General features: G+C 69.1%; 426 protein-coding genes, 2 tRNA genes, 3 rRNA genes, 3 pseudogenes and 1 riboswitch (2 of these 435 running past the window's edge). Of the genes and pseudogenes, 211 read left to right on the forward strand and 223 right to left on the reverse strand.

The features are described from left to right. A protein-coding gene (locus ABTV10_RS11955; RefSeq protein ID WP_499034963.1) for an ATP-binding protein crosses the window boundary here: on the reverse strand, positions 1-843 show its 5' portion. The gene continues 435 nt to the left of window position 1, outside the view; 843 of the gene's 1,278 nt are visible here — the first part of the coding sequence; its start codon is at positions 841-843; the stop codon falls past the left edge of the window. A gap of 204 nt (positions 844-1,047) precedes the next feature. Here ABTV10_RS11955 and ABTV10_RS11960 point away from each other — a divergent pair, with 204 nt between their 5' ends. From ABTV10_RS11960 to mgtE, 3 genes are read left to right on the forward strand one after another with little or no spacing between them, the layout of a single operon-like run. Then, a complete protein-coding gene (locus tag ABTV10_RS11960) occupies positions 1,048-1,614 on the forward strand; it encodes a nucleoside deaminase (protein WP_499034965.1) in 567 nt (188 codons plus the stop codon). Between the two features lies 1 nt (position 1,615). After that, on the forward strand, positions 1,616-2,584 hold the full coding sequence (locus tag ABTV10_RS11965; protein WP_499034966.1) for an antibiotic biosynthesis monooxygenase: 969 nt from the start codon (positions 1,616-1,618) through the stop codon (positions 2,582-2,584). A 40-nt stretch (positions 2,585-2,624) separates the two neighbouring features. Beyond that, positions 2,625-3,983 (forward strand): magnesium transporter, encoded by a 1,359-nt coding sequence (mgtE, locus tag ABTV10_RS11970; RefSeq protein WP_499034967.1) that lies wholly within the window; start codon positions 2,625-2,627, stop codon positions 3,981-3,983. A 10-nt stretch (positions 3,984-3,993) separates the two neighbouring features. On the opposite strand, the gene ABTV10_RS11975 is transcribed toward mgtE, so the two are convergent. The 8 genes from ABTV10_RS11975 to ABTV10_RS12010 form a co-directional block, all read right to left on the reverse strand. Continuing rightward, positions 3,994-5,247 carry an Nramp family divalent metal transporter gene (locus ABTV10_RS11975; RefSeq protein ID WP_499034969.1) on the reverse strand — a complete coding sequence of 418 codons (1,254 nt, stop codon included), beginning with the start codon at positions 5,245-5,247 and terminating at the stop codon, positions 3,994-3,996. Between the two features lie 110 nt (positions 5,248-5,357). Continuing rightward, on the reverse strand, positions 5,358-6,236 hold the full coding sequence (locus ABTV10_RS11980; protein WP_499034970.1) for a glycoside hydrolase family 19 protein: 879 nt from the start codon (positions 6,234-6,236) through the stop codon (positions 5,358-5,360). Positions 6,237-6,568: 332 nt separating this feature from the next. Beyond that, positions 6,569-10,741: a TIGR02680 family protein gene (locus ABTV10_RS11985; protein WP_499034971.1), complete on the reverse strand. Its 4,173-nt coding sequence runs from the start codon at positions 10,739-10,741 to the stop codon at positions 6,569-6,571. A 13-nt stretch (positions 10,742-10,754) separates the two neighbouring features. Beyond that, positions 10,755-12,191, reverse strand: coding sequence for a TIGR02678 family protein (locus ABTV10_RS11990; protein WP_499034972.1), 1,437 nt, complete (start codon positions 12,189-12,191; stop codon positions 10,755-10,757). After that, positions 12,188-13,699, reverse strand: coding sequence for a TIGR02677 family protein (locus tag ABTV10_RS11995; RefSeq protein ID WP_499034973.1), 1,512 nt, complete (start codon positions 13,697-13,699; stop codon positions 12,188-12,190). The genes ABTV10_RS11990 and ABTV10_RS11995 overlap by 4 nt, the downstream gene beginning before the upstream one ends. Before the next feature lie 49 nt (positions 13,700-13,748). Beyond that, complete coding sequence (locus ABTV10_RS12000; RefSeq protein WP_499034974.1) at positions 13,749-14,843, reverse strand: hypothetical protein; 1,095 nt, start codon at positions 14,841-14,843, stop codon at positions 13,749-13,751. Between the two features lie 282 nt (positions 14,844-15,125). Continuing rightward, positions 15,126-16,301: an MFS transporter gene (locus ABTV10_RS12005; protein ID WP_499034976.1), complete on the reverse strand. Its 1,176-nt coding sequence runs from the start codon at positions 16,299-16,301 to the stop codon at positions 15,126-15,128. Continuing rightward, entirely contained in the window at positions 16,298-17,218 is a 921-nt protein-coding gene (locus tag ABTV10_RS12010; protein ID WP_499034977.1) for a PAC2 family protein, read from the reverse strand. The genes ABTV10_RS12005 and ABTV10_RS12010 overlap by 4 nt, the downstream gene beginning before the upstream one ends. Positions 17,219-17,269: 51 nt before the next feature. Here ABTV10_RS12010 and metH point away from each other — a divergent pair, with 51 nt between their 5' ends. From metH to hisG, 6 genes are all read left to right on the forward strand, one after another. After that, positions 17,270-20,839 carry a methionine synthase gene (metH, locus tag ABTV10_RS12015; RefSeq protein WP_499034979.1) on the forward strand — a complete coding sequence of 1,190 codons (3,570 nt, stop codon included), beginning with the start codon at positions 17,270-17,272 and terminating at the stop codon, positions 20,837-20,839. After that, on the forward strand, positions 20,832-21,542 hold the full coding sequence (locus tag ABTV10_RS12020; protein ID WP_499034981.1) for an HAD family hydrolase: 711 nt from the start codon (positions 20,832-20,834) through the stop codon (positions 21,540-21,542). Before metH ends, ABTV10_RS12020 begins: the two co-directional genes overlap by 8 nt. 1 nt (position 21,543) lies before the next feature. Continuing rightward, on the forward strand, positions 21,544-22,395 hold the full coding sequence (gene trhO, locus ABTV10_RS12025; RefSeq protein ID WP_499034982.1) for an oxygen-dependent tRNA uridine(34) hydroxylase TrhO: 852 nt from the start codon (positions 21,544-21,546) through the stop codon (positions 22,393-22,395). Between the two features lie 19 nt (positions 22,396-22,414). Then, positions 22,415-23,302 (forward strand): pseudouridine synthase, encoded by an 888-nt coding sequence (locus ABTV10_RS12030; protein WP_499034983.1) that lies wholly within the window; start codon positions 22,415-22,417, stop codon positions 23,300-23,302. Positions 23,303-23,341: 39 nt separating this feature from the next. Further along, entirely contained in the window at positions 23,342-23,605 is a 264-nt protein-coding gene (locus ABTV10_RS12035; protein WP_005513242.1) for a phosphoribosyl-ATP diphosphatase, read from the forward strand. Positions 23,606-23,669: 64 nt separating this feature from the next. Next, positions 23,670-24,521 (forward strand): ATP phosphoribosyltransferase, encoded by an 852-nt coding sequence (gene hisG / locus ABTV10_RS12040; protein ID WP_499034985.1) that lies wholly within the window; start codon positions 23,670-23,672, stop codon positions 24,519-24,521. A gap of 70 nt (positions 24,522-24,591) precedes the next feature. Here the strand turns inward: hisG and ABTV10_RS12045 are convergent, their stop codons facing one another. Beyond that, on the reverse strand, positions 24,592-25,401 hold the full coding sequence (locus ABTV10_RS12045) for a thioesterase family protein (protein ID WP_499034986.1): 810 nt from the start codon (positions 25,399-25,401) through the stop codon (positions 24,592-24,594). Further along, complete coding sequence (locus ABTV10_RS12050; protein WP_499034988.1) at positions 25,398-26,303, reverse strand: RecB family exonuclease; 906 nt, start codon at positions 26,301-26,303, stop codon at positions 25,398-25,400. Before ABTV10_RS12050 ends, ABTV10_RS12045 begins: the two co-directional genes overlap by 4 nt. 66 nt (positions 26,304-26,369) lie before the next feature. Between ABTV10_RS12050 and ABTV10_RS12055 the strand changes: the two genes are divergently transcribed. Beyond that, positions 26,370-27,224, forward strand: coding sequence for a tRNA (adenine-N1)-methyltransferase (locus ABTV10_RS12055; RefSeq protein ID WP_499034989.1), 855 nt, complete (start codon positions 26,370-26,372; stop codon positions 27,222-27,224). A gap of 29 nt (positions 27,225-27,253) precedes the next feature. On the opposite strand, the gene ABTV10_RS12060 is transcribed toward ABTV10_RS12055, so the two are convergent. Further along, a complete protein-coding gene (locus ABTV10_RS12060; RefSeq protein ID WP_499034990.1) occupies positions 27,254-27,742 on the reverse strand; it encodes a WKL family lipoprotein in 489 nt (162 codons plus the stop codon). Between the two features lie 183 nt (positions 27,743-27,925). Here ABTV10_RS12060 and arc point away from each other — a divergent pair, with 183 nt between their 5' ends. Further along, complete coding sequence (gene arc / locus ABTV10_RS12065; RefSeq protein ID WP_499034991.1) at positions 27,926-29,689, forward strand: proteasome ATPase; 1,764 nt, start codon at positions 27,926-27,928, stop codon at positions 29,687-29,689. Positions 29,690-29,707: 18 nt separating this feature from the next. Here arc and ABTV10_RS12070 read toward each other — a convergent pair whose 3' ends face one another. From ABTV10_RS12070 to ABTV10_RS12080, 3 genes are all read right to left on the reverse strand, one after another. Continuing rightward, positions 29,708-30,214, reverse strand: a complete 507-nt coding sequence (locus tag ABTV10_RS12070) for an NUDIX domain-containing protein (protein WP_499034993.1) — start codon at positions 30,212-30,214, stop codon at positions 29,708-29,710. 67 nt (positions 30,215-30,281) lie between these two features. Further along, positions 30,282-31,307 (reverse strand): MerR family transcriptional regulator, encoded by a 1,026-nt coding sequence (locus ABTV10_RS12075; RefSeq protein ID WP_499034994.1) that lies wholly within the window; start codon positions 31,305-31,307, stop codon positions 30,282-30,284. 11 nt (positions 31,308-31,318) lie between these two features. Next, positions 31,319-31,978: a HEAT repeat domain-containing protein gene (locus ABTV10_RS12080; protein WP_499034995.1), complete on the reverse strand. Its 660-nt coding sequence runs from the start codon at positions 31,976-31,978 to the stop codon at positions 31,319-31,321. A 120-nt stretch (positions 31,979-32,098) separates the two neighbouring features. Here ABTV10_RS12080 and ABTV10_RS12085 point away from each other — a divergent pair, with 120 nt between their 5' ends. The 5 genes from ABTV10_RS12085 to prcA all read left to right on the forward strand — a co-directional run bounded on the left by ABTV10_RS12085 (position 32,099) and on the right by prcA (position 36,042). Continuing rightward, positions 32,099-32,482, forward strand: a complete 384-nt coding sequence (locus ABTV10_RS12085; RefSeq protein ID WP_433612997.1) for a nitroreductase family deazaflavin-dependent oxidoreductase — start codon at positions 32,099-32,101, stop codon at positions 32,480-32,482. A gap of 58 nt (positions 32,483-32,540) precedes the next feature. Then, a complete protein-coding gene (dop, locus tag ABTV10_RS12090) occupies positions 32,541-34,040 on the forward strand; it encodes a depupylase/deamidase Dop (protein ID WP_499034996.1) in 1,500 nt (499 codons plus the stop codon). 126 nt (positions 34,041-34,166) lie between these two features. Then, positions 34,167-34,361, forward strand: a complete 195-nt coding sequence (locus ABTV10_RS12095; protein ID WP_005513229.1) for a ubiquitin-like protein Pup — start codon at positions 34,167-34,169, stop codon at positions 34,359-34,361. Between the two features lie 17 nt (positions 34,362-34,378). Beyond that, positions 34,379-35,239: a proteasome subunit beta gene (gene prcB, locus ABTV10_RS12100; RefSeq protein WP_499034997.1), complete on the forward strand. Its 861-nt coding sequence runs from the start codon at positions 34,379-34,381 to the stop codon at positions 35,237-35,239. Beyond that, positions 35,236-36,042 (forward strand): proteasome subunit alpha, encoded by an 807-nt coding sequence (prcA, locus tag ABTV10_RS12105; protein ID WP_499034998.1) that lies wholly within the window; start codon positions 35,236-35,238, stop codon positions 36,040-36,042. Before prcB ends, prcA begins: the two co-directional genes overlap by 4 nt. Here prcA and ABTV10_RS12110 read toward each other — a convergent pair. Then, a complete protein-coding gene (locus ABTV10_RS12110; RefSeq protein ID WP_499034999.1) occupies positions 36,039-37,511 on the reverse strand; it encodes a bifunctional phosphatase PAP2/diacylglycerol kinase family protein in 1,473 nt (490 codons plus the stop codon). The genes prcA and ABTV10_RS12110 overlap by 4 nt on opposite strands. Positions 37,512-37,598: 87 nt before the next feature. On the opposite strand from ABTV10_RS12110, the gene pafA reads away from it, so the two are divergent. The 7 genes from pafA to ABTV10_RS12145 all read left to right on the forward strand — a co-directional run bounded on the left by pafA (position 37,599) and on the right by ABTV10_RS12145 (position 46,220). Next, entirely contained in the window at positions 37,599-38,942 is a 1,344-nt protein-coding gene (pafA, locus tag ABTV10_RS12115; RefSeq protein ID WP_499035000.1) for a Pup--protein ligase, read from the forward strand. A gap of 79 nt (positions 38,943-39,021) precedes the next feature. Continuing rightward, positions 39,022-40,038, forward strand: a complete 1,017-nt coding sequence (locus ABTV10_RS12120; protein WP_499035003.1) for a helix-turn-helix transcriptional regulator — start codon at positions 39,022-39,024, stop codon at positions 40,036-40,038. After that, positions 40,035-41,012, forward strand: a complete 978-nt coding sequence (locus ABTV10_RS12125) for a helix-turn-helix transcriptional regulator (protein ID WP_499035004.1) — start codon at positions 40,035-40,037, stop codon at positions 41,010-41,012. Before ABTV10_RS12120 ends, ABTV10_RS12125 begins: the two co-directional genes overlap by 4 nt. A 230-nt stretch (positions 41,013-41,242) precedes the next feature. Further along, positions 41,243-41,515 carry a Sec-independent protein translocase subunit TatA gene (tatA, locus tag ABTV10_RS12130; protein WP_499035005.1) on the forward strand — a complete coding sequence of 91 codons (273 nt, stop codon included), beginning with the start codon at positions 41,243-41,245 and terminating at the stop codon, positions 41,513-41,515. 127 nt (positions 41,516-41,642) lie between these two features. Further along, a complete protein-coding gene (tatC, locus tag ABTV10_RS12135; RefSeq protein ID WP_499035006.1) occupies positions 41,643-42,554 on the forward strand; it encodes a twin-arginine translocase subunit TatC in 912 nt (303 codons plus the stop codon). Next, positions 42,551-45,241 carry a DEAD/DEAH box helicase gene (locus ABTV10_RS12140; RefSeq protein WP_499035007.1) on the forward strand — a complete coding sequence of 897 codons (2,691 nt, stop codon included), beginning with the start codon at positions 42,551-42,553 and terminating at the stop codon, positions 45,239-45,241. The genes tatC and ABTV10_RS12140 overlap by 4 nt, the downstream gene beginning before the upstream one ends. A 151-nt stretch (positions 45,242-45,392) precedes the next feature. After that, entirely contained in the window at positions 45,393-46,220 is an 828-nt protein-coding gene (locus ABTV10_RS12145; RefSeq protein WP_499035008.1) for a DUF4333 domain-containing protein, read from the forward strand. A 16-nt stretch (positions 46,221-46,236) separates the two neighbouring features. Here the strand turns inward: ABTV10_RS12145 and ABTV10_RS12150 are convergent, their stop codons facing one another. Continuing rightward, the gene (locus tag ABTV10_RS12150; RefSeq protein ID WP_499035010.1) at positions 46,237-47,181 is read right to left on the reverse strand and encodes a 5'-3' exonuclease; all 945 of its coding nucleotides are present in this window, start codon (positions 47,179-47,181) and stop codon (positions 46,237-46,239) included. Between the two features lie 36 nt (positions 47,182-47,217). On the opposite strand from ABTV10_RS12150, the gene ABTV10_RS12155 reads away from it, so the two are divergent. Next, positions 47,218-48,372, forward strand: coding sequence for a M24 family metallopeptidase (locus ABTV10_RS12155; protein ID WP_499035013.1), 1,155 nt, complete (start codon positions 47,218-47,220; stop codon positions 48,370-48,372). 12 nt (positions 48,373-48,384) lie between these two features. On the opposite strand, the gene ABTV10_RS12160 is transcribed toward ABTV10_RS12155, so the two are convergent. Together ABTV10_RS12160 and ABTV10_RS12165 are read right to left on the reverse strand one after the other, a co-directional pair. Then, entirely contained in the window at positions 48,385-48,813 is a 429-nt protein-coding gene (locus ABTV10_RS12160) for a hypothetical protein (protein WP_499035015.1), read from the reverse strand. Positions 48,814-48,850: 37 nt separating this feature from the next. Beyond that, positions 48,851-49,264, reverse strand: a complete 414-nt coding sequence (locus tag ABTV10_RS12165) for a PPOX class F420-dependent oxidoreductase (RefSeq protein WP_499035017.1) — start codon at positions 49,262-49,264, stop codon at positions 48,851-48,853. 44 nt (positions 49,265-49,308) lie between these two features. Here ABTV10_RS12165 and dprE2 point away from each other — a divergent pair, with 44 nt between their 5' ends. Genes dprE2 through ABTV10_RS12190 form a run of 5 tightly spaced genes read left to right on the forward strand, consistent with a single transcriptional unit; the run spans position 49,309 to position 53,879 of the window. Next, positions 49,309-50,064: a decaprenylphospho-beta-D-erythro-pentofuranosid-2-ulose 2-reductase gene (gene dprE2 / locus ABTV10_RS12170; RefSeq protein WP_499035018.1), complete on the forward strand. Its 756-nt coding sequence runs from the start codon at positions 49,309-49,311 to the stop codon at positions 50,062-50,064. After that, complete coding sequence (gene cbiE, locus ABTV10_RS12175) at positions 50,061-51,305, forward strand: precorrin-6y C5,15-methyltransferase (decarboxylating) subunit CbiE (RefSeq protein ID WP_499035020.1); 1,245 nt, start codon at positions 50,061-50,063, stop codon at positions 51,303-51,305. The genes dprE2 and cbiE overlap by 4 nt, the downstream gene beginning before the upstream one ends. Next, the gene (gene cobM, locus ABTV10_RS12180) at positions 51,302-52,051 is read left to right on the forward strand and encodes a precorrin-4 C(11)-methyltransferase (RefSeq protein WP_499035022.1); all 750 of its coding nucleotides are present in this window, start codon (positions 51,302-51,304) and stop codon (positions 52,049-52,051) included. Before cbiE ends, cobM begins: the two co-directional genes overlap by 4 nt. After that, positions 52,048-52,827: a cobalt-precorrin-6A reductase gene (locus tag ABTV10_RS12185; protein ID WP_499035023.1), complete on the forward strand. Its 780-nt coding sequence runs from the start codon at positions 52,048-52,050 to the stop codon at positions 52,825-52,827. Before cobM ends, ABTV10_RS12185 begins: the two co-directional genes overlap by 4 nt. Next, positions 52,824-53,879 (forward strand): SMI1/KNR4 family protein, encoded by a 1,056-nt coding sequence (locus ABTV10_RS12190; protein ID WP_499035024.1) that lies wholly within the window; start codon positions 52,824-52,826, stop codon positions 53,877-53,879. Before ABTV10_RS12185 ends, ABTV10_RS12190 begins: the two co-directional genes overlap by 4 nt. Positions 53,880-53,999: 120 nt before the next feature. Here ABTV10_RS12190 and ABTV10_RS12195 read toward each other — a convergent pair whose 3' ends face one another. The 5 genes from ABTV10_RS12195 to ABTV10_RS12215 form a co-directional block, all read right to left on the reverse strand. Next, positions 54,000-54,350: a YbaB/EbfC family nucleoid-associated protein gene (locus tag ABTV10_RS12195; RefSeq protein ID WP_499035027.1), complete on the reverse strand. Its 351-nt coding sequence runs from the start codon at positions 54,348-54,350 to the stop codon at positions 54,000-54,002. A 177-nt stretch (positions 54,351-54,527) separates the two neighbouring features. Further along, positions 54,528-54,794 (reverse strand): DUF7683 domain-containing protein, encoded by a 267-nt coding sequence (locus ABTV10_RS12200; protein WP_499035029.1) that lies wholly within the window; start codon positions 54,792-54,794, stop codon positions 54,528-54,530. Then, complete coding sequence (locus ABTV10_RS12205; protein WP_499035031.1) at positions 54,791-56,005, reverse strand: colicin E3/pyocin S6 family cytotoxin; 1,215 nt, start codon at positions 56,003-56,005, stop codon at positions 54,791-54,793. The genes ABTV10_RS12200 and ABTV10_RS12205 overlap by 4 nt, the downstream gene beginning before the upstream one ends. Continuing rightward, a complete protein-coding gene (locus ABTV10_RS12210) occupies positions 56,002-56,289 on the reverse strand; it encodes a WXG100 family type VII secretion target (protein WP_499035032.1) in 288 nt (95 codons plus the stop codon). Before ABTV10_RS12210 ends, ABTV10_RS12205 begins: the two co-directional genes overlap by 4 nt. Then, positions 56,289-56,753, reverse strand: coding sequence for a WXG100 family type VII secretion target (locus ABTV10_RS12215; RefSeq protein ID WP_499035034.1), 465 nt, complete (start codon positions 56,751-56,753; stop codon positions 56,289-56,291). The genes ABTV10_RS12210 and ABTV10_RS12215 overlap by 1 nt, the downstream gene beginning before the upstream one ends. A 41-nt stretch (positions 56,754-56,794) precedes the next feature. Here ABTV10_RS12215 and ABTV10_RS12220 point away from each other — a divergent pair, with 41 nt between their 5' ends. Further along, positions 56,795-57,223 (forward strand): hypothetical protein, encoded by a 429-nt coding sequence (locus ABTV10_RS12220; protein WP_499035035.1) that lies wholly within the window; start codon positions 56,795-56,797, stop codon positions 57,221-57,223. On the opposite strand, the gene ABTV10_RS12225 is transcribed toward ABTV10_RS12220, so the two are convergent. Continuing rightward, positions 57,172-57,606, reverse strand: coding sequence for a nitroreductase family deazaflavin-dependent oxidoreductase (locus ABTV10_RS12225; protein ID WP_499035036.1), 435 nt, complete (start codon positions 57,604-57,606; stop codon positions 57,172-57,174). The genes ABTV10_RS12220 and ABTV10_RS12225 overlap by 52 nt on opposite strands. A gap of 2 nt (positions 57,607-57,608) precedes the next feature. Further along, positions 57,609-58,031 (reverse strand): Cif family virulence factor, encoded by a 423-nt coding sequence (locus tag ABTV10_RS12230; RefSeq protein ID WP_499035038.1) that lies wholly within the window; start codon positions 58,029-58,031, stop codon positions 57,609-57,611. A gap of 108 nt (positions 58,032-58,139) precedes the next feature. Between ABTV10_RS12230 and ABTV10_RS12235 the strand changes: the two genes are divergently transcribed. The 5 genes from ABTV10_RS12235 (at position 58,140) to ABTV10_RS12255 (ending at position 62,252) form a co-directional block, all read left to right on the forward strand. Further along, positions 58,140-58,880 (forward strand): TetR/AcrR family transcriptional regulator, encoded by a 741-nt coding sequence (locus tag ABTV10_RS12235; protein ID WP_499035040.1) that lies wholly within the window; start codon positions 58,140-58,142, stop codon positions 58,878-58,880. Positions 58,881-59,175: 295 nt separating this feature from the next. After that, positions 59,176-60,501: a flavin-containing monooxygenase gene (locus tag ABTV10_RS12240; RefSeq protein ID WP_499035041.1), complete on the forward strand. Its 1,326-nt coding sequence runs from the start codon at positions 59,176-59,178 to the stop codon at positions 60,499-60,501. Beyond that, a complete protein-coding gene (locus ABTV10_RS12245; RefSeq protein ID WP_499035044.1) occupies positions 60,498-61,343 on the forward strand; it encodes an SDR family NAD(P)-dependent oxidoreductase in 846 nt (281 codons plus the stop codon). The genes ABTV10_RS12240 and ABTV10_RS12245 overlap by 4 nt, the downstream gene beginning before the upstream one ends. Then, positions 61,340-62,029, forward strand: coding sequence for a rhomboid-like protein (locus ABTV10_RS12250; RefSeq protein ID WP_499035046.1), 690 nt, complete (start codon positions 61,340-61,342; stop codon positions 62,027-62,029). The genes ABTV10_RS12245 and ABTV10_RS12250 overlap by 4 nt, the downstream gene beginning before the upstream one ends. 10 nt (positions 62,030-62,039) lie before the next feature. After that, the gene (locus ABTV10_RS12255; RefSeq protein ID WP_499035048.1) at positions 62,040-62,252 is read left to right on the forward strand and encodes a DUF4287 domain-containing protein; all 213 of its coding nucleotides are present in this window, start codon (positions 62,040-62,042) and stop codon (positions 62,250-62,252) included. A gap of 17 nt (positions 62,253-62,269) precedes the next feature. Here the strand turns inward: ABTV10_RS12255 and ABTV10_RS12260 are convergent, their stop codons facing one another. From ABTV10_RS12260 to ABTV10_RS12270, 3 genes are read right to left on the reverse strand one after another with little or no spacing between them, the layout of a single operon-like run. Beyond that, positions 62,270-62,953, reverse strand: coding sequence for a sterol desaturase family protein (locus ABTV10_RS12260; RefSeq protein WP_499035051.1), 684 nt, complete (start codon positions 62,951-62,953; stop codon positions 62,270-62,272). Beyond that, complete coding sequence (locus tag ABTV10_RS12265) at positions 62,950-63,684, reverse strand: FadR/GntR family transcriptional regulator (protein ID WP_499035053.1); 735 nt, start codon at positions 63,682-63,684, stop codon at positions 62,950-62,952. Before ABTV10_RS12265 ends, ABTV10_RS12260 begins: the two co-directional genes overlap by 4 nt. Positions 63,685-63,737: 53 nt before the next feature. Beyond that, complete coding sequence (locus ABTV10_RS12270; protein WP_499035055.1) at positions 63,738-64,589, reverse strand: DUF6226 family protein; 852 nt, start codon at positions 64,587-64,589, stop codon at positions 63,738-63,740. 442 nt (positions 64,590-65,031) lie between these two features. Between ABTV10_RS12270 and ABTV10_RS12275 the strand changes: the two genes are divergently transcribed. Beyond that, positions 65,032-65,259: a cold-shock protein gene (locus tag ABTV10_RS12275; protein WP_499035057.1), complete on the forward strand. Its 228-nt coding sequence runs from the start codon at positions 65,032-65,034 to the stop codon at positions 65,257-65,259. Between the two features lie 91 nt (positions 65,260-65,350). On the opposite strand, the gene ABTV10_RS12280 is transcribed toward ABTV10_RS12275, so the two are convergent. Both ABTV10_RS12280 and ABTV10_RS12285 read right to left on the reverse strand, forming a co-directional pair. After that, the gene (locus tag ABTV10_RS12280; protein ID WP_499035168.1) at positions 65,351-66,193 is read right to left on the reverse strand and encodes a helix-turn-helix transcriptional regulator; all 843 of its coding nucleotides are present in this window, start codon (positions 66,191-66,193) and stop codon (positions 65,351-65,353) included. Positions 66,194-66,235: 42 nt separating this feature from the next. Beyond that, positions 66,236-66,418, reverse strand: a pseudogene (locus tag ABTV10_RS12285) (HTH domain-containing protein); the annotation flags it as partial. 54 nt (positions 66,419-66,472) lie between these two features. Here ABTV10_RS12285 and ABTV10_RS12290 point away from each other — a divergent pair. Further along, positions 66,473-66,859: a VOC family protein gene (locus ABTV10_RS12290; RefSeq protein ID WP_499035058.1), complete on the forward strand. Its 387-nt coding sequence runs from the start codon at positions 66,473-66,475 to the stop codon at positions 66,857-66,859. A gap of 121 nt (positions 66,860-66,980) precedes the next feature. Here the strand turns inward: ABTV10_RS12290 and cobJ are convergent, their stop codons facing one another. The 3 genes from cobJ to cobG are packed head-to-tail and all read right to left on the reverse strand — an operon-like array spanning position 66,981 to position 70,253. Then, the gene (gene cobJ / locus ABTV10_RS12295) at positions 66,981-68,471 is read right to left on the reverse strand and encodes a precorrin-3B C(17)-methyltransferase (RefSeq protein WP_499035059.1); all 1,491 of its coding nucleotides are present in this window, start codon (positions 68,469-68,471) and stop codon (positions 66,981-66,983) included. Then, on the reverse strand, positions 68,468-69,094 hold the full coding sequence (locus ABTV10_RS12300; protein WP_433613062.1) for a precorrin-8X methylmutase: 627 nt from the start codon (positions 69,092-69,094) through the stop codon (positions 68,468-68,470). Before ABTV10_RS12300 ends, cobJ begins: the two co-directional genes overlap by 4 nt. 19 nt (positions 69,095-69,113) lie before the next feature. Further along, positions 69,114-70,253, reverse strand: coding sequence for a precorrin-3B synthase (gene cobG, locus ABTV10_RS12305; RefSeq protein ID WP_499035060.1), 1,140 nt, complete (start codon positions 70,251-70,253; stop codon positions 69,114-69,116). 210 nt (positions 70,254-70,463) lie between these two features. On the opposite strand from cobG, the gene cobN reads away from it, so the two are divergent. Next, positions 70,464-74,063, forward strand: coding sequence for a cobaltochelatase subunit CobN (gene cobN / locus ABTV10_RS12310; RefSeq protein WP_499035061.1), 3,600 nt, complete (start codon positions 70,464-70,466; stop codon positions 74,061-74,063). A 9-nt stretch (positions 74,064-74,072) separates the two neighbouring features. On the opposite strand, the gene ABTV10_RS12315 is transcribed toward cobN, so the two are convergent. Beyond that, on the reverse strand, positions 74,073-74,714 hold the full coding sequence (locus tag ABTV10_RS12315; RefSeq protein WP_499035064.1) for a dihydrofolate reductase family protein: 642 nt from the start codon (positions 74,712-74,714) through the stop codon (positions 74,073-74,075). A 205-nt stretch (positions 74,715-74,919) separates the two neighbouring features. On the opposite strand from ABTV10_RS12315, the gene ABTV10_RS12320 reads away from it, so the two are divergent. Beyond that, positions 74,920-77,226 carry an FHA domain-containing protein gene (locus ABTV10_RS12320; protein ID WP_499035065.1) on the forward strand — a complete coding sequence of 769 codons (2,307 nt, stop codon included), beginning with the start codon at positions 74,920-74,922 and terminating at the stop codon, positions 77,224-77,226. 28 nt (positions 77,227-77,254) lie between these two features. Here the strand turns inward: ABTV10_RS12320 and ABTV10_RS12325 are convergent, their stop codons facing one another. Beyond that, positions 77,255-78,322: a metallophosphoesterase gene (locus ABTV10_RS12325; protein ID WP_433613072.1), complete on the reverse strand. Its 1,068-nt coding sequence runs from the start codon at positions 78,320-78,322 to the stop codon at positions 77,255-77,257. Positions 78,323-78,465: 143 nt separating this feature from the next. Between ABTV10_RS12325 and ABTV10_RS12330 the strand changes: the two genes are divergently transcribed. Next, entirely contained in the window at positions 78,466-78,855 is a 390-nt protein-coding gene (locus ABTV10_RS12330) for a PPOX class F420-dependent oxidoreductase (protein ID WP_499035068.1), read from the forward strand. A 39-nt stretch (positions 78,856-78,894) separates the two neighbouring features. Here the strand turns inward: ABTV10_RS12330 and ABTV10_RS12335 are convergent, their stop codons facing one another. Then, positions 78,895-80,097 (reverse strand): site-specific integrase, encoded by a 1,203-nt coding sequence (locus tag ABTV10_RS12335; RefSeq protein WP_499035070.1) that lies wholly within the window; start codon positions 80,095-80,097, stop codon positions 78,895-78,897. Between the two features lie 688 nt (positions 80,098-80,785). Between ABTV10_RS12335 and ABTV10_RS12340 the strand changes: the two genes are divergently transcribed. The 5 genes from ABTV10_RS12340 to ABTV10_RS12360 all read left to right on the forward strand — a co-directional run bounded on the left by ABTV10_RS12340 (position 80,786) and on the right by ABTV10_RS12360 (position 85,163). Then, on the forward strand, positions 80,786-81,226 hold the full coding sequence (locus ABTV10_RS12340; protein WP_499035071.1) for a helix-turn-helix transcriptional regulator: 441 nt from the start codon (positions 80,786-80,788) through the stop codon (positions 81,224-81,226). A 10-nt stretch (positions 81,227-81,236) separates the two neighbouring features. Beyond that, positions 81,237-81,647 carry a VOC family protein gene (locus ABTV10_RS12345; protein WP_433613080.1) on the forward strand — a complete coding sequence of 137 codons (411 nt, stop codon included), beginning with the start codon at positions 81,237-81,239 and terminating at the stop codon, positions 81,645-81,647. Between the two features lies 1 nt (position 81,648). Next, the gene (locus tag ABTV10_RS12350; RefSeq protein ID WP_499035073.1) at positions 81,649-82,260 is read left to right on the forward strand and encodes a hypothetical protein; all 612 of its coding nucleotides are present in this window, start codon (positions 81,649-81,651) and stop codon (positions 82,258-82,260) included. 75 nt (positions 82,261-82,335) lie between these two features. Further along, positions 82,336-84,702 carry an ATP-binding cassette domain-containing protein gene (locus ABTV10_RS12355; RefSeq protein WP_499035074.1) on the forward strand — a complete coding sequence of 789 codons (2,367 nt, stop codon included), beginning with the start codon at positions 82,336-82,338 and terminating at the stop codon, positions 84,700-84,702. A 107-nt stretch (positions 84,703-84,809) separates the two neighbouring features. Next, entirely contained in the window at positions 84,810-85,163 is a 354-nt protein-coding gene (locus ABTV10_RS12360; protein ID WP_499035076.1) for an Rv2253/PknI dimerization domain-containing protein, read from the forward strand. Between the two features lie 12 nt (positions 85,164-85,175). Here ABTV10_RS12360 and ABTV10_RS12365 read toward each other — a convergent pair whose 3' ends face one another. The 5 genes from ABTV10_RS12365 to ABTV10_RS12385 all read right to left on the reverse strand — a co-directional run bounded on the left by ABTV10_RS12365 (position 85,176) and on the right by ABTV10_RS12385 (position 91,013). Next, a complete protein-coding gene (locus ABTV10_RS12365) occupies positions 85,176-86,609 on the reverse strand; it encodes a lipase maturation factor family protein (protein WP_499035077.1) in 1,434 nt (477 codons plus the stop codon). Positions 86,610-86,673: 64 nt separating this feature from the next. Then, a complete protein-coding gene (locus tag ABTV10_RS12370; RefSeq protein ID WP_499035080.1) occupies positions 86,674-87,660 on the reverse strand; it encodes an LLM class F420-dependent oxidoreductase in 987 nt (328 codons plus the stop codon). 44 nt (positions 87,661-87,704) lie between these two features. Continuing rightward, entirely contained in the window at positions 87,705-88,088 is a 384-nt protein-coding gene (locus ABTV10_RS12375) for a YchJ family protein (protein WP_499035082.1), read from the reverse strand. Positions 88,089-88,101: 13 nt separating this feature from the next. After that, complete coding sequence (locus tag ABTV10_RS12380; protein WP_499035084.1) at positions 88,102-89,466, reverse strand: metallopeptidase TldD-related protein; 1,365 nt, start codon at positions 89,464-89,466, stop codon at positions 88,102-88,104. Next, positions 89,463-91,013, reverse strand: coding sequence for a TldD/PmbA family protein (locus ABTV10_RS12385; RefSeq protein WP_499035085.1), 1,551 nt, complete (start codon positions 91,011-91,013; stop codon positions 89,463-89,465). Before ABTV10_RS12385 ends, ABTV10_RS12380 begins: the two co-directional genes overlap by 4 nt. Between ABTV10_RS12385 and ABTV10_RS12390 the strand changes: the two genes are divergently transcribed. Both ABTV10_RS12390 and ABTV10_RS12395 read left to right on the forward strand, forming a co-directional pair. Continuing rightward, entirely contained in the window at positions 90,999-91,694 is a 696-nt protein-coding gene (locus tag ABTV10_RS12390) for a DinB family protein (protein WP_499035086.1), read from the forward strand. The genes ABTV10_RS12385 and ABTV10_RS12390 overlap by 15 nt on opposite strands. A 172-nt stretch (positions 91,695-91,866) precedes the next feature. After that, a complete protein-coding gene (locus tag ABTV10_RS12395) occupies positions 91,867-92,346 on the forward strand; it encodes a hypothetical protein (RefSeq protein WP_499035087.1) in 480 nt (159 codons plus the stop codon). A 54-nt stretch (positions 92,347-92,400) separates the two neighbouring features. On the opposite strand, the gene ABTV10_RS12400 is transcribed toward ABTV10_RS12395, so the two are convergent. The 3 genes from ABTV10_RS12400 to ABTV10_RS12410 all read right to left on the reverse strand — a co-directional run bounded on the left by ABTV10_RS12400 (position 92,401) and on the right by ABTV10_RS12410 (position 95,135). Continuing rightward, on the reverse strand, positions 92,401-93,426 hold the full coding sequence (locus ABTV10_RS12400; protein WP_499035088.1) for a zinc-dependent alcohol dehydrogenase family protein: 1,026 nt from the start codon (positions 93,424-93,426) through the stop codon (positions 92,401-92,403). A gap of 60 nt (positions 93,427-93,486) precedes the next feature. Further along, entirely contained in the window at positions 93,487-94,320 is an 834-nt protein-coding gene (locus ABTV10_RS12405; protein WP_499035089.1) for an SDR family oxidoreductase, read from the reverse strand. 194 nt (positions 94,321-94,514) lie between these two features. Then, entirely contained in the window at positions 94,515-95,135 is a 621-nt protein-coding gene (locus tag ABTV10_RS12410; protein WP_499035090.1) for a hypothetical protein, read from the reverse strand. A 578-nt stretch (positions 95,136-95,713) separates the two neighbouring features. Here ABTV10_RS12410 and ABTV10_RS12415 point away from each other — a divergent pair. From ABTV10_RS12415 to ABTV10_RS12435, 5 genes are all read left to right on the forward strand, one after another. Continuing rightward, positions 95,714-95,941, forward strand: a complete 228-nt coding sequence (locus ABTV10_RS12415; protein ID WP_499035091.1) for a cold-shock protein — start codon at positions 95,714-95,716, stop codon at positions 95,939-95,941. A gap of 253 nt (positions 95,942-96,194) precedes the next feature. Further along, positions 96,195-96,602, forward strand: coding sequence for a hypothetical protein (locus tag ABTV10_RS12420; RefSeq protein ID WP_499035092.1), 408 nt, complete (start codon positions 96,195-96,197; stop codon positions 96,600-96,602). Positions 96,603-96,654: 52 nt separating this feature from the next. Beyond that, the gene (locus ABTV10_RS12425; RefSeq protein ID WP_499035093.1) at positions 96,655-97,278 is read left to right on the forward strand and encodes a DUF4304 domain-containing protein; all 624 of its coding nucleotides are present in this window, start codon (positions 96,655-96,657) and stop codon (positions 97,276-97,278) included. A 56-nt stretch (positions 97,279-97,334) separates the two neighbouring features. Next, positions 97,335-98,516: a sensor histidine kinase gene (locus ABTV10_RS12430; RefSeq protein ID WP_499035094.1), complete on the forward strand. Its 1,182-nt coding sequence runs from the start codon at positions 97,335-97,337 to the stop codon at positions 98,514-98,516. Positions 98,517-98,554: 38 nt separating this feature from the next. After that, positions 98,555-99,235 carry a response regulator gene (locus tag ABTV10_RS12435; protein WP_499035096.1) on the forward strand — a complete coding sequence of 227 codons (681 nt, stop codon included), beginning with the start codon at positions 98,555-98,557 and terminating at the stop codon, positions 99,233-99,235. Here the strand turns inward: ABTV10_RS12435 and ABTV10_RS12440 are convergent. Next, positions 99,181-99,831, reverse strand: coding sequence for a hypothetical protein (locus ABTV10_RS12440; protein ID WP_499035098.1), 651 nt, complete (start codon positions 99,829-99,831; stop codon positions 99,181-99,183). The genes ABTV10_RS12435 and ABTV10_RS12440 overlap by 55 nt on opposite strands. A gap of 101 nt (positions 99,832-99,932) precedes the next feature. After that, positions 99,933-100,583, reverse strand: a complete 651-nt coding sequence (locus ABTV10_RS12445) for a hypothetical protein (protein WP_499035100.1) — start codon at positions 100,581-100,583, stop codon at positions 99,933-99,935. Between the two features lie 202 nt (positions 100,584-100,785). On the opposite strand from ABTV10_RS12445, the gene ABTV10_RS12450 reads away from it, so the two are divergent. The 10 genes from ABTV10_RS12450 (at position 100,786) to ABTV10_RS12495 (ending at position 135,923) form a co-directional block, all read left to right on the forward strand. Beyond that, complete coding sequence (locus ABTV10_RS12450; protein WP_499035101.1) at positions 100,786-101,289, forward strand: FxsA family protein; 504 nt, start codon at positions 100,786-100,788, stop codon at positions 101,287-101,289. 18 nt (positions 101,290-101,307) lie between these two features. Next, positions 101,308-102,903 (forward strand): amidohydrolase, encoded by a 1,596-nt coding sequence (locus ABTV10_RS12455; protein WP_499035103.1) that lies wholly within the window; start codon positions 101,308-101,310, stop codon positions 102,901-102,903. Further along, positions 102,893-104,602: an apolipoprotein N-acyltransferase gene (lnt, locus tag ABTV10_RS12460; protein WP_499035105.1), complete on the forward strand. Its 1,710-nt coding sequence runs from the start codon at positions 102,893-102,895 to the stop codon at positions 104,600-104,602. The genes ABTV10_RS12455 and lnt (ABTV10_RS12460) overlap by 11 nt, the downstream gene beginning before the upstream one ends. Further along, positions 104,544-105,317: a polyprenol monophosphomannose synthase gene (locus ABTV10_RS12465; RefSeq protein WP_499035106.1), complete on the forward strand. Its 774-nt coding sequence runs from the start codon at positions 104,544-104,546 to the stop codon at positions 105,315-105,317. Before lnt (ABTV10_RS12460) ends, ABTV10_RS12465 begins: the two co-directional genes overlap by 59 nt. 193 nt (positions 105,318-105,510) lie before the next feature. Continuing rightward, the gene (locus ABTV10_RS12470; protein WP_433613120.1) at positions 105,511-105,744 is read left to right on the forward strand and encodes an MbtH family protein; all 234 of its coding nucleotides are present in this window, start codon (positions 105,511-105,513) and stop codon (positions 105,742-105,744) included. 210 nt (positions 105,745-105,954) lie between these two features. Then, entirely contained in the window at positions 105,955-132,828 is a 26,874-nt protein-coding gene (locus ABTV10_RS12475; RefSeq protein WP_499035107.1) for a non-ribosomal peptide synthase/polyketide synthase, read from the forward strand. A gap of 127 nt (positions 132,829-132,955) precedes the next feature. Further along, a complete protein-coding gene (locus ABTV10_RS12480; RefSeq protein WP_499027312.1) occupies positions 132,956-133,354 on the forward strand; it encodes a hypothetical protein in 399 nt (132 codons plus the stop codon). 215 nt (positions 133,355-133,569) lie between these two features. Then, complete coding sequence (locus tag ABTV10_RS12485) at positions 133,570-134,331, forward strand: hypothetical protein (protein ID WP_499027314.1); 762 nt, start codon at positions 133,570-133,572, stop codon at positions 134,329-134,331. Positions 134,332-134,442: 111 nt separating this feature from the next. After that, a complete protein-coding gene (locus ABTV10_RS12490; RefSeq protein WP_499027316.1) occupies positions 134,443-134,787 on the forward strand; it encodes a hypothetical protein in 345 nt (114 codons plus the stop codon). A gap of 296 nt (positions 134,788-135,083) precedes the next feature. Beyond that, complete coding sequence (locus ABTV10_RS12495; protein ID WP_499027318.1) at positions 135,084-135,923, forward strand: ankyrin repeat domain-containing protein; 840 nt, start codon at positions 135,084-135,086, stop codon at positions 135,921-135,923. A gap of 241 nt (positions 135,924-136,164) precedes the next feature. Here the strand turns inward: ABTV10_RS12495 and ABTV10_RS12500 are convergent, their stop codons facing one another. Genes ABTV10_RS12500 through ABTV10_RS12515 form a run of 4 tightly spaced genes read right to left on the reverse strand, consistent with a single transcriptional unit; the run spans position 136,165 to position 140,591 of the window. Next, positions 136,165-137,157, reverse strand: a complete 993-nt coding sequence (locus tag ABTV10_RS12500; RefSeq protein WP_499027320.1) for an AurF N-oxygenase family protein — start codon at positions 137,155-137,157, stop codon at positions 136,165-136,167. Continuing rightward, positions 137,154-138,080, reverse strand: coding sequence for a prephenate dehydrogenase/arogenate dehydrogenase family protein (locus ABTV10_RS12505; protein WP_499027321.1), 927 nt, complete (start codon positions 138,078-138,080; stop codon positions 137,154-137,156). Before ABTV10_RS12505 ends, ABTV10_RS12500 begins: the two co-directional genes overlap by 4 nt. Continuing rightward, positions 138,077-140,215 (reverse strand): aminodeoxychorismate synthase component I, encoded by a 2,139-nt coding sequence (gene pabB, locus ABTV10_RS12510; protein ID WP_499027324.1) that lies wholly within the window; start codon positions 140,213-140,215, stop codon positions 138,077-138,079. Before pabB ends, ABTV10_RS12505 begins: the two co-directional genes overlap by 4 nt. Before the next feature lie 7 nt (positions 140,216-140,222). After that, a complete protein-coding gene (locus tag ABTV10_RS12515) occupies positions 140,223-140,591 on the reverse strand; it encodes a chorismate mutase family protein (RefSeq protein ID WP_499027325.1) in 369 nt (122 codons plus the stop codon). Positions 140,592-141,114: 523 nt separating this feature from the next. Here ABTV10_RS12515 and ABTV10_RS12520 point away from each other — a divergent pair. Continuing rightward, positions 141,115-142,266 carry a lipase family protein gene (locus ABTV10_RS12520; RefSeq protein ID WP_499027327.1) on the forward strand — a complete coding sequence of 384 codons (1,152 nt, stop codon included), beginning with the start codon at positions 141,115-141,117 and terminating at the stop codon, positions 142,264-142,266. A gap of 82 nt (positions 142,267-142,348) precedes the next feature. Here the strand turns inward: ABTV10_RS12520 and ABTV10_RS12525 are convergent, their stop codons facing one another. Continuing rightward, positions 142,349-142,687 carry an RNA polymerase-binding protein RbpA gene (locus ABTV10_RS12525; protein WP_127916791.1) on the reverse strand — a complete coding sequence of 113 codons (339 nt, stop codon included), beginning with the start codon at positions 142,685-142,687 and terminating at the stop codon, positions 142,349-142,351. Between the two features lie 172 nt (positions 142,688-142,859). Between ABTV10_RS12525 and ABTV10_RS12530 the strand changes: the two genes are divergently transcribed. Next, entirely contained in the window at positions 142,860-143,192 is a 333-nt protein-coding gene (locus ABTV10_RS12530; RefSeq protein WP_433613144.1) for a hypothetical protein, read from the forward strand. Here ABTV10_RS12530 and ABTV10_RS12535 read toward each other — a convergent pair. Genes ABTV10_RS12535 through ABTV10_RS12560 form a run of 6 tightly spaced genes read right to left on the reverse strand, consistent with a single transcriptional unit; the run spans position 143,134 to position 148,152 of the window. Continuing rightward, the gene (locus tag ABTV10_RS12535) at positions 143,134-143,637 is read right to left on the reverse strand and encodes a hydrogenase maturation protease (protein WP_499027330.1); all 504 of its coding nucleotides are present in this window, start codon (positions 143,635-143,637) and stop codon (positions 143,134-143,136) included. The two genes, ABTV10_RS12530 and ABTV10_RS12535, sit on opposite strands and share 59 nt — an antisense overlap. Further along, positions 143,634-144,944, reverse strand: coding sequence for a Ni/Fe hydrogenase subunit alpha (locus ABTV10_RS12540; protein WP_499027332.1), 1,311 nt, complete (start codon positions 144,942-144,944; stop codon positions 143,634-143,636). Before ABTV10_RS12540 ends, ABTV10_RS12535 begins: the two co-directional genes overlap by 4 nt. Then, the gene (locus ABTV10_RS12545; protein ID WP_433613150.1) at positions 144,934-145,725 is read right to left on the reverse strand and encodes an NADH-quinone oxidoreductase subunit B family protein; all 792 of its coding nucleotides are present in this window, start codon (positions 145,723-145,725) and stop codon (positions 144,934-144,936) included. Before ABTV10_RS12545 ends, ABTV10_RS12540 begins: the two co-directional genes overlap by 11 nt. Then, complete coding sequence (locus tag ABTV10_RS12550; protein ID WP_499027334.1) at positions 145,725-146,555, reverse strand: FAD/NAD(P)-binding protein; 831 nt, start codon at positions 146,553-146,555, stop codon at positions 145,725-145,727. Before ABTV10_RS12550 ends, ABTV10_RS12545 begins: the two co-directional genes overlap by 1 nt. Further along, positions 146,552-147,016 carry a cyclic nucleotide-binding domain-containing protein gene (locus ABTV10_RS12555; RefSeq protein WP_499027335.1) on the reverse strand — a complete coding sequence of 155 codons (465 nt, stop codon included), beginning with the start codon at positions 147,014-147,016 and terminating at the stop codon, positions 146,552-146,554. Before ABTV10_RS12555 ends, ABTV10_RS12550 begins: the two co-directional genes overlap by 4 nt. Continuing rightward, on the reverse strand, positions 147,013-148,152 hold the full coding sequence (locus ABTV10_RS12560) for a 4Fe-4S dicluster domain-containing protein (RefSeq protein WP_499027337.1): 1,140 nt from the start codon (positions 148,150-148,152) through the stop codon (positions 147,013-147,015). The genes ABTV10_RS12555 and ABTV10_RS12560 overlap by 4 nt, the downstream gene beginning before the upstream one ends. 151 nt (positions 148,153-148,303) lie before the next feature. Here ABTV10_RS12560 and ABTV10_RS12565 point away from each other — a divergent pair, with 151 nt between their 5' ends. From ABTV10_RS12565 to otsB, 4 genes are all read left to right on the forward strand, one after another. Further along, entirely contained in the window at positions 148,304-149,281 is a 978-nt protein-coding gene (locus tag ABTV10_RS12565; protein ID WP_499027338.1) for a 1-phosphofructokinase family hexose kinase, read from the forward strand. Continuing rightward, positions 149,278-149,448, forward strand: a complete 171-nt coding sequence (locus ABTV10_RS12570; RefSeq protein ID WP_433604122.1) for a zinc transporter permease — start codon at positions 149,278-149,280, stop codon at positions 149,446-149,448. The genes ABTV10_RS12565 and ABTV10_RS12570 overlap by 4 nt, the downstream gene beginning before the upstream one ends. A 6-nt stretch (positions 149,449-149,454) precedes the next feature. Beyond that, on the forward strand, positions 149,455-150,939 hold the full coding sequence (locus ABTV10_RS12575) for a bifunctional aminoglycoside phosphotransferase/ATP-binding protein (RefSeq protein WP_499027341.1): 1,485 nt from the start codon (positions 149,455-149,457) through the stop codon (positions 150,937-150,939). Positions 150,940-151,204: 265 nt separating this feature from the next. Beyond that, positions 151,205-155,122 carry a trehalose-phosphatase gene (gene otsB / locus ABTV10_RS12580; RefSeq protein WP_499027343.1) on the forward strand — a complete coding sequence of 1,306 codons (3,918 nt, stop codon included), beginning with the start codon at positions 151,205-151,207 and terminating at the stop codon, positions 155,120-155,122. A gap of 352 nt (positions 155,123-155,474) precedes the next feature. Here otsB and ABTV10_RS12585 read toward each other — a convergent pair whose 3' ends face one another. The 7 genes from ABTV10_RS12585 to ABTV10_RS12615 all read right to left on the reverse strand — a co-directional run bounded on the left by ABTV10_RS12585 (position 155,475) and on the right by ABTV10_RS12615 (position 162,323). Further along, entirely contained in the window at positions 155,475-156,389 is a 915-nt protein-coding gene (locus ABTV10_RS12585) for a universal stress protein (RefSeq protein WP_499027345.1), read from the reverse strand. A gap of 26 nt (positions 156,390-156,415) precedes the next feature. Then, positions 156,416-156,880, reverse strand: coding sequence for a pyridoxamine 5'-phosphate oxidase family protein (locus ABTV10_RS12590; protein ID WP_499027347.1), 465 nt, complete (start codon positions 156,878-156,880; stop codon positions 156,416-156,418). A gap of 428 nt (positions 156,881-157,308) precedes the next feature. Beyond that, positions 157,309-158,241: a potassium-transporting ATPase subunit C gene (locus ABTV10_RS12595; RefSeq protein WP_499035170.1), complete on the reverse strand. Its 933-nt coding sequence runs from the start codon at positions 158,239-158,241 to the stop codon at positions 157,309-157,311. 2 nt (positions 158,242-158,243) lie between these two features. Next, positions 158,244-160,355: a potassium-transporting ATPase subunit KdpB gene (gene kdpB, locus ABTV10_RS12600; protein WP_499027349.1), complete on the reverse strand. Its 2,112-nt coding sequence runs from the start codon at positions 160,353-160,355 to the stop codon at positions 158,244-158,246. After that, positions 160,352-162,022: a potassium-transporting ATPase subunit KdpA gene (gene kdpA, locus ABTV10_RS12605; RefSeq protein WP_499027351.1), complete on the reverse strand. Its 1,671-nt coding sequence runs from the start codon at positions 162,020-162,022 to the stop codon at positions 160,352-160,354. Before kdpA ends, kdpB begins: the two co-directional genes overlap by 4 nt. Further along, on the reverse strand, positions 162,022-162,111 hold the full coding sequence (kdpF, locus tag ABTV10_RS12610) for a K(+)-transporting ATPase subunit F (protein ID WP_499027353.1): 90 nt from the start codon (positions 162,109-162,111) through the stop codon (positions 162,022-162,024). Before kdpF ends, kdpA begins: the two co-directional genes overlap by 1 nt. Further along, positions 162,108-162,323, reverse strand: coding sequence for a hypothetical protein (locus tag ABTV10_RS12615; protein ID WP_499027355.1), 216 nt, complete (start codon positions 162,321-162,323; stop codon positions 162,108-162,110). Before ABTV10_RS12615 ends, kdpF begins: the two co-directional genes overlap by 4 nt. Here ABTV10_RS12615 and ABTV10_RS12620 point away from each other — a divergent pair. The 10 genes from ABTV10_RS12620 (at position 162,322) to ABTV10_RS12665 (ending at position 172,426) form a co-directional block, all read left to right on the forward strand. Then, positions 162,322-164,700, forward strand: coding sequence for a sensor histidine kinase (locus ABTV10_RS12620; protein ID WP_499027357.1), 2,379 nt, complete (start codon positions 162,322-162,324; stop codon positions 164,698-164,700). The genes ABTV10_RS12615 and ABTV10_RS12620 overlap by 2 nt on opposite strands. A 78-nt stretch (positions 164,701-164,778) precedes the next feature. Continuing rightward, positions 164,779-165,216 (forward strand): hypothetical protein, encoded by a 438-nt coding sequence (locus tag ABTV10_RS12625; protein ID WP_499027359.1) that lies wholly within the window; start codon positions 164,779-164,781, stop codon positions 165,214-165,216. After that, on the forward strand, positions 165,213-166,163 hold the full coding sequence (locus ABTV10_RS12630) for a hypothetical protein (protein WP_499027361.1): 951 nt from the start codon (positions 165,213-165,215) through the stop codon (positions 166,161-166,163). The genes ABTV10_RS12625 and ABTV10_RS12630 overlap by 4 nt, the downstream gene beginning before the upstream one ends. Continuing rightward, on the forward strand, positions 166,150-167,544 hold the full coding sequence (locus ABTV10_RS12635) for a V-type ATPase 116kDa subunit family protein (protein ID WP_499027363.1): 1,395 nt from the start codon (positions 166,150-166,152) through the stop codon (positions 167,542-167,544). The genes ABTV10_RS12630 and ABTV10_RS12635 overlap by 14 nt, the downstream gene beginning before the upstream one ends. Continuing rightward, positions 167,541-167,960, forward strand: a complete 420-nt coding sequence (locus ABTV10_RS12640; RefSeq protein WP_499027365.1) for an ATP synthase subunit C — start codon at positions 167,541-167,543, stop codon at positions 167,958-167,960. Before ABTV10_RS12635 ends, ABTV10_RS12640 begins: the two co-directional genes overlap by 4 nt. A gap of 3 nt (positions 167,961-167,963) precedes the next feature. Next, positions 167,964-168,182, forward strand: a complete 219-nt coding sequence (locus tag ABTV10_RS12645) for a hypothetical protein (protein WP_499027367.1) — start codon at positions 167,964-167,966, stop codon at positions 168,180-168,182. Then, positions 168,179-168,703, forward strand: coding sequence for a hypothetical protein (locus tag ABTV10_RS12650; RefSeq protein WP_499027369.1), 525 nt, complete (start codon positions 168,179-168,181; stop codon positions 168,701-168,703). Before ABTV10_RS12645 ends, ABTV10_RS12650 begins: the two co-directional genes overlap by 4 nt. Then, entirely contained in the window at positions 168,691-170,415 is a 1,725-nt protein-coding gene (locus tag ABTV10_RS12655; protein ID WP_499027371.1) for a V-type ATP synthase subunit A, read from the forward strand. Before ABTV10_RS12650 ends, ABTV10_RS12655 begins: the two co-directional genes overlap by 13 nt. Further along, positions 170,412-171,806 carry a V-type ATP synthase subunit B gene (locus ABTV10_RS12660; RefSeq protein ID WP_499027373.1) on the forward strand — a complete coding sequence of 465 codons (1,395 nt, stop codon included), beginning with the start codon at positions 170,412-170,414 and terminating at the stop codon, positions 171,804-171,806. The genes ABTV10_RS12655 and ABTV10_RS12660 overlap by 4 nt, the downstream gene beginning before the upstream one ends. After that, on the forward strand, positions 171,803-172,426 hold the full coding sequence (locus tag ABTV10_RS12665; RefSeq protein WP_433604153.1) for a V-type ATP synthase subunit D: 624 nt from the start codon (positions 171,803-171,805) through the stop codon (positions 172,424-172,426). The genes ABTV10_RS12660 and ABTV10_RS12665 overlap by 4 nt, the downstream gene beginning before the upstream one ends. A 7-nt stretch (positions 172,427-172,433) precedes the next feature. Here ABTV10_RS12665 and ABTV10_RS12670 read toward each other — a convergent pair whose 3' ends face one another. Then, positions 172,434-173,063 carry a response regulator transcription factor gene (locus ABTV10_RS12670; protein ID WP_499027375.1) on the reverse strand — a complete coding sequence of 210 codons (630 nt, stop codon included), beginning with the start codon at positions 173,061-173,063 and terminating at the stop codon, positions 172,434-172,436. Between the two features lie 151 nt (positions 173,064-173,214). Here ABTV10_RS12670 and ABTV10_RS12675 point away from each other — a divergent pair, with 151 nt between their 5' ends. Together ABTV10_RS12675 and ABTV10_RS12680 are read left to right on the forward strand one after the other, a co-directional pair. After that, positions 173,215-174,105 carry a universal stress protein gene (locus ABTV10_RS12675; protein WP_499027377.1) on the forward strand — a complete coding sequence of 297 codons (891 nt, stop codon included), beginning with the start codon at positions 173,215-173,217 and terminating at the stop codon, positions 174,103-174,105. Between the two features lie 24 nt (positions 174,106-174,129). Continuing rightward, the gene (locus tag ABTV10_RS12680) at positions 174,130-174,279 is read left to right on the forward strand and encodes a hypothetical protein (RefSeq protein ID WP_433604159.1); all 150 of its coding nucleotides are present in this window, start codon (positions 174,130-174,132) and stop codon (positions 174,277-174,279) included. A gap of 34 nt (positions 174,280-174,313) precedes the next feature. On the opposite strand, the gene ABTV10_RS12685 is transcribed toward ABTV10_RS12680, so the two are convergent. Continuing rightward, complete coding sequence (locus ABTV10_RS12685; RefSeq protein ID WP_499027379.1) at positions 174,314-175,291, reverse strand: Acg family FMN-binding oxidoreductase; 978 nt, start codon at positions 175,289-175,291, stop codon at positions 174,314-174,316. 162 nt (positions 175,292-175,453) lie between these two features. On the opposite strand from ABTV10_RS12685, the gene ppsA reads away from it, so the two are divergent. Genes ppsA through ABTV10_RS12700 form a run of 3 tightly spaced genes read left to right on the forward strand, consistent with a single transcriptional unit; the run spans position 175,454 to position 179,073 of the window. Next, complete coding sequence (gene ppsA / locus ABTV10_RS12690) at positions 175,454-177,772, forward strand: phosphoenolpyruvate synthase (RefSeq protein ID WP_499027381.1); 2,319 nt, start codon at positions 175,454-175,456, stop codon at positions 177,770-177,772. A 3-nt stretch (positions 177,773-177,775) separates the two neighbouring features. After that, positions 177,776-178,195: a CBS domain-containing protein gene (locus ABTV10_RS12695; RefSeq protein WP_499027383.1), complete on the forward strand. Its 420-nt coding sequence runs from the start codon at positions 177,776-177,778 to the stop codon at positions 178,193-178,195. Then, entirely contained in the window at positions 178,192-179,073 is an 882-nt protein-coding gene (locus ABTV10_RS12700; RefSeq protein ID WP_499027385.1) for a universal stress protein, read from the forward strand. Before ABTV10_RS12695 ends, ABTV10_RS12700 begins: the two co-directional genes overlap by 4 nt. A gap of 4 nt (positions 179,074-179,077) precedes the next feature. Here ABTV10_RS12700 and ABTV10_RS12705 read toward each other — a convergent pair whose 3' ends face one another. The 4 genes from ABTV10_RS12705 to ABTV10_RS12720 all read right to left on the reverse strand — a co-directional run bounded on the left by ABTV10_RS12705 (position 179,078) and on the right by ABTV10_RS12720 (position 184,544). Next, the gene (locus tag ABTV10_RS12705) at positions 179,078-179,500 is read right to left on the reverse strand and encodes an Hsp20/alpha crystallin family protein (RefSeq protein WP_499027387.1); all 423 of its coding nucleotides are present in this window, start codon (positions 179,498-179,500) and stop codon (positions 179,078-179,080) included. A gap of 85 nt (positions 179,501-179,585) precedes the next feature. Continuing rightward, a complete protein-coding gene (locus tag ABTV10_RS12710; protein WP_499027389.1) occupies positions 179,586-180,515 on the reverse strand; it encodes a universal stress protein in 930 nt (309 codons plus the stop codon). 12 nt (positions 180,516-180,527) lie between these two features. Further along, complete coding sequence (locus ABTV10_RS12715) at positions 180,528-182,996, reverse strand: glycoside hydrolase family 65 protein (protein WP_499027391.1); 2,469 nt, start codon at positions 182,994-182,996, stop codon at positions 180,528-180,530. 15 nt (positions 182,997-183,011) lie between these two features. Then, a complete protein-coding gene (locus ABTV10_RS12720; protein WP_499027393.1) occupies positions 183,012-184,544 on the reverse strand; it encodes a sensor histidine kinase in 1,533 nt (510 codons plus the stop codon). Between the two features lie 168 nt (positions 184,545-184,712). Here ABTV10_RS12720 and ABTV10_RS12725 point away from each other — a divergent pair, with 168 nt between their 5' ends. Next, positions 184,713-185,558, forward strand: a complete 846-nt coding sequence (locus tag ABTV10_RS12725; RefSeq protein WP_499027395.1) for a hypothetical protein — start codon at positions 184,713-184,715, stop codon at positions 185,556-185,558. A 294-nt stretch (positions 185,559-185,852) separates the two neighbouring features. Beyond that, entirely contained in the window at positions 185,853-186,617 is a 765-nt protein-coding gene (locus ABTV10_RS12730) for a 2OG-Fe dioxygenase family protein (RefSeq protein ID WP_499027397.1), read from the forward strand. Here the strand turns inward: ABTV10_RS12730 and ABTV10_RS12735 are convergent. Then, positions 186,586-188,121 carry an MFS transporter gene (locus ABTV10_RS12735; protein ID WP_499027399.1) on the reverse strand — a complete coding sequence of 512 codons (1,536 nt, stop codon included), beginning with the start codon at positions 188,119-188,121 and terminating at the stop codon, positions 186,586-186,588. The genes ABTV10_RS12730 and ABTV10_RS12735 overlap by 32 nt on opposite strands. A gap of 1,696 nt (positions 188,122-189,817) precedes the next feature. On the opposite strand from ABTV10_RS12735, the gene ABTV10_RS12740 reads away from it, so the two are divergent. Continuing rightward, positions 189,818-189,979 (forward strand): hypothetical protein, encoded by a 162-nt coding sequence (locus ABTV10_RS12740; RefSeq protein WP_499027402.1) that lies wholly within the window; start codon positions 189,818-189,820, stop codon positions 189,977-189,979. A 460-nt stretch (positions 189,980-190,439) separates the two neighbouring features. Continuing rightward, the gene (locus tag ABTV10_RS12745) at positions 190,440-191,213 is read left to right on the forward strand and encodes a SigB/SigF/SigG family RNA polymerase sigma factor (protein ID WP_499027404.1); all 774 of its coding nucleotides are present in this window, start codon (positions 190,440-190,442) and stop codon (positions 191,211-191,213) included. A gap of 7 nt (positions 191,214-191,220) precedes the next feature. Here ABTV10_RS12745 and ABTV10_RS12750 read toward each other — a convergent pair whose 3' ends face one another. Further along, positions 191,221-191,454 (reverse strand): metallothionein, encoded by a 234-nt coding sequence (locus ABTV10_RS12750; protein WP_280760422.1) that lies wholly within the window; start codon positions 191,452-191,454, stop codon positions 191,221-191,223. 313 nt (positions 191,455-191,767) lie between these two features. Here ABTV10_RS12750 and ABTV10_RS12755 point away from each other — a divergent pair, with 313 nt between their 5' ends. From ABTV10_RS12755 to ABTV10_RS12780, 6 genes are all read left to right on the forward strand, one after another. Beyond that, positions 191,768-193,267 (forward strand): adenylate/guanylate cyclase domain-containing protein, encoded by a 1,500-nt coding sequence (locus ABTV10_RS12755; protein ID WP_499027407.1) that lies wholly within the window; start codon positions 191,768-191,770, stop codon positions 193,265-193,267. 91 nt (positions 193,268-193,358) lie between these two features. Then, positions 193,359-194,384 (forward strand): tyrosine-type recombinase/integrase, encoded by a 1,026-nt coding sequence (locus ABTV10_RS12760; protein ID WP_499027409.1) that lies wholly within the window; start codon positions 193,359-193,361, stop codon positions 194,382-194,384. Between the two features lie 416 nt (positions 194,385-194,800). Next, positions 194,801-196,261, forward strand: a complete 1,461-nt coding sequence (locus tag ABTV10_RS12765) for an MFS transporter (RefSeq protein ID WP_499027410.1) — start codon at positions 194,801-194,803, stop codon at positions 196,259-196,261. A 163-nt stretch (positions 196,262-196,424) separates the two neighbouring features. Beyond that, positions 196,425-197,795 carry an NAD(P)/FAD-dependent oxidoreductase gene (locus ABTV10_RS12770; RefSeq protein ID WP_499027412.1) on the forward strand — a complete coding sequence of 457 codons (1,371 nt, stop codon included), beginning with the start codon at positions 196,425-196,427 and terminating at the stop codon, positions 197,793-197,795. Between the two features lie 420 nt (positions 197,796-198,215). Further along, positions 198,216-198,812, forward strand: a complete 597-nt coding sequence (locus ABTV10_RS12775; protein WP_499027415.1) for a hypothetical protein — start codon at positions 198,216-198,218, stop codon at positions 198,810-198,812. A gap of 9 nt (positions 198,813-198,821) precedes the next feature. Further along, entirely contained in the window at positions 198,822-199,466 is a 645-nt protein-coding gene (locus tag ABTV10_RS12780) for an RES family NAD+ phosphorylase (protein WP_499027417.1), read from the forward strand. 394 nt (positions 199,467-199,860) lie between these two features. Here ABTV10_RS12780 and ABTV10_RS12785 read toward each other — a convergent pair whose 3' ends face one another. Further along, entirely contained in the window at positions 199,861-200,010 is a 150-nt protein-coding gene (locus ABTV10_RS12785; protein WP_499027418.1) for a hypothetical protein, read from the reverse strand. 564 nt (positions 200,011-200,574) lie between these two features. After that, a complete protein-coding gene (locus ABTV10_RS12790; protein WP_433604212.1) occupies positions 200,575-201,036 on the reverse strand; it encodes a PaaI family thioesterase in 462 nt (153 codons plus the stop codon). A 439-nt stretch (positions 201,037-201,475) separates the two neighbouring features. Here ABTV10_RS12790 and ABTV10_RS12795 point away from each other — a divergent pair, with 439 nt between their 5' ends. Together ABTV10_RS12795 and ABTV10_RS12800 are read left to right on the forward strand one after the other, a co-directional pair. Next, positions 201,476-201,766, forward strand: a complete 291-nt coding sequence (locus ABTV10_RS12795) for a hypothetical protein (RefSeq protein ID WP_499027420.1) — start codon at positions 201,476-201,478, stop codon at positions 201,764-201,766. 17 nt (positions 201,767-201,783) lie between these two features. Next, positions 201,784-202,137, forward strand: a complete 354-nt coding sequence (locus ABTV10_RS12800) for an MmcQ/YjbR family DNA-binding protein (protein ID WP_499027422.1) — start codon at positions 201,784-201,786, stop codon at positions 202,135-202,137. Positions 202,138-202,303: 166 nt separating this feature from the next. Here the strand turns inward: ABTV10_RS12800 and ABTV10_RS12805 are convergent, their stop codons facing one another. Continuing rightward, positions 202,304-203,050 (reverse strand): hypothetical protein, encoded by a 747-nt coding sequence (locus ABTV10_RS12805; RefSeq protein WP_499027424.1) that lies wholly within the window; start codon positions 203,048-203,050, stop codon positions 202,304-202,306. A gap of 168 nt (positions 203,051-203,218) precedes the next feature. Between ABTV10_RS12805 and ABTV10_RS12810 the strand changes: the two genes are divergently transcribed. Genes ABTV10_RS12810 through ABTV10_RS12820 form a run of 3 tightly spaced genes read left to right on the forward strand, consistent with a single transcriptional unit; the run spans position 203,219 to position 206,651 of the window. After that, positions 203,219-204,694, forward strand: a complete 1,476-nt coding sequence (locus ABTV10_RS12810; RefSeq protein WP_499027426.1) for an iron chelate uptake ABC transporter family permease subunit — start codon at positions 203,219-203,221, stop codon at positions 204,692-204,694. Next, a complete protein-coding gene (locus ABTV10_RS12815) occupies positions 204,691-205,806 on the forward strand; it encodes a FecCD family ABC transporter permease (RefSeq protein ID WP_499027428.1) in 1,116 nt (371 codons plus the stop codon). The genes ABTV10_RS12810 and ABTV10_RS12815 overlap by 4 nt, the downstream gene beginning before the upstream one ends. Beyond that, the gene (locus ABTV10_RS12820; RefSeq protein WP_499027430.1) at positions 205,803-206,651 is read left to right on the forward strand and encodes an ABC transporter ATP-binding protein; all 849 of its coding nucleotides are present in this window, start codon (positions 205,803-205,805) and stop codon (positions 206,649-206,651) included. The genes ABTV10_RS12815 and ABTV10_RS12820 overlap by 4 nt, the downstream gene beginning before the upstream one ends. Positions 206,652-206,684: 33 nt before the next feature. On the opposite strand, the gene ABTV10_RS12825 is transcribed toward ABTV10_RS12820, so the two are convergent. Both ABTV10_RS12825 and ABTV10_RS12830 read right to left on the reverse strand, forming a co-directional pair. Next, on the reverse strand, positions 206,685-208,580 hold the full coding sequence (locus ABTV10_RS12825) for an alkyl/aryl-sulfatase (RefSeq protein WP_499027432.1): 1,896 nt from the start codon (positions 208,578-208,580) through the stop codon (positions 206,685-206,687). A 292-nt stretch (positions 208,581-208,872) separates the two neighbouring features. Further along, positions 208,873-209,991, reverse strand: coding sequence for an NAD(P)/FAD-dependent oxidoreductase (locus ABTV10_RS12830; RefSeq protein WP_499027434.1), 1,119 nt, complete (start codon positions 209,989-209,991; stop codon positions 208,873-208,875). Between the two features lie 117 nt (positions 209,992-210,108). Here ABTV10_RS12830 and ABTV10_RS12835 point away from each other — a divergent pair, with 117 nt between their 5' ends. After that, positions 210,109-211,035, forward strand: a complete 927-nt coding sequence (locus ABTV10_RS12835; protein ID WP_499027436.1) for a LysR family transcriptional regulator — start codon at positions 210,109-210,111, stop codon at positions 211,033-211,035. Between the two features lie 36 nt (positions 211,036-211,071). Here the strand turns inward: ABTV10_RS12835 and ABTV10_RS12840 are convergent, their stop codons facing one another. From ABTV10_RS12840 to ABTV10_RS12855, 4 genes are all read right to left on the reverse strand, one after another. Further along, positions 211,072-211,716 (reverse strand): RES family NAD+ phosphorylase, encoded by a 645-nt coding sequence (locus ABTV10_RS12840; protein WP_499027438.1) that lies wholly within the window; start codon positions 211,714-211,716, stop codon positions 211,072-211,074. Then, positions 211,713-212,237 carry a hypothetical protein gene (locus ABTV10_RS12845; protein ID WP_433604236.1) on the reverse strand — a complete coding sequence of 175 codons (525 nt, stop codon included), beginning with the start codon at positions 212,235-212,237 and terminating at the stop codon, positions 211,713-211,715. Before ABTV10_RS12845 ends, ABTV10_RS12840 begins: the two co-directional genes overlap by 4 nt. A gap of 94 nt (positions 212,238-212,331) precedes the next feature. Beyond that, positions 212,332-214,884, reverse strand: coding sequence for a phosphatidylglycerol lysyltransferase domain-containing protein (locus tag ABTV10_RS12850; protein WP_499027440.1), 2,553 nt, complete (start codon positions 214,882-214,884; stop codon positions 212,332-212,334). Beyond that, a complete protein-coding gene (locus tag ABTV10_RS12855) occupies positions 214,881-216,188 on the reverse strand; it encodes an alpha/beta hydrolase (RefSeq protein ID WP_499027442.1) in 1,308 nt (435 codons plus the stop codon). Before ABTV10_RS12855 ends, ABTV10_RS12850 begins: the two co-directional genes overlap by 4 nt. A gap of 133 nt (positions 216,189-216,321) precedes the next feature. Here ABTV10_RS12855 and ABTV10_RS12860 point away from each other — a divergent pair, with 133 nt between their 5' ends. From ABTV10_RS12860 to ABTV10_RS12870, 3 genes are all read left to right on the forward strand, one after another. Next, a complete protein-coding gene (locus ABTV10_RS12860) occupies positions 216,322-216,780 on the forward strand; it encodes a BlaI/MecI/CopY family transcriptional regulator (RefSeq protein ID WP_499027444.1) in 459 nt (152 codons plus the stop codon). Between the two features lie 28 nt (positions 216,781-216,808). After that, the gene (locus ABTV10_RS12865) at positions 216,809-217,774 is read left to right on the forward strand and encodes a M56 family metallopeptidase (RefSeq protein WP_499027446.1); all 966 of its coding nucleotides are present in this window, start codon (positions 216,809-216,811) and stop codon (positions 217,772-217,774) included. Positions 217,775-218,012: 238 nt separating this feature from the next. Continuing rightward, the gene (locus ABTV10_RS12870; RefSeq protein ID WP_499027447.1) at positions 218,013-220,055 is read left to right on the forward strand and encodes a DEAD/DEAH box helicase; all 2,043 of its coding nucleotides are present in this window, start codon (positions 218,013-218,015) and stop codon (positions 220,053-220,055) included. Positions 220,056-220,169: 114 nt separating this feature from the next. Here the strand turns inward: ABTV10_RS12870 and ABTV10_RS12875 are convergent, their stop codons facing one another. Then, on the reverse strand, positions 220,170-220,688 hold the full coding sequence (locus ABTV10_RS12875) for a metallophosphoesterase family protein (RefSeq protein WP_499027448.1): 519 nt from the start codon (positions 220,686-220,688) through the stop codon (positions 220,170-220,172). 42 nt (positions 220,689-220,730) lie between these two features. Here ABTV10_RS12875 and ABTV10_RS12880 point away from each other — a divergent pair, with 42 nt between their 5' ends. Both ABTV10_RS12880 and gnd read left to right on the forward strand, forming a co-directional pair. Further along, a complete protein-coding gene (locus tag ABTV10_RS12880; RefSeq protein WP_499027450.1) occupies positions 220,731-221,528 on the forward strand; it encodes an SDR family oxidoreductase in 798 nt (265 codons plus the stop codon). A 77-nt stretch (positions 221,529-221,605) separates the two neighbouring features. Next, entirely contained in the window at positions 221,606-223,066 is a 1,461-nt protein-coding gene (gnd, locus tag ABTV10_RS12885) for an NADP-dependent phosphogluconate dehydrogenase (protein WP_499027452.1), read from the forward strand. Positions 223,067-223,123: 57 nt separating this feature from the next. On the opposite strand, the gene ABTV10_RS12890 is transcribed toward gnd, so the two are convergent. Beyond that, positions 223,124-223,597, reverse strand: coding sequence for a nucleoside deaminase (locus ABTV10_RS12890; RefSeq protein WP_499027455.1), 474 nt, complete (start codon positions 223,595-223,597; stop codon positions 223,124-223,126). 112 nt (positions 223,598-223,709) lie between these two features. On the opposite strand from ABTV10_RS12890, the gene ABTV10_RS12895 reads away from it, so the two are divergent. From ABTV10_RS12895 to ABTV10_RS12930, 8 genes are all read left to right on the forward strand, one after another. Beyond that, positions 223,710-225,053: a DEAD/DEAH box helicase gene (locus ABTV10_RS12895; protein ID WP_499027457.1), complete on the forward strand. Its 1,344-nt coding sequence runs from the start codon at positions 223,710-223,712 to the stop codon at positions 225,051-225,053. 4 nt (positions 225,054-225,057) lie between these two features. Next, the gene (locus ABTV10_RS12900; RefSeq protein ID WP_499027459.1) at positions 225,058-225,933 is read left to right on the forward strand and encodes a DMT family transporter; all 876 of its coding nucleotides are present in this window, start codon (positions 225,058-225,060) and stop codon (positions 225,931-225,933) included. Between the two features lie 98 nt (positions 225,934-226,031). Beyond that, complete coding sequence (locus ABTV10_RS12905) at positions 226,032-227,093, forward strand: pirin family protein (RefSeq protein WP_499027461.1); 1,062 nt, start codon at positions 226,032-226,034, stop codon at positions 227,091-227,093. 40 nt (positions 227,094-227,133) lie between these two features. Next, positions 227,134-228,570, forward strand: coding sequence for a GuaB1 family IMP dehydrogenase-related protein (locus ABTV10_RS12910; RefSeq protein WP_499027463.1), 1,437 nt, complete (start codon positions 227,134-227,136; stop codon positions 228,568-228,570). Between the two features lie 307 nt (positions 228,571-228,877). Continuing rightward, positions 228,878-230,248 carry a hemolysin family protein gene (locus tag ABTV10_RS12915; protein ID WP_499027465.1) on the forward strand — a complete coding sequence of 457 codons (1,371 nt, stop codon included), beginning with the start codon at positions 228,878-228,880 and terminating at the stop codon, positions 230,246-230,248. Next, on the forward strand, positions 230,241-231,329 hold the full coding sequence (locus tag ABTV10_RS12920) for a hemolysin family protein (protein WP_499027467.1): 1,089 nt from the start codon (positions 230,241-230,243) through the stop codon (positions 231,327-231,329). The genes ABTV10_RS12915 and ABTV10_RS12920 overlap by 8 nt, the downstream gene beginning before the upstream one ends. 5 nt (positions 231,330-231,334) lie before the next feature. Beyond that, positions 231,335-232,204, forward strand: a complete 870-nt coding sequence (locus tag ABTV10_RS12925) for a hypothetical protein (protein ID WP_499027468.1) — start codon at positions 231,335-231,337, stop codon at positions 232,202-232,204. A gap of 186 nt (positions 232,205-232,390) precedes the next feature. Continuing rightward, complete coding sequence (locus tag ABTV10_RS12930) at positions 232,391-232,921, forward strand: hypothetical protein (RefSeq protein WP_499027470.1); 531 nt, start codon at positions 232,391-232,393, stop codon at positions 232,919-232,921. 82 nt (positions 232,922-233,003) lie between these two features. Here the strand turns inward: ABTV10_RS12930 and lplAB are convergent, their stop codons facing one another. Both lplAB and ABTV10_RS12940 read right to left on the reverse strand, forming a co-directional pair. Then, a complete protein-coding gene (gene lplAB / locus ABTV10_RS12935; RefSeq protein ID WP_499027472.1) occupies positions 233,004-234,053 on the reverse strand; it encodes a lipoate-protein ligase LplAB in 1,050 nt (349 codons plus the stop codon). Positions 234,054-234,189: 136 nt separating this feature from the next. Further along, positions 234,190-234,546 carry a VOC family protein gene (locus ABTV10_RS12940; protein WP_127916737.1) on the reverse strand — a complete coding sequence of 119 codons (357 nt, stop codon included), beginning with the start codon at positions 234,544-234,546 and terminating at the stop codon, positions 234,190-234,192. A gap of 278 nt (positions 234,547-234,824) precedes the next feature. On the opposite strand from ABTV10_RS12940, the gene ABTV10_RS12945 reads away from it, so the two are divergent. The 6 genes from ABTV10_RS12945 (at position 234,825) to ABTV10_RS12970 (ending at position 244,634) form a co-directional block, all read left to right on the forward strand. Next, positions 234,825-235,031 carry a hypothetical protein gene (locus ABTV10_RS12945; RefSeq protein WP_499027475.1) on the forward strand — a complete coding sequence of 69 codons (207 nt, stop codon included), beginning with the start codon at positions 234,825-234,827 and terminating at the stop codon, positions 235,029-235,031. Positions 235,032-235,070: 39 nt separating this feature from the next. Beyond that, positions 235,071-235,430: a hypothetical protein gene (locus ABTV10_RS12950; protein ID WP_499027476.1), complete on the forward strand. Its 360-nt coding sequence runs from the start codon at positions 235,071-235,073 to the stop codon at positions 235,428-235,430. A gap of 197 nt (positions 235,431-235,627) precedes the next feature. Beyond that, positions 235,628-237,448, forward strand: a complete 1,821-nt coding sequence (locus ABTV10_RS12955) for a multicopper oxidase family protein (protein ID WP_499027478.1) — start codon at positions 235,628-235,630, stop codon at positions 237,446-237,448. 356 nt (positions 237,449-237,804) lie between these two features. Further along, positions 237,805-240,000, forward strand: coding sequence for a malate synthase G (locus ABTV10_RS12960; protein WP_499027480.1), 2,196 nt, complete (start codon positions 237,805-237,807; stop codon positions 239,998-240,000). A 144-nt stretch (positions 240,001-240,144) separates the two neighbouring features. Beyond that, complete coding sequence (locus tag ABTV10_RS12965) at positions 240,145-241,893, forward strand: substrate-binding domain-containing protein (protein WP_499027482.1); 1,749 nt, start codon at positions 240,145-240,147, stop codon at positions 241,891-241,893. 188 nt (positions 241,894-242,081) lie between these two features. Continuing rightward, on the forward strand, positions 242,082-244,634 hold the full coding sequence (locus tag ABTV10_RS12970) for a LuxR C-terminal-related transcriptional regulator (protein ID WP_499027483.1): 2,553 nt from the start codon (positions 242,082-242,084) through the stop codon (positions 244,632-244,634). Between the two features lie 126 nt (positions 244,635-244,760). Here ABTV10_RS12970 and ABTV10_RS12975 read toward each other — a convergent pair whose 3' ends face one another. The 14 genes from ABTV10_RS12975 to ABTV10_RS13040 all read right to left on the reverse strand — a co-directional run bounded on the left by ABTV10_RS12975 (position 244,761) and on the right by ABTV10_RS13040 (position 257,331). Next, entirely contained in the window at positions 244,761-245,201 is a 441-nt protein-coding gene (locus ABTV10_RS12975) for a hypothetical protein (protein ID WP_499027485.1), read from the reverse strand. A 40-nt stretch (positions 245,202-245,241) separates the two neighbouring features. Beyond that, positions 245,242-246,081 carry a class I SAM-dependent methyltransferase gene (locus ABTV10_RS12980; protein WP_499027487.1) on the reverse strand — a complete coding sequence of 280 codons (840 nt, stop codon included), beginning with the start codon at positions 246,079-246,081 and terminating at the stop codon, positions 245,242-245,244. Positions 246,082-246,335: 254 nt separating this feature from the next. Next, a complete protein-coding gene (gene gcvP / locus ABTV10_RS12985) occupies positions 246,336-249,221 on the reverse strand; it encodes an aminomethyl-transferring glycine dehydrogenase (protein ID WP_499027489.1) in 2,886 nt (961 codons plus the stop codon). A gap of 165 nt (positions 249,222-249,386) precedes the next feature. Beyond that, positions 249,387-249,492: riboswitch (glycine riboswitch) on the reverse strand. 47 nt (positions 249,493-249,539) lie between these two features. Next, on the reverse strand, positions 249,540-250,157 hold the full coding sequence (locus ABTV10_RS12990; RefSeq protein WP_499027491.1) for a MerR family transcriptional regulator: 618 nt from the start codon (positions 250,155-250,157) through the stop codon (positions 249,540-249,542). Positions 250,158-250,403: 246 nt separating this feature from the next. Continuing rightward, the gene (locus tag ABTV10_RS12995) at positions 250,404-250,877 is read right to left on the reverse strand and encodes a bifunctional nuclease family protein (protein ID WP_433604285.1); all 474 of its coding nucleotides are present in this window, start codon (positions 250,875-250,877) and stop codon (positions 250,404-250,406) included. Positions 250,878-250,974: 97 nt separating this feature from the next. Further along, positions 250,975-251,712, reverse strand: coding sequence for a transcriptional regulator FtsR (ftsR, locus tag ABTV10_RS13000; protein ID WP_499027492.1), 738 nt, complete (start codon positions 251,710-251,712; stop codon positions 250,975-250,977). Continuing rightward, entirely contained in the window at positions 251,709-252,206 is a 498-nt protein-coding gene (gene odhI / locus ABTV10_RS13005) for an oxoglutarate dehydrogenase inhibitor Odhl (protein ID WP_499027493.1), read from the reverse strand. The genes ftsR and odhI overlap by 4 nt, the downstream gene beginning before the upstream one ends. 213 nt (positions 252,207-252,419) lie before the next feature. Beyond that, a complete protein-coding gene (gene gcvH, locus ABTV10_RS13010) occupies positions 252,420-252,824 on the reverse strand; it encodes a glycine cleavage system protein GcvH (RefSeq protein ID WP_499027494.1) in 405 nt (134 codons plus the stop codon). 42 nt (positions 252,825-252,866) lie between these two features. Further along, entirely contained in the window at positions 252,867-253,673 is an 807-nt protein-coding gene (locus ABTV10_RS13015) for a DUF881 domain-containing protein (RefSeq protein WP_499027496.1), read from the reverse strand. Between the two features lie 5 nt (positions 253,674-253,678). Beyond that, on the reverse strand, positions 253,679-254,038 hold the full coding sequence (locus ABTV10_RS13020) for a small basic family protein (protein ID WP_433604293.1): 360 nt from the start codon (positions 254,036-254,038) through the stop codon (positions 253,679-253,681). Beyond that, the gene (locus tag ABTV10_RS13025) at positions 254,035-254,901 is read right to left on the reverse strand and encodes a DUF881 domain-containing protein (protein ID WP_499027497.1); all 867 of its coding nucleotides are present in this window, start codon (positions 254,899-254,901) and stop codon (positions 254,035-254,037) included. Before ABTV10_RS13025 ends, ABTV10_RS13020 begins: the two co-directional genes overlap by 4 nt. After that, the gene (gene clsA, locus ABTV10_RS13030) at positions 254,898-255,521 is read right to left on the reverse strand and encodes a cardiolipin synthase ClsA (RefSeq protein ID WP_499027499.1); all 624 of its coding nucleotides are present in this window, start codon (positions 255,519-255,521) and stop codon (positions 254,898-254,900) included. Before clsA ends, ABTV10_RS13025 begins: the two co-directional genes overlap by 4 nt. 106 nt (positions 255,522-255,627) lie before the next feature. After that, positions 255,628-256,671, reverse strand: coding sequence for an SMP-30/gluconolactonase/LRE family protein (locus ABTV10_RS13035; RefSeq protein ID WP_499027501.1), 1,044 nt, complete (start codon positions 256,669-256,671; stop codon positions 255,628-255,630). Between the two features lie 42 nt (positions 256,672-256,713). Continuing rightward, positions 256,714-257,331 carry an NUDIX hydrolase gene (locus tag ABTV10_RS13040; protein ID WP_499027502.1) on the reverse strand — a complete coding sequence of 206 codons (618 nt, stop codon included), beginning with the start codon at positions 257,329-257,331 and terminating at the stop codon, positions 256,714-256,716. 92 nt (positions 257,332-257,423) lie between these two features. Between ABTV10_RS13040 and ABTV10_RS13045 the strand changes: the two genes are divergently transcribed. The 4 genes from ABTV10_RS13045 to ABTV10_RS13060 are packed head-to-tail and all read left to right on the forward strand — an operon-like array spanning position 257,424 to position 259,087. Then, on the forward strand, positions 257,424-257,828 hold the full coding sequence (locus tag ABTV10_RS13045; RefSeq protein ID WP_499027503.1) for a hypothetical protein: 405 nt from the start codon (positions 257,424-257,426) through the stop codon (positions 257,826-257,828). After that, on the forward strand, positions 257,828-258,292 hold the full coding sequence (locus tag ABTV10_RS13050; RefSeq protein WP_499027504.1) for a GyrI-like domain-containing protein: 465 nt from the start codon (positions 257,828-257,830) through the stop codon (positions 258,290-258,292). Before ABTV10_RS13045 ends, ABTV10_RS13050 begins: the two co-directional genes overlap by 1 nt. Before the next feature lie 56 nt (positions 258,293-258,348). Continuing rightward, positions 258,349-258,837 carry a DUF732 domain-containing protein gene (locus ABTV10_RS13055; RefSeq protein WP_433604306.1) on the forward strand — a complete coding sequence of 163 codons (489 nt, stop codon included), beginning with the start codon at positions 258,349-258,351 and terminating at the stop codon, positions 258,835-258,837. A gap of 16 nt (positions 258,838-258,853) precedes the next feature. Next, a complete protein-coding gene (locus ABTV10_RS13060; protein WP_499027506.1) occupies positions 258,854-259,087 on the forward strand; it encodes a hypothetical protein in 234 nt (77 codons plus the stop codon). A gap of 9 nt (positions 259,088-259,096) precedes the next feature. Here the strand turns inward: ABTV10_RS13060 and ABTV10_RS13065 are convergent, their stop codons facing one another. Further along, on the reverse strand, positions 259,097-260,017 hold the full coding sequence (locus tag ABTV10_RS13065) for a LysR family transcriptional regulator (protein ID WP_499027508.1): 921 nt from the start codon (positions 260,015-260,017) through the stop codon (positions 259,097-259,099). Between the two features lie 89 nt (positions 260,018-260,106). Here ABTV10_RS13065 and mqo point away from each other — a divergent pair, with 89 nt between their 5' ends. Further along, positions 260,107-261,567, forward strand: coding sequence for a malate dehydrogenase (quinone) (mqo, locus tag ABTV10_RS13070; RefSeq protein WP_499027510.1), 1,461 nt, complete (start codon positions 260,107-260,109; stop codon positions 261,565-261,567). Here the strand turns inward: mqo and ABTV10_RS13075 are convergent. From ABTV10_RS13075 to ABTV10_RS13160, 18 genes are all read right to left on the reverse strand, one after another. Next, positions 261,564-261,953 (reverse strand): hypothetical protein, encoded by a 390-nt coding sequence (locus ABTV10_RS13075; protein ID WP_499027512.1) that lies wholly within the window; start codon positions 261,951-261,953, stop codon positions 261,564-261,566. The two genes, mqo and ABTV10_RS13075, sit on opposite strands and share 4 nt — an antisense overlap. Positions 261,954-262,019: 66 nt before the next feature. Then, on the reverse strand, positions 262,020-262,463 hold the full coding sequence (locus ABTV10_RS13080) for an Rv1352/Rv1906c domain-containing protein (RefSeq protein WP_499027513.1): 444 nt from the start codon (positions 262,461-262,463) through the stop codon (positions 262,020-262,022). Positions 262,464-262,793: 330 nt separating this feature from the next. Continuing rightward, positions 262,794-263,087 carry a hypothetical protein gene (locus ABTV10_RS13085; RefSeq protein ID WP_499027515.1) on the reverse strand — a complete coding sequence of 98 codons (294 nt, stop codon included), beginning with the start codon at positions 263,085-263,087 and terminating at the stop codon, positions 262,794-262,796. Between the two features lie 365 nt (positions 263,088-263,452). Continuing rightward, positions 263,453-263,526 (reverse strand) — tRNA-Pro (locus ABTV10_RS13090). A 185-nt stretch (positions 263,527-263,711) separates the two neighbouring features. Next, positions 263,712-265,154, reverse strand: a complete 1,443-nt coding sequence (gene der, locus ABTV10_RS13095) for a ribosome biogenesis GTPase Der (protein WP_499027517.1) — start codon at positions 265,152-265,154, stop codon at positions 263,712-263,714. Beyond that, entirely contained in the window at positions 265,151-265,843 is a 693-nt protein-coding gene (cmk, locus tag ABTV10_RS13100; protein ID WP_499035172.1) for a (d)CMP kinase, read from the reverse strand. The genes der and cmk overlap by 4 nt, the downstream gene beginning before the upstream one ends. Before the next feature lie 2 nt (positions 265,844-265,845). Further along, a complete protein-coding gene (locus tag ABTV10_RS13105) occupies positions 265,846-266,808 on the reverse strand; it encodes a pseudouridine synthase (RefSeq protein WP_433604325.1) in 963 nt (320 codons plus the stop codon). Positions 266,809-266,821: 13 nt separating this feature from the next. After that, positions 266,822-267,517, reverse strand: coding sequence for an SMC-Scp complex subunit ScpB (gene scpB / locus ABTV10_RS13110; protein WP_499027519.1), 696 nt, complete (start codon positions 267,515-267,517; stop codon positions 266,822-266,824). Further along, positions 267,514-268,353, reverse strand: a complete 840-nt coding sequence (locus ABTV10_RS13115; protein ID WP_499027521.1) for a segregation and condensation protein A — start codon at positions 268,351-268,353, stop codon at positions 267,514-267,516. The genes scpB and ABTV10_RS13115 overlap by 4 nt, the downstream gene beginning before the upstream one ends. After that, the gene (locus ABTV10_RS13120; RefSeq protein WP_499027523.1) at positions 268,350-269,279 is read right to left on the reverse strand and encodes a ParA family protein; all 930 of its coding nucleotides are present in this window, start codon (positions 269,277-269,279) and stop codon (positions 268,350-268,352) included. Before ABTV10_RS13120 ends, ABTV10_RS13115 begins: the two co-directional genes overlap by 4 nt. Before the next feature lie 99 nt (positions 269,280-269,378). Next, complete coding sequence (gene xerD, locus ABTV10_RS13125) at positions 269,379-270,308, reverse strand: site-specific tyrosine recombinase XerD (RefSeq protein ID WP_499027525.1); 930 nt, start codon at positions 270,306-270,308, stop codon at positions 269,379-269,381. Further along, complete coding sequence (locus tag ABTV10_RS13130; RefSeq protein WP_499027527.1) at positions 270,305-270,955, reverse strand: NUDIX domain-containing protein; 651 nt, start codon at positions 270,953-270,955, stop codon at positions 270,305-270,307. Before ABTV10_RS13130 ends, xerD begins: the two co-directional genes overlap by 4 nt. Positions 270,956-270,964: 9 nt before the next feature. After that, positions 270,965-272,680, reverse strand: coding sequence for a CTP synthase (gene pyrG, locus ABTV10_RS13135; RefSeq protein WP_499035174.1), 1,716 nt, complete (start codon positions 272,678-272,680; stop codon positions 270,965-270,967). 161 nt (positions 272,681-272,841) lie between these two features. Beyond that, positions 272,842-273,777, reverse strand: coding sequence for a copper transporter (locus tag ABTV10_RS13140; protein ID WP_499027528.1), 936 nt, complete (start codon positions 273,775-273,777; stop codon positions 272,842-272,844). Positions 273,778-273,782: 5 nt separating this feature from the next. After that, a complete protein-coding gene (gene steA, locus ABTV10_RS13145; protein ID WP_433613462.1) occupies positions 273,783-274,967 on the reverse strand; it encodes a putative cytokinetic ring protein SteA in 1,185 nt (394 codons plus the stop codon). 102 nt (positions 274,968-275,069) lie between these two features. Then, the gene (gene recN, locus ABTV10_RS13150) at positions 275,070-276,872 is read right to left on the reverse strand and encodes a DNA repair protein RecN (protein ID WP_499027530.1); all 1,803 of its coding nucleotides are present in this window, start codon (positions 276,870-276,872) and stop codon (positions 275,070-275,072) included. Further along, a complete protein-coding gene (locus ABTV10_RS13155; RefSeq protein ID WP_499027532.1) occupies positions 276,851-277,795 on the reverse strand; it encodes an NAD kinase in 945 nt (314 codons plus the stop codon). Before ABTV10_RS13155 ends, recN begins: the two co-directional genes overlap by 22 nt. Beyond that, positions 277,792-278,685: a TlyA family RNA methyltransferase gene (locus ABTV10_RS13160; RefSeq protein WP_499027534.1), complete on the reverse strand. Its 894-nt coding sequence runs from the start codon at positions 278,683-278,685 to the stop codon at positions 277,792-277,794. Before ABTV10_RS13160 ends, ABTV10_RS13155 begins: the two co-directional genes overlap by 4 nt. 43 nt (positions 278,686-278,728) lie before the next feature. Between ABTV10_RS13160 and ABTV10_RS13165 the strand changes: the two genes are divergently transcribed. Then, on the forward strand, positions 278,729-278,896 hold the full coding sequence (locus ABTV10_RS13165; RefSeq protein ID WP_433604345.1) for a hypothetical protein: 168 nt from the start codon (positions 278,729-278,731) through the stop codon (positions 278,894-278,896). Positions 278,897-278,977: 81 nt separating this feature from the next. On the opposite strand, the gene ABTV10_RS13170 is transcribed toward ABTV10_RS13165, so the two are convergent. The 8 genes from ABTV10_RS13170 to ABTV10_RS13205 all read right to left on the reverse strand — a co-directional run bounded on the left by ABTV10_RS13170 (position 278,978) and on the right by ABTV10_RS13205 (position 288,826). Further along, on the reverse strand, positions 278,978-280,003 hold the full coding sequence (locus ABTV10_RS13170) for an HAD-IIA family hydrolase (protein WP_499027536.1): 1,026 nt from the start codon (positions 280,001-280,003) through the stop codon (positions 278,978-278,980). Then, on the reverse strand, positions 280,000-280,599 hold the full coding sequence (locus ABTV10_RS13175; protein WP_499027538.1) for a hypothetical protein: 600 nt from the start codon (positions 280,597-280,599) through the stop codon (positions 280,000-280,002). Before ABTV10_RS13175 ends, ABTV10_RS13170 begins: the two co-directional genes overlap by 4 nt. A gap of 2 nt (positions 280,600-280,601) precedes the next feature. Further along, a complete protein-coding gene (locus ABTV10_RS13180; protein ID WP_499027540.1) occupies positions 280,602-281,042 on the reverse strand; it encodes a hypothetical protein in 441 nt (146 codons plus the stop codon). An 82-nt stretch (positions 281,043-281,124) separates the two neighbouring features. After that, a 5S ribosomal RNA gene (rrf, locus tag ABTV10_RS13185) occupies positions 281,125-281,241 on the reverse strand. 120 nt (positions 281,242-281,361) lie between these two features. Further along, positions 281,362-284,490, reverse strand: a 23S ribosomal RNA gene (locus tag ABTV10_RS13190). A 337-nt stretch (positions 284,491-284,827) separates the two neighbouring features. Continuing rightward, positions 284,828-286,348, reverse strand: a 16S ribosomal RNA gene (locus ABTV10_RS13195). Together the 16S, 23S and 5S rRNA genes form the textbook arrangement of a ribosomal RNA operon. Before the next feature lie 563 nt (positions 286,349-286,911). Next, positions 286,912-288,189: a tyrosine--tRNA ligase gene (gene tyrS, locus ABTV10_RS13200; protein WP_499027542.1), complete on the reverse strand. Its 1,278-nt coding sequence runs from the start codon at positions 288,187-288,189 to the stop codon at positions 286,912-286,914. Beyond that, positions 288,182-288,826 carry a DNA-3-methyladenine glycosylase gene (locus ABTV10_RS13205; protein WP_499027544.1) on the reverse strand — a complete coding sequence of 215 codons (645 nt, stop codon included), beginning with the start codon at positions 288,824-288,826 and terminating at the stop codon, positions 288,182-288,184. Before ABTV10_RS13205 ends, tyrS begins: the two co-directional genes overlap by 8 nt. Before the next feature lie 115 nt (positions 288,827-288,941). Between ABTV10_RS13205 and ABTV10_RS13210 the strand changes: the two genes are divergently transcribed. Genes ABTV10_RS13210 through ABTV10_RS13220 form a run of 3 tightly spaced genes read left to right on the forward strand, consistent with a single transcriptional unit; the run spans position 288,942 to position 291,060 of the window. Further along, on the forward strand, positions 288,942-289,694 hold the full coding sequence (locus ABTV10_RS13210) for an ABC transporter ATP-binding protein (RefSeq protein ID WP_499027546.1): 753 nt from the start codon (positions 288,942-288,944) through the stop codon (positions 289,692-289,694). After that, the gene (locus ABTV10_RS13215) at positions 289,691-290,452 is read left to right on the forward strand and encodes an ABC transporter permease (protein WP_499027548.1); all 762 of its coding nucleotides are present in this window, start codon (positions 289,691-289,693) and stop codon (positions 290,450-290,452) included. The genes ABTV10_RS13210 and ABTV10_RS13215 overlap by 4 nt, the downstream gene beginning before the upstream one ends. 53 nt (positions 290,453-290,505) lie before the next feature. Beyond that, positions 290,506-291,060, forward strand: a complete 555-nt coding sequence (locus tag ABTV10_RS13220) for a TetR/AcrR family transcriptional regulator (protein ID WP_499027550.1) — start codon at positions 290,506-290,508, stop codon at positions 291,058-291,060. 9 nt (positions 291,061-291,069) lie between these two features. Here the strand turns inward: ABTV10_RS13220 and ABTV10_RS13225 are convergent, their stop codons facing one another. From ABTV10_RS13225 to ABTV10_RS13275, 11 genes are all read right to left on the reverse strand, one after another. After that, on the reverse strand, positions 291,070-291,282 hold the full coding sequence (locus ABTV10_RS13225; protein WP_499035177.1) for a Trm112 family protein: 213 nt from the start codon (positions 291,280-291,282) through the stop codon (positions 291,070-291,072). Between the two features lie 69 nt (positions 291,283-291,351). After that, on the reverse strand, positions 291,352-294,336 hold the full coding sequence (locus ABTV10_RS13230; RefSeq protein ID WP_499027552.1) for an acyl-CoA synthetase: 2,985 nt from the start codon (positions 294,334-294,336) through the stop codon (positions 291,352-291,354). A gap of 114 nt (positions 294,337-294,450) precedes the next feature. Then, the gene (argH, locus tag ABTV10_RS13235; protein ID WP_499027554.1) at positions 294,451-295,872 is read right to left on the reverse strand and encodes an argininosuccinate lyase; all 1,422 of its coding nucleotides are present in this window, start codon (positions 295,870-295,872) and stop codon (positions 294,451-294,453) included. A gap of 2 nt (positions 295,873-295,874) precedes the next feature. Next, positions 295,875-297,074, reverse strand: coding sequence for an argininosuccinate synthase (locus ABTV10_RS13240; protein ID WP_127916647.1), 1,200 nt, complete (start codon positions 297,072-297,074; stop codon positions 295,875-295,877). Between the two features lie 49 nt (positions 297,075-297,123). Next, positions 297,124-297,633: an arginine repressor gene (locus ABTV10_RS13245; protein WP_127916646.1), complete on the reverse strand. Its 510-nt coding sequence runs from the start codon at positions 297,631-297,633 to the stop codon at positions 297,124-297,126. After that, positions 297,630-298,571, reverse strand: coding sequence for an ornithine carbamoyltransferase (gene argF, locus ABTV10_RS13250; RefSeq protein WP_499027556.1), 942 nt, complete (start codon positions 298,569-298,571; stop codon positions 297,630-297,632). Before argF ends, ABTV10_RS13245 begins: the two co-directional genes overlap by 4 nt. 14 nt (positions 298,572-298,585) lie before the next feature. Beyond that, positions 298,586-299,791: an acetylornithine transaminase gene (locus tag ABTV10_RS13255; protein WP_499027558.1), complete on the reverse strand. Its 1,206-nt coding sequence runs from the start codon at positions 299,789-299,791 to the stop codon at positions 298,586-298,588. After that, positions 299,788-300,729, reverse strand: coding sequence for an acetylglutamate kinase (argB, locus tag ABTV10_RS13260; RefSeq protein WP_499027561.1), 942 nt, complete (start codon positions 300,727-300,729; stop codon positions 299,788-299,790). Before argB ends, ABTV10_RS13255 begins: the two co-directional genes overlap by 4 nt. After that, positions 300,726-301,970 (reverse strand): bifunctional glutamate N-acetyltransferase/amino-acid acetyltransferase ArgJ, encoded by a 1,245-nt coding sequence (gene argJ, locus ABTV10_RS13265; RefSeq protein WP_499027562.1) that lies wholly within the window; start codon positions 301,968-301,970, stop codon positions 300,726-300,728. The genes argB and argJ overlap by 4 nt, the downstream gene beginning before the upstream one ends. Next, positions 301,967-303,049, reverse strand: a complete 1,083-nt coding sequence (gene argC, locus ABTV10_RS13270; protein WP_499027566.1) for an N-acetyl-gamma-glutamyl-phosphate reductase — start codon at positions 303,047-303,049, stop codon at positions 301,967-301,969. Before argC ends, argJ begins: the two co-directional genes overlap by 4 nt. Positions 303,050-303,104: 55 nt before the next feature. Then, positions 303,105-304,643, reverse strand: a complete 1,539-nt coding sequence (locus ABTV10_RS13275) for a class I adenylate-forming enzyme family protein (protein WP_499027568.1) — start codon at positions 304,641-304,643, stop codon at positions 303,105-303,107. 115 nt (positions 304,644-304,758) lie between these two features. Between ABTV10_RS13275 and ABTV10_RS13280 the strand changes: the two genes are divergently transcribed. Further along, positions 304,759-306,429: an acyl-CoA dehydrogenase family protein gene (locus tag ABTV10_RS13280; protein ID WP_499027571.1), complete on the forward strand. Its 1,671-nt coding sequence runs from the start codon at positions 304,759-304,761 to the stop codon at positions 306,427-306,429. Positions 306,430-306,573: 144 nt separating this feature from the next. Here the strand turns inward: ABTV10_RS13280 and ABTV10_RS13285 are convergent, their stop codons facing one another. The 8 genes from ABTV10_RS13285 to infC all read right to left on the reverse strand — a co-directional run bounded on the left by ABTV10_RS13285 (position 306,574) and on the right by infC (position 313,778). Beyond that, positions 306,574-307,239, reverse strand: coding sequence for a DUF6891 domain-containing protein (locus tag ABTV10_RS13285; protein ID WP_499027573.1), 666 nt, complete (start codon positions 307,237-307,239; stop codon positions 306,574-306,576). 146 nt (positions 307,240-307,385) lie between these two features. After that, positions 307,386-307,838 carry a hypothetical protein gene (locus ABTV10_RS13290; RefSeq protein ID WP_499027575.1) on the reverse strand — a complete coding sequence of 151 codons (453 nt, stop codon included), beginning with the start codon at positions 307,836-307,838 and terminating at the stop codon, positions 307,386-307,388. 67 nt (positions 307,839-307,905) lie between these two features. Continuing rightward, a complete protein-coding gene (gene pheT, locus ABTV10_RS13295) occupies positions 307,906-310,395 on the reverse strand; it encodes a phenylalanine--tRNA ligase subunit beta (RefSeq protein ID WP_499027577.1) in 2,490 nt (829 codons plus the stop codon). A gap of 30 nt (positions 310,396-310,425) precedes the next feature. After that, positions 310,426-311,496 carry a phenylalanine--tRNA ligase subunit alpha gene (pheS, locus tag ABTV10_RS13300; protein ID WP_499027579.1) on the reverse strand — a complete coding sequence of 357 codons (1,071 nt, stop codon included), beginning with the start codon at positions 311,494-311,496 and terminating at the stop codon, positions 310,426-310,428. Positions 311,497-311,601: 105 nt separating this feature from the next. Continuing rightward, positions 311,602-312,402: a TrmH family RNA methyltransferase gene (locus ABTV10_RS13305; protein ID WP_499027581.1), complete on the reverse strand. Its 801-nt coding sequence runs from the start codon at positions 312,400-312,402 to the stop codon at positions 311,602-311,604. Between the two features lie 23 nt (positions 312,403-312,425). Then, positions 312,426-312,815 (reverse strand): 50S ribosomal protein L20, encoded by a 390-nt coding sequence (gene rplT, locus ABTV10_RS13310; protein ID WP_031938929.1) that lies wholly within the window; start codon positions 312,813-312,815, stop codon positions 312,426-312,428. Positions 312,816-312,875: 60 nt separating this feature from the next. Then, positions 312,876-313,070: a 50S ribosomal protein L35 gene (gene rpmI, locus ABTV10_RS13315; RefSeq protein ID WP_433604390.1), complete on the reverse strand. Its 195-nt coding sequence runs from the start codon at positions 313,068-313,070 to the stop codon at positions 312,876-312,878. Positions 313,071-313,118: 48 nt separating this feature from the next. Further along, positions 313,119-313,778 carry a translation initiation factor IF-3 gene (gene infC / locus ABTV10_RS13320; protein ID WP_499035178.1) on the reverse strand — a complete coding sequence of 220 codons (660 nt, stop codon included), beginning with the start codon at positions 313,776-313,778 and terminating at the stop codon, positions 313,119-313,121. Between the two features lie 346 nt (positions 313,779-314,124). Between infC and ABTV10_RS13325 the strand changes: the two genes are divergently transcribed. The 4 genes from ABTV10_RS13325 (at position 314,125) to ABTV10_RS13340 (ending at position 315,613) form a co-directional block, all read left to right on the forward strand. Next, positions 314,125-314,511: a DUF1844 domain-containing protein gene (locus tag ABTV10_RS13325; protein ID WP_499027585.1), complete on the forward strand. Its 387-nt coding sequence runs from the start codon at positions 314,125-314,127 to the stop codon at positions 314,509-314,511. A gap of 218 nt (positions 314,512-314,729) precedes the next feature. After that, positions 314,730-314,855, forward strand: coding sequence for a hypothetical protein (locus ABTV10_RS13330; RefSeq protein ID WP_433604394.1), 126 nt, complete (start codon positions 314,730-314,732; stop codon positions 314,853-314,855). 195 nt (positions 314,856-315,050) lie between these two features. Then, positions 315,051-315,182, forward strand: a complete 132-nt coding sequence (locus ABTV10_RS13335; protein ID WP_499027587.1) for a hypothetical protein — start codon at positions 315,051-315,053, stop codon at positions 315,180-315,182. 302 nt (positions 315,183-315,484) lie between these two features. Beyond that, the gene (locus ABTV10_RS13340) at positions 315,485-315,613 is read left to right on the forward strand and encodes a hypothetical protein (RefSeq protein ID WP_499027589.1); all 129 of its coding nucleotides are present in this window, start codon (positions 315,485-315,487) and stop codon (positions 315,611-315,613) included. Positions 315,614-315,855: 242 nt separating this feature from the next. Here the strand turns inward: ABTV10_RS13340 and uvrA are convergent. Further along, positions 315,856-318,717 (reverse strand): annotated as a pseudogene (gene uvrA / locus ABTV10_RS13345) (excinuclease ABC subunit UvrA); the annotation flags it as partial. Positions 318,718-318,870: 153 nt separating this feature from the next. Here uvrA and ABTV10_RS13350 point away from each other — a divergent pair. Both ABTV10_RS13350 and ABTV10_RS13355 read left to right on the forward strand, forming a co-directional pair. Next, positions 318,871-319,563 (forward strand): MBL fold metallo-hydrolase, encoded by a 693-nt coding sequence (locus ABTV10_RS13350; RefSeq protein ID WP_499027591.1) that lies wholly within the window; start codon positions 318,871-318,873, stop codon positions 319,561-319,563. A 114-nt stretch (positions 319,564-319,677) separates the two neighbouring features. Further along, positions 319,678-320,559: a DoxX family protein gene (locus ABTV10_RS13355; RefSeq protein ID WP_499027593.1), complete on the forward strand. Its 882-nt coding sequence runs from the start codon at positions 319,678-319,680 to the stop codon at positions 320,557-320,559. 39 nt (positions 320,560-320,598) lie between these two features. Here ABTV10_RS13355 and ABTV10_RS13360 read toward each other — a convergent pair whose 3' ends face one another. The 9 genes from ABTV10_RS13360 to ABTV10_RS13400 form a co-directional block, all read right to left on the reverse strand. Then, positions 320,599-322,437: a complex I subunit 5 family protein gene (locus ABTV10_RS13360; RefSeq protein ID WP_499027595.1), complete on the reverse strand. Its 1,839-nt coding sequence runs from the start codon at positions 322,435-322,437 to the stop codon at positions 320,599-320,601. A 7-nt stretch (positions 322,438-322,444) separates the two neighbouring features. Beyond that, positions 322,445-322,792, reverse strand: a complete 348-nt coding sequence (locus tag ABTV10_RS13365; protein ID WP_499027597.1) for a sodium:proton antiporter — start codon at positions 322,790-322,792, stop codon at positions 322,445-322,447. Further along, positions 322,789-323,535, reverse strand: a complete 747-nt coding sequence (locus ABTV10_RS13370; RefSeq protein WP_499027599.1) for an MnhB domain-containing protein — start codon at positions 323,533-323,535, stop codon at positions 322,789-322,791. The genes ABTV10_RS13365 and ABTV10_RS13370 overlap by 4 nt, the downstream gene beginning before the upstream one ends. Continuing rightward, positions 323,532-323,789, reverse strand: a complete 258-nt coding sequence (locus ABTV10_RS13375) for a hydrogenase subunit MbhD domain-containing protein (protein ID WP_499027602.1) — start codon at positions 323,787-323,789, stop codon at positions 323,532-323,534. The genes ABTV10_RS13370 and ABTV10_RS13375 overlap by 4 nt, the downstream gene beginning before the upstream one ends. Further along, complete coding sequence (locus ABTV10_RS13380) at positions 323,786-324,091, reverse strand: monovalent cation/H(+) antiporter subunit G (protein ID WP_499027604.1); 306 nt, start codon at positions 324,089-324,091, stop codon at positions 323,786-323,788. The genes ABTV10_RS13375 and ABTV10_RS13380 overlap by 4 nt, the downstream gene beginning before the upstream one ends. Then, a complete protein-coding gene (locus ABTV10_RS13385) occupies positions 324,088-324,342 on the reverse strand; it encodes a monovalent cation/H+ antiporter complex subunit F (protein WP_499027606.1) in 255 nt (84 codons plus the stop codon). The genes ABTV10_RS13380 and ABTV10_RS13385 overlap by 4 nt, the downstream gene beginning before the upstream one ends. Next, the gene (locus ABTV10_RS13390) at positions 324,339-324,797 is read right to left on the reverse strand and encodes a Na+/H+ antiporter subunit E (RefSeq protein ID WP_499027608.1); all 459 of its coding nucleotides are present in this window, start codon (positions 324,795-324,797) and stop codon (positions 324,339-324,341) included. Before ABTV10_RS13390 ends, ABTV10_RS13385 begins: the two co-directional genes overlap by 4 nt. 17 nt (positions 324,798-324,814) lie before the next feature. Then, on the reverse strand, positions 324,815-325,471 hold the full coding sequence (locus ABTV10_RS13395) for an HhH-GDP family DNA glycosylase (RefSeq protein WP_499027610.1): 657 nt from the start codon (positions 325,469-325,471) through the stop codon (positions 324,815-324,817). Between the two features lie 74 nt (positions 325,472-325,545). Next, positions 325,546-327,012 (reverse strand): NAD-dependent succinate-semialdehyde dehydrogenase, encoded by a 1,467-nt coding sequence (locus ABTV10_RS13400; RefSeq protein WP_499027612.1) that lies wholly within the window; start codon positions 327,010-327,012, stop codon positions 325,546-325,548. A 146-nt stretch (positions 327,013-327,158) separates the two neighbouring features. Between ABTV10_RS13400 and ABTV10_RS13405 the strand changes: the two genes are divergently transcribed. After that, positions 327,159-329,450 (forward strand): HelD family protein, encoded by a 2,292-nt coding sequence (locus ABTV10_RS13405; RefSeq protein ID WP_499027615.1) that lies wholly within the window; start codon positions 327,159-327,161, stop codon positions 329,448-329,450. Positions 329,451-329,560: 110 nt separating this feature from the next. Continuing rightward, positions 329,561-329,983, forward strand: a complete 423-nt coding sequence (locus ABTV10_RS13410) for a hypothetical protein (protein ID WP_499027617.1) — start codon at positions 329,561-329,563, stop codon at positions 329,981-329,983. Positions 329,984-329,992: 9 nt separating this feature from the next. Here ABTV10_RS13410 and ABTV10_RS13415 read toward each other — a convergent pair whose 3' ends face one another. From ABTV10_RS13415 to uvrB, 3 genes are all read right to left on the reverse strand, one after another. Then, positions 329,993-330,445 (reverse strand): universal stress protein, encoded by a 453-nt coding sequence (locus ABTV10_RS13415; protein ID WP_499027619.1) that lies wholly within the window; start codon positions 330,443-330,445, stop codon positions 329,993-329,995. 222 nt (positions 330,446-330,667) lie between these two features. Next, positions 330,668-331,537, reverse strand: a complete 870-nt coding sequence (locus ABTV10_RS13420) for an SCO6745 family protein (protein ID WP_499027621.1) — start codon at positions 331,535-331,537, stop codon at positions 330,668-330,670. 21 nt (positions 331,538-331,558) lie between these two features. Beyond that, positions 331,559-333,715 carry an excinuclease ABC subunit UvrB gene (gene uvrB / locus ABTV10_RS13425; RefSeq protein WP_499027623.1) on the reverse strand — a complete coding sequence of 719 codons (2,157 nt, stop codon included), beginning with the start codon at positions 333,713-333,715 and terminating at the stop codon, positions 331,559-331,561. A 103-nt stretch (positions 333,716-333,818) separates the two neighbouring features. Here uvrB and ABTV10_RS13430 point away from each other — a divergent pair, with 103 nt between their 5' ends. Then, the gene (locus ABTV10_RS13430) at positions 333,819-334,403 is read left to right on the forward strand and encodes a ribonuclease FAU-1 family protein (RefSeq protein ID WP_499027624.1); all 585 of its coding nucleotides are present in this window, start codon (positions 333,819-333,821) and stop codon (positions 334,401-334,403) included. 16 nt (positions 334,404-334,419) lie between these two features. Here the strand turns inward: ABTV10_RS13430 and coaE are convergent, their stop codons facing one another. Then, positions 334,420-335,637 (reverse strand): dephospho-CoA kinase, encoded by a 1,218-nt coding sequence (gene coaE / locus ABTV10_RS13435; RefSeq protein ID WP_499027626.1) that lies wholly within the window; start codon positions 335,635-335,637, stop codon positions 334,420-334,422. 127 nt (positions 335,638-335,764) lie between these two features. Between coaE and ABTV10_RS13440 the strand changes: the two genes are divergently transcribed. Next, the gene (locus tag ABTV10_RS13440; protein WP_433604434.1) at positions 335,765-335,977 is read left to right on the forward strand and encodes a hypothetical protein; all 213 of its coding nucleotides are present in this window, start codon (positions 335,765-335,767) and stop codon (positions 335,975-335,977) included. 178 nt (positions 335,978-336,155) lie between these two features. Here the strand turns inward: ABTV10_RS13440 and rpsA are convergent, their stop codons facing one another. Next, entirely contained in the window at positions 336,156-337,628 is a 1,473-nt protein-coding gene (rpsA, locus tag ABTV10_RS13445) for a 30S ribosomal protein S1 (protein ID WP_280759387.1), read from the reverse strand. A gap of 337 nt (positions 337,629-337,965) precedes the next feature. On the opposite strand from rpsA, the gene ABTV10_RS13450 reads away from it, so the two are divergent. Next, positions 337,966-338,814 carry a class I SAM-dependent methyltransferase gene (locus tag ABTV10_RS13450; RefSeq protein ID WP_499027629.1) on the forward strand — a complete coding sequence of 283 codons (849 nt, stop codon included), beginning with the start codon at positions 337,966-337,968 and terminating at the stop codon, positions 338,812-338,814. Positions 338,815-338,832: 18 nt separating this feature from the next. Here the strand turns inward: ABTV10_RS13450 and ABTV10_RS13455 are convergent, their stop codons facing one another. From ABTV10_RS13455 to ABTV10_RS13470, 4 genes are all read right to left on the reverse strand, one after another. Beyond that, positions 338,833-339,597, reverse strand: coding sequence for an amino acid ABC transporter ATP-binding protein (locus ABTV10_RS13455; protein ID WP_499027631.1), 765 nt, complete (start codon positions 339,595-339,597; stop codon positions 338,833-338,835). Further along, on the reverse strand, positions 339,594-340,538 hold the full coding sequence (locus ABTV10_RS13460) for an amino acid ABC transporter permease (RefSeq protein WP_433604440.1): 945 nt from the start codon (positions 340,536-340,538) through the stop codon (positions 339,594-339,596). The genes ABTV10_RS13455 and ABTV10_RS13460 overlap by 4 nt, the downstream gene beginning before the upstream one ends. A 23-nt stretch (positions 340,539-340,561) precedes the next feature. Next, positions 340,562-341,488: an ABC transporter substrate-binding protein gene (locus tag ABTV10_RS13465; protein WP_499027633.1), complete on the reverse strand. Its 927-nt coding sequence runs from the start codon at positions 341,486-341,488 to the stop codon at positions 340,562-340,564. An 80-nt stretch (positions 341,489-341,568) separates the two neighbouring features. Continuing rightward, positions 341,569-342,666, reverse strand: a complete 1,098-nt coding sequence (locus ABTV10_RS13470) for an isocitrate/isopropylmalate dehydrogenase family protein (protein ID WP_499027635.1) — start codon at positions 342,664-342,666, stop codon at positions 341,569-341,571. 20 nt (positions 342,667-342,686) lie between these two features. Between ABTV10_RS13470 and ABTV10_RS13475 the strand changes: the two genes are divergently transcribed. Continuing rightward, positions 342,687-343,214, forward strand: coding sequence for a 2'-5' RNA ligase family protein (locus ABTV10_RS13475; RefSeq protein WP_499027638.1), 528 nt, complete (start codon positions 342,687-342,689; stop codon positions 343,212-343,214). Positions 343,215-343,326: 112 nt separating this feature from the next. Then, positions 343,327-343,698 (forward strand): thioredoxin, encoded by a 372-nt coding sequence (trxA, locus tag ABTV10_RS13480; protein ID WP_499027641.1) that lies wholly within the window; start codon positions 343,327-343,329, stop codon positions 343,696-343,698. A gap of 61 nt (positions 343,699-343,759) precedes the next feature. Here trxA and polA read toward each other — a convergent pair whose 3' ends face one another. Together polA and ABTV10_RS13490 are read right to left on the reverse strand one after the other, a co-directional pair. Continuing rightward, complete coding sequence (gene polA / locus ABTV10_RS13485; RefSeq protein ID WP_499027643.1) at positions 343,760-346,498, reverse strand: DNA polymerase I; 2,739 nt, start codon at positions 346,496-346,498, stop codon at positions 343,760-343,762. Between the two features lie 81 nt (positions 346,499-346,579). Continuing rightward, a complete protein-coding gene (locus ABTV10_RS13490; RefSeq protein ID WP_499027645.1) occupies positions 346,580-347,200 on the reverse strand; it encodes an ANTAR domain-containing response regulator in 621 nt (206 codons plus the stop codon). 105 nt (positions 347,201-347,305) lie between these two features. On the opposite strand from ABTV10_RS13490, the gene ABTV10_RS13495 reads away from it, so the two are divergent. After that, positions 347,306-347,382: transfer RNA gene (locus tag ABTV10_RS13495), tRNA-Leu, on the forward strand. A 172-nt stretch (positions 347,383-347,554) separates the two neighbouring features. Beyond that, on the forward strand, positions 347,555-347,770 hold the full coding sequence (locus tag ABTV10_RS13500; protein ID WP_499027648.1) for an SRPBCC family protein: 216 nt from the start codon (positions 347,555-347,557) through the stop codon (positions 347,768-347,770). A 15-nt stretch (positions 347,771-347,785) separates the two neighbouring features. On the opposite strand, the gene ABTV10_RS13505 is transcribed toward ABTV10_RS13500, so the two are convergent. Further along, positions 347,786-348,628 (reverse strand): alpha/beta fold hydrolase, encoded by an 843-nt coding sequence (locus ABTV10_RS13505; RefSeq protein WP_499027650.1) that lies wholly within the window; start codon positions 348,626-348,628, stop codon positions 347,786-347,788. A gap of 396 nt (positions 348,629-349,024) precedes the next feature. Here ABTV10_RS13505 and ABTV10_RS13510 point away from each other — a divergent pair, with 396 nt between their 5' ends. The 4 genes from ABTV10_RS13510 to ABTV10_RS13525 all read left to right on the forward strand — a co-directional run bounded on the left by ABTV10_RS13510 (position 349,025) and on the right by ABTV10_RS13525 (position 352,198). Then, positions 349,025-349,474: a Zn-ribbon domain-containing OB-fold protein gene (locus ABTV10_RS13510; protein WP_499027652.1), complete on the forward strand. Its 450-nt coding sequence runs from the start codon at positions 349,025-349,027 to the stop codon at positions 349,472-349,474. Continuing rightward, positions 349,471-350,667 (forward strand): lipid-transfer protein, encoded by a 1,197-nt coding sequence (locus ABTV10_RS13515; protein ID WP_499027653.1) that lies wholly within the window; start codon positions 349,471-349,473, stop codon positions 350,665-350,667. Before ABTV10_RS13510 ends, ABTV10_RS13515 begins: the two co-directional genes overlap by 4 nt. Before the next feature lie 96 nt (positions 350,668-350,763). Next, complete coding sequence (locus ABTV10_RS13520; protein WP_499027655.1) at positions 350,764-351,423, forward strand: cysteine hydrolase family protein; 660 nt, start codon at positions 350,764-350,766, stop codon at positions 351,421-351,423. A 445-nt stretch (positions 351,424-351,868) separates the two neighbouring features. After that, positions 351,869-352,198, forward strand: coding sequence for a transglycosylase family protein (locus ABTV10_RS13525; protein ID WP_433604463.1), 330 nt, complete (start codon positions 351,869-351,871; stop codon positions 352,196-352,198). A gap of 79 nt (positions 352,199-352,277) precedes the next feature. Here the strand turns inward: ABTV10_RS13525 and ABTV10_RS13530 are convergent, their stop codons facing one another. From ABTV10_RS13530 to ABTV10_RS13595, 14 genes and pseudogenes are all read right to left on the reverse strand, one after another. Then, positions 352,278-354,131, reverse strand: coding sequence for an ABC transporter ATP-binding protein/permease (locus ABTV10_RS13530; protein ID WP_499027657.1), 1,854 nt, complete (start codon positions 354,129-354,131; stop codon positions 352,278-352,280). Between the two features lie 94 nt (positions 354,132-354,225). Further along, complete coding sequence (locus tag ABTV10_RS13535; RefSeq protein WP_499027659.1) at positions 354,226-355,092, reverse strand: acyl-CoA thioesterase; 867 nt, start codon at positions 355,090-355,092, stop codon at positions 354,226-354,228. A 45-nt stretch (positions 355,093-355,137) separates the two neighbouring features. Further along, entirely contained in the window at positions 355,138-356,556 is a 1,419-nt protein-coding gene (gene pyk, locus ABTV10_RS13540) for a pyruvate kinase (RefSeq protein WP_433604469.1), read from the reverse strand. A 72-nt stretch (positions 356,557-356,628) separates the two neighbouring features. Continuing rightward, positions 356,629-358,134, reverse strand: coding sequence for a glutamate synthase subunit beta (locus tag ABTV10_RS13545; protein ID WP_433604471.1), 1,506 nt, complete (start codon positions 358,132-358,134; stop codon positions 356,629-356,631). Beyond that, complete coding sequence (gene gltB, locus ABTV10_RS13550) at positions 358,127-362,710, reverse strand: glutamate synthase large subunit (RefSeq protein WP_499027662.1); 4,584 nt, start codon at positions 362,708-362,710, stop codon at positions 358,127-358,129. Before gltB ends, ABTV10_RS13545 begins: the two co-directional genes overlap by 8 nt. A 289-nt stretch (positions 362,711-362,999) precedes the next feature. Beyond that, the gene (locus ABTV10_RS13555; RefSeq protein WP_499027664.1) at positions 363,000-363,722 is read right to left on the reverse strand and encodes a TM2 domain-containing protein; all 723 of its coding nucleotides are present in this window, start codon (positions 363,720-363,722) and stop codon (positions 363,000-363,002) included. After that, the gene (gene lgt, locus ABTV10_RS13560) at positions 363,719-364,699 is read right to left on the reverse strand and encodes a prolipoprotein diacylglyceryl transferase (protein ID WP_499035179.1); all 981 of its coding nucleotides are present in this window, start codon (positions 364,697-364,699) and stop codon (positions 363,719-363,721) included. Before lgt ends, ABTV10_RS13555 begins: the two co-directional genes overlap by 4 nt. Positions 364,700-364,704: 5 nt before the next feature. Next, positions 364,705-365,508, reverse strand: coding sequence for a tryptophan synthase subunit alpha (gene trpA / locus ABTV10_RS13565; protein ID WP_499027666.1), 804 nt, complete (start codon positions 365,506-365,508; stop codon positions 364,705-364,707). Positions 365,509-365,570: 62 nt separating this feature from the next. Beyond that, positions 365,571-366,767 (reverse strand): annotated as a pseudogene (trpB, locus tag ABTV10_RS13570) (tryptophan synthase subunit beta); the annotation flags it as partial. A 124-nt stretch (positions 366,768-366,891) separates the two neighbouring features. Beyond that, positions 366,892-367,701 carry an indole-3-glycerol phosphate synthase TrpC gene (gene trpC / locus ABTV10_RS13575; RefSeq protein ID WP_433604482.1) on the reverse strand — a complete coding sequence of 270 codons (810 nt, stop codon included), beginning with the start codon at positions 367,699-367,701 and terminating at the stop codon, positions 366,892-366,894. A 79-nt stretch (positions 367,702-367,780) separates the two neighbouring features. Next, positions 367,781-368,503 (reverse strand): TIGR02234 family membrane protein, encoded by a 723-nt coding sequence (locus tag ABTV10_RS13580; protein ID WP_499027669.1) that lies wholly within the window; start codon positions 368,501-368,503, stop codon positions 367,781-367,783. Beyond that, entirely contained in the window at positions 368,496-370,097 is a 1,602-nt protein-coding gene (locus tag ABTV10_RS13585; RefSeq protein ID WP_499027671.1) for an anthranilate synthase component I, read from the reverse strand. Before ABTV10_RS13585 ends, ABTV10_RS13580 begins: the two co-directional genes overlap by 8 nt. A gap of 110 nt (positions 370,098-370,207) precedes the next feature. Beyond that, positions 370,208-370,849, reverse strand: coding sequence for a PAS and ANTAR domain-containing protein (locus tag ABTV10_RS13590; RefSeq protein ID WP_499027673.1), 642 nt, complete (start codon positions 370,847-370,849; stop codon positions 370,208-370,210). Between the two features lie 255 nt (positions 370,850-371,104). Then, positions 371,105-371,872, reverse strand: a complete 768-nt coding sequence (locus ABTV10_RS13595) for a dioxygenase family protein (protein WP_499035180.1) — start codon at positions 371,870-371,872, stop codon at positions 371,105-371,107. A 40-nt stretch (positions 371,873-371,912) separates the two neighbouring features. On the opposite strand from ABTV10_RS13595, the gene ABTV10_RS13600 reads away from it, so the two are divergent. From ABTV10_RS13600 to ABTV10_RS13610, 3 genes are all read left to right on the forward strand, one after another. Then, complete coding sequence (locus tag ABTV10_RS13600; protein ID WP_499027675.1) at positions 371,913-372,518, forward strand: MarR family winged helix-turn-helix transcriptional regulator; 606 nt, start codon at positions 371,913-371,915, stop codon at positions 372,516-372,518. A gap of 103 nt (positions 372,519-372,621) precedes the next feature. Continuing rightward, positions 372,622-373,212 carry a helix-turn-helix transcriptional regulator gene (locus ABTV10_RS13605; protein WP_499027677.1) on the forward strand — a complete coding sequence of 197 codons (591 nt, stop codon included), beginning with the start codon at positions 372,622-372,624 and terminating at the stop codon, positions 373,210-373,212. A 75-nt stretch (positions 373,213-373,287) separates the two neighbouring features. Beyond that, positions 373,288-374,037 (forward strand): transglutaminase-like domain-containing protein, encoded by a 750-nt coding sequence (locus ABTV10_RS13610; protein WP_499027680.1) that lies wholly within the window; start codon positions 373,288-373,290, stop codon positions 374,035-374,037. On the opposite strand, the gene ABTV10_RS13615 is transcribed toward ABTV10_RS13610, so the two are convergent. Continuing rightward, a complete protein-coding gene (locus ABTV10_RS13615) occupies positions 373,985-374,164 on the reverse strand; it encodes a tautomerase family protein (protein ID WP_280759359.1) in 180 nt (59 codons plus the stop codon). The genes ABTV10_RS13610 and ABTV10_RS13615 overlap by 53 nt on opposite strands. Before the next feature lie 127 nt (positions 374,165-374,291). Here ABTV10_RS13615 and ABTV10_RS13620 point away from each other — a divergent pair, with 127 nt between their 5' ends. Then, on the forward strand, positions 374,292-375,344 hold the full coding sequence (locus tag ABTV10_RS13620) for an NAD-dependent epimerase/dehydratase family protein (RefSeq protein ID WP_499027682.1): 1,053 nt from the start codon (positions 374,292-374,294) through the stop codon (positions 375,342-375,344). Between the two features lie 16 nt (positions 375,345-375,360). Here ABTV10_RS13620 and ABTV10_RS13625 read toward each other — a convergent pair whose 3' ends face one another. Beyond that, positions 375,361-375,849 carry a DUF6098 family protein gene (locus ABTV10_RS13625; RefSeq protein ID WP_499027684.1) on the reverse strand — a complete coding sequence of 163 codons (489 nt, stop codon included), beginning with the start codon at positions 375,847-375,849 and terminating at the stop codon, positions 375,361-375,363. A 244-nt stretch (positions 375,850-376,093) separates the two neighbouring features. On the opposite strand from ABTV10_RS13625, the gene ABTV10_RS13630 reads away from it, so the two are divergent. From ABTV10_RS13630 to ABTV10_RS13650, 5 genes are all read left to right on the forward strand, one after another. Next, positions 376,094-376,249, forward strand: a complete 156-nt coding sequence (locus tag ABTV10_RS13630; RefSeq protein ID WP_433604496.1) for a DUF6131 family protein — start codon at positions 376,094-376,096, stop codon at positions 376,247-376,249. A gap of 143 nt (positions 376,250-376,392) precedes the next feature. Beyond that, positions 376,393-376,968, forward strand: a complete 576-nt coding sequence (locus ABTV10_RS13635) for a hemerythrin domain-containing protein (protein ID WP_499027687.1) — start codon at positions 376,393-376,395, stop codon at positions 376,966-376,968. Then, positions 376,965-377,438: an SRPBCC family protein gene (locus ABTV10_RS13640; protein ID WP_499027688.1), complete on the forward strand. Its 474-nt coding sequence runs from the start codon at positions 376,965-376,967 to the stop codon at positions 377,436-377,438. The genes ABTV10_RS13635 and ABTV10_RS13640 overlap by 4 nt, the downstream gene beginning before the upstream one ends. A gap of 5 nt (positions 377,439-377,443) precedes the next feature. After that, the gene (locus tag ABTV10_RS13645) at positions 377,444-379,048 is read left to right on the forward strand and encodes a phytoene desaturase family protein (protein ID WP_499027691.1); all 1,605 of its coding nucleotides are present in this window, start codon (positions 377,444-377,446) and stop codon (positions 379,046-379,048) included. Position 379,049: 1 nt separating this feature from the next. Further along, positions 379,050-380,117, forward strand: a complete 1,068-nt coding sequence (locus ABTV10_RS13650) for an NAD-dependent epimerase/dehydratase family protein (protein WP_499027693.1) — start codon at positions 379,050-379,052, stop codon at positions 380,115-380,117. Positions 380,118-380,134: 17 nt separating this feature from the next. On the opposite strand, the gene ABTV10_RS13655 is transcribed toward ABTV10_RS13650, so the two are convergent. Then, the gene (locus tag ABTV10_RS13655) at positions 380,135-380,614 is read right to left on the reverse strand and encodes a DUF4383 domain-containing protein (RefSeq protein WP_499027695.1); all 480 of its coding nucleotides are present in this window, start codon (positions 380,612-380,614) and stop codon (positions 380,135-380,137) included. 169 nt (positions 380,615-380,783) lie between these two features. Between ABTV10_RS13655 and ABTV10_RS13660 the strand changes: the two genes are divergently transcribed. Further along, entirely contained in the window at positions 380,784-381,200 is a 417-nt protein-coding gene (locus tag ABTV10_RS13660) for a hypothetical protein (RefSeq protein ID WP_499027697.1), read from the forward strand. A gap of 30 nt (positions 381,201-381,230) precedes the next feature. Continuing rightward, entirely contained in the window at positions 381,231-381,401 is a 171-nt protein-coding gene (locus tag ABTV10_RS13665; RefSeq protein ID WP_499027699.1) for a hypothetical protein, read from the forward strand. An 18-nt stretch (positions 381,402-381,419) separates the two neighbouring features. Here the strand turns inward: ABTV10_RS13665 and ABTV10_RS13670 are convergent, their stop codons facing one another. The 5 genes from ABTV10_RS13670 to ABTV10_RS13690 are packed head-to-tail and all read right to left on the reverse strand — an operon-like array spanning position 381,420 to position 386,373. Continuing rightward, entirely contained in the window at positions 381,420-382,742 is a 1,323-nt protein-coding gene (locus tag ABTV10_RS13670) for a UDP-glucose dehydrogenase family protein (RefSeq protein WP_499027701.1), read from the reverse strand. Then, complete coding sequence (locus ABTV10_RS13675) at positions 382,735-383,679, reverse strand: glycosyltransferase family 9 protein (protein ID WP_499027704.1); 945 nt, start codon at positions 383,677-383,679, stop codon at positions 382,735-382,737. Before ABTV10_RS13675 ends, ABTV10_RS13670 begins: the two co-directional genes overlap by 8 nt. Continuing rightward, positions 383,670-384,359, reverse strand: coding sequence for an SDR family oxidoreductase (locus ABTV10_RS13680; protein WP_499027705.1), 690 nt, complete (start codon positions 384,357-384,359; stop codon positions 383,670-383,672). Before ABTV10_RS13680 ends, ABTV10_RS13675 begins: the two co-directional genes overlap by 10 nt. Beyond that, a complete protein-coding gene (locus ABTV10_RS13685; RefSeq protein WP_499027707.1) occupies positions 384,356-385,801 on the reverse strand; it encodes a PfkB family carbohydrate kinase in 1,446 nt (481 codons plus the stop codon). Before ABTV10_RS13685 ends, ABTV10_RS13680 begins: the two co-directional genes overlap by 4 nt. Beyond that, entirely contained in the window at positions 385,798-386,373 is a 576-nt protein-coding gene (locus ABTV10_RS13690) for a D-sedoheptulose-7-phosphate isomerase (protein ID WP_499027709.1), read from the reverse strand. Before ABTV10_RS13690 ends, ABTV10_RS13685 begins: the two co-directional genes overlap by 4 nt. Positions 386,374-386,493: 120 nt before the next feature. On the opposite strand from ABTV10_RS13690, the gene ABTV10_RS13695 reads away from it, so the two are divergent. Then, the gene (locus ABTV10_RS13695) at positions 386,494-386,667 is read left to right on the forward strand and encodes a hypothetical protein (protein WP_499027710.1); all 174 of its coding nucleotides are present in this window, start codon (positions 386,494-386,496) and stop codon (positions 386,665-386,667) included. 270 nt (positions 386,668-386,937) lie between these two features. Here the strand turns inward: ABTV10_RS13695 and ABTV10_RS13700 are convergent, their stop codons facing one another. Then, positions 386,938-387,195, reverse strand: a complete 258-nt coding sequence (locus ABTV10_RS13700; protein ID WP_499027712.1) for a DUF6480 family protein — start codon at positions 387,193-387,195, stop codon at positions 386,938-386,940. A 231-nt stretch (positions 387,196-387,426) separates the two neighbouring features. Here ABTV10_RS13700 and ABTV10_RS13705 point away from each other — a divergent pair, with 231 nt between their 5' ends. The 20 genes from ABTV10_RS13705 to ABTV10_RS13800 all read left to right on the forward strand — a co-directional run bounded on the left by ABTV10_RS13705 (position 387,427) and on the right by ABTV10_RS13800 (position 403,309). Continuing rightward, positions 387,427-388,089, forward strand: a complete 663-nt coding sequence (locus ABTV10_RS13705) for a hypothetical protein (RefSeq protein ID WP_499027714.1) — start codon at positions 387,427-387,429, stop codon at positions 388,087-388,089. A gap of 5 nt (positions 388,090-388,094) precedes the next feature. Next, positions 388,095-389,180 (forward strand): SRPBCC family protein, encoded by a 1,086-nt coding sequence (locus ABTV10_RS13710; protein ID WP_499027715.1) that lies wholly within the window; start codon positions 388,095-388,097, stop codon positions 389,178-389,180. Beyond that, on the forward strand, positions 389,177-389,563 hold the full coding sequence (gene gvpJ / locus ABTV10_RS13715) for a gas vesicle protein GvpJ (RefSeq protein WP_433604528.1): 387 nt from the start codon (positions 389,177-389,179) through the stop codon (positions 389,561-389,563). The genes ABTV10_RS13710 and gvpJ (ABTV10_RS13715) overlap by 4 nt, the downstream gene beginning before the upstream one ends. Continuing rightward, positions 389,560-390,342, forward strand: coding sequence for a GvpL/GvpF family gas vesicle protein (locus tag ABTV10_RS13720; RefSeq protein WP_499027719.1), 783 nt, complete (start codon positions 389,560-389,562; stop codon positions 390,340-390,342). Before gvpJ (ABTV10_RS13715) ends, ABTV10_RS13720 begins: the two co-directional genes overlap by 4 nt. 2 nt (positions 390,343-390,344) lie before the next feature. Continuing rightward, positions 390,345-390,599, forward strand: coding sequence for a gas vesicle protein GvpG (locus ABTV10_RS13725; RefSeq protein ID WP_499027720.1), 255 nt, complete (start codon positions 390,345-390,347; stop codon positions 390,597-390,599). Positions 390,600-390,602: 3 nt separating this feature from the next. After that, positions 390,603-390,917, forward strand: a complete 315-nt coding sequence (locus ABTV10_RS13730) for a gas vesicle protein GvpO (protein WP_499027722.1) — start codon at positions 390,603-390,605, stop codon at positions 390,915-390,917. Next, positions 390,914-391,348, forward strand: a complete 435-nt coding sequence (locus tag ABTV10_RS13735; RefSeq protein WP_499027725.1) for a gas vesicle protein — start codon at positions 390,914-390,916, stop codon at positions 391,346-391,348. The genes ABTV10_RS13730 and ABTV10_RS13735 overlap by 4 nt, the downstream gene beginning before the upstream one ends. Further along, positions 391,335-392,117 (forward strand): GvpL/GvpF family gas vesicle protein, encoded by a 783-nt coding sequence (locus ABTV10_RS13740; RefSeq protein ID WP_499027727.1) that lies wholly within the window; start codon positions 391,335-391,337, stop codon positions 392,115-392,117. The genes ABTV10_RS13735 and ABTV10_RS13740 overlap by 14 nt, the downstream gene beginning before the upstream one ends. After that, entirely contained in the window at positions 392,114-392,317 is a 204-nt protein-coding gene (gvpJ, locus tag ABTV10_RS13745) for a gas vesicle protein GvpJ (RefSeq protein WP_499027730.1), read from the forward strand. The genes ABTV10_RS13740 and gvpJ (ABTV10_RS13745) overlap by 4 nt, the downstream gene beginning before the upstream one ends. Continuing rightward, positions 392,314-392,655 carry a gas vesicle protein K gene (locus ABTV10_RS13750; RefSeq protein WP_499027732.1) on the forward strand — a complete coding sequence of 114 codons (342 nt, stop codon included), beginning with the start codon at positions 392,314-392,316 and terminating at the stop codon, positions 392,653-392,655. Before gvpJ (ABTV10_RS13745) ends, ABTV10_RS13750 begins: the two co-directional genes overlap by 4 nt. 67 nt (positions 392,656-392,722) lie before the next feature. Next, positions 392,723-393,613, forward strand: a complete 891-nt coding sequence (locus ABTV10_RS13755) for a glycosyltransferase family 2 protein (protein WP_499027733.1) — start codon at positions 392,723-392,725, stop codon at positions 393,611-393,613. Continuing rightward, a complete protein-coding gene (locus tag ABTV10_RS13760) occupies positions 393,610-394,503 on the forward strand; it encodes a glycosyltransferase family 2 protein (RefSeq protein ID WP_499027735.1) in 894 nt (297 codons plus the stop codon). Before ABTV10_RS13755 ends, ABTV10_RS13760 begins: the two co-directional genes overlap by 4 nt. Before the next feature lie 102 nt (positions 394,504-394,605). Next, positions 394,606-395,601 carry a glycosyltransferase gene (locus ABTV10_RS13765; protein ID WP_499027736.1) on the forward strand — a complete coding sequence of 332 codons (996 nt, stop codon included), beginning with the start codon at positions 394,606-394,608 and terminating at the stop codon, positions 395,599-395,601. A gap of 11 nt (positions 395,602-395,612) precedes the next feature. After that, on the forward strand, positions 395,613-396,830 hold the full coding sequence (locus ABTV10_RS13770) for a glycosyltransferase (protein ID WP_499027737.1): 1,218 nt from the start codon (positions 395,613-395,615) through the stop codon (positions 396,828-396,830). 23 nt (positions 396,831-396,853) lie between these two features. After that, positions 396,854-397,819 (forward strand): NAD-dependent epimerase/dehydratase family protein, encoded by a 966-nt coding sequence (locus tag ABTV10_RS13775; RefSeq protein ID WP_499027739.1) that lies wholly within the window; start codon positions 396,854-396,856, stop codon positions 397,817-397,819. Then, positions 397,819-399,438, forward strand: coding sequence for a carbamoyltransferase family protein (locus ABTV10_RS13780; RefSeq protein WP_499027740.1), 1,620 nt, complete (start codon positions 397,819-397,821; stop codon positions 399,436-399,438). Before ABTV10_RS13775 ends, ABTV10_RS13780 begins: the two co-directional genes overlap by 1 nt. Beyond that, positions 399,435-400,964, forward strand: a complete 1,530-nt coding sequence (locus ABTV10_RS13785; RefSeq protein WP_499027741.1) for an HAD-IIIA family hydrolase — start codon at positions 399,435-399,437, stop codon at positions 400,962-400,964. Before ABTV10_RS13780 ends, ABTV10_RS13785 begins: the two co-directional genes overlap by 4 nt. Continuing rightward, on the forward strand, positions 400,961-402,031 hold the full coding sequence (locus ABTV10_RS13790; RefSeq protein ID WP_499027744.1) for a glycosyltransferase family 9 protein: 1,071 nt from the start codon (positions 400,961-400,963) through the stop codon (positions 402,029-402,031). The genes ABTV10_RS13785 and ABTV10_RS13790 overlap by 4 nt, the downstream gene beginning before the upstream one ends. Positions 402,032-402,095: 64 nt before the next feature. Continuing rightward, positions 402,096-402,536, forward strand: a complete 441-nt coding sequence (locus tag ABTV10_RS13795) for an ATP-binding protein (protein ID WP_499027746.1) — start codon at positions 402,096-402,098, stop codon at positions 402,534-402,536. Beyond that, the gene (locus ABTV10_RS13800; protein ID WP_499027749.1) at positions 402,533-403,309 is read left to right on the forward strand and encodes a SigB/SigF/SigG family RNA polymerase sigma factor; all 777 of its coding nucleotides are present in this window, start codon (positions 402,533-402,535) and stop codon (positions 403,307-403,309) included. The genes ABTV10_RS13795 and ABTV10_RS13800 overlap by 4 nt, the downstream gene beginning before the upstream one ends. Positions 403,310-403,354: 45 nt before the next feature. Here ABTV10_RS13800 and ABTV10_RS13805 read toward each other — a convergent pair whose 3' ends face one another. Next, positions 403,355-403,588, reverse strand: coding sequence for a hypothetical protein (locus ABTV10_RS13805; RefSeq protein WP_433604556.1), 234 nt, complete (start codon positions 403,586-403,588; stop codon positions 403,355-403,357). Positions 403,589-403,936: 348 nt separating this feature from the next. On the opposite strand from ABTV10_RS13805, the gene ABTV10_RS13810 reads away from it, so the two are divergent. Continuing rightward, complete coding sequence (locus tag ABTV10_RS13810) at positions 403,937-404,329, forward strand: STAS domain-containing protein (RefSeq protein WP_499035181.1); 393 nt, start codon at positions 403,937-403,939, stop codon at positions 404,327-404,329. Between the two features lie 88 nt (positions 404,330-404,417). Further along, positions 404,418-404,906 carry a CinA family protein gene (locus ABTV10_RS13815; RefSeq protein WP_499027751.1) on the forward strand — a complete coding sequence of 163 codons (489 nt, stop codon included), beginning with the start codon at positions 404,418-404,420 and terminating at the stop codon, positions 404,904-404,906. A 20-nt stretch (positions 404,907-404,926) separates the two neighbouring features. Here ABTV10_RS13815 and ABTV10_RS13820 read toward each other — a convergent pair whose 3' ends face one another. Then, positions 404,927-406,105, reverse strand: a complete 1,179-nt coding sequence (locus ABTV10_RS13820; RefSeq protein ID WP_499027753.1) for a zinc-dependent alcohol dehydrogenase — start codon at positions 406,103-406,105, stop codon at positions 404,927-404,929. A 221-nt stretch (positions 406,106-406,326) separates the two neighbouring features. On the opposite strand from ABTV10_RS13820, the gene ABTV10_RS13825 reads away from it, so the two are divergent. From ABTV10_RS13825 to ABTV10_RS13845, 5 genes are all read left to right on the forward strand, one after another. Then, a complete protein-coding gene (locus ABTV10_RS13825) occupies positions 406,327-406,611 on the forward strand; it encodes a hypothetical protein (protein WP_499027754.1) in 285 nt (94 codons plus the stop codon). A gap of 93 nt (positions 406,612-406,704) precedes the next feature. Further along, entirely contained in the window at positions 406,705-406,950 is a 246-nt protein-coding gene (gene mbp1, locus ABTV10_RS13830; protein WP_499027757.1) for a microaggregate-binding protein 1, read from the forward strand. Between the two features lie 6 nt (positions 406,951-406,956). Further along, entirely contained in the window at positions 406,957-407,664 is a 708-nt protein-coding gene (locus ABTV10_RS13835) for a HemK2/MTQ2 family protein methyltransferase (protein ID WP_499027759.1), read from the forward strand. Then, on the forward strand, positions 407,661-407,867 hold the full coding sequence (locus ABTV10_RS13840) for a CDGSH iron-sulfur domain-containing protein (protein WP_499027761.1): 207 nt from the start codon (positions 407,661-407,663) through the stop codon (positions 407,865-407,867). The genes ABTV10_RS13835 and ABTV10_RS13840 overlap by 4 nt, the downstream gene beginning before the upstream one ends. 35 nt (positions 407,868-407,902) lie before the next feature. Further along, the gene (locus ABTV10_RS13845) at positions 407,903-408,949 is read left to right on the forward strand and encodes an iron-containing redox enzyme family protein (RefSeq protein WP_499027763.1); all 1,047 of its coding nucleotides are present in this window, start codon (positions 407,903-407,905) and stop codon (positions 408,947-408,949) included. A gap of 27 nt (positions 408,950-408,976) precedes the next feature. Here ABTV10_RS13845 and ABTV10_RS13850 read toward each other — a convergent pair whose 3' ends face one another. After that, complete coding sequence (locus tag ABTV10_RS13850) at positions 408,977-409,399, reverse strand: ChaB family protein (RefSeq protein ID WP_499027766.1); 423 nt, start codon at positions 409,397-409,399, stop codon at positions 408,977-408,979. Between the two features lie 22 nt (positions 409,400-409,421). Further along, the gene (locus tag ABTV10_RS13855; protein ID WP_499027768.1) at positions 409,422-410,387 is read right to left on the reverse strand and encodes a TIGR03557 family F420-dependent LLM class oxidoreductase; all 966 of its coding nucleotides are present in this window, start codon (positions 410,385-410,387) and stop codon (positions 409,422-409,424) included. A 219-nt stretch (positions 410,388-410,606) separates the two neighbouring features. On the opposite strand from ABTV10_RS13855, the gene ABTV10_RS13860 reads away from it, so the two are divergent. Then, positions 410,607-411,497, forward strand: a complete 891-nt coding sequence (locus ABTV10_RS13860) for a manganese catalase family protein (RefSeq protein ID WP_499027771.1) — start codon at positions 410,607-410,609, stop codon at positions 411,495-411,497. A 53-nt stretch (positions 411,498-411,550) separates the two neighbouring features. On the opposite strand, the gene ABTV10_RS13865 is transcribed toward ABTV10_RS13860, so the two are convergent. Then, positions 411,551-412,132 carry a hemerythrin domain-containing protein gene (locus tag ABTV10_RS13865; RefSeq protein ID WP_499027773.1) on the reverse strand — a complete coding sequence of 194 codons (582 nt, stop codon included), beginning with the start codon at positions 412,130-412,132 and terminating at the stop codon, positions 411,551-411,553. Positions 412,133-412,274: 142 nt separating this feature from the next. On the opposite strand from ABTV10_RS13865, the gene ABTV10_RS13870 reads away from it, so the two are divergent. After that, positions 412,275-413,171, forward strand: a complete 897-nt coding sequence (locus ABTV10_RS13870) for an SDR family oxidoreductase (protein WP_499035183.1) — start codon at positions 412,275-412,277, stop codon at positions 413,169-413,171. Positions 413,172-413,189: 18 nt separating this feature from the next. Here ABTV10_RS13870 and ABTV10_RS13875 read toward each other — a convergent pair whose 3' ends face one another. Further along, a complete protein-coding gene (locus tag ABTV10_RS13875) occupies positions 413,190-413,594 on the reverse strand; it encodes a hypothetical protein (protein WP_499027775.1) in 405 nt (134 codons plus the stop codon). 486 nt (positions 413,595-414,080) lie between these two features. Here ABTV10_RS13875 and ABTV10_RS13880 point away from each other — a divergent pair, with 486 nt between their 5' ends. Beyond that, on the forward strand, positions 414,081-414,977 hold the full coding sequence (locus ABTV10_RS13880) for an aminotransferase class I/II-fold pyridoxal phosphate-dependent enzyme (RefSeq protein WP_499035184.1): 897 nt from the start codon (positions 414,081-414,083) through the stop codon (positions 414,975-414,977). 6 nt (positions 414,978-414,983) lie between these two features. On the opposite strand, the gene hisI is transcribed toward ABTV10_RS13880, so the two are convergent. Genes hisI through hisD form a run of 11 tightly spaced genes read right to left on the reverse strand, consistent with a single transcriptional unit; the run spans position 414,984 to position 423,012 of the window. Next, positions 414,984-415,331 carry a phosphoribosyl-AMP cyclohydrolase gene (hisI, locus tag ABTV10_RS13885; protein WP_127916562.1) on the reverse strand — a complete coding sequence of 116 codons (348 nt, stop codon included), beginning with the start codon at positions 415,329-415,331 and terminating at the stop codon, positions 414,984-414,986. After that, the gene (gene hisF / locus ABTV10_RS13890; RefSeq protein ID WP_127916561.1) at positions 415,328-416,101 is read right to left on the reverse strand and encodes an imidazole glycerol phosphate synthase subunit HisF; all 774 of its coding nucleotides are present in this window, start codon (positions 416,099-416,101) and stop codon (positions 415,328-415,330) included. Before hisF ends, hisI begins: the two co-directional genes overlap by 4 nt. Beyond that, entirely contained in the window at positions 416,098-416,931 is an 834-nt protein-coding gene (locus tag ABTV10_RS13895) for an inositol monophosphatase family protein (protein WP_499027779.1), read from the reverse strand. Before ABTV10_RS13895 ends, hisF begins: the two co-directional genes overlap by 4 nt. A gap of 15 nt (positions 416,932-416,946) precedes the next feature. Further along, positions 416,947-417,681: a bifunctional 1-(5-phosphoribosyl)-5-((5-phosphoribosylamino)methylideneamino)imidazole-4-carboxamide isomerase/phosphoribosylanthranilate isomerase PriA gene (gene priA, locus ABTV10_RS13900; protein ID WP_499027781.1), complete on the reverse strand. Its 735-nt coding sequence runs from the start codon at positions 417,679-417,681 to the stop codon at positions 416,947-416,949. A gap of 18 nt (positions 417,682-417,699) precedes the next feature. Then, positions 417,700-417,984 (reverse strand): hypothetical protein, encoded by a 285-nt coding sequence (locus tag ABTV10_RS13905; protein ID WP_499027783.1) that lies wholly within the window; start codon positions 417,982-417,984, stop codon positions 417,700-417,702. Next, positions 417,981-418,616 carry an imidazole glycerol phosphate synthase subunit HisH gene (gene hisH, locus ABTV10_RS13910; RefSeq protein ID WP_499027785.1) on the reverse strand — a complete coding sequence of 212 codons (636 nt, stop codon included), beginning with the start codon at positions 418,614-418,616 and terminating at the stop codon, positions 417,981-417,983. Before hisH ends, ABTV10_RS13905 begins: the two co-directional genes overlap by 4 nt. A gap of 9 nt (positions 418,617-418,625) precedes the next feature. Continuing rightward, entirely contained in the window at positions 418,626-419,777 is a 1,152-nt protein-coding gene (locus ABTV10_RS13915; RefSeq protein ID WP_499027787.1) for an MFS transporter, read from the reverse strand. Continuing rightward, positions 419,777-419,929, reverse strand: a complete 153-nt coding sequence (locus ABTV10_RS13920; RefSeq protein ID WP_499027789.1) for a CG2302 family histidine operon protein — start codon at positions 419,927-419,929, stop codon at positions 419,777-419,779. The genes ABTV10_RS13915 and ABTV10_RS13920 overlap by 1 nt, the downstream gene beginning before the upstream one ends. Positions 419,930-419,933: 4 nt before the next feature. Then, positions 419,934-420,548 carry an imidazoleglycerol-phosphate dehydratase HisB gene (gene hisB, locus ABTV10_RS13925; RefSeq protein WP_499027791.1) on the reverse strand — a complete coding sequence of 205 codons (615 nt, stop codon included), beginning with the start codon at positions 420,546-420,548 and terminating at the stop codon, positions 419,934-419,936. Then, entirely contained in the window at positions 420,545-421,693 is a 1,149-nt protein-coding gene (locus tag ABTV10_RS13930) for a histidinol-phosphate transaminase (RefSeq protein ID WP_499027793.1), read from the reverse strand. Before ABTV10_RS13930 ends, hisB begins: the two co-directional genes overlap by 4 nt. Beyond that, positions 421,690-423,012 carry a histidinol dehydrogenase gene (hisD, locus tag ABTV10_RS13935; RefSeq protein ID WP_499027794.1) on the reverse strand — a complete coding sequence of 441 codons (1,323 nt, stop codon included), beginning with the start codon at positions 423,010-423,012 and terminating at the stop codon, positions 421,690-421,692. The genes ABTV10_RS13930 and hisD overlap by 4 nt, the downstream gene beginning before the upstream one ends. A 433-nt stretch (positions 423,013-423,445) precedes the next feature. Here hisD and ABTV10_RS13940 point away from each other — a divergent pair, with 433 nt between their 5' ends. The 4 genes from ABTV10_RS13940 to ABTV10_RS13955 all read left to right on the forward strand — a co-directional run bounded on the left by ABTV10_RS13940 (position 423,446) and on the right by ABTV10_RS13955 (position 425,487). Then, the gene (locus tag ABTV10_RS13940) at positions 423,446-423,658 is read left to right on the forward strand and encodes a GMC oxidoreductase (RefSeq protein ID WP_499027795.1); all 213 of its coding nucleotides are present in this window, start codon (positions 423,446-423,448) and stop codon (positions 423,656-423,658) included. Between the two features lie 11 nt (positions 423,659-423,669). Next, the gene (locus ABTV10_RS13945; protein ID WP_499027796.1) at positions 423,670-423,936 is read left to right on the forward strand and encodes a hypothetical protein; all 267 of its coding nucleotides are present in this window, start codon (positions 423,670-423,672) and stop codon (positions 423,934-423,936) included. Positions 423,937-424,071: 135 nt separating this feature from the next. After that, a complete protein-coding gene (locus ABTV10_RS13950) occupies positions 424,072-424,689 on the forward strand; it encodes a LysE family transporter (protein ID WP_499027798.1) in 618 nt (205 codons plus the stop codon). 111 nt (positions 424,690-424,800) lie between these two features. Further along, the gene (locus ABTV10_RS13955) at positions 424,801-425,487 is read left to right on the forward strand and encodes a hypothetical protein (protein WP_499027800.1); all 687 of its coding nucleotides are present in this window, start codon (positions 424,801-424,803) and stop codon (positions 425,485-425,487) included. Between the two features lies 1 nt (position 425,488). Here ABTV10_RS13955 and ABTV10_RS13960 read toward each other — a convergent pair whose 3' ends face one another. Further along, positions 425,489-425,959, reverse strand: a complete 471-nt coding sequence (locus ABTV10_RS13960) for an SRPBCC family protein (protein WP_499027802.1) — start codon at positions 425,957-425,959, stop codon at positions 425,489-425,491. A gap of 263 nt (positions 425,960-426,222) precedes the next feature. On the opposite strand from ABTV10_RS13960, the gene ABTV10_RS13965 reads away from it, so the two are divergent. The 5 genes from ABTV10_RS13965 (at position 426,223) to gad (ending at position 432,666) form a co-directional block, all read left to right on the forward strand. Beyond that, positions 426,223-426,870: a hypothetical protein gene (locus ABTV10_RS13965; RefSeq protein ID WP_433604609.1), complete on the forward strand. Its 648-nt coding sequence runs from the start codon at positions 426,223-426,225 to the stop codon at positions 426,868-426,870. Between the two features lie 219 nt (positions 426,871-427,089). Further along, a complete protein-coding gene (locus ABTV10_RS13970) occupies positions 427,090-428,370 on the forward strand; it encodes a metal-dependent hydrolase family protein (protein WP_499027804.1) in 1,281 nt (426 codons plus the stop codon). Positions 428,371-428,529: 159 nt separating this feature from the next. After that, positions 428,530-429,210 carry a hypothetical protein gene (locus tag ABTV10_RS13975; RefSeq protein ID WP_433604613.1) on the forward strand — a complete coding sequence of 227 codons (681 nt, stop codon included), beginning with the start codon at positions 428,530-428,532 and terminating at the stop codon, positions 429,208-429,210. 3 nt (positions 429,211-429,213) lie between these two features. Then, a complete protein-coding gene (locus ABTV10_RS13980) occupies positions 429,214-431,208 on the forward strand; it encodes a YhgE/Pip family protein (protein ID WP_499027806.1) in 1,995 nt (664 codons plus the stop codon). Between the two features lie 81 nt (positions 431,209-431,289). Further along, positions 431,290-432,666 carry a glutamate decarboxylase gene (gene gad / locus ABTV10_RS13985; protein WP_499027808.1) on the forward strand — a complete coding sequence of 459 codons (1,377 nt, stop codon included), beginning with the start codon at positions 431,290-431,292 and terminating at the stop codon, positions 432,664-432,666. A gap of 91 nt (positions 432,667-432,757) precedes the next feature. Here the strand turns inward: gad and ABTV10_RS13990 are convergent, their stop codons facing one another. From ABTV10_RS13990 to nadA, 4 genes are all read right to left on the reverse strand, one after another. Next, complete coding sequence (locus ABTV10_RS13990; RefSeq protein WP_499027809.1) at positions 432,758-435,280, reverse strand: LuxR C-terminal-related transcriptional regulator; 2,523 nt, start codon at positions 435,278-435,280, stop codon at positions 432,758-432,760. 451 nt (positions 435,281-435,731) lie between these two features. Continuing rightward, positions 435,732-436,592 carry a carboxylating nicotinate-nucleotide diphosphorylase gene (nadC, locus tag ABTV10_RS13995; RefSeq protein WP_433604621.1) on the reverse strand — a complete coding sequence of 287 codons (861 nt, stop codon included), beginning with the start codon at positions 436,590-436,592 and terminating at the stop codon, positions 435,732-435,734. Then, positions 436,589-438,166: an L-aspartate oxidase gene (locus ABTV10_RS14000; protein ID WP_499027811.1), complete on the reverse strand. Its 1,578-nt coding sequence runs from the start codon at positions 438,164-438,166 to the stop codon at positions 436,589-436,591. Before ABTV10_RS14000 ends, nadC begins: the two co-directional genes overlap by 4 nt. Then, positions 438,166-439,209, reverse strand: a complete 1,044-nt coding sequence (nadA, locus tag ABTV10_RS14005) for a quinolinate synthase NadA (RefSeq protein WP_499027813.1) — start codon at positions 439,207-439,209, stop codon at positions 438,166-438,168. Before nadA ends, ABTV10_RS14000 begins: the two co-directional genes overlap by 1 nt. 103 nt (positions 439,210-439,312) lie before the next feature. Between nadA and ABTV10_RS14010 the strand changes: the two genes are divergently transcribed. Further along, positions 439,313-440,047, forward strand: coding sequence for an NUDIX hydrolase (locus tag ABTV10_RS14010; RefSeq protein ID WP_499027815.1), 735 nt, complete (start codon positions 439,313-439,315; stop codon positions 440,045-440,047). A gap of 286 nt (positions 440,048-440,333) precedes the next feature. On the opposite strand, the gene ABTV10_RS14015 is transcribed toward ABTV10_RS14010, so the two are convergent. From ABTV10_RS14015 to ABTV10_RS14025, 3 genes are all read right to left on the reverse strand, one after another. Then, a complete protein-coding gene (locus ABTV10_RS14015; RefSeq protein WP_499027817.1) occupies positions 440,334-441,125 on the reverse strand; it encodes a nucleotidyltransferase domain-containing protein in 792 nt (263 codons plus the stop codon). A 324-nt stretch (positions 441,126-441,449) separates the two neighbouring features. Next, positions 441,450-442,307 carry an alpha/beta fold hydrolase gene (locus tag ABTV10_RS14020; protein WP_499027819.1) on the reverse strand — a complete coding sequence of 286 codons (858 nt, stop codon included), beginning with the start codon at positions 442,305-442,307 and terminating at the stop codon, positions 441,450-441,452. A gap of 30 nt (positions 442,308-442,337) precedes the next feature. After that, on the reverse strand, positions 442,338-442,769 hold the full coding sequence (locus tag ABTV10_RS14025) for a hypothetical protein (protein WP_499027821.1): 432 nt from the start codon (positions 442,767-442,769) through the stop codon (positions 442,338-442,340). A 100-nt stretch (positions 442,770-442,869) separates the two neighbouring features. Here ABTV10_RS14025 and ABTV10_RS14030 point away from each other — a divergent pair, with 100 nt between their 5' ends. Beyond that, the gene (locus ABTV10_RS14030; protein ID WP_499027823.1) at positions 442,870-443,928 is read left to right on the forward strand and encodes a winged helix DNA-binding domain-containing protein; all 1,059 of its coding nucleotides are present in this window, start codon (positions 442,870-442,872) and stop codon (positions 443,926-443,928) included. 16 nt (positions 443,929-443,944) lie between these two features. Here the strand turns inward: ABTV10_RS14030 and ABTV10_RS14035 are convergent, their stop codons facing one another. The 3 genes from ABTV10_RS14035 to bioB are packed head-to-tail and all read right to left on the reverse strand — an operon-like array spanning position 443,945 to position 445,765. Next, positions 443,945-444,517: a DUF2567 domain-containing protein gene (locus ABTV10_RS14035; protein ID WP_499027825.1), complete on the reverse strand. Its 573-nt coding sequence runs from the start codon at positions 444,515-444,517 to the stop codon at positions 443,945-443,947. 11 nt (positions 444,518-444,528) lie between these two features. Continuing rightward, entirely contained in the window at positions 444,529-444,756 is a 228-nt protein-coding gene (gene bsaP / locus ABTV10_RS14040; RefSeq protein WP_499027826.1) for a biotin synthase auxiliary protein BsaP, read from the reverse strand. Between the two features lie 4 nt (positions 444,757-444,760). Beyond that, complete coding sequence (gene bioB / locus ABTV10_RS14045) at positions 444,761-445,765, reverse strand: biotin synthase BioB (protein ID WP_430332821.1); 1,005 nt, start codon at positions 445,763-445,765, stop codon at positions 444,761-444,763. Positions 445,766-445,955: 190 nt separating this feature from the next. Here bioB and ABTV10_RS14050 point away from each other — a divergent pair, with 190 nt between their 5' ends. Beyond that, a complete protein-coding gene (locus ABTV10_RS14050; protein ID WP_499027828.1) occupies positions 445,956-446,585 on the forward strand; it encodes a TetR/AcrR family transcriptional regulator C-terminal domain-containing protein in 630 nt (209 codons plus the stop codon). Positions 446,586-446,675: 90 nt separating this feature from the next. On the opposite strand, the gene ABTV10_RS14055 is transcribed toward ABTV10_RS14050, so the two are convergent. Next, positions 446,676-448,640: an aconitate hydratase gene (locus tag ABTV10_RS14055; protein ID WP_499027830.1), complete on the reverse strand. Its 1,965-nt coding sequence runs from the start codon at positions 448,638-448,640 to the stop codon at positions 446,676-446,678. 313 nt (positions 448,641-448,953) lie between these two features. Between ABTV10_RS14055 and ABTV10_RS14060 the strand changes: the two genes are divergently transcribed. The 4 genes from ABTV10_RS14060 to lnt (ABTV10_RS14075) all read left to right on the forward strand — a co-directional run bounded on the left by ABTV10_RS14060 (position 448,954) and on the right by lnt (ABTV10_RS14075) (position 451,896). Then, entirely contained in the window at positions 448,954-449,616 is a 663-nt protein-coding gene (locus ABTV10_RS14060) for a phosphatidylinositol-specific phospholipase C domain-containing protein (RefSeq protein ID WP_499027832.1), read from the forward strand. Then, positions 449,580-449,819, forward strand: a complete 240-nt coding sequence (locus tag ABTV10_RS14065) for a hypothetical protein (RefSeq protein WP_499027833.1) — start codon at positions 449,580-449,582, stop codon at positions 449,817-449,819. Before ABTV10_RS14060 ends, ABTV10_RS14065 begins: the two co-directional genes overlap by 37 nt. Positions 449,820-449,942: 123 nt before the next feature. Next, the gene (locus tag ABTV10_RS14070) at positions 449,943-450,161 is read left to right on the forward strand and encodes a hypothetical protein (protein WP_499027835.1); all 219 of its coding nucleotides are present in this window, start codon (positions 449,943-449,945) and stop codon (positions 450,159-450,161) included. Between the two features lie 205 nt (positions 450,162-450,366). Beyond that, entirely contained in the window at positions 450,367-451,896 is a 1,530-nt protein-coding gene (gene lnt / locus ABTV10_RS14075) for an apolipoprotein N-acyltransferase (RefSeq protein WP_499027836.1), read from the forward strand. Here the strand turns inward: lnt (ABTV10_RS14075) and ABTV10_RS14080 are convergent. Both ABTV10_RS14080 and ABTV10_RS14085 read right to left on the reverse strand, forming a co-directional pair. Next, positions 451,814-452,254: a hypothetical protein gene (locus tag ABTV10_RS14080; protein ID WP_499027837.1), complete on the reverse strand. Its 441-nt coding sequence runs from the start codon at positions 452,252-452,254 to the stop codon at positions 451,814-451,816. The two genes, lnt (ABTV10_RS14075) and ABTV10_RS14080, sit on opposite strands and share 83 nt — an antisense overlap. 52 nt (positions 452,255-452,306) lie before the next feature. Then, positions 452,307-452,639, reverse strand: coding sequence for a hypothetical protein (locus tag ABTV10_RS14085; protein ID WP_433604650.1), 333 nt, complete (start codon positions 452,637-452,639; stop codon positions 452,307-452,309). A 170-nt stretch (positions 452,640-452,809) separates the two neighbouring features. Between ABTV10_RS14085 and ABTV10_RS14090 the strand changes: the two genes are divergently transcribed. The 5 genes from ABTV10_RS14090 to ABTV10_RS14110 all read left to right on the forward strand — a co-directional run bounded on the left by ABTV10_RS14090 (position 452,810) and on the right by ABTV10_RS14110 (position 460,106). Further along, positions 452,810-453,679: an SDR family NAD(P)-dependent oxidoreductase gene (locus tag ABTV10_RS14090; RefSeq protein WP_499027839.1), complete on the forward strand. Its 870-nt coding sequence runs from the start codon at positions 452,810-452,812 to the stop codon at positions 453,677-453,679. Between the two features lie 424 nt (positions 453,680-454,103). Beyond that, the gene (locus ABTV10_RS14095) at positions 454,104-455,447 is read left to right on the forward strand and encodes a GlnX family signal transduction membrane protein (RefSeq protein WP_499027840.1); all 1,344 of its coding nucleotides are present in this window, start codon (positions 454,104-454,106) and stop codon (positions 455,445-455,447) included. 225 nt (positions 455,448-455,672) lie between these two features. After that, positions 455,673-456,527, forward strand: a complete 855-nt coding sequence (locus ABTV10_RS14100) for a glutamate ABC transporter substrate-binding protein (RefSeq protein ID WP_499027842.1) — start codon at positions 455,673-455,675, stop codon at positions 456,525-456,527. Positions 456,528-456,531: 4 nt separating this feature from the next. Beyond that, a complete protein-coding gene (locus ABTV10_RS14105; RefSeq protein ID WP_499027844.1) occupies positions 456,532-458,844 on the forward strand; it encodes a serine/threonine-protein kinase in 2,313 nt (770 codons plus the stop codon). Between the two features lie 131 nt (positions 458,845-458,975). Further along, complete coding sequence (locus ABTV10_RS14110; protein ID WP_499027846.1) at positions 458,976-460,106, forward strand: lipase family protein; 1,131 nt, start codon at positions 458,976-458,978, stop codon at positions 460,104-460,106. Positions 460,107-460,131: 25 nt separating this feature from the next. On the opposite strand, the gene modA is transcribed toward ABTV10_RS14110, so the two are convergent. Continuing rightward, positions 460,132-460,926 (reverse strand): molybdate ABC transporter substrate-binding protein, encoded by a 795-nt coding sequence (gene modA / locus ABTV10_RS14115; RefSeq protein WP_499027848.1) that lies wholly within the window; start codon positions 460,924-460,926, stop codon positions 460,132-460,134. 344 nt (positions 460,927-461,270) lie between these two features. Between modA and ABTV10_RS14120 the strand changes: the two genes are divergently transcribed. Further along, positions 461,271-461,373, forward strand: the beginning of a protein-coding gene (locus tag ABTV10_RS14120; RefSeq protein WP_499027850.1) for a hypothetical protein. 119 nt of this gene lie beyond the right edge of the window; only the first 103 of its 222 coding nucleotides appear in the window; it begins with the start codon at positions 461,271-461,273; its stop codon lies beyond the right edge, outside the window.

A 461,373-nucleotide genomic window follows, 5' to 3' on the forward strand; every position in this document is an offset into this window, starting at 1 on the left:
CCCGTGCGCGGGGTTGGTCGGGAGTCCCGTTCGGGCACTGGCGATCTCCTCGACCTCGTCGATGAACAGCACCACCTCGTCGAGTTCGGCGAGATCGGCGAACACCTCCCGGAGGGAGGCGGCGAGCCCGCCCGTGGCCGCGGCCGCCAGGCGTGAGGGGAACAGTTCCACGAACGGCCAGTCGAGCCGCGACGCGATGGCCTTCGCGAAGCTGGTCTTGCCGGTGCCCGGCGGCCCGAACAGGATGACGGCCTTCGGGGGCTTGACCCCGTAGCGGTCGGCGACATCGGGGTGTTCGAGCGGCGCGACGATGCGCTGTTCGATCACGTCCTTGACGTCCTCCATCCCGGACATCTGCTGCCACAGACCGCTCGGCATGACGCGCCCACCGAGCTCGCCGAGGAGGGTCTTGTCCGGGCCCAGAGGCTCGAGCAGCTCGTAGTAGACGAGTCCGTCGCGGCGCAGATAGCCGGAGTGTTCGAACGCGGCCGAACCGGTGGCGGCCTCGGGCAGCATCGCCGAGATCCGGTGTGCGCCCGCGGCGCGCAGCCGGCGCTCGAGGTGAGCGAGCAGGTCGCTGCCGATCCCGCGGTTGCGCCACCGGGATCCGAGTGCGACGAGCAGGATCCATGCGCGCTCGCCGTGGACCTGGGCCACCGCCATCCCCACGAGTTCGTCACCGACGACCGCGACGACGGCGGGTTGGCCCGCCCGCGCGGCCGCCATCACTTCGGCGAGCGTGAAGACGGGTTCGGGTGACCCGGGCGCCCGGCTCTGGTCCCAGATCCGAATGGCCTGATCCAGGTCGTCGTTCTGGAAGTCGCGCAACCGCCACACCGGCATCTGCGTCACCTCATTCCGATCGGCGTCCTCCCAGTAGACACGGCGGTGGGCGCGCTGTCAGGGCGTGTGCGGAATCGATCCGGCTCCGAGACCGGGGAAAACGCCAGGTCAGTGAGCCGAGTCGGCGCAACTGCGTGTGGGGAGCCTCACCGCGTGGGTAGATTGTGGCCAGGTGTACCGCGACGCTCCGGAGGCGAATCGGACATGACGCCCGACGAACTCATGAACGAGGCCTGCCGACTCGCGATCGAGTCGGTGACCAACAACTGGGGTGGGCCGTTCGGGGCGGTCATCGCCCGCGACGGCGAGATCGTCGCGAGGGGCCAGAATCGCGTACTCCTCACCGGCGACATCACCGCGCACGGCGAGATCGAGGCCATCCGCAAGGCGGTCCAGGTGCTGAATGCCGAGGCGCCCAGCATCTCCGACGCGCATCGCAACGAGTCGACGCTCACCTTGATCCCACGCCCGGACGGGTCGCCGGACCCGCTGCCCGAACGCGCCCGCATGCTGATGGGACTGGAGATCTACTCGAGCGGCGCGCCGTGCCCGATGTGCATGAGTGCGATCTACTGGTCCCGTCTCGATGCGGTCTACTTCGCGAGCGACCTCGAAGCCACCAGCGAGATCGGCTTCGACGACGCCTTCCAGTACGCGGATTTCGAGCGGCCACTGACGGACCGGTACATCAAGACCGAGCAGTTGCGCCCCGACCTCGGCGCCGCGGCGTATGCCACCTGGTCCCAGAAGCCGGACCGACACCCGTACTGACATGACGGACCGGGATGCCACGGCCCGACGCCGGGCGCCGGCGACCGTGGTCGTCACGCACCTGTTGCGGCCGGGCTCGGACGTGGCCTTCCGGCGATGGCAGGACGAGATGGACTCGGCGGCGGCGTCGTTCGCCGGTTTCCTGGGAACGGACGTGAATCCGCCGACGGCGGGCGCGCACGCGTGGTCGGTCGTCTACCGCTTCGACTCGCTCGAGAACCTCCGACACTGGTTGCACAGCACCCGGCGGCGGGATCTCGTGGAGCGGGCGCACACGATGTTCGAGGCGCCGCCGACGCAGCACGTCCTGGTCCAGGAGGCCGGCGCGGAGGCGGTCACCGTCGCCGTCTCCCACCCTCCGGTGCCGGGGCGGGAAGCCGAGTTCCTCGCGTGGCAGCGGCGGATCGACGACGCGGAGGCACAGTTCCCCGGGTTCCGCGGCTCGGAACTGCACGCGCCGATCCCCGGGGTCCAGGACGAGTGGACGATCGTGTTCACGTTCGACTCGCAGGCGCATCTGGACCGTTGGCTCGACTCGCCGGAACGCGCGGCGCTGCTCGCGGAAGGCAAGGCGTTCAAGGACTTCAGCGTGCGCCCGATACCGAACCCGTACGGGTCCTGGTTCCCGACGCGCGGTGCGGCCGGCACCCCGGTGCCGGCGTGGAAGACGGCGCTGTCGGTGCTCGTCGGGCTCTACCCGCTGGTGGTCGTGCTCACCCTGGTGATCGATGAACTGTGGCCCGGCGCGCCGCTCTGGGCGAGCCTGCTGATCGGCAACATCGCGTCGGTGAGCCTGCTCACCTGGGTGGTGATGCCGATCGTCACCCGTGCGCTGCGGTTATGGCTCGAACCCGACAGCCGCGCGGGCCGGCGCGTCGACGCGATCGGGCTGGCGGTGTCGGTTGGCTTCCTGGCCGCCGCGGCGGTCGTGTTCTGGCTCGTCACGACAGTGGTGTGGTCGTTGCCCTGACGCCCGGCGGGATGTCGCGCGGCGGGCTATGGTGCAGTCGATGAGCCGAATCGACGCGTCCGACACCGATTTTCCCGTCCGAGTTGTCGAGCGGGCGGTCGCTGCATCCGATCTGCCGACGCTCACCGAGGCCGTCGCGCCGCTGAGCGCCGTGCAGGTGGTGGACATCCTCGAGCGACTCGACCGCACACACCGTGCCGTGCTCTACCGTGTCCTGCCGAAGGACCGGGCGATGACAGTGTTCGAGGCGCTGCCGCCGACGCTGCAGCGCGATCTGGTCGAGGGTCTGCGGGAGGACGATGTCGCGGCCCTGTTCGCGGGTCTCGACCCGGATGATCGCGTCGAACTGCTCGACGAACTTCCCGCTGCGGTCGCGACGGAGTTGCTGCGCGGGTTGCCCGAGCGCGAGCGGGCGCTGACCGCCGAGATCCTCGGATATCCGGTGGGGTCGATCGGACGCCGGATGAGCACCGAACTGGTCATCACCCATCCGGATCTGACCGTGGCCGCGACTCTGGAGCGGCTGACCCGGGGTCTGGACGACGCCGAGACGGTGTACACCCTGCCGGTGACCGACAGCCACCGTGTCCTGGTGGGGGTCGTCAGTCTTCGGGACCTCCTGCGAGCGTCGCCGGAGTCGACGATCGCCGAGATCGTGCAGCCCGCGGAATGGGTGCGCGCCACCGATGCGGCCGAGGAGGCCGCCCGCTACTGCGCCCAGGTGAAGCATCTCGCGGTGCCGGTCGTCGACGCGGAGACCCGGCTCGTCGGCATCGTCACCGTCGACGACGCGCTCCGCGTGCTCGAAGAGGCCGACACCGAGGACCAGGCCCGGATCAGCGGCACCGAACCGCTCCGGCAGCCGTATCTGACCACGCCGGTACGCCGGATCGTCCGCTCCCGGGTGGTGTGGCTGCTGGTGCTCGCGCTCGGTGCCACCCTGACCGTGCAGGTCCTCGAGGTGTTCGAATCCACGCTCGACGGTGTCGTGACGCTCGCGCTGTTCGTGCCGCTCCTGGTCGGCACGGGGGGCAACACGGGAAATCAGGCCGCCACCACCGTCACCCGCGCCCTCGCGCTGGGCGAGATCGGTTCCCGTGACGTCATACGGGTCGTGCTGAGGGAGTTGCGGGTGGGCATGTTCCTCGGTGCGCTCCTCGGCGCGATCGCGTACGTCCTGGCCGGCGCGATCTACGGCTTCGACATCGGTCTGGTCATCGGGCTGACCCTGCTCGCCGTCTGCGCCATGGCCGCGACCGTCGGGGGCATGATGCCGCTGGTCGCCCGCGCGGTGCGGGCCGATCCGGCGGTGTTCTCGAACCCGTTCATCACGACGTTCGTGGACGCCACCGGACTGATCCTGTACTTCCTCATTGCCAAAGCGGTTCTCGGTCTGTGACTTCGTCCGCTCAGTTCGACCCCGTCATGGTCAGCCAGAGGAGCGCGATGTTGAGCGCGATGATCAGTCCGGCACAGCACCACGCGATGGCGGTCGTGACGGGTGCGTTGCGTTCGGGGCCCATGAGTTCCCGGTCGGACGTCATCCGCACCAGGGGGATCAGGGCGAACGGGATGCACAGGCTCAGTACGACCTGGCTGAGGACGAGCGCGTAGGTGGGGTCCACGCCGATACCGAGCACGATCAGCGCCGGGATCAGCGTGACGACCCGGCGCGTCAGGACCGGGATCCGCATGTGCAGCAGTCCGTGCATGATCTCGGACCCGGCCGCACAGCCCACCGACGTGGACGCGAGACCCGATGCGAGGAGGCCGACACCGAAGACGATCGCGACGCCGGGGCCCAACGACGCCTGGATCGCGGCGTGCGCGCCCTCGATGCTGTCGGTGTCGGGGACGCCGCGCAGGGCAGACGCGGCCAGCAGCAGCATGCCGATGTTCACGCCGCCGGCGACGACCAGCGCGCTCGCGACGTCCCATCGGGTGACGCGCAGCAGTCGGTGCAGGCGGGGACCGTGCCCCGCGGCGCCGTGCCGATCGCGGGCGAGCGCGGAGTGCAGGTAGATCGCATGCGGCATCACCGTGGCGCCGAGCATGCTGGCGGCCAGGAGGACGGTCTCGGCGCCGTCGAAGCGGGGGACCAGACCCTCGAGCGCGTCGCGACCCGACACGTCGGTGAACGCGAGTCCGGTGAGGAACCCGATCGTGATGATCGCGAGCAGGCCCATCACCACGAACTCGAACGTCCGCTGTCCGCGGCGGGACTGGATCGACAGGATCAGCATCGACACGACGCCGGTGATCAGCCCGCCCACGAACAGCGGGAGGCCGAACAGCAGGTGCAGGGCGATCGCGCCGCCGATCACCTCGGCGAGGTCGGTGGCCGCCGCCATCGCCTCGGCCTGCACCCAGAACGCCCGCCGGTTGCCCGTGCGGAGCCGCGTGCCGAGCATCTCGGGCAGCGATCGCCCGGTGACGAGGCCGAGCTTGGCGGACAGGTACTGGATCAGCACGGCCATCGCGTTCGCGAGGACCAGCACCCAGATCAGCAGGTAGCCGTACTTGGCGCCGGCGGTGAGATTCGCGGCGACGTTTCCCGGGTCCACGTACGCGATGGCGGCGACGAACGCCGGGCCCAACAGGGCTACGGAACGCAAACCGCCCCGCGGTCGGTGCGGGGCGGGTGCGTCGATATCTGTGCTCACTGGTCTCCACAGGGCGCATGTCGAACAGCCGACCGTCGGCTATTCGTTACTACGCACTATAGAGTTCGGTGACCCGAAAACTCAACCGGGGAGACTGTGTCCGGGGGGCTTCAGTGCAGGACCGTGAGGGCTCGCTGGAAGCTGTCGATGCGCTGCGGCAGGCCGTGGGTGCCGCCGTTGACGATGCGCGACACGCTCTCGATGCTGCCGGTGTCCGACACGGCGTTGAGGTTGCGTGACTGCCAGTACCACGCGGCGGTCTCGAAGGCGTTCTCCGGCGTCGACATGAGCTCGGGGTGCGCGATGAAGTCGATGCCGAGGTAGTTGCTCACGCTCTCGTAGTTGTGGCGGCCGGTGACCTGGATGGCTCCGCGGCCCTTGTAGCGCTCACCGTCGCCGGGGGCGACGTTGCCGAGGTCGGACCGGCCCTCGTAGGCGCGGCCGGACGCGTACTCCTCGAACGTCCGGAAGGAGTCCGACTCGACGACGAGCTGCGCGATGAAGGCGGCCTTGCGGACGGGCGTGTCGATGCCGGCCTTCGCGAGCGCGTCGTTGAGGGGTGCGACGTATCCGGCCAGCTGTTGGGGCGCCACCTGCGGCACGATGCGGACGAGTTCGTCCAGCGTGACGGAGGCGGGGCTCGGCGGCGGCGGGGGCGGGGGCGGGGGTGCGATGGCGGGGAGGATGCTCGCCTGCGGGTCGGGGGCCGGCGCTGGCGTGGGGGTCGACTCCGGAAGGTTGAGTGCCTTCAGCAGGCCCGCGGAGTCCAGGAACTGGGCGGGGGCCACCTGGGCGGCGGGGGCGGTGAGGGCCGCCGGGGCGCCCGATGCGGGTGCGGCATTGCCGGGCGCGAGCGGTCCGAAGACGGCGTTTCCGATCAGTCCGGCGGCGGCCAGGGTGGCGACTCCGGCGATGCGGGCTCGTGACATGAACCGGCATCGGGAGATGATCGACGTCTGGTCGAAGGTGTCAGTACGCGAATCGTTCAAGGTTCGTGCTCCAGCTTCGGGCTGCAGACGGGGCAGCCTCCGAACGTGAGCACCGGTAGGGTCGAGGAAGTGGTTCTGACCGCTGCATCACCCGGTGGTCACGACAAGGTCACAACCAGATAACAGGCGAAGTCACGAAGATCGCAAGCAGCGGCGGCGAGGGTCACAATTGGGTCGCAGTGTGACCAGCGTCACACTGTGTCCGGAATGTGTGAGAGGCCCGATCGGCCGAAGTGGTGGTCGTTACAGCGCTCGGCGCGCTGCACACACGCCGTCAGCGGGGTGCAGCGCGCCGGTTGGGGCGGTGCCGTTCGTCGAGTGACTGTCGTCGGCTAGACCTCGGCGAACTCGAGTCCGCCTTCGGTGGTCGCGGGCACTCGGCGGCGCATCGGCGAGCCGAGTGCGCGGGCCAGATTGCTGCCGTCGTGCTCCGCGAGCAGTTCGCCGCCGGACCACACGAGCAACGCCGCGCTCACGCTCTGCTCCGCAGTCGAGTGTGCGAGGTCGTAGTGGGCACAGCCCGGGACGCCGGCGTACGTGATCCACAGGTCGTAGCCGGTCATGAACAAGTCGAGGTCGAACTGGACGCTCAGGCCCAGGAGTTCGCTGCGGCCGTTGTCGTCGACGCCGGCGAATGCCTCGTCCAGTCCGAGCAGGCGCGGCGAGTGCGGGTCGGCCGACGAGAGCATGACGTGCGCCGCGGCGAACAGCGGCAGGTGGAGCGAGACCGACTGTTCGCCGCCGGACAGCGCGCTGTGCCGGGCCACGGTGAGCCGGTCCTCGCTGCCGTCGCCGCCGATCAACGTGAACGAGAACACCCGCCAACGCCGGTAGTCGAGCGCCGCCGCCAGGATCTCCGGGTACGACCGCTCCGGGTGGGCGGCCCGGGCGATGCGCACCTGCGCCGCGAAATGCGCTCGGATGGTGGCCAATTCGTCGGCACTCAACGCGGACGGGGCGCGATCGAGCAGCTTCGACACCGCGCGTGAGCTGTCGTCCAGGTTGTCCGCGAGAACCCAGTGGACACCGATCGTGCTGCCCGACGACATGCGCCGCTCACGCATCTCGGCACCCATCTGGGCGATGAGGTCACGGGCGTCGGCGGTGCGTTCGTGGATCTGCTGTGCCAGTCCGGTGAGCAGCGCGTCCTCGAGGATGCGTCGCTCGGAATCGGTCAGCAGCACCTCCTGATCTCGGCGGGCCGCGCTGATCCGGGTCGCGAACTCGCCGATCGACGAGTACCCCTGGTCGTCCTGCACCCGGACGACGGTGAGCCCGTCGGGCGCGTCCCACTGCAGCCGGTAGTCCTGGCCGGCGGCGGCGAGCTGGGCGTCGAAGTCCTGGAGCGCGGCGGTGAGTGCCGAGCGGGTCGACTTCTTCGCATTCTCACTGGTTTTCACCGAGGCCGTCGCCGCGTCCAACGCCCGGTAGAGGGCCTCCACCTCGGGCGGCAGGATCGGGGCGTCCACCTCGCCCTCCGTGGCGATCCGGTACACCAGCTGGTCCGGGCTCAGCCACGCCGCGGAGCTCTGCGGCCACGCGTGCTGGGTGGGGGCGCCGAGCAGGTCCAGCAGGTCGCGCCGCGCGTACGGCGCGAGTCGGTCTGCGTCCGAACGGGTTTCGGTCAGCGCGCTGCGCAGGGTCTCGATGGCGGCGGCGTGTGCGCCCTCGGCCTTGCCGATCTGCTCGACCGCGGCGTCGTACGTCTTGCGGGCGGCGCGCTGTTCGGTCTTGCAGACCTCGATGCGGGCCCGGGCCTGCTCGAGGTCGGCGTCGATCTGTTCTGCGCTGGCTCCGAGCGCCTCGCGGAGCGTCTCGAGGCGGGAGACCTGCTGCGCGTAGTTCTCCTCGGCGACGGCGGCCTCCTCGACGAATTCCTCGGCGTTCCCGCGCGCCTCCTCGAGGCGGTCGTCGGCCTCGCGGTGCAGTTCGAGTTCCTTCTCGTGTTCCCGGCGGCAGCGGAGCAACTGCTCGCCCTGGTTCTCGAAGTGCCGGATCGAGGCCGCAAGGGCGTCGACGTCCCGGGCCTGGTGCGACGTGCGGTGCGTCACCGCGACCGCGCGCAGCTGCTTCTCCTTGGCGGTGTGGTCTGCGATTGCGTGGTCGAGTTCGTCGCCCACCGCGGCGGTGGACTCGGACCGGGTGCGCAGGGCGCCGGCCGACTCGGTGAGCTTCTTGATCGCGGCGAGCACGCTCGCCGTGCGCGGCAGCGCCTTGGCGGCACCGGCCAGGCGCGCGAGGACCGCCGCAGTCTCGGCTTCGGCGTCGCGGGCGGCGGCGAGCGCTTCCTCCGCCTGCGCGATCTCGTTGTCGAGTTCGTCGAGGCGTTGGGCGCGGCGGCGCTCGCGGGCGGTGGTACCGATGTACTCGGCATCGGCCTTGACGTGGCGGCCGCGCTGGACCCCCTGCCAGAAGTGGCCGTCGATGCCGACGCCGACGGCTGCGCCCCCGCCGGTGCCGGCGCGGTCGAGCGCCACGGATTCGAGGATCGCCTGCACCACGGTCTCCGGCACCCCGGCGTCGGGTTCCACCTCGAGAACCTCGGCCAGCGTCGGGCCGTCCGGTCGACGCTCCTCGGGGAGCGGCACGAGGAACTGTTCCGACGTGACCTCCGGGAGCGGACCGTCCCCGCCGAACACCCAGCCGTCGAGAAGGTTGGCCGCGGCCAGGGCGGACTCGACGCCGGCCGCGACGGCGGGTTCCACGTCGTCGGCGAACCGCACCAGGCGCCACAGCGGAGCGCCGGGAAGCCCGGCGCGGTCGCCGGTGCGGAACGGGAAGCCGGCCGGAGCGTCGTCGTGTTCGGCGGCGACGCGTGTGCGGTCGGCGCGCAGCGCGGCGATCCGCTCGGCGGCGGCGGTCTGGGCGGCCGCCGCGTCGCGGCGATGGGCCCGCTGATTGTCGAGCGCCGACTGCGTTTCCTCGTGCAGCACCGTGGTGAGGCTGGGGGAGTCGTCATCGCCGGCCTGGGCGAGCGCCGCGTCCAACGCCGCGAACAGGTCGGCGGTCACGCCGATCGAGGCGTAGTCGGTGGAGTGCTCGGTCCACCATCCGCGCAGCGCGGCCGCGCAGTCCGCGCGGGCCAGTTCGACCGCCGCCTCGGCCTCGGCGACCGCGGCCTGGGCGGCATCGAGCAACTCGCGGCCCTTGTCCGCGGCGCGGTCGGCGCGGTCGCGTTCGGTGGTGGCCTTCTCGACCGTGGCCAGGGCCGCTCGCACGGCACGGACGTCGCCGTCACGTTCCTCGGCGTGCCCGCGGACGGTGGTGGTGATCTGGTCGGCCCGCGCGCCCTCCGGCAGCGGGGTCCACTCGATCCCGGCCTGCTCGGCCGCCTCGGCCAGTTCCTCCTCGGCGCGCACCATCGCGCCGCTCGCGCGCCGGACGGCGTCGGCTGCGCGGGTGGCCTCGACGGTGCGCTGCTCGAGCGTCGCCTGCGCCTTGCGTGCCTTGTCGGCCTGCTGCGCGGTCGACACCTTGAGCTGCTCGACGGCGGCCGCGAGGTCGTCGAGCTGCTGCTTACCCTCGTACGCGCCCGACCGCTGGAGGGTGTCGAGGTCGGCGCGAGCCTGCTCGAGGGCGCGCTCGGCGGCGGTGAACCGCTCCTCCGCGAGCTGGCGCTCCTCCTGCCGCGACGCCTGCAGTGCCAGTGCCTGGTCGAGCACCGCCTTCGCCCGGTCGACGGACTCCAGCCGGCGGGCCACCTGTTCGACGTCGGTGCGGGCCTGCTGGGCCAGATACTTCGAGTACACGGTCACGAAGCTCTGCGCGGCCTGGTCGGCGGCCGCGAGACCCTCGAGCGCGCGGCCCACCTCCTCCATGTCGCTGAACGAGCGGGCCGCCTCGAGCACGAGCTGCTCGTCGAGGGGGCGCAGCCCGTCCGTGAGCGCCTGCGACAGGCCCTTCGGGTCGAGGTTCTTTGCGAGCTGCGGGCGGCGCAGCGTCAGGATCAGGTTGATCAGCTGGTCGTAGCGTTCGGCCCCGAGGCCGAACAGGCGGGCGTCGATCGCGGCGCGGTAGTCGACGGGACGGTCGGTGAGGGCGTCGCTGCCGAGCTGCTCGGCGAGCTGCTTCTTGGTGAGCGGCCGGTCGTCGCTGCCGAGAAGTGAGAAGTCGACGCCCACCCGTCCCTCGGCGACGAAGTACCACCGGGTGACCTTGTCGTTCTGGCGGGTGGCGCGCATCCCGATGCCGACGGTGACGGCCTCCGGGTCGTCCTGCGATCCGCGGCAGAACTCCATCCACACGTACGAATGTGCCGAATCCTGGCCGCGGTAGAGAAGATTCGACTTCATCGTCCGCTCCTCACCCGCGAACGGGTTGAGGCGACGCGGCTCGATGCGGCCGTCGAACACGAACGGGAACAGCACCTCGAGCGCCTTGGTCTTGCCCGAGCCGTTGGGCCCGCGCAGCACGAGGCGCCCGTCGGCGAACGAGAACTCCTGGTCGCGGTAGTCCCACAGGTTGACGATCCCGGCGCGGGTCGGCTTGAAACGCGCGTGTGCCATACGAAAGGTGCCTCTACTTCTCTACGGTTACGTCGCTACGGGGATGCTCGTCAGTGCTCGAAGGCTCGCCGGGAACCGGTTCGTGGAACAGATCGGACTGTGCGGTGCGGTCGCGGATGTTGACGACGACGCCGCGGTACCGGGCGATGGCCGGCATCACCAGCACGCCGTCGTCGACCCGTCGGACCAGGTCCAGACGATCGAGCAGCGCCACGGCGCTACGCCGGAGGCCGTCGTGGTCCGCCTGCCACTGGGCGGCGAACGTGCGTCCGAACTGGCGGACCAGCTCCTCGACCGCCGCCGTCAGCCAGGCGTCGTCGAGCAGCGCGTACCGGGCCGGGTCGGGCCGGTCGTCCACCGGGGTGAACAGGTCGGCGGGTGTGTCCTCTATGTCCTCGGCCAGCTGCTCGAAGATCCCGGCGCTGGGAATCGCGGCGTCCAGATGGGTCATCAGGTCGCGTTGCCCAGTGTCGGGAAGCGGGTGCCGGGGGAGTTCGGACGCATCGAGATCGAGGACCCGGTCGGCCATCTCGCCCGCCAGCAGCAGCGCGACCTGGGCGACGGTGCCCGTGCTGGGGAAGCGGACGTCCGACATCCTCCCCGACGGGTCGATCATCGCGATGCCCTCGGCGCGGCGCTCGGCCACCAGTCCCGTCAGCTCCTCGACGTCGGCTGCCGTGCGCGGCAGCGCCAACTGGAGGCGTTCGTCGTCGGTGAGTTCGTCGGCATACACGACGGGACGTTCGACGAGCGCGCGGCGCATCCGGCGCGCGATCTCCCGCGGGTCGGTGGCGCGGTACCCGATCGAGTCCTCGTCGAGTAGTTCCTTCTCGCCCGCGAGCAGCGACCGCACCGACGTCAGGTGCTGCAGGGCCCGCGGCGGCCGGAACAGTGCGACAACGACCGAGCGGTCGATGTCGTAGAGCGCCTCGCCCGCATCGGGATTCGACGCCCACCCGCCGGCGTCGCCGTCGGCGAGGACGATCGCGCCGCGCGCCGCGAGCCAGCCGACCGCGTCGACGAACGCGTCGCGGTCCGCGGCCCGGTCCGTCGACAACGCCACCCCGGGGACCTGGGCGGCCTCGGTGGCGACGTGATCGGCCAACTCCGACAACGTGATCTGATTGCCGGCGCGGCCGAGGGCCGCCAGCGCGAGCGCGAGGTACGCGTACCGGTGACGGTCGAAGGTGCGGTCGTTCGTGGTCCGGGCGGGGGTGCCCGGGATGAGCCGGTCGGCCACCGTGAACAGCCGGGCCGTCGTCTCGGTCACCTCGAGTCGGTAACCGAACAGTTCGAGCAGGTCGTCGCGTAGTTCGGTGGCCCACCGGCGCAGCAACGGCAACGCCAGACGGTCCGGGTATGTCTGTGTCACAAGGTGATTCGACAGGATGACGCGGGCCGCACGCTGGTACGAGTCGAGGTCGAGCGGGGAGACGGTGCGGGCCCTCACTTCACGCTCACCTGCAGTCCGTCGAGGTGGAGCCGACCGCGTGCGGTCTGCACCACCGTGGACTCCGCGTGTGGGCTCAGGGTGAGTCGGACGCCGTTCTCCGAGCCCGTCGAACTGGGCACCGTACCGCTGACCGGTACCCGCGCGGTGAGCGCCGCGTTGAGCAGGCTCAGCAGGACGTCGGTCTCCTGGGCGTCGAGCACCCGGTCGTAGGCCCCCTTGGCGGCGAGCGAGGACGCGGCGACCGCGCGGGCGCGCTGGGCCGCCATCTGCTCCTCCCGCAGGCGCCGGATGCTGCCCTCGTTGCGCTGCACGCGCGACGGCATGCCCGGCGTCGCCGCGCGCCCGGTCTCGGCGAGCGTCCGGGAGATCTCGACCGGCGTCGCGTCCCACCACGACCGCGAGTCGGGGATGATGTCGGCGTCCGGGTGGACCATCGACAGGTGTCGGGGGCGGCCGAGGTCGAACACCAGCTGGAACAGCGCGTGTGCCGACTCCTCGGTGGGCGTCGCGGCGAACCAGCCGGCGAGGTGGCGGAGTTGGCTCTCCCGGCTCACGCCGCCGCGGCGGGTCTCGGTGACGCGGCGCAGCAGCGACAGCACGGCCGCGATCGCGCTCATCGTGCCCTCCCGCAGTCGGTCGGATTCGCTCGGGCCGGCGGCCGCGACGAACCACTGGGCCAGACCCGACCAGCGTGCCCGCCAATCGGATTCGCGCTCCTCGCGGGACATGAACAGGCGCTCGTCACTGGTCGCCGCGCGAGCGATCAGCGAATCGATCCCGGTGGACTCCACGAGTTCGATCGCGGCCGCGAGCTTCGGTGCGTAACGGGCGAGGTCGGAGCTGAACTCCCGCATGTGGCTCAGGAGCGCGTCCTTGTGCGCGAGGAACGCCTCCGGAGTGATCTCCGTGGTGCGCACCAGGTCCCCGAGCATGAGATAGAACTGCGCCGCGCGGGCGGCCATGTCGGTGAGCGTGGAATCCAGGCGGGACAGCTTCCGGTAGATCAGGTCGGCGTCACCGCGACGGTTGGCTTCGGCCAGTTCCTCCAGATCGGCGAGCAGGTCCGGCAGCGCCAGCCGGGACAGGGTCGCGTCCTCGAGCCGGGCACCCAGGAGATCCTCGACGGCCCGGAAGGCCAGATACCCGGCCTGGCTGAACTGGTAGACGAAGTGCCGGTTGCGGTACTCGGCGAGCGTGGCCGCCCGGCTGCCGTCGTAGCTGCGTTCCAGCACGCCCCACGTGTGCAACTGCTCGAGGAGGGGCGTGATGTCGGCCGACGTGAGCGCGCCGTGCGGGTCGTCGCCCGCGGTGCGCGCGAGGATGTCCGCGACCTCACCCGCATGCAACAGCACCACGTAGTTTGCGCGCGCATTGTCGAACGCGCGCAACACCCACAGGTACTCGGCGCGCTTCTCGGCCGTCGTGAAGGAGAACAGTCGTAGCCGGTCCTCACGGGCGGCGAAATCGACGTCCGCGACCGTCCGCGTGTCACCTGAATCGCTCACCGTCACAGCCTAGGGCGTCGGCCGGTCCGCGAGCGAACACGCGGGTCGGTCACCGTGTGCGTCGTACTGCGCGACGCCACACGGATTCGTCCGCGGTGAGCGTCGTCAGTAGGTACTCGGCGGCGTCCGGGTGCCGGAACGGGCCGGCGACCAGGTCCGCGTAGACGTGCGCTGGGGCGACACACCGCAGCCCGTCGCGGTACTGGAGGCGGTCGAACACCACCGCGGACCACGGTGTCGCAACCACGACGTCGGCGGCAAGCCGCCCGTTCGGCCCGGCCCCGCCGTCGACGGGGCGCAGATCCAGGGCCGCGGCGAACGCGTCGACGTCGTCGGCGTACACCTCGAGCACGGTGGGGGTGGCGTAGTCGGTAGCACCGATCCCGGTGACGGCGTAACCGAGGTCGCCGTCGGTCGCCGCGAGCCGGGTCCGGAGGTCGTCGAGACCGCCGGGCGCGGCGAAACCGCGTGTCGGACAGGGTTTGCGGTCGGCCGCCCACGCCCGCAGCATGTGCTGCCACCGGACGTCGGTGATCGGCCCGCGCGGCAGGCGGGTGATCAGTTCGCGCTCGAAGAGGACCTCGACCACCCGATACGCGGCGCCGGTGGACGCGCCGGAGAGCTTGATGAGTTCCGGCACGGACAGGTCGCCGGTGTGGTCGGCGAGGGCGCGGACCACGCGGTCGGACGGCTCGCCGGTGAGCACACCGGACGGCCGGCCGGGCCCACGCCAGGGGTCGGCGTCGGCGCCGCGGTTGCGCACCCAGATCGCGGGCCGCGAGGCGACCAGGTTGATGTTCCCGGTGGCGTCCGCGTACGAGATCCCGTGGCCGTCGAGTTGGCGGCGCACCGGCTCGGACAGGTAGTGCGCACACACGAAAGCCCGATCGCTGTCGGACAGCTCGGCGGCGATGCGGGCGACGTCGCCGCTGAGCACGCCCTTGGATGTGACGATCGAGTAGGAGACCGATTCGCCGTCGGGCGCGGTGATCAGCAGGCGATTGGGGGCCGCGGGGGAGCGGGGTCGATCGGCCGACACCGTCCAGCCGTGGGGGAGGTGCGTCTCGAGCCACGACACCGAGCGGCGATAGATGTCGATGCCCCGCTCGGGTCGCGGATTCGGTGCAACGTCCACTGTGGTCACATCCGCAACAGTAGCCACTCTGTGCGCAACGGAAACGGAAGATAAGCCGAATCGGCCCGGGCGTGTCGCGGCAGGAAGTCGGTACGAGACGGAACAGAAGGAATAACCGAATGGTCGCAGCGTCGCCTCGCGCGCACGCGGACAGTGGTTCCGTCCCGAAGCACCGCCCTCCACCGTGTCCCACCGGAACGGCCTCCTCTACGAAGAGAGGTTCTGCCGCAGTCCAATTCGTGGACGCGGCCCCGAATCATGGCCCGATCACTCGCAGATTCGTCGGCGCAGTCAGGCGTGCAGGTCGGGAGTCGGGGAGCGGCGCTCCACCGGTCGGGGCATGAGAAGCGGCGGCAGCACCGCCAGCAGCAGGGCGGGCAGCAGGAAGCTCGTGCCCGGATGGACCGCGTACAGCGGGGTCAACGCGAGCGGGGCCAGGGCGGCGCCGGAGAACCGGAGCGACTGCACCACCGACACTGCCCCGCCACGGTTGCCGCCCTCGGCGCCGAGGACGGCGGCGTTGACACCGACGAGCACGAACTGCGACGCCACGCCCGCGACGAACCAGGCGAGGGCGGCGACCGCGGCGCTGCCGACCGTGCCCACCACGGCCACGAGCACCGCGCCGGTGAGTGCGCCGATGATCACGGTGCGCCGCGCCCCGATCCGGTCGATCAGAGTTCCGACGGGGCGGGCGGCGAGGATGCCGGCGATCCCGAACCCGGTCAGGAGCAGGCCGCGCGCGGCCGGGTCCATCCCGAAGACGTCCTCGGCCCGGAAGGCGAGGAGGAATCCCAGTCCGCCGAGCGCGCCCCAGCCGAGCAGCGCGACGACACCCACACGGAGCACCGCGGGACGCAGCGCGTCCCGTAGGCGTGCGCCGGTGTCGACCGGGATGTCCCGGGCCGCGTCGGGCAGACCGATCGCCCCGAGGGCTCCGGCCACGAGCGCGATCGCGAGGAACGCCAGACGCCAGTTCGCCTCGGCCGCGAGCCCGCCGATGAGCGGTGCGCTGGTCTGTCCGGCCGCCTGGAGTGCACCGAAGGCACCGAGGGCGCGGCCGAGCTTCTGCGGCGGGGTCATCGCGGCCAGGGTCGCGAGGAGCAGCGGAGTGGTGAAGGCGTTCGCGCAGCCCTGCAGCACCCGCGCGCCCAGGAACAGTTCGAGCGTGGGCGCCGCGAAGCACGCCACCGACGCGGCGAGGTACACGCCGTATGCGGTGCGCACCGTCCGCATCCGGCCCCACCGCGTGCCCAGCGTCCCGGACACCAGCATGACCAGCGCGAACGGCAGCAGGTACGCCGTCAGGGAGGTGGCCGCGGCGGCCGCGTCGACACCGAGTCCGTCGCCGATCTCGGGCAGCATCGAGGTGACGACGCCACCACCGAACGGTCCCAGGAACCCGCCGGCGTAGAGGGCGGCGAGCTGGATCCGTGTGCGAACGCCCGGCGACTGTGTGCCGCTCACGCTCCGAATCGTCCGGGGCCGCGGCGGCGCAGGTACCGCTCGAACTCGGCGGCGAGCGCATCGCCGTCGATCTTGGAGATCGCGTCGGAGATGTCGGCTTCGGCGTCGCCCCGCTCCTCGAGGGTCCGCACGTACTCGGCGATCTCCTCGTCGTCGCGGGTCATCTCGGACACCGACTCCTCCCAGTCCTCGGCCTGGGCCGGCAGGTCACCGAGCGGTACCTCGACGTCGAGGACGTCCTCGACCCGCTGCAGCAACGCCACCGTGGCCTTGGGATTGGGTGGTTGCGAGACGTAGTGGGGGACCGCCGCCCAGAAGGAGACCGCGGGCACCCCGGCCTTGACGCACGCGTCCTGCAGGACGCCGGCGATACCCGTCGGGCCCTCGTAGCGCGACTTCTCGATGTTGAAGCGTTCCGCGGCTTCGGCGCTGTACGCGGTCCCGGTGACGGGAACCGGGCGGCTGTGCGGGGTGTCCGCCAGCAGGGCCCCGAGGATGACGACGGTGTGGACGCCGAGTTCCTCGACGAACTCGAGCAGCTCGTTGCAGTAGCTGCGCCAACGCATGTTCGGTTCTATCCCGCGCAGCAGCAGCACGTCGCGGTCGCTTCCGGGAGGCGAGCACACCGACAACTGGGTGGTGGGCCACACGATCTCGCGGGTCACCCCGTCGACCTGCCGGATCATCGGTCGATTGACCTGGTAGTCGTAGTAGTCCTCGGAGTCGAGTTCCGCGAGTGGCTCGGCGTCCCACGTGAGCTCGAGGTGCTCGACGGCACCGCTCGCGGCATCGCCCGCGTCGTTCCAGCCTTCGAAGGCTGCGATGAGGACGGGGTCGCGCAGAGTCGGCACTGCCGCATCGGCATCGGCATCGGCATCGGCCGATGCCGTGGCGTCGGGGAACTCGGGGGAACTCACGTACCCAGCCTACGACCAGGCGCCGTCGGACCGCCCACTACTCTGGACGGCATGTCTGCACCATTCCACTCTGCCCTGCTCGATGCGCTGACGCAGCGCGTTGTGATCGGCGACGGCGCCATGGGCACGATGCTGCAGGCCGCGGATCTGACTCTCGACGACTTCCTCGGGCTCGAGGGCTGCAATGAGATTCTGAACGAGACGCGCCCCGACGTGCTGCGCGACATCCACCGCGCGTACTTCGAAGCCGGCGCCGACGCGGTCGAAACCAACACCTTCGGCTGCAACCTGCCGAACCTCGCCGACTACGACATCGCCCACCGGATCCGCGATCTCTCCGAGCGCGGCACCCGCATCGCGCGCGAGGTGGCGGACGAGATGGGTCCGGGCCGGGACGGGATGGCCCGGTTCGTTCTCGGTTCGATGGGGCCGGGCACGAAGCTGCCGACGCTGGGCCACGCGCCCTTCGCGGTGCTCCGCGACGCCTACACCGAGTCCGCGCTCGGCATGATCGAGGGCGGCGCCGACGCGATCCTCGTCGAGACCTGCCAGGACCTGCTCCAGGTGAAGGCCGCGATCATCGGCAGTCAGCACGCGATGGAAAAGCTGGGCCGACGCCTGCCGATCATCACCCACGTCACCGTCGAGACGACGGGCACGATGCTGCTCGGCAGCGAGATCGGTGCGGCCCTCACGGCGCTCGAGCCGCTCGGCATCGACATGATCGGCCTCAACTGCGCCACGGGCCCCGACGAGATGAGCGAGCACCTGCGGCACCTGTCGCGGCACTCGACGCTGCCGGTGTCGGTGATGCCGAATGCCGGTCTGCCGCAACTGGGTCCGAACGGCGCCGTGTACCCGCTCACCGCAGAGGAACTCGCGGTCGCGCTCTCCGGCTTCGTCAAGGAGTTCGGGCTCTCGCTCGTCGGTGGCTGCTGCGGCACGACGCCCGAACACATCCGTCAGGTCGCCGGGGCCGTCCGCACGGTCGAACAGGCGCAGCGCAACCCGCAGCCGGAGGACGGCACGTCGTCGCTGTACCAGGCGGTGCCGTTCGATCAGGACGCCAGCATCTTGATGATCGGCGAGCGCACGAACTCCAACGGATCCAAGGCATTCCGTGAGGCGATGATCGCCGAGGACTACCAGAAGTGCATCGACATCGCGAAAGACCAGACTCGCGACGGCGCGCACATGCTGGACCTCAACGTCGACTACGTCGGCCGTGACGGTGCCGCGGACATGGCCGCCCTGGCGAGCCGGTTCGCGACCGCGTCGACGTTGCCGATCATGCTCGACTCCACCGAGCCGGACGTACTGCGGGCCGGTCTCGAACACCTCGGTGGCCGTTGCGCGGTCAACTCGGTGAACTACGAGGACGGCGACGGTCCGACGTCCCGGTACCAGCGAATCATGAAGCTGGTCAAGGAACATGGTGCCGCCGTGGTCGCGCTGACCATCGACGAGGAGGGGCAGGCCCGCACCGCCGAGCACAAGGTGCGGATCGCCGAGCGGCTGATCAAGGACATCACCACCACGTGGGGGCTGTCGCAGTCCGACATCATCATCGACGCGCTCACCTTCCCGATCTCGACCGGTCAGGAGGAGGTGCGGCGAGACGGCATCGAGACGATCGACGCGATCCGCGAGATCAAGCGGCGTTACCCGGATGTCCACTTCACCCTGGGCATCTCGAACATCTCGTTCGGCCTCAATCCCGCCGCCCGGCAGGTGCTGAACTCGGTCTTCCTGCACGAGTGCACCGCAGCCGGCCTGGACACCGCGATCGTGCACGCGTCGAAGATCCTGCCGATGTCGCGCATCCCGGACGAGCAGCGCGAGACGGCTCTCGACCTGGTCTACGACCGCCGCCGCGAGGGGTACGACCCGCTGCAGAAGCTGATGGAGCTGTTCGAGGGCGTCTCCGCCGCGTCGGCACGCGAATCGCGTGCCGAGGAACTGGCGGCGCTGCCGCTGTTCGCGCGGCTCGAACGCCGCATCGTCGACGGCGAGCGCAACGGGCTGGAGGCTGACCTCGACGCCGCGATGCTCGAGCGTCCGCCGCTCGAGATCATCAACGAGACGCTGCTGTCGGGCATGAAGACGGTCGGCGAGCTGTTCGGGTCGGGTCAGATGCAGTTGCCGTTCGTGCTGCAGTCGGCCGAGGTCATGAAGGCCGCAGTCGCCTACCTCGAACCGCACATGGAGTCGACCGGCGACGAGGGCAAGGGCCGCATCGTGCTCGCCACCGTCAAGGGCGACGTCCACGACATCGGCAAGAACCTGGTCGACATCATCCTGTCGAACAACGGGTACGAGGTCGTCAACATCGGCATCAAGCAGCCGATCGCGACCATCCTCGACGTCGCGCTCGACAAGAAGGCCGACGTCATCGGCATGTCGGGTCTGCTCGTCAAGTCGACGGTCGTCATGAAGGAGAACCTCGAGGAGCTCAACGCCAAGGGCGTCGCCGAGCAGTTCCCCGTCCTCCTCGGCGGCGCGGCGCTGACCCGCTCGTACGTCGAGAACGACCTGTCGGAGGTCTACGAGGGCGACGTGTCGTACGCGCGTGACGCGTTCGAGGGCCTGCACCTGATGGACACGATCATGGCCGTCAAGCGCGGCGAGGGTCCGGCGCCGGACAGCCCGGAGGCGTTGGCGGCCAAGGAGAAGGCGGCCGAACGCAAGGCGCGGCACGAGCGGTCCAAGCGGATCGCCGAGAAGCGCAAGGCGGCGGCGACGCCGGTCGAGGTCCCGGAGCGTTCCGACGTCGCCAGCGACATCGACGTTCCCACGCCGCCGTTCTGGGGCACCCGGATCGTCAAGGGCATCGCCCTGGCCGAGTACTCGGGACTGCTCGACGAGCGCGCCCTCTTCCTCGGTCAGTGGGGCCTGCGCGGCCAGCGGGCCGGCGACGGACCGACGTACGAGGAGCTGGTGGAGACCGAGGGCCGGCCGCGTCTGCGGTACTGGCTGGACCGTCTCAGCACCGAGGGCGTGCTGCACCACGCCGCCGTGGTGTACGGATACTTCCCGGCCGTGTCCGAGGGTGACGACGTCGTCGTGCTCACCGAGCCGGATCCGGATGCGCCCGAACGTTTCCGGTTCACGTACCCGCGCCAGCAGCGTGACCGTTTCCTCTGCATCGCCGACTTCGTGCGCTCGCGGGAGGACGCGCGCACGTCCGGGCAGGTCGACGTGCTGCCGATGAACCTGGTGACGATGGGGCAGCCGATCGCGGACTTCGCGAACGAACTGTTCGCCGCGAACTCCTACCGCGACTACCTCGAGGTGCACGGCATCGGCGTCCAGCTCACCGAGGCGCTCGCGGAGTACTGGCACCAGCGGGTACGCGAGGAGCTCATCATGCCGGACGGCCATCACGTGGCCGACGAGGATCCCAAGAACGTCGAGGATTTCTTCAAGCTCGAATACCGTGGTGCGCGTTACTCGTTCGGCTACGGCGCCTGCCCGGACCTCGAGGACCGACGCAAGCTCGTCGCGCTGCTCGAGCCCGAACGGATCGGCGTCGAGCTCTCCGAGGAGGTCCAGTTGCACCCCGAGCAGTCCACCGACGCGTTCGTGCTGCACCACCCGGAGGCCAAGTACTTCAATGTTTGATCGAACGGGGACCGTGGTGTCGGGCAGGCCGACCGGCACCCTCCGCGCGGTCCTGTGGGACATGGACGGCACGCTGCTCGAGTCCGAGAACCTGTGGGACATCGGCGTCCGCGAATTGTCGCTGCATCTGGGCGGTCCGATGTCGGAGGAGACCCGGCAGGCGACCATCGGGGCGTCCAGCTACAACGCGCTCATGACGCTGTTCGCATCGCTCGACCTGGATCCGCACCCGGGCGCGCTCGCGGACGCCAAGAACTGGCTGTACGCCCGGATGGGGGAGTTGTTCGCCGCCGGGCTGCCGTGGCGTCCGGGCGCGCAGCAGGCGCTGCGCACGGTGCGTTCGGCGGGCCTGGGTTCGGCGCTCGTGACCAACACCGACCGGGAGTTGTGCGAGTTCGCGCTCGACACGCTCGGGCGCGAGCACTTCGACCATTCGGTGTGCGGTGACGAGGTGCCGGCCGGTAAGCCGGATCCGGCGCCGTACCTGCGGGCCGCGCACCTGCTCGGGGTCGCACCCGCGGACTGCCTCGCGGTCGAGGATTCGCCGACCGGCGCGGCCGCGGCGGATGCCGCGGGCTGCACCGTGTTGGTGATTCCGTCGATCACCGACGTGCCGTCGTCCGCGAACCGGGTGTTCCGGACGACGCTCGAGGGTCTGACGGAATCCGACCTGTTCGCGCTGCATCGGCAGGAGGCGGCCTGACGTGGCGACCCCGAAGATCGTGCTGTTCTACCGGTTCACGCCGCTCGCCGATCCCGAGGCGATTCGGTTGTGGCAGCACACGCTGGCCGCGTCGAACAACCTCACCGGACGGATCCTGATCTCCGAGCACGGCATCAATGCGACCGTGGGCGGCGACATCGCCGACGTCAAGCGCTACGTGCGCGGCACCCGGTCGTACGCGCCGTTCAAGGACGCGGACATCAAGTGGTCGGACGGCACCGGTGACGACTTCCCGCGCCTGTCGGTGAAGGTGCGTCCGGAGATCGTCACGTTCGGTGCCCCCGACGAGCTGAAGGTCGACGCCGACGGCGTCGTCGGAGGTGGAGTTCACCTGTCCCCGAACGAACTCCACGAGCTGGTCGCGCAGCGCGGCGACGAAGTCGTGTTCTTCGACGGACGCAACAAGTTCGAGGCCGAGATCGGGCGCTTCCGGGACGCGGTCGTGCCCGACGTCGCGACCACCCGGGACTTCGTGGCCGAACTCGACAGCGGCCGCTACGACCACCTCAAGTCCAAGCCGGTCGTCACGTACTGCACCGGCGGCGTCCGCTGCGAGGTGCTCTCCGCGCTCATGCGGAACCGCGGGTTCGACGAGGTGTACCAGCTCGACGGCGGAATCGTCCGCTACGGAGAGGCTTTCGGCGACGAGGGCTTGTGGGACGGCTCGCTGTACGTGTTCGACAAGCGCATGAATCTCGACTTCACCGACAAGGCGGTCACGCTCGGCAGGTGCACCCTGTGCCAGGCGCCGACGTCCCGGTACCGCAATCATCCGGATGCGGGCGGTCGCGAGCTGAAGCTCGTCTGCGAAACCTGCGTCCCGGACGCCTGACGGTGCGGGAGCGCTGACGATGGCCCGCGCGCCGCTGCCGGTGCGGGACGGACTCGGACCGGACCGCCTCCGCATGCCGGCCGGGCTGACGGTTCCCACGATCGTCGAGTTCCTCCGGGCGCACCATCCCGACGAGGACTGGGCGGGCAGGGTCGCCGCCCGTGAAGTGGTGGACGAGCACGGCCGCGTCGTCGACGACGCCACCCGCTACCAGCCGACCCGGTTCGTGTACTTCTACCGGGAGCCCGCGCCGGAGGTTCCGGTGCCGTTCGACGTCGACGTCCTGCACCGCGGCGGCGGCCTCGTCGTGGTCGACAAGCCGCACTTCCTGTCGACGATTCCGCGCGGTGTCCACATCCGGGAGACGGTCGTCGTGCGACTGCGCCGGGAACTCGACCTGCCGGATCTGGTCCCGGTGCACCGGCTGGACCGGATGACTGCCGGCGTGCTGCTGTGCACGGCGGATCCCGCCCTGCGGCGGCCGTACCAGGAGATGTTCGAGCGGCAGCGGGTGCGCAAGGTGTACGAGGCGATCGCGCCGTACCGCGAGGGCGTCGAGTTCCCGCAGATCGTGCGCAGCCGGATCCGCAAGGTGCACGGCGAGCTGACGGCGTACGAGGAAGCGGGAGAACCGAATTCGGAGACCCGCATCGAGATGGTGGAGCGCCGTGGTGACCTCGCCCGCTACCGCCTGCACCCGCGAACCGGTCGAACCCATCAGCTGCGGCTGCACCTGAACTCGCTCGGTGCGCCGATTGTCGGTGACAACTTCTATCCGCAGTTCCGGCGCCGTGAACCGGACGATTTCACTGAGCCGCTGCGGCTGCTCGCGCGCAGCCTCGAGTTCGACGATCCGGTCACCGGTGAGAGCAGGCGCTTCGAGAGCCGACGGGTCCTGGAGTACTGAGTGCGGGCGGTTCGTCGCCGCGTGAGACAATCGGTACCCGTGAAGACCTTCGAATCCCTGTTCGCCGAGCTGACCGAGCGCGCCGCCTCCCGCCCCGAGGGATCCGGCACCGTTGCCGCGCTGGACGCAGGTGTCCATGCGCAGGGCAAGAAGGTGCTCGAGGAGGCCGGCGAGGTCTGGATCGCCGCCGAACACGAGACCGACGAGGCTCTCGCCGAGGAAATCTCTCAGCTGCTCTACTGGGTCCAGGTTCTGATGGTGGGCAAGGGACTGAAGCTCGAAGACGTGTACCGACATCTGTGATCGCCGCACCGAGCCACTGACACCCCTGGGTTCCTGATACCCATCCCCGGAAGGACCACCCCACATGCTGCGCGTCGCAGTACCCAACAAGGGATCGCTCTCGGAGTCCGCGAGCCAGATCCTGGCCGAGGCCGGATACCGCCGCCGTACGGACTCGCGTGATCTGACCGTTCTCGACCCCACCAACAACGTCGAGTTCTTCTTCCTGCGCCCCAAGGACATCGCCATCTACGTCGGATCGGGCGAGCTCGATCTGGGCATCACCGGCCGCGACCTCTCGCTCGACTCGGGTGCTCCGGTCGACGAGCGGCTCGCGCTCGGTTTCGGCGGCTCCACCTTCCGTTACGCCGCACCGGCAGGAAAGGACTGGGCCGTCGAGGATCTGGCGGGTTTGCGGATCGCGACGTCCTACCCCAACCTGGTGCGCGCCGACCTCGCCGCCCGCGGCCTCGAGGCCACCGTCATCCGCCTCGACGGCGCCGTGGAGATCTCGATCCAGCTCGGTGTGGCCGACGCCATCGCCGACGTCGTCGGCTCCGGACGCACCCTCCGTCAGCACAACCTCGTCGCGTTCGGTGAGTCGCTGTGCGACTCGGAGGGCGTGCTGATCGAGCGACAGGGCTCGGACCGCAGCGACAAGGCCCGCAACCAGCTCATCGCCCGCGTCCAGGGTGTCGTGTTCGCCCAGCAGTACCTGATGCTCGACTACGACTGCCCCAAGTCGGTCCTGGACGAGGCCGTCAAGGTCACGCCGGGCCTCGAATCGCCGACGCTGTCGCCGTTGGCGGACACGAACTGGGTCGCGGTGCGTGCCATGGTGCCGCGCAAGGGCCACAACGCGGTGATGGATCAGCTCGCCGACCTCGGCGCCAAGGCCATCCTGGCGTCCGACATCCGTTCCTGCCGAGCCTTCTGACACAGTCGTTTCGAAGCGCGAGGGCGGTGGTTCCCGACAGGGAGCCGCCGCCCTCGCGTCGTTCGTCGCCCTAGCGGGCGCGAACCTGGAGCGTCTGATTGATCCGTCCGACCGCGCCGGTCTCGTCGTAGATGACGCCGGCGCACATGCCGACACCGTCGGGTCCGTACGACGTCTCCGACGACAGCCCGATCCACTCGCCGTCCGGGACCCGGAACAGGTGCACCGTCAGATCGGTGTTGAGGAACGTCCACTCGGCGGGATCGATCTTGGCGCCGGCACCGTTGGAGACGTCGACGACCGTGAACAGCCGCTGGATCGGGCTCAGTGACTCGCCTTCGACCAGAACGGGATTCGGCCGCGCCCACATCTGCCCCGGGCCGTCGCAACCGATCTCGCGGATCCAGCGCCAGTCGAGGCTCGTGACGAATCCGGTGCCCCAGAACGGGCCGCCGAGATCGACCTCGTGGCCCTCCGACAGCGGGCCGAGGGGTGCGTCTGCGGTGTGGACGATCGCGGTGGTGTCGACGGTCTGCATCCGCCACCCGGTGCCGCGGGCTACCGCGCGGGACGTGCCGTCGGGCCCGGCGGCCCACAGCTCGGCGACGACGAGTTCGACGCGCTTGCCGGGGCGTTCGACCCACGAGCGGACCTCGATGTCGCTGATCGGGATCGGACCCAGGATCTCGACGACAACCCGGGTCAGGCGGGTGTCCGCGCGGTGCGCGCACCGCTCGAGCGCGCGCGCCAGCAGCGCCGACGGCGGGGCGCCGTGCTGCATCGTGTCCGCCCACGTGCTCGCGGTCAGCGGTGTGGACGCGAACCGCTCGACACCGTCCGACGCTTCTCCGAGTGGAATGTAATAGGCCAGATCGCTCACTCGACCATCTCCTCGAAATCCGAACTCGCCTCGGGAAAGACGTCCGGCCAACCCGGGTACGGGGGCGGTGTCCCTCCGAAGGCCGGGCAACGGGTCCTATGGTCGCACCAGTCACACAGGCGACTCGGATTGGGGCGGAAGTCACCTGATTCCCCGGAGGCGACGATCGCCTTCCAGATGGCCGAGAGCGTTCGTTCGAACCTCCGCAGTTCCTCCTCGTCCGGTCGGTACGTCAGCGCCTGCGCGTCGCCGAGATAGAGCAGTTGCAGTTGAGCGGGTACCACCCCACGGGTGCGTAGCAGCACGAGCGCATAGAACTTCATCTGGAACAGGGCCTTGGTCTCGCCCAACTCCCACGGCGCGCGGCCCGTCTTGTAGTCGACCACTCGGATCAGCCCGGTGGGGGAGACGTCGATGCGGTCGACGAACCCGCGCAGCAGAACGCCGTCGTCGAGTTCCGTCTCGACCCGCAGCTCGCACGCCTCGGGTTCGAACCGGGTGGGATCCTCGAGCTTGTAGTAGCCGACGACGAGTCGGCGCGCCTCGGTGAGGAAGCGTCCGCGCTCGTCGGGTGTGATCAGGTTCACGAGGTCTGGCGACTCGGTGAGCAGTCGTTCCCATGCGGCCTCGACGAGCGCTCGGGCCCGGTCCGGCACCCGCTCGGCGGCCGGCAGGGCGAACAGCGCCTCCAGTGCCGCATGCACGACGGAACCCCTGACCTGTGCCTTCGACGGTGCCTCCGGGAGCCGGTCGATCGCGCGGAACCGGTAGAGCAGTGGGCATTGCCGGAAATCGCTCGCCCGGGACGGTGACAGTGCGAGCCGGCGCCGCGGCGCCCGGTCGTGCGTTCGGCCGCTGCCGGGATCGACGTAGGCAGGGGGCGTCGGAACTGTCGGGCTCACACCTGGCAGGCTATGCGCTGGAACCGACACGGTGTCGGAAGGTCGAACGAACGGAGTGGGCTCGAGATGGCATCAGGCGGACTGGGACGTAGCGGACCGTTTCAGGTCGGTGACCGCGTCCAACTCACCGATGCCAAGGGCCGCAAGTACACCGTGGTTCTCGAGCCGGGCAAGGAGTTCCACACGCATCGCGGCGGGATCCTGCACGACGCGCTGATCGGCACCGACGAGGGCAGCGTCGTCACCTCCACCAACGGCACCCCGTATCTGGCGCTGCGCCCGCTGCTCACCGACTACGTGCTGTCCATGCCGCGCGGCGCCCAGGTCATCTACCCCAAGGACGCGGCGCAGATCGTGCACGAGGGCGACGTGTTCCCGGGTGCGCGCGTGCTCGAGGCCGGCGCCGGGTCGGGCGCGCTGACGTGCTCGTTGCTGCGCGCCGTCGGGCCGACCGGACGGGTCATCTCGTACGAGGTGCGTGAGGATCACGCCGAACACGCGGTCCGGAACGTGGAGACGTTCTTCGGGGAGCGCCCCGACAACTGGGACCTCACCGTGGCCGACCTGGCCGAGTTCGACGCCGATGCGGCCGGCGGCAAGGTGGACCGCGTCGTGCTGGACATGCTGGCGCCGTGGGATGTGCTCCCGACGGTCGCGAAGTCCATCGTCCCGGGCGGCGTGCTGGTCGTGTACGTCGCCACCACGACGCAGCTGTCGAAGGTCGTCGAGGCGATGCGCGAGCAGGAGTGCTGGACCGAGCCCCGGTCGTGGGAGTCGATGGTCCGCGGCTGGCACGTCGTCGGCCTCGCAGTGCGCCCCGAGCACCGGATGCAGGGCCACACGGCCTTCCTCGTCACCGCGCGCCGGCTCGCCGAGGGCACGGTGACCCCCAAGCCGCAGCGTCGCCCCAGCAAGGGCTGACGCCGCGGCGGGCGGTCCGTCAGGAGCAGTCAGGAGCAGCTCACGCGGCCCATGCCGAAGAGCTCACAGGTCGAGGCGTCGGAGATCACCCACGCGCCGTTCGCCTCGGTGAAGGTGACCGGAACCGGCGCTCCGCCGTGCGGACCCGCGACCTCCGTGACGGCGGTGACGGTGCCGTTCTCGCTCTTCACCTCGGTGACCTTCGCCGTCAGCGGGTAGCCGGCGAGAACCCCGTTGAACTGCTCGACCGTGGCGGTGCGCTGGGCGCCGTTCTCGAGCACCGCCGTCTTCGCCGCGGCCGGGGCCGCCGGGTCGAAGAAGATCGTCAGCTGCTTCTCGAGGACCTCCGCCGAGGGCGCTGCTGCGGCGGCAGCGGCCGAGGTCGTCGCGCTCGTCGTGGCCGACGACGCCGTCGAGGTCGAGTCGGCCTTGTCGGACGAGTCGTCGGAGCCGCAGGCGGTCATTCCGAGGGCGGCGACCAGCACTCCGGCGGCGACGAGGGACTTGCGGATGATCACGGTGAGGCCTTTCGTTCGGGGTCGATCGCATGCGACCGGCCGGTAGGAAGGTAAGGCTAACATGGCCATTCTTGCGGGAATCGAGACCGAAGAGTGATGCCCGCGGCGGTTCGAACACGTGTCGCACCCCGCTTTGCCCGTCGTGCCGGTAGCGTTGATAGATCGGACTGGGAGGAGCTGCAGATGAACCCGACAGAGAATCCGGACCCGGTTGCGGCGGCGCGCGAACTCGACGCAATGAGGGCGGAGACAGCGGCACTCCGTAGGCAACTCGCGGAATCGCCCGAACAGTTGCGTGAGCTCGAGTCGCGAGTGGACTCACTCACCATCCGCAACGGCAAGTTGATGGACACCCTGAAGGAAGCCCGGCAGCAGCTCATCGCCCTGCGCGAGGAGGTCGATCGGCTCGGGCAGCCTCCCAGCGGCTACGGCGTTCTCCTGGGCGTGCACGACGACCAGACGGTCGACGTGTTCACGTCCGGCCGCAAGATGCGCCTGACGTGCTCACCCAACGTCGAGGCCGAATCGTTGTCCATGGGGCAGACGGTCCGCCTCAACGAGGCGCTCACGATCGTCGAGGCGACCACTTTCGAGCGGGTAGGCGAGATCTGTGCTCTGCGTGAGATTCTCGACGACGGTGCGCGCGCGCTCGTCGTCGGGCACGCGGACGAGGAACGCGTCGTGTGGCTCGCGGCACCGCTCGCCGAGATCGCGGTCGACGACGTCGTCAAGGATCCGGATTCCCCGTCGCGCAGGTTGCGGCCCGGCGACTCCCTCCTGGTCGACACCAAGGCCGGTTACGCGTTCGAACGCATCCCCAAGGCCGAGGTCGAGGACCTGGTCCTCGAGGAGGTCCCTGACGTCGGCTACAACGACATCGGCGGCCTCGGACGGCAGATCGAACAGATCCGGGACGCGGTCGAGTTGCCGTTCCTGCACAAGGACCTCTTCCACGAGTACGCCCTGCGGCCGCCGAAGGGCGTCCTGCTCTACGGCCCGCCGGGCTGCGGCAAGACGCTCATCGCGAAGGCGGTCGCCAACTCGCTCGCGAAGAAGATCGCGGAATCCCGCGGTGAGGACAGCAAGGAGGCCAAGTCCTACTTCCTCAACATCAAGGGTCCCGAGCTGCTCAACAAGTTCGTCGGCGAGACCGAGCGGCACATCCGGATGATCTTCCAGCGGGCGCGGGAGAAGGCGTCCGAGGGCACCCCGGTGATCGTGTTCTTCGACGAGATGGACTCGATCTTCCGCACCCGCGGGTCCGGCGTGTCGTCCGACGTCGAGACCACCGTCGTCCCGCAGTTGCTCAGCGAGATCGACGGCGTCGAGGGGCTCGAGAACGTCATCGTGATCGGTGCGTCCAACCGTGAGGACATGATCGACCCGGCCATCCTGCGTCCCGGCCGGCTCGACGTGAAGATCAAGATCGAACGCCCGGACGCCGAGTCCGCGCAGGACATCTTCTCGAAGTACCTCACCGAGCATCTCCCGCTGCACGCGGAGGATCTCGCCGAGTTCAACGGCGATCGCGCAGCGTGCGTGAAGGCGATGATCGAACGGGTCGTCGACCGGATGTACGCCGAGAGCGACGACAACCGTTTCCTCGAGGTCACGTACGCGAACGGCGACAAGGAGGTCCTGTACTTCAAGGACTTCAACTCGGGCGCGATGATCCAGAACATCGTGGACCGGTCCAAGAAGTACGCCATCAAGTCGGTGCTCGATACGGGCTCGCCGGGTCTGCGGGTCCAGCATGTGTTCGATTCGATCGTCGACGAGTTCTCCGAAAACGAGGACCTGCCGAACACGACCAATCCGGACGACTGGGCACGGATCTCCGGCAAGAAGGGCGAACGGATCGTCTACATCCGCACACTGGTCACCGGCAAGAACGCCAGCGCGAGCCGCGCGATCGACACCGAATCCAACACGGGGCAGTACCTCTGACCTACCCGTGACGATCGGTCAGGCGAAGTAGTTCTCCAGCAGGACCCGGGTGTCCGGTACGAACGGCCACTCCGGGTCCTGCAGGTGGTTCCGCAGTTCATCTTCGGTCCACCACCACCCGTCGGTGATCTCGCTCGCCTGGTGCTGGACCGGTCCGTCGTAGCGCGCCTCGAACGCGTACAGGTGGCAGCGCAGCGGCGCCCCGTCCCACGTCCCGTCCCAGGCGACGCGGGCGATCGGGGTGAGCTCGACACCGGTGACACCCAGCTCCTCCGCGAGTTCGCGGCGGGCGGTCAGCTCGGGTGTCTCGCCGGGATCGACCACGCCGCCGGCCAGGCAGTCGTGCATGCTCGCGAAGACGGCCTTGTCTGGTGCGCGCCGGTGGACGTAGATGCGGGTGCCGTCGAGCGAACGCAGGAGCACGCCGGCGCTGCCGTGCCAGAGCCCCTCGGCGTACACCCGGGTGCGTGGCGCGGCACCGACCACGGTGCCGCGCTCGTCGTAGACCGAGACCACTTCGTCCATGGAGTCATGGTCGCACCGACGGAGTCATGGTCGCACCGACCACGGCGTCGCACCTCGACGCGGTCGGTCACCGCGATTGCCGGCGCCGGTTCGGTTCGCGGTCCCGAGCATTCACGATCGCGGTCGCAGTGGCCGCGATCGTCCGGTCACCGTCGTCGGCAAGTCGGGCGAGAGCTTCCCTGGCCGCTGGGCCGGGAATCTCAGCGAGCGCCTGGGTGATCCGCAACCGTGTGGGCGCGTCATCGGTGTGGTCGAGGTGATCCTGCATGGCCCGGACGACATCGTCGGCCGAGGGGGCGACCGCCGCCAGCAGACCCAACGCCTCGGCGGCCTCGACATCGCGCTGGCCGTCGACCACCATCTCGACGAGGACGGGCATCGCGTCGAGGCTTCCCCGCGAGCCGAGGGCGAGTGCCGCGCGTGCACGGATCGTGGCGTCCGAGTCGGCGAGACCTCGTCGCAGAAGTACCGTCGCCTCCGCGGTCGGCACCGCGGCAATCGCGGCGGTGGCGCGACGTCGGATCTTGACCGACTGCGAGTCGAGTCCGACGGCCAGCTGCGGGAGACCTCGACCGGCGGCTCTCGCCAACGACCAGTGCAGCGCGCCGGCCACATTGAGGTCGTCCTCCGCCAGGGCCGCCTCGACCAGTGCTTCGACGGGCAGCGACCCGGCCCCGTCCTGGGACAGGACCGCTTGCTGGCGTCGGGCCGCGGACTCCGATTCGAGCCCGCGCAGTAGCGTGACGATGCGCAGGACGTCGTCCCACGCCGCCGGCGCTGCGGCATCGACACGTTCGAGCTTCGCGAGCAGTTCCTCCTCGGCCGCGATGCGCCGGCGGGTGTGCCCGATGAGGTCTCCGACGAGATCGGACGGCGCGAAATCGGGCTCGTCCAATGCGCGCTTGGAATCGTTCAACGACAATCCGAGGGTCCTCAGGCTCTCGACGTGGAAGAGCCGTCTGATGTCGTCGGCGGAGTACTCGCGGTAGCCGCCCGAGGTCCGGCCGGTGGGTTGCACCAGCCCCAGCGCGTCGTAGTGGCGCAACATTCGCGTGCTCACACCCGAACGCCGCGAGACCTCGCCGATCAACATCCCGTCTCCTCCTATTCCGTGTCCGAACCGGCGACCGCGATGCGCCTGGCCATCTCGACCGAGAGGGTGAACGCGCTGTCGGGGTCGCGGTACAGCCGCTCGGTGGCCTCCGCGTGGGCGCGCACCCGCGGATCGGGACTCGCCGTGGCGGCATCGAGCACCGGCAGAGCAGCCTCTCCGAGTGCGACCAGCGCACGGCTCAGGCTCAGCTGTATGTCCCGGTCGCCACGGCCCAGCCCCGACGCCAGATCGGTCGCGAGTGCGCCCTCGCCACCGGGCGGCACCAGAGCCACGGCCGCCCGCCAGGCGCTGCGCGCAACGTCGTCGTATTCGTCGTGCAGCAGCGCCGAGACGGCGGACCAAGCGCCTCGGTCGCCGATCTTGGACAGCGTGTGCAGGGCCTGGCTGCGGGCCTGCACGTGATCGGACCCCAGCTCGTGGACCAGTCGCGGCACCGTGATCTCGGCGGGCAGACGGCACAACGCCCAGGTCAGCATGTCCCGGACGAAGAAGTCCGGTTCGACGGCACACCGAACGACGAGCGTTTCCGCGAGATCGGGATCGCGATGTGTACCGGCAGCGAGCGCGGCCTGCAGCCGACTCGACGAATCGGCCGCGGCCAGAGCGTCGACGAGATGGGCATTGCGCCCACCGTGGTTGGTTGTGTTCACGACAACCACCTCCTTCGTCGACCATCCGAGTCCTTGTCACTGTGTCAGGGTCAAGCGTTCGGTGTCAGGTGGCGTGTCGGCGCCGGGGATACGCTGGCACGGACGAGAGGTGGTGGCATCGTGCCCCTTCCACGTTCACTCGCCCGGGCCAACCGGGTAGGACTCAATCGTGTGGTGGTCCGCGTCGCCGGGCACCTGCCGGGGTTCGCGCTGGTGCACCATCGCGGGCGGAAGTCCGGTCGCACGTACACCACGCCGGTCAACGCGTTCCGGATCGGAAACGGCTACCGGTTCGCCATGACCTACGGCGTGGACAGCGACTGGGTGCGGAACACCCTCGCGGCGGGCGAGTGCGACATCACCGTTCGCGGGCGGACTGTGCACCTCGTGGACCCGAAACTCGAGACCGACCGGTCCGCCCGGTGGGCGCCCGGTCCGGTGGCCGTCGTGCTCCGCCGAATCGGCGCGGACCAGTATCTGCAGTGCCGACAGGAGGGGGCGTGAACGCCGCGCCGACCGCGGTCCGCGGATGCGCACGCGCAGAACGATCTAGGCTCGTGCCATGCAGCGGATCATCGGCATCGAGGTCGAGTACGGCATCTCGTCGCCCAACGAGCCTTCGGCGAACCCGATTCTGACCTCGACGCAGGCCGTCCTCGCGTACGCGGCGGCGGCCGGTGTGCCCCGTGCGCGGCGGACGCGGTGGGACTACGAGGTGGAATCGCCGCTGCGCGATGCGCGCGGATTCGACCTGGGTCGCCTGGGCGGACCGGCGCCCGTGATCGACGCCGACGAGGTCGGTGCGGCCAACATGATCCTCACCAACGGGGCTCGGCTGTACGTCGACCACGCGCACCCCGAGTACTCCGCTCCGGAGGTGACGGATCCGCTCGACGCGGTGATCTGGGACAAGGCCGGCGAGCGGGTCATGGAGGCCGCCGCCCGGCACGCCTCCAGCGTCCCCGGTGCCCCGCGCCTGCAGTTGTACAAGAACAACGTTGACGGCAAGGGCGCCTCGTACGGCACCCACGAGAACTACCTGATGTCCCGGGAGACGCCGTTCTCGGCGGTGATCACCGGGCTGTCGCCATTCTTCGCGTCCAGGCAGGTGATCTGCGGTTCCGGACGCGTCGGCATCGGGCAGTCCGGCGACGAGGCAGGCTTCCAGCTGTCCCAGCGCGCCGACTACATCGAGGTCGAGGTCGGACTCGAGACGACGCTCAAGCGCGGGATCATCAACACCCGCGACGAACCGCACGCCGACGCCGACAAGTACCGCCGCCTGCACGTCATCATCGGCGACGCGAATCTCGCCGAGATGTCGACGTACCTGAAGGTGGGCACCACCGCGCTGGTGCTCGATCTCATCGAGGCCGGGGTCGATCTCTCGGACCTGCAACTCGCCCGCCCGGTCACCGCCGTGCACCACATCAGCCACGATCCGACACTGCGCGCGACGGTCGCGCTGGCCGACGGTCGTGAACTCACCGGGCTCGCGCTGCAGCGGGTCTACCTGGACCGGGTGGCCAAGTTCGTGGACCGCGAGGGCAACGACGATCCGCGCGTCGCGGACATCATCGACAAGTGGGCGATGGTGCTCGATCTGCTGGAGCGCGACCCGATGGAGTGCGCTCATCTGCTCGACTGGCCCGCGAAACTGCGTCTGCTCGAAGGCTTCCGGAGCCGCGAGGGGTTGTCGTGGTCGGCGCCTCGACTGCACATGATCGACCTGCAGTACTCCGACGTGCGGCTCGAGAAGGGCCTCTACAACCGCCTGGTAGCGCGTGGGTCGATGAAACGACTCGTCGACGAGCAGCAGGTTCTCGACGCGGTGCACAACCCGCCGACCGACACCCGTGCGTTCTTCCGCGGCGAGTGCCTGCGCCGGTTCGGTGCGGACATCGCGGCCGCCAGCTGGGACTCGGTGATCTTCGATCTGGGCGGCGAATCGCTCGTGCGGATCCCGACACTCGAGCCGTTGCGCGGCAGCCGCGCCCATGTCGGCAAGCTTCTGGATTCGGTGGACACGGCTGCTGAGCTGGTGGATCAGCTTACGAACTGATCACACCAGCGAGTCGCGCCGCGTGCTTGCCGCCCCATGGGCAGCGACCATCGGTAGGGTTAGGGTCCGAGCAGGACTCGTCGGACATGCGTCGACGAGTCCGCGGTGAGAAGGAGGTCGGTGGCTATGGCCCAGGAGCAGACCAAGCGCGCCGGTGGTGGCGACGACGACGATGCCCCGATCGGTGAGGGCGCGGCCGGGCAGGAACGTCGCGAGAAGTTGGCGGAAGACACCGACGATCTGCTCGACGAGATCGACGACGTGCTCGAGGAGAACGCCGAGGACTTCGTTCGTGCCTACGTCCAGAAGGGCGGCCAGTGAGGGCGGATCGTGCAGGGGTGCCGTCGGTCGACGGCCTCGGTATGAACACCGGGTTCACCTACGGGTCGAACATCTCGTCGTTCTCCGAGCACCTGCGCATCCACGCACCGGAGCTGCTGCCCGGGAATCGAATCGACATGAGCCGCACCGGCTCCGACGGTGATTCGGCGGACATCGCGCCGCACGGCACCACGATCGTGGCGCTCACCTTCGCCGGTGGCGTCGTCATCGCGGGTGACCGTCGCGCCACGATGGGGAACCTCATCGCGAGCCGTGACGTCGAGAAGGTGTTCGTCACCGACGACTACTCGGCGGCCGGTATCGCCGGTACCGCTGGTGTGGCGATCGAACTGGTGCGCCTGTTCGCGGTCGAACTCGAGCACTACGAGAAGATCGAGGGCGTCCAGCTCACGTTCGACGGCAAGGCCAACCGGCTGTCGTCGATGGTGCGGGGCAATCTGGGCGCGGCGATGCAGGGGCTGGCGGTCGTGCCGCTGCTGGTCGGCTTCGATCTCGATGCTCCCGACCCGGAGAAGGCCGGTCGCATCGTCTCGTACGACGTCGTGGGCGGCCGGTACGAGGAGCGTGCCGGGTACCACGCCGTCGGGTCCGGTTCGCTGTTCGCGAAGGCCTCGCTCAAGAAGCTGTACCGGGAAGGCGGCGACGAGGATTCGGCGCTGCGGATGGCGATCGAGTCGCTGTACGACGCGGCCGACGACGACTCCGCGACGGGCGGACCCGACATGGTCCGCTCGATCTATCCAACCGCGGTGACGATCTCCTCCGCCGGCGCGGCGTACGTGCCCGCGGAGCGCACGGCCGAACTGGCCCGGGCCGTCGTGGCCGGCCGCACCGAGGAAGGACGCACCCCGCGATGACGCTGCCGTACTACGCCTCCGCCGAGCAGATCATGCGCGATCGCTCGGAGCTGGCGCGCAAGGGAATTGCGCGCGGGCGCAGCGTCATCGTGCTCACGTTCACCGACGGCGTCCTGTTCGTCGCGGAGAACCCGTCGACCGCGCTGCACAAGGTGAGCGAGCTCTACGACCGGCTCGGGTTCGCCGCCGTCGGCAAGTACAACGAGTTCGAGAACCTCCGCCGGGCGGGAATCGTCCACGCCGACATGCGTGGATACTCGTACGACCGACGGGACGTGACTGGACGCTCGCTGGCGAACGGGTACGCGCAGACCCTCGGCACGATCTTCACCGAACAGCCCAAACCGTACGAAGTGGAGATCTGCGTCGCCGAGGTCGGTCCGCACGGGTCGGGCCCGCAGGCGCAGCTGTACCGGATCACGTACGACGGGTCGATCGTCGACGAGCAGCAGTTCGTCGTCATGGGCGGTACCACCGACCCGATCGTGACGGCACTACGCGAGTCGTACCGTCCCGGTATGGAACTCGCCGAGGCCGTCTCGGTCGCGGTGAAGGCACTTCAGAACGGGACGTCGAGCGGCAACGGCGAAGGCGAGCGGCGCACCCTCGGGGTGTCGGGGCTCGAGGTCGCGGTGCTCGACCAGTCCCGGCCCCGACGCGCGTTCCGCCGCATCACCGGCGCCGCGCTCGAAGCGATGCTGCCGGCTCCGGCGGCCCCCGCCGCGGACACCGACAATGGGGATACCGGCGGAGCCTCGACCGGTGAGGGCGAGGAGCCGGAGACCCCGACCGGCAAGGACTAGTCGGTCGGAAGGCTCCGGTACAGGACCACGCTGCGGGGTTCGCTCCGGAACTCGAACCGGCGGCCGTCGGCGACCACCTCGCCGTCGGTCGCCAAAGCGACGGCGTCGTCCTGAATCTCCACGGTCGTCGCCGGAGTGTTCAGCTGCACGTAGGTCGCCGACGACCCGAGTGTTCCGGTGAGCGCCGCGGCCACGAGTCGCGTGCGGGAAAACCGCTGGTCGGCCCGGATGTACCGCACGTCGAGCGTGCCGCGGTGGAGCTCGGGCCGGGACATCGGCACCTGATCGACGGGGGAGTAGCGTCCGTTCCCCACGAACAGCATCCAGATCGAGTGCCGCGTTCCGTCGATGGTCACGTTGAGCGGTTGGGCCCGGGCGAGGACCCGAGCCATGGCGAGCGCCGCGGCGGTCCATTTGCCGAGCCGGGGCTGCCAGCGCTCGCGCAACCGCACGGAGTCGGGGTAACCGCCCAGGCTGGCCGTGTTGACGAACGCCGTCGCGCGCCCGCCGTCCACCTGCACCTGCCCCAGGTCGACCAGTTCGGCGCTGCCCGTGGCGATCGCCTCGGCGGTGGACGCGATGTCGCCGACGCCGGCGTCGCGGGCGAAGTGGTTGAGGGTTCCGCCGGGAAAGACCGCCAGCGGCAGGTCGTGACGGACGGCGGCGGACGCCACGGTGACGACGGTTCCGTCGCCGCCGCACACTCCGACGGCCTTGGGCGACCGCGCCGCGATCACCTCGTCGAGTTGGGCGTCGAAATCGCGGTCGGGGTCGAACTCGACCACCTCGGCCTTCGGCAGTGTCGCCGCGAGCTCGGACCGAATGGAGCCGTCGTCGGTGCCGGAGCCCGGATTGGCGAACACGATCATCCCGTCGCCCTCGGACAGCGCCTGCGTGCTGCGCTCGGGGCCGAGCGTCGCGGGTTCCTCGTCCCGCACCGCCCACCACCGTCGGGTCGCGAGCGCGACGGCGCTGCCGACGCCCATGCCCACCGCGATGTCGGACGGCCAGTGCACGCCGGTGTGCACCCGCGAATAGGCGACCGCGGCTGCCAGCGGAGCGAGTGCCGCCCCGGCGACCGGGAATTCGAGCGCCACACCGGTCGCGAAGGCGGCGGCGGAGGCGGAGTGCCCAGAGGGGAACGACGACGAGCGCGGCGTCGGCAGCCCACGCCTGTTCGTGAACTGCGGCGTCCCCGCAGGCGGGCGGCGACGCGGCAACAACGGCTTGAGTGCGGCGTTGGTCAGCGCGCTGGCGCCGGCCACCGAGAGGATCCCGCGGATCGCCGCCCGGCGGGGCCGTCCACCGGCCAATCCGAGGGCGGCCGCGACCCCGATCCACAGCACGCTGTGGTTCGCGGAGGTGCTCAGTGCCCGCAGCCCACCGTCGAGCCGAGACGGCCGCAGGTCGGTGCTCAGTCGCATGAGAACGCGGTCGGTACGTTCCGGGAAATATCTCACTTCGGCCACGTTCCCACCCTATGGCCGCGCGGCTGATCCTGAACGGCAAGGCAATCGCGTTCGGCGCTGTAGTGTCGAAGTGTGCAGCGACGAATCATGGGAATTGAGACCGAGTTCGGTGTCACCTGCACCTTTCACGGTCATCGACGGCTGAGCCCGGACGAGGTTGCCCGCTACCTCTTCCGGCGGGTGGTCTCGTGGGGCCGCAGTTCCAACGTGTTCCTCCGTAACGGCGCCCGTCTGTACCTCGACGTCGGATCGCATCCCGAGTACGCGACCGCCGAGTGCGACAGCCTGCTGCAGCTCGTGAATCACGATCGGGCGGGGGAGCGTGTGCTCGAAGAGTTGCTGGTCGATGCCGAGCAGCGGCTCGCCGAGGAGGGCATCGGCGGCGACATCTATCTGTTCAAGAACAACACTGATTCGGCGGGCAATTCGTACGGCTGCCACGAGAACTTCCTCGTGGTGCGGGCGGGGGAGTTCTCGAGAATCTCGGATGTGCTCCTTCCGTTCTTGGTGACGCGGCAGCTGATCTGCGGCGCCGGCAAGATCCTGCAGACGCCCAAGGCCGCCACGTTCTGCCTGTCGCAGCGCGCCGAGCACATCTGGGAAGGCGTCTCGTCGGCGACCACGCGCTCGCGGCCGATCATCAACACCCGCGACGAGCCGCATGCCGACGCCGAGAAGTACCGCCGTCTCCATGTGATCGTCGGTGACTCCAACATGTCCGAGACGACGACGATGCTCAAGGTCGGGACGGCCGCCCTGGTGCTCGAGATGATCGAGGCCGGGGTGCCGTTCCGGGATTTCGCGCTCGACAACCCGATCCGCGCGATCCGCGAGGTGAGCCACGACATGACCGGTCGTCGCCCGGTCCGGCTGGCCGGCGGTCGGCAGGCCAGCGCGCTCGACATCCAGCGCGAGTACTACTCCCGGGCCGTCGATCATCTGCGCACGCGCGAGCGTGATCCGCAGGTCGATCAGGTGGTGGACCTGTGGGGCCGGACGCTCGACGCCGTGGAGAACCAGGATTTCGCGAAGGTCGACACCGAGATCGACTGGGTGATCAAGCGCAAGCTGTTCCAGCGCTACCAGGACAAGTACGGCATGGAGCTCTCCGATCCCAAGATCGCCCAGCTGGACCTCGCGTACCACGACATCAAGCGGGGCCGCGGCGTCTTCGATCTGCTGCAGCGCAAGGGCCTGGCGAAGCGCGTCACCGAGGACGAGACCATCGAGGCGGCCGTGGAGACGCCGCCGCAGACCACACGCGCCAAGCTGCGCGGCGACTTCATCGCCGCCGCACAGGACGCCGGTCGGGACTTCACGGTCGACTGGGTGCATCTCAAGCTGAACGATCAGGCGCAGCGCACCGTGCTGTGCAAGGACCCGTTCCGTTCGGTGGACGAGCGCGTGGAGCGGCTCATCGCGTCCATGTGACCGCACCGAGCGTCCCAACCGGGTAGTTCGCCCGTTTTGCTACCGCTCGGTCTGGTCCTTTGCCACTAGGCTCGGCGGCGTGGCGATATCCAAAGTCGAGCGGTTGATGAACCTTGTCATCTGCCTGCTCTCGACCCGACAGTTCCTCACGGCGGAGAAGATCCGCGAGAGCGTGGCAGGCTACGACGAGTCCGCGAGTCACGAGGCGTTCAGCCGAATGTTCGAGCGGGACAAGAACGAGCTGCGAGATCTCGGCATCCCGCTCGAGACCGGACAGGCGAACCGGTTCTCGGGCGTGGAGGGGTACCGGATCAACCGGGACGCCTACGAGCTGCCCGACGTCGACCTGGACGCCGCCGAGGCTGCCGCCGTCGCCGTCGCGGTGCGGCTGTGGGGATCGCCCGAACTGATGTCGACGTCGCAGAGCGCGCTGATGAAGCTGCGGGCGGCCGGGGTGCAGGTCGACTCGGAACTGGCTGCCGTCCCGGTGTCGGCGATCCCCGCCCGCACCCGCGGGTCGGAGTCCGCGATGCGGCAGCTGCTCGAGGCGATCGACGCCGGCCGCGTGGTGACCTTCCAACATCGGGGGGCTCCCACCGAGCCGTTCGTGACGCGGACCGTCGAGCCGTGGGGCGTCGTGACGTTGCGCGGACGATGGTACCTCGTCGGACACGACGTCGACCGTGACGCGACCCGGACGTTCCGGCTCTCGCGCATCGGCGATCCGGTGCAGGCGATCGGTCCGGCGAACGTCGTCCGCAAGCCCGCGGACGTGGATCTGCGGACCGTCGTCGACGCGGTGACCGGTGCCGGGTCCGTCACGGGCGTCGCGGTGGTCTGGGTCGCCGAGGGCCGGGCGACCGAACTGCGTCGGCTGGGAACGGTCCGGGGCACGCGGGAACTGGGGTCCCGGCCCGGCGCGGTGCTCGAGATCCCGGTCCGGTCGTGGGACTGGACGGCTCGGTTGATCGCGGGCCACGGCGTCGACGCACTCGTACTCGAACCGGAATCCCTGCGTTCGGCGGTCAAGGAGAAGCTGCGTTCCGCAGCCGTGGGGGCCGCGGTCGCGGCGGAGAGCGTGGAGGCACAGCGATGAGTGTCCGACTGTCGCGGCTGGCCCGGCTGCTGAACATGGTGCCGTACTTCATGGCGAACCCCGGCATCAGCAAGGAGCAGGCGGCACGCGAGCTGGGTGTCACCGTGCCGAATCTGATGAAGGATCTGGACCAGCTGTGGGTGTGCGGGCTGCCGGGGTACGGCCCCGGCGACCTGATCGATCTCTCGTTCGACGAGGACACCGTCTCGGTGATCTTCTCGGCGGGAATGGACAGGCCCCTGCGCCTCACGTCGACCGAGGCGACGGTGCTGCTGGTGGCGCTGCGCTCATTGGCCGAACTGCCGGGAATGGTCGATCCGACGGCGGCGCAGGGCGCGATCGCCAAGATCGAATCGGCCGCGGGACGCGCAGCCCAAGCGATGAGCGGCGGCGGATCGGACGAGGATGGCGCGTCCGCGGCCACGCCGGAGAATCCGGTCGCCGCGACTGTGCGGTCGGCCTTGAAGCACGATCGCGCGCTGCACCTGACGTACTACTCGGCGTCGCGCGACGCCGTCTCCCAGCGCGTGGTCGATCCGATCCGCTCGCTGCTGGTCGACGACCACACCTACCTGCAGGCGTGGTGTCGGCAGGCCGAGGGCGTCCGGCTGTTCCGGTTCGACCGGATCGACGCGGCCGAGGAACTGGCGGAGGCGTCGGCGCCTCCCGCGCAGGCGCTGGGGACCGACGAGCATCTCGAGCTGTTCACCGCCGACGCCGGGCTGCCGCTCGCGCACCTGCAGATCTCGGGGTCCCACGGCTGGATCCTCGACAACTATCCGATGGACCTGGTGCGGACGCTGTCGGACGGGTCGATCGAGGTGACCATGCGCTACGGCTCGCTGGAGTGGATGGCTCGCCTCGTGCTCGGTTTCGGGTCGGTCGCCCGCGTCCTCGGGCCGGTGGAACTCGTGGACGCGGTACGCGAACGTGCCCGGGCGGCGCTCGACGCGTACGACGCGCTCGGGGCGTGAGGCGCGACCCCTGGCCCGCTACGTCCGAATTGTCGTCTCGATCCGGCCGAAGGGGTCCCGTGGAGACGGCGAGAAGAGTAATTTCGGATAGCGGTTGCGTGAACCGGATCTCCGGTAGGTGCGCAAACCGCTCCGGTTGGTTGTTACGTCACGGTGAACAGGACATTTGCACCAAGACCGACGCACTCACGTCCGGTAGCATCGTTGACGTCTGATATTTGGAGGTAGTAATGACCGGAGGCTTCAGCCTGTGGCACTGGGCCATCGTCGCGCTGGTGGTCGTCATCCTGTTCGGTTCCAAGAAGCTGCCGGAAGCGGCTCGTGGTCTCGGCAGGTCCCTGCGCATCTTCAAGAGTGAGGTGAAGGAGATGCAGAACGACGGCAACACGTCCTCGAGTGCTGCATCCGATTCGGCTCCGTCCGCTCAGTTGCCGTCCGCGCCGCTCGATGCCACGGTCGTCGAGACCCCGCAGCAGCCCCGCACCGAGCCGAAGTCGGCCTAGTTAACGTTTAACGAGCATCCGGGGTGAATCCATCACCCCGGATCACTGCTGACCAAGGCTAGGGCCCATAGTGCGAATTCCGTTCGACCCGCGTCGGAGCAGGCGCAGGACAAATCCAGACGGCACGATGTCGCTCGTCGACCATCTCTACGAGCTGCGGAATCGTCTGCTCATCGCCGTTGCCGCGATCGTCGTGACGACGCTCATCGGGTTCGTCTGGTACTCGACGTCGTTCTTCGGCATCGAGAGTCTCGGCAACGTCTTGACCGGGCCGTATTGTTCGCTGCCGGCGTCGAGTCGCGCGGACTTCAGCCCCGTCGGCAGCCCCGACGACATGTGTCGACTGCTCGCGACCGGCCCGTTCGAACAGTTCATGCTGCGACTGAAGGTCGCGCTGACCGCCGGCATCGTCCTCGCATGCCCCGTCTGGCTGTACCAGCTGTGGCGGTTCATCACGCCGGGCCTGTACGCCAAGGAACGCAAGTACGCGATCAGCTTCGTCGTCGCGGCGTCGACCCTGTTCATCGCCGGCGCTGTCCTCGCCTACCTCGTCGTGGCCCAGGCGTTGCACTTCCTCCTCTCGATCGGTGACAACGTCCAGGTCACCGCGCTCAGCGGTTCGCAGTACTTCGGGTTCGTGATCAACGTTCTGATCATTTTCGGTGTCAGCTTCGAGATCCCGCTGCTCATCGTCGCGCTCAATGTCGTCGGTGTCCTGCCGTACGCGAAGCTCAAGGCGTGGCGCCGGGGGCTGATCTTCGCGCTGTTCGTGTTCGCGGCCGTCGCGACACCGGGCCAGGACCCCTTCACGATGCTGGCGCTGGCCGCCGCTCTGACGGTGCTGCTCGAGTTCTCGATTCAGATCTCGCGCCTGCACGACCGGCGCAAGGCTCGGCGTGAGGCCGAGGATCTCGCGGCGCTGCCGGACCAGGAAGCGTCCTCGATCTCCGCGCCCACGTCGATCGACGGGACGTCGCCGGTCCAGCCGTCCGCGGCCCCGAACGTGACTTCCACGCAGGACTACTCGGACACGTTGTGAGGTCACGAACCCAACTCGATGAATTCACGGACCAGCTGAGCTTCCCGCTCGATCCGTTCCAGATCGAGGCATGCGCGGCGCTCGAGGCCGGGCACGGCGTGCTGGTGTGCGCGCCCACCGGTGCGGGGAAGACCGTCGTCGGAGAGTTCGCCGTCCACCTGGCCCTGGAATCCGGCCGCAAGTGCTTCTACACGACGCCGATCAAGGCGCTGAGCAACCAGAAGTACGCCGAGCTCTCCGAGCGTCACGGTAAGGACGCCGTCGGCCTGCTCACCGGTGACACCAGCATCAACTCGGACGCGCCGATCGTGGTCATGACGACCGAGGTGCTCCGCAACATGATCTACGCGGAGTCACCCACGCTGCGCGGGCTGTCCCACGTCGTGATGGACGAGGTGCACTTCCTCGCCGACCGGTTCCGCGGCGCCGTGTGGGAGGAAGTCATCCTGCACCTGCCGGACGACGTGCGGCTGGTCAGTCTGTCCGCGACGGTCAGCAATGCCGAGGAATTCGGTGCCTGGATGGAGACGGTTCGCGGCGACACGACGATCGTGGTGGACGAGACCCGCCCGATCCCGCTGTGGCAGCACATCATGGTCGGCCGTCGGCTCTTCGATCTGTTCGACACGACGGCCACGCCGACCGGGGGACGCGACATGGTCGTGGACCCGGACCTGGTGCGCCATGTGAAGCAGCGGCTCGCGCTCGACCGGATGAACTCGTGGGAGCCGCGCGGGCGCGGACGGTCGAGCGACCACCGCCCGCTGCCTCGGCCCGAGGTGATCGCCCGGCTCGACGAGGAGGGGTTGCTGCCCGCGATCACCTTCATCTTCAGCCGCGCGGGTTGCGAGGCGGCGCTGGCGCAGTGCGTTCGGTCCAAGCTGCGGTTGACGACGCCGGAGCAGACGGCGCAGATCCGCGCGATCGTCGACAGGCACACGCGGGACCTGCCGCGGGCGGACCTCGAGGTGCTCGGGTATTGGGGGTGGCGCGAAGCGCTCGAGCGGGGATTCGCCGCGCATCACGCCGGGATGCTGCCGGCCTTCCGCGAGACCGTCGAGGAACTGTTCGTCAACGGGCTCGTGCGTGCCGTGTTCGCGACCGAGACGCTGGCGTTGGGCATCAACATGCCCGCCCGCTCCGTCGTGCTCGAGCGGCTCGTCAAGTACAACGGCGACACCCACGCGGAGCTCACCCCGGGCGAGTACACGCAGCTGACCGGCCGGGCCGGCCGCCGCGGCATCGACGTCGAGGGCCACGCGGTCGTGCTGTGGCAGCCGGGCGTCGAGCCGACCGACGTCGCCGGACTCGCGTCGACGCGCACCTTCCCGCTGCGCAGTTCGTTCCGGCCCGGATACAACATGTCCATCAATCTCGTCGACCGGATGGGGGCGGCGGAGTCGCGGGCACTGCTCGAGCGCTCCTTCGCGCAGTTCCAGGCGGACCGGTCCGTCGTCGGGTTGACGCGGGGGATCGAACGTAACGAGGCGGCCCTCACGGAACTTCGGGACCGGCTCGGGGGCGTCGACGGCGAGTACTTCGAGTACGCGCAGATCCGGGAGCGGCTGCGCAGCCGGGAACGCCAGCTGGAACGGCAGAAGCGGACCGACCGGCGAGGCGCGGCAGTGGAGTCGCTGAACTCGCTGCGTCGCGGAGACGTCATCGCGATCCCGGTGGGGAAGCGGTCGGGTCTCGCGGTGGTGTTGGAAACCGACATGGACCGCGCAGACCCGCGGCCGCTGGTACTCACGGAGGAGAAGTGGGCGGGCCGGGTCAGCGCCGCGGACTTCCCGGTGCCGGCGCGCTCGCTGGGACGGATGCGGCTTCCCCGGCACGTCGACCACCGCACGGCGCGGGTGCGTCGGGATCTGGCGTCGGCGCTGCGCAGCACCGGGATCACGCCACCGCGGCGGGTCAAGCGCGACAAGGGTGGCCGGGAGGATCGCGAGGTCGTCGAGCTGCGCAAGGCGTTGCGCACGCACCCCTGCCATTCGCATCCGGATCGGGAACAGTTGAGCCGCATCGGCGAGCGGTACAACCGGCTCGCGAGGGAGACGGACACCATGCGCCAGAAGGTGGCTGCGACCACCAATTCGCTGGCGCGGACCTTCGACCGGATCGTCGCGCTGCTCACCGAGCGCGGGTTCATCGCTGCGGGAGACAACCCGAAGGCCACCGAGGATGGTCAACGGCTGGCTCGGATCTACTGCGAGAGCGACCTTCTGGTGGCGGAGTGTCTGCGCCGGGGAGTGTGGAGCGGGTTGTCGCCGGCGGAACTGGCGGCAGTCGTCTCGTCGGTCGTGTACGAATCGCGGCAGGATGCCGAGGCCCCGGAACGGGGTCCGACCGTTCCGATCCGTCGAGCACTGGTGGAGACGGCCCGGGTGTGGGCGGAACTGCGGTCCGACGAGGTCCGCCACAAGCTTCCGCTCACCCGTGAGCCGGATACCGGCTTCGTGACGGCCGTATACCAGTGGGCCAGTGAGGAATCGCTGGTGGATGCGCTGTTCGCCGCGGGCTCGGGTGGCAAGGAACTGTCGGCCGGTGATTTCGTGCGGTGGTGCCGCCAGGTGATCGATCTGCTCGACCAGATTCATTCCACCGCATCGGATCCGGGTGTCGCCAAGGCCGCCGCTCGGGCGGTCGGGGCGATCCGGCGAGGCGTGGTCGCAGTAGCCGCAACATGACGGCCGCCCCGACGGACCCGGGTACGGGTGGGTTCGGGGCGCGCGAATGCGTAGTGTGACGGTGATATCTGACAAGGGAGGGACTGGTCGTGGGCCTGAAAGACGGCTTGGCGGGCGGGACCAGCGCACACCAGTCGAGGAGGCAGTGTTCATGAATGCTCCGCAGGGACCCAACGACGCCAACCAGGCGTGGGCTCCGTCGCCGGAACAGTCCGACAATCCGGCTGCGCCGGCAGCGCCGGAGTCGCACGACCCGAATCCGTACGGGGCCAACCCGTACGCGAACGCCGGGCACTCGGCGCCGGAGCAGGGCCAGATGCCCGGCCAGTACAACCAGTACGGTCAGCCCTACCCTGGTGCGCCGGCCCCGTCCGCGCCGACCGCGCAGTGGCCGGCGGCCGCACAGCCGTGGGGGCAGCAGGCGCCGGGTCAGCAGCCCCAGCCCGCTCAGCAGGCGTGGAATCCCCAGGCCGCCGGTGCACCCCAGCCCGGTTCGGCTCCGCAGTGGGGCGCCCCCGCCCCGGGACAGCCGCAGTGGGGCGCCGCCCAGGGCGGGTACCCCCAGGCCGGCGGGTATCCGCAGCAGGGGTACCCCACGCAGCAGTACGGTGCACCGCAGCAGAACCAGTGGGGCGCACCTGTGCCTCCCGCGACCGCGCCGTCGGGTGACAACAAGAAGGCCCTGATGTGGGTGGGGATCGCGGTGGCCGCCACGATCGTGGTCGGCGGAGTCGTGTTCGCGCTCGGGTCGCTCGGCAGCAAGACGCTCGATCAGGCCGCCGCGGAGCAGGGCGTCGAGCAGATCGTCACCGAGTCGTACGGCGCGCGTGCGGTCACGAACGTGAGTTGCCCGTCCGGACAGAAGGTCAAGGAGGGATCGTCGTTCGAGTGCACGCTGAACGTCGACGGCACCCCCAAGACGGTCACCGTGACGTTCACCGACAACGACGGCACCTACGAGGTCAGCCGCCCGAGCTAGCCTGCCGCCGAGGCGTTCACGAGCGTTCGGTTGCCATCGCCGCCACGAGTCGGGCAACCGAACGCTCGACGCCGAGGTCCGCGGCGATGCGGGCGAGCAGTTCGGGGTCGGCCGGGGCGAGCGGCAACGTGTCCTCTCTGGACAGTTGCACGTCCGAATCGGTCACCACCCGCACGACGGGCAGTGCCGCGTCGATGTAGTCGGTGGCCGCGGCGAGTTTCGCCCGGACGCCCTTCGCGACGTCACTCGACGGGTCGAGCGCTGCGACGCGCAGTTGTTCGAGCGAGCCATGGCGCAGCAGCAGCGCCGACGCGGTCTTCTCGCCCACACCCTTGACGCCCGGGAGGCCGTCGGACGAATCGCCGCGCAGCAGAGCGAGTTCCGCATACGCGTCGCCTGCGCGGTCGGCGGGTACACCGTACTTCTCGGCGACCTCGGCGGGGCCGAACAACTCGGCCTTGGCCAGGCCCCGGCCCACGTACAGCACGCGCACCGGAACCGGTTCGTCGGCCACCACCTGCAGCAGGTCCCGGTCGCCGCTGACCACCACGACGGGGTCCACCTTCTCCTGTGCGGCAAGGGTTCCCAGAACGTCGTCGGCCTCGAACCCCGCGGCGCCGGCGGTCGCGATGCCGGCCGCCCCGAGGATGTCCACGATCATGTCGACCTGGGGGACGAGGGTGTCCGGTACCTCCTCGGCCGATCCGTCGGACTCCGCCGCCACACGGTGCGCCTTGTACGACGGGACGGCGTCCACCCGGAACTGGGGTCGCCAGTCCAGGTCGAGGCACACCGCGACCCGCGACGGCTGGGTGCGGGTGATGAGCGCGGCGACCATGTCGGTGAAGCCGCGCACGGCGTTGACGGGTCGCCCGTCCGGCGCGGTCATCGACTCGGGAAGGGCGTAGAACGCCCGGAACCACAGACTCGCACCGTCCAACAGCAGCAAAGGCCCACTCATGCGCCCCATCCTGCCAAACGGCACTAGCCTGAATCCATGAGTTCCCACAGTGCCGGTTCCGCCGCCCCCGATGCATCCCGGTTCCCCTCCGCCGTCTACGCAGACCGACTGGCCCGAGCCGCGCAGTTCGCGGAGCGTGCCGGGCTCGACGGTCTGCTCATCACGCCGGGGCCGGATCTGCGGTACCTGATCGGCTCGCGCGCCGACTCGTTCGAGCGGCTGACCTGTCTGGTCGTGCCGTCCGACGGGAGTGCGCCGTCGGTGGTACTGCCGCGGCTCGAGCTTGCGTCGCTGGGGGATTCGGCCGTCGCCGATCTCGATCTGCCGGTGCACGACTGGGTCGACGGTGTCGACCCCTACGAGGTGGTGTCGTCGTTGTTGCCGGAGTCCCCGCGGACCGCGGTCACCGATGCGATGCCGGCCCTGCACCTGGTTCCGCTGGCCCGCCGGTTCGGTACGGTGCCGGTGCTGGCCACCGGGGTGCTGCGTGAGCTGCGAATGGTCAAGGACGACGCCGAGATCGAGGCCCTGCGCCGGGCCGGCGCCGCCATCGACCGGGTGCATGCCCGGATGGGCGAATGGCTGCGTCCGGGCCGTACCGAGGCCGAGGTCGCCGCCGACATCACCGACGCGATCCTGGCGGAGGGACACACCGAGGCGGCGTTCGTCATCGTCGGGTCCGGCCCGCACGGCGCCGACCCGCACCACGAGGTCTCCGATCGGGTCATCGAGTCCGGCGACGTCGTGGTGATCGACATCGGCGGCCCGGTCGATCCCGGCTACAACTCGGACTCCACCCGCACGTACAGCCTGGGGGAGCCCGACGCGGACGTGGCGGAGAAGGTCGCCGTGCTCGAGGCGGCGCAGCGGGCGGCGGTGGAGGCGGCGCGTCCCGGCGTGACCGCGGAGTCGGTCGACGCCGCGGCGCGCGACGTGCTCGCAGGGGCGGGCCTGGCCGACGTGTTCGTGCACCGCACCGGCCACGGCATCGGACTGTCGGTCCACGAGGAGCCGTACATCGTCGCCGGCAACACCGTCGTGCTCGAACCGGGCATGGCGTTCAGCGTCGAACCGGGCATCTACTTCCGCGGGCAGTGGGGGGCCCGGATCGAGGACATCGTCGTGGTGACGGCGGACGGGTGTGAGCCGATGAATCGTCGCCCGCACGGGCTGACGGTTCTCCCGGGGTGACCCGTCCGTCGGTCAGACGATGAAGTCGCCGAAGGTCGGGTTCGTCTGGCACAGGGGCAGGCTGCCCGGGTCGATCGTCCCGAACACGGTGGCCCGAACGTTCCCGTGGCCGGTGTAGACCGTCTTCGAGTAGCACGGGTAGGTACCCTCGAGCGGCGCGATGCCGCCGGCCCCGGTGTCGAGGTTGATCGACGCGACGGTCACCTGTCCGGCAGCGGGGATCGGCGGCGCCGCGGGAAACGACGCGAACCGGAGTTCACCGGGCCCGATCGGTGGCGTCTGCTCGGGGCCGGACTGCCCGGTGGCCGCGGTCGGAGACATCAGGCTGCCTTGGTTGGCGCAGCCGATCGTCAGCGCCGGGGGACCGAAGATGGCCATCCCCGTTCGGGTGCGCTTGGTGACGTCCTCACACGTTACCGCCGTGTACGACGCGCTATTCACACCTGGCAGGCCGAAGATCGGTGTAAATCAGACGATTTCACCGTTCGACGAGAATCGCCGACCCCATCACGCGCTCGACGGAGATCTCGATGACCACGCGGGTCGGGTTCTCCCGCGGGGTCCGGTAGCGAGCGGCGTAGCGCTGCTCGGCATCGGTCACCGAGGAACGATCCGCCAGGACACGGGCGGGACCCTCGAGCGTGATCCAGCGTCCCCCGTCGACCTGGCTCACCGCTCCGTATCCACCACGATCGGCGTTACGCGCCTTCTGCGACGCGTCGTTCGTGATGATCCGGACGATTCGGCGCTCCGGATCCCACGTGAAGCCCACCGCGACGACGTGCGGGGTGCCGTCCTTGCGCAGCGTCGTGAGGGTCGCCAGGTGCCGTTCGGCGAGGAACGCGGCGGCCTCGGCGGTCAGGTGGGAGGCGTCGGACGGGATTCGCGGCATGACCCGACGGTACTCGAGCGCCCCGAATCCAGGACACTGGAGGCATGAGTGACACGGAGTACGCCCCTGGATCGGTGGTGCTGCTGGGTGGTCGCAGCGAGATCGGGTTGGAGATTGCGCGGCGGTTGGCGCCGGGACGCGTCGTCGTCCTCGCCGCACGCCGCCGCGGGGAGCTGGAACGGGAGTGCCGGATGGTGCTCGACGCTGGTGCGACCGAGGTGCATTGCGTCGAGTTCGACGCCGATCGCGTCGCCGATCATCCGGCGGTGCTGTCGGCGATCGCCGAGCAGCACGGTCCGATCGGTGTCGCCGTGCTGGCGTTCGGCGTGCTGGGCGATCAGGCCCGCGCCGAGCAGGACGCCGGCCACGCGCTCGCGGTGGTCCACACCGACTATGTCGCGCAGGTCAGCGTGCTGACGCACCTCGCGAACTTGATGCGGGCTCACGGGTCGGGGCAGATCGTGGTGTTCTCGTCCATCGCCGGTGTCCGGGTACGCCGCGCCAACTACGTGTACGGCTCCGCCAAGGCCGGCCTCGACGGCTTCGCGAGTGGCCTGGCCGACGCCCTGCACGGCAGCGGCGTCCGCTTGTTGCTGGTACGCCCGGGATTCGTGATCGGTCGGATGACGGAGGGCATGAAGCCGGCGCCGTTCTCCAGCACACCCCAGCAGGTGGCAGACGCGGTCGCACACGGGCTGCGGAGCGGACGGGAGCAGGTGGCGGTGCCGGGCCTGCTGCGACTGGTGTTCATCGCGATGCGGCTGGTGCCGCAGTTCGTCTGGCGGCGGCTGCCCAGGTGAGCGAGCGCACGACCGATGCGATCTTCGTGGTGGGAATCGGCGCCGACGGATGGGACGGCCTGTCGCCCCGCGCCCACGCCGCGATCCGGGACGCCGAGGTGCTGATGGGGTCGACCCGCCAGCTGTCCCTGGTTCCGGCGTCGCCGGCGCTGCGGGTGCCGTGGCCGTCGCCGATGGTGCCGGCGCTTCCTGCTCTTTTCGAGGAACACCGCGATCGCCGGGTGTGTGTGCTCGCGAGCGGTGATCCGATGTTCCACGGCGTCGGTGTCACGCTCGGGCGGGTGCTGGGGCCGGACCGGTTGCGGGTGATCGCGCACCCGTCGTCGGTGTCCCTCGCGTGTGCGCGCCTCGGTTGGGCCCTGCACGAGACGCCGACGGTGAGCTTGGTGGGGCGTCCGGTGACGACACTCGCCGCGAGCCTGATCGACGGCGAACGACTGCTGGTTCTGAGCACCGACGAGCACTCGCCCGCGGCCGTCGCGGAGCTGCTGTGCGACCGCGGCTTCGGCGACACCGGGATGGTGGTGCTCGAACAGCTCGGCGGACCGGCGGAGATCGTCGTCCGGGGCCGGGCCGCGAGCTGGGATCGGCCACCGGGCGATCCGCTGAACGTGATCGCGCTCGAACTGCGGGCTGCGTCGACTCCGCAGCGGCTCACCCGGACACCCGGCCTGCCGGACAGTGCGTTCCAGGGTGACGGGCAGATGACCAAGCACGAGGTACGCGCGCTGACCCTGTCGGCGCTGGCACCCGCGCCCGGCGAACTGCTGTGGGACGTGGGAGGCGGTTCCGGAACCATCGGCATCGAGTGGATGCGCACCGATCCGCGTTGTCGCGCGGTCGCGTTCGAGCGTGAGGACCGCCGCGTCGCGCAGATCGTGGACAATGCCGCGAGGCTCGGCGTCCCCACGTTGCGGGTCCGCGGTTCGGCGCCGGCCGCTTTCGCCGACGAGGTACTGGTCCCCGACGCGGTTTTCGTCGGTGGCGGAGTGACGCAGGACGGCATGCTCGACGCCTGCTGGGATCGTCTGCGGCCGGGCGGCCGGATGGTGGTCAACGCCGTCACCGCGGAATCGGAGGCGCTCGTCCTGCAATGGCATTCGCGGCTCGGAGGCGAGCTGCGCAAGTTCCAGGTCTATCGCGGCGAGCCGCTCGGCGGGTTCACCGCGTGGCGACCGCAGCTGCCGGTGGCCCAATGGTCGGCCGTCAAGCCGCACAGCACCGAAAGGGAATCGCTATGACAGTCCATTTCATCGGAGCCGGCCCCGGTGCCCCGGACCTGATCACCCTGCGGGCCTCGCGCATCATCGCCGAGAGCCCGGTCTGCCTGTACGCGGGCAGCCTCGTGCCGGCCGAACTACTCACGCTGTGCCCGGACGACGCGGACGTGATCGACACCGCCCGCATGAGCCTCGACGAGATCATCGAGCAGATCATCGCCGCCGATGCGGCCGGACTCGACGTCGCGCGCCTGCATTCCGGCGATCCGTCGATCTATTCGGCTGTGGCCGAGCAGGTTCGACGGCTCGATGCGGCCGGTGTCGCCTACGACATCGTGCCCGGCGTTCCGGCGTTCACCGCGGCGGCAGCGGCGCTCGGGCGGGAGCTGACCGTGCCGGGGGTGTCGCAGTCGATCGTGCTGACCCGGGTGTCGACGCTGTCGACGGCGATGCCGCCGGGGGAGGACCTGCGCTCGCTCGGGCGCAGCGGCGCCACCATGGTGGTGCACCTCGGTGCGCACCGCATCGAGCAGATCGTCGAGGAACTCTCCGAGAACTACGGACCCGACTGCCCGGCAGCGGTCGTCGCGTTCGCGACCCGGCCGGACGAGGTGGTGCTGCGGGGCACCCTCGCGACCCTCGTCGACCAGGTGCACGCCGCGGGGATCACGAAGACGGCGGTGGTGATCGTCGGTCGCGTCCTCGCGGCCGAGGGGTTCCCGGACAGCTACCTGTACTCGGCGACGCGCACCCGCACCACCCATTGAGCCCGCGGATACGGACGGTTCTGGTCCTCGGTGGCACCCGCGAGGCACGGATGCTCGCCGCGCGACTCGATCCGGATCCGACGGTCGAGGTGATCTCCTCACTGGCCGGCCGGGTGCGGGAACCGGTGCTCCCGGTCGGCCAGGTGCGAATCGGCGGCTTCGGTGGCGTCGACGGACTCGAGCAATGGCTGCGGGACAACGAGGTCGACGCTGTCGTCGATGCGACCCACCCGTTCGCCGCCCGGATCACGGCGAACGCGGCGGTTGCGAGTGAGCGGACGGGCATTCCGCTGTTGGTGCTGCGGCGTGCCGAATGGAGCGCCGGCCCGGGCGACTGCTGGCACGTCGTTACCGATCTCGCGTCGGCCGCCGCCGTGGTTGCGCGGTTGGGGGAGCGGGTGTTCCTCACGATCGGCAGGCAGGGCGTCGAGGCATTCGCCGGGTGCGCCGGACGGTTCCTGATCCGCGCGATCGACCCGCCCGCGGCGGCCGTGCCGGCCGATTCCGAAGTTCTGCTGGCCCGTGGACCGTTCACCGTCGACGACGAGATCGCGCTCATGCGGGAGCACCGGATCGACGTCGTCGTGACGAAGAACAGCGGGGGAGCGCTCACGTCGGCGAAGCTCGACGCGGCCCGCGAGCTGGGAATCCCCGTGGTGATGGTGGCGCGGACACCGATCCCGGCGGGAGTGGAGTCGATGTCGGACCTCGACGCTACCGTCCTCTGGATCACGCAGATCGAGAAGCCTCGCCACCCCGGAAGGACACGTGAGTGAACACGAATGGGATCGATGCCGTGGGCGCCGCGCGCACCACGGGCCACTTCGACGGCGTCGACTTCGGGGGCTTCTGGGACGACGGCGACTATTCGCGGCAGAACTACGTCGAGGCCGCGCCGAGCGACGAGCTGATCGCGTCGATCGAGGCGGAATTGGGCGGGTACCGGCTCCCGGACTCCTACGTGGAGCTGGCGCGGATGCACAACGGCGGCATGGTCGATCGCTGCTGCCATCCGATGGACGAGCCGACGATCTGGGCCGAGGACCACATTCGGATCAGCGGACTGTACGCGATCGGCCGCACCGCGACCTGGTCGCTGTGCGGGAAGCTCGGATCGACGTTCAAGCGGGAGGAGTGGGGGTACCCGGACATCGGTGTCGGTATCGCCGACACCCCCAGCGCGGGACACGAGCAGATCATGCTCGACTATCGCGAGTGCGGCCCGCGCGGCGAACCGCGGGTCGTGCACGTCGATCAGGAGGACGACTACCGCATCACCCTCGTCGCACCGGATTTCGCCACCTTTGTGCGGGGTCTGGTGAGCGAGGACGAGTTCGACGACAGCGAGGAGACGCTGCACGCCGATCTCGAGGTGGTGCGCGGTGGCACCTTCTCGCCGATCCTCGTCCGCGCCCTGGAAGCGGCGGACGTGCCCGACGGTGAGGCGCTGATCCGTGCGCTCGCTGAACGGATCGTGATGGAGAAGGGGTTTTTCGCGCTTCACGCGGACGGCCACTCGTGGCTGATGTACGACGCCATGTTCTGGCTGTATTCCCATCTGGCGACCGCGGCGTCGTTCGAGGACTTCGTGAACCGGGCCGAGGGGCAGTCCGACTACGAACGCCCCTGCTACACCCTCATGATCACCACCAGGTTCGTCGCAGACCCGTACGGCTTCTGCACCGGTGGCTATGCCGAGGGTTTCCTACGGGACTGGTGGGATGCGAAAGTGGAGCGCGGAAACATCGTCGCCGCCGACGACGGGTACCGGTTCGCGCCGGAGTACGAGGTGCAGCTCCTCCGGGTTCTACGGGCCGTCGCGGGTTGAGGATATCTTCGGCTGCATCACGACGAGAACTGGTTACTCGGGTGCTCGACCTGTGGTGGCTCGGCGAGCATCTCGAGCCGCTCGCGTACGACGAAGAGTTGCTTCTCGATATCGAGAGCTTCAGCCGTCGTTCAGCAGTTCGTCGACAAACTTCCTCGCTGCGAGTGAGTCTCGATCATCAGTGAACGGGCGTGCGACGTCCTCGACTCTCCGCGCAACTTCTGACTGTGCCTTCTGAATAGTGCCCAGTAGCAGGTTGCTCAACTGGACGTCGCCGAGGCGCAGTGCCTGCGGCGTGAGACGGACGTCGGTGATTCTAGCCTCTGCGTCGACGACGATACTGAGTTCACCGTTACGAGAATTGGTTCGGACCTCGATCTCATTGACTGCCTCACGCAGCGCTTTGTGCTTCTGCCGCCAGCTGGCCACCGCTGCACGTTGTGAAGCGTTCCACTCGTCCAAGTATTCCATCGCAAACTCCTGAATTAGGCTTGGTCCAACCAATCGTGGCTACAGTTGGAGAATGATTGGACGTACTAGTCGTGGGAATCATCTACCGGCAGTGGTTTGTCGGCGTATTGACTTAGCTCAAGAACGGGCGTTGAAGCAAACCCTGCCTGAAGAGTTCAATCTCATCCGCTCGTCGAGTCATTCATCGTAGAACCCCGCCTGGTAATCCCACGAATCGTCAACCTCGAACGGCTCGTCAATATACTCCGCGAAGCTGTGGAGTGTGTCCGATGGAATATCATACCCACCTGCTTCGAGTGGGTACTTCACACCGCCGATCTCCACGGTGTCTCCGAGGTTTAACAGTTTCTTTAGGGTGGCCGTCGTCAATCCGGGCATGGCATAGTCACGAACTTGCAGCTCGGACTCTCTATCGAAAGCCTCCAAATACCACATGTGATTCATCGCTCCGGTTTACGTTTCGGATCAGCGGGCTTTGTTTGCGCACCTGTCTCGGGATCGTACTCGCCCTGGTGCTTTCCGTTCTTGTCGTATTTCTCGACCGCGCCATGCTGATAGTCCCACTCGTACGTATTACCCTTGTCGTCTTGCCATCTCTTCCGGTGGCCGAGCCGTTTCGCTGGCCGTGCGTTCGGGAAACCTGTCAGATTTCTCGGCGGCGTGACGTAATTGTGTGCGCCTCCACCTCCGCCGCCACTCGTGCTCGAATTGAATGCGGTCGGGTTTGCCTCGAGTAAGGGTTGAAGGTCGGTGGCTACTCCGCCGATTGCGACACCGGCGGCGACCGTCGCGCCCACCGCGACGGCGGCCGCTGCATCGAAGGAGATGAGGACCGTGACGATGGATGCTCCGGCCGCACTGCCGGCAGCCCCTGCCGCGGCTGCCGTCCCGATTCCGGCCGTGAAAAAGCCCGCGATGCCGCCGATGATGAGGCCGGCGCCCAGGGCGCCGGCGAGGATTGCGAGGATCTTGTGGTGAGCGTCCTCGATCTTGTCGGCCCAGTCCCGGCATGACGACGCGAGACTCTCGTATTGGGCCGCCACATTCTCGGTGTCGGTCAATACCAGGTCCATCTGTGCCAATGCCTGAGGTATCTCGCCCGAGACGATGTCCTCGAGGAGGGGGAATGCCGATACGGTCTCGTCTCCTGCGCTCCGGAGTCCTGTCGCGGCGGCACGCCACGCATCGCCGAGCGCCCGGAGCTTGTCGGGGTCTCCGTTGGGCCACGTGTGGCCTTGCAGCCAGCTGCTGACCAAACCCCACCCGAACGGCTCGTCGGTGTCACCGCCGAACGCTCCCTTGAACGTTGGTGACATGCTGCTCGGGAGTTGCGCTGGCGGTCCGTCCGGGGGTTCCGGGGGATTCTTGTTGGCCTTCTCCACATTTGCGTGGTTGAGGGCGGTGAAGGCGAGCAGGTCGTGCATCTTTCCGAATGCGTTGACGATGGTGGTCCCCGCGGCGACAGCGTCGAATGCTGCCGGATCGTAGCTCGCCGCCCACGTGGCGCCCGCGCTGTCGCTCCCGGCACAGCCCCAGTGCGCGTCGAGCGCCGCGGCGAGAGTGATGATCACTTCTTGCCCGCTGGCCTGGGCGGTTCCGTACAGTTCCGCCGCATCGCCCACCAGCGTGGAGTCCATGGTGATCGGGGCCGTCATGGCCACATCCCCATGTTGTGTTCGACGTTTGCGATGTACCCGTCATGCGCGCTCTGTGTGGCGGTCTCGAGTGCAGCCAAGGCGGTTTGCATATCGATCATTTCGCGGTGCCAGGTAGCGGCCTTGCTCCGGTGCGCATCGGCGGCATCTCCTTGCCAATCGACATGAAGTGCAGCGATTTCGCGTTCGACATCGGCGATGCGCTGCTCGAACTGTCGACCGACTTGGCGGGCCCTCTCGACGAGCGCGAGAATCTGTTCGGTGTTCGCGACGTAGCGTGCCATCAGCAGTCGAGCTCCAGGTGAAGGCTCTTTGCTTCGCGCGCGTTCTTGTCGTCGACCCTCGTATAGGCGTCTGCTGCTTGGTGCAGCAGCGTGGCGTCGTCGCTCAGGGCCATGGACACGCGTCGCGCCGAATCGACCCACTCGGCCCACAATGCTGAATGGGTGTCGGCTGCATCACCGGCCCAGTCGGCCGCCATCAGATTCTCGGACTCGCGGCGGAGATTCTCGACATCGTCCCAGAATTCGTCAGCCAATTCCGTCACCCGATTCGCGGTCGCATGCATCCGCCCCGGATCACTTCTCATCATCACCCCTGATGCCCCTGTGACGGGTGACCCCCACCCCGTTGCGAGATTACAGGGGCGGCCCTGAGTTCGGTTGGCTCGCCGGGTGCAGAGGTCGCCGACGACTGTGATGGACGCCGTGATGCGGCGGGGGCGTTTCGATGTGGTACGCGATCGCATTGTCCCGATGTCTTTTCGGCCGCGACCATCTGGTCGAACTCATGACGGACGCGGTGGGTTTACGTCACGCCCTCGCGGATCGCACTCACGCGGACGGCCACTCGTGGCTGATGTACGACGCCATGTTCTGGCTGTATTCCCATCTGGCGACCGCGGCGTCGTTCGAGGACTTCGTGAACCGGGCCGAGGGGCAGTCCGACTACGAACGCCCCTGCTACACCCTCATGATCACCACCAGGTTCGTCGCAGACCCGTACGGCTTCTGCACCGGTGGCTATGCCGAGGGTTTCCTACGGGACTGGTGGGATGCGAAAGTGGAGCGCGGAAACATCGTCGCCGCCGACGACGGGTACCGGTTCGCGCCGGAGTACGAGGTGCAGCTCCTCCGCGTCCTGCGAGCGGTGCGGGGCCGAGGGAGCTATCGCGGCGTCAGCACGAACACCGGAATCTCGCGGGTCGTCTTGCGCTGATAGTCGGCGTAGGGCGGAAACGCGTCGACGGCCCGTTGCCACCACAGCGCCTTCTCCTCTCCGAAGACTTGCCGGGCGATGTAGTCCGCGGTGATGGTGCCGTCCTGCAACTCGACATGCGGGTCGGCGACGACGTTGTGGAACCACACCGGGTTCTTCGGGGCGCCGCCCAACGAGGCGACCACGGCGTATTCGCCGTCGTGTTCGACCCGCATCAACGGGGTTCTGCGCAGCTTGCCGGTCTTGTTGCCGACGGTGGTCAGCAGAACGACGGGTTTGCCTGCGATCGTCGTGCCTTTAGTCCCACCGGATTCGATGATCCGATCGGCCTGGTCGGCCGCCCAGCCGACCGTGCCGCGTTCGTATTCGCCGGACAGGGGCATGGTCAGCGCCTTTCAGGTGAGGTTGCCAGGGGGCGGATGGGGGTGTTCTGGGCCGCCGCCAGCCACCACCGGCCGTCGCGCTCGACCAGGACATACATTGCCATCTCGGAGAAGCCGTCGGGATCGATCGACTGCCTGCGTATCTGTGTCACCACGACACCGGCCGCCGGCGCGGTTGCGGCGACCACCTCGAAACGTGACGGGGGAGCGGCGCTGGCCGCGACCAGGCGGTGATGGATCGCGTTCAATTCGTTGAAGCCGGTGACACTCGCCCCGAAAGGGCTGCCCCATAGAACATCCGCGGCGAAGGCGGCATCGTACTCGTCAGCGTTGCCGGAACTCTGCAACCCGGCGGCAAACTCGGTTGCCACCCGATGCGCGGTCGCGTCGTCGGCGACGACACCTAGCACAGGTCGACCGTTCATGTTCCATCCCTTCGTCGAATCGTGTATCGAAGGTGGATCTAATTGGGTACACCGTACTCGTAACGCTTCGCCCATTCAAGTACGGTGTACGCGAGAAAGGGGATGCCCATGCCGCAACACGAGGACTCGACGATCTGGCTGCGCCCCGAGGTGGCGGAACGCTCCGGTCCGGGGCGTCGGCCTGGTTACAGTCGCGCGCAGGTCACGCAGGCCGCCGTCCGAGTCGCCGACGTCGAGGGGATGGACGCTGTGACGATGCGGCGCGTCGCCTCGGAGCTCGGTACCGGCGCCATGGCGCTGTACCGGTACGTCGCGGGCCGCGACGATCTGGTTGATCTCATGCTCGATGCGGCGGTGGGGGAGATCGCCCTCCCTGAGCGGCCGAGTGGCGACTGGCGGCAGGATCTGACGCTCGTCGCCGAGCAGACGCGCGCGGTGGGTTTGCGTCACCCCTGGCAGATCGCGCTCGCAGGCAGACGTCCCACGCTGGGGCCCAACTCCTTGCGAGTGCTGGAGTTCTCCCTGGCCTCGCTCGACGGCCTGGGCTTGGACATCGACGAGATCGCGGCGCTGGCCGGCATGGTGAGCGACTACACGCACAGTGCGGTGCATCGAGAGATCGGATGGCTCGAGCAGGCCCGTCGCACGGGTATGGATATGGCGCAGTGGATGAGTGAGTACGTCGGGCCGTATGTCGCCGAGGTCGTCGCCTCGGGGGAGTACCCGATGTTCGAGCGCACGATCAGAGAGGCGCGGGTACCGCACCTGCCCCCAGGGGAGCGCTTCCGATACGGCCTCGACCGCGTCCTCGACGGGGTGGCGGCGGGCCTGCCCGCGGGAACCGCGTAGGGGCCATCGCCCCGGGAGCGGCGCGCTCCGATACGGGGGATCTCACCGATCCCACTCAGGTGATCTGCTGTCCTGCAAGGGAATTCGACGTTCCCGACGGCGCCTTCGTCGATCGCCGGCGCCCAACCTTCCAGTGCATGAAGTCTGTACCCGACGGAACCAGTAGAAATACGGAATCGTCGCCGGTTGTAACCGACCAATCAGCAACACATCGGACGCACCTTCCATCAACTCAATTCACCGCATAAACGGCAGGGGGCGGGTTGAATGTCCGGTGACGGAAGGGGATCGACCCATGGATCGGGTGTGCATTGTGGGGGCCGGGCCGGCCGGACTGTCCGCGGCTCGGGCCTTTCGGGGGCTCGGAATCGAGTACGACCAGTACGAGCGGCACAGTGACGTCGGGGGAATCTGGGATCTCGACAATCCCGGGACGCCGATGTACGAGTCGGCGCACTTCATCTCGTCACGGACGATGTCCGGGTTCCACGACTTCCCGATGCCGGACTCCTTCCCGGACTACCCGGGCAACCGGTTGATCCTCGACTACACACGCAGCTTCGCGCGCACCTACGGGTTGTACGAGGGGATCCGCTTCGACACGTCGGTCGACGAGGTGGTGCCGGACGGCGACGGGTGGTCGGTGCAGCTGTCGACGGGGGAGCGCCGCGGCTACCGCGCGGTGGTGTGCGCGACCGGTGTGACGTGGCGACCGCGAATTCCGATGCATCCGGGCAACTTCGACGGTGAGGTTCGGCACGCGGTGACGTACCGCGGGATCGACCAGTTCCGCGGCAAGCGCGTGCTCATCGTCGGTCTCGGCAACTCGGGTGCCGACATCGCCTGCGACGCAGCGGCGTCGGCGTCCGAGACGTACGTCAGCGTGCGGCGCGGCTACCACATCATTCCCAAGCACATCCTCGGGACGCCGACCGATGTGTTCGCCGAGAAGGGCCCGAAACTGCCGCTAGCGGTCGAGCGTCCGCTGCTGACGGCAATGCTGCGGTTGCTACAGGGTGATCTGACGCGCTTGGGACTCCCGCGCCCCGACCACAAGCTGCTCGAGTCGCACCCTCTGCTCAACAGTCAACTGGTTCACCATCTCCAGCACGGTGATGTCTCGATCGTCCCCGACGTATCGCGACTGGCCGGCTCACGCGTCGAGTTCACCGACGGTTCGAGCCGCGAGATCGATCTGGTGCTGTACGCCACCGGGTACGACTGGGCGATTCCGTATGCGCCGGACGACTGTTTCGACTGGGTGCACGGTCGTCCCCGGCTGTACCTGACGGCGTTCAACCCGAGGCAGCGGAACCTGTTCGGTGTCGGCTATCTGGAGACCAACTCCAGCGCCTACACGCTGTTCGATCAGGTGACGAACGTCCTCGCCCAGTATCTGCACGATCAGCGGCACAACCCGGCGAGGGCGGCGGTGTTCGATCGCAAGATGGCCACCGATCGTCCCGACCTGAGCGGCGGGATCTCGTTCATCGGCACCGACCGTCACAGCGCGTACGTCGACGCGCACGCGTTCCGCGACTACCTGGCACGCGTCCGCACCGAGTTCGGCTGGTCGGCGCTGGAGCCGGGGATGTTCGACCCTGTGAAGGTCACGGCGTGAGCCGGGCGGTCGTCACGGGCGCGGGCGGAGCGATCGGGTCGGCGATCTGCCGCGGCCTCGCATCGCGCGGCCACGACATCGTCGCGGTGGACGTCGACGGCGCGGGTCTCGCGGCGCTTGCGGACACGTTGCCGGCCCGGATCGCCCCGCACCCCTGCGATCTGACCGATCCCGTGGAGCTCGCGGCGCTGGTGGCGGCGGTGGGAGCCGACTGCGATCTGCTCGTCCACGTCGCCGGCGTCGTCGTGACGACGCCGTTCGAGAAGGTCACCGAAGCTGAGGTGGACCGCGAGCTCGGCGTGAACCTGCTGGCACCGGTCCATCTGACCCGCGCGTTGTACCCGGCCCTTCAGAGATCACACGGCCACGTCGTCGCGATCGTGTCGATCGGCGGGTTGCTGCCACTCGGGGAGAGCCCCGGGTACAGCGCGTCGAAGTTCGGTCTGCGCGGCTTTCTGCTGGCGCTGGCGGCCCGCACGCGCGAGACCGGGGTCCGGGTAAGCATCGTCAACCCGGGTTCGGTGGACACGCCGATGCTGCGGCACGAGGCCGCGACCGGGGGATCGGCGCTGAACTTCCTCAGCACGCCTCTCACGCCGCAACAGATCGCCGACCGGGTGCTCGGGCTGGTGGACCGTCCGCGAGTCGAAACGAACGTACCCCGGTCCGACGGCTGGATGGTGAAGACCGGAATGCTGATGCCGGCCCTGACGCTTCGGGCGCTCCCGTGGATCGCGCGGCTGGCCCAGCGGAACCTGCGCCGGTACCGGGAGCGACACGGCCTCTCGTCCGTCGCGGACCAGCCGCCGTCGACGCCGATCGGGGTCATACTGATCGAGTGAATGCCGAGAGGCGGTTCAAGGTGTCGGATGTTCCGGCCGCGGCGTGGGCGTACGTCCGTCGTGCACCGGGCACGTTCGTGTGGCTGGCGATCCTGTTCGTGACCAGCATCGTGATGAATCACCTGTCGCCGACCGAGCTCAACGACGTCCTGGGTAGCCGGTCGACCAATCTCCACCACCTGCAGGAGGACCCGGTCCACGTCCTGATCACCAGCGCGCTCTGGCTGGCGGGTGGTTCGTGGCTGAGCTACTTCGTGTTGTTCAACCTCTTCCATGTCCCTGTCGAGCGGTGGCTCGGGACGGTGCGGTGGCTGACGGTGGCCGTGGTCGCGCACGTCGGCGCGACGTACATCAGCGAGGGCGTGCTGTACCTGGCGATCAACCATCACCGGGCGCCGGAGTCCGCGGTGAACACCCTCGACGTCGGAGTGAGTTACGCGCTGGCCGGGGTCACGGCCGTCCTCGCCTACCGGATCGCGCCGCCGTGGCGGTACCTCTACGTGATCGGTGTCGTGGTCGTCTACGGGCTGCCGCTCTTCGGCGGTCTGACCTTCACCGATATCGGCCACTTCACCGCGACGCTGATCGGTTTCGCCTGCTACCCGCTCACCTGGGCGCGGCCGGGAACCTGGAATCCGGAGGAGTGGGCGAGTTCGATCCGTGCACGTGTCATAGCTCGCCGGTAGCGTGCCGTCCATGAGCGAACCGGTGAAGGGTCCCGCGTCCTACTTCCCGTCGATCGAGAAGACGTACGGCAAGCCGATCAGTGAGTGGCAGAGCCTGATTCGTTCGTCGGATCTGACCAGGCACATGGAGTTGGTGAACTGGCTCAAGACCGAGCACGGCCTCGGCCACGGGCACGCCAACGCCCTCGTCGCGCACACGTTGAAGGAGGACGCGGCCGGCTGATCCGCCGCGCACCCGTTCTAGGTGCCGACGGTGTCGAGCCCGTGAAGTTGCTTTGCGGTGGGTGACTTCTCGACGGTGTCGGGGGCGGGGTCCGTGCCGAAGATGCGGTCGGCGGTGCCGGAAGTGGTGACGGTGAACCAGTAGTGCTCGTTGCGGTAGTGGTGGTTGCGGTGATGCCGCCACGTCGCCTTGTACAGCGCGGTCTTCGGCTTGTAGTCGGTGTGGATGAGGAAATGCGTCCATTCGTATGCCAGTCCCAGCGCCGTGATGACGATCAGGAACGTCAGCCCGAGTTCGACGCGGGGGAAGGCGAACACCGTGATCGCGAGCAGTAGCGGGACCAGCCACACGAACACCGGCGCGGGGATGAAGTCCAACGGGATGGTCCGCGGATCCCCGTGGTGTGCGCGGTGTTTGCGCGCGAGCAGCGGGTCGACCGTCAAGCCGGCCACGCGCTTCGGCCGCCAGTGCAGGACGAAGACGTGAATGATCCACTCGAGGACCGGGAACAGCGCGAGCATCACCAACGGCACCAGCGCGTCGACCCAGGTCCAGGTGCCCACGGAAATCCGGGCCACGACCACGCCGAGGAACAACGTTCCGATGATCCACGGACTCGGATGGCGGACGAATTCGCGCGCCGCACCGACGAGGGTGACGTCGCGGCCGAACGCCGACGAGGCCTGACGGGTGCCGGTCACGATTCCTCCCCGGATGCATCCCGCGCCGCGGCGAGCGCGCCGCCCAGGAGTGTGGTCGCAGGCTCGAGCAGTGCGTGCGCCGCGGCGAACGCGCCCTCGGGATCCCGACGTCGGATTGCCGCGACGACGGACCGGTAGCGGTCGCTCTCGTTCACTTCGGCGGCCATCACCACCGCGAGCACGTCGAGCATCGGCTCGTACGCGGCGCGCAGGGTGTTGAACATCAGCCGGAACGTGATCGAGTCGGCGCCGTCGACAACGAGATCCCAGAAGTCGAGGGCGATGCGCTGTCGGACCACGGGGTCGTCGGTGGCGGCGAGCGCGTCGACGACGGCATCCAGGGCGTCCGCGGTGCTCTCGGGTGAGCGGTGCGCCGCGAGTTCCGCTACCTTCGGCCCGTTCCAAAGTCGGGCCTCGAGGATGCTGTGCGCCACCGCCGGATCGATCTCACCGCCCCGGACCAGCAACCGCGGCAGCAGGTCCAGGCCCCCACGGCGGCGCAGGTCGTTGACGACCGTCGCGCCGCCCTGCCGGACGTCGACCAGGCCCATCGCGGCGATCCGGCCCAGCGCCTCACGCACCGCCGGACGCGACACCCCGAGCGCCTCCGCCATCCGCCGCTCGCTCAGCAGTGTCTCGCCGGGTGCCACGCTGCCGTCGACGACACGTCCCAGCAGTTGCTCGAACACGTCGTCGGGAATCGAGCGCCGCTGCACCGGGGTGAGATCCATGTCACAAACGCTAGGCCTGGTCGGTCAGGTGGTCAAGTGGTCAGACCAGTTTGTCATTGGAAACGATACCGTTGAGCGCCGCCCGCCGGTCCGTCCCGGCGCAGCAGACGATTCAGAACCGCACGAGCGGCGCTGCCGATCACCGTGCTCGTAAGCGCGGGTTCGGGGTGCCGGGCCTCGACCTCGGGCGGGATGGGGCGCGCGGTCCAGTTCGCGGACCACGGTGCGGCCGTGAACGCCGTCGGCTGGTCGAGATGCTGGACCGTGCCGCCGTGACCGCCGATGGATGTGCGCGCCAAGGATGTGCGCACCGAGGAGTGGTCGGCAGCGACGTCGACTTCGAGGGAACCGTCGACCACCGACAGCACCCACCGGTCCATGTCCTCGAGTAGTTCGGCGGACCCGCGATCGCACGCGTCGCATCCACAATCGGGAATCTCTGCCAACCTCACCGCAGGGCTGCCCGCCGCGACCGTGACGGTGAAGATGTGGTCGCAGTCCACCGGTGTGTGCGTCGTCAACACCAGGGGCACCGCGCCGTCGGCGGCAGGAGAGAGGACGGTTTCGGTCCCGCCCGCATCGAAGGGGCGAAGCGCCCAATCCACGCGCGATGCTTCGCGCGCCCAGCCGCGGTCGAGAAGAACCCTCGTCCACGCCCGCGCTCGGGCCACCACGATCAGGAACTTCTCCGGGTTGCTGACTCGCTCGTACTCCGCCTCGTCCGGCGCGGCGCCGTCCCAGTACGGGTTCGGCCACCCCGGGGTGGCCGAACCGGTGACCGCGAACGCCGCGTCGACGTCGTCGAGCAGTTCGCCTATCTCGCGAGAGAGTACCGATGCGTCTGCGCCCCAGCCGGTTTCGTGCAAGCGGCGAACGCCGTCGTTGTAGTCGTCCCACCATGTCATTCCCGGACCTCCACCCACCGAACTGACGGTACCCGCCGTCCGCGGGCCCCGATAATCGCAATTGTCCGAACTCGTCCGCGGCATCATCATTCGCTACATCCGATGATCATCGGATGCGTTGGGTGGAACCTTGCGTGTAGGTGGGAGTGGAACTGAGGGAAGACGTCGTACTGGCGATGCTGTTCGTGGCAGGCGCCGGTGTGTGTGTGCGCTTGCCACGTACACCGGCGCCCGGGGCTGGGTTTACAGATCCGGCGAAGGGTGACAAGGTCCCGTCCGGGGGCGGGGAAACCCAGAACGGGCGCGGGTCGCGAACACGCACTTGGAAGCTCGCGGCCACCGCCGCATACCGCGTAGTTGTCACCGTGGTGGCCTGGTACCCGTTCGAGCGAATCGCGCGTCTGTCAGGTTGCGTCGGCGGCGAGATGGCATCGTCGGAGTCATGAGCAACACGACGGGGACGGTGCGGGAGTGGAACGACCTGGAGGGGTGGGGCGTCATCGACTCCGCCTCGACCCCCGGCGGGTGCTGGGTGTTCTTCAGCGCCATCGACGGCACGGGATTCCGAACCTTGACGGTGGGGGACACCGTCGTCTTCGAATGGGAACAAGTGACCGACCAGGACGGCTACCGGTACTGCGCCACCCGGGTTGAGCAGCCCGGGCGGTGACATCGGAGCGGGACTCGTCTGCAACCGGCCGCCTATTGAGGTGCGATTTCCCCATTCGACCCGCTGCCGACCGAGCCGGACAGCTGAGCTGTCATTGCGTCGCCGACGACAAGAGTCCGGCACGGGACCGATCTGCTCCGCTGTCGTGAGTCGTGGTGGCGTGTGGGTAGGTGCAACGTTCGGCGCCTGGTTGGTTCCGTGGGGTGTTGACCGTGATCAGGTCACGCGTCCGTTGGAGCAGTGACTCGCGAACATCGTGTGGGGAGAGAACTTCCAGGGCGACTCCCAGACCCATGAGGTAGGTGACGAGCATGTCGATGTCGTTTCCTCCGATGACGACGATCGTGGAATCGGCACTCTCGCCGGTATGTGTTCCGATCGTCGGTGGGATCACGGCCACGGCGCGCTCGATCGGCAGGGGTAAACGGACAGTCGCGTAGACCGGGTACACCACGCTGGAGATGCCCTCTGCCACAAATTCTTCCGGATCCGGAGCGTCCCGCGGTTCGGTCCGGCGTCCCGTTGTACGGGTTTCGAACACGCGATCCGCCCTGAAGGTGCGCCACGCACCCTTCGTCACGTCCTTGGCCACGAAGTACCAGCGGCGGTTCCGTCGAACGAGGCGGTAGGCGTCCACTTCTCGAACAGACTCCGCCCCGTGGTGATTGCGGTACGACAACACGAGCCGCTCGAATCCGCGGCAGGCTGTTGCCAATCGTAGGAGGATCTCCGGATCGACTTGCGGCTCGCCGGCTTCGGGCGAATGCACAATCACGGTATCCATGGAACGGAGCCGGTCGGCCACGCGTGCGGGCAACACCCGACGCAGTTTGAACAGCGCGGACAACACGGCCTGATCGCCGCCGAGCACACCGGTCCCAGCCGCTTCCCGCAGTGCCACCGCCACCGCAAGCGCTTCCTCGTCGTCGAGCACGAAGGGCGGAACCTGTCGACCGGCCCCGAGCCGATACCCGCCCCACGGTCCTGCATCCGATTCCACGCCGTAGCCGAGCTCCCGCAGCCGTGCGATGTCGCGGCGGATGGTCCGCGCATCGACGTTCATCCGACTCGCCAACTCGGCGGACGTCCATTGCACGCGAGTGGACAGCAGGACGAGGAGGTCGAGCAGCCGGGCAGAGGTACCGATCACGCTAACCATCTTCCCGAACAACCAGGACAGTAGCTGTCCGCATCGGCTCCTAGGGTTGCGCTCATGACCGAAGAAGTGACTTCACCACCGCAAGTCCGGCTCCTGTCCGTTGACTTCGACTGCCCCGACCCCGCCGAGCTGGCGCACTTCTACAGCACCATGCTCCGGCTTCCGGTCGTGTACTCGAGCGATGACTTCGTCCTGCTGGGACGTAGCGGCGAGCCTGGTCTCGGTTTCATTCGCGTCGCCGACTACCGCAGACCCACCTGGCCGGACCCGGCGGAGGGAAAACAGGCGCACATCGAGCTGGGTGTCGACGATCTCGACGCTGCACAGCGGTACGTTCTCTCCCTCGGAGCCGAGCTTCCTTCCTTTCAACCCGACATTGATCATTGGCGGGTTCTACTCGACCCCGCCGGACACCCCTTCTGCCTCTCACTCAACGGTTGAGCGGCCCGCACGGTGACCTCGACATGACGAGGCCCGGACGGTAGAGCCGAACGGGAGTTCACGGCACGCGTCCCACCCGACAACGTGCCGTGAACTCCCGTCGCGGAATGTCGACGCGGCGTCAGGCCGGGTAGTGGCGCGGCGTGAAGACCTTTGTCCCCGATGCGCTCTCGACGACCGTCGTCTGCGAGGACCCGACGATCAGCAGGCACCGCATGTCGACGTCGGCGGGATCGAGATCGGCGAGCCGCACGATCTTGATCGACTCCTGCGGCCCGGCGATGTCGCGGCCGATGATCACCGGGGTGTCGGGGGAGCGGTGCTCGAGGACGAGGTCGCGCATCGCGGCGACCTGCCACGTGCGGGACTTCGACGCCGGGTTGTAGACCGCGAACGCCATGTCGGCGCTCGCGACGGCCGAAACGCGCTTGGCGACGATGTCCCACGGCTTGAGCCGATCCGACAGCGAGAGCATCGCGTAGTCGTGGCCCAGAGGGGCGCCGACGCGGCTCGCGACGGCGTTGGCGGCGGTCATGCCGGGCAGGATCCGGACCGGGACGTCCTGCCACTGCTCCTCGGCGGCGACCTCGAGCACGGCGGCGGCCATCGCGAACACGCCGGGGTCGCCGGACGAGACGACTGCGACGCGTGCGCCGCGCTTCGCCAGGTCGAGGGCCATCGCGGCCCGCTCGGCCTCGACGCGGTTGTCGCTGGCGTGTCGGCGCTGGCCCGGCCGGACCGGGACCCGGTCGATGTACGTGGTGTAGCCGACGAGGTCGGTGGCGCGGGCCAGTTCCTGCCGGACCTCCGGCGTGGTCCAGGCCTGGTCACCGGGTCCGAGGCCCACGACGACCACCTCACCGCGCGCAGGTTCGGGTTCGCTGCGGTTGTTCAGGGGGCTCGGCACGATCGCGATCGAGAAGTACGGCACGTCCGCGTCGTCGACCTCGTCCGCGGCGTCGACGCGCTGGCGGTCGGTGCTGGCGCGCTCGACGTAGTACGCCTCGTCGATGCGTCCGGCGTCTTTCAACGCCTGGCGCACAGCGGGATACGTGCGGCCGAGCTTCATGATCGCGGCGGCGTCGGTCTCGCGCAGGCGTCGGGTCAGCTCGTCCTGCGGCAGCGTGCCCGGCAGGACGGTGAGCACCTCCTCGCCCTCGACGAGCGGCTCGGCCAACGCGGCGGACGCGGCACTGACGGCGGTGACGCCGGGGATCACCTCGGCCTCGAACCGGTCTGCCAGACGTTTGTGCATGTGCATGTACGAGCTGTAGAACAGCGGATCGCCCGCCGCGAGCAGCGCGACGCTGCGGCCGGCCGCGAGGTGCGCGGCCAGGCGCTCGGCGGCCTGCTCGTAGAACTCGTCCATCGCGCCCTGGTAGCCGCCGGGATGGTCGATCGTCTCCGTGGTCACGGGGTAGACGAGATGCTCCTCGATCTGTCCCTCCCGCATGTACGGGGCGGCGACGCCGCGCGAGATGCTCCGGCCGTGCCGGGCACTGTGGAAGGCGACGACGTCGGCCTCCCCGATCACGCGAGCGGCCTTGACGGTCATCAACTCCGGGTCGCCGGGTCCGATGCCGACGCCCCACAGCTTTCCGGGCATGCTCATTCGATTTCGCTCGCAATCGCATTGAGGGCGGCGGCGGTGATCGCGCTGCCACCGCGACGTCCGCGCACCACCAGGTACTCGAGTCCGGCCGGGTCTTCGATCAGGGCTTCCTTGGACTCGGCGGCACCGATGAACCCGACCGGCCCGCCGACGATCGCGGCGGGACGGGGTGCGCCGGCCTCGATGAGGTTGAGCAGGTGGAACAGCGCGGTCGGCGCGTTGCCGATCGCGACGACCGCACCGTCGAGCTTGTCGCCCCACAGCTCGAGCGCCGCCGCCGAGCGCGTGTTGTCGATCGCCTTGGCCAGCACGGGAACTCGCGGATCGTCGAGCATGCACAGCACGTCGTTGTCGCGCGGCAGACGTTTGCGGGTGACACCGGCGGCGACCATCTTCGCGTCGCACAGGATCGGGGCACCGCGGCGCAGTGCCTCACGGGCGTCGGCGACGACGTTCGGGGTGAACGCGATGTCGTCGACCAGATCGACCTGACCGCTCGCGTGGATCATCCGGACGACGGCCTGCGACACGTCGGCGGGGAACCTGGCGAGGTCCGACTCGGCCCGGATGGTCGCGAAGGACTGGCGATAAATCTCCGCACCGTCGCGGATGTAGTCGATCATGCGCCACACGATAGAGGCATCACGACGACCCGTTTTCCACCCGGTAACCGTCGGGGCCGGAGACCACGTCTGTTATTTCGCCGCGGGGGCGACCACACTTGCGATCGCACCCGGACCAGTGCTGACGGCCGTCCGCGGGCAGGTCGTCGTTCTCGATCGCCTCGCGGGCGTCGGCCCGCACGTCGGTGTGCGACTTCGCGCAGCCAGGCTGCCCCGCGCACGCGCTGACCTGCAGATACGGCGAGTTCTCGTCGAAGATCAGCCCCATCGGGGCGAGCACCCGCACCACTTGCTCGGCGGCCCACTCCTCGAGGTCGGGCAGCAGCAGCGACCGCCACGGGGTGACGACGATCGGCTTCTCGACCGCCGCGAGGAACTCCGCGAGCCGGGCCGGGAGGGTGCCGAACGCGAGGCCGGCGGCGAGCGTGACGTGGCCGTCGGGCTGGTCCAGCCAGCCGATCGGGCCGCGCTCGACCGCGGCGGGCAGGACTACCGGGTCGCCGTACTCGAGCCCGAGCCGCGCCAGGACGCGCTCGGTGCCGCCGGGCACCTCGTTCAGTCGCCACGCGTCGCCGCGGATCTCGGTGAACGTGCGCGCGGCCGCCAGCAGCACGTCGACGGTCTCCGCCTCCGCGAGGCGGGCGCCGGTGTCCTCGCCGGCCAGGACGAGGGCGAACCGGCCGTCGTCTAGCGCGTGGACGCCGAAGTCGCCGCGCAGGCCCGAGATGTCGCCGGTGCCGTCGTCGAGCGTGAACAGCGTGCGTCCGGGCAGGGCCGCCAGCGCCGGGTCGGCGCACAGGCCGCGGTCCAGGTCGGTGACGAGGCTGCGCACGTCGGCGAAACCGCCGATCCGCCCCGACAGGGGAGAGGCGAGGATGTTGCGCACCCGCTCGTGCGTGGTCGACGGCAGCAGTCCGACGGCGGCGATCCGCCGGGCAAACTCCTCGGGATCGGACACCGCCCGCAGCTGGACGTTGCCGCGCGAGGTCAGTTCGATCTCGCCGTTGCCGATCTCCTGCGCGGCCGTCGCCAGCGCCTGGAGCTGCGGCGATGTGATCACCCCGCCGGGGAGGCGGACACGCGCGAGTGGACCGTCGGCGGCCTGGTGGACCTGGAGGGCACCCGGGCACTTGTCCGGGCCGGAGCGTGGAGATGGCACGTGTCCAGGCTAGAGAAGTGCGGGGACCGACGCGCAAACGCCTGACCGGTAGGATCACCGGCGACCGCGGCAGAAGAGGAAGCCGGTGAGATTCCGGGCGGTCGCGCCACTGTGAAAGTCAGACCCTCTTCCGCCGCCCGAACCGCTTCGACGAGTCCCGACTCGGTCGAGGCCTGCCGTGGGGCGCGAAACCCCGGAAAGGCTGCACCAGTGATCCTGCTGCTGTCGACGTCCGACACCGACCTGCTCAGCGCCCGCGCGAGCGGCGCCGACTACCGCTGGGCCAACCCGTCCCGCCTGCTCGTCGACGAGGACCTGCCCGGCCTGCTGAGCGGCGTCGACCTCGTCGTCGTCCGCATCCTGGGCGGCCGCCGGGCCTGGGAGGACGGCATCGACGCCGTGCTCGCATCGGGGCTGCCGACGGTGGTGCTCGGCGGCGAGCAGGCCCCGGACGCCGAACTGATGGAGTGCTCGACGGTTCCCGCCGGCATCGCGGCCGAGGCGCACACCTACCTGGCCGAGGGCGGCGCCGACAACCTGCGTCAGCTGCACAACTTCCTGTCGGACACGGTGCTGCTCACCGGGTACGGCTTCGAACCCGCGGTGCACCTGCCGAACTGGGGGATTCTCGGGCGGGAGACCCGCACGGTCGACGGTCCCACCGTCGCGGTGCTCTACTACCGCGCCCAGCACCTGGCCGGGAACACCGCGTACGTCGAGGCGCTGTGCCGGGCGATCGAGGACGCCGGCGCGAACCCGCTGCCGATCTTCTGCGCGTCGCTGCGCACCGCGCCCGGCGATCTGCTCGAGACGCTGGGCCGCGCCGATGCGATGGTCGTGACCGTGCTGGCGGCCGGTGGCACCAAGCCCGCGAACGCGCAGGCGGGTGGCGACGACGAGGCGTGGGACGTCGCGGAACTCGCGGCGCTCGACGTGCCGATCCTGCAGGGTCTGTGCCTGACCAGCAGCCGCGAGGCGTGGGAGGCCAACGACGACGGGATGTCCCCGCTCGACGTCGCCACCCAGGTCGCGGTCCCGGAGTTCGACGGCCGCCTGATCACGGTGCCGTTCTCGTTCAAGGAGATCGACTCCGACGGCCTCACCGCGTACGTGCCCGACGCCGAGCGGGCCGCCCGGGTCGCCGGCATCGCCGTGAGGCACGCGCGGCTGCGGCGGATCCCGAACCCGGACAAGAAGATCGCGCTGATGCTGTCGGCGTACCCGACCAAGCACGCCCGCATCGGCAACGCCGTCGGCCTGGACACCCCGGCCAGCGCGATCGACCTGCTCACCGCGATGCGTGACCACGGCTACGACCTCGGCCCGGTCGACGGCGACGACGCGCTGCCCGGGCTCGCCGCCAAGGACGGCGATGCGCTGATCCACGCGCTCATCGCCGCGGGCGGGCAGGACCCGGACTGGCTCACCGCCGAGCAGCTCGAGGGCAACCCGATCCGCATCTCCGCCGCCCGCTACCGCGAGTGGTTCCAGACGCTGCCGCAGGACTTCCGCGAGGGCGTCGAGGAACACTGGGGCGCCGCGCCCGGCGAGCTGTACGTGGACCGCTCGTCGGATCCCGAGGGCGAGATCGTCATCGCCGCGATCCGCGCCGGCAACGTCGTGCTGATGGTGCAGCCGCCGCGCGGCTTCGGCGAGAACCCGGTCGCGATCTACCACGACCCGGACCTGCCGCCGAGCCACCACTACCTGGCCGCGTACCGCTGGATCGCCGCGACCGCCGAGCAGGGTGGATTCGCGGCGGACGCGATCGTGCACCTCGGCAAGCACGGCAACCTCGAGTGGCTGCCCGGCAAGACGCTCGGCATGTCGGCGTCGTGCGGCACCGACGCCGCGCTCGGCGACCTGCCGATGATCTACCCGTTCCTGGTCAACGACCCGGGCGAGGGCACGCAGGCCAAGCGCCGCGCGCACGCGACGCTGGTCGACCACCTGATCCCGCCGATGGCCCGCGCCGAGTCCTACGGCGACATCTCGCGGCTCGAGCAGCTGCTCGACGAGCACTCCAACATCTCGGCGCTGGACCCGGCGAAGCTGCCCGCGATCCGCCAGCAGATCTGGACGCTGATGCGGGCCGCGAAGATGGACCACGACCTGGGCCTGACCGAACGTCCCGAGGAGGACGTGTTCGACGACATGCTCATGCACGTCGACGGCTGGCTGTGCGAGATCAAGGACGTCCAGATTCGCGACGGCCTGCACGTTCTCGGCACGGCGCCGCAGGGCGACGCCGAGGTGGAGTTGGTGCTCGCGATGCTCCGGGCCCGGCAGATGTGGGGCGGCGAGCAGACCGTGCCGGGTCTGCGGGAGGCGTTGGGGCTCAGCGAAGCCGGCGACGAGGACCGTGGCCGCGTCGACCAGATCGAGGCGCAGGCGCACGCGCTGCTGTCCGCGCTGGCCGAGACGGACTGGGATCCGGAGGCCGCCGACCGACTGTCGGACGACGACACCGTCCGGCAGATCCTGCGCTTCGCCGCGACCGAGGTGGTGCCGCGGCTGCGGCAGACGTCCGGCGAGATCGACCAGGTGCTGCACGCGCTGAACGGTGGCTTCATCGCGGCCGGCCCGTCCGGGTCGCCGCTGCGCGGGCTGATCAACGTGCTGCCCACCGGCCGCAACTTCTACTCCGTGGACCCCAAGGCCGTGCCGTCGCGGCTCGCGTGGGAGACCGGTCAGGCGATGGCCGAGTCCCTCGCCGCGCGCTACCGCGCCGACCACGGCGAGTGGCCCAAGTCGGTAGGCCTGTCGGTGTGGGGCACGTCCGCGATGCGGACGTCGGGTGACGACATCGCCGAGGTGTTCGCGCTGCTCGGTGTCCGCCCGGTGTGGGACGAGGCGTCGCGCCGTGTCACGAGCCTCGAGGTGATCGACCTCGCCGAACTGGGTCGCCCGCGCATCGACGTCACCGTCCGGATCAGCGGCTTCTTCCGCGACGCGTTCCCGCACGTGCTGGCCCTGCTCGACGACGCCGTCCGCCTGGTCGCCGGGCTCGACGAGTCGCCCGAGGACAACTACGTCCGCGCCCACGCACAGGCGGACCTGGCCGAGCACGGCGACGACCGCCGCGCCACTACCCGCATCTTCGGCTCCAAGCCCGGCACCTACGGCGCCGGCCTGCTGCAGCTGATCGATTCGAAGAACTGGCGCGACGACGCCGACCTCGCGCAGGTGTACACCACGTGGGGCGGCTACGCGTACGGCCGCGGCCTCGACGGCGTCCCGGCGTCGGACGACATGCGCAGCGCCTACAAGCGGATCGCGGTGGCCGCCAAGAACACCGACACCCGCGAACACGACATCGCCGACTCGGACGACTACTTCCAGTACCACGGCGGCATGGTCGCCACCGTCCGCGCACTCACCGGCACCGCCCCCGAGGCGTACATCGGCGACAGCACCCGGCCCGACGCAGTGCGCACCCGGACGCTGTCCGAGGAGACCGCCCGCGTCTTCCGGGCCCGCGTGGTGAACCCGCGGTGGCTCGACGCGATGCGCCGCCACGGCTACAAGGGCGCGTTCGAGATGGCCGCGACCGTCGACTACCTGTTCGGCTACGACGCGACCACCAACGTCGTCGCGGACTGGATGTACGAGAAGCTCGCCGAGACGTATGTGCTGGACGAGCAGAACCGCAAGTTCATGTCCGAGTCGAATCCGTGGGCGCTGCACGGCATCTCCGAGCGCCTGCTCGAGGCCGTCGAGCGGGACATGTGGGAGGAGCCGTCGCCCGAGGTGCTCGAAGGCCTGCGGCAGGTGTACCTCGAGACCGAGGGTGAACTCGAGGGGGAGTAGCCCGACCAGCTACTTTCGCCAGAACAGGTGGTGGGTCACCCCGCTCGGACTGGGCACCGTTTCCAGATGGAAACGATCGCGTAGTTCGTCCGGGCTCTCCCAGAGTCGGAGTCCGGTACCGAACGTGATCGGGGAGACGGCCACGTGCATGGTGTCGACCAGGTCGGCGTCGAGGAACTCCCGGATGGTGGTGACTCCGCCGCCGAGCCGGACGTTCTTGCCCTGCGCGGCCTCCTTCGCCTGATCGAGGATCGTGGCCGGGTCGCCGTCGACGAAGTGGAATGTCGTTTCGCCGCGAGTGAACGAGGGCCGCAGGTGGTGGGTGAGGACGAACACCGGCGTGTGGAAGGGCGGCTCCTCGCCCCACCAGCCCTCCCACTCCAGGTTCTCCCACGGGCCGCGTTGGGGTCCGAACTTGTTGCGGCCCATGATCTCGGCGCCGATGTTGCGGGAGAAGTCGCGGGTGAAGTAGTCGTCGAGGCCGCGGCTGCCACCGGGATCGGTGCGCATCGGCCAGCTCGCAGTCGCGCCCGCCCACGCGAACATTTCACCGGGGTCGAGGCCGAACGGACTCTCGAAGGTCTGGTTCTCGCCGCACGCGACGCCGTCGCTCGAGACATTGAAGTTCTGGACCCTCAGCAGCTGACTCACGTGACGCTCCGTTCTCGAAGGTGGTGTTACGAGAAGACAGACTCGCCGCATCGACGAAACTCATCATGGCGCGGCTGATGGTCGAGGACATCGCGACGTCCGGGCCGCGAGGATGCGAGAGTGACCGTTCTGCCGACGGTCCCCGGGGCGTGCGACCATGGAGGAGTCGACGCTCTACGCCTGATGCTGACCGGAGGCCGTGGCGATGGACGACTGGACGGGAAGCGAGCACCCGCGGGTCGTGGTCGAGACCGAACACGGCCGCACGAGCTACCGTGCGGGCACAGCGGTACGCATCGGCCGGGACCCCCAGTTGGAGATCACGATCGTCGATCCTGTGGTGTCGCGTGAGCATGCGCGGCTGAGCTGGGACGAGGGATGGCAGCTCGTCGACTCCGGCAGCAAGAACGGGATCTACGTCGACGGCAAGCGCCGAAAAGAGGTCCCCGTCACGAGCCCCGTCCTCGTCCGCCTGGGTGACGCGCTCGAGGGACCCGCCGTGCGGATCTCGATCGAAGATCCCGACGCGACGCAACGGGATGTGGGCAGTCGGTGGGACGAGTCGACGATCGAGGTAGGGGCCTCGATCGCCCTGCCCCCGGCACCGCACGAGACCGTCCCGGCGGGATCCCTCACGATCGGACGATCCCCCGACAACGACCTCGTCGTCCAGGACGTGCTGGCCTCACGCCGTCACGCGATAGTCCACAACGGGCCGTCCGGCCTCGAACTCGACGATCTGGGGAGCGTCAACGGTACGTTCGTCGGCGGCACCCGGGTCTCGCGCGCACGGCTGACCGACGGCGACGTCGTCACCATCGGCAACACGGACTTCAGCGTGCAGGACGGCCGGCTCGTTCCACGGGCGACAGCCCCGACCGCCGGCGGTCTACATGTGGACGGCGTCGGACTCACCATCGAAGGTGGCCGGCGGCTGCTGGAGGACGTCACCTTCACGGCGGCACCCGGCAGTCTCACCGCGGTGATCGGGCCCTCCGGCGCAGGAAAGACCACGGTCGCCAAGATCATCTCCGGTTCGGAAGGCCCCACGGAAGGCGTCGTCGAATTCGAAGGGCGCAGCGTGCACACCGACTATTCGGTAATGCGCTCCCGCATCGGAATGGTCCCGCAGGACGACGTCGTCCATCGGCAGCTGACCATCCGGAGGGCCCTCGGCTACGCCGCGGAGCTGAGACTGCCGCCGGATACCACCCGGGCCGACCGTGAAGTGGTGATCGCAGGGGTGCTCGACGAACTGCAACTGACCGAGCACGCCGACACCCGCGTCGATCGCCTCTCCGGCGGGCAACGCAAACGCGCATCGGTCGCGCTGGAGTTGCTCACGGGCCCCTCCCTGCTCATCCTCGACGAACCGACCTCGGGTCTCGACCCCGCGCTCGATCGGCAGATCATGGCGACGCTGCGCCGCCTCGCCGATTCGGGCCGCGTCGTCGTCATCGTCACGCATTCGCTGTCCTACCTCGAGATGTGCGACCAGGTCCTCCTCCTCGCTCCCGGCGGCAAGACCGCGTATGCGGGACCGCCCGACCGAATCGGGAGGGCGCTCGGCAGTACCGACTGGGCCGACATCTTCACCCGTGTCGCCTCCGACCCGGACGGGGTGTTCGCCGAGTACCGCGCCACCCGCCCGGTGGTGGTGCCGCCGCCGAGCCCGCCCGGGCCGCTCGGCTCGCCCGCGCACACCTCCCGGCGCAAACAGCTGAGCGCCGTCGCCCGCCGCCAGGTTCGGCTGATCCGGGCGGACCGCGGCTACCTGATCTTCCTGTCGCTCCTGCCCTTCGTGCTCGGCGGCCTGGCCCTGCTCGTGCCGGGCGACACCGGGTTCGGGCCGTCCGGGGCCGACGTGTCCGGCGAACTCACCCAGATCCTGGTGGTGCTGATACTCGGCGCCGCCTTCATGGGCTGTTCACTGACCATCCGCGACCTGGTCGGAGAGCGCATGGTCTATCAGCGCGAACGTGCCGCCGGGCTGCTGCCGTCCGCCTATCTGACGGCGAAGATCGTCGTGTTCTGCGCCGCCGGCATTGTGCAGTCGGTGATCATGGTGTTGATCGTCTACCTGGGCAAGGGTTTCCCGGGTCACGGCAGTGTGCTCCCCTCGGGCTCCGTCGAGCTGATCGTGGACATCGCCGCCACCACCTGCTGCTGTGTCGTGCTCGGATTGGCGTTGTCGTCGGTGGCGCGCTCGAACGAGCAGGTGCTGCCGCTGCTGGTGGTCACGATCATGGCGCAGCTGGTCATGTGCGGAGGATTGATCACGATCACCGGACGCGCCGTGCTCGAACAGGTCGCGTGGCTCTTTCCGTCACGCTGGGGGTTCGCGGCCGCCGCCTCGACGGTGGACCTGGTCACGAATGCCACCGGCACCGAGCCGGACACGCTGTGGCAGCACACCGGATCGTGGTGGCTGCTCAGCATCGCCATGCTGGTGCTCATCAGTTGCGTGCTCGCCGCCGTCACCTACAGCCGGCTCCGGCTGCGCCGTCGGTAGAGGTCGTCGAGTACGGACCCGAAAGCGCCTATAGCCGGCGGTCGAACGCGAGTGTCGGTTCGGCGGTAGGGATGTCGACGGTGTACGCCCGCAGTCGCACCGACTCCGGCGACAGGTCCATGACCATGAATCCGACGTCGTCGAAGTTCTGGTACAGATTCGCCCGGTCCGGGCTGGTGGACTTGCCGTGGCTGTTCTTCCCGGCCGCGCCGGAGACGATCTGACGGGTGCCCTTCGATTCCACGGTCGGCTCGAGGACCTGCAGCGAGTGATCGTGCCCCGCGAGGATGAACTGGCAGCGCCCGACGACGTGGTCCTCGTAGAAGCGTTTGGCGTGGATGCCGTTCATGGGTTCGAGCGGGATGCCGTCGTACGCACCGGCGTCGCCGTGCGAGCCGTTGCTCAGGTACGGGTGATGGGTGCACGCGATCTTCCACTTCGCCGGGGACGCGGCGATCGCGGCGTCCAGCCAGGCGCGCTGCTCGTTCATGAACTGGCCGTCCGCCGCCCAGTACGGCACGAACAGCGGAGGCAGGTACGCGGCGACGGGGTTGAGGTCGAGGACGAAGAACTCGACGACCGGGTTCTCCTCGGGCACGCGCACCGAGTAGTAGCGGTAGGGCATCCACCACTTGCGGGAGGTCTGGTGGTACACCACCTCGTCGTTACCGCGCAGGAGCCAGCCGCCGTCACCCGGGAACACCGCGCTGTTGTCGTGGTTGCCCAGTGCCATCACCCACGGGAAGTCCAGTCCGTGGTTCGGGTCCTCGAACTTGGTGGCGAACTGGACGTCACGGTCGCCGTTCGGTCCGGCCTCGTAGATGTTGTCGCCCAATCCGAGTGCCATCCCGAACGGTTCGGCGCTGTGCACCTTGCGCATTGCGTCGGCGACCGCCCACTGCGCCGGGGTGCCGGTTCCGGCGTCGCCGGTGACGAGCACCCGCACGTTCGGGGTGGTGGGGAAGGGGAACTTGCCCGGGGCGGGCGCCGCCGCGGCTGCGGCGGTGGGCGCCATCGCCATCATCGGGACGGCCGCAGCTGCCATGCCGGCTCCCGCGAGGAAGCTGCGGCGGTTGATCGGGTTGAACTCGGTCACGGTGTCCTCGTGGGGTCTCGTCGGTTCGACAGTCCGCCTCAGCAAACCCGAAGGTGGACGACCGTTCAAATGAAAACGCCGGAACCACACAGATGTTCACGCGACGTTCATCCGATCCACCTCGGGGCCCGTACATTGGGTGCATGGCTGTCACGCTGAGCGATATCGGTGCCGCGAAGTACGTTCTGCTGACCACGTTCCGGAAGGACGGATCGGGTGTGCCGACGCCGCTCTGGGCGGCAATGGACGGCGACCGGATGCTGATGTGGACGGTCACCGACTCGTGGAAGGTCAAACGTATCCGGCGCGACCCGCACGTCACGATCGGGGAGTGCGACGTGCGCGGCCACCCGAAGGGCCCGCAGATCGACGCCACCGCCGTCGTGCTCGACGACGCCGGCACCGATCGGGCCCGCGCCGCGATCGCCCGCAAGTACGGGATCCTCGGCTGGCTCGGCGTCAAGGGCAGCCTCCTCCGCCGCGGGCGGGGCGGGACCGTGGGTGTGGCGGTGACGGTCGACGGGGCCCGCTGACGGCCCCCGACCGTGCGTCACCGGCCGCGCTTCGGTGGCTCAGATCTCGAAGCGGGCGACCGCGTTCCCGGTGAGCGGGTTGTGTTCGCGTGCATAGATTTCCAGGGTGGCGGGGTTCTTGTGCCCGGTCTGCCGCATGACTTCGTGGGCCTGGGCGCCGTTGCGGAACGCCTGGGTGACGAACCCGGCGCGCAGGGAGTGCCCGCCGAGTTTCGCGATCTTGGCGGGGGAGAGTCCGGCGTCGGCGGCCGCGCGGCGGATCACCCCGTGGATGCCCTGCCCCGTCAGGGCGCTGTCACCGATGTTCCCGTTCACGCGCAGCGGCCGGAACACCGCCGACGTCGCGACGTCGGGAACCAGTTCGGGATAGGGGACGTGGCAGATGTGCGTGCCGAACGTGTCGGGGGCACCGAGTAACTGGGCGATACCGTCGCGGCCGTCCCGATGGTGCGCGAGGACGACGTCGAGCCAGCGTCGGTACACACACGGCGGGCAGGCGCGGTGCCCGACCGCGAACGGGGTGGCCTTCACCATGCCGTCGCCGACCTGGTCGGTCTTCGATCGACGCACCAGGATGTGCAGCCCGTCCTGCGGGTGGAGGGTGATGTCGCGCAGTTGCAGGCCGGACAGCTCGGCGCGGCGGAAGGCACCCAGGAACCCGATCAGGATGACCGCCGAGTCACGGCGCTCCCGCAGTCGGTCCTGCCACGTCTCGGCGTTCTGGCGCAGCGTCGCGAGGATGTAGCTGATCTCGTCCCCCAGCAGCGGTGCGACGCGTTTGGTCGGGCGCTCCCCGGCGGCGGCGTAGGTGCGACGGAGGCCGGCCAACGTGTCCTTGACGATCTGCGCGTGCCCGGGCGCGGGGCGGGCGCAGGCGCGGTGCCAGTAGTTGATCGACGCCACCCATCGGGTGAGAGTGTTGGTCGCGTACCGGCGCTCCCCGGTGTCGGTGCGCTGCTCGGCGTGCTCGGTGAGATAGTCGGCGACGGTATGCGGGTGCGCCGGCATGGGTACCTGTCCGCGTGCCGCGCACCAGGCGCGGAACTTGTCCCAGTCGGTGCGATAGTTCCGGGCGGTCGAGGGAGAGTGCCGCTGCTCGAGGGCGGCGACGATCCGGGCCTCGGCGGCCGCGGACAGCACCGGAACGGCCGGCTCGAGTCCGGGCCCGGTCGATGCCGCCGGGCGTTCGGGAACGGCAGGCAGAGCGGGCACGACACTGACCGTGTCGACCGGTTCACTCACACCCGCGCTCCTCTCGTGTCCACCGGGCGAGCCTACCGAGGGGAACCGACAGTTCTGTATGTCCCCGGCGGGGCGCACACCGAGATGTCACAGTGACGAAATGCGACCGTGCCCGAGGCTGGGTCGTCGACGCGCCGCGGTCGCGAGATTGCCCGCCGGACTGCCCGATTCGATGATGGCGCTAACTGTCATTAGCGTGAGTACGGTTCTCCGGGGCCCGTGAAGTGCATTCGCCGCGGACGCAAGGGGGTGGTCGGCCTGGCAGTCACGGCTCCCGCGTGGCGGCAGGCCGAGCGGCGCGGTCACCGGAAATTCCGTTGCGGGTCCGCCCCGTGCCGCCGTAGGTTGCTGGGTGTCCCGCCCAAGGCGCGCAGGCTCCGGACGAGTGCGCCCCAGACTGGTTGGCGGCCCGTTCGAGCCGGGCCCCTAAGCCTGGACTCGAGTGGTGCGAAGCACCCGTGTCCGCGTCGGCCTGAGCGCCCATTCTTCAGGGGAAGTGGCGGGATTCCGTGAATCGGACGCAGGAGTGGGCGCCTAGGCCGACCGCGGGCGGAGTTCAGGTGGAGTGGAATGGATTGGCGGGGAGTCGATTTCGGGTTCGAATTGGGCCCCGCGGCTCCCCGGCGGGGAGGTCGCCACGCGCCGCAGAGCGCGCGGTACCACCTCGACTTGTGGCACGATTCTGCAGGTGACCAGTCGACCCGACGACGCTCAGCGCCTGCGCGATCTGGCGCTGCTACGCCGTGTACGCGACCGCATCGACCGGGAGTACGCGCAGCCGCTGGACGTCGAGGCGCTCGCCCGCGGCGTGCACATGTCCGCCGGACATCTCAGCCGGCAGTTCAAGCTCGCGTACGGCGAGCCGCCGTACGCCTACCTGATGACGCGGCGCATCGAGCGCGCGATGGCGCTGCTGCGCCGCGGCGACCTCAGCGTGACCGAGGTGTGCTTCGCGGTCGGGTGCTCGTCGCTGGGCACCTTCAGCACCCGCTTCACCGAACTCGTCGGCGTCCCGCCCAGCGTCTACCGGGACCAGGAGCGGTCCGCGGCGGAGATGCCGTCGTGCGTGACGAAGCAGGTCACCAGACCGATCAGGAATCGAGAAGCGTCCACCGCGAGCCGCGCATAGCGTAATCGCCATGGACATCACCATTCACTCCGCATTCCTCCCGCACAACGACCGCGACGCCGCCCTGGCCTTCTACCGCGACATCCTCGGATTCGAGGTCCGCAAGGAGGTCGGCTACAACGACATGTACTGGATCACGGTCGGCCACCCGGACCAGCCCGACGTGTCGCTCGTACTGCACCCGCCGGCCGCCGACCCCGGGATCACCGACGACGAGCGTCGCATGATCACCGAGATGATGGCCAAGGGGACATACGCGATCCTCACCCTCGCCACCCCCGACCTCGACGAGACGTTCGCGAAGCTGGAGGCGAACGGCGCGGACATCGTCCAGGAGCCGATCGACCAGCCCTACGGCATCCGCGACTGCGCCGTGCGGGACCCCGCAGGCAACCTGCTCCGCATCAACGAGGTGAACTGAGATGACCGAGATCCCGTCCCTGACCCTCGATGTGACCGATCCGGCGGCCGCCGAGAGCTTCTACGCCGCCTTCGGCGTCGCAGACTACGTCCGCGTGCGCCGCGCGGAGTCACCGGCTCCCGGCTTCCGCGGCTACACCCTGTCCCTCGTGGTGTCCCAGCCGAACATCGTCGACACCTTCATCGGGGCCGCCCTCGACGGCGGCGCCACCGCGCTGAAGCCGGCCAAGAAGGGTTTCTGGGGTTACGGCGGCGTCGTGCAGGCCCCCGACGGCGCGATCTGGAAGGTGGCCACGTCGTCGAAGAAGAACACCGGACCGGCCGCCCGCCGGATCGACGACATCGTGCTGCTGCTCGGCGTGGACGACGTCAAGACGAGCAAGCAGTTCTACGTCGACCGGGGATTCGAGGTGGCGAAGAGCTACGGGCGCAAGTACGTCGAGTTCGCCACCGAACCGAAGTACGTCAAGCTGGCGCTGTACGGGCGCCGCGCCCTCGCGAAGGACGCCGGCGTCCCGGCGGACGGACCCGCAGCGCACGGGATCGTGATCGGCACCGATGCCGGGGCCTTCACCGACCCGGACGGGTTCGTGTGGGCGACGCCGCCCGCGTGACGGTGGGTTCGGGTAGACAGGGAAGCCGGGTCGCGGGAGCGGCTGCGGACGACAGAGGCGACAGAGGGAGACACGATGAGCACGGACACGCTGCACGCTGCCGATAGTCACGACCTGATCCGCGTGCACGGTGCCCGCGAGAACAACCTCAAGGACGTCAGCGTCGAGATCCCGAAGCGGCGGTTGACGGTGTTCACCGGGGTGTCCGGCTCGGGCAAGAGTTCGCTGGTGTTCTCGACGATCGCCGCCGAGTCGCAGCGGATGATCAACGAGACCTACAGCGCCTTCGTGCAGGGCTTCATGCCGACCCTGGCGCGCCCGGACGTCGACGTGCTCGAGGGGCTGACGACGGCGATCATCGTCGACCAGGAGCGGATGGGCGCGAACCCGCGCTCGACGGTGGGCACCGCCACCGACGCCAACGCGATGCTGCGCATCCTGTTCAGCCGGCTCGGGACGCCGCACATCGGGTCGCCGCAGGCGTTCTCGTTCAACGTCGCGTCCGTCAGCGGCGCGGGCGCGATCTCGGTGGAGAAGGCCGGCCGGACCGTCAAGGAGCGTCGCAGCTTCAGCATCACCGGCGGCATGTGCCCGCGCTGCGAGGGCATGGGCAAGGTCTCGGACTTCGATTTGACCGCGCTGTACGACGACAGCAAGTCCCTCAACGAGGGCGCGCTCACGATCCCCGGCTACAGCATGGACGGCTGGTACGGCCGCATCTTCCGCGGCTGCGGCTTTTTCGACCCGGACAAGCCGATCGCCGAGTTCACCAAGAGGCAGCTCGACGACCTGCTCTACAAGGAGCCGACCAAGGTCAAGGTCGAGGGCGTCAACGTCACGTACGAGGGTCTGATTCCGAAGATCCAGAAGTCGTTCCTGTCCAAGGACCGCGAGGCGATGCAGCCGCACATCCGGGCGTTCGTCGACCGCGCGATCACGTTCCAGACCTGCCCCGACTGCGAGGGCACGCGGCTGAGCGCGGAGGCACGATCGTCGAAGATCGACGGGGTGAGCATCGCCGACGTCTGCGCCATGCAGATCAGCGATCTCGCCGAATGGGTGCGTGGGCTCGACGAGCCGTCGGCCGCCCCGCTGCTGAAGTCGCTGGGCGAGACCCTCGACTCGTTCGTCGAGATCGGGCTCGGCTACCTCAGCCTCGACCGCCCGGCGGGCACGCTGTCCGGCGGCGAGGCGCAGCGCACCAAGCTGATCCGGCACCTCGGGTCCTCGCTCACCGACGTCACCTACGTGTTCGACGAGCCGACGATCGGTTTGCACCCGCACGACATCGCGCGGATGAACGATCTGCTGCTGCAGCTGCGGGACAAGGGCAACACCGTGCTGGTGGTCGAGCACAAGCCGGAGGCGATCGCGATCGCCGACCACGTCGTCGACCTCGGCCCGCGCGCCGGCACCGAGGGTGGCGAGATCGTCTTCGAGGGCACCGTGGACGAGCTGCGCTCGAGCGGCACCCTCACCGGCAAGCACCTCGACGACCGCGCGACGGTCAAGCCGGCGGTGCGGGCGTCCATGGGGGCGCTGGAGGTGCGCGGCGCCGACACCCACAATTTGCAGGGCGTCGACGTCGACATCCCGCTGGGGGTGCTCACGGTGGTGACGGGCGTCGCAGGTTCGGGCAAGAGCTCGCTGATCGGTGGCTCGGTGGCCAACCGGGACGGCGTCGTCTCGATCGACCAGGGTGCGATCAAGGGCTCCCGGCGCAGCAACCCCGCCACCTACACCGGGCTGCTCGACCCGATCCGCAAGGCGTTTGCGAAGGCCAACGGCGTCAAGCCCGGCCTGTTCAGCGCCAACTCCGACGGGGCCTGCCCCAACTGCAACGGCGCCGGCGTCGTGTACTCCGACCTGGCGATGATGGCGGGCGTGTCCACGCCCTGCGAGGTGTGCGAGGGCAAGCGGTTCCAGGCCGAGGTGCTGGACTACACGTTCGGCGGCAAGGACATCGCCGAGGTGCTCGGGATGTCCGTCGCGCAGGCTGAGGAGTTCTTCGGTACGGGCGACGCGAAACTGCCTGCGGCGCACAAGATCCTGGCGCGTCTGGCGGACGTCGGGCTCGGGTACGTCAAGATCGGTCAGCCGCTGACCACGCTGTCCGGTGGCGAACGCCAGCGACTCAAGCTGGCCACCCACATGGGGGAGAAGGGCGACGTCTACATCCTCGACGAGCCCACCACCGGTCTGCACCTCGCCGACGTCGAGAACCTGCTCGGCCTGCTGGACCGTCTCGTCGACTCCGGCAAGTCCGTGATCGTCATCGAGCACCACCAGGCGGTGATGGCGCACGCTGACTGGATCATCGATCTCGGCCCGGGTGCCGGTCATGACGGCGGACGGATCGTGTTCGAGGGCACGCCCGCCGACCTGGTGGCCGACCGCTCGACACTCACCGGCCGGCACCTCGCGGAGTACGTCGGCGGCTGACCGCGATCACGGCATTTCGGTGATCGTCCGACTGCGCGGTCTGCGTGCTTCAATTTCGCCTATGCGACAGGCACTGCCGGCAGCTGCATTGATCGCTATCGGGCTGGTTGCCGGGGCGCGGCGCCCGCGGGTGCGGCCCCGGCTGCGGGCGCGGCGCAGCCGTCCTGGTCCGGGGACTACTCGGTGAAACGGTTCGCGGCGACCAAGACCGGGACGAGTACACGTGGGACGGAAGCAGTTGGGTGCATCCGTACGACTGGCAGTGGGACTGCTGGCAGGGCGTGCCCAAGGTGTGGGCGCCGGCGCACTCGGTGGCGTACTACACCCCGCAGCCGGGCTGCACGCTGACCGGCTCGTGGCGCACCGACATCGCCAGTGGCCCGTGCGAGGGCTCGGTGATCATGCAGGTCGCGGCGTACCCCATCTCGCCGTCCCCGGGAGCTTTCGGTAGCAGCAGCTGAGCCCGTCGAAGGCTACGGTGACCGGCGCCGCGACATCGGCGGCAGGAACTCGGCCTCGAGCGTGCGCGCCCACCACGCGCCGCTCGCGCGGTGTTCGTCGCGGGTGGTGAACCGGTAGCGGTACATCCGGGCCCGGATCACCGCCGGCGGCGCGTCCGGGAACGGGTTGTGGTGGAGCAGTTTCAGCAGCGCGGTGTCCCCCTCGAGTAGGCGCACAACCAGCCCGCCGAACCAGGACGCGCCGTAGCCGGGGGAGATCGCGACGAACCACATCAGCCAGTCGAGGCGCAGGTGGTAGGGCGCGAACTGGCGGGGACGCCGGCGCAGATCGCCCGGCTTGCCCTTGAACTCGTAGGCCAGCCACTCGCTGTCGGCGGTCGGAAACTCGTCGCGGCACCCCTCGAGGATGATCTCGCGGCGCGTCTTCGTCACGTGCCCGAACGCGCCGTACGTGTTCACGAGATGCCACGGATCGAACGACGCGTTCATCATCTGGTGGCTGGAGAACAGGTTGCGTGCCGGACGGTAGCTCAGGGAGGCCACGGCGACCGTGACCGCGACGACCACGACCGTGAACCAGACCGGGGCGCCGGCGACGTCGGAGGGAGCCGACACCGGCAGCACGAACTCCCAGAACCCGTTCGGCAACACCGACAGGCCGAGGACGATCGCGAGCCAGTTGAGCCACGAGAAGTTGCCGCTCGCCACCAGCCACAGCTGCGTCACGATCATGATCGCCGCCGCCCCGCCCGCGACGGGCTGCGGCACGAACAGGAAGAACGGCACGATCAGCTGGGTGAAGTGGTTGCCCGCCACCTCCACCTTGTGCAGCGGGCGGGGCAGGTGGTGGAAGTACCAGCTCAGCGGACCGGGCATCGGCTGGGTCTCGTGGTGGTAGTAGAGGCACGTCAGATCCCGCCAGCACGGGTCGCCGCGGATCTTGATCAGTCCGGCGCCGAACTCGAGCCGGAACAGCAGCCACCGCAACAGCAGCATCGTCAGCAGCGGCGGCGCCGTGTGCGCGTTGCCGACGAACACCGCGAGCAACCCCACCTCGAGCAGCAGCGACTCCCACCCGAATCCGTACCAGAGTTGGCCGACGTTGACGATCGACAGGTACAGCCCCCACAGCAGCAACCAGCCGAGCATGCACAGCGGCAGCGGCAGCAGGTCCAAGAGACCGAGGGCCGCGACCGCGGCCAGTCCCACACCGGTCCAGGCGACGCCGGCGAAGAACCCGTCCGAGTAGTGCAGGTGGAAGATGCTCGGCGCCCGCTGCCAGCGGGCGCCGGCCAGGAACCGGCGGGCGGGGAGCATGCCGTCGTCCCCGATGAGCGGCCGGAACTGGTCGGCGGCCACCAGGAACGCGCAGAGGTAGATGACGGCCAGCCCCTCCTTGAAGAGCAGCCGCCCCAGCCAGTATTGGTCGGCGTCGATCCAGTCCACGACAAGCTTCCCTTGTCGCGGACGTTACTCGGGGCGGCGTCGGTGGGCCAGGGGTCTCGCCGGCTCACGCCAGGTGCGGCAGCACCTCCTGCTCGAGCAGTTCCAGGCCGGACGTGTCGTATGCCGCCTCCGGGTCGTAGAAGATCGCGTACTCGAGGCCCTGCCGCTTCAGGGCGGTCAGGTTCTCGACGATCTGCTCCGGGGTGCCGACCGCGGGCATGCCACGGAACGCGGCGAGGGACGCGTCGGCGCGTTCGGGCCCGACGAACGGTTCGAGGCGGGCACGCAGAGTCTCGAGGCGCTCGCGCACCTCGGCCTCGGTGCGCCCGATGGCCAGGTTGTAGTTGGCGGAGCGGACGATCGCGCCGAAGTCGGTGCCGACCTCCGTGCAATGCCGCCGCAGAACCTCCGACTTGTGGGCGAATCCCTCCGGGGTGCCGTCGAAGTTGGTGTACTGCGCGTACTTCGCGGCGATCCTCAACGTCACCTTCTCGCCGCCGCCGGCGATCCACAGCGGGATGCCGCCGTCCTGCAACGGAAGTGGACGCACGATCGCGCCGTCGACCTGGTAGTGGCGGCCGTCGAGCGTCGCGGTGCCGCGGGTCCAGGCCTGCCGGAGGATCTGCACGCCCTCGTCGAGGCGGCCGAGCCGCTCGCCCGCCGAGGGGAAACCGTAGCCGTAGGCGCGCCACTCGTGCTCGTACCAGCCGCCGCCGATGCCCATGTCGACGCGGCCGCCGGAGATGATGTCGGCGGTGGCGGCCACCTTCGCGAGGTAGGCGGGATTGCGGTAGCTCATCGCGGTGCACATCTGGCCCAACCGCACCCGCTCGGTGACCGCCGCGAACGCCGACATCAGCGACCACGCCTCGTGGGTGGCCTCGTCGGTGGGCGCGGGGACGGTGTGGAAGTGGTCGTAGACCCAGATCGACTCCCACGGCCCGCGGTCGGCGCGCAACGCGACATCGCGCATCGCCGCCCACTGGTCCGCCGGGTCGATGCCGACGAGGTCGAGCCGCCAGCCCTGGGGTACGAACAGCCCGAAACGCATCACGGTCCTTGTCTGTCGGGGGGAAATGTCCGGTTGCCGGCCGACTACGGCATCGCGTCCACGTAGAACCACCGCCCGTGCTCCCGGACGAAGCGGCTGTGTTCGCGCATGGCGCCGCGGTCACCGTGGTCGGCGTAGTAGGCGACGAACTCGACGGTGCCGGCGTCGTCGAGCAGGCCGCCGCCGCTGCTGTGCAGCACGTCGAGGCGGCGCCACACCAGCTCGGGGTCCACCTCCAGGGTCGCCGGGCGGGTGCTCGGATGCCACGTCCGCAGCAGGTAGTCGGCGTCGCCGACCGCGAACGCGGCGTAGCGTGAGCGCATCAACTGCTCCGCGGTGGGCGCGTCGGCGCCGCCGTGGAAGCGGCCGCAGCACTGCCCGTACTGCTCCCCGGACAGGCACGGGCAGCGGTCGTCGTTCGAGATCATGGCCATCGGAACCTCACTGGGCCCGGCTGACGGACGACATGTGGAAGTCCGGAATCCGCATGGGCGGCATCGCGGTTCGGGTGAACCAGTCCTTCCACTCCCGCGGCAGGGTCTGCTCGGTGGCGCCGACCTCGGTGGCGCGGCGCAGCAGATCGAGCGGGCTCTCGTTGAACCGGAAGTTGTTGACCGCCGCGCTGACCGCGCCGTCCTCGATCAGGTACACCCCGTCCCGGGTGAGCCCCGTGAGCAGGGCGGTCGCCGGGTCCACCTCGCGGATGTACCACAGCGTGGTCAGCAGCAGGCCCCGCTCGGTGCGGGCCACCAGCTCGTCCAGCGTTGCGGCGGACCCGCCGGTGAGCAGCAGGTTCTCGCCCGGGACCGCGACCGGCGCGTCGAATTCCGCCGCGGCCGCGCGCGGATACGCCAGCGCGTTGATGACGCCGTCGCGGATCCAGTCGACCCGGGCGGCGTCCATGCCGTTGTCGAACACCGAGACGGTGTCGGACGACGCGGTGGTCGCGACGAAGGGGGCGTACGCGAGCCGGTCGGCGCGCGGATCCGAGTACAGGGTCAGCGGGAGGTCGGTGAGCTTCTCGCCGATCCGGGTGCCGCCGCTGCGCGAGAGCGCGGTGTGCCCCTCCTGGGCACCGCGGCCCTCCATCGCCCACATCAGCGGGATCATCAGGTCCGACACCGCCGACGGCGGCAGCACCGTCTCGTACCGGCCGGCGGGCAGCGCGACGGTGCGGGCCGACCAGTCCAGTCGGCGGGACAGGTCCGCCAGCAGGTCCGGGACGGACACGTCGGTGAAGTCGAGGCTCGCCGAGCCCACCCAGGCGCTCGCGTCGGCGCGCTTGCCGTTGATCTCGATCGACCCGGTCGGCTGGGTGAACCGTCGCCGGAGGCCGGTCGACGTCCCGAGCCACGTGCTGTGCATCTGGTGGTGCGCGAAGCCGTACAGCAGGTCGGCACCGTCGAACCCGTCCGCCAGCCCGGGCACGAGCGTCTCGAACACCCCGACACCCGTCGACGCCGGGCCGTCCGACCAGCCCGGATCCGCGGCGGTGCCGGTGAGCAGGTCCATCGCGTCCTCGGCCGCCTGGGCCGAGCGGGCGGCGGCCTCGCTGGCCCGCACCACGTCGGCGATCGCGTCCGCGTCGACCGTCGACGACGTCACCGCGCCGACCTGCGCGGCCCCGCCGGCGGAGCGGATCACCGACAGCACGGTCCACGACCGCGACGTCGAGACCCCGTTGGTGGTCATCGAATTGCCGGCCCAGCGCAGCGACGCCTCGCTCGCGTCGGTGACCAGCACCATCGCCTCGTCGACGGTCGACAGCGCGAGCGCCCGCTCGACGAGTTCCTGCGCGGCGATCATCGCCCGCCCTCCGTTCGGGTGTTGAGCACGTTGACGCCGCGGAACAGCGCCGACGGGCAACCGTGGCTCACCGCCGCCACCTGGCCGGGTTGCGCCTTGCCGCAGTTGAACGCGCCGCCGAGCCGCCACGTCGACGGCCCGCCGACCGCCTCCATCGCCCCCCAGAAGTCGGTCGTCGTCGCCTGGTACGCGACGTCGCGCAGCTGCCCGTCGAGCCGGCCGTCCCGGATCCGGAAGAAGCGCTGCCCGGTGAACTGGAAGTTGTAGCGCTGCATGTCGATCGACCAGCTCTTGTCGCCGACGACGTAGATGCCGTCCTCGACGCGGGAGATCAGGTCGGCGGTGGTGGTGTCGGCGGCCGGATCGGCCTGCAGCGACACGTTCGCCATCCGCTGGATCGGCACGTGGTGCGCCGAGTCGGCGTACGAGCACCCGTTGGAGCGGTCCAGGCCGAGGCGCGGCGCGAACACCCGGTCGAGCTGGTACCCGACCAGGACACCGTCGTGGACGAGGTCCCAGCGTTGCGCGGCCACGGCGTCGTCGTCGAAGCCGACGCTCGCGAGCCCGTGCGGTTCGGTGCGGTCGGCGGTGACGTGCATGATCGGCGTGCCGTACTGCAGGCTGCCGAGCAGGTCGGGGGTCGCGAACGACGTCCCCGCGTACGCCGCCTCGTATCCGATGGCGCGGTCGTATTCTGTTGCGTGACCGATGGATTCGTGGATCGTGAGCCACAGGTTGGTGGGGTCGATCACCAGGTCGGTGGGCCCCGCCTCGACGCTCGGCGCCGCGATCTTGTCCGCGAGCAGCCCCGGGATCTCGGCGAGTTCGGCGTCCCACTCCCAGCCCGTGCCGGTCAGGTACTCCCAGCCGCGGCCCACCGGCGGGGCGAGGGTGCGCATCGTCTCGAAGGTGCCGGCGTCGGGATCGACCGAGACGGCCTCGAGTTCGGGATGCAGCCGCACCCGCTGCTGCGTGATCGTCGATCCGGCCAGGTCGGCGTAGAACGTCTGCTCCTTGACCTGCAGGCAGCTGGCGGTGACGTGGTCGATCCCGGCCGCGTCGAGCAGGCGCCGCGACCAGTCGGCGAGCAGATCCACCTTGTCGGCGGTGGCGACCGCGAACGGATCGGTCACGTAGCCCGACACCCAGGTGGCGTCCCGGTACACCGGTTCCGGTGCGAGCACGACCCGCTCGCGGTTGAGGGCGCGCAGCGCCCGGGCCACCGCCACTGCTTCGGCCGCGACGGCCGCCGCGCGCGCCGGGGTCGGCTCGGCGTGCGACGCGAAACCCCATGTCCCGTCGACCACGACACGCACCGAGAATCCGGTCTCGACGCCGTCCTGCGCGGACTGGACCCGGCCGTCGCGCAGTCGCAGTGACTGGGTGACCAGGCGGTGCACCCGCAGGTCGGCGTGCTCGACGCCGGCGGCGCGGGCGACGGTCAGCGCGGCGTCGGCCAGCGCGTGCAGCGGCAGGTTCGTGAACTCGGGGTCGACCGGATGGCCGGACGCAACTGCGGGCGGGACAGCACCGTGGGTGACGATCACCGGCCCAGCCTAGTCGGCGTCGCGACACCGACCGGTGACCGGCGGCGGACTTCTGCCCTGGTTCGCCACCGGACGACCCGCAGCGTCGCCGCGGTTCAGATGCCCCTTTTCCGGGCCTATGGCAGCGGACTCGGCGTGTCGCGCCTGTACAGGCTGCTCCCCGCCGTCGGTTACCGTTCGCGCATGGCCCTCTACGACGACACGATTCGGACGACGACCGAGGACCGCGCCATGCTCGAGCGGATGCTCGACGTCCAACGTGCACAACTACTGCACCTGGTCGATGGGATGAGCGAGGCCAATGCGCGTCAGCGGCTGGTACCGTCGCTCACCACTCTGCTCGGGTTGGTCAAGCACGGCGTTTTCGTCGAAAAGGTGTGGTTCCACCACCGCATCGCCGGGCGACCCCGACACGAGGTCGACATCCCAGACGACATCGACGACAGCTTCCGCCTGACCGACGACGATTCCATCGAGAGCGTGTCCGCCGCTTTCACAGCTGCGTGCGCACATTCCAGAACCATCGTCGCCGAGCACACTGACTTGGCCGAGACCATCCCCTGGCGCGACGGCTACGTCTCCCTGCGGTTCATCCTCACCCATTTGATCCAGGAATACGCCCGGCACGCAGGCCAGGGCGACATCCTGCGCGAACAGATCGCCGCGACCTCGCAGACGTGAAACCGCGTCGATCGGCCTGATTGCCGGGTCGGAAGCCGATTGCTTCGGGTAGCGACGAGTGGCGCCATTGATCCGCCCTCTTCCGCGGCGCCCGCGTGCGTGGTCTCCTGGATACGTCACGTCCGCATCCTCGGGGAGCGGGGCGGATCATCCGAATGTCGAGGAAGATGCCATGTCCACGATTCATCTCCACCAGACGACCACAGCGACGCCCGAGCAGTTCATCGCGGGTCTCACCGATTTCGGTCCCGGTCGCGAGAAACTGTTCGGCAACAGTGCAGACAATTACCTCGAGGTGCACCACGAAGGTACCCACGACGCCGACGTCACGGAGGGCTCGAGCGGCATCTGGGAACGTTTGCACTACGACTGGTCCGACCCCCATCGTGTCGTGATGACGACCACCGACTCCAACCTGTGGGGTGGTGCCTCAGGCCACACCTACACGCTCACACAGCAGCCCACCGGCAAGACCGATGTGGACGTCGTCGTAGTCCGCGACGGCAAGAACCTCAAGGGACGACTTCTCGCGTCCGTCCTCGCAGTCTTCGGCAACCTCGTCTTGGGACGGCAGCTAAAGAAGTCCGTTGAGGCCATCGAAGCTCGCAACCACGGCACGAGTGGGACAGGCACCCAAACAACAGAAAGGTGACCTGAGGTCCGCGTCACCATCCGGTCGGACCGGCGAACACCGAGAGCAATGTGTTCACGTCTGCTGTTCGAAAACCAGCAGCGGCTTGCCTCCGTGCGCGGGAGCTTCGGCCAAATAAACTGCTTCGCTGAACTTTTCGAGAGGGATCGGCTGTCCCTCGGGCACCCGCAACACGCCACTGTCGGCGAGCTGGAGCGTCCGGTCGATCGCCGCGGCCATTCGATTCTTCGGGGTCTCGGTGAGCCAGCGGAACAGCCAGAACCCTCGAACAGTTTTGGTGTCGTAGATCAGCGAGCGCGCGAAGATGGGGATGGTCAGCTTGTCGGGGTCGGTCTGACGGTGCGTGGACAGCGCACCGTAGACGACCAGGTCACCGTGCGGTGCCAGCGCGCGGGATATGTCCGCACCCAGCTGACCGCTGACACAGTCGATGGCCTTCGACACACCCTCGTGCCCTACGATCTCGCCAGTCCGTTCGCGCACGTCTTCATCCTCCGTGCAGATCACCGCGGTGCCCCCCAGCGCGAGGATGTCCTCGACAGCAGATCGGCGACGGACGACGTTGATGGTCTTGAAGCCGACGTGCATGCCCAGTTGTATGACCAACTGCCCCACCGTTGAACCGGCCGCTGTCTGCAGAAGCCATTCACCAGGGCGAACATCGAGTACATCACCGGTCAAAATCACGGCGGTGAGCGGATTGGTGAGAAGCTGGGCGGCCGTGGAATCGCTCATGCCGACGGGAACAGGCAAGACCCTCTCGGCATCGGCAACGACATACTCCTGCCACGTGCCCTTGACTCCGATCGTGACAACGCGTTGCCCCACGGTCAGATCCTCTGCACCGCTACCGAGTTCGTCGATCACACCGACGGATTCGATTCCGGGCACGGCGGGGAACTCAGGTGTGAATCCGTATCTGCCCCGAATGGTATGTAGATCGCTGGCATGGACCGGTGCAGCTGCCACCCGGATCCGGACCTTGCCGGGACCGACCTCCGGAATCGGGCGGCCCTCCAGGCGCAGAACCTCGGACGGTTCGCCTAACGTGTCGGCAACGACACACCTCATGTTCGGCATCTCCCTGGCCCTCCTTCATTCGGGTCGGCGGTCGGCTCCGGCCGACCTGAGCCGTCCTTCTTAAGTGGTGGTGACCAGGCTGTTTCGGGACAGTGGTGTCCCGAAGTAGCCAACGTGGGGGTCGACGACAACAGACTTGGTTTCGCCTTGTCGAGCCAAGGACTCGCGGGCCATCTGCTCGAACGAGATCTTCTCGTGCCCTCCGATGTTCTCGATGCGGCCCAGTGGTTCGCCCCGTGCCACATCGGCAACCTCGGCTGCGAGCTCGTCGACGGCGATGGGCTGGATCAACGCGTCCGGTACCCGCACTTCGTCGCCGATCGTCATCGACGCTGTGATCCTGTCGGTGAACTCGGCGAACTGGGTGGAGCGCACGATTGAGTAGGGAATCTCCGATTCCTCGATGAGCTTCTCCTGGGCGACCTTCGCCCGCAGGTATCCGCTCAGGGGTAGCTGGTCGGCACCCACGATCGACACCGCGACGTAGTGTCCGACGCCGGCGGCCTTCGCGGCAGCCTCCAGGTTGGTGGTCGATGTCGTGAAGAACTCCATCACCGGACCGTCTTCGAATGAAGGCGAGTTGGACACGTCGACAACTACGTCCACACCGGTCAACGCCTCGGCGAGGCCTTCCCCGGTCAGCGTGTCGACGCCGGTACTCGGCGACGCGGGCACCGCTTCGTCGCCGTGATCTCTCAGTCTTTCAACCACTTTCGACCCCAGCATCCCGGTGCCACCAATCACGACGATCTTCATGACTACCTTCCCGAGTCTTGCCGGAACGTGGGCAGCCAGCCCCGACGCAAGTGGCGACCTGTGTCCGCGCTCCGGGTTCACTTGGCGATACGCAATGTCGGCCCAGATCCAGGCTAGGCTGTCCGTGGCGGGGTTCACAGTGGCGATGTCATATCGCACCCGTCATGTCGCCCTTTCATGCCGTTCCCGTCCACCTGCCACCGGGCAGTCGCATGCCCTTTGTTGTGTCACGGCCGTCTTGGACCACGGACCGCGTATGAATGCGTGCCGAAAAAGACGCTCGTCAAACAGGAGAGCACGGAGAAGGGGAGTCGAAGGGTTCAGCGGTCGAATCAACGTGGCGGTTCGGGCACGTCCAGACGGTGTTCGATGTGGGCGACGGCAGGCAGACGAGCGATGGCGTAGTGGGCATCAACCTTGGGTATTCCGGAGCGGGTGACGGGAAACGACGGGCGGATGGCTCGACCATCTCGATCGACCAGCCACAGCAGCGGACATGCCGTGCCGGGAGTGCAGCGGTCATCGGTGAGTCCTCGGCCTGGTTTGCCGCCCCACCACGCTTCGATCCCCCACGCCTGCGGATCCGAGCGTGCGGACAACGCGCCCAGCAGCTCGCCGAGGTCCCCTTCGCGCCGTACTTCGTCCACGACCAATGCCGTCCCGGCAGGATTCTGCCCGTCTGGCCCGAAGTAGGTTCGGCCCGATACGAAGTCGCACGTCACGACGGCCACCGGGTCGAAATCGTCGGGGACCGTGCCTGATCGAGACGGGGTGAAGCTCTGCGGCAACGGGGGCGAGAAGTGGCCGGGGAACATCCCCGGGTCCAGGCAGGTCACCTGCGGCACCACCTGCGCAGTATCGGGCCGATCCGGTGGCCGCTCGTGCAGGTAGATCGCTCCGGCGGTTGCGATGCCAGCTGCCAGAACGACGATGCCGACGTCCCTCATCTTCATCGTGTCGACGATATCGAGGAGGGGAGGTCCGCATGAGGGTATGGCCGCACTGGTTCGGCCGTCCTGTACCTCGATCGTCGAACAGGACACTGCCGGTAACGCATGAATGGTCCGACAGCGCCAGTACCGTCAGCGCATGGGGTGGATCGTGGTCTGCGTTCTCGGGGTTGTGGGATTGGTGGCAGGCGGGGTCCTGCCACGGCGCGTCCAACTCGGGCGGAGACCTGGGTTCCCCTGGTTCTGGGTGGCGTTTCCTGCTACGTGCGTTGCGATAGCCGCTGCTGTGTCGGTCTTCGCTTGGCCGCAAGCGGTCACTGGTTCGGGGAGCTATTGGTGGGATCTGCCTGCCCTGAACCCACCAACGCAGCAGTTTCTGTCGAACGAGCAGTACCAGCGGCTCGTGACACTGCACAGGTTGAGGCGCGTGCTACCGCTGGCATCCCTCGTGGGGATCGGGTTGTGTGTATGGGCGTGGCGGCGACGCCGTTTGTGAGTCCGACTTGTCGATCGTCAGACAGGAGGCTTCGTGGTCGATCTGCCACACACCTCTGCATGAGTCGAGTGGCATCGTCGGATTCATGAGCGAGACGACAGGGACGGTGCGGGAGTGGAACGATCTGGAGGGGTGGGGAGTCCTCGACTCCACGGCGACCCCTGGCGGGTGCTGGGTGTTCTTCAGTGCCATTGCCGGAAAGGGATTCCGAACGTTGACCGTGGGTGACACTGTCGTTTTCGACTGGGAACACGTGACTGATCAGGACGGCTACCGGTACCGCGCCATCGGTGTGGAGCAACCACGCCGCTGATCCAGCTTTCGAACCTAGCTGCCAGGCACCTCGAGTACAGCGTTTCGCGCCGGTCGTGACAGACAGCGTCCGCCTTTGTCGATAGTCAGACAGGAAACGCAGCTGCAAGAGCGGTCGGAGAGTTCGAGCGCGTTTCGCGCGCTCAGGTGGAGAAGACGCCTCCCTGCCGGCCGCCGTCAGTAACGTCACACCCACGCAACGGATATACGGACCGTCCGTACATCGCAGCGCCTTCGGACTCTAGGCTCTGTTCGTGTTCCGATTCGGCCGGTCCCGGCGAGCCGACGACGCCCGTACGCTCTACGATCCGCGAGAGCTGCTGCGCGCCTATGAACGTCGCGCGACGCACGAGATCCGACCCACCGGCGAACTCCTGATCGGGATTCCGCTGCGTGACGAGAGCACTCTGGAGATCACCGTCGCGGATCCCACCGCGGACTGGGTCGACTCGCGAGTGCGCGGACTGTGCGCCTCGCTGGGCGAGCTGGACCGCCGCGCCCAGCACGTCCTGCGCGGCGAATTCGGCATCGGTTGGGTCGAGCTCTATTCGGCGGACCGCGGCACCGTCGACTACTGGGCGATCGGCGTCAACAGCGAGTATCCGGTCGACATCGCGTGGACCGGAGACGGCTGGGCGGAATCACCGGCCGAGCCGGGGTGACGCGCGTGGGGCCACGACCGTCCGTCGCCGTCCGCTGGTAGGTTCTGCGGCCGTGGATGATTCGGTGTCGATGGGCTTCGACGGTGTCGAGCGCGACCATGTCCGGCCGTTCCTGAAGGGGCTCGGCTTCCGGAAGCGGGCGCTCGTCTTCACGCGGGTGCGGGACGGCCTCACCGATGTCGTGTCGCTGCAGCGGTCCTCGGGCAACAGCGGCGGCAACGTGCGCTTCTACGTGAACTGCGGCGTCTACTCCGCGGAGTTCGCATCGGTGATCGGCGAGACGGTCGTCGAACGCCCGCGCGAGGTCGACTGCCAGTTCCGGTGCCGCCTCGACACCCTGGCGCCGGGGACGGCCCAGTGGTTCGAGATCGCCGCGGACACGCCCGCCGAGGCGATCGGCTCGGCCGTGGTCGCGGCGCTGGGGACGGCGGTGCCCGCGCTCGGCGCCATCGACTCGACCGACACGCTCGCGGACAGGATCGGCGGCGGTGTCGCGATCGAGGCGTTCCGGTATCGCATCGCCACCGAGGACTGGGCGTCCGCGCGTGCGCTCTACTGGTCCATCCGCGCCGAGTTCGGCGGCGAGGCGCGCTGGCCGAGGATCGACGACAATCTCCGCCGCCACGTGCCGGCCGCGAAGCTCGCCCAGGTCATGTCCGCGTCGAATCACGGCTGAGGCGCGAACGCCCTGGGAGTTCGTTCCCCGGGCGACGACCTCCTACGCTGCTGGCCATGCGGAGGTTCAGTCTGTGGCTGCGGGAGCGGCCGATGGTCGCCGACTCGATGCTTGCGGGACTGCTGTTCGCGCTGGAGATCGCGTCGTCGTTCGGGCGGACCGCGCCGGTGCTGTACGTGCTCACCGGCGCCGGCCTGTCCCTGCCGATCGTGTGCCGCCGCCGGCACCCGCGGGCCGCGGCGACCGCCGTGCTCGTCATGTCGATCGTCTGCACGCTGACGCTGTACGCGACCGACGACCTGAACGCCGAGGACAGCTCCCATCCGGCGGTGTTCGCGCTCGCGGTCTCGCTCTACACCCTCGTGGCGTATGTGGGCCGACGGGCGGCGGCGTACTACGTGGCGGGTCTCGTGATCGACGGCGTCGTCTCGATCCGCCTGTACGACGAGGATGCGCTCGCCCTCGCGGTCTTCTCGGGACTCGCGTACGCGCTGTCGTGGATCCTCGCCGAGTTCATCGGCGCGCGCCGCGCCTACGACGACGAGGTCGCCGCGCGCCTGGCGGTCGCCGAACTCGAGCGGGATCGTCGCGCGGACGACGCGGTCTACGCCGAACGCACCCGCATCGCCCGCGAACTGCACGACGTGGTCGCGCACGCGGTCAGCGTCATGATCGTGCAGGCCGACGGCGCGTCGTACGCGCTGCGCCGCGATCCCGAGAAGGCCGAGCGGGCGCTGTCGAACATCGCCGGCACCGGGCGGGAGGCGCTGGCCGAACTGCGCCGCACCGTCGCGCTTCTGCGCACCCCCCAGACGCCGGCGGAGATGCCGCAGCACGGCACCGCCGGGGTCGCGCGGGTGGTCGAGACGATGCGCGAGGCCGGGCTGGCGGTGGAATTGACCCAGTGCGGTGCGATCGACGACGTCCGGCCCACGGTGAGTCTCGGTGTCCACCGGTTGGTGCAGGAGTCACTGACCAATGTCCTGCGGCACTCGGGGGCCGATCCGAAGGCGTGGGTCCATATCGCCCGTCGCGAGAACGACGTGCTGGTCGAGATCGTGGACAACGGCAGCGCGCGGTACGGCAGCGCGGCCCGCCGCCCGTTGCAGGGCAGTGGGAACGGACTGGTCGGCATGCGAGAGCGGGTGGCGGTGCTCGGTGGCACCCTCGAGGCCGGTCGACGGCCCGACGGCGGATGGACCGTCCGCGCCGAACTGCCGCTCGACCCTGACCGATGAAGGTGCGATCGGACCGGGCCACCCACTAGATTCGTTCCGTGCCGATCTCCGTTCTTCTCGTCGACGACCAGGAACTCATGCGCATGGGGCTGAACATGGTCCTCGACGCCCACGACGACATCGTCGTGGTGGGGGAGGAGGCGGACGGCGCGGCCGCGATCCGCGCGGCCCGGGACCTGCAACCCGACGTCGTGCTGATGGACGTGCGGATGCCGGTCGTCGACGGCGTCACCGCCACCGAACGGATCCTCGAAGCCGGCGGTGTCAGCAAGGTGCTGGTGATGACGACGTTCGACCTCGACGAGCACGCTCTGGCCGCGCTGCGGGCCGGTGCCAGCGGCTTCCTGCTCAAGGACACCCCGCCCGAGGACCTGGTCTCGGCGATCCGCAGCGTCGCCGCCGGCGACGCGGTCGTCTCCCCGCGGGTGACGCGGCGCCTGCTCTCCCGCTTCCTGCGCGACGACCTGCCGCCGTCGCGCGACCCCGCGATCCTCGACGTGCTCACCGAACGCGAACGCGAGGTGCTGGGCCTCATCGCGGGCGGACTGTCGAACTGCGAGATCGCCGCGCAGCTGTACCTGTCCGAGGCGACGGTCAAGTCACACGTGGGACGGGTGCTGGCGAAGCTGGGATTGCGGGACCGCGTCCAGGCCGTCGTCCTGTCCTACGAGACGGGCCTGGTGCGGCCGGGTGCGGGCCTGTCGGGACCTCGGGCATAGCGACGCCCCGAGTTGGCGATGAAGCGGGCGGTGACGACGGCGACCGCGACCGCGGCGGCCGTGAACACGATCCCCTGCGCCCAGGCCGTGGTGGGGCTCGCCCCCGGCGCTCCGGAGCGGGGCGGCAGCACGATCATCTGAACGGCGGCGCCGGCCGGCACCGTCAGCCCGGCCAGGAGACCGATCACGCCGGCGTGCTTGATGCTCGCGCCCACGACTCCGAGAGGAAGCCCGAGCACCACGCCGGCGATCGACCACTGCAGCAGCTCGGGTCCGTACCAGGCCAGCGGTTCCTCGCGCAGAATCGAATCGGTGATGTAGTAGGTAGTCGTGGCGGCGATCAGGGCCACGGCGCCGGCGGCCGCGCCGGATGTCCGGGTTCCCGCCAACGCACCCGCGGCCACGGCCAGCGCCGCCCAGGCCCATCCCGCGTCGAGCAGCAGGGTGACGATCTCCGCCACCGACGCCCAGACGGTGCCGGCGCTCCGACTCCCGAAGGCCCCGACCGGGGACGCGACCTCGTTCATCACGGATGTGACCGCACCGAACCCCGATCCCAGTGCGAGGGCGACGGTCCCGCTTCTCCTGATGCTCACGCCGCGAGGATACGCAACGAGCTGTCGACCAGCGGAAACGCGGTGGAACGCCGAAGGACCCCGCCCGGTCGCCGGGCGGGATCCTTCGGAGGCGTCGGCGCCTACGCCGTGAACTGGCCGACGGTGCCGAGTGCGGTGCAGGTGGTGCCCGACTCGTACTTCACCTGACCGAACAGCGCGGCCAGGACCGTGCCCTCGCCGGTGTCGACCGTCTTCGACAGCGTGGGCACGTTGAGCACCGCGTCGTCGAGCGGCACGACCCCGCCCTTCAACGTGGTGGTGTTGAACCACGCCACCTGCAGATCCGATTCCTTGGGTACGGCGAGGTGCGCCGGGACCGCCTGGAAACGCAGCGTGCCGCGCTCGATCCAGGGCGGCAGCGGGAAGTTGGGACCGGCCTGCGCGCTCGCGACGGTCACCGTCATCGGGTTGCCGGCGACCCCGCACCCGAACGTCGGCGCCGGGAACAGGAAGTCCTGCGCGGTGGTGGTGCCGACCTCCCGGCCGGTGGCGCCCTCGATGATCTCGGTGACGCCGGGGGCGCCGAGTAGACCGCCGAGCAGATCCGACGCCTGCGGTGCATTCTTCGTCAGCTCACCGAGCAGACCCTGCAGCGACGGGGGAGCGGCCGGCGCGGGAGCGGCCGCCGCCACCCCGGAGAACACCACGGCGCCGGCCGCGGTGGCCGCGACGGTGGCGGAGATGCGGACGAGCCAGCGGCGCGCGGTGCCCCTCTCGAAGCGTCGTGACATGTGAACTCCTCCCTGAAGGATCGACCCTCCCAGCCGATCTGTCCTCGTACTGCACCACGGCTGAAGTCTCTACGTCAACTTTAGGGTTAGACCGTTACGGGATCGAATCCGAGCCCGTGGGAGCATTCCGGCGTCGTCGATCGTTGAGCAGGCAGAGCACCGGCCTCGCCCCGGCCGGCGCCCGCCACCGAAAGGATCCACCATGATCGCCCTGCTGTTCGTTCTCTACGTAGTGGTGGAGGTCGGCGCCCTGATCTGGGTGGGCTCCGCAGTCGGCGTGCTGTGGACGGTCCTGCTCCTGATCGCCGGATCGGCGGTCGGCATGATCCTGGTCAGGTCGCAGTGGCGGGTCGTGATGGACGGCTTCCGCCGCGCGTCGCGCGGGGAGGGGTCGCCGACGGGCGCCGTCGCGGACGGCGCGATGGTCGCCGCCGGCTCCGTGCTGATGTTCGTGCCCGGACTGGTGACGTCGGTGCTCGGCCTACTCATGCTGCTGCCGCCGACACGGTGGGCGCTGCGTCCCGTCGCCGTCCTGCTCGCCGGCAAGAAGGCGAGCGTCGCGCTCACCGGGGTCGAGTTCGCGTCCCGGACCGCCGGAGCGCGGCGGGGAACCGTCATCGACGGCGAGGTCGTCGACGTGGACATGGACGCGAACACGGGCTTCCGGCCGGACACCCCGCCCCAGGGACCCCGCGCGCTGCCGTAAGAGGCAGACTGGACGTCCGTGAGTACCCAACTGTTGGTCGACGGCCGTATCTACAGTCCCAGCGCACCGGACGCGACCGCGATGGCGGTCACCGACGGCATCGTGGTCTGGGTGGGCGAGGACCGCCCGGGCCGTGCGCTGCATCCCGACGCGGAGATCGTCGAACTCGACGGCGCCTTCGTCACGCCCGGTTTCGTCGACACCCACGTCCACGTGACGGCGCTCGGCCTGCAGTTGACCGGGCTCGACCTCAGCGGCGCCCGCGACAAGACCGAATGCCTGGACCTGCTGCGCCGCTTCGCCCGCGAGCGCGACGACGCGGTGATCTGGGGTCAGGGCTGGGACGACACCCGCTGGCCCGACGACGCGCCGACCACCGCCGAGCTCGACGAGGCCGCACCAGGCCGCGCGGTGTACCTCACGCGGATCGACGCGCATTCCGCGCTGTGCTCGACCCCGCTGCGGCAGGCCGCGTCCGGCCTCGCCTCGGCCGCCGGTTTCTCACCCGACGGGGCGCTGACCGGCGACGCGCACCACGTCGCCCGCGCCCAGGCACGCGCGCTGCTGACGTCGGCGCAGCGCGCTGCCGCGCGGACCGCGGCGCTGGATCACGCCGCCGCGCAGGGCGTCGTGGCCATGCACGAGTGCGGCGGCCCCGACATCGGCGGGCTCGACGACTTCCGCGAACTGCTCGCGCTGTCCCACGGTGTCGAGGTCCGCAGCTACTGGGGCGAGGCCGTGGACTCCGCGGAGGCGGCGACCGAGCTGCTGGCCCGGACCGGCGCGCACGCGCTCGGCGGCGACCTGTTCATCGACGGCGCCCTCGGCTCTCGCACCGCTGCTCTGACCCAGCCGTACCACGACTGCGCCGGCGAGCACGGCAACCGCTACCTCGACGGCGACGCGGTCGCCGCGCACGTGCGCGCCTGCACGCTCGCCGGCATCCAGGCCGGATTCCACGTCATCGGCGACGCCGCCGTCGCCACCGCCGTCGCGGCGTTCGAGGCCGTCGCCGCCGAACTCGGCGGGCCGGCCCTCGCCGCCCGCGGGCACCGGCTCGAGCACCTCGAGATGGTCACGCCCGAACAGGCGGCGCTCCTGGGCGGCTGGGGCGTGATCGCCAGCATGCAGCCGGTCTTCGACGCGCTGTGGGGCGGCCCCGACGGCATGTACGCGCAGCGCCTCGGCGCCGACCGGGCCGCGCGGATGAACCCGTTCGCGCCGATCGCCTCGACCGGGATGTCGCTCGCGTTCGGTTCCGACGCCCCCGTGACCCCGATCGACCCGTGGGCGATGCTGCGCGCCGCCGTCCACCACCGCACCCCCGGCAGCGGCGTCTCCCCGCGCGCCGCGTTCTCCGCGGCCACCCGCGGCGCGTGGCGGGCCGGCGGCGTCCGGGACGGCATGGCCGGCACGCTGACGCCGGGCGCGCCGGCGTCGTACGTGATCTGGGACGCCGACGAACTGGTCGTCTCGGCGCCCAAGGACTCGGTGCAGCGGTGGTCCACCGATCCGCGGTCCCGCGTGCCCGCGCTGCCGCGGCTCGAGGACGGCGCCCGCACCCCGGTGTGCCTGCGCTCGGTGCACCGCGGAGTCACCGTCCATGAGCGGTGACGCCCGCGGCGGCCGGCGGCCGCTGACCGCGACGCTGCGCGACTGTGTGGCGGCGGTCGCGTCGGGCGTGCTGCTGTTCGCGAGCTTCCCGCCGCGACCGCTGTGGTTCCTGGCGCCGCTGGGCATCGCGCTGATCGTCGCGGTGCTCACCGACTACGGGCGCCGCGGCCGCACCCTGCGGGCGGGATTCGGTTACGGCTACCTGGCGGGTCTCGGGTTCCTCGTGCCGCTACTGCCGTGGATCGGCGAGTACGTCGGACCGCTGCCGTGGCTGGCGCTGTCCGCGGCCGAGGCGGTGTTCATCGGCCTGTTCGGGCTCGGGGCGGTGCTCGTTGCCCGACTCCGCGCCCCGCTGTGGGTGGTGGCGCTCGCGATCGCCGCGGTGTGGAGCCTCACCGAGTGGCTGCGTTCGACGCTGCCGTTCGGCGGGTTCCCTTGGGGCAGGCTGGCATTCGGTCAACCCGAGGGGTGGTTGCTGCCGTTGGCGGCGCTCGGCGGCGCGCCGCTGCTCAGCTTCGGTGTGGCGGTCACCGGGACCGGGCTGGCCGCGCTGGCGTTCGGCGTGGCCCGGCGCGCCTCGGTGCGGGCGCTGCTCGGACCGATCGCGGTCACCTGCGGCGCGTCGGTCGTGGCGCTGGCCGCGGTGCCGTACGTGCACGCCGACGCCGACGGCGACCGGACCATCACCGTCGCCGCGATCCAGGGCAGCGTGCCTCGGCTGGGACTCGACTTCAACTCGCAGCGGCGGGCGGTGCTCGACAACCACGTCCGCCGCACCTTCCAGCTCGCCGACGACGTCGCCGCCGGGCGGCAACCGCAGCCCGACCTGGTGGTGTGGCCCGAGAACGCGTCGGACATCGACCCGCTGCGCAACGCCGACGCGGCCGCCGAGATCACCGCGGCGTCCGAGGCGGTGGGGGCGCCGATCCTCGTCGGCGCGGTCCTGATCAATCCCGACCACACCACCACCAACTCGGTGATCGTGTGGGACGGCGAGCAGGGCCCGGGTGAGCGGCACGACAAGCGGATCATCCAGCCGTTCGGCGAATACCTGCCGTACCGCGACTTCTTCCGGCACTTCTCCTCGTACGCGGACCAGGCCGGCAACTTCGTGCCCGGGCACGGCAACGGTGTCGTGACCGCCGACGGCATCCCCGTCGGCGTGGCGACCTGCTACGAGGTCGCGTTCGACCGCGCGCTCACCGAGTCGGTGCAGGGCGGCGCGCAACTGATCGCGGTCCCCACTAACAACGCCACGTTCGGTGACACCGAGATGACCTACCAGCAGCTCGCGATGTCCCGGGTGCGGGCCGTGGAGCACCGCCGGGACGTGGTCGTGGCGGCCACCAGCGGGGTGAGCGCGATCATCGCACCCGACGGATCGGTGGAACAGGAGACCGCGCTCTTCGAGCCGGCGGCCCTTGTGTCGCAGGTCTCACTGCGTACCGGTACTACGCTGGCAACTCGACTCGGCTCGATTCCGGAGGTTCTCCTGTGTCTCGGGGCCGCCGTCGCCCTCGTGTTCGCCGCCGTGCGCGGCCGTAGCGGCGACGGATCGACCAGCACGACGACGCAGCAGACCGATCGCGCCGTCGCGGATACGAACAATGCGCCGGCCAGCACCGGCAGGGAGGATCTCGATGTCAGCGGCGAGCGCACAGCCCAGCACACGGACCCTGGTGATCATTCCGACCTATAACGAACGCGAGAACCTGCCGCTGATCGTCGGTCGGCTCCACGCCGCGCTACCGGGAACCCATGTGCTGGTCGTCGACGACGGCAGCCCGGACGGCACCGGTGCCCTCGCGGACGAGTTGGTCGCGGCCGACGACGCCGGCCGCATCCACGTGATGCACCGCACCGAGAAGAACGGACTCGGCGCCGCGTACATCGCCGGGTTCCGGTGGGGGCTGGAGCGGGACTACACGGTGCTCGTCGAGATGGACGCGGACGGCAGTCACGCGCCCGAGCAGCTGCACCGGCTGCTCGACAAGTTCGATGCCGGCGCCGACCTCGTCCTGGGATCGCGGTACGTGCCCGGCGGCACCGTCGTCAACTGGCCCAAGCACCGCGAGTGGCTCTCCCGCGGCGGCAACATCTACTCGCGGCTGGCGCTGGGCGTGCAGATCCGGGACATCACCGGCGGCTACCGCGCATACCGGCGCGAGGTCCTCGAGGCCCTCGATCTGGGCGCCGTCGAGTCGCACGGCTACTGCTTCCAGGTGGACCTGGCGTGGCGCGCCGTCAACGCCGGCTTCACGGTCACCGAGGTGCCGATCACGTTCACCGAACGGGAGCTCGGTGAGTCGAAGATGAGCGGCAACATCGTCCGCGAGGCGCTGCTGAAGGTGACGCAGTGGGGTCTGGCCAAGCGCCTCGACAAGGCGAAGGCGCTGGTCGGCGCGTCCCGCTAGCGATTCTCGCGGGCGCTTGCGGCCGCCCGCCAACCCGTGCGCCCCGTGGATGCTCTCCCGTCACAGGTGAGGGCATCGACGGGGCGCAAATGCGTTCGAAGCGCCTAGCATGGTGTAACGGACCCGGTAGGGCGCTCGATCTAACTTGTGGTGTGCACCACTCTGCATCGGAAACCGATCGAGAGGTGAAGTGGTGACAAGTCCATCAAGTCCCTTTGACGACCCCGAGGCCGACTACCTCGTGTTGGTGAACGAAGACAACCAGCACTCGCTGTGGCCGGCGTTCGCCGACGTTCCCACCGGCTGGGCGATAGCGCACGGGAAGGCGTCCCGACGCGCCTGTGTCGACTACATCGACCGCAACTGGACCGACCTCCGGCCGAGCACTGCGCCGGCCGCGAGGGAGCATGATCCGTCGCTCGACTAGGCGGCTCGATCGCGCCACGCGACACCCTCGATCCGACCCCCGCACAGGGGTCCGGACCATTCGGACCGAAGGGTCATTTTTACCTATCTACCAGGCCAAACGCGGATTCGATGCGGAGCTGGGAAACCATCCGAGCGCCGAAAGGATCTTGATATGGTGTGGTCCCGATGCAACCGGGGCATTCTGCTCTCAGGGGGCGAGTAAATGAAGATGCCAGGATCTCGGGAACCGAACACACACGGTTCCGATACTCCGAATCTTCCCGCCGAGGCATTCCCACTCTCCTCGGCTCAGCGGAGTATGTGGTTCGCACAGCAGCTCACACCCGGCGTGCCGATATTCATCGCCCAGTACGTGGCGCTGCACGGCTACCTCGACATCGATCTGCTCCACGACTGCGCGCTGATCGCGGCGGAGGAGTTCCAGTCGCCGTACCTGCGACTGGTCGACGTCGACGGTGAGGGCGAACCGTGGCAGGTCGTCGATCCCGACGTCGACACCACGATCGGCCAGGTCGACCTGCGCGATCACCCCGATCCGATGGCGGCCGCGCAGGAGTGGATGGACCACGACTACTCCGTCCCGATCGACCTCACCCGGGATCGCCTGATCGAGTTCACGGTCCTGCGCGTCGGCGACCGAGACTATCTGTGGTACAGCCGAATTCACCACGTCGCCCTCGACGGCTACAGCGGCATGACGATCGCCAGTCGCATCGCCGCGCTGTACACGGCGGCGGTCGAGCATCGCGAGGTCGAACCGAATCGCGCCTTGGATCTGCGTGAACTGCTCGGGATCGACCGGAAGTACCGGGCATCGAGCCGATTCCAGGCCGACCGCGAGTACTGGGCCGACCACATCGCGGGCATCGAGTCGGGCTCCACCCTCGCCGAGACCGAAGGCCCGGTCGCCGCGGTCAGCCGGTACCGGAGCGCGCCGCTGTCCGCGGCCGTGATCGAGGCCCTCGACTCCACCGACCGACGGTTCGAGGCCACCCCGGCGGCCGTCCTGATCGCCGCCTTCGCGTGCTACCTCGCCCGCATGACCGGGCGGACGGACGTGCTGGTCAACATGCCGGTGTCCGCCCGGACGACGGCCCCGCTGCAGCGCTCGGGCGGCATGCTGGTCAACGTCGCACCGCTGCGCGCGACGGTGCTGCCCAACGACACGGTCGCCGACGTGGTGGGCCGGATCCAGCTCGAACTGATGGGCGCGCTGCGGCATCAGCGCTGCAGCATCGAAGACATCCGCCGCGACGCCGGACTGAGCGGGACCGCGCGCGGGCTGGCCGGGCCGATGGTCAACGTGATGCTCTTCCACCAGACGATGAGGCTGGGCACGCTCGAGGGCGAGTACCACATCGTCACGTCGGGCCCGGTCGAGGACCTGCTGATCAACTTCTTTCAGAGTGGCAGTCCAGCAAGGACATTCGTCGAGTTCCGGGCGAACCCCAACCGGTACTCGCAGGCGGAGCTGGACACGCACCACCGCCGCTTCCGGGAACTGGTGGAGGAGTTCGTGCTGGCGGCGCCGGAGACGCGCGTCTCCGACATCCACACCGAGAGCTCGGTCGTCGGCGCCCGACTGTTGCGGACCGCCGCACAGCTCGAGTTCTGGTCCCGCGAACTGGACGGCCTGCCGGACATCCTGTCGTTGCCGTCGGATCGGCCCCGACCGGCGAGGCGCGCGCTCGACGGTGGCCGCGTCGACTTCTCGATCCCACCGGACGTGCACCGGGTGCTGGTCGAGATGGCGCGCACCCGCGGCTGCACGACGTTCGCGGCGGTGCACGCGGCGCTGGTCGTGCTGCTCGCCCGGCTCGCCGACGTCGACGACGTGGCGGTCGGTACCCCGGTCGTCGGGGTCGGCGCGTCCGGTCCGTTCGTCAACACGCTGGCCATGCGGACCCGGCTGCGCGAGGCGGTGACGTTCGACGATCTGCTCACCGACGTGTGCAACGGCGACCTCGCCGCGTTCCGGCACGCCGAGACGCCGTTCGCGCAGCTCGTGGAGGCGCTCGATCGCACCCGGGAGAACGCGCACTCGCCGCTGTTCCAGGTGATGCTCGAGTTCGTCGACGGTCGCCACCCGCACCTCGAGGACGACGAACTGGTCGTCCGGGGCACCGACGCCGGCCCCGACATCTCCGCGCTCGACCTGCGCCTGTCGGTCGAGGAGCGGTTCGCGGGCAACGGCGCCGGCGACCACGTGCCCGCGGGGATGGACGCGGCGTTCACGTACGCCACGGACATGTTCGACCGCGAGACGATCGAGGAACTGTCGGCACGCTACGTGCGCGTCCTCGAGGCGGTGCTCGCCGACTCGTCGGCGATCGTCGCCGACATCGACCTCCTCGGCGACGACGAGCGGCGCGCGCTGTCCGGGGTGTGGGGCGGTGACGGGGTCACCCCGCGCACGCTCGCGGACATCCTGGGCACCGCGGCGCGCCGGGATCCCGACCGGATCGCGCTGTCGTACGAGGGTCGGGAGCTGAGCTATCGCGAGCTCGACGCGCGGTCGAATCGGCTGGCGCGCATGCTGATCGCCCGCGGTGTCGGACCGGAGACCGTGGTGGCGTTGTCGATGCCCCGGTCGATCGAATCCGTGCTGTCGGTGTGGGCGGTCGCGAAGACCGGCGCCGCGTTCGTGCCGGTGGACCCGAACTATCCGGCCGACCGGATCGAGCACATGCTCACCGACTCCGGTGCGGTCCTCGCGCTGACCGTCGCCGCGCACGACGGCGCGGTAGCGGACACGGTCTCCACGCTGGTGCTCGACGCGCCCGGCTTCGCCGAGCAGGTGGGGCAGTGGTCCGCCGCGGCAGTCACCGACGCCGACCGCATCGCCGTGGTCCGGATCGAGCACCCGGCGTACCTCATCTACACCTCCGGCTCGACGGGCACGCCGAAGGGCGTCACGGTCACCCACCGCGGACTGGCGAACTTCGCCGAGGACGAGCGCACCCGGTACCGGGTCGGCCCGGAGTCACGGACGCTGCACTTCTCGTCGCCGAGCTTCGACGCGTCGGTCCTCGAACTGATGCTCGCGTTCGGGGCCGGGGCGACGATGGTGATCGCGCCGCCCACGATCTTCGGCGGCGCCGAACTGACCCAGCTGCTGCGGCTCGAGCGGGTCACCCACGCGTTCGTCACCCCGGCCGCGCTCGGCTCGGTCGACCCGGTGGCGCTCACCGACCTCGAGTGCGTGGTCACCGGTGGTGAGGCCTGCCCGCCGTACCTGGTGGAGCAGTGGGCGCCGCGGCACCGGATGTTCAACGCGTACGGCCCCACCGAGGCGACCGTCGTGTCGAGCGTGTCGGAGCCGCTGGAGCCCGGACGCGACGTCACGATCGGCAGCCCGCCGCTCGGGACGGGCGCACTGGTCCTCGACGGCCGGCTGCGTCCGGTGCCGGTGGGCGTGGCGGGCGAGTTGTACGTCTACGGCGACGGACTCGCCCGCGGCTACCACGATCGGGCCGGCACCACCGCCGAGCGGTTCGTCGCGGACCCGTTCGGCGCCCCCGGCGAGCGGATGTACCGGACCGGCGACCTGGTGCGCTGGACGCGCCGCGGGCAGCTGGAATATTTGGGCCGGACCGACTTCCAGATCAAGATCCGCGGCTACCGCATCGAACTCGGCGAGGTGGAGGCCGCGCTGCGATCGCATCCCGAGGTCGGGTTCGCGCTGGCGACCGGCTTCGTCGGACCGTCCGGCGACACGCTGCTGGTCGCGTACGTGCAGCCGGACAGCAACCAGGAGCTGCGCGCCGGCGGTGCCGGCAATCGACTCAGCGCCGACGTGATCGCGCACGTCGCCGACGTGCTGCCGCCGCACATGGTGCCCGCCGGCGTGGTCGTGCTCGACTCGCTGCCGCTCACCCCGGCGGGCAAGCTCGACCGGCGGTCGCTGCCCGAACCCCGGTTCGACACCGGCACCGGCGAATTCCGGGCGCCGACGACCCTCGACGAGAAGCAGATCGCCGGGGTGTTCTCCGAGCTGCTGGGCGTCGAGCGGATCGGCACCACCGACAGCTTCTTCGACCTGGGCGGCAACTCCCTGACCGCCACCCGCATCGTGGCGCGGATCAACGCCATACTCGGCACCGAACTCGGTGTGCTCGACCTGTTCGAGGCGCCGACCGTCGGGGAACTCGCGGCCCGCGTCGAGGCCGCCGGTCCCGGGCACGGGGCGCGTCCGCCGCTGACACCGCGCGAGCACGTCGGGCCGGTGCCGGTGTCGTTGGCGCAGCAGCGGATGTGGTTCGTCAACCAGTTCGACACGACATCCGCGGCCTACAACATTCCGATCGCGGTGCGCCTGCGCGGCGATCTCGACGTGGCGGCGATGCAGACGGCGATCGGCGACGTGCTCGACCGGCACGAGTCGCTGCGCACCGTCTTCCCGAACACACCCGACGGACCGATCCAGGCGGTGCGGCCGGCCGCGGCGGTGAGCGTCGATCTCGCCCCGGTCGACGTGGCCGAGGACGAGTTGCCGGCCCGCATGACGGCGGCCGCGACCGCGGGATTCGACGTGACCGTCGAGCCGCCGGTGCGGGCGAACCTGTGGCGCCTGGCTCCGGACCACCACGTACTGACGCTGGTGGTGCACCACATCGCCGCCGACGGCCTGTCGATGGCCCCGCTGGCGCGCGACGTCATGCTCGCGTACGGCGCCCGTGCAGCCGGCGCCGCCCCGGACTGGTCGCCCCTCGCCGTCCAGTACACCGACTACTCGCTGTGGCAGCGGGATCTGCTCGGCGCCGAGGACGACCCGCACAGCGTCATCGCGCGCCAACTCGCGTTCTGGCGCGACGAGCTGGCGGGGGCGCCGGACCTGCTGGAGTTGCCGACCGATCGGCCCCGGCCGCCGCAGCAGTCGATGCGGGGCGGCGCGGTGGACTTCACGATCGCCCCGCACCTGCACCGCCGGCTGCTCGACGTCGCCGGCGAGCACGAGGCGAGCCTGTTCATGGTGCTGCACGCCTCCCTCGCGGTGCTGCTGGCCCGGCTCAGCGGCTCGTCGGACATCTCGGTCGGGTCACCGGTGTCGGGGCGCGGCGAGGCCGAGCTCGACGACCTGATCGGCATGTTCGTCGGCACCATCGTGCTGCGCACCCTGGTCGATCCGGCGTCGACGTTCAGCGATCTGCTGGCCCGCACCCGAGCCACGGACCTGGCGGCGCTCGGCAACACCGACCTGCCGTTCGAACGCCTCGTGGAGGTGCTCGATCCCACCCGGTCGGCCGCGTATTCGCCGCTGTTCCAGGTGATGCTCGTCCTGCAGGGCGACGATCGTCACCGGATCGAACTGCCCGGCCTCACCGTCGAGGTGGACGAGATCGACACCGCGACGGCGAAGTTCGACCTGCAGCTGATCCTCACCGAGACCGTGGACGAGGAGGGGCGGCCGGGCCCGATCGAGGCCACGTTCTCGTACGCGACCGACCTGTTCGACCCGGACACCGTCGCGGCGTTCGCCGACCGGTTCGTCCGCGTCCTCGAGTCGATCACCGTCGACGCCGCCGTCCGCGTCGGCGACGTCGACGTGCTCGTCGACGGCGAACGCGAACAGGTCCTCGGAGAGTGGAACGCCACCGAGCACGACGTTCCCGACGCGACGCTCGCGGACCTGTTCGACGCGCAGGCACGGCGGACGCCGCACGCCGCCGCGCTCACGTTCGGCGACGAGGCACTCACGTACGCGCAGTTCGCGTCCCGCGCCCGCCGGTTGGCGCGCGAGCTGATCGCGCGCGGCGTCGGTCCGGAATCCCGCGTCGCACTGTCGATGCGCCGGTCGTTCGACCTGCTCGTCGGCATGTACGCGGTGATCGAGGCCGGCGGTGCGTACGTCCCGCTCGACCCCGACCACCCGTACGCCCGCACCGAATACGTGCTGGACAGCGCCGATCCGGTGTGCGTGCTCACCACCCGCCGGGACCACGGCCCGCTGCCCGACGGCGTCGACGTGCTCGAGATCGACCACCTCGACGTCGGCGACCACGACGACGGACCGATCCGTCCCGAGGAGCGTCGCGGCGCACTGCGCGGCGACGACATCGCCTATGTGATCTACACCTCCGGCTCGACGGGGCGCCCCAAGGGTGTCGCGGTCAGCCACACCGCGATCGTGAACCGCCTCGCGTGGATGCAGGGGGAGTACCACCTGACCGCGTCGGACGTGGTGGTGCAGAAGACCCCGGCGACGTTCGACGTCTCGGTGTGGGAGTTCTTCTGGCCGTTGCAGACCGGGGCGAGCCTGGCGATCGCCGTTCCGGACGGCCACCGCGACCCGGCGTACCTGTCGCAGCTGATCGCGGACCGCCGCGTCACGGTCGCGCACTTCGTGCCGTCGATGCTCGCGGCGTTCGTGGTGGGCGCGGACCCCGACCAGTGCGGCTCGCTGCGCACGGTGTTCTGCAGCGGCGAGGCCCTGCCGCCGGCGACCGCCGCCGCGTTCACGGAGTTCGCGGCGATCTCCGGCGCGCGGCTGCACAACCTGTACGGGCCCACCGAGGCCGCCGTCGACGTCACCTACCGCCCGTACACCGAGGCCGACACGGTGTCGGTGCCGATCGGCGCACCGGTGTGGAACACCCAGGTGTACGTGCTCGATTCGCGGCTGCACCCGGTTCCGGCGGGCGTGCCGGGCGAGCTGTACCTCGCCGGTGTCCAGTTGGCCCGCGGGTACGTCGGCCGCCCCGACCTGACCGCGGACCGGTTCGTCGCGTCCCCGTTCGGGGAGCCGGGCTCGCGGATGTACCGCACCGGCGACGTGGTCCGGTGGAAGAGGACCGACGGACCGGACTACGCGCTCGACTATCTGGGCCGCAGCGACTTCCAGGTCAAGCTGCGCGGCCTGCGCATCGAGCTGGGCGAGGTGGAGGCCGCACTGCTCGACCGGCCCGGGGTGGGGCAGGCGGTGGTCGTGGTGCGCCGCGACGAGATCGTCGGGGAGGCGCTGATCGGCTACGTGATCGCCGATCCCGGCGCGGATCTCGACCCCGCGGCACTGCGGGAGGCGGTCGGCGACTCGCTCCCGGCGTACATGGTGCCGTCGCAGATCCTGGTGCTCGACGCGTTCCCGCTCGGCGCGACCGGCAAACTGGACCGCCGCGCGCTGCCCGAGCCCGAGTTCCGTGCGTCGGAGGCCGAATTCGTGGCGCCGCGCAATCCGGTGGAGGAGATCCTCGCGGCGATCTTCGCGGAACTGGTCGGGACACGGCGAGTGGGCGTGTACGACAGCTTCTTCGATCTGGGCGGCAACTCGCTGACCGCGACCCGGCTCGTCGCCCGCGTCAACGCGGCCCTCGACGTCCGGATCGGGGTGCGCGAGCTCTTCGACACCCCGACGGTGTCGGCGCTCGCGCTGCGGATCGAGGCGGCGGGCGCCCACGGCGCGGACCAGCCGGCGCTGGTCGCGGCGGAGCGCCCGGCGATCGTGCCGGTGTCGTTGGCGCAGAAGCGGATGTGGTTCATCAACCAGTTCGACACCGCGTCCCCCGCCTACAACGTGGTGCTGCCGGTGCGCCTGGACGGGGACCTCGACCGCGGTGCCCTGCGGGCCGCGATCGCCGACGTCCTCGAGCGGCACGAGTCGCTGCGCACCCGATTCCCGATGGTCGACGGCGAACCCACCCAGGTGATCGTGCCGACCGCCGCCGTCGCGCCCGACCTCGAACCGGTCGCGGCGTCCGAAACGGACGCCGCCGAGCGGATCGCGGAGTTCGCGGGCACCGGGTTCGACGTCACGGTCGCCCCGCCGGTGCGGTCGATGCTGCTGCGGCTCGGGCCGCGGGCGCACGTGCTGGTGATCGTCGTGCACCACATCTGCGCCGACGGCTTCTCGCTGGCGCCGCTGGCCCGGGACGTGATGAGCGCGTACGTCGCCCGCGTCGAGGGGCAGGCCCCGCAGTGGGCGCCGCTGCCGGTGCAGTACGCCGACTACACCCTCTGGCAGCAGCGGGTCCTCGGCGGCACCGACGACCCCGACAGCGTGCTCTCGACACAACTCGACTACTGGGCGACCACCCTCGACGGACTGCCCGAGGTGCTCGAGCTCCCCACCGACCGGCCGCGGCCCGCGCGCCGGTCGATGCGCGGGGCCCGGTACGGCTTCCGCATCGAAGCCGACGCGCACCGGCGACTCGTCGCGATCGCGCACGGGCACAACTCGACGGTGTTCATGGCGGTCCACGCGGCCGTGGCCGCGCTGCTGGCCCGGCTCGGCGACACCGACGACGTCGCGATCGGCACCCCGATCGCCGGGCGCGGCGAGGCCGCGCTCGACGAGCTGGTCGGCATGTTCGTCAACACGCTTGTGCTGCGTAGCCGGTTCGATCCGGCCGCGACGTTCACCGAACTCCTCGACGGCGTGCGCGACACCGACCTCGACGCGTTCCACCACGCCGACCTCCCGTTCGAGCGGCTGGTGGACGCCCTCGCCCCGGAGCGCTCGACCGCGCACTCGCCGCTGTTCCAGGTGATGCTCGAGTTCCGCAACGCCGACCAGCCGCGGCTCGAACTGCCCGGGCTCACTGTGACGGTCGTCGACATCGGCACCGCCATCGCCAACTTCGATCTGCAGCTGACGCTGACCGAGGAGTTCACCGAGTCCGGGGAGCCCGCCGGCATCGCCGCCGGGTTCACCTACGCCACCGATCTGTTCGACCCCGCCACCGTCGCGCGGCTGGCCGAACGGTTTACCGCGGTGCTGCGGGCCGTCACGAGCGATCCGCGCACCCGGGTCGGCGACATCGACCTGCTCACCGCGACCGAACGCGCGGACCTCGCGCCGGTGAGCGGCGGCGCCGGGGTGCCCGCCCGGACGCTGCCCGAGCTGCTCGCGGCCGCCGCCGTGGTCGATCCCGACGCCGCGGCGGTGGTCTTCGACGGCACCACGCTGTCCTACCGTGACCTCGATGCCCGGTCGGATCGGTTGGCGCGGTTGCTGATCCGACGCGGCATCGGGCCGGATTCGGTGGTGGCGCTCGCGCTGGCCCGCTCTCTCGAATCGGTGACCGCGACGTGGGCGGTCGCCAAGACCGGTGCCGCGTTCGTGCCGGTGGACCCGAACTATCCGGCCGACCGGATCGAGCACATGCTCACCGATTCCGGTGCGGTCGCGGGCATCACCACCACCGAGCACCACGGCACGCTGCCTGCCTCCACCGAGTGGGTCGTGCTCGACACCGACGACACTCGGGCCCGGCTCCGGACCGAGCGCGGCGGATCGGTCACCGACGCGGACCGGGTCCGCCCGTTGCGGCTCGACGACCCCGCGTACCTGATCTACACGTCCGGGTCGACGGGCACGCCGAAGGGCGTGGTGGTCTCGCACCGCGGCCTGGCGAACTTCGCGGCCGAGGAACGCACCCGGTTCGGGGTGACGCCGCACTCGCGCACCCTGCACTTCTCGTCGCCGAGCTTCGACGCGTCGATCCTCGAGCTGCTCCTGGCGATCGGGGCGGGCGCCACCATGGTCGTCGCACCGTCCACGGTGCTCGGCGGCGACGAGCTGCGCGAGCTGCTGCACGCGCACGACGTCACGCACGCGTTCGTGACCCCGGCCGCGCTGGCCTCGGTGGACTCGTCGGGGCTGCACCGGCTCGAGTGCGTCGTCACCGGCGGCGAGGCGTGCCCGCCCGAACTGGTGGCGCAGTGGGCGCCCGGCCGGCGCATGTTCAACGCGTACGGGCCCACCGAGTCCACCGTCGTCGCGAGCGTCAGCGAACCCCTGGCGGTGGGCGTGCCGGTGACGATCGGCCGACCGCCGATGGGCACGAGCCTCGTGGTGCTCGATGCGCGCCTGCAGCCGGTGCCCGTCGGCGTGCCCGGCGAGCTGTACATCCTCGGGACCGGGCTCGCGCGTGGCTACCACGCCCGCCCCGGCACCACCGGTGAACGCTTTGTGGCCAACCCGTTCGGCGCGCCCGGCAGCCGCATGTACCGCACCGGTGACCTGGTGCGGTGGAACGGTTCCGGGCAGCTCGAGTACCTGGGCCGCACCGACTTCCAGGTCAAGATCCGCGGATTCCGCATCGAGCTGGGTGAGATCGAGTCGGCGCTGCGCCGGTACCCCGGTGTCGCGCGCGCGGTGGTCACCGTGGACGGGTCCGGCCCGGCCAGTCGGCTCGTCGGCTACGTCGTCCCCGAGGACGGCGCGGTGCTCGAGCCGGCCGAGATCACCGCCTTTGTCGGCACCTTCCTGGCGTCGTACATGGTTCCGTCGGCAGTGATGGTCCTGGACGCGTTGCCGCTCGGCCCGGCCGGCAAGATCGACCGGAAGGCGCTGCCGGCACCCGTCTTCGGCGCGCGGGTGTCGGCCGGACGCGCGCCGCGGACCGAACGGGAGCGGCTGCTCGCGGGCCTGTTCGCGGAGGTCCTCGGGCTCGACTCGGTCGGCGTCGACGACTCGTTCTTCGCGCTCGGCGGCGACAGCATCATGTCGATCCAGCTGGTGTCGCGGGCGAAGACCGCGGGCCTGCACTTCTCGCCGCGCGACGTCTTCGACCACAAGACCGTGGTGGCGCTGGCGGCCGTCGCGCAGGCCGGCGCGGAAGCCCGGGTGCTCGCCGAACTGGACGGCGGCGGGATCGGCGACGTGCCACTGCTCCCGGTGGCCCGCTGGTTGCGGGGCCGCGGCGGCCACCACGACCGGTTCTCGCAGGCCGCGCTGCTCACCGCGCCCGCCGGTCTCGACGAGGCCACCCTCGCCGGTGCGCTGCAGGCCGTGCTCGACCGCCACGACATGCTCCGCGCCCGGATCCGGCCCGGCGAACACCGGATGCTCGTGCCCGCGCCCGGTTCGGTGTACGCCGAGTGGCTGATCCGCCGGGTGGAGGTCGCGTCGGTGCCCGGCACCGACGCGTTCGCCGACGTCGTCCGCGCCGAACTCGACGCGGCCGAGGATCGCCTCGACCCGGCCGCCGGGGAGATGGTCCAGCTGGTGTGGCTCGATTCCCGTGCCGACGGCGGCCGGCTGCTGATCGTCGTGCACCATCTCGTGGTCGACGGCGTCTCGTGGCGGATCCTGGTGCCGGACCTCGCGACGGCGTGGGCGCAGATCACCGCGGGGGAGCGGCCCGACGTGGCCCCGGTGGGCACGTCGATGCGCCGGTGGGCGCACGGGCTGGTGGACGCCGCCGCGCAGCGCCGCGACGAGCTCGACCGCTGGCAGGACGTGCTCGCCGGCGACGACCCGCAGCTGGGGGCGCGTCCCCTCGACCCGGCCGTCGACGTCGCGGCGACCGTGGACTCGGTGACCGTCGAGGTGTCGCCGGACGTCACCGAGGCGCTGCTGACGACCGTGCCGGACGCGTTCCGCGGCTCCGTCAACGACGGGCTGTTGACGGCGCTGGCCCTGGCGCTGGTGCGGTGGCGCCGCGACCGCGGAATCGACACGGACGGGGATCGGACCGACGCTCTGGTCACCTTGGAGGGGCACGGTCGCGAGGACCGGGTGCTGCCCGGCGCCGATCTGTCGCGGACCGTCGGCTGGTTCACCACGCTCTTCCCGGTGCGGCTGGATCTGGCCGGCGTCGACGTCGACGACGCGTTCACCGGCGGCCGCGGCGCCGGCGCGGCGGTCAAGGCGATCAAGGAACAGCTGCTGGCCGTGCCCGATCACGGCATCGGTTTCGGCATGCTGCGCTACCTCGACCCCGATGCCGAGCGGGCCCTGCGTGATCTGTGCAGCCCGCAGGTCAGCTTCAACTACCTCGGCCGGCTCACCGCGGCGGTGCCCGACGACCAGCGTGAGGCGGGCTGGGTGCCGACGGACGACGCGGACCTGGGCATCCTGCAGGACGCGGACCTGCCGGTGGCGTCGGTGCTCGACATCAACGCCGTCACCACCGACAGCGCGGACGGCTCGCGGATCCGCGCGACGTGGGGTTTCCCGTCCGGGGTGCTCGGTGTGGACGAGGTCGAGGAGCTGGCGGGGCTGTGGACCGAGGCGCTGATCGCCCTCGCCCGGCACGTGTCCCGGCCCGGCGCGGGCGGCGCGACGCCGTCCGACCTGGACCTCGTCTCGCTCGACCAGCACGAGATCGAGGATCTCGAACGGCGGTTCCCGGGCCTCGTCGACGTGTGGTCGCTCTCGCCGCTGCAGTCGGGGCTGCTGTTCCACGCGTTGCTGGCCGACCGGTCCGTCGACTCGTACATGGTGCAGATGATGCTCGACGTCCGCGGCGCCGATCCCGGTCGGCTCCGTCGGGCCGGGCAGGCGATGCTGGACCGGCACCTGAACCTGCGGGCCGCGTTCGTGCACAGCTCCGACGGCTCGCCGGTGCAGGTGATCCAGGACCGGGTGGCGTTGCCGTGGACCGACGTCGACCTCGCCGAACTCGACGAACCGGAGCGCGCGGAGGCACTCACGGCGCTGCTGGCCGAGGACCGCGCCCGCCGCTTCGACGTGACGAGCGCGCCGCTGATCCGGTTCACGTTGGTGCGCACCGGCCCCGACGAGCACCGGCTGGTGCTGACCAACCACCACATCCTGCTCGACGGCTGGTCGACGCCGCTGATGATGCAGGAGTTGTTGACGCTGTACGCCACCGACGGCGACGCCACCGTGCTGCCGCGGGTCCGGCCGTACCGTGACTACCTGACCTGGATCGCCGAGCAGGACCCGGCCGCGTCGGTCCAGGCGTGGGCCGACGCGCTCGCCGGTGTGGAGGAGCCGACACTGCTGGCGCCGCTCGACCGCGGCCGCGAGCAGGGGACCGTCCCGGACGAGATCGAGATGTCGCTCGATCCGGCGCTCACCGCCCGGCTGACGTCGATCGGGCGGCAGTGGGGCGTCACCCTCAACACGATGGTGCAGGCGACGTGGGCGATCGTCGTGGGGGCCCTGACCGGCCGCGACGACGTCGTCTTCGGCGGCACCGTCTCCGGGCGGCCGCCGCACATCCCGGGCATCGAGTCGATGATCGGCCTGTTCATCAATACGCTGCCGGTACGGGTGCGGCTCGATCCCGGCGAGACCGTCGGGGAGCTGCTGCGGCGGGTGCAGGCCGAGCAGGCCGGACTGCTCGATCACCACCACGTGGGGTTGACCGAGATCCAGGACGCCGTCGGCCCCGCCCTCGGGTTCGACACGCTCACGGTCTTCGAGTCCTACCCGGTCGAACGCTCGGCCGTCGAGGACACCGACATCGCCGGGCTGCGGCTGGTCCGCGTGCACGAGGGCGCGGACGCCGCGCACTACCCGCTCACGTTCGTCGCGAACGCCGACGACCGGCTGCGGATGAAGCTGAAGTACCTGCCCGACCTGTTCGACCGCGACGAGGCCGCGGCCCTGGCGCGGCGGGTGGCCCGGACCCTCGCCGACATCGCCGACGACCCGCACCGCCCGCTGGCGCGGCTGCGACTGCTCTCCGACGCCGAGTGGGCGGATCTGGTGCCGCTGCGCGGGCGGCCCGGCCGATCGGTGCGGACCCTGCCCGAGCTGTTCGCCGACGCCGCGGCGGCCGATCCCGACGCCGTCGCCCTCGTCTCCGGCGACGTCGAGGTGACCTACCGCGAGCTCGACGAACGGACCAACCGCCTCGCCCGGCTGCTCATCGAATCGGGAGTCGGACCGGAATCGACTGTCGCGCTGGGAATCCCGCGATCAATCGAGTCGGTGACCGCTGCTCTGGCCGTCACCAAGGCCGGCGCCGCCTTCGTCCCGGTGGACCCGAACTACCCGGCGGACCGCATCGTGTTCATGCTGGAGGACTCGGGCGCCGACGTCGGCCTCACGGTGTCCACCGCCGGCAACCGACTGCCCGACACGGTGCCGTGGACGGTTCTCGACGACCCCGCCCTCGCAGACCGGTGCGCCACCCGCTCGGCCGCGCCGATCACCGACGCCGACCGCCGCGCACCGCTGCACCTCCAGCACCCCGCGTACATGATCTACACGTCCGGCACCACCGGGCGCCCGAAGGGCGTCGTCGTCACCCACGCGGGGCTCGACAACCTGGCCGAAGAGTGCCGCATCCGCTTCTCGACGGAGCCGAGCTCGCGGACGCTGCACTTCTCGACCCCGAGTTTCGACGCCGCGGTCCTGGATTACCTGATGGCGTTCCGCGTCGGCGCGACGATGGTCATCGCACCGACGACCGTCTACGGCGGCGACGAACTGGCCCGGCTGATCCGCGACCAGCACATCACGCACGCGTGGCTCACGGCGGCGGCCGCAGCGACGGTCGACCCGACCGGCCTCGACGAGTTCACCGAGGTGGTCGTCGGCGGCGAGGCGGTACCGCCGGAGCTGGTCGCGCGGTGGGCACACGGACGCCGCTTCTACAACGGTTACGGCCCGACGGAGGCGACCGTCCTCGCGAACGTGAGCTCACCGCTGGTCACCGGGGAGACCGTGACGATCGGCGCCCCGGTGCGCGGCGAGAGCGAACTGGTGCTGGACGGGAGCCTGCGGCCCGTTCCGGCCGGGGTCACCGGCGAGCTGTACATCGCCGGTCCCGGGCTGGCCCGCGGCTACCATCGTCGGCCCGGCCTGACCGCCGAGCGATTCGTGGCCAACCCGCACGGCATGCCGGGCGAGCGCATGTACCGCACAGGCGACATCGTGCGCATCGGCGCCGATCACGCGATCGAGTACATCGGCCGGTCGGACTTCCAGGTCAAGATCCGCGGGTTCCGCATCGAACTGGGGGACATCGACAACGCGTTCGGCGACCATCCCGACATCCGGTTCGCGGTCACCCTCGGCCGGCCGGGACCGGGCGGCGACACCGCGCTGGTGACATACGTGCTCCCGACCGCGGATGCCCGGCCGGACCCGGGGGAGCTGCGCGAGTTCGTGGCCGAACGGCTTCCGTCCCACATGGTCCCCGCGAGCATCATGGTTCTCGACGAGATCCCGCTCACCCCGATCGGCAAGCTCGACCGCAGGGCGCTGCCGGAACCGGAGTTCCTGCCGTCGACCACGGCGTTCCGGCCGCCGACGAACCCGACGGAGCAGACGATCGTCGATGTGTTCGCCGAGGTGCTCGGCCTCGAACGGATCGGTATCGACGACGGCTTCTTCGATCTCGGTGGCAACTCGCTGATCGCCACCCGGGTGATCGCGCGGCTGGCCGCCGCGCTGCACGTCGACCTGGCCGTGCGGGCGCTTTTCGAGGCGCCGACCGCGCACGAACTGGCCCGGTGGATCGCGCAGCAGAGCATCGCGGCGGAGGCCCGGCCGCCGCTGGTTCCGGCCGAGCGGCCGCGGCGTTTACCGCTGTCGTTGGCGCAGAAGCGGATGTGGTTCATCAACCAGTTCGACACCGAGTCCGCCGCCTACAACATTCCCCTCGCCGTCCGGCTCACCGGGGAACTCGACGTGGCCGCGTTGCGGGCCGCCGTCGGCGACGTACTGGATCGGCACGAGTCGCTGCGCACGTACTTCCCGACGACTACCGCCGTGCCGGCCGGCGATCCGGCCGACGGCGAACCGGAGCAGGTGATCGTGCCGGCCGCCGACGCCGCGCCCGACCTGACGGTGATCGACGTCCCGCCCGACGAGGTGCCGGCGCGGGTCGCTGAGCTGATCTCCCGCGGGTTCGACGTCACGACCGGCGTGCCGGTGCGCGCGCAGTTGCTGCGGCTCGGGCCCGCCGAGCACGTCCTGGCGATCGTGGTGCACCACATCTGCGCCGACGGCTTCTCGATGGCGCCGCTGGCCCGGGACGTGATGACCGCGTACATGTCGCGCACCGGCGGCCACCTGCCGCAGTGGGCGCCGCTGCCGGTGCAGTACGCGGACTTCGCGTTGTGGCAGCGCGACGTCCTGGGCTCCGAGGACGATCCCGACTCGCTCGTCAGCCGGCAGCTGGCGTTCTGGACCGCGGCGCTCGCCGGGCTGCCGGAGGCCATCTCGCTGCCCACCGACCGCCCGCGCCCGACGCAGATGAGTTTCGACGGCGCCCGCGTGCACTTCGAGATCCCCGCCGGCGTGCACCGGTCGCTGGCCGCGCTGGCCCGGCGGGAGGGCGCGACGATGTTCATGGCCGCGCACGCCGCGCTGGCGGTGCTGCTGGCCAAGCTCAGCGGATCCGACGACATCGCGATCGGCACCCCGATCGCGGGCCGCGGCGAAGCCGAACTCGACGGCCTGGTCGGCATGTTCGTCAACACACTGGTGCTGCGGTCGCAGGTCGACGCGGCCACCGGCTTCGGCGCCCAGCTCGCCCGCATCCGCGAGTTCGACCTGGCCGCATTCGGGAACGCGGACGTGCCGTTCGAGCGGCTGGTCGACGTGCTGGCGCCCGAGCGGTCGACGGCGCACTCGCCGCTGTTCCAGGTGCTGCTCGAGTTCCAGAACAACGAGCTGCCGCGGCTCGAGCTGCCCGGGCTCACCGCCGAGCCCGTCGACGCCGAGCTCGCGGTCGCCAAGTTCGACCTCCAGCTCACCCTCGCCGAGCGGCACGACGACCATGGCGTCCCCGCCGGCATGACGGCCGCGTTCACCTACGCGACCGACCTGTTCGACGCCGACACGGTGCGCGACCTCGGGGAGCGGTTCGTCCGGCTGCTCGGCGCGGTGACCACCGACCCGGGCCGGCCGACCGGCGACGTCGCGATCACCACGGCGGACGAGCGCACCGCGATGCTGCGCGAGTGGAACGCGGCCGGCCGCCGCACCCCGGAGACCACCCTTGCCGGGCGGCTGGCCGACGCCACCGCGCGGTTCGCCGACTCCGACGCGGTCACCTTCGACGGGCAGACGCTCACCTACGCCGAGCTCGACGCCCGAACCAACCGGCTCGCCCGCCACCTGGCGGCGCTGGGGGTCGGTCCCGAGTGCCTCGTCGCGGTGGCGCTGCCGCGCTCGCTCGACCTCGTCGTCGCGCTGCTCGCGGTGGTCAAGGCCGGTGCGGGATATCTGCCGCTCGACGTCACGTACCCGCCCGAGCGCCTGGCGTTCATGCTGGACGATTCCGCGCCGGTGTGCGTCCTGACGTCCGTGGACGACTCCGGCGCGATCCCCGACATCGGGGCCCCGTTGGTCCGCCTCGACGCCGACGACGTGGCCGCGGCGGTGGCGTCGCGGCCCGACCATGCGGTCACCGACGCCGACCGCACCGCCCCACTGCGCCCCGACGACGTCGCGTACGTCATCTACACGTCCGGGTCGACGGGCCGACCCAAGGGCGTGCAGGTCACGCACCGCAACGTGCTGACCCTGTTCGAGAACACGGCCGACACGTTCGGGTTCGACCAGACGGACGTGTGGACGATGTTCCACTCGTACGCGTTCGACTTCTCGGTGTGGGAGCTGTGGGGCCCGCTGCTGCACGGCGGCCGCCTGGTGGTGGTCGACTTCTACACGGCGCGCTCCCCGGAGATGTTCCTCGACCTGCTGCACACCGAGGGCGTGACGGTGCTCAACCAGACACCGACCGCGTTCTACCAGCTCGCCGAGGCGGACCGGATCGCGGCCGAATCGTCCCCATACGACACCGACCTCGCGCTGCGGTACGTGATCTTCGGTGGCGAGGCGCTGGACCTCGGTCAGCTGGGACGCTGGTACGCGCGGCACGCGGACGACGCCCCGCGTCTGGTGAACATGTACGGCATCACCGAGACCACCGTCCACGTCACCCGGCTCGGGCTCGACCGCGCGTATGCGGCGGAGGCCAGCGCCAGCGTCGTCGGGCGGGCGATCCCCGGGCTGCGGGTTACGGTGCTCGACGGGCGCCTGCACCCGACTCCGCCGGGGGTGACCGGCGAGATGTACGTGGCCGGCGACCAGGTCACCCGCGGATACCTCGGGCGGCCCGCACTCACCTCCGGACGGTTCGTCGCCGACCCGTTCGGGGCCCCCGGCGCCCGCATGTACCGCACCGGCGACCTGGCCCGCTGGAACCACGACGGGCAGCTGGAATACCTTGGCCGCAGCGACTTCCAGGTGAAGATCCGCGGGTTCCGCATCGAGCTCGGCGAGATCGAGTCGGCCTTGCTTGGGTTCCCGGGCGTCGCGCAGGCCGTCGTGACCGTCCGTCAGCAGGAACACGGCCCCGCGCGGCTCATCGGCTACGTCGTGCCGGAACAGGGCGGCACGGACCTCGATCCGCAGGCGGTGCTCGACCACGTGGGCGGCGAGCTGACGTCGTACATGGTCCCGGCGGCGCTGGTGGTGCTCGACGAGCTGCCGCTCACCGCGAACGGCAAGCTGGACCGTCGGGCGCTGCCGGAGCCGGAGTTCGGGACGCGCACCGCCGCTGGGCGCGAACCGCAGACCGACGCCGAACGTGTCCTCACCGACCTGTTCACCGAGGTGCTGGGCCTCGACTCGGTCGGGGTGGACGATTCGTTCTTCGCGCTCGGCGGCGACAGCATCATGTCGATCCAGCTGGTGTCGCGTGCAAAGGCCGCGGGCCTGCAGTTCGCGCCGCGGGACGTGTTCGAGCACCGGACCGTCGCCGGCCTCGCGGCGGTCGCCGAGGCCGCCGGTGAGGAGCCGACCGTCCACCTCGAGGAGCTGCCCGGCGGCGGGGTCGGCGAGTTCCCGGCGACCCCGATCATGCGGTGGCTCCTCGAGCGGGCCGACCGCATCGGCCGCTACACGCAGACCGCGCTGCTGGCGCTGCCGGCGAGCATCGACGCGGACCAGCTCACCCGGACGCTGCAGGCCGTCGTGGACCGCCACGACATGCTCCGCGCCCGGCTGGACCGCACCGGCGACCCGAGCGTGCAGGTCCGGGCGGCGGGCGCGGTGTCCGCCGCCGACGTGATCACCCGCGTCCGGGTCGGCGCGCTCAGCGGCCCGGCGTTCACCGACATCGCGCAGGCGGAACTCGACGCCGCCGCCGGGCGCCTCGATCCCGAAGCCGGGATCGTGCTGCAGCCGGTGTGGTTCGACGCCGGCGACGCGGGCGGGCGGCTGCTGCTGGTGGTCCACCACCTCGCCGTCGACGGCGTCTCGTGGCGGATCCTGGTGCCGGACCTGGCGTCGGCGTGGTCGCAGATCGTCGACGGCGATGTCCCCGAACTGGCGCCGGCCGGGACGTCGATGCGCCGCTGGGCGCACGGTCTGGCCGACGCGGCCGTCGGCGGGACCCCGGGCCGCGACCGGGAACTCGAGTTGTGGCGCACCACTCTGGACACGCCCGATCCGGTCATCGGATCGCGGCCGCTCGACCCCGCGGTCGACGTCAACGGCACCGTCGACAAGGTGTCGGTGGAGCTGCCGGCGGCCGTCACCGAGGCGCTGCTGACCACCGTCCCCGACGCGTTCCACGGCAACGTCAACGACGGGCTCCTCGCGGCGCTGGCGATGGCCCTCACCCGGTGGCGCCGCACCCGCGGCAGCGACAGCGCCGCGACGCTGGTCAACCTCGAGGGCCACGGCCGCGAGGAGCAGGTGGTGCCCGGCGCCGACCTCGCCCGCACGGTCGGCTGGTTCACGACGATCTTCCCGATCCGACTCGACCTGTCCGGAATCGACCTCGACGACGCGTTCGCCGCCGGCCCCGCCGCCGGTGCCGCGGTGAAGGCGGTCAAGGAACAGCTGCTCGCGATCCCTGACCACGGCATCGGGTTCGGCATGCTGCGCTACCTCGATCCGCAGACCGCGCCGGTGCTGGCCGCGCTGCCGGTGCCGCAGGTCAGCTTCAACTACCTCGGCCGGCTCGGCGCGCCCGCCGGGACCGCGGACGTCGGCTGGCTCCCGGTGACCGACACCGAACTCGACGACGCCCCGAGCGCCACCATGCCGGTGGCGAGCGTGCTCGACATCAACGCGGTCGTCGGTGACCATCCCGACGGGCCGCGGCTGCGCGCCACCTGGTCGTACCCGCGTGAGGTCCTGGCGGCGGTCGACGCGGGCGAACTCGCGGACCTGTGGGTGCGCGCGCTGTCGGCCCTGGCCCGACACGCCCAGCACCCGGGCGCCGGCGGGCTCACCCCGTCGGACCTGGATCTGGTGCGACTCGACCAGCGCTCGATCGAGGCGCTCGAGCATCGGTACCCGGATCTCGCCGACGTGTGGTCGCTCTCGCCGCTGCAGTCGGGGCTGCACTTCCACGCGATGTTCTCGGACGAGTCGGTCGACGCGTACCTCGTCCAGCTCACCCTCACGCTGGACGGTGTCGTCGACCCCGACCGGCTGCGGCGGGCCGGGCAGGCGCTGCTGGACCGGCACCCGAACCTGCGGGCCGCGTTCGTCCATCCCGACGGGGCGACCCCGGACGCGGGCACCGTCCAGGTGATCCCGCAGCACGTGGACCTGCCGTGGACGGAGGTCGATCTGTCCCGGCCGGCGCCGGACGATCGCGACCGGCGCTTCGCCGAACTGATCCTCGCCGACCGGCTCACCAAGTTCGACCTGGCGATCGCGCCCGCGGTCCGTATGACGCTCGTCGCCATGGGCGGCGGGGAGTACCGCCTGCTGGTCACGAATCACCACATCCTGCTCGACGGCTGGTCGACGCCGCTGGTGATCCGGGACCTGCTGACCCTCTACGCGACCGACGGCGACGCGTCGATGCTGCCGCGGGTGCACCCGTACCGGGACTACCTGGCGTGGATGGTCCGGCAGGACGCCGCCGAGTCGACCGCCGCGTGGCGGCGCGCGCTCGCCGGGCTCGAGGAGCCGAGCCTGCTGGCGCCGAGCACCCGCGTCGAGGGGGCCGCGACGGGCACCGACGAACTCGAGATCGCACTGTCGTCCGGCGAGACGGACACGCTGCGCGCGCTGGTGCGCGAGCGGGGCCTGACGCTCAACACGGTGGTGCAGACCGCGTGGGGAATCGTGCTGGGCGCGTTGACCGCCCGCACCGACGTCCTGTTCGGCGGCACGGTGTCGGGCCGGCCGCCGCAGATCCCGGGCATCGAATCGATGGTGGGACTGTTCATCAACACGCTGCCGGTTCGGGTCACGCTCGACGCGGCGGAGACACTCGGCGACCTCCTCGACCGCGTCCAGCGGGAGCAGACCGCCCTGCTCGACCACCACTACCTGGGGCTGGCCGACATCCAGAAGGCCACCGGACCGGCCGTCGCCTTCGACACGCTGACGGTGTTCGAGTCGTACCCGGTGGACCGGGACGCACTGACCGCGGACACCGACATCGCCGGCATGCGGGTCACCGGGATCGACGGCCGCGACGCCGCGCACTACCCGCTGTCGCTGGTGGCGTCGGTGGGCGACCGGCTGAACCTCAAGTTCGAGTACTTCCCGCAGTACTTCGACCGTGAGACCGTCGCGTCGATCGCGACCCGGGTGGCCGTGGTGCTCGACCATCTGGCGGCCGACCCCGAGCAGCCGCTGTCGCGGCTCGACCTGCTCACCGAGTTGGAGCGCCGCGAGCTGGCGCCGGTGCTCGGCGAACCCGGCGGCTCCGTGCGCACCCTGCCGCAGGTCTTCGCCGACGGCGCCGCCCGCGATCCCGACGCCATCGCCCTGTCCTTCTCCGGACGCGAGGTCACCTACCGCGAGCTCGACAGCCGCTCGTCGCGGATCGCCCGCGTGCTCATCGATCAGGGGGTGGGTCCGGAATCGTATGTGGCGCTCGGCATCAAGCGATCCGTGGAGTCGGTGCTGGCGGTGTGGGCGGTGGCGAAGACCGGTGCCGCGTTCGTCCCCGTCGACCCGAACTACCCGCTCGAGCGGATCGAGCACATGCTCGCCGACTCCGGGGCGGGGCTCGGCCTGACCGTCGCGGCGCACCGCGATGGGCTCCCGCGCACGGTCACGTGGCTGCCGCTCGACGATCCCGAGTTCGCGGCGGAGTGCGACGCCCGGTCCGATGCCCCGGTCACCGACGCCGACCGCACCGAGCCACTGGGCCTCGACCACGCCGCCTACGTCGTCTACACGTCGGGCTCGACGGGCCGACCCAAGGGCGTGGTCGTCACCCATCAGGGGCTCGACAACTTCGCGATGGACCAGATCGAACGGTTCGGTGCCACCGCCGAGTCCCGGACACTGCACTTCGCGACGCCCAGCTTCGACGGCGCGGTGTTCGAGTACCTGCAGGCGTTCGGCGCGGGCGCGACGATGGTGATCGCGGAGCCCACCGTGTTCGGCGGTGCCGACCTGGCGCAGCTCCTCGCCGACGAGCACGTCACGCACGCGTTCATCACCACCGCGGCCCTCGCGACGGTCGACCCGACCGGGCTCGACGAGTTCGTGCACGTCGCCGTCGGCGGCGAGGCCTGCCCGCCGGAGCTGGTGACCCGCTGGGCGCCCGGCCGGCAGCTGCACAACGCGTACGGGCCCACCGAGACCACGATCATGACGAACATCAGCGACCCCATGACCGTCGGCGACCCCATCACGATCGGCGGTCCGATCCGCGGTGTCGGCGAACTGGTCCTCGACCGCCGCCTGCAGCCGGTGCCGGTCGGCGTCCCGGGTGAGCTGTACGTCACCGGCGTCGGGCTCGCCCGCGGCTACCACCGGCGGCCCGGCCTCTCGGCGGAGCGGTTCGTCGCCAACCCGTTCGGCAAGCCGGGGGACCGGATGTACCGCACCGGCGACCTCGTGCGGTGGCGGCCCGACCACACGATCGAGTACGTCGGGCGCACCGACTTCCAGGTCAAGGTCCGCGGCTTCCGCATCGAACTCGGCGAGATCGACACCGCCCTCATGGACCATCCGGCGGTGAGCTTCGCGGTCACCCTCGGGGTGCCCGGCCCCGCCGGCGACACCGTGCTCGCCTCCTACGTGGTGCCGCTCGCCGGGGCGACCGTCGACGCCGCCGAGCTCACCGGGCGGCTGTCGTCGCACCTGCCCGCGCACATGGTGCCGGCCGCGATCACCGTGCTCGACGAGATCCCGCTCACCCCGGTCGGCAAGCTCGACCGGGCCGCGCTGCCCGAGCCGGAATTCGCGTTCGCCACCGGCGAGTTCCGGGCGCCCACGAACCCGCTCGAATACACGCTGTCGGACATCTTCACCGAGGTCCTCGGGGTGGACCGGGTCGGCATCGAGGACAGCTTCTTCGATCTCGGCGGCAATTCGCTCATCGCGACGCGGGTCACCGCCCGCCTCGCGAGCGTGCTGGACGCGGACATCCCGGTCCGCGCGCTGTTCGAGGCGCCCACGATCCACGGCCTCGCGCAGTGGATCGCGCGCGAGCGGGAGACGTCGACCCCGTACGGGCGGCCGGAACTGACGCGGCGCGAGCGCCCGGACCGGATTCCGCTGTCCCTCGCGCAGCAGCGGATGTGGTTCATCAACCAGTTCGACACCGCGTCGGCGGCCTACAACATCCCGATGGCCGTCGCCCTCACCGGCACGCTCGACGTCGACGCGCTGCACGCCGCCGTCGGTGACGTGCTCGAGCGGCACGAGTCGCTGCGTACCGCGTACCCGATCGTGGACCAGGTGCCGACGCAGCGGACCTACCCGGTCACCGAGGTGCTCACCGAGCTGACCCCGGTCGTCGTGCACGGCGAGCAGGAGCTGCACGAGCGGCTCGCGGCGTTCGCCGCCGCCGGATTCGACGTCACCGCCGCGCCGCCGGTGCGCGCGGAACTGGTGCAGACCGGCACCGACGAACACGTCCTGATGATCGTGATGCACCACATCTGCGCGGACGGCTACTCGATGGCCCCGCTCGGCCGGGACCTCATGGCCGCGTACACCGCGCGGGCGGCGGGATCGGCCCCGCAGTGGGCACCGCTGCCCGTCCAGTACGCCGACTTCACGCTGTGGCAGCACGAACTGCTCGGGTCGGACACTGACCCCGAGTCGCTGCTGCGCCGCCAGCTCGAGTTCTGGTCCCGGGAGCTCGCCGGCGTGCCCGACGTCATCCAGCTGCCCACCGACCGGCCACGCCCGGTGCAGCAGTCGTTCCGCGGTGACCGCGTCGAGTTCCGGATCCCGGCCGACCTGCACGCCGACGTCGCCGCCCTCGCGCACCGGCACGGGGCGAGCATGTTCATGGCGATGCACGCCGCGCTGGCGACGCTGCTGGCCCGGCTCGCCGACACCGACGACATCGCGATCGGCACCCCGATCGCCGGCCGCGGCGAGGTGGCCCTCGACGAGCTGGTCGGCATGTTCGTCAACACCCTGGTGCTGCGCACCCGCGTCGACCACGCCGCCACGTTCGACGACATCCTCCGGCAGGTCCGCGAAGCCGATCTGGCGGCGTTCGGGCACGCCGAGGTCCCGTTCGAGCGGCTCGTCGAGGAGATCAACCCGCCCCGCTCGACGTCGTACTCGCCGCTGTTCCAGGTCTCGATCGAGTTCCAGAACAACGAACGCCCCCGACTGGAACTGCCCGGACTCGTCGTCGAGGGCGTCGGCATCGACGCCCACGTCGCGAAGGAGGACCTCGAACTCGTCCTCGCCGAGGAGTTCACCGAGGACGGGTCCCCGGCCGGGATCAAGGCCTCCCTGGACTTCGCGACCGACCTGTTCGACGCGAGCACGATCCACCGCGCCACCCGGCGGTTCGTCCGGATCCTCGAGGCCGTCACCGCCGATCCGCAGCGCGCCGTCGGCGACATCGAGATCCTCGACACGGAGGAACTGACGGAGCTGGCACCCGCGGCCGGTCACACCGATGTCTCGCCGCACGTGTGGCCCGAGCTGCTGACCGGCGCCGCGTCGGTGGACCCGGACGCGATCGCCCTGACCTACCTCGGCGGCACGGTCACGTACCGCGAACTCGACGAGCAGTCGAATCGCCTGGCCCGCGTGCTCGCCGACCGCGGGGTGGGTCCGGAGACGTTCGTCGCGCTCGGCATGCCGCGCTCGATCGAGGAGATCCTGTCGATCTGGGCGGTCGCGAAGGCGGGCGCCGCGTTCGTCCCGGTGGATCCGAACTATCCGGCCGAACGGATCGCCCACATGCTCTCCGACTCGGGGGCGAAGGTCGGGCTGACGACGTCCACGCTGCGGGAACGGCTGCCCGACACCGTGCCGTGGCTCGTGCTCGACGACGGCGACCTCGACGCCCGCATGGCCGAGGTCTCCGCCACCCCGGTCACCGACGCCGACCGCACGGCGCCGCTGCATCTCGCGCACCCGGCGTATCTGATCTACACGTCGGGCTCGACCGGGCGACCAAAGGGCGTCATCGTCACCCACCTCGGGATCGCGAACCTCACCGAGGAGGAGCGGCTGCGCTTCACCGTCACCCCGCAGTCGCGGGTCTCGCATCTGGCGTCGCCGAGTTTCGACGCCTCGGTGTTCGAGATGATGATGGCGTTCAGCGCCGGCGCGCGCCTGGTGATCGTGCCGCCCACCGTGTACGGCGGATCGGAACTGACCGAACTGCTCTCGCGCGAGGGCGTCACACACGGGTTCATCACCCCGACCGCGCTCGCCTCCATCGAGGACGAGGGGCTCGAGTCGCTGCGGGTGCTCGCGGTCGCCGGCGAGGCGTGCCCGCCGGAACTGGTCGCCAAGTGGGCACCCGGCCGCCGGATGTTCAACGGCTACGGCCCCACCGAGACGACGATCCAGGCCAGTGTCAGCGCGGCCATGCAGCCCGGCGAGGTGGTCAACATCGGCGGCCCGGCGATCGGATTCCGCGAGGCCGTGCTCGACGGCCGGCTGCGGCCCGTCCCGATCGGTGTGCCCGGCGAGCTGTACATCTCCGGTCCCGGCCTGGCCCGCGGCTACCACCACCGCCCCGGACTGACCGCGGAGCGCTTCGTCGCCGACCCCTTCGGCGCACCCGGGACCCGGATGTACCGGACCGGCGACGTGGTCCGCTGGCGGCACGATCACACCATCGAGTACATCGGCCGGTCCGACTTCCAGGTCAAGGTCCGCGGGTTCCGCATCGAACTCGGCGAGATCGACGCCGTCCTCACCCGGCACCCCGCGGTCACGTTCGCGGCCACCCTCGGACACACCGGGCCGTCGGGCGACACCCTGCTCGCGTCGTACGTGCGGCCGGTGGAGGGCCACGCGGTCGAATCACGGGACCTGCGTGCGCACGTGGCCGCGCAGCTGCCGGCACACATGGTGCCGTCGGCGATCGTGGTGCTCGACGACATCCCGCTGACCCCGGTCGGCAAACTCGACCGCCGCGCGCTGCCGGCACCCGACTTCACGTCGCTCACCACCGAGTTCCGGCCCCCGACGACGGCGACGGAACGCGCGGTCACCGAGGTGTTCGCGGAGGTGCTGGGCATCGAGCACGTCGGCATCGACGACAGCTTCTTCGATCTCGGCGGCAACTCGATCATCGCGACCCGGATCATGTCCGAGTTGCAGTCCCGCCTGGGCCGGCAGATCCCGCTGCAGACGATGTTCCTGGATCCGACGCCGTCCGGCCTGGCCAAGCGCATCGACGTGCCCGTCGGGTATCTCGGGCACGGCGAGTCGCCCGTCGACGACGCGCTCGGCGTGATGATCCCGCTGCGTCCCGCCGGCGAACGCCCGCCGCTGTTCTGCGTGCATCCGGGCATCGGCCTGTCGTGGGGTTATGCCGGTCTGGTGCAGTACCTGTCGAAGGATCGCCCCGCGTACGGCCTGCAGCTGCCGCTGCTCAGCGGCGGACCCGACTTCGACTCGGTCCAGCAGCTGGCGCACCGCTACGTCGAGGAGATCCGCGCGGTCCAGCCGCACGGCCCCTACCACCTGCTGGGGTGGTCGCTCGGCGGCGTGATCGCGCACGCGATGGCCGTCGAACTCCGGAGCGCCGGCGAGGACGTCGCGACACTGGCGATCATGGACAGCTACCTCACCGAGGGGGAGGAGGAACCGGGTCCGCTCACGGTGGTCGAGCTGCTCGAGGGGCTGGGCCTGGATCTGGCTCCGTACGGCGGTGTCCGCGAGCTGACCTACGCGCAGGCCGTCGACCTGCTGAACGAATCTCTCGGCCAGGAAACGGGATTGACGCCCGCGCACCTGAAGCGGATCAACGAGGGGTTCACCACGTCCGCGCGGATCATGAACCGCTACGCGCCGGGCGTGTTCGACGGCGACCTGCTGTTCTTCAGCGCGGGGCGCGGCGACGGCAGCGAGGCCACCGGCGCGGAGCATTCACCGCAGGTGTGGCAGTCCGCGATCACCGGTCGGATCCGCGAGTTCACGATCGACTGCGAGCACAACCAGATGATCGAGCCGACCGCGCTTGCCGAGATCGGCCCACTACTCGAAGACTACCTGGTAGAGCACTGAAATCGGATGCGAGACAACAAAGTTCGCATACCCACCGAACACCGCCGATTCGTGGCGAGGGAGGCGCCCGACGACTAGCGTCGACACCACTGGACCGCCCTTCGTTCCACACAGTTTGGAGAGCGCCATGAACCTTCAGAAGGCGTTGAATGCCACCGCCGCATCGGGTCTCGTCGTCGCCGCGCTCGCGGCTGGAGCCGGGACCGCCTATGCGGCGCCCGCCAGCTCCGCCGTCCCCGGCGACGTCTCCGTCCCGCTCGTGCAGCCGGTCGTCGACAAGCAGACGGCACAGGACGATCTGATGCGGGAGATCACGATCGGATGGGAACGGGGCGGGGCCGCGGGCATGGCGACCGGCGCCGGCGTCGGACTCGCGATCGGCTGCGTCTCGATCTTCCCGAACTTCATCGCCGGCTGCATCGTCGGCACCGGGATCGGAGCGGCCATCGGCGCCTACAACGGCATCACCCAGTCGAACCCGAACGTGCAGCCCGCCTTCGACGCGTGGATGAACGCCACTCCATGAAAGGGCGGTGCGCGGTCGGATCGAGCGGACCGAAATGGTTCGACGGGATCCCGCTCGCGTTGATAGCGTGCCCCGGACCGTGACAGCACACGAGGAGGTGAGACCCATGGACGCAGCAACCCAGTGGGTGCTCCCACTCGTGGTCACGGTTCGGCGAACGACGTAGGTGTCGCCGGGAGCGCCTGGACAACGGCAATCCCGAAAGGCAACACACCATGCATTTCACCTCCGAGACATCGTCGCACGGTGTCATCGAACGCACATTCACGCTGGACGAAGTCACCGGTGTGCTCTGGTCACCCGAATCCGGTGCCGACGATGCGTCCCTGATCCTGGCCGGTCACCCCGGCGGACTGGACAAGAGGGCCCCGGCACACGTGGCCCGTGCCCACTCCGCGGTGACCATTGACGGGTTCCACGTCGCCTCCATCGACGCGCCTGGGCACGGCGACCGGCCGCGCAGCACGCAGGACCAACGCTTGGTCGCCGAGTTTCGCCAGGCTCGAGCGGAAGGCAGTCCGTCGTTCGGCCGGATCCTCGCCGACTACGGCGCATCCGTGGCCGAACGCGCCGTCCCGGAATGGCGGGCCACCATCGACGCCCTGCTCGCGCTGCCCGAGTTCAGCACACGAACACCGATCGGCTACTCCGGCATGTCGCTGGCCGGCGCGATCGGCATAGCGCTGACGGCGGCCGAACCACGGATCACCGCTGCGCTCTTCGGCGCGGTGTCCGCACACGACACCCTGCTCGAGGCCGCGAAACGAATCACCATCCCGATCGAGTACCTGATTCCGTGGGACGACAGGGACATCCCGCGCGAGTTCGGTCTCGAATTGTTCGACGCCTTCGCCTCCGACGACAAGGTGCTGCACGCCTACCCGGGCGCGCATCCCAGGGTGCCCACGGACGGCTGGATCGACACCCGATTCTTCCCCCGGCATCTCGGGCGGGCCGACACCCCACCCGCGGAATGATGTGACCGGGCATCGGCGACCGGCCCGGCGCCGGTCGCCGATACGGCTGTGTAACACCCGCCGCCGTCGAGCTGACTAACGAGACGACTTCAACCGAACGGGGGGACCGCAATGAAGATGTCGCGACTGGTGGGCGGCGCCGGGGTACTGGCCGTCGCATTGGGGGGAGTTCTGGCGCCGACAGCGAGCGCACAGGACCTCGGCAACAACGTCGGGCAGTACCAGCCTTGCAGCAACGTGTACCGCTTACCGTGGGAACCGGCTTCGCTCACGACCAACGTTGTTCTCAGCCCATTCGGCACTGCCGGTATCTACTGCGCGTCATGGCATGGCGTCACCGATAGCTATCAAGTCGATCCGTGGGGCAACAAGCACCGGATCACCATGGCCAGTGTGAACCTGGGCAGCATCGACCCGCCCCTGGGGTTCTACGTGTGGGATCCGGTGACGTTCTGACGCCTGTGCAACGCAGCGGGATCGCCCGAACCTCGCAGTGGTTCGGAACAGAAGACCTCACCTGGCCCGGACTCGGTTCCCGAGGATCACGACTGGGAGGAGGACCCCATCGTCGACGGACCTGCGCCGGACACCATCGAAGATTTCTGGTGCGACACGAACAATTACGCGAATCCTCATGAGGATGAGAGACGTCCAGATGTCGGAGACTGGCCGGCAACCTCAGGAGAGCTCCGAATGACATTACGGTGAAGCGTGTTGGCCGAGAAACGCTGAGCGCATGGAAGAGAGATGCTGTGAAGGATGACGGGTCGCTGCTGTACGCGTGCGTTGCGAACGACACCGAGCTGGTGCGCGAACGCCTGGTCGGCGCGACTCCCGCTCAGCTGAAGAAGTCCACTCAGGAGCACGGCACACCGCTGCACGCGGCCGCGCTGCGCGGCAACACCGATGCCGTTGATCTGTTGATCGCCGCCGGCGCGGATCTGGAGGCGGGCAACTTCGTCCGCAACAACCCGATGCTCGCCTGCATCGAGGCGGGTGAGCTCGACATGGCCCGCCACCTGCTCGAGCGGGGCTCGTCGCCGACCCGGAAGGGGCTGCAGAATCGCGGCGCGCTGAGCCTGCTGATCCTGCATTCGTGGGATCGCGACTTCGCCGAATACCTGCTGTCGCTCGGGGTCGATGTGAACGCGACCGCTCTCGACAAGCAGAACCTGCTCGGCGACGCGGCCGGCGTCGACAACGGCGACGCCATCGACTGGCTCCTCGGACGCGGGATCGACGAGTCGTTCATGAACGAGGCCCTGCGCGCAGCCGTCTGGTACAACGCGGTCGACGCCGTCGCCCTGCTGCTCGACAAGGGCGCCGATCTCGACGAGATGTTCCTGGCGGCAAAGGGACTCGGTAAGAGCGTGTACCACTGGACGGCCACCAGCCCGGGGCGGGAGCCGCTCCTGCGACTGCTGCTGGCGCGCGGCGTCGACTTCACCCGGGCCCCGGCCCGGCAGATCTCGGTCACCACGGGGAAGACGAAGCTCAGCCCCTTGGACTATGCGCGGGAGCGCCTCGAACTGTTCCCCGACGCTACGGCGATCGCCGAGAACATCGTCCTCATCGAGGGCAACAGCCAGTAGTGTCGACTTGTCCAGCAAGTCTTCTCGGGCAATCGCCGCGGCTCGCCGGTGGTCCTTGGCGGGCCGCTGCTACCACAACTCGGGCGTCGAAGATGTCCATGGCGACACCCGCCCTGAACGTTGCACGCCGAACGGCTATGAAGAGGGAGTACGGACAGGCAAGCCGTTGAACGACAGTTCGATTGCACAGCGCAGTGCGGGCGGTCTCGAGTGGCGGCTGTCGGGACGACCGCGCTGGGTGTCACCACTCGTACGGCACCTCGTCGGTGACATCCAGGTCGTCGCACAGCCGTCGGATGGCGCTGCAGTCCTGCACCAGCTTCCGCCGGGCTGCGTCGTGCGCGGCGTCGGCCACCAACGCCTCACCGTCGCGGACACCCTCGGACTCCATGATCGTGTTCCATGTGCTGTAGTCGTTGGCCTCGAATGCGCGGAGCGCGGTGGCCAGGCCGGACAACAGGATCCGCCGGTCGTCGGCGCCGAGCCGTTCGTACACGATCTTCAGCAGCTCCCCGGCGATCGACGAGTGGCAGTACTCGTCGCGTCGGTGCAGCACCACGGTGGACCGGTTCACCGGCTGGAGGTTCTCGTCGTCGGTCATCAATCCGAGGTAGGAACTGATCGACGTCTCGGCCACCGTCGTGAACGCCAAACTGGCCAGCGCCGATTCGCGCGGGGTGTCGGCCTTGGCGACCGCCTCGTACTGCCCGCGCACCGTCGGCCCGTACGGCAGCCGACGCTCCGGCAGGTCCCATCCGCGCCGGCGCCGCGTCAGCGCGCTCGCGTTCAGGTGCATCAGCGTGTGGTACTGCTCGTCGACCATCGCCTGGAGCGTGGCGATGGTCAGCGTGTCGCCGAGTCCGGTGCCGAACGCGTCCTGCGAGAGCAGTCGGAATCCGGGATTGACGACGTACTGCTCGACGTCCATGACGTTCTTGTTGTAGGCGATCCACGCCCAGGCCAGCACCCGGGCACGGGTGGGCTCGTCGAGCCGGCGGAACCGGTCGTCGTCGTGGAAGGGGATCAACTGCACCGGGTAGTCGTCCTTCTCGGCGTCGAACAGCGCGTCGAGGTCGGGTTCGGGGCGCTTGACGGTGGCCCGGCGCGGCCAGCTGCCCGCCAGCGCACTGATGATCGCGCTCTCCACCGGGTCGGCCGGATCGAACGGCGGCAGCGGCGGCAGCCGCAGCAACGACTCGGTCTCGGCGGCGTCGTCGGACAGGTTGGCGCTCACGGCATTCCTCCTTCCGGCGGTGGGTCCCGCAGCTGCTCGAAGAGCGCGGCACACGTCGTGCGGTAGCTGTCGAGACGGTCACCGAGCGGCCGGACGGCGTCCGCCATCAGCGCGGCGAAGGCACCCTCGTCGCCGCGCTCGACGGTCTCGGACAGCCGGGCCAGGGCCGCCGCCAAGGACTTTCGTGCCGCGGCGGCGTCCGGGTTGGAGGCCTGGACGTCGTGGTAGACCTCCGGGGTACCCGCCCCGACGCGGGCGAGCAGCGCGAGCATCGTCGTGTGCGGTGGGGGAGCGGTCGCCGCCAGTTCGTCGACGCCGACGCCCGCATCGGCCAACGCCAGCCCGAAGGCGAGGACGGCGGCGTGGGTGAGCGCCTGCGTGGCGGCGGCGACGCGATCGTGTTCGGCGGCGTCGAGGCGGACCACCCGCCCGCCCCAGCCGGCCACCACGCCGAGGAACCGGTCGACCGCGGGACCGTCGCGGTGCACCACCGCCGCCACCGGGCGACCGGCGATGCCCAGCGCGGGCGCGAACATCGGATTGATCCCCACCGACGGGCGGTCGGCCGCGCCGTCGCGCAGCGCCCGGTGAATTCGCGTCTTGGCGGACAGCGTCTCCACCAGCAGCGCACCGGGCCGCATGGCGTGCTCGACCACGGGGACCGCGCCGAGCGCCACCGCCTCCGGCACTGCGAGCACCACGATGTCCGCGTCGGAGAGCGCGGCGCGCACCTGATCCGAGGGCGCGCCGACATCACCGACGAGGACCGCCCGATCACCGTCGGGCCGGACGCGGTCGATCACCGTCACGTCGTCGCCGCTCGACCGCGCCAAGTCCGCGAGCATCGTGCCGACCGCACCCGCACCACCCACGACCGCGACCGCGACCCGCACGGTTCCGGAGTCAGCGCGCGCCGTCGTCACCGATCACCGCCCTCGACCGAAACGTCCTCCTCTGCTTCGTCACTGGCTTCGTCGCTCGAATTCACCGAGAGGCAACGGCGCATCGTGACCGCCTTGACCATCGTCTCCTCGAGCTCCTCGTTCGGATCCGACAGCGCGACGATCGCGCCTCCGACACCGAACGTCACCCGGTCCTCCGTCGCGACCATCGTGCGGATGACGATCGAGAAGTCGGCGGTGCCGTTGATCGAGAAGTAGCCGATGGCACCGGAGTACACGCCACGCGGTCCCTGCTCGAGCTTGTCGATGATCTCCATGGTCCGCAGCTTCGGGGCACCGGTCATCGAGCCGCCGGGGAAGGCGGCGCGGACGCAGTCGACACTGGAGACGTCGTCGCGCAGCGTGCCACGCACCGTCGAGACCAGCTGGTGCACCGGCGCGTACGTCTCCACGTCGAACAGCTTGGGGACGTGCACCGATCCGGGCACGCACACCCGAGACAGGTCGTTGCGCACCAGGTCGACGATCATCAGGTTCTCGGCGCGGTCCTTCTCGCTGTCGAGCAGGTCCTGGCGCAACGCCGCGTCGTGCTCCGGACGCGCGTGCCGCGGCCGGGTGCCCTTGATCGGCTTGGATTCCACGACCCCGTCGGCGCCGATCCGCAGGAACCGCTCGGGCGAGGCGCTGAGCACCGACACGCCCGAGAACTGCAGCAGCGCGCTGTACGGGGTGGGGCTGATCTCCCGCAGCGTCTCGTAGCTCTGCAGCGGATCGATGACCCGGTCGACGGTCGCCTCGTTCGTCAGGCACACCTCGTACGACTCGCCGGACCGGATCTCGTCGAGACACTGACCGATGAGCGCCAGGTACTCCTCGTTGCTGTGGCGCAGCCGCGGTTTGGTGTCCTCTTCCAGCTTGACCAGCGGGTGCGGGGGCGGGGCCTCGACGGCCTCGTCGAGTTCGCGGATCGCGGCCTCGACCCGCGTGAACCATTCCGGTACCCGCGGATCCGCCGGATCCTCACTCAACGCCAGCAGGTAGCAGGCCCCGCCGAGGTGGTCGATCACCACCGCGCGGTCGGCGAAGACGAACGCCGCGTCCGCGGTCGGTGACGTGTGGACCAGCTGGCTACCGGCGTCGGCCTTGAGCTCGTACCCCAGGTATCCGACGTAGCCGAGGCCGAACGCGAAGGGGAGGTCGGGGATCGGCGGCACCGCCCGCGCCCGGAGCTGCTTGTCGATGTAGTCGAAGAAACGCTGGTGGACCTGCTCTACCGGGCGTCCGGCGCGGTGCACGCACACCGTCGTCTCCGCGACCCGGTAGGTGAGGTACTCGGCCAGCGGCCCCGAGCAGTCGCCCATCACCGAGAACCGCGACTCGGGTTCGATGGCGGCGCTGCCGTCGAGCCAGAAGCTGCCCGAGCCGTCCGCGAAGAGCCGGCTGTAGACGTCCTGCGGATCCACCGCGCGATCCACCCGTCGACTGTGGACGACGTATCCGGCTGTGGTGCCGGGGGAGTCGCCGCCCGGTGCGGTGACCGAGACCGGGCGGGTGCTGCTCCGCGGCGCCGGGTGCCCGCGGCTCGGGGACAGATCCCGGAAGTTCGCGAGCAGGTCGTGCCCGTGCTGCGTGCAGATCGATTCGGGGTGGAACTGGACGCCCCACAACGGATGCCGCCGGTGCTTCGCGGCCATGAGCAGGCCGTCGTCGGTCCACGCGTGCGCCTCGAGATCGGGCGGAAGGTCCTCGACGATCAGCGAGTGGTAGCGCACCGCCTGGAACGGGGACGGCAGATCGGCGAAGATCCCGCTCCCGGAATGGCGGATCGACGACAGCCGTCCGTGCATCGGCACCGGCGCCAGGCCCACGTTGCTGCCGAAGAGGTGGCACAGGCCCTGATGCCCCAGGCACACCCCGAGCACCGGCAGTTCCCGGTTGGCGATCGCCCGGGCGCTGATCCCGAAGTCGCGCTTGCGGTCCGGCCGACCCGGTCCGGGCGAGATGACGATGTTGTCGAAGTCGTCGAGCGGCACCGACGCCCAGTCGGCGTCGTTCTTCACCACGTGCGGCGGCACGCCGTTGACCTCCGACAACAGGCTGTACAGGTTGTAGGTGAACGAGTCGTAGTTGTCGATCAACAGTGTTCGGGTCGACATGGCGTCCTCAGCCCGCGCGAGTGGGGTCGCTGTCGGACCCGATGACGGCGTCCTCGACCCGGCAGGTCTCGGCGATCATCACCTCGTACAGCCGCCGCAGGAACTCCGGGGACAGCCCGTTCGCACGTGCGAACTGCTCGGCGCGGGCCTGCACGAGGCCCACCCGCTGGGGCTGCATCATGGGAATGCTTTGACGTCGTTTGACCTCGGCGATCCGGACGCACACGTCGATGCGTGCCCGGATGTCGTCGAGAAGCCGCCCGTCGATCGCGTCGAGCTCCGCCCGCAGGCGCTCGAGTCCCTGCTGGTCGGCCGCGATGGTGCCAGTCGGGAATTCGGTGGTGTGGGCTCTCCTGGAGCCGCTGGTGTCGTCCATGCGCCACCTCGCCTTACATCTGCTGGACCGGCGCGGTAGTTCCTCTAGTTCTGCGAACCGTCGCGTCAGCCGAATCCGCCAAGCTGTATGCGTTCCCTCAATGATTGCACGGGTAGGTAGGCCTGGCGAATCTTCGAGAAATTTCGAAACCTCTCGAACCGGTGTCCGTCGACTTCGGTGACGGACGGGTCACGACACCTTCCGATCTGCCCGGATTCGGTTGCGCCACAGACGATCGTGCGGTATCTGCGGATGAATCACACGGCCCCGCAAAGTGGTTCGCGCTTCTCGCCGGGAAACCTACGGGCGTCGCATAGGCTGGTTCGCCGTTCGGTCCGAACCGGCGCGCGCGAGCATTCCCGCTCAGGTCGAAAAGCCGGTTTCGACGAGAACGCACTATTCGCGAGAATTTACATGAGGGAGTTTGTGGATGCCGTCCAAACGGTTGTCACCGTCACCGGCCCGAACGCGTAGTCGAGTAGGTAGAGCGATCCTGACAGCCGTCGCGGTCGGGTGCGCGGCCGTGCTGGTGCCGACGGCGGTGTCCGCGGCACCGGTGTATCCCGTCGCCGACCCCGACGGTTTCTACAACGCACCCGCCGGGTTGGCCGCCCGGGCGCCGGGCGACGTGCTGGCCGTGCGCCGCATGCCCCCGCTGCCGTTCTTCCCGAACACCGACGTCTGGCAGATCGCGTTCCGGTCGACGAACTCGCAGAACGCGCCGATCGCCGCCGTCACCACGGTCCTCGCGCCGGTGAACCGGCAACCGAACGGCCCGCTGCTGTCCTACCAGCACATCGTCAACGCGCTCGGCACCCGGTGCGCGCCGTCTCGGGCGCTGTACACCAACGACCCCGACCTCGTCATCCGGGAGGCACCGGCCCTCAACGTCGCGCTCACGCGGGGATGGACCGTGGCGCTCCCGGACCATCTCGGACCCGACAGCGCGTACGGGGCGGCCCGACTGGGCGGCCAGATCACCCTCGACGGGATCCGCGCGGCCCAGCGCGTGCCCGAACTGGCACTCGGGGCGAGCCCGGTGGGCATGGCCGGCTACTCCGGCGGCGGCATGGCCACGGCATTCGCCGCGGCGCTCGCGCCCGCCTACGCACCGGAACTGAACATCGTCGGGGTCGCCGAGGGCGGGGTCCCGATGAATCTCGGCAAGATGGCGCACGCCCTCGGCACCGCGCCGCATCCGGTCTTCGGCCTCGCGCTGGCCGCCGCGATCGGACTCGAGCGGGAGTACCCGCAGCAGCTGCCCATCGGCGATCAGCTCAACGGCATAGGCGTCGCGATGCGCAACGCGGTCGCGAATGCGTGCACCAACCAGATCCTCGCGACCGGCGCCGGACACAGCGCGGGCGAGATCTCGACGAGCACCGGCCTGCTCGACAGCCCGGCCGCGGCGGCGGTGCTCGCCGACAACAGCGTCGAGGACTATCCGGGCGTGCCGACCGCCCCGGTGTTCGAGTGGCACAGCCCCACGGACGCGCTGATCCCGGTCGATTCGATCGACGCCACGATTCGGCGGTACTGCCGAGCCGGGGCGACGGTCCAGTCCGAACTGTTCCCCAGCCCCGACCACCTCACCACCGCGGTGCTGGGGGCGCCGCGGGCGCTGGACTACCTCGACGCGCGCTTCCGCGGCGAGCCGGCCCCGCGCAACTGCTGACCGTCTCCGTTTCGATCCGGAAACAGTGCGACGCCGCCACGGAGATCCGTGGCGGCGCCGCACTGTCGTCCGTACGCGGTCGTTACGCGCCGCGACGCTTGGCCTTCAGCAGGTCCAGGCGCTCCTTGAGCAGTTCCTCGAGCTCCTCGACGGAACGGCGCTCGAGCAGCATGTCCCAATGGGTGCGCGGCGGCTTGACCTTCTTCGCCTCGGGCGCGCTGCCCTCGAGCAGGGTGCCTTCGAGGCCGTTCTTGCACAGCCACGTGCCGGGGATCTCGGCGTCGTCCGCGAAGGGGACGTCGAACTCCTCACCGTTGTCGCACCGGTACCGGGCGATGCGGCGAGGCGCCAGGTCGTGGTCGCGATCGGTCTCGTAGCTCACCGCTCCGAGTCGACTGCCTCGAAGTACACGATCTGCCATGGTGTGTCCTCTCTTCGTTCGTCACCGCGCCAGTTCGCCTCGAGCGGCGCACCGAGCGTTCACAACCATCTACAACGTCGCGAAATCCCGAATCGTTCCCGAGACTCCTGTGGATGCGGCCGCATCATCTTACCGGGGCCACCGCCGGTGCCCCGCAGTAAGGTGTTCGACCATGGCCGCAGCTCCCCGGAAACCCGTGTCGTGTGTGTGGTGCGGGCGAGAGGTCGCCGCGGTGGGCGTCGGACGGCGCCGCCGGTACTGCCGACAGTCGTGCCGCCAGCGGGCGTACGAGCAGCGCAACGCGGTGAAGGGAACGTCGATTCCGGCCGACGCGGTGGTGCTCACCGCCGAGGAGGCGTCCGCGCTGTCCGACCGGATGTTCGAGCTGCGCTGCGCCGCGGAGGACGTCGCCACCGCGATCGCCGAGGACGCCGACCGCGCCGAACTCATCGGCCTCGCGGACCGCCTCGTCGCGATGGCGCGCGACGCCGAACGCTACCGCTGACCAACTCCGAGGCGACGGCCGCAGCGGCCGTCGGAACGGCCCGCCGCACGGCCGGTGACAGCCCCACACCTGCGCGGACGTCGACCCCCTCGACCGTGTACAGCACCACCCGCTCGGGGGCGGTGCCGAGGACCCGGGCCAGCGCGAGGGCGGCGGCCACGTCCATGCCGTGACCGCCCGGTGTCCCGATCGTGTCGTGCCCGTCGACGGTCAGCCGGTGCAGCCGCCCCGGGTCCGGGGGTGTGCGCAGCACGAGGTCGACGACGACGGCCAGGTCCGCGCGGTCCCACGCGGACAGTAGATCGACGGTGTCGGCGACCGCGGCGACTTCGGCACCGCCCGGCAGGCGCCCGCGCAGCGCCCGCACCACGGCGGGCCCGAGGCCGTCGTCGCGGCGGTACTCGTTGCCGAGCCCGATCACCACCAGGCGTCCCGGTGCGCTCACCGCCGCGTCACCCGCAGGTCCAGGAAGTGCGTGGCGCACGAGATGCACGGGTCGTGGTTGCGGATCACCCGCTCGCACAGCGCGGTCAGCTCGGCGTCCGGCAGGTCGAGGTGGGCACCGATGCGGTCCACGAGGTCGGCCTCGATGGCGTCCTGGTTCTGCGCGGTCGGCGGCACGATGTCCGCGGACCGGAGGGTGCCGTCCCCGGCGATGTCGTACCGGTGGTAGAGCAGCCCCCGCGGCGCCTCGCTCACGCCGTGCCCGGTGCCGGCGCGGGCCGCGACCTCCGTCGCGGCGGGCTCGGGCCGCTCGTACTCGTCGATCAGACGCAGCGCCTCCTCCACCGCGTACGCCACCTCCACCGCCCGAACCACGATGCTGCGGTAGGGGTTTCGGCACTCGTCATCGAGCCCGGCGTCCGCGGCGGCCTGCCGGACCGTCGGCGACAGCTGCGCGTGGTTCAGCGTGTAGCGGGCCAGCGGTCCGGTCAGGACCGGGCCACCGTCCAGGCGGGCGTGCAGCGCCGTCGAATCCGGCACCTGCCGCTCGGTGACGTGGTCGGCGAACGCGGTGGCCGGGAACCGGTTGCCCGCGCTCGTGCGGATCAGGCCGTCCTCGATCGCGTACCCGGCGTCGTCGTGCAACGCCATCAACACCGGATCGAGACGCACGTCGGGGAAGTCGAAGCCCGCGACCCACCCGACCGTGCCCAGCGCGTCGTCCAGAGCTCGGCGCAGCGTCTCGGCGAGCGGCGCCAGGTCGGCGCGGGTCGGCGCCCGGTAGAACCCGCCGACGCGGACATTGATCGGATGGATCGGACGGCCCCCGATCGTCTCGAGGATCGCGTTCCCGGCCTTCTTGAGCGCAAGGCCGCGTTCGACCGCGCCCCGGTCGAGCCGGGCGAGTGCGATCGAATCCGGCACCCCGAGGAAGTCCGGCGCGTGCAGGAAGTAGATGTGCAGGGTGTGGCTGGCGATCCATTCGCCGCAGTACAGCAGCCGCCGCAGGGCCCGCACCCGGGGATCGACGGTGACCCCGCACGCCTGCTCGAGCGCGTTGCAGGCGCTCACCTGGTACGCGACCGGGCAGATCCCGCAGATCCGGGACGTGATGTCCGGCGGCTCCCGGAAGTCGCGACCGCGCAGGAACGCCTCGAAGAAGCGCGGCGGCTCGTAGATGTCGAGCCGGGCGTGCGCGACCGCACCGCCGGCGACGGTGACGTCGAGTCGGCCCTCGCCCTCGACCCGGGCCAGGGCCCGCACCGTCAGCCGGCGCCGCTCGGTCGCATCAGCATCGTCACGGCCCATACCGGCGGCCCTCCTCGAACCCGGGCGCGGCGACGTTGAACGTCGAGAACACCCGTCCGATGCCGGCGTCGTCCATGCCGCACCGGCGCAGCCACCCGGCCAGGGAGGCGATGTTCGGGTTCTCGGTGGGGCCGAAGCAGCCGTAGCAGCCGCGGGAATGGGCCGGACACAACGCGCCGCACCCGGCGTGCGTGACCGGACCCAGGCACGGGGTGCCGTCCGCGACCATGACGCACGTCAGGCCCCGCCGCTTGCACTCGTTGCACACGCTGGTGTTCGGCACGTTCGGTGCCCGGCCGGCGAGGAACGCGGAGATCACCTCGATCAGCTGGCGGCGGTCGATGGGGCAGCCGTGCAGCTCGAAATCCACCCGGACGTGCGCCGAGATCGGGGTGGACGTGGCGAGCGTGTCGATGTACTCCGGGCTCGCGTACACCGCCGCCGCGAACTCGGCGACGTCGCCGAAGTTCCGCAGCGCCTGCACGCCACCGGCCGTGGCGCATGCCCCGATCGTGACCAGGCGCTCGGAGGCGTCGCGGATCCGGTGGATGCGCTCGACGTCCTCGGCGGTGGTGACCGAACCCTCCACCAGTGAGAGGTCGTACGGGCCCGTGACCGACGCGCTCGACATCTCCAGAAAATGTGCGATGTGCAGTTCGGTTGCGACCGTGAGCAGTTCGTCCTCGCAGTCGAGCAGCGACAACTGGCAGCCGTCGCAGGACGCGAACTTCCACACGGCGAGCGTCGGCCGCGAGTCGGGGGGTTTCGGGAAGGCAGCCATCAGAGCTCCCGGGTGTGCAGCAGGGGGTGGGCGACCGCGTAGTCGACGACGGGCCCGTCACGGCAGAGCAGCAGTTCGCCGAGCTGGCAGTGCCCGCACACCCCGACGCCACACTGCATGTTGCGCTCGAGCGAGACCTGGACGCGGCGTCGGTCGAGGCCCTGGCCCTCGAGAACGCGCACCGCGAAACGCATCATCGCCTCAGGCCCACACACCAGGGCACGCGTTCGTGCCGGGTCCACCGGCAGGTGGGCGAGTGCCTCGGTGACGAACCCGACGGGACCGGTCCAGCCACAGGCGGGCTGGTCGACCGTCACCGTGACGTCGATGTCGGCGCCGCGCCAGTCGTCGAAGTCCGCGCGGTAGAGGATGTCGCCGGGACTCCGGGCACCGACCACGAGGGTGACGTTCCGGAACCGGGCGCGATCCGCCCGCACCGCGAGAACGGGCGCCCGCACGGCCGCTAGACCGACACCGCCCGCGACGATCACCAGATCGCCCCCGGCGGCGCCGAGGTCCCAGGTCGTCCCGTACGGGCCCCGTACCCCGACCATCGCACCGACCGGCGCGTCGTGCAGGGCGGCGCTGGCCGCACCGACGCTGCGCACCGTGTGGACGAGCACGCCGTCGGCGCGCGTCGGGTCCCCGCACACCGAGATGGGGACCTCGCCGACCCCGGGCGTGCACAGCATCATGAACTGGCCGGGGCGGAACCGCGACACCGCGGCGCGCGTAGGCGTCAGATCGAGCGTGACCGAGTCGTGCGTCTCGACCGTCCGACCCGTCACGCGGTACGCGAGCGGGACCAGCGACGATGCCGGCGCGGTCACGGCGCACCCGGATTCGCGTAGAGGTCGAGCAGGCGCGCCCGCGTCGCCTGCAGCCGGTTCAGCATCAGACCCGACATCGCCCGGGACACCGCGTACCCGAACGCGGGGTCTCGCTCGGACGCCGCGTGCAGCGCCTCGATGTCGATCTGCCACGCCTCGGTGAGGTCGGCGGCGCGGGCCCCGAAGGTCCACACGTGTGGGGGCCTCAGCCACGACAAGCCCAGCAGGTCGCCGCCGGAGAGCGTCTCGACGACGACGTCGCCGCGCCCGGGCACCGAGGTGGCCAGCACCACCCGACCCCGCCGCAGCAGCCAGCAGCGGCGCGCGGGCTCACCCTCCCGGAAGACGTACTCGCCCGGCACCCAAACCGCCGGCGTCCACAGCTGCTCGAGCCGCTCCCGCGCCGTGTCGTCGAGGCCCGGCAGCAGCACCGCGCGCGGGTCGGCGGGCGTCCCCGTCACCGCCCCGGCTCCCGGTCCGCGGGGGCGTCGGGAAACCCCGGCAGCGCACCGGTCAACCGGGCGGCCTCGGCGGTGATGTCGATGCCGACCGGGCACCAGTCGATGCAGCGGCCGCACCCCACACAGCCCGACGAGCCGAACTGGTCGAACCAGGTGCCGAGCTTGTGGGTCATCCACTGCCGGTACCGGCTCACGCTGCTGGTGCGCACGTTGCCGCCGTGCAGATGCGAGTAGTCGAGCTCGAAGCACGACGCCCACCGCTGGTGGCCCTCGGCGCGGTTGCCGTCGAGATCGCTCACCTGCTCGGCGCTGGTGCAGAAGCACGTCGGGCACACCATCGTGCAGTTCCCGCACGTCAGGCAGCGGTCGGCGACGTCGTCCCACACCGGCTCGTCCCGCGCGGCCCGCAGCAGCGCCTGCAGGTCGACGTCGGGCATCGCGCGCCCCATGTGGTCGCGGGCGCGGTCGACGGCGGCCCGCGCCTCGTCGACGTCGGCGGCCGTGGCGTCGCGGTGCGGGAGGCGCTCGAGCAGCCGCCGGCCGGTGTCCGTCCCGATCTCGACGACGAACCGGTGCCCCCGCTCGTCGATGCGTTCGGTGAGCGCGAGATCGAAGCCCGGCCCGGCGGCGGGACCGGTACCCATCGAGGCGCAGAAGCACACCCCGCCCGGTTCGGTGCAGTCGACGGCCACCACCACCAGGTCGCTGAGGACGCGGGCGGTGTAGCCGCCCGGGTCCGCACCCAGCACGGTGCCGAGTGTGTGGATGGCCGCCAGGTCGCATCCGCGCACCCCGAGGAACGCGAACCGGGGTTGTTCCGGGTCCGGCTCGGCGAACTGCCCGGCCGACTCCGTCCACAGCACCCGGTGCGGTGGATGCACGAACTGCTTCCACGACATCGGTCCCGACGAGTGCGCGAACACGGCCCCGTCGACGCGGCGGTGCAGCCGGTACTCGCCCGGCGCGGTCGTCACGCCCCACCCGTCGGGCAGCTCGGCGCCCGACTCGAGCTCGGCCAGCACGACGGCGCTGTCGCGGACCGTCGGGCCGACGACGCGGCGACCGTCCTCACGCAACAGCCGGATCAGGTCGTCGAGCGCCCGCCGATCGACGACGGCCGCGTTCGTGGCATCCATGGCACTCCTCGGCACATCTCCTCGGTCCATTGGTTCAGGGTCGTCACCAGCTGTAAAGGGCCATTCGACCCTGTGCGGGCGGCGGCGCTCCGCCCACCATCGGACTCAGGAGCGGGCGCCCACCTGCCCGGGTCCGAGGAGGCGCCCTGCGATGCCGGCGATCGTCACGCTCACCATGAACCCGGCACTGGACATCTCGACGAGCGCGGAGCGGGTGGGGCCGACGGACAAGATCCGTTGCGCCGAACCCCGGTACGACCCGGGCGGCGGGGGCATCAATGTCGCCCGCACCGTCCGGGTGCTGGGGGAGCCCGTGGTCGCGGTGTTCCCGGTGGGCTCGGCGACCGGCACGGTGCTCGGTGAACTCCTCGACCGCGAGGGCGTGTGGACCCGCCGCGTGCCCATCGCCGGCGCCACCCGCGAGAGCTTCACCGTCGACGAGCACCGGACCGGCGACCAGTACCGGTTCGTGCTGCCGGGACCGCACCTGAGCCCGGCCGAGCAGGAGCAGTGCCTGGCACGGCTCGCCGAGGTGGCCCGCGACGCCCGGTACGTGGTGGCCAGCGGCACCCTGCCGCCGGGCTGCCCGCCGGACTTCTACGACCGGGTCGCCGGGATGGCCCGCGACCTCGGGGCCCGGTGCGTGCTCGACACGTCGGGGGAACCGTTGCGCCGCACCGGCGCCGGGGTGTATCTGCTCAAACCGAGCATCCGGGAGCTGCGCGAGCTCGTGGACCGCGACCTCACCGACGGGGCGGCGCAGGTCCGCGCGGCCCGCGACCTGGTCGACGCCGGGCGGTGCCAGGTGGTGGTGCTGTCGTTGGGCGCGGACGGCGCCCTGGCCGTGACCGCCGACTCCGCGGTCCGGTTCGCGGCGATCCCGGTCGCGGTGCGCAGTGGTGTCGGCGCCGGGGACGCGATGCTGGCCGGGATCACCGTCGGCCTCGCGCGCGGCCGTCCGCTGTCCGACGCCGTCCGCCTCGGCATGGCCGCGGCGACCGCCATGCTCACCACGCCGGGGACCCGGCCGTGTCGGCGCGAGCAGATCGAGATTCTCTACCACCGCGGCTCCGACGCCACTAGCGTGGACAGCGTCAGGGTGGAGACGACCGAGAGGCAGGGGTCATGACCTCATCCGAACACCATCCGCACGATCCAGCCGATCATCCGCACGTCCACGGCGAGAACTGCGGGCACGAGCAGATCCAGCACGGCGACCACGTCGACTACCTGCACGACGGCCACCGGCACGCCGAGCACGAGGGCCACTACGACGAGCACGGCGAGGCCGGCTGAACGTCGGTGGACGAGACCACGGGGCAGCCGTTCGCCGCCCTGCACGAGACGCATTCGGGGGTGGTGTTCCTCCTCGGCGGGCGCGTCTACAAGGCGAAGAAGCCGATCCGCACCGACTTTCTCGACTTCCGCAGCCGCGACGCCCGGCGGGCGGTGTGCGCCCGCGAGGTGGAGTTGAACCGGCGCCTGGCACCCGACGTCTACCTGGGGGTCGTCGAACTGCCCGACCCCGGTGCCGCGGACGGCGAACCGCTGGTGGTGATGCGCCGGATGCCCGAGGCGGCCCGGCTCTCGACGCTGGTGCGCGGCGTCGACGGCGGGGACCGGATCGACGCGATCGCCGACACGGTCGCCCGCTTCCACACCCGGGCGCTGCGCGGGCCGGACATCGCCGCCGAGGGCGCCGAGACCGCGGTGCGCCGACGGTGGAGCAACAACATCCGTGAGACCCGGGCGCTCGACCAGGACGTCCTCACCGACGACCGGCTCGACGCGCTCGAGCGCCGCGTGCTGCGGTACCTCGACGGTCGCGGCGCGCTGTTCGCCGAGCGCGTCGCAGCCGGGCGCATCGTCGACGGGCACGGCGACCTGCTCGCGGACGACATCTTCTGGCTGGGCGACGGCCCCCGCATCCTGGATTGCCTCGAGTTCGACGATCGGCTGCGCTACCTCGACGGAGTCGACGACATCGCCTGCCTCGCAATGGATCTGGAGTTCCTGGGTCGACCCGACCTGGCCGGACGGCTGTTCGAGCGGTACGCAGCGACCGCCGACGACCCGGCCCCGGGCTCGCTGCGACACCACTATGTGGCCTACCGCGCGTTCATGCGCGCGAAGGTCGACTGCGTCCGGCATTTGCAAGGCCGCGCGGAGTCAGCGGAGGACGCGCTGCGCCACGCCGCCCTCGCCGAGGCGCACCTCGACCGCGGTGCGGTCCGGTTGGCGATCGTCGGCGGGCTGCCGGCCACCGGGAAGTCGACCGTGGCCCGAGCCCTCGCCGCGGAGGTGGGCGCCGTGCTGGTGTCGAGCGACGCGATCCGGCGCGAACTGTTCGCCGCCGAACGCGCCGCCGACCCGGATCCGGGGTTCGGCCGCGGGCGGTACGCGGCGGAGGCGACCGCCCGCGTGTACGAGGCGCTGCTGGACCGGGCCCGGCCGCACCTCGACCGGGGCGTGTCGGTGGTGCTCGACGCGTCCTGGATCGACGCCGACTGGCGCAAGCGGGCCACCGAGGTCGCCGCGGAGGCCCGCACCGACCTGGTGCAGCTGCGGTGCGTGGCCCCACCGGAGGTCACCGGGCGGCGCCTGCGCGAGCGCGCCGCCACCGCCCGCGACCACGACTCCGAGGCCACCGCCGAGATCGCGCGGGCGATGGCCGGCCGGGCGGACGCCTGGCCCGAGGCCACCGACATCGACACCGGAGGGCCGGTCGAGCAGGCACTGGTCGCTGCGACCACCCACTGGTCGTCCACCGTCGGTCGCGACCGGTGACGGCCTTTGCGTGCGCTCGCGCCCCCGCACTCAGGGCATGTACCGGCGATGTCATCGGATTCCGGCGTCGGGGCACTGCACGTAGGGCAGGCAGGGGGCGCAGCGCCGAGGAAGGCATGTCGGACACCGCGGGACGGCGTAGGTTGAGGTCATCGAGGACATGCCCGGCCAGGCAACATCCCGGCCACCGAGAACCATGTTCGGTTCGGTCGCGACAGGCGGGCGGGAGGCGAACGGCCATGCGGACGACATCGGGGCGCGATCGATGACTCGTTCGGAGATCGATCCCCGCCGGCTTGACGCGATGATCTTCGCACTCGAGGACGTGGTCGTCGACACCGCAGCCATCCGCTCCGTCGTATGGTCCGATGCCCTCGGCGACTTCTCCTCTCATCCTGCGCCTTTCACTGGTGACGACTACCGACGGTTCGTCGATGGCGTGTCGCACGTCGACGCGGTCGCCAGCGTCCTGTCATCGCGGGGGATCGACCTGCCGCGAGGAGCGCCGTCCGATTCCACGACGGAGGAGACGGTATGGGGGTTCGCGAACCGGGTCGAGGAGTCGTTCCGTACCCACATCATGCGTGAACGGGTGCCCGTTTTCGATTCAGCGGTCGAGTTGGTGCGGCGACTACAGAGCGCCGGGGTCCGGACGGCCGCCGTCTCCTCGAGTCCGGATGCCGAACAGATCCTGGAGGCGGCCGGGGTCGGTGGACTGTTCCCGTCACCACCTGCGCGGATGCGGGACGCGAACGGTTGGGCAGCACTGGTCGAGACCGCCCGAGCGCTGGGCGCCAGCCCCTCTCGGACCGGTGTCGTGCATGGAACACGGGCTGGAGTGAGGGCGAGCCGACAAGATGGATTTGCTCTGGTGATCGGTGTGGATTGCACCGGCGAAGTGGAACGGTTGCGTGGTGCGGGCGCCGACGTGGTGGTCAGTGACCTGTCGAGGGTCGAGTTCCGTGGCGGCACCCACCGCCTCTCGGATATCCCCGACGCCCTCACCTCCCGGCACCAGTCGGCAGCGATCCTGCGGACCCGGCAGCCCGCCGTGTTCCTGGACTTCGACGGGACGGTTGCAGAGATTGTGAACGACCCCGCCGCCGCACAGCTCGTCGACGGCGTGGCGACCGAACTCGCCCGCCTCGCCCGAAACTGCCCGGTCGGCGTCATCAGTGGCCGAGACCTGGCGGACGTGCAGGCCCGGGTCGGAGTTCCGGGCATCTGGTATGCGGGCAGCCACGGCTTCGAACTCGTCGGCCCGGACGGTCAGGGCTATCAGAACGACACGGCTCTCGTAGCCGCGCCGAGCCTCGACCGTGTCACTTCGACGCTCACTGACCGGCTGGGTTCGTTTCCAGGAGTCCTGTTGGAGCGCAAGCGGTTCGCAGTCGCCGTCCACCACCGCAATGTCGAGGCGGACCTGGTGGACGATGTGGTCGCAGCGGTGTACGCGGTCGCGGCAGGCGAACCTGGCCTCCGCGCAACCAGTGGCCGCAAGGTCACAGAGCTGCAACTCGACGTCGACTGGGACAAGGGACGCGCGTTGTCCTGGGTGCTTGACCATGTCTCCGAATCGGACGACCTGCTTCCGATCTACATCGGCGACGACCTCACTGACGAGGATGCGTTCGACGCGATCGAAGGCCGTGGTTTCGGAATCGTGGTGCGGCACGACGAGGGCGGCGATCGCCGGTCGTCGGCCCAGTACGCGGTCGACGGCCCCGCGCAGGTACACGAACTGCTCCAACGGATTGCCGACCTCGTCGGCAGCGACCCACGGACCGAGCCGCCTCCCGAGGACCCGTGGACGGTGTTCTTCGAAGGCTACGACGCGCCGTCCGAGAGGCTCCGTGAGGCGCTCTGCACTGTCGGTAACGGAGCGTTCGCGACGCGCGGTTGTGCACCGGAGTGCCGTGCAGGTCCTCTGCACTATCCGGGCACCTACGCGGCCGGGATCTTCAATCGGCTGCGGGAGGACAAGGGAAGCACCGTCATCGACAACGAAAGCCTGGTGAATCTGCCCAACTGGTTGCCCCTCACATTTCGAGTCGACGACGGACCGTGGTTCGACATCGACTCCACAGAACTACTCGACTACCGCCAGTACCTCGACCTACGCCGGGCGCTCTTCGTCCGGCGGCTCCGAATTCGCGACCGTGCCGGTCACACCACCTCGATCGTGCAGCGGCGCTTTTTTGCCATGCATCTCCCACACGTCTGCGCCCTGGAGACCACGATCTCCGCGGAGGACTGGTCGGGTCGGCTCGAAGTCCGATCGGAAATCGACGGCGCTGTCGAGAACACACTGGTCGAGCGTTACCGCGAGCTCGCGAGTAGGCATCTGGAGCCACTGGAAGCGAGGGAACTGGCGGCGGACTCCGTGCTGATTGCCATGCACACGACACGCTCCCGCATTCCCATCGCTATGGCCGCCCGCACCAGTGTGTGGCGCGACCATGAGCGACAACCGGCTGAGTATCGCCTGATCGAGGGCGACGGCCGGATCGGCCACGACATCACTGTCGCCCTCGAGGCGGGGCAGTCAGTCACCGCCGAGAAGATCGCCACGGTTTTCACGGGCCGCGACTTCGCGGTATCGGAGCCTGCCGACGAGGCCGCGCGATGGCTTGCGCGTGTCGGCCGGTTCGAGGAAGCGCTCGACGGCCACGTCCTCGCGTGGGCTCGGCTGTGGGACAGTCTCGGTATCGAACTCGAGGGGCACGGCCATGCCCTGCGCATCGTTCGGTTCCACCTGTTGCAGTTACTGCAAACCGTATCGCCGAACACCGCTGACCTCGACGCGGGGGTCCCCGCCCGGGGACTGCACGGGGAGGCATACCGGGGGCACATCTTCTGGGACGAGTTGTTCGTATTCCCGGTGCTCAACCTGCGCCTGCCCACCCTGACCAGATCGCTGCTGCGCTACCGCTACCGGCGACTTCGGGAGGCGCGCCGCGCGGCACGCGAGGCCGGGCGCACCGGAGCGATGTTTCCGTGGCAGTCGGGCAGCGACGGCCGCGAGGAAAGCCAACAACTGCATCTCAACCCGATTTCGGGACGGTGGAACCCGGATCCGAGCCGGCGTCAAATGCACACCGGCATCGCCGTCGCCTACAACGTATGGCAGTACTATCAGGTCACCGGAGATCTGGAGTTCCTCATCGAATTCGGTGCCGAGATGCTCATCGAGATTGCCCGCTTCTACGCGAGCCTCGCCGAGTTCGACGCGGACCGCAGCCGGTACATCATCCGAGGTGTGATCGGGCCGGACGAGTTCCATACCGGCTACCTGGATGCCCCGTACGACGGGATCGACAACAACGCCTACACGAATGTGATGACCGTGTGGGTGCTCCTACGCGCAATCGACGCACTCGCGGTCATCCCACGACAGATCCGCTCGGACCTCACTCAGGCCCTCGGGTTGCCGACGCAGGAAATCACACGATGGGAGGACATCAGCCGCCGCATGTTCGTTCCCTTCCACGATGGCGTGATAAGCCAGTTCGAGGGTTACGGAGACCTGGCGGAGTTGGAGTGGGAGGCGTACGGCCGCCGCTACGGCAACATTCAACGCCTGGACCGGATTCTGGAGGCAGAGGACGACGATGTGAACCGATACCGGGCCTCGAAGCAGGCGGACGTGCTGATGCTCTTCTACCTGTTGTCCGCCGACGAACTTCGAGACCTGTTGCAACGCTTGGGCTACAGCTTCACCGCGGCCGCCATTCCCCGGACGATCGACTACTACATTGCGCGAACGTCGCACGGGTCGACGTTGAGCAGCGTCGTCCACTCGTGGGTGCTGGCCCGAGGTAATCGCGATCGGGCGATGGAGTTCTTCGATCGTGTACTCGCGTCCGACGTCGCCGACATCCAGGGCGGCACCACCTCGGAGGGGATCCACCTCGCTGCGATGGCAGGCAGTGTCGATCTCGTCCAGCGCTGCTTCTCGGGGCTCGAGGTCCGCGGCGACCGTCTCGTCTTCTCGCCGAACTGGCCGTCGACGCTGGGGACCCTCGAGTTTCCGGTCTTCTATCGGGGGCACCGCCTCCGGTTGAAGATCAACGGCCGCCAGATCGAGGTGCGCGCCGCGCCGGGCAATCAGCCGTCGATCCAGATCGAATGCCGCGGGCGGGTGGCGCAACTGCTTCCGGGCTCCACGGTGTACCTCGATTAGCGGCAATTCCTGGCCCGGAAGACCAGCCGGGGAGTTGCTTCTGCCCCGGGTCGCACCGCCGATTGCAGGAATTGAGAGCCGGACGATCGCCGGTTGCACGCTGCGCGCTACCTTCCCCGCGAACGGGGTTGACCGTTCGTGACCGCGGACTGGCGATGCCGCGGTGCAGATGGTCCTCGATTCCCGGCGCATTTCGCCCCTGGCGCCTTTACGACGCGTATCGGAAGGTCTCGCCGATCAGGGTGCACTTCTTCGGCTGGTACACCCCAGCACGCTTGCCTCGACGGCGAGACGAGGACGTCCGTCGATCTCGGCGTCGGCCTCGACATGGTCGAAACTGTCGTGACGCACTTCAGCGGCGTCGAAGTTCCCTGCACGACGGCACAATCAGAACAGGGCAGTCGGCCTTGTGCAACAGCGCCCGGCTCGTCGAGCCCAGCAGCATGCCCTTGAATCCGCCGCGTCCGCGGCTGCCGACGACGACCAATTGTGCCTGCTCGGCGTACTCGCTGAGAATTCGCACTGGCCGGTCGCGCACAACGACCTGCTGGACAACGACGTCCGAGTACTGCTCCTTCAATCCGGCCAGCTGGTCGGCCAGCACCGCTTCCTTACCAGACTGGATACTGCTCCAGTGGAGGTCGTCGTCCGAGGGGGTAGCGAAGAACGACTGGACGCTCAGATCGCTCCATGCGAATACAGCGATGAGGTTGGTGCCCCGCATCGCGGCTTCCTCGAACGCGGCCGCGACCGCGGGCTTGCACGACTCGGAGCCGTCGACGCCCACAACGATCGGGCCCTGAGTCGGGGGGAGGCCGTCGAGCGTCCGGCCGCGGACGACGGCGACAGGGCATTCGGCGTGCGCGGTCACTGCGGCGGTGACAGAACCAACGGCGAGTCCCGTGATTTCACCGTATCCGTGCGCTCCAAGGACCACCATCCACGCCTGCTTCGTCAACTCGATCAGGTTGCGGGAGGGAAGGCCGTCGATCTGCTCGGTGGTGACCTCGATCGAACCGACATCCTCGGTGGTCCGGCGGGCTAGAGCCTGGGCACTGTCGATTCGTGCGCGAGCAGTGTCTCGGAGTTCGTCCTCGAAGCTGTGTGTGAGAAACGGATCGGAATGGTAGGCCGACGGGATGTGCACGGCGGTGACGACGTGCAGACGCCGCTGGTGGACGGCGGCAGCGCGGGCCGCCCATACCACCGCATTCGATGCCGCTTCGGAGCCGTCGACGGCAACGACAATCGCTTCGGTTGCGCTCATGGCTTCAAGCTCCTCGCTGCTGCCCGCTACTCGAAAGGCGAATGCTTGGCATTCCAGAAGGGGATCTGCCAGGTCGCGGGGTCGGCCACCGGAAACCGCCTGCCGGTCACCCGGGTCGGAACAATACGGATGAACAGGTCTTTCGCCCCGGCTTGCCACGGAAAAAGTGGCAGGTACACGGTGTTCATCAACTCATCGATCTCACAGATGCCCTCGGCATGCCCCTTCACCACCACGCTCCATACGTGGTGCGACGCATCCTCGTAGCCGTCGACTTCCAGCGCAACCGGAGCATCCGACAACGCAGCAGATACTTTGGTTCCTGTCCCGGACCGAAACACGATGGTGCCATGGTCAACTACGTAATTGAGGGGAAATATGTCCGGGTGCTCGTCTACCCAGACAGCAAGCCGGCCGACCCTCGAAGTCCGGAGTAGTGCCCAGCACTCTGGGACTGCAAGTGCCTCGACTTCCGATTCATCGCTTCCCATTCGCCTTCACCTCCTGCAGCAGCGTTCCTTCCGGCGCCGCATACCACTGGCATGACAACCCGCCTCACCCAAATCATCGTCGCTGTCCGGTCTCTACACGAGGCATCCGCTCAATCCATCGGTCGGGCGTGGTGCCGGCGGTAATGGTGCGGCACGCTCGACTGGTCCTCGCGCCCCTCGTCGAATCGCGGAGCACCCATTTCGGCGGCGCACTGACGTCCCTCCCGATCGCGAGGCGCGGGTAGCGTGTCTGACGCGGACTTCGCGTGAGGGTCAGGGCATACGATCACGACGTCGTCCGCCGCGGTGTCGGCGAGCTCACCGAATATGGCGACAGGCGGGTGTTCGGCCGGGCCGAGATCCTGGCCCAGGCGGCGGTGAGGTGGCGAGAACTCATGAACGAGGATGCCGAGGCCTCCGGCAGCTCGTCACCGCGTGGGGTAACGCTGGTCGAGGTCGATGTTCAGTTCGAGGACGTTGACGGTGGACTCTCCGAGGAATCCGAGCAGCCGGCCACGGGAGTGTTCGGTGATCACCGCTCGTATCCGGTCCGCGGTCACGCGGCGGGCGGCGGCGACCCGTGGGGCCTGCAGATCGGCGTATTCGCGGGAGATATCCGGGTCGAGTCCACTTCCGCTGGCGGTGACAGCGTCCGCCGGGACCTGCGGAGGGTCGGGTGCATCCCCCCGGATCGACATCAACCGACCAGTGTCGTAGTTCTGTCCGAAGCGGGCGCATTCGACGGCGACGCCCTCATAGGTGTCGAGGAACGGTGTGACGGGCATAGTCGGATCGGGGGAGCACGGTTCGTTGACACTGATCACCCGGACTGGTCGTGGGACATCGCCGTCCGCGTCGCGGGGGCCGATAACCGACAGGACCGCGCCGACGCCCCCCGGTGTACAGAACGGCCTCGAGCCGTCGACCCCCTCGAGACGACCGACGTCGCGGCTGCGCGCGCACACGGTCGTGAGTAGGCTCGGTACGAACCCGGCCTCGGTGGGGCTCGCGCCACGAGCCAGCAACGCCGGGTCGGCGGGGGTGTCACGGATGTTCTCGGGACCGAGGTTGCTCGCACCGGACGCGAGCGCGTCGTATTCCTGGCCGGGCGCCGACGGTCGACTCTGGAAATACCACGGCAGCGGCGCACCATCCGCGTCGGTGAACGCCTGTCCGATCCGGCTGCTGCCCACCGTGTGGCCGTCCACCGACACGATCGCGCCGCCAGCGCGCTCACGCAGCCACGGCAGCGAGGCGACGGCCCACACCGCCAGCGGATACGCGACCCCGGTGATCAGGGTCAGGACCAGCAGCGCACGCACTGCGGCGAGATGTTGACGGATCCACGCGGCGCGGAACATTGTCACGACATCCCCGGGAGGAACCGGAGCATCAGATCGATCACCTTGATCCCGACGAACGGCGCCACCACCCCGCCGAGTCCGAAGACGTACAGGTTGCGCCTGAGGAGCCGCTGGGCGCTGACCGCCCGATACTTCACGCCGCGCAGGGACAGCGGGATCAGCGCCACGATGATCAGCGCGTTGTAGATGACCGCCGCAAGGATCGCCGACTGCGGACTGTGCAGCCGCATCACGTTGAGCAGCGCCAGACCGGGGAAGATCGCCACGAACATCGCCGGGATGATCGCGAAGTACTTGGCGATGTCGTTTGCGATGGAGAACGTGGTGAGCGCGCCGCGAGTGATCAGCAGCTGCTTGCCGATCTCGACCACCTCGATGAGCTTGGTCGGATCGGAGTCCAGATCGACCATATTGCCGGCTTCCTTGGCCGCGGTGGTCCCGGTGTTCATGGCGACACCGACATCGGCCTGCGCGAGCGCCGGGGCGTCGTTGGTGCCGTCGCCGGTCATCGCGACGAGCCGCCCAGCGGCCTGCTCCCTCCTGATCAGCTCGAGCTTGTCCTCGGGATTCGCCTCGGCGAGGAAGTCGTCGACCCCCGCCTCGTCGGCGATCGCCTCGGCTGTCAGAGGGTTGTCACCGGTGATCATGACCGTGCGGATCCCCATGCGCCGCATCTCCGCGAACCGCTCCCGCATGCCGCGTTTGACGACGTCCTTGAGGTGGATGACGCCCAGCACCGCGGCGCCGCGGCCGTCGACGCGCCCGACCACGAGCGGCGTGCCCCCCTCCCCGGCGATCCGATCGGTGATCGCGGTCAGCTCGTCCGGCACCGTGCCGCCGTGGCCGGCCACCCACTCGGCGACCGCCGTGGTCGCGCCTTTGCGGAGCATCGTCCCGTTGTCGAGGTCCACCCCGGACATGCGGGTATGGGCGCTGAACGGCACCCACGTAGCGCGCGCCAACTCGCCTGGGCCGCGTTCGCGCAGCTCGTGTTCCTGCTTCGCGTAGACGACGACCGATCTTCCCTCGGGGGTCTCGTCGGCCAGGCTCGACAGTTGGGCCGCGTCGGCCAGATCGTCGGCGGTCACCCCACCGACCGGGACGAACGCGGAGGCCTGGCGGTTGCCGAGGGTGATGGTGCCCGTCTTGTCGAGTAGCAGCGTGTTCACGTCCCCGGCGGCCTCGACGGCCCGCCCCGACATTGCCAGTACGTTGCGTTGCACAAGCCGGTCCATGCCGGCGATGCCGATTGCCGACAGCAAGGCGCCGATCGTGGTGGGAATCAGGCACACCGCCAGCGACACCATCACGACCCCCGACACCCCGTAGCGGTCCAGTGCTGCGGTGTCGGGAACACCCGGGTTGTCGGCCTTCGAGTAGACCGCCAGCGGCTGCAGTGTTGCGACCGCGAACACGAAGATCCCGGTGAGCGCGGCCAGCAGGATGCCGAGAGCGAGTTCGTTCGGCGTCTTCTGCCGGTTCGCCCCCTCGACGAGCGCGATCATTCGATCGAGGAAGCTGCCGCCCGGTTGCTGGGTGATCCGGACGACGATCCGGTCGGACAGCACGACAGTGCCACCGGTGACCGCGGAGCGGTCGCCGCCGGATTCGCGTACCACCGGGGCCGACTCTCCGGTGATCGCGGACTCGTCGACCGACGCGATGCCCTCGACGACGTCGCCGTCCCCCGGCACGGTCTGACCTGCTTCGACGATCACCACGTCGCCCTGCCGCAGGTCGGTCGACGCGACGGCCTCCTCGACCGGGTGTTCCGCCTCGGGTGTCCAGTCCCGCACCCGGCGGGCACGAGTTCCCTTCTGCGCCTTACGCAACGCGTCGGCCTGCGCCTTGCCGCGGCCCTCGGCGACCGATTCGGCGAGGTTCGCGAACACGACGGTGATCCACAGCCAGAACACCGCGGCCCACGCGAACCACGACGGATCGCGGATCGCGAGCACCGTGCTCCACGTCGCACCGACCTCGACGATGAACATCACGGGATTGCGCCACAGAACCCGCGGGTCGAGTTTGCGCAGCGCGTCGGGGACAGCCGCGACGAGGGTTCCGGCAGTGAGACCGGCCCGACGGTGCGCCGAGCGGGGTGTGCTCATCGGTGGATTCCCTCCGCGAGCGGTCCGAGTGCGAGCGAGGGTAGAAACGTCAGGGTGACGAGGATCAGCGTCACCCCGGTGACGAGGCCGACGAACTGGGGGCGGTGCGTGGGCAGGGTGCCTGCCGACGCGGGGACCGCCGATTGGCGGGCCAGCGCCCCCGCGAGGGCCAGCACGAAGATCATCGGCAGTAGTCGACCGAGGATCATCGCGACCCCGAGAACGGTGTTGTACCAAGGCGTGTTCGGGGACAGGCCCGCAAAGGCCGAGCCGTTGCTGTTCGCGACGGAGGTGAACGCGTACAGCACCTCCGAGAGCCCGTGCGGTCCTGGGTTGAGCGCCTGCGCGCGCGGTCCGGGCAGCGCCATCGTGATGGCCGTGCCGACGAGGATCAAGATCGGTGTCACCAGGAAGTAGGCCGCGGCCAGCTTGATCTCGCGTGGGGTGATCTTCTTGCCGAGGTACTCCGGGGTGCGCCCCACCATGAGACCGGCGACGAACACTGTGATCACCGCGAGGATCAGGATCCCGTACAGGCCGGAGCCGGCGCCGCCCGGCGCGACCTCCCCGAGTTGCATGTGGAACATCGCCATCAGCCCGCCGAGGCTCGTGTACGAGTCGAGCGCCGAGTTGGTGGCGCCGGCACCGCTGAGCGTCGCGCCCGCGGTGAACGTCGCCGAGTCCGCAACCCCGAACCGCTGCTCCACCCCCTCCATCGACGCGCCGACCGCGGTGGGGACGGTGCCGTGGTGCTGGAGCTGGAACAGGTTCGTCAACGCGATGCCGACGATCGCGAGCAGAGCCATGACCGCCGCGATCGCATAGCCCTGCCTCTTGTCGCCGACCATGCGTCCGAACGTCCGGGGCAGCGATGCGGCGATCATCAGCATCAGGAAGATCTGAACCCAACTCGTCCATGCCGCGGGGTTCGCGAACGGGTGGGCCGCGTTGGCGTTGTAGAAGCCGCCGCCGTTGGTGCCGAGCATCTCGATGGCCTGTTGGCTCGCGACCGGACCACCCGGCAGCACCTGCGTTCCGCCGGCGAGGGTGCCGGTCACACGCTCGCCGTGGAAGTTCTGCACAACCCCGCCGATCACCAGCACGACAGCGCCGACGACCGCGAGCGGCACGAGGATCCGGACGGTGCCCCGCACGAGATCGACCCAGAAATTGCCGAGGCTGCCCGTCCGGTTGCGTGCGAATCCGCGCACCAGCGCGATCCCGACCGCCATGCCGACCGCTGCGGAGAGGAAGTTCTGAACCGCGAGCCCGGACATCTGCACGAGCGAGCCCATCGTCGATTCGCCCGAATACGCCTGCCAGTCGGTGTTCGTGACGAAGCTGACCGCGGTGTTCCAGGCCAGGTCGGCCGTCATGGTGGTCCCCGGATCGGGCGGGTGCAGCCACAGGTGCTGCTGCACCAGTTGCAGCCCGAACAGCAGCACGATGCCCACGGCGGAGAAGGCGAGGACGCTTCGCGCGTACACCGACCAGGAGTGCTCGGCGGACGGTTCGACCCCGACGAGCCGGTAGACGACGCGTTCGAGCCGGGAGTGCGTCGGTGCCGAGTACACCCGGAACATGTAGTCGCCCAACGGGTTGTGCACCAGGACGAGCGCGAGCAGCAACGATCCCGCGAACAAGGCGCCGGCCGTTGCCGGACCCATCAGAACCGCTCCGGGAACAACAATGCCGCCGCCAGGTACACGGCCAGGCACACCACCAGCACCAGGCCGACCGTGTTGTCGACGTTCACAGCCGATCCACGCCTCTGAGGACCGCCGCGAGCAGGAGGAATACCGCCACCGTCAACGCGGTGAACACCACGACCGTCATGATCCGCCTCCGCGAGGGTGCGGTCTCGGCGGAGCCTCCGCCGAGACCCGTCCCTCGATTCAACATCGGCGCGGTGCCCGCGGGGGACAGAATGGGGGTCAGGGCCAGATTCAACCGCGTGGGGAAGGACATGACCGGCACCGACTCGGCCCCGTCGGAGCGGCGCGGCGCCCTGCGCATCTATCTGGGCGCGGCCCCCGGTGTGGGCAAGACGTACGCGATGCTCGAGGAGGCCGGGCGCCAGTCCCGGCAGGGTGCCGATGTGGTCGTCGGCGTCGTGGAGACCTACGGCCGCGCCGACACCGAGGCCCTGCTCACCGGCCTCGAGATCGTGCCGCCTGCCCGCATGCCGTACCGCGGCGGAACCTTCGAGGAGCTCGATCTCGACGCTGTGCTCGCCCGGCGCCCCCAGATCGTGCTCGTCGACGAACTGGCCCACACCGACGTGCCCGGCTGCCGCCACCCCAAGCGGTGGCAGGACGTCGAGGAACTGCTCGGCGCCGGGATCGACGTGTACTCGACCGTCAATGTCCAGCACCTCGAGAGCCTCAACGACGTCGTCGAACGCATCACCGGGGTCCAGCAGCACGAAACCGTCCCGGATGCCGTGGTCCGTGCCGCCGACCAGATCGACATGGTCGACATCACGCCGGAGGAACTGCGGAACAGGCTCCTGGAGGGCAAGGTGTACGCGCCCGACCGGATCGACGCGGCGATGAACAACTACTTCCGTGAAGGCAACCTCACGGCGCTGCGCGAACTCGCGCTGCTGTGGCTGGCCGACCAGGTCGACATGGCACTGGACAAGTACCGGGTGGACGCGAGCATCACCGACATCTGGGAGACCCGCGAACGCGTGGTCGTCGCCGTCACCGGCGGACCGGAGTCGGAGAAACTGATCCACCGCGCCGCGCGGATCGCGTCCCGCTCCGGTGCCCGGCTGATGGTGGTGCACGTGGTCACCGGTGACGGCCTGGTCGGGGCGTCGAATGCCGCGCTGGCCGAGATCCGGCGCACCGCCGCGGGATTGCAGGCCGACATGCACAGCATCGTCGGTGACGATGTCGCCGAGGCGCTACTCGAGTTCGCGCGTTCGGTCGACGCCACCCAACTGGTGCTCGGCAGTTCCCACCGGTCGCGGCTGTCGCGGCTGATCGACGCCGGCATCGGGGAGCGGGTCATCCGGGACTCGGGGCAGATCGACGTGCACATCGTCACGCACGCGCGCTCGGCGCCGTCGTGGGCGCGGGGCCGTCCGGGCGGGCGCGCCGGGGTCGCGCTCGGCTGGGCCACCGTCCTCGTTCTGCTCGCCGTGATCGCATTTCTCGTCGTCGTGACCCGCGAGGTCACGACGGTCGTCGTGATGCTGGTGGCGGCGACGGTCACGGCGCTGCTCGCGGCCACGCTCTACCGCAGCCGGACGGCGCGACGCGCCACCCAGGAAGCCCAGCTGCTCATCCTCTTCGCAGGGTCCGTGTTGCGGGGCGCGGACCTGCCCGCGTTGCTCGAACGCGTTCGCGAAACCTACGGGCAGCGCGGAGTGAGTGTCATCCGCCGCGGCGGCGGCCCGGTCTGCGCCGTCGGCGAACAGCCGCCACAGTCCGTCGATGCCGCGGACACGGTGTGCGACGTGGGCGCCGGCGAATACGCGCTCGCGCTGTCCGGTCGGCAGGTGGCCACACACGACCGGCGCGTGCTCACGGCGATCGCGTACCAGGCGGTGGCGGTGCACCGGCAGCACCGGCTCATCGAGGAGGCGAGCGAGGCGCGCGCGCTGGCTGCCGCAGACCGCCTTCGGCACGCGGTGTTGTCCGGCGTCAGCCACGAACTGCGCACCCCGTTGCACACACTCGAGGGCGCCCTCGCACGTCTGCGCAACCGCCGGCCGGGGGAGCTCTCGGCGGACGAGGAGGACGAACTGCTCACGGCGTCGGCAGAGTCGACCGATCGTCTGGTCGAGCTGGTCGACGACCTGGTCGACTCGTCCCGGTTGGCCGCCGGCGAGGTCCGGCCCCGACTCGACCGGGTTCCTGTCGCGGCCGCGGTCGATCGGGCACTCGCGGCCACACACTGCGCGGCGACCGGTGTCCGGGTCGCGGTCGACGGCGTGACCGTGCGGGCGGACCCGGGTCTCCTCGATCGGGTGCTCGGAATTCTGGTGTCGAATGCGCTTCGGCACAGCGCCGGACGTCCCGTGCGGATCGCGGCGGCGCGGGTCGGGGATCAGCGCGTCGTCACCGTCGCAGATGCCGGACCAGGCATCCCACCCGGCCGTGAATCCCGCGTCTTCGACCCGTCCAACCGCCCCGAGGCGGGCCGGGACGCCACAGATTCAGGCCTCGGTCTCGGCCTGTGGGTTGCCCGTGGATTCGTCGAGGCGATGGGTGGGACCGCCTCCGCCACCGCGACGCCAGGTGGAGGTCTGACGGTCGTCGTCACCCTGGCAGGGGCCGCCGATACCGACGCTCCGGACAGACCGAACACTGCATCGTCGAACCACCTCCACTGAGTGACTGTTGGCCCTACTGCCGGATGCGCGGGTGCGCTGTGCTGAGCGAGATTGATGTCGCCGGCGCCGGGAGGACCGATGCCACGCACGCGTGACCTGCTGCGCAGATTCCGGCCCGCGGGCACACCAGGCGCCGCGGCATCGACAGGTGTGCCGGCCGACCGGGTGGCCGAACTGTCCGCCGAGCTCGCCCCCGTTCTGTCCCGTCTCGACGACGCCCGTGAGCAAGCCGACGAGATCCGGGCCGCGGCGGAACGCGACGCCCAGGCGATCCGCGCCGACGCCACCGAGCAAGCCGGCGCGCGGATCGCGGACGCCGACCGTCGTGTCCAGGAGGAACGAGCAGCAGCGGCCGCGCGCGCGTCCCGACGAGCCGCCGACGACGCCGCCCGAATCCTCGAACGGGCCGCGGACGAGGCGGCAATGATCCGCGCCCGAGGGCGCGAGCGGATTCCCGCGCTCGTCGACCGAATCGTCGCGACGCTGCCGGATCAGGCATCGGACGGCTCGCTATGAGCGCATCCTGGGTAGCCGGGACGGTCCGGGCCCGCGCCCTGGCCCGTCGACGGATGGGCGCCGCTGCTGCGCGCTCCCTGACAACCTCCGGCTCGGTCGCCGACGCCGTCCATGCGTTGACACGGACCCCGTACGGGCACGAGGTCCGTCCGCACGACTCGGTCGCCACCGCTCAGCGAGCCATCGGTTCCACCTTGCTGTGGCACCTGCGGGTCCTTGCCGGATGGCTGCCGCGCGACGGCGTGGACGTGGTCCGCCTGCTGAGCGGTGGATTCGAGATCGCCGATCTCGACAACAGCCTCGCCCGTGCCCGCGGCACGCCCACCGATCAGCCCCACTGGATGGGCACCCTCGCGACCGCCGGACGTCGACTCGCGGACGCGAGCTCGGCCGCCGACCTCCGGACCGCGCTCGAGGCCTCGGCGTGGGGCGATCCGGGCGGTGAACGACCGTGGGAGATTTCCTGCGGCACCCGTCTGAACTGGGCCGACCAGATCGTCGGCCGGATTCCCGAAGCCGCGGCCTGGGCACGCGCCCAGACGGCGCTACTCCTCGTCCGCACCGTCCGTGTCCAAGAACACGCCCTCGCGCCGCCGCTTGCCCGACGCGCGGGAACCATCGTCGGCCCCGCGTTCGTCGATGCCGTCGCATCGGCGAACCTGCCTGTCGACGAACTCGCCCGCCACCTGCCTGCCGACACGCGCTGGGTCCTCGACGGACTCGGCACGCTGGACGACGCCTGGCGCACGGAGGCGCGCTGGTGCCACCGGGTCGAGGCCGACGGTTTCGCACTGCTGCGCGGCGCCGGCTTCGGGCAGGGGCCAGTCGTCGGCGCGATCGCGGTCCTCGCGATCGACGCCTGGCGGGCCCGCGCGGCGTTGTCCGCGGCGGCACGACGGGCCGTCGTCGGGTCCGCCGCGACGGAGGCGTTCGATGCGGTGGCCTGAGATTGCGGCACCAGTGCGGATGCAGCGGGTCGCCGTCGTCGCCCCGACTGCGACGCTGCGCCGCGTGCTCGCCGAGACCGCGGACGCCGGCACCGTCGAACTCGACGTCCCGGACACGAGCGCACCTGCAGGCGAAGCTGCCGTGCGACTGCACCACCTGGCCGCGACACCCCCCGAGCCGCGGCTGTCCGGCCGGACGCCGGACCTGGCGGAGCTCGAGCGCGACGGCCGTCTGGACCTGCTCGCCGGGGAGGACGAACTCGAACGGCACGCGGGGGCGGCGGTGGTGCGTGGCGACGTCGCCGCCCTCGCGGGCTGGACACAACAGGCGCACGTGACGCAGCTCGCCGAACGACTCGAACCGTTCGGCGGAACGGTGGTCCCGCTGCCGACGCCGCGCGGCGTCGATCCCCCCACACGCCTGCACACCGGCGGCGCGACGCGGCGGGCCTTCGCGCCGCTGGTCGAGACCTACGGGACCGTCCCGTACGCAGACGTCGATCCGACGCTGCCCGCCGGACTCGCCTACGTGTTCATGTTCGGCATGATGTTCGGCGACGTCGGTCACGGGGTGCTGTTGATCCTCGCCGGGCTGGTGCTGCGCGCCGGACGTCCGGCGCGGCTCGCCCGCTACCGGCGGGTGTGGGGATTCGTGGTCGGCGCCGGGGTCGCCGCCACCGGATTCGGCGTCCTGTACGGCGAGTACTTCGGCCCGACGGGGGTGGTGCCGGTCCTGTGGCTGTCGCCGCTGGAGGAGCCGATCACGCTGCTGGCTGCGGCACTGGGGGTCGGTGCGGTCCTGATCGCCGGCGCGTACGTGCTCGGCACCGTCAACCGGTGGCACGAGGGCGGGTGGCCCTCCGCAGTCAGTGCCCCGTCCGGTCTTGCCGGAGTCGCGCTGTTCGCCGGGCTGGGCCTGGTCCTTCTCGGCCTGGTCGCGGGCAGCGTCTGGGTGCTCGTCGGCGGCGTCGTCGGCGCGGTCGGGCTGATCCTCGCCTCGATGGGATTCCTGGCGGCCACCGAGGGCGGGGCGGCCGGGATCGTGCAGACGCTCGTCGAACTGTTCGACGCGGTGATCCGCCTCGGCGCGAACCTGGTCTCGTTCGCTCGTCTCGCCGCGTTCGGGCTCACCCACGCCGCAGTCGGGCAGATCGTGTGGAACGGCACCACCTCACTGTGGGGCGGCGTCGTCGGCTCGTCCGCCGCTGTCGTGGTCTTCGTCGTCGGCAACACGCTCGCATTCGCGCTCGAAGCGCTGGTCGCCGGTGTGCAGGCACTGCGACTCGAGTACTACGAGCTGTTCTCGAGGCTCTTCGTCACCGAAGGCCGCCCCTTCCACCCCTGGCACGTTCCGATCGAACCCTCCGGGAGGTCCTCGTGAGCACCTGGTTGTATACGCTTCCTGTGCTGTGCGCGGTGACCGTCGTGGCACTGGCGGCCGTGCGGCGCCGCGGCCGGACCGCGCTCGCAGTCGTCGTCGCCGTCGACGCACTGCTGCTCGTCGGTTCGCTCGCCGTGCTCGCCCTCGCAGCGAGCGGCACGCCGGTCTCGGCGACCCCCGTCGCGGAGGCGGTCGAACCGAGCACCAACTGGGCGGCCCTGCTCGGAGCCGCGATCGCGGTGGCCGGCTCGTCGATCGGGGCCGCGATCGCCGTCGCCTACACGGGAGCCGCCGCGCTCGCCGCAATGAGCGAGCGACCCGAACTCTTCGGCCGCGCGATGGTAATCGTCGGACTGGCGGAAGGCATCGCGATCTACGGCCTGATCGTCGCGATCATCCTGATCGGGAAGGCGTGAGCCGTGGCGCGGGTCGCGGTCCTGGGCGAGGGTCCGACGGTGCAGGGATACGCGCTCGCCGGGGCCCTCGTCCTCGCCGCCCCGGACGACGCCGCCGTGCGCGCGCAGTGGGCGGCTCTGCCCGCCGACGTCGCCGTCGTCGTCCTCACCGCCGCTGCTGCCCGCGCGCTCGGACCCGACGCGGTGAACGGCACATACCCTCTGGCGGTGGTGCTGCCGTGACGATCACGCAGACGCCGACGACCGACGGCCTCGATCCTGTACGCCGAGCGCTCACCGACCGCGCCCGGAGCGACGCTGCCCGCATCCGGGCCGCGGCCCGCGCCGACGCGGAGGCGGCGATCGCGAGGGCGGAGGCCGAGGCCCGCGCCCGGCTCGACCGCGCCAGGGCGGAGGGGATTCGCGACGGTGAACTGGTCGTCGCCACCGAACGTGTCCGCGCGCACCGGCGTGCCCGCGCGGTCGTGCTCGCCGCCCAGCGCGAGGTATACGACGAACTCCGCACCCACGTACGAGCCGCCGCGGCCGCGTCCCGGGACGATTCCACCTATCCGGCACTGCGGGATCGGCTCGTCCGGCGGGCACGGGACCTCCTGGGCCCGCGGGCCGAGATCCGAGAGCTTCCCGACGGGGGCATCGAGGGGGAGGTCGGCGGTCGCCGTCTCCTCTGGTCGCTGGCCGACCTGGCCGAACGACGGCTCGCGGGGGCCGGCGACGACATCGTCGGGTTATGGTTGCGATGACAGCGCAGATCGTGCGCGTCTCCGGTTCCCTGGTCGAGATCGGACAGCTGACCGCGGTATCGATCCACGACGTCGTCGCCCTCGGGGAGCGCTTGATTCCTGGCGAGGTCGTGGCCATCGACGACGGCCTCGTGACGGTGCAGGCCTACGAGGACACGGCCGGGCTCGCACCCGGGCAGCCGGCCACCTCGACCGGCGGACCGCTGTCGGCGCCGCTGGGACCAGGCCTGCTCGGTGGCGTGTTCGACGGCCTGCTGCGGCCCCTCTCGGAGGCGGGCACCTGGCTGGCTCCGGCCACCACCGGCGACCGGATCCCGGACCGCCGCTGGGAGTTCACCCCGTCGGTTCGTGCCGGGGCCCACGTCGACGCCGGTGACGAACTCGGGGTGGTGGCGAACAGCGGGCCGATCCCGATCCCGATTCTGGCGCCCCCCGGCGTCGCGGGCAGCGTGGACTCGATCCGCGACCGCGGCAGCTACCGCGCCGACACCGTCGTTGCGACCGTGTCCAAGACCGCCGTGCCGCTCACGCAGCCGTGGCCGGTGCGCCGGCCCCGCCCGTGCCGCGACCGGATCGACGACGTCGAGATGCTGCCCACCGGACAGCGCGTCCTCGACCTGTTGTTCCCGATCGCGCGCGGCGGGACCGCCGCGGTGCCCGGCGGCTTCGGCACCGGCAAGACGCTGCTGCTGCAGCAGATCGCCAAGTGGTGCGATGCGGACGTCATCGTGTACGTCGGCTGCGGCGAGCGCGGCAACGAAATGGCCGACGTGGTGCAGGAACTGCACGACCTCGTCGACCCGCGGACGGGGCACCGACTCGCGGCGCGCACCGTCGTCGTCGCCAACACGTCGAACATGCCGCTGATGGCCCGCGAATCCAGCATCTACAGTGGCGTGACCGTCGCCGAGTATTTCCGCGACCTCGGCTACCACGTCGTCGTGATCGCAGATTCGACGTCCCGGTGGGCGGAGGCGCTGCGCGAGTTCTCTTCACGACTGGGGGAACTCCCGGTGGAGGAGGGCTACCCGGCCGATCTGGCGTCGGCACTGGCCGCGTTCTACGAGCGCGCCGGCCACGCTGTCACGCTCGGCGGGCGTCGGGGTTCGGTCACGATCATCGGCGCCGTCTCGCCCTCGGGCGGCGACATGACCGAACCCGTCACGGCGCACACGTTGCGTTTCGTCCGCTCGGTGTGGAGCCTCGACCGGGATCTCGCCTATGCGCGCCATTACCCGGCCGTCGCGTGGTCCGGCTCATTCTCGTCCGACGCCCAGGCGTTAGGGCTCCGTCACGCCCGGGACGGCGACCCCGGTTGGATGCGGCGCCGTGCCCGGGTCGCCGCGGTACTCGCCGACGCGGACCGGCTCGACGCCCTTGCCGAACTCGTGGGCCGGCACGCGATGCCCGATGCCGAACGCGTGGCGATGCTCGGTGGCCGACTCCTTCGGGAAGGGGTTCTGCAGCAGAGTGCGCTGAGCCCGTCCGACGGGTTCTGTTCCACCGCCAAAGCCGCTGCGCTCGCCGACGCCGCGCTGGCGGTGCTCGACCGGTGCCGGGCACTCGTCCAGGCCGGTGTGGACGCCGACACCCTCGAAGGCATCGACTTCGGACCGCTGATCCAGGCGCGGGAACAGGCCGGCCCGGACGATGCGTCCACGGTCGACCGCATCCGCGACGTGATGCTCGCCCGGATCGGGGAGCTGTCGTGACGGCCGGGCCCGGCGGCATCGAGTACACCGACGTCCGACGCCTCCGCGGACCCTTGCTTGTGGTGAGCGACGTCCGGGGCGTGGGATGGGACGAGTCGGCCGTCATCCGTCTCGACAGCGGCGAAATCCGACACGGTCAGGTGCTCGAGGTCGACCACGACCTGGCGATCGTCCAGGTCCTCGAACGCACCGACGGCATGCGACCGGAAAGCACCGTCGTCTCCTTTGCCGGCGAGCCGCTCCACATCCCGGTCGGGCCCGGCTGGCTCGGCCGCGTGTGCAACGGGCGCGGCGCACCGGTCGACGGCGGGCCGCCGGTACTCGCGTCACGCCGCGCACCAGTGTCCGGTCGGCCGCTCAACCCGACGTGGCGCGAAACCCCCGCCGACGCCGTCCCCACCGGCGTGTCCGCGATCGACGCGCTCACCACCGTCGTTCGTGGCCAGAAGCTGCCAGTCTTCTCGGTCGGCGGCCTGCCGCACCTGGAGCTGGCCACTCAGGTGGCTGCCCAGGCGAATGTCGCCGGCGAGCCGTTCGCCGTCGTCTTCGCCGGCATGGGAATCACCCACGCCGACGCGGCCATGGTCCGGGATCGCCTCGAGGTCCGCGTGACCGCCGGCGAAGTGGTCCTGGTCCTCAACACCGCCGACGAGCCGGCTGTGGAACGCGTCCTCACCCCGCGGCTGGCGTTGACGATCGCCGAGTACCTCGCGTTCGACGAGGGCCGGCACGTCCTCGTCGTGATGGCGGACATGACCGCCTACGCCGAAGCGGTGCGCGAGGTGTCCGCGGCACGCGGCGAGGTGCCGGGACGTCGCGCCTACCCGGGCTACCTGTACAGCGACCTCGCGTCCCTGTACGAGCGGTGCGGGCGCATCCGCGGGGTCGCCGGCTCGGTCACGATCATTCCGGTACTGACGATGCCAGGTGGGGACATCACCCATCCGGTGCCCGACCTCACGGGCTACATCACCGAGGGCCAGATCGTCCTGGGACCCGACCAGCACCGGGCCGGCATCTACCCGCCCGTCGACGCACTCTCGTCACTCTCGCGCCTGATGCGCAAGGGCGCCGGCCCCGGACGCACCCGTGACGACCACCTCGACCTGGCCGCCCAGGTACTGGCCGCCATGTCGCGCGCCCGTCAGGTCGCCGAACTTGCGCAGCTGATGGGCGAGGACTCGCTCGGCACGGTCGACCGCGCCTACCTCGGATTCACCGGTGCCGTCCAGAGGCACCTGCTCGATCAGCGCAGCGACGAGTCCCGCACCCTCGACGACACCCTCGACCGGGCCTGGGCCGCCCTGTCGACGCTGCCGCGGAGCGAACTGACGATGCTGCCGCGGGCACTACTGGACGAGCACTACCGTCCGGGTGGTGACGGGTCGTGACACGCATCGGACGGGTTCCCCCCGGGCGCGCCGGACGCCTGTGGCTTCGGCGCCGACTCGACGTGGCCACCCGGGGCGTCGATCTGCTCGAGCGAAAACGCTTGGTCCTGCAGGCCGAGCGGGACCGGCTCGGCCGAGAGGCCACCCGCACCGCCGCCGAGTGGGCGCGTGCCGGCCGCGACGCCGACCGTTGGCTCGAACGTGCTCTGCTGCTCGGTGGGGAGAGCGCGATCGGCCGGGCCGCGGGGCCGCCGGCCCGCATCACCGTCGTGTGGGCCCGGTCGATGGGGGTCACGTTCCCTGCGGACACCGACTGCATCTGCCCCGACCTGCCCGACGGGCCGCTCGACGGCCCCGCCGTCGCCGAGGCCCGCGCCCACCATAGGCGTGCCCTCGCGGCGGCCGTCGCCTACGTGGCCGCGACGACAGCGGTGCGGCTCGTCGACGCCGAGCTGCAGTCCACGGCGCGGCGACAGCGGGCGATCTCGGACCGATGGATACCGGCGCTCGAGAGTGAACTCGCGCGGCTCCGCATCGGGCTCGAGGAAGAAGAGCACGCCGATGTCGTCCGCCGGCGCTGGGTGACGAACCGGTCGGACAGCGGCACGGATCCCCGATGATCCCCGGTCAGTCGGCGATGCCCGACACCTGCATCCGTGCGGCGAGCACCGCAGCTTGGGTGCGGCGCTCGACGCCCAGCTTGGCCAGCAGCCGCGAGACGTAGTTCTTGACCGTCTTCTCCGCCAGGAACATCCGCGCCGCGATCTGGCGGTTGGTGAGCCCTTCGCCGAGCAGCGCCAGTAGGCGGCGCTCCTGCGCCGTGAGGTCCTCCGGAAGCGGCGAGTGGCGCCGCGGCCGGCCGCCGCCGGTCGAGGCCGCGGGCAGCAGCGTGCCGCCGGCACCGACCTCGCGCACCGCCTCCATCAACTGCATGCCGCGGATGTCCTTGACGACGTAGCCCTTCGCGCCTGCCGCCGCGGCGTCCTGCATCGCGCGCTCGTCGCGGAACGACGTCACGATCAGGCAACGCAGGTCGGGCATCCTCGTGCGCAGCTGACGGCACACGTCGATGCCGCTGCCGTCGGGCAGACGGACGTCGAGCAGCACCACATCCGGTCGCAGTGCGGGGATCCGGGCCAGTGCCTGGGAACGGGTCTCGGCCTGGCCGACCACCCGCATGTCGTCGTCCGAATCGACGAGTTCGGCGAGGCCGCGGCGGACGACCTCGTGATCGTCGACGAGGAACACTGTCAGCATCTTGGCACCTCCCGGGTGCGTATGAGCCGATCGTACGACGAACCGACGGCGGCCCGGACCGTCGCGAGGGATCCGGGGTGACTTCCGGCCCTACCCGCCGGCCGCGGGCGCGGCGACGATGGGTGGCACTCGAGTGTGTGGAGGTCCCGCCGTGGACACAGTCGAGACGAGTGCACCGGTCGTCGTCGGGATCGACGGTTCCGACTCGTCCTTCGCCGCCGTGAACTGGGCCGCCCGCGAGGCACGGCTCCACGGATGCCCGGTCCACCTGCTCGCCGCGCTCGGGGCACCCACCCCCTACGGCGACGGCATCCGGCTGCCGCCGAGCTACTTCGCCGACCGCGACCGCGCGGTCCACGGACACCTCGAGCGGGCCGCCGCGATCGCCCGGACCGTCGACGGCGCGGCGCCGGTCACCGACATCACCAGCGAGATCGTCACCGGTCCGGCCCGCCCCGCCCTGATCGAGGCGTCCAAGTCGGCCCGGATGGTCGTCGTCGGCAGCCGCGGCCTCGGCCAGGTCACCGCCGCACTCGCCGGTTCGGTGGCCGTCGCGCTCACCTCGCACGCGCACTGCCCGGTGGTGGTACTGCGCGAACCGGTCGCGCCGGCCGCCGGCATGGGGGAGATCGTCGTCGGCATCGACGGCTCCGAGAACAGCCGGCCCGCCCTCGCGGCCGCGCTCGAGGAGGCGTCACTGCGCGGCGTCGGGGTGGTCGCGGTGCACACGTGGTCGCCGTTCACCCTGTCGACGGTGTTCGACGACCAACTCGACCTGCCGTGGGACGAGGTCGAGGTGGCCGAGCAGGCCGTTCTCGCGGAGAGCCTCGCCGGCTGGGCCGAGCGCTACCCGGAGACGCCCGTCGCGCGGGCCGTGGTTCGTGGGAACTCCGCCGAGGAACTGCGCGAGCGCGCCGCGGACGCCGCACTGCTGGTGGTCGGCACGCACGGTCGCGGCGGCTTCGCGGGCATGCTGGTCGGCTCGACCAGTACGGTGCTGCTGCACTCGGCGACGTGCCCGCTCATGATCGTCCGGTCGTGACGGCGTCGGTGGAGAGGAAGCAGCGTGGACAGGCCGAATGAGCAGATCTTCCTCCTCGCCGGGGCCTCGACCGCGGTGACCGACGCGATCGCCTACGCGTACACGTGCCGGCACCCGTGTGTCGTCCTGGGGGACACGACCGACAGCGGACCGGAAGCCGTCGCGGAAACGTAACCCGCACAACCGAACCGGAGGCGCGGGGTGCCGGTCACGCCGTCCACACCTGCTCGATCGGGCGGCGGCCGGTCAGCGGCAGTGTGCCGCCGGGGCTCTCGCCCACACGGACGACGACCTGCGGGAAACCGCACCGCTCGCCACCGGCCGCCGCCGCGTCGCGGACGATGCGCCGGCTTGCCGCGACCTCGGTGAGATGGGTGACCGGGCAGGTCGCCAGCCCCCGCGCGGTGGCGCTGAGCAGAAGGTGCGAGAGGGCCTCGCCGCTGCGCAGCCAGTCCAGTCGGGTGTCGGCGTCGGTGCTGATCACCGCGAGCGCCGCCCGATCGGGCCCGAACGACGGCGACGCGAGGGTGCCGATCGGGAATTCCCGCCCCACCGGGACGGCGCCCTCCGACGGTAGGGCAGTGTCGGGGACGCCCTCGTCGGCCGGCGCGTGCCCGGCCCACCAGTACAGCTCCGCGTGATACGCCGGGTCGTACCGGCGCACCGACGCACTGCACCGGGCGGCCTCGGCCAGTCTGGCCGGCCCGTCGTCCCCGAGCATCGTCACCGACGCCGCGAACGGCGCCACGGTGTCGGCGTCGAGCCCGCTCAGATCTCGCGACGGGCAGGCCCCGAAGGGGCGGCGGTCGGTGCGCCGCCGGTCGATCGCCCGGCGCATCGCGACGACGCCCTCCTCGGACGCCGCCACCCGGCTCGCCGACAGCGGCGCGAACGCGATCGACGCCAAGTGCATCGGGTCCTCCGGATCGGGGAGCCGCTCGACCACCGCGCCGATCCCGTAGCGCGTCACCGCCACCTCGAAGTGGTGCAGCGCCGTGCCGCAGCTGATCACCATCTGACGGCCCACCGGGTCGGCCACCGGCACCGACCGGGCACCGTCCGCGTGCAATTCCAGGCGCTCGTCGACCACGCGCCACCGCCACGGCTGGCTGTTGTGCAGCGACGGCGCCCGGCACGCGGCCTCGACGGCAGCGCGGATCTCCCCGATTCCGGGACGGGCCATCATTCACCAAGTCTCGTCGCTTCCCGGCTGCCCCGACAAGGGCCGTAGGGCCATCCGCGGGCCCGCGCGCACCCGGTCGCCGACCGATGACCTTGGACCCTGTGACGCCGTCGGCGCCGGGTGTTTGCTGAGGACAGGCAGCCGCATCGATGCGAGGAGCGAAAGATGACAGCTCAGTCGTCCCCGACGGGACAGCGGTGGACCGCATCGATCGACCGCCTCGGCGCGGCGGACGCGCCGTCGGTGGGCGGCAAGGCCGCGAACCTCGGCGAACTCACCCGCGGGAACTTCCCGGTGCCGCCCGCGTTCGCGATCCCCGAGCAGGCGTACCTGGCCGCGATGGACGCCGCCGGCGTCCGCGGCGAGCTCGCCACGCGCGGCGCCGCCTGCCGCGGGGCCGACGACGCCACCCTCACCCGGGAGTCGCGGGAACTGCAGGCCCTCGTCCGCGGCGTGACCCTCCCGGACGAGATGCGCACCGAGATCTGCCGCGCCTACGACGATCTCGGTGCCGACGTCCCGGTGGCGGTGCGCTCGTCGGCGCCCGCCGAGGATGCCGCCGACACCTCGTTCGCGGGCATCCACGAGAGCTACACCGACGTCGTCGGCGACGATGCACTGATCGACGCGGTCCGCGACTGCTGGGCGTCGCTGTGGACCCCGCGCGCCCTGACCTACCGCATCCTGCGCGGCTACGACGACGAACCGTCGATCGCGGTCGTCGTCCAGCGAATGGTGCGCTCGGACTGCTCGGGGGTCGCGTTCACCGCCGATCCGCGCACCGGCGCGCGGGACCGGATCGTCGTCGAGGCCGCCGTCGGGCTCGGCGAGGTGATCGTGGGCGGCCAGGTCGAACCCGACACCTACGTGCTGTCGAAGGACGGTTTCGCGTTGGTGGACAAGCACATCGGCGCCCAGGCGTTCGCGATCCGGCCCGGGCCCACCGGCGACCGGAAGGTGGAGCTGTCACCCACGGAGGGCGCGCGGCAGGTGCTCGACACGGAGCACGTGCAGGAGGTCGCGAAACTGGCGGCGGCGGTGGAGAAGCACTACGGCGCCCCGCAGGACCTCGAGTTCGCGGTCGAGGACGGCCAGCTGTGGCTGGTACAGACCCGACCGATCACCACCTTGGGAGAGACCGCCGACACCTCGTCGACGACCGAACCCGCCCGCGACGGCCGGACACCGCTCGTTCGGGGCCTCGGCGCCGGCCCCGGCACCGCGAGCGGCACCGCCCGCGTCCTGACCGCCCTCGAGGACTCCGCACGGCTGGTCGACGGCGACATCCTCGTCGCCCCCATGACCCGCCCCGACTGGCTGCCCGTGCTGCGCCGCGCCGCGGCGATCGTCACCGACGGCGGGGGAGTCACCTGCCACGCGGCGATCGTCGGCCGCGAACTCGGCCGCCCCGTCGTCGTCGGCACCCACGACGCCACCCGCGTCATCGAGGACGGCGCCCTGATCACCGTCGACGGCGGCAACGGCACCGTGTTCGCCGGGGCCGTCACACCCGCACAGCCTACCCGCACCGGACCGGCGGCGCCGACCCCAACCGCCGGCACCCACGAGCCCACTGCCACCGCGCTGTACGTCAACCTCGCCACACCCGACGCCGCCGAGGCCGTCGCCGCCACCGACGTCGACGGCGTCGGACTGCTCCGCGCCGAATTCATGATCACCGGCGCCCTCGGCGGCAAGCACCCCGCCGCGATGATCGCCGCGGGCCGCCGCGGGGAGTACGTCGACGACATGACCGCTGGCGTCGAGCACATCGCCGCCGCGTTCGCGCCCCGCCCCGTCGTCTACCGGGCCGTCGACCTGCGCTCGAACGAGTTCGCCGAACTCGAGGGCGGGGACGTCGAACCGGACGAGGACAACCCGATGATCGGGTACCGCGGCTGCTTCCGGTACGTGCGCGAACCCGCACTGTTCTCCCTCGACCTGGACGTGCTGCACCGGGTCCGGCAGCGGCTGCCCAACGTGCACCTGATGATCCCGTTCGTGCGCACCCGCTGGGAACTCGCCGACTGCCTCGCGCAACTCGACGCGCACCCGCTCGGCGCGGACCGCGGCATGCACCGGTGGATCATGGCCGAGGTGCCGTCGGTGGCGTACTGGATCCCCGAGTACGCCCGGCTCGGCATCGACGGCGTCTCCATCGGCAGCAACGACCTCACCCAGCTGATGCTCGGCGTCGACCGCGACTCCGAGGTGTGCAAGGACCTGTTCGACACCATGGACCCGGCCGTCCTCGATGCGATCGACCGCATCATCGACCGCGCCCACGCGTCCGGGCTGACCACGTCGCTGTGCGGGCAGGCCGTCTCCACCGACGCCCGGCTCGCCGAGCACCTCGTCCGCCGCGGCATCACCTCCGTGTCGGTGACCCCCGATTCCGCGGCCCGCACCCGTCGGGTCGTCGCCGCCGCTGAACGGCGCATCCTCCTCGATTACGCCCGTACCACGGCCCGAGCCGGGGAGTGAGTGGTGCGCGCCGGCGACATCATGACCCGACGGGTCGTCACCGTCCCGGAACACGCCACACTCGCGCACGCTGCCCGCCTGCTCGGCACCGCCCCCGAGGCGACGCTCCAGGTGGTCGACGCGGCCGGCCGTCTCGTCGGCATCCTCACCGCCACCCACCTGCTCGACCGCATCCGGGCCGTGCTCTCCGACACCGATCTCGCGACGGCCGTGCCCGGCGCGGTGGCCGACGCGATGACCACCCCCGTCCTCGCGATGCGCGCCGAGACCGACATCGCCCATGTTGCGGCCGCGCTCGCCGACACCGACACTTACGCGGTGCCCGTCGTCGACGGCTTCACCCCGATCGGCACGATCACCCGAGTAGAACTGATCCGCGCGCTGACCGCCCCCACCACACCACCGCCGAGGAGCCACCCATGAGCACCGCCCCGATCGTCGTCGGCGTCGACGGCTCCAGTACCTCCCGCGACGCGGTCCGCTGGGCCGCCCACGAGGCCTTGGTCCGCGGCGACGCGCTGCTCCTGGTGTCGAGCGTGTGCACCGGCGGCATCGGCCTCGGCTCGCCGTTCGTCGACGACCTGCAGATCGCGGCGGAACGCGCCGTCGCCGACGCCCGCGACCTCGTCGCGGCCCTGGACCCGCAGTCCGCCGTCGAGGTGCGGACCGCGCTGTCCCGGTTGACGCCGGCCCAGGCCCTGCTCGAGCACGCGGAGTCCGCGCGGATGATCGTCCTCGGCACGCGCGGGCTCGGCGAGTTCACCAGCGGTCTCGCCGGCTCGGTCACCTCCGCCGTCGCGCGCCACGCGGCCTGTCCGGTCGCGGTCGTGCCGGGCTGGCCCCATCCCGGCGAGCCGCCACTGGCCGGACCGGTAGTCGTCGGCGTCGACGGTTCCCCGGCCGGCGAACCCGCCGTGGCCGCCGCGTTCGAGGAGGCGTCGCTACACCACGCGGAACTCCTCGCCCTGCACGCCTGGTCGGATCGCGACCTCGCGGTGGTCGGCACGCTCGCCCCGAAGCGCGAGCACCGGATCGAATGGCCGTCCACCGAAGCCGCCGAACACGCAGTCCTCGCCGAGGCCCTCGCCGGGTGGCGGGAGAAGTACCCCGACGTCGCGGTCCGCACGCTCGTCGTCCAGGACCGGCCCGTGCGCAACCTCCTCATGCACGGAACCGGGGCGCGACTCATCGTGGTCGGCAGCCGCGGGCGCGGCGGCTTCCAGGGCATGACGCTCGGATCGACCAGCACCGCGCTGCTGCACACGGTGACCTGCCCTCTGCTGGTGGTGCCGTCCCGATGACCGGTCAGTCGCCGGGCGTGATCTCGATGTGCTTGGCGCCGCGTTCCTTCGTCGCCAGTGCCACCGTCACCTCGAGGATGCCCTTCGTGTAGCTCGCCTCCACCTGGTCCTCGTCCGCGCCGGCCGGCAACGTCACCGTGCGGCTGAACGAGCCGTACGCGAACTCCGATCGACCGCCCTCCGACTTCTCCTCCGACCGCTCGGCCTCGATCGTCAACTGACCGTCCTGCACACTGACCTTGATGTCCTTCGCCGGATCGAGCCCGGGCAGCTCGGCCCGCAGCACGTACTTGTCCTCCTCGACCCGATCCTCCACCCGAATCAGGTTGCCGCCGAACGGGGGACGGAACCCGGTCACTGGGAAGGCGTCGAACAGCTCGCTCAGGTCAGGAAACACGGACCGGCGACGTGCGGGAACATTCGACATGACCACTCCTCGCTGTCGTGCAACCACGGAACCGGTTGCACACCCCATTCGACTCCGATCGCACGGACCAGGGGAGGGCCGTTCGTCACTCGGGGCGCTCCCGGGTGCCACGGCAGACCATCACCGGGCACTCGGCGTGGTGCAGCAGATTCTGGCTCGTGGACCCCAGCAGCACGCCCCGCAGCCGACTGCGGCCCCGGCTGCCGACCACCACCAGCTGCGCCTGTCGCGAATATTCCAGCAGCATCCGGGCGGGACTCTTCCGCTCGAGGCGCTGGTCGACCTCGACGTCCGGGTACTCCGCGGCCCACCCGGCGACCCCCTCGGCGAGCACCGCCCGCGCCTCCGATTCCACCTGCTGCCAGTCCACCAGCCGGAACGCCCCGTGCCGGTCCACCGGCCGATCCGGACCCCACATGTGGACGGCCACCAGCGGGGCCGCGAACAGCGCCGCGTACTCGAACGCGACCGCCACCGCCCGCGTACTGGACTCGCTGCCGTCCACGCCCACCACCACCGGCCGCGTGTCACGCTCCCGTGCCCGGCCGCCCCGGCAGATCACGACCGGGCACCGCGCATGATTGGCGACGCGCTGCCCCGTCGACCCCACCAGCGCCGCCCCGACGGTCCCCGCGCCGGTCGCCCCGAGCACCATCAGCTCGGCGACCGCGCCGACCTCGAGCAACGCCGACGCCGGAGGCCCCGGATAGATCGCGGTCGTGAACTCCACCACGGGGTGATCGGACGCCAGCTGCGCCCGGGCCCGAGCCGTCACCTGCTCCGCCGACTCCCGCAGCTGCTCGTCGAACTGCGCCTGCGCCAACACGGCCGCCCCGCTCAGATACACACCCGGCGTCGGCAGCGCGTGCGCCACGTGCAGCGGCGCTCGCCGCATCCCCGCCACCCGGGCCGCCCAGTCCAACGCATCGAACGCCGCGTCGGACTCGTCGACCCCGACCACGACACCGGTCCGGTCCACGTCCTCGTTCACCGCCGCACCCGTCTCCCTGTCCACGCGCACCGCCTCTCACGGTTCGTCCGCCGCGACGGTCAGCCACTCACCGGCCGCCAATTCGTACTCCCGACCGTGGATGTCGACCCGGATCGGTGGGGCCGCACTCGCCTTCGTCGACACGGTCAGCCCCTTGTGATCGCACCGCAGATGGATCCAGTGATCGCGGTACCGGATATCGAACTCGAGCACCCGCAGCTCGTCGGGCAGCAGCGGATGCAGCCACAGCACGTCGCCGCGGATATCGAAACCGGTGTAGCACCGCTGCAGGATGTCGATGCTCCCCGCCATCGCCCCCAGATGGATCCCCTCCCGCGTGGTCCCGCCCTGGGTGTCGGACAGATCCGCCTCGAGCGACTCGCCGAGCATCTGCCACGATCCCCGCCGATTACCCCGCGCCAACACCCACGCGTGGGCGACCCTACTGAGCGTCGAGCCGTGCGTGGTCCGCGCCAGATAGAACTCGACGGTGGCCGGGATCGACTTTGGATCGAACGGGTAGCCCAGCTCCTCCATGAGCGCCGTCAACTCCTCGGCGGTGAACAGATACAGCAGCATCAGCACGTCCGCCTGCTTCGACGCCCGATAGCGGATGCAGCTGTCGCCCTCGGCCTCCAGGATCAGATCCAGCCGGCCGATGTTGCCGTACTTCGCCCGATACGCCTCCCAATCCAGCTCCGCCAGCGACTCGTACCCCTCGAACTGGGCGAGCAGCCCGTTGTCTAGGAAGCACAGCCGGAGCCGCATGCGCAGGCGGTCCCAGAACTCGAGTTCGGCCTCGTCGACGTCCAGCCGCTCCCACAGCCCGACGTCCTCGTTCTCGCCCAGGATCCGGTACGCGTCCAGCGCCCGCGCCAACGACCACGCGATCATCACGTTCACGTACGCGCTGTTGTCGATCCCGGTCCCCGGCCGGTCCGGATACCCGTCGTGGAACTCGTCCGGACCCATCACCCCGCGGATGTCGAACCGGTCCGCGACCGGGTCGTACACCGCCACGCTCGCCCAGAACCGCGCATTCTCCACGAGCAACTCCGCGCCGAACGCGGCCAGGAAACCCAGATCCGCCGTCGCCTCCCAGTAGTGCCACACGTTGTACGCGACCGCCAGGTTCACGTGGTACTGGCGACGCGAATGATCCGGCATCCACCGACCCGACCGCGGATTGAAGAACACCCGCGGAGTCTCCTCCCGACCGTCACTGCCGCTCTGCCACGGAATGAGCGCACCACCGAGCCCCTCCGCGGCCGCCAGCCGCCGCGCGTACGGCAACCGGCGGTACCGGTACAGCAACAACGCCCGGGTCAGCTCCGGCAACCGCATGTTCAGCACCGGGAACACGAACACGTCGTCCCAGAAGACGTGGCCCCGGTACCCCTCGCCGTGCAGACCGCGGGCCGGCACCCCCACATCCAGATCGGCGGTGTGCGGCGACAGCGTCTGCAGCACATGGAAGATGTGCACGTTCGCCGCCTGACGCGACCGCACGCCGGTGTCCAACGAGACCGCGAACCGTCGCCACAACCCGTCCCACGCCTCGACGTGCGCCGCCAGCAGGTCCTCGTACCCCCGCGACGTGTGTACCGACTCCTGCGCCGCGGACACCGCCTCCGAGATCGCCCGATCCCGTGACGTGTACACCGCGACGATCTTCTCCATCTCCACGCACTGACCGCGCCGCACCTCCACCGCGACGTGGTCGCTGACGGCCTCCGGCTCGAACCGGCGCGAGTGCGTCGCCGTCACCCCCATCCCGTCCACCCGCACGCGGGTCCGGGCGGCCTGCGCCACCTGCACGCGCGACTGGCTCGTCTGGGCCCGCAACCAGATCATGTCGTCCCCGAAACCCCCGACACTCACCTCGGTCAGATGCCGGTCGGCGAACTGGACCAGATCCGGGACGTTCGCGTTCCGCACGTCCGCGTCCAGCGTCGACCGCAGCGCCAGCGTGCCCGACCAGTTCTCCGGGCGTACGACGGTGTCCACCGCCGCCAGATGCGGATCGGCCATCGACACGATCCGCCGCTGACGCAACCGGGTGCGCCGCCCCTGCGCATCGACGACCACCGACTCGCGCAGCAACACGCCGCCGCGCAGATCGACTCCCACATGATGATGCTCGTACGCGAAACCGGCCGCGGGGGAGAACCACTCACCACCGCCGGCACGGAACGTCACGCCGGTCCAGTCCGGCAGGTTGACCAGGCTCTCGTCCTCGTGCCGCATCTCGTCCACGATCGAGGTGAGACGGTTGTAGCACCCCGCCACGTACACACCCGGGTAGTGCACGCCGTCCGCGCGACACTCCGACAACGCCCCACGCGTGCCCATGTACCCGTTCGCCAGCGTCGACAGCGCCTCCCGCCGGCCCTCCGTCGCCGGATCGAAGCCGGTGAACATCAGCAGCCATTCGCCGGCCTCACCCGCCGCGGCCGTCAACGCACACAACTCGCAATCGGGATCGAGCGACGCACCGACCGCCATGCCCGGTCCCTCCGCTCATTCCGCCGCAGGAGCCGACCAGGCGATCCACGTGCCGCCGGCGTCCCTCGAACCGAACTCGAACGTCCCCCCGACCTCCTCGGCGCGGGCCGCCAAATTCGCTAGACCGCTGCGCTCGACGGGCTCCCGGATACCCGACCCGTCGTCGACGACCTCCACCGTCACCCGGTCATCGACCTCGACCACGATGCGCACCGACTCGGCCCCCGAGTGCCGCACCGCGTTGGCCACCGCCTCGCGCACCACCGCCTCGACATGGTCGGCCACGACGGGGGACAGCTCCGCGAGCGGACCCCGCAATCGAACATCCGTTCCCATCGAGCGGTTCGCGGTCAGATCCGCGACAGCGCGGCGCACCCGCTGCCCGAGGGGCGCCGGTTCCCCGGCGCCGTCGTGCAGATCGAAGATCGCGGTGCGGATGTCACCGATGACCGCCTGCAACTCGTCGATCGTCGAGTCAATCCGCCCCCGCAGGTCCGGCGACTCGAGCCGCGCCAACGTCCCGTGCAGCGACAATCCGACGGCGAACAGCCGCTGGATCACGTGATCGTGCAGGTCGCGGGCGATCCGGTCCCGGTCCGCGAGCAGATTCAGCTCGTTCTGCTCCCGCTGCGCGCCGGCCAGCCGCAACGCCAACGCCGCCTGGTCCGCGAACGACGTCATCAAATCCAACTGGTCCGCGTCGAACGCCCGGCGCCCGCGCCGCCGCAGCGTCACCAGGACACCGGTGACCCCACCCGCCGCCCGCAGGGGGACGATCAGGGCCGGGCCGAACGCCTCGAGCGCGTGGTCGAACGGGGCGTACTCGAGCCGGTCGAAACTGCTCGGCGTGCGCGTCCGGAACGCCCGGCCGGTGCACGAACACGTGACCGGCAGGCGACGGCCGACCGCCCGCGCGGACTCCGGACCGGCCGCGACCACGATCTCGAGTTCCACCACACCCGCCGGCGGCACGTCCGGCTCCGCCGGCATCGCCAGGAACGACTGATCCGAGTCGGTGAGCACGAGCGCCCGGTCCGCCACCAGTTGCAGCGCCCGCTGCGGGTCCCCGCCGGCAAGCAACTCGGTGCTGACGTCCTGCAACGCCTCGAGCCGCCGCCGACGCCCCTGCGACTGGTCGTAGAGCCGGGCGTTGTCGATCGCGGTGCCGGCCGCGGACGCCAGCGCGCGCACGAGGGTCTCGTCGTCGACGGTGAACGGCACATCGTTCGGCTTGTCCGTCAGGTACAGAGTCCCGAATACCCGGTCCCGCACCCGGATCGGCGTCTCGAGGGATGTGCCCACCGGCAGATGCCCCGCCGAACGTCCCCCGAACGGCGGATCGTGCCGCGAATCGTCCACTCCCGTGGACACGAACTGCGACAACCCGGCGCCGCCCTCGTCCCGGACACCGACGGCGCCGTACCGCGCCCCGGTCAGCCGCATGCCCGCGGCGGCGACGCGGCGCAGCGTATCGGGCAACTCGAGACCCGACGTGACATCCAGCAACGCCTCGACGAGACCCTCGAGCCGATCACTCGTACGAGTCACAGCGCCATTGTTCCACCATCGAGCTGCGCAGACGGCCTCATCGGCAGGGCGGAGGTCTCCGACCGGAGGCGGAGGGCCGGGACGCGAAAGATCCTCCCGTGGGCCGACGAACCCCGGTCCGCAGGTTCGTACGCTGACGACACGAAGAACCGACCCGAAGGAAACCCCGTGCACAGCAACGTTCTACCGTCGCGATCCACCGGTGTCTCCGGGCGTGCACTCGCCGCGCTCGCTGCCGTCACCGCCACCCTCGTCGTCGGCTTCGTCGTCGCCCCGCCCGTGCTCGCCGCGGCCTGGTCCGGTCGAGCCTTCGTCGATCAGGGCGACCTCGTCGCCGCGGTTCGGGAGGCGTTCGTCGGCTACTGGCACTCGGGAGACTCCCGGCTCACCCCGGACATGCAGTCCCTCGCCGACTACTGGATGCGATACCACGTGGTCAAGGCCGTGCTCGCGGCGCTCGTGCTGGCCGCTCTCGTGGCCTTCGGAGTGCTCCTCGGAAGGAGATACGTGACGTCCGGCGACCTCGGGGTCGGCCGACGGGTGGGCTTCGCGGCGGCCGGAGTCCTGGGCGCGATGCTCGCGGCGGTCGCCTCGGCCGCGGTGATGGCCAACATCCAGGGCGCGGTGGCGCCGTTCTCCTCACTGCTGTCCATGCTGCCGGTCGGTGAACCCGGGGGAGAGCTCACAGACACACTGACCCAGATCGAGCAACGCCTGGCCGACGGCGACCGGACGCCGCCTGCCCTCGACGCGATGATCCGCGACTTCGCCGAATACCACGCGGCGATGGCCGTGGTTGCAGCGTGCGCGGCCGCCGTGCTCCTCGGTGTGAGTGTGCTGTCGTGGAGGAGAGCACGCGCAGCCGCTCGGCGGGCCCGCCGCCCGCTACGTTGGGTCGGGGCGCTGTCGACCGTGTCGGTGGTCGCGCTGATCGTCGTCGCGGTCGCCAACGCCGGCACCGCGGCGGACCCGGCGCCCGCGCTCGTCACCTTCTTCGACGGCGGACTGCTATGAGAGCACGGAGGCGGCTGGTTGCGTGGGAGCCGGTTCGCCGCCCAGAACCGGACCGGTCCGGGCGCCCTGATACCCGATGTGATCCCGAACCGTCGCCGATCCGCCGACAACCGCACCCCAGCTGCTCCGTCACGTGACGTAATTACGAGTGCGGGACCCGCCCCAGCGGGGGGCGGCGGGCGGGTGCCGATCGAGGCGCGAACGCGCCGGAGAGGACGACGCTTCCCGAATTCATCGCCGCCCCTGCACCGGCGAAGGTTGCGCTGTGGGACCGTCCTCGCCGACTCTGAGTAGATGAGGGAGGACGCCGCGGGGGACAGGGAAGCCGGCACGGACCCGGTCGACACCGCACGGCGAGCGCTCGCTTCCGTGGGTACGTTCCTGATGTCGGCGGCAGACCTGTGGCGATCCATCGGTGCCGACGCCAATACCTGGGTTCGGTTCTCCGCGCATTGGGAGGAGCTTGCGCCCGACCCGTACGCGGCAGAACAGGGCGTGCACCGGCTACGGCGCTACGGCCGGTTCCGGTACCGGGCGGCCGACGGCGCGCTGGAGCCGACAGCGCACGGTGAATTCGTACAGCCTGACGACTCCAACGTTCTCTACCTCGGACGAGACCGCCATTTCGAACCGCTGACAGCCGCGTTCCTCGAAGATCCGCTGTTCGCGCGCACAGTGGAACTGGTGGGCCGGATCGCGCCGGTCCTCGACGACGCTCCCGAATGGACGGTCTGGGTGCATCCGTTCCGCGTGGTCGCATCGGCTGACAACGAGGGCCGGCCCACGCCCGAGGGCGTGCACCGCGACGGTGTCACGCTGGTCGGTTCCCTGTTGATCGGCGTCGACAATGCCGTCGGGGGCGAAAGCTCGGTGTTCGGCCCGGACGGCGAACGACTCGTGACGGCCACCTTGCGCGAACCCGGCGCCTTCCTCCTGGGCGACGACCGTTGCACCTGGCACGGTGTCTCGCCGATCCGACCCGTCGACCGCGGTGAGCCGGCCTGGAGGGACGTGCTGGTAGTCACCTTCACACCGTCGGCTTCTTACGGCGGGCCATGAGCACGAAGGCCGCCACCGCCACAGCGACGGGCAGGACGCTGACGGTCAGCATGGTGAGTCGCACCGCGTCGGCGAAGTCCGCTCCGAGGTCGAGACCGCCCACCTGCCGAAGCAGGTTCGGGTCGTACCCGGCGCCACCGAGGCTCTGCGCCACCGAACTGCGCGCGGCATCCACGGCTTGCCGGCCTTGGGTCGCCGTCAGTCCGCGCGCCTCGGTGTCGGCCAGCCATTCGCGCTGGAAGAACACGTTGACAAGCAGCAGGTACACGGTGGGTCCGAACGCATAGCCGGTCATCCCGAAGGCCAACTGCACGGAAGCCACCGTTCCGGACTGCCCGCTCGGCGCCTGGGAGAGCACCGTCTCGGACACCGATGTGGAGGTCACCATCGAGCCCAGGTTGTACAGCCACACGGCCGAGACGAGCAGCCACAGCGCCATCGTCGGGTCGACCGTGGCTGCCATCAGCAGTCCGGCGGCTGCCATGAACAGGAGGCCGACGACCATCACCGGTCTCGGCGAGAACTTCCCCACCAGGCTCCCGGACAAGACCACGAAGCCGGCCATCAGCAGCGTGCCGGGGAGGAACAACAGGCCGATGTTCTCCGGCGACAGCGCGAGCACCACACCGCCGAACTGCCCCAGGATGATGCCGAGCCCGGCCATGAGGAAATTCAGCGTGAATGTCGCGGCAAGAGCCACGCTGAAGGGCCAGCTTCCGAACAGAGCCAGGTCCAGTGCCGGTTCGGGGGTGCGGCGTTCGTGGCGAACGAAGAGCACGGCGGCGACCACGCCGACAGCCAGCGGCAGCCATGTCTCGGGCCGGAACATGCCGTTCTGCGCGGCTGCCAGTCCGATGACGAGTGCCAGGAGCGCCGTACCGACCAGGGCGACGCCGGCCACGTCCAGCCGAGCGCGATGCTGAACGGGCGTCTCCGGGACGTACCTCGCTGTCAGCAGCAGCGAGATCACGGCGAGCAACGGTGCGACCAGGAACACGACTCGCCAGCCGACGGCCGCCACCGCCCAGCCCGTGAGCGCCGGGAGTGCCCCACACAGAACCATCTCGACCGCCACGAAAACGCCGATGGCCGTCGGCCGCTGCTTGTCCGTCACGGAAGCCTTGAGCAGGGCCAGCGGCACACCGAGCAGCGCCGTCATTCCCAATCCGGCCAAGACTCGCATCGCAAACAGAAAGGTGTAGTTGGGGGAAAGCATGGAGAGCAGGTTGGCGACCGTGACGACGACCAGTCCCGAGATCAGCAAGCGTCGAAGCCCGCACGCGTCGCCGAGGTTGCCAGCGGCGAGGACGGCGGCGGCCATCACCAGCGTCGCCATGCCGCCCAGCAATCCGCCGAACTGCGGTGGCACATCGAGGGCCCGGCTCACCTGCGGCAGATTCAGGCTCAGGACCAGTGGGTCGACGACCGTGATCGTGAAGGCGAAGGACAGGGCCAGGACGATCGGCAGGGCCCTCAGGTCGGCCTGCAACCGAGACGCAGGCACCGCCCACCTCCCTGCCCCCACATCCGACGTGATCGACTCTAGCCTCCGGCTTCCGCATTCCGTCCGAGGTTTGGAGGACCGAACCGACTGCCCGACCCAGTGGCTCGTGGTGGATGCGAGACACCGCCATCGTCGAGGATCCAACCGAGACCCGGCCACCGACGCGTTGCGCGCGGTCGTGGGGGCTACGCCCGTGACGGCGTGTCCGGGAGGGTGCAGTCGACGAGCCAATGTCAGTCGACATCAGGTCGATGTCCGAGGCGACGACCCACGCCCGATCCTGCGGCCACCACAGATCCGGCCCGCACGACCCCAACGTGCGCACGGCAACGCGCACGGCAACGCGCACGGTGCCGCGCGCGACGTAGTTTTACCGAAACGAAATATGGAGGCGCGGCCCGGGATGGGGTGCAGGCCACCGCTGTGCGTGGTGGTCGACGACGCCGGCGGCGGATCGCGTGCGGTCGGCTTGTCGCCGATCTACCTACCACCGCACGCGGGACCGATCAGCTTCGTGGACGATGGCTGCGATCGAAGGGGAGCGGCGCCGCGGATCGCCCGTCACACGACCCCGCTCGATACCCACGGCGGCGGACAACCAGGTCAGGAACAAGCGTGACAACCCCCGCAGATTTGGGCCACACGAACTAGACAGGCTGACAAGACAATCCAGTGACGGCAGGGTCTCGGTCTGCAAGCAGGGCGGACCGGGGCTGACGCCCGATCATTGCGTCACAGTGACTAAATGCGACAGCAGAACGCTGGGTGGGGGAACTATCGAGGTCAGCATCATCAACACCTATCTGCGCGAGGTCGTCACCGAGCGGCTGCCCGTCAGGCGAAGGCGAAAGAAGAAAGCTGGGACTACCAGCTCATCAGGTGCCGGAAGCGGGCGTTGACCGATCTCGCGACCCCAGTTGTGCCAACTACTGTGGCGGCTCTGCCAGCCATGTTGGCAATTTGCCAACCAGCCTGGCGATTCACAGCGCAGGAATGTCCGCGCCCGCAGCATTTTCCGCAGTTCACCATTTCGCCGATAATCCACATTATGTCAAGTAATGCGTTTCGGGCGGTCCCCGAGAGCCGAGCGGGCCACCCCGGTGCGCAGGCGCCCGGCCCCTGCGTCGTCACACCGACTCGGCGTCCGCCGCGCGCATCCCGACCTTCCGCGCGCACCATCGAGCGCGCGGGACGCCGGTTCGCGCGCGGCGTCCCCGCCCACACCTGCCCGTGCGGCCCGCCGGGCCCGGCACCCGACACTCGACGTCCGGCCGCCGACCTCCGAGATCCCGAGCGCCGGATGCGACGGCGTCACGCCGGCTCATGCAGCGTGCGACGAATCCGCAAACTTCGACGATTCGCACGTCTTGCGCATGCGCGGTCACGCTGGCCCGGTATACGGTGCGCGGCAGACCGACCACGCTGCCCCGCCCACTCCAGCGGACGTCCACATCACCGTCATGGATAATGCCGAATATCCATGTGCGCGTGAGGTTTTCGCTTGACTCCCCTGCACTGCGCACCGCCGCTGACTGACGGTGGTGTTCTGGCGCATCGCCCAGAAGGTCAAGCAGTTGAGCACGTCATTGTTTCGCAGAAGCGTTGCGTCGAGTAGCCGTCACGGCAGCCGCACCCGCTTCGAGGGAATGCGTTCGAATCGCTCTGCCCCAGAAGCCTTCTTCGAGGAGGCGCAGCCGTGGATTCCGGCGCTCGCGCCCAGTCCCCCGTCGGCATGCCGGCAGTCAGCGTCGCCCGACGGGGTTGTGGGTGCCCGGCGCGTTCGGGTGTCGTCGGGGTCCACGCCCGAGGACTCTCAGCGGCGCAGGTCCTGGTCGTGCGCGCGGCCGATCTGGGCTGACAGCGGCGGCCGGACGAATGCGGGGACGCGGATCCCTGGGTCCGCGTCCCGACATCACCGGCGACGAACTTACTACTGGCCGCTGCGCGCGACGACACCCCTGCCATGCGTACTGCTCGGCCAATCGGGTCGAGGTCGGGCGGCCTCGAGGCGTCCCGTTTTCTGACCTGTGGGTTGGTCCGGGACTGGCTGTCCGAACAGGACCCGCCCGAACCGGGCCCGGACACTGGCGACATCAGCCGCTAAACGGCCGGTCAGCGCCTTTGAAGGGCTGGACCCCGTCGTTCTTCTCCATTGCCGTCGGCCTTGCTGGGATGCCGAACCGTCTTACGATGGACTCATCCGATGTCCGGCCGAATGGAGGACACGTGAGGTACGCCGCACCCGAACATGATGCGGGGCATACAGATCGTGCGGGACCACCGTTCCACTCCCCCCGTCGACCGTGCGGGGCGATCGTGTGACCCGCCCGGTCGAGCACACTGACGAATACCGTGACGTGGATCCGGTCTTCGAATCGATGGCGACGCTCGACCACACGGATCCGCGGTACCGGAAGCTGCGCGACTCCGTCGTCACCCGCTGCCTCCCCCTCGCCGACCACATCGCGCGCAGGTTCGACGGCCGGGGCGAATTCCACGACGACCTCGTCCAGGTCGCCCGCGTCGGGCTGGTCAATGCCGTCAATCGGTACGACGTGCGGGTGGGATCCGATTTCGTGGCGTTCGCGGTCCCTACGATGATGGGCGAGGTCCGACGGCACTTCAGGGACACCGGGTGGGCGGTGCGAGTGCCCCGCCGTGTCAAGGAGTTGCATCTCGAGATCACGCGGTCGGTCGCGCTCCTTTCGCAGCGGCTGGGCCGTCCCCCCACACCGCACGAGATCGCCACCGAGTTGCAGATCGGTGAGGGCGACGTCGCGGAGGGTCTCTTGGCCGCGAACGCCTATCAGACGGTGTCGGTGGACGCGGCTGCCGGCAGCCGCGTCCACGATCACCCCCTGGCCGACGTCCTCGGTGACGACGACTCCCGTCTCGAGGCAGTCGAGGCCCACGAGACGCTGCGCCCCGCGCTCGCCGCTCTCCCCGACCGCGAGCGCCGAATCGTCCTCATGCGGTTCTTCGGGAATCTCACGCAGAGCCGGATCGCCGAGGAGGTCGGGATCTCGCAGATGCACGTGTCTCGCTTGCTGGCCCGCTCCCTCGCGACGCTTCGCGACCAACTGGAGCGGTGACAGGCACTCAGACGCGATCGACGAGTTGTTCGTGCCCCGCCCTCCGCGCGCAGTTGGCGCAGCAGAAGATGCGGCTCTCGTCCTCGACGCCGTGACCGAGGATGCGGCAGCCGCAGTGGCCACAGACCGGGGCCATTGCCTGCGCCGCGCATTCGAAGCTGTCGAAAACCCCCCGACGGTCCCCCATGATGACCGTGAATGCCTTGTCGTAGTCGTTGCCACACGTCTCGCAGGTCGACATCGTTCGCCTCCTCGTCCGAGCCGGCCGGGCCCGACCGGCGTGGGAGGTGGATACCCCGGACGCGGAGGCACTACACGCGGATCCGGATACGACGACGTCCCGCTACCCCCGCGGACGCGCAGGCAACGGGACGTCGGAAAGTTGAAGCCAGGCACACGTCGGGGGGTGTGCCTGGCGATATGAAGTTAGCGAGAGCAGGTCGTTCAGCGAAAGCTGGAATGGGGTGAAATTGAGGGTGAAGCACCCCCTTCGCCCCGGCCACCCGGATTGCACGCCGCGCGAAATGCGGTGGACGTGCGGCTATTCTGAACGAGTGGACCCACCGGTGACGCGGTACGTCCAGCGCGGCGGGCGTGCTCTCGCCTACCAGGTCGTCGGGGCGGACGGCCATGATGCCCTCTGGTTCCTGGAGATCAATCTCCATCTCGATCTGATGTGGACCGATCCCCACATCCACTACCTCCTCGAGCGCGGCTCCACCTACTCACGGACCGCGTACTTCCAGTGCCGTGGTCTCGGCATGTCGGATCCGGTCGGCCACATCCCGACGATCGAGGAGAAGGCCGACGACATCGTCGCCGTCATGGACGAACTGGGCATGGCGTCGGCGACCATGGGCGGCGTAGCGAGCACGTGCGCCCCGCTGTCCCTGGTCGCTGCGCGTTCGCCGGAGCGGGTCGCCGGGCTGGTTCTGGTGCAGCCGTTCGCCGAGGCGCTGGTCACTTCCAATGTCCCGCACGGGTGGACGGCACGTTCGCGGGCGCGGTTCGTCGACGGCTGGCGCTCCGCGTTCGACGAGTGGGGGTCGGGCATGAGCCTGGCCATGTGGGATCCGGTGCTCGACTCCCCCAGGAATCGGCGGATCATGGCGATGATGGAGCGCTGCTCGGCCACCCCCGCCACGGCCCGCGCCTACCTCGAGAAGTCGCTCCGATCGGACTACTCGTCGATGCTGCCGGCGATCCAGGCGCCGACGCGCGTGCTGCTGGTGCCGTCCGGTCCGGTCCCGGAGGACGTCGCCCGGTATGTGGCCGACCGGATACCGCGTGCGACGTTCCAATGGCTGCCGGAGACGGTGCGGGGTTCGTCGCTCGGCGAGGCCTTGATTCCGGCGTTCGACGAGTTGGAGCTGGCGGCGACGGGCGCCGACCGCCCCGTCGAGGCGGACGAGTTTCTCGCCACCGTGCTGTTCACCGATCTCGTGGGGTCCACGGAGCTGCTCGCCCGCATCGGGGATCTCGCCTATCGGGATGTCCGGGCGGCGCACGAACGGCAGGTGCACGAGTTGGTCGAGGCTGCGGGCGGCCGCGTCGTCAACGTGGTCGGCGACGGCACGTTCAGTGTCTTCGACGGCCCGGTGACTGCGGTTCGTTGCGCGGATCGCATCCGGTCGGCCCTGTCCGCCCTCGGCCTGAGGGTCCGGTGCGGGGTGCATTCGGGGGTCGTCGAGCACGACGGCTCGGATCTGACGGGGATGACCGTGCACATCGGGGCCCGCACGTGCGGGGTCGCGCGTCCGGGCGAGGTGCTCGTCTCCCGGACAGTGTGCGATCTCGCGCAGGGTTCGGGGCTGGGGTTCGTCGATCGGGGCGTCCACACGCTCCGCGGTGTTCCCGGGACGTGGCCGCTGTTCGGGGTGGATAACGCCGATCCCGACGAGTCCGACAGACCGTGGCCGTGCGACGGGCCACCGGCACCGAACCTGCTCGACCGCCTGTTCCTGGGGGCGGCGCGCGGCGCCCCGCGTCTGGTGCGCACCGTGGTCCGGCTGTCCGACCGCGGTGTGCGGCGGCGCCGGTCCGCGTCGGAGTGAACTGCCTATACACTGCTCGAGGTACGGATCGAACACATGTGCTGATCCGTACGAGTCGAGGGGCAGCGGAAGGACATTGGAGCGGACCGGCGTGAGCGACGATCGACGACTACTCGACGCCTGGTTCGGCGAGTTCCTGCTGCACCGCAGCACGGCGAAGCCGTCGCCGCACACCCTCAAGGCGTATCGGCAGGACTATGCGGGGATCTGCGAATTCCTCGCTCAGCAGGCCGGGGTTCCGGCGGGCGAGTTGCCGCTGGACGTGATCACCAAGCCGTCGATGCAGCAGGCGTTCGCGTCGTTCGCCGCGACGCACGAGGTGGCGTCGATCCGTCGCTGCTGGTCCACCTGGAACACGCTGTGCGACTTCCTCTTCTCGCTCGACGCGATCGTCGCGAATCCGATGTCGGCGGTGTTGCGCCCCAAGGCGCCCAAGCGGATTCCCAAGGCTCTTCCGTCCGACGCGGTCGCCCGGCTCATCGAGACGCTGCAGGAGGACGACACCGACGGTGTGCGGCCGTGGGGGGAACGCGACTTCGCGATCATCCTGACCGCGCTGCTGACCGGGATGCGGTCGTCGGAGTTGATCGCGGTCGACATCGGGGACGTGCGCGGCGCGGTTGACGCCACGGCTGGGTCGGCCAAGGTGATCCTGGTGCGCGGCAAGGGCAGCAAGGAGCGGGTCGCGACGGCGGAACCCGCGCTGGTGGCCGCGTTGACCGGCTACCTGGAGTCGCGGATCGAGCGGTTTCCCGGCTCGACCAAGCGTCGGGTTCCGTCGGATGCGACGGCGTGGCAGCACTTTCGCAGCACCGATCCCCTGTTCGTCGGGGCGGACGGCGAACGCATCACCCGTGGGACGCTGCAGTACCGCGTGCTGCGCGCCTATCGGCGTGCGGGCATCAACGGCGAGCGCGCCAAAGGGGCTCTGACGCATCAATTCCGGCACACTTTCGCCACCAACATGGCCGACGAGAACGTCAGCATCTTCACCCTGATGCGAATGCTCGGCCACGAGTCGATGAACACCACTCAGGTGTACACCGAGGGCGCGGGCACCGGGGTGCGCGAGGCGGCGGCGCGGAATCCGCTGTACCGGCTGCTGGACGGGAGCTGACCGCACCCGAATTTCGGCGATTCCACACCGAGACGGCGGATCAGCTGCGACACTTGCCGACGGTGTGTCCGCCGTGGCCGCCGCCGGACCCGATACACAGGGGGCTCGGATCCTGTTCTGCGATCCCGGCCAGCGAGAGTCCCGCCGTCGCCGGCGCAGCTCCATACAGCGCCGCCACCAGGCCTTTTCACCATCCTCCCAGTTCGTCCGTGTTGCGCGCGTCGCGGTGGGGTCTCACTGAGTGCGCACGGACGCGGTGCGTCGATAGTGAGTTGCCACACTGTGACCCACGGAACAGCAGCGTCGCCCACCCACGGCCGCTCTCGGCCCGTTGACGCGACGACCTCGCGATTCTCTCGAATTCACGCACCACAGCCCGTATTCCGGGCCAGTCAAGAGTCTGGACATCTACTTCAGTGACAGCAACCGCAGACGCCCACGCCACGGTCGCGGCTCCCGCCGCCCGCGGGCGTGGACGGTTCAACCGTCAGCGCCCCGCATGGGTGATCATCACCGTTCTCGTGTTGGTCGAGATCATCAGCGCCTTCGAGACCTCGATGGTGTACGCCGCGATCCCGACGTTCATCCGGGAGTTCCACAGCGACGCCGCCACCGTCGGGTGGGCCGTGACGGCCTTCCTTCTGGTCGCGGCCGCGTCGGCCGCGGTGTGTGGCCGTCTCGGTGACATGTACGGGCGCGAGCGGGTGCTCGTCGTCCTTCTGGCCGCCGCGGCGCTCGGCTCGTTCATCAGCGCGATCGGCGACAGCATCGGCAGCATCATCGTCGGACGTGCCATCCAGGGTGTCGCGGGCGCGATCCTGCCGCTGTGCATCGGCCTGGCGCGCGAACACCTACCGGCGGCGAAGGTGCCGGTCGCCGTGGCAATCATCTCGGGTTCCGCCGTCGCCGCCGGATCCGCGTCGCTCCTCGTGGCCGGCGTGATGCTCGACCACGCGAGCTGGCACATGATCTTCGTCGTCGCCGCCGTGTACGCGGTGATGGCGCTGCTGCTGGTGCTGTTCGTGCTGCCGTGGCGTCCGCCGACGGGAACGACGCAGAGGGTGGACTACCTCGGCACGATCGCGTTCGCGCCGGCCATCGCGGCGGTGCTGCTGGGCATCAACAAGTCGGGTGCGTGGGGGTGGACCGACGTGAAGACACTCGGCCTGATCGTCGGTGGTCTCGTGGTGCTCGCCCTGTGGGTGCTGTGGGAGCTGCGGGTGACCGACCCCATCGTCAACGTGCGCCTGTTCACCGACCGCAAGGTAGCGCTGACGATGCTCGCGACCCTCTCGATCGCCGTGGGCCCCATGGGCATCAGCACCATGATCATCCCGATGATCCTGCAGTCCCCCACGACCGCGCCGTTCGGTCTCGGCATCTCCGCCACGAACGCCGGTTGGCTGTCGTTCATCGGGTCGATGTTCGGCTTCGTGTGCACCCCGCTCAGTGGGCGCATCTCGCGGGCCGTCGGCTCCCGCGCCTCGATGCTGCTCGGCACGGCGCTGTTCACGCTCAGCAGCGCGATGCTCATCGCGTTCCACGACTCGGTGGCCGGCATGGTGGCGATGATCATCACGGTCTCGATCGGCACGGCGTTCGCGTACACCGCGCTGCCGAACCTGATCGTCGAGGCGGTGCCGGAGAGCAACACCAGCGAGGCGACCGGCACCAACTCGGTGCTGCGTACCGGCGGACAGGGCATCGGCACGTCGATCGCGACGATGCTGCTGACGTCGTCGGCCGTCGCCGCCGGCAATGCCGCGCCGGCGGTGAGCGGCCTCAACACCGTCGCGACCATGATGGTCGTCCTCGGCTTCGTCACGATCGGGTTCACGTTGCTGATCCGTCGCGGCAGCGCCCTCGCGGACGCGTGACCCGTACATCGTGAGAACCGAGCCGATGGGCGGTGGGAGGTATCCCCGCCCATCGGCGTTTCGGCAGGTCTGTCCGAGGGCGACCGAGTTGACGGGACGACGGGGCACCCGGCGGCTACGGTGACAGAGACAGCACTTTTCGCCGACCTTCGAGGAGCGCGGAATGAGCACCCCCGCGGCACAAGCCCGTCATCGCGTCGTGGTCATCGGATCCGGTTTCGGTGGGCTGTTCGCCACCCAGGCACTCAAACGCGCCGACGTGGACGTCACGCTCGTCGCGCGGACGACGCATCACCTGTTCCAGCCGCTGCTCTATCAGGTGGCGACCGGGATCCTGTCGGTCGGCGACATCGCCCCGACCACCCGGATGGTGCTCCGCAAGCAGAAGAACGTCGAAGTGCTCCTCGGGGACGTCGAGACGATCGACCTCGCCGCCGGCAAGGTCACCTCGCGGCTCCTCGACCGCGAGACCGTCACCGAGTTCGATTCGCTGATCGTCGCCGCCGGAGCCGGGCAGTCGTACTTCGGCAACGACCACTTCGCCGAGTTCGCGCCCGGGATGAAGACGATCGACGACGCGCTCGAGCTCCGCGGGCGGATCCTCGGGGCGTTCGAGCAGGCCGAACTGTCCGACGACCCCGAGGAACGCGCACGTCTGCTCACGTTCGTCGTGGTCGGGGCGGGGCCGACCGGCGTGGAGATGGCCGGGCAGATCGCCGAACTCGCGCACCGCACGCTGGTGGGCGCGTTCCGGCGGATCGATCCCCGCGATTCGCGGGTGATCCTCGTCGACGGCGCGCCCGCCGTGTTGCCGGTCTACGGCGGCAAGCTCAGCCGCAAGGCCGCCGAGCGGCTCGAGAAGCTGGGCGTGGAGATCCTGCTGAACGCGATGGTGACGAACGTCGACGTGAACGGGCTGGTCGTCAAGAGCAAGGACGGCACCGAGACGCGGGTCGAGGCGCAGTGCAAGGTGTGGTCGGCGGGCGTGCAGGCCAGCCCGCTGGGCCGGCAGTTGGGTGAGCAGTCCGGCGCCGAGGTGGACCGGGCCGGCCGGGTCCACGTCAATCCGGACCTCACGTTGCCCGGTTATCCGAACGTGTTCGTCATCGGCGACATGATGTCGCTGGACAAGCTGCCCGGCCTGGCGCAGGTGGCGATGCAGGGCGGCAAGTATGCGGCCAGGGAGATTCGGGCGGGGTTGGACGGTGCCCGACCCGAGGATCGGCAGCCGTTCAAGTACTTCGACAAGGGCTCGATGGCGACGATCTCCCGGCACAGCGCCGTCGCGAAGGTGGGCAAGCTCGAGATCAGCGGGTTCATCGGCTGGATCATGTGGCTCGTCATCCACCTGATGTACCTGATCGGATTCCGCAGCCGCCTGTCGACGGTGATCTCGTGGACCGTCTCGTTCCTCGGTCGCGGGCGTGCGCAGATGGCGTCGACCGAGCAGCAGGTGTTCGCGCGCAACGCGATCGACATCCTCCAGGAGCAGAGCCGCGTGCGCCGGGCCACCGAATCACGCGAAGCCGGCTGACGCCACCTCTCTGGATTCAGACGCATGGGAATCCCCGCCCGGTACTGAGCCGGGCGGGGATCCGCGTTCGGTGGTCGCGTCACCGGGCTCAGACGCAATCCTCGAGCGCAAGGTGGGAGGTTTCCGGTGCCATCACCGCCGACGTCACCGCGCCCATCAGCAGCACGACCCCTAACCCCAGCACAGACAATATTTGAAGCGGGCGTTGACCGTCGCCGACGCCTCCGCGTACACGACTTTCGTTGCTGGCTGCAGCTGCGCGAAATCGATCGCCGCCCCAGCGGCAGGGTGCGGATCGTGCGGGATCCCGCACGGCGCGGGTGCGGCGCTTCAGCTCGCCGTGGCCGAGGGCGTAGAAACAAGGCAGACGCGGAGCTAACAGCTAGATATACTGTTAGTGACTGTGAGGAGGTGGTGTCGGTGACCAGCGTGGAAGACCGATACCTGGCTGGCGACCTCGACTTCGAGGCCGCGGCCGCCAGCGCGCTCGGCACGTCGACAGTCGACCGTCGACTCCTGGTGCCCATCCTGCACGCGTTGAAGGAAGCGACCCACCCGGCGTCGGAACTCAGTGCGCACGACGCCGCTCTCCTCGACGCGGCCGAATTCACTGTGTCACCGTTGGCAGTTGCCGCGGCAGTGGCCGATCGGCAGGCGCGGATGCGGGAGCTGATGGAGACAGCTCTGACCGTCGATGAGGCCGCGGAGCGGCTCGGGGTGTCCACATCTCGGGTTCGTCAGCGTGCCGGGGACCGGAGTCTGTGGGCGATCAAGCGTGCTCACCGGCTGCTGCTGCCCGCGATCCAGTTCACCGACAGCGGCCAGGTGCCGGGTCTCGACGTCGTCTTGGCCACGCTGCCCGAGGACGTGCATCCACTGACGGTGCTCGGACTGCTCACGACGCCGCAGCCCGATCTGCGCCTGGAGAACGTCGAAGTGCCGATCATCGACTGGCTGACTGGTGGCGGCGACACGCGGCAGGCTCTCGACGTCGTCGACGCCTTCCAGTGGGCCTGAACGGCGCGAATGGCGACTTCCCTCCCCTGCCCGCCGAGCGTCGATGCGCTCCGAGCGGCCGACATCGACGGTGACGAGTACTTCGAGCTGCCGACCGAGGCGGTGATCTGGCGTGCGCACCGCACCAGCGGCGACCACGTGCTGGCGTGGAACGAGTTGCGCACGTTCGGGCCGCTCTTGAGGTTCGATCCACATCCGCGACCGCGCCAGAACCATCCGCGCCACGGTGTTTGGTACGGCGCCGACGACGTGCCCGGTGCTCTCGCGGAGATGTTCCAGGCGACGCGAGTCATTGACCGCACAGCCGGATCGCCGTATCTGACCGGACTTCGGTTCACCCGTCCCCTCCGCCTTCTGGACGTCGGTGGATTCGGTGACGGCCGGTGGCCCACCCGTGTGGGAGGGAACTTCGCGCTCGGTACCGCTGCCCACGGGATCGCCCAGCACTGGGCCCGCGCGATCCGCGCCGCCCACCCCGTGCTCGACGGCCTCGTTTACCGAGGGCGGTTCGCCGGCGGACTGTGCCTGGCCTTGTTCACCCCCGCAGCCGCGGCGTTTCCCCCTGCCCCGGAACTGTCGCTGCCTCTCGACCACCCCGCGCTTGCATCGCGGCTCGCTGGTGCGGCCCGCCGAATCGGATACTCCCTCGCCTGATCGGCCGCGGCCCCGCCCAGCACTCCCCTCAGTCGATCTCTTCACGCGCACGCGAGTGGGACGCAAGCCGAGCTACATTTCAGCAGGTCAGAGTCCTAGTTCCACCACGTATCCCCTCCGGGCAGCGGCATCCCCGGGAGACATGAGGTCATACCCGGGAGACGTAAGCTACGGGCTTCAGCTGTTGCGGCGGCGGGCGCGCTCTTGGGAGGCGCTCGTCAAGGCGGTCGTTGTACGTGTCGTTCTCCGCGATAGCTTCGAGGGAGGAGAACCATCGCAGTGACCATCTTGTTGTCCGACGGGCGGCGCCCCAGGCGGCGCTTGCGCTCACGCTCGGACCGGTCGCCGTACCCGTCGTCGCAGCGGTCCTGGAACCGCTCCTCGACATCGGTATTCATTCGACGCTCTTACGGAGTATCTCGACGTCGGCCGCCTTGAGGGTCCGGGCCTGCTTCTTCATGGCTGCGGCCTTCTTCGGGCCACCGTTCGACTCGGAGGAACTACTCGAGGGCTCGTACGGCACGGTCGTGCGCGCGGATTCCACGCTCACCTGGCGCGGGACGCACGTGACACTTGGCGAACTCGAAGGGCGCCGCTGATCAGCTACTCGCAGATACGGGAGGCCCATCTCATCGAGAATCGACTGGGCCGACCGGCCCTGCGCGATCAGATCGTGGTCCGATCCAACGACAACGGAGTGATTCTCGGACTCGCTGCGGAGGGCATCGCGCCTCAGCATGCGCTTTTGGACTCTCCCGCGACGAGGCCCGCCGGGTCACGGGAGACGGGCGAGACAACTTCGGGTGGCTCACACGCGTGGGCCAGCCGAAGGACGAATCGATAGTCAGAACTCCAGCGTGCCGACCAGTTCACCCTCGACGTAGACGCGCCGCTCCCCGATAAGCGCCATCGCCATGTTCGCCTCTGGCCCGCGACACGCGCGTGGGCGTCATGCCCGCTGGATCGCCGGCGACCGCAGCCGGGGTGTCTGACGCTCCTTGGTGGGACTCCGCGTAGTTATGACGATTGCTAATGGATGCACTACCAACGAACCCGCAGTTGCCTGCCGGGGACTGCGACGGCTACGCCCGACAGGCGCAACCTCAAATCACTTGTTGCCGAGCGCGGCCGTCTCGGTGATGTTCTGCAGGCGGACCTGTCCGCGTGCGACCACCCGCTCCTGCTCGTCGGTGATCGTCACGAGCCACAACTGCTGAGTGCGCCCCCGATGCACGGGGCTCGCCTCGGCGAACAGGACCCCGTCGCGGGTGGCGCGGAGGAAGTCGGTGTTGTTGTTGACGCCGACGACGTGGCCGCGGTCGCCGAGCCAGAGGGAGCCGGCGATGCTGGCGACGGATTCGATCACGGCGCAGTGCACGCCGCCGTGCATGATCCCCCACGGCTGATGGAGCGCGGGCGTGACCTTCCACTGCGCGCGGACGCGGTCGGGGGTCAGTTCGGTGAAATCGAGACCGAGCGCTTCCCCGAAGCCCTTGTTGAGGAACGCGTTGACCTCGGCCGGTTCCGCATCGTCCCCCAGCACGAATGCGTGCTCTGCCTCGCTCGCCATATGTTGCTCCATCCGCCGTCCGGGCCGTCGCCTCGACGCGACCGCCTGCCGAATATGTACCTCGTCATAGTGATCCACACCGCCGCCCGCGGGGCAACCGACCCCGTCGCACGGCCGGTTCGACGGCGTCGGATTCGCGAAAACCCCACGTAGACGGCCCGCTGCCGTTTAGCGTCGCTAAATATGCCACCGTCTCGCGTATTCGCCGGACCGCTGTACCCGTCGGGATCGCCGTCTTGATTTCATCGTTCGCGTTCGTCGGCTGCGGCACGGACAGTCCGGCCGCCGAACCCGCCGCGAGTGCCGCGGTCCCTGGATCGGAGCATGCGCCGCGGGATCGAGGTACGGCGACGAAGGCAACCTCAACGGACGGGAATGGCTCCTCGCCTACAAGACGGCCCCGACCACTCCCGAGGCCTCGCTCGTTCGCTGCCACTACGTGCACAGTAGCGATGGCGACCCGGCAGTGGCCTCCGCGCCGAACAAGGACGGCATGGCCGGCCACCTCGATCCGCCGCCGTCGGTCGTCGCGGACGCCGACGAGACGCGGAAGATCCTGGTGTCGCTTCCCTATTCGACCGACCCGTCGCTGTACCGATGCCCCCTGACGATCGTGTCGGACTTCGACGAGTACACCGTGCTCGACGGAACCGGTACGCCGGTGGCAAAGTTCCAGACGAGCGTGGGCGGAAACGGTTGCGGGATGTTCCGCGTGATCCCCTCCGCGTAACGCCGAGGGAGGGAAGCATGGGTGAAGCATCCGAGGTTGCCGACTCGGCGCGGGCACTGCTCGACGACCTCGCCGCCGAGTTCCTGCGCGAGCCCGATGTCGAATTCGGCACCATGTTCCGCAGCCCGGGCCTGCGGGTCTCCGGGAAGATCTTCGCGTTCCTCGGCGGCGACCGCCGTCTGATCGTCAAGCTGCCGCACCAGCGCGCGGAGGAGGTCGTGCAGGCGGGAGCCGCCCGGGAAGTCACGATGGGCAAGCGGACGATGAAGGAATGGGTGGCCTTCCTCGTCGACGACGACGATCTCGACGGAACGCTCACCACGTGGCGCCACGCCGCCCGCGAGGCCCACGACTACGTCGCCGCCCTCTGAACGAATCGAGTGTGGAACGGACGAGACGGCGGGTCCCGCGCGCAGTGCGCGGAACCCGCCGTGGAAGGGACCGGGAGTCGCTGCAGCCCTCAGGACTCCGGCACGGTCCAGCAGTATTGACCGGTTCAGTATAGGCAAGGCTGCCCTAAATCAGCAACCCCCGCCGTCAGCACGCCGTCGCGAGCACCGCGCGGGCCCGGACCGGCACTCCGGCCGCCTCGAAGGCGTCGAGAAGGCCCTGCCCGCGCCGCCCCGCCACCGCACGCGACGATCCCGCGCGGATCGGCACGTGCGTCGCGGCGCCGAGGACGGCGTCGGCGACGAGCGCCGCGAACCGGGTCGCATCGACAGGCGCCGTCGCGTCCAGCGCGTACCGGATCGCGGCGAGCGAGGTGAGGCACCGGTGCACGGTCCACACCAGCAGCGCCCGCTCGCACGGCACCGTGACGACATGGCGGGAGCCGGCGAGCGGATCGTCCGGCAGCACGCGCAGCGTCCCGTCGACGACGCCGGCCCAGTCGATGCCGCAGTCGTTGTCCATGTGGACCCACAGGTTGTCCACCCCCGGATCCCAGGCCCGCCCGTCGAGGACGACCAGCGCCGCCACGCGACCGACGACCGCGTGCACGAGCGCGGCGGCCACCTGGGCCGCGGCGGCGCGCGGCGAGCGCAGATCCGCGAGCATGTGTGCGTACATCTGCCCGACGCGATCCTTCGGCAGGTCCGCCGGCGACTCCTCGGTGCGGGCGCACGCCGCGATCGGCCACCATCTGCGCTTGCCCTGCTGGGACATCACCGCGACGGCGTATACGCGCGGGTAGTCCGGCGATATGTCGCGCAGTCGGAGACAGGATTCCGCGAGGGCCGCGCTCTCGGACGTACTGAACTGAGCCTGCGCGTTCACGGACACCATGCCTCCATCGAGCGTCGATCACCTAGCCTGACTTTAGGCTAGCCTAACCATATTGCCCGCCCGCCCGTCCACTCGTGCCGCACACCGGATCCCGCCGTCGCATCTTCGGTTAGGCTTCCGTAACCTGACGCGAGACAGCATTTTGCTTTTCCTAGGAGCACCCCAGCCGTGACGACGACCCGCCTCCCGGACTCGAATCCGGACGCGTCGAGGCACCACCACGCGCCCAACGACTTCGGCAAGGACGTCGTCCCGGAGGGTCCAGCCCCGTGGCACCTGCGGGTGCTCGCGAACCTCGTCGATCTCGTCGTCGTCGCGATCCCCCTCGTGATCGGCTGGTACCTGGTCGACTCCCTCGCCGACGCGAATGGCGGCGGCGAGGCCGACCGTGCGGTGTTCGGCGGTGCGGCGCTGGCCGTCGCGATCGGAGTCTTCGTCTGGAATCGCGGCTTCCGTGAGGGCAACGGCGGCACCACGGTCGGCAAGGGCTGGTGCGGTCTCGTCACCCGGGACGCCGAGACCGGTGCGCCGATCGGCGTCCGCCGGGCGCTGCGCCGGTGGTGGGACCGCGGCGCCGAGGTGGTCCGCGAATCCACGGCCCGCGCAGACGGATTCGAGCCGATCGCGCCCGACTCGTCGCTCGCCGCGGTGCGTCGCCGCCGACTCCTGGGACTGGCGGCGCTCACCGCCCTGCTGCTGCTGGTGCTGTTCGCGAGCATCGCCGTGGGCGCCCGGCCGCTGTCCTTCGACGAGATCTTCCACGCGCTGTTCCAGGCGTCCGGCAGCGAGACGGACATCATCGTGCGGTCCCTGCGCGTCCCCCGCACGCTCCTCGGTCTGGTCGTCGGCATCGCGCTCGGCGTCGCCGGCGCCCTCATCCAGGGCCACACCCGCAACCCGCTCGCCGACGCGGGACTGCTCGGCCTCAATGCGGGCGCAGCGTTCCTGGTCGTGCTGGCGATCTACGCCCTGGGCCTGACCGCGCCGAGCGAGTACCTGTGGTTCGCATTCGCCGGGTCCGCGCTCGCGTCGATCACCGTGTTCGGCCTGTCGTCGATCGGTAACGGCAAGGCCAGTCCGCTGAGCCTCGCGCTCGCCGGCGCGGCGGTGGCGTTCTTCCTGCAGGCGATGACGAACGCCGTCGTACTACTGGATCAGACCAGCCTCGACGGCTACCGGTTCTGGGTCGTCGGTTCGGTGGCCGGCCGGGGCTTCGACATCCTCTGGCAGGTGCTGCCGTTCCTGATCGTCGGCCTGCTCATCGCGCTCGCCAGCACGCCGAGCCTCAACGTGCTCAGCCTCGGCGAGGACGTCGCCCGGTCGCTCGGCACCAACGTCGCCGTGTCGAGGACCATTGGCATCGTCGCGATCACCCTGCTCACCGGCGCCGCCACCGCCGCGTGCGGGCCGATCGCGTTCATCGGCCTGGTCGTCCCGCACGTCGCGCGCGCGATCACCGGCCCCGACTACCGCTGGCTCGTCCCGTACGCGGGCCTGCTCGGCGGCCTCATGCTGGTGATGGCCGACGTGATCGGCCGCGTGGTCGTGCGGCCGGGCGAGCTGCAGGTCGGCATCGTGCTGGCCGTCTTCGGTGCCCCGTTCTTCATCGCGCTGGTTCGGCGCAGGAAGCTGGCCAGCCTGTGAGCGTCCTCGAACCCACCACCGATCCCGAGACCGCCGTCGCGCACGACGATCCCACCACGGTGCCGTCGCGGCCGGCGTTCCGACTCGGCCCGGTCTCACTGGTGCTGCGGCCGTACATGATCGTGGTCAACGTCGTGCTGGCGGTGGCCCTGTTCCTGCTGGTGTGCGTCGGCATCGGCCGCGGCGACTTCCCGCTCTCGGTGCCCGAGGTCACCAACGTGCTGTTCGGCGGCGGCTCCAAGGTGCAGCGGTTCATCGTCATGGACCTGCGCCTGCCGCGCGCGCTGACCGCCGTCCTGATCGGCGTCGCGCTCGGCATCTCGGGCGCGATCACGCAGTCGATCGCCCGCAACTCGCTGGCCAGCCCCGACATCCTCGGCATCACCTCCGGGGCCAGCGCCGCCGCGGTCGCGCTGATCGTGCTCGGCGGCGGCGGGTCGTTCGTCGGGCTGCTCGCGACCCTCGGCATCCCGCTCGCGGCACTGCTCGGCGGCCTGCTGACCGCGGCGGTGATCTACCTGCTCGCGTGGCGCAAGGGCGTCGAGGGCTACCGGCTGATCCTCATCGGCATCGGCATCAACGCCATGCTCATCGCGGTCACCGGGTGGCTGCTGATCTCCGCCGACATCAACGACGTCTCCCGCGCCAAGGTGTGGCTCAACGGTTCGCTCAACGGCGCCGGCTGGACCCAGGTGTGGCCGGTGGCGATCGCGCTGGTGATCATCGGCGGCTGGGCGGTCGTCTCGACGTTCACGCTCGGCGCGCTGCGCCTGGGCGACGACAACGCCCGCTCGCTGGGCGTGCGGCAGCAGTCCGAGCAGGCCAAGCTGCTGCTCGCGTCGGTGATCCTCGCGGCCATCGCCACCGCCGCGGCCGGCCCCGTCGGGTTCGTCGCGCTCGCCGCCCCGCAGGTGGCGATGCGTCTGGTCCGCTCGGCGGGACCGCCGATCATCGCCTCCGGGCTCACCGGCGCCGTGCTGGTCGTCGGCAGCGACATCATCGCCCGCACGATCCTGCCCGTCGAACTTCCCGTCGGCATCGTGACGTCCGCGCTCGGCGGTCCGTTCCTCCTGTACCTGCTCGTCCGCAACAACCGGAAGGTCTCGGCATGACCACCACGGCTCACCCCGCCCCCGCGCCGCGTCTCGTCGCCGAGAACCTCACGCTCGGCTACGGCGACCGGGTGATCGTCGAGGGACTCGACGTGGAGATCCCCACGGGCGTCATCACCACCGTCATCGGCCCCAACGGCTGCGGTAAGTCGACGATGCTGCGCGCCCTGGGCCGGCTCCTCAAGCCGCGTGCCGGGACCGTGCTGCTCGACGGCAAGGCCATCAGCACGATGCGCACCAAGGACGTGGCCTGCACGCTGGGCATGCTGCCGCAGTCCCCGGTCGCCCCCGAGGGGCTCACCGTCGCCGACCTGGTGGCCCGCGGACGGCACCCGCACCAGTCGTGGATCCGGCAGTGGTCGTCGGACGACGAAGGCGAGGTGGCCCGCGCGCTCGCGCTGACCGGCGTCGCCGACCTCGCGGACCGTCCCGTCGACCAGCTCTCGGGCGGACAGCGGCAACGGGCGTGGATCTCGATGGCGCTCGCGCAGGGCACCGACATCCTGCTGCTCGACGAGCCGACCACCTACCTCGACCTGTCGCACTCGGTGGAGGTGCTCGACCTCGTCGACCGCATGCACGAGGAGATGGGCCGCACCGTGATCATGGTGCTGCACGACCTCAACCTCGCCGTCCGCTACAGCGACCACCTGATCGTGATGTCGCAGGGCCGGATCGTCGCGTCGGGCAAGCCGCAGGACGTCATCTCGTCGGAACTGCTCGACGAGGTGTTCGGACTCGAGGCCGCGGTCATCGACGACCCCGTCTCCGACCGTCCGCTGATCGTGCCGATCGGCACCCGGCACGTGTACGGCGCGGTGGGCGGTCCGACGCGCGCGGAGTGAGCGCCACGCGCCGGACCGATTCGGCCCGGGACGTCACGGCGTGACGATCGCGAAGTCCGGGTCCGGTGAGTCCAGGTAGCCGATCAGTTCGGTCAGCTTGCCGACATCACCGTCGGCGGTGATGTTGCCGGCGGCGATCAGGCCCGCCACGTCCGCTCCACCGACGACGGCGGCGATGAGGTCCTGACGGGACAGCGTCAACCGCGCGTGGGGCGCGGACGTCTCGCCCTCGACGTCGAAGTGCACCAGCAGCCCGTTGCGCAGGCTGGTCCGGTGGTCGATGCCTGCGTCGGTGATGCGCCAGTCGATCGTGATGTCGGCGGCCCACGCGCGGGGTCCGTCGATCCGTAGCGCGATCGCGTCGAACACCTGCTCCACCGACAGGGCTCCGGCGATGTCCGGGGAGTCGGTCACCGTCGGCGTCCCCACGGGTCCGTTCCGGAGTTCGTAGGCGCCCATGAGGAAGAAGTTGCGCCACGTCCCGTTCTCCGCCCCGAACCCGAGCTGCTCGAGGGTGTCGGCCTGCAGTGCCTTCGCCTCGGCGTTGCCGGGCTCGGCGAAGATCACGTAGTTCAGGACCTGCGCGACCCAGCGGAAGTCGCCGTCCGCGTACGACTTCCGCGCCTTGGCCAGCACCTCGGCGCTGCCGCCCATGAACTCGACGTGCCGCTTGGCGGCCTCGACCGGCGGATGCTCCCACAGCGTGGCCGGGTTGCCGTCGAACCAGCCCATGTAGCGCTGGTAGATCGCCTTGACGTTGTGGCTGACCGAACCGTAGTAGCCGTGTGTGTGCCACGCGCGCGCCACGGCCGGCGGCAGCTCGAGGCCTTCCGCGATCTCGATGCCGGTGGAGCCCCGGTTGATCGCGCGCAGCGTCTGGTCGTGCAGGTACCCGTACAGGTCGCGCTGCAGCGACAGGAACTCGGTGAGCCGCTCGGTGCCCCACGTCGGCCAGTGGTGCGAGGCGAAGAGCACATCGGAGTCTGCGGCGTACCGGTTGATCGACTCCGTCAGATACTTCGCCCACACGTGCGGATCCCGCACCAGCGCCCCGCGCAGGGTCAACAGATTGTGCAGCGTGTGGGTGGCGTTCTCCGCCATGCACAGCGCCCGCCGGTCCGGGAAGAAGAAGTTCATCTCCGACGGCGCCTCGGTGCCCGGCGTCATCTGGAACTCGATGCGGACACCGTCGATCGTCTCCGTCTGACCGGTGTGGTCGACGTCGACGGTCGGGGTGATCAGGGTCGGCATGCCGGTCGAGGTGGTGGGGCCGAGTCCCGACCCGACAGCGCCGAGTGGCCCGCGCGGCAGCGCCGCCCCGTACATGTAGGCCGCGCGCCGGCCCATCGCCGTACCCGCATACACGTTCTCGGAGACCGCGTGCTCGACGAAACCGACCGGCGCCAGGATCGGGCAGCGGCCCGCGGCGACGTCCTCTTCGGTGGTGACGCCCTTGACGCCGCCGAAGTGGTCGATGTGCGAGTGCGAGAAGATCACGCCGACCACGGGCCGGTCGCCGCGCTGTTCCCGGTACAGCGCCAGGCCCGCGGCAGCGGTTTCCGCGGAGATCAGCGGGTCGATCACGATCACGCCGGTGTCGCCCTCGACGAGCGTCATGTTCGACAGGTCCAGGCCGCGGATCTGGTAGATCCCCGCGGTGACCTCGTACAGGCCCTGCATCGCACACAGCCGGGACTGGCGCCACAGGCTCGGATGCACCGTCTCCGGGCAGTCCTCGTCGAGGAACGCGAACGAGGTGCTGTCCCAGACGACCACGCCGTCGCTGTTCTTCACGACGGCCGGATCCAACGCGGCGATGAATCCCCGCTGCGCGTCGGCGAAGTCCTGGCTGTCGTCGAACGGCAGCCCATTCAGCGCCTCCGCGTGCCTGGCCTGCACGGTCTTCGAGACATCCGACTGACTGGTCATGCTTCCCCTCTCGCCGTTCCCCGCTGTGCCGACTTCCGGACGCTGTCGCAGCGTGGCACCCCGAGGACCGTCCGAGCCTCATCCGAGCCGGGTGAACCGCGGCGCGAGTCACGTGTTCGACGACTCGTCCGTCACCAGGCGATAGATCACGTAACCCATGAACCATCCGACAAGCAGTACGCACAGGACAAGCAGCGTGTCGATCGCGTGCACCAACATTTCTGGGTTCCTTCCTCACATGACTGACGGAAATCGACGCGGAGATCGGATCGGCCGTTCCGGCGGCGCGGCCTCACGACCAGCTGGAGAGCACCGGTCGGCGCGGATTGATCCCCCAGCTCAGGGTGTACGCGCAGACCTGCTCCTTGACCAGTGCGCCGGCGCGGCCACCGATGACGGTGTTGCGCGGGCGATCATCGGCGTCGGTTCGCTGGACGACCGCCGCCCGCCGCCCCAGGCTGATGCATCGCCCGACGAACTTGGGCTCGACCGCTCTCGGCGCGCTGCCGTCGATCCGCCGAAGGATGGTGTCTGCCGCGTGCGCTCCGAGTGGGATGGCCGCCTGACAGCTCATCCGCAGCGGCGCCCCGTCGATCGAGACAGCGTCCCCGGCGCCGACGATGCTCGGGAGGCTCAGGCACGTCAACGTGTCGTCGACCTGAAGTCGCCCGCTCGCGTCCGTCGGCAGCCCGCTCCTGCGGGCCAGCTCGGGTACGGCGGTTGCCGTCGCGACGATCACGCATTCCGCCCCCAGTGCCCTGCCGTCGGCGAGTTGGACGCTGTGTTCGTCGACGCGTGTCGCCCGGCATTCCTCGATGACCTCGACGGACTGGCACATGAGCGCCCGCAGGATTCTCGTCCGAGCCGTGTCGTGGAGCTCGCCGGCGATCCGACCGCTCGAGACGAGCGTGACGGACAGCGCCGGCAGTTGCTCGGCCAGTTCCGCGGCGGTCTCGATGCCAGTGAGTCCGCCACCGACCACCACGACGGGGGCGCCGGCGGGCAATGCGGCCAACCGGTGCCGCAATGCCCGTGCGGACTCGTATTCGGCGACGGCGAAGGCATGTTCACGCGCGCCGTCGATGTCTTCGCGCCCGGATGTGCTGCCGACCGCGTAGACCAGGTGGTCGTACGAGACGGTGTCCCCGCCGGTCAGATGGACGGCCTGCCTGTCCGCGTCGATCGACGCGACGGTACCGATCACCAACCGCGCGTGCGGATGCAGTGCGGCCGACAGCGGCACGGTTGCGGCGTGGTTCCCGGCCGCGAGTTGGTGCAGGCGGACGCGCTCGACGAACTCTGGGCGAGGATTGACGACCGTCACGCGCAGACGCGGGTCCTTCGACAGCAATCGTTTGGCCGCGACGACCCCCGCGTACCCGGCACCCGCTATGACAACCTGCGCATCCACGGCCTCTACCCCTTCCAGGAATGACGGCGATACCCCGATGCCGGCCGACGCTAGACCGCCCTTTCCGATAACTCCAATGCATTCAAACCATCGACCTGATGCATTTACGCTATTTACGTGACCTTGGATCAACTCGAGTGTTTCGTCGCGGTCGCGCGGGTCGGACATTTCACCCGCGCGGCCGACGAGATCGGCATCGCCCAGCCGTCACTCAGCCGCCAGGTAGCCGCGCTCGAGAAGGACGTCGGCGTGCGGCTGTTCGACCGCGGACCGCGGGCGGTCACCCTCTCCGCCGCGGGCGAGGCCCTGCTGCCGGTCGCCGTCCGCATGCTCGAGGACCGGGCGGCGGCGTACCGCCGGATCGACGAACTGACCGGATTGACGGGTGGCAGACTCAGGCTCGGAGCCACCCCGAGTTTGTGCATCAGCCTGGCGACCGAGGTCCTCAGCCGCTTCCGCGCCGCGCACCCCGGCGTCGAACTGCACGTCACCGAAGCCGGATCACGCACCCTCACTACGAAACTCGCCCAGGGCGAGCTCGATCTGGCGCTGGTGGTCGCCGAACGGGCCGACGACAGCGCGGGTCTGGTTCTGACACCGCTGCTGCGCGAGGAGCTGGTCGTCGTCTCCTCGGCGAACCTGCCCGCACCGACCCGGCGCGGCGTGATCACCCTCGCGGAACTCGCCTCGCAGGAGTTCGTGGCCTGTCACGACAACTACGACCTGCGAATCGTCCTCGATCAGGCCTTCGCCGACGCCGGACTGCAATCGCACACCGTCGTGGACGGCGCCGAGCTCGACGCCGTCCTCCGCTTCGTCGCTCGCGGCATCGGGGTGAGCGTCGCGCCCATGATGGCCGCCCTGCACTACCCGGGGCTGCGGATCACGCGCCTGACGGCGCCGGAACTGCATCGGACCGTCAGTCTCGCGCACCGCGCCGACCTCACGCCCAGCCACGCCGCGGTTGCGTTCCAGGCGCTGCTCGACGACACCGTCGCGGAGATCACCGCCCAGGCGGGCGCCGGATCGACCTCCGGCCCGTGACGACGACCCACCGGACGCACGTCGCCGGATGGTCGCTCACGCAGGCGGTTCGACGATCCGCACCGTGCGCGGCGGTGCACCGACGGTGAACCCGCAGCGTCGCGCGGCCACGCCGAACGGCTCGGGCGCGTCGTCGACGGCCCAGTCGTCGCGGGCCCCGGCCGGGCCGAACAGCGCTGCCGCGTTGGCGCCGGCCCCGGTGGTGAAGCGGGTCTGGTAGCGCAGCCCGTCGAACAGGTCGGCGAGCGCGGCCGCCCACCGGCGGGGCAGCACGTACGGGGTGAGTGTGGCCGGTTCGCGGGTGAGCCCGAAGTCGGCGGCCGCCTCGGCGCACGTGTCGGCCAGGCGCCGGCGGGCCGGGACCCGCAACGTCGACAGCGACCGCTCGGCGGCGAACTCGGAGGTGATGACGCCGGCCGACGCGAGCACCTCGCCGACGGTCTCCCGGATGGCGGTGCGCTCGTCGAACGCGACGTAGCACGTCCCGCGCGGCACGTCGAGGTCGAACCGGCCGCCGCCGGACGAGGCGAACCACCACGGCCCGTTCGCGGTCTTGTGGCCGCGCAGCAAACGGCGGCGCGTGGTGAGCGGCCAGTCCGGGAAGCTGTCGAGCGGACGCGACCCCGGTTCGACGAGGGCGACCCGCTGCCGGGTGTCGGTCTCCTGGGTCTCCCGGGTCACGCAGCCCACCGCTGCGCGTCGGCGCGGGCGGCGGCGCGGACCGGTTCGACCGGACCGTCGGCGAGCAGCCAGTCGGCGGCCGACTGCCCGTCGAGCACGTCGAGCGGCGTGCGCAACCACAGCGCGCACGTCCACGCGTCCGCGGCGCCGCGGAGGATCCGCCACACCTCCACCAGCGCGGGGTGCACGGCACCGCTGCTGGTGAACTGCCACGTGGGATACACCCACTGTCCGTCCTCGAGGCGGCAGGCGATCACCGCGTTGGTGGCGATCTTCTTGCTCACCGACTGGCGGCTCACCCGCCACCAGCGGGTCAGTCCGGCGGTGTCGTAGAAGGGGCCGACGATCCGGTCGTAGACGTGACTGGCGGGCAGCGCGGCGGACATCGCGTCGGCGATGGCCTCCACGTCGGCGAACGTCTCGGCGGGCACACCGGCCGCGGCGGCGGCGGCGAACGTGCGGTGCACACGACGCTCCAGCAACTGCATCAGCTCCCGCTCCTGGTCGAGCAGCGACGACATCGGCGCTTCCCTTCGTCCGGTCAACCACGTCAACCACCACGGTGCCAGCGTCAGTCAACCACGTCAACCCGTGGGGTTAGTCGGCGACGCCGGATCAGCGCTGGATGAGGCTCCGCACCAGCCGCACACCCTGCCCGAAGGAGACGTCCGGCAGGTAGGCGCGGCCGATCGCGTTGCCGATGCTCGGCAACGCCACCGGGTCCGCGAAGCACATGTACATCGGCTCGTAGCGGGGCTGGAACTTCGACTTGAACGCCAGCAGCGACCGGAACCCGTACACCGGTTCCAGGGTCTGCCCGAGCACCTCGAGTACCGAGTCCATCGCGTCCGCCAAGCCCGGGCGGACGTCGGCCGGCACGTCGGGGTCCGCGCCGTCCGGGCGCACGGTCGCGAGCGGCGCGCCAGACAGGCTCACGAACTCGGCGCCCTCCTGCTCGAGCAGCAGCGCCGCCGACGCGATGAGGAACTCCATCGCGGGCCGGAAACCCTGGTGCGGCCCGTCGGCGCGGCGCCGCATGAAGTCGAGGGTCCAGCCGACCACCCGGCCGTCCCGATGGACCGGCAGCCACGACGTCACCCCGTGCACGGTGCGCTGCTCGTCGACGGCGACCAGGCACCGCACCTGCGGGTCGTCCATCTCCTGCAGCCCACCCAGGGTGAACCCCATTTCGGGCATCCCCTTGTCGGCGACCCATTCCTCGGAGATCGCGGTGATCTGGTCGGTGATCGCCAGCGGGGCGGTGTGGAAGTCGACCCACTCGGCGGTGATGCCCGATTTCGCGGCCTTGTTGAGGGCGGTGCGCACGTCCTGGAACTTCTTGCCGGTGAACGCGATCGAGCCCAGGTCGAGCACGGTCTCCTCGGCCACCTGCACCGTCACCCAGCCCAGCGCGTCCGCGGCGTCGCGGACGTCGCCGGTGACCGAGTAGAAGCACGGAACCCAGCCGTTGGCCGCCGCGAACTCGGCGAAGCCCGCGACGTCGTCACGCACCCGGTCCGGCCGCCCCACCGGACCACCGGTGGTCAACGCGACCCCGCCGATCACGCGGTACGCGACATAGCTGTCGCCGCCGACGCCGAACCAGTACGAGTTGCCGTCCCACGTCGTCATCCACGACAGCGCGCTGCCCGACCCGGACGTCAGGATCTGCCGGGCCCGTTCAGCGGCCCCGCTGTCGGCGCCGTGTGCCGGACTCAGGAACGTCGCGGCCACCAGCACGCACGCCGTCACCCAGAACACCACGCCGGTCCACTCGTAGAGCAGCGTCGACGCCCAGTCCACCGGCAGCAGCCGAGGATCGACGAGCTGCAGGTACACCGGGGGCACCAGCCGTTCCGGGAAGTCCGCGACGAGCATGGCCACGGTCGGCCGCCGGTCGAAACCGTTCCGGGCCCACATCCCACCCAGGACGTAGAGGACACCGAGCCCGACGATCAACACCGCGAGCTTGCCGAACAGGCGCCGGTAGGTCTTCGGGGGCGCCGAGACGTCGAACAGTTTCCTGGTCGCGAGCAGCAGGATCACCAGCGCCAGGGGCGTCAGGAACGGCGCGAGGGTGCGGTACACGTTGGGCGAGTCGAGCCCGTAGAACAGCGTGTCCCCGTCGACCACGTCGATGTACCGGACCACGAAGTTCAGCAGCGACAGCGCCAGCAGCAGCACCTGCGCGACGGTCGAGGCGATCCACGCGAACCGCCGCCCACGCCGCAGCCCGTCGCACAGCACCAACAGGAACACCGACGGCATGAGGCTCAGCAGCGTCGGGCCCAGGCCGGACAGGCGCAGGTCGAGCTCACCGCGCCGACAATCCGCGCCGGACGGCGCCTCCTCGCAGATCTCGCGCACCTCGGCGGCGGTCCACGGCACGCCCCGGAACAGATCCCGCAGCACCGCGAGCGGCCCGACCGCGTGCGGGGAGAGAGCCGCGAGCATCGTGCCGATCGACGTGGCCGCCACCACGATCGCGACCAGCACGCGGCCCTCGCGGCGGGTGCCGGTGATCCGCGGGCCGCGGGCCGAGCGTCCCACCAGCCACGGGCCCAGGCACAGTCCCACCACGACGGCACCGAGTCGGATCACGTCCTGCAACTGGCCGGCGAACAACACGAGCGTGATCGTCAGCGCGAGCAGGCCGACGCGGATCCGTCGGCGCCACAGCGTGTCCATCGACGCGCTGGCCACCATCGCGACGCCGGCGACCCACGCCGTGGGGCCCACCGCCGTACCGATGTGCAGCCGGAAACCCCAGTCGGAGTCGAGCAGCTTGACCATCGCGGCCACCGCCAGCCCCAGCGCCGTGCCCGCCACCTGTGTGACGAGCGCGGAGACCGCGAACCGGCCCGATCCCATGCGCCGTTCGAGTGGCGCCGCGACCAGGAAGACCAGCGCCGTCGCCCCGAGGTAGCCGGCGAGCCCGGACGCCCACAGCCCCGCGGTGAGCGGCGTCCACAGCCGCCAGTGCTCCAGCGGGCCGATCCCGACCGCCAGATGCCGGTCGACGAACTGCCCGGGGCCGTGGGCGACCGCATCGGTCGCGAACCCGAGCACCCACATCAGCGCCAGGACGGTGATGCTGACCGGGGCGCCGGCGGCCCCGTACCGGAGCAGCTCGACGACCCGGCGGGCATACCGCCGCAACGCGTTCACGCGATCAGCCCCATCCGCTTCGCCAGCCAGTCGAGTTCGGCACGCAGCCCCGCGGACCACACCGAGAAGCTGTGCGCCCCCGGCACCTCCACGTACTGCACGTCCATGCCTGCGTCCTTCGCGGCCTCGAACACCTTCTGCGCGCCGCCACGGTAGGCGTCGTCGCGATTGCCCACGACGATGATCCCCGCCGTGTCCGGGTAGCGTCGCGTCTTCATCAGATCCATCGGATTCACCGCGACGAACGCGGCCTCGTCGCCGCCGAACGCCGCGTCGACGGTGCGTGGGCGGTCGCCGAGGGTCGGCTCCTCCTGACCCGACAGGTCGAGGAACGTCGGGTACACCTGGGGGTAGTTCGTCGCCAACTGCAGCGCGCACGTCCCTCCGTAGGACAGCCCGCCGACCGCCCATGCCCGCGGATCCGGGTCCACCTGCAGATGCGCCTTGGTCCAGGCCGGCACGTCGACGGCGAGGTACGTGGCGACGTTCCCGAGCTTGGAGTCCAGGCACAGCGGGTTGGCGAGCTGCGATCCGGTGCCGTCGGCGACCACGACCACCGGCGCGAGCCCGTGGTGTGCGCGCGCGAACTCGTCCATCGTCGCGGTGAGCTTGCCCCCGTTGAGCCAATCCTCCGGTGACCCCGGCTGCCCGGCGAGCAGCACCAGCACCGGCAGCAGTGGCCGCGGCGAGGCGAAGTAGGCCGGCGGGAGGTACACGACCGCGTCGCGCGCGGTGTAGCCGGACTTCTCGCCCGGGATCGGCGCCGTCGCGAACTTCCCGCTGGCCGGCAGGTCCCCCGGCGCCAGCGGCGCCCACGCGTCCTCGAGGGGCCGGCCGGTGACGACCGGACCGGTCGGGGGCGGAACCTGCGCGAAGGCGATCCGGTCGGGATCCGGGAGCCCCAGGGCCGTCCCCACCGTCGGGTAGGCGTAGAAGATCTGGTTGATGTGCAGGGCGACGGCCAGCACGACGGCCCCCGCGGCAACGACGGACACTGGGATCGTCCACCGGCGTCCGACGAGCGACCGGGGAATCAGCAGCAGCACCGCCCACAGCCCGACGCCGATCCACAGGTAGACGGACTTCTCGATCGGGTCCGGGAACGGCCGCCACACGCGTTCGACGACGACGTAGAGGACGGCCGTGGCCGCCGCCGCGGTCAGCAGCGACAGCGGCAGGGCCCATCGCAGGAACCACCGGCGGCGCCGCGCCACCAGCCATCCGGCGCCCGCGACACCGCAGATCGCGACGAGGACAGGCAGCGGCCCGGAGACCAGCGAGAGACGATCGAGCCACTGCGACACCGAACCTCCAGTGCGACGGGTTACCCCACCGGTATACCGGTGGGCTCCGCGGTGCGGACATACCACACGACACGCCGAAACTTACTACCACCAGTAGTAAGCATGCGGGGCGTGCGGTCCGTAGAATCGCAGCATGGCTGGACTCGGCGAGCTCGAACGTGCAGTGATGGACCACTTGTGGTCCATGTCGGAACCTCAGACGGTGCGGCAGGTACACGAGGCCCTCGCTGCCCGGCGGGAACTCGCGTACACCACCGTGATGACCGTCCTGCAGCGGCTGGCGAAGAAGCAGCTCGTCATCCAGCAGCGCGACGACCGCGCGCACCGCTACGTCCCCGTGCACGGCCGCGACGAACTGGTCGCGAGCCTCATGGTCGACGCCCTGCAGCAGGCCGACGCCTCCGGTGAGCGCGCCGCCGCACTCGTCCACTTCGTCGGACAGGTCGGCGCCGACGAGGCCGCCGCGCTGCGCGAGGCACTCGCCGCGCTCGAGGAGTCCGAGGCCGAGAAGGCGCAGAAGGCGGCCCATCCGGCCCCGTTGCACGCGCCGGGCACCGCCGGACTGCACGCGGGCACCGGCCGGGCGAGTTGAGGCCCCTCGACGCCATGACATGTCACCGATGAACGCCCCCACAGCGCTTGCATTCGGGGTGCTCGCGCTCCTCCTGACCGGTCCGGTGCCGGCGCTGTTGAGCCGCGCGCAGTGGCCGTTCCGTTCGCCTCGCGCCGCCCTGGTGCTGTGGCAGGCGATCGCGTTGGCGGCGGTGCTGTCCGCGTTCAGCTCGGGACTGGCGATCGCCAGCCGACTGCTGGTTCCCGGTCCGGACGGCCGGCCCACGACGGAGCCGATGGCCGAGATCGACGCGCTCGGGCTGCCGCTGTGGATCCTGTATGTCGTCGTCTTCGGTCTCACGCTGCTGATCGGCGCGAAGCTGATCTTCTCGGTCGTGCGTGTGGCCGTGCACACCCGGCGCCGTCGCGCCCGGCACCGCATGCTCGTCGATCTCCTCGACCGCGGTGACATCGACCTGTCCGCCACGCTCAAACGACTCCCCGACGTGCGGGTCCTCGACGCCGCCGAACCGATCGCGTACTGCCTGCCGGGGCTGCGGCAGCGCGTCGTCCTCAGCGAGGGGACGCTGAACTCGCTCAACGACGCCGAGGTCACCGCGATCCTCACCCACGAGCGTTCGCACCTGCGTGCCCGCCACGACCTGGTGCTCGAGGCGTTCACCGCCGTCCACCAGGCGTTCCCGCGGGTGGTCCGTTCCAAGTCGGCGCTCGGTTCGGTGCAGCTGCTCGTCGAACTGCTGGCCGACGACTCGGCCGTCAAGGTCACCGGCCCGGGTCCGCTCGCACGCGCCCTGGTCACGTGCGCCGGATCCACCGCCCCGCGCGGCGCGATGGCCGTCGGCGGCCCGAGCACCCTGGTGCGGGTCCAGCGCCTCAGCGGCGCCGGCGCGGACAGGCGGGTCGCGGCGGCCGCCTACCTGGCCGCGGCCGCGATCCTGGTGGTCCCCACGATCGCCGTCGCGGTGCCGTGGCTGGTCGAGCTCAGCCGCCTGTTCTCGCCGGCGCAGCCCTGACCGCCTCCAGTTACACACCTCACACCGCCTCCTCCGAGCCGCCGGTGTGGTGCACGATCGCGTACACTCGACGACGGCCCGCAGTCAGGGCCCGATCATTCATGTGAGGCACACAGCCCCATCTCCCCCGCGCAGAGCGCACGGATGGCCAGGTGAATTGTGCCCTGGCTCGTCTCTTCGTGCGGCTGCGTGACAGCCCGCTCCGCGACGCGCCCGACGTCCGGAGAGGTATATCCGCGTGACTTCTGCTGCCCCCAATCCCATCGACGACGCCGCCGTGGCGCTCGACGAGCCGTCCACCGACGCGCCCGAGACCACGTTCGCGGAGATCGGTCTGCCCGAGCCCATCGTGGCCGCGCTGGCCCGCAACTCGATCACCAGCCCGTCGCCGATCCAGGCCATGGCCATCCCGGATGCCATCGCCGGCAAGAACATCCTCGGCCGCGCCCAGACCGGCTCGGGCAAGACCCTCGCGTTCGGCCTGCCCATGCTGGCGCGGCTGGCCCGCCACGACGACCGCCCGGCGCCCAAGCGTCCCCGCGCGCTGGTGCTCGTCCCCACCCGCGAACTGGCGTTCCAGGTCGTCGACTCGCTCACCCCGTATGCAGGGTCGATCGGCCTGAACGTCAAGGCCGCCGTCGGCGGCACGCCGTTCACCAAGCAGGTCGACCAGCTACGGCGCGGCGTCGACATTCTCGTCGCGACCCCCGGACGCCTCGGCGACCACCTGCGGCAGAACACGTGCGTCCTCGACGAGATCGAGATGACCGCGCTCGACGAGGCCGACCAGATGGCCGACATGGGCTTCCTGCCGGAGGTCCGTTCGCTGCTGGGCGACACCCCGGACGACAGCCAGCGGCTGCTGTTCTCGGCGACCCTCGACAACGACGTGCAGGCCCTGGTCCGCGAGTTCCTGCCCGAGCACGAGCTGCATTCGACGCAGGACGGCCGCGCGTCGGTCACCACGATGGACCACTACGTGCTGCTCGTCGAACGCGGCCAGAAGGACGCGGTCCTCGCCGAGATCGCCTCCCGCAAGGGCGGCCGCACCATCATGTTCGCCCGCACCAAGCTGGGCACCGAGGGTGTCGTCGAACGCCTCCGCGAGCAGGGTGTCGCGGCCGAGGCCCTGCACGGCGGCAAGGCGCAGAACCAGCGCACCCGCGTGCTCGAGCGGTTCAAGAGCGGCCGGACACCGGTGCTGGTGGCGACCGATGTCGCGGCTCGGGGAATCCACGTCGACGGCATCGACCTGGTCGTGCACGTCGATCCGCCGCAGGACCACAAGGACTACCTGCACCGCGCCGGCCGCACCGCCCGCGCCGGCGAGGCCGGTGTGGTCGCCGCGATCGTGCTGCCCAACCAGCGCCGGATGTTCCGCCGCCTGACCGGCATGGCGGGCGTCGACGCCACCGCCGTGCCCGTCTTCCCCGGCTCCGAGGAGCTGGCCGCGATCACCGGAGCGCAGGCCCCGAGCGGGGAGCCGGTGCGCGAGAGCCACTTCCGCACCGAGCGCCGCGACCGGTCGTTCGGCGACCGCGGTCCGCGCCGGGACGGCGGCTTCCGAGGACACTCCAGCAACCGTGACGATCGCGGACCCCGCCGGGACTTCGGTGACCGTGGCCCGCGCCGCGACGGCGAGCACGGCAAGTTCCGCGGCAATCGGGACGACCGGCCGCGCCGCGACTTCGGTGACCGCAGCCAGGGCGAACGCAGCTTCGGCGACCGCGGCCCCCGCCGCGACTTCGACGGTCCTCGTCGGGATTTCGGGGATCGGGACAACCGTGCCCCGCGCCGCGACGGCGACGGCTTCCGCGGTGATCGCGGCAACCGTTCGTTCGGTGAGCGCACCGACCGCGGCCCGCGCCGCGACTTCGGCGACCGTCGCAGCGAGGGCGGCTACCGTCGGAACGAGTCGCACGGCGGCGAGTCTCGCGGCAACGGCTTCCGTGGCGATCGCGGTCCGCGCCGCGACTTCGACGGCCCTCGTCGGGATTTCGGGGATCGGGACAACCGTGCCCCGCGCCGCGACGGCGACGGCGGCGGCTTCCGTGGGTCCCGCGACAACAACCGCTCCTTCGGTGAGCGCAGCGACCGCGGGCCCCGCCGCGACTTCGGTGACCGGGACCGGCGTTCGTACGGCGATCGCGCCGACCGTTCGCACAGCGAGCGGAACGGCGGCCCGGGCGGACCGGCCCCGCGCAACAGCGGGTTCCGCAGCCGCACCGAGCGTCGCAGCTACGACGGATTCGACGGCCCGCACCGCAACCGGAACCAGTAGCGGCGAGGTCGACTGACCGCGCGTCCGCAGCACCCCGGCCCCGGCCGCCCCGCCAGGGCGACCGGGGCCGGGGTGCATGGTGTCGGTGCCGGACGGCTGGTGGTGCGCTACGCGTCAGCGCCCGGCGCCGGCTGCCCGTACCGGAAGACGATGCAACTCCACCTCGCCCAGCGCGCCGTCCTCGACCGTCGCGGTCATGTATGTGCAGTGCGGCTGCCGGCGTCGGTCGGTCGGCGAGCCCGGGTTGAGCAGCCGTAGACCACTCGGGGTCGTGGTGTCCCACGGGATGTGGGAGTGACCGAACACCAGCACGTCCGTGTCGGGATAGGCGGCCGCCATGCGTTTCTCCCTCCCGGCGGACGCACCGGTCTCGTGCACCACGGCCAGTCGAACCCCGTCGAGGGTCACCCGCGCGATCTCCGGGAGCCGTTCCCGTAAGGCCGGTCCGTCGTTGTTGCCCCAGCACGCGACCAGCCGCTTAGCCCGGTCCGCGAGCTCGTCGAGCAGCCCGATCCCGACCCAGTCGCCCGCGTGGACGACCACGTCGGCGCGGTCCACGGCGTCCCACACGACGGCCGGCAGCGAACGTGCCCGCGCGGGGACGTGGGTGTCGGCCAGCAGCAACAGCCTCATCCCTTCAGTGTGGCGGTCCCCGCTATCGGGTACACCCCCACCATGACCGCTCCGGCACATCCCCGGCTCGCCATCGTCACCGGCGCAGACTCCGGTATGGGCAAAGCCACCGCCGAACTCCTCGCCGTCGACGGGTACGACGTCGGCATCACCTTCCACACCGACGAGGCCGGCGCCGAGGACACCCGCGCGGCCATCGAACAGCGGGGACAACGCTGCTACGTCGCCCGCCAGGACCTGACGCGCCCGGAGACCGCCGACACGATCGACCACCTCGCGCGACAACTCGGTGGGCTCGGGGTGCTGGTGAACAATGCCGGCACCGGACACCGGGACGGGGTGCTCGACCTGACCTACGACCGGTGGCGCGAAGTGCTCGCCACCGATCTGGACGGGCCGTTCCTGTGCTCGCAACGGGCGGCCCGGTCGATGGTCGACGCCGGCCGGGGCGGACGGATCGTCAACGTCACCAGCGTCCACGAACACGTGCCGCGGTTCGGCGCGTCCGCGTACTGCTCGGCGAAGGCCGGACTGGGAATGCTCACCCAGTGCCTCGCACTCGAACTCGCCCCGCACGGCATCACCGTCAATGCCGTCGCGCCCGGTGAGATCGCCACCCCGATGACCGGCATGAACGAGGCCGCCGCCTTCCACGAGGACCGCCCGGGCAACCCGAGCGGACGCCCCGGTCACGTCCACGAGATCGCCTCCGTCATCGCCTTTCTCGCGTCCCCGCGCTCGTCGTATCTGACGGGCCGCTCGATCCCGGTCGACGGCGGCCTCATGCTCATGGCCGCGCACGGACACGACATGAACGACGGCAGCTGGCGCGAACTCTGACCGCCGCGCAACGAAAATGCCGCCCGGGAGGCGGGGCCGGTTCGCGTCACGGTGGGGTCTCGGGGGAAGCTGTAACCATGACCTCCGAGACTTCTGCCAGCACCGAGGCTGCCCGCGCCCAGATCGGCGTCACCGGGCTCGCCGTCATGGGTTCCAACATCGCCCGCAACTTCGCCCGCCACGGACACACGGTGGCCCTGCACAACCGCAGCGTCGCGAAGACGGATGCGCTGCTCGCTGCGCACGGCGACGAGGGCGACTTCGTTCGCACCGAGACCATCGAGGAGTTCGTCGGCGCGCTGCAGAAGCCGCGACGCGTGCTCATCATGGTCAAGGCCGGCGAGGCGACCGACGCGGTCATCGAGGAACTCGCCGACGCGATGGAGCCCGGCGACATCATCATCGACGGCGGCAACGCCCTGTACACCGACACGATCCGCCGCGAGGCGGCGCTGCGCGAGCGGGGCCTGCACTTCGTCGGCGCCGGCATCTCCGGCGGCGAGGAGGGCGCGCTCAACGGCCCGTCGATCATGCCCGGCGGCCCCAAGGAGTCGTACGCGGCGCTCGGCCCGCTGCTCGAGTCGATCTCGGCGCACGTCGACGGCACCCCGTGCTGCACCCACATCGGTCCGGACGGCTCCGGCCACTTCGTGAAGATGGTGCACAACGGCATCGAGTACGCCGACATGCAGCTCATCGGCGAGGCCTACAACCTGTTCCGCGCCGCGCTCGGCTTCGACGCCGAGCAGGTCGCCGACGTGTTCACCGAGTGGAACGCCGGTGACCTCGAGAGCTACCTGGTGGAGATCACCGCCGAGGTGCTGCGCCAGAAGGACGCCAAGACCGGCCAGGCGCTGGTCGACGTGATCGTCGACGCCGCCGAGCAGAAGGGCACCGGCCGCTGGACGGTCAAGTCGGCGCTGGATCTGGGGGTGCCGGTCACCGGCATCGCCGAGGCCGTGTTCGCCCGCGCGTTGTCCGGGTCGCGCGCCCAGCGCAAGGCCGCGCAGGGACTGGCGTCGGGTGAGCTGGGCGCCAAGCCGACCGATGTCGAGCAGTTCACCGAGGACATCCGCCGCGCTCTGTACGCGTCGAAGATCGTCGCCTACGCGCAGGGCTTCGACCAGATCCGCGCCGGCAGCGACGAGTACGGCTGGGACCTCACCCCCGGCGACATGGCCACGATCTGGCGCGGCGGCTGCATCATCCGCGCCCGCTTCCTCAACCGCATCAAGGAGGCGTACGACACCAACCCGGAGCTGACGTCGCTGATCGTCGAGCCCTACTTCCGTGAGGCCATCGAGAACGCGATCGACAGCTGGCGTCGGGTTGTCGTCACCGCGACCACGCTGGGCATCCCGGTGCCCGCGTTCGCGTCGTCGCTGTCGTACTACGACGGCCTGCGCGCCGAGCGGCTGCCGGCCGCGCTGACCCAGGGCCAGCGCGACTTCTTCGGCGCGCACACCTACGAGCGCGTCGACATGCCGGGCAAGTTCCACACCCTCTGGAGCGGCGACCGCTCGGAGATCGAGGCCTGATCCGGTAACCGGACCGGCGACGGGGGCGGACGCGACGGCGTCCGCCCCCGTCGTGCGTCACGCGCCGTGCAGGCGGCGGTGCAGCAGGCGCACGTCCTCGACCAGTTCCGGGACGGGGCCCACCACGGTGACGCCCGGCGCGACGTCCCGGATCGGCAGCGGGCGCACCGGCGCCGGCGCCACCCCCATCTCGTCCAGCCACGACACCAGCTGCGCGGTGGACGCGACGTAGACGATCCGGCCCAGCCCCACCCAGGCGTGCGCGGCCGCGCACATCGGGCAGTGCTCGCCGGAGGTGTAGACCGTCGCGCCGGCCCGTTGTTCGACGGTCAGGTGCTCCGCCGCCCAGCGCGCCAGTTCGAACTCGGGGTGCCGGGTGCGGTCCCCGCCGGCGACCCGGTTGCGGTCCTCCGCGACCGCGGTGCCGTCGGCGGTCGCCAGGACCGACCCGAACGGCTCGTCCCCCGCCGCCAGCGCCTCGGCGGCGAGTTCGACGCAACGCTGCAGGTGCCGGAACTCCGTCTCGGTCACCGATCGATCCGTGCTCCCGGATTCGGACACGAATACCTCCTCTTTCACTCGTCAATCGTGATTGTCACCCGCGGTAGCCTGTGACTTCACAACCGGAAGGCTCGCCGACCTCATGCCCGACCGCCCCACCCCCACCTTCGCGCAGCTCGGATTGCCCCCGACACTGGCGCATTCGCTCGGTCGTGAGGGGATCACCGCGCCGTTCCCGATCCAGGCGGCCACCATCCCCGACATCCTGGCCGGGCGTGACGTGCTCGGGCGCGGCCCCACCGGTTCGGGTAAAACGCTCGCGTTCGGGCTGCCGCTGCTGGTGCGGCTCACCGGCGGCGCGAGCCGGGCGGGACGCCCCCGCGGGATCGTGCTGGTCCCGACGCGCGAGCTGGCCGCCCAGATCGAGTCCGCGCTCGACGAGTCGGCGCTGTCGCTGGGCCTGCGGATGGCGACGATCGTCGGCGGGGTGCCGTTCAAGGGGCAGGCCACCCGCCTGGGTCGCGGCGTCGACCTGCTGGTCGCCACGCCCGGACGGCTCGCGGACCACCTGGCCCAGGGCACCGTGACCCTCGACGACGTGAAGGTCACCGCGATCGACGAGGCCGATCACATGGCCGAGCTGGGATTCCTGCCGCAGGTCACCGAGATCCTCGATCGCACCCCGGACGCCGCGCAGCGGCTGCTGTTCTCGGCGACGCTCGACGGCGAGGTCGACACCCTCGTCGCGCGCTACCTGCACGACCCCGTCACGCACGCGACCGCGGAGGCCGTCGCCACGGTCGACACGATGGAACACCACGTGCTGCACGTGCCGCGAGAGATGAAGTACGCCACCGTCGCCCGCATCGCCGCCCGTGACGGGCGGACGCTGCTGTTCGTCCGCACCAAGGCGGGCGTCGACCGCCTCGTCGACGAGCTGCGGGCCGCCGGGGTGGACGCCGCCGGCCTGCACGGCGACAAGCCGCAGGGCCACCGCACCCGGGTGCTCGCCGAGTTCGCCGCCGGCACACTGCCGGTGCTCGTGGCGACCGATGTCGCGGCGCGCGGAATCCACGTCGACGGCATCTCGCTGGTCGTGCACGTCGACCCGCCGACCGAGCCGAAGGCGTACCTGCACCGCGCCGGCCGCACCGCCCGCGCCGGGGAATCGGGGGTCGTGGTGACGGTGGTGACCGAGGACGAGCGCGCCGCCGCCGAGAAGGTGATGCGCGCGGCCGGGGTCGACGCCGCCGCGCTCGCCGTCGGCGGGAAGGACCGCGGCTGGATCGCGGTGACCGGGGCGCGGGAGCCGAGCGGCACGCCGGTCCCGGACCGGGAGCGGGAGACGGCGCCGCCGCCGCGCGCCGAACAGCCCCGCAGTCCGCGCGGACGCGTCCCCGGACCCCGGGCGCAGGGCGATCGTCGACGTTCCCGCGCGGCCGGACCGGGTTCCGGGCACGGCCGACGCCGCCGCGGAGGACGCTGAGCCCATGTCCGGGCTGCCGCTGGCCTCGATCGGGTGCGCGTTGCTCGCCGCGTTCCTGTTCGCGTGCGCGTCCGTCGCCCAGCAGAGCGCGGCCGCGGCGGTCCCGGAGGACCAGGCGCTCATCGCGTCGCTGCTCCGCAGCCCGCGCTGGTGGGCGGGCCTGCTCGGGGACGGCGGCGGCTACCTGATGCAGGTGGTGGCCCTCGCGCTCGGTTCGGTGCTGGTGGTGCAGCCGCTGCTGGTGACCGCGCTGCTGTTCGCGTTGCCGCTGTCGGCGCGGTTCTCCGGCTCCCGGTTCACCCGCGGCGCGTGGCTGCTCGCCGGGGCCCTGACCGTGTCGCTGGCGGTGTTCCTCGTCGTCGGCAACCCCACCGAGGGCAACACCGACGCGCCGTGGGCCGCGTGGGCGGTCCCGCTGACCGCGGTGGTGGCCGTCGTGGTCGCCGCGACCGTGGTCGGGTGGTCCCCGCGGGTGGACGCCGGCCTGCGGGCCCTGCTGATCGGCGGGGCGAGCGGCGCCCTGTACGGCGTCGCGGTGGCGTTCACCAAGTACGTCACCGACCTGTTCGAGCGGGGGCTGCCGGAGGTGCTGGGCGCGTGGCAGACGTACGCGCTGCTCGCCGCCGGCGTCGTCGGCGTCTACCTGCAGCAGCGCGCGTTCCAGGTGGGTCCGCTGTCGGCGTCGCTGCCGGCGATGACGATCGGCGAACCGGTGATCGCGGTCTTCCTCGGGATGACGGTGCTCGACGAGCGCCTGCGGGTGTCGGGCCCGGCGGTGGCGCTCGTCGTCGGGGCGCTCGCCGTGATGGTCTACACCACCGTCGCGCTCTCCCGCGTCGAGGCCGCGCGGCACCCGGCACCGCAGCCGATCGCCGACTGACGGGAATGCCCGCCGGCCCCTCCGGCGTTCCACTCGTCCAGAATGAAGTCGAACCTTCAACGACTTTCGACGACCGAGCCCCCGACCATGGAGGAATCATGAGCGCGTCCACCCGGACCGGGCAGGTCTTCCGCCTCGGCGGCCCGTGGCCGGGACTGGATCCGTTCCTGTTCGCCGTCCATCACGTCGACCACTACCCGCGCGGCGCCGCGGACATGACACCCGCCGTCGACGTCTCCGACCGCCCGCTCGGCCAGGACTTCGGCAATCCGTCCGGCTGGAACATGTACCACGGCACCACGGTGCCCGGCTTTCCCGCGCACCCGCACCGCGGCTTCGAGACCGTCACGGTGGTGCGGCGGGGCTTCGTCGACCACGCCGACTCCACCGGCGCCGCCGCCCGGTACGGCGGCGGGGACGTGCAGTGGGTGACCGCCGGCGGGGGCGTCAGCCACTCGGAGATGTTCCCGCTGCTGAACCAGGACGGCGGCAACGACTTCGAGCTGTACCAGATCTGGCTCAACCTGCCGGCCCGCAACAAGTCCGCACCGGCCGGGTTCACGATGCTGTGGAACGAGGACATCCCCGACGTCACGGTCGACGGCGGGTCCGGCGGCACCGCCCGCGTCCGGGTGATCGCCGGCCGCTTCGGGGATCGCGACCCCCTGGCGCCGCCCGCCCATTCGTGGGCGGCCGAGGCGGACGCGGATGTGGCCATCTGGCTGGTGGACCTCGAACCCGGTGCCGTGGTCGAACTTCCCGCGGCGGCCGCCGCGGACGCCCGGCGGGTGCTCTACGTCCACGGTGACGGGGCGCGCGTCGACATCGACGGCGCGGCCGTCGAATCCGGCTGGGGCTACGCCCCCGACGACGGTGGCGCACTGACCCTGCGCGCGGCGGCCCCGTCGACGGTGCTGCTACTGCAGGGCGTGCCGATCGGTGAACCCGTGGCCGCGCAGGGCCCGTTCGTGATGAACACCGAACGCGAGATCGCCCAGGCGTTCGACGACTACCGACGCACCCGGTTCGGCGGCTGGCCGTGGCCGACGGAGGCCCCCGTCCACCCCCGGGAGGCCGGCCGCTTCGCCCGCTACGCCGACGGACGACTCGACCGCCCCGGCGCCACCTCGGACGACGCCCCGCAACCCACCCTCGCCTGATACCGGGCGTAGCGCCCGCGCGGGCAGTACCCTCGGCGACGTGGAGTTCCTCGAAGGGCACCGCCCGCCGTACGACCTCACCTACGACGACGTCTTCCTCGTCCCGAACCGGACCGAGGTGACGTCCCGTTTCGACGTGAACCTGGCGACGTCGGACGGGTCGGGCACCACGATCCCGATCGTGGTCGCGAACATGACCGCCGTCGCGGGCCGCCGGATGGCCGAGACCGTCGCCCGTCGCGGCGGCCTGGTCGTCATCCCGCAGGACGTGCCGTCGGACGCGGTCGCGGAGACCGTCGCGTTCGTCAAGAGCCGGCATCTGGTCGCGGACACGCCGATCACCCTGGACCCGGCGGACGCGGTGTCCGACGCGATGAGATTGCTGCACAAGCGCGCCCACCGCGCGGCGGTCGTCGTCGAGCACGGGCGGCCCGTCGGTGTGCTCACCGAGGCGTCGTGCTCGGACGTCGACCGGTTCACCCGGGTCGGCGCAGTCGCGGTGCGGGACTTCGCGACCGCACCGGTGACCGCCACCCCGCGCGAGGTGTTCGCGCTGCTCGAGTCCCGGCACGATCCGCTCGCGGTGATCGTCGACGGCGACGGCAAGCTCGCGGGCGTCCTCACCCGCACCGGTGCGATCCGAGCGGGCATCTACACGCCCGCCGTGGACGCGCACGGCCGACTGCGGGTGGCGGCGGCCGTCGGCGTGGGCGGTGATGTCGCCGCGAAGGCCAAGGCGCTCACCGATGCGGGTGCCGACGTGCTCGTCCTCGACACCGCGCACGGCCACCAGCAGCGGATGATCGATGCGGTGCGCTCGGTCGCCGCCCTGGGCCTGGGCGTCCCGGTCGTCGCCGGCAACGTGGTGTCGGCGCGGGGCACCCGCGACCTGATCGACGCGGGCGCCAACATCGTCAAGGTCGGGGTGGGACCGGGCGCGATGTGCACCACCCGCATGATGACCGGCGTGGGCCGTCCCCAGTTCTCGGCCGTCGCGGAGTGCGCGGCCGCGGCGCGGGAACTCGGCGCGCATGTGTGGGCCGACGGCGGGGTCCGGCATCCGCGGGACGTCGCGCTCGCGCTCGCGGCCGGTGCGTCGAACGTCATGGTCGGGTCGTGGTTCGCCGGCACCTACGAGTCGCCGGGCGAACTGCGGATCGATCAGGACGGCCGCCGGTACAAGGAGAGCTTCGGCATGGCGTCCAAGCGTGCCGTCGCGGCCCGCACCGCCGACGACACCGCGTTCGACCGGGCCCGCAAGGCGCTGTTCGAGGAGGGCATCTCGAGTTCCCGCATGCGGCTCGACCCGGCCCGGCCCGGCGTCGAGGATCTGCTCGACCACATCTGCTCGGGGGTGCGCAGCACGTGCACCTATGCGGGCGCCCGCACGCTCGACGAACTGCACGACAAGGCCGTCGTCGGGGTGCAGTCCGCGGCCGGCTTCGCGGAGGGCCGCCCGCTGCCGTCGGGCTGGTGACGCTCACACCACCACCCGGGCAACATGTCCGTTTCATCCCGTTTTAACCGTGGTCGGTACAGTGGAGGCTCACCTTCCGGAAATATGCCCGGCGCAGTTCCGGTTGGACGAGACGACATGCGCCGCCAGACAGAGAGGACTCCGGTGCCCGAGGCACCCATACACATGCCCCCCGACGCACCCCCCGCAGCGACCTCCCCGAGCCCGGATTCCGACTCCGCCGGCTCCGCCGACACCTCGGAGGGGTCCTCTACCGAGCCGGGTGACAAACCCGGCGGCCCCGATTTCCTGAGCGGGCGGTGCTGACATGGATGTCGCACTGACCGCCCTCAGCCTGGTCGGCTTCGTAGCCTTGACCGCAGGCACCGCCCTCTTCGTGGCGGCAGAATTCTCGCTCACCGCGCTCGAGCGCAGCACCGTCGACGCCCACGCGCGCGACGGCGACCGGCGTGCGCGGCAGGTCCAGCACGCGCACCGCACGCTGTCGTTCCAGCTCTCCGGCGCCCAGCTGGGCATCACGATCACGACACTGATCACCGGTTATCTCGCGGAACCGGTACTGGCCCGGTTCATCACCCCGATCCTCACCGGGATCGGGATCTCCGACTCCACGGCGAGCGGTATCTCGCTCGCGTTGGCGCTGATCATCGCGACGTCGTTCTCGATGATCTTCGGTGAGCTGGTCCCCAAGAACCTGGCCATCGCCAAGCCCCTGCCCACCGCCCGCGCCACCGCCGGGCTGCAGGCCGGCTTCTCGCTGATCTTCAAGTGGGCCATCAACGGCCTCAACGGCACCGCGAACTGGGTGGTCCGCCGCCTCGGCATCGAGCCCGCCGAGGAACTGCGGTCGGCCCGCTCGCCGCAGGAGCTCGGCTCCCTGGTCTCCACGTCCGCCGAGCGCGGTTCGCTCGACGCGGGCACCGCGCTGCTGGTCAACCGGTCGCTGCGGTTCGGCGACCTGAGCGCCGAGGAACTGATGACCCCGCGCGTGAAGATCGAGTCGCTCGACACCGACGCGACCGTCACCGACCTCATGGAGGCGGCATCGCGCACGGGCTTCTCCCGATTCCCGATCGTCGACGGCGACCTCGACAACACGGTCGGCGTCGTGCACATCAAGCACGCGTTCACCGTGCCCGCCGCCAGGCGCTCGACCATCCGGCTCGACTCGCTCGCGCAGGCCGTCCCCGTGGTGCCGTCGACCCTCGACGGCGACGCGGTGATGGAACAGGTCCGCGCCGACGGCATGCAGGTCGCGCTCGTCGTCGACGAGTACGGCGGCACCGCCGGCATCGTGACGATGGAGGACCTGATCGAGGAGATCCTCGGCGATGTCCGCGACGAGCACGACGAACCCGAGATCGACGTCCAGCGGGTGGGCCACAGCTGGTCCTGCTCGGGCCTGCTGCGCACCGACGAGATCACCCGGGCCACCGGCTACACCGCCCCCGAGGGCGAGTACGACACGCTCGGCGGTCTGGTCCTCACCTGCCTGGGCCGGATCCCGGTCGAGGGCGACGAGGTGGCCCTGCCCGACGCGAGCGGCAAGCCCATGGGGCCCGACGGCCGCGGCTGGATCGCGCGGGTGCTGACGATGGACGGCCGCCGTATCGACCGGGTGTTGCTGACCCCGGTCCCGGCGATCGGCGCGACGCGAGAGGAGGACGGCCGTGGGTGACCTGTTCGCTGTGCTGCTCACCGTCGTGCTGCTGGCGGGTAACGCGTTCTTCGTCGGCGCCGAGTTCGCGCTCATCACCGCGCGACGCGACCGGCTCGAGGCCCTGCACGCGCAGGGCAAGAAGCGGGCGGCCACCGTCATCAAGGCGGGCGAGAACCTCTCGCTGATGCTGGCCGCCGCGCAGCTGGGCATCACGATCTGCTCGATCCTGCTCGGTAAGGTCGGCGAGCCGGCGATCGCGCACCTGATCGAGCAGCCGATGGATGCGCTCGGCGTCCCCGACAGCGCGCTGCATCCGATCGCCTTCACGATCGCGCTGTCGCTGGTCGTCGTACTGCACATCCTGCTCGGCGAGATGGTCCCGAAGAACATCGCGATCGCCGGACCGGAAAAGTCCGCGATGCTGCTGGTCCCGGCCCACCTGGCGTTCATCAAGGTGGCCCGCCCGCTCATCTCGTTCTACAACTTCAGCGCCAACGGCATCCTCAGGCTGCTGCGCGTCGAACCGAAGGACGAGCTGGACGCGACGGTGTCCGCGCTGGAGCTGTCCGAGATGATCGGCGAATCCCACACCGAGGGCCTGATCGACGAGGAGGAGCACCGGCGCCTCACCCAGGCGCTCGAGACCGAGGGCCGCACCGTCGCCGACGTCATGATCCCGTCGGACAAGGTGCGCACCGTGCCGCTGGCCGGGAACGGCACCACGCTCGGCGCGGTCGAGGCGGCGGTCGTCGAGACCGGCTACTCGCGGTACCCGGTGCGCGACGCCGACGGCTCGCTGATCGGCTACCTGCACCTGAAGGACGTGCTGGACCGGGTGGCCGACGAGTCCGCCGGCCCCGAGACGGTGATCCCGCGCTCGGACATCCGGCGCCTGCCGCGGATCTCGGTGGCGTTGCCGCTCGACGACGCACTGGCGGGCCTGCGCCGGGCCAGCTCCCATCTGGGGGCGGTGGTCGACGCGTCCGGCGCGGTGATCGGTATCGTCGCGCTCGAGGATCTGGTCGAGGAGTTCGTCGGCACCGTGCGCGACGGCACCCACCGGATCGACGACGTCGTCCCCGGCCAGAAGGCGAGCTGAGAGCAGTGAATTCGGCAGTCCTGCCGGAAGAGGTGTGGACTGCCCGACGGGACCGCCACCGCGATGCGGTGGCGGCTCTCGTCGGGCCCCACCTGGAGCGTCGCGCCGCGGGGGTCAGCCACCCGGTGCACGACTTCCTGTTCACGTACTACAGCGTCCGGCCGAACCACCTGCGCCGCTGGCATCCCGGCTTCGGGACCGCGCTGGCCGGTCCGGCGGCGCAGGACTACCTGCAGTACGCGGGCTACCAGACCACCGCCGACGGCGTCACCGTCTCCCCCGACGTGCTCGACCGCCGGAGTTCGACGGTCGAGTACGTCGCGGCGCTGCTGTCCGCGACCGCCACGCGTCGCCCACACCTGAGCTGCTTCGGCCTGCACGAGTGGGCGATGGTGTACCGCGGCGGCGAGGACGCGGTGCGGCACTCGCAGGTGCCGCTGCGGCTCGGACACGACGGCACCGATGCGGTGGTCGAGTCGATGCAGTTGCGCTGCACCCACTTCGACGCGTTCCGCTTCTTCACCCCCGACGCGGTCCCCCGCAACGAGACGCCGCTGTCGCGCGACGAGCAGGTGGCGCGCGAACAGCCGGGCTGCCTGCACGCGGGCATGGACCTGTACAAGTGGGCCACCAAGCTCGGCCCGCTCGTCGAATCCGAGTTGGTCATCGACTGTTTCCGCCTGGCAACGGCGGCGCGGGAACTCGACATGAAGGCCAGCCCGTACGACCTCGCCGACTACGGATACGAGCCCGTGCGCATCGAGACCCCGCAGGGCCGCGCCGACTACGTGCGCGAGCAGGTGGCGCTGTCGGAACGGGCGTCGTTGTTGCGGAGCCGGCTGCTCGAGCGGTGCCGGAGCCTGTTGTCGGCCTAGTGACCGCCTGATACCCACGGCACCAGGCGATTTCACGATTCCCCTGTCGCCGAGTTACCGTACTCCCGGTCTGGGGGGACATTTCACGCAAAACGCGCGCGTCACCGCAGCCTGCGGCGCCCGCCCGGGACGCCGATGCACACCATCGCCGCGTTCCACGCGGCACCGAATTCAGGGGGAATTCTCATGGCTCGCCATGCTGCGAAGCACAATCGCTGGGCGCGACGCGCCGTCGTCGCCGGCGCACTGCCGCTCGCGATCGCCGCCGCATCCACCGGCACCGCGCAGGCCCAGGACACCGGATCCGCGAACATCCCGGCGCTGCCGAACGTCCCGCAGGTCCAGGTCCCGCCGCTGTGGAATCCGTACGACCTGAGCGTTCAGCCGTACAAGCCGCTCGCGCCGGGCTACGCACCCGCTCCCGGGCAGCGGATCGCCGACTACAGCGACATGGGCCGGCACCTCGGTGGCGAAGCCGGCATCCTGGTCGGCGGATCTCTGGTCGGCGCCGCGGGCGCCGCCATCGCCGGCGGAGCCGTCGCGCTCGCCGGACCGGCGTTCGGGGCGGTCATCGGCCCCGCAATCGGCGGGGAGATCGCCGCAACCATCGTCGGTATGGCGGCCGGCGGTTCGGTGGGCGCCGAACTCGGCCGCCAGGCTGGCGCCGACCTCGCCCATCAGCACAACGCCGAGGGCCGCGTCGGCTCATTCTCGTAGTCGAACCCCTCCCGCGCGCGGATCGACCTCCCGCACCCGCGATTGCGCGCGCGGGAGGTCGATTCGCGCGCGGCGCAGCCGGTCACGGCACCCGGTAGGTCCACTCCGGGTTGGCGAACTTCGACTCGACCAGCTCGCGCGCGGCGGCCAGTTCGGCGTCGGTGTAGCTGCTGGTGCGGGTCTCGTAGCGGGCCCGGAAGTGCGCGAGGAACGCGGCGATGATGTCGGCGCGGGCCATGCCGGTCTGCGAGCGCATCGGGTCGACCCGCTTGCCGGAGCTCGTGATCCCCTTGTCGGAGATCTTCTCCCGCCCGATCCGCAGCACGTCGGTCATCTTGTCGGCGTCGATGTCGTAGGCCATCGTCACGTGGTGCAGCACCGCGCCGGCCGCGAACCGCTTCTGCGCGGCGCCGGCGATCTTGCCCTGCTCGGAGGCGATGTCGTTGAGCGGCACATAGCGCGCCTTGATTCCGACGTCGGCGAGCGCGCCCATCACCCACTGGTCGAGGAACTCGTACGAGCGCTCGAAGCTCAACCCGTCGACCAGCGACGTCGGCACCGACAGCGAGTAGGTGATGCAGTTGCCGGGCTCCATGAACATCGCGCCGCCCCCGGAGATGCGCCGCACGACGCCGATGCCGTGCCGGGCCGCGGCCTCCTCGTCCACCTCGTTGCGCACCGACTGGAACGAACCCAGCACCACCAGCGGCGAATCCCAGTCCCAGAACCGCAGCGTGGGGCGGCGCTCGCCGGTGGCCACCTCACGGGTGATCACCTCGTCCAGGGCGACGTGCATCGCCGGGGCGAGTACCACCGGCTCGATCACGTCGAAGGTGTGGTCGAGCCAGCTGGTCGCGTGCCCGAGGGCGCGGCGGATCGCGATGCCGACGGACTCGGGCGTGAACCCGATCATCGAGACGTCGTCGCCGATCTTCGCGGTGATCGCCTGGCCCAGCTGGGCGGCGTCGGCCGCGGTGGACATGCCGGTCACCGCGGCCGTGATGTCGTCGAGCGCCTCGTCCGGTTCGAGGAAGAAGTCCCCGGACAGCGACACCCGCGAGAGGCGCTCGTCCTCCACCTCGACGTCGACGATCACGAGCTTGCCACCGGAAACCTTGTACTCACCACGCACGACGGCAAGCGTATCGGTGGCCGGGACACGGACGCGGCGCGGGAACCCCTCGTCCCTATGGTGAGTTCGACGGCGGATCAGTCGAACTCGCCGTACGGGATCTACCTCGCCGACGCGGGCCCTCGCCGTCGGGCGACTACTTGCGCGCGAGCGGGCTGTAGAAGACCAGGCCGTTGCCGTTGTTGTCGTAGACCACCGCGCGGCGCTCGTGGGCGTCGTCGTACGGGCCCTTCACGATGGCCCCGCCGCCCTCCTCGATGGCCTTCGCGGCGGCGTCGACGTCGGCGGTCTTGATGCCGACGACGACCTTCCCGGGGATCGGGTGGTCGACGGCGGTCGCGAGCGCGATCGTCACCGATCCCCCGTCGAGGGCGGCGAAGTGCGCGCCGTCGCGGAACTTGAGGGTCATGCCGAGGGTCTCGGTGTAGAACTGGATCGACTCGTCCAAGTTCTCGACCGACAACATGATCATCTTGGCGTCGTAGTCGCTCACATGCACCTCCAGTAGTTGATCAACGTCGACACGAGTTGCGGCGAATGCGTCGACCGGACCCATCCACCCGTGATCATCACCGCGTCGCGTGCTCGATCATCCTCTCGCACCGTCACTTCCCTCTCGAAACCTACACGCCGACAACAGAACAAGCTGGTGGCCCGCGAACCGACAACGCGGCGGTCCGTAGGCACGTTTGAGTCGAGACGCTGCGGGAACATCGCCGGAGGAGGGTGCGCGCGGGCGCGCAGGCGCGCCGGCTGAACCAGGAGGTCGACATGAGAGTGTTGGAGGGCCTGCTCAACGCGGTCCTCGGGATCGTCACAGCCCTGCTCGGCACGGTACTGGGAATCCTTGCGGCCGTGCTGTGGCTCGTCGGCGCGGTGTTGTGTGTGACGCTCATTCTGATTCCACTGGGCATCCCCGTCATGAAGCTCGCCGGCCGCCTTTTCGCCCTTGCCGGGAAGCTGATGCATCTCCCCTGACCGAGGTTTCACCGTTCGCCGGCCGGGTATGCGCACCTCATGGCGAATCTGTGGCAGAAGTTGATGATCGGGGCCCTTGCCGGAGCCGCTGTCGGAGCCGCCGTCGTGCTGGCCCGCCGTGAAGGCACCGCGGCAGGAGCCCGAGAGACGCTGGAGCGCTCGATCAAGGAGCACACACACGGGGTGCATCCGGCTGACATCGCCGCCGGGGTTCGGAACGGCGAACTGCCGGAGCGAGTCCGCGAGACGACCTCCCGGCTCGCCGAGTCACCGGTGGGTGTGGCGACTCGCCATGCCGGCCAGGTGATCGCCGACACCGCGCGGCGGACGGAGAAGCGTGTGGAGAAGTATGCACACGACCATGCGCACCCCGGGTCGAGCGGCCACCGCGCCGAGTAGACGTCCGTCCTGATCACCCGTCAGCCCGACCGCCCTGGCCGTCGCGGTCGCCCGGACGTGTGCCGACCTCACCCGTCGAACCCGCTCGTCGCGGCGCGTCGCGTCCCGATCGATCGCGGCGTGTCACGTCCGCCGCGTCGGTAGCATCCGCATCAGTTGGATCCCGGGATGTCATCACACAGCCAAGGAGTTCGACGATGGAGCTCTCACGACGTGGATTCTTCGGTGTGGCAGGCTCGGCCGCCGCGCTCGGCTGGCTGGGCGCATCGCGCGCCTCCGCCCAACCGGGTCCGCCGGTGCCACCCCTGCCGGCCCCGATCCCGGATCTACCGCCGCCGACCGACCCGAGTCCGCTGAACTTCTCGTCGCCGCCGCTCCGCCGGTTCGTCACCGACCTGCCACGCCTATCAACCGCCGCGGCCTCGGGAACGCTCACCACGCAGTCCAGCACCCACACCTACCACCCGGATCTACCGGCGACGACGGTCCTCGGCTACCACAACGGCATCCTCGGCCCCACCCTCGAGGCACACCGCGGCACACCGGCGACGGTGTCCTTCGTCAACTCGATCGAAATCAATCCACTCGGCTACGCCGTCGACCTGACGATGCACGGCGCCAGCGAGGAGGATCGGACGAATCCGCGGACGACAGTTCACCTGCACGGCGCCCGGAGCCGTCCCGACTCGGACGGGCACCCGATGATCACGTGGCGGTGTGGCGGCGTACAGAACAACCATTACGCCAACGACCAGGAAGCCGCGACTCTCTGGTACCACGACCACGCGATGGCGAACACCCGCCTGAACGTGCAGGCCGGGCTCGCCGGTTTCTACCTGCTGCGCGACGAGTTCGACACCGGCCGCGCCGACAATCCGCTCGGGCTGCCCGCCGGGGAGTTCGAGGTGCCGATCATGGTGCAGGACCGCACCTTCAACGCCGACGGGACGCTGCAGCCGCGGCTCGCCCGTTACCAGCCGGTCGGCTACAACCAGGGCGGGCAGTACGGGGACGTCGCAGTGGTCAACGGAGTCGCGTGGCCCAGGATGACGGTGCGGCGCACGCTGTATCGGCTGCGGCTGCTGCAGGGCTCGAACTCGCGCACCTACCGGTTCGGGTTCTCGAACGGGATGCGGTTCGCGGTGATCGGAGGCGACCAGGGTCTGCTCGACGAGCCGGTCCACACCGACCACATCGTGATGACCTCCGGGGAGCGCGCCGACCTGCTGGTGGACTTCTCGGCGCTCGCGCCGGGCGAGTCGGTCACGCTCGTCAACACCGCCCTCAACAGTGCCGGCAGTGCCGTGATCGCGGTCCCGGCGCTGCCCGAGATCATGCGATTCGACGCGGATCAGGCTGCGGCCGAACCGGCCCGGGTGCCGGCGCGACTGCGTGGCGGGCCGGGACTGCCGCGGCCGATCGCGCCCGCCACCACAGACGGTGTCGCCCAGACCCGGATCATGACGTTCCTGGCGCGCTTCGACCTGGATCGGACGGAAGCGGTGCTCCCGTTGATGGGGACGATCAACAACCTGCCGTTCCTCACCGACGACGTCGACGTCGCCGAGGCAGGGACGACGGAGATCTGGCACATCGTCAACACGTTTCCGTTCGAGCATCCGGTCCACCTGCACCTGGCCCGGTTCCGGATCCTCGGCCGGCAGAAGCTGTGGACGGCCGGCTACATGGCCGCCGCGCCCCCGCCGCTCGAGGGGGACGGCATCCGCTGGACGCCGGACCCGTCCCCGTTCCTCATCGGCGAGCGCGCGGCGCCGGCCGCGTGGGAGTCGGGCTGGAAGGACACCACGCTCGTCGAGTCCGACTCAGTGCTCAGCATCCTCGTGCATTGGCCCTCCGTCGACGACCTCGGCTTCGACCCGGACGCGCCGATCCCGGTCCCGGCCGACGCGGAGGTGCAACACGGTTCGGACCAGGAGATCCGCGGGTACACGTGGCACTGTCACAATCTCGAACACCAGGACCACGACATGATGCAGCAGATCCAGGTGCGCGGGTAGGCGCCGTTCGCCGCACACCCGCGACCGCTCGCCGCGCCATACCCGGGACCGGACAGCCCGTCGCGCGGCGACGATGACCGGCCAGTATCATCTGTGCACGATCGGCCAACTCGCCTTTCATGATCGAGTCTGCATCCGGACGCGAACCGTTCGTCCCACCGCAGTCGGCGCCCACCTCACGCGCCTCAGCTCTCCAGCTGTATTCGTCGATGCCCTGGCAGCCGTACCCGGACTGATCTCCTCCGGAAGCTACCGCCGGGTAACATTGTTGTCGTCCCGTTCGGCGTCCTCGCGTTGTGCCCTGACAGTGGCCGTGCCCGAGGACGCCGCTGGTACCGGAAAAGTGAGGCAGTTCAATGACTGAACGCGTGCAGGTCGGTGGTCTTCAGGTCGCCAAGGTTCTCTACGACTTCGTGAACGATGAGGCTCTTCCGGGCACCGGCGTCAGCGCCGAGACGTTCTGGGAGGGTGCGGGCAAGGTGTTCGCCGACCTGGCCCCGAAGAACAAGGCGCTGCTCGCTAAGCGCGACGACCTGCAGGCACAGATCGACGCCTGGCACCGTGAGCGCGCGGGCAAGCCGATCGACGCCGCCGAATACAAGGCGTTCCTGCAGGACATCGGTTACCTGCTGCCCGAGCCGGCTCCGTTCCAGGTCGCGACCGAGAACGTCGACGCCGAGATCGCCACCACCGCCGGACCGCAGCTGGTGGTCCCGGTCCTCAACGCCCGCTTCGCGCTCAACGCCTCGAACGCGCGCTGGGGTTCGCTGTACGACGCGCTGTACGGCACCGACGCGATCTCCGAGGAAGGCGGCGCCGAGAAGGCACCCGGAGGAAAGCCCGGCTACAACAAGGTCCGCGGCGACAAGGTCATCGCATGGGCTCGCAACTTCCTCGACACGGCCGCGCCGCTGGCCAAGGGCTCGCACTCGGAGGCCACCCGCTACTTCATCGTCGACGACAAGCTCGCCGTCGAGCTGGGCGGTGAGGTCGTCACCACGCTCGCGCAGCCGGAGAAGTTCGTCGGCTACCTCGGCGAGAAGGACTCGCCGACGTCGGTGTTGCTGCGCAACAACGGTTTGCACGTCGAGATCGAGATCGACCCCAGCTCGCCGATCGGCCGGACCGACGGTGCCGGCGTCAAGGACGTCGTCCTCGAGTCCGCGATCACCACGATCATGGACTTCGAGGACTCCGTCGCGGCCGTGGACGCCGACGACAAGGTGGTCGGCTACCGCAACTGGCTGGGCCTCAACCGCGGTGACCTGTCCGAGGCGTTCGACAAGGGCGGCAAGACCGTCACCCGCACCCTCAACGGCGACCGCACGTACTCCACCCCGGACGGTGACGAGCTGTCGCTGCACGGCCGCTCGCTGCTGTTCGTCCGCAACGTCGGTCACCTCATGACCAACCCGGCGATCCTCGACGCCGACGGCAACGAGCTGCCCGAGGGCATCCTCGACGCCCTCGTCACCAGCGCGTGCGCGGTCCACGGCCTGAGCATCGACGACGCACACGGTCCGCTGAACAACTCCCGCACCGGCTCGATCTACATCGTCAAGCCCAAGCAGCACGGCCCCGAGGAGGTCGCGTTCACGACCGAGCTGTTCGGCCGTGTCGAGGAGGTCCTCGGTCTGCCCGCGAACACGCTCAAGGTCGGCATCATGGACGAGGAGCGGCGGACCACCGTCAACCTCGCGGCCTGTATCAAGGAAGCGGACCAGCGGGTGGTGTTCATCAACACCGGCTTCCTCGACCGCACCGGCGACGAGATCCACACCTCGATGGAGGCCGGCGCGATGGTGCGCAAGGCCGACATGAAGAAGCAGACGTGGATCTCCGCGTACGAGGACTGGAACGTCGACACCGGCCTGGCGACGGGCCTCGAGGGCAAGGCGCAGATCGGCAAGGGCATGTGGGCCATGACCGATCTGATGGCCGACATGCTCGAGCAGAAGATCGGCCACCCCAAGGCCGGTGCCAACACCGCCTGGGTGCCGTCCCCGACCGGCGCGACCCTGCACGCGACGCACTACCACCAGGTGGACGTGTTCGCAGTCCAGGATCAGCTCAAGGGCAAGCCGCGCGCGACCGTCGACGAGATCCTCACCATCCCCCTCGCCCCGTCCACCGACTGGTCCGACGCGGAGAAGCAGCAGGAACTCGACAACAACTGCCAGTCCATCCTCGGCTACGTGGTGCGCTGGATCGACCAGGGCGTCGGCTGCTCCAAGGTGCCGGACATCCACGATGTCGCGCTCATGGAGGACCGCGCGACGCTGCGCATCTCCAGCCAGCTGCTGGCGAACTGGATGCGACACGGCATCGTGTCCGAGGCCGACATCGTCGCGAGCCTCGAGCGGATGGCACCGGTCGTCGACCGCCAGAACGAGGGCGACGCCACCTACCGTCCGATGGCCCCGAACTTCGACTCCAACATCGCCTTCCAGGCTGCCAAGGAGCTGATCCTCGAGGGCACGAAGCAGCCGAGCGGCTACACCGAGCCGATCCTGCACCGCCGCCGCCGCGAGTACAAGGCCGCCAACGCCTGATCCGCGATGCGCTCTCCCGGCCCCGGCACCTGCCCAGGTGCCGGGGCCGCGTGCATCCGGGATGTCCGTATTCGTTACTAGACTGCGTGGGTCAGGGCCGGTCCGGCGCCGGCCCGACGGCTAGAAGGCAAGGCGGTTTTCCACATGGGGCAGCATCGCAGTGATCGGCGCACCCGCGGCGTAAGCAAGGGACCGATCATCGCGCTGGTGTCCGTGATCGTGCTCGTCCTCGGCGTCGTCGGCTGGTTCCAACTCCGCGACCGCGCGAGCAGCGAGGGCACTGCCGCCGCCGGGGCGTGCGTCGAGGGTGACGCCACCCTGCACGTGACCGCTGATCCCGACATCGCGCCGCAGATCCGCGAACTCGCGGCCCGGTTCACCGAGACCGATCCTGTCGTTCGGGACCACTGCGTGACGGTGTCCGTCACCGACGGCGCGACAGGTCCCATCGCCGACGCGCTCGCCACCGCCCCCGACGGACCGTGGAACGCGAATCTCGGTCCCGCACCCGCGCTGTGGATCCCCGCGTCGGGCGCGGCGATCAACCGCGTCTCCCCCGTCCCCGGCGTGATCGACGGCCAGCCCAAGCCGATCGCGTCCAGCCCGATAGTGCTGGCGGTGCCCGCCGAACTCGCCCGCACCCTCGAAACGGCCGGGACGACGTGGCAGGGCCTGCCGTCCCTGCAGGCCGAACGGGATTCGCTGGCCGCGATCGGGCTCGCCGGTTGGGGCAGCCTGAAGCTGGTGCTGCCCACCGACCCCGCCACCGGTCACGTGCTCGACGCCGTCGCCGCGGCCACCGCGGACGCCGGATCCGGACCGATTGACGAGGCTCAGGCCGCGTCCCCGAAGGTCACCGCCGCGGTCTCCGCACTGTCGAACGGCGCCCGCGCCATCGACGGCGCACCCGCGTCCACCGCGGACGCCATCGCGGCGCTCGCTCGCCAGACGAACCACGCGGACGCGTCCGTCCACGCCGTTCCCGCCACCGAGCAGCAACTCCGCGCCGCGGGCGACAGCGCCTCCGGTCTCGTCGCGTTCGCGCCGGCCGGCGCCACTCCCGTCGCCGACCACCCGGCCGCAATCCTCGCGACCCCGTGGGTCGACGAGACCCTCAGCCGCGCGGCCGCGCAGTTCGTGGACTTCGTACGCCGACCGGAACAGGTGCAGCACCTCGTCGACGCCGGATTCCGGGTGGACGACAAGACACCGTCGGCGAGCGACCGCACCCCGGTGCCGCCGGTGGCGCAGCCCCTGACCCCCGCCACCGGGCCTGCGGCCGCCCGTCTGGCGCAGACGTTCGCCGATCCGGCCGTCCCGCAGGCCACCACGATCCTGCTCGACATCTCCGGGTCCATGGGCAACACCGACGGCTCCGCGAGCCGGCTGAGCAACACCGTCGACGCCCTGTCCGCGCGGCTCGCGGCGTTGCCGCAATCCTCCGATGTCGGACTGTGGGTATACAGCCGCGGCCTCGACGGCACCAAGCCCTACATGGTGAAGGTTCCGACCGGACCGCTGTCCGACGGCGATCGCCGTCAGCGGATCGCCACCGCGCTGGAGTCGCTGCGCCCGGCCACCGCGACATCGACCTACGCGTCGGTGATCGCAGCGCACGAGAGCGCGGTCGACGGATTCGTCGCCGGCCGCCCCAACTCCGTCCTGCTCGTCACCGACGGCCCGAACGACGACACCTCCACCACCGCCCGGCAGCTGACGAGCGCACTGAGCAACTCGTCCCGCCCGGTCCGAGTGGACGTGATCTCGATCGGCGAGAACAGTGACCAGTCCACCTTGCAATCGGTGGCCGCCCAGACCGGCGGAACATTCATCGCGGTGCCGTCGACGCAGGGCCCCGCGCTCGGTGACGCGTTCCGAACGACGCTGTCGTAGGTCGTCGGGCCGAGCGACGGGTGACGTGGGGGGTGAAATTCCTACCGACCGGTTGCCCTGTAACGTCGTCACCGGTTGGATCGACGATGCGATTGATTGTTCGACTACCCGAGCCGCGACCGTTGACGTCCCTCTGCCGCGCGCTCACCTGTACCCGAGGAGTTCTGATCGAGTCCCGAGGCGGCCTCGTGTCCTGCCAGACCCAGATGTCGGCACGACCACCGCTGCGACTGTCGTCGCGGCTCGAGCGCGACGCCCCGTTCACCGTCATCCGTGCACCCCACGGATTCGGTAAGTCGACGCTTGCCGCCGACTGGGTGCGCTCGGCGGACGCGGCCGGACACATCGGGGTGTTCGTTTCGCCGCCGACCGCCGGCATCGACTCCGCGGAGTTCTGGCGACTGACGGCCGACCGTCTCGCCGCCGCCGGCGCCCTCGCGGCCGTGCCCGATACCGACACCGCCCCGTATCCCGCGGTCCGTGACGAGTTGATCAGGACTGGATCCCCCGTCCGGCTGGCACTGGCACGGGTCGAGCGAGTGGGCGACACCGAGCTCGAGGACCAGATACTCGACCTTGTCGACCACTGCGACCGGGTCCGCGTCGTGGTGACCGTCGTTGGCCGGACGCGTTTCGGTGACCCGCTCGCCCTGGATCCGACGCACGACCTGTTGTGCGGCGACGACCTGCTCCTGAGGCGCACCGAACTGCGCGAATTCTTCGCGGCGGACGGGATCGTCCTGGACCGCGGCGAACTCGAACTCGTCCACCGTCTCACCGGCGGAATGTGGTCCCTGGTCGAAGTCGCGCGCGCCGCCGTCGGACACCTCCAGGCGGTGTCGGACCGGTCACCGCTGGAGTGCCGGCTCACCGAGGCGATCTCCGGTCACGTGCGCACGAAGATCCTCGGCGCACCGGATGTCGTTGCGCATCGCGAGTTTCTCGTCGGTACCGCCACGGCGCACACCGTCAGCCTCGAGACCGCGCTCCTGCTCGGTACCGGCACGGACCCGGCCCGACATCTGACAGCCCTCGAGGCCGCGGGCGTGGTGGACTGTCGCGAGACGAGACCCGAAACACAGTGGCAGCTTCCGGCCGCGGTCCGGCGCGAGCTTCGCACGATCCAACACGAGGACGGCATGGATCCTGCTGGACGGTCGACACGGCTGGCGCTGCACCACCGCGACCGCCACGACTATGCCGCCGCGATTCGGTGCGCGGTCGAGGCCGAGAATTGGCCCCTGGCCGTCGAACTCGTCGAGGAACACTGGATCGGGCTCGTCGGCGGGCATCTCGATCTGCTCCGTGACGTCCTGCTGGCGCTTCCCGAGCACGTCGTCGACGCCAACCCGGGATTTCGCGAGGGACGAGAACTGGTCGCCGGCCTGGACGGAGACCTCGGGCCCGACTCGCTCCCGCACGCTCTCGACGAACTACGACTCCTCGCCGCCGCCGATGACGTCGGCAAGGCGATCGGCATTGCCTCGCACCAGACACTGATGCTGCGTCTCGCCGGCCGATACGAATCCGCGGCCGAGCTGACCCGGCAGATCTGCCTCGTGGTGCGCGAGGTCCTCGAAGCGCGCTCCGACGGCCTCGCCGACCTGCTCCCGTTCCTGCGGATGCAGTGGGGGCTCACGTTCCAGTTGGCCGGCGATCTCGCAGAATCGACTGCGGTGTTGCGCCTGGCCTACCGCCTGGGCAGCGCACAACGCCTCGCCTACATCGCACGCAACGCGGCCGGGAACTCGGCGCTGAACTGGGCGCTGGCCGGCGAGCCGGAACGGGTACGCGAATGGCTCGACCTCGAACTGGCGCATCCCCCCGCCGATGACACGGTGGAGCCGCTGATCCGGATCGGCGGGCTGACGGCCAGGGCACTGAGCGCGCTCGATCAACTCGACATCGCGTCGGCGACGGCGGCGCTCCGCCAACTCGACGAACTCCCGGCAGTCGCCGAACTGTGGCCTTTCGTCGTGTACGCACGCTGCCGCTACGCCATCGCGACCGGGAATCCCTCACACGCGCTCGAGACGCTCGACGCGTTCGCCGAGAAGCGGGAGAGCGTCGAGGGCGATTTCGTGCGATCCCTGCTCACCGCCGCCGAGATCGAGGCCCATCTGGCGGCCGCCAACGGCAGTCAGGCGTACCTACTCGCCGAACATGCAGCCTGCGACACCCCCTGGACGGTCGTGGCGGTCGCACGCACCCACTTGATCACCGGGAACAACTATGCCGCGATCACCACGTGCCGACGGTACGACTGGCTCGGCACTCCCTACACCCGCTCGCACCTCGAGGCTCTCGTCATCGAGACGGCCGCCCAACACGGGCTCGGTCGGTCCGAGCGTGCGGCCCAGCTGTGGCGGCGAGCCTGCGAACTGGCGGACCACACCGGCATTCGGGCAGCGTTCGCCGGATTGCCGCGCGAACTCCTCACCGCGCTGGACCAGGCCGCGCCCGTCCCGTCGGCGACCGTCGCCGCCTTCCTCGCAGCGAACCTCGCCGAACAGTATCCCCAGTCCCTCCACCGCCCCGAGCTGACCGAACGCGAGAAGGCCGTCCTCGACGGGCTCGCCGACGGACTCACCGCCCCGGCCATCGCGCATGCGCTCTTCGTCTCCCTCTCCACCGTCAAATCGCAGCGAACCTCGCTGTACCGCAAGCTCGGTGTCCATTCTCGGCGTGAAGCCGTCGCCGTCGCCCGCGAGTTCGGCCTCCTCCCGTCGAGGATTGTGTAAACGGGGGACGTCGAGAAGGTGAGACTTGTTGATAGCGGACCAATCCGGTGTTCTGGTTTCCTGACAGTTCCGTCCCGGACCGACTTCTGCCCGATCGCCGGGTTGCGCGGTCACGTTCGAATCCGGCTACGACGACGGACAGAGAACGCGACCGGCCTCGTCCCAGATCGGGAACAGCTGCGGGCTCGACGCGTCCGGGTGATCGATTCGAGCCGTCTCGACGAACTCCAGGAACGTCCTCCCCGGCATGCTCGCGGTATCGCAGGCCTCGAGTCCCAGCTTCGCCGCCTCCGGCGCGGTCAGTCCCCTGCCCCACGCGCCGAGGTCCCTCGACGCGAAGACGTCGAGCTGCCCTCCCCACCGATCGAAGGCGAGCTGCACGTCGATGTCGCAGCCGTCGCCGAGGAGGGCGGCGCACGTGACCGTCCCGCTGTCGAACGTGACCGCCCGGTCCTCCACCGCCCGAGCAGCGGTCCGACTCGGCAGGTCCGACATCTCCCGCACGATCACGAATCCGAGCCCGAACACGGCGACGACGGTCAGTACGGCAACCGCAATGCGCGACACGGACTCCCCCTTCCCGACGATCACGCCGCGGCCGCCGTGGCTACGGTCGCCGCGCGAGCGTCAACCTGATGCGCTGACGTGAGGTGATCCGACCATCTCCGTCGCGCCATCCGTCCACCCGCTTCAGTGCGGCGTCGACGACGCGCCCGAGTTCGGGTTCCGGTATCGCATCCCACAGCACCCGCTGCCCGTGCGATCTCGTCCACACATACCACTGGTTTGCGTCGTCGAAGTGGAGGTCCAGATCGAAGCTGACGGTGCGCGCGTCCACCAGGCCGGCAGTGCGCATCAACCGCTCGACCGCGACGTCGGTGCCGAACGGCCCGTTCGGGTCCCGCGGGTCTCCACTGAAGAAATGGCGGTCCCGGTACGGCTCGAACAGGTCCTCCATCTGCTCCCATCGCCGATCCCACGCGCCGAACGTCGAGACGCCGACGATGCCCCGCGGCACCAGCAGGGACCTCCACCGAGTCAGCGCCACCCCAGGATCCGGGAGGAAGAAGATCATGAACGACGCCGTGATCGCGTCGAACGTCCCGTGCGGGAAGGTGGGACGCATCGCGTCCATGACGTGCAGGCGCACGTTCCCGAGGCCACGCGCCCGCGCCTCGTGCGCAGTGGTCGCGACCATCTTCCGCGAGAGGTCGATACCGGTGACCGCCCCGGTCGGACCCACCGAATCCGCGAGCCGGAACAGCACCGCACCGCGGCCGCACCCGACGTCGAGTACCCGATCCCCCGGCCGCGGATCCATCTCCACCACCAGGCGATCCGCGATCGGCCCGAAGAACGAGACGCCGACGTTGTCGTAGCTGTCGACGACGAGATCGAACAAATCCGCGACCCGTTCGGATCGCCCAGCGTCCGGCGCCTCGACCATCCTCCGATCATCTGCCCGCCGGTGAACAACGGTCAACGACGATTGGGTATCGGCAACCCTCCGAGTCGATGACGCCCCGACCGACCCGGCTGGAACGTGATCATGCGTCGCGAATGTCCGCGTCGTACATCGAATTCGGCATTTCCATCGGTTCCGTCCTGTACAGACTTCTGCCACCCGTCGCCGTGGGCACACTCCGATGGACGTCGATGGCCCGGACGCTCGATGTAAGCGCCCGGGCCATCGGATGCGAATCAGCTGGTGAACGCCTCGATCGGCGGGCACGAGCACACGAGATTGCGGTCGCCGTGTGCACCGTCGATGCGGCGGACGGCGGGCCACACCTTCGGCCGAGCCTTACCTCGCGGGTAGACGGCGATCTCCCGCGAGTAGGGATGATTCCACTCGGCAACGAGGCATTCCGCGGTGTGCGGGGCGCCGCGCAGCGGATTGTCGTCGACCGGCCACTCCCCTGCCCCGACCCGGTCGATCTCCTTCCGGATCGCGATCATGGCATCGCAGAACTCGTCGATCTCGTCGAGGTTCTCGCTCTCGGTGGGCTCGACCATGAGGGTGCCGGCCACCGGGAAGCTCATCGTCGGGGCGTGGAAGCCGTAGTCGGCCAGCCGCTTCGCGACGTCGTCCACCGTCACACCGGTCTCCTTGGTGAGCGGACGCAGGTCGAGGATGCATTCGTGGGCGACCATGCCGTTCTCGCCGGTGTAGAGCACCGGGAAGTACTCGTCGAGTCGGCGGGCGATGTAGTTGGCCGACGCGATCGCCGTCAGCGACGCCCGGCGCAGACCCTCGGCGCCCATCATCTTGATGTACGTCCAGGTGATCGGCAGGATCGATGCGCTGCCGTACGGCGCCGCCGACACCGGTCCCGAGCCGCCGAGTTCCGGCGCCATCGGGTGCCCCGGAAGGAACGGCGCGAGATGCGAGCGCACGCCGATCGGGCCGACGCCCGGCCCGCCACCGCCGTGCGGGATGCAGAACGTCTTGTGCAGATTCAGGTGGCTGACGTCGCCGCCGAACCGGCCCGGGCGGGCCAGACCGACGAGCGCGTTGAGGTTCGCGCCATCGACGTACACCTGACCGCCGGCATCGTGCACCGCCGCGCAGATCTCGCCCACCTCTTCCTCGTACACGCCGTGGGTCGACGGATAGGTGATCATGATCGCCGCCAGGCGCTCGGCATGATCGGCAATCTTGGCGCGCAGGTCGTCCAGGTCGACGTCGCCGTTCTCGCGGCACGCGACCACCTCGACACGCATGCCCGCCATCACCGCGGACGCCGCGTTGGTGCCGTGGGCGCTGGACGGGATCAGGCACGTGTCTCGGTGGTCGTCGCCGCGGCTGAGGTGGTAGTTGCGGATCGCGAGCAGGCCCGCGTACTCGCCCTGGCTGCCGGCGTTGGGCTGCAGGCTCACCGCGTCGTAGCCCGTGATCGCCACGAGCCAGTCCTGCAGATCCGCGATCACCTTCAGCATGCCGGGGGCGTCCGCGGTCGGCGCGAACGGATGCAACTTCGAGAACGCCGGCCACGTGATGGGTTCCATCTCGGCGGTCGCGTTGAGCTTCATCGTGCACGAACCCAACGGGATCATGCTGCGGTCGAGAGCAATGTCCTTGTCCGACAGCGCGCGCAGGTACCGCAGCATCGCGGTCTCGGTGCGGTACTTCGTGAACGACTCGTGCTGCAGGTAGACGCTGGTGCGGTCGCCGAACGGCGTCGGGGTGTAGGCGATCTCGGCCTCGGCCGGCAACCCGAAGGCCGCGAGCACCGACGCGAGGTGCGCCTCGGTGGTCGCCTCGTCGCACGCGACACCGACGTGATCACCGTCGACCAGTCGCAGGTTGACGCCCCACGCCTTCGCCTGCTCGACGATGTCGGCGGCGCGTCCCGGCACACGGGCAAGCACGGTGTCGAAGAAGTCGTCGTGGACGACCTCGACGCCGGCGGTCCGCAGGCCCGCGGCGAGGTAGGCGGCGCGGTCGTGCACGCGCCGCGCGATCGCCTCGAGGCCCTCGGCTCCGTGGTAGCTCGCGTACATCGCCGCGACGACCGCCAGCAACACCTGCGCGGTGCAGATGTTGCTGGTCGCCTTCTCACGGCGGATGTGCTGCTCACGGGTCTGCAGCGCCAGCCGGTACGCCTTGTCGCCGTCCGCGTCCACCGAGATCCCGACGAGTCGGCCCGGGAGCTGACGGGCGTGCTTGCCGTGGACGGCGAGGTAGCCGGCGTGAGGTCCGCCGAAGCCCATCGGAACGCCGAACCGCTGCGTGGTGCCGAAGCAGGCGTCCGCACCCATCTCGCCGGGCGGCGTCAGCAACGTCAGCGCCAGGAGGTCCGCGCCGACCGCGACCAGCGCCCCGCGCTCGTGGGCGGCAGCGATCGTCGCCGAGTGATCGACGACCCGGCCGGACGCGCCGGGCAGCTGCGCCAGCACGCCGAAGAACTCGCCGTCGGGGAGGCCCTGCGTGAGGTCCGCCTCGACGATCTCGATGCCGAGCGGCTCGGCGCGGGTGACCACGATGGCGCGGGTCTGCGGGAAGAGGTCGGTGTCGACGACGAACCGCGGCGACCTGCTCCGCGATGCCCGCCGTAGCAGCGTCATCGCCTCGGCCGCGGCGGTGCCCTCGTCGAGCATCGACGAGTTCGCGATCTCCATGCCGGTCAGATCGCCGACCATGGTCTGGAAGTTGAGCAGCGCCTCGAGCCGGCCCTGGCTGATTTCGGGCTGGTACGGCGTGTACGCGGTGTACCAGGCCGGGTTCTCGAGGATGTTGCGCACGAGCACCGGCGGAGTGAGCGTGTCGTAGTAGCCGAGGCCGATCATCGAGGTGGCGACGGTGTTCTGCGCGGCGAGTTCGGACAGCGCGGCCAGCGCGTCGTGTTCACTCAGGGCCGCGTCGAGCGCGACGAGACCTGCGGCGACGCCCGCCGGTGCGGGATCGAGGATGCTCGCGGGCACGGCGCGGGCGGCGAGCTCGTCGAGCGAGCCGACGCCGACGACGTCGAGGATGCGCGTCAGTTCGGCCGAGTCGGGACCGACGTGACGGTCGGCGAACGAGTGGCTACGAGCGTCGATCAAGTGAACTCCCAGGCGGTTCGTCAGGTGCAGGATGCGTTCCACGAATGGAACGGTCCTCCCCCTCTGTCGCCTGCTCGGGAATCCCGAGCGCCTGAGAGATTCGGTCGCGCGCTGTCCGTGGATGTCCGAAACGTCCTGGACGTCCATCGACGGCGCGCGCCTTTCCCCGTGGGCGGGTGGGTGCTCCCACCGCTTTCCAGAGGCGTCGGAGCCCGCACGGTCCTCGGTGCCTGAGAGATTGACGGGGAGGTGTTGCTCCTTCGGCGTCCGTGCAGGTCTACTGCCCTACCCGGAACTCTCCCGTACGACGGCGACGCCCCGTCAGTCTATGCCACCGCGGGCACCTGGACGAACGCCCGGTCAGCCGGTCTTGCGGTCGCCGCGGTTCTTGCGACGGGACGCCAACTCGTCCTCGGGTCGCTCGGTGGCGTCGCCGCCATCGGCCCGCTCCGCCGGGAAATCGGCGATCGTGCCGGTGAGCTCACGCATCGCGCCGCTCACGGCGATACCGAAAACACCCTGGCCGCCCTGCAGCAGGTCGACGACCTCTTCGGCGGACGTGCACTCGTACACCGTGGTGCCGTCGGAGAAGAGGGTGATCCGGGCCAGGTCCCGCACGCCGCGCTGACGGAGGTGGTCGACCGCGACGCGAATGTTCTGCAGCGAGATGCCGGTGTCGAGCAGACGCTTGACGATTTTGAGGACGAGGATGTCCTTGAACGAGTACAGCCGCTGGCTGCCCGATCCGGCGGCACCTCGGATAGAGGGGACGACAAGATTGGTGCGGGCCCAGTAGTCGAGCTGGCGGTAGGTGATGCCGGCGATCTGACACGCGCTCGGCACCCGGTAACCGACGAGTTCGTCCGGAACGGAGTCGTCGGGGAACAACCCGGGCTGCACGTCCTCGTCGACGCTGGATGCCCCGATGGCCGTCTCGCCGGCGAGGTTCAACTCGTGTTCCTGCGGCCGATCTCCCACGGACTACTCCCTCTCGCGTGTTCAGGGGCGACCGACGGCCAGGAAGCGCATCGACATTCCCTCTACCACTGATCACCCACTCGTGCACATCGAGTAAACCCGAATGGTGGATCCACTCAGCGTACGCCCAGGACATACAGCGTGGCGGGCGTTCACAGACCCAGACGGTATGACCCGGACGCTGCAGGGTCAATGCGACACTCCCAAAAGCCTCAACCTAAACTTCAACCTTAGGTTGAGGGAGGGTCAGCCGTCCGTTGCCTTGAAGTCGTCCGGAGAGACCGACTCGAGGAACTCCTTGAATTTCTCTACCTCGTCCTCACGTTCGTCGGGCATCACGAGGCCCGCCTCGGCGAGCACCGCCTCTTCGACGAAGATCGGAACCCCGATCCGCAGGGCGATAGCCACCGAATCCGACGGTCGCGCCGAGACCCGCACATCGCCCTCGAACACCAGGTCTGCATAGAAAGTGCCGGCCTGCAGATCCACGATCCGGACCTCGAGCAGGGTGTGCCCGAAGGCCTCGAGCAGGTCCTTGATGAGGTCGTGCGTGAGTGGGCGTGCGGGTTCGACCCCCTGCTGCTCCAACGCGATCGCGGTGGCCTCGGTCTGCCCGATCCAGATCGGCAGATAGCGATCCCCATTGCTCTCACGCAGAAGCAACACCGGCTGGTTCTGCGGCTGTTCGACACGGATTCCGATCACACGCATCTCACTCATCGCGTCCTCCACCTCGTACCGGTGACCGGGTCCACCCGAACGGCGAACGAGTCCCGTTTGACGTACTCCCCGATTCTATTCGTTCCCGCTGCGGCCGTCAGCGATCGAGCGCCCCGCGCACCGCCGCTTTCACGAGGCAGGTGTGGAGCGTCAGGGAGAGCGCAGCAAGCTCACGCACCATCTCCTCGGCACGATCCCGCGCCCCGGCGTCACGCCCCTTCGCGACGGGACCGGCGATCTGCGCGACCAATCCGGCCTCGCGGTCCGCGGCCAGCTTGAACGCACGCAGATGCCGGACCTCGAGTCCGAACTCCGACATCGACTTCGCGGTCCGCGCGAGGGTCACCGCATCCTCGTCGAAGAAGCCGGCCGGCCCAGCGACCACCAGCCCGCTGCGGAGCAGCTCGTTGAGGAAGCGGTCGTCGATGCCGGATCGGGCGCGCAGATCGTCACGACTGATCCGCACTTCACGGTCGGTACGAAACTCCTCCGGCGACACCTCGCCCGGCGCGACGGCGAGCGTACGCGGGCGCCGTGGCATCGCATCCACGGCGCCCACAGTGGCGGCGCCCTTGTCGATCGCCTCGAGCTGCTCCTTGATGACCTTGAGCGGCAGGTACTGATCGCGCTGCGCCGTGAGGACGTAGCGCAATCGTTCGACGTCCGCGATCGAGAACCGTCGGTAGCCGGACGGCGTCCGCTCGGGACTGATCAGCCCCTCCGATTCCAGGAATCGGATCTTGGAGATCGTCACGTCCGGGAACTCGGGACGGAGTCGGTCGAGCACCGTCCCGATGGACATGCCCGTGGCGGCCTCCTGCCGAACGGCCGTCATTGGTTGCCCGCACCAGCCGCGGACTCACCGATCTGCGAACCCCCGGCATTTCCGCGGGGGCCGGTCAGGAAGACGAGACGGAACTTGCCGATCTGCACCTCGTCCCCATTCGCGAGCACCGCGGAGTCCACCGGTTCCCGGTTGACGTAGGTGCCGTTGAGGCTGCCCACGTCGACGACCTGGAACTCGTCCTCGTCCTGGCGGAACTCCGCATGCCGCCGACTCACCGTGACATCGTCCAAGAAGATGTCACTGTCGGGATGACGACCTGCGGACGTGGTCGGCTGGTCGAGCAGGAAGCGCGAGCCCGCATTCGGACCTCGCTTGACGACGAGCAGCGCGGACCCGGCGGGCAGACCCTCGACCCCGGAGACGGGCGCTTCAGCCGTCTGCGACGACTGGGTATCCATCTCGTTGAGAAAATCCGCACGGAAAACCGATGTAGTCTCGGCCGGCGTCTCTCCATAAACCGCATCGTTGCCGTTCTCGCTCACCGTTTCTCCTCCTCAGTCCGATTACCCGGGAGCCCTTTCGGAGCCCCCGGGGTCACGCGATACAACTCGGCCCAGACGAATCTCGGCCACGATCACACTCCGATGCGGATATGAAAAACCGACACGGCACTGCGCTCACCTCGACCGTACCCTGAGAGTGCCGGTGCGTGTAGATGGACAGGCCGGGCGAATACCCGCGAACGCGACGGAAAATCAGCTCCCGGAAACCGCGAGGTATGCCTCGGCATCCAGCGTTCCGGCCAGCGCCTCGTCCAGCGCGGACTCGGACTCGACCTCGAGGTCCACGAGCCATCCCCCGCCGTACGGCTCGCTGTTCACCAGCTCCGGGCCGGTCTCCAGCTCGCCGTTGACCGCAACGACTTTCGCGGTGAGCGGCGCGTAGATGTCGGACACGCTCTTGGTCGACTCGACCTCACCGAACGAATCGCCGGCCGTCACGTCCTCGCCCTCGGCGGGCAGCTGCACGAAGACCACGTCGCCGAGCTGCGACTGCGCGAAATCGGTGATGCCCACGCGCACCGTCGTCGGACCGGTGCGCCGCACCCATTCGTGCTCCGCTGTGTAGCGCAGATCGGCAGGGGTAGCGAGCTCACTCACGGTGGCTTCCTTTCGCGGACGATCCGGCGAGCGGACCGAAGATCAGTTTCCGGGTTGAGCGTATTGGCGCGGTTTGATCTCCCGCAAGGCGGCGACCGTGACCTGCGGGGATTGTTCGATCCGGAGCTGTCCCCCGCTGCGTGCGACGGTGTCGACGACCCCGCCGGGGATGTTGAGCGCCGCGGCCAGGGTCGGTGGATCACCAATCGCGACGACGCGGAACGGAGCCGACACCTTCCGTCCGTCGACGGTGACGTTCCCACCACTGCCACTCACCCACGAGTCGACACCGATCCGGATCGGATCCGTTCCCGCGCCGCTGATCTCGATCGCCTCGGCCCCCGCGGCGCGCAATTCCTGGATGAGGTCGAGCAGCACCTCCGAGCCGACCGACCTGCCCGGGTCCTCGACGGTGAGCACGACGCCCGGCCCGGTCGCGGCCACGGTCCCCACCTGGATCGACAGGGCCGCGAGCCGGGACTTCGCCTCGTCGAGGGCGGCGCTGGAGCTGCCGCCGCCGGCCTCGAGTTTCGACAGGGTCTGTTCCAGCCCGGCGATCTCCTGCCGCAGCGCGGCCTCGCGCTGGTTCAGGTTGCCCAGGACGGCCAGCAGGTCCGCGGGGCGCGCCGAATCGAGGTTGTCGCCCGAACCGGTGCTGCTGACCTGTGTCGCGATTCCGACGCCCAGCGCGGCCATGAGCAGCACGGCGAGCAGTCCGAACCCGAACCGACGCCGGGGGCGGGTCGGCGACGGCATCTCGTGTCGGCCCTCGGTGCGCGGTTCGATCGTGTTCTCGTGGAGTCCTTCGGAGCCGGTGTCTGCTTCGGGTCGTTCCTCGTTGTCCTGCATGCCCGTCACGCTCCGAACAGGCGCCGGCGCAGGGCGGCCGCGTTGCCGAAGATCCGGATTCCGAGGACGACGATGATCGCGGTCGACAGCTGCGTTCCGACACCCAGTTGATCGCCGAGCCACACGATCAGCGCGGCGACGAGGACGTTGAACACGAAGGACACCACGAAGACCTTCGCGTCGAAGATCTCGTCGAGGTAGGCGCGCAGGCCACCGAACACGGCGTCGAGAGCCGCGACGACCGCGATCGGCAGATAGGGCTGGACGGCGTCGGGCACCTGCGGGCTGAACACGATCCCGACCACGATGCCGGCGACGAGCGCCAGCACTCCATAGAGCGCGTATCCGCCTTTGACGGTCTTCACGGTGCCCCCGTTTCCTGTGCGAACCTCGTTTCACGACCTGCCGCGGCGGGCAGCTGGAGGTCGTCGGACTCGGCGATGGTGAAACCCACGCCGTACAACTGATGGACGGTCGACATCCGCAGATAGGCGTCGCTGACGACGAATCCGGTCTGCAGTTTCGCCGGTGACCCGATCGCGGAGACCCGGTACGGCGACGGCACCGGCTGGTTGTCGACGAGCATCGCCCCGCCCGCCTGGCGGATCGTCACGGCCGGTCCGACGCGCACGTCACCGACCGAGACGGCCTCGGCGCCACTCGCCCACAACGCGTTGACGACGGATTGGAGGTCGCGGTCCAGGACGCCGGCCTGCGGCGATCCGGGCACCCGCTGCGACGAGTCGGACAGGTCCGGTCGCGCCGCCGGATCGGTGAGGGTGACGACGAGCCCGGGGCCGTGCACCGGCTCGCTCGCGGCGGCGGCGTCGAGGGCGTGCAGTTGGTGGAGAACCTGCGCGCCCTCGGCGTCACCGGCGAGGACGCTCGCCCGCAGGTCGTCGACGCGGACGGTGAGGTCGTCGCGGTTTCCGGCGAGGCTGCGGCCGCGTTCCTCGGCCGCACGGACCTTGGTCAGCATCTCGGTCCGGGTCTGGTCGGCGTCGCTCGCCGACGACGCGGCCTGTGCATAGGCGATGCCGAAGACCAGCCCGACCAGCGCCGCACCCACGGCGATCCAGGCACTCGCACCGACCCGGGTGGACTTCGCGTGCCCCTGCGCCCGGTCCTCGGCGGCGCCCGCGTACCCGGGATCGAGGTGGTCGTTCATGAGCGACTTCAGCAGCGACGGAACCGGATTCCGTCGCACCTGCCGCGGGGAGCCCGTCACGGTCCGCTCCGCGCGACGGCCGGCGGCACGGTGCGCGCGACGTCGGCGGCCTTGGCCAGATACAGGCCGCCGGTCCACACGTAGAGGACGGTTCCCCAGATCAGCAGCGCGTAGCCCCACGCGTGTGCGATTCCGGCGACGCCCCAGTCACCCTGCGCCGCCAGCACCAGGGGCATCGCGAACATCAGCGCGAATGTCGCGGCCTTGCCGAGGTAGATGACCTCGGGCGGCGGAAGTCCGCGACGGCGGTAGATCGGCAACGTCAATGCCAGGATCAGGTCCCGGCCGATCAGGATCGCCGCCACCCACCACGGGATGATGTCGCGCAGGACGAACGCGATCAGCGTCGTGATGACGTACAGCCGGTCGACGAACGGGTCGAGGAGCGCGCCCAGACGCGATGTCTGGTTCAGCAGGCGGGCGAGCTTGCCGTCGGCCCAGTCGGTGAAGCCGCTGAGCATGAGGATCGCCAGCGCCCAGCCGTCCGCGTGCGGGCCCAGCAGCAGGTACAGGAACAGCGGCACACCGGCGAGCCGGACCATGCTGAGGAGATTCGGGACGGTCAGGATGCGATCTTCGCCCCGCTTCGAGCCGGACTTCTGCTGTCCTACCGCGTCCACCAACATTCCTCTCGGGTCCTGTCCGCTGTCGGTGGCCAGCTTTCCACACCCGGTGTCGCATTTCAGGGACCGACCGTTCGGGGGTGAACGTGCTCGGGCCGGTAGGTCAGCGGATCCGGCCACTCCGCGGTACCCGCGCGATGGATCCGGCGGTGAGGCTGCCGAGGTAGATCCAGTCGGGCGTCACGCGCACCCCCGTCACAGGCGAGTAGCTGCCCTTTCCACCGCGCAGGCTCTGGACGACGCGGCCGTCGCCGTCGAGGCCGAGCAGCCACGCCCGGCGCTCCGGGTCCGGTTGCGCGACGCTCGGCAGGTTCGCGGCCAGCACCCGCAGGCCCGGATGCGGCGCCATCCGGTCCAGCAGCCGCATCCGTGGGCTGTAGAGCGCGACCCAGAAGATCCCGTCCGCGGTCTGGGACGTGACGTTGTCAGGGATCCCGGGCAGGTTGTCCGCCCACACCGACGCCGTCCCCGCGCGGGGTCCGGCCAGTTCGACGCGCTGTATCCGGTACGAACCGGTCTCCGCGACGACCACGTAGGATTCGTCGCTCGCGAGACCCACCCCGTTGGCGAACTGGAGCCCGTCCGCGAGCAGATCCATCTCGCCCGTACTCGGGTCGAAGCGCAGCAGTCGACCGGTGCCGCTGTGCTCGAGCAGGTCGAGCCGATGTTCCTCGAGCGTGAACCGCGACGACGAGTCGGTGAAGTACACGACGCCGTCCCGCGCGACGGCGGAGTTGTTGCACAACAGCAGGGGGCGCCCGAGCGCCGCGTCCGCGAGCACCTCCACCCGGCCGGTTTCGTCCACACGCAGCAGGCCCCGTCGGCTGTCGCACACGAGGAAGCGTCCGTCGTCCAGCACCTCCACTCCGAGCGGGCGCCCACCGGTGTGGGCGAGTTCGGTGGCGCGGCCGTCGGCGTCGAAGCGCCAGATCCGCCCGTCCTCGCCGCCGGTGATCACCCGTCCGTCGCCATCGACGGCCACGTCCTCGGGCCCGCGTCCGGTCGGCAGCTTCCACCGCTGCGCGGCGTCCAGTTCGCGGCTCGGCGCGAACACTCCCGCCTCGGGCGGGGCGGGTGGGGGTCGCCACGCAACGGGTTCGATGTTCGTGCGGTCGACGACGCTCAGGACCGATCGAAAGATGGTCACCGCCCCGACGCTAGTCGTGTGAGTGCGCGCCCACCCGGGAAATCACCGCCACGCGAAACTGGGCTGCGCCAACGCGCCCACCCGGGTGGGCCGGCCGTGCAGGACGACCTCGCAGAACTGGTGGATCACCGCACCCGTCGGCGCGTGGATGTGCTCGCCACGGAATGGCCAGCACGCAACCGATTCGGGTGATCCGGGGATCTCGACGAACCGGGTCGGCACGTCGAGTTCGTCGAGCGGTACCGCGAACACGTGCGCCACCTCGTCAGGGTTCGGCACGAGGGCGTCCACCGAATCCTCGGACCACACGACGAACGGCGTCATGACGTAGCCCGAGCGCGTCTCGTAGTCGTCGAGGCAGCCGAGCACGTCGTCGGGGCCGACCTCGATACCGAGTTCCTCGCGCAATTCGCGCAGCGCCGCGTCGCGGGCCGTCTCGCCGTCGTCGAGGCGGCCGCCCGGCAGCGCGAACTGTCCGGCGTGGGCGCGCATCTTCGCGGGCCGCAGCGTGAGCGGGAACACCGGGACGCCGTCCTCGTCACGCATCACCGCGATCACGACGGCCGCCGCGCGCCGGTCTCCCAGCGGAACCGTCCGCGCGTCGAACGCCCGCAGCCGCGATTCGATGTCCGCGCGGGTGGGCCTCGCCGTGTTCGTCATGTCCGCCTCCTGCACCCCGACCGTCGTTCGACCGATCATGCCCCACCGGGACACCGGTCTCGTTATCGTGGGAGCCTGCGATTGGGGCCCAGATGCGCACGTCACCGCGATCGATCGTCCGCCGCCTGTCCCGCGAGGTGCTGGATGTCGCGTTTCCGGACGAGAACGCGGCCTACTGGGTGCTGCCGTACGCACTCGGGGCGAACGACACCATCGAGGTGTCCGGCACGTACCCGTCGGCACGGTACGTCTCGCGCAACACCGACCGCACCGACCTCGACACCACCGACACGCTGCGGGACGACCAGCTCCTGCCCGGCCCCGGCAGCGGCAACCCGTTCTCCGATCCCGGGGCGCCGGGGCTTCCACCGGATCGGCGCCGGTGGCACGCCGATCCGGCCGCCACGATGGGCGCCCACTCCCCCGTAGTGGCGTACTGCTCGGCGGCGACCTCAGCGGCGCGGGGGTACGCGGGCTGTGTCGAGGGAGACCGGTGATGAGCTACGACATCCGGATTCGCGATCTGTCGGAGCAACCCACCGGGATCGTGCGGGGCGACGTCACGGTCGAGGCGATCCCCGCCTTCCTGGGGCCGGCCTTCGAGGCCGTGGTCCGTGCCGCGGCGGACCAGGACATCGAGATCGTCGGCCCACCGTTCGGGCGGTTCCTCCCGCTGCCGGGCGGCCGCTGGAACATCGAGGCCGGGTTCCCGCTCGCACGCACCCTCGCCGAGACGGGTCCGGTCGAGTCGGCGTCGCTGCCGGAGGGGCCGTGCGCGTGCACCGTGCACGCCGGCGGCTACGACACCGTCGAATCGGCGTATATCGCTCTGACGCAGTGGATCAGCGAGCACGGCTACGCGACGATCGGCGAGCCCTGGGAGTGCTATCTCGACGCGCCCGACGCCCCGCAACCCCGGACCGAAGTGTTCATGCCCGTCGTGCGTCCGGACTCCAACTGATCCGACCGCCGACCCGGCAGCGATCTTGTCGCCCTGGTAGGGCAAGATTTCGCTTCGTGACTCGCTCCACCCGGCTCGGCCTCCTCCTCGCGCTCTCCGCTTCCGTTGTGGCCCTCACCGGGTGCAGCAGCACACCCACCGACAGCGAGCCTGTCGTCATCTCCCGGACCACCCCGGATCCGACGACGACGCACCGGGCATCCGCAGCGCCGCGTCACGTCCCGACCACGTCCGCGTCGTCCGACACGACGACCGCCGAGATCCCGACCTCCCCGGCTCCGGTCGTCACACCCGACGCCGAGCAGAGCGACACCCTCAGCACCGAGGACCTGCTGTTCCTGTCGTACATCACCGAATTCACGCTCATGGAGAAGCCCGAAAGCGACCAGATCCGCCTCGGCCTGTCGATGTGCAACTCCCTGTACCGCGGCCAGAGCAAGCCCGACCTCACCGCCGAGTACCTCGGCGACGGCCGCTACACCAGGGCCGAGGTCGCGAACGTCCTGAGCGCCGCGACCGTCGCGTACTGCCCCGAATTCGCCTGACGGCGCGGTGTCCGCGTTGAGCGAGCCGATCCCCTACGAGCGCATGCGCCGACTCCTCGGCCTGCCCGATCTCCGCGTGGGCCCACCCGGGCGGTGGGCGGTGCGCAAGATCCGCACCGGCGAACGGTCGGGCCTGTGGGGCGTGTGGCCGTGCCCGGCCGCCGAGACCGCGAATCACCTTGTCGTCGAAGCGTTTCGTAGCTGGACCGACGCGATCGCGTGGGTGCGACGTGCCGTCGACGAACGCTGACGCGACGCCTCACGCACCGACCGCCCGGCCGGCGGCGAACGCGGACGCGCGCGCGACGAGGTGATCGCGCAGGCGTGACACCGCGGGCGTCGGACGGTGATGTCCCGCCGCGAGGCCGATGCTCCGCTCGCGCGCACCCTCGAGCCGAACGGCCACGACGCCCTCGTGGGGCGCTTCCGCGGCCGGCAGCAACGCGACACCCAGTCCGTGACCGACGAGCGCCCGGATCGTCTCGAACTCGGTGATCTCGAACGACACCCGGGGCGTGAATCCCGCCTCGGCGCACCACGAGTCGACGAGGTGACGCAGGTGGTACGACGGGGGGTTCGCGATGAACGCCTCGTCCGCGAGTTCTGCCAGGCCGACCTGCGCCCGGTTCGCGAGTCGATGGGTGTCGGCGACGTGTAGACGGATCGTCTGGCCGCCGAGGACGGTGACCGGCAGGTCCTCCGGCGGCGGGATCATCACGGCCAGGTCGAGTCGGCCGTCGCGCACCATCCCGGCCAGCGCATCACCGTGTGCCTGGACGAGGTGCAGCCGGATCCGCGGCGCCGCCGCGTGGAACTCCGCGAGCACCGAGGGCACGCTCACCGGCCCGAGCGTGAGGGGAAAGCCGAAGCGCACCAGCCCTGCCTCAGGATCCGCATTGTCCCGGACCACTCCGATCGCGTCGTCGAGGGCACCCACCAGGCGGTGTGTCCGCTCGAACAGATCGCGCCCCTGCGCGGTGAGCGCGATGCCCCGGCCGACCTGGTGGAACAGCTCGACCCCCAGCGTTCTCTCCAGGGACCTGATCCGCCTGCTGATCGACGACTGCGGAACCCCGAGCAACTCCGCCGCACGAGTGACGTGCCCCTCCGCCGCCACGGCGTCGAACGCGGCCAGCAGCGGCGCGACACCCTCCGCCGCAGACATGCGGAATTCATCCATATTCGGATCATAAAGGGCCCAATTCCGCATTGGACGGATCGTTCGACGGCGGTCCACGATGAGCCCTACACACCGAGGGAGGGCACGACATGACAGCGCAGACCCGTACCGATTCCGATCCCGAAGTCGCAGCAGACGTTCTGGACGTCGTCCTCGTCGGCGGCGGCATCATGTCCGCGACGCTCGGCGCACTGTTGTCCGCGCTGCAGCCGGACTGGTCGATCGTGATGCTCGAACGCCTCGGTGAGCCGGCTCAGGAGAGCTCCAACGCGTGGAGCAACGCCGGGACCGGGCATGCCGGGTTGTGCGAGCTCAACTACATGCCCGACCCGAGCGAGCCCGCCCGCGCCGCCGACATCGGCCGCCAGTACGGACTGTCGCGGCAGTTCTGGGCCTCGCTCGTCGCGAGCGGGGACATCGCCGATCCACGATCGGTCACCAATCCGACGCCGCACATGGACGTCGTCTTCGGTGCGCACGACATCGCATATCTGCGTGAGCGATTCGCGACGCTGCAGCGGCTTCCCCACTTCTCGGGCATGGAGTACAGCGAGGATCCCGAGACGATCCGAGCGTGGGCGCCGCTGCTCATGGACGGCCGCGATCCCGCCCAGCCGATGGCCGCGACGCGCCACACGGCCGGCACCGACGTCGACTTCGGCGCGCTGACCCACTCGCTGGTCGACGCGATGGTTACTCGTGGCGCCCGGGTGCGGACGCACCACGAGGTGACCTCGCTTTCTCGGTCCACGGACGGGATCTGGACTGTCGGTGGCCGAGACCGCACCTCTGGGCGTCGCTTCCGTCTGCGGTCGAAGTTCGTGTTCGTCGGCGCCGGCGGCTATGCCTTGAAGCTGTTGCAAAAGGCCAGGCTCCCCGAGGTCCGCGGGTACGGGGTCTTCCCGCTCGGCGCCCAGTTCTTCCGCACCGACGACCCCGAAGTGGTCGCGCGTCACGACGCGAAGGTGTACGGCCAGGCGGCTGTCGGCGCGCCGCCGATGTCGGTGCCGCATCTCGATCGACGGGTCATCGACGGGCAACCGTCGTTGATGTTCGGCCCCTACGCGACGTTCAGCACGAAGCTCCTCAAACACGGACGCCTGCGGGACCTGTTCACCACCATCCGTTTCCACAACGTCGCACCGCTGGTGGCCGTGGGGCTCCAGAATCTGGGACTGGTGCGGTACCTGATCGGCCAGCTGGCGGCCTCCCGGACCCGGAAGTTCCGCGAGCTCACCCGGTTCTACCCGACCGCGGATCCGGCCGACTGGGAGCTGATCCAGGCGGGACAGCGGGCGCAACTGATCAAGCCCGACCGGAAGAAGGTGGGTGTCCTGACCTTCGGCACCGAGGTGGTCACCGGCGCCGACGGCACGATCGCGGGGCTGCTCGGCGCCTCCCCCGGCGCCTCCATCGCCCCGCCCCTCATGGCGGAGCTGCTCGCGGAGTGCTTTCCGGAGCAGCACGCGCGGTGGCAGCCCACGCTGCACCGGTGGATGCCGGGCCTCGGTTCGGCTGTGACGTCGGACGACGACAGCACCCGAACCTAGCTCCAGTCCACCGCGGTTCCGGACGGGTCCACGAGCGTCCGGTTCCACTCGTTGAAGAGCCATGCATCGGGTGCGAGCGACTGGAGCGCGGCCTGCACCTCGATCAGCGTGTTGATCTCGTCCAGCGCGTCGTCGATGTCGGCGATCCCGATCCGAAGACACGCCGCCGCCTCGTGGGGAATCGCCGGGCAGTCGGCACGCGCCCGGAAGTCTGCAGGTCGGTGGAGTTCGACGGCGAATCTCGGGCCGTTCTGCCCGTCGGAGACCTCGAGAAGGTCGCCGCGGTCGACCACGTGCAGACCCGCGTCCTCCAGGTGCTTCCCTGCACGCAGCAGCGACACCGCCGACGACCCCGAAGCGAAGACGAAGCTCGAACTGCTGACCACGGCGCCTCCTGCACATCCACCCCGCCACCGACAGCATTTGCCTGCCGTCACTCGAACCGAGAGCGGTCAGGAGCCGAGCGAGCCCCCGTCGAGTGAGCCCAAGTCGAGTGAACCACCCGACGATCCGGCATCGACCGAGCCGGGTCCACCAGCTTGACTCCACCCCCGGCAGCCAGTGGTCATGAACCCGTCGTCGTCCGGATCGATGGTGACAGTGACCGGCCCGAAGGAATTCCCCTGCTCGATCGTGGCGACGCCGCCGAGAGGCAGCGCCTCGAGGCGGGCCCATGTGCAGGGCAGCAGGCCGCCAGGCCAGGCGCCGGCCGTCGTGTAGGTCCCCGGCTGAACGTCGACACCGACGCGGTAGACGCCGTCCACCAAGATCCGGCTCGCTTTCACGTCCGAAGATCCGGTATCAGCGGCTGATGCCACCCCAGCCCCGCCCACCGCGGTCGCAGCGGTGGCGGCAGCGGCGACCACACCGATCACCAACTTCGTTGGCTTCCGCACGGGCTTCACTGATCGACCAAGCATCTCGGATCCTCCCCCAAGTCGTCTCTCGCGCTCGGGCTGCGCGCCCGGGGGATCGTAGCCCGAACCCGACCACGGAGCCGGCGAAACACATGCACCGTTGCGAGCTGGCTATCGACGATGCGGCGTTTCCGCGATGAGGCAATCAGGTTCGCCACACTGCGGTGAACTCGGACCAAGGTCCACCTATGTGTGTTGATGAGAAGTCGTCGAAGCCCTTGGGCTCCCCGTTCGGTGAATAGTGACCGGCGAGGCTCCCGCCTTCAACCCACGTGCATCGGCGAACCGTAGATCTCGACGCTACCCGGCTTATTGCTGGCCGCGCCGCCGAGCGCTACCAGGGTTGATGTTGAGCCGAACATCCTCATGCACCACCGTGCACGGCACATCGTCGTCGTTGTCCGGGTCGCCAGAATCCGCAGGGTCCGGCAGTTCTGCAATCTGCTCGATGACGATCTGTGCTCGCGCCGCACCGGGATCAAACATCTCCTGAAACGGCCCGACGAACGACCCCGCAAGCCCGCGGCGCTTCGCCCGAATAGCCGCCCACCCGAACAGCACCAACGGGCCGACCATGGCGATCAGCACTAACAGTTCCCCCATGCCCGCGAGGGTACCGATGAGATTCGAACCCCATTGCCTCCGCGCCGGATTCTTGCCTCACTTCCAGGCGATTGCGGCACTACCAGTCAACTGAACGACATCTACCTACGCCGAGAATCGCTGCACCAGTGTCGACCAGGTCGGCACGCGCGCTCCGGTGCGCGCGCCGGGTGCACCAATCGGATTGACGCGGCGGCGGGTACTCCCCGTGCAGGCCGGCGCTGTTCGTGGGAGCCGGATGCGTGATCCGCGCGGCCTCTGGTCTCTGGCGTTCGAGATCACCCGCGGTTATGCGAGAGCGTCGCAGAGCGTCCGAAGATGCAGAAAACCCTGGTGAGAAGTACTCTCACCAGGGTTTTCCTCGGTCGGGCTGACAGGATTTGAACCTGCGACCACTTGACCCCCAGTCAAGTGCGCTACCAAGCTGCGCCACAGCCCGTCCACGCCCTCGTTCGGGCGCCTCAGAAGATTACAACAGTGTCGCCAGGGAAAGCGAATCGCCTGGTCAACACCCCTGGACGGCCCCGCTGAGGCGCTGTCGCACGGGGTTTTCGACCGTCCCGTTCCGAACCCGCGTCGATGTCCGGTGTGGTCGGGACGAAACCCGTGCGACAGCGCACTACGTCAACGGTTGCGCCGGTCCCGCTTCTCCCGCACACGCACCGAGATGCGCACGGGGCTGCCGTCGAAACCGAACTCCTCACGCAGGCGACGCTCCAGGAAGCGGCGGTAGCCGGCCTCGAGGAAGCCCGTCGTGAACAGCACGAACGTCGGCGGGCGGGTGCCTGCCTGGGTCGCGAACATGATGCGGGGCAGGCGCCCACCACGCATCGGCGGCGGCGTGGCCGCCACGACCTCCTTGAGCCACGTGTTCAGGCGCCCGGTGGGAATGCGCTTGTCCCACGACTCGAGCGCCGTCTCGATCGCGGGCACGAGCTTCTGGACGGCGCGGCCGGTGTGCGCAGAGATGTTCACCCGCTGCGCCCACGGGACGCGGACCAGCTCGCGGTCGATCTCCTTCTCGAGCATGTACCGGCGGTCCTCGTCGACGAGGTCCCACTTGTTGAACGCGAGCACCAGGGCGCGGCCGGCATCGGCCACCATGGACAGCACGCGCAGGTCCTGCTCGGTCATCGGCTTCGACGCGTCGATCAGCAGGATCGCGACCTCGGCGGCCTCGATCGCCGACTTGGTGCGCAGCGACGCGTAGAACTCGTGACCGCTCGCATGGCTGACCTTCTTGCGCAGGCCGGCGGTGTCGATGAACTTCCACACCTTGCCGCCGAGCTCGACGAGCGAGTCGACAGGGTCGACGGTGGTGCCGGCGACGTCGTGGACCACCGAGCGCTCGTCGCCGGACAGCTTGTTGAGCAGGCTCGACTTGCCGACGTTCGGCTTGCCGACCAGGGCCACACGACGTGGCCCGCCGACACCCGAGCCCTCGCGCGGGGTCTCGGGAAGCACCGCCAGCACCTCGTCGAGCAGGTCGCCGGTGCCGCGACCGTGGGTGGCACTGATCATGTGCGGTTCGCCCAGACCGAGCGACCACAGCGCCGCGGCCTCGGCCTCGGTGCGCGCGTCGTCGACCTTGTTGGCGACGAGGAGAACGGGCGTCTTGGAGCGGCGCAGCACCCTGACAGCCGCCTCGTCCGTCGCGGTGGCACCGACGACGGCATCGACCACGAGCAGGATCGCGTCGGCGGTGTTCATGGCGTGCTCGGCCTGTCGGGCCACCGACTGCTGCAGCCCCTTGGCGTCGGGCTCCCAGCCGCCGGTGTCCTGCACCATGAACCGGCGCCCAGCCCACGTCGCGTCGTAGGACACGCGGTCACGGGTTACGCCCGGGAAGTCCTCGACGACCGCTTCGCGGCGGCCGATGATCCGGTTGACCAGCGTGGACTTGCCGACGTTGGGCCGTCCCACGATCGCGACCGTCGGAACCGCCACGTGCTCCTCGGCCTCGTCGCCTTCGAGGAAGTCGGCGAGGTCCCAGTCGGATTCCTCGCTCCAGATGCCGTCGCCGGCGAACCCGCCGTCGGAGATGTCGCTGACAAATTCGTCGGTCACTGCACTGCTCCAGTTCTGTCGCCTACCACCAGCAGCAACCTGCCGATCACGTCTTCGATACCCAGTTCACTCGTGTCCACCGTCACCGAATCCTCCGCCGGACGCAACGGAGATACCGCGCGGGTGGAATCGAGGTGGTCGCGGCGCTGCACGTCGGCGAGGACGGCGGCGAAGTCGTCTCCCCGCCCCTCGGCGATGTTCTGGGAGTTGCGCCGCATGGCCCGGGCCTCCGCGGAGGCCGTCAGGAAGATCTTCACGTCGGCGTCCGGCAGCACAACGGTGCCGATGTCGCGTCCCTCGACGACGATCCGCTCGGCCTGCAGGGCGATCCGCCGCTGCAGGTCGACCAGGAAGGTGCGCACCGCGGGAACCGCTGACACCGCCGACACAGCCTGTGTCACGGCGGCGCCGCGGATCTCGTCGGTGACATCCTCACCGTCGAGCTGCACGCCGTCCTGCTCGGGGTCGGTACCGATGCTCAGCGGCAGCGACGCGGTGGCCTCGGTGATGGCCTGAGGATCCGTGACGTCGACGCCGCAGCGCAACACGTGCAGTGTCGCGATCCGGTACATCGCGCCGGTGTCGAGGTAGCGCGCGCCCAGGGCTGTCGCGACCCGGCGGGACACGCTGGACTTACCGGTGCCCGACGGTCCGTCGATCGCGACGACCAGTGGTCCGCCGTTCGTCATGCTCACAGGCCGACCGCCCCGTACAGGCTGCCGACCTCGCCGCGGCCCAGCACACGCAACGTGCCCGGGCGCCCGTCGCCGAGCGCGACCGCGCCGATGTCGGTGCGGACCAGGCGCACCACCGGGTGCCCGACGGCGTCGAGGAGACGACGCACGATGTGCTTGCGTCCCTCGTGCAGGACGATCTTCACCAGCGACTTGCCGCCGTTGATGTCGAGGAGCTGGAACGCGTCGACCTTCGCCGGCCCGTCGTCGAGCTCGACGCCGGCCTTGAGGGTCTTGCCGACGCTGCGGTCGACGACACCCTGCACGGTGGCCAGGTACGTCTTCGGCACCTCGTACGAGGGGTGCATCAGCCGGTGCGCGAGGTCGCCGTCGTTGGTCAGCAGGATCAGACCCTCGGTGTCGGCGTCGAGACGGCCGACGTGGAAGAGCCGCTGACCGGCGGACACGCGTTCGGAGACGATGTCGCCGATGCACGGGCGTCCGAGGTCGTCGGACATCGTGGACTGCCAGCCCCGCGGCTTGTTCAGCGCAATGTGGACCAGGTCCTTCTTGACGACGACGCGGATGCCGTCGACGCGGACGACCGCGTTCTCGGGATCGACGCGCAGGCCCTGCTCGACGACGATGCGGCCGTCGACCTCGACGCGGCCCTGGTCGATGAGTTCCTCGGCGGCGCGGCGGGAAGCGACTCCGGCCTGGGCGAGCACCTTCTGCAACCGCACTCCGTCGCCCTTCATGGGCGCGAGATCACGGTCGACCTCGGAGTACTGGTGCTTGGCGGGCTTCGCGTTGCTGATCTTCGGAGTCTGCGCCTGGGTCTGGGCGCGCTGGGGCTTGGCCGACTTCGGCTTGCCCCGCTTGTTGAGCTGCTTGTTCGCAGCGGTCGAGCGGGCGGCACCCTTGGCGGGCTGCCTGGTCTTGCGGTCCGGTGTGCCATCACGGCGAGCGGGCTTGTTCACTTTTCGATCCCTGTCAGTTTTCGATGTCGATCTCGGGGTCCGGCGTAGTTGCCGACCTCAGTGACGATGGAGTCCTCCCCATTCTCGCAAATCGCGGATCGGCTTCGAGACTCTCACTGATGTCATCGATCACATCTACGTCCGGCAGCAGCGGCGCGAGCGGCGGCAGATCCGTCAGCGAGGCCAGCCCGAGGCGCTCGAGGAACAGTTCGGTCGTGGCATATGTGGTGGCGTTGGTCTCCGGGTCGGGACCGGCCTCGGTGACGAGTCCGCGGGCCAACAGGGTGCGGATGACGCCGTCGACGTTGACACCGCGCACGGCGCTGATCCGGGTCCGGGTGAGCGGTTGCCGGTAGGCGATCACCGCGAGCGTCTCGAGCGCCGCGCGGGTCAGCTTCGAACGGGCACCGCCCTGCAGCAGGCGCTCGACGTACGGCGCGTACTCGGTGCGGGTGTAGAACCGCCACCCGTCGCCCGCGAACCGCAGGTCGATGCCGCTGCCGCGGGCGGTGAGGTCGTGGGACATCGTGCGCAGCGTCGTCTCGACCCGCGCCTCGGACTCGCCGAGGGCCGACGCGAGCATCGCCGGAGAGGCCGGGGTGTCGACAACCAGCAGCATCGACTCGAGCGCGGCCGCCAGGCGTTCGTCGGTCATCGCCGCGAACTCGTCCTCGAACGGGCTCACGTCCTCGGTGTCGACCGACGTCATCCGTAGTCCTCCTCGCTCGCGGGCGCGGCCGCGCTCTCACCGGTCCAACACACCAACAGATCTCCCAGTGGCTCGGGTTGCTCGAACAGCACCGAGCGCTCCCGATACAGCTCGAGCAGCGCCAGGAAACGCGCCACGATCTGCACGGGCATCTCACACTCGGCGATCAGCTCCCCGAACGGGGTCCACACGCCGGGACCGCGTTCGCGCAGCAGTTCCAGGACGCGGGCCGCCTGCTCGGGCACCGACACCGTCGGCACGTGCAGGTGGTCGAGGCCGACCTTCGGAACCGGTCGCGGGCGGAACGCGGTCGCGGCGATCTCGGCGAACTGGCGCGGATCGACGCCGAGCAGCACCTCGGGGAGCAGATCCACATAGCGGTCCTCGACCGACACCGACCGCGGATACCGCCGCCGTGCGGCTGCCTCCAGCTCGCCGAACAGTTGCGCCACCTGCTTGTAGGCCCGGTACTGCAGAAGTCGTGCGAACAGCAGGTCGCGCGCCTCGAGCAGGGCGAGGTCCTCGTCGTCGTCAACCTCACCGGCCGGCAGCAGCCGCGCCGCTTTCAGGTCCAGCAGCGTCGCCGCAACCACCAGGAACTCGGTGGTCTGATCCAGGCCCAGTTCGCTGCCGAGGCGGCGGGTGTAGGAGATGAATTCGTCGGTCACCTCGTGCAACGCAACCTCGGTGACGTCCAACTGGTGTTGGCTGATGAGCGTCAGCAGCAGGTCGAACGGACCCTCGAAATTGCGCAGGCGTACCCGGAAGCCCGGACTGTCCCCGCCCTCTGTCTCCGTATGCGCTTTCTCGACCCCCGACGCGACGTCCGTGCTCACCGGGCGCAGCGGTGGATGACCTCGCGGGCGAGGGCCCGGTAGGCCTCCGCGCCACCGGACTTGGGCGCCCACGTGGTGATCGGCTCCCCCGCGACGCTGGTCTCGGGGAACCGGACGGTGCGGTTGATGACGGTGTCGTAGACGAGATCGCCGAACACCTCGACGACGCGCGACATCACCTCGCGGGCATGCAGGGTGCGGGCGTCGAACATCGTCACGACGATGCCCTCGAGCGACAGGCGCGGATTGAGGCGGTCGCGCACCTTGTCGACGGTGTCGTTGAGCAGCGCGAGCCCGCGCAGCGAAAAGAACTCGCATTCCATCGGGATGATCACGCTGTCCGCGCACGCGAGCGCATTGACGGTGAGCAGGCCCAGCGACGGCTGGCAGTCGATCAGCACATAGTCGTAGCGGTCGAGCACCGGGTGCAGCACGCGGCCGAGCGTCTGCTCGCGGCCCACCTCGGTGACGAGCTGGATCTCCGCCGCCGACAGGTCGATGTTGCTGGGCAGCAGGTCGAGGCCGTCGATGCGGGTCCGCATCAGCACGTCGTCGATCGGGGTGCGTTCGACCAGCAGGTTGTGGACGGTCAACTCCAGATCGTGGTGCGCCACACCGAGTCCCGCGGACAACGCCCCTTGCGGATCGAGGTCCACCAGCAGCACCCGGCGCCCGTGCTCGGCGAGCGAGGCGCCCAGGTTGATCGTCGATGTGGTCTTTCCCACACCGCCCTTCTGATTGCACATCGCGATGATCCGGGCGGGTCCGTGATCGACAACGGGCCCGGGTTCCGGCACCTCACGCAACGGCCGGCCGGTGGGCCCGAGCGGCACCACGTCCCTGCATTCGATGTCTCTTGCATACGACAGCGCATCCCCGGAAAACGGGTGCGCGGGCTCCGCGTGCTGCGGCTGCGGTGTCACCACGGTCCGATGTCCCCTGTCCTGTCGTTCCCGTCCTGTCTTCCAGCTGATTTCGTAACGCTACCGCTTCGTGACCTCAAACGACGGCCAACACGCACCGGGTCAGCGGGCACGTGGGTGCGCCTGCGCCCACACCTCGCGCAGCGCGCTCACAGTCACCATCGTGTAGATCTGCGTCGTCGTCACTGACGAATGCCCGAGCAATTCCTGGACTACGCGCACGTCCGCGCCGCCGTCGAGCAGGTGCGTCGCGAACGAGTGCCGCAGCGTGTGCGGCGAGACCGCGACGGTGATCCCGGCTTTCTCCGCGGCGTCGTGCAGGACCTGCCACGCGCTCTGCCGCGACAGTCGGCCACCGCGGGCGTTGAGGAACAATGCTGGCGTGCCGCGCGCGACCAGACCGGGCCGGCCGCGGACCAAATAGTTGTCGATTGCCACGATCGCGGGGCGACCGACCGGCACGATGCGCTCCTTGCCACCCTTGCCGCGCAGCAGCACCGACCGCGACTGGGTGTCGAGATCGTCGACGTCGAGCCCGACGGCCTCCGAGATGCGCGCACCCGTCGAGTACAGCAGCTCGAGCAACGCCCGGTCGCGCAGCGTGCGCGGATTGTCGGAGGCCCCGTCGCCGCCGGCGGCATCGAGGATCGAGAGCACGTCGTCGAGCGGTAGAGACTTCGGCAGACGTCGGCCCGGCGTCGGGGGCTTCACCGACCGCGCCACGTCCGCCGTCGTCACGCCCTCCGCGGCGGCGAACCGGTGCAGTCCACGCACCGCGATCAGCGACCGAGCCGACGAACTGGGCGCCAGCGCAACGGTCCCCGTTTCCGGATCGCCGCGCCGCAGCGCGACCACGAACTCGCTGACGTCGGACTCCCCAACCGCGCGAAGATCGTCGATACCCCGGTCGGCAAGGAACCGCGCGTACCGGTTCAGGTCACGCCGATACGAGCTGAGGGTGTTGCGCGCGGCGCCGCGCTCGACGGCCAGGTGGTCCAGATACGTGTCGATCTGGCCGCCCAGCACCGTCATGCGGATTCGCTGTCGGTCCGACCATGCTTGCGACGCGCGAACGTGTCGGGCCGATCGACCCAGTCGGCGTCCGGCTCCCGCAGGCCGTCGCCCCGCGTGCGGGCCGCGGCGAGCGCGAGGATGCCAGACACGGCCGTGGCGTTGACGATCTCCCCGCGCAGCGCCATCGTCACCGCGTCGTCGAGCGGGACGCGGGCGATCTCGAGGTCCGCCTCCTCGTCGTGGGCGTCGGGCCGGCCGATGTCACGCAGGCCGGTCGCGAGGAACACCCGCACGGATTCGTCCGTGAATCCCGGGGACAGCGCGACGTCGACGAGGACGGACCAGTGGTCCGCCGCCAGGCCGGTCTCCTCCACGAGTTCGCGCCGGGCGGCGTCGAGTGGATCCTCGCCCGGTTCGTCGAGCAGCCCGGCCGGCAGCTCCCACAGGCGACGGCCGAGCGGATGCCGGTACTGCCGGATGAGAACCAGCCGATCGGCGTCGTCGAGCACCGCGACGGCAACCGCGCCGTGATGCTCGACGACCTCCCGATCAGCTTCGCGCCCTCCGGGCATCGCGACCCGGTCCACCCGCAACGCGACGATCGCGCCGCTGTACACGTCGCGCGAGGCGACGGTGTGGAACTCGTGCTCCCCCGGCAGGCTCATCGGCGACCGCTATCCGACGCTGTCCGCGGTGGTCGACTCGACGGTCGCCTCCGGCGTGACGTCGACCGGCAGCCGTCCGGCGGCCTTGTAGTCCAACGCCGCGCCGATGAACGCCGAGAACAGCGGGTGCGGACGGGTCGGGCGGCTCTTGAGCTCCGGATGTGCCTGCGTCGCAACGAAGAACGGATGCTTGTCGGCGGGCAGCTCGACGAACTCGACGAGGTGTCCGTCCGGCGAGGTGCCGGAGAACTGCAGACCGCTCTTGGCGATGCGGTCGCGGTAGGCGTTGTTGACCTCGTAGCGGTGGCGGTGGCGCTCGGAGACGTTCTCGCTGCCGTACGCCTTCGCGACCACGGAGCCCTTGGCGAGCACCGCAGGGTAGGCGCCCAGACGCATCGTGCCGCCCAGATCCGCCTCGCCGGCGACGATCTGCTCCTGATCGGCCATCGTCGAGATGACGGGGTGCTTGGTGTCCTGATCGAACTCCTCGGAGTTCGCGTCCTTCAGGCCCACCGAGCGGGCCGCCTCGATCACGACGGCCTGCAGACCCAGGCACAGGCCCAGCAGCGGGAGCTTGTTGGTGCGGGCGTAGCTGATGGCGCCGAGCTTGCCCTCGATGCCGCGGATGCCGAAGCCGCCGGGAATCAGGACCGCGTCCACGTCACCGAGCGCCGCCTGCGCACCCTCCTCGGTCTCGCACTCGTCGGACGGCACCCACGAGATGTCCACCTTCGAGTGGTGCGCGAAGCCGCCGGCCCGCAGCGCCTCGGTCACCGACAGGTACGCGTCGGGCAGGTCGACGTACTTGCCGACCAGCGCGACCTTGACGGTCTCGCGCGGGTTGTGAACGCGCTCGAGCAGGTCGCCCCACACGGTCCAGTCGACGTCGCGGAACGGCAGGCCCAACTGGCGCACGACGTAGGCGTCGAGGCCCTCGCTGTGCAGCACCTTCGGGATGTCGTAGATGGACGGCGCGTCAGGCGTCGAGATGCAGGCGTCGACGTCGACGTCGCACATCAGCGCGATCTTCGCCTTGAGCGCCTGCGGCACGTCGCGGTCGCAGCGCAGGATCAGCGCGTCCGGCTGGATACCGATGTTGCGCAGCGCGGCCACCGAGTGCTGCGTCGGCTTGGTCTTGAGCTCACCGGACGGGCCGAGGTACGGCACCAGCGAGACGTGCAGGAAGAAGACGTTCTCCCGACCGACGTCGTGGCGCACCTGACGGGCCGCCTCGAGGAACGGCTGCGACTCGATGTCGCCGACCGTGCCGCCGATCTCGGTGATCACGACGTCGGGGACCTGACCCTGCGCGTCGGCGCCGGCCATCGCGATGATGCGGCTCTTGATCTCGTCGGTGATGTGCGGGATCACCTGGACGGTGTCGCCCAGGTACTCGCCGCGGCGCTCCTTCGCGATGACCGCCGAGTAGACCTGCCCGGTGGTCACGTTGGCGAAGGCGTTGAGGTCACGGTCGAGGAAACGCTCGTAGTGTCCGACGTCCAGGTCGGTCTCGGCGCCGTCCTCGGTGACGAAGACCTCGCCGTGCTGGAACGGGTTCATCGTTCCGGGGTCGACGTTGAGGTAGGGGTCGAGCTTCTGCATCGTCACGCGCAGTCCGCGCGCGGTGAGCAACTCGCCGAGGCTGGAAGCGGTCAATCCCTTACCGAGGGAGGAGGCGACACCCCCGCTCACGAAGATGTGCTTGGTGGCGCTACGCGAATGAATGCGTGACTGTGGCAAAGGGGCTCCCGTGACGACTGTGCAGGACTTGGTCTGAGATGAAGCATGCTGGGGCCTGCCGACCCACGGGACTTCACGGTAACACCTGTCGCCCGGGAACCGTGCACGACGCTCCCGGTTTCCGAGCGACAGGCGTCACATCCGTGCTACGGCTTCGGCGCGCCGACCGTGACCGCGGTGGCGCCGGGGCCCGTCCCGTAACGCCCGGAACCGCCTCCCAGCTGCTCCTGAAGTGCGAGAACGGTGGTGATCCGACCCGCCTCCCGGTCCACGTCGTCGACCGTCGACAGCACTGCCGTCACCGCGGCGTCCGCGCGCGCGACCGCGATCGGGCCGTTGCCCTCGGCGGCGGCCGGCGGTCCGGCCAGCACGGTGCCTGCGCCGCGGCCGTCGAGGGCGCCGGCGAAGCGGGCGATCACTGCGCCACGGTTGCCGCTGGTGTTCTCCGGGTCGCCGCTGCCGGTGAGGACGACCGCCAGCTGAGCAGGCTGGACGTTGCCGTCGTACTCGATGAAGCCGCCGCCGCGCAGCGTCTCCAACGCCAGCGTCCGCTCCTCCGGCGTCGTCTGCGGCTGCGCCGTCTGCGGGTTGAGAAGCAGCACCGAGCCCAACAGGTCGCCCGCCAGGCTGCCCTGGTCGACGGCACCGGTCCGCAGCTGGATGCCGGCGGGAATGATGTTCGTCACGGTCGTCCGCAACTGGTCCCCGTTCACGGAGTCGACGAACGACTCGGTGAGCGCGACCCGGCCGGTCACCGAACCGCCGGCCTGCGACACCGACCGCTGCACGCCTTCGATGTCACCGGGATCGGCATCCGGGGTGGTCACCACGATCACCGATCGCTGCGCGAGGGTGTCGCGGAGGATCCGGTCCGAGACGGCCGAATCGAATCCGTCGGCGGCGGTGAGCTGCTCGCCGAGCTGATTGTTCTGCTCGTTCAGGTTCTCGATCTCGTTCTGCAGTTCGGCCTTGTCGTCCCGCAGTCCCGACAGCATGCCGTTCGAGAGCAGGCCGGAGCCCAGGACCACGCCGATCGCGAGGGCCAGGAAGATCGCCGCTATGGAGATGGCGTGTTGACGCATCGAAATCACTTGAAGAGCCCCTGAACCCACAGCGCGAAGCTGTTCCACGTATCGATTGCCCAGTCCACTGCCTCGCCGCCGACGTTGGAGACGGCCAGCGCGACGATCACTGCGGTCAATGCCGCGAGCACCAGCAACGCGATCGCCGCACCGGACACCCGGCTGCGGTACAGCGTCGCGACGGCCTTGGCGTCCACGAGCTTCGGCCCCACCTTCAGACGGGTCATGAACGCCGCCGGGTTGGCGTCCCGCCGGCCGCGGTCGAAGAACTCGTCGAGCGAGACCGTGCTGCCGACGGTGACGATCAGCGACGCGCCGTGGTGGTCGGCCAGCAGCAGCGCCAGGTCCGACGGCGACGCCGACGCCGGGAACGTCATGGCTCCGATGCCCAGATCCTGGATGCGGGACAGGCCCTGCGCGTGACCGTCCGGGTCGGCAGGCAGCACCACCTCGGCACCGCACTTGAGCGTCTCACTGGTGATCTCGTCCGGGTCGCCGACGATGAGGTCGGGACGGTAGCCCGCCTTCGTGAGCGTGTCCGCGCCCGCGCCGACCCCGACGAGGATCGGCGAGTACTCCTTGATGAACGGCTTGAGCGCCTTCAGGTCGGCCTGATGATCGGGGCCGTCCGCCACGACCACGACGTGCCGGTCCTCGAGGTCGACGTCGATGTCCGGGACGCCGACCCCATCGATGAGCAGCGGACTCTCCGACCGGATGAACTCGATCGTGTTGCCGGAGAAGGCCTCCAGGTGGTCGACGAGGCCGGTCTTGGCCTCGATCATCCGATCGGAGATCTCGGCCTCGGTCTGTTCCTGTCCCTCGGCGAGCGTGCGCTCACCCGCGTAGACGACACCTTCGTGCAGACGGATCTTCGACCCGTCCTTGATCGACTTGAAGACCTCGGCGCCGGCCGAGTCGATCAGCACGATGCCGTTCGCGACCAGGACCTCGGGTCCCAGGTTGGGGTAGCGCCCGGTGATCGACGGGGACGCGTTGACCACGGCCAGGACGCCGGCGGCCACCAGAGCGTCCGCGGTGACCCGATCCAGGTCGATTTCGTCGAGCACGACGACGTCACCGTGCCCGACGCGGCGCAGCAGCTTGCCGGTGTCGCGGTCGACCCGAGCGATGCCACTGATACCGGGGAGGGTTTCGGTCTTACGGGAGAGCAGCGCCGGCATCTTCATGACCTCGATGATCACCCGCCGGAAACCGATGTGCAGGGAGGCGCGCCGTACCAACTACCACACCTGCCACAGCTTCACCAACCAAAAAGTCGGTTTTGCGAGTCATGCGGACGCGGCGCTGCGTTCCTGTCCCGCGATCGAGAGCAGTTCCTCGGCGTGTGCGCGTCCGGTCTCGGTGTCGTCGAGGCCCGCGAGCATCCGGGCCAACTCGACCACCCGCTCGTCCTCGGTCAGCGTCCGTACGCCGCTGTCGACGCCGCTGCGCACGTCGTCGGTCTTGTCGACCACCAGGTGCGTGTCCGCGAACGCAGCGACTTGCGGCAGGTGAGTGACGACGATGACCTGATGCGTGCGCGCCAACCGCGCGAGCCGACGACCGATCTCGACGGCGGCGCGCCCGCCGACACCGGCGTCCACTTCGTCGAACACCATCGTTGCGCCCCGGTCGGATCCGGCAAGCACCACCTCGAGTGCGAGCATGACGCGGGACAACTCGCCACCCGACGCGCTCTTGCTGATCGGTAGGGCCTGCGCGCCACTGTGCGCGGCAAGGCGGAACTCCACCTCGTCGACGCCGGAGGCGCCGGCGTGCAGCACCCGACCGTCCACGTCGAGCGGCGCCGCATCGTTGGGACCGGCCTCGCGCAGCCGAACCGAGACGTCCAGCGCCGCCCGGCCCATCGCCAGCCCCGCCAGTTCGTCGCTGACTGCCTTCGCGAGCTTCGTAGCGGCCTTCGACCGCGCCGCCGACAGCTTCACCGCGGCCTCCGCGGTCAGCTTCGCCGACGCCTCCGCGCGGGCCGAGAGCGCGGCCAAGGCATCGGAGGAAGTGTCGATACGCGCGAGACGCTCCCGCGCCGACTCGGCCCACTCCAGTACGCCGTCGATGTCGGCTGCGTACTTGCGGGTCAGGGTCTTGAGCTCGGCCTGACGCGTCAGCAGGGTGTCGAGCGCGCCCGGATCGCTGGGCAGGCCGGACAGGTACCCGGACAGTTCGCCCGAGACGTCGGCAACGACCGCCATCGCCTCCCCCAGCCGCGGACCGAGCCCGGCCAGGGCGGGGTCGTCGGACGACTCGATCCGGGCCCGCGCCTCGCCGAGCAGGTCGAGGGCCCCGGTGGCGCCGTCCACTCCGCCGTCGTCGAGTCCTGCGAGCGCCGCCTGGGCACCCTCCGCGGCCGTCCGGAGCGAATCGAGATCGCCCAGACGCCGGACCTCGGTGACGATGTCGACGTCCTCGCCCGGCGTCGGAGCGATCCGGTCGATCTCCTCGAGCGCGAACGTCAGCTGATCAGCTTCCTGGACGAGTTCGCGTGCGCGACTGGTTCGTTCGATCAGTTCTGCGCGCGCCTCGACCCACTCGGCGCGATGCTTGCGGTACCGCGCGAGCAGCGGCCCGATGGTCTTGTCCGCGAAACGATCCAGGGCGCCGCGCTGCTGGTCCGGCCGGAGCAGCCGCAGCTGATCATTCTGGCCGTGCACGGTGAGCAGCGGATCGGTGAACTCCGACAGTACGCCCGCCGGAACGCTCCGTCCGCCCAGGTGGGCCCGCGACCGGCCGTCCCCGCCGACGGTGCGGACCGCGATGATGCTGCCGTCGTCGTCGCGCTCGGCGCCGCAGGATTCGAGCAGCCTCGTCACCTCACGGTCGATCTGCGGCGCGGACTCGTCGACGTTGAACCGGCCCTCGACGACGGCCCGTGCGGCACCGACCCGGACCCGGCCGGCGTCGGCGCGGGCGCCGCTCAACAGGTGCAGGCTGGTCACGACCATCGTCTTGCCGGCGCCCGTCTCGCCGGTGAGAACCGTGAGACCGGCGTGGAACTGCGCGCAGGCCGACGAGATGGCCCCGAGGTTGTCGATCCGAATCTCCGCCAGCACCGCTACCGCTTCCTCCCTCGCCACCCCGTCACCGGAAGTTCGAACTTGCGCACCATCCGGTCCGCGAACGGCGCCGAATCGAGCCGCACCCAGCGGATCGGATCCTTGCCCCGCACGACTTCGACGCGTCCGCCCGCCGGAAGCTCCAGCGTGCGCCGACCGTCGCAGAAGACCAGACCGTCGTGACTGTCGGCGACCGTCTCGACCGCGATGATCGATTCCGGGCTCGTGACCAGCGGACGCGCGAATAGCGCGTGCGCGTTGCTCGGAATCACCAGCAGCGCTTCGAGTTCCGGCCACACGACTGGTCCGCCGGCAGAGAAAGCGTACGCGGTGGACCCGGTCGGCGTCGCGATGAGCACGCCGTCGCACCCGAACGCGGACACCGGCCGCCCGTCGACCTCGAGCACGACCTCGAGGACTCCGAGGCGTGAACGGTTCTCGATGCTGGCCTCGTTGAGCGCCCATCCGCGCTGCACGATCCGGTCCTCGACCCGGACCAACACATCGAGGGTCATCCGGTGTTCGATCCGGTACTCGCGCCGGACCACCTGGTCCATCGCCGTCTCGAGGTGCTCGGCCTCGGCCTCGGCGAGGAATCCGATCCGGCCGAGGTTGATTCCGAGCACCGGGACATCAGCGGACTGGGCGAGCTCGGCCGCGCGCAGGAAGCTCCCGTCCCCGCCGAGCACGATCACCATCTCGCAGTCGGACGCCGCTCCGGGCCCTTCCGGGACGACGCTGATCACCGGCTTGTCGGGTCCGTCCGCGAAGGACTCGATGCGGTCGACGTCGACCTCGTTCTCGAGCAGGCGCAACGCGATCCCCGCGCGGGCACAGATCTCGGCGACACGGCGGGCGGTCTCGGTGATCTCGGCGCGGCCAGAATGCGCGACGAGGAGGATCCGGCGGTCCGGAACACGCCGCGACGCCGTCACGTCGGTCACTGCGGCCCCTCCGCGACGGCGCGACGAATCAGTTCCTCGACCGACGGGCTCTCGTCCGTGTCGGACACCGTGTCTGTGTCCTTGCCGTCCTTGCCGTCCTTGCCGTCCTTGCCGTCCTTGCCGTCCTTGCCGTCCTTGCCGTCCTTGCGTAACCAGAGGAAGTACTCGACGTTGCCCGACGGCCCCGGCAGCGGACTCGCGACGGCGCCGACCGTGCGCAGGCCCAGTGCCGCGGCCGCCTCGGCGACCTCGATGACGGCGCTCGCACGTAATTCCGGGTCGCGCACCACGCCGCCCGAGCCCACGCGGTCCTTGCCGACCTCGAACTGCGGCTTGACCATCGGCACCAGGTCGGCACCGTCGTTGACACACGCCACCATCGCCGGAAGCACCAGCTTGAGGGAGATGAACGACAGATCCGCCACGACGAGGTCGACCCGACCGCCGATGGTCTCGGCGTCGATCGACCGGACGTTGGTGCGGTCGACCACGTGCACGCGATCGTCCGATTGCAGCCGCCACACCAACTGGCCGTACCCGACGTCCACCGCAACCACCTCGCGGGCACCGTGGTGCAGCAGGACGTCCGTGAAGCCGCCCGTCGAGGCGCCGGCGTCCAGGCATCGCCGGCCCTCGACCGTCAAGCCCTCCGGCACGAACGCGTCGAGGGCGCCGAGAAGTTTGTGCGCCCCCCGCGACGCCCACGAGATCTCCTCGTCGATGTCGGTGACCAGGAGCGGGGTTCCCGCCTCGATGGCGGTTGCAGGCTTGGTCGCGACGGTTCCCGCGATCAGAACTCGGCCGGCCGAGATCAGCTCCACCGCCTGCTCACGCGAACGGGCGAGACCCCGCCGGACCAGTTCCGCATCGACTCTTGCTCGACGTGCCACCTCAGACCTTGTCCACTGCTGCCAGGGACTCAACGAGTACATCGTGAGCCCGTTCGAGAATCTGTGCCTGCTGTCCGAGCGCTCGAGGATCCTCGATGTCGCCACCAGCATCGTTCAACCGTTCCAACAGGGCGTCGACGCGGTGGTGAACATCCGCCGGATCGACACCGCCACCGGATCCCGGGAGGTGCTGGCCTGGAAGTGGTACTGACGTGCTCATCGGTGCAAACCTAGCCCATCAGCCCGACGACAGACCACCGACGACAACCCAGTGGGACAGCTGCCTGCTCGGTCACATCTCGCCGAGCAGGAAGCAGACCGCCGCCCGCGCATCGTCGTCGGCCGCCCGCACGCGGACGAACTCGGGATGACGCCACGCAGCATCGAGCACCGACAGGAACGCCTTGGCCCGATCCACATGAGAAGCGCCAACGGACTCCGCACCGTCCGCGTGGATCACGAGGTCACCGGAGGCGAGTTCGACGCGCCATCCCGGGTGACATGCGACTGCCGACGCAGCGGCCGGACGATTGAGTGCGTCGAGCGACTCGGCGACGTACGTCGGACGGTGCATAGCATCGGCCCGCAGAAGATCCGCCGTCGTGCTGACACCTGTCAGAACGAGAAGTGACTCCGCGCCGACCGCGTTCGCACCGGCGATATCGGTATCGAGCCGATCACCGACGACCAACGGCCGGGCTTCCCCGGCCCGGGAGAGGGCATCCTCCATCAAAGGCGCGGCCGGCTTGCCCGCGACGATCGGCTCTCGCCCCGTCGCGGTCCGCAGCGCCGCGACCATCGACCCGTTGCCCAGAACCAGACCCCGCTCCGTCGGAAGAGTCGAGTCGACGTTCGCCGCGATCCACAACGCCCCGGATCGGATCGCCAACGTCGCCTCGGCGAGGATTGCCCAGTCCGTCGCCGGTGAATGCCCCTGAACGACGGCGACCGGGGCGTCCGCGAACCGGCGGACCGGCCGCAGTCCGACGTTCTCGACCTCCGCCGCGAGGGCGTCGGTTCCGACCACCAGGACGACGGCACCCGGCGCGAGCTTCTCCGACAGCAGACGCGCCGCCGACTGAGAGCTCGTGACGACGTCCTGATCTGCGGCGTCGAATCCGAGTTCCCGAAGGTGCTGCGCGACCGCCGCCGGACTGCGGCTCGCGTTGTTGGTGACGTACAGCTGACGCTGATCACCGGCAGCCAACGCCTCCCGGGCCCCCGGGATCACGTCGGGCCCCTGGTAGACGGTGCCGTCCAGATCGAGGAGCAGTACGTCGAACCCGTTCCGCAGTGGTGTGACGACGGGCTCCGTCACTGACCTTCTCCGGTCAGCTCGGCCACACGCTCCTCCGCATCCGTCTCACCATCGAGGTCGGCGGCGGCGGAATTGAGGAACCACTTGAGTCCATCCTCGACCCGGCCCGCCGCCACCAGCGCGTCGGCGTATGCGTAGAACAGGCGAGCCGCTGCGGAACCCGTCCGCTTGGCGTCGAGATCCGACGTCTGCAGCGTCACGACGGCCTGGTCGAACTGTCCGAGATCCATGCGGGCACCGGCGACGACCATGCGCAGCTCGCTCGCCTCGTCACCGGTCAGCGCACGGGCCTCGTCGCTGCGTCCGAGCTCGATGGCCCGCTCGGGGCGGCCGAGGCCGCGCTCGCAGTCCGCCATGACCGCAAGGAAACCCGGGCCGCCCGACATACGACGCGCTGCACGCAGCTCCGACAGGGCTTCGGCCCATTCACCGGCGTGATATGCCGTGATGCCGGCGGTCTCCCGCACCACCGCGATGCGACCGGCGCGCTGGCGGGCAGCCCGGGCGTGCGCAAGTGCCAGACGAGGATCGTCCTCGATCAGTCGACTGGCCATCACCAGGTGGCGGGCGACGGTGTTCGCGTTGTTCTTGTCCAAACTCAGCAGGTCGCGGCGAACCGCGGGATCCAGCTCGCCGGCCTCGACCTCGTCCGGGATGTCCGGCTCGTCGGGCCGGGCGTCGCGACGCTGCGCACCGACGGCCTCACGGCCGCGGGCCGGGCCGAACCCTCCCTCACCGCCGCGGCGACGAGGCGCCCCGCCGGTTCCGCGACCATCGTCACCGCGGCCCGAGAACTGTCGGCGGTCGTCTCCGCGCCGGTTGTCACCACGGCGATCATCACGACGGTCGTCACCGCGTCGGTCGTCGCGATCGCGCCACTGACCGGTTCCACGACCCTGTCCCTGCCGGCCGCCACGGTCCTGGCCGCCGCTCGAATCGCGACGCTGGTCATCGCGCGAACCGCGCCGGTCCGCCGGTCGGCCGCCACGGTGCCCTTCGGAACGGTGGGTCCCGTCTCCGCGGAAGTTCCGACGTTCACCACTGTTTTCCGACACAGCCATTCCTTTCATACAAAACACGAAAGGGGACCCAGTGTGTCGGGTCCCCTTTCGGTAACGGATGTTCGGCGGTGTCCTACTCTCCCACACCCTGTCGAGTGCAGTACCATCGGCGCTGGAGGGCTTAGCTTCCGGGTTCGGAATGGGACCGGGCGTTTCCCCTCCGCTATGGCCGCCGTAACTCTATGAAACTGTCACACCATCATTCCCCCGCCCGAACCACAACCCGGAGGATTGTGTTGGGGGTGAATGGTATCTGTGTGTTGTTTCAGATACCGCACAGTGGACGCGTAGCTTCTTTGTGGTAAGTCCTCGGCCTATTAGTACCAGTCACCTCCACACATTACTGTGCTTCCAGTTCTGGCCTATCAACCCGGTGGTCTGCCGGGGGCCTTACCCCCTCGAGGGGGTGAGAAACCTCATCTTGGAACAGGCTTCCCGCTTAGATGCTTTCAGCGGTTATCCCTTCCGAACGTAGCTAACCAGCAGTGCTCCTGGCGGAACAACTGGCACACCAGAGGTTCGTCCGTCCCGGTCCTCTCGTACTAGGGACAGCCTTCCTCAAGTTTCTAACGCGCGCGGCGGATAGAGACCGAACTGTCTCACGACGTTCTAAACCCAGCTCGCGTGCCGCTTTAATGGGCGAACAGCCCAACCCTTGGGACCTACTCCAGCCCCAGGATGCGACGAGCCGACATCGAGGTGCCAAACCATCCCGTCGATATGGACTCTTGGGGAAGATCAGCCTGTTATCCCCGGGGTACCTTTTATCCGTTGAGCGACACCGCTTCCACTTGCCGGTGCCGGATCACTAGTCCCGACTTTCGTCCCTGCTCGACCTGTCAGTCTCACAGTCAAGCTCCCTTGTGCACTTGCACTCGACACCTGATTGCCAACCAGGCTGAGGGAACCTTTGGGCGCCTCCGTTACATTTTGGGAGGCAACCGCCCCAGTTAAACTACCCACCAGGCACTGTCCCTGAACCAGATCATGGTCCGAGGTTAGATGTCCAATACGATCAGAGTGGTATTTCAACAACGACTCCACGAACACTGGCGTGCCCGCTTCACAGTCTCCCACCTATCCTACACAAACCGAACCGAACACCAATACCAAGCTATAGTGAAGGTCCCGGGGTCTTTTCGTCCTGCCGCGCGTAACGAGCATCTTTACTCGTAATGCAATTTCGCCGAGTCTGTGGTTGAGACAGCAGAGAAGTCGTTACGCCATTCGTGCAGGTCGGAACTTACCCGACAAGGAATTTCGCTACCTTAGGATGGTTATAGTTACCACCGCCGTTTACTGGGGCTTAAATTCTCAGCTTCGCCATTACTGGCTAACCGGTCCTCTTAACCTTCCAGCACCGGGCAGGCGTCAGTCCGTATACATCGTCTTACGACTTCGCACGGACCTGTGTTTTTAGTAAACAGTCGCTTCTCTCTGGTCTCTGCGGCCCCCACCAGCTCACGGAGCAAGTCCGGTCACCGGCAGAGGCCCCCCTTCTCCCGAAGTTACGGGGGCATTTTGCCGAGTTCCTTAACCACAGTTATCTCGATCGCCTTAGTATTCTCTACCTGACCACCTGTGTCGGTTTGGGGTACGGGCCGTGTGAAAGCTCGCTAGAGGCTTTTCTCGGCAGCATAGGATCACTGAATTCGCCTCAATCGGCTACGCATCACGTCTCAGGCTGTATGTGACCCGGATTTGCCTAGGCCACGCCCTACACGCTTACACCAGTATTACCACTGACTGGCTCAGCTACCTTCCTGCGTCACCCCATCGCTTGGCTACTACCAGATCGGTTCACGCGCATCCACCAACCACAGTCCCGAAGGACAACGGCCGGCTTCAGGGCGCTTAGCATCACTGATTCACCAGGGGCGCGTTCACACGGGTACGGGAATATCAACCCGTTGTCCATCGACTACGCCTGTCGGCCTCGCCTTAGGTCCCGACTCACCCTGGGCGGATTAACCTGGCCCAGGAACCCTTGGTCATTCGGCGGACGAGTTTCTCACTCGTCTTTCGCTACTCATGCCTGCATTCTCACTCGTGCAGCCTCCACGACTAGTTCACACTGCCGCTTCCATGGCTGCACGACGCTCCCCTACCCATCCACACCACTGCCGGACGATCCGTAAACCATCCGGGGTGTTATGTGAATGCCGCGGCTTCGGCGGTGTACTTGAGCCCCGCTACATTGTCGGCGCAGGATCACTTGACCAGTGAGCTATTACGCACTCTTTCAAGGGTGGCTGCTTCTAAGCCAACCTCCTGGTTGTCTTCGCGACCCCACATCCTTTTCCACTTAGTACACGCTTAGGGGCCTTAGCCGGCGATCTGGGCTGTTTCCCTCTCGACTACGAAGCTTATCCCCCGCAGTCTCACTGCCGTGCTCTCACACTCTGGCATTCGGAGTTTGGCTGACGTCAGTAACCTTGTGGGGCCCATCGGCCATCCAGTAGCTCTACCTCCAGAGTGAAACACACGACGCTGCACCTAAATGCATTTCGGGGAGAACCAGCTATCACGGAGTTTGATTGGCCTTTCACCCCTACCCACAGCTCATCCCCTCAGTTTTCAACCTAAGTGGGTTCGGGCCTCCACGACGTCTTACCGTCGCTTCACCCTGGCCATGGGTAGATCACTCCGCTTCGGGTCTAGAACATGCCACTCGAACGCCCTATTCGGACTCGCTTTCGCTACGGCTACCCCACACGGGTTAACCTCGCGACATGCCGCTAACTCGCAGGCTCATTCTTCAAAAGGCACGCCATCACCCACCCACCGAAGTGGCGCAGGCTCTGACGGATTGTAAGCGCACGGTTTCAGGTACTATTTCACTCCCCTCCCGGGGTACTTTTCACCTTTCCCTCACGGTACTAGTCCGCTATCGGTCACCAGGGAGTATTCAGGCTTATCGGGTGGTCCCGACAGATTCACAGCAGATTTCACGGGCCCGCTGCTACTCGGGTGTCCGCCACGACAGTCACCATGTTTTCGTCTACGGGACTCTCACCCTCTACGACAGGCCGTTCCAGACCACTTCGACTAACACGATGATTTCTTACTGTCGGCCAATCCGGCAGAATTGACAAGACGGATCCCACAACCCCACGAATGCAACGCCCGCCGGCTATCACACACCCATGGTTTAGCCTCATCCGCTTTCGCTCGCCACTACTCACGGAATCACATGTTGTTTTCTCTTCCTGTGGGTACTGAGATGTTTCACTTCCCCACGTTCCCTCCACACGCCCTATATATTCAGGCGCGGGTAACCACACATCACTGTGGCTGGGTTTCCCCATTCGGACATCCTCGGATCTCAGCTCGGTTGACAGCTCCCCGAGGCTTATCGCAGCCTCCTACGTCCTTCATCGGCTCCTGGTGCCAAGGCATCCACCGTACGCTCTTAAACACTTACAACAAAGATGCTCGCGTCCACTGTGCAGTTCTCAAACAACACACAAGCAGAAAACCCGTGCAGACACCGGACCAACCGGAACTTCCGTTCCCGCTGCGGTATGACCTGCGCTTCCCGCTTGTCGTTTCTTCCATGAAAGATCACTCGCGTGTTCCCTCAGGACCCAACAGTGCGCCGATATAACTCTCTTCCCACCAGCACAGGGGCCGGCGGTTCGTGAAGAAAATGCTTGTCAGTGTTCCACCCATGAGCAACCGCAGTCCCACGATTGGGGACTACACGGCCTCTGCCAGCCACCGACTCACCTGTGTGAACGGTGTACTGGAGAATGCTCCTTAGAAAGGAGGTGATCCAGCCGCACCTTCCGGTACGGCTACCTTGTTACGACTTCGTCCCAATCGCCGATCCCACCTTCGACGGCTCCCTCCCACGAGGGGTTAGGCCACCGGCTTCGGGTGTTACCGACTTTCATGACGTGACGGGCGGTGTGTACAAGGCCCGGGAACGTATTCACCGCAGCGTTGCTGATCTGCGATTACTAGCGACTCCGACTTCACGGGGTCGAGTTGCAGACCCCGATCCGAACTGAGACCGGCTTTAAGGGATTCGCTCCACCTCACGGTATCGCAGCCCTCTGTACCGGCCATTGTAGCATGTGTGAAGCCCTGGACATAAGGGGCATGATGACTTGACGTCATCCCCACCTTCCTCCGAGTTGACCCCGGCAGTCTCCTGCGAGTCCCCGCCATTACGCGCTGGCAACACAGGACAAGGGTTGCGCTCGTTGCGGGACTTAACCCAACATCTCACGACACGAGCTGACGACAGCCATGCACCACCTGTATACCGACCACAAGGGGGCACCTATCTCTAGGCGTTTCCGGTATATGTCAAACCCAGGTAAGGTTCTTCGCGTTGCATCGAATTAATCCACATGCTCCGCCGCTTGTGCGGGCCCCCGTCAATTCCTTTGAGTTTTAGCCTTGCGGCCGTACTCCCCAGGCGGGGCGCTTAATGCGTTAGCTACGGCACGGATCCCGTGGAAGGAAACCCACACCTAGCGCCCACCGTTTACGGCGTGGACTACCAGGGTATCTAATCCTGTTCGCTACCCACGCTTTCGCTCCTCAGCGTCAGTTACTGCCCAGAGACCCGCCTTCGCCACCGGTGTTCCTCCTGATATCTGCGCATTTCACCGCTACACCAGGAATTCCAGTCTCCCCTGCAGTACTCAAGTCTGCCCGTATCGCCTGCAAGCCCGCAGTTGAGCTGCGGGTTTTCACAGACGACGCGACAAACCGCCTACGAGCTCTTTACGCCCAGTAATTCCGGACAACGCTCGCACCCTACGTATTACCGCGGCTGCTGGCACGTAGTTGGCCGGTGCTTCTTCTGCAGGTACCGTCACTTGCGCTTCGTCCCTGCTGAAAGAGGTTTACAACCCGAAGGCCGTCATCCCTCACGCGGCGTCGCTGCATCAGGCTTTCGCCCATTGTGCAATATTCCCCACTGCTGCCTCCCGTAGGAGTCTGGGCCGTGTCTCAGTCCCAGTGTGGCCGGTCGCCCTCTCAGGCCGGCTACCCGTCGTCGCCTTGGTAGGCCATTACCCCACCAACAAGCTGATAGGCCGCGGGCCCATCCTGCACCAGTAAACCTTTCCAACCCCCGCCATGCGACAGGAGCTCATATCCGGTATTAGACCCAGTTTCCCAGGCTTATCCCAGAGTGCAGGGCAGATCACCCACGTGTTACTCACCCGTTCGCCGCTCGTGTACCCCCGAAAGGGCCTTACCGCTCGACTTGCATGTGTTAAGCACGCCGCCAGCGTTCGTCCTGAGCCAGGATCAAACTCTCCGTTGAAGACTCTAGATTGGCCGGCAAAACCGGCAATCAGCCATAGACATCGAGTCAAATCACTAGCAAAAAAACTCAAACTAGCTTGCACTGACCGCCCCAGACGGAAGAATGAGACGATCAGCAAATACCCACCCCACCAAAAATGATGGCGTGGAGTACCAAAATATTTGGCACTGACATTCATCGACACACTGTTGAGTTCTCAAAGAACACGCGCACACCATCACTCGAAACCATGCAGTTCCTCGTTCCGGGGCAACCGTTCCAGCCTAACCCCTACCGGCACCGGACGCAAATCCGATCCCCGGAGAGAGTTTCAGCAGATTCGCCAGGCGCTCCCCGTACAACCTCGTTTTCCCACGCTGACCGGTGAAGGTCGCGGCCGGGTCGGTGTCCGTGTCGCTCTGACCTCGAATAAGTTACGCGAACCTTGCGCGGATCGCCAAATCGCCAGGTCAGCAGGCCGCGTGGACACGCCCGGTTCGCGAAATCCCAGGTAGCACGAAGGGGGCGGGAAAAATCCCGCCCCCTCGGGGCCCAACTAGATCGCCGTGACGCCGGACACGTCAGCTCGCCAGGACCTTGATGCCAGCGAAGTTCTTCCGCCCGCGGCGGATGACCAACCACCGACCGTGCAGCATGTCGGCGGTCCGGGGCTCCCAGTCCTCGGTTTCGACACGCTGGTTGTTCACGTAGGCCCCGCCTTCCTTGACCGCGCGGCGTGCAGCGCCCTTGCTCTCGCACAACCCGCTCGCGACGAGCAGGTCGACGATGGTGCGCGGCTCCCCTGTCCCGACCTCGGCGATCGAGGCCTCCTTCAGGGCCGCCGCGAGCGTCGACTCGTCGAGCTCGGCCAGCTCCGCCCGCCCGAACAGCGCCTTACTGGCGTGCTCGACAGCATCGGTGTTGTCCTGTCCGTGCACGAGCGTCGTCATCTCCGCGGCGAGTCGGCGCTGCGCCTCGCGGGCCTGCGGGCGTTCCGCGGTTGCGGTCTCGAGCTCGGCCAGCTCCTCCTGCGAGAGGAAGGTGAACCACCGCAGGTAGCGCATGACGTCGGCGTCGCCGGTGTTCACGAAGTACTGGTACCAGGCGTACGGGCTCGTCATCTCGGGATCGAGCCACAGGCTGCCGCCACCGGTGGACTTGCCGAACTTCTTGCCGTCGGAGGACGTCACGAGCGGCACCGTCATCGCGTGCACCGACGCCCCGTCGAGCTTCCGGTTGAGGTCGACGCCGGCGATGATGTTGCCCCACTGATCGGAGCCGCCGACCTGGAGCGTGCATCCGTAGGTACGGCGCAGGTGAACGAAGTCGTTTGCCTGCAGGAGCATGTAGCTGAACTCCGTGTAGGAGATCCCGTCCGACTCGAGGCGGCGCTTGACCGTGTCGCGGGCCAGCATCACGTTCACCGAGAAGTGCTTGCCGATGTCGCGCAGAAAGTCGATCGCGGTGAGCTTGGACGTCCAGTTCGCGTTGTTCTCGATGACGGCGCCCGTCGAGGAATCGTCGAAGTCGACGAACCGCTCGAGCTGCGACCGGATGCGCTCGGCCCACTCCGAAACAGTGTCGGCGGAGTTCATGGTGCGCTCACCGACGTCGCGCGGATCACCGATCATGCCGGTGGCACCTCCGGCGAGGACGATCGGCCGGTGACCGGCCCGCTGGAAGCGCTTCAGCGCAAGGAGCGGCACCAGGTGCCCGGCGTGCAGGCTTGGTCCCGTCGGATCGAAACCGGCATACAACGTGACTGGACCGGCCTCGGTCTCGCGACGCAGTGCGTCCAGATCGGTCGACTGGGCGATGAGCCCCCGCCAGGTCAGTTCGTCAAGGATGTTCTCAGTCACGCACCCGATCATCCCACCGCGTGGTGGGAGCCGGTGCGCGCGGGCTGCGGCGATAGGCCGACACCGCCGCCGAATCGTCGAACCAGAGCCGCCACGGCCGGTCGGCGGCAACGGCGATTCCCACCCGCGGACCGCAGCGGTATTCGGTGGCGTCGCCCAGCACCAGGCGCATTCCCGGATCGACACCGAAGAGATCGAATCCGTTGTGGTCGAGCGTGAGTCCCAGTGCCGAGCCGAGGTTCCCCGGCCCGCGGGCCGCGTCGGCGGGCCGCCGGATCCCGGGGCGCCGCGACGACACCAACTCGTCGCCCTCCACGATCTCGGCCGCACGCAGCAGGACGCCTCCTGCGACGCCGTCCGGTCCGTACGACACGTTGGCGCAGAAGTGCATGCCGTAGCTCCGGTACACGTACAGGTGCCCGGCCTCGCCGAACATCACCGCGTTCCGCGGCGACCGGCCCCGGTAGGAATGCGAGGCCGGATCGGGCCACGGGCCGGTGGATTCGCCGCCGTACGCCTCCACCTCGACGATTCGCGCACGGACCGTGCCGACAGTCAGGAGTCCCCCGAGCACGGCCCGCGCGGCGTCGAGCGGATGCTCGGCGGTCCGCAGCGTGTCTCGGGGAGTGACGGTCACGGTCACGATTGTGCACGGAAGCGGGTTCGATACCGGCGAACCGTTGACCTGCTGCTCGCGTCGGACAAATAATTCATCGAGCGATGAGTTCATCAGCCGATGAATCGAGGTCGACATGACCGGAACATCCGGGCCGTCCGCAGCCGGGATCGCCGTCGAGATCGACGGCCTGAACGTGCGCCGCGGTGGCGCGCCCGCGCTGCGGGACGTCAGCCTGTCGCTTCCCCGAGGAACGGTCACCGGGCTGCTGGGGCCCTCGGGATGCGGAAAGACCACCCTCATGCGGTGCATTGTCGGGACCCAGATCATCGAGTCGGGCACCGTGACCGTCCTCGGCGAGCCTGCCGGTTCCGCGGCGCTGCGCAGCCGGATCGGATACGTGACGCAGGCACCGAGCGTGTACCTCGATCTCACGATCCGCGACAATGTGCGGTACTTCGCCGCCCTCTACGGACGAGGGAACGACGCGGTGACCGAGACGATCGACGCGGTCGGGCTGAGCACGCACGCCCACTATCAGGCCGGCGACCTGTCGGGCGGCCAGCTCAGCCGGGTGTCACTCGCCTGCGCGTTGGTCGGCGGACCCGAACTGCTCGTCCTCGACGAACCGACCGTCGGTCTGGATCCGGTGCTGCGCGCGGAACTCTGGGAGCACTTCGCCTCCCTCGCCGCGTCGGGCACGACGTTGCTCATCTCGAGTCACGTCATGGACGAGGCGGACCATTGCGAGAACCTCCTGCTGCTGCGCGACGGCCGCCTGCTCGCGCACGTGCCGCCGGACGAGCTACGGCGCCGCACCGGGAGGACAAACCTCGAGGAGGCGTTTCTCGCCCTGATCCGCGACCAACAGGTGGGAGTCGAGCGATGATCGTCAATCCGCGGATCTACGCGTCGAGTACCACCCGCATCCTCCGCCAACTGCGCGTGGACCGGCGCACAGTCGCGATGATCCTGGTTGTTCCGTCGCTGATCATGGTGCTGCTGTACTTCCTCTATCAGAACGTGCCGACCCCACCCGGCCAGATCCCGCTGTTCGACCGGATCGCGATCACGATGCTCGGCATCATCCCGTTCGTTGTGATGTTCCTCGTGACCTCGATCGCGATGCAGCGCGAACGCAGTTCCGGAACCTTGGAACGGCTGCTGACCACTCCCCTGTCCAAGCTCGATCTCCTCGCGGGTTACGGAACGGCGTTCTCGCTGGCGGCGGCCGCGCAGGCCGCCCTGGCGTGTGCCGTCGCATTCGGATTCCTGAGCCTGAGCACGCAGGGCAGCATCGCGTGGGTGATCCTGATCGCCGTGGTCAACGCGGTACTCGGCGTCGCTCTCGGCCTGCTGTGCAGTGCGTTCGCCCGCACCGAGTTCCAGGCCGTGCAGTTCATGCCGGTGATCGTGATCCCGCAGCTCCTGCTGTGCGGGCTGCTGGTGCCACGAAACCAGCTGCCGCAGTGGCTCGAGTGGATCAGCAACGTTCTCCCGCTCAGTTACGCGGTCGAGGCCCTCCAGCAGGTAGCCACCCATCCCGGCACGACGGCCCTGATGTGGCGCAACCTCGGCGTCGTCGTCCTGTTCGTCGTCGTCGCACTGGGCCTCGGGGCCGCGACACTCCGTCGTCGCACACCGTGATGGCCGAGCCCACCGCGCCGCCTTCCCGCCCCGGCCGCCGACCGGGGCCGCCCGTGACGCGCGATCGGATCCTCCGCGCAGCCCGACATCAGTTCGCCGACAAGGGGTTCGATCACACCACGATTCGGTCGATCGCGTCCGAGGCCGGCGTCGACTCGGCCCTCGTACACCACTATTTCGGGACGAAGCAACGACTGCTGGTCGAGGCGATCGCGCTGCCGATGGACCCGACGTCGATCCTGGGGACGTTCGAGTCCGTGCCGGTCGATGCGCTCGGTGAGGCGCTGGCACGCACCGTGATCGGCATCTGGGATTCGCCGCATCAGCCCGCGGTCGTCGCGGCGGTGCGCTCGGCGCTCACCGGCGGTCGCGAACGACTGCTGCGCAGCTTCCTGCTGGAAGTGGCCCTCCGGGACGTCGTCCCGAGGGTCGACTCTCCGCCCGGCACCGGCGAACTGCGCGTCGCGCTGGTCGCCTCGCAGATGGCCGGGCTGTTCCTGACCCGCCACCTCCTTGGCGTCGAGGCGCTGGGGGCACTCTCGACGGAGGAAGCCGCGCACCTGGTCGCGCCGACCCTGCAGCGGTACCTCACCGGGCCGCTGCAGTGAACCGGTCGATCAGCTGTCGGACGCTGCGACGCCGCGCGCGACAAAATCCTCGTGCTCGGCGTCGGTGACGTCGCGTGCCTCGTCGATCAGCAGCACAGGGATGCCGTTCTCGATCGGGTATGCGCGGCGCAGCCGAGGGTTGTACAACACCTCGTCGCCGACCAACAGCAACGGCCCCTTGTCCTGCGGGCACGCCAGAATGCTGAGCAGGGTGGGATCAATAGCCACTTCAGTCCTCTCGGGCCGTCCGGTATCTCGGCTGGTCCAGGCTACAAGTCTGCGCCGGGCCGCTTACGCGGGCACCCCGCCGGGCTTCTCCGGGACGGTACCGAACCGGGCCGCCGCCGCCTTCGTGAACCGCTTGTACCGGCCGGTGTCGGTGTCCAGGTACCACGCGCGCACGCTCGGCCGGGGCATGCCGGCCGCCTGGAGTTCGGCCGCCCGCGGACGGTACGACGCACCCAGCGGAATCTCCTCCACCACGTGCACGACGTCCGGGCACTGCGCCAACGGTAGCTGCGCGAGCGCGGCGGTGAGCTCGGCGACGCTGGGCACCCGCCCGTCGTGGACGGTGATCGCCGCGACGGCCATCTGGTGCTCTCCGGCGGACACGCCGTACGCAACCGCGAGGTCGACCTGCGGCATCTCGCCGAGGACGTCGACGATCGGCTGCGTGAACACCGGTCCCCGGGCCGCGGCGACGACGGTGTGCTTGTGGTCGACGAGCCAGTAGTCGCCGTCCGCGTCGCGGCGGAAGAGGTTCTCCGTCGGGACCCACGCGTCGCCGGCCGCGAACACGCCGCGCATCACACCGGACGCCGCCTCCGCGGCGGTGCCGGGTCGGCCGAGCAGCAGCCCCACCTCGTCGTCCGCGCATTCGCGGACGAACCCGTTCTCGTCCTCGAGCAGCCGGCCCGCGATCGGGTCGTACGCACCGAGCCGGACCTCCGCGCTGCCGGGCAGCGGTCGCCCCTTGGACCCGACCTTGGCCCCGGAGACGTTGACCAGCACGACGTCGCCCTCCGTGGACGCGTAGAACTCGAGCACCCGGGCCGGCGCGAACCGCTCGGTGATCCGGCGCCACAGCCCCGGCGGCATTCCGGACCCGATGAACAGTCGAACCGGGTGACCTTCCTCGAGCGGGAGCGACTTGGCATCGAGGATCTCGCGCATCGAGGTCCACGTGTAGCTGACGACGGTCACGCCGTAACGGTGGATCTCCTCCGCGAATCGCTCCGGGTCGAGGCCGCGTGACAGCGCGATTCGGGCCCCGCCTGCCACCGCGCCACCGAGAGTGGCCATCAGCCCGGACGAATGATGAAGCGGCGCAAGGCAGTACACGGTGTCTCCGCGACTGAGCGAGGCCGCAGACGCGGTGCCGAAAGCCGACAGCGCCCACCGGTAGTTGGTGATGAACTTCGCCTCGAGGCTGCCGGTCGATCCGCTGAAGATCACGAACGCGAGTTCGCGCGCCAGTCCAGGGTCCGGCCGGTACCACCCGGGCAGCGTCACCGCGGCCGGGTCGATCTGCTCGAGATCGACGACGTCCGGTCCGAGTTCCACCGCGAGACCTCGGAACTCGCCGCCGCCGAGCACCAGCACCTGCTGGCCGGTGACCACGGCGTCCTCGAGGTTGTCGGGGTCCGCGACGATCCGGTCCACCCGGCCCAGTCGGACCGCCTCCTCCAGGTCCCCGCCCGGCGGCAACAGCACGGCCACCGCACCCAGTCGGCTCAGGGCCGCGATCACGACCAGCGCGCTCGGGCGGGTCTCCATGAGGACGCCGACGTGGGTGGCGGGCCGGACGCCGGCATGGATGAGGCCCCGCACCACGTTGTCGATCCGTGTGTTGACCGCGACGTTGGTGTGGACTCGGTCGTCGAACAGGAAGCACTCGCCGCCGGGCGCCTGGCGCCCTTGTTCGGCCAGCAAAAGGCCGAGCGAGATCCGCGAACGCGGCTGCAACTGCCCCAGGCGGACCAGTCGGGGCAGGGCGCGCGCCGCCTCGATGGACAACTCGCGCGTGCCCCGCACGGTGTCGGTCGCGAAATCCGCGATCCCCTTGCCCACCCCGGCCCCGACCTCCGCGATCGACGCGACGGTATGGGTTATCCGGTTGGCGATGCTCACGCCGCTGTCGACGCCGGACGGTTCGTCGTGGATCATCACGTCCACCGACTCCGGTCGTGGCCCGATACCTTCGCGCCAGCGCACCCACTCGCCGGTGGTCGGCCACGTGCGCGCCGCCGCGGCCGATCCGACCACGAGCCCGAAATGGCCCGCGCGCAGTGTCGATTCGAACACCTCCGCGCGCGGCGCCGCCCGCTTGATACCGCGGACCGCGAGAGGCTGGCCGATGTCGTCGACCTCGCCGACGAAGGCAAGGATCGGGCACGAGATCTCGGCGAGGCTGACGGCGGCGTCCTTGATGACGAAGCCGCCGGTCATCATCCGGTTGTGCACGATGAACTGCTTGAGCAGTTCCGCCACCGCCGGCCCCGACCACGCGACCCAGCCGTCCTGCGCCAGAAAACGGCGCTGCTGCTCGCGAGGGAGCAACGCGTCACGGTCGTGCAGTTGCCGGAGGAAATCGAGTCGGGACTTGGCCGTCTTCACCGGGTCCAGCAGCTGGAAGCCGGTCCGCGCCATCCAACCGGCGATCGAGAGGCGATTGAAGACGTGATCGGCGAGGATGTCCGCACCTCTGGTCGCAAGGCCCGCCGGAATGTTGAAGGGAAGCGCGGCGAGGGTGTCGACGGGCGCCCCGAACGTGACGAGGCTGGCGACATTGCGGCACCGCCGATACGCCGCCGCCTGGTAGCAGAACATGCCGCCCTGCGAGTAGCCGGACAGGTGCACATCACGACCGGTGTGCTCATGGACCACGTCGACGATCTCGCTGATCGCGACGATGTGGTCGGCGAGCGTCCGGTCCCAGCCGCCCTCCTCGGTGTCGGGGGAACCGAAGTCGACGACCCACGGGTCGAGCCCCATCTCGTGGAGGATGCCGACTGCACCCTGATCACGCGTGACGTCGTAGACGTCGGCCGACATCATCATCGGCGGGACGAGGACGATCGGCGGCCCCACATCGGCCGGATCGGTGTCCGGGAAGTAGCGGCGCAGGCGGTACATCGGGGCGCGCTCGACGATCTGGAACGGGGACGGCGTCGCACCCGTTTCCAGACCGCCGAGGCGTACCACCTCGAGACCGTTCTGCGCCGTGGCGATTGCCCGTCGAAGCGAACCCACCACGTAGTCGGAACTGAGACTCACCAGCGCACTCCCCCAGCAACCCATCGTGACTTTCATCACATCCTGTTCGATGAGCCTTTCACATTACTGCGTGTGTGGGAGCGCGGTTACACCGAGTGGTTTCTCCGATTCGCGCTACGCGCGGGTCCACTCGCGCAGCGCGGTTGCCGATCGACGCACGCCACCGAGCTGCTCCGCGACGCGGATCCCGGCCGTACCGCCGCGGGCACTGCGCGACGCGATCGACCCGTGGACGGTGAGCACCTCACGCACCGCGGGGGTCAACGCCGGATCGACACCGGCCAACTCCTCGTCGGTGAGCTCGTCGAGCCCGACGCCACGAGCCTCCGCGACGCGGACGCACGCGCCGGCCGCCTCGTGCGCCACGCGGAACGGAACGCCCTGCCGCACCATCCATTCCGCAATGTCGGTGGCGAGCGTGAAGCCCGCGGGAGCGAGCTCCGCCATGCGATCGGTGTGGAACTCCAGCGTGGCGACCAGTCCGGTGATGGCCGGCAGCAGCAGCTCGAGCTGCGCCACCGAATCGAACACCGGCTCCTTGTCCTCCTGCAGATCGCGGTTGTACGCGAGCGGCTGCGCCTTGAGCGTGGCCAACAGACCCGTCACGTTGCCGATCAGTCGCCCGGCCTTGCCGCGAGTCAGCTCCGAAACGTCCGGGTTCTTCTTCTGCGGCATGATCGACGATCCCGTCGACCACGCGTCGGCGAGCGTGATGTAGCCGAATTCCGGTGTGCTCCAGATGATGACCTCTTCGGCCATCCGGGACAGGTCGACCGCGATCATCGCGAACACGAACGCCGCCTCGGCGGCGAAGTCCCGCGACGACGTCGCGTCGATCGAGTTCTCCGCGGCCGCATCGAAATTCAACTCGGCGGCGATCGCGTCGGGATCCAGCCCCAGCGACGACCCGGCCAGCGCGCCGGACCCGTACGGGGACACCGCAGCCCGCTTGTCGAAGTCGCGCAGACGCTCGACGTCGCGCAGCAACGGATGCGTGTGCGCCAGCAGGTGGTGCGCCAGCAGGACCGGCTGCGCCGCCTGCAGGTGCGTCTTGCCGGGCATGACGGCGTCCGGGTGCGCCGCCGCCTGCGTCGCGAGCGCCTCGACGACGTCGAGCACGCCGTCCGCGATCCGGCGGACCGCGTCGCGCAGCCACATCCGGAACAGCGTGGCCACCTGGTCGTTGCGGGAGCGGCCGGCACGCAGCCGGCCACCGACCTCGGGACCGACCCGCTCGATCAGACCGCGCTCGAGCGCGCCGTGGACGTCCTCGTCGGACTCGGCGGGCACGAACGCCCCGGAGGCAACGTCCGCGGCGAGCCGGGTGAGGCCGTCGAGCATCGTCCCGAGATCGGCGTCACTGAGCAGCCCCGCCTTGTGCAGGACCTTGGCGTGCGCCTGCGAGGCCCGCACGTCGTAGGGCGCGAGCGTCCAGTCGAAGTGCGTCGACTTGCTCAGGGCCGCCATGGCGGCGGCCGGTCCGGACTCGAACCGGCCGCCCCACAGGGCGCCCTCGTTGGTGCCGTGGGCGGACACGATCAGAGGCCCAGGTCGCGCTTCGCCGCGACCTTGGAAGACAGGCCGTGGATGTTGACGAAGCCCTTGGCGTACGACTGGTCGAAGGTGTCGCCCTCGTCGTAGGTCGCCAGGTTGAAGTCGTACAGCGACTGCGGGCTGCGACGGCCGTTGACGGTGATCGCGCCACCGTGCAGGAAGAGGCGGATGTCGCCGGTGACCCTCTCCTGGGTCTTCGCGACGAACGAGTCCAGCGCGTCCTTGAGCGGCGAGAACCACAGGCCGTCGTAGACCAGCTCGCTCCAGCGCTGCTCCATCTGACGCTTGTAGCGGCCCAGCTCGCGCTCGAGGGTGAGGTGCTCGAGCTCCTGGTGCGCGGTGATGAGCACCATCGCGCCCGGAGCCTCGTAGATCTCACGGCTCTTGATGCCGACGAGACGGTCCTCGACGACGTCGAGGCGGCCGACGCCCTGCGCGCCCGCACGCTTGTTGAGCTCCTGGATGGCCTCGAGCACGGTGACGGGCTTGCCGTCGATCGCGACCGGCTTGCCGGCCTCGAAGCTGATGATCAGCTCGTCGGGGCTGTTCCAGTTGAGCGTCGGGTCCTGGGTGTAGTCGTAGACGTCCTTGGTGGGAGCGTTCCACAGATCCTCGAGGAAGCCCGTCTCCACCGCGCGGCCCCACACGTTCTGGTCGATCGAGAACGGCGAACGCTTGGTGACGTTGATCGGGATGTTGTTCTCCTCGGCGAAGGCGATCGCCTTCTCGCGGGTCCACGCGTAGTCGCGGACCGGCGCGATGACCTCGAGGTCGGGAGCCAGGGCACCGAAGCCCACCTCGAAGCGGACCTGGTCGTTGCCCTTGCCGGTGCAGCCGTGCGAGACGACGGTGCCGCCGTGCGCACGCGCGGCCTCGACGATGTGCTTGACGATCAGCGGACGGCTGATGGCCGAGACCAGCGGGTAGCGGTCCATGTACAGCGCGTTGGCCTGGATCGTCGGCAGGCAGTACTCGTCGGCGAACTCGTCACGCGCATCCACCACGACCGACTCGACGGCGCCGCAGTCGAGGGCACGCTGACGCACGACCTCCATGTCCTCGCCGCCCTGGCCGAGATCGATGGCGACGGCGACGACCTCTTTGCCGGTCTCCTTGCCGATCCAGCTGATGGCCACCGAGGTGTCCAGCCCGCCGGAGTAGGCGAGTACGACGCGTTCAGCCATGGTGTGTGTGCTCCTTAGAGATAGAAGTGTTCGAGAAAGAGTCTAGTGGTCAGGCCAGGCGCTCTATCGCCGCGGCAAGCTCCGCTCCGGTGAGCGGTTCGCGGGCCACGACGAGGATCGTGTCGTCACCCGCGATAGTGCCGACGACGTCGGGCAGCGAGGCCCGATCCAGCGCGCTGGCCAGGTAGTGCGCGGCCCCGGGCGGGGTACGGAGCACGGCGAGATTCCCACTGGCGTCGGTCGACACCAGCAGCTCGCCGAGCAGCCGGGAGAGGCGGTCGGTGCCGCCGGAGACGCCCCGCACGGGCGAGCCGTCCTCCGGCACCACATACACCCCGGCACCGCCGTCGGCGGCCCGCAGCTTCACCGCTCCGAGTTCCTCGAGGTCGCGCGACAGCGTCGCATTGGAGACCTCGATGCCCTCCGCCGCGAGCAGCGCGGCGAGTTCGGCCTGGCTGCGGATGTGCCGTTCGGCCACCAGCGCGGTGATGCGTGCCTGCCGGCCGGCGCGCGTGTGCGCGACGGCTGCGGCCGGTTGCGTGCCCGGGGCGGAGGTCACGGCCGCGCCCCGGAGCGTCGTTCGAGCAGCCACACGAGCAGCGCCTTCTGCGCGTGCAGCCGGTTCTCGGCCTCGTCCCACGCCGCGGACTGCGGGCCGTCGAGGACCTCGTCGGTGATCTCCTCGCCCCGATGCGCGGGCAGGCAGTGCAGGACGACGGCGTCGGGCGCGGCCTTCGCGAGCAGATCGGCGTTGATCTGGAACGGACGGAACGGCCCGACGCGGTCGAGCCCGTCCTCCTCCTGTCCCATCGACGTCCAGGTGTCGGTCACCAGCACGTCGGCGCCGGCGACGGCGGCCTGCGGGTCGTCGGTGAGGGTGACCATCGCGCCGGTCTGCTCCGCCCGCGTACGGGCGGCATCGACGACCGCGGGATCGGGTGAGAACCCGAGCGGGGCAGCGATCGTCACGTGCATGCCTGCGGTGACGCCGCCGAGCAACAGCGAGTGCGCCATGTTGTTGGCGCCGTCGCCGAGATACGTGAGCCGCAGGCCCGCGAGCGCACCCTTGCGTTCGGCGATGGTCTGCAGGTCCGCGAGCACCTGGCACGGGTGGAACTGGTCCGACAGCGCGTTCACGATCGGAACCGTGGCGCCCTCGGCCATCTGCTCGAGCCGCTCCTGCCCGAATGTGCGCCAGACGACGGCGTCGACGAAGCGGGACAGGACACGGCCGGTGTCCTGCAGCGTCTCGTCACGTCCGAGCTGAGTCTTGCTGCCGTCGACGACGACCGCGTGCCCGCCGAGCTGCGCGATGCCCATCTCGAACGAGAACCTCGTGCGGGTCGAGTTCTTGTCGAAGATGACACCCACACCGCGCGGGCCGGCGAGCGGCTTGCGCGAGAACGGATTCGACTTGAGATCCCGAGCGAGCTCGAGCACCTCGGCCTGCTCAGCCGGGGTAAGGTCGTCGTCCCTCAGGAAGTGCCGAATGGTCATGTACTACTAGCCTCCTACCGGTTCGCCGCCGCTGCATCGAGAATTCCGGGCAGCGCCGCGATGAATCCTTCCGCCTGCTCCTCGGTGAGGATCAGCGGGGGTGCCAACCGGACGACGCCGGGCTGTGCCGCGTTCACCAGGTAACCGGCCTCCCGGGCGGCGGCCTCGACCACGGGGGCGACGTCCTCGGTGAGCACGACGCCCAGCAGCAGGCCCGCGCCGCGGACGTGGTCGACGAGCGGGTGCCCGAGACCCTCGATGCCCGTCGAGAGCACCTTGCCGAGCATGTCGGCGCGGGTCAGCAGGTCGTCGGCGGCGATCGTCTTCAGGACCGCGAGGGCGGCCGACGCGCACACCGGGTTACCGCCGAACGTCGTGCCGTGCTTGCCCGGACCGAACAGCTCCGCGGCCGCGCCGGTCGCGATGCACGCGCCGATCGGCATGCCGCCGCCGAGTCCCTTCGCGAGGGTCATGACGTCGGGCACGATGCCCGCGGCCTGGTGCGCGTAGAACCAGCCGGTCCGGCCGATACCCGTCTGCACCTCGTCGAGGATGAGCAGCGCGCCGCGTTCGGCGGTGATCCGCCGGGCGCCGGCGAGGTAGCCCTCGGGCGGCACGACGACGCCACCCTCGCCCATGATCGGTTCGAGGAACACCGCGGCGGTGTCCTCGTCGACGGCCCGGTCGAGCGCCTCGAGATCGCCGTAGGGCACGTGCTCGACGCCGGGCGGCATCGGCTCGAACGGCGCCCGCTTGTCGGGCTGGCCGGTGAGCGCCAGCGCGCCCATCGTCCGGCCGTGGAACGCCTTCTCGGCGGCGATGATCTTGCGCCGCCCCGTGGCCCGGGCCAGCTTGAACGCGGCCTCGTTGGCCTCGGTCCCGGAGTTGCACAGGAACACCCGGCCGGTCACGCTGCCGGCGACCTCGCCGGCACCGAGATGCTCGAGCAGATGCTCGGCCAACTCGACGGCCGGCTCGCTCGCGTACAGGTTGGACACGTGACCGAGCGTCGACACCTGGGTCGTGACGGCCTCGACGATCGCCGGATGCGCGTGGCCGAGGATGTTCACAGCGATGCCGGCGAGCAGGTCCAGGTACTGCTTCCCGTCCGCGTCGGTGACGACCGCACCCTCGCCACGGACCAGCGCCACCCGCGGCACGCCGTAGGTGTTCATCAGTGCGCCGGACCAGCGCTGCTGGAGATCCGTCGTGGCAGTCATTCCAGTCCTTCCGTGGTTGCGAGTTGTGGTGCGGGGGTCACCGAGGTGTGTGGGGCGGGCACGACCATCGTGCCGATGCCCTCGCCGGTGAAGAGTTCGAGCAGGACCGAGTGCGCGACGCGACCGTCGATGACGTGTGCGGTGGGCACCCCGCCCTCGACGGCGCGCAGGCAGGCCTCCATCTTGGGGACCATGCCGGCGTCGAGGCTAGGGAGCAGCTGACGCAGCGCGGCCGTGTCGATCTCGGACGCGAGCGACGAGCGGTCGGGCCAATCGGTGTAGAGGCCCTCGACGTCGGTGAGGACGACGAGCTTCTCGGCGCCGATGGCCTCCGCCAGTGCCGCGGCGGCGGTGTCGGCGTTGATGTTGTGCACGACGCCGTCCTCGTCGGGCGCGATCGTCGACACGACCGGAATGCGCCCGGCGGCAATGAGATCGAGCACCGCGGCCGGGTTGACCGTCGTGACGTCGCCGACGAGGCCGATGTCGGTGGCCTCGCCGTCGACCTGCACGGTGCGGCGGGTCGCGGTGAACAGGCGCGCGTCCTCGCCGGAGATGCCGACGGCGAACGGGCCGTGCGCGTTGATCAGGCCGACGAGTTCGCGGCCGACCTGACCGAACAGCACCATCCGGACGACGTCCATGACCTCCGGTGTGGTGACGCGGAAGCCGCCGCGAAACTCGCCCTCCATGCCGAGTCGCTTCAGCATCGCGTTGATCTGCGGCCCGCCGCCGTGCACGACCACCGGGTGGATGCCGATGGTCCGCAGGAACGCCATGTCGGCCGCGAACGCGCTCTTGAGCTCGTCGTCGATCATCGCGTTGCCGCCGTACTTGATCACGACGACCTTGTCGTGGAAGCGCTGCAGCCACGGCAGCGCCTCGGCCAGGACGTAGGCCTTCTGGCTCGATGTGAGGTTCTGGATACTCGCGCTCATGACGAGTACGCCGAGTTCTCTTCGACGTAGGCGTGCGAGAGGTCCGTCGTCCGGATGGACGCGCTGTGCTCGCCGACGCCGAGTTCGATCGTCAGGTCGATGTCCATGCCCGACAGGTCCACCTCGCGGGCGCCAGGCGCGCCGACGCCGTCGATGCACACCGGGTTGCCGTTGAACGACACCGCGATCCGGTCCGGGTCGAGGGTGATGGGCGCGATGCCGACCGCCGCGAGCACGCGACCCCAGTTGGGGTCGGAGCCGAACAGTGCGGTCTTGACGAGGCTGTCGCGGGCGACGGTGCGCGCGGCCACCAGCGCGTCCTGCTCGGAGGCGGCGCCGCTGACGGTGACGCGGACCCGCTTGGTGACGCCCTCCGCGTCGGCCATCATCTGCTCGGCCAGGTCGTCGCACACCGCGAGGACGGCCGCGTTGAGCTCGTCCTGCGACGGTGCGACCGAGCTCGCGCCCGACGCGAGCAGTAGCACGGTGTCGTTGGTGGAGGTCGCGCCGTCGACGTCGAGCCGGTCGAACGTCATCCGCGTCGCGTGACGCAGCGCCTCGTCGAGCTGCTCGGCCGTCGCGACGGCGTCGGTGGTGACGACACAGAGCATCGTCGCCAGCGACGGCGCGAGCATGCCCGCGCCCTTCGCCATGCCGCCGACGTTCCACTTGTCGGCGTGGTGCAGCGCCGCCTGCTTCGGGACGGTGTCGGTGGTCATGATCGCGTGCGCAGCGTCGGTGCCGCCGGAGATGCCGCCCGCGAGCTCGTGCACGATCTCGGTGACGCCGGACAGGATCTTGTCCATCGGCAGCCGGTCACCGATGAGGCCGGTCGAGCACACCGCGACCTCGATCGCGCCGGTCTCGGTGCCCCAGTCGCTCAGCGACGCGGCAACGTGCTCGGCGGTCTTGTGCGAGTCCTGGAAGCCGGGGGCTCCGGTGCACGCGTTGGCGCCGCCGGAGTTGAGGACGACGGCCCGCAGGCGTCCGGTGGTGAGCACCTGCTGCGACCACAGCACCGGAGCGGCCTTCACCTTGTTGGCGGTGAACACGCCCGCGGCCGCCAGTTCCGGGCCCTCGTTGAAGACGAGCGCGAGGTCGGAGCGGCCGCTGACCTTGATGCCCGCTTTGATACCGGCGGCACGGAAACCGGCGGGGGCGGTGACGCCCTGGCTGCGGATCAGCCGTCCGCCGGCGATCTCGACCGCATCGGGCGCAGCGAACTCGGAATCGGTTGTCACGGAGCAACTCCCACAGTCGAGAGACCATCGGTCTCGGGCAGGCCCAGGGCCAGGTTCATGGATTGGACGGCACCGCCGGCGGTGCCTTTCGTGAGGTTATCGATCGCGGCGACCGCCACCAGCAGTCCCGCGTCGGCGTCCACGGTGACCGCGATCTGCACGGCGTTCGAGCCGACGACGGCACCGGTCTGCGGCAGCTGCCCCTCGGGCAGCACGTGCACGAACGGCTCGTCCTTGTACGCCTTCTCGTAGACCGCGCGGATCTCGTCGGCGCTCGCAGTGGTGGGCGCGGTGCACGTCGCGAGAATGCCGCGCGGCATCGGCGCGAGAACCGGCGTGAACGACACCGTCACCTCGGTGCCGGCGGCAGCAGACAGGTTCTGCTTGATCTCGGGCGTGTGCCGGTGGGCGCCACCGATGCCGTAGGCCCGGACCGAGCCCATCACCTCGGAGCCGAGGAGATCGGCCTTGGGCGCCTTGCCGGCGCCGGACGTGCCGCTGACCGCGACCACGTTCACCCGCGGCTCGACGACGCCGGCGGCCACCGCGGGCGCCAGCGCGAGGGACGACACCGTCGGGTAGCAGCCGGGCACGGCGATCCGGGTGGCGCCGGCGAGCTTGTCCCGCCCGCCCGGAAGCTCCGGCAGGCCGTACGGCCAGCTACCGGCGTGCGGACTGCCGTAGTACTTCTCCCACGCGGCGGCGTCGGTGAGCCGGAAGTCCGCGCCGCAGTCGATGATGACGGTGGATTCGGGGAGCTGCCGGGCGATCTCGGCGGAGTTGCCGTGCGGCAGGCCGAGGAACACGACGTCGTGCCCGGAAAGGGTCTCGATGTCGGTGGGGCCGAGGACGCGATCCGCGAGCGGCAGCAGGTGCGGGTGGTGCGAGCCGAGCGTGGTGCCGGCGTTCCCGCCCGCCGTCAGCGCGCCGATCACCAGCGAACCGTCGCGGTACGCGGGGTGGCCGAGCAGCAGGCGCAGGATCTCGCCGCCCGCGTACCCGCTGGCCCCCGCGATCGCGACCTTGATCGGCGACCGGTCACCGGCCGTCGAAGCTCCGGAGTCTGCAGAAGTACCCATACGGATGATTATGCACCATCATGCAAACTCATTCATAGCGGGTTTCGGACCCGCGTCACTCCGAGAGCACCGCACCCCGCAGCACGTGCTTCGTGAGCTTGCCCGACGGGTTGCGCGGCAGCGCGTCCACCAGCACCAGTTCCCGCGGCACCTTGTACCGGGCGAGCTTGTCGGACAGGTACGAACGCAGGTCGTCGAGTTCGATTGTCCTCCCCTCCACCGGCACGACGACGGCGACCACCGTCTCGCCCCACTCGGGGTGTGGCCGGCCGATCACCGCGACGTCGACGACGTCGTCGTGCGGGCGGATCGCCTCCTCCACCTCCTGCGAGTAGACGTTCTCGCCGCCGGTGATGATGACGTCCTTGAGGCGGTCGACGATGAACAGGTAGCCGTCGGCATCGACACGTGCCACGTCCCCCGTGCGGTACCAGCGTCCGTCGAACACGTCGGCGGTGGCGTCGGCGTTGTCGAGGTACCCGCGCATCCGGGTGTCGGCGCTGAGCCAGATCTCGCCGGTCTCGCCGGGCGCGGCGTCGACGCCGTCCGCGCGCACCACCCGCAGGTCGACGCCGGGCATGCCGCCGCGCCCGATCGAACCCGCCTTCGCGATCTGCTCGTGCGGGTAGAGCGCGGTCCCGACCGGCCCCATCTCGCTCATCCCGTACACCTGGTAGAAGTCCTCGGAGCGGTAGACCCGGGCGAGCAGTTCGGCGGTCTCCGCGCCGATCGGGGCCCCGCCGTAGATCCAGCGGCGCATCGAACTCAGGTCATAGCCGGCGAGGTCGATGCCCTGCGCCTTCGCGATCTGCACAGGCGCGAGGTAGGCGATGGGCGCGCCGAAGAACGCCGTCACCTTCTCCCGCTGCACGGTCTCGAGGAACTCGATGGGGTGGTATTCGCGCTGCAGGATCACCGTCCCACCCAGAAACAGGGTCGTCAGCGTCCAGTTGTTGAGCGGCGACGCGTGCCAGATCGGCATCGCGATGAGGAAACGGTCGTCGCGCGTCAGCCCCATCGTCGCCACGATCAGCGGCGGCACCGACGCGATCGTGCGATGCGTGTGCACACAGCCCTTGGGCGCGCTCGTGGTCCCGGAGGTGTACAGGATCTGCGCGAGGTCGTCCTCGGTGCCGTCGACGCCGCCCCATTCCGGCGCGGATGCGACCGTGGCATCGAAGTCGTCAGCCGGCGCGACCTCGCTGCCGTGGGTGGCGGCTTCGGTGAGCAACCACCGCGCCTGCGGCACTCCCCCGCGCGCGGCCGACACCAGATCGGCGGACACGACGCCGACGCGCGCGCCGCTGTGGGCGATCGTGTACTCCACCTCCGGCGCGGTGAGCTTGTGGTTCACCGGGACGAGGACGCCGCCCGCCCGCCAGATGCCGAAGGCGGCGATCAGGAATCCGGGTGAGTTGTAGGTCATCACTGCGACGCGGTCGCCCCGACGCACCCCCTCACGCCGGAACACCTCGGCGGCCCGCCGCGACGCCGCCTCGAGCTCGCGGTAGCTCAGACGCTGCGTCCCGTAGACCAGGGCGTCCTTGTCGGGGAACTTCCTGCAGGCGCTTTCCAGCAACACGTTCAGATGCACCGGGGGTCTCCTTCACTGGACCGCGGAGGGGGCCGTTGCCCGTCGCGCGAATTCGTTCTACAGTCACTCAACAAGAAGTGAATCATGATTCATTGCTTTGCGGAAGGGCTCCGAGATGACGACGACCGACGACACGACGAACGCGGGACCGCGCGGCCACCGCACCCACGAGGTGTTCAACCAGGCACCACCGCGGGTGGACGTCAACGAGTTCACGAGCAATGTCGCGCTTGTCGAGGCTGTGACCCGGTACGACGCCGGATGGGCCGGCGAACACCTCGCCGAGGTGGGCGCGCTGGTCGGCGCCGCCGAGTTCCAGCACGCCGCCGAACTCGCGAACACCGAGATCCCGCGCCTGCACTCGCACGACCGCTACGGCCACCGCATCGACGAGGTCGAATACCACCCCGCCTACCACCGCGTGATCTCCGCGGCGGTCGAGCACGGCGCGCACACCTCGGCGTGGGCGCAGCCGCGGGCCGGCGCGAACGTGGCCCGCGCTGCGACGTTCATGCTGTTCGCGCAGATCGAGCCCGGTCACGCATGCCCGATCTCGATGACGCACTCGGCAGTGCCGTCGCTCATGCTGGCTCCGGACCTCGCGGAACGCTGGCTCCCCCGGCTCTACTCGCGGGGCTACGACGGCACCCTTGCCGCGCCCGGCGACAAGCCCGGTGTGCTGTTCGGCATGGCGATGACCGAAAAGCAGGGCGGCTCCGATGTCCGCGCAAACACGACGACGGCCCAGCCACTGTCGGACGGCACGTACGCGCTCACCGGGCACAAGTGGTTCTGCTCGGCGCCGATGTCGGACGCGTTCCTGGTGCTGGCGAACGCGCCGGAGGGCCTGTCCTGCTTCCTGGTGCCGCGGGTGCTCGAGGACGGCACCCGCAACGTCTTCCGCATCCAGCGCCTCAAGGACAAGCTGGGCAACAAGTCGAACGCGTCGTCGGAGATCGAACTCGACGGGACGATCGGCCACATCGTCGGGGAACCGGGCCGCGGCGTGCGCACGATCATCGAGATGGTCGCGCGGACCCGCCTCGACTGCGTCTACGGGTCGACGGCCGGCATGCGGCAGTCGGTCGCCGAGGCCCTGTGGCACGTGCGGCACCGCTCCGCGTTCGGTGCGACGCTGGTCGACCAGCCCGCGATGACCGCGGTGGCCGCCGACCTGGCGCTCGAGTCGGAGGCCGCAACGGCCACCGCGCTGCGCCTGGCCCGCGCCCACGACGACGACGCGTCCGAATCGGAGAAGGCGTTCCGGCGGCTGGCCACAGCGGTGAGCAAGTACTGGATCTGCAAGCGCGGACCACACCACGCCTACGAGTCGCTCGAATGCCTCGGCGGCAACGGCTACACCGAGGCCTTCCCGCTGGCCCGCCGCTTCCGGGAGCAGCCGGTGATGGCCGTGTGGGAGGGATCGGGCAACGTCATCGCGCTCGACGTGCTGCGGGCGATGACCCGCGAGCCCGAGTCGGTACAGGCGTTCGACGCCGAACTGAACCTCGCGCGCGGCGCGTCGACGCTGTTCGACGCGCACCTCGACCGGGTGCGCACGATGCTCGCCGAACTCGCGACGCTCGATCCCGCGAGCGCGCAGTTCCGGGCACGCCCGGTGGCCGCGGCGATGGCGCTCGGACTGCAGGGCTCGCTGCTGCTGCGCACCGCCCCCACCGCGGTCGCGGAGGCGTTCATCGGCGCGCGACTGGGCGCCGATCGGGACCTCGAGTACGGATCTCTGCCCGCGGGAACCGATTTCGCGGCGATCCTCGAACGCCACTGACCTGGCCGGCCACACCCCGCCGCCCCAGCCCGGCACCGCCGCGGCTGGGGCGGCCGCGTCGCTGTCATCCGTCGATGCACCGGCAGGTTTCGACATCCGCTCTGCATGGTGCGCGCCGTGGACCCCGAGACGACCGGTAGCGCGCTACGCCTCGATCGGGGCGTACCAGTCGGCGTTCTCGAGCAGCACCCGCGTGCCGAGGTCCCGGTTCCATTCCGGCGCGATGCCGTGCCGCCGCAGGACGGGGAACACCACGTCGTCGAGCAGGGACGTCACGTCCGCCGTGTAGAGGTCTTCCTTCGCCTCTTCGCTGAGCGCGTCGTAGGCGGCCTCGTCGAATGCTTCGGGCGGAAATGCACCGTAACCGATGTAGGTGCTCCCGTCCTCGACCAGACGGCCGGTGTCCTGCTGGTGGAAGTACACGTAACCCTTCCAGTGGCGGCTGTCGTCACGCTCGTCCCAAATCTCGCCGGATGCGCAGGTGCCGCAGCACGAGAAGTCCGCACGGGCCACCACTCCGTTGGCATTGAGCTCCTCGAACGCGGCGATCGTGCGGGACGTGTACGCCCCGATCTCGGTCTGCTGGCGCAGCCGGGCGGCGCGCAGTGCGGCGAACGCCGCCCCGAGCTGCTCGTCGGTGAGCTCGTAGTCCTCGCTGTAGCTGTCGACGAAATCGTCGACGTCTCCGCGGCCGGTGATCAGCTGATCCCAAATCTGCCGGATCAGCTCGGTGCGGTCGTCCTCGTCGAGGGGTAGGGCGGGCAGGGTGGCGTAGGACGGAATCACGTTCGGGTTCGACAACGCGCTCACAGCGCGACCTCCAGATATCGAGCGGAACCGGGCGGCTCACCCGGCAGCGAGCAGGGTAGCTTCGGCGACCGACAGATCGGTACGGCGCCGCCTACGAGCGATGATTCGACGAAGTGAACCGATACCCGGCACAACCTCGCCTGCGGCTACTCGTTCTTCATGGAGCGCCGGATCTCTTCGAGCCTGTCCTGGGCGGCCTTCTCCCGCGCCTGCCACTGCTCGTCGAGGTCGCGTCCGGCCTGGCTGTCCCGCTCGAGTTCCTCCGAGCCGAGCGCCGTCCCGAACCGCTCCTCGATCGTGTCGCGGACGCGGTCGAACGTCGGGACACCCGCGTCGGTGTAGTCGGGTGCCGGTGTCGCGGCGGTTCCGAATGTCAGCGGCGGCGGAACCTCCGGTGGCGCGGCGGGCCTGGACGGGTCCGGCGGGATGTCCGAGGCCGGGCCGCCGCCCGCGGAGAGCGTGGACGCGGCCGCATGCACCGGGGCGAGCGCCGGGCGCCCCGCCGTCGCGGCGAGTACGACCGCCAGCAACTCGGCGTCGCCGAGAACGCGCAGTCTGTCGAGTGCGGCGTCTGATCCGCCGCTGTCCGTATCGACCATGAGGGGCTCCTCTCGCTGACGCCATCCAGGCTAGCGAGAGGAGCCCCTCATCGGTCGAACTCGTTTGTCAGCCGCGCAGCACGGCTCCGACGGCGTCGGCCGCGGCCGCGACCGCGGCATCGCGCGCGGCGCTGGCCTCGTCCTCGGTCAGCGTGCGGTCGGCGCCACGGAAGCGCAACGCGAATGCCAGCGACTTGCGGCCCTCACCGACCTGCGCGCCCTCGAAGACGTCGAACAGGCGGATGTCCTCGAGCAGTTCGCCGCCACCGGAGCGCAGCGCCGCCTCGACCGCGCCGGCCGGAACCGACGCGTCGACGACCACCGCGACATCCTGCAGGACGGCCGGGAACGGCGAAATACGCGGCGCGGGAAGAACTTCCGTGACAGGCAGGGCGTCGAGGTCGATCTCGACCGCGCACGTACGGGCCGGCAGTCCGGCCCGCTCGAGCACCGCCGGATGCAGCTCACCGGCGTGTCCGACGACCGTGCCGCCGAACACCACCTCGGCGCAGCGGCCCGGGTGCCACGGCAGGTACTGCGCGGCCCGCAGTTCCACCGTGACGCCGGCGGCGTCGGCGATCGTCCGCACCGCCGCGAACGCGTCCGCCGCCTCGGCGGGACGGCCCGCACCCCACGGCCCGGACGGCTCCCGCAGGCCCGACAGCACGGCCGCGACGTGCAACGGCTGCGCAGGCAGCGACTTCAACAGCTCGGCGATCTGCTCGTCCGTGGGACGGCGGTCCACCGGCAGGGCGTCGACCGGCTTCGTATCCGGACCCGGCTGCACCACCTGCGCGATGCCGTACAGCGCCAGGTCGCGCTGACCACGAGAAGCGTTGCGGGCCATTACCTCGAGCATCCCGGGCAGCAGCGTGGTGCCGAGCTCGGGACGATCGGCCTCGAGCGGGTTGAGCACCTTCGTGGTGTTGCGGCGCGGATCGTCGGCGTCCAGGCCCCACGTGTCGAACACCGCGTGCGGCAAGAACACCGGCGGCAGGATCTCGACGAAGCCCGTCGCGGCCAGCATCCGGCCGACGGCGCGGCGGCGACGCTGTTCCGGGGTCAGCCCGCGGCCGGCCGGGGCGTGCGGCAGCACCGACGGGATCTGCTCGAGCCCTTCGAGACGCAGCACCTCCTCGACCAGGTCGGCCGGTTGCACCAGGTCGGGACGCCACGACGGCGGCGTCACGACGAGCTGACCGTGGCCGGTCTCGCTGACGCCGACCTCGACGATGCACCCGATCTGCGTCAGGCGCCGTGCGGCCGTGCCGTTCGGGTAGCTCACGCCGGCAACGCGATCGGGAAGGTCGATGTCCATGCGGATCTGGCCGGTCGGCGCGACACCGCCGACATCGGTCAGCACGGGTTCGACGGTGCCGCCCGCGATCTCGACGAGCAGCGCGGCTGCGCGGTCGAGCGCCGGGAGGGCCACCTCGGGATCGACGACGCGCTCGTACCGCTTACTGGCCTCGCTGATCAGCTTGTGCCGACGCGACGTCTTGAACACCGCGAGCGGATCCCACGTGGCCGACTCGAGCAGGATGTCGGTGGTGCCATCGTGGACCTCGGTGGTAGCGCCGCCCATGACACCGGCGAGCGAGACCGCACCGGAATCGTCGGCGATCACGACATCCTCGGGATCGAGGGCCCGCTCCACACCGTCGAGGGTGGTCAGCTTCTCCCCCGCCTCGGCGCGACGCACCACCAGTCCGCCCTGGACCTTGGCCGCGTCGAACGCGTGCAGCGGCTGGCCCAGCTCGAGCAGCACGTAGTTGGTGACGTCGACGGCCGGCGAGATCGGGCGCACGCCCGACATCAGGAGCCGACGCTGCAGCCACCACGGGCTCACGGCCTTGGGGTCGATGCCGGTGATCCGGCGGGCCGTGAAGCGGGTGGCCTTCGATTCCGGCTCGAGCTGGACCGACCACGCCTCGCCACCGTCGGACGGCAGCGCCGGCACCGCGGCCGGGTCGGCGAAGTCCAGATCGAAACCGCAGGCGAGCTCACGCGTGAGACCGCGCACCGAGAAGCAGTAGCCCCGGTCGGGCGTGATGTTCAGCTCGATGATCGTGTCGTCGAGGCCCAGCAGCGCGTTGGCGTCGGTGCCCGGCTCGGCGGTTCCCGGCTCGAGCACGAGGATGCCCGAGTGATCCTTGCCGATGCCCAGCTCGGAGGCCGAGCACATCATGCCGTTGGACACCTTGCCGTACGTCTTGCGGGACGCGATCGCGAAGCCGCCCGGCAGCACCGCGCCCGGCAGGGCCGCGACGACGAGGTCACCCTCCGCGAAGTTCCGGGCGCCGCACACGATCTCCTGCGGCTCGTCGGCGCCGACGTCCACCTTGCAGAAGCGGATCGGCTTCTTGAACTCGGTGAGCTCCTCGATCTCCAGCACCCGGCCGACCACCAGGGGTCCGGTCACGGGCTCGAGGGAGTCGACCTCCTCGACCTCGAGACCGACGCGGACGAACCCGGCGTCAAGTTCTTCGGGGCTCACCTGCCACTCGGGAGTCGCCCGCTGCAGGATCTCGGTCAGCCACGATTGCGCTACTCGCACGTCTACTCAGCTCTCTCGTTCTCGTCGCGATCAGGCCTGGACACCGAAGGGCAGCGTGAATCGCACGTCGCCCTCGACGATGTCGCGCATGTCGGGGATGCCGTTGCGGAACTGGAGGGTCCGCTCGAGGCCCATGCCGAACGCGAAGCCGGAGTACTCGTCGGGGTCGATTCCGCACGCGCGCAGCACGTTCGGGTTCACCATGCCGCAGCCACCCCACTCGACCCAGCCGGCGCCGCCCTTCTTGTTCGGGAACCACACGTCCACCTCGGCCGACGGCTCGGTGAAGGGGAAGTAGTTGGGGCGCATACGGGTTCGCGTCTCCGGCCCGAACAGCGCGCGGGCGAAGGCGTCGAGCGTGCCCCGCAGGTGTGCCATGGTCAGGCCCTTGTCCACGGCCAGACCCTCGATCTGGGAGAAGACCGGGGTATGGGTGGCATCGAGTTCGTCGGTGCGGAACGTCCGGCCCGGGCACACCACGTAGATCGGGATCTCACGGGAGAGCATCGTGCGCACCTGCACCGGCGAGGTGTGGGTGCGGAGCACCTGACGCGAGCCCTCCGGCGCGATGTGGAACGTGTCCTGCATCGTGCGGGCCGGGTGGTCGGGCAGGAAGTTGAGCGCGTCGAAGTTGAAGTGCTCGGTCTCGACCTCAGGGCCCTCGGCGATCTCCCAGCCCATGCCGACGAACACGTCGGCGATCTGCTCGGAGATGATCGTGATCGGATGCCGTGCACCCGCGGGCCGACGATCGGACGGCAGCGTCACGTCGATCGCCTCGGCGACCAGCACGGCTGCGTCGCGCTCGGCGAGCAGCACCTCGCGGCGCGCCTCGAACGCGGTGGAGACGCGGGTGCGGGCCACGTTCACCCGCTTGCCCGCCTCGGACCGTTCCTCCTTGGGCAGTGCGCCCAGACCGCGCTTCGCGAGCGCGATCGGCGCCTTGTCACCGAGGTGGTCGATCTTGGCCTTGGCGAGTTCGTCGAGATCGGAAGCCGCCGCGAAGGCCTGCTCGGCGGCGATTGCCGCGGCACCGAGCGCCTCCTCGGTGAGCGCGTTCGCATCGACAGTCGGCGGGGCACCGCCCTCATTCTTAGCCACGACCGGTGCAACTCCTTGTCTATCGATGGATATCAGCGCGCGCGGGCACAACACTCGAATCCTAGGCGATCGGCCCAGGACGGTTCGACCGAGTTCGACGGACCGTCATGCGCTCCGATGCTGGACGCGCGCGCTCGCGTACAGGCAGATGGACGCAGCGGTGGCGAGATTGAGGCTCTCGGCCCGACCCCGGATCGGGATCCGCACCCGGTGGTCGGCGCGGGCGGCGACCGCCGGATCGAGGCCGTGGGCCTCGTTGCCGAACAGCCACGCGGTGGGACGGGCCAGCAGGTCGTCGGCCTCGTCGAGGTCCACCTCGCCGTCGGCGGCCGTCGCGAGGATTTGGATACCTGCGGCGGTGAGCGCACCCAAGACGGCGTCGGTGTCGCGTTCCCGCACGATCGGCAGGTGGAACAGGCTCCCGGCGGAGGACCGCACACACTTGCCGTTGTGCGGGTCGACGCTGTCGCCGGCGAGGATCGCGGCGTCGGCCCCGACCGCGTCGGCGACCCGGATCACGGTACCGGCGTTGCCGGGTTCGGCGATCGCGACGGGCACCGCCAGCAGGCGGGTGTCGGGCGTCACCGCCTCCGTCAGCGGAACATCCAGAAGATCGCACACCGCGATTACGCCGGGCGGGGTGACGGTGTCGCTCATGGCGCGGATCGCGCGATCGGTGACCAGGGACGTCCGCACTCCGGCGCCGTGCGCGGTCTCGACCAGGTCGCGGTACCGCTCACCGGCGTGCTCGGTGAAGAACAGCTCGTGAACGGTGGTGCAGGCCAGCGCCTCGCTGACCGAGTTCTCGCCCTCCGCGAGGAACCGCCCCGCCTTCCTGCGCTCTGCGCCGCGCAGGAGCTTGACAGCAGAAACGACCCGTGGAGTCCGTTCGGTGAACGGGTCCACGGGTCGGTTCTGGAACAGCTGACTCAGGCCGCTTCTCCGGCCGGAGCGTTGACGTCGGCAGGCAGCGCAGCCTTCGCAACGGCCACCAGGCCGGCGAACGCGGCGGCGTCCGAGACGGCCAGCTCGGCGAGGATCTTGCGGTCGACCTCGACACCCGCAGCCTTCAGGCCCTGGATGAAGCGGTTGTAGGTGATGTCGTTGGCCCGAGCCGCAGCGTTGATACGAGCGATCCACAGCTTCCGGAAGTCGCCCTTGCGCGCGCGACGGTCACGGTAGGCGTAGGTCATCGAGTGGAGCTGCTGCTCCTTGGCCTTGCGGTACAGGCGCGAACGCTGTCCGCGGTAGCCGCTCGAGGCCTCGAGAATCGAACGACGCTTCTTCTGGGCGTTGACTGCCCTCTTTACGCGTGCCACTGCAAAATCCTGTCAATCTTCGGGGCGCTGCTGCCCCGTGCGGTCAAGTAGGGGAAGTGCTCAGATGCCGAGCAGGCGCTTGATGCGGGGCGCATCCTGGTCGCTGACGACGGCCTTGCCGTCCAGGCGACGGGTCACGCGCGAGCTCTTGTGCTCGAGCAGGTGGCGACGTCCGGCCTTCTGGCGCAGGATCTTTCCGCTACCGGACACCTTGAATCGCTTCGCGGTGCCGCTGTGGGTCTTCGACTTGGGCATGGAGTCCTCAGTTCTTGTGTTTCTGTACTTCGGTCTAGCGTGGTCGGGCTAGGCGCTCGGCGACGGCGCGGCGCCACCGTCACCCGCGGCCGGCTTCGGCTGCGTGGGCTGTGCGGCCTGCGCACCTTCCTGGGCCTTCGCGCGCGTCTTCGCACCCTTGTGCGGGGCGAGCACCATCGTCATGTTGCGGCCGTCCTGCTTCGCGGAGGTCTCCACGAAACCGAGGTCCGCGACATCGGCACCGAGACGCTGCAGCAGACGGAACCCGAGCTCGGGCCGGGACTGCTCGCGACCACGGAACATGATCGTGACCTTGACCTTCGAACCGGCCTCGAGGAAGCGGATGACGTTCCGCTTCTTGGTCTCGTAGTCGTGATCGTCGATCTTGGGACGGAGCTTCTGCTCCTTGATGACGGTCTGCTGCTGGTTCTTCCGCGACTCACGCGCCTTCTGCGCCGTCTCGTACTTGAACTTGCCGTAGTCCATGATCTTGCAGACCGGCGGACGGGCATCGGGAGCCACCTCGACCAGGTCGAGGTCGGCCTCGAGTGCTACGCGAAGCGCATCCTCGACACGCACGATCCCAACCTGCTCACCACCGGGTCCGATGAGGCGAACCTCGGGAACTCGGATGCGCTCGTTGATGCGGGTCTCAGTGCTGATGGGGCCTCCTAGGTAGTGCGGTGCAGTCCGTTGACCGCGCCGCAGCCCGTGCGCCCTCGTACCTCAACAAGAAAGCCCCGCGTCGGCGAATTGCTCGCCGTGCGGGGCCCGATGTCGACCGGTGCAATGCCAGTTCCGAGACCTCGGACCTAGCATCCCTTCAGATGACCGAAGGAGCCGCCCAGGAAGTTGTCCCTGGCGGCGACCGGACCACTGAACTGCACCATTCGGCGCCGCGCAGAGGTGGGAGTCGGACTCCACTTTGCTGCCCTGGCCAGAGCCGAGGGCGGTCGTGACGCAAAGCTTAACATCAAACGAGCCGCGTATCGAATCGCGCCGCGGTCTACGACCCGGGCGAATCGAGCACCGTCCACGATGGAATCCTGACAGCATGACGCAGAACCCCGACCCTGCCGACGCCGTCCAGCACGCCGAGGACGACATCGCCGACCTCGACGACGTCCGCGATCTCGCCGACGTTCCCGCCATCGAGGTGATCAGCCGCGCCGCCGTCATGCTCATGAGCTCGGCCGCCGAGAAGCTGGGCCTGTCGGATCCTGATCCGGAGAACAGTCCCCACCTCGACCTCGACGAGGCCCGCCGGGTGATCACCGCGCTCGCCGGACTCGTCACCGCGTCCGTCGAGTACCTCGGCCCGCACGCCGGCCCGATCCGCGAGGGACTGCAGGCGCTCCAGCGCGCGTTCCGCGAGACGTCCGCGCATCCGGACGAGCCCGGCAAGGGCCCCGGCGAGAAGTACACCGGCCCGGTCTACTGAGCCGACTTCCCGACCCGCACGCTCGCTGAAGCCCGCATCCGGACATTTCCGGGGTGCGGGCTTCGTGCGCTTCACCAGACGAATGCACTGGAACCGCGGTTTGCGTCAAACCGCCTCGAACCCTCCCGATCGGTTGATACCGTCCCCGACGGCATAACGGAGACCACCTCTCCCCCACCGGGCACGGCGCCAGTCGGGCCGACACCTAGGAGACACGAATGGGATCGCTCCTCTCGATCGCCAAGCTTCTCGGCTTCGACCCCAAGGAGGCCCTCCCGGGGATACTCGATCAGCTGCTCGCAGCGTCCACCGCCGCGAATCAGCCGCCAGCCACCAGTCCGTAGATCTCCAGCCTGAGCGGACAGGTCCGCCCCGTGAGCTGACCGACGGAAATACCCGAAACAGGCATGAAGCGTCGGCCGGCACGACCGCCAACCTCGGGCCTTCGTATTCGATACCGCACTCATCGCGTGACACCGGTTCATGCACCGCCACACAGGGTTCACCGCAAGGAGAACCTGTACCGAAGGAGCTTTCTGATGGGATCGAACACCACCGTTCTCGACGCCCTGGCGCCCGTGGTCGACTTCGCCTTCGGCTCACTCGGCCCCCTGGTCGCAATCATCCTGCCCCTCACCAGCCTCGACCCCGGCAAGCTGGGCGACCTGTGATCAAGGCCGAGAAGTAACCCCAGTCCGGCAAGCCCGGACCCGGGATCCACCGAAGCGGTGGGGGACGTTCGATCCGCCACCGCTTTCGTGTGTCGCCCCCCATTTCACGGTCCACCACTTGCACCCCGGCCCCCGCCACGTCGCGCGTCGAACCGACTCGACCAGCCGACGCGGCCGCCCACCCGACCCCAATCTGCGCGGATGACTCGGCCACCGGCCCCGCCGGCCAGCATGCGGAGCGCGTGCGACACGTCAACGCGCGGGGTTCGCCCACAAACAGAACCGCACCGAAGGAGCAATACATGGTCATCGAAAACCCTATTGGCTACTGCCCGAATCTCGGCTCGCTATCCGGCTCGATATCCCCCTGCTCGCTGCTCGGAATGCTGCTCGGGTCGGTGATGTACCCGGACACGTACGCCCTCTCGTAGATCCCGGTCCAGCAAGTCGGGACCACAGATCCCCCGAAGCGGTGGGGGATGCTCGGTCCCCCACCGCTTTCGCGTGTCACCCCTGTCGCACGGCCCGCCCATGCGCCCGGTCGGCGCCACCGCGCAGGCCGAATCGACGTCGCCTAGCCGACCGCTGCCGGCTTCCGGACCCGCTTGCGCGGCGCCGAGGTGGCCTTCCGGGTCGTCGCCTTGTCGGCGGCTGCACCGTTCCCGGCCACCGCCGCGGGAGCCGCGAGAACCTCCTTGAGGAACCGGCCGGTGTAGCTCTCCGGAACCGCCGCGACATCCTCGGGGGTTCCCTCGACGACGACGGTGCCGCCGCCGGATCCGCCCTCGGGACCCATGTCGACGATCCAGTCCGACGTCTTGATGACGTCGAGGTTGTGCTCGATCACGATGACGGTGTTGCCCTTGTCGACGAGCCCGTTCACCACCTTGAGCAGCTTGCGGATGTCCTCGAAATGCAGGCCCGTCGTGGGCTCGTCCAGCACGTAGACGGTGCGTCCGGTCGAGCGCTTCTGCAGTTCCGCGGCGAGCTTGACGCGCTGCGCCTCACCACCGGACAGCGTCGGCGCCGGCTGCCCGAGGCGCACGTAGCCCAGACCGACCTCGACCAGCGTCTTGAGGTAGCGGTGGATCGAGGTGACCGGCTCGAAGAACTCGGCGGCCTCCTCGATCGGCATGTCGAGGACCTCGGCGATGGTCTTGCCCTTGTAGTGCACCTCGAGCGTCTCGCGGTTGTACCGCGCACCGTGGCACACCTCGCACGGCACGTAGACGTCCGGCAGGAAGTTCATCTCGATCTTCAGGGTGCCGTCGCCCGAGCATGCCTCACACCGACCACCCTTGACGTTGAACGAGAAGCGACCCGGCTGGTAGCCGCGCACCTTCGCCTCGGTGGTCGCCGCGAACAGGGTTCGAATCTTGTCGAACACGCCGGTGTAGGTCGCCGGGTTCGAGCGCGGGGTGCGACCGATCGGCGACTGGTCGACCTGCACGAGCTTGTCGAGCTGGTCGAGACCGTTGATCCGCGTGTGGCGGCCAGGCACCTGACGAGCACCGTTGAGCTTGTTCGCCATCACCGTCGCGAGAATGTCATTGACGAGCGTCGACTTGCCCGACCCGGACACGCCGGTGACCGACGTCAGCACACCCAGCGGGAAGCTCACGTCGATGCCCTTGAGGTTGTTCTCGCGAGCCCCGACGACGGTGACCTGTCGCTTCCGATCGACGGCGCGACGTTCGGTCGGGACGTCGATCGTGCTGCGGCCGGAAAGGTAAGCGCCGGTGAGTGATTCGGCGTTGGTGAGGAGTTCCTCGTAGGGTCCGCTGTGCACCACGCGGCCGCCGTGTTCGCCGGCGAAGGGTCCGATGTCGACCACCCAGTCCGAGGTCCGGATGGTGTCCTCGTCGTGCTCGACGACGATGAGGGTGTTGCCGAGATCACGGAGACGCGTGAGGGTTTCGATGAGCCGACGGTTGTCGCGCTGGTGCAGGCCGATGGACGGCTCGTCGAGCACGTACAGGACGCCGACGAGACCCGAGCCGATCTGGGTGGCCAGTCGGATGCGCTGCGCCTCGCCGCCCGACAGGGTGCCGGCGGCGCGCGCGAGCGACAGGTAGTCGAGGCCGACGTCGAGCAGGAAGCCGAGTCGCGCCTGGACCTCCTTGAGTACCTGCCCCGCGATGGCCTCCTCGCGGGCGCCGAGGGTCAGGCTGTTCAGGAACGCCGAGCAGTCCGCGATCGACAGCTCACACACCTGGGCGATCGACTTCTCGCCGTAGGTCTCCGACGAGATCGACACCGACAGGATCTCGGGGCGCAGGCGCGCCCCGTTGCACGCGGGGCACGGAATGTCGCGCATGTAGCCGTCGTAGCGTTCCTTCATCTGTTCCGACTCGGTCTGCTCGAGCCGCCGGTGCAGGAACGGCATGACGCCTTCGAACTCGGCGTAGTACGAACGGGTGCGCCCGTAGCGGTTCTTGTACTTGACGTGCACCTGTTCGGTGCTGCCCTCGAGGATCGCCTTGCGGGCCTTGGCCGGCAGCTTGTTCCACGGCGTCTGCATGTCGAAGCCCATGATGTCGCCGAGACCGGACAGCAGGCGACCGAAGTATTCGGAACTCTGTCCCATCGACCACGGCGCGATCGCACCGCCCTCGAGCGACAGTTCAGGATCCGGAACGACGAGGTCGGGATCGACCTCCTTGCGGATACCGAGGCCCGTGCACTCGGGGCAGGCGCCGTACGGCGAGTTGAACGAGAACGAGCGCGGCTCGAGGTCGTCGATCGAGAGCGGGTGCGCGTTGGGGCACGCGAGCTTCTCGGAGAATCGGCGTTCGCGGTCGGGCGCGTCCTCGTCGCGGTCGACGAAGTCGAGCACCACGATGCCCTCGGCCAGTCGCAGGGCCGTCTCGACCGAGTCCGTGAGGCGCTGCTTCGCGCTGGCCTTCACGGTGAGGCGGTCGACGACCACCTCGATGTCGTGCTTCTCCTGCTTCTTCAGCTTCGGCGGATCGGTGAGCTGGTGCACGACACCGTCGACACGCACGCGCGAGTAACCCTGAGCGTTGAGCTGCTCGAACAGGTCGACGAACTCGCCCTTCCGGGTGCGGACCACGGGGGCCAGCACCTGGAATCGGGTGCCCTCCTCCATCTCGAGGACCTGGTCGACGATCTGCTGCGGCGTCTGCCGGGCGATCTGCTCACCACACACCGGGCAGTGCGCGGTGCCGGCGCGCGCGTACAGCAGGCGCAGGTAGTCGTACACCTCGGTGATGGTGCCGACCGTCGAGCGCGGGTTGCGGTTGGTCGACTTCTGGTCGATCGACACCGCGGGCGAGAGCCCCTCGATGAAGTCGACATCGGGCTTGTCCATCTGTCCGAGGAACTGGCGCGCGTACGCCGACAGCGACTCGACGTAGCGCCGCTGCCCCTCAGCGAAGATCGTGTCGAACGCGAGGCTGGACTTTCCGGAGCCGGACAGTCCTGTGAAGACGATCAGGCTGTCACGGGGCAGATCGAGATTGATCCCTCGCAGATTGTGCTCGCGTGCACCTTGCACGATCAGGCGATCCGCCACACGTATTCCCTTCTCGGTTCGACCCCGCACGGACATTCGTCCGGGCGCAGCCCATGGTAGGCGCGGGCACCGACAAACTCGCCGACCAGCAGGTTTCCCGATGATCGGCGGCTATGGGCGGCGACACCGCGATTCGACGGTAACCTCCCGATCATGGAGCAGCAGCGCATCACCATCGACGACGACTACACCGGCGACCTGTCGGGCAGCTCGGCCGCGCAGCGCCGGACCGTCCCCGGCGCCACCATCATCAAAATGTCCGTCGGCCCCATGGACAACAACACCTACCTGGTGACGTGTTCCGTGACCGGGAAGTCGCTGCTCATCGATGCCGCGAACGACGCCGAGCGCATCCTTCGGCTGATCGACGAGCAGGCGCCGCGGCTCGAGTTGATCGTCACGACGCATCAGCACCACGACCACTGGTTCGCGCTGGCCGAGGTCGCCGGCAAGACCGGAGTGCCCACCGCCGCGCACCCCCTGGACTCGGAGATCCTGTCCGTCACGCCGGCGCGCAGCCTCGAGGACGGCGACACGGTGAGCGTGGGCGATCTCACTCTCGAGGTGATACATCTGAGCGGGCACACGCCGGGCGGCATCACGCTGGCGCTGACGGAGAAGGACGCCGGCGGTCGCGTCCACCTCTTCACCGGCGACTCGCTGTTCCCGGGCGGGGTCGGCAAGACCCCCGACGCCGAGCGATTCACGTCGCTGATGGACGACGTCGAGACGAAACTGTTCGGCCGGTTCCCCGACGACACCGTCTTCTACCCCGGTCACGGCAAGGACTCCACGCTCGGAACCGAACGCCCGCACCTGCAGGAGTGGCGCGAACGGGGCTGGTGACTGGAGCGGTACCCGGCGCGGTCTTCGTGTCTCGGTCTCGCTTTGTTCTCGTCTCGTGCCGGATCATCCCTACCTGGCTACGGTGGAACCACCATCCAGGTAGGGAGGTCGACCATGATCGTTCGCCGAATTGCCCGCCCTTTGCTCTCCACCGTGTTCATCGCCGGTGGAATCGGAGCACTCCGTAACCCTGGCCCACCCGCCCAGGCCGCCGGACCGTTCCTCGAGAAGAGCATCGAGACGCTGCCGGGTGCTGTGTCCGACAAGCTTCCGTCCGACCCCGAGACACTGGTCAAGCTCAATGGAGCACTACAGATCGGCGCGGGTGCGTTGCTGGCAATCGGCAAGGCGCCCCGCGCCTCCTCGCTGATCCTGGCCGGGACGTTGATCCCGACCACTGTGGCCGGCCACGACTTCTGGAACGTCGACGACCCGCAGCAGCGGGCAATGCAGCGCATGCAGTTCTTCAAGAACATGACGATTCTCGGGGGGCTGTTGATCGCGGCGGTCGATACCGAGGGCAAGCCCTCCCTGGGTTGGCGCGGCAGACGCGCCGCGCGCAAGGCACAGGCCACCGTCGCCGACGCGTTGTCGGGCGAGCACGGACCCGACACGGAGCACACCCTGCACGTGATGTCCGATCGGGCCCGAACGGCCGCCGAACATGCCGGTGAACGAGGGGGCGAACTCCTCGATGCCGCACGAGTTCGCGGCGCCGCCCTGGCTCACCTGGCCAAGGAGCGCGGCACCGAACTCGGCGAGGTCGCCCACGAACGCGGACCGGCGCTGGCCGAACTCGCCCGCGAGCGCGGCACCGAGTTCGCCCACCTGGCGCGCGAACGAGGCACGGAGTTCGCCCACCTGGCACGTGAACGAGGCACGGAGTGGGCCGCCGCTGCGAGCGAACAAGGCGAGGAACTGAGCAGGCGGGCGCGCAAACAGGCCGAGCGGGCTCTGGCGACCGCACGAGCGAAGGCGGCCGAATTGCAGGAGTGACATCGTGACTCCGCGCCGAGCAGCGCGATCACCGATCCGTCACACGGGCAACGCGACGAGCGCACCGAGTACCGCCACTCCCGCGAACATCCAGGCGACGTAGTCGCCGATGTGACCGGAGTGCCATACGCGGAGCGCGTGGACTCCCGGCGTCGCTGCGCGCATCCATGGAGCGAGCTGTCTCTCGAAACGTCGCCAGTGCAATCCCACCGCGGCGACGCCGCACGCCAGGAGTACTCCCACCACGTTCGACAGGACGACGTCGCTCGTCCACCAGGGACCGGCGACGGACCCGTGAACGGGCTCGATTCCGTACAGCACGGCACCGATGTACGCGTCGGCGTCGACGAATCCTGCGCCGGCTCGCGTCAGCGCGTCGACGCCACCACGCCACAGCCCGAGCGACGCGGCGATCCCCAGCATCGCGAACACCGCCGCCAGCATGCTGATCGGAGCACGACGCAGGCGCCGGGTGTCGGGTTCCTCTCCGCGTCCGGTCATCTCCTCGGCATCGGGTGCCAAGCCCTGAATCTCCTCCGGCACGACACCCCAGCCGCGGTAGAACCGTGCCCCGGCGCGCATGGCCGCTCCGGCCGTCGCCGCGGAGACTGCGACGAACACGACAGGGGCCCAACCCGACCCGGCGCCGACCAGCGAATCCTCCGACAGCGCCTTACCGAGCCCGACCGCGAACGGTGGCAGGCCGGCAAGTGCCAGGACGGACACGAAGTAGAGGACGGGGCCGAGGCGTTCGCCGCGCCCTCGGCCCTGTAGATCGAATTCGTCGACCCCGCCGTACCGATCGAGCATCACTCCCACCAGGAGGAACAGGGCGGCCTTGGCACCCGAGTGCCCCACCATGAATACGGCTGTGGCTGTAACCGATTCGGCGTCGAAGGCACACAGCGCCAGGAGGAACAAGCCCATGTGCGCGATCGTCGAGTATGCGAGCAGACGCTTGAGGTGGCGCTGGCCCAGGCACATCAGGGCACCGACCACCGCGGTCGTCACGCCGAGCACCAGCAGCGCACGCCGTATGTGGCCGGACGGCAGCACGTTCGAGAAGACGACGGTGTACACCCGCCACAGGCCGTACAGGCCGAGTTCCACCATCACGCCCGAGAACAGCGTGCACACCGCGGCCGGCGCGACGGCGTGCGCGTCGGCCAACCAGAAATGAAACGGCACGATCGCCGCCTTCACCAGCATTCCCGTCGACACCAGGACGAACGTCAGCACGATGAGAGTGTCGGATGCGCCCGCCGACACCGCCTGCCCCAACTGCGCGAGGCCCAACTGACCCGCCTGCGCGTACAACAGACCGATGCCGAAGAGCGTCAGGCAGGCACCGAGGGACTGCGCGATGCCGAAGTTCAACGCCCCCTGGATCGCGAACCTGTCCTCGATCTTGATCCCGGTGAGCGCGTACGCCGCGACGCCCATGAGTTCGAGGAAGACGAACATGTCGAACAGGTCGCCGGAGAGTACGAAGCCTTCCATCCCGGCCAGGAAGAGCAGCACCAGTGCGTGATAGCGGACGTCGGCCTCGTCCAGTCCGCGGCGGCTGTACACCAGCGCGATCACGGTCACCAGTCCGATGAACATCGCGAAGTACACCGCGATGGGGTCGCCGACCAGCGCAATGCCGACGCTGGTTCCGTCGGTGGGCCGCCATCCGCCCACCCATGTCACGACGGCGCCCCCACCGGACGCAATCGCCACTCCGCCCGCTGCCACCGCGACACCGAGGGCGGTAGCGATCGCGGTGGCACTGACGATCGCGCGGGGAAGCCACGGGCCGACGGCCATGACGCTGCACGCCGCCACGATCGGTGCGGCGACGAGGATCGGCAGTACCTGGCCGGCGGCGGACGTCACCGCCACCTCAACCGTGCAGTGCGCGGAGTTCGTCTGGGTCGACGGTGCCGTGACGCTTGTGGATCTGGATCGCCAGGGCGAGGAGCAGCGAGGTGACCGTCGCGGCGACGACGATATCGGTGAGGGCCATCGCCTGGACGACCGGATCGACGACGTCGGTGGACGGTGGCGCGCCGGAATCGAAGATCGGCGCGGTCGCGTCCCACTGGAAGCCGACCGCGATCAGCAGTACGTAGGTTCCCGACTGCGCGACGGTGAGGCAGACGATGGCGTGCACCAGGTCTCGGCTGCGGACGACACCGAATGCCCCGATCAGGACCAGCCAACCCGCGACGCTGTAGGCGTAGACGCTCATCGTCGTGACTCTCCCTTCGGCACGATGGTGATCTCCTGTGCCAGGAACTGGGCGAGAAGCACCGTCAATCCGGCGGCCACCGCGATGCCGACCGCGACGTTGAGCAGCGGAACGGTTCCCGCCGACGTGAGGGTGCCGAGGGTGCCGACGGGCAGGAAGTTGGCGAGGAAGGCACCGGCGGCAACGGTCCCGGCCACGCCCACCACCACGAATGCCGCAGACGCGACTGCCTCGGCCACGTCGAATGCGTTCACTGGGCGCAGCCGATCGAGGGCCCGATAGCTTCCCGCGACGTAGAGCAGATGCGGACCGGTAGCCAGGAGCACGCCGCCCTGGAACCCACCTCCGGGCGTGATGGTCCCGTGCACGACGATGTCGAATCCGACGACGAGCGTGACGGGCAGCAGTAGGTATCCGACGAGTCGTGTCGCATCGAGCACCCGACCGTGCTGCGCTGGACGCAGCTCGCGCTCCTCGGTCGCCGGACGCAGCAGCGACATGATGCCGACGACCGCGGCGAGCAGCATGGTCTCCTCGCCCAGCGTGTCGAAGCCGCGCTGGTCGAAGTTGATCGACGACACCACGTTCGCGGTCTCGCGGGACAGCGCCGCATGCACCGCGTGATCGCGGTACGTGTGTTCGGATCGCCCGAAGCCGGGAACGTCACCAACGGCGACGGCCCACAGGAGACCGATGCCCACCACGCCCGTGACGAACACCGCGACGCGCAGATTCCGGTTCATTCGTCGTCGCCTCGAACCAACTCGGCCCGCCGCATCGCCCGGATCGTGAGCATCACCACGAGCGGCACGACCCCGGCACCGATGACCAGTTGCGACAGGGCCACATCGGGCGCCTGGAGCGTGAAGAACAGCAACGTCAGGCTGAGCCCGAAGACCGAGAGTGTCACGGCCTGTCGCTGGGGGTCCGCGGTCAGCGCCACCGCGGTGCCCGCAATCGCGACCAGAGTGAATGCGACTGCCACGAGCGCCGTCATTCGGGCACCTCCGACCGTACGAGCCCTTCCCGGTGCGCCGTCATCCGCGCGATCGCGGCGCCGGCGGCGGGTCCCGTTCCCACGAGCAGCGCCACGGTCAGGGCGATCATGCCGGAGGCCGCCGACAGACCCTGGTCCAGAATCAGCGCGATGGCCAGCAGGGGCGCTCCGAGCGAAGTGCAGACGGTGAGCAGGTGCAGGCGCCCGAAGACCGGGGACGCTCCGAGACCCAGGCTCGACAGCGTCGAGGCCACGACGACGCCGGCGCCCGCGACGGCCAGGACACACACCACCGCTGTCACGGCTGCCGCCCCAGCAACCGGGTGAAGACCAGCGTGCCAGTGAGCGACACCACCGCCGCGGCCAACGGAACGATCAGATACGCCGGTCGCGCCCACTCGACACTGAGCGACAGCAGCACGAGAACCGTCGTCACGCCGGTGAGCTGGAGACCGACCAGGCGGGCGGGCGGGTCACCGCGGGACGAGATCCACAGGGCGGGCACGAAGGACCCGACCAGCAGCGTCAGGGCCACGAACATCCACGGGCTCATTGCATCGTCACCGACTTCCGCAAGGACGAGGAGGCGCCGACGACGCAGTGCACCGTGACCGTGTCGGTCTCGGGGTCCGCGTCGAGCACGACGGTCCCCGGCGTCGCCGCGAGGACCCACACCGCGCACGCTCGGCGAGCCGCGGATTCCCGCGGCGTGCCCGGTGGAAATGTCAGGGTCTCGATCGACGCCGGTTCACGCCGACAGGTCGACCGGGCGAGCCGGAGCGTGTCGACGACGACCGAAGGCGGCAGCCACAGCGCCCATCGGATCCACCGCCCGTCGAACTTCCACGCGCCCTCGTTCGCGCGCCGAGCCCAGTGCGCTGCGAAGGCACACGGAATCGACAGCAGTCCCGCCGCGATCAACTCCGGTGCGACCACCGCGGGCGCCGTGACCAGCCATACGCCCGCCGCGACGAACCACCACACGACGATCTCGGCTACCGCCGCCATGTGCCTCATGCCCGTCGTCAATCGCTGTCCGCGAGAACCGCGTCGCGTAGTTCCGAATCGATGGTGACCCGGACCAATGCCGCCGCGAGCGGTGCGACCTCGCGGGAACCCGACAACTCGATCAACGTCGACGGATCCTGCGGCAGGTGCAATTCGCCGGCGCCGCGGAGGACCCGCTCGTCCATGTGCGGGCGCAGCCAGGGCCACGTGTCCTGCACTTCACGCATGAAGATCTCCGCACCGACGGGCCCGATTCCGTCGAACTCCTCGAGGAGTCGGGCGGTCGCGGACTCGTCGTGTCCGCTTCGCTCAGCGAGTTTGCGTAGGTCGCCGCGGTATTCGTCCCCGACGCGCTCTGCAGCCTCCCGAAGCCGCGTGGCGGTGCTCTCGTCGTAGCGCGAATAGTGTCCCCGCTTCAAGGCTGCGATGACCTCCGCCCTGGGCGCACCCGCCATGGCCTCCGGCGTTCGCCACCCCGCGTGGAAGAGTTCCCGGGCTGCGCGCGTGGCTATCTCGGCGGAGATCCGAGTGCTCAGGAGCATCGACAGAACCAACAACTGGAACAGTGGCTTCGGCTGATCCTTCAGTGTGATCTGCGCCTGCTGCGCGTACGATTCGCCGGCGCGTTCGAGAAGGCCGTGGACGACATCCGAATCGTTGCGTGACGTGCCCATGCCCGCGAATACCCGAGCTCGGGACGTATGAAACTGCAGGTTCTGCGAACCACCGTCCTGCTGCCGGAGACGGATCAGCCGGTGGCCGCGTGCTCATCCCCGGCATCAGCCGCCGGCAGCGCGCGAATCAACTTGCGGTTCGCGAATTCGAACAGACCCAGCTCGCTCAATTCGCGGCCGAATCCCGAACTCTTGACGCCGCCGAACGGGAGTTCGGGCGCGGTCGACGTGGGACGGTTGATCCAGACCATCCCGCTGCGAATACGGTCCGCGACCGAACGGGCACGGTCGGGGTCTGCGCCGAAGACCGTGCCACCGAGACCGAACCTGGTCGAGTTCGCGAGGTCGACGGCCTCGTCCTCGTCCGCGACTCGGTACACGACTGCCACGGGTCCGAACAGTTCCTCGCCGAACGCGCGCATCTCGGGAGTCACGCCCGTGAGGACCGTCGCCTCGACGAACGCGCCTTTCCCGTCCGGACCGCGTTCACTCGGACGCGATCCGCCGACGGTGACCGCGGCCCCCTTGCCGACCGCGTCGTCGATCTGCCCGAGCAGTGTCTGTGCCTCGTCCTCCGACGACAGCGGGCCGAGCGTGGTCGACGGATCCGAAGGATCCCCCACCACCAGGTCGGAGAAGCGCCGCGAGAGTCCGTCGACGAAGTCGTCGTAGATCGTGTCCGGGACGATGAACCGCTTCGAGGCGACACAACTCTGCCCCGCATTGCCGAGGCGGCCGGCGGCGGCAGCCTCGAGCGTCGCGTCCAGGTCGTCGGCGTCGAGCACCACGAACGGATCGCTCCCGCCCAGCTCCAGCACACACTTCTTGAGGTGCCTTCCGGCGATCTCGGCCAGGGACGCGCCGGCTCGCTCGCTTCCCGTCAGCGACGTACCTTGCACGGCTGGGTTCGAGACGACGCGCTCGACATCGGAGACCTGGAGAAACAGATTGCTGTAAACCCCCTCCGGGGCCCCGGCGTCGGCCAGGAGCTTCTCGAGCTCGAGCGCGGTTCCAGCGCACGAACTCGCATGCTTGAGCAAGATCACGTTTCCCAGAAGGAGATTCGGTGCCGCGAAGCGTGCCACCTGGTAGATCGGGAAGTTCCAGGGTTCGATGCCGAGCAGAACGCCGATCGGCTCGTTCACGACCTCCGCGGTTCCGTCCTCGACCTCGATCCGCTGTGACCGGAGGAATCCGGGGCCGTGGTCGGCGTAGTAGTCGAAGATCGCGGCGGACAGGTCGACCTCGGCGTGGGCTTCGCCGAGCAATTTGCCCATTTCCCGGGTCACCGACGCCGCCAGTTCGTCCTGACGTTCGCGCAACAGCTCCGCGGCCCGCGACAGAACCCGGGCCCGCCGCTCGACGGGTTCGTCACGCCAGTCCTCGAACGCGGCGGCGGCACGGTCGACTATCGCGTCCAGCTGCTCACCGACGAGATACGGGTACTCCGCGATGGATCGCCCGGTGAACGGGTCGACGGTGTGGAAGGGGGTCGGATCGGGTCCGGATGCGCTCATGGGCTGCACGCTGGTGGAGGTCATGCTCGTTGCTCCCGTCGGCTCGGTCGGCTACGTTCCACCGTCGCGTACCCGCAGAGTCGTCCGATCAACCAGCAGTTCTGCGACGCGGTCACACATCGCACTAGACTGCTTGGGCGCTTTTCCGCCGTTCCAACCTAGGAGACCTCTTGCCCGACGAGGCCCGTGTGCACCCCGATCTCGACCACGAGCAGGGTTATGTGTCGACGCTGTACGAGCGCCTCGACGAACTACGCGCCTACGCGCAGAATCGCCTGAGCCAAGTGCTCCTCCAGACGGGCGGGACGCCGCAGGCGCGCAGCGAACGCGAGTCGTTCACGCAGATGTACACCGAGGACCTCGCACGGTACGACGCCGCCGAGAACGGCCTGTGCTTCGGCCGCATCGACGTCGACGACGACACGAACGAGTCGCGCTACATCGGCCGCATCGGCATCCTGGACGAGTCGAACGACTACGAGACATTGCTGCTCGATTGGCGCGCGCCGCTCGCTCGTCCGTTCTATCTGGCGACGCCGGCCGCACCCGACGGCGTGACCCGGCGCCGGCACATCCGCACGCGCAGCCGCACGGTGACCGCCGTCAACGACGAGTACCTGGACCTGACCGCCGCCGAGGCGAACGGCAGCAGCAGCGGCGCCGGAGGCGTGGCCGGGGAGAGTGCGCTGCTCGCCGCGCTGAACGCCGCCCGCACCGGGCAGATGCACGACATCGTCGAGACGATCCAGGGCGAGCAGGACACGATCATCCGCTCCAACCACAAGAGCGTGCTCGTGGTGCAGGGCGGTCCGGGCACCGGCAAGACCGCGGTCGCGCTGCACCGCGCCGCGTACCTGCTCTACACCTACCGCCAGCAGTTGGAGAAGTCCGGCGTCCTCATCATCGGACCCAACGCGACGTTCCTCGACTACATCAGCCAGGTCCTGCCGTCGCTCGGCGAGACCGGCGTGCTGCTGTCGACCATCGGCGACCTCTACCCCGGAGTCCGGGCGAGCCGCGAGGACTCGTTGGCGGCGGGCGAGCTGAAGGGATCGCTCGCGATGATCGACGTCCTGAAGAAGGCCGTGCGGGACCGCCAGGAGGTACCGAAGCAGCCGATCGAGCTGCGATTCGACACCTACCCGATCACCCTCGACCGCAAGGTCGTCACCCGCGCCCGCGGCCGGGCCCGCTCGTCGAGGCGGCCGCACAACCTGGCGCGGCCGATCTTCGTGTCCGCGGCGATCGAGGCCCTCGCCGATCAGCTGGCGGCGACCATCGGCGCGAACATCGTCGACGGCGGCAACCTGCTCAGCCGTGACGACATCGCTGACATGCGTGACGAGATGCGTGAGGACCCGTCGATCATGGCGGCCCTCGACGGGTTGTGGCCCGACCTGACGCCGCAGCAGGTGCTGACCGATCTGCTGCGCTCCCCCGAACGGCTCGCATCGGCCGCCCCCGACCTCGGCGACGACGGGCGCGCGACGCTCCTGCGCACGTCGGGGGTCGGCTTCAGTGCGTCCGACGCGCCGCTGCTCGACGAACTGGCCGAGCTACTCGGCGTCGACGACGCCGCGGAACGCGAACGCGCGCAGCGCCGCTGGCGATCTCAAATCGCCGACGCCCAGGGCGCGCTCGACATCCTCACCGGTTCGGCGCCGCAGGATCTCGAGGACGACCTCGACCCCGAGATCCTCATGGCGTACGACCTGATCGACGCCAGCCAACTCGCGGAGCGCCACGAGATGGCCCGCCACGGCACCACCGCCGAACGGGCGGCGGCCGACCGCACGTGGACCTACGGACACGTCATCGTCGACGAGGCACAGGAATTGTCGGAGATGGCGTGGCGAATGCTCATGCGGCGCATCCCGAATCGGTGGATGACGCTGGTCGGCGACACCGCCCAGACCGGCGATCCGGCCGGCAGCTCGTCGTGGCAGGACGTGCTGGGGCCGTATGTGGCGCAGCGTTGGAAGCTGACGGAGCTGACCGTGAACTACCGGACACCGGCCGAGATCATGGAGCTCGCGCATCGGGTGCTCGAGGAAATCGACCCGGAGCAGACCGTGCCCCGGTCGGTGCGGGAATCGGGCTTCGCGCCGTGGGCCCAGCCCGTGGACGAGTCGGAGATCCTCGACGAGGTGCGGCGCCGCGTCGCGGACGAGACCGGGCCGGGGCTGACGGCGGTCCTCGCGGGCCACGACCACGTCGAGCGCCTCGCCGACCTGCGCTCGGAATCGGTGAGCGTGCTCACCGTCAAGGATGCCAAGGGACTCGAGTTCGACTCGGTGATCATCGTCGAACCGCAGGACATGCTCGACGAGTCGCCGCGCGGGATCAACGACTTGTACGTCGCGCTGACCCGTGCCACCCAGCGTCTCGGGATCGTGCATGCCCGGCCCCTGCCCACCGCACTTCGATCGCTCGACGCGTCCGTCGTGCCGTCCGGAAGCTGATCGGCGAACCGACACCCGTGGAAACAGCCGAAGCGGTACCGTGCCAGGGGCCCTCGCTCCGATCGGGCCTCACACCACACCATCGTGCACCAGGACGGGACGAGATCACCATGCCGACGAGACCGACCGTTTCCCGCCGTGCCCTGCGCTCGGCGACGGCCGGTGTGGTCGGCGTGGTCACCTCGATCGTGATGGCCGGATGCACGTCGGCAACCGCCACCGACGATGCGCCACATGCGGCCGCACCGGTCGCGCCCGAAACCGTGTCCGCGGCAACGGTCGCCGACGCCCGCGTCACGCGCTACGCGGACGCCCTGGCGGACGGCGGGTTTCCCGACGCGGTACCGCACTCGACGCTGTTCGCAGTGGCCGACGGGGTGTGCCGGCAATCGGCCACCGGCACACCCGACTCGACGATCCTCGACAATCTGCGGTCCCTCGGCGCCTACGGTGCGAGCCTGTCGGGCGGCACCCTCACCCCCGACACGGCCACGCAACTGCTGCTCGACCGGGCCCGCACGGACTTCTGCTGAGCGTCGAACTCAGCGGACCGTGTGCACGATCAGCACGTCCGACGTGGACTTGCGCGCCGCGTCCGACGGCACCGATCCGAGTAGACGCCCCGTCAGCGTGTTGAGGCCCCGGTTGCCGACCACCAGCAGGTCGGCCTCGACCTCGTCGACGAGGGCGAGGAGCGAGTCGACGGGGGCACCGACGACCGCGCGTTCGACGATGTTCTTGGCGCCGGCCGCGGTGGCCCGCTCGCGCGCCGTCCGCAGGATCTCGAAAGTGGGCGCCGATCCGGTGACCTGGTACGCGTCTTCACCGAGGGTGTCCTGCGCCGCTTCGGTGTCCTTGGGATCAGCCGGGTAGTACGCGCACGCGATCACGAGCTTGGCCTCGGCGTCGCCGGCCAGTGCAGCGGCCTTGTCCACCGCGCGATACGACGAGTCCGATCCATCGGTTCCGACGACGACGGTCCGGTAGGCGCTCATTCATTCCTCCATGTGTGCGTTGATCGAGGACGGTGGCCGTGGTGCCCTGGTCGACCGAGATCCCCAACTGCTGCGCTGACATTAGCCTCATCGGCGCACAGCCTGGTGGAATTGCGGCACAACATGCTTCATCCCCCGGTGGATGGCTCCACCCAGTGTCGCGGTGGATGGCTCCACCCCTGCCGCACCATTTCACCACGGCGACGGGGTGGAGCAGAGTCGTCAGCGCGATTCGCCGTACCGCGGGCCGAACAGCGCTGCCGGGAACAGTCCCGACTCGCGTACCGACGTCCGCCACGGCTCGGTGAGTTCCGCGAGGCGCGCTGCCCCGTCCTCGCCCAGCTCGGTCCACGGCGCGGCCGCCAGTTCGTCGGTGAGATCCTCTACGACGTCACGCAATTCGCCCCCGTCGGACGTCAATTCACCGCGGCCGTCGAGGAGTTCACGGTCACGCAGTCCGGAGACGGCCGCGTCCCATGCCGCCTGGGACCATCCCCGCCGGCTCTGCGCGAACTTCTTCTGGAATCCGATCCCGGCCGCCGTGTGGGTGATGAGCGCCTCGAGGCCGCTGAGCCCGGCGGTCTGCAACGCCGCGACATGCCCGTCGCCGCGGTACTCCCGCAACAGGGTCAGGGCGTGCCACAGCACGAGGTGCGGTTCCTCCGGCCAGTCGAGGGCGGCGTAGCCCGCATACAGCGGTCGACCGTCGACACCGGGAATCCCCTGCGCCGCGATCGCCGCCAGCTGCGCCGCCTCCGACATGTCGGCCGACGCGACGGCGTCACCGAACAGCGCGCGATACGCGGCGTCGACGCCGCGGTACCGTGCCCGGATGATCTCTTCAGGATCGGCGAGCTTCCACGCGCGCGGAATGGCGTCGCCGATCAACTCCGGATCGAAGTTGTAGAAGGTCGCGGCGACCACACCCGCGCCGACCGCACCCATCGGCGCCGCGCGTCCCGCGAAGTACGTCATCCTGCCCGGTTCCAGGCCGACCCCGACCAATTCGGCCTCCACCTCGGGCGCGAAGTAGCAGAGCGAGTGGAGCAGTTCGAGAGAGCGTGCGGTACGACCGGCGAGATGAGCGTCCATGACCCAAGACGTTAGCGGGCGCTACTTCAGTCCCGCCGCGTCCATCCCGCGCAGTTCCTTCTTCAGGTCCGCGATCTCGTCGCGCAGCCGCCCGGCGAGCTCGAACTGCAGGTCGCGCGCCGCGTTCATCATCTGGTCCGTCAGCTCCTTGACCAGGTCGGCCAGTTCGGCGCGCGGCATCGACTTCACGTCGCGACCCTCGTACACACCGGCGCTGACCGCACGCCCGGCCTCGCCCTGAGCACGGCGACCGCGGCTCGCGTTGCGACCGGATCCGCCCACCTCGACCTCGGTGTCGTCGGCCTCCTCGTACACCTGGTCGAGGATGTCGGCGATCTTCTTCCGCAGCGGCTGCGGATCGACGCCCTTCTCGAGGTTGTACGCGATCTGCTTCTCACGCCGACGCTCGGTCTCCTCGATGGCTCGTTGCATCGAGTCGGTGATCTTGTCGGCGTACATGTGCACCTGACCGGACACGTTGCGGGCCGCGCGGCCGATGGTCTGGATCAGACTGGTGGTGCTGCGCAGGAAGCCTTCCTTGTCGGCGTCGAGGATCGCGACCAGCGACACCTCGGGCAGGTCGAGGCCCTCACGCAGCAGGTTGATGCCGACGAGCACGTCGTACTCTCCCAACCGCAGCTGCCGCAGCAGCTCCACGCGCCGGAGCGTGTCGATGTCCGAGTGCAGGTACCGCACCCGGATACCGAGCTCGAGAAGGTAGTCCGTCAGGTCCTCGGCCATCTTCTTGGTGAGCGTCGTGACCAGGACGCGCTCGTCGCGTTCCGTGCGCTCGCGGATCTCGTGCACCAGATCGTCGATCTGGCCCTTGGTCGGCTTGACGACGACCTCGGGGTCGACCAGCCCGGTGGGGCGGATCACCTGTTCCACGAACTCGCCGCCCGCCTGCCCCAGCTCGTACGGTCCGGGGGTGGCCGACAGATACACCGTCTGACCGATCCGGCCCGCGAACTCCTCCCACGTGAGCGGGCGGTTGTCCGTGGCCGAAGGGAGGCGGAACCCGAACTCGACGAGATTGCGCTTGCGAGACATGTCGCCCTCGTACATGGCGCCGATCTGCGGGACCGTCACGTGCGACTCGTCGATCACGAGGAGGAAGTCCTCCGGGAAGTAGTCGATGAGCGTGGCCGGCGCCGAACCCGCGGGGCGGCCGTCGATGTGACGCGAGTAGTTCTCGATACCCGAACAGAAGCCGACCTGCTTGATCATCTCCAGGTCGTACTGGGTCCGCATCCGCAGCCGCTGCGCCTCGAGCAGTTTTCCGCGGTTCTCGAGGTCGGCCAGCCGTTCCTCGAGCTCGGCCTCGATGTCCTTCACGGCGCGTTCCATCCGCTCCGGACCCGCTACGTAGTGCGTGGCCGGGAAGATGCGCACGGTGTCGACCTGCCGCACCACGTCACCGGTGAGTGGATGCAGGTAGTAGAGCGCCTCCACCTCGTCGCCGAAGAACTCGATCCGCACCGCCAGTTCCTCGTAGGACGGGATGATCTCGACCGTGTCGCCCCGCACCCGGAACGAGCCGCGGGTGAACGCCATGTCGTTGCGGTTGTACTGCACGTCGACGAGCAGGCGCAGCAGCGCGTCCCGGTCGACCTCGACGCCGACCTCGAGCTCGATGGACCGGTCCAAATACGACTGCGGCGTGCCGAGACCGTAGATGCACGACACTGACGCGACCACCACGACGTCGCGCCGGGACAGCAGGCTCGATGTGGCCGAGTGCCGCAAGCGCTCGACGTCGTCGTTGATCGACGAGTCCTTCTCGATGTAGGTGTCTGTCTGCGCGATGTACGCCTCGGGCTGGTAGTAGTCGTAGTACGAGACGAAGTATTCGACGGCGTTGTTCGGCAACATCTCCCGCAGTTCGTTGGCGAGCTGCGCGGCCAGAGTCTTGTTCGGTGCCATCACCAGCGTCGGACGCTGCACGCGTTCGATGAGCCACGCCGTGGTCGCCGACTTACCGGTACCGGTTGCACCGAGCAGGACGACGTCCTTCTCCCCCGCCCGCAGTCGCCGTTCGAGGTCGTCGATGGCCTCCGGCTGGTCACCGGCCGGCTCGTATTCGCTGACGACCTGGAAGCGGGCGTCGGACCGCTCGATCTCGCTGACCGGCCGGAACTCGGAATGTGCCACCACGGGGTGCTCGGATGCGAACGCCATGAGACCAGGGTATGCGCCGCTTCCGACAAGTTCTGATTACGTTGCGTGGGACCCCTTCGATCGCTGGTGCCCGACTTCGCGATTACCGGTACTTTCTTGCTGTATGGAGAACGTCGAACCAGTTACCGCCGCAGCCACGCCGACCGATCCCCCCGCGTCGATCTACGTGCCGACGATCGACCTGGTTCCGGCGCACCGACCGAAGGTCGAGTACTTCAACATCACCGAGCGCACCAACACCGATCCGAAGGGCTACGTGCGTCCAGTCGACCACTACCGGCTGGAACCGTGGGGGCTGTACATGGCCCGCACGGCCGATCACCCCTCGTTCCACTACCTCGAGTCCTGGTTGATCCCGGACCTCGGCATCCGTGCGTCGATCTTCCACTTCCACCCGTTCCACAAGCGTGACCAGGACCACTACATCGATATCGGCGACTTCACGCGGAGCCCGGACGTGTGGAAGTCCGAGGACCACTATCTCGATCTCGTGGTGCGGACCGGACGCGAGACCGAGCTGCTCGACGTCGACGAACTGATCTCGGCCACGGCGCACGGCTACATCTCGCCGCGCACCGCCGATCGCGCGATCCAACGTGCGGTGTCGGCCGTGGACGGGATCGCCGCTCACGGCCACGACATGGACGCGTGGCTGGCGTCGAAGGGAATGCCCGTCACGTGGCGCTGACGCCGCCCGGTCGGCCCTACGCCGACCAGCCGCTCCGTTCGGCCCACTCCCAGGCCCGCTGGTAGCCCAGATCGAACCACGGGGCGAGCGCTGCGGCGTAGGTGGCCGTGGCGTCCGCTTCGTGGGCGTTGGCTGCAGACTTCGCGGTAGCCACCTGTTTGACCTCGAGGAACTCGGCCCGGGCCGCCGAGTCCGCGCGCAGCCAGTCACGAAGCAACAGCGCGAAACGCTGGCCCGGCCAACCGTCGACACGCAGGCTGATCTGCACGGGCCTTCCGGGATCGGCGCCGCCGTGAGTGCGCTTGTCCCACAACGCCGGGTCTGCCTCGCCGCCGACGCCGTACGCCGGCTTCGGCTCGTCGAGGGTGGCGTCGACGATCGGCGGGAACCCGGCCGCCGCGAGCGGTTCGGCCAGAGCGTCCGCCGCCGCGAGATCGGGGACCGTGATCTGCACGTCGATCAGGTCGCGTGCGTCGAGGCCCGGCACGGCGGTGGACCCGACGTGATCGACCCGCACCGCCCGATCTCCGCACACCAGGCGCAGGCGCTCGACGAGACGCTCGCCCTGCGCCGCCCACGCCGGGTCGGCCGGCCGCACGATCGGCGGCACCGAGACCACCGTGCGCGTGCGCAGGTTCCGCTCGAACGGCACCAACCGGTCCGTGTACAGCGCACGAACCTGCGCGTCGATCAGTTCCGGGGCACCGCTGTTGTCGAGCCACACGTCCGCTGCGGCCCGCCGTTGGTCGTCGGTCGCCTGGGCCGCGATCCGTGCGCGGGCGTCCGCCTCCGGCATGCCACGCAACTCGACGAGGCGGCGCACACGCTCTTCCTCGTCCACGTACACGACGACCACGAGGTTGAACACCGGCCCCATCCGGCCCTCGACGAGAAGCGGGATGTCCTGCACGACGATCCCGTCGGAGGGCGCGCCGTCGACGAGTTCCGCGGTGCGCTGACCGATACGCGGATGCAGGATCGAGTTCAACAGCAGCCGCGACTCGTCGCTGCCGAAGGCCGTCGCGGCCAAGGCGGGCCGGTTCAGCGAACCGTCGGGATGCAGAATGGCGTCGCCGAACGCCTCCACCAGCGCCGCGAGACCCGGGGTTCCCGGCTCGACGACCTCCCGCGCGATGAGGTCCGCGTCCACGATGACGGCGCCCAACTCCGCGAAAACGTTCGACACGGTCGATTTGCCGGCTCCGATGCCTCCGGTGAGGCCCACTCTCAACACGCCGACCAGTGTCGCACCAAACACGCCGAAGATCATCAAGGGACCAATATGATGCGTTGGACCACCTGGTCCGATACCCTTGTTTCGACCGTCCGACCAGCCGATTCGTTACGAGTAGGAGTCGCTCATGCGCAGCAATCCCGCCCGTCCCGGTCGGCACCGTCTCGGCATGGAGAACGGCATTCACGCGATCCTCATCCCGGAGGTTGCAACCGCGCTCGCGGAGCACCGACGAAATTGGTTCACCAGCGTGCTGACGCCCGCCCGCCACAGCTTCACGGCGATCCGGAAGCGAACGGCAACCATGCCCACCCGATGGGTGCCCGCCGCGGCGAACTGACCCGCACACGACGCTCACAGTGGCCCGATCCCAGCTGGGATCGGGCCACTGTCGTCTGTTCCCTGCGCCCCTGGCGAAGCGGAGAGGCGGGAACAGATAACGGAAGACCCCGGCTCTGGACTGCCAGAGCCGGGGTCTTCCGGTCGATCAGGCCTGAGTCGTGCTCAGGCTGCTGTCATCAGGCGTTGCCCGACAGCTTCTCGCGCAGTGCAGCGAGCTGTGCATCGCTCGCCAGCGAGCCACCGGCGGACTCGGAGGACGCAGCCGCGCCCTCGTCCGAGCCCGACTCAGAGGAGTAGTTGGTGCCCGAAGCGCCGGCCGCAGCCTCAGCAGCCTCGTCGGCAGCCATCTTCTCCATCTGAGCGGTGTGCATCTTGTGGCGACGCTCAGCCTCGGCGTAGCGGGACTCCCACTCCTCACGCTGCTTGTCGAAGCCCTCGAGCCATTCGTTGGTCTCGGGATCGAAGCCCTCGGGGAAGATGTAGTTGCCCTGCTCGTCGTACGAGTCGGCCATGCCGTACTTGGACGGATCGAACTCGGCGTTGTAGTCCTCGTTCGCCTGCTTCAGCGACAGCGAGATGCGGCGACGCTCCAGGTCGATGTCGATGACCTTGACGAGCGCATCGTCGCCGACGCCCACAACCTGGTCCGGAACCTCCACGTGGCGCTCGGCCAGCTCGGAGATGTGCACCAGGCCCTCGATGCCCTCCTCGACGCGAACGAACGCGCCGAACGGAACCAGCTTGGTGACCTTGCCCGGAACGATCTGACCGATCGCGTGGGTGCGGGCGAACTGACGCCACGGGTCCTCCTGCGTCGCCTTCAGCGACAGGGAGACACGCTCGCGGTCCAGGTCGACGTCGAGAACCTCGACGGTGACCTCGTTGCCGACCTCGACGACCTCGGACGGGTGGTCGATGTGCTTCCAGGACAGCTCGGAGACGTGAACCAGACCGTCGACGCCGCCGAGATCGACGAACGCACCGAAGTTGACGATCGAGGACACGACGCCCTTGCGGACCTGGCCCTTCTGCAGCTGGTGCAGGAACTCGCTGCGGACCTCGGACTGGGTCTGCTCGAGCCATGCACGACGCGACAGGACCACGTTGTTGCGGTTCTTGTCGAGCTCGATGATCTTGGCCTCGATCTCCTTGCCGACGTACGGCTGGAGGTCGCGGACACGACGCATCTCGACGAGCGAAGCGGGAAGGAAGCCACGCAGGCCGATGTCGAGGATGAGGCCACCCTTGACGACCTCGATGACGGTGCCCTTGACGGCCTCGTCCTTCTCCTTGAGCTCCTCGATGGTGCCCCAGGCACGCTCGTACTGAGCGCGCTTCTTCGACAGGATCAGACGGCCTTCCTTGTCCTCCTTGGTGAGGACCAGGGCTTCGACCTCATCGCCCACGGAGACGACCTCGTTGGGGTCGACGTCGTGCTTGATGGAGAGCTCACGGGAAGGGATGACGCCTTCGGTCTTGTAACCGATGTCGAGAAGGACCTCGTCACGATCGACCTTGACGATCGTGCCTTCGACGATGTCGCCATCGTTGAAGTACTTGATCGTGGCGTCGATGGCGGCGAGGAAGTCCTCGGCGGAGCCGATGTCGTTGACGGCTACCTGCGGCGAGGTCACGGTGTTGGAGGGCATGTGTTGAGTTGCTCCGGACGGGTTGTTAGTCGGTTGATGGTGTTCTGTCGGACAGGCAGACCGGAATGCGTTAGATTCCGACTCGACGCCGGAATCGCCCGGTCTTCCAGACCACCTCGAGGCTCCAGCACCACCCTGTCGATCGAAACTCCGACCGGCGAGGAACTGCACCGAAGACACTCGCGAGCAACAGGGTACGCGACCTTCGGCTAGCTGGGCAAACCCTGCCGACGGCCGGTCGGTTCACCTGGCGGTTCGACCGCCGAGGGATCGCGCGGCGGATCCCCCGGGGGATCTCCCGGTTCCGCCCGCGCTCGCGGACTCTACGCTGGCACCCATGTCCGACGATCGTCACGCCGCCGCCATTTCCGTCCTCGGTACCAGCGGGGTGACCCGCACCCGGATCGGAACCGAGGCGAGCGAGCGCGCCAGCCGCGCGTGGTGGGATGCCGACGCCGACGACTACCACCGCACGCACGGCGAGTTCCTCGGTGTCGATTCGACCGACGGCGAGTTCGTGTGGTGCCCGGAGGGGCTGCACGAGGGCGATGTCCAGCTGCTCGGCGACATCGCCGGCAAACGCATTCTCGAGGTGGGCTGTGGTTCGGCCCCGTGCGCGCGCTGGCTCGCCGGCCAGGGCGCCGACGTCGTCGGACTCGACATCTCCATGGGCATGCTCGGGCGCGGGCTCGAGGCGATGGAACGCGGCGGAGTGACGGTCCCTCTCGTCCAGGCCGGCGCGGAAGCGCTGCCGTTCGCCGACGCGAGCTTCGACCTCGCATGTTCGGCTTTCGGTGCGGTTCCGTTCGTGGCGGATTCGGCCCTGGTGATGCGGGAGGTGGCACGGGTGCTGCGGCCGGGCGGGCTGTGGGTGTTCGCCGTCAACCATCCGATCCGGTGGATCTTCCCGGACGACCCGGGCCCGGGCGGACTGACCGCCACGCTCCCCTACTTCGACCGGACGCCGTACGTCGAGGTCGACGCCGACGGCGTCCCGACGTACGTCGAGCATCACCGGACGATCGGTGACCGCGTCCGCGAGGCCGTCGCCGCAGGGCTCGAGGTGCGCGACATCGTCGAGCCGGAGTGGCCCGAGTGGCTCGACCGGGAGTGGGGCCAGTGGAGCCCGCTGCGCGGCCAGCTTTTTCCGGGTACGGCGATCTTCGTCACCCGTAAGCCCGCCTGAGCCCCCTCGCCCGACGACTCAGAGCAGATTCGACAGGAAGGCCTTCGTCCGATCCTGCTGCGGGTTGGAGAGCAGTTCGCGCGGCTCGCCGGCCTCCACGACGACACCGCCGTCCATGAAGACCAACTGGTCGGCGACCTCACGTGCGAAGCCCATCTCGTGCGTGACCACGACCATCGTCATGCCTTCTCGCGCGAGTTGTTTCATCACGCCGAGGACCTCGCCGACCAGTTCAGGATCGAGCGCGGAGGTCGGCTCGTCGAACAGCATGAGCTTGGGATCCATCGCGAGCGCCCGGGCAATGGCCACCCGCTGCTGCTGTCCGCCCGACAGCTGCGCCGGGTATGCGTCCGCCTTCTCGGAGAGCCCGACCTGGTCGAGCAGGTCCCGGGCGCGTTCGGTCGCCTTGGCCCGCGACACCTTCTTCACCTGCATGGGCGCCTCGATGATGTTCTCGAGCGCGGTGCGGTGCGGGAACAGGTTGAAGTGCTGGAACACCATTCCGATGTCGCGCCGCTGCCTCGCCGCCGCACGCGGGCTCAGTTCGTACAGCTTCCCACCGCGCTCTGCATAGCCGACCAGCTCACCGTCGACGTACAGTCGGCCGGCATTGACCTGCTCGAGGTGGTTGATGCATCGCAGGAACGTCGACTTGCCCGAGCCCGACGGTCCGACGAGGCACAGCACCTGTCCGCGTTCGATCTCGAGGGAGATCCCCCGCAGCACCTGCAGTGCGCCGTAGTTCTTGCAGACACGATCGGCGAGGACCATCGGTGGCGTCATGCCGCACCTCCTTCGTCGCGTCGCTGTGCGTTCGCGAGGGTCTGCAACTGCCCGGCGGTGAGGGTCCGCGACAGGCCCTTCGAGTAGTGCCGCTCGAGGTAGTACTGCCCGACCATCAGGATGCTGGTGATCGCGAGGTACCACGTGGCGGCGACGAGCAGCAGTGGGATCGGGAAGAAGTTCGCGCCCGAGATGTCCCGGGCCCGACCGTACAGTTCTCCGGTGTACGGCACCGCGGCGACCAGCGACGTGGTCTTGAGCATGCTGATCAGTTCGTTGCCGGTGGGCGGGATGATCACGCGCATGGCCTGCGGCAGCACGGTGCGCCGCATGGTCTGCGACCACGACATGCCGAGCGCGGTCGAGGCCTCGGTCTGGCCCTCGCTCACCGAATTGACTCCGGCCCGGACGATCTCGGCCATGTAGGCGGCCTCGTTGAGTGCCAGACCGATGACCGCGAAGAGGAAGGCTGCGCTGAGCGCCTGGATATCGATGTGCGCGAACTGGTAAACGAACGGGATGCCGAGGTCGATCGTCTTGTAGATCGACGGGAACAGTCCCCAGAGCACCAACTGCACATACACCGGGGTCCCGCGGAACACCCACAGGTACACCCACGCGGCACTCCGCAGCACGGGATTCGGCGACAGCCGCATGACCGCGAGGATCACACCGAGAACGATGGCGATCGTCATCGCGAGCACGGTCAGTTGGATCGTCTTCCACGCCGCCGCGGTGATCCGCTTGTCGAAGAGGTATTGGGCGTAGACGTCCCAGCTGAAGGCTTCGTTCGTGGCGGCCCCGTAGACGAACAACCCGAACAGCACCAGCACGACCACGGCGGCGATCCACCTACCCGGATGTCGCAGAGGAACGGCTTCGATAGGAGCCGGCTCGGACTCCGTCGCGACGCCGGGCGATCGGCTTTCGTTGGCTGACATGACGTTTGGTCTCTCTCCTACACTCAACTCGTCGCGCCGTTGATGACCGACGTGTCGATCACGCCCGCCTCGACACCCCATCCTTCAGCGATCCGCCGGTACTGGCCGCCGTCGATGAGGTACTGCATCGCCTGCTGGAGCACCGGGGCGAGCGGTGATCCCTTCGGGACGACCCACCCGTAGGGCGCGGAGTCGAATACCGGGCCGGCGGACACAATTCGACCACCGCTGCGCTTGATCGCGTATGCGGTGACGGGAGAGTCGGCCGACAGCGCGTCGATCCGGCCCAGGATCAGCGCATTTGCGACGTCGTCCTGGCTGTCGTACTTGATCTTCTCGATTGGGGGCTTTCCGGCGGCGACGCACGCCTCGCTCTTCGCCGGGACCTCCTCGATGTCCTCGATGGTCGTGGTCTGGACACCCACGCGCAGCCCACATGCGTTGTTCGGATCGATGGGGCCGTCCGAACGCTGGGCCCACTGGACACCGGCACTGTAGTAGGTGACGAAGTCGACCGACTGTTCCCGTTCGAGGGTGTCGGTGAACGACGACATACCGACGTTGAACGTCCCGGCCTGGACGGCCGGGATGATCTTGTCGAAGTCGGCCTGCTTGAGGTCGATGGACAGGCCCAGTACCTCGCCGACTGCCTTCATCAGGTCGACATCGAACCCGACGATCTCGCCGTCCTCGTCCTTGAATTCGTTGGGCGCATAGGGAGTATTGACACCCACGACCAGGCGCCCGGACTGCGCGATCTGCTGCGGGAGCTGGTCGGCAACAGCGGCTACGCGCTCGACCTCGACACCCGTGATCTCGGGAACCAGGCCCTCGTTGTTGGTTACGCACCCCGCGACGCCGAATGCGACGACAGCAGTCGACACTGCGATGAGCGCCCGAACGAACCGCGCGCGGACGCCACGAGTGGCGCCGGACGTTCGTCCGTGCATCGCTTGTTCCTCCTGTCTCCGCTCAATGGACCCGGAAACCTTACTGGTTCGCCGGTCGCCTGTTCGACAGCGGGCGGTGTTCACCGCCGGAACACCCGCGCGATCACCGATTCCGTGAACTCACTCGTCGACGCCAGGCCGCCGAGATCCGCGGTGGCGACACCCGCCTCGACCGTCCGCTCGACGGCACTGCGAATCCGCGCGGCCGCGGTGGCCAGGCCCGCCTCGTGCCGAGTGGAGCCGAGCCACTCGAGGAGCATGGCCGCCGACAGGATGAGCGCGGTCGGATTGGCGCGGTTGTGGCCGGAGATGTCGGGGGCCGCCCCGTGCGCAGCCTGCGCCATCGCCTTGGTCCCGGAGGCGTTGATGGACGCCGCGGTGCCGAGGGACCCGGACAGCTCGCCCGCAAGGTCGGACAGGATGTCGCCGAACATGTTCTCGGTGACGATGACGTCGTACTCCTCGCCTCGGCGCACGAGGTACGCGGCCATCGCGTCGACGTGCTCGTCGTCGACCACGACGTCCGGATAGTGCTGCCCGACTTCCCGGCAGACATCCCGGAACAGCCCCGTCGTGGTGGAGAGGACGTTCGCCTTGTGCACCACCGTGACCCGCCTGCGCCGACGGCGGGCCAGTTCGAAGGCGGTGTGGGCGATGCGTTCACAGGCCTGCCGGGTGACGACGCCGACGGCCATCGCGACATCCGGGGTGGGCATGAACTCACCGCTGCCGGCGAACATGTTCCGGTCGGCGTAGAAGCCCTCGGTGTTCTCGCGGACGATCACCAGGTCCATCCGCGGCGACACCGCGCGCACCCCGGGCAGGGTGCGGGCGGGCCGGATGTTCGCGTAGAGGTCGAACCTCTTGCGGATCGTGCCTCCCGGGGTCAGCTGCATCTGGAACGGCTCGGGGTAGGACGCGCTGTCGTGGGGCCCGAGGATCCACGAATCGAGTTCGGCGAGTTCGACGAGCGTGTGCTCCGGTGTCGGGGTGCCGTAGGTGGGGATCGCGTCGAATCCGATCGGCAGCGGAACCCAGTCGATCTCCGGCAGCCCGACCGCGGCCATCGCTGCGTCGACGACGTCTCGGGTGGCGGGCACGATCTCCCGACCGATGCCGTCGCCCTGCAACAAACCGATGCGTGGTTTGCGCGAGTCTTCTGTACTAGGGCTCCCCATCGGACCATTATTTACTCACGATGGTCCAGTCCGTGGAGTTGCTTCTCGACAGTGACGTCGACGCGACCGTGCGAGCCGAGTGGCGCCGCCTCTCCGCCGCGCGCCTACCAAGCCAGGACCGGATCACCGCCGAGTCGAACCGGCCGCACGTGACACTCGGGGTGGCGAGCCGGATACCGCCGGACGTCGACGCCGCGCTCGTGCGGGAGCTGCCGTCGGCGCCCCTACCTCTGCGCCTGGGCGGGGTGGTCGTGTTCGGAGGCCGCCGCCTCACCCTCGCCCGACTGGTCGTCCCGACCACCGAACTCCTCACGCTGCAGCGCATCGTCTACGAGCTACTGATGGACTGCGAAGGTGTTCCGCCGCACATCGTGCCCGGCGAGTGGACGCCACACGTGACGCTGTCCCGGCGGATCCAGGCCGCCGACCTCGGCACCGCCGTCGTCGTCACCCGCGCCGGGAATCGTGACGTCGTCGGTGCCTCCGACGGCGTCCGACGCTGGGATTCCGACGCCAAACGGGAGTGGCGGATCACCCGCCGACCGTGACGCGAGCCGACCCGTCCGCCCGAAACCGGGCATGCGGAAGAATTCTCCGGGCGGGAGTGTTGCACTGGCCAACGGACCAGACATCCGATCTACTCCCCGGAAAGGAGCCTTCGTGGCTACCCAGACCCTGACCCAGCAGAACTTCAAGCAGACCATCGAGGACAACGACATCGTCCTCGTCGACTTCTGGGCGTCGTGGTGCGGCCCGTGCCGCTCGTTCGCCCCCACCTTCGAGGCCTCGTCGGAGAAGCACGCCGACGTCGTCCACGGCAAGATGGATACCGAGGCCGAGCAGGAGTTCGCTACCGGCGCCGGGATCCGCTCGATCCCGACCATCATGGCCTTCCGTGACGGCATCCTCGTGTTCAACCAGGCCGGCGCGCTGCCGCCCGCCGCGCTCGAGGATCTGATCACGCAGGTGAAGGCACTCGACATGGACGAGGTCCGCAAGGAGATCGCCGCTCAGTCACCGTCCGGCAACTGAGCAGCGCCCGACTGCCCCACCGCAGCATCCGCTGGGACGCCGTACCGCGCACGAACACGAATCAGTGCGCGGCGGCGTCCCAGCTGCGTCCGGTGCCAACCGACACCTCCAGCGGCACCGACAGCTCGATCGCGGACGACATCTTGTCCCGCACCAGCGTCTCCACCGCGTCGCATTCGCCGGCGGCGACCTCGAGCACCAGTTCGTCGTGGACCTGCAACAGCATCCGCGACCTCATCCCGGCTTCCTGCAGCGCCCGCTGCACGTCGATCATCGCGACCTTGATGATGTCGGCGGCCGTGCCCTGGATGGGCGCGTTGAGTGCAGCCCGCTCGGCGACCTCGCGGCGCTGCCGGTTGTCGCTGTTGAGGTCGGGCAGGTACCGGCGCCGCCCGAACAGCGTCTCGGTGTATCCGACCTTGCGGGCCTGCTCGACAACCTCGTGGAGGTAGTCCCGGACGCCACCGAAGCGAGCGAAGTACGCCTCCATCTGCTGTCGGGCTTCCTCGGTGGAGATCTTGAGCTGCGCGGCGAGCCCGAACGCGCTCAGCCCGTAGGCCAGGCCGTACGACATCGCCTTCACCCGGCGCCGGAGCTCCGGGGTGACCTCTTCGATGGGCACACCGAACGCCCGCGAGCCTACGAAGCTGTGCAGGTCCTCGCCGGTGTTGAAGGCCTCGATCAGTCCCTCGTCTCGCGAGAGGTGCGCCATGATGCGCATCTCGATCTGGCTGTAGTCCGCGGTGAGGAGGGTCTCGAAGCCCTCGCCGACGACGAAGCCGTCACGGATCTGCCGGCCGGCGTCGGTGCGGACCGGGATGTTCTGCAGGTTCGGCTCTGTCGACGACAGACGACCCGTGGCGGCCACCGTCTGGTTGAACGTGGTGTGGATCCGGCCGTCCTCGGCGACGGTCTTGAGCAGGCCGTCGACGGTGACCTTCAGTCGTGTGGCGTCGCGGTGCGCCAGCAGGTGCTCCAGGAACGGGTGTTCGGTCTTCTCGAACAGCGACTGGAGCGCGTCGGCGTCGGTGGTGTAACCGGTCTTCGTCTTCTTGGTCTTGGGCATGTCGAGCTCGTCGAAGAGCACCACCTGCAGTTGCTTCGGCGAGCCCAGGTTGATCTGCTTGCCGATCACCTCGTAGGCGGCGTCCGCGGCCTCGGCGACCCGCGCGGCGAACGTCGACTGCAGATCGTGCAGGTGCCCGCCGTCGACGGCGATGCCCGTGGCCTCGAGTTCGGCGAGCACCGCGAGCAGCGGCAGCTCCATGTCGGCCAGCAGCCCGGTCGCCTCGATGTCGGCCAGCTCGGTGTCGAGTGCGGCGGCGAGGTCGACGACAGCACGCGCGCGCAGGATCTCACCCTCGGCCGCCTCGGCATCCGCTGCTTCTTCGTCGTCCAGCAGCGAAAGCTGTTGTTGCCCCGACTCTTCCACACGCAGCTCGCGCTTGAGGTAGCGCAGGGACAGGTCGTCGAGGTTGAAGCTGCGCTGCCCGGGACGCACGAGGTACGCCGCGAGGGCGGTGTCGCTGGTCAGTCCCGCGAGAGTCCACCCGCGTCCCCACAGCGCGTGCATCGCGCGCTTGGCCTCGTGGAGCGCCTTCGGCTGCTGCGGGTCGGCGAGCCACGCCACCAGCGCGGCCTCGTCCTCGGGTGTGGCGGTGGTGGACGCGATATAGGCGCCCTCCCCGTCGGAGGCGGCGATTGCGACGGCCGTGACGTCGCCACCGTACGGCGTGCCGGCGCCGACAACGGACAGCCCGTGCCGCTCCCCCGTCGACGCGTGCTCGGCGAGCCACGCCGCGACCTCGCCCGGCGCCAGTGCGCGGCCACGCACCTCGAAGCCCTCCTCGGCCTCCGGCTCGGCGGAGCTCAGCGTCGCGAACAGTCGGTCCCGCAGCACCTTGAACTCGAGGTCGTCGAACAGCGCGTGGATGCGTTCGCGGTCCCACGGCGCCAGCGCCAACTGGTCCGGGGTGTAGGGCAGCGAGACGTCGCGCACCATCTCGGTGAGCTGACGGTTGAGCACGACGCTGTTGAGATTCGCGCGCAGGGAGTCGCCCACCTTGCCGCGCACCTTGTCGACGTCGTTGACGAGATTGTCGAGCGAGCCGTACTCGCGGATCCACTTGGCGGCAGTCTTCTCGCCGACGCCGGGGATGCCGGGGAGGTTGTCGCTCGGGTCTCCGCGCAGCGCCGCGTAGTCCGGGTACTGCTGCGGCGTGAGTCCGTACTTCTCCTCCACCGCGTCGGGCGTGAACCGGGTGAGGTCGGAGACGCCCTTGCGCGGGTAGAGCACGGTGACGTCGTCGGTGACCAACTGCAGCGAGTCCCGGTCGCCGGTCACGACGAGCACGCGGTATCCGAGCGCGGTGGCCTGCGTGGTGAGCGTGGCGATGATGTCGTCGGCCTCGTAGCCCTCGATGGCCATCACCGGGATGCCCATCGCGCCGAGCACGTCCTTGGTGATCTCGACCTGCCCCTTGAACTCGTCCGGGGTCTTGCTGCGGTTCGCCTTGTACTCGGGGAACGCCTCGGCCCGGAACGTCTGCCGAGAGACGTCGAACGCCGCGGCGACGTGCGTCGGCTGCTCGTCGCGCAGCAGGTTGATGAGCATCGAGGTGAACCCGTACACCGCGTTGGTGGCCTGCCCACTGTGCGTCTTGAAGTTCTCCGCCGGCAGCGCGAAGAACGCGCGGTAGGCGAGGGAGTGTCCGTCGAGGAGCAGCAGCGTCGGCCGATCGGACCCGGACGCGTCAGCGGTTGCGGAAGCAGTGGACGAGGAGGTGGTTGTGGCGCTCACGGTTGACCAGTCTAGGGAGCCGCGCCGACAGGCACGTCCTTCCTCCCCGCGCGTCGGGTGTCGCGTATGCGCCGGACCGGCTCACTCGCCCGCGCCGGCGCCCCCGAGCGTGTCGAGGACCACCTCGGCGACCACCTTCATCGTCGTCCGACGATCCATCGCGGCGCGCTGGATCCACTTGAACGCCTCCGGCTCGCTCAGCCCCTGCGACTGCATGAGCATGCCCTTGGCCCGCTCGATGACCTTGCGGGTCTCGAGCCGATCGGACAGGGTCGAGACCTCCCGCTCGAGCAGCGCGATCTCGGTGAACCGGCTCGCCGCCAGTTCCACCGCCGGCACCAGATCCGCCTTGGAGAACGGCTTCACGAGGTACGCCATCGCGCCGGCGTCGCGCGCACGCTCGACGAGCTCGCGCTGGCTGAACGCGGTCAGGATGACCACGGGCGCAATCCTTTTCGCGGCGATCTCCGACGCCGCATCGATCCCGTCGCGACGCGGCATTTTGACATCCATGATCACCAGATCCGGGCGCAGCTCCTCCGCCAACTCGACCGCACGCTGCCCGTCCCCGGCCTCACCGACGACGTCGTAGCCCTCTTCGCGGAGCATCTCGACGAGGTCGAGCCTGATCAACGCCTCGTCTTCCGCCACCACCACGCGCCGCGACTGTCGTTCCGTGCCCTGCGCAGCGGTAGCGTTCATGGTGACATTCTCCTCCGGTCGGCGCCCGCCGATCAGGGCGCGAACGCTTCGAGGGTACCGGTGGTTTGACTGTGGGCCGTGATCTTCTAGAGTGGGAACCCGCACGCCCTCGTATCCCAATTGGCAGAGGAAACGGATTCAAAACCCGTGCAGTGTGAGTTCGAGTCTCACCGAGGGCACCACAACGGACCGGCGAACGGCCGGTCGATCGATCCCAACCATGTCGCACACCCGGATTCCCGACCCGAACGTCGGTCCGGATATCGAACCCTCCAGGGTCCGAGCGCGAGTCGCGCCGATGTCGGTCCCCGCACCTATTCTGGCCCGAACTGCCCTGGAGAGTGGAGCTCGTCCGTGCCGAGCAACGACGTCCGCCTGAACCATGTCATCGACGCTCCACCGGCCGCGGTGTGGGCCGTTCTGACGGACATCGACCGTGCCGCGGAGACACTCAGCGGGGTATCGCGCGTCGAGCTGGCGGTGTTCGGCCGCCTGGCCATGCGCATGACCGCGAAGGTGATGAAGCAGGATCTCGCCGACATCGCGGCGCGGGCGGAAGCAGCGCGATAGCCCTCGGGGGCGTCGTCACGCCGGTGCGGCGAGCGAGTCCAGGATCTCGCGGTAGTGCAGTTGGGCGAAGAAGTGTCCACCCATGCCGATGTTCAAGGTGGACTTGGGGATTCGGCTGGCAAGCTCCGACACCCACTCCTTGGGGACAAGTCGGTCCGGGGCGCCCCACCACACGTCGACCGGGACCTCGAGATCTTCCGGTGCGAAGCCCCAGGGCCGCGACCACGCCCGGTAGTCCTCCACCACACCCGACGGGATGCGTAGTCCCTCACCGGTCATCTCGACCAACTCGTCGAGGACGTTCTCCAACACCTCGGCGTCGGTCGATCCGACCGCGCGCGCCACCACGCGCGTGAACTGCCTCGGCATCGAGCGGGAGAGCAGCGACATGCCCCGGAACCACCCGGTGGCCAGGCTCGGACATCGCCTCGAGATCTGCGTGCACCAGCGGTCCATCGCACCCAACCGGGCGATCGCGCCGTCCTCGGCCAAGGGCAGCGCCCCCGTGACGATGGCGACGCGACTGATCCTCGGGGCCATCGCATAGCCCAGGCCGGCTGCGTACTGACCGCCCATCGACCACCCCAACACACCGGCCCGCTCGACACCGAGGCGATCGAGCAATTGTTCGACGTCGGCGGCCCAGTCGAGCACCGTGCGGCCCGGACTGGGATCCGAGAGCCCGATCCCCGGTCGATCCGGCGAGATCAGACGGACGCCGGCGGCCCGGGCGATCGGAGCCGCTGCCCGGACGTCGAGGCGACACGACATTTCGCCGTGGGCATTGACCACGACGAATCCGTCCGCGGGTCCGTAGTCGGCGAATCCCATCGTCCGACCGTCTCGCAGACTGATCACCCGATCCTCCGGCCTGACAGTCACTCTGGGCACTACGCACCTCCGACGAGTCGCACCCACCCTAACGGTCGATCGCCCGACAGTGACGGACTTCCACGGTTCGATCTCGGCGTGTGTCGCCGCAGTACAACGCGTTGCAGGGCCGATCGGCGCCACCTATGTCGCATATGGTCGTTTGTTCGGATTCGAGGGCGTCCACCCGTCCCTCCGACGAGTCCCACTGGGCGGACGGATACGGCGGGCGGGACCTGCCGCGACGCGCCCCGACCGGCGGGCCGTCCGGTGGATGGGATCGCACATCGGGAATCAGTTAACTCATGCCATACTGCAACCCGTTCCACTGCCGGTCACCTCTGACGACCGGCCGATCAGGCTCGACAAGCAGATGAGGTTTGCATGAGCGACACCGCCACACCGGCCGTCGAAGGCTGGTTCACCACCGGGCCGGAGCCGGCCCTGATCGGCACCAAGTGCCGGTCCTGCGGCACGATCTCGTTCCCGCGGGAGACCACCTTCTGCAAGAACCCGGCCTGCTCCGGCGAGGAGTTCGACGACGTCGAGCTGTCGCGCCGCGGCACGGTGTGGTCGTACACCGACGCGCAGTACAAGCCGCCGGCGCCCTACATCGCCACGACGGATCCGTACGTGCCGTTCGCACTGGCCGCGGTCGAGCTGCCCGAGGGCCTCGTCGTGCTCGGCCAGGTCGCCGACGGCTTCGGCGTCGCGGACCTGAAGGTGGGCAATCCGGTCGAGCTGGTCGTCGAGACCCTCTACACCGACGAGACCGGAGACCGCAGTATCTGGCGCTGGAAGCCGGTCGCAGCAGAGAACGGGGCACAGGCATGAGCACCAACAACGATGTGGCCGTTCTCGGCGTCGGTATGCACGCGTGGGGCAAGTGGGGCCACTCGTTCGTCAAGTACGGCGTCGCCGCGGCTCGCGCCGCCCTCGCCGACTCCGGCGTGGACTGGAAGGACGTCGACCTGATCGTCGGCGGCGAGACGGTCCGCAACGGCTACGGCGGCTACGTCGCCGGCGCCACGTTCGCGCAGGCCCTCGGTTGGAACGGCGCCCGCGTCGCGACGTCCTACGCCGCGTGCGCCACCGGCGCGCAGGCGCTCGACACCGCCCGCGCCCGCATCCTCGCCGGCCTGTCCGACGTCGCGCTCGTCGTCGGCGCCGACACCACCCCGAAGGGCTTCCTCGCCCCCAACGCCGGTGAGCGCTGGGACGACCCGGACTGGCTGCGTTTCCGCCTGATGGGCATGACGAATCCCGGCTACTTCGCCCTCAACGCCCGCCGCCGCATCGACCTCTACGGGGCCACGGTCGAGGACTTCGCGGCAGTCAAGGTCAAGAACTCCAAGCACGGCCTGAACAATCCGTACGCGCGCTACCGCAAGGAGGTGGCGGCCGCGGACGTGCTGGCGTCGCCGATGGTCGCGGATCCGCTGCACCTGCTTGACATCTGCGCCACGTCGGACGGTGGCGCCGCCATCATCCTGACCTCCATGGAGTACGCCCGGAAGAAGGGCATCGTGGATCCCGTTCGGATCAAGGCGATTTCGACGGTGACCCCGACGTTCCCGCAGACGATCATGGACATGCCGAACTTCTCCACCGAGTCGGCGTCGGCGGTCCCCGCGCCGGAGCGCACGTTCAAGGAGTCGATCGGAGACGCCGCCTACGAGGAGGCCGGCATCTCGCCCGAGGACGTCGACGTCGCCGAGGTCTACGACCTCGCCACGTCCGTCGAACTCGACTGGATCGAGGACCTGGGCCTGTGCAAGCGCGGCGAAGCCGAGCACCTGCTGCGCGCCGGTGACACCACGATCGGTGGCCGCATCCCGGTCAACCCGTCGGGTGGTCTGGCCTGCTTCGGCGAGGCCGTTCCGGCCCAGGCGCTCGCGCAGGTCTGCGAGCTCACGTGGCAGCTACGCGGTCAGGCCGAGGGCCGTCAGGTCGAGGGTGCCCGCGTCGGCATCACCGCCAACCAGGGCCTGTTCGGTCACGGCTCGTCGGTGATCGTCTCGGTCTAGGCCGAGCCGCACGATTCGCGTCACCGAAACGCTCCCCACCCCTGCGGGTGGGGAGCGTTTCGCGCATCCGGCGCCCTCTGCCGATAGGTTCGACACATGACCGACTGGACGGCCGATCTCGACGACCATGTTCGCCCCCATCTGAATTCCTCTGCTCTGCTGGTGATCGACATGCAGAACGACTTCGCGGACGACGGGCCGTGTCCAGTTTCGGGCACGACGGGGGCCGTTCCCCGCCTGCGAACCCTTCTCGACGCATACCGGCGCGCGGGCCGGCCGATCGTGCACGTCGTGCGACTGTACGACGGCGACGACGTCGATCGCGTGCGCCGGACCGCGATCATGCGCGACGACGCGCCCGTCGTCCGCCCCGGCACGGCCGGTTCCCAGGTCCTCGCGGATCTGCTGCCGCCCGGCGCACCGCCGCTCGTGCCAAACCTGCTGATGGCAGGTAACTTTCAGGCGGTCGGACCGCACGAAGCCGTCATGTGGAAGCCGCGCTGGAGCGCCTTCCACCGCACCGACCTCGACGCGCACCTGAGGCGCGCCGCGATCGACACCGTCGTCGTCGCGGGCTGCAACTTCCCGAACTGCCCGCGCGCCACGCTGTTCGACGCGTCTTCCCGCGACTATCGCGTGGCGCTCGCGACAGACGCCACCTCCGGCATCACATCGCACCGCCTGGTCGATGCCCGATCCATCGGGGTTGTGCCGCTCACGGTCACCGCGATCACGGCCGCCCTCCGCGCCGACTGACCAATCGTTATGTGCCGCTTGAACACCGATGCACGACTGACGGTAGTTGGGCGTAACCGGGGCGCATGATCCGCTCGCGAGGTATCCGGAGTGCCGCGCGTCACACCAGTTCCGTGACCCTGGTCACAGAATGCAACAACGTTCAATCTTCCTGAACCCTCAAGATCAACCGCCGACCTGCGGACATGCCGCGCACCGGTCGCGAATTCTGGACCGATGTGCCAGAAAATCACCTGGTGACGCGTCGGCCGATCCGTCCTAGCGTCGTGGCCAGCTCGAGTCGACCGAGCGCGCCGTCCCGCTTCACAACACGTTCTGCCCCAGCGGGACCGGAACCGAAGACCTTTCAGGGGCACGGCGAGGCAACCAGCTCCGGCCGCCCGGCAAACGTCCGAGGTCGGCATCACCGGAGTCCTCGCCATCAACCACGGAGAGGACATCATCCATGTCGAAGTTCACCGTCACACGCACCATCGGCACCATCGCCGCCTCCACCGCACTGGTCACCGCACCGCTCGCGCTGTCCGCAGCACCCGCCAACGCCGCCGGCGGCGACTGGGATGCGGTCGCGCAATGCGAGAGCGGCGGCAACTGGGGCGCCGACACCGGAAACGGGTACTACGGTGGCCTGCAGATCAGCGCCGGAACCTGGAACGCGCACGGCGGAAGCGGGTTGCCGCACAACAACTCCCGTGAGGATCAGATTCAGGTGGCCGAATCCATCCTGAACAGCCAGGGGGCCGGCGCCTGGCCGACGTGCGGCCAGTATCTCTGACGCCACCGCGGGGTCCTTCGCGCCGGTCTTCACGCGAAGGGCCCTGCGGCCGCGCGCCTTCCGCCGTAGAGACGAGATGTCAGTTGACCGCGACCTCGGACATCCGCCACGGCCCGTCGCCGAGGAGTTCCAGCCGCCGGGTGTGGTGCTGGTCGACGGTGCTGCGGTGGCTGACGCTGAACAGCATGCACTCGGGCACCTCATCGCGGACGAGTCGGTACAACTGGTATTCGAGACCCTCGTCGACCGCGGACGTGGCCTCGTCGAGAAACGCCACCTTCGGCCGCGTCAACAGGATGCGTGCGAAGGCCACCCGTTGCTGTTCGCCGGGCGAGAGAATCGCCGCCCAGTCTTCCTGCTCGTCCAGACGATGCACCAGATGACCGAGCGCGACCTTCCTCAGCGTCTCCCCGATGACGGCGTCGCCCAGATCGATCGCGTGCGCCGGATACGCGACCGCGTCGCGCAGGTCACCGAGCGGCAGGTAAGGGAACTGCGAGAGGAAGATCGCCTCCGAGCCGGTCGGCCGGCGCACCGTCCCATCCGCGTACGGCCACATCTGGGCGAGCGTTCGCAGCAGCGTCGTCTTGCCGCTGCCCGACGGACCCGCCACCAGCAGGGCCTCGCCGGGCGTCAGACGCAGATCCAGCGCGTCGACAAGGGCGCGGCCGTCGGGCAGGTTGACGCTCACCGCGTGCAACTCGAGCGCGCCGTCGAGGTGCTCGGTGCGCAACTCCGGCAGGGCACGCGAGCGTTCGTCGGCGCTGATCAGCCCGCTCAATCGGATGAGGCTCGCCCGGTACCCGGCGAACGTGTCGTACGACTCCCGGAAGAACGACAGCGAATCCGACACCTGGCCGAACGCCTGAGCGCTCTGCGTGATGTCGCCGAGCGTGATCGTCCCGGCGAAGAAGCGCGGCGCCTGGATGACGATCGGGAAGACGACGGAGATCTGACTGACACCGAGATTGAAACCATTGAACTTCAAGGTACGGAAGACGATTCGCCATGCGTTAGAGATGACCGATGCGAACCGTCCGAGCAACCCTCCGCGTTCCACCGATTCGCCGTGGTAGAAGGCGACACTCTCGGCTCGGTCGCGAAGCCGGACCAGAGCGTAGCGGAAGTTCGCGGTGAATCGCTCCTTGAGGAAGTTCAGTTGGATCAGCGGATGCCCGATCCAGAACGCGATCGCGGTCGCGGTCAGGATGTACACGTAGACCAGCACCACCATCGCGCGCGGCACTTCCACCCCGAACAGAGTCATAGGCCCGGACAGATCCCACAGGATCTTGGTGAACGCGACCACCGACGTCACCGCGGTCACCAGCCCCATCGACAACGACTGCGACACCGTGGTCATGTTCGTGATATCGGTCTCGATGCGCTGATCCGGATTGTCGATGCCCTTGTCGATGAAGCGGCCCCGATAGTAGGCACGGCCCTCGAGCCAATCGGTCGCGACCCGGTCGGTCAGCCAGATCCGCCACCGGATCACGAACGCCTGCCCGACGTAGTAGTCCAGCAGCGATCGGATCACATGGATCGTGGCCAGCACGGCGAACACGACGATCGAACGCCAGAACGTCGACTTCGCCGCCCCCAGGGTGTCGGCGTCGCCACCCGAGAACCCCTGCGCCGCGTACTGGAGCGCCGTGTACATCTCGTTCCCCTGGTACGAGAGCAGAATCGTCACCCGCACGCCCATCACCGTCAGGAACAGCATCGCGGCGATTGTCGCCCAGACGCGCGCACTCTCCCGTCCCGAGAAGTAGTCACCAGAGATCGCCCAGAACTGTCTCCCCCAACGGGTGTAGCGGGCCAGCAGGTACCCGACGATGACCAGGCAGACGAATGCGATCGCGAACGCTCGCGCTGTCCACAACAGACTGGCGACCGCCTCGTGGTTCCAGTCGATCGGTTCGTTCCGCATGAGGCTCCCCCATCGACGATGGCGTGCCGAATCTGGAGAACCAGAATTCTAGCGAGCGCGCACAGCCGGACGGAGCGTCATCGCGGAATCGCGGTCACCGGCGGGCCGGAAAGTGCCGGATCACACCCTCCTGCACGACAGTGGCGATCAACTGGCCGTCCCGCGTGAAGAACCGACCGGTCGCCAATCCACGCGAACCGGATGCAACCGGCGATTCCGTTGCGTACAAGGCCCATTCGTCGAAACGGAAAGGTCGATGGAACCAGATGGAATGGTTGACGGTGGCCGCGACGATCCGATCGAGGCCCCACGAAAGGCCGTGGGTGGTGAGAATCGAGTCCAGCACCGTCGTGTCCGACGAGTACGCCAGGGCGGCGCTGTGCACCCACGGGTCGTCGGGCAGCACCCCGTCCGTCCGGAGCCACACGCGGTTGTGGTTGAGGCGCTGACCGGTTCCCTTGAGCACCCACGTCGGATCGTTCGCGTACCGCATCTGCATCGGCTTGAGGGCGTCGACGAACACCCGGAGACGATCCTCGTAGCCGACGATGTGGTCGTCGAAGGAGGGCAGCTCGTCCGGCCCTTCGACGTCGGGAATGTCGGCCCCGTGCTCGAGTCCGGTGCCCCAGTCCTGGAACGCCGCGAGCATGGAGAACACGACTTTCCCGTCCTGGTAGGCCGTGACCTGCCGGTTGGCGAACGCCCGCCCGTCCCGGTGCCGCTCGACGCGGTACTCGATCGGCGCCTTGACGTCGCCGCCCCGGATGAAGTGCGCGTTGATCGCGTGGACCGGACGATCACCGTCGACCGTCCGATCCGCCGCCACCAACGCCTGCGCAACCAGCTGGCCGCCGAACGTGCGGCTGCCGACCTGCTCGGGGTGCCGACCGAGATAGATGTCCTCGCCGATCGGTTCGAGATCCAGGAGCGCCAGCAGCGTCTCCAAGTCGGCCGATCTCACCGGACGAACATCTGCCCCCAGGTCGCTCACCCGCGGTTCCCCCTTCTAGTGGTCTTCCTCCCCGATCCGGTGGACGTGGATCAGGTTGGTCGAGCCTACGGTGCCGGGCGGCGATCCGGCGACGATCACGACGAGATCGCCGCGGTTGTACCGGCCGAGGGACAGCAACGCGTGGTCGACCTGGAAGAACATCTGGTCGGTCGACTTGACCGGGTCGACGATGAACGTCTCGGTGCCCCAGGACAGCGCCAGCTGGCTGCGCACCGCCTCCAGCGGCGTGAACGCCAGCAGCGGCAGCGGCGAGTGCAGCCGCGCGAGGCGGCGGACGGTGTCACCGGACTGCGTGAACGCGACCAGGGCCTTGGCGTCGAGGCGCTCGCCGATGTCGCGGGCACCGTAGGAGATGACGCCGCGCTTGGTGCGCGGGACGTGCGTCAGCGGCGGCACGCGTGCCGGGTCCGTTTCGACGGCCTGGAGGATCCGGGCCATGGTCTGTACCGTCTCCATGACGTACTTGCCGACCGACGTCTCGCCGGACAGCATCACCGCGTCCGCGCCGTCGAGCACGGCGTTCGCGACGTCGGACGCCTCGGCGCGGGTCGGACGCGAGTTCTCGATCATCGACTCGAGCATCTGCGTCGCGACGATCACCGGCTTCGCGTTCTCGCGGGCGATCTGGATCGCGCGCTTCTGCACCAGCGGAACCTGCTCGAGCGGCAGCTCGACTCCCAGGTCACCGCGGGCGACCATCACCGCGTCGAACGCCAGCACCACTGCCTCGAGGTTCTCGATGGCCTCGGGCTTCTCGAGCTTGGCGATCACCGGGACCCGGCGACCGACCCGGTCCATCACGTCGTGCACCAGCTCGACGTCGGCGGGCGAGCGCACGAACGACAGCGCGATGAAGTCGACACCGAGGCGGAGCGCGAACTCGAGGTCCTCGATGTCCTTCTCAGAGAGCGCCGGCACCGAGACGTTCATGCCCGGCAGCGAGACGCCCTTGTTGTTGCTGACCGGTCCACCCTCGGTGACCCGGCAGACCACGTCGTCACCCTCGACCGCGTCGACCACCAGGCCGACCTTGCCGTCGTCGACGAGCAACCGGTCGCCGGGCTTCGCGTCCTGCGCGAGCTGCTTGTAGGTGGTCGACACGCGGTCGTGCGTGCCCTCGCAGTCCTCGACGGTGATCCGGATCTGCTCGCCGGTCTCCCACACGGTGCGGCCCTCGACGAAGCGTCCGAGCCGAATCTTCGGACCCTGCAGGTCGGCGAGGATGCCCACGGCCCGTCCGGTCACCCGGGACGCTTCCCGTACCCGTCGGTAGTTGTCCTCGTGATCAGAGTGTTCACCGTGGCTGAAGTTCAGTCTCGCTACGTCCATGCCGCTCTCGACGAGCTCGCGGACACGGTCGCCGGTGGCGGTTGCAGGGCCAAGAGTGCAGACAATCTTCGTGCGTCGGGTCACGGGGAAAGCCTAGTCAACTTCAGGAACGAACTCTATTCGGGCGGCCAACGCCGGGTGACGGCCAGGTGAGCATCAGACGACGGTCAGCGGCAGCGCCGTCGGGTGGACCGGCGCCGGCAGCTCGGAACTGCCGGTGAGGAACGCGTCGACGCCGTGCGCGGCCGATCTTCCCTCCGCGATCGCCCACACGACCAGCGACGCTCCCCGGTGTGCGTCACCGCACACGAAAACACCGGGAGCAGCGGTCTGCCAATCGGATCCGCACGACAGGGAGCCGCGCCGATTTGTCGCAATTCCGAGATCGTCGAGCAGGGGGCCGGTCTCCGTCCCCTCGAATCCGATCGCGAAAAGCGCCAAATCGCAGGGTAATTCGATCTCCTCACCGACCGGGACGATGATCCGTCGGCCGGCGGCGTCGCGCGACAGCCGCACCTCCGCGAGGATCATCGACCGGACGTGACCATCCGCGTCGCCCAGAAACCGTTGGACCGCAACCTCGTAGCGCCGCACGCCGCCCTCGGCGTGCGCGGGTGAGGTGCGCAGCACCATCGGCCACGCCGGCCACGGGGTGGAGGACTCGTCCCGCTCCGTCGGCAGGGCGGGGTGATAGTCGAGTTGCGTGACCGACAACGCACCCTGACGGTGTGCCGTCCCGAGACAGTCGGCGCCGGTGTCGCCGCCACCGATGATCACGACGTGCTTGCCCCGCGCCGTGATGGGCGACGGCCCGTCGCCCTCGCACTCGTGGTTGGAGGCGACGAGGTACTCCATCGCGAGGTGGATACCGTCCAGATCCCGACCGACCAGGTCCCGATTGTCCCGCGCCTTGAGCGCGCCGGTCGCCAGGACCACCGCGTCGAACCGGGCTTTCAGCGACGACACCGGAAGCTCCACTCCGACCTCGACGTCGGTGACGAAATGCGTTCCCTCCACGCGCATCTGGGTCAGGCGCTGGTCGAGCACGGACTTCTCGAGCTTGAACGCCGGGATGCCGTACCGGAGCAGGCCGCCCAACCGATCGTCGCGCTCGTACACGGTGACCTCGTGTCCGGCCCGGGTAAGTTGCTGCGCGGCAGCGAGACCTGCCGGACCCGACCCCACGACGGCGACGTGCTTGCCGGTGTGCAGTGCCGGGAGCGCGGGTCCCACCTCGCCCCTCTCCCACGCCGTGTCGGCGATGGCCTGCTCGATCCGCTTGATCGTCACGCTCCCGGTGGTGTGGGTGTCGGCGAGGGAGAGCACGCACGCCGCCTCGCACGGGGCCGGACACACCCGTCCGGTGACCTCGGGGAAGTTGTTGGTCGCGTGCAATCTCTCCGCCGCGGCGTCCCACCGGCCCCGCCGCACCAGATCGTTCCATTCCGGGATCAGATTGCCCAGCGGACATCCCGCGCTCTCGGAATGGCAGAAGGGGATTCCACAGTCCATGCAGCGACTCGCCTGCTCGGACACTTCCCGGGCCCGCTCGCTCGCGGACTGCGGCTCGTACACCTCGCGCCAGTCGTTGACGCGTTCGGAGACCGGGCGCTTGCGCGCCTCCTTCTTCACGACATGCAGAAACCCCTGCGGATCAGCCACGAGCTGCCTCCATGATCGCGGTGTCGACGTCGAGGCCCTCGGCCCGGGCCATCCGCGTCGCCTCGAGAACACGCTGGTAGTCGACGGGCATGATCTTCGTGAACAGTGCCGACCGCCGCGGCCAGTCGGCCAGGACGGACGCCGCGACGGCGGAGCCGGTCCAGCGCAGGTGCTGTTCGACGACCACCCGCAGCCACTGCAGGTCGTCACCGTTCGGCGCCTGCAGCGTGACCATGGCCTGGTTGATCTTCGTGGGGTCGGCGTCGAGCACGAAGGCGATCCCGCCCGACATGCCGGCCGCCATGTTCCGCCCGATCGGTCCGAGCACGACGACGCGCCCGCCCGTCATGTATTCGCACCCGTGGTCGCCGACGCCCTCGGCCACCGCGATCGCACCCGAGTTCCGCACACAGAACCGCTCCCCGACCAGTCCGCGCAGATACGCCTCCCCCGCCGTCGCGCCGTAGAGCAGGGTGTTCCCCGCGATCACCTGCGTCTCCGGCAGGAACAGCACGTCGTCGGCCGGCCGGATCACGATGCGACCGCCCGAGAGGCCTTTGCCCACATAGTCGTTCGCGTCGCCGACGAGGTCGAGCGTGATGCCCGGCGGCAGGAACGCGCCCAACGACTGCCCCGCCGACCCCTCGAGTTGGACACGGATCGTGTCGTCGGGCAGCCCGGCGGCGCCGTAGCGCCGGGTGACCTCCGATCCCAGCAGCGTCCCGACGGTGCGGTTGACGTTGCGGACCGGCAGTTCCAGGCGGACCGGCAGTGCGTCCTCGAGCGCGCCTTCCGCCAACTGGATGAGGGTGCGATCGAGTGCGAGGTCGAGGCCGTGGTTCTGGGCGCGCACCCTCCGGCGTTGCGGGACGCCCCCGGCCGACTGTGTCTCCTCGGTGGCGAAGATCGGGCTCAGGTCGAGCCCCAGGCTCTTCCAGTGCGCCACCCCGACCGCAGTCTCAAGCATCTCCGGATGCCCCACCGCCTCGTCGACGCTGCGGAAACCGAGATCCGCGAGGTACTGCCGGACGCCCTCGGCGATGAAGCGGAAGAACGCCTCGATGAACTCCGGCTTGCCGGTGAAACGCTTGCGCAGTTCCGGGTTCTGGGTCGCGACCCCCACCGGGCAGGTGTCGAGGTGGCACACCCGCATCATGATGCAGCCGGCCACGATCAGTGGCGCGGTGGAGAACCCGTACTCCTCCGCGCCGAGGAGCATCGCGACCACGACGTCGCGGGCCGTGCGCAGCCCGCCGTCGCACTGCATGGTGATCCGGTCGCGCAGCCCGTTGAGCACGAGGGTCTGCTGCGCGTCGGCGACGCCGACCTCCCACGGCAGCCCCGCGTGTTCGAGCGAGGTCAGCGGCGACGCACCGGTCCCGCCGTCGTGGCCGGAGATCAGCACGACGTCGGCGTGCGCCTTGCTCACCCCCGCGGCGACGGTGCCGACACCGACGGAGCTGACGAGCTTGACGTGCACCCGCGCGCTCTCGTTCGCGTTCTTCAGATCGTGGATGAGCTGCGCGAGGTCCTCGATCGAGTAGATGTCGTGGTGCGGCGGCGGCGAGATCAGCCCCACCCCCGGCGTGGAGTGCCGGGTCCGCGCGATCCACGGATAGACCTTGTACGCCGGAAGCTGGCCGCCCTCACCGGGCTTGGCGCCCTGGGCCATCTTGATCTGGATGTCGGTCGCGTTCACGAGATAGTCGCTCGTCACACCGAATCGACCGCTCGCGACCTGCTTGACGGCACTGCGACGCATCGGGTCGTGCAGCCGGTCGACGTCCTCACCGCCCTCGCCGGAGTTCGACCGTCCACCGATCCGGTTCATCGCCACCGCCAGCGTCTCGTGCGCCTCGGCGGAGATGGAGCCGTAGCTCATCGCACCGGTGTTGAAGCGCGCGAAGATCGCCTCTGCCGGTTCGACTTCGGACAGCGGGACGGGCGGACGCAGCCCGCGCCGGAACTCGAACAGCCCACGCAGCGTGCCGCCCTCGGCCGAGAGCCGATCAACCTCCGTGCAATACCGCTCGAAGACGTCCTCCCGCCCGGTCCGGGTGGCGTGCTGGAGCAGGAAAACCGTCTCGGGAGTGAACAGGTGCAGTTCGCCGCCCCGTCGGTACTGGTAGATGCCGCCGACGTCGAGCCGACGGTGCACGAGCGACGACGGGTTCTCCGGATGCGCCGCGCGGTGCCGCAGCTGCACCTCGCGGGCGAGTACGTCGAGCCCGACGCCGCCGAGGCGGCTCACGGTGCCGGTGAAGTACTCGTCGACCACGTCCTGAGCAAGGCCGATCGCCTCGAAAACCTGTGCGGCGGTGTAGGACCCCACCGTCGAGATGCCCATCTTGGACATCACCTTCAGCACACCCTTACCCAGCGCCCGGAGATAGTTACGGACCGCGATCGTGGATTCCACACCGGTCAGCTCGCCCTCCGCGACGAGGTCCTCGATCGACTCCATCGCCAGGTACGGGTTCACGGCGGCCGCGCCGAACCCGATCAGCAGCGCGATGTGGTGTACCTCGCGCGCGTCGCCCGATTCGACCACGAGCGCCACCGTGGTCCGTTCCTTGGTGCGGACCAGGTGGTGGTGGACCGCGGACACCGCCAGCAGCGACGGGATCGGGGCGCGCAGGTGGTCGGAGTCCCGATCCGAGATCACCAGCGTCCGGCATCCGTTCGCGATGGCAGCGCTCGCCGCCTCGCGCAGGTCCTCGATCGCCTCGGCCATGCCCTCGCCGCCGCTGTCCGCGTCGTACAGCGCGCGCAGCACGGTCGCTGCGAACCCCGGGCAGTCGCCGTCCGCGTTGATGTCGATGATCTTGCCGAGCTCGTCGTTGTCGAGCACCGGCCACGACAACACGATCTGCCGGCACGACGCAGCGGTCGGCTCGAGCAGATTCTGCTCGGGTCCCATCACGCGGCGCAGCGACGTGACGATCTCCTCGCGGATCGCGTCCAGCGGCGGGTTGGTGACCTGCGCGAACAGCTCGACGAAGTAGTCGAACAGGAGACGGGGTCGCTGCGAGAGCACCGCGATCGGGGTGTCGGTCCCCATCGACCCGAGCGGCTCGACACCCGCCGTCGCCATCGGCGCCAGGAGCACCCGCTGTTCCTCCTCGGTGTAGCCGAACACCTGCTGGCGCCGCACCACCGACTCGTGGTCGTGCGGGATCCGGCCACGGCTGGGCACCGACCGCAGATCCAGCAGGCCTGCGTGCAGCCACTCCCGGTACGGCTGCTCCGCTCCCAACTGCGCCTTGATCTCGCCGTCGGGCACGATGCGTCCGGCCGCCGTGTCGACCAGGAACATCTCCCCCGGTTCGAGGCGCCCCTTCGCGATCACTTCGGACTGCGGAATCGGCAGCACCCCGCTCTCGGAGGCGAGCACGACGCGACCGTCCGAGGTGTGCCACCACCGGCCGGGCCGCAGCCCGTTGCGGTCGAGGACGGCACCGACGACCGTCCCGTCGGTGAACGTCACGCACGCCGGGCCGTCCCACGGCTCCATCAGCGACGCGTGGAACTGGTAGAAGGCGCACCGCTCGTCGGTCATCGACGTGTGGTTCTCCCACGCCTCCGGAATCATCATCAGGACCGCGTGCGGCAGCGAACGCCCCCCGAGGTGCAGCAGCTCGAGGACCTCGTCGAACGACGCCGAGTCCGAGGCGTCCGGGGTGCAGATCGGGTACAGCCGTTCGAGGTCACCGGGGATGAGGGTGCTCGCCAGCATCGCCTCCCGGGATCGCATCCGGTTACGGTTGCCGCGCACGGTGTTGATCTCACCGTTGTGCGCGATGTAACGGAACGGGTGCGCCAGCGGCCACGACGGGAAGGTGTTGGTCGAGAACCGGCTGTGGACGACGGCGATCGCGCTCGTCACCCGCTCGTCTCGGAGTTCGGGGAAGTAGAGCGCCAACTGGGCCGTGGTCAGCATGCCCTTGTAGGTCAGCGTTCGGCTCGACAGCGAGGGGAAGTACACCGCCGTTCCCTCGTCGTCGCTCGCCGGCGTCACCCGCTCCGCGCGCTTGCGCAGCCCGTACACCTGCCGGTCCAGGTCCACACCGCCGACCCGGGCACCGTCCACCGGCGGGTGTGCCACGAAGAGATACGTCATGTGCGGCATGCACGACAGCGCCGTCGCGCCGACGTCGGCACCGATCGGATCCACCCGGACGTCGTGCCAACCGAGGATGTCGACGCCCTCGTCCTCGGCGATCGCGTGGATCCGCCGCCGCGCACCGGCCCGGCGATCGGGATCCTGCGGTAGGAAGCAGATGCCGGCGGCGAACGTGTCGCGGCCGTCGGGCAACGGTCGCGGCAGGTCGAACTCGACGATCTCCCGGAGGTAGTCGGAGGGCAGTTGGATCAGGATCCCGGCGCCGTCGCCGCTGTTGACCTCTGCTCCCGCAGCACCGCGATGCTCGAGATTGTCGAGCGCGAGCAGCGCGTCTGCGACGATCGCGTGTGAGCGGCGGCCGTGGACGTCGGCGACCATCGCCACGCCACACGAATCGGATTCGTGATCTCGGACGTACAGGCCGCGTGAATCGGGTTGCAGAGAGTACAGCACCGAACACCTCCACACCGGGCCGCGCAGGCTCCCGAGAGCTCCGCTGCGGACCATCGCGCGTCGCGCACTTCTCCGGCGACTCCCTCGTGGGGGTCGCCAATTACGGGTGCTGACTGCATCGATCGGGGTCCACCGGCACTGCTGTCGACCCGTGAAGGTTGCCGAGTTCCATACCCGGCCGGGTCAGTTTACCGCGCCGAGGCCACCCGAAGCGATGGCGAAAATGCGCACCGCCCGCGCCGGAGAACGGCGCGGGCGGTGTGTTCACGAGCACGTCGATACCCGGAAATCAGCTCCTCAGCGGTAGGCCTCGAGCGTCTCGGACGCTGCCGGTGAGCATCATGATGCCGTCGACGAACGCCCAGATCCAGATCGCCGGGAAGATCACGAACCCCACCGCGACGATCGTCGTGATCAGGCCCAACCAGAACACCAACAACTGGGTGAGACCGATGCCGATGCTGCCGATGTAGAGGCGGCCGATGCCCGGCAGGGAGACGAAACCGAGCAGGATCTGCAGCAGACCCGCGGTGGTCTTCGACTTGTCGGAAAAGGGTTGACCGCTGATCGGATCACGCCCGAACGGTGCAGTGGGGTCGCCGTAGGCGGTCGGGTATCCGGAAGCGACCGGATACCCGGGTGGCATCGGGTATCCCGGAGCCGGCGCCGCCTGGGGGTAGCCCATCGGAGGCGTGGTCGGCTGGCCGTACTCGGGCTGCGGTGTCCCGAAGACGGGTCCCGACATCGGCGACGACGGGTCGCCGGCCGGCGGCGGGTAGCTCGGTCCGGTTCCCCAACCGGGACCGTTGCCGACGCCCGAGAACGTGTCCCAGCCCGGGCCGGCGGTGTTCCCACCCGACGGAGGCACCGCGGAGGTGCCCGACGTCGACTCGGTCAGCGATGCATCCGCAGTGGCGTCGTAGTCGAAGGGCGAGCCGAACTCGGGCGGTGTCGGCGTGGAAGCCTGCTCCTTCGCCGGCTCGTCACCGGTCGGCTTGGCCGGGTCAATCATTTCTTCTCCCCCTTCACTTCGGGCTTGTCGCCGTCGACGCGCGGCGCGTCGGCGGACGACTCGCCGCCCGCCGCCGGGTCGGCCGCGGCCACGGCGACCCGTCCGTTCCGGGCATGCGGCTTCAGCTCGGACGGGTCCTCACGTCCCTTCGTGGCGAGCACGAAGTAGGCCACGGCGCAGACGAAGACGATCGCCGACGTGAACGAGTTGACCCGGATACCGAGGATCTCGGTCGCGTGGTCCGACCGCATCAGTTCGATCCAGAAACGACCCGCGCAGTATCCGGCGACGTAGAGCGCGAACAGTCGGCCGTGCCCGATCTTGAACCGGCGGTCCACGACGACCAGCAGCACGACGATGAGTAGGTTCCACACCAGCTCGTACAGGAACGTCGGATGCACCACCTGTTGCACGACACCGTTCGACACACCGTCGAGGGTGTCGATGCGCCCCGCGCTGTTGGTGCGTTCGTAGATCTCGAGACCCCACGGCACCGTCGTCTCGCGCCCGTACAGCTCCTGGTTGAACCAGTTGCCGAGGCGTCCGATCGCCTGCGCGAGGATGATGCCGGGCGCGATGGCGTCGCCGAGCGCCGGCAGCGGGATTCCGCGCCGACGGCAGCCGATCCAGGCACCCACCGCGCCGAGCGCCACAGCGCCCCAGATTCCCAGACCGCCCTGCCATATCTTGAGCGCGTCGACGGGGTTCCCGCCCGGACCGAAGTACGTCGTCCAGTCGGTCAGCACGTGATAGAGACGGCCACCGATCAGACCGAACGGCACCGCCCACACCGCGATGTCGAGGACGGTGCCCTTCTCACCCCCGCGGGCGACCCAGCGCCGATCGCCCCACACGATCGCGACGATGATGCCGGCAATGATGCACAGCGCGTAGGCGCGCAGGGCCAGCGGCCCCACATACCACACGCCCTGCGGTGGGCTCGGGAGGTAAGCGAGAAATTGCGTCGAAGTCGCCATCGGAGTCACGGGGCCACGGTAGCCGAGCGCACACCCTCCGCGAGTTCGGCAGTGAGCGCGCGCACCGCGCCGAGACCCTGCCCGACCGCCGACACGATCGCCGAACCGACGATCACGGCGTCGGCGTAGGACGCGATCTCCGCCGCCTGCGCACCGGAGCGGACGCCCAGGCCGACGCCGACCGGGATGTCCGAGTGCGCCCGGATGCGCGCCGTCAGCTCGGGTGCCATCGACGAGACGGTGTCACGCGCACCGGTGACGCCCATCGTCGACGCCGCGTAGATGAAGCCGCTGCTGGCCTCGAGCGTCATCGCCAGCCGCTCCTCGGTGGACGACGGCGCGACGAGGAAGATGCGGTCGAGGTGGTGCCGCTCGGAGGCCTCCATCCACTCGCCGGCCTCCTCGGGGATCAGGTTCGGCGTGATCATGCCCAGACCGCCGGCGGCCGCGAGGTCGCGGGAGAACGCGTCGACGCCGTACTTGAGCACCGGGTTCCAGTACGTCATCACGACAGCCTTGCCGCCGACCGAGGCGATCTGCTCGACGACGGTGAACACGTCGCGCAGCCGAACACCGCTGCGCAGCGCGGTCTCGGCGGCCGACTGGATGGTCGGCCCGTCCATCACCGGGTCGGAATACGCGACGCCGACCTCGATGATGTCGCAGCCCGAATCGACCATCGCCTTGAACACATCGATCGACGTCGGCACGTCCGGGTAACCGGCGGGCAGGTAGCCGACGAGGGCCGCGCGCTTCTCCTCCCGGCACTGGGCAAACGTCGGCGCCAGGCGTGACTCTCGTTGGCTCACTTGGCCGTACCTTCCTTGTTCGATGCGCTCGCAGCGGCGGCGTCTTCGTTGTCGTCGTCGAACAGACCGAACCACTTCGCGGCGGTGTCCATGTCCTTGTCGCCGCGGCCGGACAGGCTCACGACGATGATCGCGCCCTCGCCGAGTTCGCGCCCGAGCTTGAGGGCGCCGGCCACCGCGTGGGCGGACTCGATGGCGGGGATGATCCCCTCCGCGCGGGAGAGCAGCAGCAGCGCGTCCATCGCCTCGGTGTCGGTGATGGGCTCGTACGACGCCCGCCCCGTGTCCTTGAGGTAGGCGTGCTCGGGGCCGACGCCCGGGTAGTCCAGACCGGCCGAGATCGAGTGCGACTCGATTGTCTGCCCGTCCTCGTCCTGCAGCAGGTAGGAGTAGGCGCCCTGGAAGGCGCCCGGGGAGCCACCGGCGAAGGTGGCGGCGTGGCGGCCGGTCTCGACGCCGTCCCCCGCGGCCTCGTACCCGACGAGCTTGACCGTCGGATCGTCGATGAACGCGTGGAAGATGCCGATCGCGTTCGATCCGCCGCCGACGCACGCGACGACCGCATCGGGCAGGCGGCCGGCCATCGCCTGGACCTGTGCCCGCGCCTCGAGACCGACGATGCGCTGGAAGTCGCGCACGATCATCGGGAACGGATGCGGACCCGCGGCGGTGCCGAAGCAGTAATAGGTTCGGTCCGCGTTGGTGACCCAGTCTCGCAGCGCCTCGTTGATCGCGTCCTTCAAGGTGGCCGAACCGGTTTCGACGGAGACGACCTCGGCGCCGAGCAGACGCATGCGGGCCACGTTCAGCGCCTGGCGCGCGGTGTCGACCGCGCCCATGTACACGATGCACTCGAGTCCGAGCAGCGCGCAGGCGGTCGCGGTGGCCACGCCGTGCTGTCCGGCACCGGTCTCCGCGATGATGCGGGTCTTGCCCATCCGCTTGGCGAGCAGCACCTGCCCCAGCACATTGTTGATCTTGTGAGATCCCGTGTGGTTCAGATCTTCCCGCTTGAGGACGATGCGCGCGCCGCCGGCATGCTCGCGCAATCGGGTCGCCTCGAAGATCGGCGACGGGCGACCGGTGTAGTCACGCTGCAGACGATCCAGCTCGTTCAGGAACGAATCGTCGGAGCGGGCCTTCTCGTACTCGGCCGTGACTTCCTCGATGACCGCCATGAGCGCCTCGGGAACGTGCCGTCCACCGAAGACTCCCCAGTGGCCACCGGGGTCCGGCTCGTGACCGGAGCGCTCCGTCAGACCGGCGCTGGCAGTGGGCAGATTCCCACCCTTGGAGACGATGGCGTCATTGCGTGAAGTCACGCCTCCAGTCTGCCCCAACACCCCCGAGAACGAGTGGTCGGGTCCCGATCGGCGCGACGGATCACCGAGCCGGCTTGGGGCACGAAGGATGCGCGCCCGCAGTCACCAGTTCCGCGACCGCGGCCCGCGGGTCACCGCTGGTCACCAGCCCCTCGCCGACGAGGACCGCGTCCGCGCCGGCACCCGCGTACGCGAGCAGATCCGCGGTGCCGCGCACCCCGGACTCGGCGATCTTGACGACGTCCGTCGGCAACCCCGGCGCGATGCGGCCGAAGGTGTCCATGTCGACCTCGAGGGTCTTGAGGTTACGGGCGTTGACGCCGATGACGCTGGCGCCGGCCTCGAGGGCGCGGTTCGCCTCCTCCTCGGTGTGAACCTCGACGAGCGCGGTCATGCCCAGCGACTCGGTGCGGTCCAGCAGCGAGGCCAGCACGCTCTGCTCGAGCGCCGCGACGATCAGCAGGATGACATCGGCGCCGTGCGCCCGGGCCTCATGGATCTGGTACGGCCCGACGATGAAGTCCTTGCGCAGGATCGGGATGTTCACCGCCCGGCGCACCGCGTCGAGGTCGGCGAGCGAACCGTGGAACCGGCGTTCCTCGGTGAGCACGCTGATCACCCGCGCACCCCCAGCCTCGTACGCGGACGCGAGCACCGCGGGGTCGGGAATGTCGGCGAGTGCACCCTTCGACGGGCTGGCTCGCTTCACCTCGGCGATGACGCCGATACCCGGAGCGCGCAGCGCGGCCGCCGCATCCAGTGCGGGCGGCGCAGCAGCGGCAGCGGCCTTCACCGCGGCCATGTCGAGAACGGCTTCGCGGGCGGCGACATCGGCGCGCACCCCGTCGAGAATCGAGTCGAGAACGGTCATCGTGGCTCGAGTCCTTTCCGGCATGTCAATACCGATGTGAGGAACCTCATCGGATCTTGACTCAGCCTAGAGGTCGCGGTTATTCGCCCTCCGGGCGGGTACCCGCCGGGCCGGTGTCCTTGCTCACATCGTTCGCCCGCGGGCTGGGCCCACCGCTGGTCGAACCCTCGTCTGCGCCGTCGACCGTGGGGTCCTCCCCCGCGTCGAGCGCGTCCCACAGCATGCGCTGGGTCTGCTGTTCCGGCTTCTCGCGCTCGGCCCCACGCTTCGCTGCGGCCTCCCGGCGGGCCGCCGGGCTGTCGTACTTCGACGAGAGTCCCCCGGCCGCAGCCGGTTTGCGGATCAGCATGACCGCCGCGGCGAGCGCCACGACCGAACCGAGCAGCACCAGCAGCGCCGGCGCGGTCGACACGTCGGTGGCCGTCACCTGGGTTCCGACCCGGTCGAAGCCGGCGATGTCCGCGGCGCGCTCGTCCGATGCCCCACCCGTCAGCAGGCCGATCGCGGGTATTGCGGCGACAACCGCGACGACCGCGACGAGGACCCCGAGGACCCGAACCATCCAGCCGCGCACCGCGAACGCGGCGGCGATCGCGGCGACGAGGACCAGCGCCAGCGGCGTCGTCGCGGCCGCCCACGTGCCGCCGTCGAGGTTCGTGACGCGATCCTCACCCAGTCCGTCCGACGACGTGACCGTCACCCAGGTCATGCGCGACGCGCCCCACAGGCACACCGCCGCCACCGCGAGCAACAGCGCCGCGATCCCGACGGCACGACGGCCGCCGGTCCTGTTCTCACTCACCGCTGTTCACCTCCGGGCGGCCTCCGAAGGGCCGCAACGTCTGCGCTGCCGCGATGGCGCTCAGCACTGCCATCGCCTTGTTTCTGGCCTCGGTGTCCTCGTAGACGGGATCCGAGTCCGCAACCACACCGGCACCGGCCTGTACGTACGCGGTGCCGCCCTTGATCAGCGCCGTGCGGATCGCGATCGCCGTGTCGGCGTCTCCCGCGAAGTCCAGGTAGCCGACGATGCCGCCGTAGATCCCGCGCCGGGTCGGCTCCAGTTCGTCGATCAGCTCCATCGCGCGCACCTTCGGGGCGCCCGACAGCGTGCCGGCCGGGAAGCAGGCCGTCACGGCGTCGAGGGCGTGCCGGCCCTCGGCGAGGCGACCGGTCACCGTCGAGACCAGGTGCATCACGTGGCTGTAGCGCTCGATGTGCCGGTAGTCGTGCACCTTCACGGTACCCGGCTCACACACCCGCCCTAGGTCGTTGCGTCCGAGATCCACGAGCATCAGGTGCTCGGAGTTCTCCTTCTCGTCGGCGAGCAGGTCCTTCTCGAGCAGGATGTCGTCCTCCTCGGTGGCGCCGCGCCACCGCGTACCCGCGATCGGGTGCGTCGTCGCGACGCCGTCCTTCACCGTGACGAGCGATTCCGGGCTCGACCCGACGATCGAGAAGGCAGTTCGCCCGTCCTCGCCGGGCACCTGCACCAGGTACATGTACGGGCTCGGGTTCGACGCCCGCAGCATCCGATAGACGTCGATCGGTTCTGCGGCGCAGTCCATCTCGAAACGCTGCGACAGCACGACCTGGAACGCTTCCCCGGCCTCGATCTCGCCGATCAACCGCCGCACATCCATCCCGAAGCTCTCGGTGGTGCGCTGTCGCCGGTAGGCGGGCTGGATCCGGGCGAACGTCGACACGGTCGACGGCGCGGGCGCGGCGAGCGCGTCGGTCATCCGGTCCAGTCGGGCCACGGCATCGTCGTAGGCCTCGTCGACCCGTTCGTCCGAGCCGTCCCAGTTGACCGCGTTGGCGATGAGCGTGATTGCGCCCTCGTGATGGTCGACCGCGGCGAGATCGGTCGCGAGCAGCATCACCATCTCGGGGATCTGGAGGTCGTCGACCGCGTGACTGGGCAGACGCTCGATGCGGCGGACGGCGTCGTAGCCGAGGAAACCGACCATGCCGCCGGTGAGCGGCGGAAGGTCGGGTAGACGCTCGGTGCGCAGCAGTTCCAGCGTGTGGCCGAGCGCGACCAGCGGGTCGCCGCCGGACGGGGCACCCGCCGGAACACTGCCGAACCAGGCGGCCTCGCCGTCCCGGACGGTCAGCGCGGCGGGACTGCCCGCGCCGATGAAAGACCAGCGCGACCACGAACGCCCGTTCTCCGCCGATTCCAGCAGGAAGGTGCCGGGACGGCTGCCGGCCAGCTTGGTGTACGCCGACAGCGGGGTCTCGGCGTCCGCCAGCACCTTTCGGATGACGGGGACCACGCGATGCTCGGCCGCCAGCGCGCGGAACTGCTCGCGGGTGGTCGTCGAATCGTGGGGTGCCGGCCCGCCGGGGGACGCCGAGGTTGCTGCTGGGATGGTGGTGGACTCGCCGCGCATGCACCCATCATCCCAGGGGGACCGATCGCCGCCGCGGCCACGGGTCCCCAACGGCGGCGCCGCAGCAATGGGGATAGGCCGTGGATCCGCCCGTCGGGCGACCGGATCGGCTACTCGCCCGAGTTGAGCACGATGCGATCGAACACGCTTCGCACACTGTTGGGAATGTCGATGGCGGTCGGGAGCGCAGCGACCAACTCGTCGGCCACCACGTGGAGTTTGACATTCAGGTCCTGAGACCGCCAGACGAGGACGTCGAACGCGCGATCGACATCGATGCCGTAGACCACCATCAGCGCGCCCTTCGCCTGCTCGATGACAGCGCGGGCCTCGACCAGTTCGGGGAGGTTCTCGGTGATGGCGCGGTCGATGTCGTGGCGGACCGAATTGGTGACGTCGACGTAGAAGCCCGACGTCCCGACCGCGCGCCCACCGGTCATGACGCGTTGACCGACGACCACGACGTGATGGACGTTGCCGGTGGTGTCGATGATCCGATGCCTGCTGCTGAACGGCTCGCCGTCCAGCAGTACCCGCCGCAGCAGATCCGCCACACCTTCGCGGTCGTCGGGGTGCTTGTGGCGGAGCAGCAGCGCGGTGGTGGGGACGACCTCACCGGGCTCGTAGCCGTGCATGCGGGCAACCGCGTCCGACCACTCCCACCGCTCACCGTCGAAGTAGAAGCGGAAGCTCCCGACCCGCTCGAGCCGTCCGGACATCAGGACCCGGAAGTCGTCGCTGGACGCCGCCACCTGTCAAGTCTTGCACCGTTCGACCGACGTCGACACGAAAACGGCACACCACAACGGCACCGCGCAGTTTTCAGGGCGCGGTGCCGCTCGATGCCCACCTTCCGACCGCGTTCGAAGCACTCGGCACTGCGGTGGACCGCGGTCCGGCAGTGTGGCCGAGGCCGCACCGCCGAGCGTACGCATCGCGACAACCGATTGTGCGGGGTCGTCGATTCGCTGACGACACAGTCGCGTAACGCCCCCATCGGATGTCCGTCAGTGGACCTGGATCGACCGCTTCGCCAGACCCATCCAGAACCCGTCGATCACCTGCCGCGCCGCCTGCTCGGGGTTGCTCGACGCCCCCAGGGTGACGAAGAGCGGTGCGAAGTGCTCGATCGTCGGATGCGCGTACGGCATTCCCGGCGCCTCGTTTCGGAAGTCGATCAGGGCGTCGACGTCACCGGCCGCGAGCCGCTCCCCCGCCCACGCGTCGAATTCCGCCGACCACCCCGGAGCCGCGGCGTTGGGTGAGGGGTCGCGCAGGAACGGCAGCCCGTGCGTGGTGAAGCCCGAACCGATGATCAGCACTCCCTGCTCACGCAGCGGGCGCAGGCGGCGCCCCAGGTCGAGCAGCCGCTGCGGGTCGAGGGTGGGCATCGAGATCTGCAGCACCGGCACGTCGGCGTCGGGATACATGACGGTCAGCGGCACGTACGCGCCGTGGTCCAGTCCGCGGCGACGGTCCTGATACACCGGCTCGTCGTCGGGCATCAGCGCCGCCACCTGACGAGCGAGTTCGGGCGCGCCGGGCGAGCGATACGTGACCTCGTAGAAGCGCCGCGGGAATCCGCCGAAGTCGTAGACCAGCGGGGTTCCCGTCTCGGTGGCGCCGATCGTCAGCGGCGCCGACTCCCAGTGCGCCGAGACCACGAGGATGGCCTTGGGGCGGGGCAGGTCCGCGGACCACCGGGACAGCTCGGCGACCCACCGCTCGCTGTCGACCAGCGGCGGCGCGCCGTGGCTGAGAAAGATCGCCGGCATGTCACTCACATGAACTCCTTTGTTGAAGCTTCAAGTTAGCATGGGAGTCAACGCTCCCGACAGTGCGACTGTTCCCCGGCACCGCGGCGGCGACACGGCTTTGACACGCTGGTACCTGAACACCGACTCTCAGCGATCGGAGAACGACCCGATGGGCGCGCAGGACAGCACCGAGACCACGTGGCTCACCGGAGCCCAGCAAGAGGCGTGGCGGACGCTCGTCGCCCTCGTGACCCGGCTGCCGGCAGCACTCGACACCCAGTTGCAGCGCGATTCCGAACTGACCCACTTCGAGTACTTCGTGCTCGCAGTGCTCTCCGAGACGCCGGACCGCCGATTGCGGCTGTCGGAACTCGCATGCCAGGCCAACGCGTCGCTCTCGCGCCTGTCGCACGTCGTCACGCGGTTGGAGAAGCGCGGCTGGGCGCGGCGCGAGACCGTGGCGGGAACGCGCGGAGCGTTCGCCGTCCTGACCGACGAGGGGTACGCCAAGGTGGTCGAGGCCGCGCCCGGACACGTCGCGACGGTGCAGGCTCTGGTGTTCGAGGGACTCGACGACGATCAGGTGGTCCAGCTGTCCGAGCTCGGCGCGGCGATGCTCACGCAGCTCGACAAGGGCATCGCCGCAGGCACCGGCAAGGCCTAGACGGGTCGGCCGACGATGGCTGCCATGTCGGTGGAGACGACCGTGCGGGCACGCTCGGGGTGGGACGGCATGCTCACGCTGACACCCGGGGCGGTTCTCTACCGTGGCACCGGCGGCGACGCGGCTCTCCGCGCACCATGCCGTGCAGGTGCTGATCTCGCTGGACGAGCCGTTCGGCCCGCGCGGTCGTGGACTCGGACTCGTCGGAGAACACCGCCTCGGCCAGGAGTTCGAGGAGGTCCTCGAGCGTGTCGCCACCCAGCACGCCGACGACGTGGACGCCGTCTCCGTCATCGACAGCCTGATCGGGGCCACCGCCCCGGACGGGCCGCGGGAGTCCGCTCGACTTTCCGATCCGGTGCGCGCGGCGCTGCGGTATCTGGAGCGGGACGGCGGTTCACAGCCCACGCTCGCGGGCGCGGCCGCCGCCGCCCACATTTCGCCCTCCCGTTTGACCCACCGGTTCACGCGGGAGGTGGGCATCCCGTTCCGGCGCTACGTCCTGTGGGTCCGTCTGCGGACCGTGGCCGAGCGAGTGACGTTCGGCGACAACCTGACCCGGGCCGCAGTGACGGCCGGGTTCAGCGACTCCTCGCACCTGAGCCGAGTGTTCAAGAACAATTTCGGCCTGAGCCCCTCGGCCCTCCTCGGCATGACCGTCGACCGCGACGTGTGGCCGGAGAGCACCTCCTGACCCGACGCTGTCTCGGAGGGAAGGTCAGCCGCAACGTTCAAGCCTGTCGGCGCCAGGTCCGCATACCTTCGGCTCATGGACACTTACCTGCAGCCCACCCCCATCCTCGACTACGACCACGCTCGTGTTCAGGCGCTGGTCGCGGAACGCGGCTGGCGGGATCTGCCGTACGGGACCCGCATCGGCGCGGTGTACGACTTTGTCAGGGATGAGATCAGCTTCGGGTACAACGCATCCGACTCACTGGCGGCCTCCCAGGTGCTGACAGACGGATACGGCCAGTGCAACACCAAGACCACGCTCGTGATGGCTCTGCTGAGGGCCGTCGAGGTGCCGTGTCGGTTCCACGGGGCCACCATCGACAAGCGTCTGCAGAAGGGCGTCGTCGAGGGAGTTCTCTACCGTCTGGCGCCGCGGAGCATTCTGCACAGCTGGGCCGAGGTGCGGTTCGACGACCGGTGGGTCGATCTGGAAGGCGTCATCCTCGACGCCGACTACCTGAAAGGACTACGCAACGCGGTCGCGTCGGGCGGCCCGCTTCTCGGGTACGGCGCGGGCACCGACGACATCGGCGATCCACCGGTTGCATGGACCGGCGCCGACACCGCGATCCAGAAGACCGGAGTGAACGGCGACCTCGGTACGTACGACGATCCGGACGCCTTCTACGCACGGCACGGGACGAACCTCACCGGGGTGCGGAGCTTCTTGTTCCGGCGGCTGCTGCGGCACGTGATGAACCGGAAGGTCGCCTCGATCCGCGGTTGCGCGATCACCCGAGCGGCTCGCCGCCGACGCCCCAGTGTTCCCGGGGGACCTCGGTGATGGTGACCCACACCGACGACGCGTTCTTGCCGGTGGCTTCGGCGTACGCCTTGGTGACGGCCGCGATGGTGGCCCGCTTCTGCTCTGCGGTCAGTCCGGGCGTCTGGCTGATCTGGATGAGTGGCATGCGGGCATTGTGCCAAATCACGTTCGCGGCGAGGTCGATGCGACCGGCTGCGGTTTATCCCGCCCGCCTCGGGGCACTCCCGTACCAGCACTCGTGATCACCGGTAGGCGGAAGTGAGGGCCCAACAATGGATTCCGATCGGGAGCTTCGGGTCGTCGTCATAGGCGCGACGGGTAACGTCGGCACCAGTCTCGTCGAGGCACTGAGCGCCGAGGCACGGGTGTCGGAGATCGTCGGCGTAGCCCGCCGTCCGACGGAGCTCACCTACCCGAAAACCACATTCCGGGTCGCCGATACGGCCGTGGACGATCTGCGCGAGATCGTCCGCGGTGCCGATGTCGTCGTCCACCTGGCCTGGCTGTTCCAGCCCACACACAAGCCGGAGGTCACCTGGAACAACAATGTCCTGGGCGCCATTCGACTGTTCGAGGCGGTCGCCGACGAGCAGGTGCCGGCGCTCGTCTACTCGTCGTCGGTTGCCGCCTACTCCCCCGGGCCGTCGGACCGCGCGGTGACGGAGGACTGGCCCACCCACGGGTGGCCCGGAGCCGCCTATCCGCGGGAGAAGGCCTACCTCGAACGGTGGCTCGACGCGTTCGAGCTTCGCAATCCGGACATACGGGTGGTGCGGATGCGGCCGTGCTTCCTGTTCAAACGCGAATCCGCGACCGAACAACGCCGACTGTTCATCGGTCCGCTGGCCCCGGGCCGGCTGCTGCGCCGCAATCTCGTTCCGGTCGTTCCGCTCGTCGCCGACCTCAACGCCCAAGTCCTGCACACAAGCGACGCTGCCGCGGCGTTCACTCAGGCAGTCATCCGACCGGTACGCGGCGCGTTCAACCTCTCGACGATGCCACCGGTGGACGGTCCGGCGCTGGCCGAGTTCTTCGACGCTCGCGGAATTCGGCTGCCACGACGCGCATTACGTGCCGCAACGTGGGCTGCATGGCATCTTCGCGTGGCACCCGCCTCCCCCGGGTTGCTCGACACGGTTGTCCAGTTGCCCCTCATGGACAGCACGCGGGCGAGTACCGAACTCGGTTGGCACCCGCGATTCACCCCCCACGAAACGCTGGAGACGTTCCTCGGCGGATTGCGCGACGGCGCAGGCATGTCGACGGCGCCGCTCGCGCCGGACCGGGTCCACGAAATGGCGACTGGGGCAGGACAGCGTCAGTGACGAAGGAGGACGCGACTCAGCGTGGGTCGCCGCCACCGACGAAGCGTTCCTCGTACAGTCGCCGCGCCTCCTCGAGAACATCCGGATGCAGGCGGGCGAGGGGACGAATCTGCGCCACCAACGGCTCGTGGTCCGGCCCGTGGCCGACGACGGTACCGGTGAGGAGCCACGCGAAGCGCTCCGGGTCGCGACCGAGTGCGGCGTACTTCCCGATGCGTCGAGCAATCCACTCCTCGGCGGGACGTGGCCACCACGCCTCCGGAGTCAGTGCGGTCACCGAAATTCCCGGCATGACGACACCCGACTCGCAATCCCGGCTTCTGCAGTCGGCCGTGTCCGCGTCCGGGCCTGTCGAGTATCGGAGAAGAATGCCCTGCGTCGACGCGCTCAGCACTGTCAGTTCGGCCAACGTGGTGATGAACGGGAGCTCCCGTTCGATCGGCCGACCGGGGTCCCCCGACTCGAGTGCCCTCGACTCGAGAGCGTCGCGCGTATACGTCACCACGAATGAACCCCGTCCTGGCTGCCGTGAGGGATCGAAACTGTGAGTGGTGGGTACCCACGCGGGTGTCGGTGTACACACGTCGCGGCGAGTTCGGACCGGGATCGGCCTCGAATCGACCATTCGGCTCTCGACGAGCTGTCGACTCCGCCCGCGCGCACGTTTCACCTCGGCGCCCTGGGGAACTCACACCGAGTGGCGGACGGGAGTCGCCTGCTTCCGCGGCAACCGAAGGTGAGGTGCGATCGTGATCGTCTTGGGACTGATCTTGTTGATCGTGGGGTTTCTGACAGGAATTTCGATCATCTGGGTCATCGGAATCGTGTTGGTCGTGGTCGGCGCGATCCTTGCTCTGCTCGGTGCGAGCGGACGCGCGGTCGGTGGCCGACGTTACTGGTACTAGCTCCGGCCTCGCCGCAGGGATGGGGTGAGCGCGCTCACCGGATTCGAGCCGAGACGCCGACGTCTCGGCTCGCACGCATGGAATGTCCGAATCCCGGGTATACAGCCGCGGGACAACCCATTGCGGACTCGAGGAGGTCATTGATGGCACAAGAGCAACGTGATGTGATCGACGTGTTGACCGCCGATCATCGCAATGTCGAAAGAATGTTCGCCGAACTCGAAGGGATCGACGAGTCGGGCGGGGAGGCCGCTCGAACACGACGAAAGGACCTGGTCGACCAGGCCGTCATGGAGTTGGTGAAGCACTCGGTCGCGGAGGAGGCCGAGGTGTATCCGGCAGTGAAGCGGAAGGTCAGCAACACCGAGGCCGAACGTGCGAAGCACGAACACGCGGAGGCCGAGGAGACTATGAAGCGCCTGGAAGGCCTCGCTCCGGACGATCCCCAGTTCGACGCGGAGCTGGCGCTGTTGATGCACGAGATCCGCGAACATGTCCAGGAGGAGGAATCGGAGATCTTCCCGCACATGCGGAGCATCTTCAGTCCGGACGAACTCGTCGAGCTCGGCCGCAAGGTGGAATCCGTCAAGAAGTTGGCGCCGACCCGGCCGCATCCGTCCGCTCCGGACGAACCTCCAGGTGATCTGATCCTCGGCCCCGTCACCGGGCTACTCGACCGCATGCGGGACGCGGTCAGCCACCGAGGCACCGAGCGGTGAGATTCGCAGCGCGTCGAGAGACGGCGGCGTCCCCCGACCGGGTCTGGGACGTGCTCTGCGACGGATGGAAGTATCCGTCGTGGGTGGTGGGGGCGTCGCGCATGCGTGCGGTGGACCCGAACTGGCCGGCACCCGGATCGCGAATTCACCACTCGGTCGGGTTGTGGCCGTTCCTTCTCGACGACCACACAGAGGTCGCCGAATCCGTCCCCGGTCGATCGCTGACCCTGGTCGCCCGCGCAAAGATGTTCGGCCGGGCCCGCATCGAGCTGCATGTGCATCCCGACGGGGAAGGAAGCGTGATCGACATGGGCGAAAATCTCGCCGCGCGCCCGGCGTCGTGGTTTCCGCAACCACTGATCGAGCTCGCCGCCCTGCCTCGCAACCGTGAGTGCGTGCGCCGGCTCGCGCTGCTGGCCGAAGGACCCGCTGCACCGGGGCCGACCGGAAAGGGCTCGGGGACAAGGTAGCCGGGATGACACCCAGCGCTGACGCGATAGTGATCGGAGCCGGCCCCAACGGGTTGGTCGGCGCGACAGTGCTGGCCGACCACGGGTGGGACGTGCTCGTCCTCGAGGAGCAGGAGACGCCGGGCGGCGCTGTGCGGTCAGCCGAACTCCACCCGGGATATCGATCCGATCTTTTCAGTGCCTTCTACCCGCTCGCGGCCGCCTCTCCTGCCCTGGCGCCACTCGACCTGGGCGCACACGGCCTGCGGTGGAGTAGAGCGCCGAGTCCGGTCGGGCACCCGTTGACCCCGGACGACCGCGACGCCCCGACGATTCGTGCCGACGTCGACGCCACCGCGGACGGTCTCGATCGATACCTGCCTGGCGAGGGAGCACGGTGGTCGGCCCTGTACCGAATCTGGCAGCGCATTCGGGACCCGCTGCTCGAAACACTCTTCGGTCCCTTTCCACCCGTTCGGGGTCCGGCGTCCCTGCTGCGCGAACTCGGATCGGCGGAGACCCTGAAACTCGTCCGATTCCTGTTGCTGCCGGCCGACCGTATGGGGCACGAGTCCTTCGAGAGCGAGGCGGCACGGGTGCTTCTGCTCGGCAATGCGCTGCACGCGGACGCACCGCCGGACGCACCGATCAGCGGCGCGATGGGCTTCCTGCTGGGGATGCTCGCCCAGGAGGTGGGCTTCCCGGTGCCGGTCGGCGGCGCCGGCGCGTTCACGGCGGCGTTGGTCAGGCGCCTCGAGTCGGTGGGCGGCAGAGTGGAGTGCAGCCGCCGCGTCGATGCGGTGACGGTGCGAGCAGGAACCGCGACCGGCGTTCGATTGGCGGACGGCACCACGGTCCAGGCGCGTCGCGCCGTGCTGGCCGACGTCTCCGCGCCCGCACTCTACGAACGGCTACTGCCCCCGGATACGCTACCGGCGAGCGTGTTGTCCGCGATCTCGCATTTCGAGTGGGACACACCGGTTGTCAAGGTGAATTATGCTTTGCGGGAACGCGTTCCGTGGAACGCGGCCAACCTGAGCACCGTCGGCACCGTGCATGTCGGTGGCGACTCCGCGAGCCTGTCGGCATGGCAGGCGTGCCTGGCAAGCGGGGAAATCCCCGAACGACCCTTCCTGCTGTTCGGGCAGATGACGACAGCCGACGTGTCACGCTCCCCGCCCGGCACGGAAAGCGCGTGGGCGTACACCCACCTTCCGAGGGGCGTCGTGGACGACGCGAGCGCGGAGAAGCTCGGTGAACGGATGGACGCACAACTGGAGCTGTTCGCTCCCGGTTTCGGCGCACGGGTGATCTCACGGATCGTGCAGCGCCCGTCGGATCTCGAGCGTGCCGACGCCAACCTCGTCGGCGGGGCAGTGAACGGCGGTACGGCGCAATTGCACCAGCAGTTGATTTTCCGCCCGATACCGGGCCTGTCCAGGGCGGAGACACCCGTCCGAAACCTCTTCCTGGCCAGTGCGTCCGCTCATCCGGGCGGTGGCGTACACGGGGTGTGCGGACTGAATGCCGCGCGGGCCGCGCTCGGCGACCGGGGCATGCGTGCCCTTGCTCGACGCCGACTCGTCCGCACGCTCGCCGACCGGGTGTGGGGCACCGAAAGTCGAGCGTGACATGCGTATCGCTGTCACCGGAGCGTCCGGCAATCTCGGTACCGCTGTACTACGCCGGCTTCAGGACGGCACCAACCACGACATCATCGGCATCGTGCGACGTCGGCCGCCCGATGTGCCACCGTATGCGGGGGTCGCCTGGCACATCGTGGATCTCGCCGCAGCCGATGCCGCCGAACGACTGCGGTTACCGTTCACGCGGGCGGACGCGGTGGTGCATCTGGCCTGGGGCTTCCAACCGACCCACCGTCGCGAGTACCTGAGAGCGACCGGGGTGGGGGGAACGCACGCCGTGCTCCGCGCGGCAGCGGAGTGCCACGTCCCGCATCTCGTCCACATGTCCTCCTCGGCGGTGTACTCGCCCGGCGGATACGGGTGCCGGGTCGACGAGTCGTGGCCCGCTCACGGGGTCGAGGCGTCGGCCTACAGCCAGGACAAGGTGTCGGCGGAACGGACGGTCCGGTCGCACGTCTCGTCGGGTTCGACGCCGTCGGTCACCATCCTCCGGCCCGGCTTGATCGGACAGTACGAGGCCGGGAATCAATTGCTCCGCTACGTGCTTCCCGATTGGATCCCGGACCGGGCACTGCATCTTCTGCCGCTCGTGCCGATCGACGAAAGCCTCTGCGTCCCCGCGGTCCACGCGGACGACGTGGCCGACGCGGTCGCACGTGCCGTCGGCGAGCGCCGGTCGCGGGCCTACAATCTGGCGGCCGAAACCCCGGCGAGCAGCAAGGACATTCTCGAGATCCTCCGGTCCACCGGCATCGACTTCCGCGCCTCGACACTGCGGGCGCTTGCGCACACCACCTGGCGGCTGCACATCCAACCGGTGGACGGCGGGTGGATCGACCTCGCGTACTCGACGCCACTGCTGAACTGCACGCGGGTGCACGACGAACTCGGGTGGTCCGCGCGCACCGACGGTCCCGACGTCGTACGCGAACTCGTGGAGGGGATGCTCGACCGCGCCGGTACCGCCAGCCCTGTTCTCGAGACCAGGTCATTCGTCGAACGACTCTCCATGGCCGTCCGCCGCGGCGGCGTCGCCGCCCGGAAGCCCCCCTGACCGTCCGGGCGGTCGCGTCAGTCCATCCGCTGGGACGGCTGCTCGGCGTTTCGCGTCTCGAGCGGAGGCAGGACTCCGCCGATGACGATCATCGCCACCGCCAGACCCAGGTGCAGCCAGTTGTCGGCGTCGTTGACCGGAAGAAAGTTGGCGGCGTCGTCGTGGTTGATCGTGAGACCGTACATCCAGACCGCGAAGTAGACGACGCCGCCGGCGATCAGGTAGATGCGGGCGAGATCGATTCTCCGCGCCATCAGGATACCGACCACGCCGAACGCGATGTGCACGAGATTGTGCACCACCGAGACCTCGAAGATGCCGAGCAGTTTCGCATCCGAAAGATGACCGCCCCACGTCATCGTGTCGTAGTCCGTCGTGATGCCGGGAATGAAGCCGAGTATCCCGACCACGAGGAAGACGACTCCGAAGACGAGGGCGACGATTTCGGTAGCCGAGCGTTTCCGGCCTGTCACCGGCCCCGTCGTATCGCTGGACATGTCCCATCTCTTTTCGGTTCGGAAATCACCTTGTGTCTCGAAGTACCCACACGTCGCCGCCGATAACCGCGATGGTCGTGAGTGTCCGTGCGGTGGGTGTAGGCGTCGACGGTATTGGGTACGCAAGCGACAACGCGGTACGTCCGTCGACGAGATCGAGGAGTCGGTCATGACCCAGGAACCAGGCGAACATCTCGAAGAGGAACCACAGTCGGAGCGTGGTGAGCCGGGGTCGCGTGACACCGGAGCGAAAGCGCCGAGTGCCGGTGAGCACCGCCAAGAGGGCGCGTTCGAGGAGGAGTCGATGGTCTCTTCCGGCGAACCCGGATGGGTGCCCCCCGATGAATCGGGTGGCTCGGACGAAGCAGTGGCGCCCCCCTACGAGGGCCGCCAGAAGGAAGCCAAGTCCGAGGAGCACATGCGTGCCCGCGCCGGAAAGCCCGATGCCGGCGGAGAGGCCCAGCGGAGTGCTGTCGAGCACGGGAAGCCGTCGTCGTCCGACGAGGGCGTCGGGCCGGCTCATCATCCCGGGACCCAGCGGGGTGAAGACCATCCGCGCGAGACGACGCACCCGGACGAAGAGTAGTCCCGAGCGGCCCTTCGCAGAGGAGAGGCGATGGAAGTTCTCGTCATCATCGCGCTGGTGGTGCTGGTGGCCGCGGTGAACCTTCGGTGGTGGCTTCGCAAACGCCGGGGTGCCGCGCCGCCGAGCGATGCGGGAACCGCCGAAGGAAAGACCCGACAGATGAACGACGTGCACCGCGAGCGCAGACACCGTCACTCGTGACACGACCGGACGGAATCGTCAGGGCCGGCCGATCCCCCGGTAGGAGAATCCGGAAGCGACCAGCGTCGCCGGATCGAGCACGTTGCGTGCGTCGACGACGAGCGCCCGGTCCACTTCGTGAACTGCGGCCTTCCAGTCCACCGAGCGGAACTCCGGCCACTCGGTGAGCACGACGATCGCCGAGGCACTCTTGGCCGCCTGGATCGGATCGTCGACCACGTGGAAGCCGGGGGCGCTGTCGACGGCGAGGGAACCGAGGGCACCGAGGGCACGCCGTGTGCCGCACGCGGGATCGTAGGCAGTAACGGTCGCCCCCCGAGCACAGAGGTCCTCGACCACGGCGACGGCCGGCGAGTCTCGCAGATCGTCGGTTCCTGCTTTGAAGGTCAGGCCCAGCACCCCGACGCGATGCCCGCGAAGTGAGCCGTTGCGGTCGCCGGTGAGCGCCTCGGCGATGCGGTCGACGAGGCGCCGCCGATGGTGGATGTTCGACTCCACTGCCGCCTCGACGGTGTCCAATCGGGTGCCGACGCGGCCTGCAGTGTCGAGCAGTCCGCGCGTGTCCTTCGGCAGGCACGAGCCGCCCCAGCCCGGTCCGGGCGACAGGAACGCGCCACCGATGCGGGCGTCCGCCGCCATCACCGCGGTGACGTCCGTGACGTCGGCCCCGGCGGCCTCGCAGAGATCGGCCAACTCGTTGGTGTACGACGCCTTCAGAGCCAGGAAGCCGTTGCAGGCATACTTCGCGAGTTCGGCGCTGGCCCAGTCCGTTCTGAAGATCGGAGCCTGGAGCTCCCGGTACAGGTCGGCGATGGTGTCCACCGCCGTGCCGTTCTCGCCGCCCACCACGATGCGATCCGGGCCGAGGAAGTCCTCCACCGATCTGCCCTCACGCAGGAACTCGGGATTGCTCACCACGTCGATCGAGTGGTCCGCCAGGGAGGTCTGCAGTGACCGCGCACTTCCGGGCGGAACCGTCGACTTCAGGCCCAATACGACCGGATGCACGCTCGTCTGCGCGACGGCCGTGGCCACCGACGTCACCGCACCGAGGTCGGGCGCTCCGTCCGGTCCCGCCGGCGTCGGCAGGCACAGCACCACGACGCCGCATTCGGCGACGGTGTCGAGCTGCGTGTCGAACCGCAACCGCCCCGCTCTCGACGCGTTCAGCACGAGGTCGGGCAGCTGCGGCTCCCTGATGTCGACGATGCCTCGCGCGAGTCGGGCCACGCGCGCGGTGTCGTTGTCCACGCATCGCACGATGTGCCCCAGGTGCGCCAGACACGCGGCCGTCGTGAGTCCCACGTAGCCCGCGCCGATCACCCCGACCATGTCAGACATGGCTCGTCCGTCCTTCCAACTGAGCGCTTGCCGCCGAAAGGACTTGTTCCGCAACGATGTCCGCGAGACCGGGGTCGAGTCGATCGCCGTGCGGATCACCGCACCGTCCGGCCCACAGGACGGTGTGCAGTGGCTCGTCGATGCGCGGGCCCCACCCGTGCGGCGGAGTGGGCCCGAACAACACGACCGACGGGGTCGCCACGGCTGTGGCCACGTGAGCTGTTCCGGTGTCGCCGCAGATCACCAGTCGAGCGCGGGCGACGAGGGCTACCATCTCGCGCAGTCGACAGGGGACGGCGCGCAGGACCGCGACGTCCGTTCCCACGCGGCCACACACCTGCTCGACGAGTCCGTGTTCGCCGGGGCCGCCGGTGACCACGACGGGTCCGGGGAAGCGGACGGCCAGTTCCCGGATCACCGCCGCGAAGCGGTCGGCCGGCCACCGTCTCGCCGCGCTCGCCGCGCCCGGATGAACCACGATCGCCGCCTCGACCGGCGCGGTCCGGGGCGCTGCGATTCGCAGATCGGTGGGATCGGCGGTGAGCCCGTGATATCGGACGAGCCTGCACCAGCGGTCCACTTCATGGAGTTCGGTGTCCCATTCCGGCCCGGCCGCACCGATGTCGGGATCGCGGTGGCACCACAAGGTGGCCGGGTCGGTCCGGCGCAGCAGCGCCGTGCTCTGCGGCCCGCGCCCGTGACAGTTCACTGCGAGGTCCGGGCGCCGACCGCACGGTTCCATCGCGGCGAGACCGGCGGTGGGCAGGATGTCGTCGATTCCGCCGATCAGTTCGACCAAGTCCCGCAGTTCGGCCGACGCCGCCAATCGCATTCGCGCGCCGCGGAATTCGCGCCGGAGGGCACGAAGGGCCGGGACGGCAGTGAGCAGGTCACCGACGCCGAGCGCCCGGAGAACCAGCACGTCGGTCAGGGCCACGACGACTCTTCCGACGAGCAGACGACCATTTCACGGATCTCGCAACCGGTGGGCTGGCTCAACGCGAACACCACCGTGGAGGCCACGTCCTCGGGTCGGTTCAGGTGCGCGTCCGGGGGTGGACGGTACTGCTTGCTGCGTCCGTCGAAGAACGCCGTGTCCATTCCCCCGGGAATCAGAAGCGTGACGCCGTATTGCCCCGCCGTTTCGACAGCGAGGGCCCGGGTGAAACCGACGACACCGAACTTGGAGGCACAGTATGCGGTGGCGTCGCCGACCGCCTTCAGGCCCAGCGTCGAAGCGCAGGTGACGATGCGTCCCGAGGGACTTTTCAGGTAGGGCATGGCCGCCCGCACGACGGCGACGGTGCCGAGGAGATCGACGGCGATGACCCGTTCCCACTCGGTCGCCGGTACCTGATCCAACCGCCCACAACAGTCGATTCCGGCGGCGGTGAAAACCCCGTCGAGGCGACCACCCTCACTTCCGACGAGTTCGGCCGTCGCATCGACGACGGCGGCGCGGTCGGCGATGTCGACGATGCGATGGGCACAGTCCGTATCGGGCACCGCGAGGTCGAGTACCAGTGGCGTCCCACCGGCCTTCGCGACGGCCGCCGCGGTGGCGGCGCCCAATCCCGACGCTCCCCCGGAGATCAACACATTGCCTATGTCCGTCACGAGTCCTTCCCTTCCCTCACGGATTCACCTGAGCTGTCGCGGTTCGACTCCGATCCCGACCGGATTGCGGCGACGACGTTCGTCGTGGAGTAGTCACCGAAGGTCGGAACCACCCGGACCTCTCCTCCGTACTTCGTCACCACACCCGCCTCGGGAAGGTCCTCCGGGTCGTAGTCGCCACCCTTGACCCACACGTCGGGCCGCAACCGATCCAGCACACGGACCGGCATTTCCTCGTCGAAGACGACAACGGCATCGACCGCATCCAGTTGACGGAGCATGTCGGCGCGCGCCTCCTGCCCCAGCACTGGTCGACCGGGACCCTTCAACCGCCTGACGGAGGCATCGGAATTCAGGCAGACGATCAATGCGTCGCCGAAACTCGCCGCCTCGTGGAGCAACCGGAGATGGCCCGGGTGCACCACGTCGAAACACCCGCCGGTCGCCACCACCCGACCACCGTCGCGATGCACCCGTGCAGCGAATTCGCATGCGTCGGTGGGGGTGTGCCGGAGCCGGTGTCGGTGCGGGCGATCGGTGCGATCGGCTGTGGCCATCGCACCCGCACCCCCGGCGGAGACGAAGCGCGACGCGTGATCCACGGCCGCGACGACGGCGTCGCCGAGCGACGAGCTCTTCGCGAGCGCCGCGGCCGCTGCCGCGGCGAATCGATCACCGGCGCCACAGGTGTCCAAGCGACTCGTCCGCAGGCTCGACGGGCGCTCCGGCACCGGCACCGACCGCGCCGAGTGACCGTCCTGGACGAGTGTGGCGCCGGCGGGTCCCTGCGTCACCGCCACGGCTCGGACGTGCCAGCGCGTGACGAGGCGCCGGCCGGCCTCCGCGGCGGCGGGCGTGTCGGCCGCCCCGAGTGCCGCGTACGCTTCGCGCAGGTTGGGAGTCACGAGGGTCGCGCCAGCCGTCGGTGCCGACCCACGTGGATGCGGGTCCCACACGATCGGGATGTCACGGGCGCAACCCGCAAGCAGCCGGCGGATCCCGGGATGGAACGTCGTGCCGCGCCCGTAGTCGGCAACGACGATCGCGTCGGCGCCGTCGAAAGCGCGTCGGGCGCTCGCCGAAATCGGCGTGTGCTCCGTGACCCCGTCCCCGGCGTCGATCCGCAACAGATGCTGGACGTCCGTACGAACCCTGGTCTTGGTGACGGTCGTCCCGACGAGCTCGAGTGGGACGACGGTACAGCGCTCGGCGGCGATCGCTGCGAGTCGTCGCCCGTCCGTGTCGCTGCCGATTCCGGACACGAGCACCACGTCGTCGACCTCGCGTGCCGCGAGCACGGCGGCGAGCGCGGCGCCGCCGGGTCGCACCCGGAGGCAATCGGTGTCGAACACCGGTACCGGCGCCTCCGGGGAGAGCCGCTCGACGTGTCCCTCGAGATCCACATCGAGCAGAGAATCGCCCACGACGACGACCCGCGTCACGACACGAATCCCAAGGCCGTGTCGATCTCGGCGCACAGCGCATGCACCAGGACCAGGTGAACCTCCTGGACCGTCGAGACCCTCGGGGCGTCGACGGCAATGGCGTCGTCGCACAGCGACGCGAGCGGATTGGGCTGCGGTCCGGTGAGCGCCCACGTCGTCACGCCCATCTCGTGGGCCGACTTCGCGGCGGTCAGCACGTTGGGGCTGCGCCCGCTCGTGGACAGGCACAGCAGGACGTCGCCGGCCCTGCCGTGCGCGCGAACCTGTCTGGCGAACATCTCGTCGATGCCGTAGTCGTTCACGATCGCCGTAGCAGAAGACGTCTCGGCGTGCAGCGCGATCGCGGACAGAGGCATTCGCTCCCCCTCGAAACGCCCGACCAGTTCCCCGGTCAGGTGCTGAGCTTCGGCAGCGCTGCCGCCGTTGCCGCATGTCAACAGCCGGGCACCGGCGGAGAGCACGTCCGCCAGGTGCCGGCCCCACCGCTCGACCCGGAGCGCGGATCCGACCACGCCGTCGAGCGCCGCATGCAGCTGGGCCGTGTGGTCGTCGAGATGTTCTACCGGCATGGTGCACGCCTCCGTCTCGGTGTCCGACTGTGTCGAACTACCCGCAGGCGGTGCCCTCAAACACCGACCTTGCGGATTGCGTCGCAGGCGTGAAGTCGAGGGAGGGGGTATGCGCCGGGCATGACCGAACCGACAGCACTGGCCTTCGTCTGCACACTCGAACGACCTCCGACACCGTCGAGCAGCGAGCTGCTCGCACGGCAGGTGCTCGACGAACTGGGCAAGCAGGGGGTGCACGGCCAGATGGTCCGGGCGGTCGACCACAACATCGCACGGCCGCCGACATTCTGTTGATCTCGACGCCGACCTGGATGGGGCAGATGTCCAGCGTCGCGAAACGGGTTCTCGAACGCCTCGACGCCGAACTCTCCGAGACCGACGACAGCGGACGCCCGGTGCTGTTTCGGCAAGGTCGCGGTGGTCGGGAACGAGGACGGGGCGGGCCCAACCGTCACGTCCGCGAACTCGACACTGGCGGCGAACGCCGGTCACCTCGCACGGCTTCTACGCCAGGATCCGTATCCGCCTCCGCCGACGTACGAGAGGCGTCCTGAGGCTCGGCGGTCACCAGACCCCGACCGCCATCAGGACGAGCCCCACGACGACCACGAGGAACACCACGACGATGGCGGCGACGATGACGATCGTCGCCACACCGGTCGCGGGAAAGTGGCCCCGGGTGTCCGGCTCGTGCTCGGTCACTCCGTGCGTCCCTCCCGATGCCGGCGGTGTGGATCCGGTAGGCACGCCCCCACCGGGCTCGAGGTCGGGCGTGTCCCGCGGTTCTGGGTCGGGTCCGTGCGGCACTCCTGGATCCGTCATGTCGACCTCCTAACGATGTGACGTGGGGGTACCCCGATCGCCCGTCGGTCATTCGTCATCGGAACGCGTCCCGATGCGTGCATGGGCAGCCACCCAGCTCACCCTTCCGACTTTTCCTCCATTTCGTGTTTGCCGCTGCGCGGGGCGGGCTAACCAACCCGTGAGTCGGCGTCGATCCGGACCGGCGGGGTCCCGGAGACCCGTCCACCACCCACAGAGGAGACGACGGTCATGAAAGGTGGCACGCGCGTCGCCCTCGCCGTGGCGGCCGGCTACTTCCTCGGCCGCACGCGCAAGATGAAGGCAGCACTGATGCTCGCCGGCGCGGGAGCAACCGGTCGACTTCCGAGCAGTTCACGGGAATTGGTACGTGAGGGCGTCAAACGGCTCGGCGATTCCGGGGAGGTCTCGAAGCTCGTGGAGAGCGTGCGCGGCGAACTGGCCGACGCCGCCAAGAACGCCGCGATCGCAGCAGCGAGCAACCGGATCGACGCCCTGACGAATCGGATCGAAGGAACGACCGAGGATCTGGCCAAATCGACCGAGGGCGTGACCAAAGGGGCCGAGGGCGTGACCAAAGGACTGACGGGCTTGCTTGCACCCGAGGAGGAGCACGAGGACACCGAAGAATCCGAGCCCGACGAGAGCAGCACACAAGAAGAGGAAACCGCGCGCGATCAGGAGGACAAGGACACCACCGAGCACGACACGACCGAGCATGCCGAGGCACCCCGGCGCCGAAGCACATCGCCTCGGACGCGATCCACTTCTTCCCGTGGCACGCCGCGAACACGCAAGGCCGCCCAATCGAAGACCGACCAACCGAAGAAGACACGGACGAGTGCGCGAGCTGCCACGGCGGACGACGCACCGGTTCGCCGGACCGGGAGGTGAATGGCGTGTCCACGACCCAGGAAGAAAAGACGCCGACCGGCGGTGCAGACCTACTCAAGGACTCGCTCAAGCACCTCGTCGGCGCAGTCACCGAGAAGGGCGTCAAGTCCCTGACCGACACCGTCGCGTCGACGGTCGGGCACCTCGACGAGTTCACCGAGGGCGGCGGACACGGGGGGCTCGCCACCGCGGTGACGGGGCTGGCACAGGGTGAATCTCCGGCGAAGGTCGCGATGAAGGCGGGGTGGTCGGGCGTCACCGGCAAGATCAAGGAGAAGGGACGTGACCTCAAGGAGGCGCTGACGGGAGGTAAAGGCAAGGGAAAGGGCAAGGGCCGCAAGTTCGTCAACATCGTGGAACAGATCGACATCGGGGCTCCGCTCGACCTGGTGTACGACCAGTGGACACAGTTCACCGATTTTCCCGGATTCATGAAGAAACTAGAACAGGTCGAGCAGGTCTCGGACGAGAAACTGCAGTGGAAGGCGCAAGTCTTCTGGTCGCATCGTTCGTGGGAGTCGACGATCCTCGAGCAGGTTCCCGACGAACGCATCGTGTGGCGGTCCAAGGGAGCCAAGGGCTACCTCGACGGGGCCGTCACCTTCCACGAACTCACACCCGGCCTGACGCGGGTTCTGGTGATCATCGAGTACCACCCACAGGGCTTCTTCGAGAAGACCGGCAACATCTGGCGGGCCCAAGGCCGACGGATAAGACTGGAGCTCAAGCACTTTCAACGTCACGTCATGCTGCAAACGGTGCTGCACCCGGATGACGTCGAGGGGTGGCACGGGGAAATCCACGACAGTAGGGTCGTGCCGCCCGAGGAACTGGAAGAGCAGGACGAGCAGGAGGACCTCGAGGAACCGGACGACGAGCAGGAGGAGCAGGAGGAGCAGGAGGAGCAGGACGAGGTCGAGGAACCGGAAGAAGAGGACGAAGAGGGCCCGGAGGAAGAGGAACGGGATCGCGACCGCGGGAACGCGGAAGACGAGTCGCCTGATGACGAGCGGGCGTCGGACGACGAAGACGACGAACACGAGGCGGCGCCGCGGAGCAGGCGGCGTCGGGAGCAGGAGGCGAACCGATGACCATGGTGCAAGGAGGTGGAGGTGGCGGCCCGAATCCCGGCAGCCTCGCCGACGTGATCGACACGATTCTGGACAAGGGTCTGGTCATCGACGCCTACGTACGAGTGTCTCTGGTGGGCATCGAAATCCTCACCGTCGACGCGCGGGTCGTGGTCGCCAGCGTCGATACGTATCTGCGTTTCGCCGAGGCGGTCAACCGATTGGAGATCTCCGCCACCGAACCGAAGGGTTTGCCGGACATGGTGGAAGACATGACCCAGGGTGCCGCCCGGTCGAAGTCCAAGGGCGCGATCGAGGCGGCCGGCGAGAAAGTGGCCGATTTCCTCGGCAGCGTCGAGCAGGCCCGAGAGAAGCAGCCACGAGGACGAGGCAGCGAGCGATGACAGAACAGAAATCCGAGAACGGCGACCGCACTGGAGCGGTGTACGTCTATGGACTGGTGCCGGCGGATGTCGAGGTGAAACCGGACGTGACCGGCGTCGGCACACCCCCTCGCCCGCTTTCGAGCGTCACGTTCGACGACATCGCCGCCCTCGTCAGCGAGATCGACCCGGAAGCGCAGCTGGGGACACCGGAGGATCTCCGGGCTCACGCGAGGATTCTCGACACGACCGCCATGGTCGCACCCGTGCTTCCGTTCAGGTTCGGCGCGGTGATGACCGACACCGACGCGGTCGTGTCCGAGCTGCTGGAACCGTACCGGGACGAGTTCCACGAGGCACTGAATCAGCTCGAGGGGCGTGTCGAGTACGTGGTGAAGGGCCGATACATCGAGGACTCCGTCCTCCGCGAGATCCTGTCCGAGGACGACGAGATCGTCCGGCTCCGAGAAGCCATCCGGGACCGACCGGAGGACGTCACGCGCGATGAACGACTGGCACTCGGCGAGCGGGTCAGCCAGGCGCTGGCCGCCAAACGGGACCATGACACGCAGCAGCTGGTGGAGGCGCTCGGCCAGGTGGCGAAGGAAGTCCGTGTCCGGGACGCGACCGACGACGAGGATGCCGGTTCCGTGGCCGTGCTGATTGCCACGGACGATATCGACTCCCTCGACAAGGCGGTCGCGCGCCTCACCCAGGATTGGCAGGATCGAGTCGAACTGACGGTCCTCGGACCTCTTGCCGCCTACGACTTCACGAAGACCCGCACCCCCGGGACCTGAGCATGGGCATCTTCACTGCCGTCCTCGGGCTTCCTCTCGCACCTGTTCGGGGCGTGGTGTGGATCGGTGAGATCATCCGCCGACAGGTGGAGGAGGAACTGTACAGTCCGGCGGCCCTGCGGCGCCGCCTCGAAGCGGTCGACGACGCCCGATCCTCGGGGCAGATGTCCGATGAGGAGGCGGCGCAGGCAGAGGCACAGATCCTCGACTCGATGACGCGCCGGAAGGGTGCCGACGAAGCCGATCGACAGGAGTGAGCCATGACCGGACCACGTGACCCGGATACAGCCCACGACACCGGCGAGGATATCGATCTGACAGCCCCTGAGGCCGCTGCCGAAGCGGTCCGTCAGGTCGCCCAACTCACCGGACGCACCCCGCTCGGTGCCGTTTCCGTCGCGCCGAGCGACGAAGGATGGTCCGTCGAGGTGGAGGTCGTCGAGGACCGCCGCATTCCGTCGTCGTCCGACGTCTTGGCGATCTATCTCGTCGTCTTGGACCTCGACGGAATGCTGCTGTCGTACAAGCGGACTCGACAGTACACCCGCGGAAACTCGAAGGGTGCGGGGCAGTGACGCGGGCTGGAGGCGGCTCCGGCGGCCCCGGCGGCCCCGGCTATCCCCAGCCCTACAGCCAGGGCCTCGGCGGCGCGGGTCACGAACCGGCGAACCTCGCAGACATTCTCGAGCGCGTCCTGGACAAGGGAATCGTCATTGCTGGTGACATCCGCGTCAACCTGCTCGACATCGAATTGCTGACCATCAAGCTCCGATTGGTGATCGCCTCTCTGGAGACGGCTCGCGAGGTCGGCATCGACTGGTGGGAGCACGATCCGTGGCTCAGCGGGCGCAGCAACGACCTCGAGCTGGAGAATCAACGCTTGCGCGATCGCATTGCGGCACTGGAGTCGGGCGACCACGCCGCCGCGGACCTCACCACTTCCTCTCGGCGGCCGGCGGAGGTCGACCGGGCTAACGCCGAGGAGCCACGTCGTGACCGCGAATGAGGGTGTGTGGGTCTATGCGATCACCACCGACGGCTCCTTCCCGGGCGGCATCTCCGGAATCCGTGGCGTGGCAGGAGAACCGTTGCGCACGGTGTCGGACAGTGGCATGGCCGCTGTCGTCGGGTCCGTCGATCTCGACGAGTACGGCGAGGATGCTCTGCGACGCAATCTCGAAGACCTCGATTGGCTCTCGGAGACGGCGCGCCGACACGACGCGGTGGTGTCCGCGATCTGCGCCGGCGGGGCGACCGTCCCGCTTCGCCTGGCGACGGTGTACTTCGACGACGAACGAGTGCGCGCCATGCTGCGTGAGCAGGCCGACGCCTTCACGACAGTGCTGGACCGGATCGCCGACCGAGCGGAATGGGGCGTGCGGGTCTACGGAGATCCTGGCGCGTTCACCGAGCGCAGTGAGCCTGCCGACAAGGCCGGCAGGCCCTCGGGAACGGAGTATCTGATGCGTCGGCGGGCACGGGCGGCGGCCCGAAAGGACGCCGAGGCCATCGCCGCCGAGCGAGCAGACGACATCTATGCAGAACTCGCGAACATCGCCGTCGCCGGGATCCGCCAACCACCCTCGCCCCCCGCCCTCGCTCCGCAGAAGGTGTGGGAGATCCTCAACGCCAGTTTTCTCGTCGACGAACGTCGCACCCGCGAATTCACCGCCGCGGCGGACGACATCGATGCGCGTGTCGACGATGTCGAGATCGTCCTCACCGGTCCGTGGCCGCCGTACTCGTTCACCGCCGTCGAATCGAGCAGCCGATGAGTGGTCCTGGCTACCCCGAGCGCCGAGTCGCGCTGGTGGATCTGCTCGATCGAGTTCTCGGCGGTGGGGTCGTCGTCTCCGGCGAGATCACCCTGTCGATCGCTGACGTGGACATGGTCCACGTTTCGCTGAGGACGCTCGTGTCCTCGGTGAGTGCGCTGGGACTTCCACCGGACCGGACGCTCGAGAGCGACCCGTGACCGACTCTCCCGAAGGTTCGGACGCGACGTCGGGCGATGCGCGCCACGAGCGCGGACCGTCGTTGCGACAACGGATCGATTCGGACCCCGAGAACGTCGAGCGCGGCCTCGTCGCGCTGGTGCTGACGCTGGTCGAACTGCTGCGTCAACTGATGGAGCGGCAGGCCCTGCGCCGGGTGGATGCCGGTGACCTGTCCGATACCCAGATCGAACGCATCGGGACCACGTTGATGCTGCTCGAGGAGAAGATGGAGGAGTTGCGCGAACACTTCGGGCTCACGCCCGAGGATCTGAACATCGACTTGGGCCCGCTCGGTCCGTTGTTGGCCGACGAATGACCGTCGCTGCCGCGTGCCGGTGCGGAAACTGCGCCCGCCGAGTCGTCGAACCCCTGCAGAAGTGCCCATGATTCGGACCAGCGTCGTCATCGCCACACGGGACAGACCGGTGGAACTGGCGCGCACTCTCGGCCGGCTCCGCGACGCCGATCCGCGGATGCCTGTCATCGTCGTGGACAATGCCTCGGACCAGGACTTGCGCGCCTGGGTGCCGGCGCAGTTCCACGACGTCGAGGTGGTGCGCCTGGACACGAATCGCGGAGCGGCCGGCCGAACCGTCGGCGTCCGTCGTGCCCGGACACCGTTCGTGGCCTTCTGCGACGACGACTCCTGTTGGGCACCGGGCGCGTTCGCGTTGGCGGAACAACTGTTCGACCGATATCCGTCGTTGGCGGTGATAGCCGCCAGGACGCTCGTCGGCGACGAGGGGCTTCCGGACTCCATCACGACGGATCTGGCTCGCAGTCCCCTCCGCGACCTGGACGGGCTGCCGGGTCCGCGTGTCCTCGGATTCCTTGCATGCTCGGCGATCGTGCGCCGGGACGCCTACCTCGGCGTGGGCGGATTCCACCCCGTATTGCACTTCGCCGGCGAAGAACGCCTACTGTCGCTCGACCTCGCCACGCGTGGCTGGAACATCTGTTATGTCCACGAACTCGTCGCCCGACACCATCCGTCCAGGATCCGGCCGCCGTCCGAGTGGCGCCGGCGGCGCGAGATGCGCAACGACGCGTTGACCGAGTGGATGAGGCGGCCTGTCACTACCGCGCTACTGCACTCCGGGCGGCTGGTTCGCCGCGCGTTCAACGACAGTTCGGCGCGGGGCGCCGTCGCCGACCTCGTGCGCGCCCTTCCGACTGCGCTGATGCACCGACGTCCGATTCCCGCACCGCTCGAACGCGAGGTCCGGCAACTCGAGACGTTCCGTCTCGACTGCTCCTCGGAGGCCGTCCCGTGAGCACCTCCGTCACCGTCGTCGTCATCACCCACAATCGGCGCGATGAGCTGAGACGAACCCTGCGCGCCATGGCGGCGTTGCCCGACGCCGCGCCGATCATCGTGGCGGACAACGGCTCCACCGACGGCAGTGCGGACATCGTGGAATCCGAGTTCCCCGCCGTCACGGTGATGCGTCTGTCCGCGAATCTCGGCGCGACTGCGCGCAACATCGCGGTCGACCGGGTTGCGACACGGTACGTGGCATTCTGCGACGACGACACGGTGTGGCAACCCGGTGCGCTGACCGCCGCCGCGGCCGTCCTCGATCGCTGTCCGGGCCTGGCCACCGTCACCGGTCGATGCCTGGTCGCGCCTTCTTTGCACGAAGACCCGTTGACGCCCGAGTTGCGCCATTCGCCGGTCGCCGGACCCGAGTGGATGCCGGGACCGACACTGCTCGGCATCATGGCGGGATTGACCATGATCCGATGCAGCGCGTTCCGCCAGGTCGGTGGATTCGAACCCCGTATGTGGCTCGGCGGCGAGGAGGAACTCCTGGCGCTGGACCTGGCGGCCGCCGGGTGGTGGATGTGCTGGCGCGAGGACGTGGTGATTCACCACGCGCCCTCGCCGGCCCGCGACGCCAGGCGCCGCCGGCAACTCGGCATACGAAACACCCTGTGGACGCTGTGGTTGCGGCGGCCCGTCCGGTCCGCCTTCCGCCGGTCGGTGCAGATCCTGCGATCCTCCCCCGCCGACAGATACACCGTGTTGGCCGTACTGGAGGCAGCTCGGGCGGGCGTCTGGGTGGTGCGCAACCGGAGAGTGGTCCCGCCGTCGGTGGAACAGGGACTACTGGCACTCGAGGACTTCCAGATCGACTCGCCGGCGCGCCGATACGTGGGTTGACCAGCGGTTCTTCTCGTCATATCGGGCCTGAGCGATGACGGCCACCGCATGATTACCTGCCCATAGAGTTTGAACCTCGGAGATTCGGTAACTCTGCACCACATGAACGATCGAGCCGACGCGAGAACCGTTCTCGTCTGGCATGTCCACGGCTCGTGGCTGGATGCGTTCGTTCGCGGCGGACACCGTTATCTGCTGCCGACGCTTCCCAACCGGGGTCCGTGGGGCCGTGGCCGGATGGGGCGGCCGTGGCCGGACGATGCGGTCGAGGTGGGCCCGAAGGACCTCGAGACGGCCGACGTCGACGTCGTGATCGCCCAGAATCCCGGCGAGATCCCGCTGGCGGCGCGCTGGCTCGGCCGGCTACCGGGCCGCGATGTTCCGCTCGTGTACGTCGAGCACAACACTCCTGGCGGCCATGCGCCGACGACGCGCCACCCGATGGCCGACCGAGACGATCTCACCCTCGTCCACGTGACCCATTTCAATCGGATGATGTGGGACTGCGGCCGCACGCCGACCCGTGTCATCGGCCACGGCGTCGCGGATCCGGGGCGGCGCTACGTAGGCCGACTGGAACGCAGCACGACGATGATCAACGACCCCGTCCGCCGGTGGCGAGCGGTGGGCACCGACCTGTTGCCGATGCTGTCGGGTCCCGCGCCGATCGACGTGTTCGGAATGGCGACGGCCGAACTCGCGAAGAAGCCGGGTACTCCCTCGAAGGTGACCCCCGGTGGGGATCTCACACACGACCGGCTGTACGACGCCGTGAGTGAACGCCGCGTGTACCTGCACACCGCGCGCTGGACGTCGTTGGGCCTGTCGCTGGTCGAAGCGATGCTGCTGGCCATGCCCGTCGTCGCACTCGCCACCACCGAGGTTGCGGTATCCGTCCCTCCCGATGCCGGATTGGTCTCGACCGATCCCGAACGCATGGTCGCCGCCGTTCGCCTCTACCTCTCGGATCCCGACGCCGCAGTCGAAGCCGGGCTGCGCGCCCGAACCTACGCGCTCGAGCAGTTCTCGCTCGCGAGGTTCCTCCAAGCCTGGGACGACTTGCTGGCCGAGACCGCCCGCCAACCGCTGCTGTCGTAGGAGGTACGCCGATGAAGATCGCGATGGTCTCCGACCACGCCAGTCCGCTCGTCGCGATGGGCGGGGTGGACACCGGCGGGCAGAACGTCCATGTGGCCGCATTGTCGGCGGCGTTGGTCAGACACGGTCACACGGTGGTCGTCTTCACCCGCCGCGACAGCGAATCGGCGCCGGACGTGGTGCGGGCGCCCGACGGATACGACGTGGTCCATGTCCCGGCCGGCCCTCCCGAGAAGATCGCGAAGGACGATCTTCTCCCGCACATGCAGGACTTCGCGTGCGGCCTACGCGACCATTTCTCCCGGTCGGACTTCGACATCGTCCACTCGCACTTCTGGATGTCCGGACTGACCGCCCGGCTTGCGGGCCGCGCCTGCAATCTCCCGGTCGTCCACACCTTCCATGCACTCGGCATCGTCAAGAAGCGCTATCAAGGAGCCGCGGACACGAGCCCACCGGAGCGAATCCCGTTGGAGAGCAAGCTCGGCAAGAGTGTCGACGCGGTGGCCGCGACGTGCTCGGACGAGGTCTTCGAACTGGTCCGCATGGGCATTCCTCGTTCCCACATCACGGTGGTGCCGTGCGGCGTCGACGTGAACGAGTTCCGGCCGGACGGCCCCGGTGCCCCGCGCAGCGATCGTCTTCGGCTCACCACGGTCGGGCGTCTGGTACCTCGCAAAGGATTCGACGTCGCGATCCGCACGTTGCCGACGCTTCCCAACACCGAACTCGTGATCGCCGGTGGTCCCGCGGCCGGGGGCGTCGCCGAGGACGCCGAGGGACGAAGGCTGCTGGATCTGGCAGCCGAGCTCGGTGTCGCCGACCGGCTGATCATGCCCGGGCAGATCCCGCGGGCGCGAATGCCCGAACTGCTGCGCTCGACCGACATCGTCGTCTGCTCACCGTGGTACGAGCCGTTCGGGATCGTGCCGCTCGAAGCCATGGCTTGTTCGAAACCGGTAGTGGCGAGCGCCGTCGGGGGTCTCACCGATTCCGTCGTCGACAGCATCACCGGGATCCATGTCCCGCCGCGCAATTCCGAGGCGCTCGCACGCGCCCTGCACTCCCTCCTGAGCGACCCGGTGCGGTGCGAGGAGTACGGCCACGCGGGGCGCGATCGAGCGGTCCAACGCTATTCGTGGGACCGCGTCGCCGACGAAACCGAGCGGATCTACGACACCGTCGTCGGCCGTCTGCTTCCTCGAGCGGCAGGCGGTGTCGGTCGATGAACGCCGTTACCGGGCGCCGCCGAGTGGTGGTGACCGGCGGGGCGGGGTTCCTCGGATTGCACGTCTGCGCCCGGCTGTCCAAGCGGGGGGATTCGGTGATCTGCATCGACGACTTCTCCACGTCCGCCCCGTGGGCGCGCGGCGTACTAAGCGATCTCGACCGCGTGACCGTCGTCGACGGCTCGGTGGCGGATCCACCGGCGCTCCCACGCAGGATGGATCTGCTCCTGCATCTGGCATGTCCGGCCTCACCACGCGACTATCAGGCGGATCCCGTCGGAACCCTGGTTACCGGCGGCCTGGGCACGCTGGAGATGCTCGACCGCGCCGAGTCCTCGGGCGCTCGGATCGTGCTGGCGTCGACGAGCGAGGTCTACGGCGATCCCGCAGTGCATCCGCAAAACGAAACCTATTGGGGCAATGTGAACCCGGTCGGCCCCCGGAGCATGTACGACGAATCGAAACGCTTCGCGGAGGCCTTGACGTCCGCCTTCCGCCGCCAGTACGGGACCGACACGGCGATCGTCCGGATCTTCAACAGCTACGGCCCAGGCATGCGGGTCGACGATGGACGGATGGTACCGGCCTTCGTGTGTGCCGCGCTCGGACATAACCCGATTCCGGTTTCCGGCACCGGACGGCAGACACGGTCGTTGTGCTTCGTCGACGACACGGTCTCGGGAATCCTCGCTCTGGCCGAGAGCGACCATCCCGGACCGGTCAATATCGGCTCACCACGCGAGATTCCGGTCCTGGAGATCGCCTCGATGGTCAATCGCATTGCCCATTCGGATGCGGGAGTGCGATTCGTGGATGCCGTTCCGGACGATCCGCAGCGACGCTGCCCCGACGTGGACCTCGCCCAGCGGATACTCGGCTGGCATCCACAGACCTCCCTCGAGAAGGGGCTCCGCCGAACGGTCGCCTGGTTCGCGAAAACAACGCGCTCGACCGAATCCTGGACCACTGGGGGTTTCCAATGCGTGTGATGGGCGTCAATGCGGTTTTCCACGATCCGGCTGCGGTACTGGTCGATGGTGGGCAGGTCGTCGCGGCGGCCGAAGAGGAGCGCTTCACCAGACGCAAGCACGGTAAACGCCCGTACGCGTTCTCGACATGGGAACTCCCCGAGCGGGCCATGCGCTGGTGTCTGGAACAGGGTGGCATCGGTCCGGAACATCTCGATGCCGTCACCTACTCGTACGACCCGACGCTGGTCGAGCCGGAACTACCTGGAACCGAACGAGATTGGGAGCATCTGCGCACCCTGTACGCCGAGCGCTTTCCCCGCTTCCTGCGTACCGTGCTGCCCGGCGTCGACCCCTCGATCGTGAGGTTCGTCCCGCACCACGTGGCGCACGCCGCGTCGGCGGCGTTGGCGTCGCCGCATCAGGACTGCGCGGTCATCGTCGCGGACGGCCGAGGCGAAAGCACGTCCTACCTCGCCGGCGAGTATCGCAACGGCAAGCTCGTCCCCCTTGCGTCCCAGCGTCTGCCGCATTCACTGGGTCTGTTGTACGAGGATCTCACCGAGCACCTGGGGTTCGCACGCTCGAGCGACGAGTACAAGGTGATGGCCCTGGGGTCCTACGGGAAGCCGCGGTTCCTCGACGTGCTCGAGCGCCACGTCACCACCACCGACGACGGGTGTTTCCACGTCGCTCCGATCGAATGGGACGCACTGGCACCACGCCGCCTACCCGGTGACGAATGGACGGTGTCCCAAGCCGATCTCGCGTGCAGTGTGCAGCGTCGACTCGAGGATGTGCTGTTGACCTTGGCACGCTGGCTGCACACCCGGACCGGGAATCCGCATCTGACCTTGGCCGGCGGGGTGGCGCTCAATTGTGTGGCGAACACCCGTCTGTACGCCGAGGGGCCGTACGAAGACGTGTGGGTCCAGCCGGCGGCCGGGGATGCGGGCACCGCGCTCGGCGGCGCACTGCAACTGGCCGCGGAACTGGGTGACAACCCGGTGTCACAGTCCCGGTACGACCTCGGTCGCGGGTGGACCGACGATGAGCTCGAGGACGCACTCGTCGCCGCGGCGCTCCCGTTCGAACGGCCCGAGGACATCGCAGCGACCGTCGCAGCGGCGCTGGCCGACAACCGCACCGTCGCGTGGTTCCAGGGCCGGGCCGAGTTCGGGCCGCGCGCACTGGGACACCGGTCCTTGCTCGCCCACCCCTCTCCGGTCGCGAACATCGAGCGTCTGAATGCGATCAAAGGCCGCGAACAGTTCCGTCCGGTCGCCCCCATGGTCGCCGCCGACCGTGCGGCCGAGATCTTCGACCGGGGCCCGCTTCCCAGCCCGTACATGCTCTTCGTCCACGACGTCGCGGCCCACTGGCGGGATCGGCTCGGCGCGGTGACTCACGTGGACGGCACCGCCCGCGTGCAGACGGTCGACGCGGATGCCGAACCCCTCGTCACGCGGATGCTCACCGCCTTCGAGAAGCGGACCGGTATCCCGGTGGTGATCAATACCAGCCTGAACACGGCGGGCAGACCGATGGTCGACAGTCCCGTCGATGCTCTCGAGTGTTTCGGGTCGGCCCCGGTGGACCTGCTGGCGCTGGGCCCTTTCGTAGTGCGGAGGCCGATGTGAGCGCCGCGACGGACACGGACTACGCGATCGTCGTTCCCACCGTCTTGCGGCCGAGTCTCCATCTCCTCTTGAACTCGCTCGCGAAGACCGCCGGCACACGCCCGTCGGAGATCGTCGTCGTGGTCGATCTTCCGGAACTCCCCGAGTCGGTCGGCACCGAGCAAGACTGGTCGGGCCGGTCGATCCGATGGCTGTGCTCCGGCGGGCGCGGGCCTGCGGCGGCGCGCAATTGCGGCTGGCTCGCGGCGGCCGGCACCTGGGTGGTCTTCCTCGACGACGACGTGCAGGTGTCCACCGACTGGGGACTGCTGCTGCGTGAGGACCTGTCCGCACTCGGTCCGGAGGTCGCCGCGTCCTACGGCACGATCGAGGTACCGGCCCCGGTCGGACGCCTACCCACCGACGACGAGCGCCGCACGATGGGACTCGGCGACGCCCGCTGGATCACGGCCGACGCAGCGATTCGCCGGACCGCGCTCAGGGCTGTCGGAGGTTTCGACGAGCGTTTCCCCCGGGCCTACCGTGAAGACGCGGATCTCGCCCTTCGCCTCGTGTCCGCGGGGTACGTCTTGGAGGGGGGATCACGAATCACCACACACCCCATTCGCACGGGCGGCGTCTGGTCGAGTGTGCGGGCGCAGGCCGGCAATGCCGACAACGCACTCATGCGCCGTCGACACGGCCCGGACTGGCGGGGACGCACCGGCGAAGGCCACGGCAGACTCGCTTGGCATACCGCAACGACGGTGAGTGCGGTAGCGGCCCTGGCGTTCACCGTCGCGGGCCGACCTCGTGCCGCCGCCGTCGCCGCCATGGCGTGGCTTTCGGCCACAACGCGCTTCGCGACCGACCGGATTCGGCCGGGGCCCGGGACAGCAGCCGAGGTCCTGGCGATGGCGGTCACCAGCGTCCTCATTCCGCCCGCGGCCGTCCTGCATCGCATCCGTGGGGAAATCGACGTGCTGCGAAACGGAACGTCGACGCGGTCGCCGATTCTCGCTGTCCTTTTCGACCGGGACGACACACTGATCCGCGACGTGCCCTACCTCGCGGACTTTCGCCGCGTGCAACCGATTTCGGGTGCCGGGGCGGTCCTCGACGTGTTACGCACGAGCGGGATCCTCGTCGGTGTGGTCACGAACCAGTCCGGGGTGGCATCGGGACGCATCAGTCGCGACGAACTCCGGGCCGTCAACCGAGAGGTGGAACGGAGACTCGGCCCGTTCGACACGTGGCAGATATGCACGCACGCCCGCAATGACGGCTGTGTGTGCCGCAAGCCCTTGCCCGGCCTGATTCTGCGTGCGGCCGCGGATCTCGGTGTGCCTGTCGAGCGGTGCCTGGTTATCGGCGACACCGCCGCCGACGTCGAAGCAGCCCGCGCTGCCGGGGCCACGGGAATGTTGGTGCCGACCGAACACACGTCAGCCGAGGAGATCGACCGGGCACGAGAGTTGAATATCCTTGCACCGGATCTACTCTCGGCCATCCGAAGCGCCGGGCTTCCCGGGACGGCACCGTGGTGACCGGAATCCATTCCCTCGTCGCACGCCAGGACAACCTCGGCGATGTGTTGTTGGCCGGCCCGTGCATCCGAGCCGTGGCGTCCGCATCAGAGCGGGTGACCCTGCTGGTGGGTCCGCGTGGGCGCGCCGCAGCCGAACTACTCCCCCAGGTCGACGACATCATCGAGTGGGAAGCCCCGTGGATCGATCCCGAACCGACGTGGCCTGGGGCCGACGCGGTTCTCGATATCGTTTCCGCCCTGCGCCGACGCCGCATCGATCGAGCGGTGATCCTCACGTCCTTTCACCAATCGCCGTTGCCGACGGCACTGCTGCTCCGGATGGCAGGTGTCCCGTGGCTGGCGGCGATCTCGGAGGACTATCCGGGCGCTCTGCTGAACGTCCGGCACCGGATGGTCGACGACGTTCCGGAGGTCGAACGAGCATTGAGCTTGGCTCGACACGCCGGCTTCACGCTCCCCGCTGGAGACGACGGCCGCCTGCGTCTGCGATCCGCCCTCCCCGACGTCACCGACCTTGTCGGCACGCGTCCGTACGTCGTCGTGCATCCCGGCGCGTCCGCCCCGGCACGCACCGCATCGCCAGGATGGTGGACGCGCGTGGTGCGCGGGCTGGCCCAGCGCGGCCGGCGAGTGATCGTCACCGGCAGCCTCGACGAGGCGCGACTCACTCGGATCGTCGCGTCGGGCGTGGCCCTCGACCTCGGCGGCCGGACAACGCTCGGACAACTCGCGGCGGTCCTCCGCACCGCAGCCGTCACCGTGGCACCGAACACGGGTGCCGCACATTTGTCGGCGGCAGCCGGAACACCGGTGGTATCCGTCTTCGCCCCCGTCGTTCCGGCCCGCCGGTGGAGCCCGTACGGAATCGACACAATCGTTCTCGGCGACCAGCACGCCCCGTGTCGGGGCAGTCGCGCGCGGCAGTGCTCGCTGGCGGAACACCCGTGCCTCGACATGATCGACCCCGATCGCGTGTGCAGCGCTGTCGCGGAGCTCACGGCGCCGAGAGGCGCTCGCAATTGCGCGCCTTCACGTTTGGAATCGCCTGGCGGGGGGAACCTCTGAATCATCGGAGCCGTTGGGTCCACCCGCCGAGGCCCGAGGCCGGGTCGCTTCCGAGCGAGGAATCATGAGCCAGACCTGCGCAAGCACGAGAGAGTCCGAGAATTTGGGACCGGTCATCGAACTGCGCACCCCGGCCGAGGCCTCTCAGCTGGCCCCGATCCGCGGGGTGTCCGCCGCCTTGGCCGGACAGTGCAACATGAACCTCGATCAGATTGCCGATCTGCAGCTCGCAGTCGACGAGGCCTGCAGCACGCTCTTGCGGATCGCGATCTCCGGAACGGAGATCGTCTGCAAATTTCGGCTGTCCGCCGATCAGTTCCGGTTCTCCGCAGGTGTCGAGACCACACGGTCGGACGTCGACGGGCCGTACGAGCGTCGATTCGGCTGGCACGTCCTTCGTACCCTCACCGACGAACTGGAGTTGCACCGACATCACGGCAATGGTGACGGCAGCTTCTCGACGGTGACCATCTCGTTCTCCATTCGCAGCGGTGACATGACGTGAGTCGCCGCGTCGCCGACCGGCCCGACGAATACAGCGATGTGAGACCGATGTTCGTATCGCTGAGTTCCCTGGACCCGGACGATCCGCTTCGTCACGATCTGCGCCGGGACATCATTACCCGATGCCTGCCGCTGGCCGAGCACATCGCGCGGCGGTTCGACCGACGCGGCGAACCGTTCGACGACCTGCTGCAGGTGGCCAGTCTCGGGCTCGTCAACGCAGTCGACCGCTTCGACGTGGACCGCGGATCCGACTTTCTGGCCTTCGCGGTACCGACGATCATGGGCGAGGTGCGCCGTCACTTCCGGGATGCCAGCTGGGCGGTTCGAGTTCCGCGACGGTTGAAGGAACTGCACTTGGATCTCATCAAGGCGACGTCGGCGTTGTCTCAGCGCTTGGGCCGTTCCCCCACCATCCACGAAATGGCGATCGAGTTGAGTGTCACCGAGGACGAAGTGATCGAGGGTCTACAAGCGGCGAGCGGCTACCAGACCCTGTCCGTGGATTCAGGAACCGGTGGGACGGACTCGGGTCTGACGCTCGCCGACGTGATGGGTGATATCGACAGCGGCCTCGCCGGCGTCGAGGATCACGAGGTACTGCGGGTTCTCCTCGAAGAACTTCCCGATCGGGAACGGACTGTTCTCCTTCTTCGGTTCTTCGGGAACCAGACGCAATCGGAGATCGCCGACCGGATCGGCGTTTCCCAGATGCACGTGTCCCGGATACTGTCCGACACCCTGGCCAAGCTGCGAGAACAGGCGGAGAAGTAACCTTCTCCGCCTGTCGTGCCTTCGGGCCGTGATCTTCCCGTACGGTCACCCGGTGAGTCGACTCGCGAGAAGCTCCTTGCTCTGTTCTGCGCCCTTCTTGCTCTCGGCCTGCGCCCGACGAAAGAATTCCGCCAGTTCGTCGTCGCCGTCACGCTTGGCATCCTCGATGTAGTTCTCCAGTCGGAGCGCGTTGTTCATGCACGCCTCGGCGAACCAGATCAGGTCGTAGGTCTTGTCGACGGTGCCGGTGACACCTCCGGTCTCCGATGTGCTCGACATCTGCACTCTCCTCTCGTCCACGTTCCCGTCGAGATCAGCCGGTACGGCTCCGTAGAACCGTCCGGCGGTCGGTATACCCACTCACCGCGACCGAAAACCTGCCGAGTGCCAGTTCGCCGAGAGAGGGCGTAGAGTCTGTGTCAGACGTATGGAAGGTTGAGTCAGCAGCCTGTCGCCATCCGAAAAGCTCGCCTATCCGGCTGGCAGTGCCCGGCCCGGCGACCTATCTGAAGTGCCGGTGCACCCACCCTATTCGGACGGAGGCACGATGTGCCTGATCTTCCGATCTCTGCAAGCGCTGTCGGCGGCAGGGACCACACCACCACAGACACCGAACCGTTCACCTCGATGGACCATCCCGCTGCGCTGGTCATCGACGTCGCTGCAATTCTGGACCTGAGTACGCTCGACCGTTTCCGATGCGAGTTCCGGTCGCTGTTCGACGAGGTCATCCACGAAGGCTTCGCGGCCGGCGACCTGATCGTCGTCGACCTGTCCGGAACCGACTTCGTCAGCATCGATGCCACGTCCGCACTGGTGGAAGCGAAAGATATCGCCGGCCAGCACGGCATCGAGTTCAAGCTCGTCACCACGACACGAGGGGTCGAGCGCGCACTCACGGCAACCGGTGCGCGCGACTTGCTCACGTGCTGCCCCACCGTCGAATCTGCTGTCGGGACTGATCCCATCGATTCTGTGCCCCGACCACCACAGCGCCGCGAGCCGCGAGCCGTCCGATGAACCACCCGAGCGAAATTCATCGAAATCCATTGTGGCGGATATCCTCTCCCGAATGGACCTCGATGACACGCGAGGGCATGACGGAGCGATGACGGACACCCGAAACGATGCGGGGCCGGCCTCGTTGGCTGCCGCGGTGGCCGAGCTCGCGCAGGCGAGCGGACGCCGTATCGCCACCGCCGAGTCACTGACCGGTGGCCGCATCTCGTGCCTGCTGGGAGCGGCACCCGACTCCTCCAGTTGGTACCGCGGCAGCATCGTCGCATACGCGACGGAGGTGAAACATGCTCTCCTGCAAGTTCCTCCAGGTCCGGTGGTGTCACCCCGCAGCGCCCGGCAGATGGCGACGAGCACCGCGGAACTGCTCGGGGCAGACACCGTGATCGCGGTGACAGGCGCGGCCGGACCGGCATCACAGGACGGACACGATCCCGGAACCGTGTGGTTCGGCCTGTACGACCGTGGCACGGTGTCGACGGAGAAGAGGGCCTTCCCGGGCGAGCCCACCGATGTCGTCGAGCAGACCGCCGAGCATGCTCTCGAGTTGTTGGCGCGATGCATCGGCGCCCGACAGTGAAGGCCCCGGCGGCCGCGCCGTCAGGGCCTGAGAAGGATCTTCACCGCACCGTCCTCCTTCTTCTGGAAGATCTCGTACGCGTGCGGCGCGTCGTCCAGCGGGAGACGGTGGGTCGCGAACGTGTCGACGCCGAGGGGATCGCCGTCGACGAGCAGCGGGACGATGTCGTCCACCCAACGTTTGACATTGGCCTGCCCCATCCGGATCTGGATCTGCTTGTCGAACATCTTGAACATCGGCAACGGATCGAGCGCGCCCCCGTAGACGCCGATGACCGAGATCGTCCCGCCACGTCGGACGATCTCGATCGCCGCATTCAAGGCGGCGAGACGATCGACGCCGGCACGGGTGAACACCGGTCCGGCCACGACGTCGGGCATGAACGACGCCGCCTGCTGTACGAGTTTCGCCCCCAGCGAGCCGTGCGCTTCCATGCCCACTGCATCGATGACGGCATCCGTGCCCCGGCCGTCGGTCATATCCCGGATCGTCGCGGCGAGGTCGTCCTGTTCACGGAGGTCGAGTACCTCGATGCCGCGATCCCGCAACCGCGCGAGGCGTTCGGGAACGAGGTCGACGCCGATGACCCGATTCCCACGGTGCGTCGCGATGCGGGCGGCCATGTCACCGATCGGACCGAGCCCGAGCACAGTTACCGATCCGCCCGCCCCGACATCCGCATACTCCACCGCCTGCCAGGCGGTCGGCAACACATCGGACAGGTAGACGAATCGATCATCCGGTGGGCCTTCCGGCACCTTGATGTGTGTGTACTGCGCCTGCGGCACTCGAAGGTACTGCGCTTGTGCGCCGGGGATGCTGCCGTAGAGCTTGGAATAGCCGAACAGCGCGGCACCGGTTCCTTCGGAACGGACCTGCGTTGTCTCACACTGGGTCTGAAGACCTTTGTCGCACATGAAGCAACGCCCGCACGCGATCTGGAACGGGATCACCACACGCTGCCCCACCGACAGGTCACCGACTTCGCTGCCGACCTCACGCACGATCCCCATCGGCTCGTGCCCGAGGATGTCCCCGCGATCCATGAACGGCGAGAGCAACTCGTACAGGTGCAGATCGGATCCACAGATGTTGGTGGTCGTCAACTCGACGATGGCGTCGGTGGGCAGCTCGATCTCCGGGTCGGGAACGGTGTCGACACCGACATCTCGTTTCCCGTGCCATGTCACGGCTTTCACTGGGAACTCCTTGTTCGCTCGAAACCTGGCCGAAGACACGTACCCCGGATGGTTCATCGCAAACGTCGACGGGCCGATCACGGACCGAGAGAACCGATCAGACCAGCGCGGCCCGATCCGTTCCGTGCGCGACCGGAACAATTCGGCAAGAATGACAGACAGGGCCTCACAGACCGCGGTGAGGCCGACCGATACGAACCGAATCGAATCGGGAGGCTCCGATGAACAGCAATGATCCTCGCGACCTCGCACACACCACTCGGGAACACCCTGGCGAGGCCATCGAAGACTCACGGAATTGGCCTGGATACGCGTTGGTCGGCATAGCCATCGTCACCCTGGGCCTGACGCTCGTCGCCGCAGGCTACGGCTTCGCCGGATGGGCCTGGATCGCCGGAATCATCTGCGCCGCAAGCCTACTTGCAGGAACACTCCTCGTCCTTGCCGAGCATAGACGGGTCAAGCGCCTGGACAACGCCTCACTGACCGACCAGGCGGGTCATTGACGCATCCGGCGGATCCTCGACCGATGTTTGTCGGGTGATCGCCTCGGGTAGCCGTGGAAGACGGGTCGTTTCCGTACGAAGGGATCGATGGTCATGACAGAGAAGAAGAAGTCCGGGCCTGCGGAGGGAGTCAAGGGGGTCGTCGAAGGCGTCAAGGGAAAGGTCAAAGAGGCAACCGGTGCCGTCACCGGTCAGGACGACCTGGTCCGGGAAGGAAAGGCGCAGCAGGACAAGGCAGAAGCACAGCGAGAGGCGGCGGCGAAGGAAGCGGCAGCCGAAAAGGAACGCAAGAAGGCGGCCGCTCACGAAGCGCGCCAGCGGACCGAGCAGGACAAGTAGCCGCTGATGCGGTGGGCGACGGCACGTCGAATCGGTGAACCCACCGGCTGCCCCACGGGGCATTGCCACCGATTGCTGCGGCTACCGGGGGTGTATCCACCACAGTCGGACAGCTTCCTGCTGGCGGGGGCGCTCCAGTGCGAACCGATGAACGCCCGCACCCGGGTGGCGGATGTGGGCGCGGGTACCGGCCTCCTGTCGGTCTCCGCTGGACTGGCCGGTGCCGACAGTGTCACGGCCGTCGACATCGACCGCCGTTCGCTGTTCAACACCCGCTTGAACGCCGCGCTGAACGGAGTGCGCGTACAGGTTGTGCGCGGTAATCTCCTGCAGCCACTGCGGGGAAGACTGTTCGACGTCGTGGTCTCGAATCCTCCCTACGTGCCGTCCGCCGGTGACGACCTGCGGGCCAGAGGCCTGGCGCGATGCTGGGACGCCGGACACGACGGCCGCACGTATCTGGACCGGATCTGCCGGGACGCTCCCGAAGTGCTGGCATCCGGCGGCGTTCTGCTGCTCGTCCAGTCCGCGTTGTGCGGCGTCGGCCTCACCCGGACGCTCCTGGAACAGCAAGGTCTGGACGTCGACATCGTTGCCACCGCCAGCATTCCGTTCGGACCGGTCCTGACCGAGAGAGCTGCCATGCTCCGGGAACGGGGCCTGGTCGGGAACGAGGACCGCGAGGAAATCGTCGTCGTCCGGGCCGCGAAATGAAAACCCCCGGAGACGATGTCACGATCCGCGTGTGTCCCGACGGGCCGCTGCTCGTGCGCGGGCCCGTCACAGTCTTCGACGACGCCGGTCGACAGATTTCGTCGCGGCGCACCTGCGCACTGTGCCGGTGTGGACGGACCGCCCGTCCTCCCTTCTGCGACGGAACACACAAGCGCCGCAGGCGTCGCCGCTCCACGGAGTGACACTCGAGGATCGAACGGACGAAAGGAACACGCTGGTGGAAGCCCTTGCCGCGCAGGGCATCGAACCGATGCCGGTACCCGAGCCGCGCGGACCGCTGAGTGCGACCGTCGTCGACGTATTGCGGACCGAGCGCTCCCCGGCCGAGCTGAGCACCCTTACCGTCGGCGATCGATATCGAGACGAGCCCGAGGGGATACTCGTCGACGAGGATGCCCAGTTGGTGCTCACGATGCTGTACGAACTGCATCTCGCCGGCATCGTCGGCGTCGACGATTCGTGGGGATGGGATGCGCGACTCCTCGACGTGCGGCGAAGGTTGGAGATGCCGTTCGAGGTCGCTCTGCGTAGCCGAGCGGAATCCAGCACAGCCACCCTCCGATCCGAGCACGGGGACGACGTGGTCTCGGCGTTGTGGGAGATGACGGCACCGACGACCGAGCCGGGCCTCGCCGGATTCATGGCGACGGATGCAGACGTGGGGCAGTATCGCGAGTTGCTCATCCACCGTTCGCTCAACCAACTCCGGGAGGCCGATCTCCACACCTTCGGCATCCCCCGACTACAGGGACCACCCAAGGCTGCACTGATCGAAATTCAATCCGACGAGTACGGCGACGGACGGTTCGATCGAATGCACTCCCGATTGTTCGCGCGGACCATGAGTGCCCTCGGACTGTCGGCGCACTACGCACACTATGTCGACGCGGTCCCGGCCATCACGCTGGCGTCTCTCAATGCACTGTCCTACTTCGGAATCCATCGCCGCCTGCTGGGCGCGCTGGTAGGCCACCTGTGCGCAGTGGAGGCGACATCGGCACTACCCAGTAGAAAGCTCGCCGGCGGACTGCGGCGACTCGGGTTCGGGGTCGAGGCGACGCAGTTCTTCGACGAGCATGTCGAAGCGGATTCCGTTCACGAACAGATCGCGGTCCGCGACCTTGCCGGCGGACTCGTGATGCAGCGACCCGCATATCGCGACGACGTCCTCTTCGGCGCTGCAACGTGCCTCGTCTTCGACGAACTTCTCGCCGCACACATGGCACGTGCGTGGTCCCGAGGGGTCAGTTCACTGCGCGCATGACCGTTCGGTCGATCCGGGGCGCACGTGTCATCGCCGACGCGCTGCACTCTGTCGCCGGTTCTCCTTCTCTATCGCTTCGACCAAGTCGTCCTTGCTCATCGTCGACCGTCCGCGGATGTCGAGTCGCTGAGCCACGTCGTAGAGGTGTTTCTTGGTGGCGTTGGCATCGACACCCTCCGCGGTGCGCCCGGACGCCTGCGGTCCGCCGCTCTCGGCCCGCTCGTCCGACGGTCCCTTGGAGGACTTCGGTTCCCAGTGGTCACCCACCTTCTCGAAGCTGTGCTTGAGGGCTGCGTACGCCACCCGGTGGGCACGCTGCCCCTCGCCGTACTCCTCCACCGCCGAGTCGTGGGCCTTGGCGAATGTCCGCTGCGCCTTCTCCGACGAGCGGAGAAGGGTGTCCGGCAATTCACTCTTCTTCGGCTTGCCTGTGCGAGTCGTCTTCGGCATCAGAACCATCTCCTCTCGTCCGTCACCGACTGATGCTGGAGGACAGGGCCGGCGCGAGTTCCTCGGCGTAGAAGCGGAAGAAGCCGTCGACATCGGGACCAGCGTTGACCAGTACAAGATGGTCGAATCCCGCGTCCGCGTACGTTCGGACTCTTTCCAGATGACGCGAGACGTCCGGGCCGTACCCGAAACTCTCGGCGATGTCCGACTCGCGCACCACCGATGCTGCCGCCTCGAAGTTGATCGGATTAGGCAGTTCGGCCTGAACCTTCCACCCGGCGGCGGAGAACCGAAAGAGTTTGTGGGCCGACGCCAGGGCCGCCTCCTCGGTGGGCGCCCATGCGAGCGAGACCTCGGCATAGCGTGGCCCCACCCCACCGGCTCGGTCGTACTCGTCCACCAAGTCGGGATCTGCCTCCGTCGCGAACAGTCCGTCGCCGGCCTCCGCCGCGATCACGACCGAGCGCCCACCCGATGCAGCGATGACGATCGGCGGCAGGGTGTCGGGTAGATCGAACACCCGCGCATCTTCGAGGTCGATGTGTCGGCCGTGGTAGCTGTGATATCCGCCGCTCCACAGTTTCCGGATCACTTCGACCGATTCGCGGAGCATCTCGGACCGTGTCGACGCCGACGGCCATCCCCGAGCCACGACGTGCTCGTTGAGCCGTTCGCCGCTACCGAGACCGAGGACGAACCTCCCACCGGACAGCAGCGCGGTCGTCGCGGCTGCCTGAGCGATGATCGCCGGGTGGTAGCGGATGAACGGACACGTCACTCCGGTGGCGAGCCCGAGCGCCGAGGTCTTCGCCGCAATGGAGCCGAGAATCGACCACGCGAATCCTGAATGGTTCTGATCGTGCAGCCACGGGTGGAAGTGGTCACTGATCTCGACGAAGTCGAATCCTGCTTCTTCTGCCCGCACCGCCTGGCGGACCAGTTCGGTCGGCGAGTACGCCTCCGCGAACAGCTTGTATCCGATCTTCACGGTGCCTCCGTTATCCATTGCGCTGGGCCGAAACAGAGTTCGGCGTTCCGGTGGACCCGTCCACAATCGGGATACCCACAGCGAAGTCCGCAAAACCGTCCGCCCTCCGGCGATGTTGCGGTCGAGTCACGATCGCCGACTGCTGCGGCCCTACGGGATTTCGGCGCTGATGCCGGGGTATCTCGGCGATGTCCATCCCAGCCGCCCCAAGGAAGTGACATGTTCACGCACAACAAGGATCTCCAGTTCGAAGTCCGAATCGACAAGCCCGACCCCCAGTTCGCGACCTTGCTGCAGGAGCAGTTCGGGGGTGCCAACGGCGAACTGAAAGCGGCCATGCAGTACTTCACCCAAGCCTTCGTACTGCGTCGCAAGAATCCCAAGATGTACGACCTCTTCATGGACATTGCAACCGAGGAGTTCAGTCACCTCGAGATCGTCGGATCGATGATCACGATGCTCCTGGACGGATTGAACGACGACCTCAAGCAGGCGAGCGAACGCTGCGATTGGATGAGCGTCGTATCGTCGTCGGACGGCCGGGAGCAGGCCATCCACCGGGTGGCGGTCAATCCCACTTATCTGAGCCTGACCGGCGGCGGACCCGATGTGGTCAACTCAGCGGGCACGCCGTGGTCGGGAACCTTCATCAACTCGAACGGAGATCCGTCGGTGGATCTGCGGAGCAATCTCGCCGCCGAGTCCCGGGCGAAGATCGTCTACGAGTACCTCAAACAGTTCACCGACGATCCCGGAGCCCAGGACACGCTCACCTTCCTCATGACGCGGGAAGTGGCGCACTACCAGCAGTTCACGGCGGCGCTCAACGAGCTTCCGGTGAACTTTCCACCCGGCCAACTGCCGGGCGACGACCGGTTCCAGAACGTCGCGTTCAACATGTCGAACGGCGAGTCCAGCCGCGGTCCGTGGAACGAGGGGCAGGGACCGTGGCCGGAGGGCACACAATGGCGCTACGTCGATGCGCCGGCCGAACAGTGGCTCCACAGCCAGGACAGCGTCAACCGCGGCGAATCCGAGAGCCCCCACGGCGAACCGGCGGTCCACGGTAGCAAGCCGTTCACCCACGAACAGCATCGTCCGGCCGACTGAGATTCATGTGCCCGTGCTCCCCGCTGTTCAGGCAGGGAGCACGCCCGCGTCCGTCAGCTCGGAGGTGTCTCCGGTGGCTGATGCCTGCCGCGACCGGTGAACGCGTCCCGCAATCTGTCCACCGCAGCGGCGACGACACCCGCACTCTTCAGAACCCCTGGCTGCGGTGGAGTCTTCGGATGCGGACGGGTGGGTGCCCGCTTGCGTGCCCGCTCGAGCCGACCTCCGGCTTCTTCGAGATCTGACGCCGGCACCGATTCGGTCACCCTAGGCCATACCCGAGTCTGTTCGAACTCGATGTGTTGCCGTGCCGCTCGGATGAATTCCGACAAAGCAGACTCGTAGTCCTCGTCACCGGGAGAACCGTGCTCGATCACGTCGAGCAGCTTCTCACCCTCCGTCTCCTGTCCGATCGCGGTGTCCGCCAGCTCGTCTCCCCCGGGGACGACCTGCCGGACGATGGGCCAGAAGATCTCCTGCTCGATCGCCTCGTGCCGCACCTCCGCGATCACCAGATCGGCAACCATCTCGTCACGACCGGGCGTGGTGGGGCCGGCCCCGTCCAGCACCTCCAGCATTCCGAGAACACTCTCGTGATCGGCACGCAGAACTGTCAGCGCGTTCACCACATCCATCACCTCCAGTGGATCGGTCCGGTCTTCACGACGTAACCGAAAACCGGTGGATCGAAACGGCCCTCCGCTCGGTGGACAGAACGCGGCCGGACGGGCACGGTGGTCATTACAGCCAGTTCCGGCCGTCGGGAAGGGGCACGGTATGCAGGCACGCGAGCCGCTGGAAGATCCGACCACCCGCTATGCCACCCCGGACTTGGCCGGACAACCCCCGATACCGCATCCGGGCCTCACCACCGAGATGGTGACTACACCCGACCACGGAGAGAACGACTATCGCGGCACTGGGCGTCTCGAGAACCGGCGAGCACTGATCACTGGTGGAGACTCCGGGATCGGCCGAGCCGTGGCCGTCGCCTTCGCCCGCGAGGGCGCAGATGTGGCACTGAGCTACCTCGAGGCAGAGGAGTCCGACGCACGCGAGACCGCCCGACTCGTCGAGAAAGCGGGGCGCCGTGCTGTTTCCCTTCCCGGCGACATTCGTTCCGAGGAGCACTGTCGTCGACTGATCGACACGACCGTCCACGAGTTCGGCGGGCTCGACATTCTCGTCAACAACGCCGCCTATCAGATGGCCCGACCCGGCGGGATCTCCGACGTCTCGACCGAACAGTTCGACCGCGTGATGAAGACGAACCTCTATGCGCTCTTCTGGCTGTGCAAGTTCGCAGTCGCGGTCATGCCCGCGGGTTCGACGATCATCAACACCTCGTCGATCCAGGGGACCACTCCCTCCCCCTCCTTGCTGGACTACGCCACCACCAAGGCGGGCATCGTCGATTTCACGAAGGCCCTGGCTGCCGATGTGGCCGATCGAGGAATCCGAGTCAATGCTGTTGCCCCAGGCCCCATCTGGACTCCACTGATTCCCGCGACGATGCCGCGCGAACACTATCGTCAATTCGGCGAGGACGTACCGCTGGCACGGCCGGGCCAGCCTGCCGAACTCGCGCCGGCGTACGTCTACTTCGCCTCCCCCGAGTCGAGTTACGTCACCGGCGAGGTCCTCGGAGTCACCGGCGGAAAGCCCTTCACCTGAGATGCCGCGACAACGCCGTCAGTGCGACGGGTGCGGCGTCGAGCGCGCGGACCCCCCGAAGGGATGTTTCCAGCTTCGCGGCGTCCGAGACCCGGTGTCCGGCGCCGACCCGACGCCGGTCGGCGCCGCACCATCACCTCGATCCACGTTCAGTGCCGCCTGTGTCCGTTCCAGCTCACGCCGAGTCTGGCGCGATCTTCGCGCGGTCCGGCGCGACGCCGCCAGGAACATACTCAACCCCAACATTCCGGCCGCACCCACGACGATGCCCACGAGGAACAGCACTCCGGTCGATCCGGTCACATGGACGCCGAATACGGAGAATTCACCTCCCACCATGTGTCCGGTTCCGGTATTGGTGACAACACCCGCGACACCGATCGCGACGGCCGCCACCAGGATGACGAGCCCGAGAATGATCATTTGTGCTCCTGAGAAATAGTTGTCGGCACAGCTACGCCACCGCGAACATGAGAAGTGCGAGGATCCGACCGGGGCATCAGGCAGAGCTCCACTGAAGGGAACCGGGGTCCACAGTTCGTCGGCGCGGCCGTCCAGCCACGAGACGACCTGGCAGCCGAAGCACCACGGCGCAACGACCGAACTTCTGGCGGAGACGGCCAAAGGCAGCGATCGCAATCGCATCGGCGCTGAGCTACTCCAGGAGCGGCATGACGATCTTCCGCCGGGCGATGATGCCCGAAGCCACGGAGGGCAACCCCCGTTCCGTCGCGACCGTGACCGCCCGAAGGCCGGTCACCGTCGGCAGTTCCGTACCGGCCCGGTTCGTGCTCACCTCCGTTTCGGGAGAGCTGCGGTGTCCCGTCATGATGTCGACCTACCCGCACACGCGGACGACAAACCTCGCGCGGCCTGGGCACGCACACGGCTTCGGCACGGGAGGCGATTATCGGGCCGGTCGTCGACGAGGCGTGGGGAGCGCACCTCCCGTTCCACGACGACCTACCCACATGGGCCATGGACGCGGGCGCCGACGTCTGCGTGGTCAGCATCCACAAGATGGGCGCCGGCTTCGAGCAGGGCTCGGTCTATCACGTGCAGGGCGATCTGGTCGACGGCCCACACCTGTCGCAATGCGCCGATCTCCTGATGACCACGAGCCCGAACGTGATGCTGTACGCCGCAATGGACGGGTGGCGGAGGCAGATGGTGGAGCGCGGCCCCGAGTTGCTCGGCCGCGCGCTCACTCTCTCCGACGTCGCACGGGAACGAATCGACGGGATCGACGGTCTCACCGTGCTGGAGGACCGATTGCTCGGTGAGCAGGCCTCACACGACCTGGACCGCCTGCAGATCCTCGTCGATGTCAGTGCGCTGGGCGTGTCCGGGTATCAATGCACCGATTGGCTCCGAGACCACTGCCGAATCGACCTCGGGATGACCGATCACCGAAGGGTTCTGGCGACCCTGTCGATGGCCGACGACGAGATCACCGTCGACCGCCTCGTTGAATCGCTCCGGGCCCTGGCGGACGACGCGACCTCCTTCGACCCGCCGCCACAGCTGGCGTTGCCGAGTCCCACCGAGCTGCAACTCGATTCGGTGCAGTTGCCCCGCGATGCGTTCTTCGGCAACACGGAGATGATCGACGCCGGACGCGCCCCCGGCCGAATCGCGGCCGAGCAGATCACCCCGTATCCGCCGGGCATACCCGCAGTCGTGCCGGGTGAGCGTCTCGACCAAGCCGTCGTCGACTATCTGCGCAGCGGTGTCGCCGCCGGCATGGCCATCCCGGACGCGTACGACCCGTCTCTCGACAGATTCCGCGTCGTGAGCGACGACTGATTCGCGTCAGGACTCGGCGGCGAGCAGCACGTCGGTGTCGAAGCAGGTGTGCGTACCGGTGTGGCACGCGGCGCCTTCCTGATCGACGATCAGCAGCACGGTGTCACCGTCGCAGTCCAGGCGCACCTCGTGCACGTACTGGGTGTGACCGGACGTCTCGCCCTTGACCCAGTACTGCTGCCGCGATCGGGAGTAGTAGGTGCCCTTGCGGGTCTCGAGGGTGCGCGCGAGGGCCTCGTCGTCCATCCACGCGACCATCAGGACGTCGCCGGTGGACTTCTCCTGCGCCACCGCGCTGAACAGCCCGGCCTCGTTGCGCTTGAGGCGGGCGGCGATCGACGGGTCGAGGCTCATCGGACGGTGATCCCTTCTGCACGCATGGACGCCTTGACGTCCCCGATCGTCATGTCACCGAAGTGGAAGACACTGGCGGCCAGGACGGCGTCGGCACCGGCCTCCACCGCGGGCGCAAAATGTTCGACGGCACCCGCACCGCCGCTCGCGATGACGGGCACGTGCACCGCGGCACGGACCGCGCGGATCATCTTCAGGTCGAACCCGGCCTTGGTGCCGTCCGCGTCCATCGAGTTGAGCAGGATCTCCCCCACGCCCAACTCCGCGCCGCGGATCGCCCACTCGACGGCGTCGATGCCGGTGCCGCGCTTGCCGCCGTGCGTGGTGACCTCCCAGCCGGACGGGGTGGGCTCCTGACCCTCCGGGACGGTGCGGGCGTCCACCGACAGCACGATGCACTGCGAACCGAACCGCTCGGACATCTCCCGCAGTACCTCGGGTCGGGCGATGGCGGCGGTGTTGACGCTGACCTTGTCGGCGCCGGCACGCAGCAGGCGGTCGACGTCCTCGACGGTGCGCACGCCGCCGCCGACGGTGAGCGGGATGAAGACCTGCTCGGCGGTGCGGGTGACGACGTCCAGCATCGTGCCGCGGTCGCCGCTGGACGCGGTGACGTCCAGGAAGGTCAGCTCGTCCGCGCCCTGCGCGTCGTACGTCGCGGCAAGCTCGACGGGATCGCCTGCGTCACGCAAGTTCTCGAAATTGACGCCCTTGACGACGCGACCCGCGTCGACGTCGAGGCACGGGATCACCCGAACAGCCAAAGTCATTGTCGTGGCCCTCCTTCAGGCCGCTTCTCCGGGTCGCCCAGAGAGTGCAGAATGTCGAGCAGTTCACCGTGCACGCCGGGCGCCGCGGCGAGCACCGAGCCGGACCCGACGTGCCAGTCGTCGCCGCGCAGATCCGTGACGACACCACCGGCCGCACGCACCAGCGCGACACCGGCCGCGTTGTCCCACACGTGGTGGCCGAATACCACCGCACCACCCAGGATGCCCGCCGCGGTATAGGCGAGGTCGGCGCCGGTGGATCCGTGCATGCGGATCCGCGACGAGACCCGACTGAGCTGACCGAGCAGATCGAAGCGGTACCTGCCCGGGATGCGGCCGCGGCTGTCGATATTGAACGCACCGAAGCCGATCATCGCGTCGGACAGCGCGCTCGGCTCGAGCCTCGGCAGCGCCACGCCGTTGCGCAGCAGCGGACCGCCCTCGGCGGCGGCGAAGCGTTCCCCGGTCAGCGGCAGCCACGTCAACCCGAGCACTGGGACGCCGTCGCGCAGCAGTGCCAGCAGCATGCCCGCGATCGGCAGGCCGGCCGAGTAGTTGAACGTGCCGTCGATGGGGTCGAGGATCCACACGTCGCCGACGGACAACTCCGGCCCCCCGAACTCCTCGCCGTGCACCTCGATCCCGGTGCGGCGCTCGAGTTCCGCTGACACCGACTTCTCCAACTCGAGGTCGACGGCGGTCGCGAAATCCGTGGGGCCCTTGCGCACAACGCTGGGGGCGCCGAGCCCCGCGACGAACCGGTCCCGGGCACCGTCGAGCACGTCGCTCGCGATCGCGAGCAGCTCGCGTGGGTTCCGGGACAGGCTCATCGCGTCGGCCGTGTTCTAGCGCGAGACCGCGGCCAGCGCCTCGGGCAGCGTGAATCGTCCGGCGTAGAGCGCCTTTCCGACGATCGAACCCTCGACACCCTCGCCCACGAGACCGGCGATGGCCTCGAGGTCGGCGATCGTCGAGACCCCGCCGGACGCGACGACGGGCGCGTCGGTGGCCGCACACACCGCGCTGAGCAGCTCGAGGTTCGGGCCGGTGAGGGTGCCGTCCTTGCTGACGTCGGTGACGACGTAGCGCGAGCAGCCGTCACGGTTGAGGCGCTCGAGGACCTCCCACAGGTCGCCGCCGTCGGACACCCAGCCGCGGCCGCGCAGGCGGTAGTCCCCGTCGATCAGCTTGACATCGAGGCCGACTGCGATGCGCTCGCCGTGCTTGGCGATGGCGCGGGCGCACCAGTCGGGGTTCTCGACGGCGGCCGTGCCGAGGTTGACGCGGGCGCAGCCGGTCGCGAGGGCGGCCTCGAGGGACTCGTCGTCGCGGATGCCGCCGGACAGCTCGACCTTGACATCGAGTTCGCCGACGACCGCGGCCAGCAGTTCACGATTGGATCCGCGGCCGAACGCGGCGTCGAGGTCGACCAGATGCACCCACTCGGCACCGTCGTTCTGCCACGCGAGGGCAGCTTCGCGGGGGGCACCGTAACTGGTCTCGCTCCCCGCCTCTCCCTGAACGAGGCGAACAGCTTCACCGTTGGCGACATCTACAGCAGGCAAAAGGACCAGGCTCACTGCGCCGATCCTAGTGGGTCATCGCTCACGACCGGGTTTCGGGTCGTCACCGGGCTCGTCGCGCCGACGCCCCTGGTCGCCGTACGCACGCCTGGTCATGCGTTTCGAAACCGTGCCCATCGCCGCGATGGCGGCGACAACCCCGACGAGGGCGATCACGAGCGCGACGACCGGCCCCGGCTCGAACATCACGATCACCGCCGCGACCACCACGAGGACCGTGGCGGCGGTCCCCATCGTCGCGAGCGCGAGCCCGGCGATCGACAGATCCCTGCCCGCCCGGTCGTCGGGGTCGCTGGTCACAGGCTGCGGACCCAGTTCTCCAACAGCTGAGCGCCGGCGTCGCCGGACTTCTCGGGGTGGAACTGGGTGGCCGAGAGCGGTCCGTTCTCGACGGCCGCGAGGAATCGGTCGCCGTGCTCGGCCCAGGTCAGTTTGGGCGGCGCGATGATGTCCGACGGCGGAAGCTCCCACGTGCGCACGCCGTACGAGTGCACGAAGTAGAAGCGGGTGTCCGGGTCCATTCCGGCGAACAGGACGCTGTCCTCGGGCGCCTCGACGGTGTTCCAGCCCATGTGCGGCAGGACGTCGGCCTCGAGGCGCTCGACGGTGCCGGGCCACTCACCGCATCCCTCGGCCTCGACGCCGAACTCGACGCCACGCTCGAACAGGATCTGCATGCCGACGCAGATACCGAGAACCGGGCGTCCGCCGGCCAGCCGCTGGCCGATGATCCGCTCGCCCTTGACCGCCAGCAGGCCCTCCATGCACGCGGCGAAGGCGCCGACGCCCGGCACCACGAGACCGTCCGCGGCGAGCGCGACCTGCGGGTCCGCGGTCACCTCGATCTGCGCACCGGTGCGTGCGAGGGCGCGCTGGGCCGAGTGCAGATTTCCGGAGCCGTAATCGAGGAGGGCAACCTTGCGTGCGGTCATGGGGAAACTCTATCGGGGACCGGACCACGCCCCGCGCGCTGCCAGGGCGGCGGGCGCGACGACCAGGGCGACGACCCCGGCCAAGGTGAACACCGCTGGATAGCCCACCAGCCCGGCAACCACACCCAGAGCGAGCGCTCCGACGCCGGTGCCGCCGTCGTACGCGATGTTCCAGGCGGCGCTGGCCGCCCCGACCCGGTCCGGCCCGGCGGACGCGAGCAGCGTCAGCAGCGCCTCGTTCTGGACAGCGCCGAACCCGGCGCCGAACGCCAGCGCGCCCGCGACGAGCGCCGCGCCACCGCCGACGCCCGCGACCGAGAGCGCCAGCAGACCCATTCCGGCCGCCGCGCACAGCAGCGCCGGAACCAACGTCCGTCCGGCACCGATGCGGTCCGCGATCACACCCGCCCCGTAGCGGCCGACGAGCATCGCCCCGGCCGACACCGACAGCGCGAATCCGGCGATGGCGGCGCGGTTCTCGGTGGCGATCGGCAGCAGCGAGGACATGCCGCCGTATGCCGCGGCGACCACGAACATCGACACGCACGGGACCAGCAGCACTCTGGCGGGCAGGCCCTTGCGACCCGTCGGCATCCCCGGTTTCGCGACCACGGGCAGCCGGGTGATCGTCACCAGCGACAGCGTGGGGATCAGCGCCCCCAGGACGAATACCGCTGTGGTGAAACCGGATTCGTACAGCGCGAGACCGAGCGGCAGAACCAGCATCTGGGCGGCCGCGATCGCCACACCGTTCGCACCGGTAACGCGGCCGAGCAGTTTCCGCGGCGCCAGTTCCGCGAGCAACCCGATGCCGGCAACGGTGACCAGACCGAACCCGATGCCACGGATCGCGGAGATGACCAGTGCGGGCCCGGTTGCCGTACTCCACAGGAAGGCCAGAGACGGTGGACCGAGCAGCACGCAGCCGACGGCCAGCACAGCCCGGTAACCGTACCGGCGCAGCAGCGCGGGCACTTTCAGCTGGGTGGCCACCGTCGTCGCCATGAACACGGCCGTCGACGCGCCGGCGGCGGCGGCCGAACCGCCGCCGTCGGCAATGGCCAGCGGGACGACCGGCAGCAACAGCGACCACCCACCGAACGTGGTGGCGCCCATGAGTAGTGCAACCAGGATCCCGCGAGCACGCAGGAGTTCACGCATCAGATCAGCCGCAGGATTCCTGACGCCGCCGCGAGGATCGCGAGTGCCACGAGCACCCCCGAGGCAAACTTGTTGATCTTCCACAGCGAGTACGCGCCGCCGATGGCGAAGCCCGCACCCAGGAACAGGATGTAGATGAAGACGGTCTCCATGGGCCTACAGCGCGCCCTTGGTCGACGGCACACCCGACACCCGCGGATCCGGCTCGACGGCCTCGCGGAGCGCACGGGCGACCGCCTTGAACTCGGCCTCGGTGATGTGGTGCTGGTCGCGGCCGTACAGCACGCGCACGTGCAGTGCGATCCGCGCGTTCAGTGCGATCGACTCGAACACGTGGCGGTTGAGCACCGTCGAGTAGGGCACGCCCGGGTAGCCGCCGATCACGCTGTGCAGCATGTGCTCCGGCTCGCCGGTGTGGACGCAGTAGGGGCGCCCGGAGACGTCGACCGAGGCGTGCGCCAGGGTCTCGTCCATCGGGATGAACGCATCGCCGAAGCGGCGGATGCCCCGCTTGTCGCCGAGCGCCTGCCCCAGCGCCTGACCGAGCACGATCGCCGTGTCCTCGACGGTGTGATGCGCGTCGATCTCGACGTCACCCTTCGCTTCGACCGTCAGATCGAAGCTGGCGTGCGCGCCCAGCGCGGTGAGCATGTGGTCGAAGAACGGAATCCCGGTCGAGACGTTCACGTTCCCCGTCCCGTCGAGATTGAGCTCGACGACGATGCTCGACTCCTTGGTGGTGCGTTCGACGCGCGCGATCCGGTCGCTCATCGAGTTCCCTTCATGTCCGTTGCAGCAAGTTCGGTGGCGGCGAGCTTCCGGCTCACGCGCAGCAACTCGTCGTTCTCGGCCACGAGTCCGATCGTGGCGCGCAGGTGGCCGGGGATGCCGACGTCACGGATCAACACACCCTCGTCGAGGTAGTGCTGCCACGTGCGGGCGGCGTCCTCGAACAGCCCGAATAGGATGAAGTTGGCGTCGCTCGGGACGACGGTGTACCCCATCGCGGTCAGTTCGGCGCTCACCCGATCGCGCTCGGACGCGAGTTCGGCGACGCTGCCGAGGGTTTCGTCGGCGTGACGCAGCGCGGCCCGCGCGGCGGCCTGCGTGACCACCGACAGGTGGTAGGGCAACCGCACCAACAGCATTGCGTCGATGAACGCCGGCGCCGCGACCAGGTAACCGAGCCGGCCGCCGGCGAACGCGAACGCCTTGCTCATTGTCCGGCTCACGACCAGCTTGGTCGGGAACTCGTCGATCAGGCTCACGGCACTCGGGACCGACGAGAACTCGGCGTACGCCTCGTCCACGATCACGATGCCCGGCGCGGCCGCGAGGATCAGCTTCAGATCCTCGAGCCCGATGCTGTGCCCGGTCGGGTTGTTGGGGCTGGTGACGAACACCACGTCGGGGCGACGCTCCTCGATCACCCGGACGGCGGTCTCGGCGTCGAGCGAGAAGTCCTCGCGGCGCGGCGCGGGGATCCACTCGGTCTGAGTGCCGGTCACCAGCAGCGGGTGCATCGAATACGACGGCACGAAACCGACGGCCGTGCGACCGGGCCCGCCGAACGCCTGCAGCAACTGCTGCAGCACCTCGTTGGAGCCGTTGGCCGCCCACAGGTTGGAGACGTCGAGCGCGACACCGGTCTGCCGGGTCATGTACTCGGCCAGGTCGGTGCGCAGCGCGACCGCGTCCCGGTCCGGGTAGCGGTGCAGGTCCGCCGCCGCGGCCCGCACGGCCTCGGCGACGTCGTCGACCAGCGCCTTCGACGGCGGGTGCGGGTTCTCGTTGGTGTTGAGCTGCACCGGCACCGTCAACTGCGGTGCCCCGTACGGCGACTGGCCGCGCAGACTCTCCCGGATGGGCAGATCGTCGATGCCGACGCCCGATCCGGGGACGACCCCGGCGCTCACTTGAGCGCCTCGAAACGCAGGCGCACGGCCTCGCCGTGGGCCGGGAGATCCTCGGCGTTGGCGAGCGTGATGACGTGACCCGCAACGTCTTTCAGTGCCGCTTCGGAGTAGTCGACCACGTGGATGCCGCGCAGGAACGTCTGCACACTCAGACCCGACGAGTGCCGCGCGCAGCCAGCGGTGGGCAGCACGTGGTTGGAGCCGGCGCAGTAGTCGCCGAGGCTCACCGGCGCCCACGGGCCGACGAAGATCGCGCCGGCGGACCGCACCTGTGCCGCGACGGCGGACGCGTTCTCGGTCTGGATCTCGAGGTGCTCGGCGGCGTACGCGTTGACGACCTTCAGCCCGGCCGCGATGTCGTCGACGAGGACGGTGCCCGACTGGCTGCCGCGCAGCGCGGTCTCGACGCGCTCGCGGTGCTTGGTGATCTGAAGTTGAGCGGCGACTGCTTCGTCCACGGCGTCGGCCAACTCGGTGCTGGTGGTCACCAGGACGCTCGCGGCCATGACGTCGTGCTCGGCCTGGCTGATCATGTCGGCGGCCACATGCACCGGGTCGGCGGTGTGGTCGGCGAGGATCGCGATCTCGGTCGGCCCGGCCTCGGCGTCGATGCCGACCAGTCCGCGGCACAACCGCTTGGCGGCAGTGACGTAGATGTTGCCGGGTCCGGTGATGAGGTCGACGGGGGCCAGTTCGCCACCTTCGGTGTCGGTGCCGCCGTAGGTGAGCAGCGCGACGGCCTGGGCGCCACCCACTGCCCACACCTCGTCGACGCCCAGCAGGGCGGCCGCGGCGAGGATCGTCGGGTGGGGCAGGCCCCCGAACGCGGCCTGCGGCGGGGAGGCGACGACGAGCGACTCGACGCCCGCGGCCTGTGCGGGGACCACGTTCATCACGACCGACGACGGGTACACGGCGTTGCCGCCGGGCACGTAGAGCCCCACGCGCTCGACCGGCACCCACCGCTCGGTCACGGTGCCGCCGGGGACGACCTCGGTGACGGTGTCGGTGCGGCGCTGATCGGCGTGGACCTTGCGGGTCCGCTCGATCGCGACCTCGAGGGCGACGCGCACGTCGGCGTCCAGCTCAGAGAGCGCGCGGTCCAACTCGGCCTGCGGGACGCGCACCGTCGCGGGACGGACACCGTCGAACTTCTCGCCGTACTCGAGCGCGGCCTCGGCACCGCGGTCGCGGATGTCCTCGACGACGGGACGGACCTGATGCAGCACCGCGTCCACGTCCACTCCGCCACGAGGCAGCGCGCCTCGGAGCTCAGCGGTGGAAGGGGTACGACCGCGAAGGTCGGTGCGGGCAAGCATGAGGGGTCCTCTCTGGAGAACGGGGTTTACACCGATTATCCGTGATCGGTGCAAGTTGCTTTCGTTCCGGCCCCACGCGCGCGTCGACGAGTCCCACCGCTGCGCTGAACGATGCCCCTGAGCTGCGATTTGCCCGAACGACACGCCACTGGACACCTGTCCATTCTAAGCGTCCGACCCACGAGGCCTCGTCAGACGCGAACGCAGGGAGCCGCAATGACGCCACACCCCGATCCGACCGTGTCCACGCGCACCCGGCCACCGCCGCGCCGCTGCAGTGCCCGACCTGCCCGACGCCGTCGGGACAGGGTGGAGCAAAAACGGCGACTGCACCATCATGGTCACACGCGCCGACGGCACCCCGGGCGCGTGGCAGGGCGGGCCGGCGCGCGTCGGCGTCAAGGACTGACAACCCTGCCGGTGCGCTACGGCGTTGTGCCGAGTCTTCCATCCGCTCGGCAGAGGCCCGTTCGGTTCGATGTGCGACGACGCCGGGCGCGTCCACGGCCACCGGGGCCTGTACGTCCTCGACGGCGCGCGCATTCCGGGCTCGACCGAGGCGTGCAATCCGTCGATGACGATCGCGGCGCTCGCCGAACACAGCATGGACATCTTCGTGACCGCCGGCGTCGGCACCGTCTTCTGAAAGGAGCAACCGTGAAGACCGTCCTGCGCTCCACGATCGTCGCCCTCGCCGTGGCGCTCCTCGCTGCGCCCGCCGCCCGCGCCGCACCGCTGGGCGACGACTTCCTCTGGGGCGTGGCCACGTCCGGCTTCCGTGGGGTTCGTACCGCCCGCGATTCGGCCTGTACACGGTCGACGCGCGCACCGATCCGACGCTCACCCGGCGCCCGACCGACGCCGTCGAGACGTACCGCACCCTCATCGAGGACGGCGGCGTGCCGGCCGACTACCGCCCCGTGATGGCGGAGGCGTTCTGCTCGCTCGTCGATCCACCGAGCAGCTGCCTCGGCTCCGGATCGTCGGACGGATCCTCGGGCGGGTTCGTAGCCGCCCCACCGGGCCCGGCCGGTGTGGGCGGGCATAGACTCTCCGCCCGTGTCGTGGCAGGTCTGGTTGGCGTTCTTCGGCGCCAGCTGGGTGATCAGTCTGTCACCGGGAGCGGGCGCGATCGCGTCGATGTCGACGGGCCTGCAGCACGGCTTCCTGCGCGGCTACTGGAACATCCTCGGCCTGCAGCTGGCTCTGCTGCTGCAGATCGCGATCGTCGCGGCGGGCGTCGGCGCACTGCTCGCGGGCTCGACGATGGCGTTCCTGATCGTGAAGTGGTTCGGCGTCGTCTATCTCGCATACCTCGGTGTGCGGCAGTGGCGCTCGGCACCCACTCCGATCGAGGCCGAACCGGCCGACAGCCGCGCCACCGCGGCGGGGCTGGTGCTGCGGGCGTTCCTGATCAACTCCAGTAACCCGAAGGCGATCGTCTTCATGCTCGCGGTGTTACCGCAGTTCCTGAACCCTGCCGCACCGCTGCTACCGCAGTACGCACTGATGGCCGTCACGATGGTGGCCGTCGACACCGTCGTGATGACCGGATACACCGGCCTCGCGGCACGGGTGCTGCGCCTGCTGCGGTCGCCGCGGCAACAGCAGGTCACCAGCCGCGTCTTCGCGACCCTGTTCTTCACCGCTGCCGCGGCCCTCGCCACTGCGGTGTGAGACGGACCCTTCCGGGGCTACCGCCGGCGACCGATCCGTGCCTACGCTGACGAGGCAGTACGCGCGGGCGCGGACGTCGGTCGGCAGCCCGCCGACCCTTCGGGAGTGACCATGACCACGAGCCCGCGAACCCTCGCCGAACGACCGCCCGCACTTCCACCGGGCGACGAGCTCGAACGATTCGCCGGTTACGGGGTGATGGGACTGCCCTTCGCCAGCGGCCACTGCCTCGCCTTCCGGCACTTCCCCGCGAGCTCGATCGGTCCCGGGTACGAATCGGTGTGGCACCGGAATCCGGCCGGCCGATGGGTCATGTACACCAGCGGCGCGACACAGTCCGGTTGTCCCCGCTACTTCGGGCGGGCCCTCGCCGAGTCGCGCACCGCGGACATCACCGTCACCTGGACCGGACCGGAAGCGTTCCGCGTGACCGTCGACGACACGATCGACTGGTCGGTGACGCTCACTCGCACCCTCGCCACCCGCGCGATGACCGCGGCGGGGTCGATCCTGCCCGCCGCACTGTGGCGCAACGACCGCGTCCTGACGCTGATGTCCCGGGTTGCCGGTCCGCTGCTCGGAGTGGGCCGGGTGGGCCTGACCGGTCGGAGCCCCAACGGGCAGTCGTTCCGGGCCAATCCGCGCCGGCTGTGGGCCGTGCAGCACAGCCGGGCAACGATCGACGGCGTCGACCTCGGACCGCCGGGACCCCTCACCGAGCAGGCGCGGCTCGGCGGGTTCTGGCTGCCGCAGCGCGGCATGTTCGCGTTCGGCGAGGCGTACTTCAGCCCGGCGTGACTCACATGTCGGCGTATCGCGCCCGCAAGTGCTCGAGCGTCGAGGTGATGCCCTGCTCGTTCTTCGCGGGGAATCGCATCACCTGCACCCACTGGGGAAACCGGACCATCGAATAGTCGAAGACCTCGGTCACCTCGGTGTGTCCGGGCGCGGTCTCCACGAACTCCCATCGCCAATGGTGACCGAGGGGGTGTTTCCATTCGACAACATGCCCCTCCTCGAACTCGACGACCCGGCTCGTGATCCGGTACGGGGCGCCGAACATCTTCATCGAAATCGTGAAGGTGGAGCCTGCCTCGAGGCGGTCCGGCCCGGACACCGCGTGCTGCACGGTCCCGGACCCGTCGAGTTCGTGGTGGCGCCGCGGGTCGGCAATCAGACCGAAGACCGTCGAGGCCGGCGCGTCGACGGTGACCCGGCGGGCGATCCTGCGCGGTCCTCGATCGACGGCCGTGACGTTCGAGTCGCTCATGTGTCCACGGTACGTCGGGCCACCCGGTCGGCACCCGCTAGCGGGTCCACATCCACCCCGGTCCGATGCCGGCGAGGCGCGCGACACACCGGGCACCCCGCCGAGTTGACGAACAGTACGTGAACGTAATCCCAACGGACGTAGTCACGGTCGATGCTCGATCATCGTCTTGCCCTGCACAACAAGCTGATTCAATGGACAAGCGATGACCCGACAGCCCGTTTTCACGGCATCGCCGCAATTTCCGACCTATACTGCCGCACATGCTGATTCACCCGACTCTGCGGATGCAATCGTGGGGATTCACGATCGGCTCGCTGCTCTTCGCACTGGGCTCCGCGCCGATTATCGCGCCGGCACTCGGAACAGCCACCGCCAACACCGCGTTCTTCGTCGGCTCGTGGTTCTTCACCTACGCCGCGTTCATCCAGTTGGTCCTCAGCGGCGCGGCCACGACGACGGATACCGACACCGGCAAGCCCGCAATCCGCGCGGAATGGCTCGCCGCAGCGACCCAATTCCTGGGCACCGTGCTGTTCAACGTCAGCACCGGGGCCGCGTTGCACGCCCACACCATCGCGGGCGAGAAGCACCTCGTCTGGACACCGAACGCGGAGGGTTCGATAGCGTTCCTGATCAGCAGTTATCTCGCGATCCTGATGCTTGTCCGCGCCAAGCGTTACTGGGCTCCACGCTCGCTCGACTGGCAAAGTGCCTGGTTCAACGCCCTGGGTTCGCTCGCATTCGGACTCTCGGCCGCGGGGGCGTTCATCACGCAGTCCGGGAGCGTCGAGGACGCCTCCCTCGCCAACGCCGGCACGTTCGTCGGTGCCCTGTTCTTCTTTGCCGCATCCGTCATCTTCCTCGGTAAGCCACGGCGCCCGGCGCCCGAGCCTGTCCAGACACACTGACGCAGGTCCACCGCCGATCCCGCTGCCGCGACACATGTCGAGCGGCAGCGGGATCGATTGTTATGCACCTGTAATCCTTTGCGTCACAATGACACTTGTCGATGCGGTTCCCGTGCGCCCAGGAGGCGATTCCCGACGATCCGGGAACGGGTGAGATAGGGGGTTATTTCCGGCTCGAGGACAATCACCCCGGAGTAGTCGCTGTTAGCTTTGCGAGGTATGACGACTCTTCCGGAAAGCAAGAAGCGGTTACTGTTTCGCAACGTCCGGGTGTTCGACGGCGTATCCGCGGAACTGAGCAACGGCGATGTCCTGATCGACGGTAACAAGGTTGCCGCCGTTTCGACCTCGCCCGTCGGTGACGAACCCGGCAGGGAAACCGTCGTCATAGACGGCGGGGGCCGGGTGCTGATGCCCGGCATGAGCGATGCGCACGTCCACTTGGTCGGCAATGCCAACTCCTACGTCGACCTCCTGATGGGCACGGAGGGTCATATCACCCTCAACGGCGTCGCCGAGGCGAGGAACATGCTGATGCGGGGCTTCACGGCGGTCCGCGACATGGCCGGCGACACCTCGAGCATCAAGTCCGCGATCGACCGCGGCCAGTTCCAGGGGCCGCGCATCTACCCGTGCCAGGCCGCGATCTCCCAGACCAGCGGGCACGGCGACTTCGGCAACGTGTACGACACACCCACCGCCCTCGGGGGCGCCGAGAATCGCTCGGAAACAATCGGTTTCATGCGGATCGCCGACGGCGAGGAACGCGTCCTGGCCGCGGTACGCGAGCAGCTCAAGAAGGGCGCCTCGCAGATCAAGCTCATGGTCGGCGGCGGAGCCGCCTCCACCTACGACCCTCTGTACACCGTGCAGTTCACGGACGCCGAGCTGCGGGCGGCGGTCAACGCCGCAACCGACTACGGCACCTACGTCGCCACCCACGTCTACAACGTCACCGGCATCCGGCGTGCGATCGACGCCGGGGTCAAGTCGATCGAGCACGGCCACCTGTCCGACGAGGCCACCATCGCGTTGATGCCCGAGCGCGACGTGTGGCTGTCGATGCAGCCGTTCGCGGAGGCGGACCACCACTACCCCGATCCCGACCGCGCCGAGAAGAACCGACAGATCTGCAGCGGCGTGGACCGGATCTACGGCTGGGCCAAGAAGTACGGGGTGAAGGTGGCCTTCGGCACCGATCTGCTGCTCGAGCCACAGTTCGCGAAGCGGCAGAGCGAGATGGCCGCCAGACTGGGCGACTTCTACAGCAATGTCGAGGCGCTCCGCATGCTGACCTCGGGCAATGCTGAGCTCTTCCGACTCGCCGGCGAACGCGATCCGTACCGGGACGCTCCCTTCGGCGTCGTCGCGCAGGGAGCGTGGGCCGACGTGCTGCTCGTGGACGGCAATCCACTCGAAGACCTGAGCGTGCTGGCGGACCCGGACAAGCACCTGTCGGTGATCGTCAAGGACGGTCAGGTCGTCAAGAACAGCCTCTGACGGGGCCGTATCCGACGTCGATTCCGAAGCAGCGAAGGACAAGGACAGCAGCCGACCATCTCGTCGTTCGTCGAACGGCGAAGGAATGTGGAGTGCGAATTGGTCGAAACACAGGTCGAGGGGTACGAACCCTCGTGGGAACCGGTCTCGGGAACATTGGTGTCCGCCAGAGCAATCGAACTTCACGGCCCGTGGGGGCACGTGTTCGGGCCGCTCGATCTCGACATCGACATCGGTGGAGTGACCGTGCTAGCGGCGCCGGCCGGCGCCGCACGTACGGCCCTGTTGATGGCATTGTGCGGTCGGATGCGCCTGACCCGGGGGTCCCTCACCGTCCTCGGGTTCGAGGACAAACCCCTGGCGGTGTTCCGCAATTCGGCCATCGCGTGCCTCAACGAACTCGACGAGGTCCGCCCGTCGGTGACCGTGCGCGACCTCGTCACCGAACAACTACGGTGGCAATCACCGTGGTATCGGTTCGTCCCGCGCGTCGGGACGAGCGGTGTCGAAGAGATGTGCGGCGAGGTGTTCGGCGACGTACCGCTGCCGCCGCTCAACGCGTTCGTCGACGATCTGCCGGAGATCCAGCAGTTGTTGTTGCGGATCGCCGTGGCCAACACGAGACGACCACCTCTACTCGTCGTGGGCAGGATCGACAAGATCGCCGATGACGACGAGCGCCTCATGGTTCTGGAAAGGCTTGTGGCACTTGGCCAAACCCAGTCCGTGATCACCGCCGACGTGAACCCGCTCCCACCGGAGAGTTCGGTGCGCGCCGTCGTGGACCTGCACCAGCTGCTGAGCGCCGGCGACATCGGCGTCATGACCGAGGCGAGGTAGCCGATGCTTGCAGGAATTTCCCTGGGCAGCGATTCCAAGCGCTACTTCCGTGGCACGATGCCCCGAATCGCCATCATCACGATCATCCTCATGCCCTTGCTCTACGGCGCGATGTACCTCTGGGCATTCTGGAATCCGTTCGGCGCGGTCGACAAGATTCCGGCCGCGATCGTCAACAACGACACCGGAAAGACGGCGGACGGCCAGGAACTCGACGCCGGTGACCAGGTCGTGAAGTCCCTGATCGCTTCCGGCCAACTCGATCTCGCGGAAGTGTCCGAGGAAGACGCCGCGAAGGGTCTGTCCGACGGCAAGTACTACTACACGATCACCCTTCCCGAGAACTTCAGCGAGGCGGTCTCCTCACCGAACGGCGACCACCCCGAGAAGGCGAACCTCATCTTCACCTTCAACGACGCGAACAACTACCTCGCGACCATTATCGGCCAGGACGCGTCGGAACAGGTGATCAACCAGGTCAATTCGACGATTGGAGCGCAGGGCGTGGGGCAGGTCCTCACGGGACTGCAAAGCGCCGGATCCGGCCTCGGGAAGGCCGCGGACGGAGCCGAACAACTCGCCACTGGCATCGACCAGGCCAACAGCGGCGCAGATCAGCTCGCCTCCGGCGCCCACACCCTCGCCGACAACATGGTCACGGCACGCAACGGCTCGGACGCCCTCGCCGCGGGCGCATCCCAGCTGGCGACGGCCGTCGACGGCGTCGCCGACCCTCTGCTCAGCGCGCTCGAGGGGGGCGCGCTGCCGGATGTCGGCGGCCAGGTGGCGCAGCTGCGCCAGTCGCTCGCCGATCTCGCGGGGCGCGTCCCGACCGCGGAACAACCACGGGCACCGACCGCCCAGGCGGTCGAACAGGTGATCGCGGTACTGAACCGCAGTACCGACCCGATCGTGCAGCAGGCCGTCGCGGCGCTCACACCCCTGACGCGCCCGGTGGCAGCGGCCGCGGGGACCGCGGACATCCGCGGGGAACTCGAAGCGCTGCACTCCGACGCGCAGGCACTCGAGTACCAACTGACCGATCCGAACAGTCCCCTGCAGAGCGGCCTGACCATGCTGCAGAACGGCGGGCTCGCGTCCGATGTGCGTCAACTGCGCGACGGTGCCGACCAACTCAGCTCCGGGGCTGCGACGCTCAGTCAGGGCATGGGGCAGCTGACGGACGGTAGCTTCCAGCTGGCCGGCGGCGCCGATCAGCTCGCGGCCGGAACAGCCCAGTTGCAGTCCGGGTCGAAGGAACTGGCCTCGGCCTTACAACAGGGCGCCGGCCAGGTGCCGAGTTGGACCGACGAACAACGCACCGCGACGGCCGAGACACTGTCCACACCGGTCGCGCTGCAGCAGGACTACACGAACGTTGCACCGACATTCGGAACCGGCTTCGCGCCGTTCTTCCTGTCGCTGGCACTCTTCGTCGGCGGCATCATCACCTGGATGCTGTTGACCCCGTTGCAGTCCCGCCCCACCGTCGGTGGCGTCGGGCTGTACCGGACCGTCCTCGCGTCGTACTGGCCGGCGCTCCTGGTCGGCATACTGCAGGTGATCGTGATGTACACCGTCGTGCACTTCGGCGTCGGACTGGACGTCAAACATGTCCTCGGCACGATCCTGTTCCTGATGCTGATCTCCGCGACGTACCTCGCGATGATCCAGGCGTTCAACGCGCTGTTCGGGGTCGCCGTCGGCCGCGTGGTCACCCTGGCCTTCCTCATGCTGCAGCTGGTGTCGGCGGGTGGCATCTACCCGGTTCCGACCACCGCGACACCCTTCCAGGTCATTCATCCGTTCGACCCGATGACCTACACGGTGAACGGTCTACGCCAGCTCACCGTCGGCGAGCACGTCGACTCGCGACTCTGGATCGCCATCGCCGTGCTCACCGGCATCCTGCTCGTGAGCCTCACCGTCAGCGCCCTCTCGGTCCGCCGAAACCGGCGATACACGATGGAGCGCCTGTACCCACCCATCGAGGTCTGATCCCAGGCCGATACCTGCAGTTTCCAGCACAATCGAGAGCAGTTCCACTCACAGATCGTTCGAAGTATCGGAGGAGAGAAGATGTCGAACAACTTTGCCGCTCCAGCTGAGACGCTCGCACCCGCATACACGGGACGACTCGGAACCGACCCCATTCCGGCCTTGCGAATGCCCAAAGCCGAGACCGATCCCGAGGCGGCCTACCGGTTCATCCACGACGAGTTGATGCTGGACGGCAGCTCGCGACTGAACCTGGCCACCTTCGTGACCACCTGGATGGATCCGCAGGCCGACCGCCTGATGGCGGAGACGTTCGACAAGAACATGATCGACAAGGACGAGTACCCGGCGACCGCCGAGATCGAAACCCGTTGCGTCAACATGGTTGCCGCCCTGTTCAACGCCGAGGGACTCGTCGAGACCGATCCGACATCGGCCACCGGAGTCTCGACCGTCGGCTCCTCCGAGGCGGTGATGCTCGCGGGACTGGCACTCAAGTGGCGGTGGCGTGAGGCGCGCCGAGCGGCCGGCAAGGACACGGCCCGTCCGAACCTCGTCCTCGGCAGCAATGTCCAGGTGGTGTGGGAGAAGTTCTGCCGGTACTTCGACGTCGAGCCGAAGTACCTCCCGATGGAGAAGGGACGCTACGTCATCACGCCGGAGCAGGTGCGGGAGGCGGTCGACGAGAACACCATCGGTGTGGTGGCCATTCTCGGGACGACGTTCACCGGTGAGCTCGAGCCCGTGGCGGAGATCGCCGCGACACTCGACGAGTTGGCGGCCGCCGGCGGACCCGACGTGCCCATGCACGTCGATGCCGCGAGTGGCGGGTTCGTGGTTCCGTTCCTGCACCCGGAACTGGAGTGGGACTTCCGAATTCCGCGAGTAGTCTCCATCAACGTCAGCGGCCATAAGTACGGAATGACCTACCCGGGAATCGGTTTCGTCGTGTGGCGGTCCAAGGAGCACCTGCCGGAGGATCTCGTGTTCCGGGTCAACTACCTCGGCGGGGACATGCCGACGTTCACGCTCAACTTCTCGCGGCCGGGTAACCAGGTCGTCGGGCAGTACTACAACTTCGTCCGGCTCGGGGTCGCCGGGTACACGCAGATCATGGAGTCGCTGCGCGACACCGCACTGATGCTGTCCGGCGAGATCTCGAAGATCGACAACATGGAGATCATCACCGACGGCAGCGCCATTCCGGTCCTCTCGTTCCAGGTCGTGGGCGATCCCGGATTCACCGTCTTCGACATCTCGCACGAACTGCGGGCCCGCGGCTTCCAGGTTCCCGCCTACACGATGCCGGCGAACGCCGAGGACGTCGCCGTGCTGCGCATCGTGCTGCGGGAGGGCTTCAGCCGAGACCTCGCGTGGCGGCTCGTCGTCGCGATCAAGGACGTCGTCGAACGCCTGCGGTCGGGTACGGGACACGGCGCGCAGGCCTTCTCGCACTGAGCCACCCGACGGGGCGGGGCGGGGCGCGTGCCGCCCCGCCCCGTTGTCGTCCGTGAAAGGACTCGGTGGAGTCCGCCGGAGCGAAACGCCGTCAGAGCAACCGTCGGCGTGCCGCGGCCTCGAGCGCCTCGGCCCGACTGGACGCGTCGAGCTTGCGGTACACGTTTCGCGTGTGCGTACGAACGGTGTTGAGCGACAGGTGCAGTTGCTGGGCGATTACACGGAGAGGCTTGCCGGTCCGCAACTCGGCGAGAATGACCTTCTCGGATCGGGTCAGCCCGGGATTGCGCCCCTCGTGCGATTCGACGAGTTTCGCCTGCACGTGGTCTAGGAAGGCACGCGTGTGGTCGGCTCCCGGGGGGATCGACGCGAGCAGTTCGGCAGCATCGCCGGCGCAGTCGACGAAGGGGCTGACGATTCCGTTCGGTTCGGCGAGTTCCAGTGCCCGACGCACCGCTCGGGCCGCGTCGCCGGACCGGTTCTCGCGATGTGCCACGACGGCACTCAGCATCCACGCGCGCACCCCGAGCGCCGGATGCAGGAACTCCGACGCGCCGAGCACCGAGTCCAGATGCCTGTGCGCGGAGGCCGCGTCGCCCTGCGCGATGCAGATCATCGCGCGGGCCACCTGCACGTCGAGGTTTTCGCCGAACACCCGATGCGCCGTGTCGACGACCTCGGTGACGAAGGCCGACCGTCCCGCATCCAGCAGCACCGCGACCGCCGGGGTGAGGAAGGTGTTGCTCAGCCCCGCCTGCGCACCGCGGGTGAGCAGGCCGGCCATGGCCCGACCGACGGCGTCCGCGTCGTCGACGGTCGGGATGGGATTGCGCCGCGCTTCGAGAAGCGCGAACGCGACCTCCGCGTGGCCGCCCGAGATCGGTGCGGTGGTGCCGTCGGGACGCTGATGGCGCCCCGGGCCGGACGCGAGCGCGTGGACGGGGCTGTCGTCGGGCAACTGCTCAGACCGCACGTGCTTGTCCATGCAGACCGCCGCCGCACACTGGAAGGCGTCGATGCGATCGAGTTGACCGTGGTCGACCGCGTACCGCAGCGCGTGCTCCGCGCGGGTGGTCATCGTCACGAGATCTCCGCGGATACCCGCGACTATGGAAAGCCTTGCCAGGCAACGCAGCACGAGGCGAGGATGAGCACCCAGTTCAGCGAACGCCAGTGCCTGCCGGAGCAGTCGTTCGCTGCCGATCAGGTCGCCCGTGAACATGCAGACCGCCGCGCGCTGGGTCGTCACGTAACAGTCCAGATCGATGCTGCCGGTGCCGGGCTGCAAGTCGCGCGCGGCATCCGTGCCGATCGGCATGGGCTGACCGGAGATCACGGCGATCTCGACAGCCAACGCCGCGGCGAAGGCATCTGCAAGTTCCGGGCGGAGAGCGACCGCATCCGCAGCCAGTGCAGTACCGAAGTACGCCCGTGCCGCGTCGGGATAGTTCTTCTCGAGCGCGTCGAGTGCTCGCAGGAGCCGGACACCCTGCTTGTCACCGTGGCGCGGACCGAGCCGTTCCAGGATCGCGTCGCCGTGTCCGTCACACACCGCGCCAATGCCGTGGCTGTAGACGAAGTCGACGATCGCCAGGGCGTCTCCCGTCTCGAGGAGGTGCTCGATCGCGGCGATTGGTTGTCCCGCAACGGCGAACCAACCACCCGCCGCCTCATGCAGTCGTGCCAGACGATGCGGGTCGGTGGCGCGCAGTCGCGATCGCATGTGTGCGCGGACGAGAGGGTGCCACGCGTACAGCACGTCGTCACCAGACCTGATCCGCTGAATCGGCACGCAGAAGCGTTCCCGCGCCGCAAGAGCCAGATCCACGTTGCCGTCGTCCAGGCAGGTCGCGAGTTCGGGGCTGAAGTGATCGACGACGCTGGTCGCCTCCACGAAACGCAGTAGCTCTTCGGGCAGTGCCGACACCAACTCGCCGACCACGTGTTCGGAGAGCGGCTGCGGGTACCGCATCAGGTCGGCGATGGCGCTCGCGACGTCGCTCACGGGCGCCAACCGGGTTGCCGCGACCCGCACCGGGGCCGCCCAGCCCCCAGTCAGATCGAGCACCGCGTCGACTTCCGACGTCGATACCGCACACCGGTGCTCGGAGAAGATCGCGGCAGTGGCGGCACGGTCGAGCGCGAGGTCCTCCCATCCGATCAGCGTGAGGGAACCGTCCGCGGCGTACCGCACCCAGGGCAGCCGCGGTGTGAACCGTGAGGCCAGGACCACCGTCAGGTTTGCCGGCATCGCATCCAACAGAGCTTCCAGCAGCCCGAGCGAGGACGTGCCCGTGAGCACGTGCACGTCGTCGAGTACGAGGACCGCGTCTCGGCCCGACTCGGACACGAGTTGCACTGATTCGAGGACCGAGCCCGCGCGCGAGGTTTCGACGTCGGGCGACGTGAGGAGGTGCAGCGCGGCACCGAGTCTGTGTTCCAGGAGGTGTGGATCGTCGTCGAGAACATCGAGAGTCAACCACGCAACGGCGGGATCGGCGCCGTCACCGACACGCGCGATCCAGTCGGCCAACAACACCGTCTTCCCGGTGCCGGCCGGCGCACACACGAACACCCGGCCGGGCCCGGACCCGGCGACGACTCCGTCGAGCACGGCGTGCAGATCGTGGCGCGGTCGAACGGTAACCGCCAGTCTGGGCGGGAGCGGGTCCGAGCTCTCGGTGGGCGCCCCGTCCGAGGGCCGCGCAACCTCCCCTTCGGATGCCGTGCGATTCGAAACTTGCGGTGCCACAGCACTCCTCCGCTCGTCCGCCGTGCATTCTCCGACACGTGAGTCTTACCAGAATCTTGGTCATCAGGCATCGATCAAGATCAACTGTGAGCGAGGACGCACCTGGTGAAGTGCCCGGATGCAGGGACGATGAGGACAGCGCCGACCGTTGACCCGACAGTCCGCGCGGATACGAACGGTCGCGTCGCCGGAATTCCCGCCCGACCGCGCCATGCCGGGACCATACCGCCCGAACCGCCGAACACGGGGCCCAACAGCTCCGCTGCCGGGCCGTGTCGTCACGGCCCGGCGGCGGGGATGAGCGGGTGGAGAACTACATGTCGAGGCCCAGATCGAGGACGGCGACGGAGTGAGTGAGCGCTCCGACGGCGAGGAAGTCGACCCCCGTCTTCGCGTACTCCGCGGCCACGTCCAGCGTCAGCCCACCCGAGGACTCCAGCTTGGTGTTCGGGGCGACGGAGTTACGGCGCTGGACCGCGGACTGCGTCTGCCACAGCGGGAAATTGTCCAGCAGAACGAGTTCGACACCCTCCGCGAGGACCTCGTCCAACTGAGCGAGAGTGTCGACCTCCACCTCGCACTCGATGTCCGGCGCGGCGGCGCGTACCGCCCGCAACGCGGCGACGACGGATCCGGCGGCAGCGACGTGGTTGTCCTTGATCAGGGCGGCGTCACCCAGCCCCATCCGGTGGTTCACGCCGCCGCCGACGCGCACCGCGTACTTCTGCAGGCCGCGCAGACCGGGAAGGGTCTTGCGACTGTCGCGGATCTTGCAGTCCGTCCCGGCGACGGCGTCGACCCAGGCGGACGTGGCGGTGGCGATGCCGGACAGGTGGCACATCAGGTTCAGCATCGTCCGCTCGGCCGTCAGCAGCCCGCGGGTCGGGGCGTTGACCGTGAGCACTGCATCGCCCGGTTGGACGCGGATACCGTCGGCGACGCGATCCAGCACCTCGTAGTTGCCCGCGCCGATCACCTCGTCGAGCACGGTCAGGCCCACGTCGACACCGGCGACGGTCCCGACCGAACGCGTCACCACCGATGCCTTCGCGACGGCACCCTCGGGCACCGTGGCCGCCGAGGTGACGTCCGGTCCGTAGCGGAGGTCCTCGTCGAGTGCGGTGCGCACCAGTGCGAGTGTCTCCTCCGGATCGAGCCGGTCCTGCGTGCTCATCGTGCTCCTATCGATTGCATTTCGTGTACCTCGAGTTCGCCGTCCCGTCCGATGCGCACGGGGATGCTGCGGCGGAACTCGTCCGACGCCTCCGGGAAGTCGGAGCGGGTGTGACAGCCTCGACTCTCGCGTCGCACCGTCGCTGCCATCACGAGCGCGGACGCCGCGATGGTGAGTGAGGTGTCCTCGAGCGCCCGGCCGCTTCCCGCCACGGCGACCGCGCCGCCCGCGAATTCCGCCGCCGCGCTGTCGAGTCCGTCTCCGTCGCGAACGACGGAGGCGTGCGCGGTCATGAGCGCCTGCACCCGCTCGCGGGGCACCTGCCGCCGGAACGGCAGCAGCAGGTCGTCGGCCTCGACCAAGATCTCGGCCCGCTCGGCCGCGGCCCGGCCCACCCGCTCGCCCACCACTAGGCCCTCGAGAAGGCTGTTGGAGGCCAGACGGTTCGCACCGTGCAGACCGGTGCGGGCCACCTCCCCCACCGCGTACAGGCCCGGAACCTCGGTGCGCCCGTGCACGTCGGTGACGACACCACCGCACGAGTAGTGCGCGGCCGGCGCCACCGGGATCAGCTGCTGGCTCGGATCGACGCCCGCGGCCAGGCACGACGCGGTCACGGTCGGGAAGCGCGCCGCGAATCCCACCAGGTGGCGCGCGTCGAGGTACACGTGATCGGTGCCGGTCTCCCGCAGGCGTCGGGCGATCGCGCGCGAGACGACATCGCGCGGGGCCAGGTCGCCCAGCGGATGCACCCCGTGGGTGACCGACCGGCCTTCCGCGTCGACGAGCCGCGCACCCTCACCGCGCACGGCCTCGCTGATCAGGGGCCGACGGCCGACACCACCGGGCGCGTACAGCACCGTCGGATGGAACTGCACGAACTCGAGGTCCGCGACGGTCGCACCGGCCTCCAGCGCGAGGGCGATCCCGTCGCCGGTCGCACCCTCGGGGTTGGTGCTGCACGAGTACAGCTGCCCCAGCCCGCCCGTCGCGAGCGCCACCGCCGGGGCATGGACGACGCCGAGCCCCTTGTCGGACAACACGATCAGGCCGGTGACACCGCACGGATCGGTTGTCACCCGCGCCGCCGCGGCGCCGAACAGCACCGGCATACCGGCCGCGTTCAGCGCCCGCTGCACCTCGGCCCCGGTCGCGTCACCGCCCGCATGGACGATCCGGCGGGTGCTGTGACCGCCCTCCCGGGTCCGCGACACGTTGCCGTCCGACCCGACGTCGAACACGGCACCCAGCGCGGTGAGGGCGGCGAGCGCCTCGCGCCCGGACGACACGATCGACCGGACGGCGGCCTCGTCGCACAGTCCGACGCCCGCCGTGCACGTGTCGCCGGTGTGCGAATCCACCGAGTCGGTGCGCGGGTCGCCCACCACGGCGATGCCACCCTGCGCGTACTGGGTTGCGGTGTCGGTGGGGCCGCCCTTGCTGACCACGAGGACCCGGAGCCCCTGCTCGGCAGCGGTCCGCGCCGCGGTCAGCCCGGCGACGCCGCCACCGACGACGACCAGGTCGGCGCGCGCCTCCCACACGACGCCGTCACCCCCGGGTCCGGTGACCATTACTCCCCGCCGCCGGGGTTCCCGATCTCGATCATGCGCTGCACGGACTTTCGCGCACGCTCCGCGACGTCGGGAGCGACGTGGACCTCGTCCTTGCCTTCGACGAGGCAACGCAGCAGCGCAGCCGGCGTGATCATCTTCATGTAGGGGCACGACGCGCGATCGTTGACGGCCTGGAAGTCGACGCCCGGCGCGGCCTTGCGCAGCTGGTGCAGCATGCCGACCTCGGTGGCGACGAGGACCTGACGGGCACCGGTCTCACGGGCAGCGTCGAGCATGCCGCCGGTCGAGAGGATCTTGACCTTGTCCTCGGGGACGAAGCCCTCGCCCGCCAGGTAGAGCGCCGACGTGGCGCAGCCGCACTCGGGGTGCACGAACAGCTCGGCGTCCGGGTGCGACTTGGACTTCGCGGTGAGCTCGTCGCCGTTGATGCCGGCGTGGACGTGGCACTCGCCGGCCCAGATGTGCATGTTCTCGCGGCCGGTGACGCGCTTGACGTGGGCGCCGAGGAACTGGTCCGGCAGGAACAGCACCTCTCGGTCCGGATCGATGGAGGCGACGACGTCGACCGCATTGGACGACGTGCAGCAGATGTCCGTCAGCCCCTTCACCTCGGCCGTGGTGTTGACGTACGACACCACCAGCGCATCGGGGTGCTCGGCCTTCCATTCACGCAATTGGTCGGCGGTGATCGAGTCGGCGAGCGAGCATCCGGCCCGCTCGTCCGGGATCAGCACGGTCTTCTGCGGGCTGAGGATCTTGGCGGTCTCGGCCATGAAGTGGACACCGCAGAAGACGATCGTGTCCTCGGGCGCCTCAGCGGCGATCCGCGACAGCGCGAGCGAGTCACCGACGTGGTCGGCCACGTCCTGGATCTCGGGAAGCTGATAGTTGTGCGCCAGCAGCGTCGCGCCGCGCTCCTTGGCGAGGCGACGGATCTCGGCGGCCCACTCGGGTCCCGCCTCGACGCCGGTGTATCCACCGGGGCCGTCCTGGATCTCCCTAGAGCCATCGGCCCACAACGGCGGAATCGTCGAAGTCATGGCCACTCCTTCTTCGCGAAGCTCACTCGTAGCTCCGTCACTACAACCCGGGCGGGCTGGCCCGAATTTCCGAAATCGAGGTTTTCGACTTAGGATCGAAAACATGCCACATGGTAGCACCGTCCACGAAGTGCTCACCGCGGTGTTCCAGGTTCGACCCGCGGCACGACCCATTGCCGCAGGTGACGGCCATCACGGCCCGAACGGGTGCCGAACCGACGAACTGATGGTCCTGCTGTGGCAGCGCGCACTCGATCCGCAGAAGGGCACCTGGTCGCTGCCGGGCGGCACCCTGGGCGGCGACGAGGATCTCAAGACGTCGGCCAGGCGCCAACTCGCCGAGAAGGTCGACGTCCGCGAGGTGGCGCATCTCGAGCAGCTGTCAGTGTTCAGCGATCCGGACCGCGTGCCCGGCGACCGGCGAATCGCGTCGACCTACCTCGGCTTGGTCCCCTTGCCCGCGGATCCACAACTCCCCCCGGACACGGCCTGGCACCCGGTCTCCGCGCTGCCGGAGATGTCGTTCGACCACGGCACCGTCGTCGAGCATGCCCGGACACGACTCGCCGCGAAGCTGTCGTACACCAACATCGCGTTCGCCCTCGCGCCGGACGAGTTCACGATGTCGACGTTGCGCGAGATCTATTGCGCCGCTCTGGGTTACCAGGTGGATACCACCAACCTTCAACGAGTCCTGGCCCGGCGCGGCGTCATCACCGCCACCGGCAGGACCGCCCGCTCGGGACGCTCCGGCGGCCGACCCGCCGCCGTCTACCGCTTCACCGACTCCCGGCTGCGGGTGACCGACGAGTTCGCGGCGCTGCGGCCGCCGGTCTGATCCAAACCTCGGAGGGCACGGGTCAGCTGCCGAACCGGGCCGGTACGCCGTTCGCTTGGTCCGGCGAGGTCTGACAGCTCGGCCCGCATCCCGCCCCAGGAAGGAGGCGATCGCTCCTCCGCAACGGCCTGCGACTCCACCCGAGTCGGCGCTCACCGCTTCTGACGGTCGATATCTGTCACGAAGAATGTTGCGCAGGTGCGAAGTCTGCAGAAAGGCGACAGGTAACCCGCTCACCGGACAGCGCCAACGACGTGTTGCCTGAAAGTTGGCCCCATACCTCGCCTTACAGCTGATCGAGAAGATTCTGTAGGAACTCGACGGCAAGCGTTTCAGCATCGCGGTTGTGGTTGAACGCGACGTCGACGTCTTCTGTCCATCGCCGGTACAGCTCTACGCAGGCAAGGAGCGCCTGCCCCGCTTCACGGCGGTCGTACCCGCAGAGTGTTGCCTGAAGATCACTCGCGGCATCCGGGGCAATCACTTCGAGTTTGCGCACTCCCTGTAGGGGCGACCCCGCGCGGTGGCTGACAAGCGGCCCGAGCACGGTCTCCCGAAGGCTTGCCAGAAACCCGATGGCTTCGAACAATTCTCCTCGAGCAATCTTCGTAGCGCCGTAGTGGACCCACACCCAGAACCGATCCTCGATCCACTGAAAATCGAACTGCGGAGGCACCGGCGGGTGTTCTGACAGCGCAGCGGTGAGACGCCCGTCTCGCTCCCAGAGCACCCGAAGATCGTCTACGCGTGCCGCAACGTCCGACACCCTGACGAACTTGAAATCGACATGCAGCAGCGGCGGACCCACGATGGCGATGATGACCCGAGGTTCGCCGACGTGCTCCCCGGTGAAACCAGCTACGAGAGGCGCCCACGACCTGATGAGGGCGATCCGTTCGAGTGATACGGACGTGAAATCGTCATCTTCGATCGCAAGGACGAGGTCGACATCCGAGTGGGCGTCCGGTCGACCATTCGCGATCGAACCGGCAACGGCGACGCCGACAATGCGCAGGTCTTCCTTCATACGTGGGAGAACCTCGTCGAGGAACTGACTGTGTAGCAAGGGGAGGATCATGGCCTTCCTTCCTATGGAAGCAAGCAAAGCAGGCCAAAGTAGCACGGGTACCAGTCAATGACCGCGGCAGTTGCGGGCCGTCTGTCCACCGATTCCATGGCACGTGCACGGCCGAGCAGCCGTTAACGGTGACGTGACCAGGAAGGGCTGGGAATCATGCTCGCTGGCGCACCGAGTACAGGCACTCGTCCGTCGGCCTCGTGCGAACCGTCGTATCGATGTTGGCGGCCGGCCGTGCGGATGATCGTGCAGCTCACGGCTCTCCCTCCGGTTTCGTGCCGCGATACTTCCACCCGGCCGGCTTCGCCCGCGGGGTTTCCGGCCCTACCCCTCGCGCAACAGGAACTCGATCGTGATGCGCTCGAAGGCCTCCTTGGCCTCGATCATCACCCAGTGCCCGCACTTCGGGAAGACGTGCAGCTCAGCGTCGGGGATGAGCCGCATGGGGATCATCGCCATGTCGGGCGGACACTGTCGGTCCTCACGACCCCAGGTCAGGAGGGTCGGGCACTGGATCTTGTGCATCATCGACCAGTACGGCGGCACATCCGACCGCGCCATCATCTGCTGTTGCACCGCAAACGATTCGGAGCCGTACATGGCGGCGAGCGTCTTGTGTGACGCCGGGTCGCCGGCCGTCTCCCAGCGCTCTTCGATCCGCTCCTCGGTGATCACGGCCGGGTCGTACACCATGCACCGCAGCCACCGCACCAGCTTCTCGCGGCTGGGGCCGTCGGCGAAGTCCTGCAGCAGCCGCGTGCCCTCACTCGGGTTCTGGCTGAAGATGTTCGGGCCGACCCCGCCGATCGCGACGAGCTTGTTCACCCGTCCCGGGTACCGCATTGCCACGTTGGCGCCGACGACACCGCCCATCGAATTGCCGATCATCGCGGCCGATTCGATGCCGAGTGCGTCCATGAACCGGATCACCGATGACGCCGCGGTGAGCACGGGATGCCCATCGACGGGGTCGCTGACCCCGAATCCCGGAAATTCGAGTACGTAGCACTGGAAGTGCTTGGCGAACACTTCCAAGTTGCCACGATAGTTCCGCCAGCCGCTGACGCCGATCCCGGAACCGTGCAACAGCAACAACGGCGGGCCGTCTCCGGCCTCGTGGTAGCGCAGCACCCCTTTGTCGGTGACGACTTCCCGCTTGGTCCCCTCGTATGTCACGTCCATTCCCAAGACACTAGAACACGTTCCAGTCCTCTAGGGTTGCTTCGACACCGAAGCCCAAACGCGACGGCGCCGAACCACAGCGTCCGCGACCAACCCCGCGCCGACCACAAGTTGGCCCACCATCAACGACACCGGCAATGCGATCAGCTCCCAACCAGTCGAGCCGAACTCCATGGCCCACACGACGATCGCGGCGGCCAAGGCGACCGTCACCGCCTGTCCAAGCGTCGTCACAAGTATCGCACCCCACGCCCGGGCAGAACGGCGTACGAGGACGATCACACCGGCCACCATCGCCACCATCGCGGCGATAAGCCCGATCGGGGTCGGAAGCACCACCATCAACTCGAAGAACGGGCCAGGCTCGACCACCCCGGAGACGACCAGTTGCGGCGCCGCGAACAGCCATATCGATAGTCCACATAGCGTCGAGACGACCGAAGTGGTCGTGAGAGTCTTCATTGGTCGCACGTTAGCCGGACGATCAGCCGGGACTCCGACAACCGGCGGCGGACGCCCGGACACTTCCCGCCCTGTCGGTGGGCGGCACTAGATTCCTTGCATGACAACACTGCGTGAGTTGGCCCTGATGCGCCTGGTCGCCCAGCGGATCGCGGGCCCCGGATTCGGTTCGGCGGCGGAGACCGTGCGTTGGCTGACCGCGACGCAGGCGCAGGACTATCCGGGCGCGGTGACCTCGATCGCGTTGCGTTCAGGGCCGGACGGTCGTTCGTCGTTGATCGCGGCGTTGAACGCCGGCGAGGTCGTCCGGTCGTGGCCGATGCGCGGCACCCTGCACTTCGTGGCGGCCGAGGATCTGCGGTGGATGCTGGCGCTCACCGGGCCGCGGATGCTGTCCTCCATGGGAGCGCGGCACCGCGGGCTCGGCATCGACGACGCCGCGGTGGGCCGGGCCCAGGACGCTGCCCACGCCGCGCTGCAAGACGGCGGACTGGAGCGCCGCGACCTGATGCAGGAATGGGAACGGGTCGGCATCGACACCGCCGACCAACGCGGCCAGCACCTCCTCTGGACACTGGCCGTGACCGGCGTGGTGTGCCTGGGACCGGTCCGTGACGAACGCCAACTGGTGGTGCCGACGGACGTATGGCTCCGAAGGAGCCGCGAGGTCGACGGCGAGGAGGCCCTCGGGGAATGGGCGCTGCGCTACTTCCGAAGTCACGGCCCCGCGACACTCGAAGATTTCGTGTGGTGGACGAAACTGACTGTGCGACAGGCGAGGACGGGGCTCGCACTGGCGTCCGAACACCTCGAGGTCCTCCGGGTCGACGGCGTCGTCTACTACCTCGACCCGCAGACGCCGGACCTCCTCGCCGCGCACCGACGGCACGCGCGCGGGCTGTTCCTGCTGCCGGGATTCGACGAGTTCATCCTGGGCTACCGGGACCGTGGCGCGGCCGTGGACCGGGAGTTCGAACGCCGACTGCAGCCCGGCGGCAACGGCATGTTCTCCCCCACCGTCGTCGACGGCGGCCGCGTAGTCGGCACCTGGAAACGGAACGGCCGCGGCGCCACCCGGGACATCCGCGCGACCCCGTTCACCGAGTTCACCCCGCGCGCCGAGAAGGCGATACCGCGGGTCTACGCGGCGCTGCGGTGACGGGAATCCTCGACCGCTACAGCCGCTCGTCGGCTTCCGCGCCGGCCGCTGCACCGCTGCCCAATTCGTCCTTCTCGTCTTTGTTGTCGCCGAGCCCCAGGTCGTCGTGCGGGCTCAGCGACACGAGCAACAGGTAGACCAGCGCCGCCGCGAGCGGCTGCACGATCAGAACCATCGGTGTGGACAGCCCCGGCGCCGCGGCGATGATCGATCCGACAGCGGGACTCTCGACCGCCGGGAACCGCAGTCGCGCTACGCCCATTCCCACCAGTGCGGCCACACCGGCGCTCAGTGTGGAGCCGAGCACCAGCGCGGCGACTGCACCGGGGCCACGCGAGCGCCGCATCCCCCACACCACCACCGCCGACAACACGCCCAGCACGAGGACGATGCCGACGAAGATCGCGACCGCGTCGAAGCGGTGCAGACTCTCGGTCGTGAGCACGACACCCCGGTCCTCGGCGATGACGAGCATCCGCACCGCCGGCGCGAGAAACGCCCAGATCACCCCCGCCGGAACGCCGAGGATCGCGAGGGATACGACGATCCGCGGGACGGCTCGCGGCCGGGGGCGTCGGGGTGTCGTCACACCACGGGACGTTACCTGCGGCCGAGCGAGGCCGAGTCGAGGACACCGTGGCGGGAGCACTTCGCCCACCACCCGTCGGGGCTGACCTGCACGATCATCCGGCGGCCGCACTGCTCACAGAACCGGGGCGGTTCGAGCCCCAGCTGTGCCGACGCGGGCGTCGCGTCGTCGAGTCCGGCGACGATCCGGTGCCCGGTGAACGGGTTGTAGCGCTCGTCCGCGCCGGCCGTCTCACTCACCGTGTCAGAGGGTCGCATTGAGCGCCTTGATCGGCATCTCGAGATCGACCAGCAGGTCCAGGTCGCTCTCGGCGGGCCGCCCCAGCGTGGTCAGGTAGTTGCCGACGATGACGGCGTTGATGCCGCCGAGCATGCCCTGCTTGGCCCCGAGATCGCCGAGCGTGATCTCGCGGCCGCCGGCGAACCGGAGGATCGTGCGCGGAAGCGCGAGACGGAACGCCGCCACCGACTTGAGCGCCTCGCTCGCGGGCAGCACGTCGAGATCGCCGAACGGCGTGCCGGGACGGGGGTTGAAGAAGTTGAGCGGCACCTCGTCGGGTTCGAGGGCCGCGAGGTTGGCCGCGAACTCGGCGCGCTGCTCGACGCTCTCCCCCATGCCGAGGATGCCGCCGCAGCACACCTCCATGCCGGCCTCCCGGACCATCCGCAGCGTGTCCCACCGCTCTTCCCACGTGTGAGTGGTGACGACGTTCGGGAAGTACGACTCGGCGGTCTCGAGATTGTGGTTGTAGCGGTGCACGCCCATGGCGGCGAGCTGGTCCACCTGCTCCTGGGTGAGCATGCCGAGCGAGCACGCGATCTGGATGTCGACCTCGTTGCGGATCGCCTCGATACCGGCGGCGACCTGGGCGAGCAGCTTCTCGTCGGGACCGCGGACGGCGGCGACGATGCAGAACTCGGTGGCGCCGGTCTTGGCGGTCTGCTTGGCCGCCTCGACCAGGCTGGGGATGTCCAGCCAGGCCGCCCGGACCGGCGACTGGAACAGTCCCGACTGCGAGCAGAAGTGGCAGTCCTCGGGGCAGCCGCCGGTCTTGAGGCTGATGATGCCCTCGACCTCGACCTCCGGACCACACCACTTCATCCGCACGTCGTGCGCGAGGGCCAGCAGCTCCTCGAGTCGGTCGTCGCCGAGTCGCAGCACCTCGAGCACCTGCTCCTGGTTCAACGCCTCGCCGCGCTCGAGCACCTGGTCACGGGCGATCGCGAGAATGTCGGGGGCCTGGGTCACTGCAACTCCTCGGGTGCGAACAGTCCCGACACCCGGGACCGGACGGATACAGCAACGAGCTCGGTGCCGGACTTGAACACCGTACAAGTTGAACGGCGTTCACGTTAGAGCCGCGGTCGATTAGTGTCAAAGGAAGCGGGGCGCCGCGCACGTGCCGGCCCGCCCTCGAACCGACCGGAGGAGCAAGTCAGTGCAGCTACGACGCGGCGACGTCCTCGACGGCGCCATGGCGATCCTCGACGAGTACGGACTCGCCGACCTGACGATGCGCCGTCTCGCGACATCCCTGGGCGTCCAGCCGGGCGCCCTGTACTGGCACTTCCCGAACAAGCAGACGCTGCTCGGCGCGATGGCCGACCGCATCCTCGAGGGCGTCGACGCCCCCGTGTCCTCCGAGCAGTGGGACGACGGGATCGCCGAACTCGCCCACCGACTGCGCACGGCGCTGCTGTCGCACCGGGACGGCGCCGAACTCGTCGCCGCCACCTACGCCTCGCGCATGACGTCGAACCTCGCCCGCGAGAGCTTTGTCGGTGCGGGGATCCGGGCGGGACTCCCCCGCCCCTACGCTGAGCTTGCCGCCTACACCCTGTTGTACTTCGTCCTCGGCCACACGGTCGACGAGCAGTCCCGCGCGCAGATGGAGGCGATGGGCGCGCTCACCCGTGCGCCTGCGTCGCCCGACACCGAGACCGCCGCCGATCTCGGCTCCGACGACGACCTCCTCGACGGGGACCCTCAGGTGCGGTTCGACTTCGGCCTGGCGCTGTTCATCGACGGCGTGCGCGCCCGGTTGGGCGAGCCTGCGACGCGGAACTGATCCGTCGACCTCGCGGCCCGACGAGATCCGGCTCGTTCCGCGAAGGCCCATGGCGCCAACACAGCTCGGCGCACGGTGCCCGACGCGGCACTAGATCCGCGGGGACTCCCGCCCCAGGCGTGCCAGTACCCCGCCGGCCAGGACGTCGTCGACTTGCCGGGCGGACAGCCTGTGCCGGACCGGGATCCGCACGTCCCGGCTTGTATCGATCACCATCAGGTGCCGGCTCGCGCGAATACCCTCATGCAACTGGTCAAGGATCAGGACGTCGCCGGTCCGCACGGCGTCGTAGTCGCTCGGGTTCTCGAACTCGAGCGCGAGAACGCCGTAGTTTGCGAGGTTTTGCCAGTGGATCCGCGCGAAGGATTTGGCGATCACCGCCCGCAGTCCGAGATATCGCGGAGCGATCGCGGCGTGCTCGCGCGATGATCCCTGTCCGTAGTTGTCGCCGCCGACGATGAAATGTCCCGTGGTAGAGGCTGATTCCCTAGCTCGATCCGGGTAGGTCTCGTCCACCGGGGTGAATGTGAATTCGGCCAACTTGGGGATGTTGGAACGGAACGGCAGCGCCCGCGCGCCCGCCGGGGAGATCTCGTCGGTGGAAATGCCGTCACCGACCTTGAGCAGGACTGGCGCCTCGATACGGTCGGGCAGCGGCAGGAACTCGGGCAGTGACGAGATGTTCGGCCCTTTCACTACGACGGCGTCACGCGCTTGTTCGGCGGGAAGTGGTTCGACGAGCATTGCCGTATTCACTGCGGCGTGGACCGGTAGCTGCAACTGCGGATATCCGATGCCCTCCTTCGCCGCCCAGTCTCGTGGATCTGTGATCACCCCGGTCAGCGCCGACGCGGCTGCGGTTTCCGGCGAGCACAACCACACTGCGTCGTCCCTGGTGCCGGAACGGCCGGGAAAATTGCGCGGCATGGTGCGTAGCGAGTTACGGCCCGCTGCGGGTGCCTGGCCCATCCCGATGCAGCCCATGCACCCGGATTGGTGAATCCGAGCGCCCGAATCGAGCAGTTCGCCAGTGCCGCCCATCCGCGTCAGGTCCGAGTAGATCTCGCGCGAGGTCGGATTGATGTCGAAACTCACGCTCGGAAGGGTCTGTCGGCCCGCGACCATCGCAGCGGCGATCGCGAAGTCGCGTAGCCCCGGGTTGGCGGACGAGCCGATCACGACCTGGCTGACCGGCTCGCCTGCCACATCACGAACCCGTCTTACATTTCCCGGTGACGACGGCATCGCGATCAGCGGCTCGATCGCCGACAAGTTGATGCTCTCGTGCACGTCGTACACGGCATCGGCATCCGCGACCAACGGGGTGAAGTCGTTCACCCTGCCCTCACTTCGAAGAAAGTCACGGACCGCGTCGTCGGCAGGAAACACCGATGTCGTGGCACCGAGTTCGGCCCCCATGTTGGCGATCACATGGCGATCCATCGCCGACAGCGTCGCCAATCCGGGCCCGTTGTATTCGATGATCCGATTCACCGCCCCCGCAACACCGTGGCGGCGCAGCATCTCCAAGATCACATCCTTCGCCGAGCACCAGTCCGGGAGCTGCCCGGCGAGCTCCACACCCCAGATCTCGGGCATGCGCAGGTGCAAGGGGTGGCCGGCGATCGCCAGAGCGACCTCGAGGCCACCGACCCCGATCGCGAGCATGCCGAGGGACCCGGCCGCGCAGGTGTGTGAATCCGAACCGACCATCGTCTTGCCGGGAATTCCGAAGCGCTGCATGTGCGTTGGATGGGAAACGCCGTTGCCGGGTTTGGAGAACCACAATCCGTAGCGGAGTGCCGCGGTGCGAAGGAACTCGTGGTCCTCGGCGTTCCTTTCGTCTGCCTGCAACAGGTTGTGATCGACGTACTGCACGCTCACTTCGGTCCGGGGATGATCAAGGTTCAACGCCTCGAGCTCCTGCATCACCAAGGTGCCGGTAGCGTCCTGCGTCAGGGTCTGATCGATCCCGATCTCGACTTCCTCGCCGGGCTCCATCCGCCCACCGAGCAGGTGCGCGTCGATGATCTTGTGGGCTACGCACCGAGCCATCGCCACTCCCCTGCCCTCCAGCTCGCCGACAGCCCGTCTCCGACCGCGACGCTGTCCGCGGGTTGCCCGTCGGATACCCACCCCACCGTCCGCGAAACCAGCGGGCGAGCGCACCCGGTCGAGAACTGGCCCCCAGTCGACACTCCGCGCGTTCGTCGCTGTTCGGCCCCTCGCTGCTCGGCCGGAACGAGATCGTCGATGCAATGTCGAATCGCCTCCGCCGCAGCGACTTCCCCGCAATACTTGGCGCGCTTCGCCGCCTGGCGAACAGCCGCACTCGTAGGCGGGTCCGCCCCGCGGAGGGAGCCCCGCCATGGCCGATGTACTTCGCCCCGGACGTCGCACCCTGCTGAGAGCCCTCGCCGCGAGCCCGTTGTTGCTGCTCGTTCCACCGCCACTCGCCGCCGCGCAGTCGACGTCCGGCCTCGGTAGCGCCGACCTGGCGGCCGGCAGCTACGGCCCTGGCGACCTGGACACCACGTCCGCTCCCGATTGGATGCGGCACATCGCGGACACAACTCCCCTGGCTGCGCTGTCCCTGCCGGGCACCCACGACACCATGGCGCACAATTCGTCGATCCCGGAGCTCACACAGGATTGCGACCTCGCCACCCAACTGCGGGCCGGAGTGCGAGCCATCGACATCCGCACCAGGCACTTCCGGGATGCGTTCCCGATCCACCACGGCCCCGAGCACCTGCATGCCAACTTCACCGACGTGGTCCGCACCGTCACCGACGTCCTGCGCACCAATCCAAGCGAGACCGTGCTGATGCTCCTGAAGAAGAAGCACACGGAGGAGGCAGGACTTCACCGCCACCGCCCCGTACGGCCCCGGCCGGCCCGGGCATGGACGTCCAGGACGACTTCGAGCTGTCCGGACTCGCGGCGGTCCTGGCCAAGTGAGACAAGGCCCGCATCCAGTTCGAGCGGGCGGCCGTGGGCGAACCGCAAACGCTGTTCGTCAACCACCTGAGCGCGACCGGCACGAGCCCGGCGGTGATGGCGACGGGGACCGTGCCGATCACGGTCGCGAAGGGCACTCCAGGCACGGTCGGGATGCTCGCCCGCGCGGAAGAACACCTCCGCACCACCGGGACCGGACGGACCGGCCTCGTGATGGCGGACTTCCCGACCGCCGCACTGGTCGAGGCAATCGTCGCCCGCAACGTCGACTGAGACAATCCAGCATCCACCACGCGCGCGGTCCAGAGAACGTGAGCTTCCGAGGGGCACACAAACCTACTCGACTGGACTGTCGGCGGAATCGAGATCGGCGACAAGCCCACCGCGTGGATCAACGTGTCGGCCAGCGCGACCATGGCAGCAAACGCCCATGCGTCGCTCCGGCTGGTGCTCAACTACACCGGTGCGTCGATCGTCGAGGACGCGTGCGTCCACCTACCGGTGACGCCTTCGATGCTGAGCGAGGACGGCATCATCGCCGATGTCGTCGTCCGCGACGCCGTCGTTGCGTCCCTTGCCGCCTTGGCAAGGCGTGCGGCACTCACCGCAAGCTGACGTGTACGTGGATGTTCCTCCGCCCTAAAGGAATCCACACCGTTCACCGGCCGCGTTGCTGCGCCGACGTCGACGGCCGAAACAGGGGTCGGCACACGTGTCCGTGGAGACGCAGTCCGCCGGGCGCGAACTCTAGAATGTACATGTGTCCAGGGGAGCGTCTTCCCGGCGAATGTCCACTCGCGGGCGCCGTACACCAGGATGGATGAGCGGTTCAACGAGTTCACGTTGGGTGCCGCGAGCCGCGATCGTAGCCGCGGGGGCGCTACCGCTGCTGGCGATGCCCGCGCCGAATCTCGGCGTGCTCGCGTGGGCGGCTCTGGTGCCCGTGATGTTGCTGCTGCGTGCCGCGGCGACCGCGCGCGAGGCCGGGCTGCGCGGATGGCTGGCCGGCGTCGGGTTCCTCGTGGGCACCCAGAATTGGGTGGCGCCGAACCTGGTCTGGTTCTTCCCGTTTGCGGTGAGCGTGCTCGCGCTGCTGTGGGCGGGGTGGGGTCTGCTGGTGTGGGACGTGCTACGGGCTCCGCTCACCGGCTGCCGGGCGGCGGCGGCCGCGGTCGTCGTGCCGTCAGGGTGGGTGCTGGTCGAGGCGGTCCGGTCGTGGCAGTGGCTCGGTGGTCCGTGGCCACTGCTCGGCGCCACTCAGTGGCAGCATCCCGCTGTGCTCGGTCTCGCCGCGCTCGGCGGCGTGTGGCTGGTCGGCTTCGCGATCGTGGCGTCGAACGTCGGGATCGCCCTGTGCGTCGTCGGCGGTGCGGCGCCCCGGACCGTCGGGGCAGTGACCGTGGCGGTGGCGATGGCGTCGGGTCCACTCTGGTCCGCGTACCGACCTGCAGAACCACCGAGCGACGCCGCGGTCGTGGCCCTCGTGCAACCGGGGATCGTCCACGGCGACCTGCTCGCGTTCGAGGAAGAGTTGACCCGAGGGATCCGGGCGCCGGTCGATCTCGTCGTGTGGGGTGAGAGCAGCGTCGGTGCCGATCCTGCCGGCGACCCCGCGCTGGGCGCCCGGCTCAGCGCATTGGCCTCGGTGACCGGCGCGGACCTTCTGGTCAACGTCGACGCAGCCTCCGGCAAGGCCGGCGCAATCTCGAAGACCTCCGTCCTGATCGACGACCACGGAATCCGTGACACATACCGGAAGATCCGGCTGGTCCCGTTCGGTGAGTACGTACCGTTCCGCGACCAACTCGGCTGGCTCGGCCACATCACGTCCGCCGCGGCGCAGAACCGGCAACCCGGCGAGCGGTTGACCGTGATGAACGCCGGCGGTCTCCGTGTCGGACCGCTGATCTCCTTCGAGGAGACCTTCCCGGACCTGGCCCGTGCGGAGGCGCGTGCGGGGGCCGGCCTCCTGGTGTACCAGACCTCGACCGCCACCTTCCAGGGCAGCTGGGCACCCGCACAACTGGCGTCGTTCGGCGCGCTACGGGCCGCGGAGAGCGGGCGCCCGGTTGCCGCGGCCGCGCTGACCGGCGAGTCCGCCGCATTCGACGCGCGCGGTCGCCGCCTCGGGTCGATGCCCGCCGACGAGCACGGCGTTCTGCTCGTCGAAGTGCCCGTTCACGCGGAGGACACGCTCTACGACCGCCTTGGGAACTACGTCCCTGGCGTCTGCGCCGCGATCGTGGCGGGATACGCGGCCGGCGCCATCAGCGCTCGCCGCTGCGCTCGGCCGCGAGCTCCGACCTCGTCTGCGAGCGTGGCGCGAGGACGAGGGTGCACAGGAAGGTGACGGCCGCGAATCCGACTGCGACACCGCCGATCGCACCGGATCCTGCGTCGCCGGCCTCGAGCACGACCCAGATCGCGAATCCGGAGACGAGCAGGAACACGCCGGTGGCCGAGCAGGTCGCGAACCGCACTCGCCAGCACCGTTCGCTCCGTGCCGGCCAGTGCCGAGTCGATTCGACCGCGAGATGTCCCGCGACAACCGAGACGGCGCCGACGACCATCCCGAGGATCGCGCCGACGACCACCCCGGCCACCACGAGCGAACCCATGGTGTTCGAGCCCGCGGCGACGATCAGCGCCCCGCCGGACACCGCCCCCACACCTGTCGCAATACCCAGTTCCCGTGCTGCCCACCCCATGCGCCCCAGCAAACAACGTATCGCCGGCCGTGACGACCGGCCCCGGCGTCGGTCATCCGTCGCCGCGGCGGTCGGAGACCACCAGACAGATCAACTTGTCGGCCGCCACCTGGTCGGCCGCCACAACATCGCCCGCTTCGAGCAGTTCCCGCTCGCGCACCCCGAGCGCCCGGATCGCGGTGGCCAACTCTTCCGGTTCCATCGCCCACGCTGCCGCGTGCACGGGTGAGGACGTCATCCGGCGGTGGCTTCGCCATTCCTGCCACGCGAACCCCAGCAGCAAGAGGACCGTCACGACGATCGGGATTGCCGCCAGCACCACGAGCCACGTCGGCGGGGTAACCATCTCGCCGGAGTAATCCCCGGTGTACTCACCGAGACCCATACCACGCATCCCCCCAACCGCCGTTCTGTCGGACATACCGATGGTAAGACTTCGTCGGATCGGTCCAGCAGCGTCTCCCACTCGATGGGCGCGAGCGGTGTGACCTGCTCCTCACAGGGCTACCTTCCGAATCGGCAGTGGGACAGACTCACCCGAACTTGGAGGTAGCTATGACACTTCCCCTCATCGGCCGCTCCGCCCTCGTCATCGGCGGAGCCGGCGGCATCGGTGGGGCCGGCGCCCGGGCACTCCTGGCCGGCGGGGCGTCCGTGACGATCATGAGCCGCGACGAGACGCGGATCTCGACGTTCGCCGCCCAACTGCGGCAGGACGCACCCGAGGGTGTCACCGTCGATCACGTCGTCGGCGATTCCCTCGTCGAAGCGGACGTCGCGGCCGCCGTCGAGCGGGCCCGCCATGACCGCGGGCTCGACATCTGTGTCAGCACGGTGGGACGGGGAACCACCATTCCGCTCCTGCTCAACAACGCCGACGACTTCACCGCGGAGCTGCGCACCAACATCACCAGTGCGTTCGTGGCCATCAAGGCGTGCGTCCCGGCGATGGCGGAGAACGGCGGCGGCTCGATGGTCTTCACCTCGTCGGTGATCGCGGCACAGACTTTCCCGTACATGAGCGGCTACTGTGCGGGCAAGGCCGGGCTGGAAGCGCTCGTCCGCACGGCGGCGGACGAATTCGGCCATCTCGGGATCCGGATCAACTGCGTCCGGCCGGGCCTGGTGGATTCGCCCGACAACCCGAAGGTCGCGGCCAGCTTCTCCGGTGACCGGGCGTCGGCGTTCCTCGAGCAGACGCCGCTGCGCCGCCTCGGGGTTCCGGACGACATCGCGGGTGCGATCCGCTACCTCGCGGGACCGGAATCGTCGTGGGTGACCGGCACCGCCGTCACGGTCGACGGTGGCGCCCACATGCGACGCGCGCCCGACATCCAGCAACGACTGCGCGACGAACATGGAGACCGGGTGGTCGACGAACTGCTCGAGGGCCGGATTCCCGCCAACGCCAGTGCGCTGGGATAGCCGCCGGGCTCACCGTACGTAAGTGATGTCACACCCGACCAGGTGGAACAGAAGCCCGTGCGCATGGTGTTGCGATGTCCGGATCGGTGCGTTCCGTGTCCCCCGGGCTCAACCCTTTGCCTTCGCAGAGTTCCGTCCGGCTGGAGCTGCGTTGCGCCTTTCGCCGTGAGGCGACCGAACGCACCGGTCCATCCTTCGTACATGCACCGCTGACGCGTCGATGCTTCTCCCTCACCGTCGACGCCCTGATCGAGTGAACTCCGTCCATTCCTGACGAAGACGCTCGGCACCTGCCGGGAGTAGGAATGTAGTACGGGTGCGACGGCGACGAGTTCGTTGCCGCAGCGCCCACCGTCGGCGGTGCATCGGCGGAGCCGATCACCGCTGCCGGACGTCGACCCCTCACGCGGGCAGGAGGACACCGGTGTTGTCCAGTCGCGGCTCCGACGACTCGGCCCCGACCCTGGACCAGGAGCGTCTGGTCGATCCCGAGCTCGAGCCCCGAACTGTGCGCGGGATCATCACCTCCACGCCCGGCAAGCTCGCGTTCATCGCGGTGGGGTTGATCGCGCTCACGCTCGCCGCCGGCGCCCTCACCTCCGTGGCGATCTTCGCTCGCGAGCAGCGGATCAACGCCCTACACCTGGAAACCGCACCCCGCACCCATTCCGCACAGGAGCTCTACAGTTCGCTCTCGATGGCCGACGAGGCGGCCACCGCCGGGTTCCTGTCCGGAAGGGTGGAAGCGGCGGCGGTCAGGGATCGCTACAACCAGGCGATCGGTGAGGCCTCGACCGCGATCGTCTCCGCGACGGAGGACGCCGCGGCGGGCGACGCACAGGCGTCGGCGGCACCGGCAAAGCTCTCCAGGGAACTGTCGTTCTACACCGCGATCGTCGCGACCGCACGGTCGAACAGCCGGGCCGGAAACCCGATCGGGGTCTCGTACCTCAACGAGTCGTCCGCGCTGATGCACGACACCATGCTGCCCGCGGCCGAGCAGCTGTATACAAGACATGCTGATGCCCAGGCGGACACACAGCGGCACCTCGCCCGGCCGCCGCGTGCCGCGTTGGCGCTGTGCCTGGTGGCATTGATTGCACTGATCATTGCGCAGCGCTACTTGGCCAGGCGCAGCCATCGCCGGGTCAATCCGGGCATGATCGCAGCAACTGTGCTGATGGCGCTGCTCGCGATCTGGCTGGCGATTGCGGGAATGGTCTCGACCAACGCCAGCACGCACGACGCAGAGTCCGCCGTGACGATGGATGCGCTCGTGCGTGCACGCATCCAGGCTCAGCAGGCCCGTGCAGACGAGACATTGGCGCTGCTCCGGCGCGATTCGGACATCCAGAGCGAGCAGGAGTATGCCCAGCACGTCGCGGACGTCACACGGATACTCGACGAACTACAGGGTCAGACCGCACCGACCGACGCTGCCAATGCTGCCGTCGACGACGCCGTGGCCGCGCTCGGCGACTGGGAGGCATCCCACCGGGACCTCCGTGACCGACTCGGCGCGGGCGACTACGTCGGCGCGGTGACCATCGCTGTCGACGGCGGACCTGAGGACGCGGCGGCGCAGTTCACCCGCCTCGACGACGCGCTGCGCGACGGTATCGACAGTCTCCGAGAGGAGGCCAGTGGCTACACCTCGCGCTCGTGGTCGTCGCTGAGCCGGTTGAACGTCGGCGGCGTGACAATAGGCGTGCTGGCCGGATTCGCGGTCGCCGCCGGCATTTGGCCCCGGTTGAGCGAGTACCGGTGACCGTGCGCGTACAAAGGAGACCGTGCGCGTACAAAGGAGATGAAGGCCACACAAGCACAGGCGAGACGGGTGAGCAGGACTCGAGCAGTGGCGGGCACAGGGCGGCGACCGACAGGACATCGCTGGCCGATACTCGCGTGTGCGGCCGGTGCGAGCGTCCTGACCGCGTGCGCGGCCATTCACACGCCGCCACTCGCGCCGGCCGGCAGCTACACCGAGTTTCCCATGCCGAGTGGAGCGCAGATCGTGCCGCCGGCGACCACGACCGTCCCCGGCGTCGCGGAGTGCGACGCCACGGCCAGCCTTCGGCCGAATCCGCCGGGCGACAACCCGGCGGGCGCCAAGGTATCCGAAATCCTGGAACGCGGACGGGTTGTGGTCGGAGTCGACCAGCGCAACTACCTGTTCAGCAACCGGGACCCCGTCACCGGCGCCCTCGAAGGCTTCGACGTGGACATCGCGCACGAAATCGCCCGTGACCTCCTCGGCGACCCGGCGAAAGTGGAGTTTCGACTGGTCAACCCGACCGATCGGATCCAGTCGGTGCAGGATTCCAGCGTCGACATGTTCATCATGTCCACGACGATGACCTGCGCCAGGGCCGAGCAGATCGCCTTCTCCGCTGAGTATTTCCAAGCCGGTCAACGGCTGCTCGTGCCAGAGAACTCCGGGATCCGCGAACCCTCGGACCTGACCGGCAGGCGCGTGTGTTCGGTGGCCGACACTCCGGCGATGTTCGCCGTGCAACGGCTGATACCGAAAGTCGAAGTCATGACCGTAACCGACTGGGACGACTGCCTGGTTGCCCTCCAGCAAGGACAGGTTGACGCGGTCAGCACCGACGACGCCATCCTTCTCGGCATGGCGGTGCAGGATCCGAACATGCACATCGTCGGTCCGGTGATGGAAGTCGCGCCGTATGGGATCGGCATCAACAAGAACGACGACGACCTCGTACGCGCGGTCAACGCCACCCTCGAGCGAATCGGCCGGGACGGAACATGGACGAACATCTACAACCGTTGGCTCACCCCGCTCGGGCCGTCGCCCGGGTTGCCCCCGCCGAACTACCGGGACTGATCAGATGACTCAGCCCACGGAACGAGGTACTGACGGCACGGCCCCCCACCGCACCGAGGCCGCCACCGCCCGCGGCACCGACGACACCACCACCGGTGTGACGCGCGCGGCGGCACCCGCGGAGAAGTCGACCCGACGCTCGAGACGCCGGGCGCGGGTGGCCTCGGGTCGCCGACTCATCGGCGAGGGCCTGGTAGAGATCCCGGTCATCGCCCCGCTCGATCCGTCATCCGCGATGCTGAGCGAACCGGTGGTCGCCGAGAGCAGGCGATACTGCACGCGATGCCGCAAACCCGTCGGCCGCGCGGCGGCGAACGAGCCGGCGCCGAGCCGAGGCGTGTGCGCCGACTGCGGCACCGCCTACTCGTTCCATCCGCAACTCGAGCCCGGCGAACTGGTAGCCGGACAGTACGAAGTGCAGGGCTGCATCGCCCACGGTGGTGTCGGCTGGATCTACGTCGCCGTCGACCGGAACGTCGACAACCGGTGGGTGGTACTCAAGGGGCTGCTGCACGCGGGCGACCCCGAAGCCCAGGCGGTGACGATCGCGGAACGGCGCTTCCTCGCCGAGGTGACCCATCCCAGCATCGTCAAAATCCTCAACTTCGTCGAGCACCCCGGTTCGGACGGCCGCCCGATCGGATACATCGTGATGGAGTACGTGGGGGGCACCACGCTCAAGGATCTGCTCCGCACGACTTCGGGCCGGTCGGCACCGCGGCCGGAACCGAGAAGGATGCTGCCGCTCGACCAGACCCTCGGATACATCCTCGAAGTACTACCGGCGTTGAGCTATCTGCACTCGATCGGTCTGATCTACAACGACTTGAAGCCCGAGAACATCATGCTCAGCGAAGGGCAGGTCAAACTGATCGACCTGGGCGCCGTCGCCGCGATCGAGGACACCGGATACATCTACGGGACCCCGGGCTTCCAGGCACCCGAGATCGTCGCCACCGGGCCGACCGTGGCCACCGACATCTACACCGTCGGTCGCACCCTCGCCTCACTCACCGTGAACTTGCCGTCCAAGCACGGCCGACTCCTCGACGGCCTGCCCGATCCGGCTGAGGAACCGTTGTTCCGACAGTACGAGGCGTACTACCGCCTCCTACGTCGGGCGACGAATCCGGATCCGGCGCAGCGCTTCTCATCGATCGACGAGTTGTCGACGCAGTTGACCGCACTTCTCCGCGAGATCTCGTCCGCGCAGTCCGGGCAACCACGAGCGGGGCTGTCGCAGCAGTTCAGTCCGCCGCGCGGCAGCTTCGGCACCGATCTGACGATCCGACAGACCGATGTGTTCATCGACGGCAAGGCCCACGACGAGCACCCCAGCGCGCTGGCCCTGAAGCAGGCGTTGCCGGTTCCCATGGCAGACCCGACCGATCCGGGAGCCGGGCTCCTCACCGCGGCGATGCACGCGCCGCCGCAAGAGCTCCTCGGCACCCTCCGCGTCGCACGTGAACGAAGTGCCTCTGCTCCGCACGGTCGACTCGAGGGCAGCGTGGAACTGCAGTTGATGGAAGTGCGCGCCTACCTCGACCTCGGCGAGACGGAGCACGCCGCTGATCTACTGGACGACCTGGCCGAGAAGGTCCCGCACGGCTGGCGGATCAGCTGGTATCAGGCGCTGTGCGATCTGCTGCGCGGCAAGTTCGAGGCGGCGTTCTCCCACTTCGACAGCGTGCTGTCCGCGCTGCCCGGCGAGTCGGCGCCCAAGTTGGCGCTGGCGGGTACTGCCGAACTGATCCTGGACCGGGGTGCCGGCGACCGTCCGGCCACCGACGCCGCTGCCTTCCGAGCGCACTGGAGGGCGATCGCCGAACACTACTACTGGACCGTGTGGCAGACGGACCACAGTCTGGTCAGTGCCGCATTCGGCCTCGCCCGCCAACTCGAGGCTCGGGGGGATCGGCCGGACGCCGTGCAGATCCTCGACCAGGTACCCCCCAGCTCCCGGCACTTCGGGGAGGCTCTGCTGACAACCGCGCTGATCCTGGTCAATGGCCTGCCGATCACCGAGATCAGCGAATCCGACCTCCGGGAGGCGGCCGATCGTGTCGAACGACTTCCGGAGACGGAACCGCGGGCACTCCAGATGCGAGCCCTGGTCCTCGGTGTCGCGGTGGATTGGCTCGAGTCCGGTCGGGAGGCCGCGCCCGAGCCGATCCTGGGCGCGCAGTTCACCGCGCTCGGACTGCGGTCCGGCGCCGAGGAGGTACTTCGTACGTTGGCCCGCAACACCGCCACGCGCACGCACCGATACACCCTCGTCGATCTGGCAAACGCGATCCGGCCCAAGACCTGGGTGTAGAGCCCAAGACCTGGGTGTAGAGAATGCCACGGCCCGTCGGTCACGATCGGCAGCATTTCGAACCGCCGGCAATACCGTGCAGCGCACACTGGCACCGGACGACGAAGACGGTCGGCAGCCGAGGTGGCGTGATGATCGGACGACTGGTGGGCCGGGCGGCGCTGATGCTCGCGGTGGCGGTCACGAGCACCGGACTCGCGTGCCCGCACGCCTCCGCTGCTCCCCCCGATACCGCGCCTGGGACGATCGTCGAGACCACCGATCTGGATCGGTCCGCCTGGATCCCAGGTGCTGCCAACGGAATCCGTGTCACCTACTGGACCGTCGGCCCGCTCGCCCGACCGGCACTGAGTACCGGCGCGGTCTTCCTACCTCCCGGCGAACCGCCGCCCGGCGGCTGGCCGGTGGTCTCGTGGGCGCATGGCACCGTGGGACTGGCCGACCGCTGCTCCCCCACAGTCACCGGCAAGATCGGCGGCCCCTACCTCGGGCACTGGCTCGCTCAGGGGTATGCCGTCGTCGCGACCGACTATGTCGGGCTCGGGACCCCCGGCATACATCCCTACCTGGACGGCGCGACGGAGGCGCACAGCGTGGTCGACATGGTCCGAGCGGCACGTGCCGTCGAGCCGCTCCTGTCCCCGCGCTGGGTGGTGCTCGGCCAGTCCCAAGGCGGCCAGGCAGCCATGGTCACCGCGTCCCTCGCAACCAGGTACGCGCCGGAACTGGACTACCGCGGCGCAGTGGCGACCGGCGCGCCGTCGAACCTGGAGAACCTCGCCCCGCTGGTACGCCCCGAATTCCCGCGGCTCCCGCTGACCGGCACCACCGTCTTCGTCTCGTACATCCTCGCCGGACTGCGCGCCACCCGACCGGACCTCGACGTCGACAGCTTCCTCACCGACGTCGGCCGCGCCGCGGTCGGGGCCGCCGAGTCGGAGTGCTACGAGGAGGTGGCGCCGCAGCTGCAGAACGTGTCGGTCGGCGATCTCGTGGTTCGCCCGGCAGACGACCCGGCGCTGCTCGCGGCGCTGCGCGACATGCTCGCCGTGCCCACGACCGGATACGACCGCCCGGTGTTCCTCGGACAGGGCCTGATCGACGACGTGGTGCCCGCTCCACTGGCACTGAAACTGGCGGCAGACCTGACCGCCAATCACCAGCCGGTCACTTTCCGGACGTATACCACCGGCCACCTGGAGACAATGCGCGCCGCGTTGCCCGAGACGACGGCGTTCGTGCGCGGCCTGTTCGGCGGCTGAAGAGGGCGGCGCGGTTTCGGGGTGGTCAGGGTGCGGCGAACCCGGCATCGGCCAGCACCTGCCGACCAGCGGGGCCCGTGACCAGCGCTTCGAACGCCTTCGCCGTTGCCGCGTTCCCTGAATTCGCGAGCACCGCAATGGGGTAGGTGTTGACCGCACCCGACGACTCGGGGAACGGAACTGCGGTGACATTGTCTCCGGCCCCCGCGGCGTCGGTGACGTACACCAGCCCGGCGTCGGCCTGACCGGTGGTGACCTTGCCCAGAACGTCGGTGACCGACGATTCTTCGCTCGCCGGCGAAAGCTCGATTCCCGAGCCGTCCTCGATCTTCTTCGTCGCCGCCCCGCACGGGACCTGCGGCGCGCACACGACCACCAGATTGCCGGGTTTCGCGAGGTCGGCAAATGATGCGATGTTCTTCGGGTTGCCGGGCGGGGTCACGATGGTGAGGGTGTTGCTGGCGAAGCCGATCGGGGTGCCGGCAGTCAGGCCGGCGTCGACCGCCTTGGCCATGTTCGCCTGATCAGCGGACGCGAAGACATCGCCGTGCGCGCCCTGTGTCAGCTGGGAGACGAGATCGGACGAGCCAGCGAAGGTGAATTTCACTGCGGTGCCGGGGTTATCGCGCTCGAACTGCTCGCCGAGTTCAGTGAACGTGGACTTCAGGGAGGCGGCCGCGAAGACAGTGATGGCGCCACTCGGCGCAGTCCCCGAGGCTGCCGCGCTGGTTGTCGACTTGTCCGAGCCGGAACTCGAGCATCCAGCGATGACAGAGGTCGCGGTCAGTGCGACCAGCGCACCACGGAGAGCTCTCTTCACGATGTTCCTCCTGGAGGATGGGGCGACAGCAGTGCGAACGAGACGAACTGGCCGGAAAGCGGTTCGGCGCAGGACCACCGACGAACTGCAGGTCAGTCGGGCGGCGGGTACGGCGACCGTCCGCGCGTAGGTCGCATCTATTTCGCATTCGCGGCACGAATGACACTCTAGATCGGCACAAGCGGTTATGAATAACCGACTTCGCCGCTTCTGCGGTTTACCCGCGTGTCGACGGTCACCTGCGCGGCGTCTTCGAGATGACGCCGCCCCTCGTCGGGGCGATCTCCGCTCGACTTGATTGTGGTCCGGCCCGCAGGCGACGACAGATCTTGTACGTTGTGGGTGTGCCGTGGTTCCTGGTGTTCGCCCTCCTGCTCCTCGTGGCAGGTGCGTGTCTCGGACTCGGCGTCCTGACAGCGATCGGGCAGCGTCGGCGCGGCGGCAGTC

Source organism: Paraburkholderia sp. RHO2 (assembly GCF_050955445.1).
Lineage (GTDB): Bacteria > Actinomycetota > Actinomycetes > Mycobacteriales > Mycobacteriaceae > Prescottella > Prescottella agglutinans_A.

Bases quoted from the DNA above. Each gene is read 5' to 3' on its own strand.
- ABTV10_RS11960 (WP_499034965.1), top strand. From the start codon at position 1,048: ATGACGCCCGACGAACTCATGAACGAGGCCTGCCGACTCGCGATCGAG.
- ABTV10_RS11965 (WP_499034966.1), top strand. From the start codon at position 1,616: ATGACGGACCGGGATGCCACGGCCCGACGCCGGGCGCCGGCGACCGTG.
- mgtE (WP_499034967.1), top strand. From the start codon at position 2,625: ATGAGCCGAATCGACGCGTCCGACACCGATTTTCCCGTCCGAGTTGTC.
- ABTV10_RS11985 (WP_499034971.1), bottom strand. From the start codon at position 10,741: ATGGCACACGCGCGTTTCAAGCCGACCCGCGCCGGGATCGTCAACCTG.
- metH (WP_499034979.1), top strand. From the start codon at position 17,270: ATGTCTGCACCATTCCACTCTGCCCTGCTCGATGCGCTGACGCAGCGC.
- ABTV10_RS12020 (WP_499034981.1), top strand. From the start codon at position 20,832: ATGTTTGATCGAACGGGGACCGTGGTGTCGGGCAGGCCGACCGGCACC.
- ABTV10_RS12030 (WP_499034983.1), top strand. From the start codon at position 22,415: ATGGCCCGCGCGCCGCTGCCGGTGCGGGACGGACTCGGACCGGACCGC.
- hisG (WP_499034985.1), top strand. From the start codon at position 23,670: ATGCTGCGCGTCGCAGTACCCAACAAGGGATCGCTCTCGGAGTCCGCG.
- ABTV10_RS12055 (WP_499034989.1), top strand. From the start codon at position 26,370: ATGGCATCAGGCGGACTGGGACGTAGCGGACCGTTTCAGGTCGGTGAC.
- arc (WP_499034991.1), top strand. From the start codon at position 27,926: ATGAACCCGACAGAGAATCCGGACCCGGTTGCGGCGGCGCGCGAACTC.
- ABTV10_RS12070 (WP_499034993.1), bottom strand. From the start codon at position 30,214: ATGGACGAAGTGGTCTCGGTCTACGACGAGCGCGGCACCGTGGTCGGT.
- ABTV10_RS12075 (WP_499034994.1), bottom strand. From the start codon at position 31,307: ATGTTGATCGGCGAGGTCTCGCGGCGTTCGGGTGTGAGCACGCGAATG.
- dop (WP_499034996.1), top strand. From the start codon at position 32,541: ATGCAGCGGATCATCGGCATCGAGGTCGAGTACGGCATCTCGTCGCCC.
- ABTV10_RS12095 (WP_005513229.1), top strand. From the start codon at position 34,167: ATGGCCCAGGAGCAGACCAAGCGCGCCGGTGGTGGCGACGACGACGAT.
- prcA (WP_499034998.1), top strand. From the start codon at position 35,236: ATGACGCTGCCGTACTACGCCTCCGCCGAGCAGATCATGCGCGATCGC.
- pafA (WP_499035000.1), top strand. From the start codon at position 37,599: ATGGGAATTGAGACCGAGTTCGGTGTCACCTGCACCTTTCACGGTCAT.
- ABTV10_RS12125 (WP_499035004.1), top strand. From the start codon at position 40,035: ATGAGTGTCCGACTGTCGCGGCTGGCCCGGCTGCTGAACATGGTGCCG.
- tatA (WP_499035005.1), top strand. From the start codon at position 41,243: ATGACCGGAGGCTTCAGCCTGTGGCACTGGGCCATCGTCGCGCTGGTG.
- tatC (WP_499035006.1), top strand. From the start codon at position 41,643: ATGTCGCTCGTCGACCATCTCTACGAGCTGCGGAATCGTCTGCTCATC.
- ABTV10_RS12145 (WP_499035008.1), top strand. From the start codon at position 45,393: ATGAATGCTCCGCAGGGACCCAACGACGCCAACCAGGCGTGGGCTCCG.
- ABTV10_RS12150 (WP_499035010.1), bottom strand. From the start codon at position 47,181: ATGAGTGGGCCTTTGCTGCTGTTGGACGGTGCGAGTCTGTGGTTCCGG.
- ABTV10_RS12155 (WP_499035013.1), top strand. From the start codon at position 47,218: ATGAGTTCCCACAGTGCCGGTTCCGCCGCCCCCGATGCATCCCGGTTC.
- ABTV10_RS12165 (WP_499035017.1), bottom strand. From the start codon at position 49,264: ATGCCGCGAATCCCGTCCGACGCCTCCCACCTGACCGCCGAGGCCGCC.
- dprE2 (WP_499035018.1), top strand. From the start codon at position 49,309: ATGAGTGACACGGAGTACGCCCCTGGATCGGTGGTGCTGCTGGGTGGT.
- cobM (WP_499035022.1), top strand. From the start codon at position 51,302: ATGACAGTCCATTTCATCGGAGCCGGCCCCGGTGCCCCGGACCTGATC.
- ABTV10_RS12195 (WP_499035027.1), bottom strand. From the start codon at position 54,350: ATGGAATACTTGGACGAGTGGAACGCTTCACAACGTGCAGCGGTGGCC.
- ABTV10_RS12200 (WP_499035029.1), bottom strand. From the start codon at position 54,794: ATGAATCACATGTGGTATTTGGAGGCTTTCGATAGAGAGTCCGAGCTG.
- ABTV10_RS12205 (WP_499035031.1), bottom strand. From the start codon at position 56,005: ATGACGGCCCCGATCACCATGGACTCCACGCTGGTGGGCGATGCGGCG.
- ABTV10_RS12210 (WP_499035032.1), bottom strand. From the start codon at position 56,289: ATGGCACGCTACGTCGCGAACACCGAACAGATTCTCGCGCTCGTCGAG.
- ABTV10_RS12215 (WP_499035034.1), bottom strand. From the start codon at position 56,753: ATGCGATCGCGTACCACATCGAAACGCCCCCGCCGCATCACGGCGTCC.
- ABTV10_RS12220 (WP_499035035.1), top strand. From the start codon at position 56,795: ATGACGGACGCGGTGGGTTTACGTCACGCCCTCGCGGATCGCACTCAC.
- ABTV10_RS12225 (WP_499035036.1), bottom strand. From the start codon at position 57,606: ATGCCCCTGTCCGGCGAATACGAACGCGGCACGGTCGGCTGGGCGGCC.
- ABTV10_RS12230 (WP_499035038.1), bottom strand. From the start codon at position 58,031: ATGAACGGTCGACCTGTGCTAGGTGTCGTCGCCGACGACGCGACCGCG.
- ABTV10_RS12235 (WP_499035040.1), top strand. From the start codon at position 58,140: ATGCCGCAACACGAGGACTCGACGATCTGGCTGCGCCCCGAGGTGGCG.
- ABTV10_RS12240 (WP_499035041.1), top strand. From the start codon at position 59,176: ATGGATCGGGTGTGCATTGTGGGGGCCGGGCCGGCCGGACTGTCCGCG.
- ABTV10_RS12255 (WP_499035048.1), top strand. From the start codon at position 62,040: ATGAGCGAACCGGTGAAGGGTCCCGCGTCCTACTTCCCGTCGATCGAG.
- ABTV10_RS12265 (WP_499035053.1), bottom strand. From the start codon at position 63,684: ATGGATCTCACCCCGGTGCAGCGGCGCTCGATTCCCGACGACGTGTTC.
- ABTV10_RS12270 (WP_499035055.1), bottom strand. From the start codon at position 64,589: ATGACATGGTGGGACGACTACAACGACGGCGTTCGCCGCTTGCACGAA.
- ABTV10_RS12275 (WP_499035057.1), top strand. From the start codon at position 65,032: ATGAGCAACACGACGGGGACGGTGCGGGAGTGGAACGACCTGGAGGGG.
- ABTV10_RS12290 (WP_499035058.1), top strand. From the start codon at position 66,473: ATGACCGAAGAAGTGACTTCACCACCGCAAGTCCGGCTCCTGTCCGTT.
- cobJ (WP_499035059.1), bottom strand. From the start codon at position 68,471: ATGAGCATGCCCGGAAAGCTGTGGGGCGTCGGCATCGGACCCGGCGAC.
- ABTV10_RS12300 (WP_433613062.1), bottom strand. From the start codon at position 69,094: ATGATCGACTACATCCGCGACGGTGCGGAGATTTATCGCCAGTCCTTC.
- ABTV10_RS12320 (WP_499035065.1), top strand. From the start codon at position 74,920: ATGGACGACTGGACGGGAAGCGAGCACCCGCGGGTCGTGGTCGAGACC.
- ABTV10_RS12330 (WP_499035068.1), top strand. From the start codon at position 78,466: ATGGCTGTCACGCTGAGCGATATCGGTGCCGCGAAGTACGTTCTGCTG.
- ABTV10_RS12345 (WP_433613080.1), top strand. From the start codon at position 81,237: ATGGACATCACCATTCACTCCGCATTCCTCCCGCACAACGACCGCGAC.
- ABTV10_RS12350 (WP_499035073.1), top strand. From the start codon at position 81,649: ATGACCGAGATCCCGTCCCTGACCCTCGATGTGACCGATCCGGCGGCC.
- ABTV10_RS12355 (WP_499035074.1), top strand. From the start codon at position 82,336: ATGAGCACGGACACGCTGCACGCTGCCGATAGTCACGACCTGATCCGC.
- ABTV10_RS12370 (WP_499035080.1), bottom strand. From the start codon at position 87,660: ATGCGTTTCGGGCTGTTCGTACCCCAGGGCTGGCGGCTCGACCTCGTC.
- ABTV10_RS12375 (WP_499035082.1), bottom strand. From the start codon at position 88,088: ATGATCTCGAACGACGACCGCTGCCCGTGCCTGTCCGGGGAGCAGTAC.
- ABTV10_RS12380 (WP_499035084.1), bottom strand. From the start codon at position 89,466: ATGATCGCCGCGCAGGAACTCGTCGAGCGGGCGCTCGCGCTGTCGACC.
- ABTV10_RS12395 (WP_499035087.1), top strand. From the start codon at position 91,867: ATGTCCACGATTCATCTCCACCAGACGACCACAGCGACGCCCGAGCAG.
- ABTV10_RS12400 (WP_499035088.1), bottom strand. From the start codon at position 93,426: ATGCCGAACATGAGGTGTGTCGTTGCCGACACGTTAGGCGAACCGTCC.
- ABTV10_RS12410 (WP_499035090.1), bottom strand. From the start codon at position 95,135: ATGAAGATGAGGGACGTCGGCATCGTCGTTCTGGCAGCTGGCATCGCA.
- ABTV10_RS12415 (WP_499035091.1), top strand. From the start codon at position 95,714: ATGAGCGAGACGACAGGGACGGTGCGGGAGTGGAACGATCTGGAGGGG.
- ABTV10_RS12430 (WP_499035094.1), top strand. From the start codon at position 97,335: ATGCGGAGGTTCAGTCTGTGGCTGCGGGAGCGGCCGATGGTCGCCGAC.
- ABTV10_RS12445 (WP_499035100.1), bottom strand. From the start codon at position 100,583: ATGTCACGACGCTTCGAGAGGGGCACCGCGCGCCGCTGGCTCGTCCGC.
- ABTV10_RS12450 (WP_499035101.1), top strand. From the start codon at position 100,786: ATGATCGCCCTGCTGTTCGTTCTCTACGTAGTGGTGGAGGTCGGCGCC.
- lnt (WP_499035105.1), top strand. From the start codon at position 102,893: ATGAGCGGTGACGCCCGCGGCGGCCGGCGGCCGCTGACCGCGACGCTG.
- ABTV10_RS12465 (WP_499035106.1), top strand. From the start codon at position 104,544: ATGTCAGCGGCGAGCGCACAGCCCAGCACACGGACCCTGGTGATCATT.
- ABTV10_RS12475 (WP_499035107.1), top strand. From the start codon at position 105,955: ATGCCAGGATCTCGGGAACCGAACACACACGGTTCCGATACTCCGAAT.
- ABTV10_RS12480 (WP_499027312.1), top strand. From the start codon at position 132,956: ATGAACCTTCAGAAGGCGTTGAATGCCACCGCCGCATCGGGTCTCGTC.
- ABTV10_RS12485 (WP_499027314.1), top strand. From the start codon at position 133,570: ATGCATTTCACCTCCGAGACATCGTCGCACGGTGTCATCGAACGCACA.
- ABTV10_RS12490 (WP_499027316.1), top strand. From the start codon at position 134,443: ATGAAGATGTCGCGACTGGTGGGCGGCGCCGGGGTACTGGCCGTCGCA.
- pabB (WP_499027324.1), bottom strand. From the start codon at position 140,215: ATGTCGACCCGAACACTGTTGATCGACAACTACGACTCGTTCACCTAC.
- ABTV10_RS12515 (WP_499027325.1), bottom strand. From the start codon at position 140,591: ATGGACGACACCAGCGGCTCCAGGAGAGCCCACACCACCGAATTCCCG.
- ABTV10_RS12525 (WP_127916791.1), bottom strand. From the start codon at position 142,687: ATGGCAGATCGTGTACTTCGAGGCAGTCGACTCGGAGCGGTGAGCTAC.
- ABTV10_RS12530 (WP_433613144.1), top strand. From the start codon at position 142,860: ATGGCCGCAGCTCCCCGGAAACCCGTGTCGTGTGTGTGGTGCGGGCGA.
- ABTV10_RS12540 (WP_499027332.1), bottom strand. From the start codon at position 144,944: ATGGGCCGTGACGATGCTGATGCGACCGAGCGGCGCCGGCTGACGGTG.
- ABTV10_RS12545 (WP_433613150.1), bottom strand. From the start codon at position 145,725: ATGGCTGCCTTCCCGAAACCCCCCGACTCGCGGCCGACGCTCGCCGTG.
- ABTV10_RS12560 (WP_499027337.1), bottom strand. From the start codon at position 148,152: ATGGATGCCACGAACGCGGCCGTCGTCGATCGGCGGGCGCTCGACGAC.
- ABTV10_RS12565 (WP_499027338.1), top strand. From the start codon at position 148,304: ATGCCGGCGATCGTCACGCTCACCATGAACCCGGCACTGGACATCTCG.
- ABTV10_RS12570 (WP_433604122.1), top strand. From the start codon at position 149,278: ATGACCTCATCCGAACACCATCCGCACGATCCAGCCGATCATCCGCAC.
- otsB (WP_499027343.1), top strand. From the start codon at position 151,205: ATGACTCGTTCGGAGATCGATCCCCGCCGGCTTGACGCGATGATCTTC.
- ABTV10_RS12585 (WP_499027345.1), bottom strand. From the start codon at position 156,389: ATGAGCGCAACCGAAGCGATTGTCGTTGCCGTCGACGGCTCCGAAGCG.
- ABTV10_RS12590 (WP_499027347.1), bottom strand. From the start codon at position 156,880: ATGGGAAGCGATGAATCGGAAGTCGAGGCACTTGCAGTCCCAGAGTGC.
- ABTV10_RS12595 (WP_499035170.1), bottom strand. From the start codon at position 158,241: ATGTTCCGCGCCGCGTGGATCCGTCAACATCTCGCCGCAGTGCGTGCG.
- kdpB (WP_499027349.1), bottom strand. From the start codon at position 160,355: ATGAGCACACCCCGCTCGGCGCACCGTCGGGCCGGTCTCACTGCCGGA.
- kdpA (WP_499027351.1), bottom strand. From the start codon at position 162,022: ATGGGTCCGGCAACGGCCGGCGCCTTGTTCGCGGGATCGTTGCTGCTC.
- ABTV10_RS12620 (WP_499027357.1), top strand. From the start codon at position 162,322: ATGACCGGCACCGACTCGGCCCCGTCGGAGCGGCGCGGCGCCCTGCGC.
- ABTV10_RS12615 (WP_499027355.1), bottom strand. From the start codon at position 162,323: ATGTCCTTCCCCACGCGGTTGAATCTGGCCCTGACCCCCATTCTGTCC.
- ABTV10_RS12625 (WP_499027359.1), top strand. From the start codon at position 164,779: ATGCCACGCACGCGTGACCTGCTGCGCAGATTCCGGCCCGCGGGCACA.
- ABTV10_RS12630 (WP_499027361.1), top strand. From the start codon at position 165,213: ATGAGCGCATCCTGGGTAGCCGGGACGGTCCGGGCCCGCGCCCTGGCC.
- ABTV10_RS12635 (WP_499027363.1), top strand. From the start codon at position 166,150: ATGCGGTGGCCTGAGATTGCGGCACCAGTGCGGATGCAGCGGGTCGCC.
- ABTV10_RS12655 (WP_499027371.1), top strand. From the start codon at position 168,691: ATGGTTGCGATGACAGCGCAGATCGTGCGCGTCTCCGGTTCCCTGGTC.
- ABTV10_RS12670 (WP_499027375.1), bottom strand. From the start codon at position 173,063: ATGCTGACAGTGTTCCTCGTCGACGATCACGAGGTCGTCCGCCGCGGC.
- ABTV10_RS12685 (WP_499027379.1), bottom strand. From the start codon at position 175,291: ATGATGGCCCGTCCCGGAATCGGGGAGATCCGCGCTGCCGTCGAGGCC.
- ppsA (WP_499027381.1), top strand. From the start codon at position 175,454: ATGACAGCTCAGTCGTCCCCGACGGGACAGCGGTGGACCGCATCGATC.
- ABTV10_RS12700 (WP_499027385.1), top strand. From the start codon at position 178,192: ATGAGCACCGCCCCGATCGTCGTCGGCGTCGACGGCTCCAGTACCTCC.
- ABTV10_RS12705 (WP_499027387.1), bottom strand. From the start codon at position 179,500: ATGTCGAATGTTCCCGCACGTCGCCGGTCCGTGTTTCCTGACCTGAGC.
- ABTV10_RS12715 (WP_499027391.1), bottom strand. From the start codon at position 182,996: ATGGCGGTCGGTGCGTCGCTCGATCCCGATTGCGAGTTGTGTGCGTTG.
- ABTV10_RS12730 (WP_499027397.1), top strand. From the start codon at position 185,853: ATGAGGGAGGACGCCGCGGGGGACAGGGAAGCCGGCACGGACCCGGTC.
- ABTV10_RS12750 (WP_280760422.1), bottom strand. From the start codon at position 191,454: ATGTCGACCTGCGAGACGTGTGGCAACGACTACGACAAGGCATTCACG.
- ABTV10_RS12770 (WP_499027412.1), top strand. From the start codon at position 196,425: ATGAGCACCCCCGCGGCACAAGCCCGTCATCGCGTCGTGGTCATCGGA.
- ABTV10_RS12780 (WP_499027417.1), top strand. From the start codon at position 198,822: ATGGCGACTTCCCTCCCCTGCCCGCCGAGCGTCGATGCGCTCCGAGCG.
- ABTV10_RS12790 (WP_433604212.1), bottom strand. From the start codon at position 201,036: ATGGCGAGCGAGGCAGAGCACGCATTCGTGCTGGGGGACGATGCGGAA.
- ABTV10_RS12800 (WP_499027422.1), top strand. From the start codon at position 201,784: ATGGGTGAAGCATCCGAGGTTGCCGACTCGGCGCGGGCACTGCTCGAC.
- ABTV10_RS12805 (WP_499027424.1), bottom strand. From the start codon at position 203,050: ATGGTGTCCGTGAACGCGCAGGCTCAGTTCAGTACGTCCGAGAGCGCG.
- ABTV10_RS12820 (WP_499027430.1), top strand. From the start codon at position 205,803: ATGACCACCACGGCTCACCCCGCCCCCGCGCCGCGTCTCGTCGCCGAG.
- ABTV10_RS12825 (WP_499027432.1), bottom strand. From the start codon at position 208,580: ATGACCAGTCAGTCGGATGTCTCGAAGACCGTGCAGGCCAGGCACGCG.
- ABTV10_RS12845 (WP_433604236.1), bottom strand. From the start codon at position 212,237: ATGTCGTCGCTGCTCGACCAGGAGCGGGAGCTGATGCAGTTGCTGGAG.
- ABTV10_RS12860 (WP_499027444.1), top strand. From the start codon at position 216,322: ATGGCTGGACTCGGCGAGCTCGAACGTGCAGTGATGGACCACTTGTGG.
- ABTV10_RS12865 (WP_499027446.1), top strand. From the start codon at position 216,809: ATGAACGCCCCCACAGCGCTTGCATTCGGGGTGCTCGCGCTCCTCCTG.
- ABTV10_RS12875 (WP_499027448.1), bottom strand. From the start codon at position 220,688: ATGAGGCTGTTGCTGCTGGCCGACACCCACGTCCCCGCGCGGGCACGT.
- ABTV10_RS12880 (WP_499027450.1), top strand. From the start codon at position 220,731: ATGACCGCTCCGGCACATCCCCGGCTCGCCATCGTCACCGGCGCAGAC.
- gnd (WP_499027452.1), top strand. From the start codon at position 221,606: ATGACCTCCGAGACTTCTGCCAGCACCGAGGCTGCCCGCGCCCAGATC.
- ABTV10_RS12895 (WP_499027457.1), top strand. From the start codon at position 223,710: ATGCCCGACCGCCCCACCCCCACCTTCGCGCAGCTCGGATTGCCCCCG.
- ABTV10_RS12900 (WP_499027459.1), top strand. From the start codon at position 225,058: ATGTCCGGGCTGCCGCTGGCCTCGATCGGGTGCGCGTTGCTCGCCGCG.
- ABTV10_RS12905 (WP_499027461.1), top strand. From the start codon at position 226,032: ATGAGCGCGTCCACCCGGACCGGGCAGGTCTTCCGCCTCGGCGGCCCG.
- ABTV10_RS12915 (WP_499027465.1), top strand. From the start codon at position 228,878: ATGGATGTCGCACTGACCGCCCTCAGCCTGGTCGGCTTCGTAGCCTTG.
- ABTV10_RS12930 (WP_499027470.1), top strand. From the start codon at position 232,391: ATGGCTCGCCATGCTGCGAAGCACAATCGCTGGGCGCGACGCGCCGTC.
- ABTV10_RS12945 (WP_499027475.1), top strand. From the start codon at position 234,825: ATGAGAGTGTTGGAGGGCCTGCTCAACGCGGTCCTCGGGATCGTCACA.
- ABTV10_RS12950 (WP_499027476.1), top strand. From the start codon at position 235,071: ATGGCGAATCTGTGGCAGAAGTTGATGATCGGGGCCCTTGCCGGAGCC.
- ABTV10_RS12955 (WP_499027478.1), top strand. From the start codon at position 235,628: ATGGAGCTCTCACGACGTGGATTCTTCGGTGTGGCAGGCTCGGCCGCC.
- ABTV10_RS12960 (WP_499027480.1), top strand. From the start codon at position 237,805: ATGACTGAACGCGTGCAGGTCGGTGGTCTTCAGGTCGCCAAGGTTCTC.
- ABTV10_RS12965 (WP_499027482.1), top strand. From the start codon at position 240,145: ATGGGGCAGCATCGCAGTGATCGGCGCACCCGCGGCGTAAGCAAGGGA.
- ABTV10_RS12980 (WP_499027487.1), bottom strand. From the start codon at position 246,081: ATGGTCGAGGCGCCGGACGCTGGGCGATCCGAACGGGTCGCGGATTTG.
- ABTV10_RS12995 (WP_433604285.1), bottom strand. From the start codon at position 250,877: ATGAGTGAGATGCGTGTGATCGGAATCCGTGTCGAACAGCCGCAGAAC.
- ftsR (WP_499027492.1), bottom strand. From the start codon at position 251,712: ATGACGGCCGTTCGGCAGGAGGCCGCCACGGGCATGTCCATCGGGACG.
- ABTV10_RS13015 (WP_499027496.1), bottom strand. From the start codon at position 253,673: ATGCAGGACAACGAGGAACGACCCGAAGCAGACACCGGCTCCGAAGGA.
- ABTV10_RS13040 (WP_499027502.1), bottom strand. From the start codon at position 257,331: ATGACGAACACGGCGAGGCCCACCCGCGCGGACATCGAATCGCGGCTG.
- ABTV10_RS13045 (WP_499027503.1), top strand. From the start codon at position 257,424: ATGCGCACGTCACCGCGATCGATCGTCCGCCGCCTGTCCCGCGAGGTG.
- ABTV10_RS13050 (WP_499027504.1), top strand. From the start codon at position 257,828: ATGAGCTACGACATCCGGATTCGCGATCTGTCGGAGCAACCCACCGGG.
- ABTV10_RS13065 (WP_499027508.1), bottom strand. From the start codon at position 260,017: ATGGATGAATTCCGCATGTCTGCGGCGGAGGGTGTCGCGCCGCTGCTG.
- mqo (WP_499027510.1), top strand. From the start codon at position 260,107: ATGACAGCGCAGACCCGTACCGATTCCGATCCCGAAGTCGCAGCAGAC.
- ABTV10_RS13085 (WP_499027515.1), bottom strand. From the start codon at position 263,087: ATGGGGGAACTGTTAGTGCTGATCGCCATGGTCGGCCCGTTGGTGCTG.
- cmk (WP_499035172.1), bottom strand. From the start codon at position 265,843: ATGACGAACGGCGGACCACTGGTCGTCGCGATCGACGGACCGTCGGGC.
- scpB (WP_499027519.1), bottom strand. From the start codon at position 267,517: ATGACGTCGGTCGACACCGAGGACGTGAGCCCGTTCGAGGACGAGTTC.
- xerD (WP_499027525.1), bottom strand. From the start codon at position 270,308: ATGACGGTGCTGGGCGGCCAGATCGACACGTATCTGGACCACCTGGCC.
- ABTV10_RS13130 (WP_499027527.1), bottom strand. From the start codon at position 270,955: ATGAGCCTGCCGGGGGAGCACGAGTTCCACACCGTCGCCTCGCGCGAC.
- ABTV10_RS13140 (WP_499027528.1), bottom strand. From the start codon at position 273,777: ATGCGTCAACACGCCATCTCCATAGCGGCGATCTTCCTGGCCCTCGCG.
- steA (WP_433613462.1), bottom strand. From the start codon at position 274,967: ATGAAGATGCCGGCGCTGCTCTCCCGTAAGACCGAAACCCTCCCCGGT.
- ABTV10_RS13210 (WP_499027546.1), top strand. From the start codon at position 288,942: ATGACCGGAACATCCGGGCCGTCCGCAGCCGGGATCGCCGTCGAGATC.
- ABTV10_RS13215 (WP_499027548.1), top strand. From the start codon at position 289,691: ATGATCGTCAATCCGCGGATCTACGCGTCGAGTACCACCCGCATCCTC.
- ABTV10_RS13240 (WP_127916647.1), bottom strand. From the start codon at position 297,074: ATGGCTGAACGCGTCGTACTCGCCTACTCCGGCGGGCTGGACACCTCG.
- argF (WP_499027556.1), bottom strand. From the start codon at position 298,571: ATGACCATTCGGCACTTCCTGAGGGACGACGACCTTACCCCGGCTGAG.
- ABTV10_RS13255 (WP_499027558.1), bottom strand. From the start codon at position 299,791: ATGACTGCCACGACGGATCTCCAGCAGCGCTGGTCCGGCGCACTGATG.
- argB (WP_499027561.1), bottom strand. From the start codon at position 300,729: ATGAGCGCGAGTATCCAGAACCTCACATCGAGCCAGAAGGCCTACGTC.
- argC (WP_499027566.1), bottom strand. From the start codon at position 303,049: ATGGGTACTTCTGCAGACTCCGGAGCTTCGACGGCCGGTGACCGGTCG.
- ABTV10_RS13280 (WP_499027571.1), top strand. From the start codon at position 304,759: ATGACGACGACCGACGACACGACGAACGCGGGACCGCGCGGCCACCGC.
- ABTV10_RS13290 (WP_499027575.1), bottom strand. From the start codon at position 307,838: ATGGTCGATACGGACAGCGGCGGATCAGACGCCGCACTCGACAGACTG.
- rpmI (WP_433604390.1), bottom strand. From the start codon at position 313,070: ATGCCCAAGTCGAAGACCCACAGCGGCACCGCGAAGCGATTCAAGGTG.
- ABTV10_RS13325 (WP_499027585.1), top strand. From the start codon at position 314,125: ATGACGCAGAACCCCGACCCTGCCGACGCCGTCCAGCACGCCGAGGAC.
- ABTV10_RS13330 (WP_433604394.1), top strand. From the start codon at position 314,730: ATGGGATCGCTCCTCTCGATCGCCAAGCTTCTCGGCTTCGACCCCAAG.
- ABTV10_RS13335 (WP_499027587.1), top strand. From the start codon at position 315,051: ATGGGATCGAACACCACCGTTCTCGACGCCCTGGCGCCCGTGGTCGAC.
- ABTV10_RS13340 (WP_499027589.1), top strand. From the start codon at position 315,485: ATGGTCATCGAAAACCCTATTGGCTACTGCCCGAATCTCGGCTCGCTA.
- ABTV10_RS13350 (WP_499027591.1), top strand. From the start codon at position 318,871: ATGGAGCAGCAGCGCATCACCATCGACGACGACTACACCGGCGACCTG.
- ABTV10_RS13355 (WP_499027593.1), top strand. From the start codon at position 319,678: ATGATCGTTCGCCGAATTGCCCGCCCTTTGCTCTCCACCGTGTTCATC.
- ABTV10_RS13365 (WP_499027597.1), bottom strand. From the start codon at position 322,792: ATGAGCGTCTACGCCTACAGCGTCGCGGGTTGGCTGGTCCTGATCGGG.
- ABTV10_RS13370 (WP_499027599.1), bottom strand. From the start codon at position 323,535: ATGAACCGGAATCTGCGCGTCGCGGTGTTCGTCACGGGCGTGGTGGGC.
- ABTV10_RS13375 (WP_499027602.1), bottom strand. From the start codon at position 323,789: ATGACGGCGCTCGTGGCAGTCGCATTCACTCTGGTCGCGATTGCGGGC.
- ABTV10_RS13385 (WP_499027606.1), bottom strand. From the start codon at position 324,342: ATGAGCCCGTGGATGTTCGTGGCCCTGACGCTGCTGGTCGGGTCCTTC.
- ABTV10_RS13390 (WP_499027608.1), bottom strand. From the start codon at position 324,797: ATGGCGGCGGTAGCCGAGATCGTCGTGTGGTGGTTCGTCGCGGCGGGC.
- ABTV10_RS13395 (WP_499027610.1), bottom strand. From the start codon at position 325,471: ATGGGCACGTCACGCAACGATTCGGATGTCGTCCACGGCCTTCTCGAA.
- ABTV10_RS13400 (WP_499027612.1), bottom strand. From the start codon at position 327,012: ATGACCTCCACCAGCGTGCAGCCCATGAGCGCATCCGGACCCGATCCG.
- ABTV10_RS13410 (WP_499027617.1), top strand. From the start codon at position 329,561: ATGCCGACGAGACCGACCGTTTCCCGCCGTGCCCTGCGCTCGGCGACG.
- ABTV10_RS13415 (WP_499027619.1), bottom strand. From the start codon at position 330,445: ATGAGCGCCTACCGGACCGTCGTCGTCGGAACCGATGGATCGGACTCG.
- ABTV10_RS13420 (WP_499027621.1), bottom strand. From the start codon at position 331,537: ATGGACGCTCATCTCGCCGGTCGTACCGCACGCTCTCTCGAACTGCTC.
- uvrB (WP_499027623.1), bottom strand. From the start codon at position 333,715: ATGGCGTTCGCATCCGAGCACCCCGTGGTGGCACATTCCGAGTTCCGG.
- ABTV10_RS13430 (WP_499027624.1), top strand. From the start codon at position 333,819: ATGGAGAACGTCGAACCAGTTACCGCCGCAGCCACGCCGACCGATCCC.
- ABTV10_RS13440 (WP_433604434.1), top strand. From the start codon at position 335,765: ATGCGCAGCAATCCCGCCCGTCCCGGTCGGCACCGTCTCGGCATGGAG.
- rpsA (WP_280759387.1), bottom strand. From the start codon at position 337,628: ATGCCCTCCAACACCGTGACCTCGCCGCAGGTAGCCGTCAACGACATC.
- ABTV10_RS13450 (WP_499027629.1), top strand. From the start codon at position 337,966: ATGTCCGACGATCGTCACGCCGCCGCCATTTCCGTCCTCGGTACCAGC.
- ABTV10_RS13455 (WP_499027631.1), bottom strand. From the start codon at position 339,597: ATGACGCCACCGATGGTCCTCGCCGATCGTGTCTGCAAGAACTACGGC.
- ABTV10_RS13460 (WP_433604440.1), bottom strand. From the start codon at position 340,538: ATGTCAGCCAACGAAAGCCGATCGCCCGGCGTCGCGACGGAGTCCGAG.
- ABTV10_RS13465 (WP_499027633.1), bottom strand. From the start codon at position 341,488: ATGCACGGACGAACGTCCGGCGCCACTCGTGGCGTCCGCGCGCGGTTC.
- ABTV10_RS13470 (WP_499027635.1), bottom strand. From the start codon at position 342,666: ATGGGGAGCCCTAGTACAGAAGACTCGCGCAAACCACGCATCGGTTTG.
- ABTV10_RS13475 (WP_499027638.1), top strand. From the start codon at position 342,687: ATGGTCCAGTCCGTGGAGTTGCTTCTCGACAGTGACGTCGACGCGACC.
- ABTV10_RS13490 (WP_499027645.1), bottom strand. From the start codon at position 347,200: ATGAACGCTACCGCTGCGCAGGGCACGGAACGACAGTCGCGGCGCGTG.
- ABTV10_RS13510 (WP_499027652.1), top strand. From the start codon at position 349,025: ATGAGCGACACCGCCACACCGGCCGTCGAAGGCTGGTTCACCACCGGG.
- ABTV10_RS13515 (WP_499027653.1), top strand. From the start codon at position 349,471: ATGAGCACCAACAACGATGTGGCCGTTCTCGGCGTCGGTATGCACGCG.
- ABTV10_RS13520 (WP_499027655.1), top strand. From the start codon at position 350,764: ATGACCGACTGGACGGCCGATCTCGACGACCATGTTCGCCCCCATCTG.
- ABTV10_RS13525 (WP_433604463.1), top strand. From the start codon at position 351,869: ATGTCGAAGTTCACCGTCACACGCACCATCGGCACCATCGCCGCCTCC.
- ABTV10_RS13530 (WP_499027657.1), bottom strand. From the start codon at position 354,131: ATGCGGAACGAACCGATCGACTGGAACCACGAGGCGGTCGCCAGTCTG.
- ABTV10_RS13555 (WP_499027664.1), bottom strand. From the start codon at position 363,722: ATGATTGACCCGGCCAAGCCGACCGGTGACGAGCCGGCGAAGGAGCAG.
- lgt (WP_499035179.1), bottom strand. From the start codon at position 364,699: ATGGCGACTTCGACGCAATTTCTCGCTTACCTCCCGAGCCCACCGCAG.
- trpC (WP_433604482.1), bottom strand. From the start codon at position 367,701: ATGACCGTTCTCGACTCGATTCTCGACGGGGTGCGCGCCGATGTCGCC.
- ABTV10_RS13585 (WP_499027671.1), bottom strand. From the start codon at position 370,097: ATGCGCGGCGAGTCCACCACCATCCCAGCAGCAACCTCGGCGTCCCCC.
- ABTV10_RS13595 (WP_499035180.1), bottom strand. From the start codon at position 371,872: ATGCCGGCGATCTTTCTCAGCCACGGCGCGCCGCCGCTGGTCGACAGC.
- ABTV10_RS13600 (WP_499027675.1), top strand. From the start codon at position 371,913: ATGGGAGTCAACGCTCCCGACAGTGCGACTGTTCCCCGGCACCGCGGC.
- ABTV10_RS13610 (WP_499027680.1), top strand. From the start codon at position 373,288: ATGGACACTTACCTGCAGCCCACCCCCATCCTCGACTACGACCACGCT.
- ABTV10_RS13615 (WP_280759359.1), bottom strand. From the start codon at position 374,164: ATGCCACTCATCCAGATCAGCCAGACGCCCGGACTGACCGCAGAGCAG.
- ABTV10_RS13620 (WP_499027682.1), top strand. From the start codon at position 374,292: ATGGATTCCGATCGGGAGCTTCGGGTCGTCGTCATAGGCGCGACGGGT.
- ABTV10_RS13635 (WP_499027687.1), top strand. From the start codon at position 376,393: ATGGCACAAGAGCAACGTGATGTGATCGACGTGTTGACCGCCGATCAT.
- ABTV10_RS13645 (WP_499027691.1), top strand. From the start codon at position 377,444: ATGACACCCAGCGCTGACGCGATAGTGATCGGAGCCGGCCCCAACGGG.
- ABTV10_RS13650 (WP_499027693.1), top strand. From the start codon at position 379,050: ATGCGTATCGCTGTCACCGGAGCGTCCGGCAATCTCGGTACCGCTGTA.
- ABTV10_RS13655 (WP_499027695.1), bottom strand. From the start codon at position 380,614: ATGTCCAGCGATACGACGGGGCCGGTGACAGGCCGGAAACGCTCGGCT.
- ABTV10_RS13660 (WP_499027697.1), top strand. From the start codon at position 380,784: ATGACCCAGGAACCAGGCGAACATCTCGAAGAGGAACCACAGTCGGAG.
- ABTV10_RS13665 (WP_499027699.1), top strand. From the start codon at position 381,231: ATGGAAGTTCTCGTCATCATCGCGCTGGTGGTGCTGGTGGCCGCGGTG.
- ABTV10_RS13670 (WP_499027701.1), bottom strand. From the start codon at position 382,742: ATGTCTGACATGGTCGGGGTGATCGGCGCGGGCTACGTGGGACTCACG.
- ABTV10_RS13690 (WP_499027709.1), bottom strand. From the start codon at position 386,373: ATGCCGGTAGAACATCTCGACGACCACACGGCCCAGCTGCATGCGGCG.
- ABTV10_RS13695 (WP_499027710.1), top strand. From the start codon at position 386,494: ATGACCGAACCGACAGCACTGGCCTTCGTCTGCACACTCGAACGACCT.
- ABTV10_RS13700 (WP_499027712.1), bottom strand. From the start codon at position 387,195: ATGACGGATCCAGGAGTGCCGCACGGACCCGACCCAGAACCGCGGGAC.
- ABTV10_RS13705 (WP_499027714.1), top strand. From the start codon at position 387,427: ATGAAAGGTGGCACGCGCGTCGCCCTCGCCGTGGCGGCCGGCTACTTC.
- gvpJ (WP_433604528.1), top strand. From the start codon at position 389,177: ATGACCATGGTGCAAGGAGGTGGAGGTGGCGGCCCGAATCCCGGCAGC.
- ABTV10_RS13720 (WP_499027719.1), top strand. From the start codon at position 389,560: ATGACAGAACAGAAATCCGAGAACGGCGACCGCACTGGAGCGGTGTAC.
- ABTV10_RS13725 (WP_499027720.1), top strand. From the start codon at position 390,345: ATGGGCATCTTCACTGCCGTCCTCGGGCTTCCTCTCGCACCTGTTCGG.
- ABTV10_RS13730 (WP_499027722.1), top strand. From the start codon at position 390,603: ATGACCGGACCACGTGACCCGGATACAGCCCACGACACCGGCGAGGAT.
- gvpJ (WP_499027730.1), top strand. From the start codon at position 392,114: ATGAGTGGTCCTGGCTACCCCGAGCGCCGAGTCGCGCTGGTGGATCTG.
- ABTV10_RS13755 (WP_499027733.1), top strand. From the start codon at position 392,723: ATGATTCGGACCAGCGTCGTCATCGCCACACGGGACAGACCGGTGGAA.
- ABTV10_RS13765 (WP_499027736.1), top strand. From the start codon at position 394,606: ATGAACGATCGAGCCGACGCGAGAACCGTTCTCGTCTGGCATGTCCAC.
- ABTV10_RS13770 (WP_499027737.1), top strand. From the start codon at position 395,613: ATGAAGATCGCGATGGTCTCCGACCACGCCAGTCCGCTCGTCGCGATG.
- ABTV10_RS13780 (WP_499027740.1), top strand. From the start codon at position 397,819: ATGGGCGTCAATGCGGTTTTCCACGATCCGGCTGCGGTACTGGTCGAT.
- ABTV10_RS13795 (WP_499027746.1), top strand. From the start codon at position 402,096: ATGAGCCAGACCTGCGCAAGCACGAGAGAGTCCGAGAATTTGGGACCG.
- ABTV10_RS13805 (WP_433604556.1), bottom strand. From the start codon at position 403,588: ATGTCGAGCACATCGGAGACCGGAGGTGTCACCGGCACCGTCGACAAG.
- ABTV10_RS13810 (WP_499035181.1), top strand. From the start codon at position 403,937: ATGGACCATCCCGCTGCGCTGGTCATCGACGTCGCTGCAATTCTGGAC.
- ABTV10_RS13815 (WP_499027751.1), top strand. From the start codon at position 404,418: ATGACGGACACCCGAAACGATGCGGGGCCGGCCTCGTTGGCTGCCGCG.
- ABTV10_RS13825 (WP_499027754.1), top strand. From the start codon at position 406,327: ATGAACAGCAATGATCCTCGCGACCTCGCACACACCACTCGGGAACAC.
- mbp1 (WP_499027757.1), top strand. From the start codon at position 406,705: ATGACAGAGAAGAAGAAGTCCGGGCCTGCGGAGGGAGTCAAGGGGGTC.
- ABTV10_RS13835 (WP_499027759.1), top strand. From the start codon at position 406,957: ATGCGGTGGGCGACGGCACGTCGAATCGGTGAACCCACCGGCTGCCCC.
- ABTV10_RS13840 (WP_499027761.1), top strand. From the start codon at position 407,661: ATGAAAACCCCCGGAGACGATGTCACGATCCGCGTGTGTCCCGACGGG.
- ABTV10_RS13850 (WP_499027766.1), bottom strand. From the start codon at position 409,399: ATGCCGAAGACGACTCGCACAGGCAAGCCGAAGAAGAGTGAATTGCCG.
- ABTV10_RS13860 (WP_499027771.1), top strand. From the start codon at position 410,607: ATGTTCACGCACAACAAGGATCTCCAGTTCGAAGTCCGAATCGACAAG.
- ABTV10_RS13865 (WP_499027773.1), bottom strand. From the start codon at position 412,132: ATGGATGTGGTGAACGCGCTGACAGTTCTGCGTGCCGATCACGAGAGT.
- ABTV10_RS13870 (WP_499035183.1), top strand. From the start codon at position 412,275: ATGCAGGCACGCGAGCCGCTGGAAGATCCGACCACCCGCTATGCCACC.
- ABTV10_RS13875 (WP_499027775.1), bottom strand. From the start codon at position 413,594: ATGATCATTCTCGGGCTCGTCATCCTGGTGGCGGCCGTCGCGATCGGT.
- hisI (WP_127916562.1), bottom strand. From the start codon at position 415,331: ATGAGCCTCGACCCGTCGATCGCCGCCCGCCTCAAGCGCAACGAGGCC.
- hisF (WP_127916561.1), bottom strand. From the start codon at position 416,101: ATGACTTTGGCTGTTCGGGTGATCCCGTGCCTCGACGTCGACGCGGGT.
- ABTV10_RS13895 (WP_499027779.1), bottom strand. From the start codon at position 416,931: ATGAGCCTGTCCCGGAACCCACGCGAGCTGCTCGCGATCGCGAGCGAC.
- hisH (WP_499027785.1), bottom strand. From the start codon at position 418,616: ATGACCGCACGCAAGGTTGCCCTCCTCGATTACGGCTCCGGAAATCTG.
- ABTV10_RS13915 (WP_499027787.1), bottom strand. From the start codon at position 419,777: ATGCGTGAACTCCTGCGTGCTCGCGGGATCCTGGTTGCACTACTCATG.
- ABTV10_RS13920 (WP_499027789.1), bottom strand. From the start codon at position 419,929: ATGGAGACCGTCTTCATCTACATCCTGTTCCTGGGTGCGGGCTTCGCC.
- hisB (WP_499027791.1), bottom strand. From the start codon at position 420,548: ATGAGCGACCGGATCGCGCGCGTCGAACGCACCACCAAGGAGTCGAGC.
- hisD (WP_499027794.1), bottom strand. From the start codon at position 423,012: ATGCTTGCCCGCACCGACCTTCGCGGTCGTACCCCTTCCACCGCTGAG.
- ABTV10_RS13955 (WP_499027800.1), top strand. From the start codon at position 424,801: ATGACCACGAGCCCGCGAACCCTCGCCGAACGACCGCCCGCACTTCCA.
- ABTV10_RS13960 (WP_499027802.1), bottom strand. From the start codon at position 425,959: ATGAGCGACTCGAACGTCACGGCCGTCGATCGAGGACCGCGCAGGATC.
- ABTV10_RS13965 (WP_433604609.1), top strand. From the start codon at position 426,223: ATGCTGATTCACCCGACTCTGCGGATGCAATCGTGGGGATTCACGATC.
- ABTV10_RS13970 (WP_499027804.1), top strand. From the start codon at position 427,090: ATGACGACTCTTCCGGAAAGCAAGAAGCGGTTACTGTTTCGCAACGTC.
- ABTV10_RS13980 (WP_499027806.1), top strand. From the start codon at position 429,214: ATGCTTGCAGGAATTTCCCTGGGCAGCGATTCCAAGCGCTACTTCCGT.
- gad (WP_499027808.1), top strand. From the start codon at position 431,290: ATGTCGAACAACTTTGCCGCTCCAGCTGAGACGCTCGCACCCGCATAC.
- nadC (WP_433604621.1), bottom strand. From the start codon at position 436,592: ATGAGCACGCAGGACCGGCTCGATCCGGAGGAGACACTCGCACTGGTG.
- ABTV10_RS14000 (WP_499027811.1), bottom strand. From the start codon at position 438,166: ATGGTCACCGGACCCGGGGGTGACGGCGTCGTGTGGGAGGCGCGCGCC.
- nadA (WP_499027813.1), bottom strand. From the start codon at position 439,209: ATGACTTCGACGATTCCGCCGTTGTGGGCCGATGGCTCTAGGGAGATC.
- ABTV10_RS14010 (WP_499027815.1), top strand. From the start codon at position 439,313: ATGCCACATGGTAGCACCGTCCACGAAGTGCTCACCGCGGTGTTCCAG.
- ABTV10_RS14015 (WP_499027817.1), bottom strand. From the start codon at position 441,125: ATGATCCTCCCCTTGCTACACAGTCAGTTCCTCGACGAGGTTCTCCCA.
- ABTV10_RS14020 (WP_499027819.1), bottom strand. From the start codon at position 442,307: ATGGACGTGACATACGAGGGGACCAAGCGGGAAGTCGTCACCGACAAA.
- ABTV10_RS14025 (WP_499027821.1), bottom strand. From the start codon at position 442,769: ATGAAGACTCTCACGACCACTTCGGTCGTCTCGACGCTATGTGGACTA.
- ABTV10_RS14030 (WP_499027823.1), top strand. From the start codon at position 442,870: ATGACAACACTGCGTGAGTTGGCCCTGATGCGCCTGGTCGCCCAGCGG.
- ABTV10_RS14055 (WP_499027830.1), bottom strand. From the start codon at position 448,640: ATGGCTCGGTGCGTAGCCCACAAGATCATCGACGCGCACCTGCTCGGT.
- ABTV10_RS14060 (WP_499027832.1), top strand. From the start codon at position 448,954: ATGGCCGATGTACTTCGCCCCGGACGTCGCACCCTGCTGAGAGCCCTC.
- lnt (WP_499027836.1), top strand. From the start codon at position 450,367: ATGAGCGGTTCAACGAGTTCACGTTGGGTGCCGCGAGCCGCGATCGTA.
- ABTV10_RS14080 (WP_499027837.1), bottom strand. From the start codon at position 452,254: ATGGGGTGGGCAGCACGGGAACTGGGTATTGCGACAGGTGTGGGGGCG.
- ABTV10_RS14085 (WP_433604650.1), bottom strand. From the start codon at position 452,639: ATGGGTCTCGGTGAGTACACCGGGGATTACTCCGGCGAGATGGTTACC.
- ABTV10_RS14090 (WP_499027839.1), top strand. From the start codon at position 452,810: ATGACACTTCCCCTCATCGGCCGCTCCGCCCTCGTCATCGGCGGAGCC.
- ABTV10_RS14100 (WP_499027842.1), top strand. From the start codon at position 455,673: ATGCCGAGTGGAGCGCAGATCGTGCCGCCGGCGACCACGACCGTCCCC.
- ABTV10_RS14105 (WP_499027844.1), top strand. From the start codon at position 456,532: ATGACTCAGCCCACGGAACGAGGTACTGACGGCACGGCCCCCCACCGC.
- ABTV10_RS14110 (WP_499027846.1), top strand. From the start codon at position 458,976: ATGATCGGACGACTGGTGGGCCGGGCGGCGCTGATGCTCGCGGTGGCG.